403 protein-coding genes, 7 tRNA genes, 1 other RNA gene, 10 pseudogenes and 1 other annotated feature (2 of these 422 cut by a window edge) are annotated in these 461,373 nt (G+C 43.9%); of the genes and pseudogenes, 252 read left to right on the forward strand and 169 right to left on the reverse strand.

What is annotated here, in order from left to right; all coding sequences use genetic code 11:
• A protein-coding gene (gene hflX, locus ITG09_04920; protein ID UPR52979.1) for a GTPase HflX crosses the window boundary here: on the forward strand, window positions 1–242 show its end. 1,126 nt of this gene lie to the left of the window's left edge; only the last 242 of its 1,368 coding nucleotides appear in the window; the start codon falls outside the window, past its left edge; it ends in the stop codon at window positions 240–242.
• A 96-nt stretch (window positions 243–338) separates the two neighbouring features.
• Here the strand turns inward: hflX and pfaD are convergent, their stop codons facing one another.
• Genes pfaD through ITG09_04940 form a run of 4 tightly spaced genes read right to left on the reverse strand, consistent with a single transcriptional unit; the run spans window position 339 to window position 17,877 of the window.
• Entirely contained in the window at window positions 339–1,976 is a 1,638-nt protein-coding gene (gene pfaD / locus ITG09_04925; protein ID UPR52980.1) for an eicosapentaenoate synthase subunit PfaD, read from the reverse strand.
• A 30-nt stretch (window positions 1,977–2,006) separates the two neighbouring features.
• A complete protein-coding gene (locus ITG09_04930) occupies window positions 2,007–7,973 on the reverse strand; it encodes a 3-hydroxyacyl-[acyl-carrier-protein] dehydratase FabA (GenBank protein UPR52981.1) in 5,967 nt (1,988 codons plus the stop codon).
• Window positions 7,970–10,018 (reverse strand): PfaB family protein, encoded by a 2,049-nt coding sequence (locus ITG09_04935; protein UPR52982.1) that lies wholly within the window; start codon window positions 10,016–10,018, stop codon window positions 7,970–7,972. The genes ITG09_04930 and ITG09_04935 overlap by 4 nt, the downstream gene beginning before the upstream one ends.
• Window positions 10,018–17,877, reverse strand: a complete 7,860-nt coding sequence (locus tag ITG09_04940; protein UPR52983.1) for an acyltransferase domain-containing protein — start codon at window positions 17,875–17,877, stop codon at window positions 10,018–10,020. Before ITG09_04940 ends, ITG09_04935 begins: the two co-directional genes overlap by 1 nt.
• A 718-nt stretch (window positions 17,878–18,595) precedes the next feature.
• Between ITG09_04940 and ITG09_04945 the strand changes: the two genes are divergently transcribed.
• Complete coding sequence (locus ITG09_04945) at window positions 18,596–19,429, forward strand: 4'-phosphopantetheinyl transferase superfamily protein (protein UPR52984.1); 834 nt, start codon at window positions 18,596–18,598, stop codon at window positions 19,427–19,429.
• A 20-nt stretch (window positions 19,430–19,449) separates the two neighbouring features.
• Here the strand turns inward: ITG09_04945 and ITG09_04950 are convergent, their stop codons facing one another.
• Window positions 19,450–19,857 carry a thioesterase family protein gene (locus ITG09_04950; GenBank protein ID UPR52985.1) on the reverse strand — a complete coding sequence of 136 codons (408 nt, stop codon included), beginning with the start codon at window positions 19,855–19,857 and terminating at the stop codon, window positions 19,450–19,452.
• A gap of 622 nt (window positions 19,858–20,479) precedes the next feature.
• Here ITG09_04950 and ITG09_04955 point away from each other — a divergent pair.
• The 3 genes from ITG09_04955 to ITG09_04965 all read left to right on the forward strand — a co-directional run bounded on the left by ITG09_04955 (window position 20,480) and on the right by ITG09_04965 (window position 23,659).
• The gene (locus tag ITG09_04955) at window positions 20,480–21,475 is read left to right on the forward strand and encodes a TRAP transporter substrate-binding protein (GenBank protein UPR52986.1); all 996 of its coding nucleotides are present in this window, start codon (window positions 20,480–20,482) and stop codon (window positions 21,473–21,475) included.
• Window positions 21,476–21,539: 64 nt separating this feature from the next.
• Window positions 21,540–22,295: a TRAP transporter small permease gene (locus ITG09_04960; protein UPR52987.1), complete on the forward strand. Its 756-nt coding sequence runs from the start codon at window positions 21,540–21,542 to the stop codon at window positions 22,293–22,295.
• 2 nt (window positions 22,296–22,297) lie between these two features.
• Window positions 22,298–23,659 (forward strand): TRAP transporter large permease, encoded by a 1,362-nt coding sequence (locus tag ITG09_04965; protein UPR52988.1) that lies wholly within the window; start codon window positions 22,298–22,300, stop codon window positions 23,657–23,659.
• A gap of 73 nt (window positions 23,660–23,732) precedes the next feature.
• Here the strand turns inward: ITG09_04965 and ITG09_04970 are convergent, their stop codons facing one another.
• The 3 genes from ITG09_04970 to ITG09_04980 all read right to left on the reverse strand — a co-directional run bounded on the left by ITG09_04970 (window position 23,733) and on the right by ITG09_04980 (window position 27,182).
• Complete coding sequence (locus ITG09_04970) at window positions 23,733–23,906, reverse strand: hypothetical protein (GenBank protein UPR52989.1); 174 nt, start codon at window positions 23,904–23,906, stop codon at window positions 23,733–23,735.
• Window positions 23,907–23,984: 78 nt separating this feature from the next.
• Window positions 23,985–25,334, reverse strand: coding sequence for a sigma-54-dependent Fis family transcriptional regulator (locus ITG09_04975; protein ID UPR52990.1), 1,350 nt, complete (start codon window positions 25,332–25,334; stop codon window positions 23,985–23,987).
• A 48-nt stretch (window positions 25,335–25,382) separates the two neighbouring features.
• Window positions 25,383–27,182, reverse strand: a complete 1,800-nt coding sequence (locus tag ITG09_04980) for a sensor histidine kinase (GenBank protein UPR52991.1) — start codon at window positions 27,180–27,182, stop codon at window positions 25,383–25,385.
• Window positions 27,183–27,333: 151 nt separating this feature from the next.
• On the opposite strand from ITG09_04980, the pseudogene ITG09_04985 reads away from it, so the two are divergent.
• From ITG09_04985 to ITG09_05020, 8 genes and pseudogenes are all read left to right on the forward strand, one after another.
• Window positions 27,334–27,568: pseudogene (locus ITG09_04985) on the forward strand (hypothetical protein).
• A 254-nt stretch (window positions 27,569–27,822) separates the two neighbouring features.
• Window positions 27,823–29,121: a trigger factor gene (gene tig / locus ITG09_04990; GenBank protein ID UPR52992.1), complete on the forward strand. Its 1,299-nt coding sequence runs from the start codon at window positions 27,823–27,825 to the stop codon at window positions 29,119–29,121.
• 105 nt (window positions 29,122–29,226) lie between these two features.
• Window positions 29,227–29,853 carry an ATP-dependent Clp endopeptidase proteolytic subunit ClpP gene (gene clpP, locus ITG09_04995; protein UPR52993.1) on the forward strand — a complete coding sequence of 209 codons (627 nt, stop codon included), beginning with the start codon at window positions 29,227–29,229 and terminating at the stop codon, window positions 29,851–29,853.
• A gap of 81 nt (window positions 29,854–29,934) precedes the next feature.
• Window positions 29,935–31,215, forward strand: coding sequence for an ATP-dependent protease ATP-binding subunit ClpX (gene clpX / locus ITG09_05000; protein ID UPR52994.1), 1,281 nt, complete (start codon window positions 29,935–29,937; stop codon window positions 31,213–31,215).
• Window positions 31,216–31,347: 132 nt separating this feature from the next.
• The gene (gene lon, locus ITG09_05005) at window positions 31,348–33,699 is read left to right on the forward strand and encodes an endopeptidase La (GenBank protein UPR52995.1); all 2,352 of its coding nucleotides are present in this window, start codon (window positions 31,348–31,350) and stop codon (window positions 33,697–33,699) included.
• A 190-nt stretch (window positions 33,700–33,889) separates the two neighbouring features.
• On the forward strand, window positions 33,890–34,162 hold the full coding sequence (locus tag ITG09_05010; protein ID UPR52996.1) for an HU family DNA-binding protein: 273 nt from the start codon (window positions 33,890–33,892) through the stop codon (window positions 34,160–34,162).
• Between the two features lie 219 nt (window positions 34,163–34,381).
• Complete coding sequence (gene ppiD / locus ITG09_05015) at window positions 34,382–36,247, forward strand: peptidylprolyl isomerase (protein UPR52997.1); 1,866 nt, start codon at window positions 34,382–34,384, stop codon at window positions 36,245–36,247.
• A gap of 246 nt (window positions 36,248–36,493) precedes the next feature.
• A complete protein-coding gene (locus tag ITG09_05020) occupies window positions 36,494–36,793 on the forward strand; it encodes a ComEA family DNA-binding protein (protein UPR52998.1) in 300 nt (99 codons plus the stop codon).
• On the opposite strand, the gene rrtA is transcribed toward ITG09_05020, so the two are convergent.
• Window positions 36,784–37,332, reverse strand: a complete 549-nt coding sequence (gene rrtA / locus ITG09_05025; GenBank protein ID UPR52999.1) for a rhombosortase — start codon at window positions 37,330–37,332, stop codon at window positions 36,784–36,786. The genes ITG09_05020 and rrtA overlap by 10 nt on opposite strands.
• Before the next feature lie 9 nt (window positions 37,333–37,341).
• Between rrtA and ITG09_05030 the strand changes: the two genes are divergently transcribed.
• Entirely contained in the window at window positions 37,342–37,941 is a 600-nt protein-coding gene (locus ITG09_05030) for a DTW domain-containing protein (protein ID UPR53000.1), read from the forward strand.
• Between the two features lie 32 nt (window positions 37,942–37,973).
• Here the strand turns inward: ITG09_05030 and ITG09_05035 are convergent, their stop codons facing one another.
• The 3 genes from ITG09_05035 to ITG09_05045 all read right to left on the reverse strand — a co-directional run bounded on the left by ITG09_05035 (window position 37,974) and on the right by ITG09_05045 (window position 41,522).
• Window positions 37,974–39,317 carry a deoxyguanosinetriphosphate triphosphohydrolase family protein gene (locus ITG09_05035; protein ID UPR53001.1) on the reverse strand — a complete coding sequence of 448 codons (1,344 nt, stop codon included), beginning with the start codon at window positions 39,315–39,317 and terminating at the stop codon, window positions 37,974–37,976.
• 55 nt (window positions 39,318–39,372) lie between these two features.
• Window positions 39,373–39,957 carry a 5'-deoxynucleotidase gene (gene yfbR / locus ITG09_05040; GenBank protein ID UPR53002.1) on the reverse strand — a complete coding sequence of 195 codons (585 nt, stop codon included), beginning with the start codon at window positions 39,955–39,957 and terminating at the stop codon, window positions 39,373–39,375.
• Between the two features lie 329 nt (window positions 39,958–40,286).
• On the reverse strand, window positions 40,287–41,522 hold the full coding sequence (locus ITG09_05045) for a pyridoxal phosphate-dependent aminotransferase (protein UPR53003.1): 1,236 nt from the start codon (window positions 41,520–41,522) through the stop codon (window positions 40,287–40,289).
• 296 nt (window positions 41,523–41,818) lie between these two features.
• On the opposite strand from ITG09_05045, the gene ITG09_05050 reads away from it, so the two are divergent.
• From ITG09_05050 to ITG09_05080, 7 genes are all read left to right on the forward strand, one after another.
• Window positions 41,819–43,126 carry an isochorismate synthase MenF gene (locus ITG09_05050; GenBank protein UPR53004.1) on the forward strand — a complete coding sequence of 436 codons (1,308 nt, stop codon included), beginning with the start codon at window positions 41,819–41,821 and terminating at the stop codon, window positions 43,124–43,126.
• On the forward strand, window positions 43,123–44,847 hold the full coding sequence (locus ITG09_05055; GenBank protein UPR53005.1) for a 2-succinyl-5-enolpyruvyl-6-hydroxy-3-cyclohexene-1-carboxylic-acid synthase: 1,725 nt from the start codon (window positions 43,123–43,125) through the stop codon (window positions 44,845–44,847). The genes ITG09_05050 and ITG09_05055 overlap by 4 nt, the downstream gene beginning before the upstream one ends.
• 9 nt (window positions 44,848–44,856) lie before the next feature.
• Complete coding sequence (gene menH, locus ITG09_05060; protein ID UPR53006.1) at window positions 44,857–45,657, forward strand: 2-succinyl-6-hydroxy-2,4-cyclohexadiene-1-carboxylate synthase; 801 nt, start codon at window positions 44,857–44,859, stop codon at window positions 45,655–45,657.
• Between the two features lie 102 nt (window positions 45,658–45,759).
• Entirely contained in the window at window positions 45,760–46,626 is an 867-nt protein-coding gene (menB, locus tag ITG09_05065; protein ID UPR53007.1) for a 1,4-dihydroxy-2-naphthoyl-CoA synthase, read from the forward strand.
• Between the two features lie 74 nt (window positions 46,627–46,700).
• Window positions 46,701–47,708, forward strand: a complete 1,008-nt coding sequence (menC, locus tag ITG09_05070; protein ID UPR53008.1) for an o-succinylbenzoate synthase — start codon at window positions 46,701–46,703, stop codon at window positions 47,706–47,708.
• Between the two features lie 52 nt (window positions 47,709–47,760).
• The gene (menE, locus tag ITG09_05075) at window positions 47,761–49,191 is read left to right on the forward strand and encodes an o-succinylbenzoate--CoA ligase (protein ID UPR53009.1); all 1,431 of its coding nucleotides are present in this window, start codon (window positions 47,761–47,763) and stop codon (window positions 49,189–49,191) included.
• Window positions 49,192–49,347: 156 nt separating this feature from the next.
• Complete coding sequence (locus tag ITG09_05080; GenBank protein UPR53010.1) at window positions 49,348–49,512, forward strand: hypothetical protein; 165 nt, start codon at window positions 49,348–49,350, stop codon at window positions 49,510–49,512.
• Between the two features lie 106 nt (window positions 49,513–49,618).
• Here ITG09_05080 and ITG09_05085 read toward each other — a convergent pair whose 3' ends face one another.
• The 3 genes from ITG09_05085 to ITG09_05095 form a co-directional block, all read right to left on the reverse strand.
• Window positions 49,619–50,539: a putative sulfate exporter family transporter gene (locus ITG09_05085; protein ID UPR53011.1), complete on the reverse strand. Its 921-nt coding sequence runs from the start codon at window positions 50,537–50,539 to the stop codon at window positions 49,619–49,621.
• 146 nt (window positions 50,540–50,685) lie between these two features.
• Window positions 50,686–52,560 (reverse strand): MFS transporter, encoded by a 1,875-nt coding sequence (locus tag ITG09_05090; GenBank protein UPR53012.1) that lies wholly within the window; start codon window positions 52,558–52,560, stop codon window positions 50,686–50,688.
• A 17-nt stretch (window positions 52,561–52,577) separates the two neighbouring features.
• Window positions 52,578–53,168, reverse strand: coding sequence for a TetR/AcrR family transcriptional regulator (locus tag ITG09_05095; protein UPR53013.1), 591 nt, complete (start codon window positions 53,166–53,168; stop codon window positions 52,578–52,580).
• A gap of 196 nt (window positions 53,169–53,364) precedes the next feature.
• Here ITG09_05095 and ITG09_05100 point away from each other — a divergent pair, with 196 nt between their 5' ends.
• Window positions 53,365–54,273, forward strand: coding sequence for a TIM44-like domain-containing protein (locus tag ITG09_05100; GenBank protein UPR53014.1), 909 nt, complete (start codon window positions 53,365–53,367; stop codon window positions 54,271–54,273).
• 664 nt (window positions 54,274–54,937) lie between these two features.
• On the opposite strand, the gene ITG09_05105 is transcribed toward ITG09_05100, so the two are convergent.
• The 7 genes from ITG09_05105 to ITG09_05135 all read right to left on the reverse strand — a co-directional run bounded on the left by ITG09_05105 (window position 54,938) and on the right by ITG09_05135 (window position 56,144).
• Window positions 54,938–55,022: transfer RNA gene (locus ITG09_05105), tRNA-Tyr, on the reverse strand.
• 102 nt (window positions 55,023–55,124) lie between these two features.
• Window positions 55,125–55,209, reverse strand: a tRNA-Tyr gene (locus ITG09_05110).
• 102 nt (window positions 55,210–55,311) lie between these two features.
• A tRNA-Tyr gene (locus ITG09_05115) sits at window positions 55,312–55,396 on the reverse strand.
• A 102-nt stretch (window positions 55,397–55,498) separates the two neighbouring features.
• Window positions 55,499–55,583 (reverse strand) — tRNA-Tyr (locus ITG09_05120).
• Window positions 55,584–55,685: 102 nt separating this feature from the next.
• Window positions 55,686–55,770: transfer RNA gene (locus tag ITG09_05125), tRNA-Tyr, on the reverse strand.
• Between the two features lie 102 nt (window positions 55,771–55,872).
• A tRNA-Tyr gene (locus ITG09_05130) sits at window positions 55,873–55,957 on the reverse strand.
• Window positions 55,958–56,059: 102 nt separating this feature from the next.
• Window positions 56,060–56,144 (reverse strand) — tRNA-Tyr (locus ITG09_05135).
• Between the two features lie 389 nt (window positions 56,145–56,533).
• Between ITG09_05135 and ITG09_05140 the strand changes: the two genes are divergently transcribed.
• Window positions 56,534–57,610, forward strand: a complete 1,077-nt coding sequence (locus ITG09_05140) for an efflux RND transporter periplasmic adaptor subunit (protein ID UPR53015.1) — start codon at window positions 56,534–56,536, stop codon at window positions 57,608–57,610.
• On the forward strand, window positions 57,610–60,723 hold the full coding sequence (gene vexH / locus ITG09_05145) for a vibriobactin export RND transporter permease subunit VexH (protein UPR53016.1): 3,114 nt from the start codon (window positions 57,610–57,612) through the stop codon (window positions 60,721–60,723). Before ITG09_05140 ends, vexH begins: the two co-directional genes overlap by 1 nt.
• A gap of 193 nt (window positions 60,724–60,916) precedes the next feature.
• Here the strand turns inward: vexH and ITG09_05150 are convergent, their stop codons facing one another.
• The gene (locus ITG09_05150) at window positions 60,917–61,240 is read right to left on the reverse strand and encodes a DUF1244 domain-containing protein (protein ID UPR53017.1); all 324 of its coding nucleotides are present in this window, start codon (window positions 61,238–61,240) and stop codon (window positions 60,917–60,919) included.
• A gap of 238 nt (window positions 61,241–61,478) precedes the next feature.
• Complete coding sequence (locus ITG09_05155; protein ID UPR53018.1) at window positions 61,479–62,723, reverse strand: iron-containing alcohol dehydrogenase; 1,245 nt, start codon at window positions 62,721–62,723, stop codon at window positions 61,479–61,481.
• 380 nt (window positions 62,724–63,103) lie between these two features.
• On the opposite strand from ITG09_05155, the gene ITG09_05160 reads away from it, so the two are divergent.
• From ITG09_05160 to ITG09_05190, 7 genes are all read left to right on the forward strand, one after another.
• Complete coding sequence (locus ITG09_05160; GenBank protein UPR53019.1) at window positions 63,104–64,519, forward strand: coniferyl aldehyde dehydrogenase; 1,416 nt, start codon at window positions 63,104–63,106, stop codon at window positions 64,517–64,519.
• 37 nt (window positions 64,520–64,556) lie between these two features.
• Window positions 64,557–65,000: a hypothetical protein gene (locus tag ITG09_05165; protein UPR53020.1), complete on the forward strand. Its 444-nt coding sequence runs from the start codon at window positions 64,557–64,559 to the stop codon at window positions 64,998–65,000.
• A 40-nt stretch (window positions 65,001–65,040) separates the two neighbouring features.
• A complete protein-coding gene (locus ITG09_05170; protein ID UPR53021.1) occupies window positions 65,041–65,211 on the forward strand; it encodes a hypothetical protein in 171 nt (56 codons plus the stop codon).
• 73 nt (window positions 65,212–65,284) lie between these two features.
• Window positions 65,285–65,689 (forward strand): DUF4345 domain-containing protein, encoded by a 405-nt coding sequence (locus ITG09_05175; protein ID UPR53022.1) that lies wholly within the window; start codon window positions 65,285–65,287, stop codon window positions 65,687–65,689.
• Window positions 65,689–67,461: an arylsulfatase gene (locus ITG09_05180; GenBank protein ID UPR53023.1), complete on the forward strand. Its 1,773-nt coding sequence runs from the start codon at window positions 65,689–65,691 to the stop codon at window positions 67,459–67,461. Before ITG09_05175 ends, ITG09_05180 begins: the two co-directional genes overlap by 1 nt.
• A gap of 202 nt (window positions 67,462–67,663) precedes the next feature.
• Window positions 67,664–68,902, forward strand: coding sequence for an anaerobic sulfatase maturase (locus tag ITG09_05185; GenBank protein ID UPR53024.1), 1,239 nt, complete (start codon window positions 67,664–67,666; stop codon window positions 68,900–68,902).
• The gene (locus tag ITG09_05190) at window positions 68,899–69,393 is read left to right on the forward strand and encodes a hypothetical protein (GenBank protein ID UPR53025.1); all 495 of its coding nucleotides are present in this window, start codon (window positions 68,899–68,901) and stop codon (window positions 69,391–69,393) included. The genes ITG09_05185 and ITG09_05190 overlap by 4 nt, the downstream gene beginning before the upstream one ends.
• Window positions 69,394–69,462: 69 nt before the next feature.
• Here the strand turns inward: ITG09_05190 and ITG09_05195 are convergent, their stop codons facing one another.
• Window positions 69,463–70,032, reverse strand: a complete 570-nt coding sequence (locus tag ITG09_05195) for a TetR/AcrR family transcriptional regulator (protein ID UPR53026.1) — start codon at window positions 70,030–70,032, stop codon at window positions 69,463–69,465.
• Window positions 70,033–70,209: 177 nt separating this feature from the next.
• Between ITG09_05195 and ITG09_05200 the strand changes: the two genes are divergently transcribed.
• The 8 genes from ITG09_05200 to ITG09_05235 all read left to right on the forward strand — a co-directional run bounded on the left by ITG09_05200 (window position 70,210) and on the right by ITG09_05235 (window position 75,993).
• Window positions 70,210–70,875 carry an NAD(P)H-binding protein gene (locus ITG09_05200; GenBank protein UPR53027.1) on the forward strand — a complete coding sequence of 222 codons (666 nt, stop codon included), beginning with the start codon at window positions 70,210–70,212 and terminating at the stop codon, window positions 70,873–70,875.
• Between the two features lie 62 nt (window positions 70,876–70,937).
• A complete protein-coding gene (locus ITG09_05205) occupies window positions 70,938–71,444 on the forward strand; it encodes a chalcone isomerase family protein (protein UPR53028.1) in 507 nt (168 codons plus the stop codon).
• The gene (locus ITG09_05210) at window positions 71,431–72,039 is read left to right on the forward strand and encodes a hypothetical protein (GenBank protein UPR53029.1); all 609 of its coding nucleotides are present in this window, start codon (window positions 71,431–71,433) and stop codon (window positions 72,037–72,039) included. The genes ITG09_05205 and ITG09_05210 overlap by 14 nt, the downstream gene beginning before the upstream one ends.
• A 73-nt stretch (window positions 72,040–72,112) precedes the next feature.
• A complete protein-coding gene (locus tag ITG09_05215; protein ID UPR53030.1) occupies window positions 72,113–72,979 on the forward strand; it encodes a DUF302 domain-containing protein in 867 nt (288 codons plus the stop codon).
• 214 nt (window positions 72,980–73,193) lie between these two features.
• Entirely contained in the window at window positions 73,194–73,862 is a 669-nt protein-coding gene (locus tag ITG09_05220; protein ID UPR53031.1) for a hypothetical protein, read from the forward strand.
• 16 nt (window positions 73,863–73,878) lie between these two features.
• Window positions 73,879–74,427 (forward strand): DUF3332 family protein, encoded by a 549-nt coding sequence (locus ITG09_05225; GenBank protein UPR53032.1) that lies wholly within the window; start codon window positions 73,879–73,881, stop codon window positions 74,425–74,427.
• A gap of 76 nt (window positions 74,428–74,503) precedes the next feature.
• On the forward strand, window positions 74,504–74,782 hold the full coding sequence (locus ITG09_05230) for a hypothetical protein (GenBank protein ID UPR53033.1): 279 nt from the start codon (window positions 74,504–74,506) through the stop codon (window positions 74,780–74,782).
• A 107-nt stretch (window positions 74,783–74,889) separates the two neighbouring features.
• On the forward strand, window positions 74,890–75,993 hold the full coding sequence (locus tag ITG09_05235; protein ID UPR53034.1) for an alkene reductase: 1,104 nt from the start codon (window positions 74,890–74,892) through the stop codon (window positions 75,991–75,993).
• Window positions 75,994–76,255: 262 nt separating this feature from the next.
• Here ITG09_05235 and ITG09_05240 read toward each other — a convergent pair whose 3' ends face one another.
• On the reverse strand, window positions 76,256–77,323 hold the full coding sequence (locus ITG09_05240; GenBank protein ID UPR53035.1) for a PLP-dependent cysteine synthase family protein: 1,068 nt from the start codon (window positions 77,321–77,323) through the stop codon (window positions 76,256–76,258).
• Between the two features lie 147 nt (window positions 77,324–77,470).
• Here ITG09_05240 and ITG09_05245 point away from each other — a divergent pair, with 147 nt between their 5' ends.
• A complete protein-coding gene (locus ITG09_05245; protein UPR53036.1) occupies window positions 77,471–77,926 on the forward strand; it encodes an Lrp/AsnC family transcriptional regulator in 456 nt (151 codons plus the stop codon).
• A 90-nt stretch (window positions 77,927–78,016) separates the two neighbouring features.
• Window positions 78,017–78,682, forward strand: coding sequence for a hypothetical protein (locus ITG09_05250; protein UPR53037.1), 666 nt, complete (start codon window positions 78,017–78,019; stop codon window positions 78,680–78,682).
• 140 nt (window positions 78,683–78,822) lie between these two features.
• Here the strand turns inward: ITG09_05250 and tesB are convergent, their stop codons facing one another.
• A complete protein-coding gene (gene tesB, locus ITG09_05255; GenBank protein ID UPR53038.1) occupies window positions 78,823–79,683 on the reverse strand; it encodes an acyl-CoA thioesterase II in 861 nt (286 codons plus the stop codon).
• 168 nt (window positions 79,684–79,851) lie between these two features.
• On the opposite strand from tesB, the gene ITG09_05260 reads away from it, so the two are divergent.
• On the forward strand, window positions 79,852–80,292 hold the full coding sequence (locus ITG09_05260; GenBank protein ID UPR53039.1) for a YbaY family lipoprotein: 441 nt from the start codon (window positions 79,852–79,854) through the stop codon (window positions 80,290–80,292).
• Between the two features lie 59 nt (window positions 80,293–80,351).
• Here the strand turns inward: ITG09_05260 and ITG09_05265 are convergent, their stop codons facing one another.
• On the reverse strand, window positions 80,352–80,654 hold the full coding sequence (locus ITG09_05265) for an MGMT family protein (GenBank protein UPR53040.1): 303 nt from the start codon (window positions 80,652–80,654) through the stop codon (window positions 80,352–80,354).
• A 51-nt stretch (window positions 80,655–80,705) separates the two neighbouring features.
• On the opposite strand from ITG09_05265, the gene ITG09_05270 reads away from it, so the two are divergent.
• From ITG09_05270 to ITG09_05290, 5 genes are all read left to right on the forward strand, one after another.
• Complete coding sequence (locus ITG09_05270; protein UPR53041.1) at window positions 80,706–81,449, forward strand: hypothetical protein; 744 nt, start codon at window positions 80,706–80,708, stop codon at window positions 81,447–81,449.
• A gap of 196 nt (window positions 81,450–81,645) precedes the next feature.
• An RNA gene (gene ffs / locus ITG09_05275) (signal recognition particle sRNA small type) lies at window positions 81,646–81,742 on the forward strand.
• Window positions 81,743–81,880: 138 nt separating this feature from the next.
• The gene (locus ITG09_05280; GenBank protein UPR53042.1) at window positions 81,881–82,504 is read left to right on the forward strand and encodes a Tn7 transposase TnsA N-terminal domain-containing protein; all 624 of its coding nucleotides are present in this window, start codon (window positions 81,881–81,883) and stop codon (window positions 82,502–82,504) included.
• A gap of 2 nt (window positions 82,505–82,506) precedes the next feature.
• The gene (locus ITG09_05285) at window positions 82,507–84,372 is read left to right on the forward strand and encodes a transposase (protein UPR53043.1); all 1,866 of its coding nucleotides are present in this window, start codon (window positions 82,507–82,509) and stop codon (window positions 84,370–84,372) included.
• Window positions 84,341–85,435 carry a TniB family NTP-binding protein gene (locus tag ITG09_05290; GenBank protein UPR53587.1) on the forward strand — a complete coding sequence of 365 codons (1,095 nt, stop codon included), beginning with the start codon at window positions 84,341–84,343 and terminating at the stop codon, window positions 85,433–85,435. The genes ITG09_05285 and ITG09_05290 overlap by 32 nt, the downstream gene beginning before the upstream one ends.
• Before the next feature lie 3 nt (window positions 85,436–85,438).
• On the opposite strand, the gene ITG09_05295 is transcribed toward ITG09_05290, so the two are convergent.
• Window positions 85,439–85,747 carry a helix-turn-helix transcriptional regulator gene (locus ITG09_05295; GenBank protein ID UPR53044.1) on the reverse strand — a complete coding sequence of 103 codons (309 nt, stop codon included), beginning with the start codon at window positions 85,745–85,747 and terminating at the stop codon, window positions 85,439–85,441.
• 101 nt (window positions 85,748–85,848) lie between these two features.
• Here ITG09_05295 and ITG09_05300 point away from each other — a divergent pair, with 101 nt between their 5' ends.
• Together ITG09_05300 and ITG09_05305 are read left to right on the forward strand one after the other, a co-directional pair.
• On the forward strand, window positions 85,849–86,394 hold the full coding sequence (locus ITG09_05300; protein UPR53045.1) for a hypothetical protein: 546 nt from the start codon (window positions 85,849–85,851) through the stop codon (window positions 86,392–86,394).
• Window positions 86,388–87,770 (forward strand): DEAD/DEAH box helicase family protein, encoded by a 1,383-nt coding sequence (locus ITG09_05305; GenBank protein ID UPR53046.1) that lies wholly within the window; start codon window positions 86,388–86,390, stop codon window positions 87,768–87,770. The genes ITG09_05300 and ITG09_05305 overlap by 7 nt, the downstream gene beginning before the upstream one ends.
• Here the strand turns inward: ITG09_05305 and ITG09_05310 are convergent.
• Window positions 87,767–88,633, reverse strand: coding sequence for a GIY-YIG nuclease family protein (locus ITG09_05310; GenBank protein UPR53047.1), 867 nt, complete (start codon window positions 88,631–88,633; stop codon window positions 87,767–87,769). The two genes, ITG09_05305 and ITG09_05310, sit on opposite strands and share 4 nt — an antisense overlap.
• A 201-nt stretch (window positions 88,634–88,834) precedes the next feature.
• Here ITG09_05310 and ITG09_05315 point away from each other — a divergent pair.
• Window positions 88,835–89,143 (forward strand): annotated as a pseudogene (locus ITG09_05315) (type I restriction-modification system subunit M N-terminal domain-containing protein).
• 20 nt (window positions 89,144–89,163) lie between these two features.
• On the opposite strand, the gene ITG09_05320 reads toward ITG09_05315, so the two are convergent.
• The gene (locus tag ITG09_05320) at window positions 89,164–90,486 is read right to left on the reverse strand and encodes an IS4 family transposase (GenBank protein UPR53048.1); all 1,323 of its coding nucleotides are present in this window, start codon (window positions 90,484–90,486) and stop codon (window positions 89,164–89,166) included.
• Window positions 90,487–90,570: 84 nt separating this feature from the next.
• Between ITG09_05320 and ITG09_05325 the strand changes: the two are divergent.
• The 10 genes and pseudogenes from ITG09_05325 (at window position 90,571) to ITG09_05370 (ending at window position 107,018) form a co-directional block, all read left to right on the forward strand.
• Window positions 90,571–91,884, forward strand: a pseudogene (locus tag ITG09_05325) (SAM-dependent DNA methyltransferase).
• 41 nt (window positions 91,885–91,925) lie between these two features.
• Complete coding sequence (locus tag ITG09_05330) at window positions 91,926–93,038, forward strand: restriction endonuclease subunit S (protein ID UPR53049.1); 1,113 nt, start codon at window positions 91,926–91,928, stop codon at window positions 93,036–93,038.
• Between the two features lie 38 nt (window positions 93,039–93,076).
• Window positions 93,077–96,682: a DEAD/DEAH box helicase family protein gene (locus tag ITG09_05335; GenBank protein ID UPR53050.1), complete on the forward strand. Its 3,606-nt coding sequence runs from the start codon at window positions 93,077–93,079 to the stop codon at window positions 96,680–96,682.
• An 86-nt stretch (window positions 96,683–96,768) separates the two neighbouring features.
• Window positions 96,769–98,256: a tetratricopeptide repeat protein gene (locus tag ITG09_05340; protein ID UPR53051.1), complete on the forward strand. Its 1,488-nt coding sequence runs from the start codon at window positions 96,769–96,771 to the stop codon at window positions 98,254–98,256.
• Between the two features lie 22 nt (window positions 98,257–98,278).
• A complete protein-coding gene (locus ITG09_05345; protein UPR53052.1) occupies window positions 98,279–101,101 on the forward strand; it encodes a DEAD/DEAH box helicase in 2,823 nt (940 codons plus the stop codon).
• Window positions 101,102–101,229: 128 nt separating this feature from the next.
• Window positions 101,230–102,441, forward strand: coding sequence for a TniQ family protein (locus ITG09_05350; GenBank protein ID UPR53053.1), 1,212 nt, complete (start codon window positions 101,230–101,232; stop codon window positions 102,439–102,441).
• Window positions 102,442–102,443: 2 nt separating this feature from the next.
• Complete coding sequence (locus ITG09_05355; GenBank protein ID UPR53054.1) at window positions 102,444–104,531, forward strand: hypothetical protein; 2,088 nt, start codon at window positions 102,444–102,446, stop codon at window positions 104,529–104,531.
• A 6-nt stretch (window positions 104,532–104,537) separates the two neighbouring features.
• Window positions 104,538–105,569, forward strand: coding sequence for a type I-F CRISPR-associated protein Csy3 (gene csy3 / locus ITG09_05360; GenBank protein UPR53055.1), 1,032 nt, complete (start codon window positions 104,538–104,540; stop codon window positions 105,567–105,569).
• Window positions 105,570–105,578: 9 nt separating this feature from the next.
• Entirely contained in the window at window positions 105,579–106,184 is a 606-nt protein-coding gene (gene cas6f, locus ITG09_05365) for a type I-F CRISPR-associated endoribonuclease Cas6/Csy4 (GenBank protein UPR53056.1), read from the forward strand.
• A gap of 435 nt (window positions 106,185–106,619) precedes the next feature.
• On the forward strand, window positions 106,620–107,018 hold the full coding sequence (locus ITG09_05370) for a hypothetical protein (GenBank protein UPR53057.1): 399 nt from the start codon (window positions 106,620–106,622) through the stop codon (window positions 107,016–107,018).
• Window positions 107,019–107,584: 566 nt separating this feature from the next.
• On the opposite strand, the gene ITG09_05375 is transcribed toward ITG09_05370, so the two are convergent.
• Window positions 107,585–108,118: a hypothetical protein gene (locus tag ITG09_05375; GenBank protein ID UPR53058.1), complete on the reverse strand. Its 534-nt coding sequence runs from the start codon at window positions 108,116–108,118 to the stop codon at window positions 107,585–107,587.
• A 463-nt stretch (window positions 108,119–108,581) separates the two neighbouring features.
• Here ITG09_05375 and ITG09_05380 point away from each other — a divergent pair, with 463 nt between their 5' ends.
• On the forward strand, window positions 108,582–109,037 hold the full coding sequence (locus ITG09_05380; GenBank protein ID UPR53059.1) for a GNAT family N-acetyltransferase: 456 nt from the start codon (window positions 108,582–108,584) through the stop codon (window positions 109,035–109,037).
• A gap of 240 nt (window positions 109,038–109,277) precedes the next feature.
• Here ITG09_05380 and ITG09_05385 read toward each other — a convergent pair whose 3' ends face one another.
• On the reverse strand, window positions 109,278–110,651 hold the full coding sequence (locus ITG09_05385) for a cysteine--tRNA ligase (GenBank protein ID UPR53060.1): 1,374 nt from the start codon (window positions 110,649–110,651) through the stop codon (window positions 109,278–109,280).
• Between the two features lie 511 nt (window positions 110,652–111,162).
• Between ITG09_05385 and ITG09_05390 the strand changes: the two genes are divergently transcribed.
• On the forward strand, window positions 111,163–111,630 hold the full coding sequence (locus ITG09_05390; GenBank protein UPR53061.1) for a GNAT family N-acetyltransferase: 468 nt from the start codon (window positions 111,163–111,165) through the stop codon (window positions 111,628–111,630).
• Between the two features lie 1,225 nt (window positions 111,631–112,855).
• On the opposite strand, the gene ITG09_05395 is transcribed toward ITG09_05390, so the two are convergent.
• On the reverse strand, window positions 112,856–114,412 hold the full coding sequence (locus tag ITG09_05395) for a carboxylesterase/lipase family protein (GenBank protein ID UPR53588.1): 1,557 nt from the start codon (window positions 114,410–114,412) through the stop codon (window positions 112,856–112,858).
• A gap of 121 nt (window positions 114,413–114,533) precedes the next feature.
• Between ITG09_05395 and ITG09_05400 the strand changes: the two genes are divergently transcribed.
• The 3 genes and pseudogenes from ITG09_05400 (at window position 114,534) to ITG09_05410 (ending at window position 118,202) form a co-directional block, all read left to right on the forward strand.
• Window positions 114,534–115,457, forward strand: coding sequence for a LysR family transcriptional regulator (locus tag ITG09_05400; protein ID UPR53062.1), 924 nt, complete (start codon window positions 114,534–114,536; stop codon window positions 115,455–115,457).
• A 308-nt stretch (window positions 115,458–115,765) separates the two neighbouring features.
• Window positions 115,766–116,307: pseudogene (locus ITG09_05405) on the forward strand (tyrosine-type recombinase/integrase).
• Between the two features lie 521 nt (window positions 116,308–116,828).
• Window positions 116,829–118,202, forward strand: coding sequence for a carbohydrate porin (locus ITG09_05410; protein UPR53063.1), 1,374 nt, complete (start codon window positions 116,829–116,831; stop codon window positions 118,200–118,202).
• 167 nt (window positions 118,203–118,369) lie between these two features.
• On the opposite strand, the gene ITG09_05415 is transcribed toward ITG09_05410, so the two are convergent.
• Complete coding sequence (locus tag ITG09_05415) at window positions 118,370–119,356, reverse strand: LacI family DNA-binding transcriptional regulator (protein ID UPR53064.1); 987 nt, start codon at window positions 119,354–119,356, stop codon at window positions 118,370–118,372.
• Window positions 119,357–119,585: 229 nt separating this feature from the next.
• Between ITG09_05415 and ITG09_05420 the strand changes: the two genes are divergently transcribed.
• The 9 genes and pseudogenes from ITG09_05420 (at window position 119,586) to ITG09_05460 (ending at window position 131,870) form a co-directional block, all read left to right on the forward strand.
• Window positions 119,586–121,025, forward strand: a complete 1,440-nt coding sequence (locus ITG09_05420) for a PTS sucrose transporter subunit IIBC (GenBank protein UPR53065.1) — start codon at window positions 119,586–119,588, stop codon at window positions 121,023–121,025.
• Window positions 121,026–121,185: 160 nt separating this feature from the next.
• A pseudogene (locus ITG09_05425) lies at window positions 121,186–122,100 on the forward strand (aminoimidazole riboside kinase).
• Window positions 122,101–122,195: 95 nt separating this feature from the next.
• A complete protein-coding gene (locus tag ITG09_05430) occupies window positions 122,196–123,641 on the forward strand; it encodes a sucrose-6-phosphate hydrolase (protein ID UPR53066.1) in 1,446 nt (481 codons plus the stop codon).
• 460 nt (window positions 123,642–124,101) lie between these two features.
• Entirely contained in the window at window positions 124,102–125,424 is a 1,323-nt protein-coding gene (locus ITG09_05435) for an IS4 family transposase (protein UPR53067.1), read from the forward strand.
• Window positions 125,425–125,681: 257 nt separating this feature from the next.
• Window positions 125,682–126,824 carry a glycoside hydrolase family 5 protein gene (locus tag ITG09_05440; protein ID UPR53068.1) on the forward strand — a complete coding sequence of 381 codons (1,143 nt, stop codon included), beginning with the start codon at window positions 125,682–125,684 and terminating at the stop codon, window positions 126,822–126,824.
• A 441-nt stretch (window positions 126,825–127,265) separates the two neighbouring features.
• Window positions 127,266–128,279, forward strand: a complete 1,014-nt coding sequence (locus ITG09_05445; GenBank protein ID UPR53069.1) for an AraC family transcriptional regulator — start codon at window positions 127,266–127,268, stop codon at window positions 128,277–128,279.
• Between the two features lie 174 nt (window positions 128,280–128,453).
• Window positions 128,454–129,710: a carbohydrate porin gene (locus tag ITG09_05450; GenBank protein UPR53070.1), complete on the forward strand. Its 1,257-nt coding sequence runs from the start codon at window positions 128,454–128,456 to the stop codon at window positions 129,708–129,710.
• 70 nt (window positions 129,711–129,780) lie between these two features.
• Window positions 129,781–131,160 carry an amidohydrolase family protein gene (locus ITG09_05455; protein UPR53071.1) on the forward strand — a complete coding sequence of 460 codons (1,380 nt, stop codon included), beginning with the start codon at window positions 129,781–129,783 and terminating at the stop codon, window positions 131,158–131,160.
• 77 nt (window positions 131,161–131,237) lie between these two features.
• Window positions 131,238–131,870 (forward strand): DUF3299 domain-containing protein, encoded by a 633-nt coding sequence (locus ITG09_05460; protein UPR53072.1) that lies wholly within the window; start codon window positions 131,238–131,240, stop codon window positions 131,868–131,870.
• 216 nt (window positions 131,871–132,086) lie between these two features.
• Here the strand turns inward: ITG09_05460 and ITG09_05465 are convergent, their stop codons facing one another.
• Window positions 132,087–132,266, reverse strand: a complete 180-nt coding sequence (locus tag ITG09_05465) for a hypothetical protein (GenBank protein ID UPR53073.1) — start codon at window positions 132,264–132,266, stop codon at window positions 132,087–132,089.
• 414 nt (window positions 132,267–132,680) lie between these two features.
• The gene (locus tag ITG09_05470; GenBank protein UPR53074.1) at window positions 132,681–133,238 is read right to left on the reverse strand and encodes a type II secretion system protein; all 558 of its coding nucleotides are present in this window, start codon (window positions 133,236–133,238) and stop codon (window positions 132,681–132,683) included.
• 324 nt (window positions 133,239–133,562) lie between these two features.
• Here ITG09_05470 and ITG09_05475 point away from each other — a divergent pair, with 324 nt between their 5' ends.
• The 5 genes from ITG09_05475 to ITG09_05495 all read left to right on the forward strand — a co-directional run bounded on the left by ITG09_05475 (window position 133,563) and on the right by ITG09_05495 (window position 139,545).
• A complete protein-coding gene (locus ITG09_05475) occupies window positions 133,563–134,654 on the forward strand; it encodes an HlyD family secretion protein (GenBank protein ID UPR53075.1) in 1,092 nt (363 codons plus the stop codon).
• A complete protein-coding gene (locus ITG09_05480; protein ID UPR53076.1) occupies window positions 134,644–135,657 on the forward strand; it encodes a DUF2955 domain-containing protein in 1,014 nt (337 codons plus the stop codon). The genes ITG09_05475 and ITG09_05480 overlap by 11 nt, the downstream gene beginning before the upstream one ends.
• Window positions 135,658–135,821: 164 nt before the next feature.
• On the forward strand, window positions 135,822–136,850 hold the full coding sequence (locus ITG09_05485) for a hypothetical protein (protein ID UPR53077.1): 1,029 nt from the start codon (window positions 135,822–135,824) through the stop codon (window positions 136,848–136,850).
• A 219-nt stretch (window positions 136,851–137,069) separates the two neighbouring features.
• Entirely contained in the window at window positions 137,070–138,332 is a 1,263-nt protein-coding gene (locus tag ITG09_05490; GenBank protein UPR53078.1) for an amidohydrolase family protein, read from the forward strand.
• Window positions 138,333–138,780: 448 nt separating this feature from the next.
• On the forward strand, window positions 138,781–139,545 hold the full coding sequence (locus ITG09_05495; GenBank protein UPR53079.1) for a CPBP family intramembrane metalloprotease: 765 nt from the start codon (window positions 138,781–138,783) through the stop codon (window positions 139,543–139,545).
• A 303-nt stretch (window positions 139,546–139,848) separates the two neighbouring features.
• On the opposite strand, the gene ITG09_05500 is transcribed toward ITG09_05495, so the two are convergent.
• Window positions 139,849–140,187, reverse strand: a complete 339-nt coding sequence (locus tag ITG09_05500; protein ID UPR53589.1) for a hypothetical protein — start codon at window positions 140,185–140,187, stop codon at window positions 139,849–139,851.
• Window positions 140,188–140,434: 247 nt separating this feature from the next.
• Between ITG09_05500 and ITG09_05505 the strand changes: the two genes are divergently transcribed.
• The 5 genes from ITG09_05505 (at window position 140,435) to ITG09_05525 (ending at window position 143,642) form a co-directional block, all read left to right on the forward strand.
• A complete protein-coding gene (locus tag ITG09_05505; protein UPR53080.1) occupies window positions 140,435–141,268 on the forward strand; it encodes an AraC family transcriptional regulator in 834 nt (277 codons plus the stop codon).
• A 104-nt stretch (window positions 141,269–141,372) separates the two neighbouring features.
• Window positions 141,373–142,101 (forward strand): AzlC family ABC transporter permease, encoded by a 729-nt coding sequence (locus tag ITG09_05510; protein UPR53081.1) that lies wholly within the window; start codon window positions 141,373–141,375, stop codon window positions 142,099–142,101.
• A 2-nt stretch (window positions 142,102–142,103) separates the two neighbouring features.
• Entirely contained in the window at window positions 142,104–142,433 is a 330-nt protein-coding gene (locus ITG09_05515; GenBank protein UPR53082.1) for an AzlD domain-containing protein, read from the forward strand.
• A 49-nt stretch (window positions 142,434–142,482) separates the two neighbouring features.
• Window positions 142,483–142,788: an NIPSNAP family protein gene (locus ITG09_05520; GenBank protein UPR53083.1), complete on the forward strand. Its 306-nt coding sequence runs from the start codon at window positions 142,483–142,485 to the stop codon at window positions 142,786–142,788.
• An 80-nt stretch (window positions 142,789–142,868) separates the two neighbouring features.
• Window positions 142,869–143,642, forward strand: a complete 774-nt coding sequence (locus ITG09_05525) for a viroplasmin family protein (GenBank protein UPR53084.1) — start codon at window positions 142,869–142,871, stop codon at window positions 143,640–143,642.
• Window positions 143,643–143,790: 148 nt separating this feature from the next.
• Here ITG09_05525 and ITG09_05530 read toward each other — a convergent pair whose 3' ends face one another.
• Window positions 143,791–144,939, reverse strand: a complete 1,149-nt coding sequence (locus tag ITG09_05530; protein ID UPR53085.1) for a glycosyltransferase family 4 protein — start codon at window positions 144,937–144,939, stop codon at window positions 143,791–143,793.
• A 315-nt stretch (window positions 144,940–145,254) separates the two neighbouring features.
• Here ITG09_05530 and ITG09_05535 point away from each other — a divergent pair, with 315 nt between their 5' ends.
• The 5 genes from ITG09_05535 (at window position 145,255) to ITG09_05555 (ending at window position 149,309) form a co-directional block, all read left to right on the forward strand.
• The gene (locus ITG09_05535) at window positions 145,255–146,181 is read left to right on the forward strand and encodes a glycosyltransferase family 2 protein (protein ID UPR53086.1); all 927 of its coding nucleotides are present in this window, start codon (window positions 145,255–145,257) and stop codon (window positions 146,179–146,181) included.
• 16 nt (window positions 146,182–146,197) lie between these two features.
• Window positions 146,198–147,634 (forward strand): oligosaccharide flippase family protein, encoded by a 1,437-nt coding sequence (locus ITG09_05540; GenBank protein ID UPR53087.1) that lies wholly within the window; start codon window positions 146,198–146,200, stop codon window positions 147,632–147,634.
• Window positions 147,635–147,770: 136 nt separating this feature from the next.
• Entirely contained in the window at window positions 147,771–148,103 is a 333-nt protein-coding gene (locus ITG09_05545; GenBank protein UPR53088.1) for a hypothetical protein, read from the forward strand.
• A 109-nt stretch (window positions 148,104–148,212) separates the two neighbouring features.
• Window positions 148,213–148,827 (forward strand): LysE family translocator, encoded by a 615-nt coding sequence (locus tag ITG09_05550; GenBank protein ID UPR53089.1) that lies wholly within the window; start codon window positions 148,213–148,215, stop codon window positions 148,825–148,827.
• A 47-nt stretch (window positions 148,828–148,874) separates the two neighbouring features.
• Entirely contained in the window at window positions 148,875–149,309 is a 435-nt protein-coding gene (locus ITG09_05555; protein ID UPR53090.1) for a GNAT family N-acetyltransferase, read from the forward strand.
• Window positions 149,310–149,351: 42 nt separating this feature from the next.
• On the opposite strand, the gene ITG09_05560 is transcribed toward ITG09_05555, so the two are convergent.
• The 4 genes from ITG09_05560 to ITG09_05575 form a co-directional block, all read right to left on the reverse strand.
• A complete protein-coding gene (locus tag ITG09_05560) occupies window positions 149,352–149,819 on the reverse strand; it encodes a DUF3429 domain-containing protein (GenBank protein ID UPR53091.1) in 468 nt (155 codons plus the stop codon).
• Window positions 149,816–150,361 (reverse strand): glutathione peroxidase, encoded by a 546-nt coding sequence (locus tag ITG09_05565; protein UPR53092.1) that lies wholly within the window; start codon window positions 150,359–150,361, stop codon window positions 149,816–149,818. The genes ITG09_05560 and ITG09_05565 overlap by 4 nt, the downstream gene beginning before the upstream one ends.
• Window positions 150,362–150,465: 104 nt before the next feature.
• The gene (locus tag ITG09_05570; GenBank protein ID UPR53093.1) at window positions 150,466–151,785 is read right to left on the reverse strand and encodes an AarF/ABC1/UbiB kinase family protein; all 1,320 of its coding nucleotides are present in this window, start codon (window positions 151,783–151,785) and stop codon (window positions 150,466–150,468) included.
• Window positions 151,786–152,007: 222 nt separating this feature from the next.
• On the reverse strand, window positions 152,008–152,394 hold the full coding sequence (locus ITG09_05575; protein UPR53094.1) for a DUF393 domain-containing protein: 387 nt from the start codon (window positions 152,392–152,394) through the stop codon (window positions 152,008–152,010).
• A 162-nt stretch (window positions 152,395–152,556) separates the two neighbouring features.
• On the opposite strand from ITG09_05575, the gene ITG09_05580 reads away from it, so the two are divergent.
• Complete coding sequence (locus ITG09_05580) at window positions 152,557–153,114, forward strand: DUF1439 domain-containing protein (GenBank protein UPR53095.1); 558 nt, start codon at window positions 152,557–152,559, stop codon at window positions 153,112–153,114.
• A 257-nt stretch (window positions 153,115–153,371) separates the two neighbouring features.
• Window positions 153,372–153,812 (forward strand): redox-sensitive transcriptional activator SoxR, encoded by a 441-nt coding sequence (soxR, locus tag ITG09_05585; GenBank protein ID UPR53096.1) that lies wholly within the window; start codon window positions 153,372–153,374, stop codon window positions 153,810–153,812.
• A 52-nt stretch (window positions 153,813–153,864) separates the two neighbouring features.
• Here soxR and ITG09_05590 read toward each other — a convergent pair whose 3' ends face one another.
• A complete protein-coding gene (locus ITG09_05590; GenBank protein ID UPR53097.1) occupies window positions 153,865–154,647 on the reverse strand; it encodes a carbohydrate deacetylase in 783 nt (260 codons plus the stop codon).
• Window positions 154,648–154,723: 76 nt separating this feature from the next.
• Window positions 154,724–155,212, reverse strand: a pseudogene (locus ITG09_05595) (6-phospho-beta-glucosidase).
• 192 nt (window positions 155,213–155,404) lie between these two features.
• Here ITG09_05595 and ITG09_05600 point away from each other — a divergent pair.
• The 3 genes from ITG09_05600 (at window position 155,405) to ITG09_05610 (ending at window position 157,304) form a co-directional block, all read left to right on the forward strand.
• Window positions 155,405–156,289 (forward strand): LysR family transcriptional regulator, encoded by an 885-nt coding sequence (locus tag ITG09_05600; GenBank protein ID UPR53098.1) that lies wholly within the window; start codon window positions 155,405–155,407, stop codon window positions 156,287–156,289.
• A 76-nt stretch (window positions 156,290–156,365) separates the two neighbouring features.
• Window positions 156,366–156,746: a VOC family protein gene (locus tag ITG09_05605; protein UPR53099.1), complete on the forward strand. Its 381-nt coding sequence runs from the start codon at window positions 156,366–156,368 to the stop codon at window positions 156,744–156,746.
• Between the two features lie 153 nt (window positions 156,747–156,899).
• The gene (locus ITG09_05610; protein UPR53100.1) at window positions 156,900–157,304 is read left to right on the forward strand and encodes a globin; all 405 of its coding nucleotides are present in this window, start codon (window positions 156,900–156,902) and stop codon (window positions 157,302–157,304) included.
• Window positions 157,305–157,826: 522 nt separating this feature from the next.
• Here ITG09_05610 and ITG09_05615 read toward each other — a convergent pair.
• Window positions 157,827–158,597 (reverse strand): hypothetical protein, encoded by a 771-nt coding sequence (locus ITG09_05615; protein ID UPR53101.1) that lies wholly within the window; start codon window positions 158,595–158,597, stop codon window positions 157,827–157,829.
• A gap of 137 nt (window positions 158,598–158,734) precedes the next feature.
• On the opposite strand from ITG09_05615, the gene ITG09_05620 reads away from it, so the two are divergent.
• Together ITG09_05620 and ITG09_05625 are read left to right on the forward strand one after the other, a co-directional pair.
• The gene (locus ITG09_05620; protein UPR53102.1) at window positions 158,735–159,124 is read left to right on the forward strand and encodes a DUF4345 domain-containing protein; all 390 of its coding nucleotides are present in this window, start codon (window positions 158,735–158,737) and stop codon (window positions 159,122–159,124) included.
• Window positions 159,125–159,133: 9 nt separating this feature from the next.
• Window positions 159,134–160,636 carry an arylsulfatase gene (locus tag ITG09_05625; protein UPR53103.1) on the forward strand — a complete coding sequence of 501 codons (1,503 nt, stop codon included), beginning with the start codon at window positions 159,134–159,136 and terminating at the stop codon, window positions 160,634–160,636.
• Between the two features lie 68 nt (window positions 160,637–160,704).
• On the opposite strand, the gene ITG09_05630 is transcribed toward ITG09_05625, so the two are convergent.
• From ITG09_05630 to ITG09_05645, 4 genes are all read right to left on the reverse strand, one after another.
• The gene (locus tag ITG09_05630; GenBank protein ID UPR53104.1) at window positions 160,705–161,730 is read right to left on the reverse strand and encodes a LacI family DNA-binding transcriptional regulator; all 1,026 of its coding nucleotides are present in this window, start codon (window positions 161,728–161,730) and stop codon (window positions 160,705–160,707) included.
• A 196-nt stretch (window positions 161,731–161,926) separates the two neighbouring features.
• Entirely contained in the window at window positions 161,927–163,012 is a 1,086-nt protein-coding gene (locus ITG09_05635) for a porin (protein ID UPR53105.1), read from the reverse strand.
• Window positions 163,013–163,260: 248 nt separating this feature from the next.
• On the reverse strand, window positions 163,261–164,277 hold the full coding sequence (locus ITG09_05640; GenBank protein ID UPR53106.1) for a nuclear transport factor 2 family protein: 1,017 nt from the start codon (window positions 164,275–164,277) through the stop codon (window positions 163,261–163,263).
• A 125-nt stretch (window positions 164,278–164,402) separates the two neighbouring features.
• Window positions 164,403–165,707 (reverse strand): MFS transporter, encoded by a 1,305-nt coding sequence (locus ITG09_05645; protein ID UPR53107.1) that lies wholly within the window; start codon window positions 165,705–165,707, stop codon window positions 164,403–164,405.
• A 348-nt stretch (window positions 165,708–166,055) separates the two neighbouring features.
• Between ITG09_05645 and ITG09_05650 the strand changes: the two genes are divergently transcribed.
• Both ITG09_05650 and ITG09_05655 read left to right on the forward strand, forming a co-directional pair.
• The gene (locus ITG09_05650) at window positions 166,056–167,597 is read left to right on the forward strand and encodes a sodium/solute symporter (protein UPR53108.1); all 1,542 of its coding nucleotides are present in this window, start codon (window positions 166,056–166,058) and stop codon (window positions 167,595–167,597) included.
• Between the two features lie 26 nt (window positions 167,598–167,623).
• Window positions 167,624–168,994, forward strand: coding sequence for an L-serine ammonia-lyase (locus ITG09_05655; protein ID UPR53109.1), 1,371 nt, complete (start codon window positions 167,624–167,626; stop codon window positions 168,992–168,994).
• A gap of 113 nt (window positions 168,995–169,107) precedes the next feature.
• Here ITG09_05655 and ITG09_05660 read toward each other — a convergent pair whose 3' ends face one another.
• Window positions 169,108–169,593, reverse strand: a complete 486-nt coding sequence (locus ITG09_05660; GenBank protein ID UPR53110.1) for an Lrp/AsnC family transcriptional regulator — start codon at window positions 169,591–169,593, stop codon at window positions 169,108–169,110.
• A gap of 122 nt (window positions 169,594–169,715) precedes the next feature.
• Here ITG09_05660 and ITG09_05665 point away from each other — a divergent pair.
• Window positions 169,716–170,322, forward strand: a pseudogene (locus ITG09_05665) (LysE family translocator).
• Window positions 170,323–170,463: 141 nt separating this feature from the next.
• Here the strand turns inward: ITG09_05665 and ahpF are convergent.
• Entirely contained in the window at window positions 170,464–172,056 is a 1,593-nt protein-coding gene (ahpF, locus tag ITG09_05670) for an alkyl hydroperoxide reductase subunit F (GenBank protein UPR53111.1), read from the reverse strand.
• Between the two features lie 211 nt (window positions 172,057–172,267).
• On the reverse strand, window positions 172,268–172,825 hold the full coding sequence (gene ahpC, locus ITG09_05675; GenBank protein UPR53112.1) for an alkyl hydroperoxide reductase subunit C: 558 nt from the start codon (window positions 172,823–172,825) through the stop codon (window positions 172,268–172,270).
• A 476-nt stretch (window positions 172,826–173,301) separates the two neighbouring features.
• Here ahpC and ITG09_05680 point away from each other — a divergent pair, with 476 nt between their 5' ends.
• Window positions 173,302–173,793, forward strand: coding sequence for a VOC family protein (locus ITG09_05680; GenBank protein UPR53113.1), 492 nt, complete (start codon window positions 173,302–173,304; stop codon window positions 173,791–173,793).
• Window positions 173,794–173,938: 145 nt separating this feature from the next.
• Here the strand turns inward: ITG09_05680 and ITG09_05685 are convergent, their stop codons facing one another.
• Window positions 173,939–174,613 carry a fibrobacter succinogenes major paralogous domain-containing protein gene (locus ITG09_05685; GenBank protein UPR53590.1) on the reverse strand — a complete coding sequence of 225 codons (675 nt, stop codon included), beginning with the start codon at window positions 174,611–174,613 and terminating at the stop codon, window positions 173,939–173,941.
• A 171-nt stretch (window positions 174,614–174,784) separates the two neighbouring features.
• Window positions 174,785–175,675: an AraC family transcriptional regulator gene (locus ITG09_05690; protein UPR53114.1), complete on the reverse strand. Its 891-nt coding sequence runs from the start codon at window positions 175,673–175,675 to the stop codon at window positions 174,785–174,787.
• Window positions 175,676–175,948: 273 nt separating this feature from the next.
• Between ITG09_05690 and ITG09_05695 the strand changes: the two genes are divergently transcribed.
• The 4 genes from ITG09_05695 (at window position 175,949) to ITG09_05710 (ending at window position 180,463) form a co-directional block, all read left to right on the forward strand.
• A complete protein-coding gene (locus ITG09_05695; protein UPR53591.1) occupies window positions 175,949–176,776 on the forward strand; it encodes a patatin-like phospholipase family protein in 828 nt (275 codons plus the stop codon).
• 298 nt (window positions 176,777–177,074) lie between these two features.
• A complete protein-coding gene (locus tag ITG09_05700; protein UPR53115.1) occupies window positions 177,075–178,451 on the forward strand; it encodes a purine permease in 1,377 nt (458 codons plus the stop codon).
• A 346-nt stretch (window positions 178,452–178,797) separates the two neighbouring features.
• On the forward strand, window positions 178,798–179,250 hold the full coding sequence (locus ITG09_05705) for a septal ring lytic transglycosylase RlpA family protein (protein UPR53116.1): 453 nt from the start codon (window positions 178,798–178,800) through the stop codon (window positions 179,248–179,250).
• A gap of 199 nt (window positions 179,251–179,449) precedes the next feature.
• Entirely contained in the window at window positions 179,450–180,463 is a 1,014-nt protein-coding gene (locus ITG09_05710; GenBank protein ID UPR53117.1) for a manganese-dependent inorganic pyrophosphatase, read from the forward strand.
• Between the two features lie 320 nt (window positions 180,464–180,783).
• Here the strand turns inward: ITG09_05710 and ITG09_05715 are convergent, their stop codons facing one another.
• From ITG09_05715 to ITG09_05725, 3 genes are all read right to left on the reverse strand, one after another.
• Window positions 180,784–181,605 (reverse strand): hypothetical protein, encoded by an 822-nt coding sequence (locus tag ITG09_05715; GenBank protein ID UPR53118.1) that lies wholly within the window; start codon window positions 181,603–181,605, stop codon window positions 180,784–180,786.
• Window positions 181,606–181,695: 90 nt separating this feature from the next.
• Window positions 181,696–182,481: a hypothetical protein gene (locus tag ITG09_05720; protein ID UPR53119.1), complete on the reverse strand. Its 786-nt coding sequence runs from the start codon at window positions 182,479–182,481 to the stop codon at window positions 181,696–181,698.
• 62 nt (window positions 182,482–182,543) lie between these two features.
• Window positions 182,544–183,590 carry a DUF1214 domain-containing protein gene (locus tag ITG09_05725; protein UPR53120.1) on the reverse strand — a complete coding sequence of 349 codons (1,047 nt, stop codon included), beginning with the start codon at window positions 183,588–183,590 and terminating at the stop codon, window positions 182,544–182,546.
• A gap of 177 nt (window positions 183,591–183,767) precedes the next feature.
• Between ITG09_05725 and ITG09_05730 the strand changes: the two genes are divergently transcribed.
• Window positions 183,768–184,772 carry a LysR family transcriptional regulator gene (locus ITG09_05730; protein UPR53121.1) on the forward strand — a complete coding sequence of 335 codons (1,005 nt, stop codon included), beginning with the start codon at window positions 183,768–183,770 and terminating at the stop codon, window positions 184,770–184,772.
• Entirely contained in the window at window positions 184,769–185,695 is a 927-nt protein-coding gene (locus ITG09_05735; protein ID UPR53122.1) for a LysR family transcriptional regulator, read from the forward strand. Before ITG09_05730 ends, ITG09_05735 begins: the two co-directional genes overlap by 4 nt.
• A gap of 495 nt (window positions 185,696–186,190) precedes the next feature.
• Here ITG09_05735 and ITG09_05740 read toward each other — a convergent pair whose 3' ends face one another.
• The 12 genes and pseudogenes from ITG09_05740 to ITG09_05795 form a co-directional block, all read right to left on the reverse strand.
• Window positions 186,191–186,697: a GNAT family N-acetyltransferase gene (locus tag ITG09_05740; GenBank protein ID UPR53123.1), complete on the reverse strand. Its 507-nt coding sequence runs from the start codon at window positions 186,695–186,697 to the stop codon at window positions 186,191–186,193.
• Between the two features lie 100 nt (window positions 186,698–186,797).
• Window positions 186,798–187,364: a TetR/AcrR family transcriptional regulator gene (locus ITG09_05745; GenBank protein UPR53124.1), complete on the reverse strand. Its 567-nt coding sequence runs from the start codon at window positions 187,362–187,364 to the stop codon at window positions 186,798–186,800.
• Window positions 187,365–187,628: 264 nt separating this feature from the next.
• Entirely contained in the window at window positions 187,629–188,645 is a 1,017-nt protein-coding gene (locus ITG09_05750; GenBank protein UPR53125.1) for a helix-turn-helix transcriptional regulator, read from the reverse strand.
• 106 nt (window positions 188,646–188,751) lie between these two features.
• Window positions 188,752–189,750, reverse strand: a complete 999-nt coding sequence (locus ITG09_05755) for a DUF2860 domain-containing protein (GenBank protein UPR53126.1) — start codon at window positions 189,748–189,750, stop codon at window positions 188,752–188,754.
• Window positions 189,751–189,914: 164 nt separating this feature from the next.
• Entirely contained in the window at window positions 189,915–190,301 is a 387-nt protein-coding gene (locus ITG09_05760) for a hypothetical protein (protein ID UPR53127.1), read from the reverse strand.
• Window positions 190,302–190,562: 261 nt separating this feature from the next.
• The gene (locus ITG09_05765) at window positions 190,563–191,009 is read right to left on the reverse strand and encodes a pentapeptide repeat-containing protein (protein UPR53128.1); all 447 of its coding nucleotides are present in this window, start codon (window positions 191,007–191,009) and stop codon (window positions 190,563–190,565) included.
• Between the two features lie 57 nt (window positions 191,010–191,066).
• Entirely contained in the window at window positions 191,067–191,459 is a 393-nt protein-coding gene (locus ITG09_05770) for a helix-turn-helix transcriptional regulator (protein ID UPR53129.1), read from the reverse strand.
• Window positions 191,460–191,538: 79 nt separating this feature from the next.
• Window positions 191,539–191,682 (reverse strand): annotated as a pseudogene (locus ITG09_05775) (permease).
• Window positions 191,683–191,841: 159 nt separating this feature from the next.
• Window positions 191,842–192,267, reverse strand: coding sequence for a rhodanese-like domain-containing protein (locus tag ITG09_05780; GenBank protein UPR53130.1), 426 nt, complete (start codon window positions 192,265–192,267; stop codon window positions 191,842–191,844).
• Window positions 192,268–192,335: 68 nt separating this feature from the next.
• A complete protein-coding gene (locus ITG09_05785) occupies window positions 192,336–193,784 on the reverse strand; it encodes an FAD-dependent oxidoreductase (GenBank protein ID UPR53131.1) in 1,449 nt (482 codons plus the stop codon).
• A gap of 80 nt (window positions 193,785–193,864) precedes the next feature.
• Window positions 193,865–195,274, reverse strand: coding sequence for a cation:dicarboxylase symporter family transporter (locus ITG09_05790; GenBank protein ID UPR53132.1), 1,410 nt, complete (start codon window positions 195,272–195,274; stop codon window positions 193,865–193,867).
• 238 nt (window positions 195,275–195,512) lie between these two features.
• Window positions 195,513–196,775, reverse strand: a complete 1,263-nt coding sequence (locus ITG09_05795) for an amidohydrolase family protein (protein ID UPR53133.1) — start codon at window positions 196,773–196,775, stop codon at window positions 195,513–195,515.
• A gap of 396 nt (window positions 196,776–197,171) precedes the next feature.
• Here ITG09_05795 and ITG09_05800 point away from each other — a divergent pair, with 396 nt between their 5' ends.
• On the forward strand, window positions 197,172–199,145 hold the full coding sequence (locus ITG09_05800; protein UPR53134.1) for a TonB-dependent receptor: 1,974 nt from the start codon (window positions 197,172–197,174) through the stop codon (window positions 199,143–199,145).
• 93 nt (window positions 199,146–199,238) lie between these two features.
• Here the strand turns inward: ITG09_05800 and ITG09_05805 are convergent, their stop codons facing one another.
• Genes ITG09_05805 through ITG09_05820 form a run of 4 tightly spaced genes read right to left on the reverse strand, consistent with a single transcriptional unit; the run spans window position 199,239 to window position 203,114 of the window.
• Window positions 199,239–200,231 carry an ABC transporter substrate-binding protein gene (locus ITG09_05805; protein ID UPR53135.1) on the reverse strand — a complete coding sequence of 331 codons (993 nt, stop codon included), beginning with the start codon at window positions 200,229–200,231 and terminating at the stop codon, window positions 199,239–199,241.
• A gap of 11 nt (window positions 200,232–200,242) precedes the next feature.
• A complete protein-coding gene (locus ITG09_05810) occupies window positions 200,243–201,292 on the reverse strand; it encodes an iron ABC transporter permease (protein UPR53136.1) in 1,050 nt (349 codons plus the stop codon).
• Window positions 201,289–202,287 carry an iron ABC transporter permease gene (locus tag ITG09_05815; GenBank protein ID UPR53137.1) on the reverse strand — a complete coding sequence of 333 codons (999 nt, stop codon included), beginning with the start codon at window positions 202,285–202,287 and terminating at the stop codon, window positions 201,289–201,291. The genes ITG09_05810 and ITG09_05815 overlap by 4 nt, the downstream gene beginning before the upstream one ends.
• Entirely contained in the window at window positions 202,287–203,114 is an 828-nt protein-coding gene (locus tag ITG09_05820) for an ABC transporter ATP-binding protein (protein UPR53138.1), read from the reverse strand. The genes ITG09_05815 and ITG09_05820 overlap by 1 nt, the downstream gene beginning before the upstream one ends.
• 285 nt (window positions 203,115–203,399) lie before the next feature.
• On the opposite strand from ITG09_05820, the gene ITG09_05825 reads away from it, so the two are divergent.
• On the forward strand, window positions 203,400–203,888 hold the full coding sequence (locus ITG09_05825) for a hypothetical protein (GenBank protein UPR53139.1): 489 nt from the start codon (window positions 203,400–203,402) through the stop codon (window positions 203,886–203,888).
• Window positions 203,889–203,987: 99 nt separating this feature from the next.
• Here ITG09_05825 and ITG09_05830 read toward each other — a convergent pair whose 3' ends face one another.
• Window positions 203,988–205,718, reverse strand: coding sequence for an amidohydrolase (locus ITG09_05830; protein UPR53140.1), 1,731 nt, complete (start codon window positions 205,716–205,718; stop codon window positions 203,988–203,990).
• A 316-nt stretch (window positions 205,719–206,034) separates the two neighbouring features.
• Here ITG09_05830 and ITG09_05835 point away from each other — a divergent pair, with 316 nt between their 5' ends.
• Window positions 206,035–206,553: a lipocalin family protein gene (locus tag ITG09_05835; GenBank protein UPR53141.1), complete on the forward strand. Its 519-nt coding sequence runs from the start codon at window positions 206,035–206,037 to the stop codon at window positions 206,551–206,553.
• Between the two features lie 109 nt (window positions 206,554–206,662).
• Window positions 206,663–207,205 carry a cytochrome b gene (locus tag ITG09_05840; protein UPR53142.1) on the forward strand — a complete coding sequence of 181 codons (543 nt, stop codon included), beginning with the start codon at window positions 206,663–206,665 and terminating at the stop codon, window positions 207,203–207,205.
• Between the two features lie 128 nt (window positions 207,206–207,333).
• Here ITG09_05840 and ITG09_05845 read toward each other — a convergent pair whose 3' ends face one another.
• Window positions 207,334–207,708 (reverse strand): hypothetical protein, encoded by a 375-nt coding sequence (locus ITG09_05845; GenBank protein ID UPR53143.1) that lies wholly within the window; start codon window positions 207,706–207,708, stop codon window positions 207,334–207,336.
• A 48-nt stretch (window positions 207,709–207,756) separates the two neighbouring features.
• Window positions 207,757–208,062, reverse strand: a complete 306-nt coding sequence (locus ITG09_05850) for a monooxygenase (GenBank protein UPR53144.1) — start codon at window positions 208,060–208,062, stop codon at window positions 207,757–207,759.
• Between the two features lie 182 nt (window positions 208,063–208,244).
• On the opposite strand from ITG09_05850, the gene ITG09_05855 reads away from it, so the two are divergent.
• The gene (locus ITG09_05855) at window positions 208,245–209,141 is read left to right on the forward strand and encodes a LysR family transcriptional regulator (GenBank protein ID UPR53145.1); all 897 of its coding nucleotides are present in this window, start codon (window positions 208,245–208,247) and stop codon (window positions 209,139–209,141) included.
• Between the two features lie 42 nt (window positions 209,142–209,183).
• Here the strand turns inward: ITG09_05855 and ITG09_05860 are convergent, their stop codons facing one another.
• Window positions 209,184–209,798 (reverse strand): TetR/AcrR family transcriptional regulator, encoded by a 615-nt coding sequence (locus ITG09_05860; GenBank protein ID UPR53146.1) that lies wholly within the window; start codon window positions 209,796–209,798, stop codon window positions 209,184–209,186.
• 235 nt (window positions 209,799–210,033) lie between these two features.
• Here ITG09_05860 and ITG09_05865 point away from each other — a divergent pair, with 235 nt between their 5' ends.
• The 7 genes from ITG09_05865 to cyoE all read left to right on the forward strand — a co-directional run bounded on the left by ITG09_05865 (window position 210,034) and on the right by cyoE (window position 219,775).
• Window positions 210,034–211,149 carry an efflux RND transporter periplasmic adaptor subunit gene (locus ITG09_05865; protein ID UPR53147.1) on the forward strand — a complete coding sequence of 372 codons (1,116 nt, stop codon included), beginning with the start codon at window positions 210,034–210,036 and terminating at the stop codon, window positions 211,147–211,149.
• An 8-nt stretch (window positions 211,150–211,157) separates the two neighbouring features.
• Window positions 211,158–214,256 (forward strand): efflux RND transporter permease subunit, encoded by a 3,099-nt coding sequence (locus tag ITG09_05870; protein UPR53148.1) that lies wholly within the window; start codon window positions 211,158–211,160, stop codon window positions 214,254–214,256.
• Between the two features lie 743 nt (window positions 214,257–214,999).
• Window positions 215,000–215,896 (forward strand): ubiquinol oxidase subunit II, encoded by an 897-nt coding sequence (cyoA, locus tag ITG09_05875; protein UPR53149.1) that lies wholly within the window; start codon window positions 215,000–215,002, stop codon window positions 215,894–215,896.
• Between the two features lie 5 nt (window positions 215,897–215,901).
• On the forward strand, window positions 215,902–217,977 hold the full coding sequence (gene cyoB / locus ITG09_05880) for a cytochrome o ubiquinol oxidase subunit I (GenBank protein ID UPR53150.1): 2,076 nt from the start codon (window positions 215,902–215,904) through the stop codon (window positions 217,975–217,977).
• Window positions 217,949–218,584, forward strand: coding sequence for a cytochrome o ubiquinol oxidase subunit III (gene cyoC, locus ITG09_05885; protein ID UPR53151.1), 636 nt, complete (start codon window positions 217,949–217,951; stop codon window positions 218,582–218,584). Before cyoB ends, cyoC begins: the two co-directional genes overlap by 29 nt.
• The gene (cyoD, locus tag ITG09_05890) at window positions 218,584–218,895 is read left to right on the forward strand and encodes a cytochrome o ubiquinol oxidase subunit IV (protein UPR53152.1); all 312 of its coding nucleotides are present in this window, start codon (window positions 218,584–218,586) and stop codon (window positions 218,893–218,895) included. The genes cyoC and cyoD overlap by 1 nt, the downstream gene beginning before the upstream one ends.
• Before the next feature lie 7 nt (window positions 218,896–218,902).
• Window positions 218,903–219,775 carry a protoheme IX farnesyltransferase gene (cyoE, locus tag ITG09_05895; protein ID UPR53153.1) on the forward strand — a complete coding sequence of 291 codons (873 nt, stop codon included), beginning with the start codon at window positions 218,903–218,905 and terminating at the stop codon, window positions 219,773–219,775.
• A gap of 106 nt (window positions 219,776–219,881) precedes the next feature.
• Here cyoE and ITG09_05900 read toward each other — a convergent pair whose 3' ends face one another.
• The 6 genes from ITG09_05900 to ITG09_05925 form a co-directional block, all read right to left on the reverse strand.
• Window positions 219,882–220,373, reverse strand: coding sequence for a hypothetical protein (locus ITG09_05900; protein ID UPR53154.1), 492 nt, complete (start codon window positions 220,371–220,373; stop codon window positions 219,882–219,884).
• 168 nt (window positions 220,374–220,541) lie between these two features.
• Complete coding sequence (locus tag ITG09_05905) at window positions 220,542–222,518, reverse strand: MBL fold metallo-hydrolase (GenBank protein ID UPR53155.1); 1,977 nt, start codon at window positions 222,516–222,518, stop codon at window positions 220,542–220,544.
• Window positions 222,519–222,803: 285 nt separating this feature from the next.
• Window positions 222,804–223,793 carry a biotin/lipoyl-binding protein gene (locus ITG09_05910; GenBank protein ID UPR53156.1) on the reverse strand — a complete coding sequence of 330 codons (990 nt, stop codon included), beginning with the start codon at window positions 223,791–223,793 and terminating at the stop codon, window positions 222,804–222,806.
• A complete protein-coding gene (locus tag ITG09_05915; protein ID UPR53157.1) occupies window positions 223,793–224,419 on the reverse strand; it encodes a magnesium transporter in 627 nt (208 codons plus the stop codon). Before ITG09_05915 ends, ITG09_05910 begins: the two co-directional genes overlap by 1 nt.
• Before the next feature lie 632 nt (window positions 224,420–225,051).
• On the reverse strand, window positions 225,052–225,963 hold the full coding sequence (locus tag ITG09_05920; protein UPR53158.1) for a hypothetical protein: 912 nt from the start codon (window positions 225,961–225,963) through the stop codon (window positions 225,052–225,054).
• Between the two features lie 674 nt (window positions 225,964–226,637).
• Window positions 226,638–227,873, reverse strand: coding sequence for an outer membrane protein transport protein (locus ITG09_05925; GenBank protein UPR53159.1), 1,236 nt, complete (start codon window positions 227,871–227,873; stop codon window positions 226,638–226,640).
• Window positions 227,874–228,007: 134 nt separating this feature from the next.
• On the opposite strand from ITG09_05925, the gene ITG09_05930 reads away from it, so the two are divergent.
• The 4 genes from ITG09_05930 (at window position 228,008) to ITG09_05945 (ending at window position 231,625) form a co-directional block, all read left to right on the forward strand.
• Window positions 228,008–228,943 carry a LysR family transcriptional regulator gene (locus ITG09_05930; GenBank protein ID UPR53160.1) on the forward strand — a complete coding sequence of 312 codons (936 nt, stop codon included), beginning with the start codon at window positions 228,008–228,010 and terminating at the stop codon, window positions 228,941–228,943.
• Between the two features lie 214 nt (window positions 228,944–229,157).
• A complete protein-coding gene (gloA, locus tag ITG09_05935) occupies window positions 229,158–229,535 on the forward strand; it encodes a lactoylglutathione lyase (GenBank protein ID UPR53161.1) in 378 nt (125 codons plus the stop codon).
• 14 nt (window positions 229,536–229,549) lie between these two features.
• A complete protein-coding gene (locus ITG09_05940; GenBank protein ID UPR53162.1) occupies window positions 229,550–230,647 on the forward strand; it encodes an alkene reductase in 1,098 nt (365 codons plus the stop codon).
• 111 nt (window positions 230,648–230,758) lie between these two features.
• On the forward strand, window positions 230,759–231,625 hold the full coding sequence (locus ITG09_05945) for a DMT family transporter (protein ID UPR53163.1): 867 nt from the start codon (window positions 230,759–230,761) through the stop codon (window positions 231,623–231,625).
• A gap of 102 nt (window positions 231,626–231,727) precedes the next feature.
• On the opposite strand, the gene ITG09_05950 is transcribed toward ITG09_05945, so the two are convergent.
• Together ITG09_05950 and ITG09_05955 are read right to left on the reverse strand one after the other, a co-directional pair.
• A complete protein-coding gene (locus tag ITG09_05950; protein UPR53164.1) occupies window positions 231,728–232,156 on the reverse strand; it encodes a MarR family transcriptional regulator in 429 nt (142 codons plus the stop codon).
• Between the two features lie 17 nt (window positions 232,157–232,173).
• Window positions 232,174–232,815 carry a cytochrome b/b6 domain-containing protein gene (locus tag ITG09_05955; GenBank protein ID UPR53165.1) on the reverse strand — a complete coding sequence of 214 codons (642 nt, stop codon included), beginning with the start codon at window positions 232,813–232,815 and terminating at the stop codon, window positions 232,174–232,176.
• Window positions 232,816–233,023: 208 nt separating this feature from the next.
• Between ITG09_05955 and ITG09_05960 the strand changes: the two genes are divergently transcribed.
• Entirely contained in the window at window positions 233,024–233,461 is a 438-nt protein-coding gene (locus tag ITG09_05960; protein ID UPR53166.1) for a cytochrome c, read from the forward strand.
• A 74-nt stretch (window positions 233,462–233,535) separates the two neighbouring features.
• On the opposite strand, the gene ITG09_05965 is transcribed toward ITG09_05960, so the two are convergent.
• The 3 genes from ITG09_05965 to ITG09_05975 form a co-directional block, all read right to left on the reverse strand.
• A complete protein-coding gene (locus ITG09_05965) occupies window positions 233,536–234,678 on the reverse strand; it encodes a BamA/TamA family outer membrane protein (protein ID UPR53167.1) in 1,143 nt (380 codons plus the stop codon).
• A 206-nt stretch (window positions 234,679–234,884) separates the two neighbouring features.
• Window positions 234,885–235,379, reverse strand: a complete 495-nt coding sequence (locus tag ITG09_05970; protein UPR53168.1) for a peptidyl-prolyl cis-trans isomerase — start codon at window positions 235,377–235,379, stop codon at window positions 234,885–234,887.
• Between the two features lie 123 nt (window positions 235,380–235,502).
• Window positions 235,503–236,111: a TetR/AcrR family transcriptional regulator gene (locus tag ITG09_05975; protein UPR53169.1), complete on the reverse strand. Its 609-nt coding sequence runs from the start codon at window positions 236,109–236,111 to the stop codon at window positions 235,503–235,505.
• A gap of 167 nt (window positions 236,112–236,278) precedes the next feature.
• Between ITG09_05975 and ITG09_05980 the strand changes: the two genes are divergently transcribed.
• Window positions 236,279–237,265: a glycosyl transferase family protein gene (locus ITG09_05980; GenBank protein ID UPR53170.1), complete on the forward strand. Its 987-nt coding sequence runs from the start codon at window positions 236,279–236,281 to the stop codon at window positions 237,263–237,265.
• Window positions 237,266–237,363: 98 nt separating this feature from the next.
• Here the strand turns inward: ITG09_05980 and ITG09_05985 are convergent, their stop codons facing one another.
• Both ITG09_05985 and ITG09_05990 read right to left on the reverse strand, forming a co-directional pair.
• Window positions 237,364–237,660, reverse strand: coding sequence for a hypothetical protein (locus ITG09_05985; protein UPR53171.1), 297 nt, complete (start codon window positions 237,658–237,660; stop codon window positions 237,364–237,366).
• Between the two features lie 172 nt (window positions 237,661–237,832).
• On the reverse strand, window positions 237,833–238,066 hold the full coding sequence (locus tag ITG09_05990; protein ID UPR53172.1) for a hypothetical protein: 234 nt from the start codon (window positions 238,064–238,066) through the stop codon (window positions 237,833–237,835).
• A gap of 301 nt (window positions 238,067–238,367) precedes the next feature.
• Here ITG09_05990 and ITG09_05995 point away from each other — a divergent pair, with 301 nt between their 5' ends.
• The 4 genes from ITG09_05995 to udp all read left to right on the forward strand — a co-directional run bounded on the left by ITG09_05995 (window position 238,368) and on the right by udp (window position 243,971).
• Window positions 238,368–238,784: a CBS domain-containing protein gene (locus tag ITG09_05995; GenBank protein ID UPR53173.1), complete on the forward strand. Its 417-nt coding sequence runs from the start codon at window positions 238,368–238,370 to the stop codon at window positions 238,782–238,784.
• A gap of 170 nt (window positions 238,785–238,954) precedes the next feature.
• On the forward strand, window positions 238,955–240,418 hold the full coding sequence (locus ITG09_06000; protein ID UPR53174.1) for an MATE family efflux transporter: 1,464 nt from the start codon (window positions 238,955–238,957) through the stop codon (window positions 240,416–240,418).
• A gap of 153 nt (window positions 240,419–240,571) precedes the next feature.
• Window positions 240,572–242,929 (forward strand): zinc/cadmium/mercury/lead-transporting ATPase, encoded by a 2,358-nt coding sequence (locus ITG09_06005; GenBank protein ID UPR53175.1) that lies wholly within the window; start codon window positions 240,572–240,574, stop codon window positions 242,927–242,929.
• Between the two features lie 283 nt (window positions 242,930–243,212).
• Window positions 243,213–243,971, forward strand: coding sequence for a uridine phosphorylase (udp, locus tag ITG09_06010; protein UPR53176.1), 759 nt, complete (start codon window positions 243,213–243,215; stop codon window positions 243,969–243,971).
• A gap of 206 nt (window positions 243,972–244,177) precedes the next feature.
• Here udp and ITG09_06015 read toward each other — a convergent pair whose 3' ends face one another.
• Together ITG09_06015 and ITG09_06020 are read right to left on the reverse strand one after the other, a co-directional pair.
• A complete protein-coding gene (locus tag ITG09_06015; GenBank protein UPR53177.1) occupies window positions 244,178–245,344 on the reverse strand; it encodes a DUF1887 family protein in 1,167 nt (388 codons plus the stop codon).
• Window positions 245,345–245,541: 197 nt separating this feature from the next.
• Window positions 245,542–247,533 (reverse strand): methyl-accepting chemotaxis protein, encoded by a 1,992-nt coding sequence (locus ITG09_06020; GenBank protein ID UPR53178.1) that lies wholly within the window; start codon window positions 247,531–247,533, stop codon window positions 245,542–245,544.
• A 277-nt stretch (window positions 247,534–247,810) separates the two neighbouring features.
• On the opposite strand from ITG09_06020, the gene hinT reads away from it, so the two are divergent.
• From hinT to ITG09_06055, 7 genes are all read left to right on the forward strand, one after another.
• Window positions 247,811–248,161: a purine nucleoside phosphoramidase gene (gene hinT / locus ITG09_06025; protein ID UPR53179.1), complete on the forward strand. Its 351-nt coding sequence runs from the start codon at window positions 247,811–247,813 to the stop codon at window positions 248,159–248,161.
• 286 nt (window positions 248,162–248,447) lie between these two features.
• A complete protein-coding gene (locus ITG09_06030) occupies window positions 248,448–249,839 on the forward strand; it encodes a hypothetical protein (protein UPR53180.1) in 1,392 nt (463 codons plus the stop codon).
• Entirely contained in the window at window positions 249,839–250,222 is a 384-nt protein-coding gene (locus ITG09_06035; GenBank protein ID UPR53181.1) for a YcfL family protein, read from the forward strand. Before ITG09_06030 ends, ITG09_06035 begins: the two co-directional genes overlap by 1 nt.
• Before the next feature lie 86 nt (window positions 250,223–250,308).
• A complete protein-coding gene (lpoB, locus tag ITG09_06040) occupies window positions 250,309–250,899 on the forward strand; it encodes a penicillin-binding protein activator LpoB (GenBank protein ID UPR53182.1) in 591 nt (196 codons plus the stop codon).
• Window positions 250,900–251,101: 202 nt separating this feature from the next.
• Complete coding sequence (locus ITG09_06045; GenBank protein ID UPR53183.1) at window positions 251,102–251,956, forward strand: phosphotransferase; 855 nt, start codon at window positions 251,102–251,104, stop codon at window positions 251,954–251,956.
• A gap of 108 nt (window positions 251,957–252,064) precedes the next feature.
• The gene (locus ITG09_06050; GenBank protein ID UPR53184.1) at window positions 252,065–252,604 is read left to right on the forward strand and encodes an alpha/beta hydrolase; all 540 of its coding nucleotides are present in this window, start codon (window positions 252,065–252,067) and stop codon (window positions 252,602–252,604) included.
• A 511-nt stretch (window positions 252,605–253,115) separates the two neighbouring features.
• Window positions 253,116–254,405 (forward strand): NAD(P)/FAD-dependent oxidoreductase, encoded by a 1,290-nt coding sequence (locus tag ITG09_06055; protein UPR53185.1) that lies wholly within the window; start codon window positions 253,116–253,118, stop codon window positions 254,403–254,405.
• A gap of 111 nt (window positions 254,406–254,516) precedes the next feature.
• Here the strand turns inward: ITG09_06055 and ITG09_06060 are convergent, their stop codons facing one another.
• The 4 genes from ITG09_06060 to ITG09_06075 form a co-directional block, all read right to left on the reverse strand.
• Complete coding sequence (locus tag ITG09_06060) at window positions 254,517–255,062, reverse strand: GNAT family N-acetyltransferase (GenBank protein ID UPR53186.1); 546 nt, start codon at window positions 255,060–255,062, stop codon at window positions 254,517–254,519.
• Between the two features lie 141 nt (window positions 255,063–255,203).
• The gene (locus tag ITG09_06065; protein UPR53187.1) at window positions 255,204–255,986 is read right to left on the reverse strand and encodes a peptidoglycan binding protein CsiV; all 783 of its coding nucleotides are present in this window, start codon (window positions 255,984–255,986) and stop codon (window positions 255,204–255,206) included.
• A 63-nt stretch (window positions 255,987–256,049) separates the two neighbouring features.
• On the reverse strand, window positions 256,050–259,511 hold the full coding sequence (gene mfd, locus ITG09_06070; GenBank protein ID UPR53188.1) for a transcription-repair coupling factor: 3,462 nt from the start codon (window positions 259,509–259,511) through the stop codon (window positions 256,050–256,052).
• Between the two features lie 6 nt (window positions 259,512–259,517).
• Entirely contained in the window at window positions 259,518–260,087 is a 570-nt protein-coding gene (locus ITG09_06075) for a PilZ domain-containing protein (GenBank protein UPR53189.1), read from the reverse strand.
• 227 nt (window positions 260,088–260,314) lie between these two features.
• On the opposite strand from ITG09_06075, the gene lolC reads away from it, so the two are divergent.
• Genes lolC through lolE form a run of 3 tightly spaced genes read left to right on the forward strand, consistent with a single transcriptional unit; the run spans window position 260,315 to window position 263,453 of the window.
• The gene (lolC, locus tag ITG09_06080) at window positions 260,315–261,523 is read left to right on the forward strand and encodes a lipoprotein-releasing ABC transporter permease subunit LolC (protein UPR53190.1); all 1,209 of its coding nucleotides are present in this window, start codon (window positions 260,315–260,317) and stop codon (window positions 261,521–261,523) included.
• Complete coding sequence (gene lolD / locus ITG09_06085) at window positions 261,516–262,208, forward strand: lipoprotein-releasing ABC transporter ATP-binding protein LolD (GenBank protein UPR53191.1); 693 nt, start codon at window positions 261,516–261,518, stop codon at window positions 262,206–262,208. The genes lolC and lolD overlap by 8 nt, the downstream gene beginning before the upstream one ends.
• Window positions 262,209–263,453 carry a lipoprotein-releasing ABC transporter permease subunit LolE gene (lolE, locus tag ITG09_06090; GenBank protein ID UPR53192.1) on the forward strand — a complete coding sequence of 415 codons (1,245 nt, stop codon included), beginning with the start codon at window positions 262,209–262,211 and terminating at the stop codon, window positions 263,451–263,453. It begins immediately after the preceding gene.
• Between the two features lie 204 nt (window positions 263,454–263,657).
• Here the strand turns inward: lolE and ITG09_06095 are convergent, their stop codons facing one another.
• The gene (locus ITG09_06095; GenBank protein UPR53193.1) at window positions 263,658–264,170 is read right to left on the reverse strand and encodes a DUF2062 domain-containing protein; all 513 of its coding nucleotides are present in this window, start codon (window positions 264,168–264,170) and stop codon (window positions 263,658–263,660) included.
• Between the two features lie 215 nt (window positions 264,171–264,385).
• Between ITG09_06095 and ITG09_06100 the strand changes: the two genes are divergently transcribed.
• The 11 genes from ITG09_06100 (at window position 264,386) to pyrF (ending at window position 275,765) form a co-directional block, all read left to right on the forward strand.
• Complete coding sequence (locus ITG09_06100; protein UPR53592.1) at window positions 264,386–266,518, forward strand: DNA internalization-related competence protein ComEC/Rec2; 2,133 nt, start codon at window positions 264,386–264,388, stop codon at window positions 266,516–266,518.
• 31 nt (window positions 266,519–266,549) lie between these two features.
• Window positions 266,550–268,298: a lipid A ABC transporter ATP-binding protein/permease MsbA gene (gene msbA / locus ITG09_06105; protein UPR53194.1), complete on the forward strand. Its 1,749-nt coding sequence runs from the start codon at window positions 266,550–266,552 to the stop codon at window positions 268,296–268,298.
• Between the two features lie 14 nt (window positions 268,299–268,312).
• Window positions 268,313–269,320 (forward strand): tetraacyldisaccharide 4'-kinase, encoded by a 1,008-nt coding sequence (gene lpxK / locus ITG09_06110; GenBank protein ID UPR53195.1) that lies wholly within the window; start codon window positions 268,313–268,315, stop codon window positions 269,318–269,320.
• Window positions 269,301–269,480, forward strand: a complete 180-nt coding sequence (locus tag ITG09_06115; protein UPR53196.1) for a Trm112 family protein — start codon at window positions 269,301–269,303, stop codon at window positions 269,478–269,480. The genes lpxK and ITG09_06115 overlap by 20 nt, the downstream gene beginning before the upstream one ends.
• Entirely contained in the window at window positions 269,480–270,226 is a 747-nt protein-coding gene (gene kdsB / locus ITG09_06120; protein UPR53197.1) for a 3-deoxy-manno-octulosonate cytidylyltransferase, read from the forward strand. Before ITG09_06115 ends, kdsB begins: the two co-directional genes overlap by 1 nt.
• A 259-nt stretch (window positions 270,227–270,485) precedes the next feature.
• A complete protein-coding gene (gene cmk, locus ITG09_06125) occupies window positions 270,486–271,166 on the forward strand; it encodes a (d)CMP kinase (GenBank protein ID UPR53198.1) in 681 nt (226 codons plus the stop codon).
• A gap of 106 nt (window positions 271,167–271,272) precedes the next feature.
• The gene (rpsA, locus tag ITG09_06130; GenBank protein ID UPR53199.1) at window positions 271,273–272,943 is read left to right on the forward strand and encodes a 30S ribosomal protein S1; all 1,671 of its coding nucleotides are present in this window, start codon (window positions 271,273–271,275) and stop codon (window positions 272,941–272,943) included.
• A gap of 121 nt (window positions 272,944–273,064) precedes the next feature.
• Window positions 273,065–273,349: an integration host factor subunit beta gene (gene ihfB / locus ITG09_06135; GenBank protein UPR53200.1), complete on the forward strand. Its 285-nt coding sequence runs from the start codon at window positions 273,065–273,067 to the stop codon at window positions 273,347–273,349.
• Between the two features lie 129 nt (window positions 273,350–273,478).
• Window positions 273,479–273,751 carry a DUF1049 domain-containing protein gene (locus ITG09_06140; protein UPR53201.1) on the forward strand — a complete coding sequence of 91 codons (273 nt, stop codon included), beginning with the start codon at window positions 273,479–273,481 and terminating at the stop codon, window positions 273,749–273,751.
• Between the two features lie 12 nt (window positions 273,752–273,763).
• Entirely contained in the window at window positions 273,764–274,939 is a 1,176-nt protein-coding gene (gene lapB, locus ITG09_06145) for a lipopolysaccharide assembly protein LapB (protein ID UPR53202.1), read from the forward strand.
• A gap of 130 nt (window positions 274,940–275,069) precedes the next feature.
• A complete protein-coding gene (gene pyrF / locus ITG09_06150) occupies window positions 275,070–275,765 on the forward strand; it encodes an orotidine-5'-phosphate decarboxylase (protein UPR53203.1) in 696 nt (231 codons plus the stop codon).
• A gap of 103 nt (window positions 275,766–275,868) precedes the next feature.
• On the opposite strand, the gene ITG09_06155 is transcribed toward pyrF, so the two are convergent.
• Together ITG09_06155 and ITG09_06160 are read right to left on the reverse strand one after the other, a co-directional pair.
• Window positions 275,869–276,624, reverse strand: coding sequence for a tRNA-(ms[2]io[6]A)-hydroxylase (locus ITG09_06155; GenBank protein UPR53204.1), 756 nt, complete (start codon window positions 276,622–276,624; stop codon window positions 275,869–275,871).
• A 142-nt stretch (window positions 276,625–276,766) separates the two neighbouring features.
• Entirely contained in the window at window positions 276,767–277,531 is a 765-nt protein-coding gene (locus tag ITG09_06160; GenBank protein ID UPR53205.1) for a DNA repair protein, read from the reverse strand.
• Window positions 277,532–277,853: 322 nt separating this feature from the next.
• On the opposite strand from ITG09_06160, the gene cysB reads away from it, so the two are divergent.
• Both cysB and ITG09_06170 read left to right on the forward strand, forming a co-directional pair.
• Entirely contained in the window at window positions 277,854–278,828 is a 975-nt protein-coding gene (gene cysB, locus ITG09_06165; GenBank protein UPR53206.1) for an HTH-type transcriptional regulator CysB, read from the forward strand.
• A 148-nt stretch (window positions 278,829–278,976) separates the two neighbouring features.
• Complete coding sequence (locus ITG09_06170) at window positions 278,977–280,179, forward strand: methyltransferase (protein ID UPR53207.1); 1,203 nt, start codon at window positions 278,977–278,979, stop codon at window positions 280,177–280,179.
• Window positions 280,180–280,337: 158 nt separating this feature from the next.
• Here the strand turns inward: ITG09_06170 and ald are convergent, their stop codons facing one another.
• Window positions 280,338–281,462, reverse strand: coding sequence for an alanine dehydrogenase (gene ald, locus ITG09_06175; protein UPR53208.1), 1,125 nt, complete (start codon window positions 281,460–281,462; stop codon window positions 280,338–280,340).
• Window positions 281,463–281,618: 156 nt separating this feature from the next.
• On the opposite strand from ald, the gene lrp reads away from it, so the two are divergent.
• The 5 genes from lrp (at window position 281,619) to serS (ending at window position 288,953) form a co-directional block, all read left to right on the forward strand.
• Window positions 281,619–282,113 (forward strand): leucine-responsive transcriptional regulator Lrp, encoded by a 495-nt coding sequence (gene lrp / locus ITG09_06180; GenBank protein UPR53209.1) that lies wholly within the window; start codon window positions 281,619–281,621, stop codon window positions 282,111–282,113.
• Between the two features lie 163 nt (window positions 282,114–282,276).
• Window positions 282,277–285,405, forward strand: coding sequence for a DNA translocase FtsK 4TM domain-containing protein (locus ITG09_06185; protein UPR53210.1), 3,129 nt, complete (start codon window positions 282,277–282,279; stop codon window positions 285,403–285,405).
• 81 nt (window positions 285,406–285,486) lie between these two features.
• Entirely contained in the window at window positions 285,487–286,083 is a 597-nt protein-coding gene (gene lolA / locus ITG09_06190) for an outer membrane lipoprotein chaperone LolA (protein ID UPR53211.1), read from the forward strand.
• A 70-nt stretch (window positions 286,084–286,153) separates the two neighbouring features.
• Window positions 286,154–287,503, forward strand: coding sequence for a replication-associated recombination protein A (locus ITG09_06195; GenBank protein UPR53212.1), 1,350 nt, complete (start codon window positions 286,154–286,156; stop codon window positions 287,501–287,503).
• Between the two features lie 142 nt (window positions 287,504–287,645).
• Window positions 287,646–288,953 carry a serine--tRNA ligase gene (serS, locus tag ITG09_06200; protein ID UPR53213.1) on the forward strand — a complete coding sequence of 436 codons (1,308 nt, stop codon included), beginning with the start codon at window positions 287,646–287,648 and terminating at the stop codon, window positions 288,951–288,953.
• A 111-nt stretch (window positions 288,954–289,064) separates the two neighbouring features.
• On the opposite strand, the gene ITG09_06205 is transcribed toward serS, so the two are convergent.
• From ITG09_06205 to bioA, 4 genes are all read right to left on the reverse strand, one after another.
• Window positions 289,065–290,711: a response regulator gene (locus ITG09_06205; protein UPR53214.1), complete on the reverse strand. Its 1,647-nt coding sequence runs from the start codon at window positions 290,709–290,711 to the stop codon at window positions 289,065–289,067.
• 2 nt (window positions 290,712–290,713) lie between these two features.
• Complete coding sequence (locus ITG09_06210; GenBank protein UPR53215.1) at window positions 290,714–291,865, reverse strand: EAL domain-containing protein; 1,152 nt, start codon at window positions 291,863–291,865, stop codon at window positions 290,714–290,716.
• The gene (locus ITG09_06215; GenBank protein ID UPR53216.1) at window positions 291,862–295,467 is read right to left on the reverse strand and encodes a transporter substrate-binding domain-containing protein; all 3,606 of its coding nucleotides are present in this window, start codon (window positions 295,465–295,467) and stop codon (window positions 291,862–291,864) included. Before ITG09_06215 ends, ITG09_06210 begins: the two co-directional genes overlap by 4 nt.
• A gap of 144 nt (window positions 295,468–295,611) precedes the next feature.
• Window positions 295,612–296,889, reverse strand: a complete 1,278-nt coding sequence (bioA, locus tag ITG09_06220; protein ID UPR53217.1) for an adenosylmethionine--8-amino-7-oxononanoate transaminase — start codon at window positions 296,887–296,889, stop codon at window positions 295,612–295,614.
• Between the two features lie 158 nt (window positions 296,890–297,047).
• Between bioA and bioB the strand changes: the two genes are divergently transcribed.
• From bioB to bioD, 4 genes are read left to right on the forward strand one after another with little or no spacing between them, the layout of a single operon-like run.
• Window positions 297,048–298,100 (forward strand): biotin synthase BioB, encoded by a 1,053-nt coding sequence (gene bioB / locus ITG09_06225; protein ID UPR53218.1) that lies wholly within the window; start codon window positions 297,048–297,050, stop codon window positions 298,098–298,100.
• A complete protein-coding gene (gene bioF, locus ITG09_06230; GenBank protein UPR53219.1) occupies window positions 298,087–299,298 on the forward strand; it encodes an 8-amino-7-oxononanoate synthase in 1,212 nt (403 codons plus the stop codon). The genes bioB and bioF overlap by 14 nt, the downstream gene beginning before the upstream one ends.
• On the forward strand, window positions 299,299–300,102 hold the full coding sequence (gene bioC, locus ITG09_06235; GenBank protein UPR53220.1) for a malonyl-ACP O-methyltransferase BioC: 804 nt from the start codon (window positions 299,299–299,301) through the stop codon (window positions 300,100–300,102).
• Window positions 300,099–300,782, forward strand: a complete 684-nt coding sequence (gene bioD / locus ITG09_06240; GenBank protein UPR53221.1) for a dethiobiotin synthase — start codon at window positions 300,099–300,101, stop codon at window positions 300,780–300,782. The genes bioC and bioD overlap by 4 nt, the downstream gene beginning before the upstream one ends.
• 84 nt (window positions 300,783–300,866) lie before the next feature.
• Here the strand turns inward: bioD and ITG09_06245 are convergent, their stop codons facing one another.
• Entirely contained in the window at window positions 300,867–301,034 is a 168-nt protein-coding gene (locus ITG09_06245; GenBank protein UPR53222.1) for a hypothetical protein, read from the reverse strand.
• Between the two features lie 278 nt (window positions 301,035–301,312).
• Between ITG09_06245 and htpX the strand changes: the two genes are divergently transcribed.
• Window positions 301,313–302,176, forward strand: a complete 864-nt coding sequence (gene htpX, locus ITG09_06250; GenBank protein UPR53223.1) for a protease HtpX — start codon at window positions 301,313–301,315, stop codon at window positions 302,174–302,176.
• 254 nt (window positions 302,177–302,430) lie between these two features.
• Here htpX and purB read toward each other — a convergent pair whose 3' ends face one another.
• The 3 genes from purB to mnmA all read right to left on the reverse strand — a co-directional run bounded on the left by purB (window position 302,431) and on the right by mnmA (window position 305,752).
• Window positions 302,431–303,801 carry an adenylosuccinate lyase gene (gene purB / locus ITG09_06255; protein ID UPR53224.1) on the reverse strand — a complete coding sequence of 457 codons (1,371 nt, stop codon included), beginning with the start codon at window positions 303,799–303,801 and terminating at the stop codon, window positions 302,431–302,433.
• A gap of 144 nt (window positions 303,802–303,945) precedes the next feature.
• Window positions 303,946–304,563 (reverse strand): high frequency lysogenization protein HflD, encoded by a 618-nt coding sequence (hflD, locus tag ITG09_06260; GenBank protein UPR53225.1) that lies wholly within the window; start codon window positions 304,561–304,563, stop codon window positions 303,946–303,948.
• A gap of 52 nt (window positions 304,564–304,615) precedes the next feature.
• On the reverse strand, window positions 304,616–305,752 hold the full coding sequence (gene mnmA, locus ITG09_06265; protein ID UPR53226.1) for a tRNA 2-thiouridine(34) synthase MnmA: 1,137 nt from the start codon (window positions 305,750–305,752) through the stop codon (window positions 304,616–304,618).
• 204 nt (window positions 305,753–305,956) lie between these two features.
• On the opposite strand from mnmA, the gene ITG09_06270 reads away from it, so the two are divergent.
• Window positions 305,957–306,226, forward strand: a complete 270-nt coding sequence (locus tag ITG09_06270; GenBank protein ID UPR53227.1) for a hypothetical protein — start codon at window positions 305,957–305,959, stop codon at window positions 306,224–306,226.
• Between the two features lie 102 nt (window positions 306,227–306,328).
• Entirely contained in the window at window positions 306,329–307,633 is a 1,305-nt protein-coding gene (locus ITG09_06275) for an inosine/guanosine kinase (protein ID UPR53228.1), read from the forward strand.
• 215 nt (window positions 307,634–307,848) lie between these two features.
• Here the strand turns inward: ITG09_06275 and ITG09_06280 are convergent, their stop codons facing one another.
• On the reverse strand, window positions 307,849–308,259 hold the full coding sequence (locus tag ITG09_06280) for an H-NS histone family protein (protein UPR53229.1): 411 nt from the start codon (window positions 308,257–308,259) through the stop codon (window positions 307,849–307,851).
• A gap of 654 nt (window positions 308,260–308,913) precedes the next feature.
• Here ITG09_06280 and ITG09_06285 point away from each other — a divergent pair.
• The 9 genes from ITG09_06285 (at window position 308,914) to ITG09_06325 (ending at window position 318,176) form a co-directional block, all read left to right on the forward strand.
• The gene (locus ITG09_06285; GenBank protein ID UPR53230.1) at window positions 308,914–310,506 is read left to right on the forward strand and encodes a Na+/H+ antiporter NhaC family protein; all 1,593 of its coding nucleotides are present in this window, start codon (window positions 308,914–308,916) and stop codon (window positions 310,504–310,506) included.
• A 190-nt stretch (window positions 310,507–310,696) separates the two neighbouring features.
• Window positions 310,697–310,832: a sequence feature (His leader region), on the forward strand.
• 53 nt (window positions 310,833–310,885) lie between these two features.
• Window positions 310,886–311,782, forward strand: a complete 897-nt coding sequence (gene hisG, locus ITG09_06290; protein UPR53231.1) for an ATP phosphoribosyltransferase — start codon at window positions 310,886–310,888, stop codon at window positions 311,780–311,782.
• Window positions 311,782–313,083: a histidinol dehydrogenase gene (gene hisD / locus ITG09_06295; protein UPR53232.1), complete on the forward strand. Its 1,302-nt coding sequence runs from the start codon at window positions 311,782–311,784 to the stop codon at window positions 313,081–313,083. Before hisG ends, hisD begins: the two co-directional genes overlap by 1 nt.
• A 9-nt stretch (window positions 313,084–313,092) precedes the next feature.
• Window positions 313,093–314,133, forward strand: a complete 1,041-nt coding sequence (locus ITG09_06300; GenBank protein UPR53233.1) for a histidinol-phosphate transaminase — start codon at window positions 313,093–313,095, stop codon at window positions 314,131–314,133.
• Between the two features lie 132 nt (window positions 314,134–314,265).
• A complete protein-coding gene (gene hisB, locus ITG09_06305) occupies window positions 314,266–315,354 on the forward strand; it encodes a bifunctional histidinol-phosphatase/imidazoleglycerol-phosphate dehydratase HisB (protein ID UPR53234.1) in 1,089 nt (362 codons plus the stop codon).
• A 24-nt stretch (window positions 315,355–315,378) separates the two neighbouring features.
• Complete coding sequence (gene hisH / locus ITG09_06310) at window positions 315,379–315,993, forward strand: imidazole glycerol phosphate synthase subunit HisH (protein ID UPR53235.1); 615 nt, start codon at window positions 315,379–315,381, stop codon at window positions 315,991–315,993.
• Window positions 315,994–316,036: 43 nt separating this feature from the next.
• Window positions 316,037–316,774 carry a 1-(5-phosphoribosyl)-5-[(5-phosphoribosylamino)methylideneamino]imidazole-4-carboxamide isomerase gene (hisA, locus tag ITG09_06315; GenBank protein ID UPR53236.1) on the forward strand — a complete coding sequence of 246 codons (738 nt, stop codon included), beginning with the start codon at window positions 316,037–316,039 and terminating at the stop codon, window positions 316,772–316,774.
• A complete protein-coding gene (gene hisF / locus ITG09_06320) occupies window positions 316,756–317,529 on the forward strand; it encodes an imidazole glycerol phosphate synthase subunit HisF (protein UPR53237.1) in 774 nt (257 codons plus the stop codon). Before hisA ends, hisF begins: the two co-directional genes overlap by 19 nt.
• Complete coding sequence (locus ITG09_06325) at window positions 317,526–318,176, forward strand: bifunctional phosphoribosyl-AMP cyclohydrolase/phosphoribosyl-ATP diphosphatase HisIE (protein UPR53238.1); 651 nt, start codon at window positions 317,526–317,528, stop codon at window positions 318,174–318,176. Before hisF ends, ITG09_06325 begins: the two co-directional genes overlap by 4 nt.
• Before the next feature lie 201 nt (window positions 318,177–318,377).
• On the opposite strand, the gene ITG09_06330 is transcribed toward ITG09_06325, so the two are convergent.
• From ITG09_06330 to ITG09_06345, 4 genes are all read right to left on the reverse strand, one after another.
• Complete coding sequence (locus ITG09_06330; protein ID UPR53239.1) at window positions 318,378–318,902, reverse strand: YchJ family protein; 525 nt, start codon at window positions 318,900–318,902, stop codon at window positions 318,378–318,380.
• 118 nt (window positions 318,903–319,020) lie between these two features.
• Entirely contained in the window at window positions 319,021–320,238 is a 1,218-nt protein-coding gene (locus tag ITG09_06335; GenBank protein ID UPR53240.1) for an EAL domain-containing protein, read from the reverse strand.
• Window positions 320,239–320,349: 111 nt separating this feature from the next.
• A complete protein-coding gene (gene lpxH, locus ITG09_06340) occupies window positions 320,350–321,096 on the reverse strand; it encodes a UDP-2,3-diacylglucosamine diphosphatase (GenBank protein UPR53241.1) in 747 nt (248 codons plus the stop codon).
• Between the two features lie 84 nt (window positions 321,097–321,180).
• The gene (locus tag ITG09_06345) at window positions 321,181–321,675 is read right to left on the reverse strand and encodes a peptidylprolyl isomerase (protein UPR53242.1); all 495 of its coding nucleotides are present in this window, start codon (window positions 321,673–321,675) and stop codon (window positions 321,181–321,183) included.
• 190 nt (window positions 321,676–321,865) lie between these two features.
• Here ITG09_06345 and cysS point away from each other — a divergent pair, with 190 nt between their 5' ends.
• The gene (gene cysS / locus ITG09_06350; GenBank protein ID UPR53243.1) at window positions 321,866–323,251 is read left to right on the forward strand and encodes a cysteine--tRNA ligase; all 1,386 of its coding nucleotides are present in this window, start codon (window positions 321,866–321,868) and stop codon (window positions 323,249–323,251) included.
• A 98-nt stretch (window positions 323,252–323,349) separates the two neighbouring features.
• Complete coding sequence (locus ITG09_06355; protein UPR53244.1) at window positions 323,350–323,928, forward strand: thymidine kinase; 579 nt, start codon at window positions 323,350–323,352, stop codon at window positions 323,926–323,928.
• 124 nt (window positions 323,929–324,052) lie between these two features.
• Here the strand turns inward: ITG09_06355 and ITG09_06360 are convergent, their stop codons facing one another.
• The 3 genes from ITG09_06360 to ITG09_06370 all read right to left on the reverse strand — a co-directional run bounded on the left by ITG09_06360 (window position 324,053) and on the right by ITG09_06370 (window position 325,910).
• Window positions 324,053–324,718 (reverse strand): YdcF family protein, encoded by a 666-nt coding sequence (locus ITG09_06360; GenBank protein UPR53245.1) that lies wholly within the window; start codon window positions 324,716–324,718, stop codon window positions 324,053–324,055.
• The gene (locus ITG09_06365) at window positions 324,711–325,565 is read right to left on the reverse strand and encodes an NAD(P)H-binding protein (protein ID UPR53246.1); all 855 of its coding nucleotides are present in this window, start codon (window positions 325,563–325,565) and stop codon (window positions 324,711–324,713) included. Before ITG09_06365 ends, ITG09_06360 begins: the two co-directional genes overlap by 8 nt.
• 114 nt (window positions 325,566–325,679) lie before the next feature.
• A complete protein-coding gene (locus ITG09_06370) occupies window positions 325,680–325,910 on the reverse strand; it encodes a TIGR02647 family protein (GenBank protein ID UPR53247.1) in 231 nt (76 codons plus the stop codon).
• Window positions 325,911–326,167: 257 nt separating this feature from the next.
• Here ITG09_06370 and ITG09_06375 point away from each other — a divergent pair, with 257 nt between their 5' ends.
• Window positions 326,168–327,475 (forward strand): ATPase, encoded by a 1,308-nt coding sequence (locus ITG09_06375; GenBank protein UPR53248.1) that lies wholly within the window; start codon window positions 326,168–326,170, stop codon window positions 327,473–327,475.
• A 362-nt stretch (window positions 327,476–327,837) separates the two neighbouring features.
• A complete protein-coding gene (gene focA / locus ITG09_06380) occupies window positions 327,838–328,680 on the forward strand; it encodes a formate transporter FocA (GenBank protein ID UPR53249.1) in 843 nt (280 codons plus the stop codon).
• 344 nt (window positions 328,681–329,024) lie between these two features.
• On the opposite strand, the gene ITG09_06385 is transcribed toward focA, so the two are convergent.
• Window positions 329,025–329,819 (reverse strand): ABC transporter permease, encoded by a 795-nt coding sequence (locus ITG09_06385; protein UPR53250.1) that lies wholly within the window; start codon window positions 329,817–329,819, stop codon window positions 329,025–329,027.
• A gap of 437 nt (window positions 329,820–330,256) precedes the next feature.
• Between ITG09_06385 and torE the strand changes: the two genes are divergently transcribed.
• The 3 genes from torE to torA are packed head-to-tail and all read left to right on the forward strand — an operon-like array spanning window position 330,257 to window position 334,158.
• On the forward strand, window positions 330,257–330,439 hold the full coding sequence (torE, locus tag ITG09_06390) for a trimethylamine N-oxide reductase system protein TorE (GenBank protein ID UPR53251.1): 183 nt from the start codon (window positions 330,257–330,259) through the stop codon (window positions 330,437–330,439).
• 50 nt (window positions 330,440–330,489) lie between these two features.
• On the forward strand, window positions 330,490–331,671 hold the full coding sequence (gene torC / locus ITG09_06395) for a pentaheme c-type cytochrome TorC (protein ID UPR53252.1): 1,182 nt from the start codon (window positions 330,490–330,492) through the stop codon (window positions 331,669–331,671).
• Between the two features lie 24 nt (window positions 331,672–331,695).
• Window positions 331,696–334,158, forward strand: coding sequence for a trimethylamine-N-oxide reductase TorA (torA, locus tag ITG09_06400; GenBank protein UPR53253.1), 2,463 nt, complete (start codon window positions 331,696–331,698; stop codon window positions 334,156–334,158).
• 341 nt (window positions 334,159–334,499) lie between these two features.
• Here the strand turns inward: torA and ITG09_06405 are convergent, their stop codons facing one another.
• Complete coding sequence (locus ITG09_06405; GenBank protein UPR53254.1) at window positions 334,500–335,714, reverse strand: putative manganese transporter; 1,215 nt, start codon at window positions 335,712–335,714, stop codon at window positions 334,500–334,502.
• A 201-nt stretch (window positions 335,715–335,915) separates the two neighbouring features.
• On the opposite strand from ITG09_06405, the gene ITG09_06410 reads away from it, so the two are divergent.
• Window positions 335,916–336,821 carry a manganese-dependent inorganic pyrophosphatase gene (locus tag ITG09_06410; protein ID UPR53255.1) on the forward strand — a complete coding sequence of 302 codons (906 nt, stop codon included), beginning with the start codon at window positions 335,916–335,918 and terminating at the stop codon, window positions 336,819–336,821.
• A gap of 141 nt (window positions 336,822–336,962) precedes the next feature.
• A complete protein-coding gene (locus ITG09_06415) occupies window positions 336,963–337,352 on the forward strand; it encodes a DUF2750 domain-containing protein (GenBank protein UPR53256.1) in 390 nt (129 codons plus the stop codon).
• 98 nt (window positions 337,353–337,450) lie between these two features.
• Here the strand turns inward: ITG09_06415 and ITG09_06420 are convergent, their stop codons facing one another.
• From ITG09_06420 to pspF, 7 genes are all read right to left on the reverse strand, one after another.
• Window positions 337,451–338,230: a DUF2927 domain-containing protein gene (locus tag ITG09_06420; GenBank protein ID UPR53257.1), complete on the reverse strand. Its 780-nt coding sequence runs from the start codon at window positions 338,228–338,230 to the stop codon at window positions 337,451–337,453.
• A 36-nt stretch (window positions 338,231–338,266) separates the two neighbouring features.
• Window positions 338,267–339,049: an ATP-binding cassette domain-containing protein gene (locus tag ITG09_06425; protein UPR53258.1), complete on the reverse strand. Its 783-nt coding sequence runs from the start codon at window positions 339,047–339,049 to the stop codon at window positions 338,267–338,269.
• Window positions 339,046–340,047 (reverse strand): ATP-binding cassette domain-containing protein, encoded by a 1,002-nt coding sequence (locus ITG09_06430; GenBank protein UPR53259.1) that lies wholly within the window; start codon window positions 340,045–340,047, stop codon window positions 339,046–339,048. Before ITG09_06430 ends, ITG09_06425 begins: the two co-directional genes overlap by 4 nt.
• Window positions 340,047–340,934, reverse strand: a complete 888-nt coding sequence (gene sapC, locus ITG09_06435; protein ID UPR53260.1) for a peptide ABC transporter permease SapC — start codon at window positions 340,932–340,934, stop codon at window positions 340,047–340,049. The genes ITG09_06430 and sapC overlap by 1 nt, the downstream gene beginning before the upstream one ends.
• A complete protein-coding gene (locus ITG09_06440; protein UPR53261.1) occupies window positions 340,921–341,883 on the reverse strand; it encodes an ABC transporter permease subunit in 963 nt (320 codons plus the stop codon). Before ITG09_06440 ends, sapC begins: the two co-directional genes overlap by 14 nt.
• The gene (gene sapA, locus ITG09_06445) at window positions 341,883–343,505 is read right to left on the reverse strand and encodes a peptide ABC transporter substrate-binding protein SapA (protein ID UPR53262.1); all 1,623 of its coding nucleotides are present in this window, start codon (window positions 343,503–343,505) and stop codon (window positions 341,883–341,885) included. The genes ITG09_06440 and sapA overlap by 1 nt, the downstream gene beginning before the upstream one ends.
• A gap of 102 nt (window positions 343,506–343,607) precedes the next feature.
• Entirely contained in the window at window positions 343,608–344,630 is a 1,023-nt protein-coding gene (pspF, locus tag ITG09_06450; protein UPR53263.1) for a phage shock protein operon transcriptional activator, read from the reverse strand.
• Window positions 344,631–344,904: 274 nt separating this feature from the next.
• Here pspF and pspA point away from each other — a divergent pair, with 274 nt between their 5' ends.
• From pspA to ITG09_06495, 9 genes are all read left to right on the forward strand, one after another.
• Window positions 344,905–345,576, forward strand: coding sequence for a phage shock protein PspA (pspA, locus tag ITG09_06455; protein UPR53264.1), 672 nt, complete (start codon window positions 344,905–344,907; stop codon window positions 345,574–345,576).
• A 14-nt stretch (window positions 345,577–345,590) separates the two neighbouring features.
• On the forward strand, window positions 345,591–345,824 hold the full coding sequence (gene pspB, locus ITG09_06460) for an envelope stress response membrane protein PspB (protein UPR53265.1): 234 nt from the start codon (window positions 345,591–345,593) through the stop codon (window positions 345,822–345,824).
• A complete protein-coding gene (gene pspC, locus ITG09_06465; GenBank protein UPR53266.1) occupies window positions 345,817–346,203 on the forward strand; it encodes an envelope stress response membrane protein PspC in 387 nt (128 codons plus the stop codon). Before pspB ends, pspC begins: the two co-directional genes overlap by 8 nt.
• A gap of 157 nt (window positions 346,204–346,360) precedes the next feature.
• Window positions 346,361–347,395, forward strand: a complete 1,035-nt coding sequence (locus tag ITG09_06470) for an efflux RND transporter periplasmic adaptor subunit (GenBank protein ID UPR53267.1) — start codon at window positions 346,361–346,363, stop codon at window positions 347,393–347,395.
• Window position 347,396: 1 nt separating this feature from the next.
• On the forward strand, window positions 347,397–348,482 hold the full coding sequence (locus tag ITG09_06475) for an efflux RND transporter periplasmic adaptor subunit (protein ID UPR53268.1): 1,086 nt from the start codon (window positions 347,397–347,399) through the stop codon (window positions 348,480–348,482).
• Window positions 348,475–351,585 (forward strand): efflux RND transporter permease subunit, encoded by a 3,111-nt coding sequence (locus tag ITG09_06480; protein UPR53269.1) that lies wholly within the window; start codon window positions 348,475–348,477, stop codon window positions 351,583–351,585. The genes ITG09_06475 and ITG09_06480 overlap by 8 nt, the downstream gene beginning before the upstream one ends.
• Window positions 351,586–351,662: 77 nt before the next feature.
• Window positions 351,663–352,229, forward strand: coding sequence for a DNA-3-methyladenine glycosylase I (locus ITG09_06485; protein ID UPR53270.1), 567 nt, complete (start codon window positions 351,663–351,665; stop codon window positions 352,227–352,229).
• A gap of 109 nt (window positions 352,230–352,338) precedes the next feature.
• Window positions 352,339–353,277, forward strand: coding sequence for a winged helix-turn-helix domain-containing protein (locus ITG09_06490; GenBank protein UPR53271.1), 939 nt, complete (start codon window positions 352,339–352,341; stop codon window positions 353,275–353,277).
• Window positions 353,268–353,738, forward strand: coding sequence for a hypothetical protein (locus tag ITG09_06495; GenBank protein UPR53272.1), 471 nt, complete (start codon window positions 353,268–353,270; stop codon window positions 353,736–353,738). Before ITG09_06490 ends, ITG09_06495 begins: the two co-directional genes overlap by 10 nt.
• A gap of 85 nt (window positions 353,739–353,823) precedes the next feature.
• On the opposite strand, the gene ITG09_06500 is transcribed toward ITG09_06495, so the two are convergent.
• Together ITG09_06500 and cls are read right to left on the reverse strand one after the other, a co-directional pair.
• The gene (locus tag ITG09_06500) at window positions 353,824–355,008 is read right to left on the reverse strand and encodes a cystathionine beta-lyase (GenBank protein ID UPR53273.1); all 1,185 of its coding nucleotides are present in this window, start codon (window positions 355,006–355,008) and stop codon (window positions 353,824–353,826) included.
• A 181-nt stretch (window positions 355,009–355,189) separates the two neighbouring features.
• Complete coding sequence (gene cls, locus ITG09_06505; GenBank protein UPR53274.1) at window positions 355,190–356,644, reverse strand: cardiolipin synthase; 1,455 nt, start codon at window positions 356,642–356,644, stop codon at window positions 355,190–355,192.
• A 367-nt stretch (window positions 356,645–357,011) separates the two neighbouring features.
• On the opposite strand from cls, the gene ITG09_06510 reads away from it, so the two are divergent.
• The 5 genes from ITG09_06510 (at window position 357,012) to ITG09_06530 (ending at window position 363,553) form a co-directional block, all read left to right on the forward strand.
• Complete coding sequence (locus ITG09_06510) at window positions 357,012–358,445, forward strand: sodium-dependent transporter (GenBank protein ID UPR53275.1); 1,434 nt, start codon at window positions 357,012–357,014, stop codon at window positions 358,443–358,445.
• A 222-nt stretch (window positions 358,446–358,667) separates the two neighbouring features.
• A complete protein-coding gene (locus ITG09_06515) occupies window positions 358,668–360,284 on the forward strand; it encodes a methyl-accepting chemotaxis protein (GenBank protein ID UPR53276.1) in 1,617 nt (538 codons plus the stop codon).
• A gap of 158 nt (window positions 360,285–360,442) precedes the next feature.
• Window positions 360,443–361,141, forward strand: coding sequence for a TIGR01621 family pseudouridine synthase (locus ITG09_06520; GenBank protein ID UPR53277.1), 699 nt, complete (start codon window positions 360,443–360,445; stop codon window positions 361,139–361,141).
• Between the two features lie 8 nt (window positions 361,142–361,149).
• Window positions 361,150–362,103: a class I SAM-dependent methyltransferase gene (locus ITG09_06525; protein ID UPR53278.1), complete on the forward strand. Its 954-nt coding sequence runs from the start codon at window positions 361,150–361,152 to the stop codon at window positions 362,101–362,103.
• Window positions 362,104–362,230: 127 nt separating this feature from the next.
• Entirely contained in the window at window positions 362,231–363,553 is a 1,323-nt protein-coding gene (locus ITG09_06530; protein ID UPR53279.1) for an IS4 family transposase, read from the forward strand.
• Window positions 363,554–363,619: 66 nt separating this feature from the next.
• On the opposite strand, the gene ITG09_06535 is transcribed toward ITG09_06530, so the two are convergent.
• The 5 genes from ITG09_06535 to ITG09_06555 form a co-directional block, all read right to left on the reverse strand.
• Window positions 363,620–364,237, reverse strand: a complete 618-nt coding sequence (locus tag ITG09_06535) for a CDP-alcohol phosphatidyltransferase family protein (protein ID UPR53280.1) — start codon at window positions 364,235–364,237, stop codon at window positions 363,620–363,622.
• Window positions 364,227–364,877 carry an ATP-binding cassette domain-containing protein gene (locus tag ITG09_06540; protein UPR53281.1) on the reverse strand — a complete coding sequence of 217 codons (651 nt, stop codon included), beginning with the start codon at window positions 364,875–364,877 and terminating at the stop codon, window positions 364,227–364,229. Before ITG09_06540 ends, ITG09_06535 begins: the two co-directional genes overlap by 11 nt.
• Entirely contained in the window at window positions 364,843–366,543 is a 1,701-nt protein-coding gene (locus ITG09_06545; GenBank protein UPR53282.1) for a thiamine ABC transporter permease, read from the reverse strand. Before ITG09_06545 ends, ITG09_06540 begins: the two co-directional genes overlap by 35 nt.
• Window positions 366,544–366,548: 5 nt before the next feature.
• Window positions 366,549–367,715, reverse strand: coding sequence for an ABC transporter substrate-binding protein (locus ITG09_06550; protein UPR53283.1), 1,167 nt, complete (start codon window positions 367,713–367,715; stop codon window positions 366,549–366,551).
• 365 nt (window positions 367,716–368,080) lie between these two features.
• Entirely contained in the window at window positions 368,081–368,527 is a 447-nt protein-coding gene (locus ITG09_06555) for an META domain-containing protein (GenBank protein ID UPR53284.1), read from the reverse strand.
• 191 nt (window positions 368,528–368,718) lie between these two features.
• On the opposite strand from ITG09_06555, the gene ITG09_06560 reads away from it, so the two are divergent.
• Both ITG09_06560 and ITG09_06565 read left to right on the forward strand, forming a co-directional pair.
• Window positions 368,719–368,979, forward strand: coding sequence for a DUF1289 domain-containing protein (locus ITG09_06560; protein ID UPR53285.1), 261 nt, complete (start codon window positions 368,719–368,721; stop codon window positions 368,977–368,979).
• Window positions 368,980–369,088: 109 nt separating this feature from the next.
• The gene (locus ITG09_06565) at window positions 369,089–369,256 is read left to right on the forward strand and encodes a hypothetical protein (GenBank protein UPR53286.1); all 168 of its coding nucleotides are present in this window, start codon (window positions 369,089–369,091) and stop codon (window positions 369,254–369,256) included.
• A gap of 57 nt (window positions 369,257–369,313) precedes the next feature.
• Here the strand turns inward: ITG09_06565 and ITG09_06570 are convergent, their stop codons facing one another.
• From ITG09_06570 to ITG09_06580, 3 genes are all read right to left on the reverse strand, one after another.
• Entirely contained in the window at window positions 369,314–369,616 is a 303-nt protein-coding gene (locus tag ITG09_06570) for a thiamine-binding protein (protein ID UPR53593.1), read from the reverse strand.
• Window positions 369,617–369,743: 127 nt separating this feature from the next.
• A complete protein-coding gene (locus ITG09_06575) occupies window positions 369,744–369,965 on the reverse strand; it encodes a hypothetical protein (protein ID UPR53287.1) in 222 nt (73 codons plus the stop codon).
• Between the two features lie 252 nt (window positions 369,966–370,217).
• Entirely contained in the window at window positions 370,218–371,456 is a 1,239-nt protein-coding gene (locus ITG09_06580; GenBank protein UPR53288.1) for a DEAD/DEAH box helicase, read from the reverse strand.
• A gap of 209 nt (window positions 371,457–371,665) precedes the next feature.
• Between ITG09_06580 and ITG09_06585 the strand changes: the two genes are divergently transcribed.
• Both ITG09_06585 and ITG09_06590 read left to right on the forward strand, forming a co-directional pair.
• Window positions 371,666–372,292, forward strand: a complete 627-nt coding sequence (locus ITG09_06585) for a LysE family translocator (GenBank protein ID UPR53289.1) — start codon at window positions 371,666–371,668, stop codon at window positions 372,290–372,292.
• A 213-nt stretch (window positions 372,293–372,505) separates the two neighbouring features.
• Complete coding sequence (locus ITG09_06590; GenBank protein UPR53290.1) at window positions 372,506–372,862, forward strand: PilZ domain-containing protein; 357 nt, start codon at window positions 372,506–372,508, stop codon at window positions 372,860–372,862.
• 146 nt (window positions 372,863–373,008) lie between these two features.
• Here the strand turns inward: ITG09_06590 and ITG09_06595 are convergent, their stop codons facing one another.
• A complete protein-coding gene (locus ITG09_06595; protein UPR53291.1) occupies window positions 373,009–374,133 on the reverse strand; it encodes a hypothetical protein in 1,125 nt (374 codons plus the stop codon).
• Window positions 374,134–374,271: 138 nt separating this feature from the next.
• A complete protein-coding gene (locus tag ITG09_06600) occupies window positions 374,272–374,547 on the reverse strand; it encodes a nitrogen fixation protein NifW (protein ID UPR53292.1) in 276 nt (91 codons plus the stop codon).
• A gap of 306 nt (window positions 374,548–374,853) precedes the next feature.
• Here ITG09_06600 and ITG09_06605 point away from each other — a divergent pair, with 306 nt between their 5' ends.
• The 3 genes from ITG09_06605 to ITG09_06615 all read left to right on the forward strand — a co-directional run bounded on the left by ITG09_06605 (window position 374,854) and on the right by ITG09_06615 (window position 378,773).
• Window positions 374,854–375,948 (forward strand): NapC/NirT family cytochrome c, encoded by a 1,095-nt coding sequence (locus tag ITG09_06605; protein ID UPR53293.1) that lies wholly within the window; start codon window positions 374,854–374,856, stop codon window positions 375,946–375,948.
• 22 nt (window positions 375,949–375,970) lie between these two features.
• Window positions 375,971–378,418 (forward strand): molybdopterin guanine dinucleotide-containing S/N-oxide reductase, encoded by a 2,448-nt coding sequence (locus tag ITG09_06610; protein UPR53294.1) that lies wholly within the window; start codon window positions 375,971–375,973, stop codon window positions 378,416–378,418.
• A 142-nt stretch (window positions 378,419–378,560) separates the two neighbouring features.
• Window positions 378,561–378,773, forward strand: coding sequence for a TIGR02450 family Trp-rich protein (locus tag ITG09_06615; protein ID UPR53295.1), 213 nt, complete (start codon window positions 378,561–378,563; stop codon window positions 378,771–378,773).
• Between the two features lie 48 nt (window positions 378,774–378,821).
• On the opposite strand, the gene ITG09_06620 is transcribed toward ITG09_06615, so the two are convergent.
• Window positions 378,822–379,559 carry an HAD-IIB family hydrolase gene (locus ITG09_06620; protein UPR53296.1) on the reverse strand — a complete coding sequence of 246 codons (738 nt, stop codon included), beginning with the start codon at window positions 379,557–379,559 and terminating at the stop codon, window positions 378,822–378,824.
• Between the two features lie 641 nt (window positions 379,560–380,200).
• Between ITG09_06620 and proV the strand changes: the two genes are divergently transcribed.
• From proV to proX, 3 genes are read left to right on the forward strand one after another with little or no spacing between them, the layout of a single operon-like run.
• Entirely contained in the window at window positions 380,201–381,388 is a 1,188-nt protein-coding gene (gene proV, locus ITG09_06625; protein ID UPR53297.1) for a glycine betaine/L-proline ABC transporter ATP-binding protein ProV, read from the forward strand.
• 3 nt (window positions 381,389–381,391) lie between these two features.
• Window positions 381,392–382,486, forward strand: coding sequence for a glycine betaine/L-proline ABC transporter permease ProW (gene proW / locus ITG09_06630; GenBank protein ID UPR53298.1), 1,095 nt, complete (start codon window positions 381,392–381,394; stop codon window positions 382,484–382,486).
• A complete protein-coding gene (proX, locus tag ITG09_06635; protein ID UPR53299.1) occupies window positions 382,479–383,486 on the forward strand; it encodes a glycine betaine/L-proline ABC transporter substrate-binding protein ProX in 1,008 nt (335 codons plus the stop codon). The genes proW and proX overlap by 8 nt, the downstream gene beginning before the upstream one ends.
• Window positions 383,487–383,693: 207 nt before the next feature.
• Here the strand turns inward: proX and ITG09_06640 are convergent, their stop codons facing one another.
• Entirely contained in the window at window positions 383,694–384,068 is a 375-nt protein-coding gene (locus ITG09_06640) for a nuclear transport factor 2 family protein (protein ID UPR53300.1), read from the reverse strand.
• Between the two features lie 142 nt (window positions 384,069–384,210).
• Here ITG09_06640 and ITG09_06645 point away from each other — a divergent pair, with 142 nt between their 5' ends.
• The 5 genes from ITG09_06645 to ITG09_06665 all read left to right on the forward strand — a co-directional run bounded on the left by ITG09_06645 (window position 384,211) and on the right by ITG09_06665 (window position 390,319).
• Window positions 384,211–385,083 carry a LysR family transcriptional regulator gene (locus ITG09_06645; protein ID UPR53301.1) on the forward strand — a complete coding sequence of 291 codons (873 nt, stop codon included), beginning with the start codon at window positions 384,211–384,213 and terminating at the stop codon, window positions 385,081–385,083.
• 274 nt (window positions 385,084–385,357) lie between these two features.
• Window positions 385,358–386,722 (forward strand): polysaccharide lyase family 7 protein, encoded by a 1,365-nt coding sequence (locus ITG09_06650; GenBank protein ID UPR53302.1) that lies wholly within the window; start codon window positions 385,358–385,360, stop codon window positions 386,720–386,722.
• 196 nt (window positions 386,723–386,918) lie between these two features.
• A complete protein-coding gene (locus tag ITG09_06655; GenBank protein ID UPR53303.1) occupies window positions 386,919–388,166 on the forward strand; it encodes a paraquat-inducible protein A in 1,248 nt (415 codons plus the stop codon).
• 24 nt (window positions 388,167–388,190) lie between these two features.
• Window positions 388,191–389,816, forward strand: coding sequence for an intermembrane transport protein PqiB (gene pqiB / locus ITG09_06660; protein UPR53304.1), 1,626 nt, complete (start codon window positions 388,191–388,193; stop codon window positions 389,814–389,816).
• Complete coding sequence (locus ITG09_06665) at window positions 389,816–390,319, forward strand: membrane integrity-associated transporter subunit PqiC (protein UPR53305.1); 504 nt, start codon at window positions 389,816–389,818, stop codon at window positions 390,317–390,319. Before pqiB ends, ITG09_06665 begins: the two co-directional genes overlap by 1 nt.
• A gap of 314 nt (window positions 390,320–390,633) precedes the next feature.
• Here the strand turns inward: ITG09_06665 and ITG09_06670 are convergent, their stop codons facing one another.
• Window positions 390,634–390,825: a hypothetical protein gene (locus tag ITG09_06670; GenBank protein ID UPR53306.1), complete on the reverse strand. Its 192-nt coding sequence runs from the start codon at window positions 390,823–390,825 to the stop codon at window positions 390,634–390,636.
• A 527-nt stretch (window positions 390,826–391,352) separates the two neighbouring features.
• Here ITG09_06670 and ITG09_06675 point away from each other — a divergent pair.
• Both ITG09_06675 and ITG09_06680 read left to right on the forward strand, forming a co-directional pair.
• The gene (locus ITG09_06675) at window positions 391,353–391,778 is read left to right on the forward strand and encodes a hypothetical protein (protein UPR53307.1); all 426 of its coding nucleotides are present in this window, start codon (window positions 391,353–391,355) and stop codon (window positions 391,776–391,778) included.
• A gap of 199 nt (window positions 391,779–391,977) precedes the next feature.
• The gene (locus tag ITG09_06680) at window positions 391,978–392,229 is read left to right on the forward strand and encodes a TIGR03643 family protein (protein ID UPR53308.1); all 252 of its coding nucleotides are present in this window, start codon (window positions 391,978–391,980) and stop codon (window positions 392,227–392,229) included.
• Window positions 392,230–392,470: 241 nt separating this feature from the next.
• Here the strand turns inward: ITG09_06680 and ITG09_06685 are convergent, their stop codons facing one another.
• On the reverse strand, window positions 392,471–393,487 hold the full coding sequence (locus tag ITG09_06685) for an aldehyde reductase (protein UPR53309.1): 1,017 nt from the start codon (window positions 393,485–393,487) through the stop codon (window positions 392,471–392,473).
• Window positions 393,488–393,589: 102 nt separating this feature from the next.
• On the opposite strand from ITG09_06685, the gene ITG09_06690 reads away from it, so the two are divergent.
• The 6 genes from ITG09_06690 (at window position 393,590) to ITG09_06715 (ending at window position 400,397) form a co-directional block, all read left to right on the forward strand.
• Entirely contained in the window at window positions 393,590–394,195 is a 606-nt protein-coding gene (locus ITG09_06690) for a TetR/AcrR family transcriptional regulator (protein UPR53310.1), read from the forward strand.
• A 635-nt stretch (window positions 394,196–394,830) separates the two neighbouring features.
• Window positions 394,831–396,561: an iron ABC transporter permease gene (locus tag ITG09_06695; GenBank protein ID UPR53594.1), complete on the forward strand. Its 1,731-nt coding sequence runs from the start codon at window positions 394,831–394,833 to the stop codon at window positions 396,559–396,561.
• A complete protein-coding gene (locus tag ITG09_06700; GenBank protein ID UPR53311.1) occupies window positions 396,561–397,724 on the forward strand; it encodes an ABC transporter ATP-binding protein in 1,164 nt (387 codons plus the stop codon). Before ITG09_06695 ends, ITG09_06700 begins: the two co-directional genes overlap by 1 nt.
• Before the next feature lie 2 nt (window positions 397,725–397,726).
• The gene (locus ITG09_06705; GenBank protein UPR53595.1) at window positions 397,727–398,848 is read left to right on the forward strand and encodes an ABC transporter substrate-binding protein; all 1,122 of its coding nucleotides are present in this window, start codon (window positions 397,727–397,729) and stop codon (window positions 398,846–398,848) included.
• Window positions 398,849–398,936: 88 nt separating this feature from the next.
• The gene (locus tag ITG09_06710; GenBank protein UPR53312.1) at window positions 398,937–399,767 is read left to right on the forward strand and encodes an inositol monophosphatase; all 831 of its coding nucleotides are present in this window, start codon (window positions 398,937–398,939) and stop codon (window positions 399,765–399,767) included.
• Between the two features lie 21 nt (window positions 399,768–399,788).
• Window positions 399,789–400,397 carry a dual specificity protein phosphatase family protein gene (locus tag ITG09_06715; protein ID UPR53596.1) on the forward strand — a complete coding sequence of 203 codons (609 nt, stop codon included), beginning with the start codon at window positions 399,789–399,791 and terminating at the stop codon, window positions 400,395–400,397.
• Window positions 400,398–400,533: 136 nt separating this feature from the next.
• On the opposite strand, the gene ITG09_06720 is transcribed toward ITG09_06715, so the two are convergent.
• Window positions 400,534–401,523, reverse strand: a complete 990-nt coding sequence (locus ITG09_06720) for a substrate-binding domain-containing protein (protein ID UPR53313.1) — start codon at window positions 401,521–401,523, stop codon at window positions 400,534–400,536.
• Window positions 401,524–401,922: 399 nt separating this feature from the next.
• Window positions 401,923–402,113, reverse strand: a pseudogene (locus tag ITG09_06725) (adenylosuccinate synthetase).
• A 120-nt stretch (window positions 402,114–402,233) separates the two neighbouring features.
• Between ITG09_06725 and ITG09_06730 the strand changes: the two are divergent.
• The 3 genes from ITG09_06730 to ITG09_06740 all read left to right on the forward strand — a co-directional run bounded on the left by ITG09_06730 (window position 402,234) and on the right by ITG09_06740 (window position 404,136).
• A complete protein-coding gene (locus tag ITG09_06730; GenBank protein UPR53314.1) occupies window positions 402,234–403,211 on the forward strand; it encodes a LysR family transcriptional regulator in 978 nt (325 codons plus the stop codon).
• Entirely contained in the window at window positions 403,212–403,355 is a 144-nt protein-coding gene (locus tag ITG09_06735; protein UPR53315.1) for a DeoR family transcriptional regulator, read from the forward strand.
• A 481-nt stretch (window positions 403,356–403,836) separates the two neighbouring features.
• Entirely contained in the window at window positions 403,837–404,136 is a 300-nt protein-coding gene (locus tag ITG09_06740; protein ID UPR53316.1) for a hypothetical protein, read from the forward strand.
• Window positions 404,137–404,628: 492 nt separating this feature from the next.
• Here the strand turns inward: ITG09_06740 and ITG09_06745 are convergent, their stop codons facing one another.
• From ITG09_06745 to ITG09_06760, 4 genes and pseudogenes are all read right to left on the reverse strand, one after another.
• Entirely contained in the window at window positions 404,629–405,588 is a 960-nt protein-coding gene (locus tag ITG09_06745) for an NERD domain-containing protein (GenBank protein UPR53317.1), read from the reverse strand.
• A gap of 427 nt (window positions 405,589–406,015) precedes the next feature.
• A pseudogene (locus ITG09_06750) lies at window positions 406,016–406,989 on the reverse strand (integron integrase).
• A gap of 223 nt (window positions 406,990–407,212) precedes the next feature.
• The gene (locus ITG09_06755) at window positions 407,213–407,503 is read right to left on the reverse strand and encodes a type II toxin-antitoxin system RelE/ParE family toxin (GenBank protein UPR53318.1); all 291 of its coding nucleotides are present in this window, start codon (window positions 407,501–407,503) and stop codon (window positions 407,213–407,215) included.
• Window positions 407,493–407,741: a type II toxin-antitoxin system Phd/YefM family antitoxin gene (locus tag ITG09_06760; protein ID UPR53319.1), complete on the reverse strand. Its 249-nt coding sequence runs from the start codon at window positions 407,739–407,741 to the stop codon at window positions 407,493–407,495. The genes ITG09_06755 and ITG09_06760 overlap by 11 nt, the downstream gene beginning before the upstream one ends.
• Window positions 407,742–407,815: 74 nt before the next feature.
• On the opposite strand from ITG09_06760, the gene ITG09_06765 reads away from it, so the two are divergent.
• From ITG09_06765 to ITG09_06775, 3 genes are all read left to right on the forward strand, one after another.
• Window positions 407,816–407,884, forward strand: a complete 69-nt coding sequence (locus ITG09_06765; protein UPR53597.1) for a DUF3265 domain-containing protein — start codon at window positions 407,816–407,818, stop codon at window positions 407,882–407,884.
• 64 nt (window positions 407,885–407,948) lie between these two features.
• Entirely contained in the window at window positions 407,949–408,758 is an 810-nt protein-coding gene (locus tag ITG09_06770) for a DUF2971 domain-containing protein (protein UPR53320.1), read from the forward strand.
• 157 nt (window positions 408,759–408,915) lie between these two features.
• Window positions 408,916–409,224, forward strand: coding sequence for a hypothetical protein (locus ITG09_06775; GenBank protein ID UPR53321.1), 309 nt, complete (start codon window positions 408,916–408,918; stop codon window positions 409,222–409,224).
• Between the two features lie 365 nt (window positions 409,225–409,589).
• Here ITG09_06775 and ITG09_06780 read toward each other — a convergent pair whose 3' ends face one another.
• Window positions 409,590–410,618: an IS110 family transposase gene (locus ITG09_06780; protein ID UPR53322.1), complete on the reverse strand. Its 1,029-nt coding sequence runs from the start codon at window positions 410,616–410,618 to the stop codon at window positions 409,590–409,592.
• 98 nt (window positions 410,619–410,716) lie between these two features.
• On the opposite strand from ITG09_06780, the gene ITG09_06785 reads away from it, so the two are divergent.
• The gene (locus ITG09_06785) at window positions 410,717–411,703 is read left to right on the forward strand and encodes a nucleotide-binding protein (GenBank protein ID UPR53323.1); all 987 of its coding nucleotides are present in this window, start codon (window positions 410,717–410,719) and stop codon (window positions 411,701–411,703) included.
• Window positions 411,704–411,739: 36 nt separating this feature from the next.
• Here ITG09_06785 and ITG09_06790 read toward each other — a convergent pair whose 3' ends face one another.
• Window positions 411,740–412,696, reverse strand: coding sequence for an IS110 family transposase (locus tag ITG09_06790; GenBank protein ID UPR53324.1), 957 nt, complete (start codon window positions 412,694–412,696; stop codon window positions 411,740–411,742).
• Window positions 412,697–413,063: 367 nt separating this feature from the next.
• On the opposite strand from ITG09_06790, the gene ITG09_06795 reads away from it, so the two are divergent.
• The 6 genes from ITG09_06795 (at window position 413,064) to ITG09_06820 (ending at window position 415,798) form a co-directional block, all read left to right on the forward strand.
• A complete protein-coding gene (locus tag ITG09_06795; protein UPR53325.1) occupies window positions 413,064–413,612 on the forward strand; it encodes a hypothetical protein in 549 nt (182 codons plus the stop codon).
• A 27-nt stretch (window positions 413,613–413,639) separates the two neighbouring features.
• The gene (locus ITG09_06800) at window positions 413,640–413,735 is read left to right on the forward strand and encodes a DUF3265 domain-containing protein (protein UPR53326.1); all 96 of its coding nucleotides are present in this window, start codon (window positions 413,640–413,642) and stop codon (window positions 413,733–413,735) included.
• Between the two features lie 139 nt (window positions 413,736–413,874).
• Complete coding sequence (locus tag ITG09_06805; GenBank protein ID UPR53327.1) at window positions 413,875–414,735, forward strand: hypothetical protein; 861 nt, start codon at window positions 413,875–413,877, stop codon at window positions 414,733–414,735.
• Window positions 414,736–414,771: 36 nt separating this feature from the next.
• Complete coding sequence (locus ITG09_06810; GenBank protein ID UPR53598.1) at window positions 414,772–414,831, forward strand: DUF3265 domain-containing protein; 60 nt, start codon at window positions 414,772–414,774, stop codon at window positions 414,829–414,831.
• 69 nt (window positions 414,832–414,900) lie between these two features.
• The gene (locus ITG09_06815; protein ID UPR53328.1) at window positions 414,901–415,278 is read left to right on the forward strand and encodes a DUF4440 domain-containing protein; all 378 of its coding nucleotides are present in this window, start codon (window positions 414,901–414,903) and stop codon (window positions 415,276–415,278) included.
• A gap of 157 nt (window positions 415,279–415,435) precedes the next feature.
• Window positions 415,436–415,798: a hypothetical protein gene (locus ITG09_06820; protein ID UPR53329.1), complete on the forward strand. Its 363-nt coding sequence runs from the start codon at window positions 415,436–415,438 to the stop codon at window positions 415,796–415,798.
• Between the two features lie 36 nt (window positions 415,799–415,834).
• Here the strand turns inward: ITG09_06820 and ITG09_06825 are convergent, their stop codons facing one another.
• Window positions 415,835–416,791 carry an IS110 family transposase gene (locus ITG09_06825; protein UPR53330.1) on the reverse strand — a complete coding sequence of 319 codons (957 nt, stop codon included), beginning with the start codon at window positions 416,789–416,791 and terminating at the stop codon, window positions 415,835–415,837.
• 352 nt (window positions 416,792–417,143) lie between these two features.
• Between ITG09_06825 and ITG09_06830 the strand changes: the two genes are divergently transcribed.
• From ITG09_06830 to ITG09_06850, 5 genes are all read left to right on the forward strand, one after another.
• A complete protein-coding gene (locus ITG09_06830; GenBank protein UPR53331.1) occupies window positions 417,144–417,515 on the forward strand; it encodes a hypothetical protein in 372 nt (123 codons plus the stop codon).
• Between the two features lie 343 nt (window positions 417,516–417,858).
• Window positions 417,859–418,356, forward strand: coding sequence for a PH domain-containing protein (locus ITG09_06835; protein ID UPR53332.1), 498 nt, complete (start codon window positions 417,859–417,861; stop codon window positions 418,354–418,356).
• A gap of 152 nt (window positions 418,357–418,508) precedes the next feature.
• Entirely contained in the window at window positions 418,509–419,171 is a 663-nt protein-coding gene (locus ITG09_06840) for a hypothetical protein (protein ID UPR53599.1), read from the forward strand.
• Window positions 419,172–419,323: 152 nt separating this feature from the next.
• Window positions 419,324–419,683 carry a hypothetical protein gene (locus ITG09_06845; protein UPR53333.1) on the forward strand — a complete coding sequence of 120 codons (360 nt, stop codon included), beginning with the start codon at window positions 419,324–419,326 and terminating at the stop codon, window positions 419,681–419,683.
• A 56-nt stretch (window positions 419,684–419,739) separates the two neighbouring features.
• Complete coding sequence (locus ITG09_06850; protein ID UPR53334.1) at window positions 419,740–420,066, forward strand: hypothetical protein; 327 nt, start codon at window positions 419,740–419,742, stop codon at window positions 420,064–420,066.
• 1,110 nt (window positions 420,067–421,176) lie between these two features.
• Here ITG09_06850 and rplY read toward each other — a convergent pair.
• Window positions 421,177–421,455, reverse strand: coding sequence for a 50S ribosomal protein L25 (gene rplY / locus ITG09_06855; GenBank protein UPR53335.1), 279 nt, complete (start codon window positions 421,453–421,455; stop codon window positions 421,177–421,179).
• 369 nt (window positions 421,456–421,824) lie between these two features.
• Here rplY and ITG09_06860 point away from each other — a divergent pair, with 369 nt between their 5' ends.
• From ITG09_06860 to ITG09_06870, 3 genes are all read left to right on the forward strand, one after another.
• Window positions 421,825–422,553: a glycosyltransferase gene (locus ITG09_06860; protein UPR53336.1), complete on the forward strand. Its 729-nt coding sequence runs from the start codon at window positions 421,825–421,827 to the stop codon at window positions 422,551–422,553.
• A 14-nt stretch (window positions 422,554–422,567) separates the two neighbouring features.
• Complete coding sequence (locus ITG09_06865; GenBank protein UPR53337.1) at window positions 422,568–423,887, forward strand: LssY C-terminal domain-containing protein; 1,320 nt, start codon at window positions 422,568–422,570, stop codon at window positions 423,885–423,887.
• A 219-nt stretch (window positions 423,888–424,106) separates the two neighbouring features.
• Entirely contained in the window at window positions 424,107–424,487 is a 381-nt protein-coding gene (locus ITG09_06870; protein ID UPR53338.1) for a VOC family protein, read from the forward strand.
• 104 nt (window positions 424,488–424,591) lie between these two features.
• On the opposite strand, the gene ITG09_06875 is transcribed toward ITG09_06870, so the two are convergent.
• The 4 genes from ITG09_06875 to ITG09_06890 form a co-directional block, all read right to left on the reverse strand.
• A complete protein-coding gene (locus ITG09_06875; GenBank protein UPR53339.1) occupies window positions 424,592–425,941 on the reverse strand; it encodes an ATP-binding protein in 1,350 nt (449 codons plus the stop codon).
• A gap of 115 nt (window positions 425,942–426,056) precedes the next feature.
• Complete coding sequence (locus ITG09_06880; GenBank protein UPR53340.1) at window positions 426,057–426,716, reverse strand: response regulator transcription factor; 660 nt, start codon at window positions 426,714–426,716, stop codon at window positions 426,057–426,059.
• A 78-nt stretch (window positions 426,717–426,794) separates the two neighbouring features.
• On the reverse strand, window positions 426,795–427,193 hold the full coding sequence (locus ITG09_06885) for a hypothetical protein (protein ID UPR53341.1): 399 nt from the start codon (window positions 427,191–427,193) through the stop codon (window positions 426,795–426,797).
• Between the two features lie 180 nt (window positions 427,194–427,373).
• Complete coding sequence (locus ITG09_06890) at window positions 427,374–429,116, reverse strand: DEAD/DEAH box helicase (protein UPR53342.1); 1,743 nt, start codon at window positions 429,114–429,116, stop codon at window positions 427,374–427,376.
• Between the two features lie 97 nt (window positions 429,117–429,213).
• Between ITG09_06890 and rsuA the strand changes: the two genes are divergently transcribed.
• The 3 genes from rsuA (at window position 429,214) to ITG09_06905 (ending at window position 431,987) form a co-directional block, all read left to right on the forward strand.
• Complete coding sequence (gene rsuA, locus ITG09_06895; protein UPR53343.1) at window positions 429,214–429,909, forward strand: 16S rRNA pseudouridine(516) synthase RsuA; 696 nt, start codon at window positions 429,214–429,216, stop codon at window positions 429,907–429,909.
• A gap of 201 nt (window positions 429,910–430,110) precedes the next feature.
• Window positions 430,111–431,328 carry a Bcr/CflA family multidrug efflux MFS transporter gene (locus ITG09_06900; GenBank protein ID UPR53344.1) on the forward strand — a complete coding sequence of 406 codons (1,218 nt, stop codon included), beginning with the start codon at window positions 430,111–430,113 and terminating at the stop codon, window positions 431,326–431,328.
• The gene (locus ITG09_06905) at window positions 431,328–431,987 is read left to right on the forward strand and encodes a DUF2913 family protein (protein UPR53345.1); all 660 of its coding nucleotides are present in this window, start codon (window positions 431,328–431,330) and stop codon (window positions 431,985–431,987) included. Before ITG09_06900 ends, ITG09_06905 begins: the two co-directional genes overlap by 1 nt.
• Before the next feature lie 175 nt (window positions 431,988–432,162).
• On the opposite strand, the gene ITG09_06910 is transcribed toward ITG09_06905, so the two are convergent.
• Window positions 432,163–433,623: a DUF2867 domain-containing protein gene (locus ITG09_06910; GenBank protein ID UPR53346.1), complete on the reverse strand. Its 1,461-nt coding sequence runs from the start codon at window positions 433,621–433,623 to the stop codon at window positions 432,163–432,165.
• A 98-nt stretch (window positions 433,624–433,721) separates the two neighbouring features.
• Here ITG09_06910 and ITG09_06915 point away from each other — a divergent pair, with 98 nt between their 5' ends.
• The 5 genes from ITG09_06915 to nhaA all read left to right on the forward strand — a co-directional run bounded on the left by ITG09_06915 (window position 433,722) and on the right by nhaA (window position 440,897).
• Entirely contained in the window at window positions 433,722–435,095 is a 1,374-nt protein-coding gene (locus tag ITG09_06915) for an MATE family efflux transporter (GenBank protein UPR53347.1), read from the forward strand.
• A 122-nt stretch (window positions 435,096–435,217) separates the two neighbouring features.
• Window positions 435,218–435,889 (forward strand): ABC transporter ATP-binding protein, encoded by a 672-nt coding sequence (locus ITG09_06920; protein UPR53348.1) that lies wholly within the window; start codon window positions 435,218–435,220, stop codon window positions 435,887–435,889.
• A complete protein-coding gene (locus tag ITG09_06925) occupies window positions 435,870–438,317 on the forward strand; it encodes an ABC transporter permease (protein UPR53349.1) in 2,448 nt (815 codons plus the stop codon). The genes ITG09_06920 and ITG09_06925 overlap by 20 nt, the downstream gene beginning before the upstream one ends.
• Window positions 438,307–439,455: a carotenoid 1,2-hydratase gene (locus tag ITG09_06930; protein UPR53350.1), complete on the forward strand. Its 1,149-nt coding sequence runs from the start codon at window positions 438,307–438,309 to the stop codon at window positions 439,453–439,455. The genes ITG09_06925 and ITG09_06930 overlap by 11 nt, the downstream gene beginning before the upstream one ends.
• A gap of 275 nt (window positions 439,456–439,730) precedes the next feature.
• The gene (gene nhaA, locus ITG09_06935) at window positions 439,731–440,897 is read left to right on the forward strand and encodes a Na+/H+ antiporter NhaA (GenBank protein ID UPR53351.1); all 1,167 of its coding nucleotides are present in this window, start codon (window positions 439,731–439,733) and stop codon (window positions 440,895–440,897) included.
• Window positions 440,898–441,170: 273 nt separating this feature from the next.
• Here the strand turns inward: nhaA and ITG09_06940 are convergent, their stop codons facing one another.
• Together ITG09_06940 and ITG09_06945 are read right to left on the reverse strand one after the other, a co-directional pair.
• Window positions 441,171–441,782: an OmpA family protein gene (locus ITG09_06940; GenBank protein ID UPR53352.1), complete on the reverse strand. Its 612-nt coding sequence runs from the start codon at window positions 441,780–441,782 to the stop codon at window positions 441,171–441,173.
• Window positions 441,782–443,089, reverse strand: a complete 1,308-nt coding sequence (locus ITG09_06945) for a TolC family outer membrane protein (GenBank protein UPR53353.1) — start codon at window positions 443,087–443,089, stop codon at window positions 441,782–441,784. Before ITG09_06945 ends, ITG09_06940 begins: the two co-directional genes overlap by 1 nt.
• Before the next feature lie 756 nt (window positions 443,090–443,845).
• Here ITG09_06945 and ITG09_06950 point away from each other — a divergent pair.
• The 3 genes from ITG09_06950 (at window position 443,846) to ITG09_06960 (ending at window position 448,225) form a co-directional block, all read left to right on the forward strand.
• Window positions 443,846–444,475: a TetR family transcriptional regulator gene (locus ITG09_06950; protein UPR53354.1), complete on the forward strand. Its 630-nt coding sequence runs from the start codon at window positions 443,846–443,848 to the stop codon at window positions 444,473–444,475.
• A 55-nt stretch (window positions 444,476–444,530) separates the two neighbouring features.
• Window positions 444,531–446,813 carry an acyl-CoA dehydrogenase gene (locus ITG09_06955; protein ID UPR53355.1) on the forward strand — a complete coding sequence of 761 codons (2,283 nt, stop codon included), beginning with the start codon at window positions 444,531–444,533 and terminating at the stop codon, window positions 446,811–446,813.
• 209 nt (window positions 446,814–447,022) lie between these two features.
• The gene (locus ITG09_06960) at window positions 447,023–448,225 is read left to right on the forward strand and encodes a trans-2-enoyl-CoA reductase family protein (GenBank protein UPR53356.1); all 1,203 of its coding nucleotides are present in this window, start codon (window positions 447,023–447,025) and stop codon (window positions 448,223–448,225) included.
• Window positions 448,226–448,411: 186 nt separating this feature from the next.
• On the opposite strand, the gene ITG09_06965 is transcribed toward ITG09_06960, so the two are convergent.
• Both ITG09_06965 and ITG09_06970 read right to left on the reverse strand, forming a co-directional pair.
• Window positions 448,412–450,094 (reverse strand): aspartate:alanine antiporter, encoded by a 1,683-nt coding sequence (locus ITG09_06965; GenBank protein ID UPR53357.1) that lies wholly within the window; start codon window positions 450,092–450,094, stop codon window positions 448,412–448,414.
• Between the two features lie 245 nt (window positions 450,095–450,339).
• Window positions 450,340–450,603 carry a GrxA family glutaredoxin gene (locus tag ITG09_06970; protein ID UPR53358.1) on the reverse strand — a complete coding sequence of 88 codons (264 nt, stop codon included), beginning with the start codon at window positions 450,601–450,603 and terminating at the stop codon, window positions 450,340–450,342.
• Between the two features lie 406 nt (window positions 450,604–451,009).
• Between ITG09_06970 and ITG09_06975 the strand changes: the two genes are divergently transcribed.
• Window positions 451,010–452,302: an iron-containing alcohol dehydrogenase gene (locus ITG09_06975; GenBank protein UPR53359.1), complete on the forward strand. Its 1,293-nt coding sequence runs from the start codon at window positions 451,010–451,012 to the stop codon at window positions 452,300–452,302.
• Between the two features lie 123 nt (window positions 452,303–452,425).
• Here the strand turns inward: ITG09_06975 and ITG09_06980 are convergent, their stop codons facing one another.
• The 5 genes from ITG09_06980 to ITG09_07000 form a co-directional block, all read right to left on the reverse strand.
• Window positions 452,426–453,280 (reverse strand): MurR/RpiR family transcriptional regulator, encoded by an 855-nt coding sequence (locus ITG09_06980; GenBank protein ID UPR53360.1) that lies wholly within the window; start codon window positions 453,278–453,280, stop codon window positions 452,426–452,428.
• Window positions 453,281–453,639: 359 nt separating this feature from the next.
• Window positions 453,640–455,283, reverse strand: a complete 1,644-nt coding sequence (gene panP, locus ITG09_06985) for a putative pyridoxal-dependent aspartate 1-decarboxylase (GenBank protein ID UPR53361.1) — start codon at window positions 455,281–455,283, stop codon at window positions 453,640–453,642.
• Window positions 455,284–455,401: 118 nt separating this feature from the next.
• Window positions 455,402–455,929, reverse strand: coding sequence for a hypothetical protein (locus ITG09_06990; protein ID UPR53362.1), 528 nt, complete (start codon window positions 455,927–455,929; stop codon window positions 455,402–455,404).
• Between the two features lie 174 nt (window positions 455,930–456,103).
• Complete coding sequence (locus tag ITG09_06995) at window positions 456,104–457,009, reverse strand: lysine exporter LysO family protein (protein UPR53363.1); 906 nt, start codon at window positions 457,007–457,009, stop codon at window positions 456,104–456,106.
• A 54-nt stretch (window positions 457,010–457,063) separates the two neighbouring features.
• Window positions 457,064–457,984, reverse strand: coding sequence for an HDOD domain-containing protein (locus ITG09_07000; GenBank protein UPR53364.1), 921 nt, complete (start codon window positions 457,982–457,984; stop codon window positions 457,064–457,066).
• Window positions 457,985–458,342: 358 nt separating this feature from the next.
• Here ITG09_07000 and ITG09_07005 point away from each other — a divergent pair, with 358 nt between their 5' ends.
• Window positions 458,343–458,924 carry a TfoX/Sxy family DNA transformation protein gene (locus ITG09_07005; protein ID UPR53365.1) on the forward strand — a complete coding sequence of 194 codons (582 nt, stop codon included), beginning with the start codon at window positions 458,343–458,345 and terminating at the stop codon, window positions 458,922–458,924.
• A 131-nt stretch (window positions 458,925–459,055) separates the two neighbouring features.
• On the opposite strand, the gene ITG09_07010 is transcribed toward ITG09_07005, so the two are convergent.
• The 3 genes from ITG09_07010 to ITG09_07020 all read right to left on the reverse strand — a co-directional run.
• On the reverse strand, window positions 459,056–459,598 hold the full coding sequence (locus tag ITG09_07010; GenBank protein UPR53366.1) for a hypothetical protein: 543 nt from the start codon (window positions 459,596–459,598) through the stop codon (window positions 459,056–459,058).
• 287 nt (window positions 459,599–459,885) lie between these two features.
• Window positions 459,886–460,383 (reverse strand): response regulator, encoded by a 498-nt coding sequence (locus tag ITG09_07015; protein ID UPR53367.1) that lies wholly within the window; start codon window positions 460,381–460,383, stop codon window positions 459,886–459,888.
• Window positions 460,376–461,373, reverse strand: the 3' portion of a protein-coding gene (locus ITG09_07020; GenBank protein ID UPR53368.1) for a cyclic nucleotide-binding domain-containing protein. 946 nt of this gene lie beyond the right edge of the window; 998 of the gene's 1,944 nt are visible here — the last part of the coding sequence; the start codon falls outside the window, past its right edge; it ends in the stop codon at window positions 460,376–460,378. Before ITG09_07020 ends, ITG09_07015 begins: the two co-directional genes overlap by 8 nt.

A 461,373-nucleotide genomic window follows, 5' to 3' on the forward strand; every position in this document is an offset into this window, starting at 1 on the left:
TGACGTCGACTCGAGATCCTCTGGATATCACGAAACTGCACAAGTACATCGTTGGTGTTGCAGAAGAGGGCATGATCGAAGAAGAGATCACGATTCCTTATTCTGGCCAAGGCATCATCGGTGAGATTCGCTCAAACATGAGTGTGGTTAAAGAAGAGTACGATTACGAGTGTATTAAGTTGACTGTTCGCTCTAGTGAAATTGACTTAGCTCGACTGAAAAAGCGTATGCAGAAATCTTAATCTCTTAGCTAGTTTAAGAAGAATAACCAAAAGAAAAGCGACCCGTTAAGGTCGCTTTTTTTATTCGTTGAGCTTAATTACGCTGTATTGAAATGCCTAGGCCATTCTTTGCGTCGGCTTCCAGCGTGCTAGCTCTGGATCAAGCTTGATACCTTGCGAAGTCAGCAGGTTAACACGAGCTAAGTACGCAGCACCGTGCATCAGATGCTTAGCAAGATCAACGGCATTACGCTGTTGGTAATCATCTAAATAGCTGTCTTTTGCCCATGCGTTGAATGCGCCAAGTGCCGGGCCAGCCCATACTTGATAATCCATCTCACGACCTTGTTCACCTGTGTTTGACCAACGGCTAGAAAGGCCCAAGTACCAACGGAAAATCAACGCCATCTTACGCTTCGGGTTGCCTTCAGCGCGTTCGATCTGTTTAGGATCACGCTCGTTAAAGTGCGCCACAGTCCCTGCCCAAATATCATCCAGTGTTGAACGGAAGACTTGCTTCTCAAGTTTCAGACGCTCTTCTACTGGAATCGCTTCAATTGAGTCGTAGCGAGTGTAAAGTTCGTACAGTTTGTTGGCACGCATTGGGAACAAGGTACCACGCTTAACCACTTGCAGTTTCACGCCCATTTCGAACATGTCTGCCGCCGGGGCCATCGTCACGTCAGCCATTTCAGTTGTCGAAAGCAGCTTACGTGTGTGTTCGCTTGCGCCAGCCTCAACACACGCTTGGTTGATTGAACCAGTAACAATGTAAGCCGCGCCCATGTTAAACGTCGCTAGAGCCGCGTCAGGCGTGCCTACGCCACCACCACAACCGACACGTAGCGGAGTTTTGAATTGGTACTGTGCTTGGATTTGCTCTTTCAGCGCTAGAATCGTTGGCAATAGGGTAACCAGTGGACGGTTATCGGTATGACCACCAGAATCGGCTTCTGCAGTAATGTCATCAGCCATAGGAACCAGCTGTGCCAGTTCCATCTGTTCTGCTGTGATTCGACCTTCATCAACTAGAGCTTGCAGCATTTTAGCTGGAGCTGGTTGCATGAACTTACTCGCGACTTCAGTACGGCTTACCTTAGCAATAACCTTGTTGCCAATCTGAATCTCACCTTGTGCATCGCGGCTAAGGCCAGCTGCACGGTAGTGAACGATTTGCGGTGTTAAACCTAAGAAGGCTGAAGCCTCAACGGTTTTCACTTTGTGCTTCAAAAACAGCTCTACACTGCCGCGCTCTAGTGCGGGTTCGCTTGGGCTGTGAATCAGGTTAAACGCATAAGGACCGTTTGGCAGTGCTGCTTGAATACGGTTGATCGCTTGCTCAACGCGAGACGGGATTAAGCCCGCCGCGCCAAATGAACAAAGAATGCCAGCTTGACCAAGTGCAATCACCAACTCTTCAGATGAAATGCCGTTTGCCATTGCGCCCGCATAGTAAGCGTATTTCACGCCGTGACAGCGACGAAAATCTTCGTCGCCTAGGCTTTGTGTACCAAGAGCAGGAGCAAATGCGCTAACTGGTTGGTTGTTCGCTGAACTTGCTGAATCACCTGATGCAATCTCTGCTTGTTGGCTAACGCCTAAGCCTTTTTCTGGGTGATTCACTACGTAACAAGCAAGGCTTAAGTCTTTCATTATTGTCGACATTGCCGCGTTATCAAAGCGAGTTGTGCTCTCTTCGATCTGCCAAGGCCACGGAGATAGCTTTTCGTTATTGACTGTAGTTTGAGTTGTCATAATTATTTCCTTCCTAGTCCCGTGTCAGGCTTATGCTTCTTCGATACAAATTGCGATGTCTTTCACTTCGTAAATACGCAGACCATCTTTGCTCAGGTTTGCGTCGCCAACGATGATGCGTTTGCCGTCTTCGTCTTTGATTGCAGTGATGTGTACATCCAGTGACATCTGTTTGTTCAGAGGGTTAATCTGACCACGGTATTTCCATTTCACTTCAGATTGGATTTGACCAAACTTAGGATTGCGGAAGCCAGCACCAAGATCTTTATTTAGAGCGTAGGTTTGCATCAGTTCGATGATCGCTTCGACACCTAGAGAACCTGGCATTACCGGATCTTGATGGAAGTGGAACTGGAAGAACCAATCGCTTGGGTCAATCGTACGCTCAGCGTATAGGTAACCCAGACCGTCTTTACCACCATCGCTGGTGATCTGCACAGTATCGATAAAGTTCAAACGACCGCCAGCCAGTTGGTAGTGCTCTTGTACTTCGCCAGTAGCAGAAACAGGTGCATTGAAGTAACGCGTCGTTTTGTCTAGCAGGTTGATGTTTACATCTGGTGTGCGGTTGTTATCAACGTGCCAAGGGTGAGTCACTTTACCGTTGTCCAAACCAAGTTGGTCTTTCAGTGCCGCGCCTTTGAAGTAACCAAATACCGCTGTACCTTGGTAGAAAGGCACGCCGTCAGTGCTCAGTTCAAAGCTGAAGCTCTGTACGATGTTGGTACCCATCATTACCGTTGAAAGCAGACGAGAATCGTTGGTGATCGTTTTGCCGCGTAAGTCGACGTTACGCAGCATTTTGCCGCTGCCATCTAGGTTACGGAAAAACAGTTCTTCACCTGGGAAACCAAGCGTGGTGCCCATGTAGCCAGAGATAAAGCCGTTTGGCTGCAGTGAAATCTCCATCAATACCGAGTAAGGCATTAGGGTCTGGTGGCTGTTTTCATCAAAGTACCATGCATTTTCTGGCACTTCGTACTCTGCGATACACGATGAAGGTTTCTTGAAGTCGCCACGCTTACCGTCGATCTCAACAACACGAGTAGTTAGCTGTAGGTCGCCACACGGAGTACGTGGTGGGATCATGCCACGGTAGATAGAGAAATCAGGACCGAAACATTTCTCGATATCGCCCGTTGCGAATTCGAACATGTGATAAGGCGTGAACGGAACTGTATCTGGTGTGCGGTTCGGATAATCAGGCGTTACCGGAGCTTCAACGTGTTGAAGAGGAACCACTCCTTTATTTGGCGCTGTTGCTAGGTCTTCAATTTGAGCCATTAATGGCGCATTCGCTGAAGCTTGTTGATTCACTGCTGGTGTTTGAGCGATGTGTTGAACTTGCTTTTCAGCCAAGCTTCGCAATGCAGGCGTCGTGATAACCGTTTGTTCGGTTGTCTCTAAAGAAGGTAGGTAACGAGTACATTCGTCGTCTTCTTTGATCATTACACCCAAGTTTTGGAAATCAACAATCACTTTTCCGTTCAGCAAAATATCGATGTTGGCTTTCGCGTATGGACGAGGGCTTAGACCAATCTCAGTCACTTCCATGCGGTAAGTCAGTTCTGCCGATTGTGGTAGAACTTGACCACGACAACGTACTTGTTGAGGGGCATTTTCAAGCGGTTGGAAACGACCATTTTGAACAAGCGTGTGCATGCCAAGGTGCATCATGAAGAACTGAAGCAGTTGACCACAACCTTCTGCCATCAAAGATCCAGCCATTACTGAGTCATCTTTGAAGTGACAAGGGAAGTACCAGTGCTCAAGCTCTAGCTGCTTGTGACCTTCAATTAAGCCAAGTCCCCATGTGCCACCTTGTGGTTCAACACGGCTAACCTTTTCGATCATCATGAACTTCTCTGAGCTGAAGCACAAAGAAGGCTGGTGGCGATTAGATTGGTGAGTCGGGCCAAAACATTCTGCGATGTTTGCAGTCAGCAGGTGGCGCAGTTCTTGGTGGTTAAACTGCGTTTTAGGACAGTGCAGCATCGGGTCGAAGCGTTGCTTAGTGGCAAGTTTACGAGCCTTGATTTCATCTTCAGTGTGAATCACACCTTTGCCGTCTGCTAGCTCTTCATCAGTGAAGAAGCCCGCACAGCCGTTATCCATTTTCAGGATCATCTTGTCGCCAACGAAACATTCGTACGAGAAGAAGAACAGCAACGTGTCGCCATTGCGAGCAAAGTTGTTGATTGAGATATCGTAACGCAGCGTATCGCCACCACGAGGCAAGTCACCAAGGAAAGTCAGCGTACAATCAAGCAGGCGATAAACTCGCTCGCCTTTGTTTTCAAAATCGATACCTAAGTAGCTGATCAGCATTAGATCACACTGACCAGATTCAACTGCAACAGCCCAAGGGATCTGACCATCAACAAGATACGGCGCATCAACTGGGATGTCGTATTCGGTGGTCATTGTGCTTGGCTTGTACTCGTTAACGGTCGCGTTTAGCTTGGTTACACGAGATACCAATAGGTAGTCAGTGGTTGGCAAGCGAACGCGGCGCGAGTAGCTATCGATGATTGCGTAATCAGGGCCAAATACATTGGCGATATCGCCTTCGGCGTATTCAACCAGATCATCGTAATCCCAGATACATGGTTTACGGATAGGTTTTACTGGTGCTGGTGTCGCAAGTACGTTGACTGGTACTGACTGAACCGGAGCCGGTTTAGCTTGAACAGGCTGAGCTAATGTTTCGGCTGAGCTATCTAAACCAGACGTAATTGCGTTTAACTGTGCTTTCAATAATGCATCAGCCATTTGCATGCCTTGGGCACGAGTGTGCAGGAATGCTTTGTGTACTTGCTGCGCTGCTTGCTGGTTTTGAGCAAACGCTTGGTTTTGGCTTACCTGATCTTGGCTTACTTGACGTTGATTGAAGCTTTGCGGCTGCTGTGAAGCTGCGTCGATTTGAGACGCGCTATTTTTAGCGGATAGGACATGAGTCATATTGCTGTGGTTACCTGTTAGCTGACTGTGGCGAGTTTGCGCCAGAGTAGGGGATACTGATGTAGGAGTTTCGATGGCTGGCTCTATCGCGTTCTTCGTTAGTGCCTTCTTCTCTAACTCTTTTTGCGCAAGCGCTGCTTGAATGCTTGCTGTCGTAGGAATCGACGCCACTCTTGCCGCTTGTTTGCCAGAAGCTTTCTGTTGAATGTGCGCTAGGTTAGCGATTGGTGTCTCTGCGATGTGTTGATAAATATCGCGTCCACCGAGAGTCACTTGTTTAACCAATTGACGCTTAGCATCACTTGCCAGTTCACTTCTTAAACGAACAGAAAGTGATTGAGATTCAACACTCGATTGGTTTAGTAGCAGCTGTGAACATTGTCCTTCGCTGATGTTGGCAACAATCGCGTTCTTAGAACTGATGCTTGAATTCATAGGTGCAAGGTTCAGGTTAAGCAGACCGTGTAGCAGGCTCGCCATACCAGAAGCTGCAGAGCAATGACCCACACGTTGGCTCGCTTGAGTCGTCTTTGTGTTCCCTAGGCTGATAGGCGAAGATTCATGTGACGAAGACTGATATGATGAAGGCTCTGATGCATGGTTAAGCTCAAGCAGAGAAACATCGTTCGAGCTCATACTGACTTGAGTCAGTAATTCATCAGTAACGGCGTTGTTACGCTCGCTTGAACCAAAGGCCAATGCGTTGATGCTGCCGTAAGCCGTGTCTTGGTTGCGCGCTACTCGACTCTCTTCAACAAGAACAATCGCACCTGCGCCTTCGCCCACATTCCAACTGCCGTCTTGCGGTTGTCCGAATTTTGGAGCAAGCGACACTGGGCTGACGCTGTTCTTCAGAATCACATGCTCTGCACTGCCACTAAGGTCAACGGCTGCAATCACGACTGCGTCCATTGATTCTTGCGACATTAGGTTTTGCGCGACATCGATACAACGAGCAACCGACTGTTCAGCTGCTGAGATCGTAAAGGCAGGGCCGTTAAAGTCCCACAATGAAGAGATACGCGAAGCCATGATATTGCCGATGAAACTGGTGTATTGGTTCAGCTTGGCTGCATCCATCACACTGTCCATCGCGATGGTTTCTAGCGATTTGTATTCGTCTTGTGTTAGCTCAATACCCATGTTGGCAAAGCTGTCAGCCAATTGGCTATGCAGGTTTACGCGTCCACGGAATTGGTGCATCTCAAGCTCTGTTTCCATCGCTACCAGTACTGCAACCTTTTGGCCTGCCACGAGCTTGGCGTCTTTGATCGCTTCGTCTGCAACTTTCATCAGTAGCAACTGCTGAGAGATCAAACGGTCATCTTCATTAGGCGGCACTTTGAAGCGTAGGAAATCGAGATCGAATTGATCGATGTAGGCTCCGTTTGGAATACCATGTAAACCAAACTGATTCAGTAGTTCTGGATGTTGGTCTAAGCCTTTCCAGCGTTTCTTAGGCAAAGCAATGAAAGCATCGTTATTGGTCTCAATCGCAGTGCTTAGCGCATTGATGCTTTGCAGAGAACCGAAGTGAGACGCTAGACCAGTAATGCTTAAATTAGACGGTTGTAGGCTTGGAGACGCTGACTCTAGAGTCTGGTTTACATGACTGGTGTCTGAATACGCTTCAAGCAGTAAGTGAGCGTTACAACCACCGAAACCAAATACAGAAACACCCGCACAGCGCTCTTGGTTACCCGCTTTACTTGGCCAAGGTTGAACCTGCGTTGGCAGAGTCTGTGAACCAAATAAACCTTCTGGTGAAGACAGTGGTTTGTCCAAATTAATACTTGGAGGAAGCACGCCTTCTTTCATCGCAAAGATCATCTTCATGATCCCTGGCATACCTGCCGCAGTCAGTAAGTGACCGAGGTTTGACTTCGCAGAGCCAATCAATGGCGGGTTAGAACCATTCAGTTTGTCAGCAAAGAAACGCTCCATTGAGGTTAACTCAACCTTGTCACCTAATGGTGTGCCGGTTGCGTGACACTCAATCACCTCAATGCTGTCTGGTGTTAGGTTTGATGCTTCGTAAGCGCGTTCAAAGGCTTGTACTTGCCCTTTGCTATTTGGGCTTAATACGAACTGACCACGACCATCGTTCGACAAGCCAATACCGCTGACGACTGCGTAGATGTTGTCGCCATCACGCTCTGCATCAGCTAAGCGTTTTAGGACTAAAACACCGGCACCTTCGCCAGCAAACAGACCTTTACTGTTGCTATCAAACGGAACCGACACACCGTGGTCAGGGTAAGCGTGGAAAATGGAAAAACCCATGTTGATAAAGAATGGGTCAGCCCCTGATACCGCGCCTGCCAACATCATGTCGGCTTTGCCCGTGTTCAAGTAATCACACGCTAACTTCAATGAATACACTGAGCTTGCACATGCCGCGTCTAGGCTAAGTTGCACGTTGCCTAGACCCAATGCATCAGCCACTAACTTAGAGGCGTTATGTGCTGCAGCACCATTGATAGGGTTGAGGTCTTGAGCGGTTTCATTGGTTGGTAGCAATGAAAATTGGTCATTAGCTAATTTATCTTTAAGTGCTTTCTCGACCACCGAGTGATACACCGGCAAAAACAAGTCGTTTGAGCGTGTGGTTGGGAACGAAAGGGCACCCATGATCACGCCTGTGCGCTCTAAAACATCGGCATTTAAATCAATGCCAGCGTCGACTAACGCCTTACGACTGGTATCCAAAGCCCATAGGAAACTTTGGTCAACACCGTTGAATGATTCTGCTGTTAAGCGGTAGCCATTGCTATCGAAATTGAAGTTTTCAATGTAGCCGCCTTTGTCACAGTAAAAGCGGTCTGACTCACCTTGCACGCCCTGATAGCTTTCAGGTTTAGCACCTAACTTTTCAGCGCTTAATGTGGTTCGAGAATCTTTTTTATCCAGCAAGTTTTGCCAAAAATCTTTTGGCGTATCAGCTTCGGGGTATTGGTTAGCAATACCGACAATCGCGATCTTATTGCACTTCACTTGCTGCTTAGTCTTGGCTTGAGCCTGATATTGAGAACTCATACTAGCTCTCCTTGATGATTCACTGCGCTGCCTTCAGGTACACCACTTACTTGCTTAGCGGCGGTCATCTGTTGTTCTAGCCCTTGAAGAAGTGGCTCGACAGACAGTGGGATTTGATGAGTAATGAGCTGACCAATGCACTTGATGAGCGTGACAACATCGTCGCCACCCTTGGCATTGGAAGCGATTGTGCAGTATTGGTCGGCTACGTTGTCGCTACGATTGATCTTGTCGATCAATGTGCTGGTTTGACGATCGGCACCGACTTCGACAAACAGACGCGCACCTTGTTGACGTGCACTCTGGATCAACGCGGTGAAATCTAACGTTGAACAGAAAGTGTCGGCAATCGAAAGGGCGATGCTGTCGCTGTCGATATTGATTGGTGTGCCAGTCGGTAGACCTGCTGCGCTGATAAAGCGGATATGTTTTGGCAACTCGTCGAACAGTGGTTGCGTGTAAAACTCCTGCACTTGGCTATGCTGGCTCAACGCTGGCGTGGTGTGCATGGCAGTAACACGATTCGCGGCAATGCCACGCTTACCCAGTTTCTTGAGCAATGCACGACATGTGGTTTCACAACCAGCCAGTACGCAGGTGTCACCTTGGATGATAGCGAGATAAGCGCGTGGGAATTCTGGTAACAGAGCCTCAATCGCTTGCGCATCACTTCGAACCACAAAGCTATTCCATTGGATGCTTTCGTCGCCGTTCAGCTGCCAATCTTGACGCACTGCGGTGAGTTCACCAGAAATAGCCGTGGTGAAGATAGGACTGGTTTGAGTCATCTCAATCAGCGCATGCGGATTTTTCCAAACATTTAAGCTCGCCCACATGGAAGCTTCACCCTTGGAGTAGCCCAAGGCGAAATCTGGCTGCACTTTGAATTCATCACACAGCAGTTGTGTTAACAGATAACTACTGCCCACACCTGCAATTGCCAGCTCACTGAGTGACATTTCTTGCGAGTCTTCAGCGTAGGTTCTGTCGGCCTGCAGCATCTCTTTCAAGTTACCTTCACGTTCTAAACGAGCAAATAACTGTGGGAAATGGTGGTGAAACTCGCGCAACATACCGGGATAAACCGTGCCAACACCAGGGTAAACAAATGCAACGCCACCTTTGCTTTGAGGTTTTGGTGAGAAACAACTGCCCGCTGGGGTTTTGTATTTACTATTGTCTGCCATTACTTTTGGCAACGCATTTTCTAGCGCAGTGATTTCTTGTAGTGCAGCCTCAATTGAAGCCGCTTGAATCACGATGTTCGCGCCAAGAACAGCATTGTGTTGAGCGTTTTGGAAGTGGCTTAGGTTTGAATGTATCAAGCTGGCGATAGCAAGTTTGCTGTCTGCCGCTTCGTTAATGCATTTAAGCTCTTCTCTTAACGAGATTAACTGAGAAACCAACTCGGCTTGTTCGTTGCCTGAAACCACAAACATCAAACGCTCGCTTGATAGCAAGGGTTTTGGTTCTCGCAAACCGGTCGCTTGAGTCAATATCAGGCTGGTGGCTTTTTGGCTATCGTCACTGAAAGTTAACGCAGCAACACGTGCTTTGTTCGGCTCAGTGAACCAGTAATGGTTAGGTAATGAATGGCTCGGTAATGAACGGCTCGATATCGCATTAACTATATTCAACAATTCATCAAACTGCTGCGAAGCAGAGAGTGCAGAATATTGTTGTTGATGGCTTAAATCTGTCGCGGGGCGGCGCGCAATATCCAGAGCAAGCTGAACGCTATCTCCAGTAGCTGTATCTACAAAACCCGCTAGATAAGCGTGTGGGTGAATCTTGTTTTGAGCCGCGGTCAGTGCACTCAACATCACCAATGATGGAGAGTGAGAATCCAAACAGAGTTTAACAGCAGTGCCTTGATTTACAGTCTCAATCGCACGGCTAAGTGCTTGATTAAAATTGCCATCAACCACAACAGTAACAATCTCTGGAAGCGAAGGTGATAAGTCGGCAGAAAGCTCAGCCGCGTTTGCTGGCTGAGCTAAAAGAGCGATGCGCAATGGCATCGCTTTATTAGTAGGAACAGTCACTATGACAATTGCTCCTTTTCTGCGTTCTTAGTCGCCTCTTTCTTCGATACTGCTGAGCTAGATTTCGGCAAAAATGCGTCGTTTAAGCTCTTGCTGATGGTGACTTTTGCACCTTTCATTACCGCACTTAAACGACCATCTTGGTGGTAAAGCGAGATATCAGCTTGCAGAGAACGAGCCGTGCTTTTTATCACGCTCAGTTCTAGCCAACCTTGGTCACCATTGTGCATCGGTGCGTAACAAACAAACTCACCAATTGCAGACGGTAGGCTTGCCGCGCCGTATTTCAATCGAGCCCATACCAACATGGCTTGCAACAGATAATCTTCAGCAAATGGTTGGCTATCGCCAAAGCCTTGCTTAGGAATAAATGATCCGCAGTCGCTGTTTTCAATCTGAGGCAACTGGCACTGAGCCAATAAGCCTAAGTCGTCAAAGCGTTCGACTGAAGTAATACCTTGCAATCTTGGTCCATGAAACAGAGTGCCGTCACTGTATAGAGCTTGTGCCGTTGTTACAGGTGCTGAAGTGTTGGCCTCAAAGCGTTCTACTGACGCTTGTTGAACATCTTCAGACACTTGCACAGAGGCAACTTGCAACTGAGCTTGATACTGTGGTCGCCCTTGGCAACTGATCACCGCTTTTAGCTGATCTTTTGATTTAGCATCAGAAGAAAGAACTAGTTTCAGCTCTTGCACTTCATCGGTATCAAAAATCACACCTTTCAGCAGTTTGTAGTTGTGAACGCTAACGTTCACCCCTAACAGTTGCTCTGCGACTTCACGCATCCATTGGATGGCACACACTGTCGGTAACACTGGGTTACCGGCAATGCAGTGATCTTGAATGAAAGGCAATGCCTTTGGATCAAGATGACGTGTCACAGTGATGCTTGTATTCAGCGGACTCTTTGCAAGATGCACAGACTCCGCATTAAGCTTTTTTACAGCAGCTTCCTTATTGTCAGAACCTTGCATGCTCGTACCAACCAGCAATTGAATGCCAGTTTCGTTCAGTAGTTGAGAACTAAATAGCTCTGCACCCGCCTGAAGAGGAATCACGTACACACCGCGCTCTGTAAACATACGTTTCAGTGCTGCGTTTACCATGCCACCGTCCCACGGTCCCCAGTTGAAGCTCATCACTTTTGCTTGAGGGTTACGAGCAGACAGCTGCAGAGCCGCTTTGTTTAGGATTTCGTTAGACATCGAGTAATCACTTTGGCCTGTGTTTCCGTAGAAACCCGCCGCCGAAGAAAACATCGCAATCAGTTTTAGCTTGCTGCTATCAAGACCACCAAGAACCGCTTCTAGTCCGCCCACTTTCGTGCCGTAAACCATGTTCAGTTCATCAAGTGTTTTATCTTGAATGTGCTTGTCAGCCAGTACGCCTGCACCGTGGATAAGACCCGTGATGCCTTCGAAATTCGCCAGCGCTTTCGCTACTGACTCATGGTTCGATACATCTAGGCTTAGGTATTCAGCGCTCGCGCCAATCTCGTTGAAAGCGGCAAGTGCTGCGTTGATTTCAAGGCTGCTCAGTACCGGTTTTAGCAAGGCATCAACTTTTTTCGGCGTTGGCTTATCACCCGTCGCTTGTAGGTGCGCAATTGCAGCAGGTTTTAGCTCTTTCTCTTGCTTGCCTTGTGCCCACTGAGGTAGCTCAGCTGAAGTAATATGCTTACTACGACCTGCAAGAATGAAATGAGATTTACATTGCTTAGCAAGCGTCAGTGCACATTCAAACGTCACGCCTTTAGCGCCACCAGTTACGAGAACTTTGTCGCTCTTGGTGAGTTGAGCGCCTGTGTTTTTAGTTTGTGCAGCGCCTGGTGTTGTCGCAATCAGTGTTGCACGACCAGATTCACCGTTTTCCGCATGGCTAAGGCCGATTTCAACCGTGTTGGTATCGATATCGAACAGTTCACCTGTGATAGCTTCAGCTAGGTGACGAGCATCAATAGAAGCGTCAGCATCCAATGCACGGCAGAACACGTTTGACCATTCATGGCTTAGTGTCTTAGTGAGACCAGACAATGCGGCTTGGTTAAGTTCTGCATTCGCTAGTTGCTTAGCATCCAGGTAACCAAAGCCACCATCGATACGGCTTAGTGTGAAGAACACGCTGCGACCAGAAATCGCATTCAGTTGGCCATTTAGGTGCTTGGCGAATAAGAACGCTGTCGTCAGTGAAGCTCTTGAGTCTACATTCAAGTTAACCGCTTGCTCGTTGCTTTGTTTTGCATCAACGATAGTTTGTAGGTGAATGAAGCCAGCAATCACTTTGTTCGACGTTTTAAGGTCTGCTTCGATATCTTTAATAACCGCAGTCACACCAGCATCATCAACGCTGTTGAGTGTGTAGCTTGCGATTTCACTGTTTAAAGGTGACGCGGCAGAAAGAGCACTACGCACTACAGCAACTTGAATGCCGTTAGCGGTCAACTTTTCTGCTAGAACACCAGCGTTGTGACCATCATCTGTGATCACGACACAAGCGTCTTTTGAGAAACAATCGACGAGTTTATCTGCCGCTGGTAGCTTTTTTAGCGCCACCTCATTGTGTGGAGGAAGTTCCGCTGTCGCTGTTTCTGCGATAGGCGTTACTGATTCAGCTTTTGGAGTCGCTACGGGTGCAGCAGCGGATAGCTTGCTTTGCATGTAAGTAACGATTTCACCAAGCGTACGACACTCAGCTAGGTCTTCAGGGTTTAGCTCTGGCAGCGTTGGTAGCTGGTCTTGAACCGTACCCAAGATCTCAACGCGTTTGATTGAGTCGATACCAAGGTCTGCTTCCATGTCCATCGCTAGGTCGAGCATTTCTGCTGGGTAGCCTGTTTTGTCGGCAACCACTTCCATCATTGTTGATTGAACGTGAGCAGGGTTTAGGTCGTTGCTTGCGCTTTCTACAATTGCCTCTACTTCTGCAGCAGGAGCTACTGTCGCTGCTTCCGAACTAGGAGCTAACTTGCTGTTCATGTAGTCAACGATTTCACCCAGAGTACGACATTCAGCTAGGTCTTCAGGGTTTAGCTCTGGCAATGTTGGTAGCTGGTCTTGAACTGTTCCAAGGATCTCAACACGTTTGATTGAGTCGATGCCAAGGTCTGCTTCCATGTCCATTGCTAGGTCGAGCATTTCTGTTGGGTAGCCTGTTTTATCAGCCACTACACTCAGCATTGTGCTTTGAACTTGTTCTGCGTTTAAACTGTTTGATACTGCTTGCGCTGGTGCAGATGCTTGAGCCGCTACTGGAGCAGAAGCTGGAAGCTTACTGTTCATGTAGGCTACGATTTCGCCCAGAGTGCGACATTCAGCTAAGTCTTCAGGGTTTAGCTCTGGAAGAGTCGGTAGCTCGTCTTGAACTGTACCTAGAATTTCAACACGTTTGATTGAGTCGATACCAAGGTCAGCTTCCATGTCCATTGCTAGGTCTAGCATTTCAGTCGGGTAGCCCGTCTTCTCTGCCACTACTTCTAACATGGTTTTTTGAACGACAGCCGCATCTAGACCATTGCTAGCTGTTGCCGGAGCAACTACTAGTGCTTGTGAAGAGACTGGAGCAGAAGCCGGAAGCTTGCTGTTCATGTAAGCAACGATTTCGCCAAGAGTGCGACACTCAGCTAAATCTTCAGGGTTTAGCTCTGGAAGAGTAGGCAGTTCATCTTGAACCGTACCAAGAATCTCAACACGTTTAATTGAGTCGATACCAAGGTCTGCTTCCATATCCATTTCTAGATCAAGCATTTCCGTTGGGTAACCGGTTTTCTCAGCAACCACTTCTAGCATGGTTTGTTGAACGACTTTCGCATCAAGACCGTTAGCGGCTTGAACAGGAGCAGCTGCGCTTGGCTGTGCTGCCACAGGCGCTGATGCTGGCATCTTGCTGTTCATGTAAGTAACGATTTCACCAAGAGTACGACACTCAGCTAGATCTTCAGGGTTCAGCTCAGGTAGATTTGGCATCTCGTCTTGAACGGTACCAAGGATCTCTACGCGCTTGATTGAGTCGATACCAAGGTCTGCTTCCATGTCCATTTCTAGATCAAGCATTTCCGTTGGGTAACCCGTTTTCTCAGCGACCACTTCTAGCATCACTTTTTCAGCATCTGCTGATTGTACTGCTATTGGTGCAGCCACAGGAGCCGGTTGCGCTTTAACTGGCACAGGTTGAGCTGCAACCGGTGCTGCCGCTTGAGCCGCTACTTGTGGAGCAGGAGCGGTTTTCTGTACTGGAGCTTTCTGAGTTGTTGTATTTTGAACCGACGCAGCTTGAACAGGCTGAGCTTGTACAGGAGTCGCTTGTACTTGAGCTACCGGCTGTTGGACGATAGCTGCTGGAGTAGTTTGAGTAGCTGGAGCTTGAATCGCTGGCTGAGCATTTACTGGCGCAACGAAGGTGGGTTGTGCCGTTTGTACTGAACCTTGCGTCAGCATATTAAGTGCTGAGTTGTTGCTGTGCGCTTGCATTTCTAGGTAATGAGCGTGAGCTTTTAGCGTTTCAGCTTGGTGCTGGTGGAACATTTCCATAGAACGCTGTAGGTTCTCAGGAATGGCTACGCCTGCTGTTGCCATTTTCGCTTGCTCAGACATTAGGGTGTTGAATGTGTCACCGTATTGCTGAGGAATCGCCAAGAATTGCTGATGTACTTCTGCTGCTTGTTGTTGAGCATTGAAGAACGATTGCAATGAAGACTCATCAACTGTTACTTGAGCTGCTGGCTGAATAGTCGCTGGTGCAGGTTGTGCTACCTGAGGCTGCTGAGTTGCTGTTGCTACTTGTATACTTGGTGCTGCAACTGATTGTTGTACATTTGAAGCTTGAGGAGCAGCCACAGGTACTTCAACGATTTCTGTTTTAATCACTTCTTTTTCCACGATTTTTTCGACTTCAACTTTCACTTCAACAATCTCAGTCTTTTCGGTGACGTTGCCCGAAGCCAATGATTGATCCATTTTCTTACGAGTAGCAGGGCTGATGTAGTTGGTTGCATTCAGCTTGATGTTCATTGGTGATGCCTTTGCAGGTTCAGCAATGTCAGCTTGGTAAGGGTCAATGTTGTCTAATGAAACACCTGCCACGCACAGTTGAACCGCAGCTAAACGAAGCTGTTGGTCACTGTCGCTTTTAGGGCTTGGGTTGATGCTGATTGCGTAAAGCTCTTCGTTCTTATCAGCCAATGTTTTCTCAACCAGCTTTTGAAGAATGTTCTTTGGACCGAACTCAACGAATACACGCGCACCGGCTTCATACATCGCTTCAATTTGCTCGCTGAAACGAACCGATTGCAGCATGTGTTGCTTGAACGCTTTCTTGATCGCTTTCGCGTCTTTGCTGTGCAGTTTGCCCGTTGCGTTTGAGTAAAGCGGCAGCGTTGGAGCGCTGAATGAAGCTTTATCAATTGCAGAAGCAAATGGTTTTTGAGCGTGAGCAACAAGCGGTGTGTGGAAAGCACCAGACACTGGCAGAGCAATCGCCTTGAAGCCTTGTTCAGTTAGCGCTTGTGCTGCTTGTTGAACCGTTGCAGTTGGACCTGCAATAACCAGTTGAGTCGGAGCGTTGTAGTTGGCAATACTCACGCCTTCGAATTGGCTGATACAGTTTTCAACGGCTGGAAGCTTGTCTGCGTCTAGGATGACCGCAAACATAGTACCGCTGTCGCCTTGTTCAGGTGTCGCCGCCATCGCATCGCCACGAGCGAAAGCTAACTGGTAGTAATCGTCTTGCGAGATAACACCCGATGCACATAATGCGCTTAGCTCACCAAAGCTGTGGCCTGCAACCATGTCTGCTTTGAAGCCAGCTTGAGTCATGATGTCGAACTGACCCATAGACACAGTACCAATCGCACTCTGCGCATTGGCCGTGTTGGTTAGTACCGCTTCTTGAGCTTTGGTTGCTTCCGGTGTGAAGGTTGGAATTGGAAACAGAATTTGCGACAGAGCTGTTTTCTTGTGCTGACCAAATACTTGATCCGCTTGAGCAAGCTGTTGGCGCATCTCAGGGTAATGACAAGCAAGCTCGCGACCCATGTTTAGGTATTGCGAACCTTGACCTGCAAATAGCGCTGCCACTTTACCTGCGCCGTTTTCAGCAATCAGTGCCGACTCACGGTAGTTAGTACCGTTTGGCATCTGCCAATGTGTTTTGGTTTGGCTCTCAAGCATAGAAACCGCTTGAGTCAGTTGCGCTTGAAGGTCTGATTGGTCAGTGACAACTAAACCAAGACGAGCGTGCTTAGCGTCTACTTCGCGTAGAGCGTGCTGCTCAGCAAGCGCTTCTAGTTTGAATGCCGCATCTGCAGCTTGAGTTGAAACCTGCTTGAGCTCATTGATCAGTGCTTGACGAGATTCCGCGCTGAATAACAGAGTTTGCGGTACTTGGCGCTGACGGTATTTGTCACCGCGAGCGTGTTCTGGTGTGTACTCTTCCAATACCACGTGGAAGTTAGTGCCACCAAAACCGAATGAGCTGATACCTGCACGGCGTGGTGTGCCGTCGACACGTTTCATCCAAGGACGCGTTTGTGTGTTTAGGTAGAACGGTGAGTTCTCGATATCCAACTTAGGATTCGGAGCTGATACGTTAATCGTTGGCGGCAGTACTTTGTGGTGCAGTGCTAATGCAGCTTTGATTAAACCTGCAGTACCCGCAGTTGATTTAGTGTGACCAATTTGAGATTTCACAGAGCCTAACGCAATGTGTTGCTTCTCTTCATTGTTCTCACTAAATACCGAGTTTAAGCCACCAAATTCAGCCACATCACCCGCTGCAGTACCTGTACCGTGCGCCTCTAGCAGGCCAAGTGTGTGCGGTGCGAAACCAGCATCATCGTAAGCACGTTTCAGTGCTTTTGCTTGTCCTTCAGGGCGAGGCGCGTAAATGCTTTTGAACTTACCATCCGAAGAAGAACCGACACCTTTAATCACTGAGTAGATTCTGTCGCCGTCGCGCTCTGCATCTTCAAGACGCTTAAGAGCAACCATGCCGATACCTTCACCAATCATCATGCCTTTTGAGTCGATGTCGAAAGGTTGAATGGTTTCATTGGTGGTAAATGCTGGCGTTTTAGAGAAGCTCATGTACATGGTTGGTGAGTTATCAGTACACACACCACCTGTGATCATCATTTCACTGCGGCCTTCAACTAACTCACTTAGAGCCATGCGCATTGCGGCTAGAGAACCTGCACACGCAGCGTCTACGACACAGTTGATGCCACCAAGGTCAAAGCGGTTAGCAATACGACCTGAAATTACGTTACCCAATGAACCAGGGAATGAGTTCTCTTCCCAGTGGATGTATTGGTCTTGGAATTTTTTGATCAGCATTTCGCTGTCTTCGTCGTTGATGCCACTGCTCTTGAAAACTTTTTTCAAAACAGGGTATTGCAGACGAGCATTCAGGCTTTGAGCGATCTTCTGACCACCACCCACACCGAGCGTGATACCGATCTTGTCGCGATCGTAGCCTTCAGGCAGCTTGGCATCTTCAAGAACTTCTTTTGCCACGATCAGAGAAAGCAGCTGTGACGTATCCGTCAGTTCTAGGATATTTGGCGGAAGACCGAACTCCATTGGGTTGAAGTCGACTTCAGGGATGAAACCACCGCGCTTACAGTAAGACTTGTCTGGCGTAGTACGATCTGCATCGTAGTAATCTTCTGGACGCCAGTGCGTATCTGGCACTTCGGTAATTGCATCGATCTTTTCGCTGATCAAATCCCAGAATTTGTTTAGGTAGCGAGAGTTCGCAAACATGCTTGCCATACCAACGATAGCAATAGGCATGTCTTTAAGACGTTTATTCAGTCGAGTGTCGTCGACTGATTCCGGTGTATTTTTTTCGGGTTGGCTCATTATGAGTCTCCACTTGAAATCACTGAGGGCGATGTCGTGTTTTGAGGCTGCGCTTTTAAAGCTATAGAAAGAAAATCTGAAACAGATTTTGGGAAGCGCAGCTGAAAATTCAGGTTGCTGAGTGGCGGCAACCAGATAGAAATTAGGCTTTCGAAGTGCGTTGACTTACGAGAATAGGGGAGGTGCTTCATGCGCGACGGTGGCATTCAAATGTTGAGGCGATGTCCATTAAAATCCTGTTCAAAGTCTGACTAAATGACAAGTCGGTATCCGCAAAGAAAACGTGTGAATTTGTTTAATGGTTGAGCAGGCTACCCGAGGTGAGTTGTCGATACAATGCTCCCAGAGGCCACTATGATCTGTTCAGACCAGATGAATTTGGCATGGTTTTGATTTTTGTATTTTTAATTTAATTAACTTATTGATAATTAATGGGTATGGGTTGTTTTTTAGTGTTTTTACTCTATATTTTGACTTGGTGAGATCTATGTCATATTTTTGTAAGTAACATTTAATGGATGCCTCTTGTGTAAGGCTAAGTGTGATCTGTGTTTTAATTTGTTATTATTTTAAAAATTAGTTTTAAGTCCGTATATGAAGGGCGTTTCCCTCCCGTATTCTCTAGGTTCCGCTTAAATCATAGATGAGTTAAATTTGTTCGATTTGGTTGTTCCAATCGTGTTTTGAAGAGTGGTTTATAGAAGTGAGTTCGAGTTAAATGAAAACTCCCGTTGTTGATTTGTGGCTATGTTCTTTGAGTAACTTGAATGACCAGCCAGACAGTGTATCGCAGCTCAAAAATAGACTGACGGCCGACGAGATAGCCAAAGTTGAGCGCTATCGAATGCCCTCATCTCAGACTCAAGCTTTATATGTACGAAACTACCTAAGAAAGGTGCTGTCTAGCTATTCTGATTTGATGCCTGAAGAGTGGCGCTTTGAATATGGTGAGAAAGGAAAGCCAAGTTTAATTGAGAAACAACAAATAGAAACCGGCCTGAATTTCAATATCAGTCATAGCAAAGAACATTTGTTAATTGCAGTTTGCCAGAGAGAAGGGAAGCAAGTTCAGCTGGGTGTTGATATTGAACATGCAAGAAGCTCGACCAATATCGATTCGATCATGAAGCACTATTTTTCAGATAAAGAATTGACGGATTTACTTAAACTCAACAAAGAAGAACAGAGAGAACGTTTTTTCGATCTGTGGGCATTGAAAGAGTCGTACATCAAAGCGACGGGCAAGGGGCTAGCGACATCGTTGCGAAGCTTCTCGTTTGATTTCTCTAATTTGTCCAAGCAAACATTTTTGGCCGAGAAAATACTAGAACTCGGCTCATCGGATGCTAAATCAGGGTTGTATAGCGAAATCAAACTACATAGTGGGATTGGGTTGGATTTGGATTCTGTTCAAGAAGACGATATTTCTACAGCTTGGCAATGTTGCTTGGGTCGATTAGATGACCAGTACCGATTTGCTGTTACGCTTGGTGGGGCGAACCTTCCAATGCAATTAGAGATGAGAACCTTTTCGTCGTCTCATCTCTTTTAAGCGAGTTTGGTGAGACAAAATTAACTCGTTTCCCCAAGCATCGCTTTCAATACTTCGGCAGGCACTGGCAGCAGTTGCTTGTCTTTATCTAGGCAAACCATTTCAATATCACCAATCACCGCAGGTTTAGTCGCATCTTTACGCCACACTTCTTGTCGCCATAGCGTTTTGTATTTGCCATCGAGTTCAAAAGAGGTTCGGATGTCGCAGATCTCTGCGAACTCAACACCATCTTGAAAAGTCATGTTGGCTTTATATACCGCAAAACCTAATCCATGTTCATTCCACAATGTTGCCAGTTTATCGCTACCCAATACATGTTCGCGTGCACGCTCAAAGTACTTTAGAAAGTTAGGGTGATAAACCACACCTGAGTGATCGGTATCTTCATAGTAAATTTGTACTGGGTGATGGTAGATCTGGCTCATTGATATCAACTCTTATTAAGTAGCGTTGTAGTAAATCTGACTAAGTTGTGCAGCACTCTACAGGATAGGTAGAAATTACTTCAAGGCATCATCGACTATTGAGCTTTTGGTCAGACCTCATTCGGCCTTATTCATTACTAGGGCGTGTTGACCTTTCGTGGTTAAATTTTGTTCGAGATAAAAGCGTTTTAATCGCGGCGAGGGGGAAGTAGCCTAGTCATTCTAAGCAAATCTCCCTCAACAAAGAGTAAAACGCTTTTAGCCGAACCCTTCGGGCAGCGTTTGCTGGTCATTTCTACTACGTTATCGGCTTCTCATGTAGGCTAGCTACACATCAAAGCCTTTGCCTTGTATAAATACCCAGCAACTCGCTGCAAAAATCAGCTCGAAAGGTCAACACGCCCTAATATGTTGGTCAGCTTCCACCCATTTACAAATATTCTATGTGTCATTTTCCACCCATTAATTTTTGCGGCGAGTTGGTCACTACTGCAGGCCGATATCATGAAGCCTTATGGTTAAAGGCTTGTTAATGATTTGTGTTAATGTGGCGCGCTAATTGCCTTAGTGAAAGCACGCAGTTCCCATTGAAGGGCTGCTTTGTTTACTAAGGAGAATAATAATGTTTAAGCCTCTTACCCTGCTGTCTGTATCTGCTCTTGCGCTCACTAGTTTTAATGCTGCTGCAAACTGTGACCCTGGTGAAATCGTGATTAAATTCAGTCATGTAACCAATACTGATAAGCACCCGAAAGGCATCGCCGCTTCTTTACTGGAAGAGCGAGTAAACACGGAAATGAATGGCAAAGCTTGTATGCAAGTTTTCCCTAACTCAACACTTTACGATGATAATAAGGTACTGGAAGCCCTGTTAAATGGTGATGTTCAAATGGCGGCGCCATCGCTGTCTAAATTTGAGAAGTTCACTAAGAAGTACCGCATTTTTGACCTTCCTTTCCTATTTGAAGACGTAGAAGCCGTTGACCGTTTCCAAAACTCAGAATCTGGTGAAAAGCTGAAGAATGCGATGAAGCGTCGTGGTCTACAAGGCCTAGCGTTTTGGCACAATGGCATGAAACAGATGTCGGCAAACAAACCTCTTATCAGCCCTGAAGATGCAAAAGGTTTGAAATTCCGTGTTCAAGCATCAGATGTATTGGTGGCTCAGTTTGAACAGCTAGGCGCTAACCCACAAAAGATGTCTTTCAAAGAAGTGTACGGAGGCCTACAAACTAAGGTTATCGATGGCCAAGAGAACACATGGTCAAACATCTACGGTAAGAAGTTCTTCGAAGTACAAGACGGCGTGACTGAAACCAATCACGGTATCTTGGATTACCTAGTTGTAACGTCAAACGACTTCTGGAAAGACTTGCCTGAAGATGTACGCACACAACTTGGCACTATCGTTCAAGAAGTGTCTGAGACGCGTAACGCAGAATCTTCAAAAGTTAACCTAGCGAACAAAAACAACATCATCGAAGCGGGTGGTGAGGTTCGTACACTTACGCCTGAACAGCGTGAAGCATGGGTAGCTGCACTTCAACCAGTATGGAAGAAGTTTGAAAAAGACATCGGTTCAGATCTTATCGATGCAGCGTTAGCTTCAAACCAATAACACCGCTAAGGGAGTGGCGAGTGTTCGTCACTCCTTATTAAAACAATTATAAGCGGAGTCAATTATGGAAAAGCCTCAAATGGAACAACCAAATTCTAGCGAATCAGCACTGGAAACCTCTGTTTTTTCCAAAGTCGGAAGAGTTACGGATGTGATTGAAGAGTCATTAATCGCATTTTTCCTTGGCGCAATGACGCTACTTACTTTTGCCAACGTGGTATTTCGATACGCATTCAATGGCAATATCTTGTGGGCACTAGAACTGACTGTGTTCATGTTCGCTTGGATGGTGTTAGTGGGCGCATCTTATGGCGTTAAAAAACACTTCCACATTGGTGTTGATGTCATCATTAACCTTGCCCCAGAAAGGCTACGTAAAGTGTATGCGTTAATTGCCGTTGCAAGCTGCCTAGCATTCTCAATCTTACTTCTTATCGGTTCTTGGAATTATTGGTACCCGTTTGCGACTGAGCGCGCCTGGTATGAGACCGATGATATTCCAATGCCCGAGATGCTTCAGTTTCTTTCTGACTGGATGAATGAAGGCGAACGATACGAGAAACTGCCACGTTTTATTCCTTACATGGCCCTACCGATTGGTATGGCAATGCTGACGTTCCGATTCATCCAAATTGCTTATCAAGTGGCGACGGGCAAGCTTGATCGCATGATTGCAGGGCATGAAGCCGAAGAAGATCTGGATGCATTGAAAGCTGATGTGTTAGCGGGTTCTGATGAAGACGCAACAGCGGTATTGGATTCGACTAAGCAAAGCAAGGCGAACGAGTCGGGTACAAAATCTAACGGTAAGGAAGACTAATCATGGCAATGTTATTTCTGTTTTTAATGGTAATTGCTTTCATGTTGGTCGGTGTGCCAATTGCGATTTCCCTCGGTTTATCAAGCGTCATATTCTTGTTGATGCATTCAGATGCTTCTTTGGCATCCGTTGCACAAACGCTGTTTAATGCATTTGCAGGCCACTACACACTCTTAGCGATTCCTTTCTTTATCTTGGCCTCTAGCTTCATGTCCACGGGTGGTGTGGCGAAACGTATTATCCGTTTTGCTATCGCAATGGTCGGTTGGTTCCGCGGCGGTTTAGCGATGGCGTCGGTTGTGGCATGTATGATGTTCGCAGCACTATCTGGATCGTCTCCAGCAACGGTAGTAGCAATCGGTAGTATTGTTATCGCAGGCATGATCAAAAACGGCTATACAAAAGAATTCGCGGCAGGGGTTATCTGTAATGCGGGTACTTTGGGTATATTGATTCCACCGTCAATCGTGATGGTGGTATACGCAGCGGCGACTGATGTGTCGGTAGGTCGTATGTTCTTAGGCGGCGTGATTCCCGGCCTGTTGGCGGGTGTGATGTTGATGATTGCTATCTACATTGCGGCACGTATTAAGAAGATTCCCGCACAGCCATTTGTTGGCTGGGGCGAGATGTTTGCTGCTGCGAAAGACGCAAGTTGGGGCTTGCTGCTAATTGTTATCATTCTAGGTGGTATCTACGGCGGTATATTTACTCCGACAGAAGCGGCGGCAGTTGCAGCGGTTTATGCGTTCTTCATTGCCAACTTTATCTATAAAGACATGGGCCCGTTTGCGGATAAGAACAACACCAAGCCAGCACTGGTTAAAGTGTTCCAAACCTTCTTCCATAAAGACACCAAAGACACACTTTACGATGCGGGTAAATTGACGATTATGTTGCTGTTTATCATTGCTAACGCATTGATTCTTAAACACGTACTGACCGAGGAACGCATTCCTCAAATGATCACTGAGTCTATGCTATCTGCAGGCTTAGGGCCGATCACCTTCTTGATTGTAGTGAACGTTTTACTCTTGATTGGTGGTCAGTTCATGGAGCCATCAGGCTTGTTGATCATCGTGGCACCATTGGTATTTCCAATTGCCATTGCGCTCGGTATCGACCCAATTCACCTAGGTATCATGATGGTGGTGAACATGGAGATAGGGATGATAACGCCGCCTGTCGGGCTCAATTTGTTTGTGACCGCAGGTGTCGCCAAGATGTCGATGATGAACGTGGTAAAAGCCGCATTACCGTGGGTTGGCGTGATGTTCTTATTCCTGATTATCGTGACTTACGTGCCTTGGGTATCAACATGGTTACCGACCACCTTGATGGGGCCGGAAATCATAACCAAGTAGCTATTCTAAGTCCAAGTAGCTATTTGAGTCATTCACTGAGATGGGATTTAATCCATAAAAAATGAGGAGGTCACTAGACCTCCTCATCTATATTTTTACCACGATTTGAATGAGGGTTTATCTGCTCATACAGAGCGCGTTTTGCCTCTAATTCTGGCGTGTATAGATCGACATGATTGTCAGTATAAAAAATACCATCTATCTCGAAAGTATCGGTAATCGATGGCACTTTTGTTTTCTCACCCATAACGACTTCCTTATTATATTTATTGCATAGCATCCTGTTGTTTAAATAAGTATAGGTGATCTCGCTCTCAAATCTAATTTAGTTTGGTTCTACCTTATAAGATTCTTTTGTTAGTTGGTGTTTTTGCATTTTATCGTAGAGGGTTTTTCTCGGTAATTGCAGCCTCTCCATGGTCTCTTTTATGCTGCCATTGCATTCAATAAGTGCTTGCTTCAACGTATTTTTCTCAAAGTCAGATACCAGTTCTGCCAAGGAAAGTTCTTGAGCAATTTCAGGGGCGCTGTCTGACATGTGAGAAAGCTTACCTAACAACACAAAACGTTCTGCAGTATTACGTAATTCACGCACATTTCCCGGCCAATTGTGAGCTAAAAGCGCATGCAGTTCTTTTTGTGGAAGCGCAGGGGCTGTTTTCCCATAACGCGCTGCAGCGACCAGTAAGAAGTGATGGAAGAGTGCAGGGATGTCTTCTTGGCGGCTTCTTAACGGCGGTAGATCCAAGGTGACGACATTGAGTCGGTAATAAAGGTCTTGTCGAAACGTCCCTTCTTCAGCTGCTTTCTTTAGGTCGACTTTGGTGGCGGCAATCACTCGAATGTCTAGAGGGACTAAACCATTAGACCCAACCCTTTCGATGACACGTTCTTGCAAGACGCGCAACAGGCGAATTTGTGCCTGCATCGGCATAGACTCAATTTCATCTAAGAACAGAGTTCCGCCTTGAGCAAATTCAAATTTACCCACTCGCTTGCTTTCTGCGCCAGTGAATGCCCCTTTCTCATGGCCGTACAGTTCACTTTCAATCAGGTTTTCAGGGACCGCACCGCAGTTGACCGCGACGAAGTTTTGTTCTCGCCTACTGCTTTGTTCATGCAGAGAACGTGCAACCAACTCTTTACCTGTGCCTGTTTCACCAAAGAGCAATATGTCGGCATTGGTGTCGGCAACATGGGTGATGATGGAACGTAACTCGGTCATGGATTGCGTGTCACCAATGATCCTTGGGCCCAGCGCTTGGCTGGCCTTGAGTGAACGTTTTAACTCAAGGTTCTCAAGGGTGAGTTGGCGTTTTTCTATCGCTCGTTTTGTGGTTTCGATTAGACGTTCATTGGCGAAAGGTTTTTCAATGAAGTCGTAGGCGCCGTATTGGATTGCTTGAACAGCCATCGAAATATCGCCGTGACCAGTAATCATAATCACGGGAATTTCTTTGTCTTTATGCATGACGGTGTTGAGCAGGTCATGCCCCGAGATACCTGGCAAGCAGATATCAGTGATGATCACATGAGGCAATCCATTCTCTTGAATCGCGAGCAGAGCAGACTCCGCATCGGGGAAGAATTCGGCATCAATATCAGCGAGCTCGAAGCTCTGTTCAATCGCCATTCTTAGGTCAGATTCATCATCAATGAAGTAGACGTGACACATAGTTATTCCTTTACTCTTTTATACTGATTATCGCTGAGTTTTTGCTTGCTATTCTTGTTCAACAAGGGGCAACTCTATGCTGAATCGAGCACCACCTTGAGGACTGCTACCGGTAACGAGCTTGCCATTTATTCCGCTGATTATTTGTTGAGAGATTGATAGCCCAAGCCCGAGTCCGTTTTTCTTGGTGGTATGGAAGGGTTCAAAAAAGTTTCCGCTCGAAGGGGAGGTGAAGCCGGGGCCGTTATCATCGACATGAATCAGCAAGGTATTGGCTTGTTGATGGCCGGACTCCCTAATATCTAACAGAATAGCTAATTGTTTGTCGTCTTGTTGTTCCATCGCCTGAATCGCGTTGGTCAGCAGGTTAATGATCACTTGTTCCAGTTGAATTGCGTTGGCGATCACGCAAGCATCAAAGGTTTCAGGGAGTTCGTTGACCTTAACTCGCTCACTCTTGAGTTGTGGCTTCATCAGCTCTTTCGATGAATGTAATACAGGGAGTATTTGCAACTCATGCAGCTCTTCCGCGGTGGACTTCTTGGCGAAAGAGCGAAGCTGGTGGCTGATTTTCGCCATGCGTTCAGTGAGTGCCGAGATTCGCGAGAGATTGTCATCAACACGATCGGTTTTTTCTTTGGCAAGAAACAGTCGGCCATTGTCGGCATAACTGCGAATCGCAGCGAGCGGGTTATTTAGCTCGTGACTGATGCTTGCTGACATCTGCCCCAACACTGCCAGTTTGGCGGCTTGGATGAGCTCATCTTGGGTTTGCCTCAGTACATGTTCGGTTTCGATACGATGTTTGATCTCGACATGCAACTCAGATGTACGCTCAAGTACTTGAAATTCAAGTTTTTGTTTAGCTTCGGATTGCAGCCTATCTATCTGAGTGCGTCTTTGTTGTCGATGGTGATTGAGCTGCATCGTTAGATAAATAATCGCAAAGATAAGGCTCAGAACCACTAGGTAAGCCACCAGATCCCACCAAACTAAGTGTGTTGGAGAAAATACCCGTATGGTGAGTTGTGGTTCGGCTAGGAAGCGTGAAGAGCTAAAGAACTGCTCTTGGACAAGTTTGTGTGGCGACTCAATACGACTGGTCGCACTGTCTAAATCGCCGGAGAAGTGCAGGCTTTCTATTTTTGTATCGAGATACTGCCTGCTTTCTTGAATTCGAGTGTGTTGTGCTTCGCTTAGTGGCTGAAGGCTTTTGAACAGCCATTCAGGGTTACTCGACATAAATACGATCTGGTCTTTATCGTCAGCAACAAAAAAACTCTGTTTGCCTTTCCAACTTGTTTCAATCAGCGATAAATCCATCTTTACGACAATGACGCCAATAATCTCGGCGGCATAAGAGACAGGGTAAGAATAATAATAGCCTCGTTTTCCTGAGGTTGAACCTAGCGCAAAATATTGATTTTCATTATCAATAATTGCTTCTTGAAAGTAGGGGCGGAAAGCAAAGTTACGACGAATAAAAGAATGCGGTTGATTCCAGTTACTGGCCGCAATGGTGGTGCCGATGCTGTCTAGTAGGTAGGTGTCGGATGCTTGAATCACCGAGTTTACGTGCTCTAGATAACGATTAGTGAGTTCGATTTGCGCGGAGTTACTTGGAGAGTGCAGGGCATCGACCAGCTCTTTGTCCTTTGAAAGCAGTTCTGGAATGTGCGCGAACTTGTCCAATTGACTGGAAATGTGAACAGAAAAGCGGTCCAGCTTAGATTGATGATCATTTAACAAACTTTCATGGCTTGTGCTCCATACCCAATGACCGCCAAACACCATCAGTAAAGTGTATATGACCATGAATAGGCTTGGGATTCTAAAAGCTTGAAACATGAAGGCTCTCCGCTAATTTCTTTGGTAAACAATCAAGCCTGTCTTCTCTCGTTTATGGTAGCAAATAGCGGTAGTTTTTGCTGAAAGCGGAGAGTGAACAGATGGGTGTAGGTTAAGGGTTTGTAACGAGGATTGTTGAAAAAGTTATCGACTCTGAGGGGTAAAACAAGAGCAAGATCTCTTTTTAAGGTTTTTAGCAAAAAAAGCCCTCGATTCCCTTGAAAAAGTCGCTATTGTCCCCATTTCTGTTGTGCTAAGTGATGATTTGATCGTTTTTGTATCATTTAGTTGGACGAATTTAGAGCATTCATCATCAACCAGAGGTGAACGGCTCGACAGAGATTAAACAGATCGCTAGAATGTCGCGTCTAAAATTTCTGTCCTGAGGCTAATCGGAGATACCTTTCTTGTTTCTGAAAACAAGCTTTATTGCGTTTTAATCGACGCGTGAAGAACGAAGATATCGCTGATTAGTCTGGTGTTTGGTTGAATAATCAATTCAGACATCAATGCTCGATTTTAAATTAGGTGTTCGGATAGAGCACTACACAAGGATGCAGCCAACAACGTCTGCTTTTGAATTAAAGCTAAGTTACGGCTCATATGCTCAGATTACTGAGCCAGTTTTGAGGTTTATATAATGCAAGTTACTGTTGAAACGCTAGAAGGCCTAGAGCGCCGTCTTAATATTACTGTTCCTGCTGCTAACATCGAAGATGCAGTTACAGCTGAACTACGCAACATCGCGAAAAACCGTCGTTTCGATGGTTTCCGTAAAGGCAAAGTGCCAATGAAGATGGTTGCTAAAATGTACGGCAAAGCAGTACGTCAAGACGTGATGGGCGAAGTAATGCAACGTCACTTCATCGAAGCGATCGTTAAAGAGAAAATCAACCCAGCTGGCGCACCAACTTTCGCACCAGTTGAAAACAACGAAGGCGCTGACCTAGTATTCAACGCAACTTTTGAAGTTTACCCAGAAGTTGAGCTGAAAGGTCTAGAAAACATCACTGTTGAGAAACCAGCAGTAGAAGTTAAAGAAGCTGACGTTGAAGAGATGATCGAAACTCTACGTAAGCAACAAGCAACTTGGACTGAAGTTGAAGCTGCTGCTGACGCTGGTTCTCGTGCAACTATCGACTTCGTTGGTTCTATCGACGGTGAAGAGTTTGAAGGTGGCAAAGCTGAGAACTTCCCACTAGAGATGGGCGCTGGTCGCATGATCCCTGGCTTCGAAGACGGTATCGTTGGTAAAACAGCAGGTATGGAATTCGAAATCGAAGTAAACTTCCCAGAAGATTACCACGCTGAAAACCTAAAAGGTAAAGCAGCTAAGTTCTCTATCAAGCTGAACAAAGTTGAAGCTCGTGAGCTTCCAGAACTAAACGAAGAATTCGTTTCTAAGTTCGGTGCTGCTGACGGCGTTGAAGGTCTTAAAGCTGAAGTTCGTAAGAACATGGAGCGTGAGCTTAAGCAAGCTGTTAAGAACCGCATCAAAGAGCAAGCTATCGACGGTCTAGTTAACGAAAACAACATCGACGTACCTTCTGCTCTTATCGATCAAGAAATCGGTGTTCTACGTCAACAAGCTGCTCAACGTTTTGGTGGCAACACTGAAGCTGCTGACCAACTTCCACGTGAGCTGTTCGAAGAGCAAGCTAAACGTCGCGTAGTTGTAGGTCTTCTTCTTGGTGAAGTAATCAAGACTGAAGAACTAAAAGCTGACGACGAGAAAGTTAAAGCTATCATCGAAGAGATGGCTACAGCATACGAAGATCCAACAGAAGTTATTGCTTACTACGAGCAAAACGAGCAAATGATGAACAACATGCGCAATGTTGCTCTAGAAGAGCAAGCTATTGATGCAATCATCGCTAAAGCTCAAGTTTCTGATAAAGAAGTTAGCTTCAACGAGCTAATGAATCAGCAACCTGCTTAATATAGTAATATCTGACGTAGAAGGTTGACGTACGGTCAACAATTCTGCTAACAATGGTCCGTATGATTTAATCATTCGGGCCATTTATTTTAGGGACATAAGAATATGAGCTACCAAGAAAAAAACACAATGCCATCGATTATGGACGCACTAGTTCCTATGGTGGTTGAACAGACTTCCCGTGGTGAACGTTCTTACGATATTTATTCTCGTCTATTAAAAGAACGTATCATTTTCTTAACCGGTCAAGTGGAAGACCACATGGCAAATCTTGTCGTGGCTCAACTGCTTTTCTTGGAATCAGAAAACCCAGACAAAGATATCTATCTTTACATCAACTCACCTGGCGGTAGCGTAACAGCAGGCATGTCTATCTACGACACAATGCAGTTCATCAAGCCAAACGTGAGCACAGTATGTATGGGTCAAGCTTGCTCTATGGGTGCATTCTTACTAGCGGGTGGTACTCCTGGTAAGCGTCACGTGCTTCCAAACTCACGTGTAATGATTCACCAGCCACTTGGCGGCTTCCAAGGCCAAGCGTCTGATATTCAAATTCACGCGCAAGAAATCCTAACGATCAAACAAAAGCTAAACAAACTATTGGCAGAGCACACTGGTCAGCCTCTAGAAGTTGTTGAGCGCGATACAGATCGTGATAACTTCATGTCTGCTGATCAAGCAGTAGAATACGGCTTGGTGGATTCAGTTCTTAATCACCGCGGTCAATAATTGCAGGGCAATTGTTTAACGCAAAGTGATTCAAATTGATATACACTCAAGCATAGAGAGTTAAGGCTAAGAGGTTAGCGAATGACAGACAAAAGCAAAGAGGGTGGTAGCGGTAAACTGCTTTACTGCTCTTTCTGTGGCAAAAGCCAACACGAAGTTCGCAAGTTAATCGCAGGTCCTTCTGTTTACATTTGTGATGAATGTGTCGATCTTTGTAACGACATTATTCGTGAAGAAATTAAAGATGTTCTTCCTAAGAAAGAATCTGAATCGCTGCCAACGCCGCGTGAGATTCGTGAGCATCTTGACGACTATGTAATCGGTCAAGAATACGCGAAGAAAGTGCTAGCAGTTGCAGTTTATAACCACTACAAGCGTTTACGTAATGGTGATACGACAGCTGAAGGCGTAGAGCTAGGTAAGAGTAACATTCTTCTTATCGGTCCTACTGGTAGTGGTAAAACGCTACTTGCTGAAACACTGGCTCGTTTCCTAGACGTTCCTTTCACAATGGCAGACGCAACAACACTAACCGAAGCGGGTTACGTGGGTGAAGATGTTGAAAACATCATCCAGAAGTTGCTTCAGAAATGTGATTACGACGTAGCGAAAGCGGAACGTGGCATTGTTTACATCGATGAAATCGATAAGATTTCTCGTAAAGCTGAAAACCCATCCATCACGCGTGACGTGTCTGGTGAAGGTGTACAGCAAGCTCTACTAAAACTTGTTGAAGGTACAGTTGCTTCAGTTCCACCTCAAGGTGGTCGTAAGCATCCACAGCAAGAGTTCTTGCAAGTGGACACGTCTAAGATCCTATTTATCTGTGGTGGTGCGTTTGCAGGCCTAGATAAAGTGATTGAACAGCGTGTAGAAACAGGTTCAGGTATCGGTTTTGGCGCAGAAGTGCGTTCAAAAGACGAAACCAAAACTATTGGTGAGTTGTTCACTCAAGTAGAACCTGAAGATCTAGTGAAGTACGGTCTGATTCCAGAATTCATTGGTCGTCTACCTGTGACAACAACACTGACAGAGCTTGATGAAGAAGCGCTAATCCAAATCCTATGCGAGCCAAAGAATGCACTGACAAAACAGTACGCAGCATTATTTGAGCTTGAGGATACAGAGTTAGAATTCCGTGAAGACGCCCTACGCGCAATTGCTAAGAAAGCAATGAACCGTAAAACAGGTGCTCGTGGTCTACGCTCTATCTTGGAGGGTGTTCTACTAGAAACTATGTACGAACTGCCATCTTCAACTGATGTAAGCAAGGTTGTGATTGATGAGTCTGTAATTAATGGTGAGTCAGAACCACTGTTGATTTACAGCAACTCAGATAATCAAGCAGCTGTTGCAGAGTAGGTCTTTTTTAGACAAGTCACTCAAATTGAAAAAGGAGGTAAGCAATTACCTCCTTTTTTTTATTCTTCCATTGAATCCAGTCGTTTAAGCCCCATATACTGCTTTATAAGTTAAAGCGGAAGAGAGAAATATATGAACTTGGAACGTTCCGAGCGTATCGAAATCCCCGTGCTACCTCTACGTGATGTAGTGGTTTACCCACACATGGTTATTCCATTGTTTGTCGGTCGTGAAAAATCGATTACATGCCTTGAATCGGCAATGGAAGCTAACAAACAAGTACTACTTGTAGCGCAGAAAGAAGCGGACACTGATGAGCCTTCAATCGACGACCTATTTAACGTAGGTACAGTCGCTACTATTCTTCAGTTACTAAAGCTCCCTGATGGTACGGTTAAAGTACTTGTTGAAGGTCAGCAGCGTGCAAAAATTCACCAGTTCAAAGAAAGTGAATTCTTCTTAGCGGATGCCGAATACGTTGTTACCTCAGAACTTGACGAAAAAGAACAAGAAGTGGTTGTTCGCAGTGCGATCAATCAATTCGAAGGCTTTATTAAGCTAAACAAAAAGATTCCACCAGAGGTTCTAACGTCTCTGAACGGTATTGATGAGGCCGCTCGCCTTGCTGATACCATTGCTGCGCACATGCCACTCAAACTGGTAGACAAGCAGCACGTTCTAGAAATCTTAGATGTCACTGAACGTCTGGAATTCTTGATGGGCCAAATGGAGTCAGAAATTGACATCCTGCAAGTTGAAAAACGCATCCGTGGCCGCGTTAAGAAGCAGATGGAAAAATCTCAGCGTGAGTACTACCTGAATGAGCAAATGAAAGCGATTCAGAAAGAACTTGGCGAGATGGACGACGCACCTGATGAATTCGAGACTCTGAAGAAGAAGATCGAAGATTCTAAGATGCCTCAAGAAGCTCGTGAAAAAACCGAGCAAGAACTGCAAAAACTGAAAATGATGTCGCCAATGTCTGCTGAAGCAACGGTAGTACGTAGCTACATTGATTGGATGGTGGGTGTTCCTTGGGCTAAGCGTTCAAAAGTGAAAAAGAATTTAGCGAAAGCGGAAGAGATCTTAAACGAAGATCACTACGGCTTAGAGCGTGTTAAAGAACGTATTCTTGAATACTTGGCAGTACAAAACCGTATCAACAAGCTAAAAGGTCCAATCCTTTGTCTTGTTGGTCCTCCTGGTGTAGGTAAAACCTCGCTAGGTCGTTCGATTGCTGCGGCAACGGGTCGTAAGTACACGCGTATGGCGCTTGGTGGTGTTCGTGATGAAGCTGAGATTCGTGGTCACCGTCGTACGTACATCGGCTCACTTCCGGGTAAACTGATTCAGAAGATGTCTAAAGTTGGTGTTAAGAACCCACTGTTCCTATTAGATGAGATCGATAAGATGTCTTCTGATATGCGTGGCGACCCATCTTCAGCGCTTCTAGAAGTTCTAGATCCAGAGCAAAACAACGCATTTAACGATCACTATCTAGAAGTCGATTACGATCTGTCTGATGTGATGTTCGTGGCAACGTCTAACTCAATGGACATTCCTGGCCCACTACTGGACCGTATGGAAGTAATTCGCCTGTCTGGTTACACAGAAGATGAAAAGCTGAACATTGCTAAGAGCCACCTGTTGGACAAGCAAGTTCAACGCAACGGTCTGAAGCCTCATGAGATTGAGATTGAAGACTCTGCAATCATCGGCATTATTCGTTATTACACGCGTGAAGCAGGTGTACGTAGCCTAGAGCGTGAAATCTCTAAGATCTGCCGTAAAGCAGTTAAGAATATCCTGCTAGACAGTAGCCTTAAGTCTGTAACGGTTAACATTGATAACCTGAAAGAGTACTTGGGTGTTCAACGTCATGACTTCGGTAAGGCGGATGAGAGTAACCGTATCGGTCAAGTGACTGGTTTAGCGTGGACTCAAGTTGGTGGCGATCTACTGACTATCGAAACTGAATCAATGCCAGGTAAAGGTAAGCTAACGCAAACCGGTTCTCTTGGTGATGTGATGAAAGAATCGATTCAAGCGGCAATGACTGTGGTTCGTTCTCGTGCGGAAAATCTGGGTATTAATTCAGATTTCTACGAGAAGCGTGATATTCACGTTCACGTACCTGAAGGTGCAACACCAAAAGACGGCCCGAGTGCGGGTATCGCAATGTGTACTGCATTAGTGTCTAGCTTGACGGGTAACCCTGTTAAAGCTGAGGTCGGTATGACAGGTGAAATTACCCTTCGTGGTGAAGTTTTACCTATCGGTGGCTTGAAAGAAAAACTGCTTGCAGCACACCGTGGCGGTATCAAAACTGTACTGATTCCTAAAGACAATGAGCGTGATTTGGAAGAGATTCCAGACAACGTAATCGCTGACTTGAAAGTGATTCCGGTTCAGTGGATTGATGAAGTACTTAAAGTAGCGCTAGAACGAGATCCGTCAGGGGTCGAGTTTGACGTGAAAAAATAGTGATGCATAGCAAAAATAAGTAAAGAATTACGCTGATAGGCCCGAAAAGGCTTGTCAGCGTTTTTTTTGGACGCTAAGTTATTGATCAAAGCTGCAGCCCTTTTGCAATAAGGCTTGCGGCTAAATTAAAACCAAAATGGAACGTACAGTCATCAAGAAGTAGTCACAGATGACACATAGGGGAAAAACAGTGAATAAAACACAACTAGTAGAATCAATCGCAGAAAACGCAGACATCTCTAAAGCTTCAGCTGGCCGTGCTCTAGACGCATTCATCGAAGCAGTTGGCACAACGCTACAATCAGGCGACCAAGTTGCACTTGTTGGCTTTGGTACTTTCAGTGTTCGTACTCGTGCTGCTCGTACAGGTCGTAACCCAAAAACTGGTGAAGAGATCCAAATCGCAGAAGCTAAAGTACCTGGCTTCAAAGCGGGTAAAGCACTTAAAGACGCATGTAACTAATTTTCACTGCTGAAACCTCCATTTTAAGAGGGGAAGGTAGTAAAATGCGTTTACTGTTTGAAAAATGATGTTTCATTCTTAAACAGTATGTGTCCAAAGCACATTGAACTTATTTAAATTATGCGCATCCTACTGATGCGCATTTCTTTTTCTGATAATATCGCGTGAATAGATTTTTATTTTGAAGCCAATGCTTCATATCCGGAGAGCACTTAAATTATGATGGATCGATTACGCGAAGGCGTGAATAGCATCGCGGTAAAAATTATCCTTGGGTTGATTATCCTGTCATTCGTATTCGCAGGTGTAGGCAGCTACATCACCGGTGGCGGTAACAACGCAGCAGCTAAAGTTGGCAACACAGAAATTGCTCGTGGTGAGTTCGAACAGGCTTACCAAAACGAACGTAATCGTATGCAGTCGCAACTTGGCGATTACTTCGCTCAAATGCTTGCAGACCCTGCATACGTAGAGTCTTTCCGTAAATCAGTACTTGATCGCATGATCAACGACGTTTTACTTGAGCAGCAAGCTGAGTCTCTAGGCCTACGAATCAGTGATTCTCAAATCCGTACCATGATTCTAGAAATGCCTCAGTTCCAAACGGCTGGTCAATTCGACCAAGAAGTTTACCAATCAGCACTACGTCGTGCGGGTTTCAGCGCAGAAAGCTTCGCTGAATACATGCGTCGTGATCTAATGCGCAACCAACTTGTTACTGCCCTACAAGGCAGCGAATTTGTTCTTCAAGGCGAAATCGACACGCAAAGTAAACTGATTGCTCAAACTCGTGACATTCGTACAGTGACACTGTCTGTTGCTGATCTAGCGAAAAACATCAAGCTAACTGACGAGCAAATCGAACAGTACTATTCTGTGAACCCTCAAGCTTACACTCGTCCAGAGCAAGCTAAGGTGTCTTACATCGAGCTTTCAGCTGAAGCACTTAAGTCTCAGCTTGAAGTAAGCGATGAAGAAGCACAGAAATACTATCAAGAGCACCTAGACAAGTACTCAACTGAAGAGCAACGTAAAGTTAGTCACATCTTAGTTCAAGGCGATGACGAAGCGAAAGCTCAGTCAATCCTAGACGAGCTAAATGCAGGCGCTGATTTTGCTACGCTAGCGGAAGAGAAATCTGACGACTTCGGTAGTGCAGATGTTGGCGGTGACTTAGGTTGGATTGAACGCGATGTTATGGACCCAGCATTCGAAGACGCGGCTTTCGCTCTTGAGAATATTGGCGATACTACTGGCCTAGTTAAATCTGATTTTGGCTACCACATCATCAAGCTAGATGAAGTAAAAACGTCTCAAGCTCAGCCTTATACAGAAGTAGCGGCTGAGATTAAGCAAGAACTACTAGATCAGCATGCTGTAGACCAGTTCTACGAACAGCAAACTGAACTAGAAAAAGTAGCGTTTGAATTCCCAGATTCTTTGGATGATTCTGCTGAAGCTATCAATGCGAAGATCACGACAACTGATTTCATCTCTCAAGTTGACGCTCCGGAAGTTCTGATGACGCCTGCAGTTATGCAAGCTATCTTGAGCCCTGAAGTGAAAGAAGACGGTCTAAACTCTGAAGTTATCGAAGTGGCTCCTGAACACGTGATCGTTGTTCGTGTAGAAGAGACTCGCGACGAGACAGTTCTTCCTCTAGCTGAAGTGAAAGATCAAGTTGTCGCTGCATTGTCTGCTGTACAAGCTGAGCAACAAGCGGTTGAACTAGGTGTTTCTCTAGTGAACGAACTAAAGCAAGGCAATGAAGCAGTGCTAGCGGACAACAATCTTGAGTTCACTGAACTTGAAACGATTGACCGCAACTCTCCGTTAGCAGCATCTGTATTCGCTCTAGCGAAACCAGAAGCAGGCCAAGCTGTGTTCGGTCAATCTAAAGACCAAGACGGTAACATCGTTGTTGTTGAGCTTTCTAAGGTAACGGCTGAAATCAACCCAGCTTACAGCACTCAAATTGGTGCACAGTTGGAACGAGTTGGTAACCAACAAGATCTGACTAACGTACTAAACGTACTTCGTAAAAACGCAGACGTTGAATACTACGTAGTAGGCCAAGGTCAGTAAGCATCGATTAGCCCGGTAGTTAAGCCTGTTTGGTTACTGACTACCGAGAGTCACATGCGATGGTTGTTGTTTTTCAAATTAGGTTTATTCGATAAATCAGATTTGTGAGCCAACAAACACACTGATGAAAACAAGATGTATAACGAAGCGGGTCACTTAGGTGACCCGCTTTATTTTTGTCTGGTGATTGTGTTATCTAGTGCGGCAAATGCATAAGTTACCTTTTTTTGTACAAAGGAACGATTTATGCGCACGATATATTCAACACTACTTCTTTCATTTCTGATGCTCTTAAGCCCTGCAGTGTTTGCAGACAGCCCAACTAAAGCTGAGCTTTACGATGGCATTGAGATTACGGTTAACATCAATACCGCGACAGCAGAAGAGCTATCAGCACTACTGGTTGGTGTTGGTGACAAAAAAGCCCAAGAGATTGTCGACTACAGAGAGCAGAACGGGGCGTTTACAACTGCTGATGGCTTGGCGAGTGTCAAAGGGATAGGTGAAGCGACAGTTAAAAAGAACCGCGAAAGAATTCAGCTTTGATCCGTTTCTTTATTGGTTAGGTATAGAACGATAGCTATGAAGCCCCCGACCAGAGCACCTGCTAGGTGGGCTTCAATTGCGACACGAGCGTTAATCAGTTCGCCAGTCGTGCTAGAGGGGCCAAAAAGCTGCTCCCAAGCGATTTTAGCTACTAACCCCAACACTAATAGCCAACTAGATTTCCTGCCGTTTAAAGCTTCTCTGAGCGCGAATAAGCCAAACAGTCCATGCAAAGTGCCCGATAGGCCAACGTAGATCTGAATACTCGAAAATAACAGAGCGCCCCCAGTCACTAAACTAATCACTAGCAAAGCAACAATAAGCTGTTTTTTACTCGGTTGAAACAGGTAGCTGATGATCCACAAGCCTGCTAGATTCATTAGAAGGTGTGAGGTGTTGGTATGTGAAAAATTTCCTGTTAGGATTCGCCACCATTGCCCATCGGCAATCGCATTGCTATCCCAAACGACCCAAGTTTGTATTGGTTCAATTTGGAATAAGACGCATAAAAGTGAAGTGAAAATTAAAACAGGGTACACATTAAATCCATGTCTCGTTATTGCCCCCAATGCAGCAAGGCTTTGAAAGCTTGTATTTGTCAGTGGGTTACACCACTCGAATCGAATGTTGAGCTTATCATTCTTCAGCACCCATCAGAAGAGCATCGTCCGATGGGAACTGCGCGTATCCTCTCGTTATCTCTAAATAACAGTGTGACGTTTGTCGGTGAAGACTTTTCAGATAATAAAAAATTGAACGCGTTGCTGGCCGATGAGGGTTACCAACACGTGATTTTGTACCCAAGTGAGCACTCTGTGTCTGTTGATTCTGCAACATGCCCAAGCAAAAAAATGCGTGTGATTCTATTGGATGGTACGTGGAAGAAGGCATTTAAGATGTGGCAGGTGTCGAGTAACTTGCACGGGTTGCAAACCGTTCACCTACCCAAAGACCTTAAAGGTAATTACCGAATCCGCAAAGCGCCAAGTGAAAACAGCCTTTCGACTGTAGAGGCGGGTTATCACCTGTTGAGCTTGTTGGAAAATGACCGAGACTTTAGCCCTTTGCTAACGGCATTTGACCAGATGATTCAGTTTCAAATCAATCAGATGCCGCCGGGCGTATTTGAGAAAAACTACTTAGATTAAGATTAAGCCGTTTCACGAGCACGAGTCAGAAATTAAAACTCTGTATGCGCTGAAAACAATTGTTGATGCATTTTTTGTGCAAGATCATCAGTCATTGACGAAATGTAATCGGCAATCACGCGCATCTTTCTCGATTCATCTTCATGCTTTAGCCATTGCTTCTTGATTGGCAGTGGTAGCAAGCGTTCAGGGTCAGCACTGAATGCCTCAAACATGTCCATGATGATCTGTTGACCCTTATATTCGATGACTTGAACCTGTGGCACTTGAATTACGAACTCGCTGACAAAGTGTTTCAGCTTTTCGAGCGTGCCGTCCATGCTTGGTTCAAGCACGGCATTGTAAGCCAAAAGCACATTCTCAAAGCCTGCATCGACTCGCTTAATCGAGATACTGGTCAGTAGCGCATTAACTATTCCGCCAATGGCGTCTTTACGGCGGTATTGTTCTCCAGAAAACAGCATTTCGGTAATTGAATTTAGGTGCTCGCAAATCCAAGGGTCGGCCATCTCTTTCAATTGAGGATAAGCAGATTCAACCCATTGCGCTTTGGTCACTGAACCAAGCACAATCGCATCTTCTAAATCGTGCACGCCATAAGCAATGTCATCAGCAAGCTCCATAATCGAACAATCAAGTGACTTATATTTGGTCTTATTATGCTCAAGAGGCTCGGTGTGTGCTTTTCTTTTCTGTTTGAGAAGCTGCTGGTCGTTTGTTGAGAGCGGCTCCAGTACCCAGTTAAACAGCTCTTCATCATGATCGTAGATGCCTTTGGCTGGCATCCAATCTTTGGCTCGGAGCTGTCGTTGATGCTTTACTGGCTTGGACTGCAATTTAGCTTGAACCTCACTCAGTAGAGAAGGGTACTTAATAAGGCCTAACAAAGTGCGTCGAGATAGGTTCATCCCGTGATGCTCGGTGTAAGGTTCTAGCTGTGTGACAATGCGAAACGTTTGGGCGTTGCCTTCAAAGCCTCCGTGGTCACGCATCATATAATTGAGTGCGACTTCGCCGCCATGTCCATAAGGTGGATGACCTATGTCGTGAGCCAAGCAAAGTGAATCAATCAAACTGTCTGAGGGTAATAGGTCTCGAAACTCGGGCTGCTTTTTTTTCAGTTGGGCAACGATGCCGGTACCAAGTTGTGCGGCTTCGAGCGAGTGGGTAAGGCGTGTTCGGTGAAAATCATTGACCGTAGTACCATGAATCTGGGTTTTAGCTTGTAGACGACGGAAAGCAGCAGAGTGAAGCACGCGCGCACGGTCACGCTGATACGGGCTGCGGTGATCATCACGTCTTATTTTATGTTCATCGTCATTTCGATGCTGCCATTCTTGTTCGAGTACAAAGGGTGGTTCGAGTAGAGAATTCAAAATAGCACCTATCAAATTGATTTTATTTAGCTAATTAAAAACAACTTATACCCACCTAGCTTATCTCGTCTAGTGATAATTCGAAGCTGGGAGCAAATGTGGTGAGAAAGTAGTCCATTTCTGGGCTTTTGCGTTGTTCGAGTGTCTCTTCTAATCGACGTTTGGCTTGCTCGTATTCATGGTTGCCGGCACTGAGCTCTTCCAAGCATTTCAGGTAAGCACAGATGGTGTCGGCCTGCTTGACGATGCTTTGCTCTTCTTTACTCGCCGTTCCAGATATTAAGAAGGGAGCGAAGTCGTCTCGGAACTCTTCTGGCAACATAGAAAGCAGTCTTTGTTCTGCTGCGGCTTCTATCTTCTTATACTCTTGGGCGATGTCTGGGTTGTAGTATTTAACTGGCGTTGGCAAATCTCCAGTCAGTACCTCACTGGTATCGTGGTACATGCCAAGCAGAGCAATGTGCTCTGGGTTAAGCTGCCCATCAAACTTCTTGTTTTTGATGAGCGCCAAGGCGTGTGCGACGAAAGCCACCTGTAGGCTATGTTCTGAAATATTCTCGCTTGAGACAGAGCGCATTAGAGGCCAACGTTGAATCAGCTTCATACGTGCGAGATGCGCAAAAAAATGGCTTTGTTTCATAAGAGTCCTTTTAGTACCAATCGTAGTAAATAACTGGTCATCCTAGCTTGTTAAAAAGCTCGATAACTTTGTTAGAATTTTTGATTGTAGAATAACTACTTACCAAAAAATCCTGCCTTGTTCTCAAGTTTTTTTCCTGCGCTATTTCTGAACACTTACTTACTGTGATTGGTATAAGCAATGCTCCACTCGTATCTTGTGTTAATTCAAACAGTACGAGACAGCGGATACAAAAAAGGCTCCTAAACAGGAGCCTTTTAAGCATAGAAGTGAATGAATACAAGTTAAAGTCTTTTAAAACAGTAAATTGTAGCCACCTTTCATTGTGTTTATTTAGCGTCGATAAGATCGTCTTGGCTATAAGTTTGCAAGAAGCGCTCTAGGCGACCAATCGCGATTTCTAGATCTTCGATGTGCGGCAGAGTCACGATGCGGAAATGATCCGGTTTCGGCCAATTGAAGCCTGTACCTTGAACCAATAACACCTTCTCTTGCTTAAGGAAGTCGAGTACAAACTTCTGATCGTCTTTGATGTTGTACATGTTGGTGTCGATTTTAGGGAACAGGTACATTGCGCCTTTCGGCTTCACACAAGAAACGCCTGGGATCTTGTTGATCAGTTCCCATGCACGGTCGCGCTGTTCAAGTAGTCGACCACCCGGAAGGATCAGCTCATTGATACTCTGATAGCCACCGAGCGCGGTTTGGATAGCGTGTTGCATTGGAACGTTGGCACACAAACGCATTGAGGCCAGCATTTCTAGCCCTTCAACGTAGCCTTTCGCTAGGTGTTTAGGACCTGTTAAGAACATCCAACCACCACGGAAACCACATACACGATAAGCTTTAGATAGGCCGTTGAACGTGACCATTAGTACGTCTTCAGCCAGCGTTGCAACTGAAGTATGTACTGCACCGTCGTAAAGCACTTTGTCGTAGATTTCATCGGCGAAGATGATCAAACCGTGCTCGCGAGCAATCTCAACAACTTGTAATAGGAAATCACGGCTGTAAACCGCGCCTGTTGGGTTGTTCGGGTTGATCAGTACAATGCCGCGCGTCTTTGGTGAGATCTTCGCGCGCATGTCGTCTAAATCTGGATACCAATCAGCATCTTCATCACACATGTAGTGAACCGGTGTACCACCAGAAAGCGCAACAGACGCTGTCCATAGTGGGTAGTCCGGAGCGGGAACTAAGATTTCATCACCATTATCCAGTAGCGCCTGCATAGACATAACGATAAGCTCTGATGCGCCGTTACCAATGTAAACGTCTTCTACATCAAGGTTACGTAGGCCTTTTTTCTGGTAGTGCTGAACAACCGCTTTGCGGGCTGAATAGATGCCTTTTGAGTCGCAGTAACCTTGAGATGTCGGTAGGTTACGGATTACGTCAACAAGGATTTCATCAGGGGCGTCAAAACCAAATGGGGCGGGGTTACCAATATTAAGCTTTAGTATTTTATGCCCTTCTTCTTCCATGCGCTTAGCATGTTTGAGTACAGGCCCCCTGATTTCGTAGCATACGCTGTTGAGTTTTGACGACATCCCGATATTTTGCATTGCCGATTTCCTGAAATTAATTTAAATACTTTATTAAAGTACCGCAAAATGGTGTTTGATAGAATAAAAATCTGATGAATGTCGCATTTCAGTGTCACGTTTGGTCTTTTTGTTGTCACTCTTTTCTAAATTTTAATTAATCGCTTTCTTGGTTATTAACTAAGATGAATAAAGGGGTGGGATCGCTTAAAATCACAGGAATGTTGAAAAGATATAGTACATTCTTGATCTAAGTGGGTAGTGCCCATAAAGTATCAAACTAATATAATAATAATTTAGATGTGAACGAGGTCGATTTGTCACATTTCCAGCAAACTATCTCCGCTTTGATTGAGCGAGTACAAAATGCCCAAGCAAGTGAAGTTCGTTGTGTTGAAGTTCTAACGCAAAAACCATCGTTTGCATTTATAGAATGGCTTCATGCTCAACCGCTCTTTCCTAAGTTCTACTGGCAGTCACGTGACACTCGTGAAGAGGTCGTCGCGCTCGGTCAACTGCACACTTTTTCTGATCCCGCTCCCGCGTACGCAATTCTTGGTGAAGACCAACGAATCTGGGGTGGACGCTCGTTTGACGGGCACACCGCAAAGAATCGTCGCTGCATGGAGTCGTTTTTCTTCCTTCCTCAGGTTGAATTGATCCGCTTTGACAATACTTGGTCGTTGGCGGTTAATTTGTCCCCTGATCGAGTTTCTTCTATTAGTGCTCTGAATAAGCTTTCTGTGGAAGCCGCGATATTGGCGCCTTTGTCTGCCCATATTGAACAGATCAATCACGTTCCAGAAAGAGAGCAATGGGACAACCTTGTCGATAAAGTGCTCAAAGGTATTAGCGACGAAGAGTATAAAAAAGTCGTTTTAGCGCGTAAAACTACACTGCAACTCGACGCGCCTATTTGCGCAGCTCAATTACTTAAAGCCAGCTATCTGCAAAATCACCACAGTTTCCACTTTATGTTGGTGCTAGATTCTAAACACAGTTTCATTGGATCAACACCAGAGCGCTTATATAGCCGACACGGTACTGAGCTCGATACAGAAGCGCTTGCTGGAACCATTGGTCGCGGAGAGAGTGCTACTGAGGATATGGAACTGGCCAACTGGCTTTCTCAAGACAGCAAAAACCTCAACGAGAACCAGTATGTGGTCGACGACATCATTGAGCGTCTCACTCCTCATTCTCAAACGGTCGATGTTGAAAAAGACGCTCGTTTAGTGCGTTTGCGTAAGGTGCAGCATCTTAAGCGCAATATCCATGCTCAGCTTAATACTGGCGTAAATGGTGTGCAGTTACTTGCTGCCTTACAGCCAACTGCTGCGGTAGCGGGTTTGCCGCGTAAAGAGGCGATGGATTTCATTCTTGAACACGAACCGTTTGCTCGAGGTTGGTATGCAGGCTCTGTGGGTTATATCAGTCATCAGCGAGCGGAATTCTGCGTGGCGATTCGAAGTGCCTTGATTGTAAACGATCAAGTACAGCTATTTGCTGGCGCGGGGATCGTGCCGGGATCGGTTGCCGAGCATGAGTGGCAAGAGCTGAACAAGAAGATGTCGACTCTGCTCAGCCTCATTTCTGATCACCCACCATTAGGTGTGGCGTCATGAATCACGACCAAGCCGTATTAAACAGAGTTTGGTGTCACACGTTACTTGAAGAGCTTTCACGCAATGGCGTTGAACATGTTTGTGTTGCACCGGGCTCTCGCTCAACGCCGTTAACTCTCGAAGCTGAAGCGAACCCCAAGTTAACCTTACACACGCACTTTGATGAGCGTGGTCTTGGTTTTTTAGCTTTAGGCTTAGCAAAAGCCAGCGATAAGCCGGTTGCAGTGATTGTGACATCGGGAACCGCTGTGGCGAATTTGCTTCCTGCGACGGCTGAATCTGGGCTGACACGCGAGAAGCTGATCTTGCTGACCTCTGATAGACCCATCGACTTGGTCGACTGTGGTGCCAATCAAGCGATTCAACAACAGGGTATCTTTTCTTCCCATGTTGAAAGTGCTTTAAATCTACCAAGCCCGAGTACACAAGTTTCTTTGAACTGGCTACTGACATCAGTTGATAACGCGCTGGCGAAACAACGTAATGTTGGTGGTGCGATTCATATCAACTGTCCGTTCCCAGAACCTCTATATTCTGCAAATAGCGCGGAAATGTATGCGGAATACACCTCCAGTGTCGCTGGGTGGAAATCGGGAATAGGTTGTTACAGCCAAACGTTTTTACCTAATCAATTGAACACGCAACCTATTGCTCCAGGTGAGTACCTTGGGCGTAAGGGTGTGGTTATTCTCGGCTCGCTCGATATTGAACAAGCGACAAAAGCTCAGCAGTTTGCCACTGCATTAGGCTGGCCAGTTTTTTGCGATCCTCAATCAGGTGTCACAAGTGATTGGAAACATTATGATCTGTGGATGCAGAGTGACGTAGCGAAAGAACAACTTAACCAATGTGATTTCATTCTTCAGTTCGGTGAGCGCATTGTTTCTAAGCGCCTTAATCATTGGATAAAGTCACAAGCATCATCATTCTGCTCATCACAATACATTGTTGTGTCACCGGATTCGCACCGAATCAACCAAGATCATCTGCCTCAAACCCATATCGTTGCTGATATCGAGTTATGGGTGTCAGAACAGCATTTACCTACCTTGTTAGGTCAACATGCAGGTTGGGCGGCACCTTTGGTCGAAATCGCGAATACGGTTCAACAATTAGCGTTGGCGCAAATATCCAATAATGACCAGCTAACCGAGTTGAGCGTTGCAGTTGACTTGTCGACTAGACTTAAAGACAGAGAGCTATTTGTGGGAAATAGTTTGATGGTAAGGCTGGTGGATATGCTGTCATCAATATCTGCGAATCAAGTTTACAGTAATCGTGGCGCATCAGGCATTGATGGCTTGGTGGCGACGGCTGCGGGCGTGGTAAAAGCCAACAAGAACCCTTTGATTATGTTGATTGGCGATACCTCTTTGTTGTACGACCTCAACTCACTGGCTCTGCTTACTCACAATGTAACGCCGATGGTTATAGTTGTGACCAACAATGATGGCGGTGCAATCTTTGACTTGTTGCCCGTTCCTGAGCAGCAAAAACAATCTCTATATCAAATGCCCCATGGTTTCGGTTTTGAACATGCCGCTGCGCAATTCCAGCTTGGTTATGCGGCACCAGAAACTTTGAATTGCTATCAAACGACTATCGAACAACATTTCGAACAGGGTCAGGGTACCTTGCTCGTTGAAGTTAAGACGCCTCCCGAACAAGCGTCTACTTTGCTGAAACAATTCAGTTCAATGCTCACCGAGGCATTAGCCTAAGGACTTTACATGCTTTACTCCAATTATTACCCAGCTGTACAAGAATCTTCTGACAAACCTTTGCTTGTTTTTCTACATGGTTTACTCGGAAGCGGGGATGATTGGAGCGCATGTCATCCCTTCCTCGAGGATTTTCCTCGTCTTTGCATAGATTTGCCCGGGCACGGACAAAGTCGCTTTATTGATCCGGTAGGCTTTGATCATTGCTGTACCAAGATAGTTCAGTGCATCACTTATCAATTGGCAGCGAACGATCTTCCTGCCGATTATCCTATCGTGGTGATTGGCTACTCTATGGGAGGCAGACTCGCCATGTATGGGGTGACAAGCCCTTGCTTCGAAACGCTCAATCTTGAGAAAGTCATTATTGAAGGCGGCAACTTTGGTCTGGAGCGTGATGAAGAACGAGCACAAAGGTTAGTACATGATACGCAGTGGGCTGTCCGCTTTGCGCAGCAGTCGATTGAAGATGTTTTAGACGATTGGTATCAACAAAGCGTCTTTTCTTCACTAAATCATGAGCAAAGACAAACTTTGGTCATAAAGCGTAGTGGTAACCTTGGAGTATCCGTAGCAAATATGTTGTTATCTACTTCGTTGGCTAAGCAACCGGATTTACGTGCCACATTGAAATCTCATGAGCATTTATTGCATTATGTATGTGGAGAAAAAGATCGTAAATTCATGGAGCTAGCTGAGAATAGCGGCTTTGAATATAGTCAGGTGGATTACGCTGGTCATAATGTTCATTTTGAGCAACCTGAGCTGTTTTCCAACCTGATCATCCAATGTATCGCCAGTCGTCGTTAATCTGACTGAGCGATTCTCTCGTATCAAGCACTATCAAAAGCAGAGCAACACCGTCACGACTATTCGTTAGTCGTGGTCTCTAATAGAACAATGGGAATCACCATGGCTAAAACAGTAGGCATCACAGAAGAAGAACTTTACGCAGCCGTTAACTGGCGCGATGAAAGCAGTCAATTTGAAGATATTCAGTACCACAAGTCTGACGACGGTATTGCGAAAATCACGATTGCTCGTCCTCAAGTGCACAATGCGTTCCGTCCACAAACCGTAAAAGAGATGATCAATGCACTGGCTGATGCTCGTTATGATGAGAAGGTTGGCGTAATCATTTTAACGGGTCTTGGTGAGAAGGCGTTCTGTTCTGGTGGTGACCAAAGTATCCGTGGTGACTACGGCGGCTACCAAGATGATTCAGGTACACACCACTTGAACGTACTTGATTTCCAACGTCAAATTCGTACTTGTCCAAAACCAGTTATCGCAGCGGTATCTGGCTGGGCTGTAGGTGGCGGTCATGTTCTTCATATGATGGCAGACCTTACTATTGCCGCTGAAAACGCACAATTTGGTCAGACTGGTCCTAAAGTGGGTTCATTCGATGGCGGCTGGGGTGCTTCTTACATGGCTCGTATCGTTGGCCAGAAGAAAGCACGTGAAATCTGGTTCCTATGTCGCTTCTACGATGCTCAAGAAGCATTGGATATGGGTTTGGTGAACACGGTTGTTCCTGTTGCTGACCTAGAAAAAGAAACCGTTCGTTGGTGTCGTGAAGTACTTCAACACAGCCCAATGGCTCTGCGTTGCTTGAAAGCCGCTCTTAATGCTGACTGTGATGGTCAAGCGGGTCTGCAAGAGCTAGCAGGTAACGCAACCATGATGTTCTACATGACAGAGGAAGGCCAAGAAGGCCGCAATGCGTTTAACGAGAAACGTCGACCTGATTTCGACAAATTCCCGCGTAACCCATAGCCTTATCCTCTTCAAAATGAGTCGCTAACTAGCGGCTCGTTTTGTTTTGATGTTCCCGTTTTTTAGGAAATCTTATGAATTCAATGAATTCCCAGCGTCACGCTAAACTCTACCGTTATCAATTACCTATGGATAGCGGTGTGGTGCTGCGTGACAGCAAGCTGAACGAGCGCGTTGGCTACATCATCCAACTTGAGTGTGATGGTAAAACTGGTTTTGGTGAAGTTGCGCCTCTGCCGGGATTTAGCCAAGAAGATGCTGAGCAAGCCGGTATTCAGTTGCAAAACGAGCTAGAGCTTTGGAGTCACAACAAACCTCACACCTCATTCGATGAGTTATATCCCTCAGTGGCGTTTGGCTTTTCAATGGCATTGATGGAGCTCCGAGGTGAACTTAACGCGGAAGGTAACTACCGAGCTGCCCCTTTATGTACCGGTGACCCTGATGAACTTATTCCTGTGCTTAATGAGATGGAAGGTGAGAAGGTCGCTAAAGTAAAAGTTGGCCTTTATGAAGCGATTCGTGATGGCATGTTGGTGAGCTTATTCCTTGAATCGATTCCTGATTTAACGCTAAGACTAGACGCTAACCGCGCGTGGAAGCCTGAAAAAGCCAAGCAGTTCATCAAGTACATTTCGCCTTCGCTGCGTCAACGTATTAGCTTTATTGAAGAGCCTTGTCAGAAACCAGAAGACAGCTTGGCCTTTGCCATCGACCACGGTGTGGCGATTGCATGGGATGAGACACTACAAGAAGCGGTGCGAAGCCCTGAGTTTGATCTTAGTGATTTAACGGGTGTTAAGGCGGTTGTGATTAAACCAACCTTGATTGGCTCAGTAGAGCGTTGTGTTGCTATCATTGAGCGCGCGCAACAACTTGGTATTAAACCAGTACTAAGCTCAAGCATAGAGTCTAGCCTTGGATTAACTCAGATTGCTCGATTGGCGCAGCAGTACTTACCTAATGAAGTTCCAGGGCTTGATACGATTGGCTTGTATCAGCAACAACTAGAAGTCTCTTGGCCGGGTTGTCAGCTTCCAGTTTCAACGCTTGAACAGCAACAATTGATTTGGTCTTCTTAGGCTGATCGTTCGATTGGCTTAGACCGTTCTCAATCTATAACTTGGTTATCTTATGATGCGCCCACAATCTAATCATCACCCGCTCTGGGTACAGTGGGCGCAGCAGAACCCACATCAAACAGCGTTAGTGATTCCTAACCGCGCTTACACTTGGCAGCAAGTGTCTGTGCTGGTGAGTGAGTACCAACAACAGTTGTCTCATCAAGGCCTATCTGCAGGTGGTGTACTGACGATTGTCGGTAAGAACCAAGCTGAAGTGATTCCAGTGTATCTTGCGGCCTTAAATTTAGGTGTGGTTTGTGCGTTTACAATGCCTCAGCCAGCAGCTCGTTTAACGCAGAAGCTTGAATCCCTCTATGGTCAGTTAGACAGACGTTACTTTTGGCTATTAGATAGCTGTGGGTTAGATCATTCTGATGTTGTTGACCTCAAGACTGTATTGGTGACGCTACCTTGCTTGAACGAAGTTAAGGTCGATGGTGATGACAAACCAACAACACCGAAAAATCCTAACTTTAATCCTCAATCTTTAGCGAGCATCGTATTCACTTCTGGCTCTACCGGAAACCCGAAAGCGGTGGCTCACACGCTGCAGCAACACTTATGTTCAGCTCAGGGTTTACTCGACGTTTTCAACTTTGAACAAGCTGACACTTGGTTGCTTAGCCTACCTATGTACCATGTATCAGGATTGGCGATTGTCCATCGTTGGTTGGCGGCTGGTGGCTGCATCAAAATAGGGTCAGGTAAGCTTGAGTCAGACATCGAAGGTTGCAGTCATGCCTCTTTAGTGGCTACTCAACTACATAGGTTATTGCAGAGTAAGCAAGCACTTACTCTAACTCATGTGCTTTTAGGCGGTAGCCATATCCCAGAAGCGCTAGGGCTTGAAGCTCAACAAATGGGCATTGAAACTTGGCTTGGATACGGCATGACAGAAGCGGCTTCAACAGTGACCGCGAAGCAAGTCGATTCTAGTAATACTGCAGGTTTTGTTCTCGACCAACGCCAGTTGAAAATTGAAGATCAACGTATCTTTATTGGCGGAAATACGCTTGCTTCTGGTTATTACTATCAAGGTGATTTAACGCCACTGGTGGATGGCCAAGGTTGGTTCGATAGCAAAGACCTCGGCGAATGGGATGGCGAACAAGTATCGATTATTGGTCGTGCTGATAACCAGTTTATTTCTGGGGGAGAGAATATCCACTGTGAAGAAATTGAGCGAGCACTCAACCAATTACCTGAAGTTAAACAAGCCTTTGTGATCCCTATTGAAGACAGTGAATTTGGCTTTAGACCGATTGCGATTATCGACTGTGATGAACTACCGACCAAAGACTGGTTTGCAAAACAGTTACAAGGGAGCTTAGAGCGATTCAAATTTCCTATCGAGTATTATCAAATGCCTGATCAAGAGCAGCAGGGCATTAAGGTATCTAGGTCGGGCTTAGCATCTTGGTTGTTTCAGCATAGGAACTAGAAAGCCGCACATCTCTGGAAGATGTTTGTGGTTTGCTAGATTGGAAGACGGTTAGTTAATTTAGCAATTAGATAGTTCAAAACAGAATTTATTATCTTTATAACCATCCATCATAATAAGCCCTATAAATAACGGATTATAGAATAAGGTCTTATTATGAAAATTGCCCTCATCATTGCGGTTTTACTGCAGATAGGCCAAGCAGTGACTTCGTCTGGGCTTACGCGATCGTTGGCAGAGCTCACCGCATTTGTATTGGTTGTGGTACTTGTTTTGATGAAAAGAGAGAGCAAGAAGAGTGATAAGCCCCTGTTTGGATAGTAGTTTAGTCAATATAGATGACAAACGATAAAGGCAAAGCCCATACGAGCTTTGCCTTTTTGTTTTGTTGTTCGCCATTTTTACGAGCGGCTAAGTTTTAGGTAGATTAAGCGAGGGTTAACCAAGCTAACGAACCTGTCGAAATCATCGTCCACATTGTAATACCAAACATCAATGGCTTCGGCCCTGCTGCTTTAAGCTTCTCAACTGAAATACCGCAACCAATCAAGAACAAACAAACAACCAGCGCACGCTTAGATACATCAAAGATACCTTGGTAGACCATCTCAAACTGTGGCAATAAGTCACTGACAGCGATAGCAGCGCAGTAGAAGAAAATGAAGTAAGGAATAGTAATCTTCTTTTGATCGTTCTTGAAGATCATCGCGCTGACCAAAGCGATTGGGATTATCCAAAGTGCACGAGCGAGCTTCAATGTGGTCGCTGTCGTCAGTGCTTCTTCGCCATACGCTGAAGCCGCGCCGACTACAGAAGATGTGTCGTGAATCGCGATGGCTGCCCAAGTTCCGAATGTTTGTTGGCTGAGTTCAAGCGCGTGACCAATCATCGGGAACAAAAATAGAGCGACCGAGTTCAACACGAATACAGTGGCTAACGCCAAGCCAATCTGTTCATCGTCTGCTTTAATCGCAGGTGCCACAGCTGCTATCGCACTACCACCACAAATCGCGGTACCAGAAGAGATAAGGTAGCCCGTTGTGCGGTCTAGTCCCATTCGTTTCGCCAAGAACCAACCAATGACTAGTGTGCCAATGATGGTCGTGACAATCAAACCGATACCGTCGCCTGTTACTGCCAGTGCTTTTTCAAACTGAATACCAAAACCTAAGCCGACAATCGAGTAGGCCAAGAGCTTCTTGGTGAGCTTGCCTACTTCTAGGTGCTCAGGGACTAAACCTAAACTCGCAAGAAGGAAACCGATCACGAGTGCCGTTGGTGAACTCACCCATGGGGTTAAGCAAAACAGAGCAGCAAGATAAAATGGAACAGACTTTTTTAGATTCATTGTGTTTAGAGTCTTGTTTGGTTGTGGCGTTATTATGATGAGACCACTATACGTTCAATAAAATGATAAGTAAGTCTAAATGAATTGAACAAACGTTAAGGAAAACTTAACGTTTGTTCAGCTGATATGAATAAAGAGTTGGTTATTTAGCGTAGTGAGCCGCGAAGGTCAGACACCGACTGTCGAAGAGTTTCACAAGATGCTTGTTTAGGTGAAATAGGCTCGCCAGCTTCTATCTCTAATTTGGTCCAGAAGCGAGTTGGTAACCCTTTGCAGGCACGACCTTTGTAGCGACTAAAGTAACTGCCCCATAATCCTTTGAGAGCCATTGGAATCACTGGAACAGGGGAGCGTTTGATAATCAGCTCCATACCACGCATGAACTCAGCCACTTCTCCATCAGAGGTTAGCTTTCCTTCTGGGAAAATGCATACGATATGACCTTCATGCAAGGCACGCTCTACTTCTTTAAAAGCGTTTCGAATCGAGTTGCGGTTGGTCGCGGAGATTGGAATAACCCCTGCTCTTTTCAAGAAGCGTCGAATTGGCGGCAACTTGGTGTAATCCTCTTCCATCACAAAACGGATCAAACGAGGGCAAACCGCACTCAGCAGCAGTGCATCCATATAACTCACATGGTTGCAGACAATCAACGCGCCGCCTTTTTCTGGCAGGTGATGTAAGTTCTTATGTTTAACTCGGTACATGGTGTGAGTGACCACCCACGTAAAAAAGCGGAAAGCGTAGATAGGCACCTGATAAAACAGGTACAGCATCACCAAAGTGTTGCCTATCGCGAGCAACGCGAACAGCTGTGGAATCGAAAGCTCTAGAACACTAAGGCAAACAATACCTAAAACCGCACTTCCCACCATGAACAGTGAGTTATAAATATTGAGTCCGGCAATCACTTGGGCACGTTCATTTGGCTTGGCACGTAACTGCATCAGTGAATACAGAGGAACAATAAAGATACCGCCAGAGATACCCAGTAGCAGAAGGTAAGCAAACAGTGGCCATAGCTCTGAATAGGTTACGAATTGGTGGAAAGAGCTAAAGTCAGGCAAAGACTCCGGAATGGATATCGCCATCAAAAGACCGAAGATCGAGATACCTAAGCTGCCCATTGGCACGATGCCGATTTCAATTCGGTGATTAGATAACTTATCGCAAGCCAAAGAGCCGATTGCAATGCCTACCGAGAACAATGCCAGTAAAAAGGCGACTGAGCTTTCAGTGCCATTTAGATGCAGTTTGGTGAAGTTGGGAAACTGAGTTAGGTAAGCCGCACCAAGGAACCAGAACCAGCTGATAGACATCAGTGCTTGAAAGGTCGGGCGGTCTTTTTTGGCAATCGTCAGTGTCGCGCGAGTTAGTTTTACAGGCTGCCACTTTACTTTAAGGTCTGGTGCATTACTTGGCGCTTGTGGGATAAAGCAGCTTGATACATAGCCAAGCACGGCGAATGAAACAATACACACCGCAGCAATGAGCTTCGCGCCTTCTTCAGACGCAATAATGCCAGCGCCTAGAGTACCAATCAGGATCGCCAAGAATGTACCTGTCTCGACAAGAGCATTACCTGATACCAGTTCTTTTGTTTCTAACTGTTGTGGAAGCAGGGCGTATTTCACCGGGCCAAAGAAAGCACTTTGCGTTCCCATAAGGAATAGGAGCAGAAGTAATATTCCGTAGCTTTCGTAAATAAAGCCGATCGCACCCAGTGACATAATCACTACTTCAAGGAGCTTAACTTTACGGATAAACCACGATTTTTCGTATTTGTCGGCCAGTACACCGGCTAAAGCAGAGAATAGGAAGAAGGGCAGAATAAAAAGGCCTGCGGCCAAATTAATGAATAGATTGCTAGAAATAGGCAGCGTGTCTACGCTTGCGAAAGCAACAAACAGTAACAGGACATTTTTGAATATGTTGTCGTTAAAGGCTCCTAGAAATTGGGTAATAAAGTAGGGGAGGAACCTTTTTTGCGTTAACAGCGAAGATTGGCTGCTGTTGTTCATTGTCTTTCCTTGGATGATTACCAGTTGGTTAAGTAGTTTGAGACTAGGTTATTGATCAGCTCTTTACCATCAATGGGCTCAGAGGCGAAAAATTTATCATCAACGCTAAGAAGAGTAATTCCGTGTACTCCAGACCATAATACACGGCTGGCTTTAACAACTTCGCTTTTAGTATGTTCAGGAGCAATCGCTACTAGCAACTGTTCTAGCATGCCTGTCATTCTATCGATGCGATTTGATTGCCATTCAGGAAGGTTTTCACCGTTCATGTTGTGCTCAAAGATAAGCTGCCAACGGTGAGGGTTTCTCTGTGCAAAATCGTGGTAGCAGTAGGCAAGGTTGAATAGAGCTTGTTGAGGATTGCTCGATTGTTCAACAGCTACAGCGGATTCTGACGCCAGTTCATCTAATGTTTGAGCTACCACATGTAAAAGCAGTAGGTTGTAGTTACCGAATACATTCACTAACGTACTTGGAACGTAACCAATCATATTGGCAATTTTACGTAGACTTAACTCGTGATAAGAGTGCTCTTCTAAGAAGTCGGTCACCGTTTTTAAGGTTAATTGCACTAATTGTTCGCGAGTATGATCGTTTCGTCTTGCCATGGGTACTTTCTATTAAATGAACATCGTTCAATATTTTAATGCTGCCCCAGAGTGCCGTCAATCCCTTCGCTAATTTAGTAATCAATTAATAGCCGCAATATTATGATACATGTGTAAACACAGTGAATATTTCATTGTTCTTTGTTAACGAGTATGATTAAGGTGTCGAAAGATAAAAAACCTATAAAGGATAATAATGAAACGATTTTTCTCACTAGTCGCGATTCTGTTGGTAACAGTCGCGGTGACGCCAATCGCGGAAGCGAAAAAGTTTGGTGGTGGTAAGTCATTTGGCAAAAGCTTTAAAACGGCTCCAGCACCAAAACAACAAAACACGAATTCGATCCGTCAAGATCAAACGGGTAAGAACACAGCAGCTAATTCTAGCAAGAAAGGCCTTATGGGCGGCCTGCTAGGTGGTTTACTTGCTGGTGGTCTTTTAGCTGCATTCTTTGGTGGCGCATTTGAAGGTATCCAGTTCATGGATATTCTGATTATGGGTCTGATTGCTTTCCTAGCGTTTAAATTCCTACGCGGAATGTTGGGCGCGAAGCAGGGCTCAATGAATCAGCAGAATGCACGTGGCCAACAGCCTGCATTCGGTGGCATGGGTCAGAACAAGTTTGAACAACCTAAGCAACAACCCAATGTTCATAACTTCGAGCAAGCACAACCTCAATCACAAGGCGCTGCTGGTGGTTTCGGTTTTGGTGCACAAAGCGATGTTCCACATAACTACCCACCGGGCTTTGATCAAGCGGCATTCATCAACGGTTCTCGTGAACACTACCGTACACTGCAAGGTGCATGGAATCACAACGAGCTAAATACGATTGAAGAATACGTATCTCCAAGCCTATTTGAAGACCTAAAAGCTGAGCGTAATAAGCTTTTAGGTGATCAGCACACAGATGTAATGTACGTTGATGCTGAAATCGTTCGTGCAGACCACGATGGTAGCAAAGCACAGCTAAGCCTTCAGTTTAGCGGTCGTTACCGTGATACTGCGGATGGCGTTGAAGAAGATATCACTGATATCTGGCACCTAGAGCGTGACCTAACAACTGACAATGCACCTTGGTTAATTGTTGGTATTCAAGGTTAATTCCAGGATTTAACTCAACATCAATATGATGTAGTTATTCGGAATGACACCAAATAATAGAAAGCCCCTGCTGAGAAATCAGCAGGGGCTTTTTTGTGTCTAATGATATGTATCTCTAAGTCGCTGCAGGGAAATAGGCTTTGAGCTTTTTTGGGGGGAGGTGGGGAAGGGTTTTAGATTCATGAAGCAATGCCAATATAACGAAACGTGCGGAATCGACAAAGAACATGAGTAGAGGAAGTGTGTCATCACGACAAATATTAAGAGGTGTATCTTGATCAAAGGTTGGATTAACCTGAGACGAACGAACTGATTTTATTTGGATGTGATGAGTAATGACAAAGTTCTTTGAACCTGTATTGGAGCCTGAGATTACTTTGCAGCAGAAACAGAGAATTGCGAATGAATGCGAAGAACATTTATCTACCAATTGCTTAGGCTGCGCTTCTTATCTGGTTTGTGAGCGTCATGCAGAAGTATGGAATCACTGATGTTTGAATGGGCTAGATCGCTTAGTCTTTTGTAGTAGCGGGCTAGTGTTTAGGAAGTAGAGGGCTGTTTTAGAAAGACACGTTTACAAAGACGTTTAGAAAGAGATAAAGCTCAGAAACGAAAAAAGCCAACTCAATGAGTTGGCTTTTCGATTTTCCAATTAAGGAGAATATGGTGGAGGGAGACGGATTCGAACCATCGAAGGCAGTGCCGGCAGATTTACAGTCTGCTCCCTTTGGCCACTCGGGAACCCCTCCAGGGTGTGTCTTACTTTTCACAAAGTAAGCCTAAATTGATGTTTTCCCATAAGCCCATCAATCAGGTTGTTCTCTTAACTCTCGAAAGAGGTAAGAAGAATATGGTGGAGGGAGACGGATTCGAACCATCGAAGGCAGTGCCGGCAGATTTACAGTCTGCTCCCTTTGGCCACTCGGGAACCCCTCCAGGGTGTGTCTTACTTTTCACAAAGTAAGCCTAAATTGATGTTTTCCCATAAACCCATCAACTAGGTTGTTCTCTTAACTCTCGAAAGAGGTAAGAAGAATATGGTGGAGGGAGACGGATTCGAACCATCGAAGGCAGTGCCGGCAGATTTACAGTCTGCTCCCTTTGGCCACTCGGGAACCCCTCCAGGGTGTGTCTTACTTTTCACAAAGTAAGCCTAAATTGATGTTTTCCCATAAGCCCATCAATCAGGTTGTTCTCTTAACTCTCGAAAGAGGTAAGAAGAATATGGTGGAGGGAGACGGATTCGAACCATCGAAGGCAGTGCCGGCAGATTTACAGTCTGCTCCCTTTGGCCACTCGGGAACCCCTCCAGGGTGTGTCTTACTTTTCACAAAGTAAGCCTAAATTGATGTTTTCCCATAAGCCCATCAATCAGGTTGTTCTCTTAACTCTCGAAAGAGGTAAGAAGAATATGGTGGAGGGAGACGGATTCGAACCATCGAAGGCAGTGCCGGCAGATTTACAGTCTGCTCCCTTTGGCCACTCGGGAACCCCTCCAGGGTGTGTCTTACTTTTCACAAAGTAAGCCTAAATTGATGTTTTCCCATAAGCCCATCAACTAGGTTGTTCTCTTAACTCTCGAAAGAGATAAGAAGAATATGGTGGAGGGAGACGGATTCGAACCATCGAAGGCAGTGCCGGCAGATTTACAGTCTGCTCCCTTTGGCCACTCGGGAACCCCTCCAGGGTGTGTCTTACTCTTCACAAAGTAAGCCTAAATTGATGTTTTCCCATAAGCCCATCAACTAGGTTGTTCTCTTAACTCTCGAAAGAGGTAAGAAGAATATGGTGGAGGGAGACGGATTCGAACCATCGAAGGCGGAGCCGGCAGATTTACAGTCTGCTCCCTTTGGCCACTCGGGAACCCCTCCAGGGTGTTTTTTCCTAACTCATAATGGATAGGCTAAAGAGATGTTTTTCCCAACGCATCTCTCAAGTGCGGAGCGCATCATAGCAAACACGTTAAACCTGTAAAGGGTTTTTCTTATGGTTTTGTGTTAAATGCTGCCTTTTTGGGCAAAGATGGCGAAAAGTACGCATATTGCTCGTGAAGTGAACATCTGTACTAAGGTTTACGTACTGAGGGGTAACACCTTGAGGTGATTAGTTTTCTGTATTGTCTTCAATGGGTCTAAAACGTGATGAAACGTAAATGGAATTTAATCTAGATTTACACTTCTTGACGTTACAGTATTCATTAGTTGATAGAATACGGTTAATTTCATTTATAGATAATAAATCTTACTTGCAGACCATTATTATGAAGCATAAATCTGTTTTAACCCTACTTAGCTTGTCTATTCTTATGGCGTCTCCAGCCGTACTTGCTAAGCGTATGGGCCCTAGCACTGTCACTGTTGTGACTGAGCAGGTTGATATTCACCAAGTTAGCCAATCTCTTTCGTTGGTCGGTAAGTTAGAAGCCGAGCAATCGGTCATGATCACTTCTGAAGTAGCTGGCAGAGTCGATTCTATCAACATTAAAGCCAATCAAGATGTCACTAAAGGGCAGATGTTGGTTCAACTCGATGATGACAAAGCGAAAGCCGCGGTTGCAGAGGCTCAAGCTTATTTAAAAGACGAGCAACGTAAGCTAGCGGAATTTCAACGCCTAGTGAAACGTAACGCGATCACGCAAACTGAAATTGATGCTCAGAAAACAAACGTAGAGATCGCCAACGCTCGCTTAGCTGCTGCAAATGCTAACCTGAAAGATCTTCACATCAGCGCGCCATTCTCGGGCACGGTTGGTTTTATCGACTTTAGCCGCGGTAAAATGGTGACTGCAGGTACTGAACTCGTGACCTTGGATGACTTATCGGTAATGCAATTAGACCTGCAGATCCCGGAGCGCTACCTTTCCAAACTATCTAAAGGTATGAAAGTAACGGCTCGCACAAGTGCATGGGGCGATACTCAATTCACAGGCACAGTGGTAGGTATTGATTCTCGTATTAACGCTGAAACTTTAAACCTTCGAGTTCGAATTCACTTCGATAACAATAATGATTATCTAAAGCCGGGTATGTTAGTGGCAGCGGATATGGACTTCCCACCTGTGGAAGCCCCTATTATTCCAGTTCAAGCACTCGAATACTCAGGTACGAAGCGTTTTGTCTATGTTATCGACGAAGATAACAAAGCAACTCGTACAGAAGTCTTCCTTGGGGCTCGTATTGATAACGAAGTTGTGATCGACAAAGGTATCGAGATTGGTCAGAAGATCGTGGTGCAAGGTATCGTGAACATGCGTGACGGCGTATTGGTTCAAGAGCTTGCTGTTAATCGCCCAATTGATGCAGCGAGCGATAAAAAAGCACAAAAAGGCGCTAACTAATGTTGTTATCTGATGTTTCTGTAAAGAGACCAGTAGCGGCTGTCGTATTGAGCCTACTATTGGTTGTGTTTGGTCTTGTCTCTTTCAATAAGCTTGCGGTTCGTGAGATGCCAGATATTGAAAGCCCAGTGGTATCGATCAGTACTCGTTATGAGGGTGCTTCGGCTACCATCATTGAGAGCCAAATAACCTCCAACCTCGAAGACCAGTTATCCGGCATCAGTGGTATCGACGAGATCGAGTCTACTACCCGTAACGGTATGTCGCGTATCACCATTACCTTTGAGCTTGGTTACGACCTCAATACCGGTGTGAGTGATGTTCGTGATGCCGTAGCTCGTGCGCAGCGTTCATTGCCCGATGAAGCCGACGACCCAATTGTTTATAAGAACAATGGTAGTGGTGAAGCCTCGGTCTACATCAACTTAAGTTCGACAGAGATGGACCGAACGCAGTTAACCGACTACACCGAACGTGTGTTGATTGACCGCTTTAGTTTGATTTCTGGCGTGAGCTCGGTGGATATCTCAGGTGGCTTGTACAAAGTAATGTACGTCAAGCTGAAACCTGCTCAGATGGCGGGTCGTGGTGTTACTACCTCGGACATCACCTCTGCATTGAACAATGAGAATATTGAAAGCCCGGGTGGTGAAGTACGTAATGACGCGATTGTGATGTCGGTGCGTACAGCTCGTTCTTACACTGAAGCGGAAGATTTCGAATACCTAGTGGTAAAACGTGCCTCTGATAACACGCCTATCTACCTGAAAGACGTAGCGGATGTATACATTGGTGCAGAAAACGAGAACTCGACCTTTAAGAGTGATGGCGTTGTTAACGTAAGTATGGGTATTGTGCCTCAGTCAGATGCAAACCCACTTGAGGTTGCTGACTTAGTACACAAAGAAGTCGAAGCAATTCAAAAGTTCCTACCTGATGGGACTCGTCTGGCGGTCGACTATGACTCAACGGTCTTTATCGATCGTTCGATCTCAGAGGTTTACAGCACACTCTTTATTACGGGTGGCTTAGTTATCCTTGTGCTTTACATCTTTATTGGTCAAGCACGTGCAACACTTATTCCAGCGGTAACCGTACCCGTCTCTTTGATCTCTTCGTTTATTGCGGCGTACTACTTCGGTTTTTCTATCAACCTGATTACCTTGATGGCACTTATCCTGTCGATTGGTTTGGTGGTCGATGACGCGATTGTGGTAGTAGAAAACATTTTCCACCATATTGAACGTGGTGAGTCACCACTGCTTGCAGCCTATAAAGGAACACGAGAGGTAGGCTTCGCGGTAATCGCAACAACGCTTGTATTGGTGATGGTATTCTTACCAATCTCGTTCATGGATGGCATGGTAGGTCTTCTGTTTACTGAGTTCTCGGTATTGTTGGCGATGTCGGTGATTTTCTCGTCGCTAGTCGCATTAACGTTAACGCCAGTGTTAGGCAGTAAAATCCTAAAAGCGAACGTTAAACCGAACCGTTTCAATCTGTTTGTCGAGCGCGTATTTGGCAAGCTTGAGTCTGGATATCGCTCGGTCTTGCGTCGTGCTCTAAACTGGCGTTGGGCAGCTCCAATCATCATTATCGCGTGTATGGGCGGTAGTTATGGCTTGATGCAACAAGTGCCGTCGCAACTGACTCCACAAGAAGACCGTGGTGTTATCTTTGCGTTTGTTCGTGGTGCCGATGCAACCAGTTACAACCGTATGTCTGCCAACATGGACATCGTTGAAGAGCGCTTAATGCCATTGCTTGGTCAAGGCTTCTTGAAGTCATTCAGTATTCAATCACCAGCGTTTGGTGGTAATGCGGGCGACCAAACGGGCTTCGTTATCATGATCCTAGAAGATTGGGATGAGCGTGACGTTACAGCACAAGAAGCGTTGAATGAAGTTCGTAAATCTTTGAATGGCATTCCTGATGTGCGTGTATTCCCATTTATGCCTGGCTTCAAAGGTGGTTCAAGTGAGCCAGTTCAATTTGTACTTGGCGGTTCTGATTACACTGAACTTCAAAAATGGGCCGAGCTATTAAAGCAAGCCGCTGAAGAGTCTCCAATGATGGAAGGCGCGGACATCGATTACTCTGAGAAAACACCAGAGCTATTGGTAACCGTAGATAAGCAGCGTGCAGCAGAGTTAGGTGTGAGCGTTTCAGATATTTCAGATACGTTAGAAATCATGCTTGGTGGACGCAGTGAAACCACCTTCGTTGACCGTGGTGAAGAGTACGACGTGTACCTGCGTGGTGATGAGAACAGCTTCAATAACGCCAACGATTTAAGCCAAATCTATATGCGAACTCAGTCTGGCGAGCTAGTAACGCTTGATACGCTGACGCACATTGAAGAAGTCGCTTCATCGATTCGTTTATCGCACTACAACAAGCAGAAATCGGTGACCATCAAAGCGAACCTCATGGAAGGTTACACGCTGGGTGACGCACTCGATTTCCTTGATGAACAAGCGATTGAACAGCTACCGGGTGATATTTCAGTGAGCTACTCTGGCGAGTCAAAAGACTTCAAAGAGAACCAATCAAGTATCCTAGTGGTATTTGCGCTGGCGATGCTAGTCGCGTACTTGGTGCTGGCCGCGCAATTTGAAAGCTTCATTAACCCACTAGTCGTGATGTTCACCGTACCTATGGGGATCTTTGGTGGCTTCTTAGGCTTGGTGGTGATGAGTCAAGGGCTCAACGTCTACAGCCAGATTGGTATGATCATGTTGATCGGTATGGTAACCAAAAACGGTATCTTGATCGTAGAATTTGCCAACCAACTTCGTGACCGTGGTATCGAGTTTGAAAAGGCGATCATTGATGCTTCGGCTCGACGCTTACGTCCAATCATGATGACGGCATTCACGACGTTAGCCGGTGCAATCCCATTGATTACCTCTACGGGTGCGGGCTATGAAAGCCGAGTGGCTGTGGGTACGGTTATCTTTTTCGGTATGGGCTTCGCAACATTGGTCACTTTGTTCGTAATCCCTGCGATGTACCGACTGATTTCTGGCTCAACACGCTCTCCGGGTCACGTGGAAGCGGAACTTAATAAAGAGCTTAGCCTTGATAACGTGGGAAGAACCTCTCACGGTTAGTTGGCCAAATGAAGGGCTAGACTATAGATAGTTGCTATAGCCCTTACGTTTAAAGCTTGATAAAGAAAGCCCAGTAACTGTTTGAGTTACTGGGCTTTTTGTTAGTTAAATATTGATGATTGAAAGTAGGAATGCGTTCAATCGATAATAAAAATCCCTTCAGAATACGAACTTTTATTTGGTGTTCAATTTCTTAACTCTTTTTCGCTTGGCGAGCTTCAAATGCGGCCAATTGTTCAGGCGTCGCTTTCGGTTGATGGTTAGCTTTCCACTCATCGTAAGTCATACCATAAACACGTTCACGTGCATCGTCTAAATCTAAATCGACTCCCATCAATTCAGCTTCTGCTGCATACCATTTGCTAAAGCAATTTCGGCAAAAGCCAGCCAAGATCATTAGGTCGATGTTTTGCACGTCTTTATTGTTGTCTAGATGAGATAATAGGCGACGAAATGAAGCTGCATCTAGCTTGTCTTGTTCTTCTTGAGTTAGTTGCTTGTATTTGAATTCAGCCAAAACTCTTTCCTTTTCAAGTTAATGATTATCCTTAGTTTAGAGTCTACACGGCTAGGTAGCTGACGCAAATACTCATTTACTGGTTTGGTCAATATGATGATCTTAGCTCTCGTGTCGTCATGAGAGTTATTTAGCCTCTTCGCGGTGTTGGTCCGATATCTAAAATAAATGAGCTCAATTCATTTGAAGTGAATTGAGCTCAAGGGAGTTAATGAGGCTTTGGAGTGAGTGTCAGCGATTAGTTCGTCATAGGCTGATGTGTGTAATTTCTTAGACCTAGTAAGAAGTTCTCTAGGTGGTTATAAGAATCAAAATTACGGTGTGAAGGGTAGGCCATGTTGCCCTCTTTGATGATATTTTTTGCGATATTAGCAACGTCTTCTTCTTTCAACATATCCAGTTTTGAATCGATGTCTAACGTACGGTTCAACTCAAATACGGCATCAACGACAGCTTGAGCTTTTTCTTTGTCTGTTGACCCTTGAAGGCCCAATGTATCAGCAATAATAGCCAGACGGTCAGTGGCTTTTGGTAGAGCAAACTGAAGTACATGCGGCAATGAGATCGCGCAGCCTAAACCGTGCGGAACTTTGTAAAAAGCGCCTAGTTGGTGTGAAATACCATGTGCCCAACCCAATAGTGTTTTAGAGAATGCCTTACCAGCATCAAATGAAGCTAATGCCATTTCACTTCTTGCTTCATCGTCTTCTGTTCCATTTTTATAAGCTCGTGGAAGGAATTCGAATATACGTTTAATGCTTTTTAGGTTCATTTCGTCTGTTTGTTTTGTCGCGTAGGTACTCATGAATGATTCCATAGCGTGTGTCAGTGCATCCATACCGGTTGAAGCTGTGATATGAGGTGGTAGCGCCATGGTGAGCCTTGAATCGAATACTGCTAAGTCTGGTACAACGCCATAACTTACTAACGCGTTCTTTTGGTTGGTTTTTTCGTCTGTAACTACGGTTACTGTTGTTGCTTCAGAGCCTGTTCCTGACGTTGTTGGAATGGCGACAAAGTAAGCCCCTTTACGACGAAGCTGAAGCATGCTCATCAAACCGTGGGTGATCTTACGCGGATCCAAATTGTGTTTGGCACAGCCGTTGATCATCTTGGTGCCATCAATTGAACTACCACCACCAATCGCGATTGCGCAGTCATAGTTGTGTTCATGACACGCTGCGATTCCTTTTTCTACAATTGCATATGAAGGATCTGGCTGGATCTCGTTGAAGACTTTATAGTCGATATTCTTCTTCTCTAGCGCATCAATAAGCAGTTGGAATGATGGGAGAGTTGCAAAGAAACTGTCCGTAAAGATAACAGGACGTTTGATCCCTTTGTCTGCCAAATGTGCTGCAAGTGTATCGAGCGATTTGTCACCGTTCAGTACATTGGGTACTGGAACTGGCATACGTGGAAAAGCTGTACTCGCAATCGCGTGGTATGTGTTTACAAAAAATCGTTCAGTTTTATATAGCATTGAAGTTACCTACTGTAAGTTAAAATTGGGAGTAAAGTGGTTAGCTTTTAATAAGAGCTAAGCTTCCATTTTGTTGAGCAAGTTCCATCATTCTCTTTACTGTATGCATTTACCCTACACTAATACAAACCGGTCGGTCTAGTTGTTTTTGTGTTTATTTTAATCATTTTTTCATGTCATAAATTAATCAATTAAATTGAATCAATAAAAAACAAAACCATTACATCTCTAACTTATTGAAATTATGAGTTTTAATTTATCTCTTGTGTCCATGAGGTAGGAGGAATTCACATAATTTGGACAATTTCCTTTAAAAATAACTAGACCGACCGGTTTGTTTTGTTTATTGTAAGATCAACTCAACAAGAAAGGTACATCAAATGAATAGCATTACAGCACTAAACGAAATGAAGCATCACTACACAAATATGAAAGACGCATACAACTCATACCCAATGCCAAAACTGGATGAGCGAGTTGCAAAGCTTAATATGCTAAGAAGCGCGCTGATCGATTTCAGTGACGTTATTTGTGAAGCAATGAACAAAGACTACGGCCAACGTAGCGTACAAGACACTCTTATTGCTGATGTGCTGCCATGTGTGGCGAATATTGATTACAGCATCGAACATATTAGTGAGTGGATGGCACCCTCTGTTCGTAATGCCGGTGCATTGCTTTCACTATCGCAGGTTGAAGTTGTTTACCAACCGAAAGGTGTTGTCGGTATCGTGACACCTTGGAACTTTCCGATAATGCTGTCGGTTGGCCCACTTATCTCTGCTATCACTGCAGGTAATCGCGCTATGATTAAGATGAGTGAATTCACACCAAACACAAACCAAGTGTTGAGTGAGATGCTATCAAGCATTTTCAGTCATGACGAAGTTGTTGTTGTTGAAGGTGAAGCGGAATTATCCGCTGAATTTACCGCGCTTCCTTTTGATCACTTATTGTTCACGGGCTCTACTGCTGTCGGACGCTTAGTGATGAAAGCTGCGGCCGCGAACTTAACACCGCTAACTCTTGAGCTTGGTGGAAAATCACCCGTTATAGTCGCTGATGACGTTTCAATGGAGCTGGCGGTAGAACGCATCATTTACGGCAAAAGCTTGAACAATGGTCAAGTATGCGTAGCACCGGATTACGTGTTAGTTCCGGAAGATAAGAAAGAAGCATTTATCAGTGAATATAAACGCCAATATCAAACATTGTTCCCAGAAGGCATTCATTCTGAAAATCTGACTTCAGTGGCTAACTCTCGTCAGTACGAGCGTGTTACTTCTTTGTTGAATACAGAAATTGCAAATGGCACGAGAATCGAGCCTTGCCATACGGATAGTATCGACGAGAACGCACACAGACTCGTGACTCACTTAATTATCGAGCCATCACTTGATTCGAATGTTATGGATGAAGAAATTTTCGGCCCGTTGCTCCCTGTTATTGGTTACCAGCAAGTTGATCAAGCTATCGAACTGATTAACAGTAAGCCACGACCATTAGCACTTTACTTGATGACTTTTGATGAAGCGTTACAAGTAAGAATTAAACAAACGATTCACTCTGGTGGTATGTGTATTAACGATTGTGTATTCCACTTAGCGGTTGATGATGCACCATTTGGTGGTATCGGGGAGTCGGGTAAAGGTAATTACCACGGCAAGGAAGGCTTTATTACTTTCTCGCACGCTAAGACGGTAATGACCAGTGGTCAAGATCACCAAATTAAACACTTGTTCTCAAAGGAAGATAACGAATTTAAGTCTGCTGTTTTAGCCATGCTGGGAAAGTAGACCCTAACCGTTAATTCAATATCTGAGAGGAAGGCAAATGTTAGAACGTTTTTTTGAAAAAACAATACGTGGTTATTTGTTGATTACGGGCTTATTAACGGCGAGTGCATTTGCTACGTTTGTTGCTCCTGAGTGGAGCATGATAAACCTATTTTTCTATGACCAGCAGATGATGGAGAACAAAGAATACTTATTAGCGACTTACCAACACTGGGGTGTAATGGTGGGCTGTATAGGTGTGCTTTTAATGGCCTCGGCCTACATCAAGCCTTTGCGAACCTCAACCATGATTTACAGTGGATTTGAGAAAGCGATGTTTGTCGGTCTATTCCTTTATAACGTCTGTGTGAATGAATATGAGTGGTTTCTAGGCTGGAGTGGTGTATTTGCTCTCGATGGCTTTGTTACTGTGTATTCATTACTTTATGTTTATTACTACTTAACGCGTGACAAAAGTAAAACACCGGCTCACTTACGTTAATTTTACTCATATAACACTTTAAACATTAACGCGGCGACACATGACTAATGTGAACCATGTACTAGCAAACTGCAATTATCGTCTAGACCAACTGGTCGGCATGCTGTGTGTTGGCCGCAACTTAATCAGAAGTAACAAGTATGGCAATAACTCGCCAAGCCATATTGTCGACGCGGCTGAGTGCGATGTGCGCCTCCGTCCTAGACGTTAAGGAAGATAGGGTCACGGACTGACACTTACAAAGTATCGTTTTTAATCCATTGATAATCTAAAGGTTCGTTCAAATGAAAAAAGAAAATATCTTTCTGTTGGCAGCATCTCTAGGGATTTTCCCTGTCGCGCTCACTTATGGTTTATTTCAGCATATGTTTTTCGGTATAGAACTGAATACCATCGAAATGACCAACATTTTCCGAGCAACGATGGGTCTGTATATGGCAATGGGTGCGTTTTGGTTAGTGGCAGCATTCAACACCAAATACACCTTATCTGCATTACATAGTGTGATCGTTTTCATGAGTGGTTTAGCTATTGCCAGAATAGTCAGCATGTTAGTTGATGGGACGCCAAATATTATCTTGATTGGCTACACGGTGATTGAAGCTGTCATAGCTTTCTCTGGTTACATTGCATTAAAAGGCTCAAGTGTCGCGAATACACAACAGCGCAGTAAAGTTGGTGTTTACTAATGGACAAGAAAATCATTATTACCTTAGGGTTGGTTGCACCTTTTGTTGCCTTTCCTTCGCTAGGTGCCGCTTCAACAGAGGCGACAACAGAACATAATCAACCGAACATTCTTCTGATTGTCGGCGATGATATCGGCATGGGAGATTTACAACCATTCGGCTCTGAAATTAAAACGCCTACGTTAAATTCATTAGCACAAGAAGGTATTCGTTTTAATAACTTCCATGCATCTCCAGTTTCATCGGTGACTCGTGGCCAATTGTTTACAGGGGCGAATAGCATTGAAATTGGTCTGGGTGCGTTTGATTACTCTATCTACCCAGACTCAAAAGGCAAAAAAGGTTACGAGGGTTATTTGACTCGTGATGCCGTTACTATCACTGAATTATTAAGAGACAGTGGTTACAACACCTATCATGCGGGTAAATGGCACTTAGGTTCTGGTGATGGACATGGTCACCCGCCTCAAGATTGGGGATTTGATCAAACTTATGGCGTCTATTCTGGTGGTTCTGCCCACTGGGATGACACCGATATGTATCCTTCAGTAAAAGTGGCTGAGCAGGCATTAGCTGAAGGTAAACAACCACCGGTCACTAAGCAGAAATTCTTTGAAAATGGTCAGCAGGTTGAACGTGTTAAGGGTATTTACTCAGACGACCTTTATACCGGGAAAATGATTGAATACATTGAAAACGGTAAAGAATCAGGTAAACCTTTCTTCGGTTATTTAGCTCTGACCACTGCACATTTCCCACTTCAAGCCCCAGCAGCCTTGATCGATAAGTACACTGAAATGTACGAAGGTTTGGGTTACGAAGGTTTGAAGAAACAGCGCTACGAACAAATGATCGAAGCGGGTGTGTATCAAGAAAATACGCCATATCCGGAAGACAACCCGATCACTAAAAAGTGGGATGATCTAACGGACGCAGAGAAGAAAACTCAAGCACGATTGATGGCAACTTATGCTGCGATGATCGAAGCTCAAGATTTCTATATTGGTCGCGTTCTTGATTACCTCAGAGAAACTGGCGAGCTAGAAAACACGCTCGTTATCTACATGCCTGATAATGGCCCTGAAGGCTCTGATGCGATGGGCCCCCTAGCAAACAGCCTATGGAAAAATTGGACAGAAGATCATTTCGATATGTCTGATGAAGCGATTGGTACTGCTGATTCAAGCCGTCAATTAGGCATTGAATGGGCAAATGCAACAACAGGTCCATTACAGTGGTGGAAGTGGTTTGTTTCTGAAGGCGGCGTACGTGTTCCTCTTATCGTTAGCCCACCAGAAGGTACAGGCTTCGATCAACAAGGTGTCATGTCTAACACAACCTTAAGCGTAAAAGACTTACCAATGACTATCTTAGATTACGCGGGCGTTGCTCATCCTGGAGGTCAATACCAAGATCGACAAGTCGCCTTACCTTCAGGTAAATCTATGGTTCCATTCCTATCAGGTGATGCCGATACAGTAAGGGATGATAATGATTGGTTCGCTTTTGAATTGTTTGGTAATGGCTTTGTGATTCAAGGTGATTACAAGTTGATGAAACTTCGCACAGGTATGTATGGCGATGGCGAATGGCACTTGTATAACATCAAGGAAGATCCAGCAGAAGCGGTGCCAGTGGAAGATAAATACCCTGAGATTTACCAAGAGATGATGGCAACTTACGAACAGTACCAGCAAGACCATAACATTGTTGATGTTGCAGAAGATTGGAATCCGTGGCTAGGCGCCGCAGGGCATACCATGTCTCACTAAACAACGACGGTTTGTAACTCAATAATGAGTTCCCCTAGAACCCTCAAGCTCTCCTAATGAAAGTGCTTGAGGGCTTTTCTATATTTGCCGTATACATTAAATGTAGACCGGTCGGTTTGTTTTGTGTATTATGTATCCAACATCTCGAAATAACAACGAGACTCAGGTAGAGAAGGAAACTCTTCAATGATTGGGAGCAACTATGACAACTATCTCGGCACCACAGTTTAATGGTAAAGCACACAGCAAAATTCAAGCGTTAGCAAAACCCATTGGCGCGGTTTGCAATATCGATTGCACTTATTGTTATTACTTGGGAAAGCAAGGTCTACTAAATTACTCGTCACGACGCTCACCAACGATGGACAAAGCGGCACTTGAGAATTACATCAAACAATACATTGAAGCTCAAAACACACCTGAAATTATCTTCTCTTGGCATGGCGGTGAACCCACGCTGCTCGGTGTTGAATACTTCGAATACGCTGTCGAACTGCAAACCAAATATTGCCCAGGCGCATCAACTATCACCAATGATATTCAAACCAATGGCACGTTATTAAACGACCAGTGGTGTCAGTTCTTTAAGCAACACAACTTTGTCGTTGGTGTGAGCATCGATGGCCCAGAACACATCCATAATCACTACCGTAAGAATAGAGCAGGTCGAGGCACATTCGACAAAACCATGCGTGGTGTTGAGCTACTTAAAAAGCATGACGTGCAATTTGCGACGCTTACTTGCGTAAATGATTTGAGTAGTGCCCAACCACTAGAGGTGTACCAGTTCTTGCGAGATGTGATTCAACCTTCTCAAATTCAATTCATTCCAGTGGTCGATAAGTTATCGGCCCCAACAAATAGCCAATGGCATACCTACGGTGACTTAGCCATTATTCCTGTTAAAGGTGTCGTTGAACCCTGGAGTGTGACTGCCAAAGGTTGGGGGCATTTTCTTACTACGATATTTGATGAATGGTTAACACACGATTTTGGCCGTGTGTTTATTCCATATTTTGATAACTTTTTCGGAGTATGGATGGGGCACGAAAGCAGTATGTGTACCTTAAGTGAAATCTGTGGAAAAGGACTCGCTGTTGAGCCAAATGGCGATGTGTATTCTTGTGACCATTACGTATTTGATGAGTTTTTGTTAGGGAATATTGAAGAAGTTCCACTGGGTTCTCTCGCGCTCTCTTTTAAGCAGCAACAGTTTGGTTTTGCAAAAAGTAAATCGTTACCAAGGCAGTGTCGTGAGTGCAATTACCGTTTTGCATGCCATGGTGAATGCCCTAAAAATCGTATATTAACCACCGATAGCGGTGAAGTCGGCCTTAATTATTTATGTTCCGGCTGGATGGGTTTCTTTAAGCATATCGATCCTATACTTACCGAGATCTTAAAAAGAAATGGCAAACCATTGAGAGGAGATAAAGCATGAACTTAGCATTAGAAAGCTATCTGGCTATTGGTTTGTCTATGGCGTTATTGAGTCTCTGGAAAACGTATTCTGGGCCCGCAATTGCTGCGTTTCTATCTTATTCTTACCCTGAAATGTTGATGTTTAACTTAGTGCCAGCCTTGATTGCTGCTTATGCGGGTTGGAAGATAGCGCCAGTTTACTCAACCTTTTTCCGCAAGCGACAGCAAGTCGTTTTTAAACCTAAGCTTAGAAAGTTCATGAAAAGGTGGAATCAATATGGTCAACTTTCAATGGCGATACTAGCGCCGGTTCTGGTTGGTATTCCTAGTTATACCTTTGTATCGAAACGACTGAATCAAAGCGCTTTCAAAACATTCGGTATGTTAGCGCTATCAATATTGGGCTGGAGTAGTTTGGCTTACGGTTGTTTCGCGCTTCTCGATGTTGACCAATATATCGCGATTGAAAACATTATTCCGGCTTCTGTTATTGAACAAATTCAGCAATAGTCAGAGTCGAAATCAAAAAAAGCTCACATAAGTGAGCTTTTTTATCAGACATGAACCGCTAGCTGTTTATTATTTCACTAGCTTTAATGTTTCATCCATCGCGTTATCTAATAGCGAACGGTCTTTTTGCATCGCGGCCAACAGCGTACTGCCTAGCCATAAACCATAAAGTGTTCGTGCAGTTTGGTAACCATCTGCCATGTCGAAGTTGCCATTCTCAACGCCTTCTTTGAAGAAATGTCCCATTCTGCCAATGATCTTTTCTGCGCCTTCATTCAACACTTGCTGCATTTGGTTTGAAGTACCTGCGACCTCTCCAGATAATTTAACGACCAAACATTTGATTTGGAAATCTGAAGTTAGCTTTTCTGAACACCAATTCTCAAAATACGCTTTTACTCTCTCTTGGTATGACAGGGAGGTATCCATTAGAAAACTGTCTAGCGTTTCTAAGTGTTCTTCAAAATAGTTGGTTAATAGTATCGAACCAAAATCTTCTTTTGATTTGAAATGGTGGTAAAACGACCCTTTGGTTGCTTCAGCACCGTTAATGATTTTCATCAAACCCAGACCAGCAAAGCCTTGTTCACTGATAAGGTCAAAACCTACATCTAAGAGTTTCTGTTTTAAGTCTTTCATATTTCTGCTCTGTATTTCTATGAATAGTGCGATTATACGCCCACTATACCGACCGTCCAGTCTAATTCTGACAAAGTTGACACTTTTCTGACTAGACCGGTCGGTTTGTATGGTCTATTATACATACATAGTCGAGACAACGTAAGTGTTGAACATAAATTAAACGGTGGATTCAATATGAACAAATCAATAATTATTGCTGGAGCAAGTGGCTTGGTTGGACGTGAAACGCTAAGTACTTTGTTGCAAAGTAATCATGTAGACACGGTTTATGCGCTTTCTCGACGTGAACTGAATACCAACCATAAGAAATTGATCCAGTTAATCGATAGCAACTTAAGCGTTTCTGTGAATGCTTTGGATTCTGAATTACCAGTAGTCGGTGTCATTGCTATAGGCAGCACAATTAAAAAAGCCGGTACAAAAGAGAAGTTACGTGCGATTGATGTTGACCTTGTTGCTTCCACTGCGAAAAGCATGAAAAAACTGGGTGTGAAGCACCTTATTGTTGTGTCTTGCTTAGGGGCTGATACCAAAGCTCGTTCGCACTACCTTCGCTGCAAAGGTGAAATGGAAGCCAAAGTTGAGCTACTTGATTTTGAAAAAACGACATTCTTACATCCGGGTCCTTTAGCGGGAGATCGTGCTGAAAATAGAACCGATGAAAAGGTACTTCAAGGTGTTTTGAAAGTGCTGAAACCTTTGATGTTGGGACACATGAAAAAGTACATCCCAATTCAAGCGTCAAGCATCGCGGAAAGCATTTTAGCTCACTCAATCTCTCCAACATCAGAAAAGGTCGAGAGGTTAGACTCTTTGGCTATGATGAAGCTCGCTTCCTAAAGGGTTATCCAAAACGTATCAAATACACATATTCATTTAACTTTAATCAGGGTGCTTTTTCGATGAGATATAAAGTCACATTTTTGTTGGTTGCGTTTTTATTTGCCAAAGAAGCAATCGCAAATGAACCTAATTTGGAGCCCTCTCAAGCGCTGGGTGAGTCGTGGACATACGATGACTATCAAGTGGTTAAGACTAATACGAGAACGCTTTGGTTCGTCGACTACTACGATATCGCGCATTTAAAGAATCATCAGGGCGACAGTGCACTTTTACTGACGTTTACGCCTGAAAAATTAACCCGAGAGAAAGTCAGAACGGCAACCGTTGAAGCACTTGAAGATTCGAATTCAGACATCAACGTAAACAGTCCTAGCATTCAAAATCTTGTCGATAGTTTATCTTTATCGTTAGCCAAAGGAGACGTTATTGCGATTGTCTACAAAGATCAGGAGATGCAAGTTCAGCATAATAATAAGGTGGTTTATCAGGCTCATTCATTTTCAGAAGAGAGCATAGCCTTTAAAAATATTTGGCTTGGCGAGACACCTGTTGATGATCTTCTATAAAAATTATTTTGGTTGGGGAAAATCTTTAGCCATCCTGATATTTACATTGCTACCAGTCACTGCGGTATTTGCGGCTAATTCGATGAGTGGAGAAAATACAATGACTAGAACTGAAAAAGCTGAGTTTCGAGAGTTTTCTAAAGGGCTTAAATACGAACTGTTGTTTAGGAACTTAGGTAAACAGGTATTTTCTGAATTACAGAGCAAACCACCAGGCAGCATGACAGCAAGCAGCTTAGAGTTGCTGAGTAAAATGGAAAAACACAATACTGTCGTGATGGAGCCCGTTCGAGATCAATATGGCGTAGACAGTGAAATTGGCTGTAAAGATAAGTTATTTGCTAAAACGGTAACGCTATCTTTGAAGGCGATGCCTTATTTAGGAACTCGATATTTAGAAGGGAGTGCTGAACGATTTGTTCGTCAACTCAAGGAAATCCAAGCATCGAGTCCTGAAGGTTATGAAACACAAATGACGTATATGGTTGAGCATGAAGAAGCACTACATAACTATCTAGTTCATCTTAATAATGGTGAGCAGCAACGCGCACATTCTGTGCTTGAGGATTTTATTGTGGACAATAATATTCAATAGGTTAACTGCGATTGGCTATATGCTAATAACAATGTCTCATCGCTTATATTATTACTTTCTAGAGAGATTATTAATGAAAAAACTGTCTTTGATTACTTTATTAGCTCTGCCAATGCTGGGTTGTGAAACCACGGTCGACCCTGTTGCTCATGAATCTAAACTAAATGCGGTTGATGAAAGCGTTTTAATTGTCGATGCGAACGCGCAAAAACAACAGTTTGAAAAAATATTAACCATTGACCATTCTCGGTTAGCAGGTCAAGCCAGTGAATACTTGGCACCAAGCCGTGTCGACCTTTATACCGACGACGCACTCAATACACAGTTATTAAAAGATGACCTGCAAGTTGGGCTCGACCTACCTTTTCGTGTTTTGAATTATGTTGAGAACGATGTGCAAAAAGCGGTTTATACAGACGCGCAGTTTATTCAAAAGAGACATGCCATTACGGACAGTGACGCACTTACGCGTTATGCCGACGCAACTGCAAGTTTGGTTAAAGGTTTAGACAATGCCACCCCAGTTGCAAGTGAAGGTTTAACCGAAGGGTACGGTATCGAGACATTGGTTTCAGACTATGATTTTGAGACAACCTTAAAGAACATTAAAAGAGATGTGTTAGACCAAGGTGACACGGTTTGGTTTATTAACTGGGATTTCAAAGTACGAGCTGAAGCGATCGGTGAGACCTTGCCTAATGCGACCTTACTTGTATTTGGTGGTCCAGCCCCGGGTGCGAAAGCGATGACCGACTTCCCAAGCATTGGTTTAGATGCTTTTGGCCAAAAAGTGTTAGTAGTAGAGCAAGATGGCAAAGTGATTGTCTCTTATAATAATATTGTTGATATGTCGGAGTTGCATTATCAAGACAACGCAATTTCTCACAAGATAATTAACTTCCGTTTAGAAAAAACACTGAGTGGTGCCGTAGAAAAATAATCGGATGTTAAACCACTTCAAATAAATATTAAATTTAAAAATAGAAAAATAAGAGGCCATATTTTACTTAAAGTATGGTATGGCCTCTTATTGTCTCAATAATAATTATATATATTTTATAACTTACAGTTTATAACTTGGCGGCTAAATTAATGGATTAATAGCCCAATTTCAATCTTGCCATAGTAGGCGTTAATTTAACCTTTGGAATAAAATGAAAACACAATTAGTGACACTATCTTCTTTATTCGTTCTTTCTTTTTCTGGTGCAGTCGCAGCCAGCGATATGAATACAAAAGAAGACTCAGCGAAAGACTTATCTATTGATAAAAACTACCACAGCCAAGATGTCCGAAATGTGCAAAGTAGCATTAAAGCTGGATATGAAACCATTGAAGATTTGGATCTACTTTCTGTAGAAGGTACATATGGTATCAATGATAAAGCAAGTGTTAGCGTAGGGTATAAACAACTCGGAATTGATGGTTATGACGAGACTAGCGATGTGATGACTCTTTCTGGCCAATATAATATTTCAAATAACATTGTTATTGATGGTGAGTGGAATATCTCTGGAGACTACGACAATCTTACAGTCGGTGGTAACTATGTCGCTGATGCTGGCTTTGGTGCTTGGAACGTGGGTGCCAACTATTCAACTGGTGATGTGAGCGACGGTTTTGACCTAGAAGCGGGCGTTTTGGTGCCATTTGGTAACATGTATTACCGCGGTGACTTTACCTATTTCTTGGATTCAGATTACGACAGCGTATTCGAAAATGCTTTGGGTTGGACCAACGGCAATATCGATATCAACGCATCAGTCACTATGTATGAATTCGACGATACATCGGTTGGTATTGAGTTTGGCTACTTTTTCTAAAGTGTAGGAAATTAAAATGAAATTTTTGAATAAAAAGAATACATTAAAACTAGCCGCTATGTTGTTAGTGACACCATTGGTAACGGGTTGTGTAGGTAGTAACTTTACGACAAAAAAATTGATGGAATTTAACGTTAAAGTCGTTGATAACCGATATGCGCGCGGTGGTGTTAACTTCTTATTGGCTCCTGTTTATGGTTTTACAACGTTAGCAGATTACTTTGTTGTGAACTCGATTGAATTCTGGACCGGTACAAACCCATTTGATGGCACACCGCATATCTTTGATAGCAAAGTCGAAACAATGATCGACATTAATGGCGATCTCGATCCCTCATTGCGTGATGCTCCCATTGATCCATTGTCTTACCACAATATTGAAGATAGTCAGATCCGAACATTAGATGAAAATACCATTGAAATGGAAGTCACGTTTGTGGACGGCACTTCATCAACAGTGACGGGTGTTAAAGACGGCACCAAGATACAGTATTTCGTAGACGGTGAATTTGTGTCTGAAACTTCAGTAGAAGCATTAACAGAAGCTTTTGAAGTCAATTCATAATTATTGATAGCTGAGATAAAGTTATCGATCACTTTTGATTTTTGTTGTATTTAAATTATATGTCGAGGGTATTCACTTGAACCAATTTAGCACTGTTGGCTATGTTATAAAAGACAGCCTTGTAAAAGGTAATATTAAACCTGCAGATGATATTTCTTATGAAGGATGCAGTTTTTTAATTCAGACAGATAACTTTTTAGTGTCATGTTGTTCATTAGATAAATATATTAATGATGCGTTTGACCGATTGCTTAATACAAGTGGGAAAGTTAAGTTGGACGGTTTTTTGTTTGTTGATACTTATAGTGATAACTCATCTTTAGCCGTAGTAACTTCAATTACTGAGTTTAACTAAGGTAGTTTAATTGTTGGAGAATGATTAACTGTTCTCCAACTTACTTTTTAGTTCTTATTTTATATGCAATTGATAGGAATTGGTTTTATATTATTTAAGGTAATATCATGAATAAGCTATTAACCCATTTTGAAAGCAAAACGAATGATTTTTCCGTAGAAAACCGCGTCGCAATGGCGCCGATGACACGAGTTCGTGCTACTGAGTACCGTAATGTTACCGATGAAATGGTTAAATATTATCAACAAAGATCGACCGCTGGCTTATTGATTACAGAGGGCGTTATCGTATCCCCTGAGGGGGCGGGATATATTAAGACTCCAGGTATCTATACTAAGCGTCAAATGGATGGTTGGCGAAAAGTCACTCGGGCCGTTCATCAAGAAGGTGGTAAGATTTTTGCGCAAATCTGGCACTGCGGTGCTGTATCACACCCAACGTATCACAATGGGTTCCCACCCAAAGGACCTTCAGCGGTAAATCCACTGACTCAAACTTATACTCTTGATGGTTTTAAAGACTCGGTAGTTGCCCAAGAGATGACACTGGAAGACATTGAAGAGGTAATTCGCGATTTTGAATTAGCCGCTCTGCGTTCTATAGACGTCGGGTTTGACGGAGTTCAAATTCATGCCGCAAATGGATATCTATTTGACCAGTTTTTCCGTTCTGGGACGAACTTACGTACAGATAATTATGGCGGTAGTCTTGAAAATAGATCAAGATTATTTTTTGAAGTGTTAGAGCGAGTCATTGCTATTGTTGGTAGCGATAAGGTTTCAGTCCGCCTTTCTCCTGCTGGCCAGATTCAAGTATTGCCTGACAGTAATATCATTGAGACATATGATTATATTGTCCGTAAGCTAAATAACTATGATATCGCTTTTTTAGAGCTTTTAGAGCCGACAAACTTCCTTGATAGCGTAATGGCCGAACGTGACGATAGTGAAGAGATACGCTTTGAACAGCCTGTATGTGAACATTATAGAAACATTTATGATGGCACTTTAATGACTAACGGCGGTTACACACCAGACTCTGCACTTGAAGTTTTGGAAAAAGGAAGCGCCGACCTAGTGTCGTTCGGTAATCTTTATATTTCGAATCCGACTCTTGTAGATAAGATAAAGAACGGTGTTACTGAATTTACGCCTGTTAATAAAGCTTACATGTATGCGGGCGAAGAGAAAGGCTTCACTGACTATATTTAAAGTAAGCCTCTCTTAATTGCTAGAAGCAGTTAATAAACTGACAGTTAAAGTAGACGAATAAGGACGCATGTATTATGCGTCCTTTGTTCATTTTGAATTCTTACTTTAGTCTGCTGCAGCTAACCACGGATTCTAATCTTCTGCTACTTTCACAATATTGTGGTCTTTTTCATTCTGCTGATAGGTCGTCATCATAGCGTTTTAACTAAAGTGTCAACATAGATCAGGGCGGGCCAGACGCAATGATGATTGGCTTTTGAATTTAAGCCAGCTCACCCGTCTGCGAGAAAGCTTCTAACTTCGCTGCATAAGGTTGTAGGTCACCAATATTCAGATTTACCCACTCATCATTGAAGTAAGTGTCTAGGTAACGTTCACCGCTGTCACATAGCAAAGTCACGATAGAACCTTTCTCTCCACGCGCTTTCATCTCACTGGCTAGCTGAAGCACACCGTACATATTTGTACCGGTTGATGCGCCCACCTTGCGACCAAGAATGTCAGACAACCAATGTGTCGTAGCGATACTTGCTGCGTCTGGAATCTTACGCATTTCGTCAACCACACCAGGAATAAAGCTTGGTTCTGCACGTGGACGACCAATGCCTTCAATCTTGCTGAATGTACTGCCTTTCACGTTCGCATTGCCGGTTTGGAAGTATTCGTGGAATACAGAGTTCTCAGGATCCACAACACAAAGCTTAGTTTCATGCTGTTGGTAGCGAATGAAACGGCCAATCGTCGCTGAAGTACCGCCAGTACCTGGGCTCATTACTACCCAAGCTGGAACTGGGTGATCTTCCATCTGCATTTGATTGAAAATCGAGTTCGCGATGTTGTTGTTACCACGCCAGTCGGTTGCGCGCTCAGCGTAAGTAAATTGGTCCATGTAGTGACCATTCAACTCTTCAGCCAAGCGGCGAGACTCATCGTAAATTTCATCTGAGCGGTCAACAAGGTGCGCTTGGCCGCCGTAGAATTCAATCTGCTCAATCTTCTTCTTCGCTGTACATTTTGGCATTACCGCAATAAATGGAAGACCGAGTAGGCGAGCGAAGTAAGCTTCAGACACCGCCGTGCTACCAGATGAAGATTCAATGATCGTCGTTTCTGGGCCAACCCAACCGTTACAGATAGCGTACAAGAAAAGAGAACGCGCTAAACGGTGCTTTAAAGAGCCGGTAGGGTGTGTGCTTTCATCTTTAAGGTAAACATCAATGCCTTCGATACTTGGAAGGTCTAGCTTGATAAGGTGCGTATCCGCTGAGCGTTGGTAGTCTGCTTCAATTTTACGAATCGCGTTGTTAATCCATTGATGGTCAGTGCACATAAGCGTTCTCCTGATCTTGTGTAGGAATTCTTTGTAATTGGTATGGTTCTAATTTATCTATAATCCGAGAGAAAAACTTTGCCATATTTGCTTTGTTTTGCTTAAATTGTAGAAAATTATTCTCTTTAAATGCGATTTGGTGAAAGTGTGATAGATGCTGTAGATAAAAAAATATTAGGGTTACTGCAAGAAGACAGCACCCTGTCATTGAATGATATTTCTGAAGCGGTCAACCTCACCACAACACCTTGCTGGAAAAGGCTTAAGCGCCTCGAAGAGAACGGCATTATTGAGAAAAGAGTCGCACTGCTGAATCCGGAAAAACTGGATCTTTCCTTTACCGCGTTCGTATTGGTGAAAACCAGTGATCATTCTCATGAGTGGTATGGTCGTTTTGTGAATACTGTATCGGAATTTCCAGAAGTGATGGAGTTCTATCGCATGGCCGGTGAGTATGATTATATGATGAAGGTTCAAGTTAAAGACATGAAGTGCTTTGATGATTTCTATAAGCGCTTGGTGAATAGCATTGATGGTATTTCCAATGTGACCTCGACGTTTGCGATGGAGCCGTTGAAGTACACGACAGCGTTGCCCCTTTAAGCTACGCCTAGTAATACACTAACTATCGTCTCAGTTTAACTATCTTCTCAGTTTAGTTCTCGGCTCTGCGATAAAAGAAAAGGATTATTCATGTTTGCAAAAGTATCTACCGCTATCCAGCTGGTATTGGCGGTCGCCATTTTTTACTTGGGTTACACCATCTACTCATTTACCAATAAAGTCGGTGAAATCGTCGATACTTATCCGCAAGTTATCGAAGACATATCGGGCCTCACCAAAGGGCTCAAAGTCGAAGAGCTATTAGCACTTGCAGAACATGTCAGCGATCTTGCTCCTCAGGTGTTAAACACTGTCGACGAAGTCAGAAAGACGATGGATGATGTGAATCAAACCGTAGCGTCGGTCGACAACAAAATCCCTGCGATTTTGGATGAAGTCAAAAATGTTCGGATGGAAGTCGAGCAGGTAAGAACCGATGTTATCCCACCAACATTAACGGAATTAAAAAGATACCGCGTAGATGTAATGCCACCAATGCTCGCTGAAAGTAAGTCTTACCGCGAACAGACTATTCCTGTCATTGTCACTGAATCCGAAATGCTACGAGCGGAAGTCCCTGGTATTTTGTCACAAGCTAATTTGTTAGCCGATAAGAGCAAAGAGCTCGCTCAGGGAGCAGCAGAGGGTGCGGTGAAAGGCGTAGTGTTATCGCCATTTAACCTACTGCGAGACGCAGGTGATGGCATCAAAACGCGAGTACAAAGTGAATTCGAACCGACGCTAGAAACAGAATAAATTTTAGTCACTCTTAAGTGACGGCTTTTCGTTAGTGTTATAAAAAAGAGAGGCTAGGTATTAAACCTAGCCTCTCTTTTTGTTTTCTCGTACATATTTGGGGTTTTTAAAACAGCGCTTGATCGCTATTTATTTGATCGCTATTTAGTAAAGCGCATCACACCTTCTTGCACTGCAGTCGCGACTAGTTCACCTTTTTGGTTGTAAATTTCACCACGTACTAGGCCGCGAGTGTTAGCTGCTGTTGGGCTTTCAATCGCATAAAGCAACCACTCATCCATTTTGAATGGGCGGTGGAACCAGATTGAGTGGTCAATCGTCGCCACTTGGAAGTTGGGTGTCATGATAGAAACTTCATGAGGATGCAGCGCCGTCACCAAGAACCCCCAATCCGATGCGTAAGCAAGCAGGTATTGGTGAATCAATTGGTTGTCTGGCAGCGCGCCGTTCGCTCTCACCCAAAGGTACTGCTTTGCTTCGGTCTTTTTAGGGTTCAGTGGGTTAACAACCGTAACAGGGCGCATCTCAATCGGCTTTTCACCACAGAAGGTTTTGCGCAGTTTCTCTGGTAAGAACTCCGCAATATGGCTCGCAAGCTCAGTTTCAGACGCAAAGTTTTCAGGCCCCGGAATATCTGGCATTGCGTTTTGGTGTTCAAAGCCTGGTGCATCGCCATGATAAGAAGCCGTGAGATAGAAAATAGGGCGGCCATTTTGAATCGCTTTAACACGGCGTGTGCTGAAGCTGCGTCCATCTCTTAGGTTCTCAACATCATAAATAATTGGCTTTTCAGGATCGCCGGGAAACAGAAAATAACTGTGGAACGAGTGAACACTACGGTCATCTTGAACAGTATAACGAGCAGCAGAAAGCGCTTGTCCCAATACCTGACCGCCGTAAACTTGTGGCAGGCCAAGGTTCTCACTTTGCCCACGGAATAAACCTTCTTCCAGTTTCTCTAGCTGAAGTAAACTTAGTAATTCTTGTAAAGGTTGACTCATCGCCAGCATTCCTCTTCGTAAAATGGATGTCAGATTATGGTGTTAATCATTAAGATTAGTCAGATATCTGTCAATAAATCATAGGGTTTCAAGACAGAATATGAAAGCTCTCTTATAATTGATGAGTAGATTTGCCGAGTCCGGCAAATATGTTGAGAGAAATTGAATATGAAAAAGGCTCTAATTCTTATTACGTCTTTAGTATCGTTTGGCCTACTTGTTGGCTGCCAAGCAACATCAGAAACGAACGCTTCTCAGGAAGTGGTTGCAGAGAACACTCAAGTGATTTCAGGAACAGTAAGCTATCGCGAAAGAATTGCATTGCCAGAGAATGCAGTGGTTACCGTAACGCTAGAAGATATTTCATTGGCTGACGCACCATCTACTGTTATCGCAACTCAAGAATTCACCACAGACGGTAAGCAAGTACCGTTCGCATTCAAACTGAGCTACGACAACAACAAAATTCAACCTAACCACCGTTACAACATGCGTGCATCGATTCATGTTGACGGCAAACTGCGTTTCACAACTGACACGATTAAGTCAGTGATTACCGACGTAGAAAACACGCAACAAGCAGACTTACGCTTGGTTGGTGTTCGTTAATTAAAAATAGATGCCAGTGTTAAGGCATCTTAATTAACGTCTTTTGATAAATGGCAGCTCTAGGGCTGCCATTTGTATACTCTGAGTTTGACTTTTCCTGCGTCACTCACTTCAATCCCTTCTTTAACCAAATGCTGCTTTTGTCGGTCGAACGAATCACCCTTTAAAGATATTTCACCCTTGCTGTTGATCACTCGATACCAAGGTAGTTTGCTACCCTCGGGCAGGTTACCCAGCGCTTTACCAACATGACGCGCATAGCCCGGAAATCCTGAAAAACGTGCTATGTCTCCATAAGTTGTTACTTTTCCATATGGAATTTGGTGAATCACTGCAAAGATTTGGCTCAAAAATTGGTCCATACTAAATGTTCCTAGTTCATTAATACCACGGATCGGTAGAAGGAGAGGGCTATGGTATTTACAACGTTTCAGTTCTTGATAACCACATTATTAGCGGTTGTTTGCGCGAGAGCAATCAGTTTAAGTGAGGGAGATATCCCAGTGCTTGCAATGGTAATTCCTGCCTTATGGATTTTACCGCAGGGGGGTATAGCAGGATTAGCTTTGCTTGTTTCCATGACGACTTACGGCTTAACGCTGCCCCTACAACCCATCACGCTCTCTGTGAGTGCGTGGGTTCTATTCCCGCTATTGATGGTGGTCTTCTCAAGACGCAGTAGTTTGTCGGTCGTGATTATTTCCGGCCTGATTGTGACTACTTTGCAGGTCGGGATCATGGTCACGCAATCAGCAGGCAAGCTTGAAGGCGTCCCGTGGGTTACCACACTTCAAACCTTATCAATTATCGTGATTTGGTGGGCGGCAAATCATCTTAAGCCTGCTAGCCGACACAGCTGGTGGTCACTAGGCTTAATACTTCCATTATGGATAGCCGACTTACCTTATGCTGCTTTGTTGGCCTTGTGTATAACGGGTATCATGGCATCGATGGAAACGCTGACGCGCTTAAAAACTTTCCGTTGGAACAAGCTCTTGTGTTGGACTCTGCCCACGGTTGGTTTTGCGGCTCTGGTGATCACGCCAAGCATTGAAGTGCCAAGCCCGGTGTTTGTGGTGTGGTTATGTTTGTTGGGCACCGCATGGATGACAGATTACATCATTCGCACAGAAGATAACGAAGACATCGATATCTAGTATTACAGTAATTCAAACCTTCTAAAGGCAGGTAAATGGTGAATTTACCTGCGATTTTCTAGTGGTTTGAATAAAGGATAAGCACTTAGACCGCAATTGTTCAAAAATAGGGTGGAAGGGCTTGCAATGGTTGCTGTGATGCTTAATAATCCAATCACTCTTTGAGGCAAGCCTCTTAGAAAACGAATCTATGGGGGCCTGGTCCTCCCGCAACAATAGCTCGTGAACTCGGTCAGGCCTGGAAGGGAGCAGCCGCAGCGAGTGACTTGTGTGCCGGGATGTGGCTGGGTTCCCACCCCTTATGAAGCCTGCAATATATGTTCGCATAAATTGCAGGCTTTCTTCATTTCTGCATCATAAGTCTTCATATTTGCACCATAAGTCTTCATAGTCTATTTTTTGTTGTAGGTTTACAACAAAAGTGATTTGCTATGTTCGACCAAACCAAGAAATCATCTCACGTACACAACATCTGTAAGTTCATGAGCTTGAAGAATGATGCTGTTGTTCGCACTCTCTCCATTTTGGAGTTCGATTTCTGCTTTCACCTCGAATATAACGCAAACATTAAAAGTTTTACCTCTCAACCTTTTGGCTTCCACTATCAATTCAATAGTCGTAAGTGCCGATATACCCCAGATTTTTTAGTAACAGGTCACAACGAGCAGTCAACCCTCTTCGAAGTAAAACACTCTAGTCAGATTCTCAAACCTGATTTCAGGAATAGATTTGAAGAGAAACAAAGAGTTGCGTTGAATGAGTTCAACAGACGCTTAGTTTTGGTTACTGAGAAACAAATTAGAATGGGACCGACGTTAGATAACTTTAAGTTACTGCATCGTTATTCCGGATTGCGAACTGTGACTGAGTTTCAAAAGTTAGTGTTAGCGTTTATTCAACGTAAACAAATGGTGCAGCTACAAGAGGTGTCTTTGTATTTCGGATTATCGGAACAGGACACACTTATCTCTACTCTTCCTTGGATCTCTTCGGGGCAAATTCAAACAGACGTCAACAATATTGGCTTTGGCCTCGAAACTTACGTTTGGTGCTAACTATGCCATCGGACTCTAATAACATATTTGGGTTCTTTGATGAGTTTGAAGCTTCAGAAGGAGAGTCTCAGGCGCTTCCAATAGAGCTAATTCATGAACCTATTGAAATCTCCTCAACTATTGATTCTCAATCACCGAAGGTACAGCAAGAAGTTATCCGTCGTATCAAAATCATCGCGTTCGTAGAGAAGCGTTTAAAAGGCGGATGGACCGAGAAAAACTTGAACCCTCTCTTAACTCTTGTGGAATCGGAATTACAACTCATTCCCCCGAGTTGGCGAACTTTAGCAACTTGGAAAAAATCTTACTTTGAAGCGGGTAAAGACCCATGTGCGCTTATTCCTAAGCATACGTTTAAAGGCAATCGACAAAAAGAGTTCGATTCTCAATCTTTAGTTGATGAAGCAATTAACAGCGTATACCTGACTCGTGAACGCTTAAGTGCTGCTGAAGCATATCGATACTATAAAAGTCGAGTGATTCAATTAAATCGTGGGATTGTCGAGGGGAAAATAAAACCAATTGCTGAACGTTCTTTTTACAATCGAATACACGACTTACCTCCTTATGAGGTAGCGATTGCAAGGTTTGGTAAACGATACGCAGACCGAGAATTTCGCTCGGTTGGTCAGCAAGTAGTTTCGACCAAACCAATGGAATATGTCGAAATTGACCATACACCAGTCCCTGTGATTTTGATTGATGATGAGTTAGATATTCCTTTGGGACGACCCTATCTGACGATGCTTTATGACCGCTTCAGTAAATGTATCGTAGGGTGCAGTATCAACTTTAGAGAGCCTAGTTTTGACTCTGTCAGAAAGGCGCTATTGAACTCGCTACTAGATAAGAGTTGGGTCAAGCAAAGGTATCCATCCATTGATAATGAATGGCCTTGTCACGGCAAAATTGACTGTTTAGTTGTCGATAATGGTGCTGAATTTTGGAGCCAAAGCTTAGAAGATTCGTTACGGCCTCTAGTGTCTGATATCCAATACAGTCAAGCTGCTAAACCTTGGCGAAAGTCAGGGATCGAAAAGCTGTTTGATCAGATGAACAAAGGGTTAGTGAATTCACTGCCTGGAAAAACGTTCACCAATCCTACTCAGCTACAAGATTACAACCCAAAGAAGGATGCGGTGGTTAGAGTTTCCGTGTTTCTTGAGCTACTTCATAAATGGATTGTCGACTATTACCATATGGCACCTGATTCAAGAGAACGTGACATTCCATACCACAAGTGGAATCAATCGGAATGGACTCCCTCTTACTACAGTGGTGTTGAGAAGGAGCAGTTGAGAGTCGAGCTAGGTTTGCTTAGACACAGAACCATTAGAGTAGCAGGGATCAGGCTTCATAATCTCCACTATCAGTCCTCAGAACTTATTGAATACCGTAAATATTGGGCGTCCAACAATGGCAAAAAGCTGTTTGTTAAGACCAAAACAGACCCTTCTGATATCAGCTCTATTCATGTTTATCTAGAATCGGAAAAGATGTACATAAAAGTTCCAGCGGTAGACAACACCGGATATACAAAGGGGCTGTCGCTTTTTGAACACGAGCGAATACAAAAAGTACGCCGGCTCAATACTAAGCAGCTTACTGATGATGAGGCGCTTGCGGATACATTTCTGTATATGAAGAAACGTATTCAGGAAGAAACCGATAGATTCCGCGGTGCAAAAAGCAATAAGGCTAGCTTGCCTAAAACGGGCAATACTTCGAAATTAGCAAAGTTTAATGATGTGGGGTCAGAGGGGCCAAGCTCCATCAACACGACTCCTGTTAAACAAGAAACCACTGTAGTGTTCGATGTCTCAGATCAGTTATCTGATGATGATTTTGAAGATATTGAGGGGTATTAATTTGAACTTAACGTCTAGTCAGTTTGAGCAGCTAAGATCCTTTGAAACCAGCTTTATCGAGTACCCTGCAATAACTGAAATCTACTCTATCTTCGATCAGCTTCGTTTTAATCACTCCCTTGGCGGTGAACCGGAGTCTTTCTTGTTAACTGGTGAGGCCGGAAGTGGAAAGACGGCTTTGATTAACAACTATCTATCACGCTTTCTGCCGAGTTCAACTTGGAGCAAACAATCTGTTCTTAGCACCAGAGTGCCAAGCCGCATAAATGAACAGAACACGCTTACGCAGTTTCTAGTCGATTTAGATGGAAAGTCAGGCGGAAGAGGTACCCGACGACGTAATGAAATTGCTCTTGGTGAGGCTGTCGTAAAGCAACTTAAACGTAAATCTGTTGAGCTGATTATCGTCAATGAAATTCAAGAGCTTGTGGAGTTTTCTACAGCAGAAGAAAGGCAGGCTATTGCTAATACGTTCAAATACATAAGTGAAGAAGCAAAAGTCTCGTTTGTTCTGGTTGGTATGCCATATGCTGATGTAATAGCGACAGAGCCACAATGGAATTCGCGATTAAGTTGGAGACGAAAGATTAACTATTTTAAGCTGTTGAAAGCTAACAGCCATTCGAGTGGAACGGCATCTTATAATTTTGACTTGGAGCAAAAAAAGCACTTTGCTAAATTTGTTGCTGGTTTGAGTGCGAGAATGGGCTTTGATGAACCGCCAGTGCTTACAAAAAATGAAGTGTTATATCCTTTGTTTATTATGTGTAGAGGGGAGTGCCGAGCGTTAAAGCACTTCTTGAAAGACGCACTACTTATGAGTTTCAATGAGAACGTCGATACGATAGACAAAGAGATATTGTCGCGCACGTTTTCATTTAAGTTTCCCTACTTGGATAATCCCTTTAATTGTCCTGTAGAGGAGCTTCGTCTTCATCAAATTGACTCTGGATCGTCTTACAACCTAAATGCCATTACTTCAGAAGATAAGATTCTCGCCCCTCGTTTTACGGATGCAATTCCGTTGAGCATGCTATTGAGCAAAAATGGACTTAAAGCTTAAGCATTACTTCTCGTTCTTTAGGTTCTCCAGCAACACCGCCTTCTCTTCATCACTCATCTTATCAATTGCGCACGCTAACTCAGCGCTCAATTCGCTCCTACAGAAAAAGTAATTCAGCGGCACATCTAACTCTTCAGCCATGCGTTCAAGCGTACCAATATCAGGCACATGCCTGCCTTTCTCGTAATGATTCATACGACCGCTAGCAGAACTCTGCTCCATACCAATTTTCACCCCTAAATCTTTTTGGGTGATCTTGGCTTTTTTACGCGCAGCTTTGAGCCTCGCTGGGATGGGGTTGTCTTTTTGCACTTACACATTTCTTTTCAACCTTTAGATAACTTAGATTGTCTAAGTTTTACTGATTTTTGTATACTTAGCAATCCTAAGTTTTTATTGCCTGTAAGAGTCACATGAAGAAAGTAACCAGAATTAACCCTCATATGTTTAACCTATTGATTGAAAAAGGAATGGATAATTTCTCCGTCACAGAAGCTAGAGATGCTTTGCTAAACAGTGCTTCAGCCTTCCCGAGCAAGGACGATGCGCGGAAGTATGTTTATAAGCAACTTTTATCATTTGAGGAGAAAGGCTGGCTTTCTGTCATTGGGGCTCGTAGAGACAAACGCTACCATCAAACTAACGAATTCAAAGCGCTCACAATTGAGCCTAGAGTGGCTAGAAATAGGAAAACTAAAGTCGATTCAATAGCTGTTCAAACTTCGGAGTACTCTCTAAATGCATTAGAGCAAGAGAAGAAACAGCATGAAGGCGAACTGGCGATTACTCTAGGCGAGATTGAGGAATACCAATCGTTGTTAACGCGTTTCCCAAACAACAAGCAAGATATGCAGCCGCTATTTAATGCAGCAAGAGAACGCTCAGCCAAGTTATTAGGCAGAATTAATGCACTAACCAACTGGATGCAAGTCGCCCAAAGTAAGGTTCCTCAATGTTAAGAGCATGGCAAGCCGAGTGCGCAGCTCAAGCTATCGAGAAATTCACTTCAAACAAGCATTCACACTTCTTCTGCCAAGCGACTCCTGGAGCTGGTAAAACCGTTATGGCCGCCGAGGTCGCGAGTCGGTTATTTGAACAAGGCATGATTGACTTAGTGCTGTGTTTCTCTCCTTCACTGACTGTTGCGGAAGGGATGAAAAAGACCTTTTCATGGAAACTAGAATGTTCCTTTAATGGAGGCTTGGGTTCTCTTGGGGGCTCTTACACCTATCAATCAATCCGTTTTTTAGAACAGAACTTTTGGAACACCGTCAGTAAATATCGAGTCTTAGTCGTATTTGATGAGATCCACCATTGTTCGTTTGATGATGAGGGGCGGTCAAACTCATGGGGGCTAGAAATTGTCTCGAAGATCCAAGGCTTTGCTCGTTATACTCTAGCGCTGTCGGGCACTCCTTGGCGTTCTGATCGGTTACCGATTGTCATGGCTGAGTATTCTGATCCTGATGGCAAGGTTGTTTGCGATTACCAATACGGTTTGCAACAAGCTGTTAAAGACGAAGTATGCCGCCGCCCGAAGATTGTTTTGATAGATAATGAACACCTGAGTGTAAAAGCTGGCAGTGACAATCAACACTTCGCCTCTATTCTTGATTGCCTTAAACAATCCGATGTCTCTTATCAAAGCGTCATTCACAACGAAGACGCTATGAATTACATATTAAATAATGGCTGCCAAAAGCTAGCGCAGATAAGGCAAGAGTCCCCAAGTGCTGGAGGCTTGGTGGTCGCCTCTTCTATTAAGCACGCTAAAGATATTCAAAAGCGACTTGTTGAGCACTTTAATCAATCAGCATGCATCGTGACTTATCACCATGATAATCCGTTACATGAAATTGAGTCCTTTCGTCACTCAAAGGTTCAGTGGATAGTCAGTGTTGGGATGATAAGTGAAGGAACGGATATTCCAAGGCTTCAGGTTTGCTGCCATATGAGTTCGGTAAAAACGGAACTCTATTTTAGGCAAGTGCTCGGGCGAATTTTAAGAATCAATGATTCACCCAACCAAGAAGCGTGGTTGTATACCTTTGCTGAAGAAAGTCTGATTGGGTTTGCTGAAAGAATTGAGCAGGATATTCCTGATAGCTGCATGTACATTAAACAAGATAACAACGTACCGAGTGGTGTTGATGAAATACGCCTGCCGTCAAGTACGGTGTCGGAAAGCGTTCAATTTAATCGACCCCAACCAAGCTTACTCAGTTGGGGAAAAACTTCAGATGTCATTAATTCAAATAATGCTGGGTTCACTTTAGCATTTGATGAACTGAGGTTGGGCCAATTTAAACAACGAGTTATCACCGCATTTATCTAAATAGATTCCGCTTCAATCTCTTTCAGTGTTTTACCTGTAGCACTTCTCCAGTAATCGGGCCCGCTGCAAGGGTAACCAAGCAGTACTGCGGCGGCTTGAGAGGCGCTAGTAAATAGAATGTCTTCGGCTGCTACTAGGCGGTCTCCTGATGACGCTAGAATCCCCTTATCTTCTAGGTTACTACGTAGCTTCGTATAGCCTTTAGATAAACTAGGTTGAGCTATTGTTAATGCCTGGGACCCTTTCAAAACGACAATGCCTTCATCCGTAAGCATTGCCTTAGCATTAACTTTTTTTACCTTGAGCTGCAGCACCATACTTTCTGGTTCGCTTGGTAAGGGTGTAGTTGTTTGAGACACCTTCGACTCCAACAACTTGTGCCCTAAAGAACCGATAACAGTGCGAATGTTGTCAATAAAGGTCTCCATGGCGTCTCTTTCACCTCTGGGTAATGAAGACGTCGGTGGTTGCTTGTCATTATCGAGATCGTATCGTTTTGACTCTAAGATAATTTCGATCAAACGAGCTTCAAGATACTTAACGTGTGCTTTGGTTAAGTTTTCATCTTTGTTGGTAAAGCAAATGGCTTCATTCCAGAACTCTTTGCCTGCTAAATGTTGTGATAAGCGTTTTTGAATATGTTCAGCTTCTCCAACGTAAACAAGGCTATTGCCACTCTCTGCGTTGTAACCAAATAAAAAGTAAACCCCGGGCCGCTGAGTTTCTTCCCATTCAGAGAGCTCTTTGATGTGTACTCTAGGAACCGCAATAGCCTGACCTGTCCAGTTCACAATTTCAGCATGTCGAATACCTGTCACAGAGCCGTTCGCCAAGTATATTTTGAGTTGCGTTCCTCTAGTCATCATCATTCTCTTTTAACAACAATCGATGCGCTAGATACTATCTAACTGAATAAAAAATAGCACTTTTATTTATGATCAATTCAATGTGATGCACATTAACGTATAGCTGGCTATGTATGATAAAATCGCGCGATAGACCTACACATCACTAAGTTGTTTTCTTCTTGTTAAGAAGGTAACAATTTACCAAAGAGAATCACCATGCTAACAGGCAAAATTCGTAATCAGATCGACCAAGTTTGGGAAATGTTTTGGACAGGCGGCGTCGCTAACCCAATCTCCGTTATCGAGCAGATCTCCTACCTACTATTTATTCGTCGTTTAGATGAATTGCAAAAGACCGCAGAGCGTCGCAGCCAAGCAACGGGTCTACCGCTGAATAACCCAACGTTTTCGTCTGATGAGCAAGCGCTTCGTTGGAGCAGTTTCAAAGATAAAGATCCAGACGTGATGATGGAAATCGTCCGCGACCGTGTGTTCCCAAAGATTAAAACCCTACAAAATGAAGGTTAATGCCGTTCGGATAAGCATTACTGCTTGAACCTAAACGGATATTTGGCTGGAACAAAGAGGACTGAACGTGGAAACGTTCGGTCCTTTCTTTTATCCGGAAGAATGAAGTGACTCAGACTTTCTCTCATCCTTTTAAGTTTGACTGGTAGGGTTCCGTCTGGGCTTAAAGCTAGCCAACGTAATTGCGCATCAATAAGGTTAATTGCGGCGGTAAAACTTACCCTAGTTGCTCGAACCCCGGCTTCTGAAGCTATCTTAACCATCTCTAATCGCACTAAGTTATAGGCAAGTAATACGCCCCAAAGCTCTTGCTTCACTCCGGCAGAAAAACGACTTCGTAAAGTGACGTGACTTTGCAGTTGAGTCTGTTTAATTTCACCATAACCTTCTTCTATCTCCCAGCGTTGCCAATAAATACGCAGCAGGCTTTCTAGCGAGTATCTACTAGGGTCTGTAAGTGAAGTAATAAAACCTTTTATCTCACCTTTTGGCTCTTGATATAGGACTAATCTGGCTTCCCAACGTGCGGGTAAATTCGGATTCTGCCGTTGAGCTTGAGGAGAGATAGGCATTGAGATGAGCATGTCGTTCTCAGCATATTTCTCCAACACTTCATAGCGTAGCTTACGTTTTGCAGGCATTAACCAGTGAGCATTTTCCGCACTCTCTTGCCACGACAACAAAAGGTCTGCCGAGAAATAACAACGATCAAATAAGGTCAATGAGTGTGCGGGGATATCATTGAATAGGCGCTTGGCTAGGGTCGTTTCACCGACATGACAACCATCAAAAGCTGCCCCCATAATCATTCGTGTTTCTGTTGACATCAAAGCGACTAAACGAAGTTGAGGGTAAGGTTTCAATTTTTTAGAGATGAACCCAAATTCTTCAGCGTTCTCTGTGGAATCTTGACACCTAAATGTTGTCCCATCGACAGCAAGAACATTAAGCCCTAAGTCTTTGTCTTGTTGAAGGATATCTTCGCGCCAAGCCTTTACCGTTGTGTGAAACAGAGCCGCTAACGGACTCTCATCTAGACGTCGGCGTGAATCAGTTAGGACACTGGGTGCAACACGAGACCAACTATCTTCAGGTTTAGGCTGAAGTGCGATGTCTAATGAACTGCATACCTCTTTGATAGACATGTTGCGTTGCAGTCCCATCCAAATAACTAACCAGACAGCTTGCTGAGCGGGAAGTCGGCGTCGTCTTATGCTCGCTTTATTGGTTTCAAGAAGAGCTTGTTCTATCCACTCAATCTGAATGGCGTCGACGACAGATTCATAATTGTCGGCATCTTCAATGGTCTCGTGTGCCATTGCTAATTCTTGTTCAAGCATAAAAAAAATCCCCATCAACGTTGTTGATGGGGATTATCTGCTAACTGCAAGATCGTTCAAGTCTTCTTAAACGATCGGCATTAACAAAATGAAGGTAGCTTTGCTGAACACATGAAAGATGCGATTTTTATGATCCCATCTTCAAAGTTATTGTCACAGGTCGTGGATTTACTTAGTGCAATCGACATGAATGACAAAGACACCAAAGGCGACCTGTACGAGTACTTGTTAAGCAAGCTACAACAATCGGGTGTGAATGGTCAGTTCCGTACGCCGCGTAACATCATTCAAATGATGGTTGAGCTGATGCAACCAAAGGTGGGCGACACCATCTGTGACCCTTCATCAGGTACGTGCGGCTTCTTAATGGCGGCGGTTGAGTATGTTGAAGAGCATCACGCTAAAGAAGTGAACAAGCCTGAACACCGTAAACACTTCAATAACGATATGTTTACGGGCTTTGATTTTGATAAACACATGCTGCGCATTGGCGCGATGAATATGCTATTGCACGGTATTGAAAACCCAAGTGTCCATTACCGTGACAGCTTGCAAGATCAAGGTGACGAGAACATCTCTGAAGCCTATAACCTCATTCTTGCAAACCCGCCGTTTAAAGGCTCTGTTGATTTTGACATTGTCGCACCAGATTTGCTGCGTGCCTTAGGTAAAAATCCAGTAGTAAAGAAAACGGCACCGAAGTTCACAACTGAAATTGACGAAGACGGCAATGAAATTCAGGTTGAGGTTAAAAAGAAAAAGCCAACTGAGAAATCAGAGCTGCTGTTCTTAGCCCTAATTCTTCGCATGCTCAAAGTGGGTGGTCGTGCGGCGGTTATCATCCCTGATGGTGTGCTATTTGGTTCGACTAAAGCGCATAAAGCGATTCGTGAGCAAATTGTATCTAAGCAGAAATTAGAAGCGGTAATTTCACTCCCTTCTGGTGTATTCAAGCCCTACGCTGGGGTAAGTACTGCCATTCTTATCTTCACTAAAACCAACAGTGGCGGTACGGATAATGTTTGGTTCTACGACATGCAAGCTGATGGTTTCTCGTTAGATGATAAACGTAGTCAGCTTTTTAAAGATGGTGAAACACCAACTCACGAGCAAAGCAACATTGCCGATATTATTGAACGCTTTAACACGCTAACCAATGAAGACAACACACCAAACGGCGACAGCCCAGAATACACACGCCAAAAGACAGAGCAGAGCTTTATGGTGCCAGTCGATGCCATTACCAGTAACGACTTTGACCTAAGCCTCAATCGTTACAAAGAAGTGGTGTACGAAGAAGTGCAATACGATGCGCCGCAAGACATTTTGAAACGCATTAAAACGCTACAAGATAGTATGGCGAAGGGATTAGCTGATTTAGAAGGGTTGCTGAAATGAGCTGGCCTCTAGTTAATTTATCAACTATCTGCCAAATCGATATGGGTTCTGCACCTAAAGGTTCTACATATGTAGAGCTCGATAGCGGTGTGCCACTCATAGCTGGCGCAGCAGACTATGGCGATGTATTTCCTCGACCAAAGAAAGCAACACTTGAACCTACAAAGCTATGTAAAAAAGGCGACATCATAATTTGTGTTCGAGCTACGATTGGTGATTTGAACTGGGCGGATAAAGAATATTGCCTCGGGCGCGGTGTTGCGGGGCTTAGAGTCCATGATGAAAAGTTAGACTCAAAATACTTATGGTACTTTATCGCATCAATTGAAGATGAATTATATCGAAATTCAACGGGTTCGACCTTTCCTCAAATAAATAAGAAAGTAATCGAATCACTTGAAATCCCACTCCCTCCACTAGAAACCCAAAAGCAAATCGCAGCGGTGCTAGAAGAAGCTGACCAACTGCGTAAAGACTGTCAACAAATGGAACAAGAGCTAAACAGCCTCGCTCAGTCAGTGTTTATTGATATGTTTGGTGATCCGGTGACGAATCCTAAGGGGTGGGATGTTGGAATCATTGGCGAAATGCTGTCATCTGCGAACTACGGTACGTCTGAAAAATCCTCTACTGAAAAGAAAAAATTTCCAGTTCTAAGAATGAATAACATTACCTATGAAGGTAATTGGGACTTCTCTGCTTTGAAATACATGGATATGAGTAAGGAAGATGAAAATAAGTACTTAGTTAAAAGTGGAGATATCTTGTTCAATCGAACAAACAGCAAGGAATTGGTTGGTAAAACTGCGGTTTATAGAGAGGTTAGCTCTATGGCTTATGCTGGTTATTTAGTCCGAGCTCGCTGTAATGAATTAGCTCATCCAGACTATATTTCTTCTTTTATGAACTCGAAATACGGGAAAAAGACTCTCCAGTCAATGTGTAAAAGTATTGTTGGAATGGCCAATATTAACGCTAAAGAATTCCAGAAAATCAAAATTGCAAAGCCTCCAGTAGAGTTACAAGAAAAGTTTGCAATAAGAGTTGCCGCTATAAGAACTAAGGTTGCTGACGTTAAGCAGCTAGAAGCTGAGTATAACTTGTTATTCAACGCTCTCATGCAAAAAGCCTTCAAAGGCGAGCTAGACCTATAACGAATATTAAAAGAACAATGATGTAAAAAGGAAACTCAATGTCAGATACGGTTAACGGTTCAACGAGCAACTTCGGCTTTATGGATGTTGCCCTTAACGGTGGCAACGATGTGTACACCACGCGTTGCGCCGAGATTCAAACTCGTGCCCAAAATGCGGAAAGCAACATCAAAACCGATCCTCGTATTGCAGGCTTTTATGCCCGCAATGCATTGGAGTTAATGGTTGAAACCGTGTTTGACATTGATAATTGGCTTACTCGTCCACGTCATGATGCGACGTTAATGTCGCTTATTCATGATAAGGACTTTAAGCAAAATTTAGAAACTCACTTGTTTCCCAAGCTCAAGCTGGTGATCCAAGTGGGTAACGAAGCGGTACACAGTAAAACGACGCTGCCACAGCGTGATGCCCTACAAGCGGTAAAAGAGCTGCACCATGTGCTGTATTGGTTTATTCGTACCTATACACCCAACCTAGACCGTAAACAGTTTGTAGTTCAACCGTTTGATGAAGCGCTTATTCCACAACAAGTCTCAATTGATGCCACAGTTGCGACCAAAGCTCTGAGCAGCATTAAACGGGTTAAAGAGCTAGAGAAGCAGCTAGAGCAAGACGACAAAATCGAGCGTGAAGCCTACTTACAGCAACTTAAAGAGAACGAAACGTTAAAAGCGGCAAACCAAGCATTACTTGAGCAGATAGAGCAAGCTAAACAAAGTGCTGAAAAAGTCACCGATGCGCACGACTATAACGAGGAAGAAACTCGAACTTATCTTATCGATGTACTTCTACACGAAGCTGGCTGGAAGCTAGAGCATAAACGTGACCGTGAATACCCTGTATCAGGTATGCCTATCTCAAAGGTCAACCCTAAAGGAAACGGTTTTGTCGATTATGTACTCTGGGGAGATGACGGCACAGCTTTAGCGGTGGTGGAGGCAAAACGAGCTAACATCAGTCCAGAAGAAGGTAAGCGACAAGCTGAACTATATGCTAATTGTCTAGCAGAGCAATGTGGTTTGCGCCCAGTTATCTTCTACACCAATGGCTATGATACCCATCTGTGGGATGATCATTTATACCCGCCGCGTCAAGTTCAAGGCTTTTACACCAAAGCCGAACTTGAGCTTATGGTGAAGCGCCGCACCGATCGTAAACCTTTCTTTGAAAATGGTATGCCTAACAGTAATCTTGTTATTAATAACGAGATCACCAACCGTCACTATCAAAAATCAGCCATTACTAAACTATTACAAGACTTTGAGCTAGAGCATGAGCGCAAAGGGTTATTTGTAATGGCAACGGGTACGGGTAAAACGCGTACCGTGATCAGCCTTGTTGATTTGTTGGTGAAAAACGATTGGGTTAAGAACGTTCTGTTCCTTGCCGACCGTAACGCATTGCTTACCCAAGCTAAGAAGAACTTCGTTAAGCTACTGCCTCGTGTAAGCTGCTCTATTTTGGATTCAGGTCAAAGTAAGAACAACATCGACAGCCGTTTGTATTTCTCTACTTATCCAACCATGAAGAATCTATTAGATCGTGGTTCAGATGAACGCCCGTTTGGTGTCGGTCATTTTGATTTGATTATTGTTGATGAAGCGCACCGCTCAGTCTATTCCAAGTATCGCCAAATTTTTGAGTATTTTGACGGCTTCTTAGTGGGCTTAACCGCGACACCAAAAGATGAAGTCGAAAAAGATACTTATGGCATTTTCGAACTACAAAAAGGGATGCCAACCTACGCTTATGAAGACGATAAAGCGTATGACCAAGGCTACCTTGTACCACCGACCAAAATCTCTGTTGCGACTAAGTTTTTACGTGAAGGCGTGAAGTACAAAGATCTGTCAGACGAAGAGCAGGAAGAGTGGGAAAACAAAGCCGAACTCGAAGATCGCGACGAAGTGTTGCCATCAGAAGTGAATAAGTTTTTGTTTAACGAAGATACTGCAGAAAAAATGTTTGCTCAGTTAATGAGTAAAGATGATCGAGGTGGTATCCATGTTGAAGGTGGCGATGTCATCGGTAAAACCATCGTCTTTGCAGCCAATAATGATCACGCCGTTTTCCTTGAGAAAATGTTCAACAAGAACTATCCGAAATGGACAGGCAAGCTTGCTCGCGTCATTACCTTCAAAGAAACCTACGCACAAAGCCTAATCGATGAGTTCGGTGGCGATGAAAACAAAATTGATGAGTTCGACCCGAAGAACCCAACCTGCCGTATCGCAATTTCTGTAGATATGTTGGATACCGGTATTGACGTGCCGGAAGTGGTTAACCTTGTGTTCTTCAAAGTGATCCGTTCTAAAGTGAAATTCACACAGATGATTGGCCGTGGCACACGTTTGTGTAAAGACCTCTTTGGTCCAAATGACGACAAAAAGACTTTCAAGGTCTTCGATTACTGTCAGAACTTTGAGTATTTCGATGCTAACCCCGAAGGCATAGCTGTGGGTGTAGCAAAACCCGTGACTCAACAGGTATTCGAGAAGCGCGTTCTATTTAGTACGTTGCTCAATAACAAGCTAACTAATGAAGAGTTTCGCGAACAACACCCAGAAGACTGTGAACGTTATACAGAGCTAAACCGTTATCAACTAGACATGTTGCACCACCTTGTGAGTGGCATGAATCTCGATAACTTTATCGTAAGACCAAAGCGCCAAGCAGTAGAGCCTTTCTTAGAAAGAGACCATTGGGACAATATTGACGATACCAAGTTTACCGAGCTAGAGAGCCAAATCTCTGCGCTACCAACTGAAGCTGAAGCGTTTAATTCCGATGAGCAACTTAATCACTTATCACACCGCTTCGATAGCTTGGTGTTAACCATGCAATTGGACCTGTTAGAGAAAGGTATGTTGTCGGAAACAAGCCGCGGACGAGTGGTTGAATTTGCTGAGCAGCTTGAAGCGAAATCGACGATTCCGGCAGTACAAGCGCAGCTGCAACTTATCCAAGATATTCAGACCCAAGAGTTTTGGCAGGATATCCACTTAGTCACGCTAGAAGAGTTACGACGTAAGTTGCGAAATCTAATGTTCGCGTTGGACAAAGATAAAAAAGAGATGGTGTACACCAACTTTGAAGACGAAGTTCAAGGTGTCCATGACGTGACAAATGTGTACAAGAATCCAAGCGTTGATTTAGCCCAGTATCGCAAGAAAATTGAGCTCTATATTCAAGACCACCAAGATCAGCTAACGATTCAAAAGCTCAAGCGCAATAAATCCATCACTCAAGCCGATTTAGACGTCCTAGAAGGCTTATTACTGGATGCAAGCGGTATGAGCGACGTGGAAGCTTACCGTGAGAAGATCTTACAAGAGAAGCCGCTAGGCACGTTTATCCGTGAACTCATAGGTTTAGACATGAATGCAGCCAAAGAAGCATTCAGTAGCTTCCTTGATGCAGAGTCTTACAACGCTGAACAGATTCAATTCGTCGATAAAGTGATCGATTACTTAGTTAATAACGGCATTCTCGATATGTCACAACTCTTCGAGCCACCATTTACTGATAACCATGGTGAAAGCGCTTATGGCTTCTTCGATGAAGGCACCGTGGTAGAGCTGTTTGGAGTGATTCGCAAGGTGAATGCGAATGCTGTGGTTGAAGAGAGTAAGAGTGCTTAGAGAATCTGTATGAGATTGTAGATAAATGGCCTGTGATTTTTTGAAGTTTTTAAGAATGTTCTTGACTGTAAATGGTGGAAATTTAGGTGAATGATACTGTACCAATGGCCCTTTTGAGCGAGACTGATATCTTAATACGGGCAGCGCGTTTAGTCGATAGAGATGAAATTACGTTGGCTGTTAAGTTATTAGAGCAAGCACATAGCGAAAAACCTCGTTCAGAAAGGCTACTTAGTATCTTAAGCAATCTCCACCACAAACTTGGAAACTATGCCAAAGCAAAGGAATTTACCGAAGCGGCTTTTTATGACTTATCACCTTCTGCTATGCACTCTGAAATGGAATTGCCTAATGAAAGTGATGTTTCTTTTTTGGCGGATAAATCAAGTGAGCTAGTGGATGTTGAGTACAATTTTGAAAGCTCTGGTACTCAACCAATAAAATCACCCAGAAAAACTTTGAGCTTAAACAGAAAGGTGAATAACTCATCTGATGAATCGGAAGTTAAAATATATCATCGTTCTAAGAAAAAAAATGTTCTTCTTAAGCCCTTAAATCTGGCGGATGAAGCCGACCTTCCCGTCAACTCTTCATCATCTATAAAGCAAGTCGGAATTGACATACCAAAACCCTGCACGAAGAGCCTCGAACTGCAAAGTGGAAAATCGCTGAGCCCAGCAGAGGATTTAGATGATTATGTAGTGGAAGATCTAGATGGATTTTTCGAACAATTAAATGAAGAAGATACGAATGATGATATAGCGAGTGATATCTATAGTTATGCAGAAGAAGTAATTCCAGAAGATGAATTATTTGTAACTGATAATAACGAGTTAGAGCTTTATGACTTGTGGGTTGATGATGAGCAAGTTAATGATGACAATGCAGGAAATAGTGCTTTAGAGAACAGCCTGACTTTTGAGGAGCGAGCTCGTTTTGTTGCTGTAGACTGTATTATTGAGTTTGGTTGGCATGCCAGAGAGTTACCATTTTTGGTCGATGTATTTAGTGGACCTGGTTGGCATAATACAAAAGTTGCACTATCAAGAGAAGTTCAGTCTGGGGCAACAGTAGAAGAATTAGAGTTGGCCTTTGAAGTTAAGACATTTTGGAAGGATAGTTCACGATATTGGATTACGTTTTCAAAAGCGTGGGTTAGCGGAGAGAGTGCAGGTTCAACCTATAAACATTGTAGTTGGAAACAAGCTTTACGCTTAGTTCGTTTGTTTAATGGCGTTCCAACGTTTGAAGAAATATATGATTTCTTAGAAACTGAATTTGAGTATTGGTACGCGCATACTATTTTGAGGCGCTGTTTCCCTGCTTTTAATCACTATTTATTTAGTTATCGACTCCATAGCCGAAATATTGATTCGATGTTTGGCGGTTTTGCTGTCCCCGAGTTTTTTGACGGTTTAAATACAATATCGTCCCACCTACCTCACTCGGATGAAATGTTATCACTTAAAGATATGGGTATTGATTTAGCGAATAAATTTGTGAGTAAAAACTCGTTTGTGAGTGATGATTATACGGATGACTATTTGTTAGAGCTATGGAACCAAAAGGCATAGATAGAGCTAAGAGGAAAAGACCATGCATGTTCAAAAGAGGCTCAAGCCCGTCAGAGGTTGCTGGGTGTTACACGAAAAGTTTGGTCGCGGTCTTGTGCGCCAAGTTTTGGATAATATTGACGGAGTTACATTAAAGGTTGGTTGGCAAAATCGTGAGTATGGTCAGACACTCGTTTCAGCTTCATCTGTAGGTTCTGGTTTTATGGTAGGTATGGAGGTGCAGCATGTTCCTGCGTCTAAAGTAGAGTCATGTCTAGAAGAAGGGATTGTACTCAAAATAAAAGAAATTGCGGGCTTCCATCAGGTTCTAGTTAATTTTTCTGAATCGTCAATTACTCGCTGGTTGCCATTTGAGCGGCTGTCTTGGATTAAAGGTGTAGAACATCGGTTTTGTACTAATGACTTTGGTGACTTAATTACACCGGTAAGATTTAAGTTAAAAGTCCTCGCGCACGCTATTGAGAATTGGAATGAAAATACAGGGTCGTTATCACGGTTAGACATTGATCCTTTGCCGCATCAAGTACATTTGGTTCACCATATCCTAGCTTCTGGTCACCTCAATTGGATGATTGCCGATGATGTTGGTCTAGGCAAAACTATAGAAACGGGAATGTTACTAAAGGCTCTAGAGCAAAGAGGACAAGCTGAGCGTGTCCTATTAGTTACACCAGCAGGATTGACTTCTCAGTGGAAAGAAGAACTCCATAATAAATTTGGCTTGAGCGAATTCCGAATATATGGCGAGAACTTCAATATCGATGAAGGGCGAGAATGGGGTATGTACAAACACGTGATAGGTTCAATTGATAGGTTCAAAGAAGAGCATCATTTAGAAAAGTTATTGCGTGCAGAGCCTTGGGATCTTGTTATTTTTGACGAAGCTCATCGCCTTAGTCGAAGACAGTATGGGATGAAATATGATGCCTCGAATCGATTCCAACTTGCTAATTTTTTGAGGGCTAAAACAAAAGCTATGGTGCTATTAAGTGCTACCCCTCACCAGGGCAAACCTGACAAGTTTCAAAGCTTATTGATGTTACTAAATCCAGATAGAAAAGAAGAAATTGAGACATTGGCACTGAATCCTGAAATTCTGTCTGAGATGATTATTAGAAATAATAAATCGGATGTGACCGATTTAGAAGGTAATTTTATCTTTAAAGGTAAAACCACAAAAGCAATACGAGTTACGCACGACAAAGCCTTGAAAGATTTTGATTGTTCACTTCAATCCTATCTGAGAAAAGGTTACCAAACAGCTAGTGAGATGGGGCAAACAGGTAATGCAATCGGATTTGTTATGACTGTATACCGAAAGCTAGCAGCATCCAGTGCAAAAGCGATTAATAAAGCACTACACAATAGGAAACGTAGGCTTGTTGAAGAGGCTCAATCAGTAGGCGTTGATGACGACCTATTGGTGCAGGATGAACGTTACTTTGGCGAAGCAGAAGAGCTACAGTTGCAAACTACACAAGGAAAAGAATTCTTTGACGGTGAGCTAGAACAGCTGAATATTCTGATTGCGGAGAGTGAACAAGTACTTATAACGGATCCCAAACTGAAGGAATTTAAAGAGGTTTTGATCCCATCAATACTCGCAAACCACAAGTCAGAGAAAATCTTGATATTTACAGAGTATCGCTCAACACAAGACTACCTAAAGACAGCCCTTGAAGAACATTATGGCGATGGCTGTGTGAATTTGATTAATGGTTCTATGAAACATCCGGTCCGCCGAGAAGCTATCAGAAACTTTGAAGATGCAGGGCAGTTCTTAATTTCAACGGAAGCCGGTGGTGAAGGTATTAACCTTCAAGACAAGTGTCATATTATGATTAATTATGATTTGCCTTGGAACCCCATGAGATTGGTACAACGCATTGGTCGCTTATATCGCTATGGTCAAAAACACCGTGTAGTAGTTTTTAACCTTTATTCTCCTGAGTCAATGGATGATCAAATAATGGATCTGATGCACGAAAGAATTGAACAAGTTGTAGGTGACTTATCTTCATTGAGTGGGGAATACAATGAGCGTTTGAGTGATGACATAATGGGAGAAGTCGCGGACCTTGTCGATGTGGGAGACATACTGCTAGAAGCTACAAGCGACGGTATAACTCGCACAAGAGAGCGCATCGAAGAAGCGTTAGAAAAAGCCAAAAATTCAGCAAGTAAACAGCGTGAGCTATTCGAATATGCCGCAGGGTTTGATCCTAAAGAGGTAAAAGAAGAGCTAAATATTACATCGGAACATGTGATGTTTTTTACGCAAGGAATGTTTGACTTATTGGATATAGAAGTTGTAGATAAGACCCATAAAAACCTTATATGGCAAATTAAACTAAATGACGCTATTGCAACGGATTTAGGGGTAAGGAGAACTAGGTGGCAGATTACGTTTGACCGTACTCTTCATGCGAGTCGTGGAAATTGCGAGATGATGGATCTCGATAACTTTATTTTCAAGTATTTACTTAAAAAAGCTAAGTCGTATGAGTTTGGTGGACTAACAGCCTCCATTGGCAAGTCGTCTCTGCTAGAAGGTGCTGTAATATGTTCATATTTAAGGTGGCAAAACTCTCTTGGTCTGAGGCAGCGACAAGAGTTAGTGGCTATCCAAGTTAGCCAGGATAAAGAGGTTACATTGAACACTCAAGATTTCTGCAACTGGCTGAAAGATGACGGTATTTCATATTTTGAGAGGAATAAACAGGACTTAAAGGACTTGTTTCAAGTTGCCCAAATTAAAAGTTCAGAGGTGTTAAAGGCTAAGTCGAATCAGTTACTTCACCCTGAAAGTATTGCTCCCATTGCGGCCGCATTATTTCATAAGTAATTTTTGACTTACGAGGACGTTACCTCTTTAGAGTTTATTAAAGTTCACAATTTGGCTCCATAGAATTTGAATTATTCGGATTAACGGTAATACTAAAACTTAGAAATTCTAAGTTTTAGTGGTGGCGTGTGAAAACGGACATTCAACTTTACCCTGACGAATCGCTCGAAAGCTTCTTGTTGCGCTTATCGCAAGAACAAGGCTACGAGCGATTTTCTCATTTCGCCGAAGATATCTGGTTCGACACTATGGATCTGCATGGAGCGATTGCTGGTGCTTTCCCCTTAGAGCTCAACCGAGTCAATATCTACCACGCTCAAACCACAAGCCAAATGCGGGTGCGGGTTCTTATTCATCTTGAGAACCAATTAAAGCTCAATAACTTTGGTGTATTGCGCCTAGCGTTATCACATTCAAAAGCTCAATTCTCTCCGCAATACAAAGCTGTTCATAGATTTGGTGTTGACTATCCTTATGCTTTTCTTCGTAAGCGCTTCACGCCTATTTGCCCCCTATGTATTGGCGAAGCTCCCTACATTCATCAGCAGTGGCAATTTATCTCTCACCAAGCTTGTGAACATCATGGCTGTAAGCTGATTCATCACTGCCCTGAGTGTAAGTCGAGGCTTGAATACCAAAGTACAGAGAGTATTAGCCAATGTGAATGTGGTTTTGAACTCCGAAACTCGCCAGTCGAAGGTGCTCCAGACGCTGAGACCTTGGTCGCCCGCTGGTTGTCAGGAAGTGATTCAAAACCCTTGGGATTGCTGAAGGCAGAAATGACCATCTCTGAGCGCTACGGTTTTTTACTGTGGTATGTAGATCGCTATGGTGATATCGATGACCTCAGTCTTGAGTCATTCATTGAATATTGTGGCGCTTGGCCAATGTCATTGTGGCAAGACCTCGATGCTTTGAAAGAGAAGGCAGAACTCGTTCGAGTCAAAGATTGGAAGAAGGTATTTTTCAATGAAGCCTTTGGTGCTCTGCTTAAAGATTGCCGTCAGTTACCCAGTCGGCAGCTGAGTCACAATATCGTACTTACTCAGGTGTTAGCTTACTTTACAAAGCTAGTGGCAACAGTGCCCTCAAGTGCCAAAGGAAATATCGGTGATGTACTGCTCAGCCCCTTAGAAGCTTCTACATTGCTCTCTGGCACAACGGATGAAGTGTATCGGTTGTATGAATTTGGTGAGATTAAAGCCGCTGTCAGGCCGCGAATGCATACAAAGATAGCGAGTCACGAGTCGGCGTTTACTTTACGAAGTGTCATCGAAACAAAGCTGACTAGAATGAGCTCTGAAAGTGATGGTTTAAGTGTGTATCTACCTGAGTGGTAATTATGACGAAATTAAGTGACTTATTAGCAATCGAAGACGAGGCAGTAAAGCAGATTACGTTAAAGAAGATGTTCATGCCTTATACGAAAGATGTCTGTGTTGAAGGATTTGAAAAAGAAGCGTTAACGATCTTGCTTAATCTCAGTTCAAGCCATCAATCAGACAGATGTTCTGACTGGTTGGATGTTGCCCGTGCTAAGAGGCATTTAAAAGCGGCTGAGAACTTAGAAGCTTCCCTTGATGAAATCAAATGGTTCCACACTCATAATCTCAAGTTTCCAGACTGCCGAGTTAAAGATCAGCGGATAATTGCACAACCTCTTGCTACAACCGAGGCGCTTATCTCAAGCTCAGTATTAGAGCAAAGCTTGGGGTGGGGGCATAACTCCGCGGTGTATCGCCATACATTGTGGTTATTGAATCCTTTCCGCTGGCAATCACAGTCCGTGAGTCTTCTTTCACTTGTTCAGCAAGAAACCCCTGTTTGGGTTGAGCTGCTCAAAGAATTTGGTTTAGGTGCTAATTCACTTGCTCGCTTAAAACATACAATTGAAGAACAACTTCCTGAAAATAGTTTTCCTGACAGTGTCAGCACTTACAGCAAGCAACTGCGGTTTCCATGGGGGGATGATTATGTTTCGGTGACCCCAGTGGTCAGTCATGCCATCCAAAGAGAGTTAGAAGTGAGATCGAGAAGTCGAGAAAGTAAGCTCAGCTTTGTGTCTTCGTCACTGCCGAATTCTGCAAGTATCGGGAATCTGTGTGGCAGTTTAGGTGGGCATATGAAAGTTCTAAACTACCCGCTAGACGTCAAACCAGCGCAGGGTGGGACGTTAACTGAAAGTCGCAAAAAGAGTGGCCACTACTTTGATGACTATCAGGTAACTAACGCTAAAAGTTGTCAGGTGTTAAATCATCTAATTGGTTCAGAGCCATCAAAAACACAGAAGCAAAGAGAGATCGCTCGTAAGGTTAGAAGTAAGATATTGCGAAAGCAGATAGCCCTGTGGATGCTTCCATTAATTGAGTTAAGAGATATCGTTGATGCTGACTCTAATCAACAGCAATTGGAACATGATGACACTTTAGCTCAAGCCTTTTTGGCGCTACCAGAATCGGATCTAGGCTCTTTAGCTAATGAGTTTAACCGTCGCTTGCATCTCACGTTTCAGAATAATAGGTATGCCGCAAAGTTTGCCTATCATCCTAAGCTTATGCAGGTCGCCAAAGCCCAAATTGTATGGGTACTTGAACAACTTAGTAAACCAAATGGCAATGAAGATAAGGTAGCGGGTGAGCAGTATATCTATTTGTCATCAATGAGAGTGCAAGATGCGGTCGCAATGAGTAGCCCATATCTGTGTGGTGCTCCTTCTTTGACGGCTATTTGGGGTTTTATGCACCGGTATCAAAGAGAGTTTAACAAGCTAGTTAATTGTGATTCCCCGTTTGAGTTTTCGAGTTTCTCTTTTTATGTTCGAAGTGAGAACATTCAACCGACGGCCAAGCTTACCGAACCCAACTCAGTCGCTAAAGCACGAACGGTTTCTAACGCGAAGCGACCAACTATTCGTAGTGAACGATTGGCAGACCTAGAAATAGACCTAGTTATCAGAGTCCATAGTGACAGCCGAATTTCAGATTTTAAGTCCGCACTTAAAACGGCACTTCCCGTCGCTTTCGCCGGAGGGGCATTATACCAACCACAGCTCTCGACGCAGGTTGAGTGGCTTAAGACGTTTACCAGCAGGAGTGAGCTTTTCCATGTCATAAAAGGGTTACCAGCATACGGGCGATGGTTGTACCCAAGAGAAAATCAGCCGAGTGATTTTGATGAGCTAGAACGTTTAATTACTAAAGACGCTGATAACTTGCCAGTTTCCATCGGCTACCATTTGTTAGAACGTCCAACTAAACGGGGCAACTCAATCACCAGTTGTCACGCTTATGCAGAGAACGCGATAGGGCTTGCTCAGCGAGTCAACCCGATAGAAGTGCGTTTTAGTGGAAGAGATCACTTTTTAAACCATGCCTTTTGGTCGATAGAATGCAGTAGCGAAACTATTCTTATAAAAAACTATAGGGATTAATCGTTTATGGAACTTTGCACTCAGCTGAACTACGTTCGATCACTCTCTGCTGGCAAAGCATATTTCTACTATCTATCCAAAAGTGGTGAGATGTGTCCCCTTGAAATTGATAGAACTAGGCTGCGCGCACCAAAAGGTGGTTATGCAGAAGCGTATAAAGGGGGCCAGTTCGTAAAAAAGAATGTTGCTCCACAAGACTTAGCTTACTCCAATCCTCAGTTCATCGAAGAGTGTTACGTAAAGCCGGGTGTAGATGATATCTACTGTGCATTCCCCCTTCGAATTCGAGCAAATTCTCTAACCCCAGATATCTGTAGTGACGATGAAGTGCGCAGTAAACTTTCGTTACTGGCTAATACTTATAAAGAGCTCAATGGGTATCAGGAACTTGCTCTACGATACGCGAAGAACATTCTGCTTGGTACTTGGCTTTGGAGAAACAGAGAGTGTCGAAAATTGTCGATAGAAGTGACCACTAGTGATTCACAAACCTTGATTGTAGAAAACGCAACAAGGCTTTCTTGGTATGGTCATTGGGATGAAGCGTCAGCAGAATGCCTAGAAAAACTTACCGCTTATTTGATGCGAGCTCTGGCTGACCCAACCGAATATTTCTATATGGATGTCAAAGCTAAAATTGGAGTTGGTTGGGGAGATGAGGTTTACCCAAGCCAAGAGTTTTTAGATAGCCGAGAAGATGGTGTTCCTACTAAGCAGTTAGCTACCGTAGAATTCTTGAACGGAAAGGAAACTGTTGCGTTTCATGGTCAAAAAGTTGGAGCCGCGTTGCAATCGATTGACGATTGGTGGCATGAAAACGCAGATAAACCATTAAGAGTGAACGAATATGGGGCAGATCGAGAATACGTGATAGCAAGGCGACACGTGTCCCATGGAAATGACTTCTATCAACTACTCAGAAATACAGAGAGCTGGATTGAAAGTATGACAGCTTCTCAAGTCATCCCAAATGATGTGCACTTCATCATGTCTGTCTTGATCAAAGGCGGCCTCTTCAATTGTTCCAAGGCGAAGTAAGGAATAATGATGACAAAGCGTTACTACTTCTTAATACGTTACATACCAGCACAAGCCGACCATGAATTATTGGCAGGCCGGTGTATATCCCAAATGCACTTGTTTATGGTTAATAACCGACAAGCCATGAATAAAATAGGTGTGAGCTTTCCCGACTGGAGTGATGCTACGGTTGGTCAAACCATAGCTTTTGTTGCCGAAGATAAAGAGATGATGGTTGGACTCTCTTTTCAGCCCTATTTCTCTGTGATGGTAAATGAAGGTTTATTTGAGATCTCCAGTGTATGTGAGGTGCCAGACACTGCGGCTGAGGTGCGGTTTGTCCGTAACCAAACGATCGGGAAAAGTTTTCTGGGTTCCAAGAAACGTCGGATCAAACGAAGCATGGCTAGAGCCGAACTATCTGGTGTTGAACCATCGTTACCAGCCACTAATGAAGAGCGTGTCATCGATAGTTTTCATCGAATACCAATCTCCAGCGGTTCATCAGGGGAAGATTATAATTTGTTTGTGCAAAAGGAGTTTGTCGGTGAGCGTGTTGCAGCAAACTTTAATAGCTATGGTTTAGCCACCAATCAAGAAAGAAAAGGCACGGTACCTGAGTTTCGTTTTTGACCTTCTTTCTAAAGCTCTTTTTTAGAGATTTAAAAACAAGGGCTTACAGAACTAAGAATAAAAAGGGTATTTTGGGGTTTTGTAATGTAAAACCAATAGAATTAACAGCTTAGTGACTATAGTTAACAGTGTCCTGCCGCATAGGCAGCTAAGAAACTACTGAACATATCAAAGTTAGTTGTACCGATGTGTCCTGCCGCATAGGCAGTTAAGAATAGGCCAGGAAGAAAGCAACCTTCCTGCTGAACAAGCAGTTAAAATCAAAGCCATCAAGTTTAAGCTTGGTGGCTTTTGTTTGTTTACAATCGGTTTTATTCGTCCCACTTTCTAACATGGAAATGCCGCGAAGTTTGTTTAAGCGCATTCACTCTAACGGTAGTCTAGCTGATTTTGCTATACTGCAACTTATCTAAAATTCCTGCTAGGTTGTATGAGATGAGCAAGAAAAAGCTGACCGAAAAAGAGCTGTTAGAAGGGATTACTCCTTATAATGCCCACAGTGATTTACTCACCAAGACCGAAACAAAGCCTGATTGGGTGCCTTTCGCCGACGAGGTAGAGCGGATTACAGATGATTTAATGGCTAACCGAAATGAGGTTTTCGATGAGCTTAGTTCAGGCTTTGTGAACCCAGATATTTTTCTTTCAAACCTCAAGTTAGCACTTGATCGCCTTCCTGATGGTGATATTGAGCTTTGTGATTTGGGCAATGAAATTGGTCGGGTTATAGCTAATTTGAATTCACCAAATAAGACACTCTTACGTGAAGTAACTCATGGTATTGAACATGGTTTTGACATGATTAGCAAAGAAAGAGGAACTTCGAATGAATAAGCTTGATGAATGGGTCGACAACAATATGACATTAACCAGTATCATCATAATGGTTGTGGGCTTAATACTCGGATACATCCTTTTCTAGTATCAATTACTAAGGTTTCGAGGAAAAACTCAGTTGTTGCCAATTCTGCAACAACTCCAATCTTCTAATTGTGCAACAGCCTGTTGCACAATTGCGGTACAACCTGTTTCGTGAATTATTTCTGCCCCATTGTTGGTTTCATCAAAAAGCCTACGCACTCAGTTGGGTTAATTTTGACCAAATATATATAATCCGACACCCAAAACTCATAAAGTACGAAAATGGGTGTCAGAGTGCAGTTTTTGACTCAAATGAACTCGCTGGTTTTTGCTCTGTAAATCGCACTGAAATCGTTACAAACTTTTAAGGCGGCATAGAATCATATAGCCTTGATTAACCGTCTAAAACCTTCGCTAAGAGCGTTTGACTTGCTATAAGGGCTGTTTCTGAGCGCAAATTGACGGATTTTACATAATAGGAATAATAACTACCAGATTTCTAACGCCACGCGTTGCGAATCCATCTTGAACCGTTGTTGTTATGCGAAATTCGACAATGCTGATTTGTACGCCTTTCTAGCTTCGGTACTTAAGTAGCTGTCCATACCTTGGAACAGTTCAAATAGTTCAGCACCATATTTGAGCTTGAACTCTTCACTGTTATAAACAAGCTCTAGCTCATTAGCGACCGTTAACTCGCAAAACAATTTTACCGTTGTACTATCGAGTTTGAATATTGAACCAGTAAATCTGTCTTTAAATTGGATTTCTAGCACTTTTCCAAATTGAGGGAATACATAGTCTCGGTCGCATGAGCAATACAAATAAACCAATGCTTCTTCATCATTACCAATAATTCGCGCTATTTCTTGGCGCTGGTTTAACGACACCATGTTTTCATCGAAACCTGCTGTTCCATATGCGGCATGAAAAAGACCTGCGATTTGAAGTAACTCGCTACTACCCCAGTTAATCAGAACTTGTTCAGTTCCTTTCAAGTGTGCTTCCAATGAACCGTTAAGGTGCTGAAAGTCACCTGCCCCAAGTTCTTGAAGTATTGTAAATTTATCCATAAATATCATTTCCTTTAGGTCGTATAACGCTTTCTATACGGTGATAGGTCGTATTTATGCGTTGATTTATGCCTATTTAACCTTTCATGGTCAACATGATATCAAAGACTTAAACTGATTTTTTGAATGTTAGAAGGCAACATGTAGCTAAATGTGATGAATTGAATTTAACGTAATGGCACTTAGTCCGCACCTAAACTAATCTAACCTTCTTGCTAGTGCGATGAGCAAAATCGCACTAGCTTTTCCCAACAACTTTGCAATACCTGTGATTATTCATAGTTTTCTAATTTAGCAAAGGAACTAGCAAGCTTTTGTCCAACAATGAGTTGACGGGACAAATCGTCCCATGTGAACATGGTTAATACTTTTTTGCCTCTTTTCATTAACGTATATTTTCAGAGGCTATACATCATCTATATAACATTAGCAGCGAATGTAGAAAAATATTTGAGAGTCGACTATGAAAGTAACCTTACGTAAAGCTCAATCGTGTGATGTGGATTACCTTGTACATCTACGTGATGTCACTATGCATGATTACCTTATAGAAGTTGGGGGGGATGTATCACGCGAAGCCTACGAACGTAATATTATGTGGAAGTATGAAGAAGCAGCGCAAATCATCCAAGTAGATGGTCAAGATGCGGGCTTCTGGCGGGTGGTATTTGAAGAAGATAAGGACCGCTACTACTTAGACCTAATTCAGGTTCATCCCGACTTTCATGGTATAGGTGTTGGCGGAACTTTAATTCGCAACCTAATCGAACAAGCTCAGCCAGAGGGCAAAGATGTAGCTTTGTCCGTTTGGAAGATAAATTTGGCAGCTCAACGGCTATACGAGAAGTTAGGTTTCGTGGTTTGTGGTGAAGACGGCGACGAGTGGTTACTAAAATATCAAAAAGAAATTTTCGATTAGTGCAAAACAACAATTGCTGAATCGCTATTTCGACCGTTGACTTTTTATGAGGCTAGCGGCTAAAACAGATCTGCCCTGGAATTGGTTAGATTAAATACTCTACACATATTTGGGGCGTGTGTTTGCCCTACCAAATTCTAATCCGAGCCTTATGAATTTCGGTGTGAGCTCAAACTAGCCTATAACCCAGAAATAAGAGGCTATTGCTAACCTCTTATTCGGTAAAGCGGGTGATTTTAGTTAAAGTAACTTGGTTACACTCGATTGATTAGTACTATCGTTAACTTGATATCCCAAAGCTCGAATTTGCTCTCGGATTGTATCTGCCTCATCAAATCGCCCCTGTTGTTTCATACATTGACGTTGCTCAGCGAGCTGCTGAACTTCCTTTGGAATAGTGACCTGTTCAACTTTTTCAAGATCAAGGTCAAATACTTGATCAAAATAAAGTAGTGTCGCTTTTTTATTGGCAGGCTCTATGGAGCTATCGGTGACCTCCCATAGTAAAGCGAGTGCTTGTGGCGTGTTCAAATCACGGCTGATATGTGCAAGAAATTCAGCTTTGAACTGGTTGTCAACGTGACCACCGTCAGGCATGCCAGTGATTTTTTTTCTTAATCTACGCAGTGCCTTTTGTGCGCCATTCAATCCTTCCCAAGTAAAACTGAGCTGGCTACGATAGTGACTGGTTAGAGTTAAATAACGATAAGATAGAGGGTCATAACCTTTGTCGATTAGGCTTTCTAAACGTAGTGTAGAACCCGACTTAGATATTTTCTCATTGTTCATATTTAAGAAGTAACCATGCAACCAAAAGTTTGCTTGTACATGACCGTTTTTCGCTTGGCATTGTGCAATTTCATTGGTGTGGTGGACAGGGATGTGATCCTCACCACCGATATGTATATCGAAGGTTTCTCCCAAGTACTTTTCTGCCATCGCTGAACATTCAATATGCCACCCTGGGAAGCCATTTCCCCATGGGCTTGCCCACTCCATTTGCCTTTTCTGTTCGCCAGTGAATTTCCAAAGTGCAAAATCTGTCGGATGCTTTTTCTCCGCCATATCAACGCGAATGCCAGCTTCTAAACCTTCTTTATCTAATCGTGCAAGCTTGCCGTAGTCGGGTAGTTTGTCTGTATCAAAATAAATACCATCACTGGTTCGATAGGTATAGCCTTTAACTTCGAGTGACTGAATAAACGAAATTTGTTCCTGAATATGGTCGGTTGCTCGGCAAGTGATAGAAGGTTTGAGAATGTTGAGCCTTTCGAGATCAGTAAAAAATGCCTTTTCGAAATATGTAGCAATATCCCAAGCTGATTTAGCTTGTTTACGTGCGCTTTTCTCCATTTTGTCTTCTCCAGTGTCACCGTCTGACACCAGATGCCCAACATCGGTTATGTTCATGACATGATTAACATGATATCCATTGAGCTGTAGTACGCGTTTTAGAAGGTCAACGAACAAGTAGGTACGCAGGTTACCGACATGTGCATAGTCATAAACGGTTGGGCCACATGCATAGAGGCCAACCTCACGAGGTTTAATCGTATAAAACGGGCTAAGTGTTCTATCAAGGGTATTAAAGAGCTGGAGTGTAGCTTGATTCATAAATCATATCCTTATAAATACAAAAAGGCCGTGGATGAAAACATCAACGGCCTAGGAAAGAGTGCGATAGGTTTGCTATATAATAGGTACACTAAAGCGGCCGTAAATGAGGTATTTACAACAGCAACATAGAATTTGAGTGGAAGTAGTTATCAGCGTCATTTTTTTAAAATAAAATAGATAATTAACAAAAGCAATACATTTATTCGATGACTATGTTGAGCGTCATCGTTGGTAGTAATGGACGTCACCCGTACTATCAAAACGGGGGCATTAAACTTAGTTACTTCCCATACTATTAGTTATCCATGAATTGCTAATTTAGCTGAAGCTATAATTCATTTCTGTCCAAAGACGTGCTGACGCCGATCTCAGCAAACACGTCTTTGCCCCTTTTCTTTTCAGGCGAAATAAAAGCTTCTATTCAGTTACACTAGCTTGACTAAAAATTACTAATGCACGTAATCTAATCTATCGAATTGCATAAAAACTAGTGGATTGAGCGAATAGAATGAATGTAAGAAAAGCGATTAAACGAGACTCACGCAAGTTGCTAGAACTTATTGGACACAAAGCCGCTTTCGATCGAAAAATGAAAGGATTTCACGGTGAAGTCTCTACGAACAAAGAGAAGATTGAAAGAACCTTATTTGGTGATTATCCGTTTGCTCACGCACTGCTATTGGAAGCCAATGGCGAAGTTCAGGGGTTCGCCTTGTTTCATTATCGTTATTCCTCCTTTATTGGAGAACCATCTATTTGGCTTGATGACCTGCTAGTTGTTGATAAGCATCGGTCAAAGGGGTTTGGCGTTGGACTTATGCAAGCTCTAAAACTAGAAGCTGAAAAATCGTTGAGTTCTCACATTTCATGGACAGCTAGCCCACACAACACCAAAGCTCATAATTTCTACAAGAAGTTAGGTGCAGAAGTCGAACGAATGGATGGTAAGAGACCGTATTTCCGTTGGGCTATTTAGGACTAACAAGACTTCTTGCTAGTGCGATGAGTAAAATCGCACTAGCTCTTCCCAACAACTTTGCAATACCTGTGATTATTCATAGTTTTCTAAATTAGCAAAGGCACTAGCAAGCTTTTGTCCAAAAGTTTGTTACACACATGTCGATTATGTCTGCTAGAGGATTAATTGGAGCGTAGTAAATTTACTACGTTGAATTTTAGTAGTTTTGTAAATATGCAGACTTTCGATGCAATGTTATGCGAACTTATGTTGCAAATAGTATTTTAACTCTTTGATAGTTGGTTCGCGTTATGAAGGCTTATGTTGCAAGCATCACCTTAAAAAAGCCGCTCTTTATGAGCGGCTTTTTGCTATCTGAAGCTTTCCAAGTGTCTTGTCCAACAAGGGTTAGGCTTGGTGATCTTTTGTCGAATGTTTCCTGTTTTTACCGCTTTCTATACCTAGTCCCTTTAATCAGGCTTATTTGCTGATCAGTTTCACTAAATATGTTCAAGCTGAATGAGCTACTCGCTTAGCTGCTATAGTCTGTCAATCTAAAATGGCTTTGATAAAAAGGAGCTTCACGATTTGCAAACATCATTAATAGTGACGCTTTAGTTGCGATAAATACTGACTGTGTTGCTTGCTTGTCTCGTCGTTAAAGCGGTACGAAGCGAGTATGTAACAGCGACATTCAAGGGCGCGAGCGAGTCGAAAGTAACAAACCACAGTAAAGATTTTTTGCTTCCATCTTCAAGCGCCTCAAGAAAACCTGAATTCTCTTTTGCGGATAATGCTGTCGCTGTCGCTGCCGTGCCGTATTCTGAAAAGTCTAAATCGTGAACATCAATGCCTTCTTTACCGGCGAGTATGGAGGCATGTTTGATGAAATCAGGGTGAATTACCGCCTAGTCAGCGGCAAAAATCCTTAAGTCCATATTCCAAGCGTGTTGAACGAAAAGTTCGGGAGTTATGTGATTTTCTGGTAGGGGACTTTCTTTATTTTTATCCAATCTAAACTCAGCCAAGGTTGTAATGGTTACGCCTAATGGGATAAATCATGAATAGTCAATGTACCACTACACCACAAAGCTCTGGCTAATGTAGCAAAAGCACTAGCAAGGTTTTGCCCCATTATCTCTTAGTTAAACCTATCAATAGCAAAGCCCAAGCCACGTGATTACTAAATTTCTCTAATCTAATAGATGCCAGCAGTCTTCATCCAATATCTGAACAGATTCACTTAGAATTCAAAATCTTTCCACAATTTTCGAACTGAGCTATCAGGGTCATTGACCTGTTCCGATGTAACATCAAATTGCATTGTTGGTCGTTCCGATAAATTGTAAGGAGACCAATCAGCTTTACTTGTCTTGATGAATGTTAGCCATTGGTTGTGCATGGCATTAATAAGTTCAACTGGAGGCTGTGAGCCGACAAATGTTTTTGTTTGTTCGTTGTCAGTGGTATTAAACACAAACGGTACGTCAACAAAGTGTGCGGCTCCTAATTGACCCTCAAACGCAGGTGACATCCAAGAAAAGTTATAATGCCAAACTTTGTTGTCATTTTTAGCTAACTGTTGAGCAATGTGCAGTGCTGGCATTCTAAACGTAAAATCAGATTGAATGTCGGCAAACGTGTCTCCAATAGACTTTCCTTTATCTTTTGTTGAATACACACCCGCAGGCCAACCTTCCAATGACAAATCTGACAATAATAGTGACTTCGTTTCTTCCTTCGTATTGTTAACGGCACCACTTGGTACCAAGTAGAGTCGTGATTCTTGATCGGTACTACCAACAATGACCGGAATGGAAGGTGATGCTTTGGTAAGATCTTTCATTGGAGACTCGACAATGATATCGCCATCAACAACGGGCAAAAATGCGGTGCCTCCCCACGACAGCATTCCCCATTTGTCACGATCTTGTATGGTATAGCCCATATCAATAACGTTCTTAACTAATTCAGGAAATGGGACCGACGATAAACCTTCAACGGTGGCTGGAATGTTCAGTTTTTCAGTATAGCTTTGTGTGATTTTCTGAGCTTCTTTTTGGGTTAAAAATGCCATTGGGGGGCTTTGCATAATGGCTTTTTGGAATAGGCCTTCGACTTTTTCGGTACCTAATAAAATGGCAACACTTTCAGCCCCGGCTGATTGACCTGCGACCGTCACTTGGCTAGGGTCTCCACCAAAATCTTCGATGTTATTTTGTACCCATTTAAGAGCCATGATTTGATCAAGAATGCCGCGATTATCCGGTGTGCCTTCAAGGTGCATGAAGCCATCAACGCCTACGCGATAATTGATCGTTACAACGATCACGTTGTTCTTCGCAAAGTTTGTACCATCATAAGCCAACTCTGCAGCGTCTTCTCGGATAAATGCACCGCCTGGGATCCACACCATGACAGGCAGCTTTTCATTTGATGCCTTGTTGTTGGTAGCAATGGCGTTAGTCGGTGTCCATATGTTCAGAGTAAGATGTCCGGGAGCCCCCACCAAGGTGGTGTTTTTACCTCGGCTTGGTTGTGGAACGGGTTGGCCTGCTTTTGTTGCATCTAATATTCCACTCCAAGCTTCGTATGCTTGCGGAGCTTGAAATCGGCGATCTGTCGTAAAAGGGTTTTGCGCATATGGAACGTCATAAAATGTGGTCACACCATCATGGTTGCTTCCCATAAGTTTACCAGACTCAATGATTGCCACAGTTGAGTTTTCAGAGTTTTGGGTGTGGGCAAATAGTGTATTACTTTGAATTAAACCTGCACTGAGGCATGCGACTAGTACCATTGTTTTTTTCATTTCATTCGGCTCGGTATTGGAATAGAAGGTCAGTATAAAACCTAGTTTGAAGTTGATATATATGCTATACGTCAATAGATTGTTGCATAAATCGAACTATTGAGGGTGTATGGATAGAATTGTTTCAATGGAAGTTTTCGTTTCTACTGTCGATCTAGGAAGCCTGACGGCAGCATCTGAGGCTTTAGGAATGTCACGATCCATGGCGACTAGGCATATAACCGCGTTGGAAAAGTCTTTAGGTGTATGTTTACTGTATCGTTCAACAAGAAGCTTAGGTATCACTAACGCGGGTCGTGATTTATTGCCTTTCTGCCAGAATATTTTAGAGCAGAATGCCCAACTATATAGCTTAGCCCAAGAACAGCACTCTCAACCTAAAGGAAGAATTTCACTGGTTACCAGCATTTCGTTTGGTCAGGGTTATCTTGCCCAAGCTATTGAACAATTCATGCTTAAGTACCCTGACATTAAAGTCGATCTCACGCTGTCGAATCAGTCACTGGATTTGATAAAACATGGGGTTGATATGGCTATCGAGTTGAGCAATGACCTGCCCGAATCTTTAATTGGAAAGAAATTGGCTGATTGTCCATCGGTGGTTTGCGCTTCCCCTCAATATCTAGCAGAACATGGGGCTCCTTTATCTCCCGAAGATTTACTCGATCATAATTGCTTGATCCACAAACGAATAGGCAATGATTGGCTGTTTGTTCCTAAGGTCGGCTCTAAATCTGCTCAGCCCATTAATGTGACGGTCACAAGTAACTACTCTGTAAATGATAGTTCCATACTTCTTAATGCAGCTATTAATGGCAAAGGTATAGCGTGTTTACCTCTGCCTTTTATTGACAATGAAGCACAAGCTGGAGCTCTCACTATTTTGCTAGCAGACTGTCAAGTGAACCCTGTTGGCATATGGGCGCTGTATCCCTCAAGACAATACCAGCCTAAGTTACATCGATACTTGTTGGACTTTTTACAAGAAGATTTATCGATTAAACATGATCATATGCTTAAAATTGATCTATGAAGCTATATTGGTAATGAAACCAAGTAACAATGTACCCTAGTTAACCGGTTAGTTACTTCTATCCTTTTAAAGGTTTCGTATTCTCAGCATGTAATGAATGAGTTAATTTGGACTGCTGCATAATTGTTGCCCGTATAGTTGCGATATTCGAAGTTATGTAAGTTCAGAGTGTCCGATGGTTCGTACCTCAGAATTGTCCATTTCCTTCTAACTACAATCGTGATGACCAAATAAATAAGGAGGTCATCATGATGGTTTTTAGCAAAACGTAACGAAGTGGCGTCAAAAAGCCTTTTCGGCTTGAAGAGATTTGGAGAATCAGAACCAGACTAGAGATTGAAAATAGTTTGATGCAACTTGCGCTACTTAACTTAACTTAGCTATCGACAGTAAACTTAGAGCTAGTGACTTGCTCCCCCTCAGGGTTTGCGATATCTCTTTGCAAGATAGAATATTTAATAGCGTTAAGCATATTCAGCGAAAAACAGACATTGAAGTTCAATTTGAAATCACGATAAGAACTCAACAAAGTCTAATGAAATGGATTTTGATTGCTTCTCTAAATTCTAACGATTTTCTTTTCCCAAGCCAAAGACGGAAGCTGCAACCAATTAGCTGTTCGTACTATCGATACCTTGTTAGAAAGTGGGCATCAAATCTTGGATTAGATCAAAACTTGTGTGGCACGCACTCAATGAGACGAACCAAAGCGACATTAGTCTATGCGAAAACGAAAAATATCAGAGCGGTGCAACTTTTACTAGGGCATACAAAGGTAGATAACACAATCCGCTACCTTGGTGTTGAACTAGAAGACGCATTGTTACTTTCAGAAAACACTGATTGTTAGTTGAAATGAACCCCATTTCTTAGGGGCTCACTAGCTGGTATTCAAACAAGTTGTTGCCCCAAACTGTGCTAGCGCTGCTCAGCCTCTCAAACATCGGTCATGTGGTTTTCGCTAAATTTTCTCATGAATTGCTTATTATAGATATATTCAGAGTATCGGGTAATAACCATTCCTTCCGCGCCTCATCTATGACATAGAGTGTACCATTGTTGGTTTATCTATGACTTTTTCTGCGCAACTGACTCATGCTAAAGACTTCAATGTGCGCGATACACTATTTTTCGCCCATTAATCAATTTCACTTGTGACAAAGTTATCAGAATTACGCATTTTCGGTAACGTTCCCGAAAGTATCAATCTATCATCCACCCAGATACAAAAGTGAAGTAATCAACACGACTGATTTCTATTTCTTCTTCGATATAGAGCTTATACATCAAAAGTATAAGCCGAAATGCGCTTACGAATTATTTGGGGAACGTTTGCAAGGAATCCAAAACAATTAACGTGAGAACATAAGAATGAAACTACACACTTTAGCGGTTGCTGTAACAATGGGGCTAATGACTACATCGGTATTAGCAAGTGAAGACGTTGCAGCATTAGAGCAACGTATTAATGAATTAGAACAAAGAGTTGCACAAACGGAGCAGGTTTCTACCGAAGCCAATGAAAAGGCTTCTTCGTTTGAGTTTCACGGCTATGCGCGCTCTGGGTTATTGATCAACGACGACCTAAACGGCGCGACAGGTACTGGTCCTTACATGACAGCGGCGGGTGCGATTGGTGCGCCTATTGGACGTTTAGGGGTTGAAGATGATAATTACGTTGATGCCAATTTTAAGTATAAGCGCTTCAATGATGACGGTTCTCGCGCATTATTTAGCCTCATGATGTCAGATGGTACCGAAACAAGTAACGACTGGACAGCGAGTGAAAGCCAACTAAATGTGCGACAAATCTATTCAGAATTAAGTGGGTTAACTATGTTCGCTGAGTCAGAAGCGTTTTCTCAAGCCGCGTTCTGGGCGGGTAAACGATTCGATCGCGATAATTTTGATATTCACTTTTTCGACTCAGATATCGTTTTCTTAGGTGGCACAGGCGCGGGTGTATACGATGTCCAGATGGCGGACAACTGGAAAGCTAATTTTTCGATTTATGGTCGAGACTTTGGCGAGATCGATAGCCCATCGACGGATATTGAAAACTACATTGCAACCATGAATAACCGTATTGGCCAATGGCAAGTTATGTTGAGTGGCATGACTTCAGCAGATAACGATAGCCGCCTAAATGGTGCTGCTGAAGGCGGTGTACACGCGATGCTTGCTTACCATGGAGATAACTTCTTTGGTTTGAGCGAAGGCTTCTCTAAGACCGGTATGTTAATTGGCAGCGGTTTAGGTGCGGAACTAAAAGGCATCGGCTCAAATGGTGATTTACTTGATGATGCAAAAGCAGTGCGCCTGTTTAGTTACGGTACGACTCGCATTAATGACAACTGGCGTTTAACCCCTGCGTTAATGGCAGAGCATAGCCAAGACCGATTGAAGAAGAATGACGAGTTCACATGGGCTTCTTTAAACGTTCGATTAGCTCAAGAGTTCACAGAAAACTTTGAGATGGTTTACGAAGGTTCCTTGCAGTACATGGATTTGGACAACTCGACAGAGCAAGCGAGCGGCGGTTTCTACAAAGCCACAGTGGCACCAACGTTAAAGCTTTCAACCAGTACCGGCTTTTTTGATCGACCAGAACTGCGTTTTGCTGTGAGTTATGTGGACTGGAGTGAAGACCTGAATGGTTACTCGATCAGCACTGACGCAGATGCAGCAACGATGGGAGAGGGCGGCGAGGTTCTATTTGCTCTTCAGATGGAAACTTGGTTCTAATTGCTTGATATATCGTTTAGATAGAGAGTGCCAATCATGATGTGATATTTGCATCATTAAATGCCAACCTTATCGTTTTAACTTGTGGGTTGGCATTTTGGCATCTGTGTTTAGATGTTTGACTAGTTAATACTCTGGCTCTTTTTGCCAGCTGTTGAACTGATTAACTAGCAAGATTCTCGGTCAATGGTGGTGAAGGTCAGCACCATTTTACTCATTTCAAAGCCTTTTTTCTCAATACGGTCGAGCAACAGTTTGGCTCCATTTTCTCCCGCTTTATCAAATGCATAGTTAAACGTAGAAAGCGTTGGTGTACATACTGAAGCGAGTTCATCGTCACCCACACCGAGCACCAAGACATCTTTTCCTGGAACGAGCCCTGCTTCCTGAATCGCTCTGATCGCACCGATTGCGATACGGTCAGTGGCACAGAACAGGCCGTCGAGCTTCTTGCGCTCTTTGAGAGACTGCTTAGCCAGCTGGTAGCCGGAATCTATGGTGAAGTCGCCTCGCGCGTGAAATTGCAGTGTGAGGTCGTTGAATTGGAGCGATTGAGTAAACCCTTCCGATCTCATCTTGTCAACCGCGATGTCATCGCCTTGTACACCAATGAATCCCATATTCTTACAACCTTTCGAGATGAGGCGATTACCCGCTTCGAACCCTACACGTGCATCATCGTGAACAATGCTTGGGATGTTAAACATAGAGCCATCTTGACCAACCAATACAACAGGTACTGCAGAGCTTTGAATGGCTTTGACTAATTGATCGTCTAGGTGAGTTGCGTACAGGATAATTCCTTCTACACGTTTTTGATTAAATATTTGAATATATTCGAGTTCTTTGTGGTGTTTTTGGTGTGTGCTCGCTAAAAGAACATGTTTCCCCGCTTGCTCTAATACTGCGGTTAAACCGTCGACACCTTGAGAGGTGGCGTGGGAAGAAACCCTAGGAACAATCACCCCAACCAGGTTAGTTTTCTGAGACTTTAAGTCTTTAGCGACTTGGTTTGGGAGATAGCCACACTCTTCGACTGCTTTCCGCACCTTCACTTTGGTCGCGTCTTTTACACCATATTCATCGTTGATTACTCTAGAAACCGTCGACTTGGAAACTCCTGCGAGACGAGCGACATCATGAAGACTAGCCATTATTCATTATCCATTTTTAGTTTTGGGATTGTTTGCAAACAGAGCATCAAATTTCCCTGTTTGCAAGACGATTTTAACCTTGTCACTTCATCCTAGGGAGACAATTTGAAGATCATTCTCACACTATTGAATCGTTATCTTTGATCATTTGTTCTTTATAGGCAAAAATTTGTTTTGCAAACGTTCCCGAAAATTCGAAGGCTCAAATGATAATCCAATGGGGTATGTAATGAATTATCCAAAAATAGCAAAAGAGTTGCTCACTCTATTAGGTGGTAAAAGTAATATCACTGCACTCGCACATTGTGCGACTCGTCTGCGCCTTGCTGTTGCGGACCAAGACAAAATTGATGAAAAGGCGATAGATAACCTTGATGGGGTTAAAGGCCAGTTTAAGGTTGCGGGTCAATATCAAATTATCTTCGGCTCCGGAATTGTTAATCAAGTTTATGTTGAATTGTCTAGGTTGACAGAGATGACGGAGATGTCTACCAAAGAGGTGGCGTCTGCTGGAGCTGATAATCAAAATATTGTTCAACAAGCCGTGAAAGGGTTGTCTGATATTTTTGTGCCAATTATTCCGGCGATTGTTGCTGGTGGTCTGTTGATGGGGATCTACAATCTATTAACGGCTCAAGGCTTGTTTATTGATGGCAAATCCATAATCGACGTCAATCCGGCTTTAACCGACTTGGCAAGCATGATCAACACATTTGCTAATGCTCCTTTTGTCTACTTACCTATTTTATTAGCATTTTCAGCGAGTAAGAAATTTGGTGGCAACCCATATTTAGGTGCAGCCTTAGGTATGTTGATGGTTCACCCAGACCTATTAAATGGTTGGGGGTTTGGCGGAGCATCAGTGTCGGGCAACATTCCTGTTTGGAATATTCTAGGTTTTGAGATTGAGAAGGTTGGCTATCAAGGCTCCGTACTTCCGGTTTTAGTGTCTGCGTTTATTCTAGCTAAAGTAGAGCTCGGTCTTCGTAAGGTTATTCCTTCTGTTTTAGATAATCTGTTAACGCCTATGTTGGCCATTTTTGTGACGGGGTTGCTAACATTCACTGTTGTCGGTCCGTTTACTCGCGACATTGGCTTCCTACTTGGCGATGGACTGAACTGGTTGTACAACAGTGCTGGCTTTATAGGTGGTGCGGCACTTGGTTTGATTTATGCGCCTTTTGTTATCACAGGTATGCACCATAGCTTTATCGCTATCGAAACGCAGTTACTTGCAGATATTGCAACGACTGGTGGTACTTTTATCTTCCCTATCGCGGCGATGTCTAACGTGTCACAAGGTGCTGCGGCACTGGCGGTTGGTTTCATGACTCGTGATACAAAAATGAAGAGTATTGCGATTCCTTCTGGTGTAACAGGCCTGCTTGGTATTACTGAGCCTGCAATGTTTGGTGTGAACTTAAAACTTCGTTACCCATTTATTGCTGCGGTTTGTGGCGCAGCGGTTTCAAGTGCGTTTATCACTATGTTTAATGTGAAAGCACAAGCGCTTGGCGCAGCGGGTATTCCAGGTGTTATTTCCATATCACCGGAAAAAATTGGCTATTACGTGGTGGGGATGATCATCGCGTTCATCACTGCATTTGTATTGACCGTCGTTTTAAATCTGCGTGAGCGCAGTAAACAGAACACAAAAGCCATAGCTTAGTACTTTCCCTAGAAGTGAAGTCCCCCCTTCACTTCATTTTCTATGTTTGGGGTACTAGCTGAGTAAATTAACTTGGCTAGTCTTTTTCTATTTTTGCATGACAGTTTGAATAGCTACATTGCGGTTGGTTGTCATGAGTTTGAATTTTAAGGTAAGCAAGATGAATCAAGTTTGGGTAACTGGAGACGCCGTCGTCGACCTCATTCCGGAGACTGATACGACGTTGTTAAAATGTCCTGGTGGTGCTCCAGCTAACGTCGCTGTGGCGATTTCTCGCCTGTTAGGCAAAAGTGCATTTTTTGGCCGAGTGGGTAATGACCCGTTTGGCGCTTTTATGGAAGAGGCTTTGCAAAAAGAAGGTGTGAATACCGAGCGTTTGGTGAAGGACCCTGAACAACGTACATCCACTGTGGTGGTTGATCTTGATGGCCAAGGTGAGCGCAGCTTTACGTTTATGGTTAAACCAAGTGCCGACCAGTTTATGTCTGTTGAAGACATTCCCGTATTTAAGACAAACGAGTGGTTACACGTCTGCTCAATCTCTTTGGCTAATGAACCAAGCCGTAGCAGCACTTTTGAAGCAATCCGACGCATGAAATCCGCGGGCGGTTACATCAGCTTCGATCCAAACCTTCGCGATGAAGTGTGGCAAAACCCATCTGAAATAAAACCTGTTGTCATGAAAGCCGTTGAGCTGGCTGATGTGGTTAAATTTTCAGAAGAAGAACTGGATTTCCTAACCGATTCGACTTCGATGGACCAAGGTTTGGCTCATATTGCTGATCTCAAAAACACGCTTGTTCTGGTTACGCAGGGCGCGAAAGGCGTCTGGCGAGTATTTGAAAACCAAGGCGTATTGATTTCAGGTCGTTCGGTTACTCCAGTGGATACTACAGGTGCAGGCGATGCTTTTGTTGGCGGCTTGCTTGCAAAGCTTTCTCAACACGAAGGGTGGGACAATCAGCAAGTCGTTGATTCTGCAGTTACATGGGCAAATGGTTGTGGTGCTCTAGCAACGACGCAAAAGGGTGCGATGACAGCACTTCCAACGCAAGACGCTCTTGCTCAGTTTATTACTCCTGAACAGTTTGTTGCTGCTGACCAAGTTGCCATCTCGGCTCAGTCTAATAAACAAGGCATCTCAAGTGCGACAAACACTGAGGAGAATGTATGAGTTTGAATTCGAACTGGACAGTAGAGCAAAGGTACTGTCGCGTAGAGCAGATTTCTCAAGACAGTATGGATGCGATGGTAAAACAGCGTAAGCAAGATTCTGGATACCCTGGTTACCATATTGCTCCCAAATTTGGCTTGCTGAATGACCCGAATGGTTTGTGCTATTTCAACGGCGAGCATCATATTTTTTACCAATGGACGCCGGTTGGCCCTGTTCATGGCATGAAGTATTGGTATCACTTGTCGACAAAAGATTTTATTCACTTCGAAGACCATGGCATTGGACTGCATCCAGACCAAGACTACGATTCTCATGGGGTTTATTCTGGTGGATCTCTCGTTGAAAACGACGAAGCTATTTTATTCTTCACGGGAAATCATCGTGATGAGAACTGGGAAAGGTCCTCAACTCAGTGTTTTGCAAAGATGTCTGTCAAAGGGCAAATAGAAAAGCATGGTGTGGTTATCGAAAATGAACACTACACAGAACATTTCCGCGACCCAAAAGTGTGGAAGGACGGTGACGATTACTTGATGGTTGTTGGGGCTCAGACCCAAGAAAAACGTGGTTCAATGGCGCTGTACAGAAGTCGTGATCTCATGAACTGGCAGCATAAAGGTTCTATTCAAACTCGTTACAAAAATCTTGGCTATATGTGGGAATGCCCTGACTTTTTCGAGATAGATAACCAGTCAGTGATGTTGTTTTCTCCACAAGGTGTCTCTAGCGATAATCCGTACGATTTTAAAAACATTTACTCAGTGGCTTACATTGTTGGTGATTGTTTGAATTTAGATTCGATGGAATTTGAAAACCATCAAGATATCGCGCAGCCTGATTACGGATTTGATTTTTACGCTCCTCAGACTTACTTAGACAATTCCGGTCGCCGGATCTTGATTGCTTGGGTAGGCCTTCCTGATATCGACGCTCCATCTGTAGTGCACCAATGGGCGGGTATGTTGTCATTACCTCGTGAGTTGAAAATCCAAGATGGTTATCTTGTTCAATCTGTTTTACCTGAATTGAAAGCGCTGCAAGGTGAAGCTGTTGTGGTTGAGAGCGTTCTTGAACTGGATACAACCAGCTTCATTGTTCAGCTTGAAACGGAAACGGGCAAGTTTGAGTTAACGATTGCTAATTCTGCGGGCGATAATATTGTGTTCAGTGCTACAGAAACGGAGTTCATGCTTGATCGCAGTAAGATGTCTCAGCTCTACGCGGAAGAGTTTGGTTTGGTGAGAAAAGCACCGAGGTTGAGCACCAAGCAAACCATCGAAGTTTATGTCGATAAGTCAGTGATCGAAATCTTTATCAATGGCGGTAAGCATACAATGACCAGCCGTTTCTTCATTGATGACTTGAGTTCGTTGTCGATTACTGGTGACTTAAAAACCGTTTATCACTCGATGAGCCAAATTAAAGGGCTAGATGATTAAGTTGTTACAATTATACAAACCACTTTACGAGTGGTTTGTATTGTTCTGAAGCATTTCTGTAGTGGTCAGTGAATTGGGCCGCTACATTAGAGGCTTTGCTATACCTCAAGTTATCCGCTAAATGCTAAATTAGCATTTCATATAACACGAAATTGTCCAAAAGTGTGTTACACACATGCTCACTATGCTTTCGGAGGGCTCATAAGGGTGTGGTAATTTTACAACGTTGGATTTGGGTTATTGTTAAAATTTGCAGACTTTTGATGCAATGTTATGTGAACTTATGTTGCAAATGGTATTTTAACTTGTTGATAGTTTGTTCGCGTTATGAAGACTTACGTTGCAAGCATCACCCTTAAAAAAGCCGCTCTTTATGAGCTAATGCCGATCGTTTAAGAAGACTTGAACGATCCTGCAGTTAGAAGATAATCCTCATCAACAATGTTGATGGGGATTTTTTATGCTTGAACAAGAATTAGCAATGGCACACGAGACCATTGAAGATGCCGACAATTATGAATCTGTCGTCGACGCCATTCAGATTGAGTGGATAGAACAAGCTCTTCTTGAAACCAATAAAGCGAGCATAAGACGACGCCGACTTCCCGCTCAGCAAGCTGTCTGGTTAGTTATTTGGATGGGACTGCAACGCAACATGTCTATCAAAGAGGTATGCAGTTCATTAGACATCGCACTTCAGCCTAAACCTGAAGATAGTTGGTCTCGTGTTGCACCCAGTGTCCTAACTGATTCACGCCGACGTCTAGATGAGAGTCCGTTAGCGGCTCTGTTTCACACAACGGTAAAGGCTTGGCGCGAAGATATCCTTCAACAAGACAAAGACTTAGGGCTTAATGTTCTTGCTGTCGATGGGACAACATTTAGGTGTCAAGATTCCACAGAGAACGCTGAAGAATTTGGGTTCATCTCTAAAAAATTGAAACCTTACCCTCAACTTCGTTTAGTCGCTTTGATGTCAACAGAAACACGAATGATTATGGGGGCAGCTTTTGATGGTTGTCATGTCGGTGAAACGACCCTAGCCAAGCGCCTATTCAATGATATCCCCGCACACTCATTGACCTTATTTGATCGTTGTTATTTCTCGGCAGACCTTTTGTTGTCGTGGCAAGAGAGTGCGGAAAATGCTCACTGGTTAATGCCTGCAAAACGTAAGCTACGCTATGAAGTGTTGGAGAAATATGCTGAGAACGATATGCTCATTTCAATGCCTATCTCTCCTCAAGCTCAACGGCAGAACCCAAATTTACCCGCACGTTGGGAGGCCAGATTAGTCTTATATCAAGAGCCAAAAGGTGAGATAAAAGGTTTTATTACTTCACTTACAGACCCTAGTAAATACTCGCTAGAAAGCTTGCTGCGTATTTATTGGCAACGCTGGGAGATTGAAGAGGGTTATGGTGAAATAAAACAGACTCAACTGCAAAGCCACGTCACTTTACGAAGTCGTTTTTCTGCCGGTGTGAAGCAAGAGCTTTGGGGCGTATTACTCGCCTATAACTTAGTGCGATTAGAGATGGTTAAGATAGCTTCAGAAGCCGGGGTTCGAGCAACTAGGGTAAGCTTTACTGCTGCAATTAACCTTATAGATGCTCAGTTACGTTGGTTAGCTTTAAGTCCAGACGGAACCCTACCAGTCAAACTTAAAAGGATGAGAGAAAGTCTGAGTCACTTCATTCTTCCAGATAAAAGAAAGGACCGAACGTTTCCACGTTCAGTCCTCTTTGTTCCAGCCAAATATCCGTTTAGGTTCAAGCAGTAATGCTTATCCGAACGGCATTAGCTCTTTATGAGCGGCTTTTTGCTATCTGAAATTATCATCACTTAACTTACTTTTTTCATGATGAAAGCTCTAGCAACATGGCTTATTTTCTTCATTCACGACAGCCTATTTTGTTTCATGGAAATGTGAGGAGCAAGTTATTTGGCAAATATAAACAATAACTTGTGAGTAATTATATATATCCCAGTAACTCTTTATGCTCCACTAACTCCAACTGAGTTTATGGAGAAACACCTTTGAAATTAGCAAAACACCATGCTCTTGGCGTGAGCCTCATTTGCGCTATAACATTATCAGGATGTAGCTCAAACACGCACAACAGCAACGCCCCAGTCGTGCTCAATGAGTCTTACTATACCGACCTCTATGATTGGAACAAAAGTAAGGGACTCAATAAGAGCTTTCTGGGTCGCGGTATTAACATGGGTAACTTCTTTGAGTCCCCTAACTACGAGGGCGAATGGAATGGTGATCTAACCATTCAAGCGAGTGATTTTGGTAATATTGCAAGCCACGGGTTTGCGAGTGTACGTATCCCTGTTCGCTGGAATGCACATGCGCTGGAAAACGCCCCATTTACTATTGATACAGCATTTCTATCTCGAGTTCAGCAAGTGGTTGATGAGGCGATTCAAGAAGATCTGCGCGTGATCATCAACACCCATCACTACAACGAAATGTTCTACAACAAAGGTGAGTTTCAACACCACAGACAAAGACTCAATGCAATCTGGAACCAATTAGCCACACATTTCCCATTGGATGAATATCCAGAAGATAAGCTTGTCTTTGAGCTACTCAATGAGCCGCATGAAGAGGTGGGTGTCGATCAGTGGAACCTACTTATCGACGACCTAACTAGCCTACTGTGGAAAGACAATGCCGATACCCAGAACAATTCTCTAGGCCAACGAAAAATCATGATTGGCACGGCTGATTGGGGAGGGCCATTCAAACTGCCGGATCTAAAACTGCCGCAAGAATCAACGCCTGACAACACCATTATCACAGTGCACTTTTATGAACCATTTAAGTTCACCCACCAAGGAGCTGAGTGGGTTGATGGTGCTAGCGATTGGGCTGGAATGCGTTGGCTGGGCATTGATGCTGAAAAGCAGACGCTATATAACTATTTAGATGCAGTCTCTGCCTGGAATAATAAGCAAGGACGTGGATTTGAAATCAATATCGGAGAGTTTGGTGTCTATAGCAAAGTCTCAAATCCCTTAGATCAAAGAGCTTGGACAGCCTTCATAGCAAGAGAGTCGGAAAAGCGGAGCTTTAGTTGGCACTATAGTTCTGGATTTGGTGCTTATGATCCAATTGCAAAGCAGTGGCGATCTGCACTGATCGAGGGACTTATTCCTACAGATAAGTAAGGCAACGACACTGAACATAGCTCATATGGACACGTTGAACAGAAATTAAGGAAACAGCATTGGCGTTGAGTTCAAACATAAGAAACGTTTTAGATCAGCACGCCTAAAACGTTTTTGGCCAGAACCGTCAAAGATGGCACTTCGTAACTCAGAATTGCCCCAAAGCAATTCAGAGTAAATTCTCATTTATGTTCTGCTGATGCGTTTCCCCTACTAAAAATAATTCAAACTCAGCACATCTGGAAATCGCGTTACTTTTCGCTTTCCAATCTCGCGAGCCTTAAAAATGCAAAAATGCGCGTCTACCACTCAAAAGTGGCTCTTATTGCTTTGCTCATTCTCTTGAAAGAACTTAACCTAAAAATATAATAGGAAGATACATAATCTTTTACTATTATCACTTCTTAAAAAGCATAAATTTTGTTATGGCGAGTTCATTTTATGAGTAGTAATCAGGTTTCTGATATTCCGTTAGTTTCACGTGAAAGTGTTGAGTTTTTTGCGTCTATGTTTAAGGACATCGACGACAAAACATACGCATTACTGCGAGCCGCGACGATACCCAATGATATTCACAAAGACACACCTTATGAGTACTTACCTGAGTCTTGTTTAAAAAATTGTTTGGAGGTTTTGGCGCAACATCTAGAGGATGACAGACTCGGTTGGTTATTCCTTCGATCATGCAAAGAGTCTTTTATTCCACGTATGCTTATGACGATTTCTAAGACGACCTCCCTAAAAGATGCGCTAGAACAATTTTGTAAAAACATTACAAATGAATCTACTGCAACCAATGTTTATCTCGAACAGAAAGGGGGGACATGGTGGTTAGTTAGGGAGAAAATCGGTGTAGAAGATGTATGGTTTAAGTACGCTGAAATGTTTTCTGTTATTTATATGGCTGAACTTTTAAGATCTCTAACTAATAACCAATGGAGCCCCAACAGGATTGGTGTTCAAAGCCCTTGTATCGAAGATTTTTCCAAATTGTCTTCACTAGATCAGGCTCAGTTCTTTATAGAAAGGCCTGTGACTGCCGTTGAAATATCAGAGGTGCTACTTTTCGCACCAGTGAAAATAGAGGCTAATGTTAAGCGTAGGGAAGTTGTGGTGTCCTCGAAGGACCTCAATGCATTGAGCTTCAAAGAACAATTTGAATTGGCTATCTCACCCTATTTATCTATGGGTAAATTACCCATCAAACTTGCCGCAGAAATATTGCGTATGAATGTGAGAACGTTACAACGACGACTTAGTTCGGAGGGCATTGTGTATAAACAGTGTATAGAAGAACTTGTCTTTGAAAAAATAGCTTATCACTTACACTCTAGTGACGAGTCTATCACCCAGATTGCAAATCGTTTTGGTTACTCTGACTCGGCGCACTTTTCACGTTCATTCAAACGTATCTTCAATCAATCACCTTCGACTTATCGTAAGCAATCTAGATAATAGAGTTTCTACTCAAAAGGCTAATCTTGCAGTCATCAAGTGGCTGTTGAATGTGTTTTTTAATCTGCTAATATCATAAAGCATCATATTTATTAATAACTTAATTACAAGAATGTCAGTTAATTAACATTTTCTTGTTCGAAAAACTCTCTTGTCGAAAAGGAAATCGATTGAATGAGAACTTTCTTTAAGCACAAAAAGATACTCCCTTTGTGTTCCATCATTGTTAGCGTGTTTCACGTTGTTCCCGCACTATCTGCAAATTTTGAAAGCCCAGATTCTGTCGAAAACACTATAGCTCAGCAAAAGCAGCAACAGCTCGATTGGCGAGAAAAGTTAGCAGCTAACGGTTTTAGCTTTGGTGCAGACTACTTTTCACTTGGTATAACCTCAAATAATGGGGCGAATGGGGATTCTATCAATGCAGCGTCTGGTGTCGCGAGACTTTATGGCTCATGGAGCCTATTCAATCAAGGGACGAGCAACAGTGGTAGCTTGGTCTGGAAGATAGAGCATCGCCACGCTTATGGAGATAGCTCGCCAAAGAATTTTGGGTTTATCGATAAGGATAATATCGGCTATGTAGGTCTAATTGCCCCAGCATTCAGCGATCAAGGCTTTCGTGTTACCGACTTGAATTGGAAACAGAAAATCAACGACGGCAAAGGCACTATCATCATTGGCTGGCAAGACGTAACCAACTATGTTGACGTCTATGCACTCGCAAGTCCGTGGTCAGGCTTTACTAATCTGGCTTTCTCAACAGGCTCTGGAGTCATGGGGCTTCCCGACGACGGCGTACTTGCTCTATCGGCAGGACACATGATTAATGAGAGCTTTTACCTTGTCGCAGGTGTCGCTGATGCAAATGGTGAATCCGATGATATCTTCGAAGGGTTCAGTACCGTATTTGGCAGTGACGCCTCGTATTTCTCTACCTTGGAACTAGGCTGGACCGCATCACACGATCAGATTTATACCGACAACGTCCATATTACTTTGTGGCATTTTGGCGACGATACTCGACATAATTTGGGTTATCCAGGGCCTGGCTATACCGATGGCGGAAAAGGCATTAACTTTTCTTGGAGTCAGTTTCTATCACCTCAATTAATGCCTTTTGTGCGGGGCGGTGTCTCTGAAGGACAAGTCGCGCTGTACGATAAATCTCTGAGTGCTGGGTTAGGCTACTTTGGCCTTGGCTCACCTAAGAACAACTTAGGATTTGCCATCAACTGGTCAGAGATTAACGAAGAAGTATTACAACCAAATGCGAACTCAGACCAACAGTGGGCATCTGAACTGTATTACAACATGCAATTTGGTGAACATTTACAAGTAACGCCGGACATCCAATACATCAAAGATCCTGCGTTCTCTGGTGAAAGCAGCTCTTGGGTGTTTGGTGTAAGGGCAAGAATATTTATCTAGCTGAGGTGAACGCTTGACCCCGTATTTTTTTAAAATGTATTAGAGACACATAAACGATAAGGATATTACTATGAAAAGAACTCTACTTGCCTCCTCGTTAGCATTGGTCGCGACATTCACCTTTGCTGAAGAAAAGGCTCAACTCCCACAAACGTTATTTCAGAACGTAGACATTTTTAATGGTACTGAAAACAAGTTATATGAAGATCATTTTGTGTTGGTTGAGGGGAATATCATTACCTCTATCTCGCAAAAAGATATTGATGTGCGTGATGATGCTGTTGTCATTGATGGTACAGGTAAAACCTTAACTCCTGGCTTTATTGAAAACCACGCCCACTTGATGCTTATGGGGCCGACGTTGCCAGCGATGGAATCCAACACCACATGGGAAGATTTCGCCATCCACGGTACACGTATGGCGGAAATGTACCTGATGCAAGGCTTTACCACCGTACGTGATGCTGGTGGTGCTAATGGTGGCCTGCGTAGAGCTATCGATGCTGGTGAAATTGTTGGTCCTCGTTACTACCCATCAGGTGCATTTTTGAGCTCGCGTGGTGGTCATGCCGATTTTGCTAACTATACAGCGCCTGTCGGTGAAGACACCAACTTTGGCCGCTTAAACATGGCGCAAGAAGTAGATAGCGTAGCGGAAGTCAAAAAGTACGCCCGTAACAACTTCCGTATGGGTGCGACTCAGCTTAAATACATGCAATCTGGTGGTGTGGTTTCAGCCTTTGACCCATGGCAATTACTCGCAGGCTCCCCGGAAGAAGTGGGCGCAGCTGTTGAGGTAGCCGACACATACGGCAGTTATGTTATGGCGCACTCATACCGAAAAGAAGCGATCATTGGTGCACTAAACGCAGGCGTTAGGTCCATTGAGCATGGCTTCATGTTCGACTGTGAAATTTCTGAACTTATGGAAGAAAAAGGGGCGTACATTACCACCAACTTAACCGCCTTTGATCCCAACCTTCTTGAAATTCCAGCCGTGAAAAATGTGCCATCAAGCTTAGCGAAAGCAAAATCGGCTTCTGCTGCATTTAAAGACTATATACCAAACATGAAAAAGTGTCCGGCTCCACGTGGCTTCCAGACTGACTGTGTTGGTTCGGTTGATGCCTGTAATATTCAAGTAGCATACGAGAAGAAACTCAATAACGACTTCTTCGGTCCATTTGAGTCACTAAAAACACTCACTTCAGTTGGTGGAGAAATAGCCACATTATCGGGTGAGTTCATGAATCCATACCCAGACGCTAAATTAGGGGTTATCGAGAAAGGCGCCTATGCCGACATCCTACTTCTTGATGGCAACCCTTTTGAAGACTTTTCTGTGGTCGGTACGGGAGATAAATGGTTTGGTGCCGATAAACGACCTGATTCTCCAGAATCGATTCAACTTATTATGAAAGATGGCGTTATCTATAAAAACACGCTTTAACTAGCTTCAGTTACTCACCAGCTTGTTATCGAGCTGATGAGTAACTATTTCTCGCCAACTTATAGTGAATCTCAGCCTTGAATAGATTAATTATCCTCTTTGTCTCTGTCGTTTCATTTTCGGGTTTCTCTAGTGAATTGATTCAACTAGAGTGGAAAGACTTGAAGCCAAAGCAGACACAAAATCAAACCGTGTTACCAGAGTTAAGCTACCAACAGCGTCTAGCATTGCAGGAAGTTTTTACTCTATCGCAATACAATGATCCAAAATCGGTCTCTGATTTGGCCGCATTAAAAGAGAGCCTAAAAACAGATGGACTTGATACCGATGCTCTTTTAACACTGCGCGCCGAATACATTGAAAGCCAACAACGGATGGCAGAAACCGTCACCACTGAATTTAATGGTAAAAAAGTGCGTATTCCCGGCTTTCTTGTTCCTGTTGAATTTTCAGCACCTTTAGTTGCCACTGAATTTTTGCTAGTTCCTGTGGCAGGTGCCTGTATACATATGCCGCCTCCTCCGGCAAACCAAATTGTACGGATCTCTTATCCTAAGGGATATAAAGTAGAGACGGTGCAATATCCTGTTTGGGTTGAAGGTGTCATGTCATCGAAATTAGAAACCGACAATCTCTACCTTGTTGATGGCAATACAGATGTGACTATGGGTTACACTATGAATGCTTCTTTAGTGAAGAATTATCACTAAGTTATAAAGTCGCGAGTGTGTTTGATGTATACAGAAGGCAAGAAAGCTAGATTCGCTAGAAAGTGATATACAAACACACGCGCATCATCTATGCGGAAAAGCTTTTTATTCAATCCCAACCAATGATCTGGCGGATTTCATCCCATGGAACGTTGAAATTTGTGAAGCCGAGTAGGCTTCATAGACTTATTGCGCGTTTAGCTTATCACGATACTATTAATCTAACTCGCAGTAAGCTTGAATTGTCTCTATTTCTTTACTTTGAATTTGAGAGGCCAACGTGGCCCCTGCAGTCTCACATTGTTCCATCGTTGTGAATTGTTTATTTACATCAATTTCCGCTGTTGTTTGAGCGCCGCCTACCATCAAGCTTAGAATTAGTGTTAGTTCATACATATCTTATTAGTCCCATTGTGTTGTTAAGCAAAGCTTCCATGTACGATTAAGTGAGCTTCATTGCAGGGCATTTGCTTTTGAAATAGAAGTATAATGAATGAATAGGTATCGAACTTGCCATTTGATGCCATTAGATGGTGAACGGAAAATAAGATAGTTCGTTTTCTTTATCTATAGCAAGGTATAGCAACTTGCGTAGTGTCAGCCACGCTTATCACTAAGTTACAAAGTCGCCAGTGGATGTAGGTGCATATAGAAAGCAAACTGGTTCTGTTTATACCTATTGTTATGCTAGCGATTTAAAGAAATAGAACGACCTTGAGGGCATTAGAAAGTCTGAATACGTATTTTAAATTTGATTCTTTTGAATACATATTGATGAGTTAATCTTCATGTCGGCGTCTACTGATTCATTTAGCACTCGCTAGTTTCAATCGTTATGAGCGGTTCTTTTCGGTTTGTAGAATCAGAGTTTTCGTCTTCCGGTTCCTCGTATCTAACATAACACTCTTTTCTGTAGTCTTCAGCAATACCAATGCCGATACGGACCGAGTTTTCGTTGGTGTGACGTTTACATTCTTCTCCTTCGTCACCTCTTGCATAACATACATCCCAATCCATTTCTTCGATGTCATTAGAGCCTAGGTTCAGCAAATCAACAATGTCCAAACCACCTCCATTAGCGTTTGCTTCAGGGTAGCCATACCTTAGTTCGAGTGAACCTAAATTAGTGTCTGAAGAGTTGTCATCTTGCGGGCCTGAACGCTCTAGGTTTTCCACGCCGTCAATTGCAGCTTTAGCATAAGCAAGTCTTGCGGCATCTTCCACCGCACCTTTGAGGCCATGGATCGAAGCTATTCGAGCGTCTTTTTGCAAGTTTAAGTACCGTGGCAGGGCAACGGCGGAAAGAATACCCAAAAGAATGATGACGGTTACCAATTCAACGAGCGTAAAACCAGATTGTTTAGACATGAAAATTACCTTCAATTTATAGTATCAAGCTCTTCCTAATAGTGTGGGGCCGCTCCATTGACATTAATAATTTAACTGTATCGATTGTATTCTTATAGCCATTGAGCGACAGCAGCCCAATTTAGTTAATCGCGCGGAGAGGTTTTTAGCTTTGCAGTTTGGAGTAACAAATATACGCATGTCACCAAGTGGCAATCTTCAGGTGTGAGAAATCGATATGCTCATGATGAATTTGAACCTTATTTTCTAATTATTTTTCGTTTCGTAGAGTTGAGCTGCCTATGAGCAAGAGTGTTCTGACTTTGCGTACCCAATGAGGCTGTTATGTCAGAAGCACAAGAAAATACCCCAAACCCACGCAACAGAATCAAAATGACAACCAATGCGATCTTAGGGATTGCTACCGTAACTATTGGGATTACAGTGTTTGCAGATCGCATTATTCCAACGACTGATAACGTTCGAGTTAATGGTGATGTGGTTTCGATTACGCCCCAAGTGTCGGGTCAAGTCTCTCAGGTTGCAATACAAGCAAATGCTGCAACAAAAAAAGGCCAAACCCTTCTAGAAGTAACCGCAACTGAATATGAAATTGCAGTAAAAAAAGCAGAAACCAATGTTAAGTTAGCGGGTCAACAAGTTGGGGCGCACATGGCAGGGGTTTTATCCGCTCAAGCAAAAGTGACTACCGCCCTAGTGGCTCAAGACAATGTTAGACGCCAAGGTGAACGTGTACTCACTATGGCTGAGAAAGGCATTGTTTCAAAATCCGATGCTGACAAAGCACGAGCGGCAATTAGTCAGGCTGATGCCGAAGTTATTAATGTGAAAGCGAACCTAGAGCGCGCGAAAACTCAAGCGGGTGGTGATGGTGACGACAATGCACAGATTCAAATCGCCCTATTAGAACTTCAACAAGCACAGCTCGACCTTGAAAATACTCGAATAAAAGCGCCAGCTAATGGTGCGGTGACCAACTTTTATTTGTCTGAAGGGACATATGCAAGTGTTGGAAAACCTATTATGACATTCGTTGGTTCAGACGAGCTATGGTTAGAGGCTAATTTTCGAGAAAACAGCTTAGGTAATATTAAGCCAGGGGATGAAATTGAAGTCACATTAGATTTTGCACCAGGTAAGGTATTTAAGGGCAGTGTCAGCTCTGTTGACCTTGGTGTCTCTTGGGGACAAACCAAAACGCCTGGAATGCTCGCAACGGTTAAGCCTCAAAATGGGTGGTTAAGAGACGCTCAAAGTATGCCCGTGACCATTCAACTTGATGACGCTGAAACGCTGGATTATATGCGAATTGGTGGGCAAGGTGATGTCGTTGTTTATACTAATGACAACACTATTATGAACATGCTAGGAATGGCTTGGATTCGGTTAGTTAGCTGGTTCTCTTATGTTCGATAATATCGATAAAGCCACTGAGCGAAGGATTCTAAGATACGTTTTTGCTGTTGGTACTTCATCGTTCATCGCCATCTGGTTCAACTGGCCTTTAGCGTTTTGTGCCCCACTATTTACGGCAAAGTTTATGGTAGACAAGCCTCACTTTACCCGATTGCATATTTTGCAGCTATTATTCGCATTGGTGGCAAGCTTTGCGGTTTCGCTGGTGGTGTCGACGGGCTTGCCAGAGTACAAAATTGCATTCTTAGTTATCTATGCTGGCGGTCTATTATGGGGTTACTACTTAATCACCGATCCCAAGTGGCAGATGTTTGCAACGTTTTGGATCATAAATTTAATCCTAACGCCCTCGGTTACCACTATCGATCAGGGAATGGCATTAGATATTGGCTTTGGAATGGCGTTTTCTGGCGTATTAGCTGTATTACTGTGTTTTATTGGTCACGTCTACTTCCCGGAACAAAATGTTCAAGCTATGGACAATTTCCCACCGTCACCATTGCCAGATGATATGAGGTGGAGCGCATCTCTGCAGGCACTAATGGTGTCATTTCCATTGGTCGTGTTCTATTTCTATTATCAATTGTCTCAGGTGCTGCTTACCGTTGCGTTCGTCATTCTGTTGTCACTACTGACCAATGCTGATAAAGCAGGGAAAACATCTGTGTTTTTTGTCCTCAGTAACATAGTCGGTGGTTTAGTCGCTTTTGTTGCGTTTATGGTGATCTCTATCGTGCCCAACATGTTTGTATATATGTTGGTGGTTCTACTGGTCATTATTTTATTTGCCACAAAAATATACACAGATCCGGCTAAAGTACCGGTCTTTACGACAGGATTTACGGGTTTTATTGTTTTGATGGGGACATCCATGAGCTCTGGCGCACTTGACGATAAATTCTTCTTGAGAATATGGCAATTATTACTCGTCATCGTCTATCTAGTTTTCATGGCCTACTTTATGGAAGGTCGAAGCAAAACTAAAACCAAAGCCAAAACCTAACCATTTGTTACTCATGCCTTTAAGTACTGCTGAAGCGGTACTTTTTATGAGTTGGTCATGAATTGGTAATCGGAAACAAACCTAAAAAATGATCTTATTGACCTTCAGAATAAATGTAGACAGAAACATTGATGTCTTTTTACCCATAAATTCCGGAAACCATCATGCTTAAATACCGAATGAAGAGAGCTATACCGCCTAAACCCTATCTAATTCTAGGTAATAGAATGTTCTTGTTGTCTATGGTACTTCTGGTTACGAGTGCCTATTTCTATGATGCTAATGAGGCATTTATCGCCGTTGAAGTGGGTATCATTCACTTTCTTTACAACCTCAAGTTTACCAGCAGCAAAACGACCATTAAAGGCAGTATCGAACCCTTGGTGATGACTTTAATTGCAGTACCGTTGTCTTTGGTACCGATGCCATTTGCTCCAATAACCACAGCTCTGTTTGTGTTTGTCTTAGTTCTCATTGAACGCGATAACCATCACCAAGGAGTACCGAAGTATATTCTTCCCCTCAGCTTTTTACTGTTATCTATGATGATGATTCCTGATGGAGTAGAGAGTACCACGCTGGTGATTCAACGTTCAGTCTCGGTTGTTTTAGGCATCACCGTTGCTATGCTTGCTAGTACGCTTGTTTGGCCGAATAACAAAGCCAGCGGAGATAAGCAACCACCTAAACTTAAACGTAAAATCAACGTCATCGATCTAAAGTATTCGTCACGCAAAGGGGTGGGTATCGGGTTTATTTTGTCACTGGGGTTCTTAGGCGGGACAGGTGCTGCTCTGGGGGCGTATTTGCTAATGATGATCCACAGTCCCATCACAAAAAACTTAGCACCTAAAGTGTGGGAACGCCTAAGCGGAACAATCATTGGCGCGTTGCTTTATATACCAGCCGGAGTGTTACTGAACTATGTGACAATACCGGATATTCAGATTGTCTTGATGTGGTCATTAGTCATTGTATCTCTCTATATAATTCTAATTTATCTTGAGTACAGTTACACGATGGCTTCTGCGGCTATCATGTTTCTTATTCTCACTATCGCTGTCGGCCCTTTCAACTTGGAAATCGTTGAACTCGTCTTTATGCCGCGTCTTTGGTACACACTGATTGGTGGTGGTGTGATGGTGGCACTCGGTTTTGCAATGCCGCTACAAGAAAAAGATATGCAAACCTAAACTTAACATTCATACAAAAGCTTTTCTATCCAATATAGGAGTTAGCGGAACACAGTTTTGCTGACTCTTTTTTTATTTATTCTAATTATTCATCCTCGAAAAAAGAAAGCCCATACTTATGATTGACGTGTCATTAAATGGCAATTCATGGTGAAGCGACGGGAGTATGATTTACCCATCAGCTACACGAGCTAATCTCACTTCACTGAGGAATCAAACATGAAAAAGCTAATCACGAATGCAAATGTTTTTAACGGTACAGACGACAAACTTATTGAGAATGTGTCGGTTTTAATCGAAGACAACTTGATCACTAAGATTGGTGATATTGACCCATCAACTGTAGACGAAGTCATTGATGCGAAAGGCGGTACTGTAATGCCAGGGCTTATTGATGCGCACGTTCATATTACGCTTTCTGCAGGCTTCGGTGAAATGGATGCAATGCCTCGTGAAGAACTAGCGATTCGCTCAGCAAAAATTTCAAAAGAGATGCTAATGCGTGGCTTTACAACGTGTCGTGATGTGGGTGGTAATACACTTGGTCTTAAGAATGCTATCGATAGTGGCTACGCTACAGGCCCACGTATCCTGCCATCACAAGCGGCGATTTCTCAAACATGTGGTCACTCTGATTACCGTCAAAACCAAGCGCAAGAGCGTTTATCTAATGGTCATGAAGACTCACCATTAATGAAGACGGGCACGTTTAAAGTTGCAGACGGTCGCACAGAAGTACTCAAAGCCGTTCGTGAACAGCTATTTAAAGGCGCTTCACAAATCAAAATTATGGCCGGTGGTGGTGCATCATCTACATTTGATCCACTTGATACCCTGCAATACACTCTTGATGAAATGAAAGCAGCAGTACAAGCAGCATCTGACTACGGTACTTACGTTGCCGCGCACATTCATACTACACCTGCAATGCACCGTGCCGCCGAAGCTGGCGTAATGTGTTTTGAACATGCAACCATTATGGACGACGAAATTGCACAAGTGATTAAAGACAAAGGCATTTGGGTTGTACCTTCATACTTTACCGCTTCACTGATCGCTGAGCGTAAGATCCCACTACCCAATGAAGAGACGTATAAAAAGACAGAGCGCGTAGGTAAAGCGATGTTTAAATCGGCAGACCTGATTAAGAAATATAACATCGAAAATATCGCTTACGGTACTGACTGTGTCGGTACAACTAATGTTCATGAAACGCAAATGCAAGAGCTCGGCGCGATTGAGAATACATTCGACACCATCACGGCGCTTCGCATGGCAACATCTAACTGTGGACGTTTGTTCGAAATGTCGACTTATCAACACCCATATCAAGAAGGTAAGCTTGGGCAAATCGTTGAAGGTGCGTATGCAGACCTTCTAATCATCGATGGTAATCCACTGGACGGTGTTGAGTGTGTAATGAATGATGACGCGAAGAAAGTTATCATGAAAGATGGTGAAATCTACAAAAACACACTGTAACTGGAATAAAGAAAAGAGCCAGTGTGGCTCTTTTTTTATAACTAACCATTCAGGGTTGAGGCTGTGTTAGTTAACGACCCAAGAGGTGTTCATTCTACAACCTGTCGTCACCTTATTCTGTAAAAGAAAGACTAGATCGCTAGTTTATTAGATTGGATTAGCCATACCTGTAGTTATTCATTATTTCCTAATTTAGCAGAGTCGCTAACAAGCTTTTGTCCAGAGACGTGTTATGCCGCCATGCTTTCGGACAAGAACGCCTTAGTGCTATGACTCTAAAACGCGTGTGCCTCAAAATCCGTCAGAGTTAAACCCATACATATCCTGTTCCAGTTTTTCACCAGATTATTTAGTCGTGAAGATCTCGATACGATTGAAATTAATGTGAGGCGAATGATATAAATGTAATCTTTAAATACAGGAATTAATAAATTTAGACATGGTACAAATGGATAACTTTCCCACCATAGGACTTAAAACCTCGTTACCCATAAGCATATTGGCACTTGCCTTATATTACCTATGGGGCGACATGAGTTTTAATGATCTTCGTGGCCTTTTTTGGGTGGTGGCGTTTGTGATGATGCTTACTTTAAAGAAGAGTGAAAATAGCCTCTTTTCAGTAACTCCACAAGTTTCCTCTTTTACTCATCATGTCTTCCCAATTACTGTGCTAGCGATTGGCGTGGCTTGTATCACGTTATTCTATATGGAATTTATCCGGCAATATGTCACGGGACAAGAAGTCGACTATATCGTAGGATTTCTCGTTAGTGGTGAACTGGAAGTAAGCGAGAAACTAAATTATCTTTTCGAAACCGTTATATTAGCTCCGTTATCAGAGGAGTTTTTCTTCAGGTTTATCTTGCTAAGTAGCATATGCTTACTTTTGAGAAACAAGTTTGTAGGCGTAATTTTATCGTCACTCTTATTCGCCTACGGCCATGAAGACCCTGTCGTTGCTTTTTCTCTAGGTATCACTGCATCAATAGTTCTACTGAAATACATGAGTATATATAGCGCTATAATTCTTCATACGATTTATAATTTGTGGATATATACAGTGGAAGTTTTTATCGTACCCGCATTTTTCTTTAATGATTGGGACTTTGCACCAAGTGGGAACATCGGAACAATCGTTTCTATAATGGCATTAGTTGTATCTTTTTTGGCACTATTGATTATTAAACGCAAGGAAAAATCAATACAATAAGGTTTTAGCAACCGCTTCATCACTATAAGGACTGAGACAATAATCAATGAAATCACCACACTTATCGACACCTCGATAGTAAAGTTGATGACACACTTTTGTCCAAAAGTTTGTTACACACATGTCGATTATGTCTGCTAGAGGATTAATTGGAGCGTGGTAAATTTACTACGTTGAATCTTAGTCGTTGTTCAAATTTGCAGACTTATGTTGCAAGCATCACCTTAAAAAAATCCGCTTTTAATGAGCGGCTTATTGTTATCTGAAGCTTTTCTATTATCTTGCTCAACGCGTTTAAATTTCTTAATTCGCAGGCAACACCACAGCAGACGCTTCTTCCTCTGAATCTTCTTTGTCTTCTACTTGGTCAGCCACCCAATCAATTGTCTTTGTTAGATAGAGTTTGTTGGTTTCGGTATCGCACCAACTCTTGGATAGTCCTCTTCGATTAAACTCACTGCCAATTGCTGCGAGTGTCTGGTTGCTTGAGCGCCCGTAATACAAGGTGTCGCACAGTTGCAGGTTCGACATCGATTGTGGGTATGTATTAACCGACGAGGAGTTCATGCTTAGTGCTTTGGATTGATTGTGCGTGCAGCCTGTAAGGCTTAAGAAAAAGATCAATGCTAAGGCTTTCTTCATCATATCTCTGAACAGTTACCAATAGTTGGCGGGGATTATGAGCATGATTAAGTCACTGATTTGTCAATTCTTCGCTAACTGCTTACAGAGCACGATCTTGCTCGCAATTAGAAAACGTTATTGAGCCGTTTAATTCCTCGATCAAAAAACGTATTAACAAACAAATGCGCAATTTTGTACAAAAGCTGAAAGAGCCTATAGAGTAGACTGATAAGTCGCTCGATAATCAACAGGCTTGGGAATTGTTATGGAGAACAAGAAACGCTCTAAAGAAAAGGCCGAATATAAGATAACGGAAGAACTCGGTGGCCTTGAAATCCTGAATGCTGAATATGAAAAGCAGAACTTCTCACGCCATAGCCACGAGGGCTACACGCTGGGAGTTATCGAGCAGGGCGCTCAACGTTTCTATCGAACGGGCGGACATCATATTGCGCCACAAGATGCGATTATTTTGGTCAATGCCGATGAAGTACATAGCGGTCATTCTGCTACCGAAGGTGGTTGGGCGTATCGTGCAATGTATCCACTCCCAGAACAACTTGCCAAGATCACTCAAGAGCTAAACCTACCGAATTACGGCGCGCCTTATTTCCCAAGAGCGGTTGTTGAAGACCCTGAACTCGCTAACCAATTAAGACTGGTGTTCAACGCGATTGATGAATCGGACAATCGCCTGTTACGAGAGACCTTGATGTATGGAATGCTGGTTAAGCTGATTAGTCGACATGGGAAATCGAGCCTTAAGCCTCAACTGGACGGAAAAACTCAGCGCCAACTCGTCTTAGTGAAAGAGTTCTTAGATGACTTTCCACAAGCCGATGTGTCCCTAGACGAGTTATCTAAGTTAGCGGCTTTGAGCCCGTTTCACTTAGTGCGTTCTTTTCAGAAAGAGTTTGGTCTTCCGCCACATGCGTATCAGATCCAATCTCGATTAAGGCTTTCTCGTAAATTATTGAAACAAGGGCATACCATTTCTGATACCGCGCAAGAGTGTGGCTTTCACGACCAAAGCCATTTTCATCGACACTTTAAAAAAGCCAATGGTTACACGCCGGGGCAATACATCAAAATGCTTTAAATGTGGGTGATGAATGAGGTCTTTAAATCGAGCAAGTTTGTACAATCGAACCCACTCAGGTGTTTTTACATTGAATAGCCAATGTGAAGAGAGAAAAGAATAATATGGATAATCAAAAAATGGATAGGCGCACTCAGTTATGGAAGGGCGTTTTAGCGGGGATGCCTTTGAGTATCGCGGTGATACCGTGGGGAATTCTCGCAGGTTCATATGCGATAGATGCCGGATTGAATCAACTTCAAGCGCAAGCGATGTCGGCTATTCTATTTGCTGGCTCAGCGCAACTTGTCGCCGCGGGTATGTTCAAAGCGGGTATTGGTTTAGGCACCATGTTGTTGACCACACTGTTCATCACCTCAAGGCACTTTCTGTATAGCGTATCGATGCGTGAAAAAATCAGCCATCTTCCTGCGCGTTGGCGCCTATTACTTGGGTTTTGGCTCACCGACGAGCTGTTCGCGATATGCAGTGGGCAGTCTCAGCAAGAGTTTAATCGTTGGTATGCTGCGGGTGTGGGTGGTGGTTTTTACCTCGTTTGGAATATCGCGAGCTTTGTTGGCATTGTCGCGGGAAGCCAAATTCCTTCGCTTAATGAGATTGGACTCGACTTTGCGGTCGCAGCAACCTTTATCGCTTTGGTTTTTCCATTAATCAGAACATTGCCTGTTGTGGTGTGTGTGGTGATCTCATTGGTCACCTCGGTCGCGATGTCGGTCAACAATGTTGACGGTGGGCTAATGATTGCAGCGATCGCCGGTATGTTAGCGGGCTTTTTCAGTGAATCGTTCCAAGAGCGAAACAACGGTAACAAGACAATCGTGGAGGGGGAATAGAGATGATTTGGTTAACGATATTCCTCATGACTGCGATTGTTTTCTTTAGTCGGTATGTGTTTCTAGAGCCTACAGTTCCTCTTCGACTAAATAGTGCAGCGAGGCGTCTACTAAGATATTCAAGCCCAGCGGTGCTTACCGCAATTTGGGGGCCAATTGTATTTGCACCAGAACAAACATTTTGGCCAAGCCTAGAGAATCCTTACTTGATCGGTGCTCTTGTGACTGGTCTGTTGATATGGAAAACAGGCAATGTGCTGCTAACGATCGGCGTCAGCATGGCGGTGTTCTTGTTCTACAATCTTGTCGCGGTTGAATATCTTTTTTCTTGATTACCACTATAGGTTTATTTCTTCCTCATAATTTAAGGGCTGTATAAATATGATTACTTGTTATGTTCGATATGTGATTGATTCTAAAAAGATTAAGGAGTTCGAGACCTACGCAAAAATGTGGATTCCTTTAGTGGCTAAGTTTGGCGGTCAACACAATGGGTACTTCTTGCCATCAGAGGGCGCGAACAATATCGCCTTGGCACTGTTCTCTTTTGATAGCTTGGCGGCTTATGAAGAGTATAGAACTCAGTCGCTGAGCGATGCTGAGTGTATTAAAGCGTTTGAATTTGCAGACGAAGTTGATTGTATCGTGAGTTATGAACGCAGCTTTTTTAGACCTGTTTTAGAGTGATAGACCTTGCAACGTATAGCGTGGTGGCATCTAATGTACGGATTCACTGTTGTGTGTTTAGGTTCTGGTAAGGAGTTAATTTGGCTAAGAAGTATTATGTGGTTTGGAAAGGTCGTACACCGGGTATTTTTACCACTTGGAATGATTGTAAATCTCAAGTCGATGGTTTTGCAGGGGCGAGATATAAATCGTTTCCAACACTAGGCGAGGCTGAGTCTGCTTTCGGAGGTAAAACGTCGTCTGCGTCAGGTGCTACGGCGACAAAGCCAAGCTCTGCGGGTAAGGCGAAGAAAGCAAAGGTGCCACCTCTTTCAGAGCAGCAAATCACCGATATGCCTTTTGACATCAAGATCTTTACCGACGGCGCCTGCGAGCCCAATCCTGGTGAAGCAGGAACGGGGTTAGCGGTCTACTTGAAGAATGAGCTAACCGAGTTGTGGTATGGGTTATATCAGCCGATGGGCACGAACAATACCGCAGAGCTTCAAGGCTTAAAGCAAGCATTCATCCTCGCGCAAGAAAAGCTGCAAGCCGGTTTGTCTGTTGCGATTTATTGTGACTCTAAGTACTCGATAGATTGCATTACTAAGTGGGCAACGGGTTGGGAGAAAAAGGGCTGGACCAAGTCGGGCGGCGAGATCAAAAACCTCGACATTATTAAACCTGCATATGCACTTTACCAAGAACTGGCTGCAAAAATTACCATCTATCATGTGAATGGTCACGTTGGTATTGAAGGTAATGAATTGGCCGATAGAATGTCGATTGTCGCTATCTCATCGAAAGAGCAACAACTCGCTCAATATTGTGACATCGAAGATCTTGAGTCTATTTTGGCACTGCGAGCCGGCTAGCTAGGCTTCTTAATGAAAGTTGCAGAAAGCCTAAGAAGTCACCATTGGGCAGTGCTAATTTGAGCGCTACGTTTTAAATCAATGTAGCGCTCTTTTGGTTCTTATGGTGCTTAGCCGTTTTTGTGATGCTTACTGCCTGAGTTAATCATTATTGAGCTGGGTCCTCTATCCAACGAGACAATTGCTGAGCTTGTTTTATCGAATTAAAACTGTCTTTCACTTTCTCTCGTGCCTTTAAACCCATCGATGTTTTATCGTTGCTGCTTAGCTGCGCGAAACGCTCAATCGCTTCTCTTAATTCTTCCACGTTCTTTTCGCTAACCACAAAACCTGTCTCTGGTGAGACGATCTCTTTGCATCCCATGATGTTGGTGGTAATAACTGGCGTTCCCACGGCCATCGCTTCTTTTAAAACCAGTGGGCCTGTATCCACACACCCAGTTTCGGAAAAACAGAAGGGCGCGATTAGGCTGTCATAGTTCGATAGTTTCTCTTTGACCCACTCATGAGGTTTAGCGCCAAGAAAGGTCACGTTTCGAGTGAGCCCTTGCTCTTTGACCTGTAATTTTAATTGTTGATCTAAATCGCCGGTACCGATGATATCAAGGTGAATGTCGAGAGGTTCGGCAATCGGTGCTAATGCATCAATAAGGTGGTGGATACCTTTTTGCTCCACTAATCGACCAAGGAAAACAAAGCGAAGTTGCTTCGTTTCGGTTTTTGGGTTGAGTTGGAATTGTTTGGTATTTACTCCGCAGTGCAGGAGCTTAATGTTTCCTTTCGCCATGGTATTGAAGTCAGCAAGCATGTCTTTACACACTGCAACAACAAAATCACTCGAAGAAATCTTATGTTCAATGTCATAAGCAAACTCGTAAACATCATGACCGTGAGCAACGAACGAACAGGTGATATTCAACAGTTTTGCTGCGACGATAGCGTGAGCTGTGGTGTGCTGACAGAAATGCGCATGAACGTGTTCTACATCGTTTTCCGCGAGTTGCAGCGCTAATTTAAATCCATAAGCGAACAGTGACTTTTTGGGCATGCTGGTTTGCTTAGAAATAAATGAGATAGCCTTGATGAATCCTATCCAGTTGATGCTGGTGACTTTACCCATTCGAACATTTTTGCCTATTTCGACAATGTCGTAGTCGAACTGTTTTTCGCTGTTTTCAATTTTGAACGTCATTACACAAACATCGTGCCCACAAGCTTTCACTGAGTCGACTTCTGTTTGAATGAAGGTCTCACTGAGTACAGGGTAGGTTGGCGCTACAAATGCTACTTTCTTCATTCCTTACTCCTCAAATCCATGTGACTAAAGCTATCAAGCCAAGTTAATAACCAATAAAGCAAGATACGAACCAAGATCAAATTGTAGCTTTGGAGGGCTTTTCGATTGCTTTCCTAAGTTTACCCCTCTGGAAGTCGCCCGTTTTCTCAAATTGATAATCAAATTGAAGTTGTAGGTTTTTCGCCTCGTTGTGTTTTATCGTCATTTTGAGAATGTTGCGTAGTAGACTGATCTAGAAGTGATTTTGTAACAAGAAACTCTCGGCATAGAACATGCAACGTCAGCCATATAACGTATAAATCTGAGGGCGTCATTATGGCTAAAGTAAGTGTTGTTATTCCTACCTACAACTGTTTGGATTACCTGCCGAAGGCAATTGGCAGTGTACTTAAGCAGACTCATCAAGATGTTGAGCTCATTGTTATTGACGATAATAGTAACGATGGAACGTCGACGTATCTCGCATCGATAGACGATGATCGCATTATTACTTTGTCCACTTTGGGTGTTGGTGCACCTCAAGCGAGAAACCTTGGGATAGAGCAAGCTTCAGGTGAATACATTGCTTTTTTAGACGCAGACGATTTTTGGTTTCCAGAAAAAATTGAGCGCCAACTCGAATTTCATCAACGATACCCAGATCTCGCGATGAGCTTTACAAACTACGAACACCTTACCGAAGACTACCAAGTGATAGTCGATTGCTTTAGTTATTGGTCTCAGTTTCAAGGTCAAGACGAGTTGTTCATCAATATCGAGAGTCCGCTGGAGTTCATCATTGAAAACAATGTGATTGGGACTTCGACTGTCATGGTGAAATCGGATGTGTTTTCTCAAACAGACAGCTTCAATGCTGACATTAAGTACGGAGAAGATTGGGAGCTGTGGCTTCGAATGAGTGAAAACCATCAGATCGGTGTGTTGAACTCAGTGCAGGCCGGCTACTTGATGAGAGCGAGTTCCGTTACCCAAACTGAAAGTCTAAAATTGAGAAATTTGCAGTCAATAGAGACCATTCTTCAACATTACCAAAATGACAGTCAACGATGGAATCTACCCACTTCAAGTTTTAAAATCGCAAAGGCAAGAATACTGGAAGGCTACGCTGACTATTATCGAGGCTTGCAACAAAACCGATTGGCCATCTCATACAGTATCCGCTCGTTAGTTTTGGCTCCGCAAAAACGAACGTTACGACATCTTCTTGGAGACTGTAAGAGTTTCCTAATGCCTGCACTGTAAGGAATAGGTGTCTGCTATGGGGTCACTAAAACAGTCTGCCTATTACGCCATTGGCATTGTGATGATGAAAGGGATCTCGCTCGTGATGATCCCCTATATCACCCATAAGATGACGTTGGCTGAATACGGTTCTTTAGAAGCCATCGTCTTGTTGGCTGACATTGGGACGATCCTCTTTAGTTTCGGTATTGTTGAGGCCATGTATCGGTATGTTGGCGTCGCTGAGGGCGAAGAAAAGAGGAAGCTGGTCTCAAACTGTTTCACATTAAGTGTCTTAGTGTGTGTGCTTGGGGGGAGCTTAATTGCGCTTAGCATACCGCTACTGTTATTGATGCTGCCCGTTGAGTTCCAACCCTATCAAATCCTACTTCTATTGATACCGACCATGTTAGATGGTGCGATTTCTATCCCGCTAACACTGATGCGAATGAATGCGATGGCTAAGCGCTTTTGCATGCTCAATGTAATGAAGGCGAGTGTGCAAGCTGCAATGACGTTTGTACTGTTAGAAGCGGGTTATGGCATCGATGGTGTACTCATATCTGCCGCTGTTTCGAGTGTGTTGTTGATGCTGTGTTTGCTGCGTTATCAATGGCGAGAAATGGGCTCATTTGGTAGCCTCAAATACTCTACTAAGATCCTAAAGTTTGGATTGCCCACGTTAGTTGGTGGCGCTTCGATTTACATGATTACAGGGTTAGATCGCTGGGTGATGGCAAGCTTCGTCGGTGTTGAAGAACTTGCGATTTATGCAGTCAGTGGCAAGTTTGCGTTGCTTCTTGGTTTGCTACTGCAGCCTTATGCTCTGTGGTGGTTTCCAAACCGAGTGGCTATGCTGCAACAATCTAATGGTAAGAAAGAGTGTGCGGACAGAGCGCTAGTTGGCGTTAATCTGGCCATTGTGTTGGGGTGTTTGATGATCCTCACTGTACCTGGTTTTATTACTTTGATTTTACCAAGCAGTTATCAGTATGCAGGTACTATTGTAGTTGCACTCTTGGCGATTGGTGTGATTAAGAATGCAGGTGATTACCTTAACCTTGGCTGTTTCAGCGGTCACTCAAGCCAATCGCAAATGTGGATACAAGGCGGGTGTGCGATCTTAGCTGCGATTGGTTATTTTGCTGTGACACCGATTTATGGCGTGTGGGGAGTTGTGGTGGTGCTGTGCGGAACTTACGCCGTGAGACTGTTACTGCTCTATACCGTGAGCCAAAAGATGGAGTACTTACCTTACGATCATCGTAAATGGATGGCAGCGCTGAGTATCGCCATACTTGCCATCATTTGTGATCGAGTTATTGGCTTGGTGCTGGTTGATATTCATGACTTTGTTTTAGGCAGTTTTGTGGCGATAGTGACGTTAGTGGCCTTCATTCGATACTCTGTGATTCCAGTTCCACAGGCGCTGCTTGATAAGTTTACGTTAGGCAAGCATTCACATGTGAGTTGAATTCATGTAGCCCAAACACTGGGCTTGCTAATCGGCACTTAGCACTATAATTATCTGCGATAATAAAACACTGTTCATAATGATTTGAATTAGATAGTATTTATAAATTCAGTGAATACTAACGATGGAAAGATATATGAATAAGTGGATGCTGCTCCTTTCTCTGTTTTCAGTGGCCTCATACAGCGCCTCTGATTTTTCAAGTGAGGGTATTACTGCTCCCGACTTCAATTCACCGGATTTCAAGCCGCCTGAAGTTTCTCAGCAGGAACGACACAACATCGTTTGTGAAAGCGTAGTCTGCAATTCAACATCTGCACGCCAACCCGTTCCTGTTGTTGGTGAAGTGCCCGATAGAGAGCCGAATCAAACTATCGAAACCCTTGCGAGTGCTATCTATATCATCGGTGAAATTGGCGTCGCAGAAAATTTGTCTACGCCAGAATATGAGCAATTTTTTGAGAATTAGTTGAAAGGATACGACAGTAGGGTTGGTGCTGGTTTTAATAGCTGCTATAAAAGGTCATATCTCATTTAATGATACGACAACCTTGGCATATTGAGACTAGGAAATATCAATGGAAATATGGAAGTTACTGCTGTTTATCCCCGCTTGTTTTGCGCTCAATATGACTCCGGGCCCAAACAATTTGTTATCAATGAACAACGCCCGTTGTTACGGATTTCAGGTCGCATTTGTCGCAGGCCTAGGAAGAATCCTCGCTTTTTCTGGCATGATTGCTTTGGCTGCATCTGGCTTAGCGGTTGTGCTTTATACTTCTGAAACGTTGTTTTTCCTGATCAAGCTATTTGGTGCAATGTATCTGTTGTGGATAGCCTTCAACCTATGGCGCTCACAAGCCAGCCCGGTTGCGGATATCGAACGAAATAAGAATTGGTTTGGTCTTGTTAAACAAGAGTTTGCGCTTGCCGCTGGTAACCCTAAAGCGATACTCATTTTTACTGCATTCCTACCTCAATTTGTTGATGTTACCGCGAATGTAAACACGCAATTCTTTATCTTAGGAAGCACTTTTCTTGTGTTAGAAATGCTCGCGATTTCTATCTATGCGGCCTTTGGTTTATATCTACGAAATTGGTTTTCAAAACCTCAAATGGCTAAGCGCTTCAATAAAGCATGTTCTGTGTTTCTTGCTTTATCTAGTGCGAATTTGTTGGTAAGCCGTCAATAGGGTTCGTTCTGCTGTTTGGTTTACCGTTAATCTATTAAGGTCTATCTATGAATGTTGTTTGTGCGGGAAAACAAGAGCTCGCTAATATTTACCAATTGGAACATGTTTTGTTTGGCGATCACGCCTATCCGTTGTTTTTCTTTCGTCAGGCATTTGATTGCTGGGGGAAGGGCTTGTTGGTGGCGAAACAAGATTCTCAGGTTGCGGGCTACGTGTTAATGACGCCAACCGACAAACAACAAGAGTATTGGGTTCTGTCACTGGCTGTTGATACTGCTTACCGAGGCATGGGGATTGGCCGTTCATTGATGCAGCAGGCGATAGAAACCTTGCCACAAGATTCCAAGCTGTTACTTACTGTTGACCCAAACAACAGCTCGGCTTGTGAGCTGTATTTGTCGATGGGGTTCGTGACCATCAAAGAAGAGAGTAATTATTTCGGTGACGATGAGCCTCGTTTGGTCATGCAGCTCATCGTCTAGTTTCCGTTTAATTGTGTCTATCTAGGTGCAGACATCCCACGCTTAGGTCAGCATCACGATACCGTGCATTAACACCACGCTAGAGGTTAATCGGGTTCGCATATCAAAATAGCCGTCGGGGCCTTCGCTTTGGTTCTCTTCTCTCATTGACCTTTCCGCTCGCCAAACCGCAATGTAGCCAATGATAAGAATCAGTGTGGTGAGGAACTCTTGCTGCTCACCGAGTAGCACCGCTAACCACGCTGCCAACATGATAACATTGCTTAGAATCAGAGCCTTGTTGCCGGATTGGCTTTCGAAGTTCTCTATCCCATTGCCCCACAAGATACCGGATAAAAAGCTCAAGATAACCACGCTGTAGGTGATGAAGAGTGTTTCGCCGCTCAAGCTAAAGAATTGACTGTCGGTGAGTGATAACAGTAGGCCGAACAAAAAGGGGATTAAACCCATATAACCGAGCTTGGCCATGGTGTTGCGTGTTTGAGTTGTCTCCAAGTAATTTGACCTCATAACTGCTGCTCTATTGCGTTTTTGAGAGTAGCGCTCGTTGGTGATGTCGAGCTTGGGAAGGTCGCAATTACGTTGCCTTCTTTACTGATTAAGAATTTGTAGAAGTTCCACTTAGGTGTAACGCCTGCTTGTTGCTGTATCTCTGTAAACACAGGGTTGGCGTTGGTGCCTGATAGAGAAGCTCGCGCCATCATTGGGAAGGTTACACCGTAGTCGAGATAGCAGACTTTGGCCGATTTCTCTTCGCTTCCTCTGTCTTGGCGAAAATCGTTACTGGGAAAACCGATAACCGTGAAGCCTTGGTCTTTGTATGTCTGATGAAGCTGTTCAAGTTGTTCAAATTGCGGAGTGAAGCCACATTGGCTTGCGGTATTTACCACTAATAAAGTTTTGCCTTGAAACTCTTCACACAACTCAATCTCTTCGTTTGAATTTAACAGCCTTTGTTTACCGGTGAGTATCTCTGGGCAGCTTGCTGAAAAAGCGAATGAACTTGTTAGGCTCGCGATTAGGGCGCTGGAGCACAGCAATGAATGTTTCATAAGTCTGACTCATTTTAGTTGGCGTAACTGTTATTACTGTTCAACGACTTGAAATGATCACTTTAAAGGCCAGAATCGCTTCAGTATCAGCTGTCGTTTAAGTGTCAATTGGCACTTAGCAAATAGGGCTCCACCAAGCGTCTGATATTGACCTTGGCTCCAAGGCGAGATGCTAATAGATACATGCCTCCAATCTTTCGGTGGAGGAATAGGGCATCGGCTGGTGGTGTGTGCCAATATTCTTGCTCCATGCTGAGTATGGTTCCTGCTTCACGAAGTTTTTGTGCTAAACCACTGGCTTTGAAGTCGTAATCTTCATCGACAAGCATGGGTTCACACGCCATTGTCACTAAGTTGAGAATGGCTTGGCGCTGGTCAGGGAGGATGGTCTCACTAAAAAATCCAATTTGCTCTAGGGCTTTGTTTAACCCCTGCTCATCATGATTGACCACAGAAGTGAAAGCCAAGCGATAACCATCACTGAAGCGATCGCTGTATTCACGGGTGGCACCAAAATCCAACAGCCCAATCTGGCGTGTGTTTTCAACGTAAAGGTAGTTGGCGAAGTTGGGGTCGGTTTGCACCATCTTAAAATCGAACAACTCTTTGAACATGAGTTCGAGCAAGCTGCGCATGACAAAATCACGAGTACTTTGATCGTAACCTTCTATTTGCTCTATCGAGACGCCTTCAATGAAGTCCATCGCGAGCACCGATTCTGAAGACATTTGAGGGTGAATCTTAGGTACAACGAAGTGGTTGTGTTCTTTAAGCGCATGATAGTAACGAGTCGCGTAGTCAGCTTCGCGAGCATAATCCGCTTCATCATGGAGCTGTTTCTTTGCTTCTTCTAGTAAGCCTTTGTAGTCGACCGACTTGGGTATCAACCCAACAATGTTGAGCAGTGTGCCCACGTTGTCTACGTCGCTGTCGATACTTTTTCGAATGCCTGGATATTGAACTTTGATAGCAAGTTTGTCTCCTGCATCACTGTAGGCTTGGTGAACTTGTCCGATGGATGCACTGGCGATGGGTTTGAAGTTGAAGGAGATAAACTCTGCCTTCCAGTTCATTCCGAGCGAACTTTCTAACACTTGATTGAGCTGTTTGGCTGGCAGTGGGTCGGCGTCTGAGCGCAGGCGAGAAAGAATGTCGGCGAGTTCAGGTTCGAGAACATCGCCAGCGTCCATCGATAACATCTGGCCAAGCTTCATCGCCGCACCGCGTAAGTGGGCGAGTTGGTCCGTGAGTCGTGCAATGTTTTGGGGCGTTAATACCAAGTCTTTTGCTTTGGGTCGATTTCCCTGTGCGAGCTGTTTCGTGCCTTCCGTTATCACATTGCCCGCGACCCTTGTCGCCAGCGAGGCAAACTTACTGAATCTAGAAATTCGATGTGTGGGAAGGTTTCTCTCTTTTGCCGACATAAAGGTTCTCACTTAGTTATCAAGACTCACTACAAAGTTCTATAAATCATTACCCAACCGAATGTTTTGTTGTGATAACTTGTCTCGCGAAACAGTAAACAGAATTTAAAGGACAAAACATGAAGTTTATTTGGTTAAAAGTCGCGGTTACCGTTTTAGTTTTTGCTGCGCTGTTTGGTGTGGTGTATTACAAAGTCGCGAGTGGTATGTCTTAACCAAGCTCTATTTTGTGCAGCTGTTACCATCGCAGCGCGACTTTCCGGTTAACCAGAACGAGACTTTATAGCGGTTCTTGGCAAATCGTAAATAACACCAGTCTGCCACTGGCTTGAATATCGCCCAACGTAAAGGGGCGTATAGCCAACCTTTTCCTACTAAGCGCCATGCTTGGTAGGTCACGTCTAAACCTAGCAGCAGTTTTCCATTCTCATCCAGTGCATGCAAAATGGTGTTGGCTGCGTCGGCATCAATCTGAGGGTAGTCTGAAAAGGCTTCGCTGTAGATATCGATGGTTTGAAGCTTATTATCGACATCATGCTTGGCAAGTGCCGCCATCTCTTTTGCGCATAATGGACATGTCCCATCGTAGAATATCGTTAATGAAGTCATTGCTTCCCTTACTATTTTTACCAATTCCCAACTATACGCAATCACCGATTAGGTGGATCATTTTACTCAGTTATCCGACACTGTAATTGTGACGACTATTTTACAGTATCATCTCGAGGTAAAATCCGTTCCATGCAATTACATATTAAGAGTCGATCCCTAATGACAGCGAAATCAATGAGCCGTTTTATTATAGCCTTCATAGCGCTAATGCTAAGTAGTTGTGTGAGCTACAGCGTTACTGAACAAGAAATGACGAACTACCTGCAAGATTCGGTGATGTTAGAACAAGAAGTCGGTGTGCAAAACGTTATGTATGCACAAGTGGCGGTTGATGACTTAGCGGTGCAAATTGGTCGAGCTGATGCCGAGCGAGTGTCTGTTCTGGCGAATAGCAATGCAAAGGTTCAAGTGTTTAACTTGCCAAACATGGGGCTAGATCTGGATATCGAGTTCAGCGCGATTCCCGAATACGACAAAGAGACTGGAGAGGTCTACTTAAAGTCTCTGCGTCTAGAACGTTTTGAGGAAAAGGGAAAGCAGCTTTCTCCTGAGATAGAGAAGTTACTTAAGCCTGCCGTTTCTATGATTGGCTTTGCTTTGTCTCAGTCACCGGTTTACAAATTGGACAGCAATAAGGTTCAAGAGTCATTGATCAAGTCATCGGAACCTAATCTGGTGATTAAAGACAATAAGCTAGTTATTGAGTTGTTTGACTAATTCGTTTTAAATTCGAATCTGCATTATGGCTATCTTTCGGTAGCCATTTTTTATGACCCTAGTTAATTATCACCTCACTTTATTGCCAATCACTTTATTAAAATCAGATCGTTACCATTCAAAATAATGACCGCTCAAATAGTTGATGTTCGCATTCAAAGTTCTGCCAATTCATAATTGGTGAAGACGGTAAGCTGTGGTTATGATGAAGTTAAAGTGAACTTCATTTATTTGTGATCACCATGGACAGGGTAACAATGAGAAACATCGTATATTTGACGATAGGGCAGTTATCGGAGCGCAGCGGTGTGGCTCCTTCGGCATTGCGCTTTTATGAAACCAAAGGGTTGATTGCTTCGATTCGTACTAACGGAAATCAACGCCGTTATCAATCAGCCATGCTGCGAAGAATAGCATTGATACAAGTCGCGCAGTCGATAGGTTTCACGCTGGAAGAGATTACCGAAGAGCTATCTACCTTACCTATGAACCAGACTGCGACTAAGCGCGACTGGGAGCGAGTGGCAAAGAAGTGGCAAGGGCAACTCGACAGCAAGATGGCGCAGATTAAATCGCTACAAGAAAACCTAACCGGCTGTATCGGTTGCGGATGTTTGAGTATGCAAAAGTGCCATCTATTAAACCCTGAAGATATCTTGCATGACCAGGGGCAGGGCGCTCAGCGTATTGCTGAGTAGCATTACTGCTTCAAGCTAAGTTTATTCGACTTAAGCTTATTCGACTTAAGCTTTAGGCTCTGGTTTCTATCCGTTTCAAATCATCGAAGCCTATGCACTCGATGTGGTTATCTGCAAGCCATTGTTTCAGTGTTGGGCTGGTTAAGATCGTGTGTTCTTCCACTCTCTTTTCATTGTAGCCAGACAACGATTTTAGCTCTTCACTTGCGGTCAATGATGGGTGACACATCAACTCGACAGTACCGTTAGGCATGGCAGTTTGGTAGCTCAACAGAATATCTTGCAAGTTGTTAAGAGAGACCCCGTCATCAAAAAAGCGCATGTCAAAAGCGTTAGGTGTCGGTACTAAGAGAGAATCTTGCCCGCTCAGAATATTATCAATACGTCTTACTGGTAGGCCTATGCTGTTTACCATTCGAGTAAATGCCGCTTTTAATGCCTTATAGACACCACCAAAGTGATGGCTATCGATATGGTTGATCTTTAAACCTGCATTGATAGCTGCTTGGTATTGCGCGTTAAGTTCTAGCATAACTTCGGCTTCGACCACGTCGGCTTTGTTGAACAAGGTCGCTTTGTCTAAGAAATTACCTTGGTCATCAACTAAACTTGGTACTAATTCAGGTGCGCTAAGGGGTTTTCCTGCAGTAACTGTAAAGTGCAAGCCAACTTCAGGGACTAAACCTTGATGATAAAGTTCAATCGCGTGCAGTGTACCCGGTTGATTCATCATGATGGTGGTTGACTTCACTACACCTGCTTTGAAGCATTCAACAATGCCATGATTTACCGTTTCAGTGAGGCCGAAATCATCGGCGTTCAGTATTAGTTTCATCGTGACCTCTGGTGACTAAAATGGATTGTGAACAACTTGAATTAACTTAATTTCGACTGAGTTAATGTACATAAGGTTATTGCTCACTTTGTGCTAAGCGATGAGCAAACGCAGGCATGAAGTCTAAGTTGTCTCGAATCGTTTCTAATAACGCCTCATCAATGTGTGAGCCGCTATCAACAATAGGATTAAGGATCAAAGCGCGTTTAGCTAATGCAATATCCCCCGTCATTGCGGCCTTAACTGTTAAGGTTTCAAACTCTTTCATTTGTTGGATTAGGCGTAACGTATCGCTATCAAAAGGTTCGACATTCAATGGAAGGATCGCGCTGTTAGTAATAACTGAGCTGACTTCTACCGCGCAGTCATCAGGAAGCCCTTGAATCGCCCCATTATTACGAGTGTTAACGTGCATGATAGAACGCTTGTTGTTGTGAATACTGCTCATGAGTTCACAAGCTGCTTCAGAATAATGGGCACCACCTCGTTCTTCCAATAATTTCGGTTTGGTATCCAGCATCGGGTCTCTGTAAATTTCGAGCAATTGTCGTTCAACTTTTGCAACTGGCGCTTGAGTAGCCCTTCAACGAGCTCTGGGGTGTAACTGAACCACCACCAATCACTGTTATTTTGAGTTTTTGATTGTGTTGCATTCTGTTCACCATTTAATGTTGTAGATTACTTGGTTTAATTTATATGATGGTTACATACACCGACAAACCAGTTATGACGACTTATGAATTAGTGAGGTTAATCCATGGGGCTATTCGAAAATCGCCAACAAACGCTGTCACTGCTGCACACCTTTAGTGTTGCAGCTAAGCACCTAAGTTTTACGCTTGCCGCCGATGAGCTCTTCTTAACGCAGGGAGGGGTCAGCCATCGCATTAAAAAATTGGAACAACAATTGAAGTTCAACTTGTTTGTGCGCAAGACAAGAAAGCTCGAACTGACGCCAGAAGGTCAGCGCGTGTTATCCATGCTGAACGTGTCGTTTGAGTCTATCTTTTCCGAACTCATGGATATTCAAACGGGTGAGCTAAGTGGGGAGTTATACATCGCGACATCGCCTTATTTTGCTTCCTCGTGGTTAATGCCGCGCTTGCCAGAGTTCAGACGCTTGTATCCGAATCTAAGCATCAAACTGCAAACCAAACAGAACCAGTCAGACTTCCAGTTTGAACCTTATGACGTGGCAATTTTCTATAGCGAAGGCCATTACCCAAACCATTACAGTGAGCGATTATTCAGTGGAGTAAGAACCCCTGTGTGCAGTCCTGAATACGCGAAACGCTTCAAACTAAACCAAGGCATACAAAATTTGGATGACGTTCGTTTCATCCACAGTGGCGATATTACCGCTTGGCAACGTTGGTTGTATGAAGCTCAAAGTGATACCGACTGCGCGCTTCAGTGTGACTATTACAGCGATAACCGCTTAGCGATGGATGCGGCGATATTATCGATGGGGCTGGCATTGGGGCGGTTAGAGTTTATGACACCACAGATTGAACAAGGCTTATTAGTCGCGCCTTTTATGAGCATTGAATCAGGTAAAGGGTATGATTTGGTGTGCCCTAAAGGCATGGAACAACGAACTAAGTTTCAGGTTTTTACTCAATGGGTTAAGCAACAGTTGTGACCGAATAGCGTGCCTAGACAAACACGAATTATAGGTCTAGTTTAGGTGGCTCTTTCAATAAAAGAAGAGGTTAGTTATGTTCAGTCATGTTTTTCTCGGTACCGAAGATATTGAACGCGCACAGGCTTTTTATGACCCAATCATGAAAGTGCTTGGTTATAGCGAAGGCTCTGTGGATCCCAAAGGGCGCTGTGTTTACGTTAGCCAAACGGGTGTATTGGGTTTAACCAAACCGATTGATGGCCAACCAGCGACGCACGGTAATGGTATGACGATAGGATTCTTGGCAAGTTCACCAGAAATGGTGGATGAATGGCATCGCATCGGTGTCGAAAATGGTGGTACTAGCATTGAAAACGGACCCGGAGCGAGAGGTTCTGATGAGCGTCGCTTGTATATGGCTTACTTGCGAGACCCTGATGGAAACAAGATTTGTGCAACTCACTTTATGCCATAGTTTACCTGACGCCACAGTTCAACTTATGTCATAGTTCAATTTATGCCACAGTGGCGTATAATTAAGCATATTGATTGTTCAGGGTTAGTTTATGATGCTCTGAACTAACCCGTTATTTTAAAGACTGGCTGACTATTGCAAAGGACTTGCTAGATGAAACCGAACGAACTGTTTTATGAAAGCTTTGAGCGCTGCCGGATTGACCAAGAGTTTCTAGAAACGTTTTTGGCAGATTTTTGCGAGCATAATCCAAGGTTTTCAGAACGTTTTGAAAAGATAGGATTAGAGCAGCAAACCAAGATGCTCAAAGCTTCTATCATCCTGATTTACAACTCTTCTGGTCTGCCAAGTGTGCGAAACTCCGTAAAAAGGCTCGGTAAACAGCACAAAGATCTCGGCATGGACATCTCTGAACAAGAGCTCAACGAGTGGTTTCATTCACTGTTGAATACGGTCAAACAATACGATCCGCATTATAACGAGCAAGTTGAACAAGCTTGGACAGAAACGCTGGATGCTGGTCTAACGATCATGAAAAAAGAGTGTGTTGAAAAATAAGATAAGCTTCGCATAACAACACGAGGTTTATCTTATTTTTAAATGATGGCTTTTAATTCATTGCCCTAAATGTTTTTTTATTCAGGGCAATCGCTGAAGTTGACGTAATGCCCGTAACTGATGCAATCGTAAGCGCCGCTAAGACTAATTTTTTCATTTTATTCTCTAAGGTTCGTAAATTTCGGGAGAGGATTCTAGCGACATTATTTAAAATAAAAAACACTGTTCAAATAAGATGTGAAGGATTAAAGAAAGATTAAAAAGGTTAAGAGGACGGCTTTGTTATTAGAGTCTAAATATTAGATTTTTTTAGATGTGTTGAATGTTTTGATAATGATATCTAGTAGTTGATTATTAATGGTTTTTTGGTTGCTTTGCTCGTTTTCATTGCATTGGCTTTAAGCTCTAGCAATTGATCCATCGCTAGAGCTTAGTACCGTTGGAATACACACTTTAATCTAAATTAAATTCTTTAAATCAAATGCGACTTCAATAGTGTTCTATCACTGTGTGATAAGTGTTTTAAAAGTGAGCAGCCCACCCAACAAGGAAGCCTTGTGAAGCTGTATCGTATTCAAAGGTACCTTTGTTTTCGTAATCAACCCAAGTGGATTTATACGCCAGATTTAAATTCGACCAGTCGTTAATTTGATAGCGAGCGCCGGTTAATATGGAGCTAGTAAAATCGGTGTCAGCACCAAGGCCGATATCTAGACTGGTGTGCACTGTCCAATCTTTACTGAGTTCTTTGGTCCAGCGGACACCGACCAGGTAATCGATCCAATCTTCATTCAAAGATTTGCTTTTATTTAAGCCGCCAGCTGAAGTGTAAAGCTTGGCATCAATGTCATTATCCCACCAACGTAGCCCAATCATGTAGTCTATGGTGCCAATATCGTATTGATAGCGTTTAAACCCTTTTGCTTCTAAAACGCCTTGTCTGATGTCGAGGTTGCCTTTAAGAATATTTTTGTTGATGTCTAAGACAGAGTCAGTTTTACCACTCAATTTCATGTAGCTGTAGTCTAAATAGTAGCCCCATTGATTATCGTAAATACCCTCTAGGCGCAGCATCGCACCCATGTCTATATGGTCCATGATGAATGCCGGGTCGACATCAACATCGCTAGAAATATCACCAATTGTTGTATCACCACGAATATTCAAAGCAAGCGCATAAATTTCTATGCTGTGTTGCCATTTTTTCGCGTCCGATTGTGAACTTACCTCTTGTGCATTTACGGTTGAACTCGCAGCCAACACTGATGCGATTAAATAATGCCATTTAGCCATATTGATATCCTTATCCGGTTTGAAGGGTCCACACTATAAATGTATGTATTAATTAGTCATTCTATAGATATGCAACTTGTATATTGCTGATTGTAGACTATGTTTTTTAAAAAGAGCCAAATTTAAAGAGTTGGAATATGAAGCTGCAAAGTGTTTTCTTGTTCGCCGCAGTCTTAGGCTTAACGCCTATTGCGTTGTCTTACGGCTACGAGCCGGTTATTTCTATGAATTACCTTTTCGGAATCGATGCTAGTTCTGTCAACGTGACTCATATTTTTCGAGCAATGATGGGGCTGTATTTGGCACTCGCTCTGTTTTGGGTTAGTGGCGCATTGATAAAAAAATATCGACTGCCAGCGCTTTATAGTTTGGTGGTTTTTATGTTGGGTTTGGCTGCAGGCCGAGTCATCAGCTTAGTATTAGATGGCATGCCGCACTGGCTGCTTTTTGTCTATTTAATCTTGGAGCTTGGCTTTGGTTTGGTCGGAATAAAAATGATTCACAAAGAACAATCTGAAACAGTATAAGGACATTCTATGAAAGGGATTTTTCACCTTCTTACCTTGAGCGTGTTGAGTAGCTTTTCGCTATCGGCATGGTCGGCACAAGAACAACCTAATATCTTCGTCATTTTCACCGATGATATTGGGATCTCAAACCTGAGCGCTTATCACAATGGCGTGATGAGTAGCCAAACACCAAACATTGATAGTATTGCTGAGAAGGGAATGCTTCTGACAGACTACTATGCGCAGCCATCTTGTACCGCCGGTCGCTCTGCTTTCTTAACCGGGCAATTACCAGTTAGAACCGGAATGCATACGGTTGGACTGCCGGGTGGCCCTGTGGGTTTAAGCACTGATACACCAACACTTCCCGAGGTATTAAAAACCATGGGTTATGTGACAGGTCAATTTGGCAAAAATCATTTGGGTGACAGAGATGAATATCTTCCAACGATGCATGGTTTTGACGAATATTGGGGTTGGTTATATCACTTGAATGCCATGGAATATACTGAAGATCCAGACTGGCCAAAAGATGGATCGTTAGATGCATTTGCTCCTCGAAACGTGATTTACTCTAAATCTGATGGCAAAGGTGGGCAAAGCATTGAAGATGACGGTGCGCTTAATATCGAGCGTATGAGGACATTGGATGATGAAGTAAACAAACATGCGATCAACTTCATTGAACGAGCCGTAGAAGCGGAGAAGCCATTTTTTACTTGGTACTGTCCATCACGAGGTCATGTATGGACGCACCTTTCTCCTGAATACGAAGCGATGCTTGGCCAAAATGGTTGGGGGCTTCAAGAAGTCGTGATGAAAGATCTGGATGATCATGTCGGTGAAATGTTGGCGAAAATAGACGAACTTGGCATCGCTGATAATACTATTATTATTTTCACGTCCGACAACGGCCCTGAAATTATGACATGGCCAGACGGTGGTATGACACCATTCCATGGTGAAAAAGGCACAACTTGGGAAGGTGGCGTAAGAGCCCCTGCACTGGTTAGCTGGCCGGGTAAAATCCCTGCGGGTAGTGTCGGTAATGGTATCTTTGATGGTATGGATTGGCTACCAACCTTGGTTGCAGCCGCAGGTGGTCCAACAGATTTAAAAGAAAAAATGCTTAAAGGCCACGATGGCTTTAAAGCGCACCTCGATGGTTACAATCAAGTCGACATGCTGACGGAAAAAGGCGAATCTAATCGTAATGAAATTTACTATTATGAACGAGATAAGCTACAAGCTGTTCGCGTAGGTGATTGGAAAGCTCACTTTATTGTGCAAAACCGTGGATGGGGTGGTCCGAAAGATGAATTGAATGCGCCGTTACTCTTCAATCTACGTCGTGACCCTTATGAAAGAGCGGCAGAAGAGTCAGGTATGTACTTGAAGTGGATGGGCGAAAAAATGTGGGCATTTGGTCCTGCTCAAGCTGCTATCCAACAACATCTAGCGACATTCCAAGAATGGCCTCCAGTAACACCTGAAACACCAGCAGAGAAAGTAGGTGGCGTGGGTAACTAGTTAAATATCAATAAAAATCCCGCTCTGTGTGAGCGGGATTTTTATTGAAATGTGTTTTAACGTGGGTTCTATTTTAGCGTCGTTTTTCGTTCGATGAATTTCACTGGCACCATCAGCTTAATCAAGCTAGTGTCTTGCTCTTGAATCTGGCTAACGACAATTTTCACTGATTCACGGGCAAGGCGTCTGAAATCTTGCTTGAAGGTGGTCAATTGGTAGTTCAACCACTGAGTTTGTGGAATATCATCAAAACCAATCACTTGAAGATCTTCAGGAATACGCAGATTGAATTCTAAGCGTGCCACATCCATGACGGCCATCGCTAGGTTATCTGTCGCGCAGAAAATAGCTTGAGGCGACGTAGGTTCTGAAAACAGAGTACGAATAGTTTCTAGCGAATCAAGATAGTCATAGTCGGCTTCAATAACACGAGCTTGTTCACCGGTAAGTTCTTCAAATTCTGAGCAGAACCCTGCTTCACGCTCGCCGTTGGTGTAAGTCGGTACGTTGCCTGTTAGGTAAACCGCTGATTTAGTACCAACGCTATGCAAATGCTGAGCAGCAACTTGGCCAGCAGCATAGTTGTCGCTCACAACATGGCTACTCTTCGTCCCTTCAACAACACGTGCGAACTGAACGATAGGGATGTCAAACTCTTCACACTCTTCATAAAGCGATTTATTAAAGGTCGCAGAAGCTGCAATTACTCCATCAACTCGGTATTGGAAGATATTGGGAATTGAGTGGTTATCGTTGCCATCAACTTGCCAAGGGATCAACACCGCAGAATACCCCTGTTTTTGTAGTTCAGTGGAGATAAGCTGCAGTGTTTTCATGTGAATAGGGTAGTCAGCATCTGGGAAAACTAAGCCAATCAATTTGGACTCATTTGTCGTTAGACTGCGGGCAAAGGCATTGGGACGATAATTCAACGATTTTGCTGCATCGAACACTTTTTGCTTGGTCTTTTCAGACACCGAACTGCCCGGTACAAATACGCGAGATACAGTTGATTGAGAAACGCCAGCAAGTTTAGCGACATCTTTAGATGTGACGGTTGGCTTTGACGCAGTGGAGTGTTTTGGAGAGTTCATAGACCATACTTTTGAACCAAATTGATTGTGCATAGAGTAACATAATTAGGTACGTACTCAAAAATACAATATGCCATGATGGGATGAAAATAAGGGGTAATAGAGAATGTTGGATATTATTCTGGGTACGACCCAAAAAGCTCTGCATTAATAGCAGAGCTTTGTTTAGCGAATTTATGACTCGATTAACTGGGCGTTAGAAGTAGTAACGAATACCTGCCGCGAACTGGTCATCACGGTTTTCGAATTTGTTACCAACAAACTGATCTTTACCTAGGTCGAATTGGTACTCGGTCCAAACTAGGAATTTGTTCTTCTGGAAGTGGTATTCAACACCAGGGATAAGCAAGTTACGCTCATAGCCATCTGTCTCGTTATCACGATCTTCCATGTAGTTGTAGTTCAACGTAGGGCGTAGGCCGTTTTCGAAATGGTAGTACGTGTAGATTTCACCACCTAGGGTATCGAGCATCACATCCGTACCGCCTTGGCTCGTTGCTTCCCAGTTTTCGCCAACATGGAAAGTAGCACCTGCGTAGAAACCGCCGTTGCTGTAGTTTGCGCCCAACAGCATGATACGCATGTTGTCGCCGTTTTCTACACCAACCACACCTGCGTCTAGGTCTGCAATTTCATTTTGGTGATAAGCAGCACCAAGAGTTACACCATCAACCGGTTTGTAAGTGATCGACGCACCCATACCGTTTTTCAATGAAGCTGTCGCATTACTCGCTAGTGCAACTTCTTCACGTGTCGTTTGGTAAGTGAAGCCGTAGCTTACTTGGTCGTTGATTGAGTTACGGTAAGTAATGGAGTTTTCCGCGCGGCCTGTACCAGAAGCAATACCCCAGTCAGAAAGGTTGTAAACACCTGAGCCGCGAGTACCGAAGACACGACCTAAGTCGGTGTACCATGCGACGTCATAGAAAGTAGACCACTGCTTAGTACCAGCAGCAATCTTGCCGTATTTGTCGTGCTCTACGCCTGCGTATAGAAGTCGGTCGTAAATATTGTCGCCGCTAGCACCTGAGTTGTAACCCCATTCAGCATGGCCAAAGCCAGTCCAGCCGTTATCGAGTCCCATTTGACCTTTAAGGCCGAAACGAGAGCTACCGCTGTTCCACTCACCGTTATGGTCGCCGCCCTTATCTTGGTAACGAACGTCGAAACGACCGTCTAAAGTAAGGCTATCGCCCGCATCATTGGTGAAAGTATGTGCAGCAAAAGCAGAACCCGAGGTAAGTGCTGTTAGGATCACTGCTGAAAGAATCGACTTTTTCATTGTAATTCTCTTTATTCAGGCCGTAGAAAGCCACCGTGCTTTCAAGCCCGTTATATTGGTAATGGTTTGGCAGGGTGTACCCCATCCATGAGGCACTAGTAGATTCAGTTATTAGTGGAGCAATAATGAATTGGTTGGAGCACTTACTGGGAGCGAGAAGGGTCCCTCAGTAAGCGTGGCAACCTAAATCAGATGTCTATTTAGGTTGCCACTATTTCGTTTCAATCTTTTGGATTAAAGCGTATCGATTACAGCGTTGGGTTCATGATGCTTGAAGTGCGTTCGAACACATCTAGACCTTGCTGTTGTAGCCAGTAAGGAAGGTCGATAAGAACCCAGTTCTCAGACAGTTTGTCACCGTCACGGTAGTAAACGTCAACTACTTGCATGTTTGCACGTACTTCACCGCCAGTCATACCTAGGAAGCCACCTGTTGGTGTGTTTGATAGGTTTGGCCAACCGAAGAAGCAAGAGAAGTTGCCTTCAGCGAAACGACAAACGTGGCCGTTAAACTTCTTGTCTTTCAGGTTGTTACGGAAAGGAAGTTGGTGCTGTTGTTGGTAGCGAGGAATCGTGTAAGACGCGCCGATACCACATGGGCCGTACCAAATCATGTCTTTTGACCAGCTCTTCGCTAGCACTTCTGGTGGGCAGCCCATCGCGCCGCTGTCGTTAAGAGCAGACAGGTCATCAACCATTTTGTTTACTAGTGCTAGTGTTGCAACGCCTTCTTCAGGAGCCGCGTCTTCGAATAGCAGACCATCGTGGTTACGTGGACCAGGGTAAACGAAGTGCTTACCAGTTGATGGTGGAAGTGGGTAACAACCCGCTTGATCCATCATGCCAAGTAGATCTAGGAACAGGCCGGTCTTTGTGATTTTTCCGCCAACAACACAGTTAAATTCTGCGTAGCGAACGTTCATGATCTTGCCAGTAGGGCGCATGCCTAGGTACTCAGCGTCGAATAGACCCATGAAGTGACCCATGCTCATTACCCAAATCTCATCTGGGTTAACTTCGTTGTTACCACCGATGAAGATGTCTTGACGACGCTGCATGCGAGTCATTGACTTCATCATTGGCGCCCAGAAAACGTCAGCTGCCGCTTGAGCGCCTTCTTGCTCACGGAATGGGTAAACGCCGCGCCACAAGTAGTCTTCAGAAGTGTGTGCTTTTAAAACTTCAGCAACGTTCTCGTGAGTTGCGTTTTCCATTGCATCGAAGTATTCACGAACAATGCGTTTAGCTTCTTGATATTTAGACATAATAATTTCTCTTTGTGTTGTCGAGTCAACATTCGGAACAGGACTCGATTTGGATTTTGTTACCGGCTGACTTATCAGCCGGCTTTAAATTTTTCGTATTTGAACTTCAGCGTATGAGTGTCGAATTAAGCTTTTGCTGCTTCAGCTTTTTTGCTCTTATCGAAGACGCCACCTTTAAGAGTTTCAGGCAGTGTTAGCCATAGTAGGCCTGCGATAATCCATACGATTGGTGAGCCCCACATTGCTGTTTGTAGGTCGGTACGCTCTTGGATGAAGATAAGAACCATTGGTGCCCACATGCCGATAATACGACCGCCATGGAATAAAGCTGCACCATAGCTACGCAAGCGTGCTGGGAACAATTCAGAGAAGTAACCGCCCCATACTGCAGAAGCAGACAGGCCGAAGTTGTAGATAAGACCTAGAAGAGCCAGCATGTTTAGGCCGCCAATCATCATGTCACCAGGTGCGACAAAGAAGATAGAAACCATGATACCTGCGAGGATGAAACCGAACGCATTGATCTTACGACCGTACTTATCTGCTGCCCATCCCCAGAACCAAGCACCGAAGAGTGAACCAAATGCTGAGATAGAGAAGATCAAACCGATGGTTGCACCATCAAACATACGAACATCTTTCAGGTAGGTAGTTACAAAGCCACCGAAGAATTGAAATCCGTAGAAGTTAAGACCAGAAAGAAGTAAACAAGTAATCGTAATTTTGCGGTAAGGCTTGCTTAACATCTCACCCCAAGAACCTTTTTTAGCTTCGGTTACTTCCCCAGCTGCATTGGTTGTTGTTTGTTGATCTTCTTCACCGTAGGCGATCACTGTTTTGTCGCTTGGTAATACAAAGATCATTAACGCTGCTGCTACAAGCGGCGGAATACCACCTACCCACATTAGGCTCTGCCAAGGTGCATCAACACTTGTAATGAAGGCTGCGTAAGCGCCCATTGCCACTAAAGCAACAGAGAACATTGAAGAAGCAAAAGCAGTCAACTTACCGCGAACCGTTGGTGTAAATAGGCCAATCATCAAAGATACAGCTACAGTGAAGTAACCACCTAAAGACAGTCCAATGATGAAACGCATTGCAGCCCAAGTGGCGTAGTCGGTAAACATCATGTTGATGATGGTTGCACCACCGTTTAATGCCGTAATTGCTACTAGTGTGGACTTCTTGCCGAACTTGGTTGCGAACCATGCACAGCTTAGAGCACCAATCAGAGCACCAACTGACTGCCAAGTGTAGAACTGAGCGGTATCAGAAAGGCTAATACCAGCATATTCCTCCACAATGTATGGGCGTACGTAGTCAATAATTACGAAGTTGTAACAATAAAAAAAGTAACCTACTAGAATTGCTAGATATGCGGCTACCCTTTGAATCATAGGAACTTCGCTCATGTGTTTTTTAATGGTCATGACCGATAAACCTTTATTTTATATAGGGTGGTTTTGGTTTTAATTATTGTGTGTTGATTATTTAGCTTCATCACACCGTCTTCATTTCGGGAGAGATAATAGAATTTTTGTGGTTATTAGATCCGTGATCAAAGTCAATTTTAAAATGAGTGCGTACCCATTTTGTGTGTTTTAGTGATCTTGATCTCATTTAACAGCGTTTTTGTGCTTTGTGGGGTGGTTTGAGTGTTTAATCGTCTATCTTAGTGATAAAAGTCACACTTATTGTGGGTTTTTTAGGGAAAATATCCATTTTTGAGTACTATTGGCGGCGAATGATTTGCGACATACAATAAACGGAATCTAAAAATGGTTACGTACTCAAGTTTTGTGGTTATTGCTCTTTATGTGCTAACTACTTTGTTTATCAGCTACTTAGTTAATAGGCGCTATAGCGTCGGTGGCGACTTTTCGACTGGTGGAAAACAGTTTGGTTGGTTTACGGCAGGTGTGTCGATTCTTGCAACCTACATCAGCGCAATGACGTTCGTTGGTATGCCAGGCTGGGTTTATAGCTCAGGTATGGAAGCGATGAGCGTACATTTAAACTATCCAATAGTGATCTTTTTCACTGTGCTTTTCTTTGTTCCGGTGTTTTACAAGCTCGGCCTAACCTCGATTTACGAATACCTAGAGCACCGCTTTGGCGTTGTTGCTCGAACGATCAATTCCATTGTGTTCATTGTGGTTCAGTGTATTTCGGCAGGGGTGATTTTGTATGCTGTTGCTCTGATCTTAGTGCAAGTGCTGCCAGTGAGTATCTCTGAGGCGATCATCTACATTAGTTTATTCACCGCCTTGTATACCTATGCAGGTGGTATCTCGACAGTAATCTGGACTGACATGCTTCAGTCAGCAGTGTTGATTATCGGCAGCATTGCGATCTTTGTTTTATTGCTGATGAAAATCGATGCGGGCGAGGTGTTGTCTCCTGAGCATTTGAATATTATCAATCTCGATTTTGACTTGGGCGTCGACACCACATTGTGGGCAGGCGTAGTGGCGGTGAGCTTCTTACACCTGAGCGTATATGGCACTAACCAGCTGATTATTCAGAGAACATTGGCGACTAAGTGCGTTAAAACAGCGCAAAAGTCGATGTTGCTTTGTGGCTATGGCGCGTTCTTTGTTTATCTATTCTTTGCTGTGATGGGGGTGTTGTTAAGTGTCTTTTATCAAGACAGCAGTTTTGAAAACAGCAACGAGGTGATTCTCGATTTCGTGTTCAACCACACTAACCCAATCATTGTTGGCTTGGTTATCTCAGCACTTTCGGCAGCGGCAATGTCGACACTGGATTCCACTTATAACTCAATGGCTACGGTCGCAACGTTCGATTTCTATAAGCGCTTTTTCCGCAAGGAAGCCTCTGACGCACACTATGAATCGGTTGCTAGAAAAATGAGCCTTGTTGCTGCAGCGTCGGTTGTTGTGCCTGCATTACTGGCGGTCTCTAACGAATCTGTACTTAAAACCATTGCCAGCCTGACTTCAATTTTTGTTGGTATTCGCCTTGGCTCTTTCATCCTTGGTTTGTTCTTTAAAAAGGCAAATGAGAAAGGGGTGATTGCAGGCAGTGTTGGCAGCGTGGTTGTGGTGTTTATTGCTAAATACAGTGGTATCTCTTGGCCTTGGTTTGCCTTGATTGGCACTGTGGTTTTTTTGGTGTTAGGCGTTGTTGTAAGCCGCTTCTGGGGAGAGGTAACCGAGCAACAGAATGAATTTATAGCCAAGCAGAAGCATTTGTTTGCAAAGCCTACCGCGAGTCATTACGGCTTGTTGGTGTTCGCTGTTGTGACGATTGCTGCTTGTACTGTTATCCCTGATTGGCTTTATGCCGCTCTTTCTTAATTGACCGATTTTTTACTGGTATATCTATGTTATCGATCTTTGATATCTACAAAATTGGTGTGGGGCCATCGAGCTCTCACACCAACGGCCCAATGATTGCGGGTTTTCATTTCACACAGTTAATCGCTGATAGAATCGCAGAAGTGACGCGTGTTCAGGTGGATTTATATGGTTCTTTGTCATTGACTGGCATAGGTCACCACACCGACAGAGCAACAATATTGGGGCTACTTGGCAATAAGCCAGACACCATCAAAATCACCACCGCAAACCAAGCAATGCGTCATGCCGTAGATAGTGGTGAGATGGATTTAGCGGGCACTAAGCAGATTGCCTTCAACTACGAAACCGACATGTTGTTCCACGAAGACAATCTGCCTCTGCATGAAAATGGCATGATGATTACTGCGTTTGATCAGAGTGGCAACGTGATTGTCGATGAAACTTATTATTCGATTGGCGGTGGTTTTATTGCAACCGCGGATGAGCTGCAAAACGGTACTAAAACTGAATCGGTAGAGGTGACTTATCCTTTTAAGAACGCCGATGAAATGCTGAAACAAGCTGGAGACAACGGCATGAGCCTAGGTGGAATGATTCTGAAAAATGAGTCGGCCTTCCAAGATTCTGATGCTATTGCAGAAAAGGCAGACCAGATCTGGCGCGTGATGTCGCGTTGTATGGAACGTGGCTTTGAAACTGAAGGTATTCTTGATGGCGGTTTGAACGTCACTCGCCGTGCGCCAAACCTATTGAAAAAGTTAGAAGCGAATGCGGCCGTTGAAAACGATCCAATGGAAATCATGGATTGGATTAACTTGTTTGCCTTTGCGGTGAGTGAAGAAAACGCGGCTGGTGGCCAAGTGGTGACGTCACCAACCAATGGTGCCGCGGGCGTTATTCCAGCTGTGTTGATGTATTACCATCGCTTTATCAAAGAGCTCGATACCAAGCAGTTAAAAGATTTCTTAGCGGTATCGGGTGCGATTGGTATTTTGTACAAAACCAACGCTTCGATTTCAGGTGCCGAAGTAGGGTGCCAAGGTGAAGTAGGTGTGTCTTCTTCTATGGCGGCTGCGGGTTTGACTGCATTACGCGGTGGCAGTAATGAGCAGATTTGCATTGCAGCGGAAATCGCGATGGAACATTCACTCGGTATGACGTGTGATCCGATTGGTGGCTTAGTACAAGTACCGTGTATTGAACGAAATGCGATGGGGGCGATGAAGGCGATTAATGCATCTCGCATGGCATTGAAACGCAATAGTAAATCTTTGATCTCGTTGGATAAAGTTATCGCGACCATGTACCAAACGGGTAAAGACATGAACAAGAAGTATCGTGAAACGTCTCTTGGCGGCTTGGCGCTGATTCATTTAGCTCACCCTTGTGAATAGAAAGCGTAAATAACGATATTCGTTTCAAACAAAGCCCAGCCCCTGAGTTTTAGAAACCTAGGGAGCTGGGCTTTTTGTTTTGCTGAAAGAAAAGGGCTGTCAGGAGAAGTGAGTTAATCCTCAAGAGGAAGTTGATAGCTGTTTTTCAGTTCTTTCACTGATATGTTGGATTGAATCGCACTCACGCCTTTCACTCGTCGAATCGAGCTAATACGCTCAAAGTACTCTTCCAAATCTTTTGCTAACACTTGCACCATGTAGTCGGCGCCGCCTGCGATACAGTGGCACATCGGAATCCAATCGGTTACCGCGACAAACTCTTCGAATGGTTCTGTGTTTTCAACCTCGTGGTTGCCTAGAGTCACTAAGGTAAAGCCTGCTACGTGCAAACCTAACTTCTTGCGGTTGAGTTTGGCGGCGTAACCATCGATATAGCCTGTCTCTTCCATGCGTTTCCAACGGCGCCAGCATGGGGTTTCGCTGAGGTTAACCTTTTCAGCGAGCTTACTGTTGCTCATGCGACCGTCTTGTTGGATATGTCCTAAGATGGCAATATCTGTGTCATCTAATACTTCTTTGGTGGATTCTTTCTGTTTCATGGCTTTTATAGAAAAATCTTGCTCAAATTTGGGTTAATATTAGCCTATATAGCAATTTAATTCCTAGTCGAATCTGTAAACTCTCTCCCTATCAATACTTTACTTATTAGGAGTGAGAGGAAATGAGCTCTCAATTAATGCTGGCGTTCTTGTTATTTTCAACATCCATTGCAATTACACCTGGGGCAGGGAATATCGCATTACTTGGGATTTCAAGTCGCTATGGATTTGGTGCGACTTTACCTTTTATCTCTGGGAACGCTGTTGGCATCATCATCGTACTAGCGGGTTCTAGCGTCGGTTTGGTGAGCCTGTTTACCCTTTACCCTTTACCCTGAGCTATACAACATTTTGAAATACGCGGGCGCAGCTTATTTGCTGTTCATGGCGTGGTCGATTGCGAATATGCAAATCGAAGAAAGCACGACCGACAATCGTTCTGGTTTTATGTCTGGTGTGCTGGTGCAGGTGTTAAACCCTAAAGGTTGGATTGCTTCGTTAACTGTGTTTTCGCAGTTCATCACTCCGAACGCAGACTATCTGATTCAAGTGGTGACCATTATTGCTGGTATGGTGATCACGGGCGTACCCTGCATGTTGGTGTGGGCGTATTGCGGCACCATGCTTAAAAAGTTGCTGCAATCACCAAAACAGATGATGGTGGTAAACCGTTGTTTGGGCGGAAGCCTCGCACTGGTGGTTGCCTTTATGCTTTATCAACCAGCATAAAGCGTCGCTACAAATAAAAAAACCACTCCTAAATCCATAGGAGTGGTGTCTAAAAATCGACTAAGTGGTTAACAATAATTAGTAAGTTACTAATAACTCGTAAGTTAACAAGAACGTTTTAAGGAATGTTTGCTTAAAAGATTAAGCGGTTTCAGCCTCTTTAACTGGAGCTGAGTTACGGATTAGGTGGTCAAATGCACCTAAGCTTGCTTTCGCACCCTCACCCATTGCAATGATGATCTGTTTGTAAGGTACGGTTGTGACGTCACCCGCTGCAAATACACCTTTCATTGATGTTGCACCATGAGCGTTAATCTCAATCTCACCGCGTGGTGAAAGCTCAACTTTCGAACCCTTCAACCATTCGCTATTTGGCATTAGGCCGATTTGAACAAAAATACCCGCTAGTTCGATCTGTTTTAGTTCATCGGTGTTGCGGTCTTTGTATTCCAGACCGGTTACGCGGTTGCCATCACCCAACACTTGTGTGGTTTGTGCCATCTTGATGATTTCGATGTTTGGTGTTGCGTTTGCTTTGTCGATAAGCACTTGGTCAGCGCGCAGTGTGTCTGCAAATTCAAGTACGGTTACGTGTTCAACGATACCCGCTAAATCAATCGCCGCTTCAATGCCTGAGTTACCACCACCGATAACCGCTGTTTTCTTACCTTTGAATAAAGGACCGTCACAGTGTGGGCAGTAAGCTACGCCTTTGTTGCGGTACTCTTGCTCACCCGGAACGTTCATTTCACGCCAGCGAGCACCCGTACTTGTGATAACCGTGCGAGATCGTAGTGTTGCGCCGCTCTCTAGCTCAACGTGGATGTAACCATCTTCAGTGTCTTCTGCAGCAATGATGTTGGCAGCGCGCTGCTCAGTCATTACCTCAACACCGTACTCTTTTACGTGCTCTTCTAGGCTAGCCACTAGCTTAGGACCCGTTGTTGTTTTCACTGAGATAAAGTTCTCAATTGCCATGGTATCCATTACTTGGCCACCGAATCGGTCAGCAACCACACCAGTGCGAATGCCTTTACGTGCTGCGTAGATAGCCGCTGAAGAACCAGCTGGGCCACCACCTACCACCAATACATCAAACGGTGCTTGTTGGTTTAGGTTTGCCGCTTTCTTTTCCGCTGCGCCTGAATCAACTTTGTTAAGGATCTCAGCCAATGACATACGGCCTTGACCAAATAGTTCACCGTTAATGAATACGCTTGGCACAGCCATGATGTCGCGAGACTTCACTTCCTCTTGGAATGCTGCGCCATCAATCATCGTTGTCTTAACCAGAGGGTTAATCGCCGACATCATGTTGAACGCCTGAACCACTTCTGGACAGTTTTGGCAGGATAGTGAGATAAAAATCTCTACATTAAGCTCTTGATCGAGTTCTTTAATTTGCTCGATTACGTCAGCTTCAAGCTTGATAGGGTGACCACCACTGTGAAGCAGTGCCAGTACCAGAGAGGTGAACTCGTGACCCATAGGTAAACCCGCGAAACCGATGGCAGTGCCTTTCTCTTGGTTCACGACCTGCATGATAGGGCTGCGAGTGCTTGCGCTGTCATCTCGAGTCACTTCAATTTTGTCTGTGAGAGAAGCGATATCATTCGCTAGGTCTTGAAGTTTGTTTGCGGTATCGCTGTCATCAAGGCTCAGCACTAACTGAACATTGGTTTTTAGGTTTTCTAGGTATGCTTTTAGCTGCTGCTTCATTGCTTGATCTAACATAATCGTGCCTGCTCTTAAATTCTGTGTCTTGGTATTGACCAATACCTTCTTGCTGAAAAAGGAAAGTAAAAAGGGGGCGCAAGTCGGCAAATATTGTGGTGTTGATGCTTTGAAAGGGTGGCGCGCAACTGCCCTTTAGGAGGGGGCCGAAGCGCGCCTGTAGAACCGTTTTATTTGTTCTTTTTAGCTATTCTTGTTAGCTAGGCTTAGATTAAATCTTACCTACTAGGTCTAGAGATGGCGCTAGAGTCTCTTCGCCTTCTTTCCATTTAGCTGGGCAAACTTCACCTGGGTTAGCGGCTACGTATTGTGCTGCTTTAACCTTGCGTAGTAGGTCTTCAGCGTCACGGCCAATACCTTCAGCTGTGATTTCCATTGCTTGGATAACGCCTTCAGGGTCGATAAGGAACGTTGCACGGTCTGCAAGGCCTTGACCTTCACGCATAACGTTGAAGTTATTTGTGATGTTGCCTGTTTGGTCGCCTACCATGAAGTATTCGATAGTGCCGATTTTGTCAGAAGTATCGTGCCATGCTTTGTGAGAAAAGTGCGTGTCAGTTGATACTGAGTAAACTTCTACGCCGCGAGATTGAAGCTCTGCGTATTTGTCTTGTAGGTCAACTAGCTCAGTTGGACATACAAACGTGAAGTCTGCTGGGTAGAAGAAGAATACAGCCCACTTGCCTTTAACGTCTTGCTCAGTGATTTCTACGAATTCGCCGTTTTTGAATGCTGTTGCGTTGAATGGTTTGATTTCTGTGTTGATCATGTTGGACTCTCTTTCTAATTTGTAGTGTTTAACGCTATCCCGCGTCGATGGAGATATATTGCATCTGCACCGTAAATTAGTGAAATCGGACATTTCTATAGATTCAATAGGCAAATCCTATCTTTGATAGAAGAAGGCTATCGATAAAAGCTTTCAACAGAAGTTATCAACAAAAGCTATCAAATTGGGCAGCGTTCTATTTGGGTAGCTATGCTCTTTAGGTTGTTCTCTATTTAGGCTTGTCTCTAATCACGTGAGTATCTATGTATCTATGTATCTATGTAGGCAAGGGCAGGTGTGGCTTCTTTAAGGGAGCTGAGATCTCTGGAAATCTGTAAATAACAAAAAATTATCATTAATATAATTTATGATAATTTCATTTAATCAATCCATCTCCCTATACTCTCTTCATCGAAACGAAATACCGAAGCCAGTCTTCGAAACACACAGAATTAAAAACGAATTTGGAGCAAGTTATGAAAATGAATCACGTAGGCCTAATGGTTGGCGATATGGACAAAGCAGTTGAGTTTTACACTAAGGCTCTGGGTCTAAGAATCGTAATGAACAACACCAAAGTAATGGAAGAGCGCGAATCTGCAATCGGCCGTATGTGTATCGCAGTGTTCGGTGAAGGCTTCAAAGGCTTCAACATTGCACACCTAGTCACATCTGATGGCATCGGTGTTGAGCTGTTCGAAATGAAAGATCGCCAAGAGCGTCACGAAGTTGATTTCTCTCGTCTAGGCATCTTCCACTTCTGTCTACAGCTTCCAAAAGAGCAGTTCCATTCAGCAATCAAGCGTGTTGAAGAGTATGGCGGTAAGGTTCGCATGGACATCATGCGTTACCACCCAGAAGACGAACTAAAACAAGCACAAATGGTTTACCTAGAAGACCCGTTTGGCAACCTATTCGAATTCTACTCGCACACATACGAAGATACGTACGCGACTGATTACGAGTAATCGCGTTATCTACCTGTCATAAGGTAGAAAAACTGAAACACCCCCTAAAGAGGATTGGTAGAGATACCAATCCTTTTTTGTTTGTGCTTTTTGGGGAAGGGGAGATGTTGCTGTTGGCAGGGATCGCAGCAGCTACAGTGCTGGATTATTGGTCTTCGATTTTTACGCATCGAACTGAGAACATATAGTCTTTCGAACTTGTTGCTCTGCGTATCTCTCCTTTGTGTGTATTCCACCAAGCGTAAGCAAGTGTTCGGATAATCCCTTTTTTTTCGGATGCGCTGCTCGCAGTCCAAAACTCGGTGTAAGCACCTTCAGTGATATACCAACCATTCCATTTTACGCCTGCAGGTCTAGCAAAGAAGTTCTGTTTATTGACAATAGATGGGTCTACTTTGGAAAATGGTCCATCAACTTGAGCTTCTTTGAGCTGCAAGCCTAAGTTTTGCTCACCCCCACGCCAACCGTTTTGGTGTACTTCTTCCTCAGGCATACCGATGGCCAGCTCCAACTTTTTCCAATCCTCATCGGTAGCCACTCGCCAGCCGACTGGGCAAAGGTTTCGTTGATCTGAAACGTCATGCCAATTGTATAAACGTCCGTATTTTAATAGGTTTTCTTGATCATCTTTTGGGATCGCGCCAGATCTTACTGGGCTGCCATCTTGGAATTGAGTACTTCTCAAGCTTTCCGCTAACCAAACCTGTTCACCGATACTAACGGTGCGATAAGTGTTACCTTCCGCGTCTTGAACTGTATCCGTCATTTGGTGTAACTCTTTGTTGATGTCGTTAGCCGATGATGTGGCAGCAATAACCATACTGACTCCTATAGATGAAATTAGCTTTTTCATGATGAATAACCCGTTGTAATCTTATGGGGTTACTTTAACTCTCATGTTGAGCTTAAAATAGGCGATATACTCTCTAAAATATGCCTATTTATCTCATTTGATATGGCGGAGAGATTTGATAGTCAAACTGTTTTATTGCTATGCGATGTTTTCAATCAGCTGTTTTGATTGGCTCCACTGCTTAGGTGACTGGCCATATAAACGCTTAAACTCACGACTAAATTGAGAGGAGCTGACGTATCCAACCGCCATCGCAGCTTCATTGACATTCTTACCCGCAGCTATCTTCATCGCCGCATTATTCAAGCGCATCGACTTCATAAATTGGATCGGTGACATTCGGGTCGCTTGTTTGAATTTTCGGTGGAATACCGCTCGGCTCATTCCCACATGCGATGCGAGCTCATCAATCGTGACGTTCTTTGTCAGGTTCAACGATAAATACTCTATCGAACGGGCAATTTCATTACCAATGCCAAACGCGCCTCGCACTGAAAGACCTGCCTCGCCTTGTAAGACAGCGTAATAGAGCTCTCTTAAACGACTCTCTCCGAGAATGGCTGTTCCAGCTTTATCGTTCCCTAACTGAATGAGTCTAAGTAGAGCATCAGAGAAAGTGTCGTCCCAATTGGCGAGTGATAACCCTTGAGGTTGTGGGCTGCCTTTAGGAATCTTGACCGCGCCGCTGACACTCTCCATTGCGATGGCTAACTCGGTCATCACTTTGGTATCGAGTGAGATAGATATCCCTAACAACGGATTTTCAGGCGTTGCTGCTGGTGTACCCGCCTCAACTGGCATGGAGACTGAGCAGCACAAGTACTGACTGCTGTCATAGATGTACTTATCGCCATCCAATATCGCTTCTTTACTGCCGCTTAAAATCACGATTAGCGTTGGTTCATAGACGGCAGGAGCGCACGGAATAGCCTGGGTCACCCTAAATAGGCGAACTCCTTTTATTCCCGTTTCGATCATGCCATCTTCGATCACACGACTTTCTACTAGTTGCTTAATTTTCTGCTTCATTAATCTGCACCGTAAATTCGACTTGATACAAATAGGCATATTTTTGAGATAAATTCGCCTATTTATGAATCTTTGTGAGAGTTATAGTAACTTCAGACAACAATACTACCGCTGATAGGTGCATGCAAACTGCTTTCGTGCTTTATCAAAAGCTCAATCTAGTTCTGGTCGTTGTAACGAAAAGGCTTGGTGGAGATAAGTAGTTTTAAAATAAAGAGTTGGAAAATGAATATGTTAAAAAGCTTCATTCTCACATTAGTTACGCTGTCTTTGATGGCCTGCTCAACACCTAATGTTTATAACGATCTCAATGCGATACCTTCTACGGAAACGGGTGATCATGATCTAGGTATTGCGTTTGGCGGTGGTGGCGTTCGTGGGTTTATGCACCTAGGCGTGATCAAAGCCTTGGCAGAGGAGGGCATCGCTCCTGATGTCGTGAGCGGTACCTCTGCGGGTTCGATTGCTGCCACTTTATATGCTTCAGGGCTGAGTTATGAAGAGATGGAAATCGCAATTGAAAAAGTTGGCATGTCTGACATCGCCGATTTTGTCTTTTCTTCAAAAGGCTTGGTGAATGGCAAGAACTTGTCAGAATGGATAAACAGTCAAGTGACGTATGATGATCTATCTGATATGCCAATGCCTGTCGCGCTTACCGCTACCAATATGACATCGAGAGAGACTGTTATTATTCGTTCGGGTAACCCGGGGCACGCAGTTCAAACCTCATCAACCATTCCGGGAGCATTTGTACCCGTTGAAAACCAAGGTGATATCTTAGTCGATGGCGGAATTTTTAGTGTTGTGCCTGTCTACGCGGCTAAAGATCTCGGTGCTAAAAAGGTGATAGCGGTTGATATCTATTGCCACAATCAAATTACACCGGAAATATCGGCGAGCAAGATAACGCTTGCGGCTTTTCGCATGCAAAGCTGCCGCCTGTCCGAACAAGAGCTAAACAGTGCCGATGTTGTCATTAGACCGGACTATGAGCCGAGTGGAAGTGCGGCTTTTAATGAAAAAGAACAAGCGATACAAGCGGGTTATCTGGCGGCAAAAGAGGCGATGCCTGAGATAAAGGCGATGCTCTCAATCTAGCGGCGGAGATATTGCTGTAACATTGTTTGGTTCAAACTCTTGTTAACTGAGGTTTCAAGGTCCTAAAGAGGATTGGTAGAGACACCAGTCCTTTTTTGTGCTTGTAGGACATATTAAGGAACATCGGATAAACCTTCGGTTGCACTAAAACAAGCCGACAATGTTGCTCTTTAGTGCAGTATTCTTTTGATGGAAAACTTAACTGATTGATAAATATAATGTTAAACCATTGGCATATATGTTGCTCTATTGCCTTTATGTAAATTGTATACAATAAAAAATACATAAAGGAAGTCACATGGAACAGAACAGTGAATTGATCTACGGATTAGACGATCGACCATCAGTTAAAGCAGCCAGTTACGCGGCACTGCAGCATGTATTAGCCAGCTTCGTTGGTATCATCACACCCACGCTCATTATTGGCGGTGTCCTTGGATTGGGAGAGCACATTCCTTATTTGATCAGCATGGCATTGATGGTGTCTGGAGTCGGCACCTTTATCCAAGCACGAAAAATTGGGCCAGTTGGCGCAGGGATGATCTGCGTCCAAGGAACCAGCTTTGCGTTCTTAGGCTCAGTGTTAGGTGCAGGCTTTCTGGTTAAAGCGAATGGAGGCGGGCCGGATGAAATGCTCGCCACCATTTTCGGCGTTTGCTTCTTTGGTGCATTTGTTGAAATCGTCCTCTCGCGCTTTATCGAAAAACTCAAAGTCGTTATCACGCCCGTTGTGACCGGAATCGTTATCACGACGATAGGTATCTCTTTGATTAAAGTCGGTGTCACTGATATTGCGGGTGGCGTTGGCGCAGAAGATTTTGGCTCTGGAAGCAACTTGATGCTGGGTGTAATAGTCCTCGGAACCATAGTCGCGCTTAACCTGAGTAACAATAATATGGTTAGGTTGTCGTCGATTTTAGTTGGGTTGATTGTTGGCTGGGGTGTTGCCATTTTGATGGGTAAAGCGTCTATGGTTTCATTTGCATCTCAACCGTTATTGAGTATTCCTGTCCCATTTAAATATGGCTTTGCTTTTGATTGGCAAGCCTTCTTGCCTATCGCTTTTATTTACTTGATCACGGTTATTGAAACGACGGGTGATCTGACCGCCAATAGCATGTTCTCAGGCCAGCCAATTAAGGGGCAAAAATACATCAATCGACTCAAGGCTGGCGTGCTAGGTGACGGCGTGAACTCGCTTATCGCGGCAGTATTCAATACTTTTCCAAATACCACTTTCAGCCAGAACAACGGTGTGATTCATTTTACCGGAATCGCGAGTCGCTACATCGGTTATTTCATTGCCGCTATTCTTTTTCTATTGGGACTATTTCCTATCTTAGGCGCTGTATTAATGACGATTCCAAAGCCAGTATTGGGCGGGGCGACATTGGTGATGTTCGGTACGGTTGCCGCTGCGGGCATCAAAATTATTGCTAATGAAAAGCTGGATCGCCGCAGAATCATGACGATTGCCATCTCACTAGGTTTAGGGCTTGGAGTAATGTTGGTACCGGATTTATTGAAAGAAGCGCCCAAGTTAGCACAAAGCATATTTGGTTCACCTGTAACCATGTCGGGCATCGCTGCTCTTGTGATTACGGGGTTGATGTCTTTGGTGCCTGAAACTAAAGCCAAACCGATGACGAACACAGTACAAACCAGTAAAGCGTAGTTCCTACACTTACGAATAGATTCTTCGACTGATTACGAGTAATCAGTTATCTGTATTTCATAAGGTATAAACTGAGATGCGACCTAAAAAGGATTGGTAGAGATACCAATCCTTTTTTGTATTTGGATACTTGGCTGAGTGACTTATCTATATGAAGTGATTAAGAAAGATACAGATTTAAGGCATGTTAAAGTTGACGTTTTGAAGATAAAACCTTTCAGGAATATGACGGAAGAAATCGTCGTTCATGAAAAAATTGCACCATCATACCGAATGGTAGCTTTCGCTGAGCAGTGACTATACTCAGCACTATATTGTTAACCAGTAACAACGAAAATAGAGAAACATGCAGAGATTAGCGCACCCAAATCACATGAAAAAATCACATATTATCTTTACCGCTCTTATTCTTATGATATTAGCCGGATGCACCTCAACGTCGGCTGTCGGCAGTTCTAAAACAAAGGATTATGCCAAGTCACATGCTCTTGCTGGTATAGCTTCTTGGTATGGCGATAAGTTCCATGGGAGGCTCACTGCAAGCGGTGAGACGTATAATATGAACGCCTATACGGCAGCGCATAAAACCTTGCCCTTCGGGACTATCGTGAGAGTGACCAATACTACTAATAACAAGTCTGTTGATGTGAAAATTAACGACCGAGGCCCTTATGTAAAAGGCCGAGTTATCGACCTTTCTCATAAGGCTTTTGCAAAAATAGGCAACGTTAAACAAGGCACGATGCCTGTCAAAATCGAGATTGTTGATGACAGCAATACCTTTAGGTACAAACACTAATTGCCTCTAAGCCTGAACTGGTTTGTGAAACTCAAAGGATTGGTAGAGATACCGGTCCTTTTTTTGGGGTAAACCTAATGAGAGGTGAATTACATTTTGTTACTTACTGAAGTAAATCTGAAACACAATTGAAACGGTTCTGAAATTTTTAATAGCTAGCTTATTGGGTTCTAAAACGAATCTAGAAAAGGAAATACCCGTGAAGCTAACACCTGTCGTTGCTGCCGTAATTATGTCTTTCAGTTCAGCAAGTTTTGCTTTTAGCTTGCAACAATCTGCCAATGAAAACAGTGAAGACCTCGTATGGACGGGGCACCTTAGCCCAGACAGCGACACGGTAATGTCTGCAATGCTCGCGGCTCATATTTATGGTGGTACGGCGACAGTGCCTGAGCCAATCAATCCTGAATCAACGTTTATCTTGAACTACTGTAATGCAGAATCTCCACGTGTAGAGACAGATTACTCTTCATACCGAGTGGGGCTGGTGGATTTCAACCAAGTGACTCAACTAGCGCCAACCATCGATCAATCATCTATTGTGGCTGTGGTCGATCACCACGCGATTGGTGGCTCACCGATTAACACACCACAGATTGTCGAGATGGATATTCGAGGTTGGGGTTCAGCTGCCACTATTCTGGCTGATAACGCTGAAAAGCTTGATGTGACCTTACCTAAGCACCTTGCTTGTGTTGGTTTGGGTGCGATTCTTTCTGACACTGTGGTATTCCAATCTGCAACGACGACTGAGCACGATCGTGAGTACGCAGAGAAGCTGGCGAAGGTTGCAGGCATTTCAGATATCGAAGATTTCGGTCAGCAAATGTTGATTGCTAAATCAGATCTTAGCCATCTTTCTTCTGAAACCATTCTGACGCTGGATTACAAAAACTTTAAGTACGGTGGCAAACAGGTGGGCATCGGCGTTGCTGAAACGCTAACCGCTCAACAACTGATTGACCGTAAAGACGAGCTTTTGGCTGCGATGAAGTCTTATAAAGAAAAGAACGGCTTAGATCATCTGTTCTTCTCAATCACAGACACTAAGAACAAAGAAGCGAACCTATTGTGGGTGGATGAAAGTGACTATCAAGTGATTAAATCGGCTTTCAACGCTGAACCAACTAGCGATATGTTAACTCTGGAAGGCGTCACTTCTCGTAAGCGTCAGATTGGCCCAGCAGTTCAGAAGGCAATTGAGGGCTTGTAAGCAAATAGAGAGTTTGGGAAAGGGATTGGTAGAGATACCAATCCCTTTTTTGTTTTGGGAGTCTAAATTGGAGTTGGACAAAAGTGAGTCAGTGACACTGCTAAATTAGCATTCAACGGATTACTTGAAGTATAGAAAAAACTCGGTTTGTAGTGACCAGATTCACTCAGCCACTACAAACCGAGTTGCAAATCAAAATACACTCTGACTTTTCAGAGTACCTCAGGCATCGCAACCATGAGCTAAGCCAACACAAAGGTAGCAAAACTAACGATGTTACTACAATACGTGATTGCTAATCAATTATTCATGCATTGCCTCTAAAAACGCCAGTCAAAACCCACTGAGACCTTCGCTTCATCACCACGGATGTAGTCTTTATCCATGCCCTGAACATCATGGACTTCCATGTGAGTGTACTTACCTTCAAGGTAAATATTAAATACCCCTTCCCCAACGGTTGTTCTCACACCTTGTAGCAGCACCAAATCCACCATTTGTAGGTCAACCCCACCATAACTTGAGCCACCAAATGCTTGGAATACGGTATAGTGAGTGTCGCTCCATGGGTGTAAACCGTAGAGGTTCACGGACGCCATATGCGCATCATCGCCACCTAGCGCTTGCTTGACCATATCACCAGTAAAACCGGAAAACTGACCAGAGCCTGTTGAATAACCATTCATAAACGACGCTGAATTTAGGCCATTCGCAATCTTGTTTGTGTCGATATCGATATACGAGTAGTTCACCGATGGGAAAAACTGAGTGGTGCCATTTGTCGCGGTAAGGGGCAGCATGTAACCTACGGTGTATAAGTCCATCGCCTCAGTAAAGTTAGTATCAAGATAAACGCCGCCAAAACGTTGGTCAAAGTTCGCTAGTCGAAAGCGTGCGTCTTCTGATTGAGTGAAATACTCACCAATCATGATTGTTTGGGTTGCGTATTCGCCACCACCATAGAGGTTGTTAAATCCACCACCTGCAACCAGTTTAATCTCACCGCTGTTATCTGTCGCGATACCACCACGCCAAGCGGTGTTACGAGGGTCTGCATCATGGACATCGTCTGCCATAACTGTTGCTGAAAATGTCAGTGCTGAAGCAATCGCTAAAGAAAGAAGAGTTTTTACGTTTTTCATTTGTATGCCTTTAATATGTAGTCGTTAAAGACACATCCGTGTGCTGGTGTCGCTTATATTGGTCACATGCGACGAGCTAATTTGAATGAGTTAGAATTGATAGTTAACTTCGATACGGTGGTCACCGTTGGCGTAATTGGTGTTTTCAGTCCAATTCGCAAAATATCGAACATTGGTTCGGTCATTGATCTGGTAGCTGACGGCCGCTTCGTGGGTAAACACGCTATCGCTGCCTTCCATACTGCCATTTTTGAACTGATCTGAGCCTGAGATTGTGCCCATGTACATTGGGTTGTAGTTGACCCAAATGTTGTCGGTTAGCTCAAGCTTTCCGTACATCCCGAGTAAATAGAATGAGCCATGTAAGTCCCAACGGTCTTGCGCTTGTTCTGCACCTTTATTGCTTTCACCAAATGCTAAACCTGCTCCGGTAAGAGGATAAAGGTTGACAGGGCCCATTTTAGGAAGCGCTTGAATTAAGCTGTAAGACGCAGTGCCTTGAGTACCTTCGTCATTATCAAATGCAACATTGACATCCACCTGAGCGCCGCGCCCATTGGTCAAATCCACACTGAAGTTTCGGTATCGTAAAGAGTCGATGCTGTCATCTGCGCCGCGACCATTCCAGCCGATTGCATCGCCAGCGAAGCCTTTTATTTCAAGGACGTTCATCGCCATGCTGTTTGCATCACCGGTATCGTATGCCTGACCGATTTTTAGGTTTAAACCTTTATCTGTGTAACCTAAACCTGCTTGGGTATAAACCGATAGCGGATCTGACATGTCCTGCACATCTTGAGTTTCAGCCAGTGCTGAACCTGATAAAGCCACTGCCACTGATAAGGCGATTGAAGAGAGTGATTTATTGTTAATCATTGTCGTGCCTATAGAAATTCGTATTTAAATCTAGAAGGCACATCCTTGTGCAGTAATGAACATTAAAGTTGCTTCAGAGAGATCTCTGGCATTGTGTATTCACCAGCAATGATGTTTTCAGCAGGCTCATACACTCGCAATAACAAGTTCCAGCCTTCTGTAGTATCTAGGCGGTTTTCAATATCACCACACACTTCTGTGTTGCCGTAATGCATAGTGAACGTGCCGTCTTCATTCATCGCTGCGACTTCACCGTTGATGTTGTTATGGTCAGAGAACATGTAACCTTGGTTGTCATAGACAGTGATAGACCAGAAAGCATCGTTCTCAGGCACTTCATAAGTCGCGGTGTAACACTCCTGCGTGCTTAAGTGTGGCGCTTGTGCGATATACACGGTTTCTGAACTTGGGAAGAGTCCCCATGAAGTCGCTACTGCCATGTTATGGCCTTCGTATCGGTCGACTTCTCCACGCTTACCTTGCCAGTCATTTGGGTATTGAGTGATGGTATCTCTCATCTCTTTTTCATATTCGGCACGCAGCTCCATCATTCCCTGCCAATCCCAGTTTGCTAGAGGCTTCGGCTCTGCACTGTCCGAAGTCACTTCTACTCCGTCTAGAATGTCACGCGCAATTTGGATGTCTTGCTGATCGTTTGAGTCGAACAGCTGAATACGTGGAATCGCAACGATGTAACGCGTGTCTGCTTGTCCTTCAAACTCATGAACGGTGTTTGAGCCTTTTAGGATATCGATAGTCTTGTGTTCGTTATCCAGTAGGTAAACCGATACGTAACGGTTTTCAGGGTGCTCCGGAATTGAAATCGTGAAGCCCTTCGATGTATCTACTGGAATACCGCCATATAGCGTGTCGCGATTCATGCGAGGTACAGGCTGTTCGTTAACTGGCGTTGGTTCAGAAAAGATAATGCCTTGGTTCATGCCACCAGCGTCGAAAAAGCGCTGAATTCGAGCGTCCATTTCAACTTCGACAAAGTTCTCAACGGTGACATTAATCGGCGCTGCGTCGTTTGCGATTGCGACATTTGTGCCTAAAGAAAGTGCTAGTGTTGTTGCTAAAGTGATTGGTGATAGAGTTAGCTTGTTCATATTTAATTCTCTGATTTTAAATGTTTTATTCTTGCGCCTCCTTCGCGTTCATTCGTCATATCAGTTGACGGGGAGAAATATATACAAATACAAAATTAGAAAAAATCGAATTGGAGTTGAATTAACTATTCCTCAAATTCATAATACTAAGAACACAAGCAGCACTGAGGGAAATCAATGGAAGATGGCCTAATGTACCGGTTGGACTTCAATAGTTTGAAAGCGCTGAAAGTCCTCGGAGAAGAGAAAAACACCAAGAGAACCGCAGAGCGTCTAGGCATTGGCCAACCAGCTATCAGCAAAACGCTGAAAAAACTTCGGCAACAGTTCGACGCCCCACTTTTCACACTGAAACATAACCGTTTAGAACCTACGCCTAAATGTGAAGCCATATTGGGACAGTTACCGAGTGTGCTCCGTGAGCTTGAAGAGCTATTTAAGGATGAGCTGAGTTTTAACCCATTAGCCTATTCTGGCGACGTCCGTATTCACATCAACCCGGTACTGAATCACCCACTGTCCAGCATTTTGATAGAGAAATTGAGTGTGCTCGCACCCAACTCGACCTTAATTGTCGAAGACTGGGCCGCATCAACCCAAGAACTATTACGTCAAAACCAAGTCGATATTGGTGTCAGCTTTTTCCCGATCAGCCAGTCTGATGGTCTCTTCCAAGAGGTCATGTGTTCTCCTCATTTCAAGCTGTGTTGTCGAAAGGGGCATCCACTTTTCAATAAACACCCGATCACTTTAGAAGATATTGCAGCAACTTCCCTCGTGCTCTCGACCATGCCAGGCATCACTAACAATGAAAACTACATAGAAACTTATCTCAGACGAAGGGGCTATATCGCCAATGTCATGCTGCGAACGGATAGGATGGATATGTGTTCAGAGATCTTGCAGTCAACCGATGGAGTTATGCCAGTCAGCGAGATAGTTAGCCCTCTGATGCAGGAAGAGAACCTGGCTCTGCTCGATGTGAGCCATCTTAATGATGTAGAGCATTACCCTATTGCTTATACGGTCGCAAACCGAGTTAGAGAGAGTGCCTACTCTCAGTGGCTGATCGAAATTACCCAAAAAAGCATTGATGAGATCATGGCGCTTTGTGGCAACCCAAATGACCAATATGTTTATCCGACTCTGACCGTTGAACAAATCAATGAGGCGAGCCGATGAAAGACAATCAAATGCATAACCTTGATTTTAATTCTATCAAGGTGCTCAAAGTACTCGGAGAAGAGCTCAATACACAAAAGGCAGCTGATCGTTTGTTCTTAAGTCAATCAGCCGTGAGCAAAGCAGTAAAGCGACTTAGAGTGCAATTCGATGACGAGCTGTTCATCCGAACACATCGCGGTATGATGCCAACCGAAAAGTGCGCCCGCTTGTTATCGAAGCTCCCCTCTGTCATGCGCAACTTGCAAGAGCTGTATAGCCACAAAGATGAGTTTATATCTGAAACCTATCGGGGACAGATAAAAATTCACCTTAATGGAACACTCGCTCGACCCTTAATTAGAACCCTTTTCATGAGGTTGCATCAGCTAGCGCCAAAAGCCACCATCACGCTTGAAAGTTGGTCAACGACAACTGAGAGGCAAATCTTAGCAGGGGATGTTCATATTGGGATCAACTACACTCCTATCGATGTGTCCCACAATATCGCGCAAATAGAAACCAATGCTCCCGAGGTGCGATTGTGTTGTCACAAAGACAGTCCGCTCGCTAAAAAAGATAAAGTGTCGCTCGAAGATGTCGCACAGTATCCTCTCGTTGTTGTGCGTATGCCGGACTATGTGCGAAAGGACAACCGAATCGTGTCTTACTATCAAGAACGTGGCTTTGAGCCTCGTGTTCTATTGAGGAGCGATAAATTGGATATCTGTTTAGATACTGTCAGAAAAATACACTCTGTCATGGCAGTGTGTGAGATCACGAGACAAGGGCTTTTTGAAGAGTTAACTCTTCTCAACATTAACCATTGGGAAGGGATAGTTCACAACAAAATTGGTTGCTTTGTGAATCAAAAGTTTAAGGATACCCCATTCTCACAGTGGCTCATTAACGTTATTCAAGCAGAGATCGAAGCTCTCTACTAAGTGAATATAACGTGGTCAGAGCCAATTTAGTGTAACTGACTCAATGCTATTATTTTCCTAGTTCGATTCGCAGACATGATGGTCAAATTAGCCAATTTGACTTTAATTGATAACTTTAAGTATGGAAAACATACTGCATCCAACAGGTGAGGACTATTTACCCTAAACAGTTTTTGGGCAAATCCGTGTTAGTCCAACCCCAAATCCCCTCCCCTTAATCAGCATCTTCGATCCATTGTGTCTCTTGGAAAGGGGAGAACCACAATGCCGATCGTTACACGTGCAGATACACATTCAGCGCCAAAGGCGGTTCTCCCCCTCGGTCGCATTTCTAAAGGGGTTGATGAACTTAATTGGAGGGGGAGTTAGAGGGGGAGGGGTTCGAAATCAGGCCAAACGCACGCGATATCAACGCTCTTAATTCAGAAAAGCACTACGCTTGACTCAAACAAAAATGGAACGCCTGAGCGTTCCATTTTTCGTATCTGATTTACCTTAAACCTGCTCGCTTGGATGTCCCCACATTAGCTCGCTTGCGTAAGGGCCGGTAAGGCTTGATGTAGATTCACCCACGTCGTCTAGTGCGCCAGGGGTCAGCGCTTTAGCGAACCAGCACTCAAGTGGTGCAAGTGTTTTTACTGGTGGAAGCACGTTGTGTGGCGTGTTGTAGCGGTTGCCGTAGTGGAACGGTTCGCCCATCACGAAGATAACGTCAGCATCGAGTTGTTTCTCGGCTTCTTCCATCAATCGAGTCGCGTAGCCTTTGCCTTGGTATTCTGGCAACACAGCTAAAGGGGCAAGCACATAACACTTCAGGTGTGGCGCTGCGTCTATTGTGATTGGGGTATAGCATGCGTGTGCTACGCCTTCATGCACGATAGAAAAGCTGCCGTCGGCAATAAGATCGTCAGCAAAGCTTGCGTACAGTTTTGCATGACGTTCGTCGTAAAGCCCGCCTGCAGAGGCGAAAGCTTGGTATTGAATTTCATAAGGGGTTTTCATTTGAAAAATTCCTAACTTAAATTATTGGTTGTCAGCGTTTTCAGGTATCTGATTACTTTAGATAGCCAACAACGTTTTATTGAGCTTTTAAGCGAGGTACTTATAAATCCAGCAGCAGTAAGTACTTAGCTATGAAGCGTTCTTTAATTTGTTCTAACGGGTAATCACCATCCGAGAACAAGTAATTGAGTGCGATACCATCGATATCGGCGATTAACATGTGGCTATCGACAATGCTGTTGGCATTGGGAGCGTCACACAGAATGACTTCGAAAGAGTGCACCATCAGTTGGTAGCGTTCGTCTAACAAATCTTTCAATATTAGCCTTGTTGAGGGCTGGCATTTCACTTGGTAATCAAGTTGGTAAAACAGCTTTTGTTGCGGATCCGCCATAGACAAAAAGATGTGCTCGATAAGGTTAATTAACCTCTCTTTTGCTGACATTCCTTCACTCGATAAATCGGAGTTTTCACCGACTTCGCTAATGATCTCTGCCATGCGAACAAACACTTGTCTTAGTAGGTCATCTTTGTTTTTGAAATGATGAAAAACTAAACCCTTCGATACTTTCGCCGTTTCACATACTTGTGCGATAGACGTTTTTTCAAAGCCTTGTGTCGCGAATAATTCGATCGCGGCTTGGATTGCTTGCTGCTTCTTGTCCATGTAAATCACTCAATTATTTTGCAGACCGACTATCCGGTCTGTAATTTATGGTGTGGATAATATACAACAACAATGAGGATCGCAAGATCCTTGAAGATCGTTTCTTAGGGGAGATGACAGGCGGGTTATCTAGGATTAGAGTTGCTTTGAACTGAAGCGTACTGGGACTAACAAGCTAAAGAGCAGAGGCTCTTTAGCTTAAGTGTTCAAGGATAGGTGTTCAGGGAGCTATCAATGAGAGTGGCCTAACAGGGCACTGTAAACCTACGACCTTAGTTCGGTAGGAGAGTGCCCAGTCCAATTTTTGAATGCTCGACTGAATGCGCTTGAGTCTGAGAAGCCAAGTTCGTGGGCCACATAGGTAATGTTGCCATCGTTTAGATTAAGTAAAGTTAGGCTAAGTTCAAGGCGGTATTTATCGAACAAACGACGAAAGCTCACACCTTGTTGTTTAAGTTTACGATTCAGGGTTCTAGGACTGATGTGCAGGTTGCTCGCCACGCTGTCTAGGTTTGTGTCTTTGACCGCAAGCACTTTGAACGTTTCATTCACTTTGTAGATTAAGTTGATTTTTAACGCTTTTTCCATCTGTTGGTCGGCCATACGCACCAACTCTGTATGAAAGTCGGCTTGGTATTGGCGAGGTTTCGCTTGGACGAGATCGTTGGGAAAAAGAAGGTATCGGGCGGGGAAGCCTTCTTTCAGTTCTACATTAAATACGCGCTGATATATATCCAAGAACTCATCACCTATGGTGAACTTGTGGATGTGCATAGTGAGTTTTTGCTTCGGCGCATTAAGGTATCTACGAATAAGCTTGAGCATAATACTGAAATAGAGCCCTAGACTGATGTGTGTCATCAGTGTCGATTCATCAACGTACTCGGGCGTAACTCCCCAAAGCTCTATCTCACCATTCTCTGTTTCACGACTGAATATTTTCAGTAACGGGTGTATATGCATGGAATATCGACTAAAGAGTTGGCAAAAACTGGCGAGGTTTGGTGCGGTGAGCATTGCCATTACTGGAGCACCCATTTCAAGCTCATCGAAGTAGCGAGCTGATTCATCAAATAAGTCGATCAGCTCATAACCAAAGCGTTGGTAGATATTGGTGATGGCGGTTTGAAGTTGGTAAGCTGAGATCGATTCAGCGGAGCAAAGTTGTTTATATGCTTCCGCGCCCGACCAAATATCGCTGCTGTCTCCTATTCTAGCTTGAATAGCAGAATCTAAAGTTTTAAACCAAAATATCGGTAACTGAGCGCTAAAACTTTCCACCGTAACTCCATGTTATTATTGGTGATTGACGAGTGTGTTTCTCGAGAATATGCCCAAAATAAAGGATTTATTTACTGGTTACAAGCAATGAAAGTTTTAGCCCACCTTAGAATTTGTAATCAACGCCTACTGAAACCACATATTGCGAAGATTGGTAATACTCAATATTCGAGTCCGTTGTTTTCGCGCCTACTAGCGATACTAGAGACCAGTTCTTGATATCAAAGATATTAGCGTACTCATAGGCAATGAATGCTCCAAAATCTTTGTCTTCACGTGTCTTATTAAAGATTGGATTCTCTTCATCATAGCTGCGTTTTGCTGCATTGAGTGTTAAAGCGAGGCCATGATTGCCATACATTTTTGCTAGGTTTATTTCTGCGCCTAAACTCAAGAACGATAACGCATCACCTTCTGAATTTGATGAGAAAACATTCACTGAAGGTGTGAGAATGCCAGACCCATCTTTTAAGAAGTACTGGTAACCAGACTTTAGATAGAAGTACTTTCGTTCTCTATTCATCAGTGCGCGTTCTTCGTCGGTTAGTCCTAGTCCCTTTAGGCCTGTGTTTTCATTTTTAACCTCTGACTCACCAGAAGCGACATCGATATTAAAGTTCGACCCCATCACTCTAGAAAGTTGCACTCGAACCACGGTACCGGTGTGTTCAGTTTCTTTTCTATTAGAGTCAACGGCATAAGGGTCATCCCATACATCACCTGATATTAGGGTTGGCAAGATAGAAAAGTCGACTATCATACCGTTGTCTACTTGCTGTCTATATCCAATTTCAAATGCCAACGTACCTGTGATGATGTCGTCTCTTGAGGTGCCTAAGAAAAACTGTTTGTGATTCAAAGCGCCAAAGGTGTATTGCACTGAACCTAAAACAGCGACCATTCCCTCAGCTTCCGTATTACCCGATGACATCAAATCGGCTTGAGATTGATGGTTGCTTTGCCCAACATCTAGGTTGCTTGAATTTGCGGTGAATCCTGTTAGGAAGGTCATGTTTCCACTGAAGCCTTCGCTTGGTGCTAGAGCTGCGTATGAGTGAGGCGCAAGTGCGACACTTGCCAAAAATAGTGAAATGATATGTTTCATCAATAAACTCGTATTTGAATAGTTTAAAAAATTGAACTGCTTTCTAATTCGAATAGCTTTTTAAAGTGCAATCGGCGTTTTTTTATTTGCTCAGGCTTAGCGTTTTCTAGTAGATAAGCCAATTCAAATAACAGACGGCTGCGCCTTTGGTAGCGAGCGTATCTTCATAGGGGAGACCTGCCATGGATATCTTCGAGCGTGACGCCAATCTTTATTTGATGGTTAAGAGTGACATTAGCGATTCCTATAGGAGGGGGAGATAAAGGTGTATCAACGTCATTTTTTGTATGACGCTTTGCCACTGAAACGGTCAATGCAGCATTGCGAAAGGTGCTCGACATAAACGATTGATGAGGAAAATCTTCGTCTGTTGGGCTATTAATGGAGCGCACCAATGGTAAATCAACGGTTTGGTCATCTGAGGATAAATTTGTTACTGAAGTCGGTGCTGTATTCGCTAGGGTAGGAAGAGTATTCGCTGCAGATGAAACTGCATATTTCCCTATGACTTTGAAAAAACATCTGCGTTGTAATTCACTGACAGTCATCATTTCTATCCCAAGTTAGAAAGTTACTATCCTTGTTTCGAAACCTAACGTACTAGGTTTAGCTTCACTCCGTGCGCTGATTATCGGTTTAGGATAAAGATCAGGATGTTGGCTTGCAGTGCAAATATCGCCAATGTTCATACCATTTACGCCAACTGGATTGTTGGGTTATGTATAGTTGGGATTATTCGACTCGTTTGGGATATGTTGCTTGGTTATGAGCTGCATTTATATCAGCGCATTGGAGAGCGTAACCATTTGAATCTATTTACCTGAGAGGCATTGTTGGGTAGGGTCTCGCAACTCAATAATGGTACTGCTTGTGTCAATTCGTTTAAAAGCAGAGTCATTGATTTGGGCATTGCTGAAATCGGTACGAAATAAATCGGCGCGCAGTAAATCGACGTTGAGCATTTTAGCGTGACTCATGTTTGCGTTTCGTAAGTCAGCATCACGGAAGTTTGTATTGTTGAGGTTCGCGTGGCTGAAATTCGCATAGGTGATGTCAGCTTCACTCATGTTGGAGCCCGATAAATCGGCGCCACTAAAATCGGTGCGTATCAGGTTGGCGCAACGCAGGTCGATGTTTTGAAGTACTAGGTTACTAAGGTCGGCATTACGCAATTGTGCACGTTCTCCGCCCTGGCTTTCTAGCCAGAGTTTGTGTTGCTCAAAAACAGAGTCTAGCTCTTGTAGAGTATAGGTATTCATATTTCACACCACCAATGGCATTAGAGATACTGGTATTGAGCATATCTTGATCGCGATTTAGTTAATTTTGCTCTGCCATATTTCGCTGCTTGGACCGATAACACAGTCACCATCAACTCTCATTGATAAGCGAATTTGACAACGTTTAACCACTTCTTGGAAATCATCTTCTGGCAAGTAACGAACGGAGTCGACCAAAGCTTTGCAGTGAGGTGCGGTTTGTTCTTTCAAGGTGTAAAACACCCACTTTCCTTTCTTATTGTGGTTGAGCAGGCCAGCTTTGTAGAGCATTTTGAGGTTGCGAGATACGTTGTATTGGGTTTCACCAATGATGTCGATTGCTTCAGCGACGGCCATGCATTCATCCACATGCAGGAACAACCAGAACAATCTCAGCCGATTAGGTTCTGATAAGGCTTTTAGCGAATCAATGTATTTTTCATCCATCATGGTTTTACCCTTTCAACTGATTAGCGCCACTCTTTATGAGCGGCGCGAAGTTTTATTTTGTTCTGAGTAACCGATTTTACACAACGTATTGGAAGCTGTCGCCACCCACGTATTTCTCTACCAAGCCTGCAGGTCGGTAAGCCGCAGAGAAGCCACTGATCGCCGCACCTAAGTACATATGGATGATTCGTTTGAGTAAAGACCAAGCTCCATCCATTGCATTACATTCTGTGAATGCGAGGCAAGTACAGAATATAACGTCTCGTATCACCGGGCAGGTTCGATACTAGAATACATACTGAGTAGCAGGAATTAGCGTAGGACAGTTGAGCGCTACGCTCGATTTAACTCAATACGATTGTATTGATTTGATTTGGATGTTTTATTTAGTTGGCATTTCAATGTCACCTGATTGCTCCGCCCAAGCAGCAAAGCCCCCAGCTAGGTTCTTAACGGGTTTTAACCCCATCTCAGCAGCCATTTTGGCAGCGTAAAGTGAACGCAGCCCATGAGCACAATAGAACACGTAGGTTTTGTCTTGGTTGAATACTTTATTGTGAGCGGGACATTCTGGATCAATCAAGAATTCCAACATGCCTCTTGGGCAAGTAAAAGCGCCGGGAATAATGCCAAGCTTGTTTCTTTCTTCAGCTTCTCGCACATCAACAAATACGTAGTCATCAAGTTTGTTCTCTTGGTCGTTCGAGCTGTCGAATAGCGCTTTTACTTCTTCTACCGACATATCTTCAACGACTTGGTAGGCTTCTTCTTTTAGGGCTTTAATGCCTTTGGTAATGGTTTGTGCCATGGTTTTCTTTCTCATTAAATTGGGTGATGGTGATTAAATTAAGTGCATTTTATTAAGTTAGATGAAGGTTATTTCGCAACATTGCCTGCCACATTCAGCGCGTCCCATGTTCGTGCAAAAGGAGGAGCGTAGCTGAAATCAAGGTAACCCAATTGTTGAGTTGTCATGCGTGCAGTAATCGCAACGCCTAATGCATTTAGCCGACCTACAGCGCCTTTCTTACCGACAATTTCTCCACCTAAAAGGCGTTTAGATTCCGGGTCGTAAGCAAGTTTTATCTTGATGTCTTCTTGGCCGGGATAATAATCCGTTTGGTTCTTGTCATTAATGACAGAGGTACTGGTTGGCACTGCATATTGGTTTGCCATCCAATGAGAAATGCCCGTGCTAGCAAGTTCGTAATCAAGCACTTTCAAAGACGATGAACCTAAGAAACCATCGAGGAAGGTCTCTTTGCCTGCTAATCTGTCGGCCATCATTCGAGCCTGTTTATTGGCTGTGGTGGCAAGTGGCAAATACACGGGTTGATCGAGCGTTAAGTGATGAACCGTCGCGCAGTCACCTACGGCGTAAATATTCGCTACGGGTGTCGCCCCAAACTTATCGACTAACAAAGCGCCATTAGGCATTTTCGGTAGGTCAAACAAGTCGGTATTGGGTTTGAAGCCAAGCGCCAGAATTACGATGTCGGCTTGGATCGTAGTGTATTCAGGTTCTGCCGTATAGCTAGTGGCTTCGTTGGTGTTGTTGGTCGCGGATTGAGTTTTGCTCACCGTAAGCAGATAACTCGTTTTCTCATTATTTCCTTCGCCGCTGTCTTTTGAAGCAAAATGCTCGATGTGTTCGACTTGGGTATGGGTCAGCAGGTTGGTTCCTGTGTCACGAATGGCATTTTCGACGTCGGAGATCATCTCTGGGCTGAATTGGCGGTTCATGATGTGCGCTTCACGCTCAATAATGGTGACATCTTTCCCTAAGTCATGTGCCGCATCGAACATCTCTAATCCAATAAAACCGGCGCCAATGATTGCGACGCGAGGTTTATCTGCTGCGAGCATGGCTTGTTTCACGGCAACGCCATCTTCCATGCTAGTGAGTGTGTAAACATGCTCGGTGTTATTTGAATCAGCACGCTCATGATTATCCACACGAAAAGAGGTCGCGAAGTCTGGAATTAAAGGGCGCGCACCTGTCGCGATGATTAATTTATCAAACGGAATATCTTGTGATTCACCTTGTGTGTTGACTGTGATGATTTGCTCAGCAGCGTTCACTGCGACAACCTCAGTATTGATGCGAACATCGAGTCCGGAATCGATAGCTTGCTGTGGTGTACGAGAGATCATGCGATCTGTATTGGGGAATTTGTCACCAACAAAGTAGGGCAGGCCACACGCACCAAATGAAAGGTAGCTGCGTTTTTCAATCACGATAACGTCATCTGTAGGTTGGTTTCTTTTGTACTTGGCAGCAAAGCTCATACCTGCGGCACTGCCACCTAAAATTACGATTTTCATAGTGGTACTTCTCTTATAAGGGCGCGGCATTCGCCCCCAGTGTTCATTGGGATGAATTTGAATAACTTGAGTGGTTTGCGTTAAGCAGGAATCTCGTTATTGGTCGTGTTCGACGGGGATTGTGCTCTGTACTGTTCTGTGTTTAATGAACCGTTAGTCTTGGCAGTAAGCACACCAGACAACATCGAACCTGAGATGTTGAGAGCGGTACGCGCCATATCAATCAAGGCTTCAATCGAGACCAGTATCGCGACAATTGTGATGTCTAGTCCCATGATGGTTAGCACGGCAACCGCTGCGAAGGTTGCGCCGCCACCGACGCCTGCAATACCGAATGAAGCAATGGCAATCACGGCGATAAGTTGCAGAACAAAGCTCAGGTCAATTGGGATACCCATTACTTGCGCTGCCATGATGGCGAGCATTGCTGGGTAAATACCGGCACAACCGTTTTGTCCAATACTAGTGCCGAATGTTGCCGACATATTGGCTGTTTCTTCATCCACACCAAGGCGTTGAGTTTGTGTTTCTACGTTTAGTGGAATGGCGGCCATGCTTGAGCGAGAACCGAAGCCGAAGACCAATACAGGCCAAGATTTTTTCGCGAATATCTTCGGAGACAAACCAAATAAGCTTACAAGCACAAGGTGAACCACAAACATCACTGCGATTGCTGCGTAGCTTGCGATAACGAATCGCCCCATTTCTGAGAGTGCGAATAAATCGTTGTTCATCATGAATTTGGTCATCAAAGCGAACACGCCATAAGGGGTAAGCTTTAATATTTCTCGCACCATCGATAGCACGACTTCTTTCGCTGCATTGATGAAATCAACAAAACTTTGTACTTTCTCTGGCTTACGCTTTTTCACTTGTAGGATGCTAAAACCAAGGAACATACCGAATAGAACCGTCGACAGTGTTGAGGTTCTTTCCGCACCCGTAAGCATTTCAAAAATATTGGCTGGGATGATAGACAGCACCAAACTTGTAAAGGTGTTGTTCGACATCAGTTCTTGAGTCGAAAGTAAGCTATCACTGCGCGCTTCAATGGCGGTGTTAGTCCCCATTGCAGAAACTAAGCTGTTCGCGTCGATATTGAATATATAGATACTCGCAATACCGATGATCGCCGAGATAGCCACGGTGAAAATCAACACACCGATGACTTTAGGTGCGATTTTCGAGAGGGCGCTGGTGCCTTCTACGTTCATGATGGACGCTGTCATCGCAACAAACACCAGTGGAATCACTATCATCTGCAGCAGCTTGACGTAGCCATTTCCGAACAGAGAGATTAGCTCAGAGAACTGCAGGCCAACCGCGCTGTCTGTTCCGAGTGCTATTTGTATAATGCCGCCAAAAAGAAGGCCGCCAGCCAGTGCGCTAAGCACGCGGAAGTTGAAGCTTTTCTTCTGCGTTTTAAAGCGAGATAGCACAACGTAGAAGCCGAGGAAAATGGCACTCAGTGCCAGTAAGGTAAAGCTCATTTTAAGCTCCTAAATCTACATCTAATAAAGTTACTGGAGCGAGGCGAGAAACGAGTGTGAGGTGGTGTTTTACCAAAGGCGCACACAGTTTGAAGCGTTGTCCAGTGAAGGAATATCTGTAAGACGAAGCTTGATAAAAAAAGACGGTAAAAAATCTCAATTAATTTTCAAATAAGAAAACGGTGCTATGACGAATCCGCCATAGCACCGTTGTTTGTTCTGATCTTTCGGTTCTTGATTAAAGGCTGTTTTTATACACTTTGCCGTCTTTCATGATTAGCTTTTGTGTCTCTGTGTTGGCTACACATGCTACGCCTTCCAGTGGGTTACCGTCGATAATCAATAGATCGGCATACGCACCTTCAACAATCTGACCTAGCTTGCCTTCTTGGTAAGGGTGTTGGTAAGTCGACATTTCGAACAAGCGTCCGCAGTTTGATGTCGCCATACGAAGTGCCGTGATGGTATCGAACACTTGCTCAATCGCACCAAGCTCATTCAGCTGAGTTGCATGGACATTGGTTTCACCCACACAGTCGGTACCAAACGCGATGTTTTGGATATCGTATTTCTTGATAAGCTCCGCCGACTTGAACATGGCTTTACCTACACGCTCTGTTTTGCGGTATGTCTCTTCGTTTGGTAGCGGGATCTTACGCGCTGCAATCAATGAAGAGGTAAAGTAAGACGGAATCACCCAAATGCCTTTCTCTTTGATGATCTCGGCAATGTCGTCATCCATGATGGTCGCGTGTTCGAAAGACATCACGCCTGCTTCAGCTGCTCGGCGCATTGCATCGGAAGTGTGGATGTGCGCAGCAACATAAGTACCGTAGTCTGAAGCGGCTTGTACTGCGGCTTCCATTTCGTCTGATGTGAATTGCAATGTGTCTAGCGGATCGAAGGTCGATGATGCACCGCCGCCAGCCATGATCTTGATTTGTGAAGCGCCCATAAACAGTTGCTCACGTACTGCTTTCAATACTTCTGAGCGACCATCGGCCACTTTCATTGCGCCTTGCTTCATCATTGGCGAGTCTTCGTGTCCATTGGCTAACCGTTCTTGCGCTTGGTTTTGACGGTAATCGGAGTGACCACAGGTTTGAGATATCGCCGCCATTGAAGGCAGAATTCGTGGGCCAGTTGCGTAGCCGTTATCGATACTTTTCTTAAGGCCAAGCGTGTTACCCGCCACATCACGAATGGTGGTAAAGCCGCGCATCAGCATCTCTTCTGAAATCTTTGCCGAGCGAATCGCCACTTCTTCACGAGTCATCGTATCAATGACATTAAAAGACGCAGATAGCGTGATATGAACGTGCGCATCAATCAAACCTGGCATGACTGTGCCACCTTGAGCATCAATGATTTCATCCGCTAGCGTTGCATCAATCTCGCCAATTTGAGTAATCAAGTTGTCTTCAATAAGAAGTGATACGTTCTCGATTAGGTTGTTATCAACACCGTTAAATACGTTCGCGTTAGTGATTAGCTTTTTCATAGTCTGCACCTATTGGAAATGAGTGTGTGTCGCTGATGGGGTTATCTTATGAGGTGAAGCATTTGAAAAATGGCCATTTGGTGACAAGCAATGACGAGACTTATCTTTTGGTGCTTTTCTATATTTTTGAAAATTGCGTTATAGCGGGAAGTAAATTTTAGATGTGAGAAATGAACAAACGTGAAACGGCTAACTGGTGGTTACTTTTCAGACTGCGATCGACGCCACTTCGTTATAAAATAATACAATTTTTTGCATATATTGTTTTTCTATAGTTCCGTGTTTTGATATAAATGTAAATCGCAATGATAATAATTGCGATTTACATCAAGTTATGTAGTGGTGCTGACATTGATGTCAGTCAAAAGGATTTATTAAAAATACGGAACTAAAATTATGAAATTCAACGTATCATTACTCGCGTTGTCCATCTCAGGAGCATTCGTAACGCCTTATGCTTTAGCAGAAAAGAGCGAGATTGATTCAAAAACAGCCGCTAACTCTGATCATGAAACGATCGTAGTCGTAGGCGAACTCACCAACTTTTCTGTTACTGACATTGAATTAGAACGATATCAAGCCCAAGATCTTGAAGATATATTTCGAACTGATCCGTCGGTATCAGTGGGTGGCTCGTTAGGCGTCGCGCAAAAAGTCTATGTAAGAGGAATTGAAGATACATACCTCAATGTAACCGTAGATGGTGCGCCTCAATCTGCGGGACTTTTCCACCATACTGGTAGATTAACGCTAGACCCATACTTGTTAAAAACCGTCGAAGTACAAGCGGGTGCAGGTGAAGCAACAAGTGGCGCTGGTGCTCTAGGTGGTGCAATTCGCTTTAAAACCAAAAGTGCTCATGACCTGTTGAACCCAGGAGAGGCGTTTGGTGGCTCAGTAAGTGCAAGCTACTTTACTAATGACGGCTACAAGACTAGTGCAAGCCTATTTGGTGAAATCAACGACAACTGGGGACTATTGGCCTCTGGAGTTTATGTTGATAACAACAATATGGAAGATGGTGACGGTAATGAAATATCAGGCACGGCATCTGAAAAGAAACTCGGTTTCCTTAAAGTTGATGGCAACTTAACTGATAATCAAACCCTTACGTTAAGTTACGAAAACCGTGTCGAGGAAGGTGATTTCTCTACACGTCCAAACTGGCCTGTATTCGAAGATACCCCACTTTATCCCCACGAACTTGAACGTCATACGTTTACAGGTAACCACACTCTCGGTTTGAATGATTTTGTAAATCTGGAAACCACACTTTACTACACCCAAGCTGAGCTCAATCGAGGAACCAACCCGAGTGTGGCGTCTGACCCTTACGGCGGTAAAGTGAAATCGACGGGCTTCGATCTAAGAAATACTAGCTACATCAGCAGCCACAGTGTCACTTATGGTGCAGAATACAGAGCCGATACGTCTTCTGGTGAAGCGCCTGATGGCAGCTGGGCATATAAAGAAGAGGGTGATGTTCTCGGCATCTATGTGCAAGATCACTGGCAGGCAACAGATACAATCTTGCTTAGCTTTGGTTCACGTTACGACAAATACGAGATGGAGCAAAAAGCGACTGCGACGAAAGTAGACAGTGACGGGTTCAGCTCTAATGTTGGTTTCAACTTCAACTTCTACGATGGTTGGGTTCTTAACGCAGGTTATGCTCAAGCTCTTCGTGGTAAACAAGTTGGCGATACCTTTGCTCTTCATTACACCGTTGACTCTGATATCAAAGCAGAGACGGCAGAAAACATTGAAGTGGGCTTAGCTTACGAACAGTCGAATTGGCTGGCATCCGCAACTGCGTTTGACACTAAAATTGATGATGTCATTGATGTGGTCGGTCGAGAGTATCAAAATGTCGGTAAGCTAAAAAACCGAGGTTACGAGTTAAAAGCTCAGTACTGGAACGATTACATCATGGCAACGGCAAGCTTTATCAATGCTGAGCCTGAACTGAATGGCCAAACCTTGAATGGCTATGATCATGTTGGTTTAGGTACCGCCCGTGGCGATACGTTTGGATTGAACCTTGTGTACAACGTTACTCAAGACATTGAGATTGGTTGGAACTATATCTACGTAGCGGATCTCAATGATGTTGATGTGATTAATGATTACGTGGATCCGGGGACGACGATCGATAAACCAGGCTACCAAGTTCATGATATCTATGCTCAGTGGTACCCACTAAGCAACGAAGACTTGAACATCAACCTAGCGGTAACAAACTTGTTTGATGAGTACTATCGTGATCACTCAAGTGTGGGTGATTACTCTGGCGTACCAGGCTTCGATATTGTTTCTGGCTTGTATGCGGCAGGTCGAGATATTCGAGTGGGTGTGACGTATAACTTCTAACCCAAAGTGATGGCACCATCACTTATTGAGTGGCAGCCATAATGAGAAAAGCTTGGATGATATGTCCAAGCTTTTTTATTTGCTGTGATTTCGTTACTGCTTGAGCCACTTAGCGTAAGGGTTAGGGTTGCCCAACTCACTCGGTTCTTTACCCAATACGCCACGGTACACTTCATCAATGATTAGGTGCGCGTAAGGTACATTTTCACGAATGTAGTGTTGCCCAGCGCTCGCTGCAAAGATGACTCGCTCTTCCTTTACAACATTCAGCGTTTTCCATAGCGGGCTGGTGAGCATTTTGTTTTCAAACTCAGGCGCCCATGATTTTAATAAGAATAAGTAATCGACATCGAGGTCTTGTAAACGCTCGCTCGATAACGGATACCACCAAGCGTTACTTAAAGCTTTTGAATCTTTTGGGCCTAAGATGTCGTCGCCCATTTTCAAGCCAGCAGACATCAGAATCTGTGAACCAAAGTTGAGCGCTGTCCAAACTTGCACGCTGCCTTGCTCCTCACCAACACGGGCGACTGCGAAGGTGGGCTTTTTGTCACCTAAATCTGCTTTGAGACGAGCAAGACGCTGGTCTAACTCAGCTAAAGAGCGTTTTGCTTGGGCTTCTTTACCCAGAAGTGAGCCTACAAATTCATGGCCGTGCCTCCAAGATTGCCCCTCATTCCATCGGAATACGACGGTCGGCGCTAGGTGGGACACTTTTTTATTCACGCCAATATCAGCTTCAGTGACAATCATATCTGGTTTTGCTGAGGCCATTACTTCCGGATCACTGCGAGGATAATAGGAGATGTAGACCATGTCTTTTAACTGACTGTCATCGATTGCCTTTGGATACGTCTCACGAAAGCTCTCAAGATACCAATTGTCTATTACGCTCTCTGAGCCAAGTACATAAGCAGAAATAATCTTGTCCATCGTAAAAGCGATACGTTCTGGCTTTTCGGGAATACAAATAGATCCACCTTCAAGGTGTGGATGGGAAAATAGCCGTTGTCCCTCTGAACACTCTTTCGCATAGGCGGAATGGGCCATCGTGGCTCCCAATAAAGCTAATATCCATTTAGACATGGTTCTTCCTTCTATAATTGATTTCTTGCTTGTGTTCTTAAAATCAGAACAGTAAATACCGGAACCCCGATAATGGCGGTAATGATGCCTGCGGGAATTTGGTTAGGTGCAAAGGCAACCCGACCGACAAAGTCAGCTAATCCAACAATTAACGCACCCGTCAGTGCCGTCATGAGTAAATGTACACCGACACCACTTTGAGCGAGGCGCTTGGCCAAGTGTGGAGCAACCAAGCCAACAAAACCAAGTGGACCAGCCGCGGCTACAGCAGCTGCCGCTAACCAAACCGCAAGAGTGACTAAAGACCAGCGAGCGAGCTTGACCCTTACTCCTAAACTAGTCGCCACTTCCTCACCGAACCTAAGCGCCGACAGTGGGCGAATAGCTATAAGCAGCAGCGGCGTTGCCAGTATCATGGTTACGGTGAGCCAAATGACTTCATTCCAACTCACGGTATGAACAGAACCCGCTAGCCAGCCCAGAACAGACATAGCTCGGTCTAAATCGCCGTAGGTTAAGAGCATGGACGTGAACGATGAGATAAGTGCTGCGACGCCTATACCCGTTAAAATGAAACGTAGAGTTTCTCCTCCACGGCGAGAAGAAGAGGCTAACAGAATAATGATGGTGACTGTGAGTGAACCTGCGAATGCAAGGATTGGCCTCCAAAATAGCGTGATACTTGGCATTAGAATAGTCACGCTGACGACCGCAAGTGCTGCACCTTGACTCACGCCAATTAAACTTGGATCTGACAACGGATTTCTAGTGATGTATTGAAGGGCTGCACCTGACAAGGCGAGCATGGCCCCGACTAGAAAGGCGGTTAGGACGCGAGGGAATCGATACTCCCACACCACAGTGTTAGCGACGTTTGAAGGCGGCTGCCCTAACAGAGTTTGTATCACGTCGTGACTCGTTAAGAAGAAGTTGCCCGACATTAGACTCCAAATTAAAACGGCCATCATTGAAATGGTGAGTAATAGAGTCACTCCTAATGCTCGTATGGGAAGATGAAACGACAATCGTCCATTCAATAACTCGATCGACTTCTGATTCATAGCTTCGCCCTTACTAACCAAATAAACACAGGCGCGCCCAAAAAGGTGGTGACAATGCCGGTCGATATCTCTAAAGGCGCTAAGATTAATCTCGCTGCGATATCAACCAACACCAGATAGACCGCTCCGATGATAGCGGAAAAAGGAATGATTAAACGGTAATCTGAACCGACAAAGAGTCTAACGACATGGGGAATGACTAAGCCTACAAAACCAAGTGGCCCCGAAATAGAAACGGCTGAAGCGGTCAATGCGATAACAGCAACCAAACCAATGGTTTTAATCTTCTTAGTATTAACGCCGAGGCCAGCTGCTGTCTCTTCGCCCATAGAAAGAGCGGTGATTTGACGTGCGATGACAAATGCTGCAGACAAACCAGCGATTAACCAAGGAAGCGCCCACATAAAGGTGCTCATCTCTCGTCCAGCCAATGACCCTGACAGCCACACTCGGAAGTTCCCGAAAGCTTCTTGATTGGTAAGAATTGCGGCACTTTGTATCGCGTAAAGAAAACCACTGACTGCAACGCCGGAGAGGATTAAGGTGAGTGGTGTCGCGCCTCCTGGAGCAGAGTTTGAGATCCCCCATACCAATAGTGCACCTATCAGCGCACCCATCGCAGCGAACAAGGGAACATAAACCGTACCTGCTAGCTCCAACCATCCGATTCCAATGACGACTGAAAAGGTAGCCCCCGCCATCAATCCTAGGATCGAAGGTTCTGCGAGTGGGTTTCGGGTAATGCCTTGCATGATGGCGCCCGAAACAGAGAGTGCAGCGCCTACCGAGACGGCAAAAAGCGCTCTAGGCATGCGTAGCTCTCGAACAATGATGTGGTCAAACATATCTTCTTTAGGGAAGAACAGGGCATCGATAACTGTCGAAATCGGCAGTGGCTTTGCTCCAACAGAAATATGCCATAGAAACACAAGAGTTAAGGCTGCAATGCAGAGCCAGAATCCGCTAGCCATAATGGTTGAGCGAGCACTATACATTAGCTTGCTCCAATTGGACGTGAGAGGGATTGTTGCTCTGGAGTGCGAGGAAGGCAAACCGGGCGTCCAGTCAATGGGTCTGAAATGATCTCAGAGTGAAGGCCAAAAACTGACTTAAGTGCTTCGGGGCGCATCACTTGTTGCGCGCTACCTTGCGATACGATTTCTCCGTTGTTCATCATAATAATCCGATCAGTAAACGCAGCTGCTAAGTTCAATTCGTGAAGTACCATCAAAATGGTGCGCTGTTCTTCTTTAACGATTCGAGCTAAGAGATCCATCAGATCAACTTGTACTTTAAGGTCTAAAAAGGTGGTCGGCTCATCTAACAAAAGGATTGGCGTGTCTTGAGCAAGTACCATTGCAAGCCAGCAGCGTTGCCTTTGACCTCCTGAAAGACTGTGAACAGGTCGGTCAATAAACTGCGTTAGATCGGTGAGTTCTATAGCTCGTTCAACCGCTTTAGTGTCTTGTTTGGACCACTGACGGAATAAGGACTGATGAGGGAAGCGTCCTTGAGCGACCAGTTCTTTTACCGTTAACCCCTCGGGGGCGATTGGCCCTTGAGGGAGCAGCGCGATCTTTTGTGCCACTTGACGAGTTGGTAAGCTGTGTATCGGTTTGTTGTTGATCAATACAGTCCCTGACTGTGGAGGCAGTATTCGCGCAAAGGCTTTTAAAAGCGTCGATTTTCCACAGCCATTAGGGCCAACCAAACTGGTGATGGTGTTAGGTTCTACGATTAGGTCTACATTCTTGACGATGACTTGATCACCGTATCCGACGGAGAGTTTTTCTGAAGATAGTCGCGTTGTTTGCTCTGACATAATACTCGCTTTGGTTGATCAAGTTTGGTCGCTGTATAAGTTACAAAGGCAAGACGCCCATGTGTCGGTCGTATTTTTAAAATACGCAATATATGACGATAATAAGATTTATTCTCATATGCAAATTTGACGAGCAGTATTTTTGTAGAACTCCTCTCAGTTGTCTTTAATAAGAAGGCTTCGAATGGAGTGGTTGTGGTGTCATGAAATGGTAAGTTTTGCTTCGATTCGAACGCTAAGATGTATTTCAAATCGAGACTACTTATCCATTCAGAGAGAGACAACATGACTAAATCAGACAAAGTTTACGGATTCAACACACCACAACGTCTATTCGTCGGTTACACGTTAGCCGTGCTGGTGGACTTAGTGGTACTTAACTTTTTTGATGAGTACTGGGATTTCGTAAATATTGAGTCTTTTACTATCTCTCTGATTGCCGCGGTTCTACTGCAATTACTGTTGAAGCTGTCTATTGGTTTGGAACACAAGATTGCCGAACACTTCAAAAGTAAGCCGGGTACCGCACCTAAGGTTTACCGAGCAATCACGACTTACATCATCTTGGTGGGTTCAAAGTTCGTGATGCTAGAAGCGATTAACTTATTGTTCGGCGAGAAGGTCAGCTTTACTGGCCCTTGGAATGGTGTGGTAGCGTTCTTCGCTGTGGTATTTACGATTCTGATTGCTGAAGTGATTGTATCGAAGATCTACTTTGCGCTTGATGATAAGCAAGATTCAAATGTGAAAGCGCTTAAAGAGACTAACGCGTAACACAACATAAAATACCTATGTGAATAACAGACGAGCCAGCTGAATAAGTTGGCTCGTTTTCGTTTGTGTGGCGCTAACGAATTCGATGGCTTATTGGTTCTATTTTTCGTAAACCACATCGCCTCGCAACACCGTCATCAACACTTGAGTCTTGGCTATTTGTCTTGCTGATACTGTGGTGATGTCTCGGTCGAGAATGGCGAAGTCAGCCGATTTCCCCACTTCAATAGAGCCAGTTACGTCTTCAATTCCAAGGCTTTTAGCTACGTTGATCGTGTAAGCGTCGATAGCGGTGTAGATATCGGTTAGGCCAGTTTTGCCCATGATTAGGCTGTTTGCGATGCCGACCAAAGGGTTGATGTCGTGTACATTCCAGTCACTGCTTAGGGTGATGTTGGCGTCGGTTTTGAGTATCGCGTCTAGGTTCATCATGGCTTTGGCTCGTCGAGCTCCGAGGAAGGCTTCGGCCCATTGGTGTTGATGTTTGGCTACGTAATCGGAACCGACTTGGAAATCTGCGGAGACATTGAGCTGCTTGAAGCGGGGAACATCTTCATCATTGATTAATTCAATGTGGGTTAAGGTGTAAGGTTTTTGCGAGCCTTGTTTACGCACGCTTTCGATAGCATCAAGGGATTCACGAACCGCACCGTCACCAATCGCATGAATGTGCGCACTAAAACCGATTTTATCGAGCGCGGTTAGCCATTCTTTCATCTGTTCTGGTGGTATGTAGTTCAAGCCATTCGGCGACTGCGGCAGATAAGTATCCAAGTAGGGTGCGAGTGTTTTTGCTGTGCCATTAATGAAGATGCCATCGCTGTACATTTTGACCTGATCGACCAGTAGCAGACGGCTTTTGTCATCGGAATACATCTTCTCGAATACTTCGAGCTGAGAAGGCATTACCATCGATGGATATACCCAAGGGCGTAACGACACTCGAGCCGTCAAATCTTGGTTTTGCTTCGCTTCTAGCCAAACGTCATACCAACCTCGTTTCCAATACATCCGGCCGTCACCGATGGTGGTAATGCCGTGCGCAGCGGCTTCTTCAAGACCGAACATTAACCCTTGGTAGCTTTGTTCAAAGAGCTCGCTTTGGCTGTTCCACGCCATCTCCATAATTTGGTCGCCAGCGTTATCTAATAAGATGCCATTGAGCTTGCCGCTGTCTTGGTCTTTTAAATAAGCGCCACCTTGTGGGTCAGGAGATTGTTGGCTGATTCTGGCTATTTTTAAGGCTTTTGAGTTGACCCACATCGAGTGTGAGGTTTGCTCCATGATGACTACGGGACGATCCGGGAAGATACTGTCGATGATCTCTAGTGGCGTGTAGTCATAATTGCTGTCGAGTGTCGACTCTAGAGAAAAACCATAACCCATCAGCCAACCTCGACCATCGGTCTCGGCGTTGATTTTACAGGCTTCTAAGTAAGGGATTTGTTCTTCGAGTGTGGCTTCAGAATCCAGTTCGCAATTACCACCCAACTCTGAGGCGGCTTCGAAAACATGGTTATGGTTATCAATGAACCCCGGCAACACAAAGGCATTTTCTAAGTCGATGACATCGGTATTTTGCCCTTGAAAAGCTTTCGCTTGCGAGTGTTCCCCAATGAAAATGATCTTACCTCTGTGAGTAACGATTGAGTCTGACTCACGATGCCCGTATATGTCGGCATTAGTAAAAATTTGGTCAGCAGTTTGGCTTTGGGCAGTTGTTTTCTGTTGCACAACGGTGTTGTCTTGTCCAAGTACCGGCGAAACAGCGCCTAAACTGGTGACTAACGCGATCCATGCAGTGTGCGGCAAAGTGAGCTTGTTGTTCATTCTTATGTATTCCATATTCCACTGTTTAATAAGTATAGAAAGCGAGTGGCAAGAATCATATCGCGGATTTTTAATAATAAAGTGTCCATAGTTGCTCTCCTGATTAAGTTCACCTGCAGTATATTTAGCGGTGACACCGACTCAGTATTGCGCGGCAATGAAGTATCACTGATTCACTGACAAAACGATTCACATAAGCTTCTGAATAATTTACTGTTATATGAACCAATTAAACGGATTTAACGTATTACCAAGGATGTAAGTTAGACTCTCACATGACTTACTCGAATTACTTTTAAAACAAGTCGAGGTTAGGATGAAGAAAATATTATTGCTGTTGAGTGTCATCTTATTGGGTGGGTGTGTCGGCATGCCTGAAACAGTAAAGCCTGTTCAACAGTTTGAATTGGATAGATATTTAGGCAAATGGTACGAGGTGGCTCGTTTGGACCACTCGTTTGAGCGCGGGCTTAATAGCATCAGTGCCGAATACAGCTTACGTGATGATGGTGGTGTGAAGGTGATTAACCGCGGCTATTCGGATGAAGAGGGCGAATGGAACGAAGCGGAAGGTAAGGCGTATTTTGTCGAAGGCAGCGATCAGGGTTACCTGAAAGTGTCGTTCTTTGGTCCATTCTATGGCGCTTACGTGGTGTTTGAGTTGGACAAAGAGAACTACCAATACGCGTTTGTTTCTGGCCCAGATACCGATTATCTATGGCTGCTTTCTCGAACACCAGAAGTCTCATCTGAGGTTATGGAGAAGTTCAAAGCGATGTCGAAAGAGCGTGGCTTCAACACCGATGAATTGATTTATGTGGAGCATTCTAAATAAGGGTATGTAGCGGTTTCTTGGTCTTTACGTAACTTTACGCAAAGACCATGTTAAGTGTAATGATAATGAGTCAAAATAACACCTAGGTCAGAGACATAGAGTGGTCATTATGAATAAATCATTATCGAAACAGACGGTTATTTTCCATTGGCTTACCGGCATTTTGTTTATCGCTGTGTTTGTTATTGGACTTCAATTCGAAGGCATGCCTCGAGGCCCCGAAAAAGGCGAGTTAATGGGGCTGCACAAATCGTTAGGTTTGATTGTTTTAGTTGTCGCACTTTCGCGTCTGGCATGGCGTATGAAAGAAGGCGCGATTGCTAGCGTTGCTGTGTTAACTAGAGCACAAGAAATTGCCGCGAAAAGCATCCATCATTTCTTACTGTTGGTGACATTGGCGATGCCTATCTCTGGTGCCGTGATGAGCGTGGCGGGTGGACGTGCATTAGAGCTATTCGGCATAGAGTTGATCGCCGCTGGTGAGAAAACGGAATGGTTGCAGTCTGCAGCTTCTTTTGTTCACGTTAATGCGGTGAACTTAATTATGGTGGCGTTTGCTCTTCATGTTTTGGGTGCATTGAAACACCAACTAGTGGACAAAGATGGCACACTGAGCCGAATGCTTGGTCGTTCATCGTCTGCTAGCAATTAGCGAAATCAGACATCAAGATTATTTCTTATTTAGCGAATCTAACTTTGGGCTTGATAGAAAGATGAATACAAAAACACTCGGCATATACCGAGTGTTTTTTTGTTTGTGTTACTTGCAAATCGTACTCACTAAGCTTGCTTGCGAACCTGCAATACGCTCAGTACTGATAGCGAAAGGAAGAACGCAGGATCACTCCAACCAAAGCCAGCAAAGATACCGGTGAAAGCCGCATACAGTGTGATAATCGCACCCAGCATATTGGCGATAATCAAACCTTGGATGAGTTTTTTAGCGCTGATTCCCGCTTCAATATCTCGCAGTAACCATGTTATCGCTGCAATACCACCAAGGAAGATACTGGTGTGTTGAGAGAGAAAGTAAGCGTACTTGTCATTAATTTCCACGCCGTACATAGGCCACATGACCGTTGGTAGGAAAAACAACGCGAAGGCAAACCCTGCGTAAATGATGCCGTGTAGGCTTAAAAACGTTTTATGGTTCATTTGTTATCTCTCTATCTCGTGCCTTTCGCTAACTCTTGATTCATTCTATTAGCCGTTGATTGGGCCTTTGTTAATGGTAGTTAACGGCTGGTTTACGTCAAAAATCACGCCACGTACTTCTTCTACGCCCATCTCTTTTAAGCGAGCGGCATGCATGGCTAAATAAGCCTCAGCACTGAGTTGATCTTCAAAAAGGTAGACACCACCGCCCAGTTTCTCAGCTTGGTTTTCTGTCCAGATTTTCCAGATCATGCCCGGCTCGTTGTTGATGGACTTAGCTAGGTCTACCAGTGCGTTCGACATTTCTTCACCGAAAGGGCCGTTAAATTCAAAATCAACTTGTAGTAGTTTCATGGTATTTCTCCGTTTAACAAATTTCGTTTAACAAAATCCGCTATAAAAAATAGGTGTTTAAGACAAACAAGCCATTCTCGTTTGTTGTTGAGATTTATATTACCTGTTGAAATAGATATTACCTGTAAAAAACAGACAGAAAAGTTCATAATATTGCCATTAACTGTCAGGATTTTAGACCGATGAGATTAAAGACCACCCTCGACCAATGGCAAACACTCTATGAGATAGACCGCGCTGGCAGCATTCAGGCGGCGGCACTGCAATTGAATAAGAGCCACACCACACTGATTTATGCGTTGAGAAAGTTGGAAGACCAACTGGGTGTGTCTTTGGTGCAGGTTGAAGGTCGTAGGGCAGTGTTGTCGGAAGATGGCAAAGCCTTATTGCGTAGGGCGAGCAGCATGCTGGAACAAGCGCGAGAGCTTGAGCTGATCAGTGAGCAGTTAGCCAAGGGTGTGGAGTCTGAAATTGTGGTCGCTGTTGATCATTTGTGCTGTCTTGAGCGCCTTTATAAGCCGATGGCTGCGTTTATGGCAGAGAACAATACAACCTCAATACAAGTGATAGAAACATCACTCTCGAAGACCACCGAAATGGTCACTCAAGAACGAGCCGATGTTGCCATTATTAATTTGCCAATTACCAATTACTCGGCAGAAGCTTTTGGGTTTATCAAGATGGAGCCCGTTGTAGCGAATTCGCATCCGTTGGCTAGCATGTCATCCATATCGCTCAATCAACTGTCGTCGCTGCCACAAATTGTGGTGAGAGATTTAGGTTCGGTTGAAAAGTTGGGAGAGAAGAAGGATGTGGGTTGGTTGAAGTCGAGCCAGCGTATTACGGTGGATAATTTCGACCATGCCTTTGGCGCGGTAGATCAGGGTGTTGGGTATTGCAGGTTACCTAAACATATTGTCGATAGCCGAGGCAGTGACAAGCTTGCTGTATTGAATGTAGAAAATGGCAGTGGTTATCAAGTGCCGTTGCATCTGACTCTGCCGAAAGGTGCGAAGACAGGCCCAGCTGCAAAACGTTTTTATGAACTGCTTCTTGAATCAGCCCAAAATGCGGGCTAGGGGCTATGAGAAACTTAGTTATGGGCTATGAGTTATGAGCTATTAACGAGGTCGGTTGCCGTTTAAGAATAGTGCGACACATTCACGCGTGTAGTGAAGTCTTTCATCTTGTGACTCGCCGCTGTCGTGTCCGAAGAATGCCCAATAAGCCGACTTACCATGAAACATCAGCAACAATTGTCGTGCAGCAATGATCGGTGAACTTGATGTTGAAAGCGTTAAGTCACCCGAATCTATTTTCGACTGCAAATAATCAGCGAGTAACTTAGTGGTCTTCTGTGGTCCTGTTTCTAAATAAATAGAAGCGATTTCTGGATGTGTGGTGGATTGGCTCACCGCATTTTGAAAGGTCTGCCTAGACTGCTCATCAAGTAACAAATCTTGAAACTTCACACCAAACTTCACCAATTCTTCTTCCAAAGTGGCATTCATATCAAATGCTGAAGGGCTGAGTTCGCGTTCCGCACACTTGGTTTGCATGCAGGTTTCGAAAAGTTCGTCTTTGTTTTTAAAGTGGGAGTAGACCGTTTGCTTAGAAACGTTCGCTGCTTTCGCTATCTGATCCATATTGATCTTGAAGCCATGATCAGAGAAAAGTTGGCTTGCTGCGGTTAAGATCTGCGATCTCTTCTGTTCACTCTTGATGATTTTTGTCACGTGCTGTTTCTCGTTACTTGGTGTTGGTTCGTTACCTAGCTTGTCTCTTTGCTTAGTGCCTATTGATACTCCGCTATAGGTATCTCATTTAGCGCTAAGCATTATGCTTTTTGTGATGGTTTTATCAATCATTAACCATGAAACTTATTTTTAACATAATCAAACTAGACAGTCTAGTTTGATTTGGTTAGTCTAAAAAAAGAACATAATTGAGTACCGCATAGGAACAGGAAGTATGTATAAATTGATGAAGGGAAGCGCAGTGGCAGTAGCGTTGTCGGCTTTTCTTGTTGGATGTGGCGAAAAGGAACAAGCCCAAGAGTCGGTTGATTCAACCAATCAAACGGCTTCGAGCGTCCAAACCATTTTAACTGTGGAAACGATGGCCTTGGCGCTGTCTTCCTCTTATGCAGTGCAGCGTGAATATGTGGGTGTGGTTAAGGCGGGTCAGCAGGCTAATCTAGGTTTCGAACTGGCGGGCAAAGTAAACGAGATTCTGGTGGATGTCGGTGACACAGTCACAATTGGTCAGCCGTTGATTCGATTGGATACCCAACTATTGGAAACCGAGTCTAGCCAATTGAAAGCACAAGCCGAAGAAGTGAAAGCTCAACTGAGCCTTGTTGCCGCGAACTTAAAGCGTCAGCGTTCATTGAAAGCAAAAGGCTTCAGTGCTGAGGCGGAAATTGATTCGTTAACCAGTGAACAACGCGTGTTGCAAGCCAACTTACTGCGCATTGATGCTTCGGTAAAAGGCAATCAATTGAAACTGGTGAAATCGACAGTGCTTGCGCCTTATTCGGGCACTATTGCAACGCGTTTTGTCTCTTTGGGAGATGTAGTGAATGTGGGCAACCCAACACTGACACTGCTTGCCTCTGAAGGTAAAGAAGCGTTCATTGGTATTCCTGCACATCAAATGCAAAAAGTTACCTCGCTTTCTGCGCCTAACATCCGAGTTGGGAGAACAGATTATGCCGTGGAGCTATTGAATCCCGGCGCAATGGTCGACACTCGGTCTCGCAGTGTCGGTTTACGTTACCTTTTTCCTGAGCAAGCTTCAGTATTAGAAGGGCAGCTTGCTTATCTTCAGTTTGATGAGCAAATTGACGACCAAGGTTATTGGGTGCCATTAACGGGTTTGATTGATGGTTTACGCGGTGTGTGGAACATCTTCGTGGTGGGTGAAGACAATATAGTAGAGCGCCGCAGCGTTCAGGTTCTGTTTGCTAATAACCAACAAGCTTATGTCAGTGGTGCCATTACCGAAGGCGAGCAGGTGATCGCGAGTGGTCTACATCGCTTGGTTCCAGGTCAAACCGTGAAGCCAGCCAACGTTACTGCTGAATAGGAAATAGTATGAAAATCATAGAGACTATTTCCAATACTCGACTGCTTATTTTAATGACCGCACTGCTGATGGTGAGTGGTATTTCTGCGTTCATGACGCTGCCTCGCGCAGAAGATCCAGTCATCATCAACCGTTACGCCAACATTACCACCAGTTTTCCCGGTGCCAGTGCCGAGCGAGTTGAAACCTTAGTTACTGAGGTGATCGAGAATAAGCTGCGTGAGCTGAGTGAAGTTAAACTGGTGAGCTCAACCTCAAGGCCGGGCGTGTCTATTGTCACGCTAGAATTGAATGACACCATCACCGAGCCAGAGCCGGTTTGGTCTCAAGCGCGTGACAAACTGTCTGACATCGAATCCATCTTGCCTGCGGGCTCACATTCTCCCGATCTCGACAGCGACCACACCTATGCCTTTACCACGATTACCGCGCTGACTTGGTCTGGTGCAGGTGAGCCGGATCGACTGACGCTTGGCCGTTATGCTAAAGAGTTAGCCAAACGGTTGAGAACCTTATCGGGTACTGAATTCGTTGACGAATACGGGATGCCACAAGAAGAGATTCAAATCAGTTTACGCACCGCAGACGCTGCTGCCCTTGGGCGTTCAAGTGCCAATATTGCAGAGTCTCTTGAAGGAGCGGATGCTAAGAACTCTGCCGGTGAATTAGTCAGTGCGTATTCTCGCTTTGGCTTAGAAATTAAATCTGAACTCGATTCTATTGAGCGTATTAAGCAAGTGCCAATAGCCACCGACAGTAATGGTCACATTATCCGTATGGAAGACATTGCTTCTGTGAGACGTGGTGAGAAAACCCCACAAGACCAGATTGCCATTATTGATGGTGAGCCAGGTGTGATTGTCGCGGCAAGAATGCACCCTGATCTTCGTGTCGATAATTGGACATCGCGTGCTAACGCTCTGATTGAGAAATTCCAACAAGAGCTGCCCAGCAACATCGATGTCACTGTGTTGTTCGACCAACAAGGTTATACCGAAACTCGTTTAGACGATTTAGGCAAAAGCTTGATGATCGGTTTTGGGCTTATCTTGATCGTATTGTTCGTGACCTTGGGTGTGCGTGCTGCAATATTAGTGGCGATATCTCTGCCGTTAACTTCATTGCTGACGCTGTCGATCATGAAAATGACCGGTGTGCCTATTAACCAGATGTCGGTGACGGGCTTAATTGTGGCGCTCGGGATCATGGTGGATAACGCGGTAGTGATGGTCGATACCATTCAGGCTTACCGCCTGAAAGGACAACAGCGAGCCGAAGCAACCATGAATGCGTTGAAACATTTATGGGTGCCTTTGCTAGGCTCAACATTAACCACGGTTCTGGCGTTTGCGCCGATCATTCTGATGCCGGGTGCATCGGGTGAATTCGTTGGTGGTATCGCGATTACCGTTTCTTTCTCGTTGATCGGCTCTTACATTATCTCGCATACCTTAATTGCAGGCTTAGCGACCAAGTTATTACCGAAACAACTCAGCGACGTTGATAAGAAAGGCCAGCACCATTGGTACATGACCGGCTTGAGAATTCCTGCACTAACACGTTGGTTCTCGTCTTCTGTTCGCTTTGGTGTCACGCATCCAATCATCACTATTGCTTTGGTGTTGTTGGTTCCGTTTACTGGCTATTGGAGTATGTCTCAACTGACTGAGCAGTTCTTCCCGCCATCAGACCGAGACATGTTTGAGATTCAGGTATACATGCCGCCACAAGCAAGCATTTACGCCACCAAAAACACCTCTGAAAAAATCGACGACATCATTCATCGCTATCCAGAAGTGGAGCGCATTGATTGGCTAGTGGGAGCGAACTTCCCATCCTTCTATTACAACTTGCAGGCAAGGCAAAACAACGCGCCTTACTTCTCACAAGCCATGGTCAAAACAGAGAACTTTGACCAAGCCAATGCGCTAATTCCGCAGATACAAAAGGTGCTGGATAATGAGGTGCCGGAAGCACAAATCTTGGTACGCAAGCTAAACCAAGGGCCTCCATTTACTGCGCCAGTGGAGCTGCGTGTTTATGGTGAAAACCTCGATACACTGAAAATGATTGGCGAAGATGTACGCTTGATTCTGGCAGGTGTTCCTCATGTCACTCACACAAGGGAAACACTGCAACCGGGTACGCCTAAGGTGTGGTTGAAGGTCGATGAAGACACCGCGAAACTTAACGGCATCTCACTCAATCAATTTGCTGGCATGCTGCAAACTACGCTAACAGGCCGTGAAAGTGGCTCAGTGATTGAGGGCAGTGAATCGGTGCCAATCCGTGTTCGTGTCGCGGATGATGCGCGTGAAAACTTGGCGCACTTAAGTAATATTCGTTTGCCGATCAGTTCTGATTTCTATTCCACGGGGATTAATGTTTCGACTCTGGCGGAGCTTGAACTGACTACCAGTCGTGGCGCGATTACTCGTCGTAACGGGCAGCGTGTCAATACCATTGAGGGTTACATTGAAGCGGGTGTCTTACCTCAAACTGTCCTTAATGAATTCCAAAAACGCTTAGAAAGCTATCAGATGCCATCGGGTTACACGATTGGCTTTGGTGGCGAATCCGCTGAACGAGACAATTCAGTCAATAGCCTGATCTCGAATGTCGCAGTCGTGGTGGTATTGATGGTGTTGGTGGTGGTGATGTCGTTCAACTCGTTCCGAATGAGTGGCATCATCTTCATGGTAGCAGGATTGGCTGGTGGGCTAGGGCTGTTGTCGGTATGGATCTTCGGTTATCCGTTCGGCTTTACTGTGATCATCGCCATGCTCGGGATTGCGGGCTTAGCGATTAACGCTGCCATCGTGATTCTGACGGAATTGAAACTCGATAAGCAAGCCTCATCAGGCAATGTGGATGCGGTCGTTGAGGCAGTGATGTCGTGTACTCGCCATATCAGCTCGACCACGATTACAACCGTTGGTGGCTTTATGCCGTTGATTATTGCTGGTGGCGGTTTCTGGCCCCCATTTGCGGTCGCGATTGTCGGCGGTACCGTATTAACCACTCTTATCTCGTTCTACTTTGTGCCTGTGGTTTATCATTTGATGACTAAAAATCAGCGCAAAACCGTCGTCGAACCAACAGCATAATCTCTTCTTTGGTGACCCTTACTCCTCTCTATTGAGGGGAGTAACACCCACTTAAAACCCATCAAAATACTCATGAAATCGGCTTTTTATCCCCATTTCTGCCCGTTTTCTGCTGCGTATAACTGACATGATTATCATAAAAAGCAGGGTGTTATTTGAATGCCTGATGGGTTGCTGTCTGAATTGATGTCTTTTCTAAATACCTTTAAAATCTTATGTGAATTCATAAATTTGACAGTCATCACACTTTGCTTAATTCGCTCTTTCTAATGTAATCAATCATTGTTGTTTCTACTGTGTGTTTACTTTGATCTCTCCCGTTTCGCTTTAATCCTTTTCCGTACATGGCTCGACTCGTGTGGCACGTTCATGTTGTGCGTCTGAATTGCATCAATTTCCCACCTCTCACTTTCATAACTGGAAGGTTAGTTTCCAAGTTTGTTTGGTGAGCTTTCAATTTCAACTCCTCATAATGCGCCAAATGTAACAATGTGTTTCAAAGTGTAACAATTAAGTCATATTTTTTGTGTGGTTTTAACCGTGCGGCAATGTTTCGGCTGCGCAGCACTGCGGCTTTAACTTGGCAGTTGAACTGTTCAACTGTCGACTGTTCAAAATCGTGGCTAATTCAGTTTCGCTTTGAGATGCGTCGTTTCACATGCTCAACACATAAATATTCTAATGACCATGACAACCAGTACTCGGGCGTTCGTTCTGAGGCTGGATAACCATCGAGAAAGTTAATGGAAGCTTCAAGATATAAACGCATTTTATCGAGAGCAAATCTGTCGAGGATTGGTTTGGTGGGAACCGTCCTGATGCTCGAAGGATGTAACTCCGCATTGCTCGACCCAAAAGGTAGCGTTGGCGTTCAGGAAAAGGAGCTGATTATTACTGCTCTGTTGCTGATGCTGATTGTCGTCATCCCCGTGATCCTGATGACCATCTACTTTGCTTATAGATACCGTGAAAGCAACACCACAGAAGAGTATGCACCTGACTGGGCGCACTCAACCAAGATTGAAATAGTGGTATGGACGATTCCAATCATCATTATTGCGATTCTGGCCACCATCACTTGGCGAACAACACACGAACTAGAGCCTTCCAAGCCTCTGGAGAGTGACGTTAAGCCTATGGTGATCGAAGTGGTCTCTCTGGACTGGAAGTGGCTGTTCATCTATCCGGAGCAAAACATTGCGACGGTTAACTATGTTGCGTTCCCGAAAGATGTACCGGTGACGTTTAAGCTAACTTCAGACAACATCATGAACGCGTTCTTTATCCCGCGTCTTGGCTCGCAGATCTACGCGATGCCGGGAATGGTGACCAAGCTGAATTTGATCGCGAACCACGAAGGTGACTTCAAAGGTTTTGCATCGAACTACAGTGGTAAAGGGTTCTCTCAAATGAAATTCACCGCATCAGCCATGCCTGATCAAGTGGCGTTTCTAAACTGGGTGGAAAAAGTGAAAGCTAGCCCAGACCGTATTGAAGACTGGGAGCAATTCCGTTCATTGGCTGCGCCAAGTGTTGCTGAACCTGTGACTTTTTTCTCCAGTATCCCACCATTTTTATTCACTGATGTCGTGACCCAGCACCCTGGTTCAATGAACTGTTTGCCGGAAACCCAAGGATAATCGTCATGTTTGGAAGATTAACTCTAGACTCAATTCCCTACCACGAACCCATTATTTTGTTCACGTTAATCATGATCGCTTTAGTGGGTGGTTTAGTGGTGTATGCGGTAACAAAAGCCGGTAAGTGGCAATACCTTTGGAATGAATGGTTTACTTCTGTAGACCACAAAAAATTGGGCTTCATGTACATTGCGGTCGCGATGGTGATGTTAGTTCGTGGCTTTGCCGATGCCGTCATGATGCGTAGTCAGCAATTGCTTTCTGCAGCGGGTGAGACAGGCTATTTACCGCCACATCACTATGACCAGATCTTCACGGCTCACGGCGTGATCATGATTTTCTTCGTCGCGATGCCTTTGGTTATCGGTTTGATGAACATCATTGTGCCACTGCAAATTGGTGCTCGTGATGTTGCGTTCCCTTACCTCAATAACCTGAGCTTCTGGCTGTTTGTAGTGGGTATCATCCTAACCAACATGTCACTGGGTTTAGGTGAATTTGGCCGTACGGGTTGGTTGGCGTATCCGCCATTGTCTGGTATTGAGGCAAGTCCGGGAGTCGGGGTCGATTATTGGATATGGGCGCTGCAAATATCCGGTGTGGGTACCACGTTAACGGGTGTGAACTTCTTCGCGACTATTTTGCGCATGCGTACTCCGTCTATGCCAATGATGAAGATGCCAGTATTCACGTGGGCGTCTCTGTGTGCCAACATCCTGATCATCATCTCTTTCCCAATCCTAACGGTCACCATCGCGTTACTGACTTTGGATAGATACATCGGCACGCACTTTTTCACCAACGATCTTGGTGGCAACGTGATGATGTATGTGAACCTAATTTGGGCATGGGGACATCCTGAGGTGTACATCCTAATTTTGCCTATCTTCGGTGTGTTCTCTGAAGTGACTGCAACCTTCTCTCGCAAAAAACTGTTTGGTTATACCTCACTGGTATGGGCAACGGTGGCTATCACTATTTTAGCGTTTGTGGTTTGGCTGCATCACTTCTTCACCATGGGTTCTGGCGCCAATGTGAATGCCTTCTTTGGCATCGCGACCATGATTATCTCTATCCCAACCGGGGTTAAGATCTTCAACTGGCTGTTCACCATGTACAAAGGACGCATCCGCTTTACCACGCCAATGATGTGGACAGTGGGCTTCCTAATCACCTTTACCGTTGGTGGTATGACGGGCGTATTGATGGCAGTACCGGGCGCAGATTTCATTCTGCATAACTCAGTATTCCTGATTGCTCACTTCCACAACGTAATCATCGGTGGTGTTGTCTTCGGTTGTTTTGCTGCGATTGGTTACTGGTTCCCGAAAGCGACCGGTTTCACTCTGAACGAGCTTTGGGGCAAACGCGCATTCTACTGCTGGATCATCGGTTTCTTGATGGCGTTCTTGCCGCTTTACGCTCTGGGCTTTATGGGCATGACGCGTCGTTTGAGCCAAGACATCAACCCTGAGTTCTTCCCTTTACTGGCGGTTGCGGCTGCTGGTACCGGCGTAATTGCGATGGGTGTGGTGTGTCAGTTCGTTCAGATTTATGTGAGTGTTCGTGACCGCGACCAAAACCGAGATCTAACCGGTGACCCATGGGGTGGACGTACATTCGAATGGGCAACGTCTTCACCACCGCCGTTCTATAACTTTGCAAAACTGCCTAAGGGCGATGAGATCGATTCGTTCTGGTATCAAAAGCAAAGTGGTGAGTTTGACCCAACTCAGGAAGAAGAATACGAACGTATTCACATGCCGAAGAACACACCGACAGGCATCTATGTTTCTGCATGGGCGTTGGCATTTGGCTTCGCGATGATCTGGTACATCTGGTGGTTAGCAGCAGCAAGCCTAGTGGGCATCGTGGTGACGTGTATTCAACACAGCTACAACGACGATGTGGACTACTACGTGGAAGTTGAAGAGATCAAAGCGATTGAAGCGGCTCGACGCGCGCAGCTTGAAGAAGCGAAGAAACAGTCAGTGAAAGGCGACCATTCTGGTCGTGGTAACAGTGCTGACAGTGATAACAACGACAATAAAGATGATTTGGAGACGACGTATGCAAGCTAATACTCCGTCACACACTTATGATCTTGCACACTCGCATGATCATCACCACGAAGCTGCGGGCAATAAGTTGTTTGGCTTCTGGGTTTACTTGATGAGTGACTGTGTCCTGTTTGCCACGCTTTTCGCGACTTATGCCGTGCTTGAGAGTGGATCTATCGCAGGTCCGACAGGCAAAGATATCTTTGAACTGCCGTTCGTGTTTGTCGAAACCATGATGCTGTTGTTCAGTAGTATCACCTTTGGCTTTGGCATGATTGCGATGAAGCGCAAAGACGTTACCGGACTGAAGCGATGGATAAAAGTCACTTTCGTATTGGGTTTAGCCTTTATCTGTATGGAAGTGTATGAGTTCCATCACTTGATTGCAGAAGGCTATGGCCCTCAAGAAAGCGCATTCCTTTCTGCGTTCTTTACCTTGGTCGGCACACACGGTTTGCACGTAACGTTTGGTCTGATTTGGATGGCGGTGGCGTATCACCAGCTTTCAACCAAAGGCTTGAACGACAACATGTCGATGCGTTTCCAGTGCTTAAGCCTGTTCTGGCATTTCCTTGATATCGTTTGGATTTGCGTATTTACCATCGTGTACTTAATGGGGGTGATGTAATGGAACAGCATCTATACAGCGGTGCAACGGATTACGTGAAAGGCTTTATTGCGTCACTGATTCTGACCATTATTCCGTTCTACATTGTGTGGTCACATGCGCTACCAAGCACGGAAACTTACGTGATCTTGTTCGGTTGTGCGCTGGTGCAAATCTTTGTGCACTTTAAGTACTTCTTGCATATGGAAGCGAAATCTTCCGATGGGCGTTGGAACTTAGTGTCACTGATGTTTACTGCCATTGTTGTATTGATTCTTATCGCTGGCTCGGTATGGATCATCTACAACATGAACGTCAACATGAAGTTGTAGGCCAGGTATGCTGAAAAAATATTTGTCTATTACCAAACCGGGCATCATTTTCGGCAACCTGATTTCTGTTGCGGCGGGGTTCTTCCTCGCCGCAAAAACAGAACCAGCCAGTGCGATGTTGTTACTGACGACTTTAGCGGGTGTAGGGCTGGTGATTGCATCAGGTTGCGTGGTGAACAACATTTTTGATCGAGATATCGACCAGAAAATGAAACGTACCCAGAACCGTGAATTGGTTCAGGGGAATATCAACACAGACGTCGCATTTATCTATGCGTTAGTTATGTTGTTGGCAGGCACAGCGTTACTGTTTCAATTTGTTAATCCGATGTCTGCGGTTGTGGTGTTGCTTGGCTATGTGTTTTACGTCTTTTTCTACACAATGTGGTACAAGCGTAATTCGGTTTACGGCACCTTAGTTGGCAGTATCTCTGGCGCAGTTCCGCCATTAGTTGGTTACCTTGGTGTGACGAATTACTTGAGCTTAGAAGCGGTTTTGCTGTTCATCATGTTCTGCTTATGGCAAATGCCACACTCGTATGCGATTGCGATGTTCCGCATTCAAGATTACCGCGATGCAGGCATTCCTGTTTTACCGGTGAAAGAGGGCGTTGATAAAGCACATCAGCACATGAAAGCTTATGTGGTGGCGTTTGGTGCGGTTGCTCTGGGGTTATTTTTACTCGGAGAGGCGGGTTATGAATACCTAGCCGTGTCGGCAGCCGTTTGCTTTATGTGGACCAAAGTGACGTTCCGTAAGGTTGATTGTCTTAACTACATCCAATGGTCAAAGACAGTCTTCAAGGTCTCTCTGCTGGTGGTGATGAGCATCAGCGGCGTACTTGGACTGGAACTGATTCCGTTGCCTACGCTTTTTTGATTTAGTTTTGTCGTTGAACCCTCACTGTTTTTAAATCCGAGGGTTCAACGACCTTTTATCTGATTGTCTGTTTATCTTGTCATCTATATTGCCGTTCAGCTGAGAACTACAGCCCCTCGAAAATATCACTAAACCAATCTTCAAGTTGCTCTCGTTTGTCTTGAGGGCCATTGATTACCACTAATCCATTCAGCGTCGCTTGATCCCAAGAGATCGTTCCGTTCGCCAATGCATCGAACACATCGAGCTCTGTAATAAGCAATAAATCGTTCTCTGTCGGCAAAGTGTCTCTTCCTGAAACGTTCACGCCTTTTTCAATGCTGATTTGGCTGTAGTGGCCTTTAATTGCTTCAAATAAGTTGAACTCAATCTTGCTCGGATGTGCCTTTGCGAGGGCTGATTTTATCGCAAACAGTTTGAAATGATCCGGTTTATCTAGGTTTCCGAACTCGTCATCTTGTCGAGCATTTATGATGTTGCCAAACACTTCGAGTGAGCCCGGTTCAGTCACCAAACTAAACCCGGTTTCTTGGTGTAAGCCGCAAGCGAATACCAGAGAAGAACTGAGTGAAAGCAATAGAACAAAACGTTTTAGCATGTGTGAACCTTAAACGAAGTAGGGCAGTTTCCTTACCCTAACAATAGACCTAGATCGTTGAGTGAAGGCTGCGAACTGTACCAATAAATAAACGATAAAGGGACCACTATGGGTCCCTTAGTTATCGGCTCGCCATCCTTAGCAGGCCTTTAATTGGTGTATATCCAATTAACGAACGATAAGCATCAGTTCTTCAGGAGAAAGAGGCTTGTCGAAGTAGCTCATGAAGAGACCGAAGCCCTTGATATCGCCATTCGAGAACTTGAATTCACCAGACTGCATGTTCTTACCAATCACTTGCTGAGCATTAGGGCCAGCCATCAGGATTTGGTTCAGCACTTGACGAGAAGTGTTGATTTGAACATCTGCGCCTTCTACAGCTGTTTCATGAAGCTGTGCAATACCGTTACGAACTTCGATAGTGAATGACTCATTCGTATCAGAGAAGTTGTACGTTAGCGCCATGTTTACATCTAACGTGCTCTCTGCAATTAGAGTCGACGTCATCATGTCGAAGATCTGCTTACTTGGTAGGGCTGTTAGAACGTCTACAGAAGCAAAGCTGATCATGTTAGAGAAATCGCGAGTACCTTCTAGCTCAGCAGCGGCATTTAATGCCCAGTTACGCCAGTTGATGTTCACTTGGTCTGCAGACCATGCTTTGTAAGCTTGTGCTTTCAGTGCGCGAGCTTCCATGTCGTCTTTGTTCACCGTGATTGGGTAAGAAAGAATCTCTGCTGCAAATGTGTAGTTTTCTGCTTTGATCGCGGCTTTCGCTGTGTCGATGATGTTGTCACGACCGCCCATGATTTCTACGAACGCTTTAGCGCGTTGCTCGTAAGCCATTGGCTCTAGCTGCCACGGATCGGCTTCGAAGAAACCGTTGTAGCCTACGTAAATTTGGCGAACAGCGTGTGCAACAGTACCGTAGTGCTCACCTAACCAAGGGTGGTCAGCAAGGTGTTTAGGTAGCTTAACAACTTCAACAAGTTCGTCAGGTGTTAGACCCTTGTTCATGTGACGAATCGTTTGGTCGTGTGTGTATTGGATTGCATCACGGTAAGCCGTTAGTACATCCGCTACCGCTTCTTTGCCTTCAACAGGACGACCATGCGAGTTGATCATGATTTCTGTATCGAATTGACGCATAACGTCGATGCCCTTGAACCACATGCTTGGGTCACGGAATTTCGTACCACGAATCGTGTGTAGGTTCGGGAAGTTTTCGCCTTGTAGAACCTCTGCTGCGTGCAGGATTTTTTGTTCTGGAAGGTAAACCACGATTTCATCTTTAGTTTCAGATGGCACGTTTACGATCTGCATGTGAACGCCAGAGATTGTGATGTCTAATGTGCCATTTTTTTCAACGAGCATATTAGGCTCAATGAACGAGATATCACCTTGCATGAAGCGAGGGCCAAGGCCATCGTTTACTGTGCCGTGTTCGCCTTCTTCAACGTGTTTTGCACCTGTGTAAGAAGTGCGGTGACCAAACAGTGTACCGAGGTTTGAAGACCAGTTAGCCACTGCAGCGGTTAGGCCTTCTTGAGCGATGATTTTCACTTCACCAGAAGCCACTTGCTCATCTGTTGCCCATGCACGAACACCAGAAATGTGGTCAATGTGGTTGTGCGAGTAGATGATCGCTTTTACTGGTTTGTCTGTGATGGCGCGGAATTGGTTTTTTACCGATTCGGCCATTTGTACTGATTCGCCTGGATCAACGATGATGATGCCATCGTCACCTTCGATCATGACTGGAGTGTCCAGACCGAAGCCGTAACCAAGGTAAATATTGTCATCAACTTTGATGATAGCTTGGTCCATCTTACGACCGTGCTTGGTTAGGATTGGGTGTACGTGATCAGACTCTTCTGTGAAAGCCAGTGAATCGCCCGTTTTTGAAAGCACTTGGATACGTTCGCCTTTGCCCCAGAACATGTTTGATTCGTGTTCGAATAGAACCTCGCTTTTGTAGCGCGCATCAAGATCGATGTTTTGGTATTGAGCTGCATTTGCGGTTTGAAGCTCTTGGCCTACCGTTGATGTAGCTTCAACAACAGGCGTTGCTGATGCAAAGCCAGAAACAAATAGTGCACTTGCGATTGCAACTGGAAGTGCCATTTTTTTGAATGTGTTAGTCATGATAGTGACCTTATATTTGGATACAGGAATTGGATTTCTTGAGCCAAATAATAGACAGGAGAGGGGGCGCTATCTACGCGCTAATAGGATTTCAATCTATCGTTTTTACGATGTTTTATTTTGTTAATGATTGTATTGACGATTTTAATTGATCTGAATCAATTAGCCAGATGAGCTTGTGACAGATACAAAAATGCCCTGACATTCAGGGCATTTAATTTGGAATTAATGGCTGTTATATAAGTGTTTACCGAGAACCTGAGTACTTACCGAAAACCTAAGCACTTACCAAGCACCTAAGTAAGACTTGTAAGATTGTAGGCGAACCGTTGCCGCACCGATTACATCAATAAAGCCCCAGAATGGATGTGGCTTCTCAGCAGAAATCCAAGCTGCGCCAGCTGAACCAATTGGGATATTGAAACCTTCTGGTTCGATGATCTCAAGTACGATGGTACGACCTAAACCGTTACCGTTTCTTACCACGTGTTGACCGACGCTTTGTGGCCCCTGAAGTGGAGAAATACTCGACTCACCCGTACCTGCATTAAAGCTGTGTACTTTTGCTCTGAACACATGCCCTGGGTAGGCATCAACGAAGAACTCTGCGAAGTCTCCTACTTGAACATAGCCGTAAGTTTGGTCTGAAATACGCATCTCAAGGAATTTTTTGCTGGTGTTGTAGAGGTGCATGTTACCCATGACAGAACCTTCAGCAATATTCACTATCGATACTTGACCATCAAATTCAGCTCTAATGGTTTTCTTCTCTTGCGCCCAATTTACTTTTTGTAGATCGGCTTTTAACGATACAAGTTGAGCGTGCAGCACTCGAAGGTCTGAGTCGTATTTTTCTACGTCACGCATATTGAAGATTTCAGGTGACGTTTCAGCGCGCTCTAAGTCGCGAGTCATTTGCTTGATCTCTTCTTCTTTCTGAACAATTGAAGATTCGATCTTTGCTTTGTCTGCGGCAGAATCGATGTCGACGAGTGTGTAAATTACGTCGCCTTCTTTAACCATTTGGTTGTGCTCAACAAGCACTTTGTCGATCTGCTGACCAAAGATAGGTGACATTACCGCGTGTGGTGCTTTCACTGTGGTTGAGTTGGTTAAATCAACCGGTGCCCATAAGCGAGAGATAACCGCTAATACCGCAAGGATTGTTACGCCGCCAATGGCAGCCCACGTGTAGTTTTTGAAGTTCTTCTTCAGTGCACCTGTCGCAAACAGTGACCATACAATTAGGATGTATGGAATCATCATCTCTTTCATTATGCGACCTCTTTTTCTGTAGGGGATGGTTTTGTTGGAGCCTTTTCTTCTGAAGCCTGTTCTTTAGAAGATTGTTCTACTGGAGACTGATTTGTTTGAGACGGCTCTGTTACCGATTGTTCAGGTGATACGTGGACAGCCGCTGTCGCTGCATTAGTCGCATCTTGTTTAGGCTGAACACCACGGCGAATAACATCACTCAGTGATTGACCAATATGTTTCCAGTTCGCCAATGCGATAACCAAGGCGATAACCCAGAATGTTTTGCTGATGAACAGTCCACAAAGTGACAGTGCAAACACGATCTGTACGTGAGCGCTTTTGTGCTCTTTTGCTTTATGCACTCCCAGTTCATGCAATTGCCACATGCCGTAAACACCGGCTAATACCACAGCAATGGTCACTGAGAACAAATAACCAGAGAAGTACTCCATCTGGAAGAAGTTCATCATCATTTCATTGGGATGATTGTTGAATTGAGACATGTCGATGTCTTTAGAATGGATTGTGCCTAACGGTGCAAGAGCCCATGCACCGGCAAACATTACCGCCATAAACAGGCAGAATTTAATCAAGACCATCACAACGGCCCAGATTTTCTGGAAAATGATTTTTATAAAGTTCATATCTCAACCTACATCAATAAGAAGAGAGAATTTGCAGCCTAGAAGTAACCTTTAATGACATCTTAAAAAGTAGATGTCTATTATGTGGGTAGATTAGTGCTCATAATAAACAAAAGTAACAGATGATATTTAAAGTGATATTGCACAGTCCAGACAACCGATTCTCGGTATCAAGAAGCGAATATGCTTCTCTACAAATCAATCTTTATTATTTGTCAGCAGACGTAAATGAAATGGCGATGAAGCGTTCGAATTAATATTCGTGCGGCTTTCTAGCGACTGTTTTATTACGTGTAATACCTCGGCAATCGAGGGGCTCTTCCATGACAATTGACATACCAAAGTAAAACATTTGTCAGTTTTCTATTTGGGCTGATGATTGATTTGTTAGCAGGATAATAGGAAGAGTTTTGACCAGTATCTACCCAGAATTACGATTTGATAATATCGTAATTACGATTAGTAGTTATAACTCTAAATCGGTAGGGTGATTTATTTGAAAAGGCTCATATACAGATAGAAAACATTGTTCATTAACTTGGTTTGGATCATAGAAGTCGATGAAAAGTGCTAAAAAGGCTGGCCTAAAATATTAAATAAATTAGACCAGCCTGTAGGGGGATTTTAATCGATTATTTGAACGGGTTTAATGTAACAGGCGCAATAAAGAATTTCAGGTTCCAATCTGGTGCATATGGCACATACTCAGCGGGATTGGTTGTATTAACATTTGCGTCTGGTTTCATTACGTAATATTGAAGTTCTACACCCCAACGAACTGGCATTGGCCCAACCTTAAACATATCGATATAGCCTAATCCGACAGGTACAGTAAATTGGTCGGAACCATCTTTTGTCCAATCAATTTGAATATTAGGTGTCATACCAATTAACGCGGTGTTGCTGACACGATAGTTTAAGAAGTACTGGATGTCCGCTTGATTGGTTGATTCAGTAACGCTGTCGCTCCCGCCTACATCCCACCATTGCTGAGCTAAGAAACCAACGTTCCAGCTTTCAATACTGGCTGGGTTACCTGTTTCTTTACCAAGGCGAGCGACCATTGCTGCAGGGCCGACTTGCCACTTATCTTGCGTTAAACCATCAGTACCTGTTGGCATGATCACCGTTGGACCAACACCCCAAATCCACCCATCATCACGGTTAGGCGCTGCCAATGATAGAAAGACAGTGTCTCCCATACCGTTTGTACGTCCTTCAAAGAAATCACCGTCTTCACGATCGCCTGGTGAACTGTAGTGGTTGGCAACCAAACGGTTCACCAAGTTCCATTCACCATCCATGATAGGTACAGGCATTACTGGTTGAAAGCTGAAGCGGTTTTGCATCTCATGGTGACCATCTTCTTTTTCTAGGAAAGTATAATCATTTTGAGTAATTAGCATCCATACATCTGATACTGGGTTTGCTGATTTTTTTGCCGCTTCTTGTACTGATAATTTTTCTTGTGCACTTGCTGTTGTTGAAAGTAATGCTGCTGCAGTAATGGCAACATAAAGGAAATTCTTTTTAATTTTAAGCATATCTATACTCTTAGTCATAACTTGTTTGGCATTCACTTCATCTTCACAGTCATGAAGTGTTTATTCGTTGGCGAGAAATATAGAAGATGTGAATAATATGAATCTACGTAATATTTCGTTTTGTAATCATCGCAAATACGATAACTAATGATCTTTATTCATTAGTAGTGAGTTTTATAAAAATAAAGGGCTGCTTTTTGAACTAATGTGTTTGTCGTTCTTTAGGAAAATAGCGAGCGGAGAAAGCGTTCCTCCAAACCCCTTCATCAGGCTGAATAAGGGCTGAAGCCTAAAACGCTCGAAAATTAATAGGTTTAGTTGAAAGAACAGTGTTTTGTGAAATGCACAATTTTCAGCCTGTGCTGTGAAAAAGACAAAGAGCTTTACTGAGTAGCTGAAAGCGACTGTGAAACAGTGTCATGAAAAATGAGACAATAAGCCCTTGTTTGTTGGGTTTATTAGGTTGATAATCAATGCAAATCAAAACGGCGATAAATGACTTGTCGATTGAGAGCAGAAAGAAAATTAATTGAAATGCTTAGCCCAAATAAAAAAGCTTAGCGAGCAGGGCACTAAGCTTATTATTTAGATAAGAGTTCCAAGTAAGTAATATAGATTTAACCAAATGACTAAGTTTAATTCTTATCTGAGTGAGTGTTATACAGGGCGGAATGTTACTTGAAGCGATAGTTCACTTGCATGCCAAAGAAGTGTGCGCTGTTGTCATAAGCGCCTTGAACATTGATAACTTGCCCCTTTGAGTAATTGAGCTCAGGCTCGTCCAGATCGATGTAATCGTAGTAAGCGCGCAGCTCCCAGTTCTTATTGAGCGCATAGGTGGCACCGGCGCCAATACGTTTGGTTTCGCCTACAGGAAGATCCATATATTGATGAGTTGCGTCATCTTGAGGAGAAGTCTCGTAGCTGATGCCTGTTTCTAGTCGCAAGGTTGGGGTCATTTGGTAATGAGTACCTATGGCTAGGTTCCACACATCGTCGAAGCTACGGTCGACAACTTTCACGGAGTTATCATTGATGTCTAGCGTGAGGTCTGTCCATGTTGATAGATCATACCAAGTCACACTCCATAGCATGTCCCATTGGTCATTAACGGCGTGCACGCCGCTAATTTGGACGTGTTGAGGCATGATAAAGTCGAGCCCAACATCACGCTTGGTGTCGCGAGCTGAATGTTGAAGATCACCCTCACCGTAATGAGCAAGTTCAGAGCGGTACATAAAGCCAAAACGGTGTTGTTTGTTTGGTTGGTAAAAGGCACTAAGAGAGTAGCCAACCGTGAAATCATCCGCGTCTGCTTCGAATAAGTGCTCAGATCCAATGTCGCCAGTGCCGATAAAAGGATTCAACTCGCCGTTCGCAGTGAGGTATTCCGCATTGACAGAGACACCCAACGAAAGCTGCTCATTCACTTTGTAAGATATCGAAGGCATCAGTTGAACTGTCATGAATTCAACATTCTTTAATAAACGCTGCCCAGAAAAGTTATCACCATAATCGATTCCAGAACCACCTTGAGAAGCCAAAGCAAAACCAGCGTGAAATTTGTCGTTGATAGGGGCAACAAAGTAGAAGCTTCCTACTGGAGCCCAACCTCCAGCATCAATGTTATTGTCAAAACGTTCTGTTGGGTCTGTGTCTGAATAGTTGATGTCTGTGTAGAGGCCTGCCAGATTGACGGTGAGTTCAGGACTTTCTAGCTGAGACATAGCAGCAGGGTTAGTCCATGCGGTTAACGCACTTTCAGCTAACGCTGCCGACCCTGCGCCTGCGGTACTTGCGTTGAGAGAACCAAGTTCAGGAAGAAGGTGAGCCGCAGCTTGTGCTGGATTTGAAATCATCGAGTTACTCGTCATCATCGCAATAGTGATGGCAAGGTAATGTTTTTTCATGGGGAAACCTATTGAGAAACTAGTTACGCGGGATGTTAGTGTCTCAATTTTGGACTTTAAACGAGGGATTCTTATTTCATTCTATCGTTTTTACGATAGCATGGTGCTCATGGTCGCCTAACGAGTAATGATATATGAGCAACGACATCCCCAACTTCAATCTACTTGCCGTGTTTTCTGCGGTGATGGAGCAGGGCAGTTTAAGTAAAGCTGCGGATCAACTCAGTACTAACCAATCGACCATCAGTACCGCATTAGCCCGCCTAAAAAAAGAGATTGGCCAGGAGCTTTTTGTCCGTAAAGGAAGAGGTGTTGCGCCTACGTCTTATGCGCAAAGCTTGTATGAACAGATCAAAGCGCCGATCAATGAACTCAATGGTGTGTTTCAGTCGATGGCGAATTTTGATGAGCAAGCCTCCGAACGTAAGTTTGTGATTTCGGCACCTGAGCATCTGCAGTGGGTGCTGCTCAATAGTTTTGCGGCGCTTCCCAATCAAAACTTGTCGCTAGAAGTCTTTGATCAACCAGACAGTGATGAGCGCATTTACGAAGATCTTTTGACTCAAGAGTTTGATGCGATGATCGATATTGTGGTGCCTGAACACCCAAGTATCGTCAGTGAAACACTTTATGAAGGCGAGTTTGTGATCGTGTGTCGATCTGATCACCCACGAATCCAAGGTGAAATCAGTGAAGCTCAGTTCCTAAGTGAAAAGCATGCCGTATTAGACAGAACACGACGCAAAGTTCGCAGTTTAAATCACTACACTTCTTTGGATCTGTCCCAACGTAAAATCGTGTTTCATGGACGCTCGCTGTTCAGTAATATCTTGCTGTGTAGCCAATCCGATTACATTACTGTTGTGCCTTTATCTATGGCCGTGCAGTTCCAAGAAAAGTTAAGTTTGCAGCTGTTCAAGCCACCCTTTGAATATCAGCCGATGTCTCACTACCTGATTTGGTTGAAGAAGCAGAACAGCGACCCCGCTCATAAATGGTTCAGAGAACAAGTCATCAGTACGTCAGATGCAATGTCGAAGGCGCTTAAAGATAGGCGCTTGCGGTTTTAATTGAGAATTTAACTATAAGGGAAGCATTGGCTTCCCTTTTTTGTGTCGCTTAGTTGGTACTAGCTATATGTTAATAACAAAAAATTATCACAATGAGAATTTTTGATAATTTCATTTATTTGGTGTCAGTCCGTATATTAACCCTAAGAAAGAAGTGGATAACCTCCACTCACGATTATATCGGCCCACGTTGATGGGCTAAAAAGGGTGAAATATGAAATTCCTACACACAATGATTAGAGTTGCTGATCTAGATAAGTCTATTGAGTTCTACACCAAGGTATTAGGTATGAAAGAGCTTGAGCGCCATGACAATAACGATTACCGCTACACGTTAGTTTTTGTTGGTTACGAGCAAGGCGGCACAACCATCGAACTGACTCATAACTGGGATACCAACGAATACGAAATGGGTAACGCTTTTGGCCATTTAGCATTGGGTGTGGAAGATATTTACGCGGCGTGTGACAAGATTAAATCGCTGGGTGGCAATGTGACTCGCGAAGCGGGTCCAGTAAAAGGCGGTTCAACACACATCGCTTTTATCACTGACCCAGACGGCTACCAAATCGAACTGATTCAACTAGGTTAATCGAGGATATAACAATGACAAACGCACTATTTCAACCAATTCAACTTGGTAACATCGAACTAAAAAACCGTATTGTTATGCCTCCGATGACTCGCTCTCGTGCAACACAACCTGGTAATTCAGCAAACGATATGATGGCGGCTTACTACGCTCAACGCGCTTCTGCGGGTTTGATTGTGGCAGAAGGCACTCAGATTTCACCTTTGGGTCAAGGCTACGCTTGGACACCGGGTATCTACTCAGCAGAGCAAATCGCGGGTTGGAAAAAAGTAACCGATGCAGTGCATGAAAAAGAGGGCGTTATTTTCGCTCAGCTTTGGCATGTAGGTCGTGTAACACACCCAGACAACATCTGTGGTGAACAGCCAATTTCATCTTCTGCTATCAAAGCGGAAAACGTAAAAGTCTTCATTGATAACGGCACTGATGAACCAGGCTTTGTTGATGTGGTTGAACCTCGTGAAATGACCAAAGAAGACATCAAAGAAGTGGTTGAACAGTATCGCCAAGCGGCTTTGAACGCGATTGAGGCGGGCTTTGATGGCATCGAACTTCACGCAGCAAATGGCTACCTGATTAACCAATTCATTGACTCTGAAGCGAACAACCGTACCGATGAATACGGCGGTTCAACTGAAAACCGCTTACGTTTCCTCGGTGAAGTGGTTGAAGCTATGGTTGATGCGATTGGCGCTGATCGTGTTGGTGTTCGACTCGCTCCGTTTACTTCGCTAAATGGCACGGTTGATGCGACGCCTGTAGAAACTTACACAGCAGCGGCAGCATTCCTAAATCTGTACAAGATCGTTTACTTGCATATCGCAGAAGTAGACTGGGACGACGCGCCTGAAACGCCAAAAGCATTCAAAGCTGCCGTTCGTGAAGCGTTCAAAGGTGTTCTGATTTATGCAGGCAAGTACGATAGCGAACGTGGCGAGCAAGCAGTTGCTGAAGGGATAACAGACATGGTTGGCTTTGGTCGCCCGTTCGTTGCGAACCCTGATTTACCCGCTCGTATTCAAAATGGTTTTCCGCTAGCGCCGCACGATCCAAACACCTTGTTTGGTGGTGCTGAAAAAGGCCTAACTGATTACCCTGAATACGCAGGCTAAAAACTGCTGCCTGAAGCAGAGTATTGAGATAGTATCTTGATCCTGTTAAGAGTTTATAAAAAGCAACCTTGCAGAGTCAGGTTGCTTTTTTTGTTATTGGATCGAATAAAAATGATGAACGTAAAAGCGATGCGTGGCGAGCTTTACCTCTTATGTGCCACTTTGCTGGCAGGTGTTGGGTGGATTGCCTCTAAGTTGGTGGTCATGGAAATGCCTGGGCCAGTGTTCATTGGTGTACGATTTTTCGTGGCGAGTCTGATTTTACTGCCATTCTGTATTCATCATATTCGCAAGCTATCTCTCAAGCAGATCCTGTCGCTTTGTGGCGTTGGTCTATTGTTGTCAGCCTCATTGCAGGTATGGGTGTTTGCTGTCTCAGTGACAGAAAGTTTGTCGGAAGGGGCATTCATCATGAGCCTAGCCATGATCATTGCGCCATTTGTCTCTTGGATTCTGTTTCGAGTTAAGCCTAATCGTGCATTTTGGAAATCATTTCCTATCGCGATCATGGGTATGTTGCTGCTTACTCTCACCAACGGTTGGCACGTTGAACAAAGTCAGATCTACTTCCTATTGGCTTCAATGTTGCTCTCTGTTCATTTTGTGATGAATAAGCGCGTTATCACTAACATCAAGCCAATTGCTTCGATTTGCGTACAGCTTTTTGTGGTCGGTATCAGTGGGATGGCGTTTGCGTCTATGACTGCTCAACCGGAATTTGAAATCACCAAAACGCTCATCTTCTGGTTTATCGTGTCTGCTGTTATCGCGACTTCTATTCGTTACTTATTGCAAACGGTAGGGCAGCACTCTGTGAACATGGAAGTGGCGGCGCTTATCATGATTCTAGAGCCAGTATGGACACTATTACTCAGTGTGAGCATGTTGGGAGAAACGGTCGAAATGCAGAAATTGTTGGGTGGGGCAGTGATTATTGGTTCACTGTTTTGCTACATCAAATGGTCACGAAGAAAATAAAACCCTCGTTTAGGACGAGGGTCTATTGATATCTAGTTTCTAAGTGCTTTCTTCAGCGCGAGCTATTGAGCTATTGAGCTATTGAGCTATTAAGTTATTGAACTAGACAGCGGCGACCATTTTCTTAAGTAAGCCGATCATCTGTTGTTGCTCTTGTGCATCAAGCGCTGCCATCAGTTCTTCATTCAACCTAACTGGGATGGGTATTAACACTTCTTCAAGTGCTTTACCTTTCTCTGTTAGGTAGATTCTAAAAGAGCGGCGGCTGTGTGGGTCAGCTCTGCGTTCTACCAGTTCAAGCTTTTCCAACTTATCTAATGTTCGTGTTGTCGTTGAGTTTTCTACTTTAGACTTCGCGGCAATATCACGCTGGGTAACCCCTTCCTCTTCCCATAAACACATCAAGGTTGGCCACAATGCGATGGTTAAGCCGTGTTTCTTTAACTCAAGATCGAAATCTTTGGTCGCTTTGTTGGCGATCACATTGATCATCCATCCAAAACTATTCTGTCTATCAAACTCTTCTGACATTCGTTAGTCCCTAATTTTTATGACATAACAACTATTGCCATCGTAACTAATACCGACGCAATTAGCACCAACAACGCTTTTCTATTTGATGAAAAAGCCAATTGAGTGCCATTTCCGAAATGAGCGGTGGATAACGATTGATTTTGTTTGCCTGTGATCATAGCGAGAACCAAAGGCTTTGAGCGCAGTTTGTAGGTCAAGATAGCCAATAAATGCAGCACGACAAAAGCGATTAACATACGCGCGGCAATGGCATGAAGCGTGACGAATAGGTCAAAGACATCGTCTGTGATGATGACTTCTGAATACGGCAATGTGTCGAAGAAACCCGCAATCGTGAGGCCAGTCATGCATTGTACGAACAACGTCGTGATCATGCCTACAACCATCCATGCACCTAGAGGATTGTGCCCCGGTTTAGGTTGAATTTGGCCTCGTAAGTACTGCCAAGCAGAGCGAGGAGAACTAACAAATTGCGAAAAACGGCTGGTATCACTGCCAATCATTCCCCAGATCAAGCGCCACAGAATCAAACTAAACAGTGCTAACCCTAAATATATGTGCGGGCCATTGCCACTAAAGCCAGATACAGCAAGGCCAATAAACAGAGCTGCTTGCAGCCAGTGATACAGTCGAGTCGGTAGATCCCAGATTTTCATAATGCTTTTCCTGTTTGCGAATTTTCTTGGCGAGAATAATTTACACAACAACAGTTGCGTATGCAACCATTGTTGTGTAAATTAAATGTATCTCTTCAATTACAGTTGAACTATCAAGCCGCAATTCACTAAGAAACCAATCAGTAATTAACGAAGAAATCACTTAATCAATTAAGCACTCAATCAATTAATCACTAGGAATGACACTATGAAAAAATTCACTATCGCTTTAATCATCGCACTACCAACGATTGCTCTACCTATGATCTCTGCAGCCGCAGTAGATGTTGTAAATAATCGTCAACAGGCTTTTAGCTCTATTGAAGAGGTCAGCAAACAAGTCGGCTCAGAATTGAATAACAGTGATGTGGATTGGCTGAAGGTGGGCGAGTTAAGTGACATGTTGGTGGAACATGGTGATGTATTGAACGCGAGTTTTGCTGAAGCTGACACAGGAGGTAAGGCCAAGAAGGAGATTTGGAGCAAGCCTGAGAAATTTAACCAACTGATGTTGCAGATGAACCAAGGCTTTGCAGAGCTGTATCAGGCGAGTGTTGAACAAGACTTGTCGAGTGCAGAGCAAGGGTTAAATTCTGCGAATAAGACGTGCAAAGGGTGTCACCGTACTTATCGTTCTCGTTGGTAGTTTTTGAAATGCCTTTAAAAGTAAAAGCCTGTGCGGTTCGCGACAGGCTTGATGTGATAAGTCGTTGGTGAGAGCTAAATATTTTCGCCCAAGCTAAAATAAGCCAACACTTCATCTTCGCTGTTGTAGGTGAAGTCCATGCGAACATTGATGCGCTCTTGACGCATTAGGCGATAACGCAGACCAAATCCAACCATTGATAAAAGGTCACCATCATCAAAGCTATGGTATGGGTCTTTCGGGTTGAGCCTCTCACCAAATACTTTGCCGACACCGGTCAACCCGACCACGGTGACGTTGTTTAGAAAGTTGATCGATGAGCCAGAAATAGAGTAGCGGTATTCCATTTCAAGGTTGGTCATGTGTGAGGCAATGTGATCCCCTGCGACAAAACCGCGTTGAACGTTTCGCCCTTGTCGCCCGTAAGTGCTGTATGCACTGCTTGGGGCATTTTCAGCATCGAGTAGGTAGCGAGTCACCCATCGACTGGCGATAATGTGGTTGTCGTTATGGGTCAAACTGTAGAAAAAACGGTAGTCGGAAAACAGTGAAGAGTAAGTCGCATCTTCATCATTGCCTAACCAAGCCCCGTGGTTCTCATACGTGAGTTCGAACAAAAAGCCATGGTACGGATAATAGTAGTGCTCTCGCTCATCCCACAAGAATGAGAGTTTAGCCCCAGTATCGGCTTTATATTCTTCGCTAAACCCTGTCAACTTCAACAACAGTTTGTCACGGGGTGTGTCGGCTAAATAGCGAGCCGTAGAAAAGTCTAACCCCATACCTAGATAGATATTGTCATACACTTTGAAGTAGAAATCGCCATCGAACGCGTACTCTTGATGGTTGGTATCAACAAGGTCGACCAAGGTTATGTTGGTGCTAGAGAACCCCATTTCGCCGCTAAATCTTATTGAGTCACCTTTCAGCAACAGCTCCGCATTGCCTTTGATGTAATAGCTGTCGTTCTGTGTGTAAGTCAGTGTCGCTGATAATGTGGAAGCGTTCTTGGTTTCGCCATCGGCGTAGAAGTTATAGATGGGTACCACAGAGATCCCGGTATCTACACTCGGGTCATAAAAGGGGATCGCGATAACACGAAATTGGTCATCGAGTTCTGGTTCTTTTGATTCTCTTGTATCAACTTCGAATGCGGAACTAGAGAAACTGGCAACAGAAGAGAAGAGGGCTGCTGTCCAAAAATAGTGTCGAGTCATGTAGAGAGTTACGTCCAATGTAAGGTTGACTGCAGAGCAATGGGAGCTTGCGGATCAGGAGCATAACACGTCATTTGTACTGATTAATAGTAAGGGAATGGTTAACCCTATAAATATACCGTACAGAAATGAGTACAGTTGATAACATCGACAATAAGAAAATGGTGAGAAAAATTCTCACCATTTCGTTACGTTTTCGTCGTGAATTACTCGTTGATGGTGATTTTTGTAATCACAATATCTTCGCAAGGCACATCTTCGTGTCCCCAGCGAATGGTTGTTGGTGCTACAGCAATTTTGTTTACGACATCCATACCCGCCGAAACCTTGCCAAATACCGCGTAACCCCAGCCAGCATTGGTTGTTGAGGTGTGATCGAGGAAATCGTTGTCATCTAAGTTGATGAAGAACTGCGCCGTTGCTGAATGTGGTGCATCAGTACGAGCCATTGCCACAGAACCAATTACATTCTTCAAGCCACGGTTTGCTTCGTTGACGATCGGTGCGCGAGTTGGTTTTTCTGTCATGTCGATAGTGTGACCACCACCTTGAATCATGAAACCTTCAATAACACGGTGAAATGTCGTGCCTTCGTAGAAACCGTCTTGGCAGTATTTAAGGAAGTTTTTCGACGTTACTGGCGCTTTTTCAAGGTTCAGTTCAATCTCGATATCGCCAAAGTTGGTGGTGAAAGTAATCATAGGGCTACCTAAAGTTGAAGTTTTACTGAGTCGTAATGACGAAGGTGGGTTGCAGTATAGGGAAAATAACAGCGGATACCAGTGATGGTTTTATTGTGGTTGAATTCTCGTCAACCACTAAAATCACGCCTGATATTGTTTAAGGAACATCTCGACACTTGAAGTAATGATCACTTGTTTGTGCGCAGCATCCGGTGATGGCACATGGCCAATGATTTGCGGCCAAAACGCAAAAGACTTGAGCAGGCCAATGAACTGCGTGGAGGCGAATTGTGGGTCTAGTTCTACTAAACGACCGTCTGCTAATGCAGCTTTAATCCAGGTTCTGAGTCCACTTTCCGCTTGGGAATATTTTTCCATCGCTTGATGTGCCAGTTCGGCATTATGGAAATACTCAGAAAAGAGTACACGTGACAGGTCGATAAAGCCTTCTGACTCAAGTAACTCAAGTTCTTGGTTGGCTATCGACGAAAGTTGTTCTTCAAGTGGCAGTTCTGCTTGATAAGGGAAATGCGTCGCGGCCAGAGTTTTGCTCCAAATGCTGTCTAGAATCTCATCTAAAAGCAGTTCTTTGCTGGCAAAGTGATTGTATACGGTGCGCTTTGATACCTCCGCGCGGCTCGATATTTTATCCATGCTGGTGGCCTTGTAGCCATGCTCAGTAAACTCTGCGATAGCAGCGGCAACGATCGATTCACGTTTTCTTTGGCTCAGCGTTTTTTTTACAGTCATCGGGATACTACTCAATATGTCGCGGTTAGCATTGCATACGATAATTTTACACCAGTAAGTTTACTTTTAGAACACCAATCCACGTATTGGTAATTCGATCGATAACAACTGAATCGCTTTGCAATGCACTGTGGGTATCATAGAATCGAAAGTGTATTCGAATTTTATTGATATCAACGGAAGAGAATAAACAATCAATGAGTAGTATTTTAGAGTGTATTCGTACAGTTGGACGAGGAGAAAGAGGGCGCAAGCCTTTATCGTTCGAACAAGCCTACCGCATCATGGATGAGTATTTAAGCGGAGAGGTCGGTGACGACCAAATGGCTATGCTACTGATGCTGATTCGTGTGCAGAATGAAACCAATGAAGAGATCGCTGGCTTTGTAAAAGCGTTTCAATCTCGAGTGCCAGATTTGGGCGCCGATATTGATTGGCCGTGTTATGCAGGTAAGCGTAACGATAACGCCAGTGGCAAGCCTTGGAACTTGTTGGCAGCAAAAATCTTAGCTGACAATGGCTATAAAGTGTTAATGCATGGCTATATGGATAAGCCGAGCGGTAGGACGCACGTTGAAAGCCATTTGCAAGATGTCGGTGTGCAAAGTGCTGAGAACCCTGAACATGCTAAGTCGATTCTTGAACAAGACGGCATTGCTTATTTACCGCTAGTTAACTTCGCGCCCGAAGCGCAAACCATGATTGGTTGGAAACACCGTTACGGATTAAGAACACCAATTAACACGGTAGTTCGTGCGTTGAATCCTGGTGGTGGACGTTTAGGTCTGCGTGGCAGTTTCCATCCTGGCTTCCCACAACTTCACGCGGAAGTTGAGCATGTCATTGGCAATAAATCCCACTCGGTCATTTCATTCAAAGGGATGAACGGTGAGTCGGAATATAATCCTAAAGTTAGCCAAACGGTGTGGATGAGCTCTCCTGACAAAGTCGAGTCATTCTACTGGGAAGAGATGATGAATCTAGAACTGCCACTTCCTAGTCAGTGTGTACTTGGTACGTCGGCTGAAGAGATGGCGCTAATGGCGAATACCGTTGTCGACAGCATGACAGCCATTCTTTTTGCGGAAACGCACGATAAAACTGAGGCATACCAGAAAGCGGTGCGTCTGTGGCATGAGTATTGTGTGCGTTAGATGATGGTTTGTAACTAAATCAAAGAAGGTCAGCGAGCGCTGGCCTTTTTTATGCTCGATTTCTAGCAAGGGCTTTCGTGAATGCCCAAACAGTAGAGCTACTTCACTCGCATCAAGCGATGTATCTTGTCTTCGAACTGAATCTCAATCACCTGTGAGATTTTCATCTTATCAACACGATCAAGCATTCTCGCTTGGTAATCACGTTTCTTCATCCACTCTAACGGTTCTTTAAAGCCATCTTCATTAATCACAAACGACTGATCGGTAATGGAGTCTTCAAAGATATGAACCACCCAAATGCGTGATTGGAAATCCAATAACTCGCTAAAGTAGCTTTTTAACTTAGATAAGGAATTAGTTAGATACGTTTTAGGTGAGGTTTGAGGAGACATAGTAAACCGTATTTAGACAATGAAAATCTGCAAGGGCGCCGTCTAATCATTATATCCTTTACCCGCTAGGCTTGTCAGGTCGAATTCGGCAGCCATTCATGGCTATTGCGCTTGCTAATGCTTTGCTACTGTGGCTGCCAGTTCGTGATTAACCAAACCAGTGTCGGATTCACTATTTTATGAATAGGCCGAAGTCGATCTCTTGCTCTCTTTGATATTTTACCAGCTTCACTTTTAGGTCGTGTTTTGCTGCTAAGTCAATGGCTAAACACGACATGCGTTTTATCTCATCAACGCAGCTTGAAATAAGCGGTTGTTCTTGATTATCGATAGTGGCGATGAGTGTGTTTTCTGTACCGTCGTTACCTGCATAAACATACGCGTACATGTTGTTGTCGTGTTGCATAAACTTCCTAAATCGGGATTTCTAATTATTAGTGCGGTGAAGATTACAGGGTTTATTTACGCAGGCTAGTTCGGTGAAGTAAGGTTAAGCAAGAGAAAGTAAGGCTTTGTAAGGGCTATTTTTTTCTTTTTTTAGTGTTCGAAAACGTGTTCAACCCTTTGTTTGTCTCACTTTTTTGTCTTGTTAGGTTTTGCCTATCAATAAAATTGTTGAAATCCATTTAGTAAAATCAAGATTTTAGACAACAATTAACTTAACGAGATAGAAAAATATATGACGCAAAGTATTTAGGGAGAACGCAATGCATTCTATTAAAGTGAAAGATTACATGACGCAGCAGGTTGTGACATTTACTCCTGATATGCCGTTAAGTCTAGCGTTAGACAAAGTGATGCGTAGCCACCACATGGGTGGGCCCGTAATCGATGATAACGAACAAGTGATTGGCTTCCTTTCAGAGCAAGATTTACTCGAGAAATTAGTGAAGGTCAGTTACTTCTGCCAAGACACACACATTGTGGGTGACTGCATGTACCAAGAAGTACTGTCTGTTTCACCTGATTTATCCATTATTGAATTAGCAGACATGATGCAGGTTGGAAAACCTAAAGCATACCCTGTGATCGATAATCGAAAACTGGTGGGTATTATCACCAGAACTGATGTTTTGAGAGCAATCGGCAAGAACTTGGAAGAATGCTTCAAACATCAGGTATAATAGCGTGTTAAGAACGATTATTTTTCTCAATACCCTCAATTGAAAAAGGCGCACTCGCGCCTTTTTTCTGTATAGAACTTTTCTTGGTCGATCCTTTCTTTGTGGATCTCTAGCCGGTTGATTAGTTTATTGGGCGTTAGCTCTTGGGTATTCCAACTTTTGGAGATTTCATGTCAAATCAAACGGCAAAGTTTGTTGAAGGTTCAACGATGCGCCACATATTGGTGATGTCGGGAGCTGGCTCTGTCGGTTTGATGGCGTTATTTGTGGTCGACTTACTCGACATGCTGTTTATCAGTATGCTCGGGCAGGTTGAATTGGCTGCTGCGGTAGGCTTTGCTGGTACGCTGACTTTCTTCTCTACCTCCGTTTCGATTGGTACTTCCATTGCCATGGGCGCATTAGTGTCTAAAGCTATCGGTTCAAAGAATCAAGAACACGCTAGAAACCTAAGCACCAGTATCATGCTGACTGCGTTGATTATCAGTTCGACCGTTACTGCAATCATGTTCGCTTATATTCCAGAGTTGTTAGCCGCGATAGGTGCAAAAGGGATTGCGGCCGAGCGTGCTCAGGCTTACCTACAGATTTTGCTGCCAAGTGGTCCATTTTTGGCGTTAGCGATGGCAGCGGGTGCGGGCTTAAGAGCGGCGGGCGATGCGAAACGTTCGATGTGGGCGACTTTGTCAGGCGGCATTGTTAACGCGATTCTCGATCCGCTGTTTATTTTTGGTTTTGGTTGGAACATCGAAGGGGCGGCTATCGCTTCGGTTATTGCTCGCTTCTCGGTGTTGTTCTTCTCGCTTTACCCTCTGATTCGCAGCCATCAATTGGTTGCTCCCCCTTCTTTTGTGCAATGGCGCCTTAATATTCGCCCAATACTAGCGATTGCGTTGCCTGCGATTATCACCAATACCGCAACACCGATTGGTAACGCGATTGTGACAACGGGTATCGCACAATATGGTGAGGATTTTGTCGCGGGCTTTGCCGTGATTGGCCGTTTAACGCCAGTTTGTTTTGCGGTGATTTTTGCCTTGTCTGGTGCGGTAGGACCAATCATTGGTCAGAACTTCGGTGCTGAGCGAATGGACAGAGTTAAAGAGACGCTGAATAACTCGCTGTTAGTGACCACTGTGTACACCATCGCTGTGTGTATTCTTTTGTACTTCATGCAAGGCTATGTGATTCAAGGCTTTAGCCTGCAAGGTGATGCGGCCGTTATTGTTGCTGCGTTTTGTACCTATGTGGCGCTGACCTTTACCTTTAACGGTGCACTGTTTGTCGCGAACACTTCGTTCAATAATCTAGGTAAGCCTCTTTATTCAACGGCGTTGAACTTAGGTAAGGCGACACTGGGTACTCTGCCATTCGTTTACTTGGGTTCACAATGGTATGGCGCTTTGGGTGTTCTCTATGGTCAAGCTTTGGGTAATGTTCTGTTCGGAATTTTAGGTATCTTGGTGCTTCGACATCATATCGCTGAGCTGATGCAAGGTTCTCAAGTCGACCCTGTAGAAGATGATGTGTCGATTGTCAGCTTGAACACTCAGCCGTTTTGTTCACATGATGCAGTTCTTATCGATGATGTATCGACGAACCGTGAAGAGTGTGCGGAGCTTAAATCTCAGTAAGCCATCGGTGCTGACATAATATTATTGTTTTCTTGATAACTTCTTCTTGACCTTGGAGTAGCCTCCAAGGTTTATACTCCTGTTGAACTTAAGGTTATGTTGCTCGTGCGTTAGCAACAACCTCAAGGCTTTTGAGTATTTAGGAGATATTTTATGTGCGCAAAACATGCAGCGTGCCGCTCAGCAAAAGTGGACGTTCAAACTCAAGCGGCAGGAGCCAGTTGCTCTAGCCCTAAAATTTCAAGCATCACAGCAGCAGGTACTTCATCTGGTTGTTGTAGCTCTTCTGCTGCTCCGTCATCGTCTGGAGATGATTGTTGCAGTTCGTTGGATAGTGGAGAAGAAGACAGTCAGTCCTCAACCTTATCTCTCGACGCCCAATTTTCGAAAAGTTGGCTGGTTGCCGGAATGGACTGCCCAGCTTGTGCAAGAAAAATAGAAAATGCGATCAGTAATATTGACGGTGTTATTCAAGCAAAGGTTCTCTTTGCTACCGAAAAGCTGGTTGTGAAATTCGATAATGAAAGCCTTGCCGACACCATTGAACAGGTCTCTATCAAAACGGGTTTCCCTCTTAAGGAAGTCGGTTCAAAGAAAGAAAAACAACAACCTGAGACTTTTTGGCAAGCTCATATCCAACCTAATTTGCAGATTATCGCGATTGCAGTGGCAATGCTGTTTGCTGCGCTTCTGAAAAGTACCTCCCCTCAGTTAAGTGAAGGCTTGTTTACGGTAACTTGTCTACTTGGTTTATATCCGGTGGCGAAGAAAGCGGTTCAGCTGGCACGTTCAGGAACACCGTTTGCTATTGAAACCTTAATGAGTGTTGCCGCGCTGGGTGCTTTGTACCTTGGCGAAACTGTGGAAGCAGCGATGGTTCTATTGTTGTTCTTGATTGGTGAGCGCTTAGAAGCGTTTGCTTCATCTAGAGCAAGAAGTGGCGTTCAAGCGCTAATGGCATTGGTACCAGAAAACGCAACCAAGATCATCAACGGTGAACGTGTAGAAGTTGCAGTCAGTGAACTGGTTCCTGGTGATGTGATTGAAGTGGCTGCGGGTTCTCGTTTGCCTGCTGACGGTCAATTGATTACAGACGCAGCAAGCTTTGATGAAAGTGCGTTAACCGGTGAATCTGTTCCTGTTGAACATATCGAAGGCAATAGCATCATGGCTGGCGCTGTGGTGGTCGATAAAGTGGTTCGTATCACCATCACTTCAAAACAAGGTGAGAACGCGATCGACCGTATTCTTCATCTGATTGAAGAAGCTGAATCTCGTAAAGCACCACTAGAGCGATTCCTCGATAAGTTCAGCCGTTGGTACACACCGTTAATGATGTTGGTTGCCTTGTTGGTGATCATCACACCTCCATTGTTGTTTGCTCAACCTTGGGAAACGTGGGTTTATCGTGGCCTAGCCTTATTACTGATTGCTTGTCCTTGTGCATTGGTTATTTCTACGCCAGCAGCGATTACCTCTGGTTTAGCAGCAGCAGCAAAACGTGGTGCTTTAATCAAAGGCGGCGCTGCGCTAGAACAGCTTGGAAAAATCCAAACCATTGCATTCGACAAGACGGGTACTTTGACAGAAGGCAAGCCTCAGGTTACGGATATTCAGGCTCTATCGGGTTGGCAACAAGATGCGATGCTGCGTGTGGTTGGGGCGATTGAAGTGGGCTCTACTCATCCATTGGCGCAGTCACTTGTCGCTAAAGTAAAAGAGCTGAATATTGAGATTCCTGAATCGCACAACAAGAAAGCGTTGATTGGTAGTGGTGTTGAAGGCGATGTTGATGGTGTTAAGTACCAGGTTCTGTCACCGTCTAAAGTCACGTTCGATCTTGGTGTCGATGTGGTTTCTCAGGTAGAAGCATTAGAAGGCGAGGGCAAGACGGTTGTGGTTGCTCTTGAGGTTAAAGAACAAGAAGAATCAACAGAGCGAGCTACGACGGTGATTGGTTTGATTGCTTGGCAAGATACGTTACGCAGTGACGCTAAGCTTGCGATTGAACGACTTAACGACTTGGGTATTCAATCTATTATGCTGACTGGCGATAACCCGCGCAGTGCGGCAGCGATCAGTAGCAAGATTGGTATGCAGTACAAGGCAAGCCTATTGCCAAGCGACAAAGTGTCTTATGTTGAAGAGCTTTCTCAACAATCGCACGTAGCGATGGTCGGTGATGGCATCAATGATGCGCCAGCGATGAAGACTGCTAACGTGGGTATCGCAATGGGCGGTGGTACGGATGTCGCCTTAGAAACGGCCGATTCAGCATTGACTCATAACCGCTTAACGGAACTGCCAGCGATGATTGAGTTATCGCAAGCAACCATGAACAACATTCGTCAAAACGTCGCTCTCGCGCTCGGTTTGAAAGGCGTGTTCTTGGTGACGAGCTTGTTCGGTATTACTGGCCTGTGGGTTGCAGTGTTGGCCGATAGTGGTGCAACGGCACTGGTCACATTGAACGCATTGCGTCTGCTTCGATTCAAATCTAAAGCGGATTAAATCGAGCTCATCAACATAGAGCATTCTTAATATATAAAGCGCCTTTAGCGGTAATACGTTAAAGGCGCTTTTTGTCTCATTAGTATGCAACACAGGCGTATTGATTGCTTATTTTTGTGATGCCAATCGGTTTTTCGTGAAACTTGAAATCTTGTTGCGATCATTCATGTGACAGGTGTCACTTCATTTTGTGGTGAGCTTGGTTAGAGTGTGTTCGTACCCCACGAATTTACTATGAGCTTAAATAAGGGTAAAAAGCCCAATAAGCCAAAAGGAGCGAACTATGTCTCAAGCTGTTTTCCATTTAGGTGTTACTGAAGCAGATCTTAACGGTGCTACTCTTGCGATCATCCCTGGTGATCCTGCTCGTGTACAAAAAATTGCAGAAGAGATGGAGAATCCAGTATTTCTTGCTAGCCATCGTGAATACACGCTTTACCGCGCAGAACTAGACGGCAAGCCAGTTGTTGTATGTTCTACAGGTATCGGTGGTCCATCTACTTCTATCGCTGTAGAAGAACTAGCTCAACTGGGTGTTCGCACTTTCCTTCGTGTTGGTACTACTGGTGCTATCCAACCTCACGTAAACGTGGGCGACATGATCGTTTCTACAGGTTCTGTTCGTTTAGACGGCGCTAGCCTGCACTTTGCTCCAATGGAGTTCCCAGCCGTTGCTGACTTCGAAGTAGCAACAGCAATGAAAGCGGCAGTTGACGAATCAGGTGCAACAGTTCACATGGGTGTAACAGCATCAAGTGATACGTTCTACCCAGGTCAAGAACGTTACGACACGTTCTCTGGTCGTGTTGTTAAGCGCTTCCAAGGTTCTATGCAAGAATGGCAAGACATGGGCGTTCTAAACTTCGAGATGGAATCTGCAACACTACTAACAATGTGTGCAAGTTCTGGTCTGAAAGCAGGTTGTGTTGCTGGTGTAATCATCAACCGTACTCAAAAAGAGACGCCTGATCACGAAACGCTAAAAGTAACTGAAGCTCGTTCAATCAAAGTGGTTGTAGAAGCTGCTCGTAAAATGCTTTAAGTCTGACTTTAGATTTTAAAATGGCCGCATCAAATGATGCGGCCATTTTTTATGGGACAAAGAAATTAGAAACATAAATAGTTAAAAGATGAAAACAGGGCGAAACAAATAAATGGCTAGAGAACAAAAAAGGCGAGTGACTTAATCGTCATTCGCCTTTTTAAGATTTGCTTAAGAGCATTGAGCTCTCATGAGTTTATTTGATTTTAGTACTCTAGATCTTCGCTACCACCCGCAGCTGTAAACCATGCCGTTAGGTGTGTTTTAAGATCTTTCAATTCGTCAGGGCCAATCAACGCAAGGCCAAGATCTTCTGCTCGTGTTATGTCGTTATGGCGAAGAGGACGGAAACTAACCAGCATGGCACGTGCTTGTAGGCCACCCAGTAGGTCTCTAAGCGATTCCAGTTTGTACAAGGTATCATCGCCATCATCACGCATGCCTTTGGTCTTACACTCGATGATGTGCAGCTTATTGTTCACTACTGATGCTACATCAAGCTCATTACGAACCTCACGCTCACCCAGTTGACGATAAACTTGAACATTCAAAGAACGGTCTTGAATGGTCGGCATATCATCTTGGATTTGCTTCACCGTGCTGTGAACTAAGGTCTCAAGCCATTCGCCGTTTGAGAAGCGTCGTGCGTCTTCATTGGCAAAGGTCAGAATACCGTTGTCGTAAGTCGCAATCTTAGCTTCAACTAAATCGCTCAACAGCATGTTTAGCTCACGATAGCCTTGTTGCTTCTCAGACAGCCCTACATCCAGTCTCTGTTCTTTACGGCAGGTTGTTGCAAGGTAGTTCAGCGTTGCGAGGCCTGGGCCTAACTCTAACGCGTTACTTGCCCAACGTTCGCCCAGTTCATACAGCTTTTGGTCAAGTTGAGGAGACAGCTGAACATCGCTGAATTCACCACGAGCACCAAACACAGTTAGGTAGTCATCGATGGTAATACGGTCTTGTACTTGCGCGTCTTCTTTGCCACTTGGATATAACCAGCACAGTTTGTCACTGTTCGGTTCCACCACGAAGATTGGCCAGTGGTAAGTACGGAATACTTCGTATACAGAAAGTAGGCGGTGACGAAGGCCACAACTTGCGTTGAGCTTCACTTCTTGGCCGCGTGCTTTGAGGTCTTCGGCAAGGGTTTGGATAGACTCTTTTATCGCGGATGTATTTACGAGGGTTGGAATCTCGAAAAATTCACTGGTAATGTCGCGCTTCTGCAAAACGCTGTCTAAGCGTTGGTAAATACTGACTTGATTCTTGTCACCGATAAACACGATGTGAGTGCTGACCGTTCGGTTATCAAGTAATGGGGTGAGCAAGCGAATGGGGTCTTGATCGATAATGCCAACATGAACAGCCATATAAATTCCTTAATAGCGGCTCGCTCATAAAGGTGAAAGAAAAAACGGGAAGCAGCAAGCCTTAATAATCATATAATGACAAAGCTCATAAAAAACAAGGGCAACCCTTGATAAAAGTTGCCCTAGCTCAATTAGTTACCACTATTGGGTATGAAGTCTCAACAATCTCTCTAAATATCTATCGATTCTTCATTTATCTATAGTTTGAACTGATGTACTAAATCACCTTGCTGATTTGCCAGAATTGTTAGGTTTTGGCTTGCTTCCGCAATAGAAGACATTGCTTGGTAACTCTTATCTGCGATGTGGTTGATGTCTTCGATGTTGCGTGCGATATCACCAGACGTTTCACTCTGCTCAGCCGCTGCTTGAGAGATGTGTGTACTCATGTGGCTAATCTCTAGAATCAGGGCTTGGATCTCTTCCATCGCACTGTTTGCGCTTGAAGCTTGTTGAACCGACATGTCCATATCGCTCATACAACTTTCAATCACGTTGCTTGCGGTTTTCGAGCTTGATTGTAGGTTGCTGATCATGGTCTCGATTTCAGAGGTTGATTGAGTGGTCTTTTGCGCTAGCACTCGCACTTCATCGGCAACGACTGCAAAACCACGACCTTGTTCACCAGCCCGTGCTGCTTCGATTGCCGCATTAAGTGCAAGTAGGTTGGTTTGTTCAGCAATGCCACGAATTACGTCAAGGATTGAACCAATTTGACTACTCATCTGTTGTAGCTCGCCTACAGCACCCACTGATTCAGTAAGGCGAACCTCAAGCTGATTAATGGTACTGATGTTGGTGTTCATGATCTGACGTCCAGATTCAGAAGCCGATTCTACTTGTTGAACCATGGTGAGTGAGCTTTGCGCGCTGTTCGCCACTTCTTGCACAGAATGAGACATCTCTGTCATCGCAGTCGCGACGGTTGCCGTTTGTTCGCGTTGGCTGTTCAGTTGAGCCTGTGTTTCAGAAGATGTCTTCTGGTTTACGCTTGCCGTCTTAGTTAAGTCATCTGAAGCGTCATTCAGCTTTACAAGGATATTGCGCAGGTTGTCGGCCAAGGTGTTGATGTGACGGCTCACACGGCTGAATTCGTTGTCATAACGAATATCGATACGTTGAGTCATATCGCCTTCAGTTAGGCCTTCTAATGTTCCTAGAATACGAGTTAATGGCTCTCTTACACTGTGTGCAATGTGGTAACCAATTGCGGCTGCGAATACCGTAACAACAATACCAATCGCAATTGCGTTGAATAGGCCTTTGTCGTAAATGCTGCTCGCGTCTGCCAGTGAAGCGTTAAGTTGTTGTTCTGCGGTTACGTTGAATGAATCTAATACCGCCATAGCTTGGTCTACTTCGACCGCAAGGTTGGCGATGTTCACATACAGCGCTTGTTTCGCTTGTAGATAGTTGTTGTGTTTGTCTAACACGCCGCCTTTTTGGCCAACGTCTTTGGTGAATTTTTGAACCGATTCATCGAAGACGTTTTTAAGAGCAGGCAGCTGTGTCGCCAAGCCACGGTATGCGTAGTTTAGGTGAGTCACGGCCTTCTTGTTTTGGTTAACGGCTTTCTGTACGAAGGCAACATCAGAGCTTGCTAGTGCATCTGAAGTGATTACCTCTGCGTCTTGCAGTTTGATGAAGTAGCTCTTCGCCATTACTTTCACAGAGATACTTTTTTGGTCAGCAACGTACTCTTTCATACCAACCGTTAATTCTGAATGTAGGCGTTGGAAGTCACGTGATGCTTTTTGTACTTGTTCTTGTGCTTCAAACATCGCAACGTAGTTGTTCATCGCTTCATCTGCTTCAGTAAAGTAGCGTTCTTCCATCGCTCGCAATTGTGCGATGCGTTCGATGAGTGTTGCGTCGTTTTGGCTTGCCGCTTCTAAGTTACTTAGAACTTCTGAAAAAGAGTTTTGTGATGCAGAAAATTCTGTGCGCATTGCAGACATGCGTTCAGCATTTTGTGTGGTTAAAAAATCTTTGAATGACTTATCAGCAGAAAGCAATTGAACACTTGTTTGATTTGAAAGCGCAACAAGTGGTAATGAGGTTTCTGAGACACTCTCAAAATTGCTGTGTATCTGGTTCATGCTGTTCATCATGATGGTTATCGTGACTGCGAACATGATGATGATCAGTGCAAAACCAGCGTACATACGCTTGATCACAGATCCCTTCATGGCTTTCTCCCTAAATAAAAATGCAGACCTAATGTCAGGTCAAAGTAAAACTAACAAAATTGTCAGCATTCTATTGAGCTCGGCTTACGCATTTTATGACGCACACGTCAAAAATAGCGCTCCGTTATAACCAACATGCCATTCTTGAGAACTAAGGCTCGTTTTCTTTGATTTGAACGGTGTTTTTTATTATGCTTTAAAGCAGATTTATTGTGGTTTGATGCGGCATAGCGCATACTCAAAGCATTAAAAAATAAATGTTTTATCGGAGAAAAACATGGCTGAAGAAACCATTTTTAGTAAGATCATCAATAAAGAAATCCCAGCAGATCTACTATATCAAGACGATTTAGTAACCGCATTTCGCGATATTAACCCTCGCGCGCCAAGCCATATCCTCATCATCCCAAACAAGCTGATTCCGACAACCAACGATGTTGAAGTCGAAGATGAAGCGATGATGGGGCGCATGTTTACCGTTGCTCGCAAGTTAGCAAAAAAAGAAGGCATCGCAGAAGATGGCTATCGTCTTATCGTGAACTGTAACTCTCACGGTGGCCAAGAGGTTTATCATATTCACATGCACTTGGTTGGTGGCCGTCCACTTGGTCCCCTATTAATGAGCTAATGAGTTAATGAAAGCTAACGAGCTAGTTTAAACGCGCTCATTAGTGGGTTAACACAAGTAGTTAGTTGGAAAATTTGTAGTTTGTATGCCAACTTTAAGTTCTATCTGTTGTCTGAATGTCGGCATCGCCTAGGCAGAGGCTAAATCAGTAGGGTTTCAACTGGCTTGAGATCCTTTTTACAACACGTTTCGTTTTGATAATGATTCTATCTCGAACAAAATTTAACCACGAAAGGTCAACAGACCCTAACAAAGTTGGCATTTTAAACATGCACGGAGACGATAAGTGAAGCAACAGTTTAGATTCGCTTCCATTGCCCTGTTATCGGCGTTGACCGTAGGTTGTGCGAGTATGTCTGCAGGCAGCCTGTTCAGTCATTACAGCGCACAAAACAAAGCGATCTACCAAGCCGTTAAATCTGGAGATTATTCAGAGGCTCAGCAAGAGCTACCAGATTACGCGGCAGGCGACATCCTTGATAACTTTGAAAGAGGCAGAATTAACCTGCTGGATCAAAAATACCCTGAGAGTAAGGCTTCGTTTGAAGTGGCTGATCAGGCGGTTACTGAGCAGCAACGCAAAGCCGTGATCTCAATCTCAGACAGTGCAACCAGTGTGGGTGCATTGGCTGTGAATGACAACATTACCGAGTATGTACCAGCCGATTACGAGTTGGGCTTTCTTCATCTGTATCTCGGTTTAAATTATCTCAAGAAAAACGATTTAGAAGGTGCGGTGATCGAAATGCGTCGCGCCAACCAAGTTCAAGAGCAAGCGAAGAAGCAACGCGAGGCTGAGTTAGACAAAGCAGCCAGCGATGCGAAGAAGCAAGGCTTGTCTGCCAATGTGGGTAGCATCCTTGCCAATTACCCTGATGCGGGTAAAAAGCTGCAGTCAGTACAGAATGCGTATCTGATGTTCTTATCTGGTCTGCTTTATGAAGCTTCAAATGATTTGAATAGCGCCTACGTTGACTATCGTCGTGCTTTGGCTGTGATGCCAGATAACCAAGAAATCATCGATAGAACCATGGCGACAGCCGCTCGCTTAGGGATGCGACAAGATTTAGCGACATTAGAAAAACGCTATAAGCAGTCTTCTAAACTTAGTACAGGTGAAGGGCGAGTGATTGTTCTTCAAGAGCAGAGCGCTGTTCAAGCTATGGACAGTTGGCGACTAGATTTACCTGTGTATGACAGTCGCGACCAGGGGGCAATATACTCTCTTGCGCTGCCCTATTACCCGAGTCAAAACGTAGAGCGCTTTTCTGCTTTGCGAATCAGTGGGCAACCGCTACAAGAGCACTTGATCACTGATGTAAACGCGATGGCTCAGAACGATTTATCTGAGCGTATGACGAGTATTGTCATTCGCCAAGCGCTACGTGTAGTCGCGAAAGATCGCATTCGTAAAGAAGCAACCAAAGGCGATGATGTCGGTAATATTTTGTTCAACGTGTGGAACACACTGACAGAGCAACCAGATACTCGTAGTTGGCAATCATTACCGGCAGAGATTAAGAGCAGCACGTTTGTAGCAAACAGCGGTCAATATACGTTGGAAGCGGGCGCTAGAACGTATGATTTTGATATACGAGAAGGGCAGACCACCTTGGTGTGGATTTCTCGACAAGGAAACAACGCAACAATGTGGCATAAACAGCTAGGGAGGCTGTAATGAAAAAGTGGTTAGTGAGCTTAGCAGCGGTTATGGCTCTGGCTGGTTGTGCTGATAATACAGCTGGCGTAAGGGTCGATAGTTTGACTCAGAACGTTTTCTTTGGTGACAAGGTATTGGGCAGCCGCTTGCAGGTTGAAGATATCCGTACTGATCAAGTCGATGGTCATACTAGAGGAATTGTTCGTTTAAACAGTAACTATAAAGGCGATCAAAATATCCTTTATCGTTTCTACTGGTACGACGATGCTGGTCTTGAGGTCAATCTAAAACAAGGTCCTTGGAAGCAAGCAATTGTTCGTGGTTTTGAAAGTATTTCGTTGTCGGAAGTGTCGGTAAACCCGAAAGCGACTCAGTTCAGAGTTCAGTTCCGAGAGCAGTAAGTTAGATAAAACGGATCTAATGATTCGTAAACACAAGAATTTAAGAGTGTGGGTAACCCCGCTCAGTGATAAGTTGAGGAAACAAAATGAAAAAGAGTGTCATTGCGCTACTAGGTTTAGCGGTTATTTTAGGCGGTTGTTCAAACAAGGTAAGCTACGGTGATGCACAAGCAGTAGAAACCACAACAATCGATTTCGGTTCAACTGACCTTCAAACGATTGCGGGTGAAATGGTCGATAGCATGATGGCGTCTGGTTCGGTGTCTTACATTACTCGTGAACAGCGTCCAATCGTGTTTGTAGAGCGAATCAAGAACAAAACAAGTGAGCACATCGATACTGAGTCAATCACTGACACTATCAGTACGAAGATGTTGAACTCTGGTAAGTTCCGTTTTGTTGATATGGACCGTGTAGAGTCTGTTCGTGACCAACTGAACTTCCAAAACAACGATGAGCTTGTAAACCAAAGTTCAGCGATTCAATTCGGTAAAATGGTTGGTGCTCAGTACATGCTGTACGGCAACCTATCAAGCATCGTTAAGAAAGCGGGTAGCGATGAAGACGTATACTACAAAATGACGATGCGTTTAATGGATCTTGAGTCTGGCTTAATTGAATGGGCTGACGAGACTGAAATCCGTAAGCAACAATCTAAGAGCCTACTGGGTCTTTAATTTCGCTTACTTGCCAACTATGCGCAGTCAGCTTTGACAGCGCTTACTCTTGAAAGTACTTGATCTTGACGGTGCGTAATCTTGAGAGTGCATAGTTTGGTCACACGCCAATGCAGTACATGATGTACTGTTAATGAAGAGACACTGGCTTTTGGTCAGTGTCTTTTTTGTAGGGAATGAAAACGTTTATAGGGAATGAGCAATGGCAATTTTTTCTTGGTCTGAGGCTAAGCTTCTTGATAATAGTTTGAGTTCGCTGGATGGTTGTTTTTCTGAGCCTCCAGTTAGAGCGCAGACATTAACTGGCGGTTTGACCAATCGATGTTGGAAGTTAGTTGATGCCGAGGGCACTGCCTATGTGTGGCGTCCAATCACACCGATCACTAAGGCCTTCTTTATTTCTCGTCATGAAGAGTATCAAGTGCTCTCGACAATTGAACGTCTTGGTATTGGACCAAGCCCTAAGGTGGTAAATGAGCAGGGTTTATTGGTTGAGTGGATTGCGGGAGAGACACTTTACGAAGATCTAGAACTCGATGAACTGTTGAAAACGCTGCTCTCTGTGCATCTGGTCAATACTGCGCGATTGCCACTGCAACCATTCAGTTTCACGGCGCGAGTTGACCATTATTGGCTGCAGCTTGATGCGGTTCATAAGACCGAAGCCTGCACTAAGATTTATCAAGAGTGGCGTGTGGCTCCGAGTATTACTAATGTTGACCTGTCTTTATGCCATTTTGACTTGGGTGGTTATAACTTAGTGAGAAACAGTGATGGCATTAAGATTATTGATTGGGAATATGCAGCATTAGCAGACCCTAGACTTGATCTTACGCTGACCATTGCTGTTGCCGGCGTGCCAGTCAAAGAAGCGGTTAACAAGTACTGTCAGCTGCGAGGCATCCATGATGTCCAACCTTGGCTTGATGGGGTAGAAGCATGGTTACCAAGAAGCCAAATGATGGCGATGCTGTGGTATTTACTTGCGCATCAGCTCTGGGGCGATGAAAGTTATCTGCGTGAAGCAGAGGCTCTGAGTGACACTTTATGTAGCTAGGATCACGTTTAGGAAGTGAAAAATATAATTTCGTTCGTGTTCCCTTTAAAACCTTATTTTTCATGTTAGATTAATTAAAACGTACCAATATTCAACAAGGAGGTACTAATGATTATTTATCTACATGGCTTCGACTCAACTAGCCCGGGCAATCACGAAAAAATACTGCAGTTGCAATTCATTGATGATGACGTGCGCTTCATCAACTACAGTACTTTGCATCCAAAACACGATATGCAGCATCTGCTAAAAGAAGTGCATAAAGTGATAGAGCAATCCGATGATCCGCATCCCATTATTTGTGGTGTAGGTTTAGGTGGTTTTTGGTCTGAGCGTATTGGTTTCTTATGTGGGATTAAGCAGGTGGTGTTCAACCCGAATCTGCAACCAGAGAACAACATGGTAGGTCGAATTGACCGCCCAGAAGAGTACGAAGACATCGCAACTAAATGTGTTGCTCAATACCGCATGAAAAACAAAGGACGCTGTTTAGTTGTGCTTTCTCGTGAAGATGAAATTCACGATAATACTAAAACAGCTGCCGCGCTAGAAGATTACTACGATGTAATCTGGGATGAGAAAGAGAATCATAAATTCAAAAAAATCTCTCAACATCTTCAAGCAATGAAAGCGTTCAAAAACGCTTAATCAACCTGGATGTTTTATAAAAGCAGCACTCGATGAGCGCTGCTTTTTTACATCTGAACCCAAGAGATTTTGTTTCATAAAACGATTATCGCTGTTTTATCGGTGAGTTTGAGTATTTAAAGATAAGTTTGTACAAACGTTAATTAATTAGTCGCGAATCCTCATTGAGGGTAAGGATTTTTTTGTTGCGGTCATCTGTTTGCTATATATAATGTTCCCAAGAAAAATATTTTGATAAATATCAAAAAAAATAGAGAGCGAGTGAAAAAACTTGCCCATAATTTGTGTTCTATCTCTCAGGTAGGCGCCTTTTTTATCCATGTGAGCAGAGCGACAAACGAATGTTTGTTGTTTGTAACCCCTCTAACTACTCGGTGAGCTGTCGTTATTCTTTTTCGCGGTTATCCAATATGTCACAGCCTTATCAACAAGGCCGAGTAGATATATAGAATTTATCGGTTGGAGTAATCGAACCGGACCCCATTTATTCATTTTGTAGAGGATTGTCATTGTGACAAAAATTATCGTAGTAGGCGGCGGTGCTGGTGGTTTGGAACTAGCAACTAAGCTAGGCCGCACTTTAGGTCGTAAGAAACGTGCCCAGATTACTCTGGTAGACCGTAAAGCAAGCCACCTATGGAAGCCATTACTTCATGAAGTAGCAACTGGCTCACTGGATGAAGGTGTTGATGCATTAAGCTACCGCGCACATGCAAAAAACCATTACTTCGATTTCCAAATGGGCAGCCTGAACGACATCGATCGTGGACGTAAAGTGATTGCACTAAGCGAACTGAAAGATGACCACGGTGAATTGCTGATGCCAAGCCGTGAACTTGAATACGATATTCTTGTGATGGCGCTAGGTTCTACGTCAAACGACTTCAACACTCCAGGCGTACGTGACAACTGTATTTTCCTTGATAGTCCAGAGCAAGCGCACCGTTTCCGTACAGAAATGAACAACCAGTTCTTAAAGCTTCACGCTAAGAACGGTCAAGGTACGGTAGACATCGCGATTGTTGGCGCGGGTGCAACAGGTGTTGAGCTTTCTGCTGAGCTTCACAACGCAGTTAAAGAGCTTCGTACTTACGGCTTCGGCGATCTAGATTCAAGCAAGCTGAATGTTAACCTTGTAGAAGCAGGTGAGCGTATTCTTCCAGCTCTGCCTCCTCGTATTTCAAGTGCAGCACACTCTGAGCTAACGAAGCTTGGTGTGAACGTTCGTACTAATACTATGGTGACTCAAGCGGATTCTGACGGCCTAACAACCAAAGATGGCGATAAGATCCCAGCTCAAATTATGGTGTGGGCAGCTGGTATCAAAGCACCAGACTTCATGAAAGATATCGGTGGTCTTGAGACGAATCGTATCAACCAGTTGGTTGTGAAAAACACGCTGCAAACAACACTGGATGACAACATCTTTGCTATCGGTGACTTGGCACAATGTACACAAGCAGATGGTTCATTCGTTCCACCACGTGCACAAGCCGCTCACCAAATGGCAAGCTGCGCATTCAGCAACATCATTGCTAAGTTGAACGGTCGTGACCTGAAAGACTACATCTACAAAGATAAAGGTTCGCTAGTTTCACTAAGCCGTTTCTCTACGGTAGGTAGCTTGATGGGTAACCTGACTAAAGGTTCGATGATGGTTGAAGGTCGTATTGCTCGTGTGGTTTACATCTCTTTGTACCGCATGCACCAGATGGCGCTTCACGGCTTAATCAAAACATCACTGATGATGTTGGTTGGTCGTATTAACCGTGTACTTCGTCCAAACCTGAAGCTTCACTAATCAGGTAAGCCTTCTAAGTGCATTACGCTGATAATAAAAAAGAGCTCTTCGGGGCTCTTTTTTGATCGTGTCGATTATGTGCTATCACTGGTATTGAACTAATTTTTGCTGTTAAGACGTTGGAGGTAGCACAGAATAAACCAGTCCATCTTTTGGCTTACCGTTAAACAGAAATCGATTCTTGGCAATGGTTTCTCGCTCAGCGCCACACTTTTCTATGAGCTTTTGGCTTGGTAGGTTCTCGGTATCACAGACAATCTCCAAACGCGTTAACTTGAGTTGCGCGAAGCAGAATTCAAATAAGGCGTGCATCGCTTCTTTGGCGATCCCTCTCCTTTGAAAGTCATCACCCACCCAATAACCTAAGCTCGCCATATTAAAGGTGTGGTAAAGCTCATTGATCGCAACCATACCGACTAGCTTATCGGTTTTTCGTTCAAAGATGCCAAAGCCAAACGCATCGGCTTTCACCCAGTTCAAGCGAGTCGCCAGAATAAACTTCTCGGCTTCGACGATAGAAAACTCGCCATGACACCAGTCGACCCATGGCAGTAAGCTAGGGGAGGACTTAACCAGCTGAGAAAATTCTTGAGCATCTGAGGCCTCAATGATTTTAAGGCTAAGGTTTTTTGTGTTGATCTGAAATTCAGGGCTCATAGGACGTACCAAGTAACGTGTAAATGTTAGGTAAGGGCGTGAATATAGCCTGTACTAATAAAACGCCCTCACAATGGAGGGCGTATTGATACAGTTCTATATAAGAACAGCTGAGTTGTTGAGCTACTCTTATTACGCTAGTTATTGCGCTACGCGTCGAACTTGAATCACCATTCCAAGAAGTGGATGGTCAAGATAGTGAGTTTCTGTACTGCGCATACGACGTTTTTGGTCCATGCGGTAGCTCTTAAGGAACTCTTGTACTTCAACTGTCGGAGAAATCTCAGTTAGGTTGCCCACTTGAACGTTACTTTCTGCATCACTTACTGGTGAATCTAGCTCGATTTGTTGCTCTTGTAGAGTCACTTCACGAACGCTAGGCGCTTTTAAATCCAATGTCGTTTCAGCGTATAGGTAATGCTGAACGTAGATTTGTAGCTTGCCGTCTAATTCGTAGAGTGGTTTATCAATAGTCTCTTCTTGGAAGCCATCAGCACCTGTTGTTGTAGCTGTGGTGGTGGTAACCGCACCTTTTTCAGAGCCATCAGCATTAAATTGTTTAGAGAAATCTTTACCTGCTTGAATGTGGAAAACAGGTGCCGAGCTCTTACCTTGGTCGCCTTGACGCCAAGCGGTATGCATCAGAACTTCAAAGCCAGCGTGTTTACGTAGCTTGTCTTTCTGAGGCGTTAATTTGTATTCCGAGTAAGGCAGCATCTGGACGCCTTTCTTTGCTCGGTATTGGGTATCTTGAAATGAACCAACACGCTCAAGTGAAATCTTAGGCTGTGTGTTAGGCCAAGACTCATTCACTTTTTCTGCATCAACAGCACGCTTAAAAATGATCACTTCTATATCAAATTGTCTCTGCGCCAAACTTGGCAGTGAGACGAACAATAGTAGCAGTGGGATCAGTCTTTTCATTTTTACTCCGTCTTCCAGCCGATCTATCGGCTGGATAATTTATATGTGCAAGTGGATTAGGCTTTATGCTGAAGGCAGCAAGTTCTGTCTGAATTCGCCCAATAAATCACTAACAAATTGAATTCGTTTTCGTCTGTCGACCAATGGTATCGTAAACTTGAACTTTGTTGGTCCTTCCATTGAAAACTTTTGCGGTTGAGATTGCAACAGTTTAACAAGGTAGGCAGGGTTTATGTCAGCATCCGGGTAGAATTCTAAGAATCCACCCTTATCGTGAGCCTCAATTTTCTTCGCTTTGATAGACGCTGCGGCTAATTTTAGCTCAGAAACTGACAACAAGTTCTTGGTTGCATCAGGCAGAAGGCCGAAGCGATCAATCAGCTCGACTTTCAACTCGGCCAATTCGTCGGTGTCACTCACACTCGCAATGCGCTTATAGGTAGACAAACGTGTATTGATGTCTGGGATGTAGTCATCTGGCAATAGTGCAGGAAGACGCATCTCAATTTCAGTTTGTTCACGCAGTAGGTCATCAAGTGATGGTTCTCGACCTTCTTTCAATGCTTCAACCGCTTGTTCAAGCATCTCCATGTACAAGGTGAAACCAACCGACTGGATTTGGCCACTCTGTTCATCACCTAACAACTCACCTGCGCCACGAATCTCCAAGTCATGGGTTGCTAGGGTAAAGCCTGCGCCCAAGTCTTCAAGTGAAGCTATCGCATCCAATCGCTTGATCGCATCTTTGGTCATTGCTTTAGGGTGTGGTGTCAACAAGTAAGCATAAGCTTGGTGGTGAGAACGACCGACACGACCACGTAATTGGTGCAACTGTGCTAAACCAAGGTTATCGGCTCTGTCCATCAAGATGGTATTGGCCGTTGGTACGTCGATACCGGTTTCGATGATGGTTGTACATACTAGCAAGTTAAAACGTTGGTGGTAGAAGTCATTCATGATGCGTTCTAGTTCGCGCTCTCGCATCTGGCCATGAGCTACGGTAACGCGCGCTTCTGGAATCAGCTTCTGTAGTGACTCGGCAGTTTTCTCGATTGTGTCGACTTGGTTGTGCAGGAAGTAGACCTGGCCACCACGCATTATTTCACGCAGTACTGCTTCTCTTACGATGGCATCATCACTCTCGCGGACGAAGGTTTTAATTGCCAAGCGTCGTGCTGGCGGTGTTGCGATGATAGACAAGTCACGCATACCACTCATTGCCATATTCAACGTTCGTGGAATAGGCGTGGCGGTTAGCGTTAGGATGTCGACATCCGCTCGCATCGCTTTCACTTTCTCTTTCTGGCGCACACCGAAGCGGTGTTCTTCATCGACAACTAATAAGCCAAGGTCTTTAAATTTAATATCACTCGAAAGCAGCTTGTGAGTACCCACCAAGATGTCGACCTTACCGTCGGTGACATCTTGCATGATCAACTTCTGCTCTTTTGCTGATTTGAATCGAGATAGAACCTCAACACGAATCGGTAAGTTGGCGAAGCGGTCACGGAAGTTTTCGAAGTGTTGTTGAGCAAGTAGGGTGGTTGGAACTAACACGGCTACTTGTTTACTGTTGTCGGTGCAAACGAATGCTGCGCGCATCGCAACTTCTGTTTTACCAAAACCCACATCACCACACACCAAGCGGTCCATAGCTTTTGCTTGGCACATATCCGACATTACGGCATTGATGGCCATCGCTTGGTCATCGGTTTCTTCAAACGGGAAGCCCGATTTGAAGGTAGCGTACTGACCACGATCGAGTACAAATTTATAGCCCGGCTTGAGCTCGCGCTTGGCGTAAACATCAAGCAGTTCGGCTGCAACGTCACGGACTTTCTCAGCTGCGCGCTTACGAGCTTTCTGCCATGCTTCACCGCCAAGTTTGTGTAGCGGTGCTGAGTCTTCAGCGCCACCAGAGTAACGTCCGATTAAGTTTAAAGAAGCAACTGGTACGTAGAGCTTGGCATCGTTTTGATATTCAAGCGTTACGTATTCGGTTTTCATGCCGCCGGCTTCGAGAGTTTGCAAGCCGATGTAGCGACCAATACCATGGTCAATGTGCACAACCGGTTGACCCGGTTTAAGTTCAGCTAAGTGGCGAATTACCGTATCGCTGTTTACGCTTTTCTTGTCTTTCTTACGACGTTGTACAACACGATCACCCAATAGATCACTTTCACAGATGAGGGCGATGTTTTGCTCTTCGTGGATAAAGCCATGCTCAGCAGAACCTAGGATCAGGGTGAACTTATCTTTACCTTTAATCGCCGCGTCGAGGTTTTCAACTTCGCTTGGACGAACTTTGATGCCTCGAAGCAATTCACTCAGTGCTTCACGGCGTCCTTCAGATTCAACTGAAAAGACCACTTTGCCTTCGAAGGCTTCAGTGAACTTTCTTAGGTTGGCTAAAGGTTCTTTATTCTGATGCTGAACGCTGAGATCAGGAAGGGACACAACCGGAAGGTTGGTACGTCCCGCTTTCTCTTCTATTGAATCTAAGCTCAGATTGACTTGCGGCTTCTGTTTGAAGTGAGCGAACAACTCATCTTTTTTCAGCCAAAGTTGTTCAGGCGTGAGCAGTGGTCGTAATGGGTCTACACCGCGCTGTTCGTATCGATGAGCAACGTCGGTAAGGAAAGCATCAACAGCTGTTTCTACGTCACCAAGAACCAAGAGTTGCGCTTCATCGGCAACGTAATCGAATAAGGTTTCGGTGTGGTCAAAAAACAGCGGTTGCCAATATTCAATACCGGCAGGCCAGGTACCTTTGGATACCTGCATGTAGACCGATTCTGGTTCACGGCGCGCATCAAATTGTTGGCGCCAACGAATACGGAAATCTTCGATTGCGCTTTCTGAAGTTGGAAACTCGTGCGCTGGCAGTAAACGGATCTCAGAGATGTCTTCGATAGAGCGCTGGTTTTCAGGATCGAAAGTACGAATAGTGTCGATCTCGTCATCGAAAAAATCGATTCGATACGGGTCTTTACTGCCCATTGGGAACAGATCGAGAATAGAACCACGGCTTGCGTATTCGCCTGGGCCAAACACTTGATCAACGTAACGATAGCCTGACTTTTCAAGCTGCAAGCGCAGTTTCTCAAGCGAGTAGAGATCGCCCGTTTTTACCATTAACGTGTGTTGTAGCAAAAAGTCTCGCGGTGACTGGCGTTGTAATAACGTGCTGATCGGAACGATCGTGATGCCATCTTTTAACGTTGGCAGTGCGTAAAGGCGTGCGATACGATCTGAGATGATCTCTTGGTGCGGCGAGAAGCTATCGTATGGCAGCGTTTCCCAATCAGGAAATAACGCAACTTCATGTGCAGTAAACTGTTCAATTTCAGATTGAAGCTTAAGTGCAACTTGTGGGTCGGGTACAGCCAAGAGTGTATGACTGTTATGCTGCTCCGCAAGTTTGGCAATGGCAAGAGCGAGAGATGAACCGACTAGGTTACCGATGTGCTTTTTGTCACCGGCACCTTTAAGTTTAGGTAGTGTAAATATGGATTTTTTAGTCATGTTAATTTACTTGTTATCTCGGTCTAGAGAGCGTTGACGCAAGAGCTTTTGCTGTTGATGAAGCGCTGCCTTGATCAACAAGTCTTGGTCAGTATCACGAAGATGAGCATATTTGAATTTGATTTCGAAGCCAGAATCTTTAGGTTCGCTAGCGAAGACTTTCGCGTAGCAATAAATAGCCGCAGCAGGGTGCTCAATAAAGAGCTTGGCCTTGACCAAGCAACCCGGTTCGATGTCTGCTTTTGAAAAACAAGAAAATTGACTCGCACCAAATGAATAGGTGTGAGTGCGAAATTTCTCATCATCTTGCTGCGATAACATAAAGCTCAGCAATAGGTTTAATTTTGAGTTTTGTGCATCCAATAAACTGGTGACATTCTTCAAGTCGCTGTTTTTCAGTTCAGCTCGAGCACTGTCGGCTAATAGGTCCAATTGGCTAAATTCACTTGCCACCACAAATGGTGCTGGGATCTCAGATTCGAATTGAATTTGAGAAGGTAAAGTGAAGCCGCTGTCCATTGGTTCAATATTAGCGGTAAGGCTATGGTGAACGGTGAAAAACTCTTGTTCTGTCATGCGTTAGTTCCTTGAAGTGATCTATTGATTATCGCTATGTGGCCGCAGTAATCAAGGTCAGTTAATTGAAAGTCTCAAATAGTTGTTTGAAAATTGGCTATTTGACAAGGTTCTGTTTTTCAAGCCTAACTAATTGAGTTAATTCACTCTATATTTTCAATTAACCCCTACACAGTAACGGCAATACCCGTTACATTAACCCGCATCTCCTTTAGATGGTTCAAAGTATGTTTCATCCTATTTCATTGTTTGTTGGCCTGCGTTATTTGAAAGGCCGTTCAGGTGATCGCTTTAGCCGTTTTGTTTCTTATATGTCGACGGCCGGAATCACCATTGGTGTGCTGTCTCTGGTTACTGTTTTATCGGTAATGAATGGATTCGAAGCGCAGTTAAAAGACCGAATTCTTGGTGTTCTTCCTCAAGCCGTTGTTTACGAGCAAGGAGGCACAACGTCACTTTCTGCTCAAGCACCTAATTTTGCAGAACAAATCTCGCTTAATGGTCACGTCGAACCGATTGTGCGCAGTGAGGCGGTGATTCAGAGTCCCGCTCAGTTATCTGCGGGTCTGTTAATCGGTATTGAACCAAATTCAGATGACCCTCTTCAGAACCACTTGATTGCGGGCAGATTGTCTTCGCTTAAGGCGGGTCAGTATCAGCTTTTCCTTGGTCATACTTTGGCGAGAAACTTGAAGGTATCCATGGGTGACAAAGTTCGCCTGATGGTGACCAGCGCGAGCCAATACACACCATTAGGTCGTATACCTAGCCAACGAAATTTCACCGTAGCCGGTATTTTTAATACGGGTTCGGATATAGATGCGCAGTTGATGGTCACACACATTCAAGATGCAGGGCGTTTGATGCGTTATAAGTCTGACACGATTTCAGGCTGGCGACTGTTTTTTGATGACCCATTCGAAGTCGCAGAGTTATCAACTCAGCCTCTGCCTGAAGGTTGGGTATGGAGCGATTGGCGTGACCAACGCGGTGAACTATTCCAAGCCGTTCGCATGGAAAAAAACATGATGGGTTTGATGCTTGGGCTGATCATCGGTGTTGCTGCTTTCAATATTATCTCTGCACTTATCATGGTGGTGATGGAGAAGCAGTCTGAAGTCGCGATTGTTAAGACCCAAGGCATGACCGATGGTCAAGTCATGGGGATCTTCATGGTTCAAGGTGCAAGCAGTGGCGTGATTGGTGCGCTCTCTGGTGGTGTGTTAGGCGTTGCCCTAGCGATGAACCTCAATACTATTTTAGAGGCGATGGGCGTTGCTCTATTCTCATTTGGTGGTCAGCTACCAATTTTGATTAACCCAATTCAAATCGCTGTTGTTGTGGTTCTTGCTATTGCACTTAGCCTGATTGCCACTGTATTCCCTTCTTATCGTGCATCGTCTGTGAAACCTGCTGAGGCCCTTCGTTATGAGTAATTTTCTTCAATGTAATGATATCCGTAAAACGTACCGTGAAGGCTCGTTAGATACTGAGGTTCTCAAGGGAGTCAGCTTTGAAATCGAAAAGGGTGAACTGGTTGCAATCATTGGTACCTCTGGTTCAGGTAAAAGTACGCTATTGCATATTTTAGGGGCATTGGATGATGCTTCTGACGGCAGTGTGAGTTTTCTCGGGCAGGACTTAGCGTCTTTGAGTTCGAATAAGCAGGCGAAGCTTCGTAATCAGCACCTTGGTTTTGTATATCAATTCCATCATCTTCTTTCGGATTTCTCGGCGCTTGAAAACGTAGCGATGCCGTTGCTAATTGGTGGTGAAAAGCCTGCTAAAGCAAAAGAAGAAGCACAACGTTTGTTGGATAAAGTAGGGCTAAGTCATCGTGTTGATCACCGACCTTCGGAGCTTTCTGGTGGTGAGAGACAACGTGTGGCGATTGCTCGAGCTTTAGTTAATAAGCCGGCTTTGGTGTTGGCGGATGAACCGACAGGTAACCTTGACCACAACACGGCGCTGTCTATTTACGATTTAATGCGTGAATTGAACCGCGAATACGATACCGCTTTCTTGGTTGTAACCCATGATGGTGAACTTGCAGGCAAGATGGATCGCCAACTGCACATGCAAGACGGTTTGTTGGTTAACGTAGAAAAAGAGGAGAGCTAAGTGTTTTCTTCTTTATCTCTATTAATAGGCGGCAGATTTAGTCGGGCGAAACAACGAGACAAGATGGTTTCTTTTATCTCTTTGTCTTCGACGATCGGTATTGCAGTCGGCGTTGCGGTGATCATCATTGGTTTATCTGCGATGAATGGCTTTGAGCGTGAACTGCAGTCCCGAGTGCTTTCTGTCATTCCTCACGGTGAGTTTGAAGGCGTGAATGAGCCTGTGACTCGTTGGGAGCATGTGATTGAGGAGTCGGTTAAGCACGATAAAGTCGTTGCTGCGGCGCCTTATGTAAAAATCACAGCACTTGCCGAAAAAGGCAAAGAGCTGAAAGCAATTGAGGTTCGCGGCGTTGACCCGCAACTTGAGCAACAAGTATCAAGTCTATCGAGTTTTATCGATAAGCAAGCTTGGAGCGGGTTTAAAGCAGGGCAGCAACAAATTATTTTGGGTTCTGGTGTAGCGAATGTGCTGGGTGCGAAAGTCGGTGATTATCTGACTTTGATGATTCCAACTGTAAACGGTTCTGTGAAGGTTCAGGCGCCAAAGCGTGTTCGAGTGAAAGTGGTTGGCTTGCTAACGCTTAATGGTCAGATAGATCACAGCTTGGCTCTGATCCCGATTGGTGATGCTCAGGTCTACGCCAACTTAGGTGAGGCGGTGACTGGAGTATCTTTGAAAGTGACCGATGTGCTGAACGCGAACTCTATTGTGCGTGAAGTGGGTAATCAGCTTGATGTGTATGTGTACCTGCGCAGCTGGCAGCAGAAGTTTGGCTTCTTGTATCGAGATATTCAACTGGTTCGTACTATCATGTATCTGGTGATGGTACTGGTTATTGGTGTTGCTTGTTTCAACATCGTCTCGACCTTAATGATGGCTGTAAAAGACAGAGCATCAGAGATCGCGATTTTAAGAACAATGGGCGCATCAGATGGTCTTGTGAAGCGCATCTTTGTTTGGCAGGGCGTATTCTCAGGTGTGTTAGGCAGTTTAGTCGGGAGTGCGATAGGTGTGTTGGTGGCGCTGAATCTCACCACGCTTATTAAAGGGCTTGAAAAGCTGGTCGATCACCAGTTCTTGTCCGGTGATATCTACTTTGTCGACTTTTTGCCATCACAACTTGATATGACGGATGTTGTTGTGGTCTCCGGTACCGCGATTGTATTGAGCTTGCTGGCGACATGGTATCCAGCATCACGCGCGGCGAAGTTAAACCCAGCCTCAGTGCTTAGTTCTAAATAGCATTAGCCTCAATAACAAATCAGTCCCGCTTCGACAAACAAAAAAGGATCCCAATGGGATCCTTTTTTATTGAATTCAATTCGTGTTCTTTACGACTTTCGTTACATGCCAATCTTGCTGAGGTAAGTGGCTCATCCGATTTTAACTTGCGTGCGTTTTAAGTGAAGCACATACAAGGTTAGATTGAATAACAAGGAATGGCGTTCAATGCCTTGCTTGTCGCTTCTTCCAACTTCTTACTACTGAGTAACGCCATAAACCGCGAATACCAAAGTAGCCAATCATTGCTGAAACCACGCCACAAATCAGACAACCCAATAAGAACGGAGGCCCTATAGTGCTCATTTGCGCCAAGATGAAGTCCCAAGACAATTCAAAATGAAAGGCTTGAGGTGGTACATGCATAACAAACGCCCCGACTTTATAAGCAAAGTAGAAGAGAACAGGCATGGTGACCGGGTTACTGATCCAAACAAGCGCGACAGCCAAAGGCAGGTTAACACCACATGCGACAGCAAGGCCTGCAGACATAATCATTTGACTTGGTAGAGGGACAAACGCCATGAATAACCCAACAGCAAACGCGCCAGCCGCAGAGCGACGATTAAGGCACCATAAATTGGGGTTGTACAAAACATTGCCAAAAACTTTCAATGCTTTCTGACGCTTGATTAGGTCATGGTCAGGCATAAATCGTTTGATAAACTTTCTTGGCATAGGAGGAAGCTACTCTCTTGTTTAACACTTGGTTCTTGATTTCATTTGCTGCGACAGTTGTGTCTGCCAGCTTCTGGCCTGTGATGCCGCATTGGGTTTGGGCACCATTGATGCTGTTGTTACTGTTAGCATCGACAAAGTATAGCGTTTTCCGGAGTGCAAGAGGTCCAGTAACAGCATTGATACTAGTTATCTGCCTAGGGAATGCGATTGAAATACAAACGAGTCGCTTATTCCAATCAGGGCAGAATACTACCATAAATGCGTCGATTGTTAGCCTTTTTAGTGAAAATAGCCACGGTTTTGAAAGCGTAATAGTAGCCAGATCAATTGGCGGCGAAAAATTAATCTTTCCTCAATTGATAAAATTGCGTTTGTTTACTCCTTTTAAGTTAACGCTTGGAGATGATGTCAATTTATCTGTGTCCATAAAGCCTGTATGGGGCAAACTCAATGAAGCCGGCTTTGATTTAGAAAAGTACTTGTTTAGTGCAGGCGTGGTTGCCAATGCAACTTACAGGGCCGATAGCAAATACCGAATTCACTCAAGCACCAACTTACGTTCTCTGTGGTTTGAAAGCAGTTTAGAAAGATTGAACCAACTAGCGAATGCAGACCTCATTATGGCGTTGAGTTTTGGTTATCGTGACCTTATTCCGCCCCAACGATGGGATTTGCTCAAAAGCAGTGGGTTGATTCACTTGATAGCTATTTCTGGATTGCATATCAGCATAGCCTTTGGTATTGGCTATCAATTGGGGAAGTTAGTTAGATTATTATCACCTCAGCTTCTTTGGCTACCTACACTGTTCGGGTTAGGGTTGGCGTCTTTTTACAGTTGGTTTGCTGGCTTTACATTACCTACGTTAAGGGCGCTCGTGATGTGTGTTATCGCAAGCTATTTTTTGTGGCGTGGTCAAAATATCAGCTTGGTCCGTTATGTGGCTTTAAGTCTGTGCGTGGTCTTATTTATTTGGCCATTCTCAGCATTGTCGAGTAGCTTTTGGTTGTCCTTTGGTGCTTTGGGTGCGGTTCTCTACATTGCTTTAAACAGTACTTCATCTTCGTTAAATATCACGCTTACGAGCCGAGTATTGGAACTCATCAAAATACAGCTAATGCTGACAATACTTATCGCTCCCTTTTCTATGTTGTTCTTTAAAGGGGTTAGCCTGATCTCGGTTTTCTATAACTTACTACTTCTGCCTTGGGTATCGTTGGTGACGATCCCGCTGTTGTTTCTGGCAATGTTTCTAAGCTTAATATCGGAGTCAGTGTCTGGTGTGGCTAGTTTAATAGCGCTAGACAACAGTTTGGTTCGTCAGCTGTGGATGTTGGTTGACTTATCGCTTGAGCCTCTCGTATTTAGCCTTCCTTTCTCTGAGCGATTTTGGATCCAAGTTGATAATCAGACGATTGCATTATCAGTATTCCTGATCTTGTTTTTGAGCTTTGTTAGTCGGTATTTCAAGCGAACATTATCGATATTAGTAACAGCAGTGTTTGTGCTGTGGTGGGAGTTCAGCAAACCCCAGCAAGACAAACTAACTATTGATATCTTGGATGTTGGGCATGGGTTGTCTTTGGTCTTGGAAAAGAACAATCAGATTGTTGTTTATGATCTTGGCAATGCGTGGCCAGGAGGCTCGGTTGTTGAGTCTTTGTTGATCCCTACTTTGAATCAGCGGGGAATTCATGAGTTAGAAGGCGTGATTGTGAGTCATTTCGATTCTGACCATGCTGGTGGTTATCCAGCGTTACTTGAGAACTATACGCCCAAGTGGATAAGAACCAGTCAGAACATTATTCAAGAACGCCAATCTACCACTCAAGCTCCGTCTAATATTCAAACATGTACTCTTGGAGATGTTTGGAACTGGCAAGATATTGTTTTTGAGGTGATGTGGCCTCCTAAGCAAGTAAAGAGGGCGTATAACCCACATTCGTGTGTGGTAAAGATTTCAGACCCTAGTGCAGATTTCTCAATGTTGCTCACTGGTGATATTGAATTGGTAAGTGAGTGGTTACTTGCTCGTGAAGGAGAACTGCTAAGGAGTGATGTAATGTTGGTTCCGCATCATGGTAGTGATTCGTCTTCGATTCAGCCCTTTATTGAAACCGTATCTCCTCAACTGGCGATAGCTTCTCTGGCCAAAGGCAATCAATGGGGAATGCCGAACGAATCAGTTGTCGGGCGGTATCAGGAAGCGGGGAGCACTTGGCTAGATACTGGAGAAAGCGGACAAATAACCATCGCTCTTAGTAAAGAAGGTTGGCAATATCATGCGATTAGAGAACAACAAGGTGGGCAATGGTATAGGCAGATGCTCCGTAAGGGAGTAGAATAGATAGACTATTGTGAGAAAATTAAGCGATTCTATGTCAACACAAACAGATGAAACTACCTGGGTCACATTTAAAAGACTTTGGACTTATATTCGACTCTATAAGGCCGGCCTAGGTGTTGCGGTAATTGCGCTTATTATAAATGCCGTTTCTGATACCTATATGATTTCTTTACTAAAGCCGTTACTTGATGAAGGCTTTGGTAATGCTGAATCTGACTTTTTACGCACGCTCCCTATTATTATCTTTGCCATGATGTTTATTCGTGGTGTCAGTGGTTTCGTCTCAACCTATTGTTTAAGTTGGGTCTCTGGCAATGTGGTGATGGAAATTCGTCGTAAGATTTTCAGTCATTTCATGCATATGCCTGTTTCGTTCTTTGATAAAGAGCAAACTGGTGCATTGCTATCTCGAATTACGTACGATTCAGAGCAAGTGTCTGCAGCAACTAGTAAAGCGTTAGTCAGTATTGTCCGTGAAGGTGCAAGTATTATTGGCTTGTTGACGCTGATGTTTTGGAATAGTTGGCAGTTGTCTTTGGTGTTATTCGCTGTAGCACCTGTTGTCGCTTGGGCTATTACCATAGTATCGAAGCGATTTAGAAAGATCTCGAAGAACATGCAGACCAGTATGGGCCATGTAGCGTCGTCTGCAGAGCAAATGTTAAAAGGGCATAAAGTGGTTCTAACTTATGGTGGTCAAGACGTCGAGAAGCAACGTTTTGATCAAGTTAGTAACCAAATGCGCCAACAGAGTATGAAGTTAGTAACCGCACAAGCGGCCGCTAACCCAATAATTCAAATGATTGCATCTGTTGCCGTTGTTACTGTTTTGATCTTAGCTAGTTTTGACTCTATTCGAGCTGAGCTCACTCCTGGTACGTTTACCGTTATCTTTTCGGCAATGTTTGGCTTAATGCGTCCATTGAAGGCGTTGACGAGTGTAACTTCTCAGTTTCAACGTGGTATGGCGGCCAGTACCACGCTATTTGGTTTGATGGATCTCGATACAGAACAAAACAAAGGTACGTTGAAACCTGCAAACGTAAGCGGTGAAGTTGCTGTAAAAGATGTGACGTTTACCTATGAGGGCGCAGAGAAACCAGCACTCGATAAGGTGAGCTTCAATATACCGAAAGGCAAAACGGTTGCGCTTGTTGGGCGTTCTGGATCGGGCAAGAGTACCATTGCCAACTTATTTACTCGTTTTTATGACGTAGACTCAGGTTCAATTGAGCTTGATGGCCACGACATTCGTGATTATGAATTGAGAAATCTGCGGGAACACTTTGCTCTTGTTTCTCAAAATGTGCATCTATTTAATGATACGGTCGCGAACAACATCGCTTACGCAACAAACGATGAATTTTCTCGAGAGCAGATTGAACATGCAGCTAAACTTGCCCATGCGAGTGAGTTTATCGAAAATATGGAAAACGGTATTGATACGGTTGTTGGCGAGAACGGTGGCAATCTATCAGGTGGTCAAAGGCAACGTATTGCGATTGCTCGAGCTCTATTGAGAGATGCACCGGTTTTGATTCTTGATGAGGCAACGTCTGCACTTGATACAGAGTCAGAGAGAGCGATTCAATCTGCACTAGAAGAACTGCAGAAAGACAAAACAGTATTGGTTATCGCACACCGACTCTCTACCATCGAGCAAGCCGATGAGATTCTAGTGGTTGATGATGGTCGTATTGTAGAAAGGGGCGCGCATGCTGAGCTAATCGCACATGATGGCGCCTATGCTCAACTGCACCGAATTCAGTTTAGCGGATAAGATTAGGTCTTGTTGTGATCGAAAAGATTTGGTTTAACAATCACCCGTTAAAATACCTTCTCTGGCCACTGTTGTGGCCGTTGAGTCTGCTGTTCAAAATGATCAGCAGTCAACGTCGCGAAGCGTATCTCTCTGGGAATAAAGAAACCTATCGCCCACCTTTACCTGTGATCGTTGTTGGCAATATTACCGCGGGTGGAAATGGTAAAACACCGGTTGTGATTTGGTTAGTTGAGATGCTTCAGGCTCACGGCTTTAAACCCGGAGTCGTATCTCGAGGTTATGGGGCAAAAGCGCCAAGCTACCCGTTAATATTGGATGAAAACACACCTGCAGAACATTCAGGTGATGAACCTCGTTTGATTCGGAAGCGAACTGGTGCGCCAGTTGCAGTCGATCCTGTGCGTGCAAACGCGGTGAAAGCATTGCTGAGCAAAGGTGTTGAGGTGATTATCACTGATGATGGCCTTCAGCATTACGCGCTTGAACGCGATATTGAATTTGCAGTTATCGACGGCGCTAGGCGCTTTGGTAGCGAGAGTTTGATTCCTTTAGGCCCATTACGAGAGCCTGTATCTCGTTTAGAAGAGGTCGACTTTCTGGTTAACAATGGTGGTAAAGCGCATGGGAGAGAGTTCTCGATGTCTTTGCTTCCAAGCCAAGCGGTTAACCTGAAAACAGGTCAGAAAAGGTCTGTGGCAGAATTACAGAAGCTGGTGGCTTTTGCCGGTATTGGCCACCCACCGCGCTTTTTCAAAACATTGGAAGATCTTGATGGTGATGTGGTTTTCACACAAGGCTTCGCTGACCATCAAGATTTTGATAAAGATGAACTTCATGCCTTAGCTAAGAAAGGTATGAATCTGATTATGACAGAAAAAGACGCTGTAAAATGTGAAGAATATGCTCAAGATAACTGGTGGTATCTTCCAGTTTCTGCGCAGTTCAATGAAGATTCGCAACAGCAAATTTTAAAAAGAATAAAAGAGGTTTTGGAATACTATGGATCACCGTCTACTTGAGATCGTTGCTTGCCCTGTATGTAAAGGTAAACTAACTTTTGACAAGGATAAGCAAGAGCTTGTTTGTAAAATTGATCGCCTTGCTTACCCAATTAAAGAGGGTATTCCTGTTCTTTTAGAACCTGAAGCTCGCACCGTTTCTATGGATGAGGGTAAGTAATGTCTTATACGGTTGTTATACCTGCAAGATACCAATCGAGCCGTTTACCAGGAAAGCCTCTTGCTGACATTGGTGGAAAGCCAATGATTCAATGGGTATACGAACAGTCAATGAAAGCAGGAGCCGATAACGTTATTATCGCAACCGACGACGCTCGAGTTGAAAAAGCGGCTAAAGCATTTGGCGCGACCGTTTGTATGACATCTCCGAATCACGAATCAGGTACAGAGCGTTTAGCTGAAGTGATTGAAGTGATGAAGATTCCTGATGACCATATTATCGTGAATGTTCAGGGGGATGAGCCACTGATCCCACCTGCAATTATTAATCAGGTTGCGAATAACCTCGCGAACAGCACAGCACCGATGGCGACCTTGGGTGTGGAAATTACTCATGCTGATGAAGTGTTTAATCCTAATGCTGTTAAAGTTGTGACCGACAAAGACGGCTATGCTCTGTATTTTAGCCGAGCAACCATCCCTTGGGATCGCGATGCTTACGCTAACAATGGTACGGCTGCGGAGTCTCCTTTACTACGACACATTGGTATCTATGCTTACCGAGCTGGGTTTATCAATACGTACATTAATTGGGAGCCTAGTACGCTAGAACGTATAGAGTGCTTGGAGCAATTGAGAGTGCTTTGGTACGGCGAGAAAATTCACGTAGACGTAGCAATGGAAGCTCCTGCAGCTGGCGTGGATACTCCTGAAGATTTAGAAGCGGTTCGTGCCATTATTGGTTAAGCTTCTTTGAGTCTCCATACAGGATCTCTAAGCCTCGTCAATGACGGGGCTTTTTTATATCAAGACAAAGCCGGAGCGAGTCTTATTGACCTAAGGTGATTGATATTGAGTCGGTTGCATTCGTTGATGCATCATCAAGTTTGAATTATCTGAGATTTACCTCGCTCGACTTTCAATTTTTCTCTATAATATGCCGCCTACAAAGTAGTGGCTAATTGCTAGTACATAATAAAACTTACGACAAAACGTGGAGTAAAAGATGCCTTCTCAAAGCCCAGTGATTACGGTTGATGGACCAAGTGGTGCAGGTAAAGGTACCCTGTGTATGTTGCTAGCAGATAAGCTAGGCTTTCATCTTCTAGACTCAGGCGCGATCTATCGCGTATTGGCTTTAGCAGCAATTCACCATGGTGTGGACACTGAATCAGAAGATGCTTTAGTACCTCTTGCAACTCACTTAGACGTGCAGTTTATTGCTGAAGGCGACTTAGTTAAGGTTATCCTAGAAGGCGAAGATGTGTCTGGTGAGCTTCGTAAGGAAGAGACTGGTATGGCGGCTTCAAAAGTGGCTGCCTTACCTCGCGTTCGTGAAGCACTGCTTCGTCGTCAACGCGCATTCAATGCTGCTCCTGGTTTAGTAGCTGATGGCCGTGATATGGGAACGGTTGTGTTTCCTGAAGCTGAAGCCAAAATATTTTTAGATGCAAGTGCTGAAGAGCGTGCGAGTCGCCGCCTTAAACAGTTGCAACAGAAGGGGTTAGATGTTAAATTTGACGACCTTTTGAGCGAGATCCAAGAGCGAGACGATCGAGATCGTAATCGCCCAGTGGCGCCACTTCGCCCTGCAGAGGATGCTCTAGTGCTTGATTCCACCTCAATGAATATTGAGCAGGTAGTAGAAAAAGCACTACACTATATTGAATCGAAACTGGCTGGGTAATTTCGCCGAGCTAGTACGAACGTTGGTCGCAAGGATGATGACCGGCGAATTTATCAACCCCATGCGGTAGGATACCCATGGACGTTTAATTATTGAAGATTAAATAATGACTGAATCTTTTGCTCAACTCTTTGAAGAGTTTCTATCTGAAACTGAATTCCAACAAGGCAGCATCGTTAAAGGTACTGTAGTAGCTATCGAGAACGGTTTCGTTCTTGTAGATGCTGGTCTTAAGTCTGAATCTGCTATCCCTGCTGAACAATTCAAGAACGCTGCTGGCGAACTTGAAGTTGAAGTTGGTGCTGAAGTAGACGTAGCTCTAGACGCTGTTGAAGATGGTTTCGGTGAGACTCAACTTTCTCGTGAGAAAGCTAAGCGTCACGAAGCTTGGATCGTACTTGAGAAAGCTTGTGAAGAAGCTGAAACTGTTGTTGGTATCATCAACGGTAAAGTTAAAGGCGGTTTCACTGTTGAACTTAACGGTATCCGTGCTTTCCTTCCAGGTTCTCTAGTAGACGTACGTCCTATCCGTGACACTGCTCACCTAGAAAACAAAGAGCTAGAGTTCAAAGTAATCAAGCTAGACCAGAAGCGTAACAACGTTGTTGTTTCTCGTCGTGCTGTTATCGAATCTGAAAACAGTGTTGAGCGTGACGAACTTCTTGAAACTCTACAAGAAGGTACTGAAGTTAAAGGTATCGTTAAGAACCTTACTGACTACGGTGCATTCGTTGACCTTGGCGGTGTTGACGGTCTTCTACATATCACAGATATGGCTTGGAAGCGCGTTAAGCACCCATCAGAGATCGTTAACGTTGGTGACGAAATCCTAGTTAAAGTTCTTAAGTTCGATCGTGAGCGCACTCGTGTTTCACTAGGTCTTAAGCAACTAGGCGAAGATCCATGGGTAGCAATCGCTAAGCGTTACCCAGAAGGTCACAAGCTTTCTGGTCGTGTTACAAACCTAACTGACTACGGCTGCTTCGTTGAAATCGAAGAAGGCGTTGAAGGTCTAGTACACGTTTCTGAAATGGATTGGACTAACAAGAACATCCACCCTTCTAAAGTTGTTAATGTTGGCGACGAAGTTGAGGTTATGGTTCTTGATATCGACGAAGAACGTCGTCGTATCTCTCTAGGTCTGAAACAGTGTAAAGCTAACCCATGGCAGTCATTTGCAGAAATGCAAGCTAAGGGCGACAAAGTTACTGGTAAGATCAAGTCTATCACTGACTTTGGTATCTTCATCGGTCTAGAAGGCGGTATCGACGGTCTTGTACACCTATCTGACATTTCTTGGAACGCTGCCGGCGAAGAAGCTGTACGTGAATACAAGAAAGGCGACGAAATCTCTGCTGTTGTTCTAGCAGTAGATGCAGAGCGTGAGCGTATTTCTCTTGGCGTTAAGCAAATGGAAAACGACCCGTTCAACGCATACGTTGCTGACAACAAGAAAGGTGTTCTTGTAAACGGTACTGTTACTGCAGTTGATGCGAAAGGCGCTACTATCGAGCTAATCGAAGGCGTTGAAGGTTACATCCGCGCTTCTGAAGTTTCTCGCGACCGTATCGAAGATGCATCTCTAATCCTAAGCGTTGGCGACAGCGTTGAAGCGAAGTTCACTGGTGTAGACCGTAAGAACCGCGTAATCAACCTATCTATCAAAGCTAAAGATGAAGCTGATGAGCAAGAAGCAATGGCTTCACTGAACAAGTCTGAAGAAGGCGCGTTCGGTAACGCAATGGCAGACGCATTCAAAGCTGCTAAAGGCGAATAATAGCTTCTCATTAAGAGAATTATAGCTATCTAGCCAAGAAAGGAGCCGTAAGGCTCCTTTTTTTTTGCTTATTTTTCCGATAGGTCTATAATTTCTAAAAAGAAAACCAACGAGGGTAACTATGACTAAGTCTGAATTGATTGAAAGACTATGCGCTGAGCAAACGCATCTTTCTGCAAAAGAAATTGAAGACGCTGTAAAAGACATTTTAGAGCATATGGCTTCAACACTAGAAAGTGGTGATCGAATCGAAATTCGCGGTTTTGGCAGCTTTTCTCTGCATTATCGTGAGCCTCGTGTTGGACGTAACCCAAAGACTGGTGACAAGGTTGAGTTAGAAGGTAAATACGTTCCTCACTTCAAACCAGGTAAAGAGTTACGTGAACGAGTAAACTCAGGAATGTAGCCTACTTATCGGAATTAAGAAAAGCGGCATACTATAATGTATGCCGCTTTTTTATGACCATAATATGGTGGTCTGATTAGTAATTTTCCTGCATAATCGTACAGCTAACCAACCAATGAGTGATGAACTATGAAAATTATAAAAATAGTCGCCGTTATCGCACTTTTCCTAATTGCACTGGCTTTAGGCTCTCAAAACCAAACAACTGTGAATTTCAACTATCTGCTTGCACAAGGTGACTTCCACCTATCAAGTTTATTAGGGGTTGTATTCGTTTCAGGCTTTGGCCTTGCTTGGTTAGTCTTTGGTAACATGCACATGCGGTCTCAGCTAAAAATTCATCGCTTGAAGAAGCAACTCAATAAGCAATCAAAGCAGGTCGCTGCTGATACTAAAGCTTAAAGGCTATATTTGATGTTAGAGTTACTGTTCTTACTTTTGCCTATCGCAGCCGCTTATGGTTGGTATATGGGTAATCGTAACGCTCAGCAAGAAAAACAAAAACAATCACACCAGATCTCCCGTCAATACGTGACGGGTTTGAACCTATTACTGTCAGACCAATCTGACAAAGCGGTTGATCACTTCATAGAGCTACTTCAAGTAGACAATGAAACCATCGATACTCACTTGGCTTTGGGCAACTTGTTCCGCTCAAGAGGCGAAGTCGACCGCGCTATTCGCATTCACCAAAATCTTATCTCTCGTTCAGGATTAACGCTCGATCAGAAAAACCTCGCACTGCAACAATTAGCTAAAGACTATATGGTCTCTGGCTTTCTTGACCGTGCCGAAAAAATCTTTGAACAGCTTGTAGAAGAACCTGACCATAAAGAGGGTGCTCTGCAACAGTTGGTTGCTATTTATCAGCAAACACGTGAGTGGAACAAAGCTATCCATTACGGAAATATTTTAGTCAAACTCGGTAAGAAGAAAATGAAGATGCGTGCCACAGTCGCGCATTTCTGGTGTGAGCTTGCGATGCAAGAGCAAGCCGATGGCAATCGCTCTAAAGCGCTTCAGCATTTTAAAAAGGCACTTTCTGAAGACCCCAAATGTGTCCGTGCTAGTATTGCTTTAGGCAAGTTTCATTTAGCGAACGAAGATTACCAAAAGACCATCGATTGTCTTGAATCGGTACTCGAGCAAGATATCGACTTCATTAGTGAGGTGTTGCCAACCCTTGCTGAGTGTTACCACAAGCTTGGACAAGAAGCTCAACTGGTCGAATTCCTTAAAGCGTGTATCCAGAAGAAAGCCGGTGTCTCTGCGGAACTGATGCTGGCACAATTGGTTGCTCACCATGAAGATGTAGGCTCAGCTCAAGAGCTACTGACAAAACAGCTTGTTAAAAACCCAACCATGAAAGGTTTTTATCGATTAATCGATTATCACCTAGCAGAAGCAGAAGAAGGTCGAGCGAAAGATAGCTTAACCACGCTTCAATCCATGGTTGGTGAGCAGCTTAAGGTTAAGCCTCATTACCGTTGCCGTCAGTGTGGTTTCTCAACACACTCAATGTATTGGCACTGCCCTTCATGTAAAGGGTGGGGGACGATCAAGCCTATTCGTGGGCTTGATGGTGAATAGATTTGTGGTCATTTTAAGACCAAATTTTTAATTGCAGCTTTCGGGCTGCATTTTTATGACTGTTATTTATCACCCGCTATGTGTAGGTGAGTAAATATTTTGTAGAAAGTTAACTGCGTTAGGAGATGAAATGAACGACCAAAAAATCATTGTAGCCTTGGATTATGACAACCAAGCGGATGCGTTAGCCTTTGTTGATCGTATTGACCCAGCATCTTGCCGCTTAAAAGTCGGCAAAGAGATGTTTACCTTGTTTGGCCCTGAATTTGTTCGTGAATTGCATAAACGTGGTTTTTCAGTCTTCTTAGACCTAAAGTTCCACGATATCCCGAACACATGCTCAAAAGCCGTTCGTGCCGCCGCTGAATTAGGCGTATGGATGGTTAATGTACACGCCAGTGGCGGCGAACGTATGATGACCGCTTCGCGTGAGATCTTAGAACCATATGGTAAAGATCGTCCATTGCTAATCGGGGTGACGGTACTAACCAGCATGGAGCAATCTGATTTGGCGGGTATTGGTTTGGATCTTGAACCACAACAACAAGTTATGCGTTTGGCTTCTCTGACGAAAAACTCAGGTTTAGACGGTGTGGTATGTTCTGCACAAGAGGCTTCTTTGTTGAAAGGTGCACTTGGTCAGGAGTTCAAACTAGTGACTCCGGGTATTCGCCCTGTGGGCGCTGATGTTGGTGACCAGAAGCGTATCATGACGCCTTCTAAAGCGATTGAATCAGGTTCTGACTACCTAGTTATCGGTCGTCCAATTACTCAAGCTATAGACCCTGCTGCGGTTCTTGCTGAGATTAACGGTACTCTAGCTTAAGTTTCTCTTATAGCTAGCGATACGAATAAAGAAGGTCAGCAAATTGCTGGCCTTCTTGTTTGTTTTCGAGAAACAGAATTCGTTTGGACTAGACTGGCTTAATTTAAACTGGCGCACCACTATGGAATTTAAAGTCGCTGTCTTCTGAAGTAATAAGGTCAGCTTCTACTTGAGCAAAGTGTGCGATACGTTCAGAGATATCTTTCCCTGCGATTTGCTCTGCTAGCTCAAGGTAATCTTGATAGTGACGCGCTTCTGAGCGAAGTAGAGACACGTAAAACTTCTCCATGTCTTCTTCTAAGAAAGGAGCCAATTTAGCGAAGCGTTCACAAGAACGAGCCTCAATAAAGGCGCCGATGATCAGTTTGTCGACCAGAGCATCAGGCTCGTATGTCTTTACTTGTTTGATCAATCCTTTCGCGTAACGACCGGCTTCGATCGGTTGGTAAGTCACGCCTTTCTTCTCCATTAATTCCATTACTTGATAGAAGTGGTGGAGTTCCTCTTTAATCAACAGCACCATCTTATCGATAAGGTCAGCGCCGTAATTACAGCCTTCTTTTGCTGTGATCTGTTTTGAAACGTTGCTCTTGCCACGAAGTGACTCTAAATCACCAATGCGACGGTAAGCAAATTGCTCGTATGGCAAGATCCATTCGTTTAATTGCTTGGCACTTTCTTTATCTACCGCGTATTTACGGATAAGGAATAAAGCGCTTTGAGCAGCCTTGAGTTCACACAACATGTGGTCGCGCAAAATGATGTGGAGGTTTTCTGGCTTTTTGGCTTCATCGATCCATGAATCTGGCGTTTCGGCTTTAAGAAAGGAATGAATTGGAGCTAATAGTTCTTGATACATGGTCGGGGCAACTTTGTTGATAATGCGGGATTTTATCACAGCTCACTAGATCTCCCTATACGGAGAAAGGAAATTAACTAGGTACAAAAAAGGCCGCCTATTTAAGTAAATAAGGCGGCCTTTTCTTTTTTGGGTTAGACGATTACCATTTCTTCTTCTGACCGAAAAGGGCGTCCATATCGTCTTCTCGCTCTTTAGATTCCATCTGCTGTAAATCTTGAGCGTTTTTGTCTTGGCGTTTCTGATCAAGCTCGTTGAGCATCTGTTGAAGCTTTTCTTTGGCTTGATTAGAGTACGAATCGTTCTTAGTCGCTAAAGCATCAATACCTTTGCGTAATAGCTGAATTGCTGTTCCCGGTTGTCCGCGAGAAATCGAATCGTTTGCACGTTTGATGACATTTTCAATGTTGATGCGAATTTGAATTGTCTCTAGACGAGCATTCTCAACAACATAAGCTTGGGTCTCAAAGCGGCCTTTATTGTGCTCGTTGCGCACCGTATCACGCAGGCGCTTAACTAACTTAAGCATCATGATCGCTTGCTTGTCACTACTTGGCACGCGGAAAGCCGTGCTCTCGCCACCTTTGTAGTTCTCTTTAAGCTGAGTGATTTGCTGTTTTACACTTTCAATGCGTTGGGCAAGTTGCTTATTTTTTGGATCGAGTTGATACATATTTTCTAATGCATCAAGAATTCGATTGTTTAAGCATACAAGGAGATCTTGGCTAAACGGCATGTGGTGAGCGTTGCCAATCAGTTCTTCTGTACCGTCAATAATGGTTAGATAACGAGAAGCTTCCTGTTTCTTCGCTGTTTCTACCTTAACTTTATATTGAAGCATGATGTTGTAGCCTAAAACTAACACCAAAAGAACGGCTACTAAGACGATGATTAAACCAATATTCATATATTTGAGTCTGCTTATTATTTTCTATAGCTAACTGGAGAGGATACACGATTCCATTGTGTATCGGCACTCGTAAATTGCAATTTCTGATTATCTCTTGTTGAGCGAAATCGGCAATCAAAACTTACCAACTAATGTATGAGAATGAGGGTTGGGTTGCAAAGCGTTAGTGATATTTTTGTTTGTTAAGCTAGAAAAACTCAATTTTCCTGTCATTTTTGTGTTCTAAGCGTTATAACTATTAATTATATTACACGAGACTATAACGCTCTCTTTGCAAATAAGTTAGCACAGAAATGAGTAAAGGATTACGAGGTTAGATATGAAGTTACAGCAACTGAAGTACATTGTTGAGGTTCTAAACCATAACCTAAATGTTTCAGCTACAGCAGAGAGTTTGTACACATCTCAGCCTGGCATTAGTAAGCAAGTTAGATTACTTGAAGACGAATTAGGCATTCAGATTTTTGAGCGTAGCGGCAAGCATCTAACGCAGGTAACCCAAGCGGGTGAGGATATCATTCGTATCTCTCAAGAGATTTTGGCGCGCGTTGAAAGTATTAAAGCGGTAGCGGGTGAGCACACTCATCCAGAGATGGGTACATTGAATATTTCAACCACTCATACTCAAGCTCGTTATGCACTGCCTGATGTGATTAAAGGTTTCACTGCGCGTTACCCTAAAGTATCGCTTCACATGCACCAAGGCACGCCAAGCCAAATGTCAGAAGCCGTCGCTAAGGGTACAGCGAATTTTGCGATTGCAACGGAAGCGCTTCATTTATATCAAGACGCGATTATGCTGCCTTGTTATCACTGGAATCGCTCGATTGTTGTTACTAAAGATCACCCTCTAGCGCAAAAGAAATTAGTGTCAATTGAAGATCTTGCCGCCTATTCTCTAGTGACTTACGTCTTCGGCTTTACGGGACGCTCAGAACTCGATACCGCGTTCAACAAAGTTGGTCTAACACCTAGGGTTGTGTTTACCGCGACCGATGCTGACGTAATCAAAACCTATGTGCGTATGGGCATTGGTGTTGGTGTAATCGCAAGTATGGCGATTGACAACGAGCAAGATACTGATTTGGTTGCGATTGATGCGAGCCATCTATTTGGTGCGAGTACAACCAGCATTGGTTTTAGAAAGGGCACCTTCTTACGTTCTTACATGTTCGACTTTATGGAGCGTTTTGCACCACATCTAACTCGACCTGTTGTTGAGCAAGCAATTTCTCTTAAATCAAATGATGAAATTGAAGAGATGTTTAAGGATATCGAACTGCCGGTTCGTTAATCTCATCGTGTAGATCTAGATTATTATTCGGCCTGTATCTATAGGCCGTTTTTCTTTCTGGTTTCGAGCTTTCTTTGCTGCCCTCTTTATATCGAGCCTTTCCATTTCCGTTTGTTGCCCCTACAATCCACGCATCATAGGGGGAAGCATGCATTCACGATTTACAATTCTCGACTCATTCTTGTTAGAGCACCAAGTCTATTGGCGTTCAGAGCCTTTTCACCTCTGTCAAACTCAGCAACAGCCATGGGCTGATGTGAATCGTCCTCTTGTTGATTGGTTGGATAGTTTGAGTATCGAGAGAATTCAGACTCTCAAAGAACAACCGCAAGACTTGCTAGCTGAGGTTACGCGCTTCCTTCCACAGTTAGAGAAAGCCAATCAAAATATCCAGTTCAATCAAACTGCGCTTGTTGGGATCGATCTTCCGCGCGGAACTGCCGATGGTATTCCGGGTAGAAAGCTACAACAAATTGTTGCGATGGGAGAGGCTTCTCTTGAGCATCACCAAGGGCAAGAGTGGCTGGAATGGTGCTCTGGTAAAGGCTTTCTTGGTCGAATTCTATCTCAGCAATCTGACCAAAAAGTCACGAGCTTTGAATGGCAGCAATCGTTATGCGAAAGTGGACAAAAAATTGCTGATGACCAGAAATTAGAGATGAACTTTGTTCAAGGCGATGCTTTTTCAGAAAGCGCAGGTGATGTGTTTAATTCAAACCAACACGCTGTCGCTCTTCACGCTTGTGGCGACCTTCATGTCGAGTTAGTGAAAAAGTCGGTATCACATGGGCTTCCAGCAGTGACCATTTCCCCATGTTGCTACCATCTTATTCGTGATGAAACCTATCAACCGATGTCATCTGTCGCGAAAAGCTCGGCATTAGTATTGAGCAAGAGTGATTTAAGAATTCCACTTCAAGAAACGGTCACCGGTGGTGAAAGAGTCAAGAGACATCGTCAATTAGAGATGAGTTATCGTTTAGGCTTCAGTAAATTGCTCAAAGCCGAATTTAATATCGATGAATACATCCCAGTACCGAGCATCAAAAAATCAGAGCTATCTGAAGGGTTTGAATCATTTTGCCAGTGGGCTTCTGAAGTGAAAGAGATAACACTTGGTTCGGATATCGACTTTGAATCCTATCTTGCTCAAGGCGAGACGCTCTTCTGGGAAATGGAGAAGTTGAGTTTAGTTCAGCAAGTCTTTAGACGACCATTAGAGGTATGGCTCGCTTTGGACCGAGCTATTTACTTGCAAGAGCAAGGCTATGAGGCAACCATCGAAGAGTTTTGTGAGCGGACTGTCACGCCTCGAAACCTGTTGATTCATGGGGTTAAGAGCGACCGATAAACCACACAAGTATAAGATAGATCGTTGTTCATAGCTCACGAGCGATAGTGCTACAGATACAAAAAAGCCAGTTCGACGATGTCGGACTGGCTTTTTAATGTGTGTTGTAACTGAACGCTTCAACGAGAAAATTTTACGCTCAGTTAGTCACTACATCATTAGTTAAACATTGCGATTGCTTCAGCAGGGTCTACGTACTCTAGGTCAAAGCTCTCTGCAACTTCTTTACAAGTCACTTTACCGTGGATTACGTTTAGACCTTCTAGGAAACCTTCATCAGATAGAAGTGCTTCGCGGTAGCCTTTGTTCGCTAGCTTAACAATGTAAGGAAGTGTTGCATTGTTTAGTGCGTAAGTAGAAGTACGAGCAACGGCACCTGGCATGTTAGCAACACAGTAGTGAACTACGTCATCAACGATATAAGTTGGGTCGGCGTGAGTCGTTGCGTGTGAAGTTTCGAAACAACCACCTTGGTCGATTGCAACATCAACAACAGCTGAACCTGGCTTCATCTTAGCTATGTGATCTTTTGTTACAAGTTTAGGAGCGGCTGCGCCAGGAATTAGTACTGCACCAATTACTAGGTCTGCTTCTAGAACATGCTTCTCAATAGCGTCTTCAGTAGAATAAACGACTTTTGCGCGACCTTGGAATTCTTCATCAAGACGACGAAGTGTATCTACGTTACGGTCAAGGATTGTAACATCAGCGCGAAGGCCAACAGCCATACGTGCTGCGTTAGCACCAACAACACCGCCACCAACAACAACAACTTTTGCTGGTTCAACACCTGGAACGCCGCCAAGAAGAAGACCACAACCACCGTTAGATTTCTCTAATGTTTGTGCACCTGCTTGAATAGACATGCGACCAGCGACTTCAGACATTGGTGCTAATAGTGGCAAGCGACCCATATTATCTGTTACAGTCTCATAGGCTACGCAGACAGCTTTGCTCTTGATAAGCTCTTCAGTTTGCGGAAAATCTGGTGCAAGGTGTAAATAGGTAAATAATATTTGCCCTTCGCGAAGCATAGCTCGCTCGACAGCTTGAGGTTCTTTAACCTTTACAATCATCTCTGCTTTCGCGAAAACGTCAGCAGCAGTAGGAAGAATGGATGCGCCTACAGCGATGTAATCATCGTCTGAAAAACCGATACCATTACCGGCATTGGTTTCTACAAAAACTTGGTGGCCGTGTGAGATTAGTTCTCTCACGCTAGCTGGGGTCATACCAACGCGGTATTCGTGGTTCTTGATTTCCTTCGGTACGCCAATGATCATCCTGACTCCTCATTTTATTTTGGTTGTTTTATCTATGCGTAGGGTAATTCTGTCGAATTAATATCTAGTATAGATAGGTTCAGATAAAATTTGATACTGAATATTAAAAAGTTGTAGTATATTTTTTTGCAAGGAAGTAATAAGGTGGAATAAAAAATGGCAGACAATTATAAGAAGCCGTCCAAGGAACTAGATCGTATTGACCGCAACATTCTTAATGAGTTGCAAAAAGACGGTCGTATCTCAAACGTTGAACTCTCAAAACGAGTAGGACTTTCTCCAACTCCATGTCTTGAACGTGTTCGTCGTTTAGAACGTCAAGGTTACATTACTGGGTACACAGCGTTGCTGAACCCACAGTACCTTGATGCTTCACTTTTAGTGTTTGTTGAAATTACGTTGAACCGTGGTGCGCCAGATGTGTTCGAACAATTCAACACCGCTGTGCAGAAACTGGATGACATCCAAGAGTGTCATTTAGTGTCGGGTGATTTTGACTATCTTCTAAAAACACGTGTATCTGATATGGGTGCTTACCGTAAGCTACTGGGTGATACGTTACTGCGTCTACCAGGCGTAAACGACACTCGTACTTACGTTGTAATGGAAGAAGTGAAACAAACTAATCAACTTGTGATTAAAACTCGTTAATCACAATTGGTGAAATGAAAGAAAGCGGACATTTGTTCCGCTTTCTTGCTTTCTGGAATTGGGTTTTTCTGTTTGATATGGTTAAATCAACAGTAGTTTCATGAAAACGAATGGCTCGTGCCGTTCGCTATGTTTTTATCCCGTTTAATTATTAAGTTGGTTTATGTTCAAGCAGAGCAGTAATAAAGTAGAAACAATCATTAAAACGAGTGAAGAGCCTCAGTCTCCTCGTTTGAATGGTTCTCAACGTCTCAAAGAGTGCAGCCTGATTTTGGGTGTTCTCTTCTCTATTCTACTTGCCGTTGCGTTATTAACTTTTAGTCCTGCAGATCCATCATGGTCGCAAACGGCGTGGGGTGGTGACATTCAGAATGCGGGTGGCTACCTAGGTGCATGGTTGGCGGATACGCTTTTCTTTGTCTTTGGTTCACTGGCTTACCCGCTGCCTATATTAGTGACTGTGGCTGCATGGGTGTTGTTCCGCAAACGTAATGAAGACGAACAAATCGACTTCATGTTGTGGGGCACTCGCTTACTTGGCTTAACCGTTCTTATTCTTACTAGTTGTGGTCTAGCGGATATCAACTTTGACGACATCTGGTATTTCTCATCAGGTGGTGTGGTAGGTGACGTTTTAACAAGCCTTGCTCTTCCAACGTTGAATGTTCTTGGTAGTACGCTGGTTCTTCTTTTCTTATGGGGCGCTGGTTTTACTCTATTGACCGGTATTTCTTGGTTAAGCATTGTGGAATGGTTGGGTGAATGTGCTATCAAATTCTTCACCTCTGCTGTTAATAAGGCACGTGGCCAAGATCAAGAACTGCTTGAGCCTCAGCTAAGAGAATCAGCAGACCGCGATTTAATCAAAGAACGTCATCAGCAGCATCAAGAGCCAACTTACCGCGATGTTCCTGCTATAGAGGACAACAAAGAATCAACAGAGCATGACCCGCTAGATCCTGCGATGAGTTTTTCTGCGACCAATGATTCTTCAGGTGTGGCGACAAATGCGCTAGACAATGCAGCATTGCCGAAGCGTCATTACAATATTCATATGCCAGTCGATGCTCCTGCGAAGCAAGAAGCTCCTGCCCAAAAACAGCCTCAGATTCAGCCTCAACAAGTTGAGCAAGAGCCGGTTCCTGCTACACCAGTTTACCAAGCGCCAGAAGAGCCTTTAGAAGAAGGTGTCGAACGTTCTAAACAGTTGAACGCGACTATTGAACAGTTAGAAAATGCGGCTATGTACGAAGATGATCTTGCAGAGCAGGAGCAGGTTGACGCGCATGAATCTCAGATCGCGTACCAACAATACATGCAGAATGAGCAACCCTCAGTTAATCCTACAGAAGAGGTAGCTGAAGCTGCTGCTCCAGTCATGGATAGCTCACCAGACATAAATAACGAATTCGCTGCGGAAGATGTTCAACCAGAATCTCTATACGCTTCGCCAATGGGTGAAATAGAAGAAGCACCACAAGAATTCTCAACGCCTTTCGAGACAACGGAAGAGCAAAACTTTGAACCTAATTCAGAGCTAGATGTTGAGCCTGTTGATAATGACGAACAGCCACTTGCTCCGTCACCTTACGAACAAGAGCCGACGCAAACGACCAAGCAAAACCAAGAACAAGAACCAGTTGTTGATCTTCCTTGGGAAGAGGTAACAGAAGAGGAACCTGTACATCCAGACCAAGACGTAGCGGCATTCCAAAACATTGTCTCTGAAGCACAAGCAAACATGGCAGCAACGCAAAACCCGTTCCTCGTTCAGCAAGATGTTAACTTGCCTAAACCAGCAGAACCATTGCCAACGCTTGAATTGTTGTTCCACCCTGAAAAGCGTGAAACCTTCATTGATCGCGATGCACTTGAAGCAATCGCTCGTTTGGTTGAATCTAAATTAGCCGATTACAAAATCAAAGCTGATGTGGTTGATATTTTCCCTGGTCCGGTTATCACTCGATTTGAGTTGGATTTGGCTCCAGGTGTGAAAGTAAGCCGTATCTCAGGCCTTTCTATGGACTTAGCGCGTTCACTGTCTGCATTAGCAGTACGTGTGGTTGAAGTTATTCCAGGTAAACCTTATGTGGGCTTAGAACTGCCGAACATGAGTCGTCAAACGGTATTCTTCTCAGATGTTGTGGGTAGCACTCAGTTCCAAGAAGCGAAGTCACCAACGACAGTGGTTCTAGGACAAGACATCGCGGGTGAAGCTGTAATTGCTGACCTGTCGAAAATGCCTCACGTTCTTGTTGCAGGTACGACTGGTTCTGGTAAGTCGGTGGGTGTGAACGTGATGATATTGAGTATGCTATATAAAGCATCTCCAGAAGATGTTCGCTTCATCATGATTGACCCGAAAATGCTCGAGCTTTCAGTTTATGAGGGTATTCCTCACCTGCTATCTGAAGTCGTTACTGACATGAAAGATGCATCGAATGCGCTTCGTTGGTGTGTCGGCGAAATGGAACGTCGTTATAAGCTAATGTCGGCGTTAGGTGTTCGTAACATTAAAGGCTACAACGATAAACTTAAGATGGCCGCTGATGCGGGTCACCCAATCCATGATCCATTATGGAAACCGGGTGATAGCATGGATCCAGAAGCGCCATTGCTGGAGAAACTGCCTTATATCGTGGTTATCGTCGATGAATTTGCTGACCTAATCATGGTGGTAGGTAAGAAGGTTGAAGAGCTGATTGCACGTTTGGCACAAAAAGCACGTGCAGCGGGTGTTCACTTGATTCTTGCGACTCAACGTCCATCGGTAGATGTTATTACTGGTTTGATTAAAGCTAACATCCCAACACGTGTTGCCTTTACCGTATCAACTAAAACCGACTCTCGAACCATTCTTGACCAAGGCGGTGCTGAATCGCTACTTGGTATGGGTGATATGCTTTACCTACCGCCGGGTTCTAGCCATACCATTCGTGTTCACGGTGCCTTTGCATCGGATGATGATGTACACGCGGTAGTGAATAACTGGAAGGCGCGTGGTAAGCCAAACTATATTGATGAAATTACCAACGGTGAACAAACTCCTGAAACCTTGCTTCCGGGCGAGAAGATGGAAGGCGATGAAGAGGTTGATCCTTTGTTTGATCAAGTAGTCGAACACGTTGTTCATTCACGTCGTGGTTCGGTTTCTGGCGTACAGCGTCGATTCAAGATCGGTTATAACCGCGCAGCGCGTATTGTAGAGCAGCTTGAAGCGCAAGGTATCGTAAGTGCTCCGGGCCATAACGGTAACCGAGAAGTCTTAGCGCCAGCGCCACCAAAAGATTAGGTCTACACGCCCTATGAACTTATGCCCATTAAGTCGGTCAAATCGAGAATATGACCGACTTATGTTTTAACAGGATTATTGATGAAAAAAGTATTCGCACTTTTATTTATGAGCTTCTCAGTGTTTGCTTCTCCGAAAGAAGAGCTGAGTAGCCGTTTGGCATTGAACGCAGGTTTTAGTGCTGACTTTAAACAAGTCGTGACCAGCCCTGATGGCGATGTTGTGATGGAAGGTGAGGGCACGGTAGAGATTGCACGCCCAAGCTTGTTCCGCTGGGAAACCACGTTCCCTGATGAAAACTTGTTGGTATCTGATGGCCAAAGCTTGTGGTACTACAGCCCATTCATTGAGCAAGTGAGCATTTACTGGCAAGAGCAAGCGACATCGCAAACGCCTTTTGTATTGCTGACTCGTAACCAAGAAAGCGATTGGGATAACTACAATGTCGCGCAAGCGGGTAACCAATTTACGCTAACGCCAACGGCTGTGGATTCTAATCAGGGCAATTTCCAGATTAACATCACCGAGAAAGGCATTGTTCAGGGCTTTAATGTGATTGAACAAGACGGCCAAAAAGGTGAGTTTACCTTTAACAATGTTGATTTAGGTAAACCTGCTGCAGACCGCTTTACTTTTGTGGCACCGGAAGGTGTCGAAGTCGACGACCAAAGAAACTGATCCAAACTGGCAGATCGTTTGGTAGTAAGTCGATAGGCATTGATGCCATCAACGAATCAAGAGATTGCAATTGAGTAATTACAGCTTAGATTTTGCAGGGGACGAAGATTTTCGTCCCCTTGCTGCTCGTATGAGACCTGAAACTGTTGAACAGTACATCGGTCAGCAGCATATATTAGGTCCAGGTAAACCCCTTCGCAGAGCGTTGGAAGCGGGCCATATTCACTCCATGATTTTATGGGGGCCTCCGGGCACCGGTAAAACCACGCTGGCAGAAGTGGCAGCAAATTACGCCAATGCAGAAGTTGAGCGCGTATCAGCGGTGACATCGGGTGTAAAAGATATTCGTATCGCCATTGAAAAAGCGCGTGAGAACAAGCAAGCAGGGCGTAGAACGATTCTATTTGTGGACGAAGTCCATCGCTTTAACAAAAGCCAACAAGATGCCTTTCTACCCCATATCGAAGATGGCACGGTTACCTTTATCGGCGCGACCACAGAAAACCCTTCTTTTGAATTGAACAACGCTTTGTTGTCGCGTGCGCGTGTCTACAAACTGACTTCTCTCAATACTGATGATATCGCCCTCGTCATTCGCCAAGCTATCGAAGATAAGCAGCGTGGCCTGGGTGATGTGACGGCTGATTTTGCAGATAACGTTCTAGATCGCCTAGCTGAACTGGTCAACGGTGACGCGCGTATGTCGCTCAACTATCTTGAGTTGCTGTATGACATGGCAGAAGACAACGATAAGGGCGAGAAAGCGATAACGTTGCAGTTGTTAGCTGAAGTGGCTGGCGAGAAGGTTGCTCGTTTCGACAACAAGGGTGATATTTGGTACGACCTAATCTCCGCGGTTCATAAGTCGATTCGTGGCTCTAATCCCGATGCAGCGTTGTATTGGTCGGCGCGAATGATTGCGGCGGGTTGTGACCCTTTGTATATCGTAAGGCGCTTATTGGCGATTGCTTCTGAAGATATTGGTAACGCTGACCCAAGAGCAATGCAGGTTGCGATGTCGGCTTGGGATTGCTTCACGCGTATTGGCCCAGCAGAAGGGGAGCGTGCGATTGCTCAGGCGGTTGTCTATTTAGCGTGTGCACCCAAGAGTAATGCCGTTTACACCGCTTGGAAGCAAGCCTTAACGGACGCACACAATCTCCCTGAATATGAAGTGCCGCATCATTTGAGAAATGCACCTACAACTTTGATGAAGGACATGGGCTACGGGCAAGAATACCGTTATGCTCATGACGAACCAGGTGCCTACGCGGCTGGAGAAAAGTATTTACCGCCTGAAATGGGCGAAACACAATACTATTTCCCAACAAAACGAGGCTTAGAGACCAAAATTGGCGAGAAGCTAGATTATCTGGCGGATTTGGACGCAAAAAGCCCACAAAAACGCTATGAAAAGTAGTCTTTTTTGGATATCGTTACCTAGTCATAAAATTTATATTAAATCGTTAGAAATTGGTCGAAATAGCACCAGTTTTAGGGGTTTAGCAGTGATTCAGTAGCAAACTACTGAATATTCAAATAACTAAAGCATAGGATTAGCAATGCTGGATTCTAAATTACTTCGAGCTGAGCTGGATGAAACAGCGGCAAAATTAGCACGTCGAGGCTTCGCCCTTGATGTAGAGACAATTCGTGAACTTGAAGAAAAACGTAAGTCCCTTCAGATGAAAACTGAAGAGCTACAAGCGTTACGTAACTCTCGATCGAAGTCCATTGGTCAAGCGAAAGCAAAAGGCGACCATGAAGAAGCTGAGCGTATCCTTGCAGAAGTAGGCAACTTAGGCGCAGAACTAGACCAAGCTAAAGTAACATTGGCTGAGCTTCAATCTGAGCTAGAAACGATCACAATGTCGATTCCTAACCTTCCTGACGCAGAAGTGCCAGATGGTAAAGATGAAGACGACAACGTAGAAGTTTCTCGTTGGGGTCAACCTAAGACTTACGACTTCGAAGTGAAAGATCACGTAGATCTTGGCGAAATGTCTGGCGGTCTTGATTTTGCTAGCGCAGTTAAAATCTCGGGTTCTCGTTTCATCGTGATGAAAGGCAAGTTCGCACGTCTACACCGTGCTATTGCTCAGTTCATGCTGGACCTTCACACTGATGAGCACGGCTACACAGAAATGTACGTACCGTACCTAGTGAACCACGATAGCCTATACGGTACTGGTCAACTTCCTAAGTTCGGCGAAGACTTGTTCCACACAAGCCCGCTAACTGAGCAAGTAAGTGATGTGCCGCTTAAGACGCTATCGCTTATCCCTACTGCGGAAGTACCGGTAACGAACATGGTTCGTGACACGATTACTGATGAAGCTGAACTGCCACTTAAGATGACAGCTCACACGCCATGTTTCCGTTCTGAGGCGGGTTCTTACGGTCGCGACACTCGTGGTCTTATCCGTATGCACCAATTCGACAAAGTTGAATTAGTACAAATCACTAAGCCAGAAGACTCAATGGCAGCGCTTGAAGAGCTAACAGGTCACGCTGAGAAAGTACTTCAACTTCTAGAGCTTCCTTACCGTAAAGTGATTCTATGTACTGGTGACATGGGCTTCGGTTCTGCGAAAACTTACGACTTAGAAGTCTGGGTTCCAGCGCAAGAGACTTACCGCGAAATTTCTTCTTGTTCAAACATGTGGGATTTCCAAGCACGTCGTATGCAAGCTCGTTTCCGTCGTAAAGGCGAGAAAAAACCTGAACTTGTACACACGCTAAACGGTTCTGGTCTTGCTGTTGGTCGTACTATGGTTGCTATTCTTGAGAACAACCAAGAAGCAGATGGCCGTATTGCTATCCCAACAGTACTTCAACCATACATGGGCGGCGTAACGCATATCGGTTAATCTAATGTTTTAGGCATTGCCCTAAAATAGATGACTCAAAAGGCTTTGCTGTTATGGCAAAGCCTTTTTCATTTCTGGAGGTTACCAAAGCTGATATTACATCAACAGAAGCTACATGTAAGAGAAGTTCGCTTTGGCTTCATTATCTGCTTGTTTGCAGGCCAGCAAGGCTTTGCGATAGTAATTTTGGTAATTGTTTTTAGTCAGCTCATCTAGGGTATACAGCTGTGTAATGACCTCATCACATTGCTGAATAATACTCAGAACCTGTTTAGCTCCCATCGAATCAGGCCAGATAACAGAGAGTAGCTTTACGATGTTCATGCACACGTTCTTGATCATCGGACAGCGCTTATGAATATCTAAGTAAGCCCCTAGTACCTGCTTGTAATCCGAAGACGCTTGTTTGATCGTGATGTTTTTTTGCTTTAGCCATTCCATCTTTTCTGTGTTTCGGCGCTTCATTTCAGCGCACATGGTCATCTGACTCGATATCACCGTCTCATTGGCCGTTTTGATGATCAACATGCCACAACGGTTGTCTGCGACTTTGAATTCATTCTCACAGCTCATCTTGTCGAGTAGCCATGTGTGATGATAAATGACAGGAAAAGCATTGAAGTCATTCTTGTCGTGCAGCGTGGTCAAAATGGTGACAGCTTTTTGGTACTGTTTTGATTCCATTGCAATGTGCGCAGCTATAAGCGCTAAGTCCACTTGTAACTCGGTTCTTTCCTCCGTTGGTATCTTTGATATTAGGTAGTTAACCTGATCCAACGTTGCTTGGTTGTTTACTTCATCAGACGCGCAATAGAGTAAAAAGCGAATATGATTGAGTTTCATGTAGAGATTATCGCGAAAGGTACCTCTATTGATTTGTATATAGTTTTGATAGTGAGCCAGTGCTGACTTTGAATCGTTGACTGATAAGCATAAATTGGCGATGGCTAACTCTCTCTCAGAGTTACCGGGTGTGAGCTCACTGGCTAACTTAAAATGAACAATGGCGTCTGGCACCTTGTTGCTGATCAGATTCACTTGAGCCGCTTGGTCTTGGTACAAAGTGCTAGAGGGCGCAGAGTCAATCAAGCTTTCGATCATATGTTGTGCTTCGTTAAGCTGACCTAGATTCGCAAGGCTGTTTGCTAATCCTGCCTGTGCCCAATCGAAGCTGCCTTCATCCAGTGCTTTCTCATAAACGCTCTTGGCTTCGTCGTAGAGCTTAAGTTTTGACAGAAAGCTTCCGCGAAACTGCTGGATCGTCGCGAAATATTCGGGATGAAATGCGACCAATTCTTCACAGTACTCCAAACCCGCTTGGTAGTTGTTTTCTCTTTCGGCCTTATAGACACTTTGTAGAACGAGCTTCTTTTTCAGCGAGCTAGTAATACGTTGCTTCAATGTTTCACGATTGAACGGTTTTAGTAAGTAGTTATCAGGTCGAAGCTCTAAGATAGGGCGAATCGATAAAGCCGAGTTTTCGCCTGTGACAAGTATAAATATCCCGTCCCCCTTCAATCTTTTCGACTGTTTCAACTCTTCAAATAGCTGTTTGCCGTTAATGGTATTACCAAAGTTATAATCACAAATGATCACATCAAAGGTTGTGTCATTTGTGATGGTCATTGCTATGCGCGGAGATTTAGCAATGGAAATCAAACGTTCTGAGAAGCCAATATGGATCAGCATATTACGAATCGTTGAAAGTACTATCGCGGAGTCATCAACGATAAGGGCATTTAATTGAGTTAATTTCATGTTTATTTTAAATTATTTACTGACGTGAATTCTGAAAAGCTTGCTGGCTTGGACGTAATAAAACCTTGGTATTTGGTCATGCCAATTGTTTTTAAGTATTCAAGGTCTTGTTGTTGTTCAACACCTTCGACGATACAAGAAAGCCCTAGGTTTTCTGCTAAGTTGATGCAAGCTTTTGTTAGAATCTGATTCTTTTTGTTTTCGCTAATATTGTTTACAAAACTGCGATCTACTTTTAATTCAGTAAATGGCAGGCTTGATAGTTGTGACAGAGAGGCGTAGCCGGTGCCGAAGTCGTCAACCGATAGCCCAACACCTAACATGCTCAGTTTCGCGATATTTTTATAACAGTGCGCGTCAAGCAAGATCGTTTCATGCTCTGTGATCTCTAGAGTCAGCAGTGATGGCTCGATTTTGTACTTGTTACATAAGCTTGCAACTTGATCCGCAATTTCGAGTTTTAACGTCGATTGCTCAATGTTGATCGCGAAGTGAATCGGCTTACGCATTGATGAAATGTCTTTGAGAGCCAGTTCAAGCACAGTAAAGAAAAGTCGATCCATTAAGCTAAGTTGGCGCAAAGCATCCATAAAATGGAAAGGGGTTAGCAATCCCAATTCAGGGTGCATAATACGTGCAAGTACCTCAACCCCAATCAGTGTCGATTGTTCTACGGAGTGTTGCGTCTGATAAGCGTTGGTAAACCACTCCTTTTCAAAGGCTTCAATCGTTTGCTGCTCACTCAACGTTACTGCGGTTGGCAAGATAGATTTAGCGGTTTGAGTGCGTTTGTATGTCGACAGTAAGCGTTGTATATGTGTTTCATCTACCGGCTTCGGTATTGCTTCCACTTCGTTGTAACCAATGAGATTGCACATGCTTTTTGTCGAATCCAGTGCAGCATCAGCCATAGCGCTCAAAATGACGACCGTTTGTATGGATGCCTGTGCCTCTGGGGAAGCCAACAGTGTTACGCCATCTATTTGTGGTAGCTGAAGATCACAGAATGCAATATCAAAACGATGTTGTTTACATAGCTCTATCGCATCTTCACCATTGTATGCGGTGTAGACTTCGTCAACGCTATAGCGTTTGAGTAGGATCTGAATTTGCGTCGCTTGTAAGAGTGAATCCTCAACGATGAGAATTTTCATAGTGAATTTAACCTGTTTATAACTGCATGAGCTGAGGCAATAGCCAAATCCAACTCTTCAATTAGCTTGTGACAATACATAGGGTTTTCCGTATTTTGTTCACAATCCTTTGCAGCATAATTTAGAGAGTCTAATCCTAGTAAACTCGCTGATCCCTTTATCCTATGCGCTATTGCTTTGATGTTTGGGTTTGCCTCTAACAGCATCGCTTTGTCTAAGCTGAACGAGTCCAAGATGACGGTCGCCATCTGAAGTTGTTCTTCCGAGCTGTAGTTTTTCGCCCAGGATTGATCTGCTGCTTTTTCTTGCTGAGGCAGTAACGTTTCGAGTGCGTATGCGAGCTCTTCAAACGAGTAGGGCTTATAAATCACTTGATCCATTCCCACGTGTTCAGCTTTCTCTATCACTAACTTTGAGTCTTCGGCGGTACAACCAATAATGGGTAGGTGCTTAAACTTATCGATCGAGCGAATCTTTTCAGTCAGTTGATAACCATCTATGTTCGGCATATGACAATCCGTGATGATGATGTCCACGAGTCTTTCGTTGCTCTCTAGTTCTTCCATCGCTTCTTGCCCATCTTTTACAATGATCGTTGTTAAGCCAAAGCGCTTGAGCTGTTTGGCAAATAGCAAGCGGTTAATGGGATCGTCATCGGCGATCAGCACGGTACCAGCAAAGTGGTATTCGATAGCCGGCGTGTGAGCCACACTTTTACCTTGCGAAGTGATATCGCTGAGCAGTAAATCTGGATACAAGTTCTGCCACTGTGTGGAGCGCTCAATCACCGGACCATAATCATTCATTTGACTATCGATTTTCCAAGCTTTAAGCCACGACAATACTTCTCTGTCTTCGCAAGAGATTGGAGTGTTGACGATGATAGGAACTGTGCCGCCTTTGATTGGCAGCGTAATAGTGACTTTTGTCCCCAAGCCTAGTTTACTTTCGATGTTCAACTTGCCGTTCATCATGTTCACAAGGCGTTGAACCACTGTTATGCCAAGGCCTGTGCCGCCGTAACGTCGGCTGATACTGTGGTCACCCTGTGCGAAAGGTTGAAAAGCTCGAGTGATCTGCTGATCTGACATTCCGCAACCTGTATCTGTAATCGTTAATTGCAGTTGCGTGGCAGATGCTTTAACGGAAACTAAAATGAAGCCATCTTCAGTGAATTTAATGGCATTATTTAGAAGGTTATTGAGTATTTGTGTCACTCTTAACCAGTCTAAACTTGCGCTCGCGATTGCGTTCATTTTCCAATCAAGTTTGAATTGAAGATTGTTTAATCGCGCATTTGTCTCAAAGGTTCGGAATATCGGGCACAATTCATCGTAAATGTTGCTCTTCTTAGACTCTAAGTGGAGTTGATTCGCCTCCATTTTGGATATATCGAGAATGTCGCTGACCAGCAGTTTTAAGCGCTCCGCAGATAACTGAGCATTGCTAAGAAGCTCCACGTCATCTTTATTTTCTATTTTGGTACTCAGCAGTTCCATAAGGCCAATCATGGCTGCAATCGGTGTACGCAGTTCATGGCTAACGATCGCTAAGAATAGATCTCGAGCTTTGATCGCCTCTTGAGCTTTTTTATTTGAAACTTCGAGCTCACGCTGCTGTTTCTCCCACTTTGTCAGGTCATCGAGCACGGTCACTATGTAAGAATCATCTTTCGGTGCGTTTTCGAGGTATTGGCGAATCACCCTAAAGTGTTGCTCGCCGCTACTGCAATTACATTTTATGGTGCTCCAGATACCAAGTTTGTCACTCAATTGTTCATCCTGATCATTGAGCCAGCAAAAACTTGGTCTTTCTCCATGAGCCAGAGAACGGCATGCAGACATCTGCTTATCGAAAGCGCTGTTCGCTAGAATCAATTGACCATTTTGGTCATGAATAGCAATGAGGCTAGGTAGGTTGTCTAGTAGATCAGTTAACCACTGGATCTGATCGTAGCTACGTTGCTCTGATAACTGAGCACGCGTTAGTGATAAAGACAGTCTACGTGTTCTTACCAAACCAAAAATGATCAACGCGAACACTATGCATGAGATCATTAGGGTATAAGCGATAATACGCTCTTTACTGTAGCCATATTGTGCAGTGATGTTGTGATGCTTCAGGGTCAATAAGTCGATTTCATTTTGTGTGGTCAATGACACCGCTGAATTAATCACATTCTGTAAGAATGTAGAGTCTTTACGAAGAATGACGCCCATTTTTCGAGAAAGTGGTGCGCTTTCGTCACTCGCGATAATATGAAAGATATTGCCATACCCGTTATAGACATAAAGATTCGCGATGCTTTGAGGAATGTACGCGTGAGTGATCTTTCCATTGCTCATATCATTGATTAGAGAGTCAATATCTTGATATAGGACTGCGTCTGCCAAGTCAGCATTGAGAGAGTCTTTTTGAATAAAATAACCGGTTCTATCGAGTATCGCAGTGCGTTTAACATCCCACGGTTTATTGGCTTCTGTGTAAGCCCAATCAAGCGTCATAAAAGGTTGGCTGAATTGGAACTCTTGATTGTTGGGTTGCTCGACATCGAACCCCGGTAGGAATTCGACCTCTCTGTTTCTCAACATATCGACAATGTCTTTGCCGTCTGGTGGGATGTATTCAAAAGAAACACCAAGCTTTCTTGAGATTAATGCTACTGCGTCATGAATAAATCCAACCGTTTTTTTACTTGCAGGATCCAAATAAGAATATGGGTATGTGTTTTCACTTACGGTGTATCGAATAGTGTGACGATCATATTCACCTTCTAGTACTTGATTAATCAAATCATCATAAAAATGGAAGAAATAATCTGAGTAACGTAGGGCAATATCTTTGGCGTTACTAATGAGTAAGCGATCGACGATTGATTTCAGTTGCTTATCTTCTTTTCTCATCATTATTTGAATACTAAAAGAAGGTATCTCTCTCGAGTATTCCAAATTACCTTGCCATTCTCCAGGGGTCACAACAGAGTAATAGCTTTGTATGGATGTCAAATCGAGAACGGTAGCGTCCGCATTACCTACCGAAAGAGCAGTAATTAACTCGGGGGTATTGTTTACAAATATGATTTTAGAGTTACCTTGGTCTTTGATGACCTGACAAAACATTGAATTGCGAATACAAGCCCACGTTAGCTCTTTCTTCGAATTATTTTGCGTGTTTTCGTCTCGGTACCAATACACATTGGGTATTTCGTACAGGCTGCTAGAAAAAGCGAAATGCTCATCACGCTCTTTTGTTTGAGCATAACCAAAGGTTAGATCGGCCTCTCCGTTCTTAATGGCCTTATGTAGAGTTCGAGAAGATAAGTAATCTTTAACAACTATGTCGATACCCAGTTTTTGTTCTAATAATTCAACGATTTCGGATTCGGATCTGTGATTCTTATTTACAATGAGATCTTCCCACATTCGTTTATAGACGTAGGTAGGTTTGGCAATAACAATCGTTTTCTTTGAACGTAGATAATTGAGTTGTTCATCACTGAGGTTTATTTCAGAGGAAAGGCTTTGAAAAGATAAAGGCAGTAGAGAGAGAAAGTAGATTAGAAAGTTTTTCATAATATTCGAGACTATATAAAGTCTCGGCATTTTATGATGAGTATTTATCCAATAGGTAATACTCTTTTTTTATTTATTTCTATGGTTAAGATTAATCTTATTTGTCGATTTTATACTTTCAAAAATAACAGATAGAAACATCCAATTAAGGCGTTTCTATCTGTTGTTGCTGGCTTATTTAAAGCAAGCTGGATCCTTGATTGCTGAATCGATTGATTTCACAAGTTGTTGAATATGTTCTGGTTTACTAATAAACGGAGGCATCATATAAATCAACTTGCCAAATGGACGAATCCAAACGCCTTGTTCAACAAAGTGAGCTTGGATGGTTTCCATATCGACAGGTGTGTGGGTTTCTACAACGCCAATAGCGCCCAACCAGCGAACGTCTTTGACGAGAGCATGCTCTCGTAACGGTGGTAGCAGCTCGGAGAAAAGCTGTTCAATCTGTTGAGTCTGATTTTGCCAATGGCCTTGCTCTATGATGGATAAACTTGCCGCGCCGACTGCACAAGCCAATGGGTTACCCATAAAGGTTGGTCCGTGCATAAAGCAACCCGCTTCACCACCACATACGGTGTCAGCAACCTCTTTACTCGCTAGCGTTGCTGAAAGGGTCATGTAGCCACCAGTCAACGCCTTTCCAACACATAATATATCCGGTTGAACATCTGCATGTTCACAAGCGAACAGTTTCCCTGTGCGGCCAAATCCGGTCGCAATCTCATCCAAGATCAGCAATACGTTGAATTCATCACATAGCAAGCGAACTTGTTTTAGGAACTCAGGGTGGTAGATGCGCATGCCGCCAGCCCCTTGAACGATCGGCTCTAAGATCACGGCTGCGACTTCTTGATGATGTGTTGCTAGCTTTTCACGGAAGCTATTTATGTCGTTAGCGTCCCATTGATCCCAAAAGCCTGTTTTCGGTGAATCGGCAAAAATGTGTTCAGGCAAAAAGCCTTTGTAGAGGCTGTGCATCGAGTTGTCAGGGTCGGTCACTGACATCGCTGCAAAGGTATCACCGTGATAGCCATCTCTGAGTGTGAGGAACTTCGAACGAGGTTGTCCTTTGGCATGCCAGTATTGAAGCGCCATTTTAAGACTCACTTCTACGGCGACTGAACCAGAATCGGCCAAAAATACATGTTCAAGATTATTTGGCGCGAGATTCAAAAGCTTCTTACATAAATCGATTGCAGGCTGGTGGGTGATACCACCAAACATAACGTGTGACACCTTATCGATTTGGCTGTGAGCTGCAGCATTGAGCTCTGGGTGATTGTAGCCGTGAATGGTTGACCACCAAGAGGACATACCATCAATAATTCGTTTTCCGCCTTCTAACTCTAGGTAAACACCGTCTGCATTGGTGACTGGGTAGCAGGTCAGAGGTGTTAACGTTGATGTGTAAGGATGCCAGATATGCTGGCGATCAAAGGCGAGATCCATAGTAACTTCCATTCTTGGTGTGATTAAAAAATAACCAGATGTAAACTTTTGATATTATCAATGTGTTGACAGTCTAAAGCTTGTCGGTAGACTAGCCAAGCATAAATGCAAACTCTAGACACAGAGTTGCAACAACAAAAAATTAAAAGGATCGACACGTGGAAGTTCGTCATGACTGGACAGTGGCTGAAGTAACAGCGCTGCTTGAAAAACCGTTTATGGATTTAATGTTTGAAGCTCAAGTGGTTCATAGACAGTACCAAGAGCACAACCACGTGCAGGTGAGTACGCTTCTATCGATTAAGACCGGTGCTTGCCCTGAAGATTGTAAGTACTGCCCTCAAAGTGCTCACTACCGAACAGATGTCGACAAAGAACGCTTAATGGAAGTCGAGCGTGTTTTGGATGCAGCGCTAAAAGCCAAGAATGCGGGCTCAACTCGCTTCTGTATGGGCGCGGCATGGAAAAACCCGAAAGAGCGCGATATGCCTCACCTAACTGACATGATCAAAGGTGTGAAAGGCATGGGCTTAGAAACCTGTATGACATTGGGTATGCTTACACCAGATCAAGCGGGTGAGTTAGCTGACGCAGGTTTGGATTACTACAACCACAACCTTGATACGTCTCCTGAATTCTACGGCAGCATCATTACCACTCGTACTTACCAAGATCGTTTAGATACCTTATCTCACGTGCGTGATGCAGGTATGAAGATCTGTTCTGGTGGTATCATTGGTATGGGCGAAAGCACCAATGACCGTGCAGGTCTACTTGTCGAGCTAGCCAACCTTCCAGTACACCCTGAAAGTGTGCCAATCAACATGCTGGTAAAAGTGAAAGGCACACCGATGGAAAACGTTGATGATGTTGAGTCTTTTGACTTCATTAAGCTTATTGCGATTGCTCGCATCATGATGCCAATGTCTGCGGTTCGTCTATCTGCAGGTCGTGAGAACATGAATGAACAGATGCAAGCGATGTGTTTCATGGCGGGTGCAAATTCTATCTTCTACGGCTGTAAGCTACTTACTACGCCAAACCCAGACGAAGACACGGATATGCAGTTGTTTAAGAAGCTGGGTATCAATAGCCAACAGGTGGCTCAAAAGCCTGACGAAATTCAAGAAAACGAACTGTTAGATCAAGTGGTGGAGCGCGTTGCGGCTCGTCCAACGAAAGATGACATGTTCTACGATGCCACTGTTTAAATCTCGCATCAAAAGTGCCCTTGCTCATCGTCGTGAGCAAGGGTTAACTCGTCAACTTAAGGTAATCGAAAACAGTAATAGCCCTTTGCTTAATAGTGAAGGTTCTCGCTTTATTAACTTTTCGAGTAATGATTACCTAGGCTTGGCAAACGATCCTGAACTGGTCGATGCATGGCAAACCGGACTTTCCCAATATGGTGCTGGCAGTGCAGCATCGCCATTGGTCACGGGCTTTAGTCCTGCTCATCGAAATTTAGAGGCTCAGCTGTGTGAATGGCTTGGCTTTGAACGTGCCATTCTATTTAGTTCTGGTTTCAGTGCTAATCAAGCTTTGTTGTTTTCTCTGCTCGAAAAAGACGACTCTCTGTTGCAAGACAAACTTAACCACGCCTCCCTGATGGAAGCGGGGATGCTTTCACCTGCAACCATGAAACGCTTTAAGCACAACGACACGCAACATTTAGAGTCGCTATTGAGTCGCACTCCACAATCCTTGGTCGTGACTGAAGGTGTGTTCAGCATGGATGGCGACCAAGCGCCTCTCAGCCAGATATCTAACCTGACTCAACAATACGACAGTTGGTTGGCGGTTGATGATGCCCACGGTATCGGCGTATTAGGTGATAAAGGGGCAGGGAGCTGCAGTGCGGCACAAATCTCACCGGAAATTTTGGTGGTGACCTTTGGCAAAGCATTTGGCCTTTCTGGTGCTGCGATTCTTTGTTCGTCAGAAGTGGGTGATTACTTAACTCAGTTTGCTCGTCATCATGTGTACTCGACGGCGATGCCACCTTCACAAGCGGTCGCTTTGTCTCATGCGTGTCATATGATTCAGACGCAAGAGTGGCGTCGAGAGAAGTTAACTGAGTTAGGAGCTCTCTATAAAGAACAGATGAGTGGTGTAACAGGTTTCATTGATACTCAGACTCCGATTAAGCCGTTTGTGATTGGCGATGCTCAAGCTGCATTATCTATAGCGGAAGAATTGAAGCGTAACCAAGTTTGGGTCACGGCGATAAGGCCACCAACCGTTCCGACAGGGACTGCTCGTTTACGAATTACGTTAACGGCCAACCACAGTCAGAAGCAGGTTCTTCAGTTAACTGACTCGTTGCTTCAAACAATAGAGCGAAGCAACGACTCTGAAAGCAAACCAAGCATAGAATCAAGCGTTGAATTAAAGAAAGAGGCTCAGTAAATGTCACAAGAAGCAGTCGTGCATAATTACGTAAGCCAAGATAAGAGTGCGATTGCTGAAGCCTTCGGTAAAGCAGCAACAACCTATGATAAACACGCTGAGTTTCAGCGTGACGTCGGCCATCGTTTATTGGATAAACTACCTAACGATCTCTCAGGTTTGAAGGTGTTGGATTTAGGCTGCGGTACGGGGTATTTCTCTGAACAGATGGTGAAGCGTGGTGCTGAGGTAGTGTGTGCTGATCTTTCTGTTGGAATGTTAGAAACAGCAGAGCAACGTTGTGGTACATCGGTTTCTTTATATCAACAAGCTGACGCTGAACAATTGCCGTTTGAAGATGGGTGTTTTGACATCGTTTTTTCAAGCTTAGCGTTACAATGGTGTGATGATTTATCGTCACCTTTAAAGGAGATGAAGCGCGTTGTAGCGGCTAGTGGACGTGTGATTTTCTCAACTTTGCTTGATGGGTCACTGTTTGAGTTGAAAAAATCATGGTCAAAAATTGACGCACATCAACACGTTAACCATTTTATTACAATCAATCAGGTAAAAATTGCGTTAGCGCAATCTAGCTGTACTGCTCATCAACTAGACTTGCCCACCATCACCGTTTGGTACGACACTGCGTTTGAACTGATGCGCGACCTTAAAGGTATTGGCGCTAATCACGTAAGTGGTCGCTCACAAGGTTTAACAAGTCGCCGAATGCTACAGCTTGTTGAACGGGAATATAGAGAGTTTAAAAACCATCAAGGTTTCTTACCAGCAACATATCAAGTTTGTTTAGGGGTTATTCAATTATGATTGATGCATTATTTATTGCAGGTACGGATACCGAAGTGGGAAAAACTGTGGTTTCAAAAGCGATTCTTCAAGCTTTGGCCGCACAAGATTTATCAACAATTGGTTATAAACCAGTTGCTGCAGGGTGTGAAGAATACCCTGAAGGGTTGCGTAACAGTGATGCATTGCATCTTCAAGAAGCGGCGACGCAAGATATTGCTTACGAAGACGTTAACCCGTACGCATTGTTACTACCATCATCACCTCACATTGCTGCAAAGCATGACGGTGTCGTGGTTGATGAAGCAGTATTATCAGCGAAGCTAGAACAGCACAAGCAAAACTCTGACATCGTTCTAGTTGAAGGTGCTGGTGGCTGGCGCGTGCCGGTTTCAGATGATGAATACTTGTCTAGCTGGGTTAAGAAAGAGCAGCTTCCAGTGGTGTTGACGGTTGGTATTAAGCTTGGCTGTTTGAGCCACGCTCTATTAACCGCAGAGGCGATTCGTGCCGATGGTCTAAACCTAGTCGGTTGGGTAGCAAACCGCATTAATCCAGGCACTGAACATTATGCTGATATTATTGCGATGCTTGAAGATAAGCTAGGGGCGCCAAAGTTAGGTGAGATCCCTTACGTACCAAAAGCGAAGTCTAAGAACATTGGTAAGTATATTAATGTACAGCCATTGCTTGAGCTTTAATTCTCAAGTTATACGTTAAACAAGAAAAGGGCTGCGATTGCAGCCCTTTTGCTATTTTAAGCCTGTGTAGAGTTAAGCTTGGGATTAGTGTTCTTTTGTAAGTCCCATTAGAGCTTGTTGTGTCTCTGTTATATTGGTTTGCGCTGCTTGTGGCGTAAGAATACCGATCTGTTTCTTTGCTTCTTCTTCAGTAATCCCTAGGTGACAGCACAGTAAATCGATAGCCATTTGCGTGTTAGTACCTTCAACCATGATCCTTCCCTTTTTTGTACATGGACTAGCCAATAAATCATCTGAAGTCACTGTAAACGGATTGTTATATCGACACCATACGACTTAGGTCTAATAGACTAGGTTTGATTTGGATATGGTCTCGTAATCAAATGTTGCAATTTAATGCTTAACCTTGTTTTCTTAATCTAAGACTATATGTATAAGTAAGTAAAAGTCTTCAAGGTTGGAATCTATTGCTGTCTGCCTTGTCTATAACAATAAGTTTTATAAAAACAGCTTTCATGCGGAGATAAGTAATGAAGCGAGTAATGTTGTTCCTTGCAACCAACCTAGCGGTTGTATTGGTGTTAAGTGTTGTTCTTAATATTGTATACGCAGTCACTGGTATGCAACCCGGTAGCCTCTCAGGTTTATTGGTGATGGCTGCGGTATTTGGTTTTGGCGGCTCATTCATTTCATTAATGATGTCAAAGAAAATGGCGCTACGCTCTGTTGGCGGCATGGTCATTGAAAGCCCACGTAACGAAACAGAACATTGGTTGATGGAAACGGTAAGCCGTCAATCTCAACAAGTTGGTATTGGTATGCCAACAGTGGCGATCTACGATTCGCCAGACATCAACGCATTTGCAACAGGCGCTAAGCGTGATGATTCATTGGTAGCTGTATCAACAGGCCTGCTACACAACATGACGCGTGATGAAGCTGAAGCGGTCCTAGCTCACGAAGTTAGCCACATCGCGAACGGTGACATGGTGACAATGACTCTAATGCAAGGTGTAGTGAACACGTTCGTTATCTTCTTATCTCGTTTCATCGCCAACATTGTTGCGTCGAATGACAACGAAGAAGAGGGCGGCAGCAACATGATGGTGTACTTCGGTGTGTCTATGGTGTTGGAATTGGTGTTTGGTTTCTTAGCTAGCTTCATTACAATGTGGTACAGCCGTCATCGTGAGTTCCATGCCGATGCAGGTGCAGCGCGCTTGGTAGGTAAAGATAAGATGATTGCAGCGCTAGAGCGTCTAAAGGTGAGCCACGAGCCACAACTAGAAGGTTCTATGATGGCGTTTGGTATCAACGGTAAGAAGTCTCTAACTGAGCTTCTAATGAGCCACCCGCCGCTAGATAAGCGTATTGCGTCTTTACGTAATATGTAATTTCTAATACATGCTGCTTTCGTTAAGCGGTAATATGTATTCTAAAGGCTTCCTTCGGGAGGCCTTTTTTGATCTTGGCGTTTAAGAATGTTTGTCTAATGTGATTTGCAGTATTTGAATGGGGGAGGTGAGTAGGAGAAGTCAGATTTGATTGACGACTGTTATTTTACTTAGGGACTAGTGTTCGAAACATTTGTTCGACCCAACAAAAAGGCTTCCACGTGGGAAGCCTTTGTTTATTCGTTTTTCGAATCTTACAGCTTGTCAGTCAGCTCGATTGCTTGACCGATGTAGTTCGCTGGTGTCATCTCTTTCAGGCGAACTTTCTCGTCTGCAGGGATTTCAAGACCGTCGATGAATGCACGCATGCCTTCGCCATCTATACGCTTACCACGAGTTAGCTCTTTTAGCTTCTCGTATGGCTTCTCGATGCCGTAACGACGCATTACTGTTTGTACTGGTTCAGCCAGTACTTCCCAGTTCTTGTCCAGTTCAGCAAGTAGCGCTTCACGGTTAACTTCTAGTTTGCTAATACCTTTCAGAGTTGAAGTGTATGCAATGATTGCGTAGCCAACACCAACACCTAGGTTACGAAGAACCGTAGAGTCAGTTAGGTCACGTTGCCAGCGAGAGACTGGAAGTTTTTGTGCAAGGTGGCTGAATACTGCGTTAGCTAGACCAAGGTTGCCTTCAGAGTTTTCGAAGTCAATTGGGTTAACTTTATGCGGCATTGTAGAAGAACCGATTTCGCCAGCAATAGTCTTCTGCTTGAAGTGACCAAGAGCGATGTAGCCCCAAACGTCACGGTCGAAGTCTAGAAGAATCGTATTGAAACGAGCAACAGCGTCGAATAGCTCAGCGATGTAATCGTGAGGTTCGATTTGAGTTGTATACGGGTTCCAAGTTACGCCAAGAGATTCAGTGATGAACTCTTCGCTGAATTCGTGCCAGTTAACTTCTGGGTATGCAGAAAGGTGTGCGTTGTAGTTACCTACAGCACCGTTGATTTTCGCTAGGATCTCAACGTTTTCGATTTGCTTGTATTGGCGTTCCATACGGTACGCAACGTTAGCCATCTCTTTACCCATAGTAGAAGGAGAAGCTGGCTGACCGTGTGTACGAGACAGTAATGGAATATCACGGTACTCGTTCGCAAGTGCTTTGATAGCATCAATTACATTACGGATTTCTGGAAGAATTACTGTGTCACGAGCTTCTTTAAGCATAAGCGCGTGAGAGGTGTTGTTGATGTCTTCAGAAGTACATGCAAAGTGAATAAATTCGTTTACAGCGTGAAGTTCAGGAACGCCAGCAACTTTCTCTTTCAAGAAGTACTCAACCGCTTTAACGTCGTGGTTAGTCGTGCGCTCGATCTCTTTGATACGTAGAGCATCTTCTTCACTGAAGTTAGCAGCTAGTTCATCAAGAAACTGGTTAGCTTCTGCACTGAACGCCGGTACTTCTTTGATTGCATCTGTAGCTGCAAGCTTTTGTAACCAACGAACTTCAACGATAGAGCGGTACTTTAGTAGGCCAAACTCACTAAAGATGCTGCGTAATGCAACAGTCTTGCTTCCGTAACGGCCGTCTACTGGTGAAACAGCAGTCAATGCTGACAGTTCCATGGTGTTCTCCTGAATTGAGTTTTCTAAATTTTGAGAGGTTTATACCAGTAACAATCTCAATTGTCACGCATATTGCGCAATCGTTTGCGTGAGAATTGTATTGGTACAAAAAAACAAGCTCGCGACGAGGCGCGAGCTAATAAATTACATGCGAGCTAGCAGGATTTGAGCCTGCTCGATCATCTTCTTGCGACCGAAGATAAGGTGGCGACGCTTGCCACCAACTTGACGCCATAACACAGCGCTTCGAATCCCTGATAGAAGCAGTGCGCGAACCTTATGTTGGCTCGATGTCTGTTGAAGTACAGACGGTGTACCAGAAACCTGAATGCGAGGGCCAATAGGGCTCACTACATCTAAGTAGATGCTCGCAAGGTTGCTGATCATTTGCTCGTCAAACAGATCGAAGTGCTCAGTTTGACGCTCTGCAGTTTGAATACGATCGCCAAGCTGTGACATGGAGTCATTGCGAGCAGATAGTTTACGTTCAAGCGCCATCAAGCTGATGATGTAGCGAGTAATATCGCTACCAGCTGGAGTACTATCGATACCTTTTACTAAGCACTCAAGGCCAAGTTTTAGGTTCGCTTCACGTCCAAATACCCCCACAGTGTTCGACGGGTTAGTATTTAAAATAGCACTGAGTGAAGCTTCGAAGGCATCTTTATCACAATGGCCGTCTTTCGCTACTTGTTGAACCAAAGCCACAGCTTGGCAAATTCCGGCAAAAGCAATAGTACGGTCATAAAGTGTATTAGCCACGTAGTAACTCCTGGTTGTCTTCTATCGTTTGTTGTTCGTTCGATTAGATTAGTTAGATGCGCTTTTCGATGATGCCGCCACCAAGACAAACTTCGTCTAGGTAGAATACTGCCGATTGACCTGGAGTCACAGCAATCTGTGGTTCATCAAAAATAACCTTAATGTTCTCATCATCAATTGGGATGATTGTACAAGGAATATCGGTTTGACGGTAACGTGTTTTTACCGTGCATGTCATAACTTCAGTAATTGGTGTGCGATTTACCCAATGAAGCTGAGAAGCGATCAAACCTTCTGATTTTAGAAGAGGGTGTTCTTTTCCTTGTACTGCGATCAAAACATTACGTTTTAGATCTTTTTCACCAACAAACCATGGCTCTTCGTTACCGCCGCCACCTTTAGTGCCGCCAATATGAAGACCTTTACGTTGACCCAAAGTGTGGTACATCAAACCTTGGTGTTGACCAATCACTTGGCCTTCAGGTGTTTCGATGTTACCCGGTTGTGCTGGTAGGTATTTGCCTAAGAACTCAGTGAACTTGCGCTCACCAATAAAGCAGATGCCTGTTGAATCTTTCTTTTTCGCTGTGATCAAGTCTTGCTCTTCAGCAATACGTCGCACTTCTGGCTTCTCTAATTCACCGACAGGGAATAGGCTGCGTGCCACTTGAACTGAGCTTAGCGTGTATAGGAAATAGCTTTGGTCTTTGTTGCTGTCTAGACCGCGTAGCATTTCTGGTTTTACGCCTGCATCAAGCTGTTCTTGAGTTGGGAAAGTACGACGAACGTAGTGACCCATCGCAATGTAGTCTGCGTCTAGCACTTCATCCGCAAACTCTAAGAATGCTTTGAATTTGATTTCTTTGTTACAAAGGATATCTGGGTTAGGCGTACGGCCTGCTTTGTACTCTTCAAGGAAGTATTCGAATACGTTGTCCCAGTATTCTGCAGCAAAGTTGATAGTGTGAAGGTGGATACCTAGTTTGTCACATACCGCTTGAGCATCAGCAAGATCTTCAGCTGCCGTGCAGTATTCTTCGTTATCGTCTTCTTCCCAGTTTTTCATGAAAAGGCCTTCTACCTGATAGCCTTGTTGCTGAAGAAGATACGCCGATACTGACGAATCTACACCGCCGGACATACCGACAATTACTTTCTTTTCGCTGTTTCCAGAGCTGATATCTGACATGTCTAAACACCGTTACTATTACTTGGTCGCAGATTCTAACAGAAAGAGAAACGCCGTGACAGATCCGAGACCGGAATCACAGTTTCATTTGCACAAATAGTGCGCTGACTTTGTTAGAGAATCGCATGAGAGCGAGGTGAGTCGCTAGGATGTCAGAAGTATATGTGGCATAGTCGCTCGAAATCCAAGACCTGAGATAAAAAAATGTCTGAACAAAATGAATTTATGCAAGAAGAAGAGTTGATTGAGATTATTGAAAATCAGCTTGAAGATGGCGAACCTGTAAAAGTAAAAGAGACGCTGATGCGTTTAATGATGACAGGCACTCCTCGTGAAGAGGCTATTGCTGCAATGGCATGTGCATTGGCTATCGAAGTATTTGACGTTATGAAAAACGGCGCTGAGTTTAATCAAAAGCGTTACGCCGAGCATTTGGGCATGCTGCCTGATTTAAGCTTTATGGAAGGCGAATAAAAAAATACCCTAGCAAACGTTTGCTATAGTTTGAAAGATTGCCGCGTTAAATATAGCGCGGTAGAATCCGCCACCTATTTCCCCTTGACTTAGACTAGCCCTATGAAATTCCCTGGACAACGTAAATCAAAGCACTACTTTCCGGTTCACGCACGTGATCCTCTAGTGAGCCAAGCTCAAAGCAGTAAAAGAATGTCACGCACTCATATTATCGGTATTGACCAAACTTTGGTGGATATTGAAGCAAAAGTGAGTTCTGAACTTATTGAGAAGTACGGTTTAAGTAAGGGACATTCACTGGTTATTGGTGACGAGGCCGCTGAATCTTTATATCAAGAATTAAAAGAACAGTGCCTGATTACCAATGAATACGCTGGTGGCACAATTGGTAATACACTACACAACTATTCAGTATTGGCGGACGACCGTTCAACACTATTGGGTGTAATGAGCCAAGATATTAAGATTGGTAGCTATGGTTACCGTTATTTATGTAATACATCAAGCAGAATGGATCTGAACCATTTACAAGGGGTAGATGGCGCAATTGGTCGCTGCTTTGCATTAATTACAGAAGATGGTGAACGTACTTTCGCAATTAGCGAAGGACAAATGAACCAACTAAAACCAGAAAGCATTCCTGAAAAGATCTTCAAAAGTGCTTCTGCTTTAGTATTAACTGCTTATTTAGTTCGTTGTAAGCCAGGCGACCCTATGCCTGAAGCAACAATGAAAGCGATCGAATACGCGAAGAAATATGATGTACCAGTTGTTTTAACACTAGGTACTAAGTTCGTTATTCAAGACGATCCAGAATTCTGGAAAGACTTCTTAGAGCAACACGTAACGGTTGTTGCAATGAATGAAGACGAAGCGGAAGCCCTAACCGGTGAAAGCGATCCGCTAGCTGCTTCAGATAAAGCGCTAGAGTGGGTGGACTTAGTTCTATGTACGGCGGGCCCTGTTGGCCTATTCATGGCGGGTTACACGGAAGACGCAGCGAAGCGTGAAACATCACTGCCTCTACTTCCAGGTTCAATTGCTGAATTTAACCGTTTCGAATTTAGCCGTCCTGCACATAAAGAGTTATGTGAAAACCCAACTAAAGTGTATTCGCATATTGCGCCATACATGGGTGGTCCAGAAAAAATCAAAAATACGAATGGTGCAGGTGATGCTGCTTTATCGGCTTTATTGCATGATATGGCTGCGAATAAGTACCACAAAGAAAACGTGCCAAACTCAAGTAAGCACCAACATTCATTTTTGACCTATTCTTCTTTCTCACAAGTTTGTAAATATTCAAACCGTGCTAGCTATGAAGTGTTAGTTCAACACTCTCCGCGTTTATCTCGTGGTCTTCCTGAAAGAGAAGATAGCCTAGAAGAAGCGTACTGGGAAAGATAAGAGACTTTGTTTATCCGATGCGTACGAGTTTATCAAATGCGCATCTATGTTTATAAAGAACATTAAAGGGTAACAAAATATAAAAAAGGCTCCGAAAGGAGCCTTTTTTGTTTCTGAATATATTGAAGCCGTAAATAATACTTTGGTCGACTTAAATATTAATTCTATTGCTAAGTGTGTAATTGATTACCCACTCAGTAAACTGAACGCTTAACTTAGATAGCAAACTCTTCTAGAGATTTACCAGCATCTAGCTGTTCTTGAATAGCTGAAGGCGTACGGCCTTGACCTGTCCAAGTTTTCTCGTCGCCGTTTGCGTCTACATATTTGTATTTCGCTGGGCGAGGAGCGCGTTTAGCTTTAGTTGTTTTAGATTTTGCTTCGCCAGAAAGAGCTGCAATAAGATCTGCAACATCAATTCCGTCTTTTGCAATTTGTTCAGCGATAGCAGAAAGCTTAGCTTCTTGTTCTGCTTTAGCTGCACGTTCTTCAGCTTCAGACTCTTGACGCTCTTGTACAACAATAGTTAGCTTGTCTAGCGCTTCTTCTAGTTGCTCAAGAGTTAATTCACGTGAGAATGCGCGAAGGCTACGGATATTTAATAGAGTTTTTGTTAATTCAGACATGATATTTTCCATCAAGGTAAACTAAATAATCATCCTAATAATAAACAGAGCTTAGGAATAAAACAAATAGTATTTCTTCTATTACATATTTAAATATAAAAGTGAGATGAATAGTTGAAATTTCAAAGGCACATTTCTATCGAATTTATAATAATTATTAAGATTATCTAAAAAACTGATATGTGACTGGTGGAGTAATTAACTTGTGTAGACTATTCTTCTATTGATTAGTTCATTAACAAAAAGCTATTTTTCTCGGAATGATATGTTGCATTGTTGCTCTTGATGAGTACAATTGCGGCTACCTGATGCGATGCTTTAGTTAATTTGTTGTTAAACTCTGGTTTACACGGTTAATAATGTTATCGCACGTAGAGGTGCAATTATAAAAAGTAACTTCCGTTGGGGTGATGCCAATGAGCGGGAATGAAAGGTGTAATTGCCGAAGTAAATTGTATATCTAAGCAATTTGCTGGGGTTGTGCTCAATAGGTACAACACTGCCATAGTCTTAATTTTAAACTATGGAGCGCTACTGTAGGGTTGGGTGAAGTGTTCACTTCCCTTTCGCTTAGTTCAACATGAACTTGATAAGCCGTATCAAGTTTGTCTGCAGTAGATCTCTAGCCAAATAAAAAACTGGTTTTTGAAGATCATGAATTTAATAGATTTTGCAACATCGCCTTTATCTTTGCTTCCGCCCCTTGTGGCTTTAAGTCTTGCTATTGTTACCCGCCGTGTATTGGTTTCTTTGGGTGTCGGTATCATCATGGGTGCTATCTTACTTGCTGACTATTCAGTAGGTAACGCAGCGAGCTACGTGTTTACTAAAGCATCTGGTGTTTTCATCGAAGATGGTGGCATCAACACTTGGAACATGAGCATCATCGCATTCCTAATTATTCTTGGAATGACAACTGCACTATTAACACTGTCTGGCGGTACTCGTGCATTCGCTGAGTGGGCTCAGTCTCGTGTTAAGAGCAAACGTGGTTCAAAACTACTTGCTGCTTTCCTAGGTGTATTCATCTTTGTTGATGATTACTTCAACAGCTTAGCGGTAGGTGCTATCTCTCGCCCTGTAACAGACCGTTTCTACGTATCTCGCGCTAAGCTTGCTTATATTCTCGATTCTACTGCTGCTCCAATGTGTGTGATCATGCCGGCTTCTAGCTGGGGTGCTTACATCATTACTATTATTGGTGGCATCTTGGTAACACACGGTGTAACTGAATATTCTGCACTGGGTGCTTACGTTCGTCTTATTCCAATGAACTTCTACGCTGTGTTTGCACTACTAATGGTGTTCGCAGTGGCTTGGTTCGGTTTAGATGTTGGTAAGATGCGTGAGCATGAAATCGAAGCATCTCAAGGCCGTGGCTTTGAAGGCGACAACGATCAAAAGCAAGCTCACGATCTAAACGAAGAGCTAGATATCGAAGAGAGCGAAAACGGTTCAGTTTCTGATCTTGTTATGCCAATCGTATCGCTAATTGTAGCGACAGTGGCTGCAATGCTTTACACAGGCGGCCAAGCGCTGGCTGCTGATGGCCAAGCATTCAACCTTCTAGGTGCATTCGAAAACACGGATGTAGGCAAGTCTCTTGTTTACGGTGGTGTTATCGGCTTACTAGTCGCACTAGCGACAGTATTCAAGCAAAAGCTATCTATGGCTGATATCGCAAGAACAATGTGGATCGGTGCTAGCTCTATGTTTGGCGCGATTCTGATTCTTGTGTTTGCATGGACTATCGGTTCTGTAATCGGCGACATGAAAACGGGTTCTTACCTATCGTCTCTAGTAACAGGCAGCATTGATTACCACTGGCTACCGGTTATGTTGTTCCTTCTAGCGGGCGTTATGGCGTTCTCTACAGGTACATCTTGGGGTACATTCGGCATCATGCTACCAATCGCGGGTGACATGGCAGCAGCATCGGACATCGCACTGATTCTTCCTATGCTAAGTGCGGTTCTAGCGGGTGCAGTATTTGGTGACCACTGTTCTCCAATCTCAGATACGACTATTCTGTCTTCTACTGGTGCTCGTTGTAACCATATCGACCACGTATCGACTCAGCTTCCATACGCGTTGTCTGTAGCGTTCGTATCGTGCATTGGTTTCATCACACTAGGTATGACATCTTCAATTGGCATCGCATTTGGCGCAGCGTCTCTAACGTTTGTTGCTGTATGTTTTGCATTGGCTTACTTCTCTCGCTGCAAAATGGCGACGTGCAAAAGCTAAAACTGAAAGTTAATCAGTAAACTATCAGGGAGGCGTTTGCCTCCCTTTTTTGTGCCTGTTAATTTAATTTTAAGTTTCGTGAAAAAAGTTCGAATAAATGGTTGAAAAAGGATGTCAGCTTAGTTAGTGTGGAGACAAGACAGCAAACAACCTAAGAGCTGATAAGTATGCGTAAATTAGTAATGAACATTCATCACCATCATCACCCTATCTAGTCTTTCGGGGAGATTTACGTATACCCGGGAGCAAGATTACTCCCGGAGGTTAAGTCAAAAGAATTTAGATTTAAACCCTCGGGATGACAAAGTCCCCGAGGGTTTTTTAGTTTTAGCGCTTTTAAATAATCAATAAATTCAAATATTTGCACAGGGATACAGCAATGCAGACACAACGCCTAAGAATCGCAATTCAAAAGAAAGGTCGCTTAAGTAAAGAGTGCCAAGACCTACTTAAAAAATGTGGTGTTAAATTTAACATCATGGGTGAGCGCCTAGTGGTTCACTCACTAAATATGCCAATTGACTTGTTACTCGTTCGTGATGACGACATCCCAGGTCTTATCATGGATGGTGTGGTTGACCTTGGTTTCATCGGTGAAAATGAGCTAGAAGAAGTTCGTCTAGACCGTGTTGCTCTTAAAGAGCCTTCAGAGTTCCGCACACTACGTCGTTTAGACTTCGGTGGTTGCCGCCTTTCTATCGCTATCAACAAAGACGAAGAATACAACGGCCCACAAGACTTAGCGGGCAAACGTATTGCGACAACCTACCCACAACTACTTAAAGCCTACATGGATGAGCAGGGTGTTGAGTTCAGCACTTGTATGCTAACAGGCTCGGTTGAAGTAGCGCCTCGCGCAGGCCTAGCAGACGCTATCGCCGATTTAGTTTCTACAGGTGCGACGCTTGAAGCGAACGGCCTAAAAGAAGCAGAAGCTATCTTTCAATCGAAAGCAACACTGATTCAACGTGTTGGTGACTTTGACGCAGACAAAACCGCACTGATTGAAAAACTACTTACTCGTATGCAAGGTGTTCAACAAGCTAAAGAGTCGAAGTACATCATGCTTCACGCGCCAACTTCTCAACTAGAGCAAATCAAAGCACTACTGCCTGGTGCTGAAGATCCAACGGTTCTTCCACTATCGACAGACAAAGACAAAGTTGCCGTGCACCTAGTAAGTACAGAGAACTTGTTCTGGGAAACAATGGAACAGCTTAAAGAGTTGGGTGCGAGCTCGATTCTAGTATTACCAATCGAAAAAATGATGGGGTAGTGACGATGAGAACCGTTGTTTGGCAATCTTTAAGTGAATCACAGCAAGACTCGGTATTAGAGCGTCCAGCTATTACTGAAGGTGCAAACATCACAGCGACTGTTTCTGATGTTATTGCAAAAGTACGAAATGAAGGCGATGCCGCGCTTAAAGAGCTGACTGCAAAGTTTGATGGTGTAACTCCAGAATCTATTCGAGTCAGTTCAAATGAGATCGAAGAGGCGTGTGCTCGTCTAACACCAGAAATGAAGCAAGCGCTTGAGCAAGCTTATAGCAACATTGCTAAGTTCCACGAAGCTCAAAAGCCTCAACCGATTAAGGTAGAGACACAACCGGGCGTTGTGTGTGAGCAGGTGACTCGCGCGATTAATACTGTTGGCCTTTATATTCCAGGTGGCAGCGCGCCACTTCCGTCAACGGTTCTTATGTTAGGTGTACCAGCTCAAATTGCAGGTTGTCGTAAGGTTGTGCTTTGTTCTCCTCCGCCAATCGCTGATGAAATCTTGTATGTCGCGAAGCTTTGTAAGATCGACGAAGTTTACAATGTTGGTGGTGGTCAAGCGGTTGCAGCAATGGCTTACGGTACCGAGAGTGTTGCTAAAGTCGATAAGATCTTCGGCCCTGGTAACGCCTACGTAACGGAAGCGAAGCGCCAAGTGAGCAATGACTTCCGCGGTGCGGCGATCGATATGCCTGCTGGCCCATCTGAAGTGTTGGTGATTGCTGATGAAACAGCTGATGCCGATTTCATCGCAGCGGATTTGTTGAGCCAAGCGGAACACGGTCCTGACTCTCAAGTAGTATTGGTAACGCCATCTCCAGTGATTGCTGATCAAGTTACAGAAGCGGTTCAGAAACAACTGAAAGAGTTGTCTCGTGCGAACATCGCTCAGCAAGCATTGGCTTCAAGCTTAATTATCATTGCTGAATCCATCACTCAAGCGATTGCGATTTCAAACTTCTACGGCCCTGAGCACTTGATTGTTCAAACCAAGAACCCACGTGAACTGCTGCCATTGTTAGACAATGCTGGTTCAATCTTCCTTGGCGACTGGTCACCAGAATCTGCAGGTGATTATGCGTCTGGTACAAACCACGTATTACCGACTTACGGTTACACGAAGACATATTCAAGCCTAGGTTTGGCTGACTTCTCTAAGCGCATGACGGTACAAGAGCTAACAGCTGATGGTTTGAAAGGCCTAGCGCCAACTGTAGTAACAATGGCGGAAGCCGAAGGCTTGGATGCACACAAACGCGCTGTGACTATCCGAGTTGAAAAGTTAAATAAAGCGAAATAAGGGTAGGGCATGGAAAAGTTAGCAAGAAAACAAGTTCAGGCTCTAACACCTTACTTGTCTGCAAGACGCATTGGTGGCACTGGTGATGTATGGCTAAACGCCAACGAATCTCCGTTTGATAACGAGTACAACCTAAACCTGTCTCGTCTTAATCGCTACAGCGAATGTCAGCCTAAAGAGTTGATTGACGCTTACGCACAATACGCAGCTGTGAAACCAGAGCAAACACTGACGACTCGTGGTGCTGATGAAGGCATCGAGTTATTGATTCGTGCTTTTTGTGAGCCGAATGAAGACGCTATTCTTTACTGCCCGCCTACTTACGGTATGTACGCAATCAGTGCAGAGACTATCGGTGTTGAGCGTAAAGTCGTGCCTCTAACCGCTGAGTGGCAACTCGACCTTCCTGCGATTGAAGCGCAACTAGACAATGTGAAAGTGGTGTTTGTTTGTAGCCCAAATAACCCAACCGGTAATTTGGTTAATCGTAAAGACATCATCAAGTTGCTTGAAATGACTCAAGACAAAGCGATTGTGGTGATGGATGAAGCGTACATCGACTTCTGCCCTGAAGCATCAACCGTTGATTTGCTTGCACAGTACCCGAACCTAGCGATTCTTCGTACTCTGTCTAAAGCTTTTGCATTAGCCGGTTTACGCTGTGGCTTTACGCTAGCGAACCAAGAGCTTATCGATGTATTGTTGAAAGTGATTGCACCATACCCAGTGCCAATTCCGGTTGCTGATATCGCCGTTCAAGCACTTTCAGAACAAGGCCTTGCAAGAGCGAAGTTTCAGGTTCTGGATTTAAGTGCGAACCGTGCTTATTTACAAGCCGGTTTATTGGGCTTACCTCAAGTGACGGTATTTGATGGTTGGGGTAACTACCTATTGGTTAAATTCCCTAACGGCGACGAATTATTTAAAGCGGCATGGGACAGTGGCATTATTTTACGTAACTCGCCAATCGAAGACTGTGTTCGGATTAGTATTGGTAACCGCGAAGAGTGCGAAAAGACACTTGGATTCATTCGTAACTTTTTTCAGTAACGAAAGGTTTACCAGTAATAACATTTGTCAGTCTTAGATTTATTAATTGCCGACTGACAAATGAAACCAATATTTTGGGTTAGCGTTTGATTTTAGCTAGGCCACCAGATTTAAAATTAAAAGGAAGTTCAAGTGAGTAAACAACAGAAAATACTTTTTATAGACCGTGACGGCACCTTAATTGTTGAGCCGCCAGTCGACTTTCAAGTAGACCGTTTAGACAAGCTAAAATTTGAACCGCTAGTGATTCCTAGCCTGCTTGCACTGCAAGATGCTGGTTACCGTCTAGTGATGGTGACTAACCAAGATGGTCTAGGTACTGATAGCTACCCTCAAGAAGATTTCGATGCGCCACACAACATGATGATGGAGTTCTTCGAATCTCAAGGCGTTAAGTTTGATGACGTGCTTATTTGCCCTCACTTTGACGAAGACAACTGCTCTTGCCGTAAGCCTAAGCTAGGTATGGTTAAAGAATACCTGCAGGGGGGGAAAGTCGACTTCCAACACTCTGTTGTGATTGGCGATCGAGTGACTGACCTGCAACTAGCAGAGAACATGGCAATCCGCGGTATTCAATATGGCCCGGACGCAGAAACGGAAGGCACGCTTAACTGGCCACAGATCGTTAAAGATCTGACGGTTAACGCTCGCGTTGCTGAAGTGGTTCGTACGACCAAAGAAACCGACATTAAGGTAGCCGTAAACCTTGATGAAACCGGTGGCAATAAGATCGATACAGGTATGGGTTTCTTCGACCACATGCTAGATCAAATCGCGACACACGGTGGTTTCCAAATGAACCTAACTGTGAAAGGCGACTTGCACATTGATGATCACCACACAGTAGAAGATACAGCACTTGCGTTAGGCCAAGCCCTGAAAGATGCGCTAGGTGACAAACGCGGTATTGGCCGTTTTGGTTTTAGCCTGCCAATGGATGAGTGTTTAGCTCAGTGTGCGTTAGACCTTTCTGGTCGCCCATACCTGAAGTTCGATGCTAAATTCAGCCGTGAGCAAGTGGGTGATCTTTCAACCGAGATGGTGGTTCACTTCTTCCGCTCTCTAACCGACACACTGGCTTGTACGCTACACCTTTCTTCTGATGGCAATAATGATCACCACATCATTGAGAGCTTGTTTAAAGCGTTTGGCCGTACTCTTCGCCAAGCGATCAAAGTTGAAGGTAATGAGTTGCCAAGCAGCAAAGGCGTCTTGTAAGGCTAACGTTAGCAAGGAAAAACAATGAAAGATCAAAAAGTCGTCATTATTGATACTGGGTGTGCCAACGTTTCTTCGGTGAAATTTGCCATTGAACGTTTGGGTTACGCAGTTGAGATTTCAAAAGAACCAGAAGTCGTCCTTGCCGCTGACAAGCTTTTCCTACCGGGTGTAGGTACAGCAAGTGAGGCAATGAAGAATCTACAAGAGCGCGACCTTGTTTCTCTTGTGAAGAAAGTAGAGAAGCCTCTGCTGGGTATTTGTTTAGGTATGCAGCTGCTAGGCAAACTGTCTCAAGAGAAAGGCCAAAAGGCTGACGAGTTAGTTGAATGTCTAGGCTTGTGTGATGGTGAAGTACGTTTACTTGAAACGGGCGATTTACCACTACCACACATGGGTTGGAACACAGTAACTTCGACACCTAATCACCCTTTGTTTAAAGACATTGAAGAAGGCGAGTATTTCTACTTCGTTCACAGCTTCGCAATGCCAGTGGGTGACTACACCATCGCACAATGTGATTACGGTAACCCGTTCACAGCGGCGGTGCAAAGTGGCAACTATTATGGTGTCCAGTTCCACCCAGAGCGTTCTTCAAAAGCAGGCTCTAAGCTGATTCAGAACTTCTTGGAATTGTAATAAGGATTAGGCAGCGGCTAACGTTGCCATATAAGGAATGTAAATGATTATTCCCGCATTAGATTTAATTGAAGGCCAAGTAGTTCGCTTATTCCAAGGTGATTACGGGCAAGTAACAGAATACAAAGTAGACCCTGCAGAGCAGTTTAACCTGTATCACCAAGCTGGCGCAGGTTGGCTTCACCTCGTTGACTTAACGGGTGCAAAAGACACAACCGCTCGTCAACTTGACCTGATCGCAAAGCTACTTGCTAGCACACCTGCCAATATCCAAATTGGTGGTGGTGTTCGTAATGAGCAAGACGTGGTCGACCTACTTGAAGCTGGCGCGCAGCGCGTTGTTGTAGGTTCAACAGCGGTTAAGCAACCTGAACTAGTAAAAGGTTGGATGGAAAAATACGGCGCTGAGAAAATTGTACTGGCTCTGGATATCAACATCGACGAAAGCGGCACTCGTAAAGTGGCGATTTCAGGTTGGCAAGAAGATTCAGGCGTTACGATTGAAGCGCTGATTGAAGATTATCTAACAGTGGGTCTTAAACACGTTCTGTGTACCGACATTTCACGTGATGGCACGCTAGAAGGATCAAACGTAGAGCTTTACGTTGATCTTTGTAAGCAGTACCCACAGGTTCAATTCCAATCATCGGGCGGCATTGGCAGCTTAGCTGATATCGAAGCACTGAAAGGCAGCGGTGTTGCTGGCGTAATTGTGGGTCGAGCGTTACTTGATGGCAAGTTTACCGCAGAGGAGGCATTTGCATGTTGGCAAAGCGAATAATCCCTTGTTTGGATGTCCGTGACGGACAGGTGGTTAAGGGCGTTCAGTTCCGTAACCACGAAATCATTGGCGACATCGTTCCGTTAGCACAGCGCTATGCGGAAGAGGGCGCGGATGAATTGGTATTTTACGATATCACGGCATCGAGCGATGGTCGTGTTGTTGATAAGAGTTGGGTAAAGCGTGTCGCAGAGGTGATCGATATTCCTTTCTGTGTGGCTGGTGGTATTAAATCGGCAGAAGATGCAGCGCGCATTCTTGAGTTTGGTGCGGATAAAGTATCGATCAACTCGCCTGCATTGGCTAACCCTCAATTGATCACTGACCTTGCTGATAAGTTCGGCGTGCAGTGTATCGTTGTTGGTATCGACTCATACTTCGACAAAGAAACCGGTAAATATCAGGTTTACCAATTTACTGGCGATGAAGCGCGTACCAAAGCAACCAAATGGGAAACTAAAGATTGGGTGCAGGAAGTACAAAAGCGTGGCGCAGGTGAGATCGTGTTGAACATGATGAACCAAGATGGCGTTCGTAACGGTTACGACATCGAGCAACTCAACATGGTTCGTGAAGTGTGTAACGTGCCACTGATTGCTTCGGGTGGTGCTGGCGCGATGGAGCACTTTGCTGAAGCCTACAAAAAGACCAACGTGGACGGAGCACTAGCGGCTTCGGTATTTCACAAACAAGTCATCAATATTGGTGAACTTAAACAGTATTTAAAACAACAAGATGTAGAGGTGCGACTATGAGTTTTGAAACCGCAAGCTTATCAAAAGCAGCAGTAGGCGCATTATCAGAGCGTATTAACTGGGAAAAAGTAGATGGTTTAGTGCCAGCTATTGTTCAAGATTACCAATCGAGCCAAGTGTTGATGATGGGATACATGAATCCTGCAGCACTTGAGAAAACCGGCGAAACGGGTCAAGTAACTTTTTTCTCGCGTACTAAAGAGCGTTTGTGGACGAAAGGTGAGACCTCAGGCAATGTTCTGCGACTGGTGAACATGTCACTTGATTGTGACAATGACACCTTGTTGGTAAAAGTGAATCCAATTGGTCCAACGTGCCATTTGGGTAACACCACATGTTGGGATGTCGATCCGCAAGAAGAGACCCAGATGGTGTGGCTTCATCAACTTGAGCAGCTACTGGCTGCCCGCAAGGACGCAGATCCTGAGTCTTCTTATACTGCCAGTCTATATGCCCGTGGCACCAAGCGTATTTCGCAAAAAGTGGGCGAAGAAGGCGTTGAAGTCGCGCTTGCGGCGACGTCGGGCGATAAGGCGGAGTTAGTGTGTGAATCAGCAGATTTGATTTACCACCTAATGGTTCTTCTTCAAGACCAAGGCTTATCGATGAATGACGTGGTAAATAAACTAAAAGAGCGCCATAAGTAAGTTCTCTTTAGATTAATAGAACCACGCAAAAGACAAACAAAAGCCCCGTAAACAAACATGTTTACGGGGCTTTTTAATTTTCAAGTTTTCAAGATTTCTAAGCCCTGCGTCACTTTTCTAACCTCTGACTTTACGTCATTCCGAGGAGCCTAAGCGACATCAGGAATCTCTTTACTTAATCAAACATTCTAATTTTTTGGCTTACCCGCAGCACTTTTTATACTTCTTACCGCTACCACAAATACAAGGATCATTGCGGCCAATCTTGAAGCTCTCTACGGTTTGGTTTAGGCGAGGGTCAATCTTTGGTTCTGTTAGCTCTTCATGTTCGTTTTCTTGCTCTGGGAACTCACCATCGATATAGAACCAAAGGCCATTTTCACGAACGAAACGCGAGCGTTCTTGCATGCAGTATTGAGCGCCATCTTCATTGAAGTAGGCTTTAAACTCGACAAAACCTTCGTTCTCGTGTGAGCCCGCGGCGGTATCAATGACTTCTAAGCCTGCCCAATCACTATCGATAGATTCGGCAATACCTTCTCTTTGAGCTTCTGCATTACAGCTAGGGTGGTAAGTCGCAATAACATAATCAACTAACCCCAACACGTGCGCTGAATAACGTGAGCGCATCAGTTGCTCAGGTGTTTCAACTGAACTGTGATTAAGGTGCGCTGATTCGCAGCATTGTTGGCAAGTATTTTTGCTACCGCACGGGCATAAAGACATAGTCAAATCCTGTAAAAATGGCCTCTATTAAGAGGCCATAAATGAATGCGTTGGAGTTTACCAAGAAACGATCGCTCACCAAAGCTTAGTTTCTATTGAAGCAGTTATGAGAAGTGAATTATCTCAATGCTGGTGACAGCAGCTCTTGTGCCCAAGTTGTTGCTTCATCGTAAGCTTGGCCTAGTTGCGCTTCGCTGAGCTTGAGAAGTTTACGAATGCGCGTTGCTTCATCCCATCGAGCTTGCTCATAAGCAATAACCATAGCCAAAATGGCACCTAACACGCCCTTGCGTTGGATAAGGGCCTGTTTAATCTCGTCGTCGATTGGCACTGAATCCAGTACTTGCTTCAACGGTTGGTCAAACAGTGAATCCAGTAGGGAGAACATACCGGTCAAAAAGGCTTGTCCGGGCTCAACCTTCACATTCATCTTCTCGACTAATAGCTCACATTGACGTGCGCGTAATACCGCTAAACCGTAGAGTGAATCTGGCTTGTCTTCTTTCGCTGATGCGATCGCCACAAGTGAAACGAACTTACGCAGTTTTTGCTCGCCTAGGTAAATAAGCGCTTGGCGGAATGAACGAATGGTCGTTGCCGATCCGCCAGCAGAGTTCACATAAGCGAGTAACTTATAAGACAGCGTTACATCTAGAGTGATCAGACGCTCTACTTCACTAAAGTCGATAGGATCGTTAGCGATCTCTTTCAAAAGTTGAACAATAGTCAAAAACGCAGGGTTCAGCGCGCGAGTTTGAATCATTTCTGGCTTACTAAAGAAGTAGCCTTGGAAGTAGGAGAAGCCAGCTTGGTTCGCTTCTTGGTACTCGTCGTAAGTCTCGACCTTTTCAGCAAGGAACTTGATATTTAGCCCTTTGAGAGAGTTCATGAACATCGAAGCTTTCGCAATAGAGATCAAACGGATATCAAACTTGATAATGGATACGTAAGGTAAGAAACGCTTCCACGCTTTGCTTGGCACAAAGTCATCCAATGCGATGGTATAACCCGCATCGTAGATAGCTTTAATGGCTTCAAGTAGCTCGTCTGTTGGTTCGCAGTCTTCAAGAACCTCGACTACGAGGCTCTCTTTTGGAAATAGGGTAGGGACCAAGTTAATCAGGCTTGCATAAGGAAAGTTCACGAACCCCAGCTTATCACCCAGCGTATTATAGTGAGTTGATAAAAAGTGGTCGGAAAGCAAACGGCTAGTAGCGAGCTCCGGCTCTACTTCAGGGAAAGTGTTCTTAGGACCATCCCTGAATAGCAACTCGTAACCTATGGTTTTCTTATCTGTATCGAGTATTGGTTGACGCGCTACGTATGAATATTTCAACTTGGTACTGTGTTCGGTTTATTTCTGATAGAGAGATAATAGCTAATTCAGTGGAAATTACCATACACAATCTAAGAAAGTCTGACCGACAGTAATAATCAAAGTGAAAGTTTAAGACGGATGTTGAAAGCTATTGCCAAACTCTCGATTCTGTAGGTCAAAACTTTGCGGCGTGAACACCAGCACTGAGCCCTGCGTATACCAATCGCCAAGTACAATACGTGTTTTAGTGCAATTATTAGCATTAAATGTATGGATGTCTGGGCGATGAGTATGGCCGTGGATCATTAGATCGACATTGTTTCGCTCCATCACATCTTCGACTTCTTGCTGTGTCACATCCATGATGTCGAGAGATTTCGTCTGTTTGTCATCTTTGATATCAGATTGAACCTTCGAGACAATTTTTTTCTTGATGAAAAATGGAATTCTGTTGAAGACCCATTGCAGCCATGGTTGATGCACTTTTTCGCGGAAGGCGAGGTATTTTACATCTTCGGTGCATAGGGTATCACCATGCAACACGACCGCTTTTTGTCCGTAGATATCGATTGTCGATACTTCGTCTAGAAGTTGCACGCCCGTTTGTTTGGCAAATTTTTTGCCAACAAGGAAATCACGGTTACCTTGCGTGAAGTAACAAGGTACGCCTGTTTTCACTAGATCAATAAACGCTTGGCGAATAGAAGTCGCGAACTCACTTGTGTCGTCGTCACCAATCCAGAATTCGAAAAGGTCACCTAATACGTAGAGCGCATCTGCTTCTACCGCTTCGTTCTTCATGAAAGTAAGGAAGCAATCGGTGATGTCTGGTCGTGACGGAGCAAGGTGCAGATCTGATATAAAATATGTTTTCATAGGTCTAAAAAAAGGGAGCGATTCGCTCCCTATATCCTGATTTTATCGGCTTATCAGTTATTGATACTAATCGAAAGCAAGTGATTAAGCTTCGATTGTAGTACCAGTGATGATCACTTCTTCTAGAGGTACATCTTGGTGCATACCCATAGAACCAGTGCTAACACCTTTGATCTTGTTTACGATGTCCATGCCTTCAACAACTTCTGCGAATACACAGTAACCCCAACCGTCTAGGCTTTCGCTACGGAAGTTTAGGAAAGAGTTGTCGTTAACGTTGATGAAGAACTGAGAGCTCGCTGAATGCGGTTCCATAGTACGAGCCATTGCTAGCGTACCAACTTTGTTCGCAAGACCGTTGTTAGCTTCGTTCTTGATCGTCGCGCGAGTTGTTTTTTCTTTAAGGCCAGAAGTCATGCCGCCGCCTTGAATCATGAAACCATCGATAACACGGTGGAATAGTGTGTTGTCGTAGAAACCGTCACGGCAATACTGTAGAAAGTTTGCGCTTGTTTCTGGTGCTTTTTCTTCGTTAAGTTGAACTTTGATGTCACCAAAATTTGTGTGAAGGATGATCATGATTGTTACCTTACTGTCTTTTTAATATGAAGTTCGAATTCTAGCGCATGTTGGCGGACTTTCAAATCACCAAATCATTAACTTAACTCGGTTGTTTGAGGTAATTCCTGCTTTTGGGGATTACCTATTAAGGTATGACTTGTTATACTGCGAGCTTATTTTTGATTAATCCATAAAATAGATAGAGATCATGCTGAAGATATATAACACGCTCACAAGACAGAAAGAGGAATTCAAACCAATTACAGCTGGCAAAGTCGGCATGTATGTCTGTGGGGTAACCATATACGATCTCTGTCATATTGGTCACGGTCGTACGTTCGTTTCTTTCGACGTAGTAACTCGCTACCTTCGTTACCTTGGTTACGATTTGAACTTCGTTCGTAACATCACTGATATCGATGACAAAATCATCAAGCGCGCTAACGAAAACGGTGAGTCTTGTGACTCTCTGACTGAGCGTTTAATCGGTGAGATGCACGCTGACTTTGATGCATTGAACATGAAGCGTCCAGATGTTGAGCCTCGTGCTACAGAATACATCACTGAAATCATCGAGCTGGTTGAAAAGCTGATTGAACGTGGTTTCGCATACGTTGCAAGCAACGGTGACGTGATGTTTGAAGTAAAGAAATTTGACGAATACGGCAAGCTTTCTAAGCAAGACCTTGATCAGCTTCAAGCGGGTGCTCGCGTTGATGTTGAATCTGCAAAACGTAGCCCATTAGACTTCGTTCTTTGGAAAATGTCTAAGCCAGGTGAACCTACATGGGAATCGCCATGGGGCCCGGGTCGTCCAGGTTGGCACATCGAATGTTCAGCAATGAACTCATCTATTCTTGGTAACCACTTTGATATTCACGGTGGTGGTTCAGATCTGCAGTTCCCTCACCACGAGAACGAAATCGCACAATCTTGCTGCGCGCACGGTACTCAATATGTAAATACTTGGATGCACAGTGGTATGGTGATGGTAGACAAAGAGAAGATGTCTAAGTCACTAGGTAACTTCTTCACTATTCGTGACGTGCTAGCACATTACGATGCTGAAACGGTACGTTACTTCCTAATGTCTGGTCACTACCGTAGCCAACTAAACTACAGCGAAGATAACCTAAACCAAGCTCGTGCATCACTAGAGCGTCTATACACATCACTTCGTGGCCTAGACTTAACAGCAGCTCCGGCTGGTGGTCAAGAGTATGTAACTCGTTTCTCTACAGCAATGAATGATGATTTCAATACGCCTGAAGCTTATTCAGTGCTGTTTGAAATGGCGCGTGAAATTAACCGTATCAAGCCTGAAAGCATCGAAAGAGCAAGCGGACTTGGTGCATTGATGCGTGAACTAGCAGACATCATCGGTATTCTTCACCAAGAGCCAGAAGCCTTCCTTCAAGGTGATTCAGCAGGTAACGACGACGAAGTGGCTGAAATCGAAGCGTTGATCAAACTGCGTAACGACTCGCGTGCTTCAAAGGATTGGGCAAATGCCGATCTCGCACGTGATAAGTTAAACGAGTTGGGTATTGTTCTGGAAGATGGCCCAGAAGGTACGACTTGGCGTCGTAAGTAAATCTTATAAAAAGGGCTGATTTTCAGCCCTTTTTTCTAGCACGAATTCTCTATTTTCACCTTTTCTATCTTCAACTTTTAATTAACAGGAATATTTCTGTGGCTCAGATGTATTTTTATTACTCGGCAATGAATGCGGGTAAATCAACAACGCTTCTTCAATCTTCATTCAACTATCAAGAGCGCGGCATGACCCCGGTGATCTTCACCGCTGCTCTGGATGATCGCTATGGTATCGGTAAAGTGAGCTCACGAATTGGTCTACAATCTGAAGCTCAACTGTTTAAAAATGATACCAACATGTTTGATGCGATCAAAAAACTCAATGAGGAAGAAAAGCGTCATTGTGTTTTGATCGATGAGTGCCAGTTTTTATCGAAGGAGCAGGTGTACCAATTAACAGAAGTGGTGGATAAGCTACACATCCCTGTGCTGTGTTACGGCCTACGTACTGACTTCTTGGGTGAACTGTTTGAAGGTAGCCGCTACTTACTATCTTGGGCAGATAAACTGGTTGAGCTTAAAACGATTTGTCACTGTGGTCGTAAAGCGAACATGGTAATTCGTACTGACGAGTACGGCGTGGCTATTGCAGAAGGTGACCAAGTGGCTATTGGTGGTAACGACAAATACGTTTCTGTTTGTCGTTTGCACTACAAAGAAGCATTAGGTAAATAAGCCCAATATATTTGCTGGCATTACTAACACGAAAGAATGAAAAACGGTGACCAAGTGTCACCGTTTTTGTTTACTGAGCTGGTGTTGTTTTTATACCAAGCCGAGCTTTTATTTTATTCGAAACTCATTCAAAACCGAGCTTCTTCAATGCTTGATAGGCGTGGTCAACGTCGTCGGGGATGCGCATCTCAATCTGAAAGCCTTTCTCTGGGTAGGATTTGATACGCTCGTAATCAGCAATCAATGCACCTAACACCATGTCTAACGGTAACTCTTCGTTAAAGTAATCATCCCAATTTTGCCATCGCGACGTCACGGTTATCTCGGAAGTTTCGTCAGGCCACTGTTTACTAAACGTGGCGTAAGTACGTTTCTCCATAAAGGGTTTCTGTACCAAGGTCAGCCTTTTCGGACGTAACCCTCGCTCAGTAAGTAACTCATGAGTGAAGCGTACATTTTCCCCGGTATTTGTCGCGTGCTTCTCTATGATAATGTCAGAGTCTGGCACGCCAGCATCTCGTGCAATAGCCGCGAATGTTTCGGCTTCTGAACGTTCAAAGCTCTCTTCTGTAAAGCGTCCCACACCGCCAGAAAAAACGATGTAAGGCGCGACCTTTTGGTGATAAAGCTCGGCTGCGTATTCAGCGACGCGAGTATCGTTGCTACACAATACAAAGATGCAGTCTGACGGCGTAACCTTGTGACCCATAGACATAAAGTTCCAAAGGGTGTCGACTGAGCGATGCAGTTTTATGGTGGGATCTTTCCTAGCAATAGATTGTTCAGTCATGAAGTGCGTCCAGTGTGGATTCGAATTTAAATGAATAACCTAAGTCGAGAATCTTCTTCGAAGAGATTAACTTGTCTGGGGTATCAACAACAACGGGTAGAGGCTCACTGCTGTTGGCGCTTTTTAGTGCCGCGGCATAAAACTCCGCCTTACTGACCGTATTTGGCGTGGTCACGTTAACCACTTCGTTGTGCAGTTGACTGATAGCGAAATCGACAGCACCAATTGCGTCATCAAGGTGCAGCATGTTGGCTGGAGCTTGAGAGCTGACTTGTTTTAACTTGCTTGCGAAGCGCGAAGGGTGACGGCTTGGACCTATTAGGCCACTAAAGCGAAGAATGGTGTAGTCAATACCGGAATCAATCACTGACTGTTCAGCTTGCAGCATGATTCGTGCGTTATCGGAAAATAAAGACGCGTTCTCGTTACCTGAGGTTGAAAGGGGGAGTGATGCATCCAGCTCGTTCAACACACCCGGCTTGGTTGGGTATACCGTGGTTGAACTGACCATAATGAGTTTTTTAATGTTGGCCTTTTGACATGCATTGGTGAGTTGCTGCCAGTAGTCCGCATACTCTTGTCCTGCTCCTTTTCTAAAGCCTGGAGGGAAGCTGCCAATCACAATTTCAGTGTTGTTTTCGAGTAACAATGAATAGAGTCGCCCGATAGTCTTTTGTGGTTCGGATGAATCAAAGCTAAACACTTCACATGGAATTCGTTCGCTACCAATGGCGTCTGCTCCCGCTTGGGTCGTTTTCGTGACCACCACTCGGTTACCATGTTTTTCTAAATGTTCAGATAAAGGTGCACCTACCCATCCTGCACCGACAATAAATATAGAAGCCATGTGTTCCTCACAACTGCAAATGACGAATTTACAATAAGCCTAACAAAGCTTTGCCCAAAAATGAAAAAACTCCACGGCCGAAGCAAGTGGAGTTTTTACTAGAACAATGGAGCTTTAGTTTAGTACGCGAAGAAGCTTGTCTGCGCGCTCTGCCATCTCGATACCTTCATCTGTTAGGTAACCGCCGTCTGGCTGAGTACAAAGGTTTTTTTCGAATAGGCGCTTAACAGCGTCTTGAGTTTCTTGAGCAGCCTCTTGATGAACTTTAATTCCAGTAGCAGCACTACTTACATCAAATTGAAGAAGGAGGTTTAAATCAGCAATATGTTCAGCGTTGTACTTCATAATTAACCTATATATTCATAACGTTCTCTACCTTCACCTTAGTGCGCATTCTCGGCTCAGGCAATAGCAAATAAAGAGAATTGATAAGTGATACCAAATTGATTGATTAATCATCGAGTGATGAGTTTATTTTGGTTATATTGGGTGATTTGCGCCCACTTAAATCATCAGTGATGTTTATTGCTAAGTGGTTGTAATATATTGTGACTAGAAATAATTTGCATTGAGCGAATATTGTATAAAAAGGATATGCATAAGTGAGAGCGAACAAAGTAGCATTAACGATCAGTATGCTATTTGCTATCTCAGGTTGTCAAAGCACACCCTCAGAGCAGACAGACGCGAACCAAACCACAAACAACAATAGTGAATCTACAATAGAGGTCCGTTCATTTCAGTCTGTCCAAAGCGTTTACTCCGAATGGGATGTTAAGCTTGAAGACCACGCTCAATTGTCTCTCTATGCACCAGAGAATTACAATGAACTATTAGACGCATGGGATGACGCTGAAAGCATTTATGCGGACTTACTGAAAGACGAAACTCGGATAACCAAGAGTTACTCCATTTTTTCGAGCCTAACTTACGCTGAAGCCTTCGATGAAAAAATCGCGCTAATCAAATCAAACTATGATTCGATCTTAGTGTTAAAGAAGAAGGCTGACCGAGTACTCGCTGATTCGATTGTCCAAATGGATTATCTAAAGTTTCTTGGCGCAGATACCATGTTTACTTCGAGCTACAAACGTTTGTATTCAGGATACAGTGAGTTGTTCGAATATGTGCTGGTCGATGAGCTTGAAGACGCTCAAGAAGCGCAGGTGGAATTTCTTAACAATGCTCGCTTACTAGAAGTTAAAGTGGCACATAAGAAATACATCGAGCCTTTGAAGAACGAGTTAGAGTTCTTGGAAGATGAAGATTTTGATGACGTTGCTCCGTTGACCTTTGCTAAGGCGGCATCTCAAATTACGTTGGCCGAAAGCCAAGTCAAAGCCAGTCCTCGTGAAAAGTCGATCATTGAAGACGCGGTTCATGCTGCAGAGTTTGAATTGAATCACGTGCGCAGTGTCGTTCATGAAGTCAAAGTGCTGGCGAGCGTAAAAGGCGACAAGTTCGAACAGTCGGTTTTGAATGCAGAGAACCAATTACTAAGCATTTCACAAATCGTCAATGATGAAGATTACCGTGATGTTGGGTTACGTCAGCAATCACAGAAGATTGTAGCGAGTGTGAAGGCGTTAAAAAGCTCTGATATGACAGGACTTTTAAAGTCAGAGATAGAAACTTTGACTGAGCAATTGGCTAATCTGGAGGCTGAAAACCAGAAGCAATCGCAGCAATTGTCTGAAGCAACCAAGCATAGTGAGTTGCTCAATGAGCAGATTACGAAGAGTGATGCTCACATAAAAAGTTTAGAAGAGCTAGTCGATAGTTTGAAAAGCTTAGGTGGCAAAGTTGCCAACGAAAGTGACTCTGATGTGATGTCCCCGGTTGTTGAATCTAATTTAGAGGATTCAACCCTTGAACAATCATCAGAAGAAGTGATTGAACCTTCGGTTTAGCATCACTAATTTCTTTATTTGTGATTGAGTTAAAAGCGCCTAAGGGCGCTTTTTTACGTTCTATTGATCTATGTCAAAATCTAGAAATAAAAGCGCTCAGTTAGCCGTTATAGTGTACGTTATTCTTTTGGTTTTAACGTAACTTGTTGATATTTATAGGTGTGTTATTTTCTATACTGATAACTAATCATTCAGCAGGGTTTTATTTTTACTACTAAAGTCTTATGAATTTAGAATAACTCGGACTATTTGCTTTCAACAAGGCTGTGAGAGGTATTTTTAGCTTAAAATAGCTCTTGAATTCAGAAATGAAAGAGAGGATTATCGCGCTCCCGACGACATGTTTCAAAATGTAAATCATCATGAATCTAAACCAATTTGACTCATTATTACCGCCACAAATGGCTGAGCGCGCTGCAGATATTGGCGTAGGTAAAGCAACCAAAGATCCAATCAAATCCTTTCTTCTCGCGATTTCAGCTGGTATCCATATCGGTATTGCGTTTGTGTTTTACACCATCGTGACGACCGGTGCTGGTGATTTGCCATGGGGCATTACTCGCTTACTCGGTGGCTTGGCATTTAGCTTAGGCTTGATCCTTGTGGTTGTTACTGGCGGCGAGCTGTTTACAAGTTCGGTATTAACTTTGGTGGCACGCGCAAGTGGCAAGATCACTTGGCGTACCCTGGTTAAGAACTGGGCGACAGTTTATGTAGGTAACTTGATCGGCGCGTTGCTGCTGGTGGCTTGTATGTTACTAACCAAACAGTACATGTTCGACCACGGCCAAGTGGGTTTGAATGCAATGGCGATCTCCCAACATAAGATGCACCACGATTTTGTCCAAGCTATCGCACTAGGCATCATGTGTAATGTATTAGTTTGTATTGCAGTATGGATGACGTTTAGTGGACGTACACTGACTGACAAAATTGCGGTAATGATTTTACCTGTTGCGATGTTCGTATCAGCGGGTTTTGAGCACTGTATTGCGAATATGTTCCAAGTGCCTTTAGCAATCGGCGTCAAAACATTTGCTCCTGCTGAATTCTGGACAATGACGGGCGCTAACCCTGCGGATTACGTTGACCTGAACATGATGGACTTTCTGATGAACAACTTGCTGCCCGTTACCATCGGTAACATTATTGGCGGCGGTATCTTCGTTGGCATGTGGTATTGGTTAATCTACCTACGTGACTAATAAAGGTTGTGTTACCGACAGATATGGTGTGATTAACTCAGTTGACGAGATGAGTTAAAGCCCAGTGAAAACACTGAACTGACTTATGACATTTACAAGACGGTCTGCATTGCAGGCCGTTTCTTATTTGTGGAAAACCTACTCCGTCATCTCTCTAATGATCATCTAAACGGTCAACATCATGTGTTTATATGTCTTTGAAATCACCCAAAGATCACAGGTAATGATCATTCCTTGGGTTTAAATGGACAAAAAAGGATCTATATTGATTTGGTTATCCACAGTTTCTGTGGATAACCTGTCTCAAATTCAGTGAGTAACCAGATCTAAGTGGATTAGGAAGGCTATTTCGAAGGCTGTATTTGCGCGAGAACTCGTCCTTCTTTGGTCAGACATGCCTTCAATGAGAGCTGAAGTGCAAGTGCTAATGAGCAGCTCATCATCACGAAAATCGCCAGCATGATCATTAGTTGATACTTAATCGCGATCATCGGCGAAGCACCCCCTAAGATTTGCCCCGTCATCATTCCCGGTAGCGTAACTAAGCCGGTTGTTGCCATGGAGGCCATAATGGGAGACATCGCTTTCTGTATCGCATTACGTACAAAAGGCGCAGCAGCGTACTTAGGAGACGCGCCTAACGCGATTGCCGCTTCATATTCTGATTTTTGTGTTTCAAAAGCACCAAACAGGTTCTGCAATGCAACTATGTTGCTGCTTAAGCTATTACCCAACAGCATCCCGGCAATAGGGATTAAGTACTGCGCATTGAAGAGTGGGGTAGGCTTGATAATAAAGAAGCAAATAAATAAGACGATTGGCACGCAAGTCACAGCAAGACTAAACGCCACCGGTGCTAATAGCAGTTGTTTCGAAAGCCTAGATTTTTCAACAATCGAGCTTGCGCCGACGAGAATCATTGCAAATAACCACAGCAAATTGACCCACAAACTATTCAAGGTGAACAAATATTCTAGGTAAACGCCAACCAGAAACAGCTGAATAATCATACGAATTATGCTGATAGAAGCCTCTTTGCCAAGGCCGAGTTTTAACTTGTGGTTGATGGTAATAGGTAGCAAGAGAAGTGAGCTGAAGAACAATAACTGCCACCAAGATATATCAATAACGTCTTGCATAATACTTCCTTTTAAGTAGGTCCTCATCATATCTGAAAGTGCCAAATGATGCATTTCAGCTTCTCAGCCGCTTCTTCAAAAAACACTCAATAAATTAACAATCAAATCACAAAATATTGGTTGTTTGAGGCTTTTTTGGCTACTACTTAGTAGGTAAAACGTTAAAATTGGTTACAATATAGTTATGTAGGTGTTGGAATTTAACATTTGTGAAATATACTTAATTCTTCACATTTGTTAATACTTTTTAATAACTTTGTTTAACTAAAAACAAGTTTGGATGAGCTCAAAAAAGTATTGATTAGCAAGGGTTATAACGGGAGATTTGATTGAACCCTACTTTGGGTATGGTCTAAAATTTGTCGTTAGATACTTAAGAACTTTAGCCCCATAGAATGGGTTACTCGAAATTACTAAATACAAAATAGGCAAAATGTATGAGTGATGTTAATAAAATTGAAACTAGCGAAAAACATTCGTTGGAGTGGAAGTCTTTCCTCTTCATCGCGGTGGTTCTCTTCCCAATATTAAGTGTGGCTTTTGTAGGCGGCTACGGCTTCCTAGTTTGGGCACTGCAAGTGTTTGTATTCGGACCTCCTGGTGCTCACGGCGGCATGTAATGCCCTCTAGTAACAACATTTTTTAAAATCAATATTTAAGAGAGCTAAACATGAAATCATTTTTAGTTAAATTATGGCGCACAATGACTCGCCCAGCAGTACACATCAGTCTTGGTGTACTAACAATGGGTGGCTTTATCGCCGGTGTTATTTTCTGGGGCGGTTTTAACACAGCTCTAGAGCACACAAATACAGAAGAGTTCTGTGTAAGCTGCCACACCATGCGTGACAACGTATACGTAGAACTACAAGAGACGGTTCATTGGAAAAACACTTCTGGTGTACGTGCTACTTGTCCTGACTGTCACGTTCCACATGAATGGACAGCAAAAATCGCTCGTAAGATGCAAGCATCTAAAGAAGTATTCGCTCAAGTGTTTGGTGACTTAGATACGCCTGAGAAATTCGAAGCTCGTCGTATCGAACTGGCTAAACACGAATGGGATCGTTTCTCTTCAAACAAATCTCTAGAGTGTAAAAACTGCCACAACTACGATTCAATGGATTTCGAAAACATGCGCCCTACAGCACGTATCCAAATGAAGAACGCGGCAGAGCGTGATCAAAGCTGTGTTGACTGTCACAAAGGTATTGCTCACAACCTTCCATTAGATATGGCATCAGCGAGCGGTATTGTTGGCGAGCTAGAAAATGTAGCAAGCAGCACATCTTACGCAAATGGTTCTGACGTGATCTCTATTCGTCACCTACCAATGTACACAGATGAAACAGCAACAGTTGAAGCGGGTCTATTAAGCCCTGCAAGTAAAGTTGCGGTTATCGACGAAAAAGGCGACATGATCAAGATTCAAATCGACGGTTGGCGTAAAGCGAAAGGCTTCGGACGTGTAATCCAAGAAGACTTCGGTATGAACATCTCAACTGCAATCTTGACGAAAGAAGTATCTCAAAGTGACGTTATCACTGTTGGTGAGAAGAAAGAAGATGAGCTTACTGGCCTTCCATGGGAAGAAGTTAACCTAGCACTTTGGATGAAGAAAGAGTCTATGGTTGATAACTTCGATCCAATCTGGAACGCAGCGGGTCAAGCGTACCAATCTAACTGTTCAACGTGTCACTCACAGCCAGATGAAGCTCACTTCAGCGCTAACGGTTGGGTAGGCATGCTAGATGGCATGATTGCGTTCGTTAACTTCGATACAGATACAGAAGCACTTGTTCTTAAGTATCTACAGAAGCACTCATCAGATTTTTCTGAAGGCCATCACTAATAAGACGTCAATTGGAGTAACACAATGGCAATTACAAGAAGAAGTTTTCTGAAAGGTGTCGCTACTACAAGTGCGGCATCGGTTATCGGTCCAAGCTTATTGGCGTCAGCATCGGCTTCGGCTGCAGAAACAGACGGCGCGTGGAAAGTCTCTGGTTCTCACTGGGGTGCATTCCGAGCTCGCGTTTACGCGGGTAAAGTACAAGAAATTAAACCTCTAGAAATCGATCAGCACCCTACAGAGATGCTGAAAGGTATTAAAGGTATTATCTACAGTCCATCACGTGTGCGTTACCCAATGGTTCGCTTAGATTGGTTGAAGAAGCATAAGTACAGCGCAGACACGCGTGGTAACAACCGCTTTATTCGTGTGACTTGGGATGAGGCACTAGACCTTGTTTACCGCGAGCTAGAGCGCGTACAGAAAGATTACGGTCCATGGGCGCTTCACACAGGTCAAACTGGTTGGAGACAAACAGGTCAGTTCCACAGTTGTACTAACCACATGCAACGTGCAATGGCACTTCACGGTTACTCTGTGAAGAAAATCGGTGACTACTCAACAGGTGCTGGTCAAACGATCATGCCTTACGTGCTAGGTTCTACTGAGGTATATGCTCAAGGTACATCTTGGGAACTTATCCTAGAAAACAGTGACAACATTGTTCTTTGGGGTAACGATCCAGTTAAAAACCTTCAAGTAGGTTGGACATGTGAGACTCACGAGTCTTTTGCATACCTAGAACAGCTGAAAGAAAAAGTTGCTAAGAAAGAGATTAACGTTGTTTCTGTTGACCCTGTTAAAAACAAAACAGGTCGTTACCTAGAAAACGAGCAAATGTACATCAACCCACAAACAGATGTGGCGTTCATGCTTGGTGTTGCTCACGTTCTTTACAACGAAGGCCTATACGACAAGAAGTTCATCGAAACTTACTGTCTAGGTTTTGAAGATTTCATCAAGTACGTTCAAGGTGAAACGAAAGACAAAGTTGAGAAGACGCCAGAATGGGCTTCAGCTATCTGTGGTGCAAGCGCGGACTCTATCCGTGACTTCGCTAAGATGCTGGTTAACGGTCGTACACAGATTCTTGTAGGTTGGAGTATCCAACGTCAAGAGCACGGTGAACAGCCTTACTGGATGTGTGCAGTTATCGCAGCAATGGTTGGCCAAATCGGTCTTCCGGGCGGTGGTATCTCTTACGGTCACCACTACTCTGGTATCGGTGTATCTTCAACTGGCTTCGGTGCTCCGGGTTCTTTCCCGTTGAACATCGACCAAGGTCAATCGCCTAAGCACACCAACACAGATTACAACGGTTACAGCCGCGTAATCCCAGTTGCTCGCTGGGTAGATAGCTTGCTAGAGCCAGGTAAGAAGATTAAAGCAAACGGCGCGACAGTGACACTGCCTGACATCAAGATGATGGTCTTCAGTGGTAATAACCCGTGGCACCACCACCAAGATCGCAACAAGATGCGTAAAGCATTCAAGAGTCTGCAAACAGTAGTGGCTGTTGATTTCGCTTGGACTGCAACTTGTCGTCACTCTGACATCGTGCTTCCAGCATGTACTCAGTGGGAGCGTAACGATATTGATGGTTACGGCGCATACTCTGGCCGTGGTTTGATCGCAATGCACAAGCTAGTGGATCCTCTGTTCCAGTCTAAGACTGACTTCGAGATCATGTCTAGCCTAACTAAGCGTTGGGGCCGTTACGACGATTACACCCGTGGTATGGACGAAATGCAGTGGGTTAAATCTCTGTACGACGAATGTCGCGCGGAAAACGAAGGCAAGTTCGAAATGCCTGAGTTTGCTGAATTCTGGGAGAAAGGTTTCCTAGACTTCGGTAAAGGTAAGCCATGGACTCGTCACGCTTCATTCCGTGAAGATCCAGAGATCAACGCACTAGGTACGCCTTCTGGTTTCATCGAAATCACAAGCCGTACTGTTGGCAACATGGGTTACGAACGCTGTCAAGAACACCCAATGTGGTTCGAGAAATCTGAACGTTCACACGGTGGTCCAGGCTCTGACAAACATCCGTACTGGCTACAATCTTGCCACCCAGACAAGCGTCTTCACTCTCAGATGTGTGAATCTGAAGAGTGGCGTGCGACTTACGCGGTACAAGGCCGTGAGCCAATCTACATCAACCCAGTAGATGCTAAGAAGAAAGGCATTAAAGACGGTGACGTAGTACGTGTGTTTAACGACCGTGGCCAACTACTAGCGGGTGCTGTTCTAATGGATAGCTATGCTCCTGGTGTTGTTCGTATCGAAGAAGGTGCTTGGTACGGTCCGATCAACGAGAAAGTGGGCGCGCTAGACACATACGGCGATCCAAACACACTGACTCAAGACATCGGTACGTCTGAACTTGCTCAAGCAACGTCAGCAAACACATGTTTGGTCGACTTCGAGAAGTTCCAAGGCAAACTGCCTCCAGTAACTTCATTCGGTGGTCCAATCGAAGTTTCTTAAGCCTTGTACTTAAGAACTAAGATTAAAGCTTGAATTAAAGCCCTTGTAAGGATTCTTACAGGGGCTTTTTGTTTTTCTGGTGTACGTGTTGGGATTTCTACTTAAGCATTGTAGCGACGCTTATGGAGGCGTATATGGGAAGGATGTAGCGTGCTGCTAATGATTAGCGGTATAAGTAATCGAGCTGGAAGATATGCCCAAAGAACCTTGTAAGGAACTTAGGTTACTGGAAACAAAAAGGCCGATACAAAGTACCAACCTAGTAGAAACCTATGGAGTTAAGCGTAAACCTTGGATACAAAGCGGAGCCTTAGATAGAAACCTAAGCCTTTAACGTAAAGCTATAGCTCGAACACAAACCAATACCCATAAGCACAGATTAAAGCAGGCACACTGGAATACAAAGTTGCGACTAGTGCCGCTTTGGGAGCCATCGCAATCGCAGGGAATAGTGCATCACCATCATTTGAAATTGCGTTACCTACCTGAGCTGAAAGTGGCAGTGCGCCTGAAAGGTATAAGCTAGTGACCAATAATTGCGGTCCACAGCCCGGTAGCAAACCCATCAACACACCAGCCAGGGGGAGCATGATACCCCAGCTTGAGAATAGCGTCGCAAAATCGACATTTGCTATCACAGAACCAAATTCAAAGAACAGAAAGGCAACCACCACCCAAGCAGTAACAAAGTTTGTATCTTGAGCGGTCTTTTGCAGTGGATGAGAGCCTATACACTTTTCGTCTTCACTCACGGCCGATTTGTAATCTTCAATTTCACGAGTCAGCCCCCAGAGGAACATTGAGCTGATCAGCAAAATTGTTCCCGCCCATTCCATCGACATTTCGGGCAAAGCGAGCAACTCATTTACATCCACTTGAAAAGAGCCGAGTAGGGCAACGGCAGCACCAGGAACAATCAATACAGACCAAAGGTAACCTTGTAGGTTTATCGCTTTTTTAGAGACCGATTCTTTGTCTTGAGATTGAGAAGCGCAGCTGCTAGTGGCTTCACTTTTTTCTGCCGGTTTCGGGCGTAAGAAGTCGTCGGCGTGAAATAAGTTAATGATTCGGCCTGACGCAGTACCCACAATTACGCCCATCGCCATCATGGCTAAACCTGTCTTAGGCTCGCTCGCTATGAGTAGGAACGCCGCGTCACCCATGGTCGAGACGAGCACCGCAACCACGGCACCAAATCCGAGTTTTCCTGAGATAAATTGTGTGGTCACCACTATCGCACCGCCACAGCCGGGTAGCGCGCCCATGAGAGCCGCGAATACCACTTGATTTGAACGAGATTGATGAACGAGCTTGTTGAAGACGTTATCTTTGTTGATGTACAGGCTTAACCAGTGGTAAATCGCCAAGGTTAACGCGACATAACAAGACACGGCCCAAAATGCGTCTGATAAAGTAGTTACTGTCAGCTCTCGCGTAGCTGGGGCTGCAACCAATGCTGCAAGTGATATAGGTAAAAGCAGGCGCTTGAATGACAGTGAAAACTGAGTTGTTTTCGCAGCGCTACTGCTTGGCAAAAAAGAGATTAGTCGATCCATAGGTGTTACTCAAAATTAGTGGCTTAAGATAAATATATACGAATGATAATAATTATCAATTGCATTTGTTGTTTTTTTATCTATTGTTACTATTGGCTAAACCCACGAAACATGACCAATCTAAAAAAATGAGGTAAAGTATGGCTAATAAAGAGAGGCTCTAAAGGTAGAGTCATAATTGTTAGTGTAATAGGAAGAAACATGATTTTAGTTGTTGGTCACAAAAACCCTGATAGTGACAGTATTTGTAGTGCGTTAGTTGCAACAGAGCTTCTTAAAGCTCGTGGCGAGGAAGCGACACCAATTCGCCAAGGCGAGATCAACCGCGAAACTCAACACATTCTAGAAGTCGCTGGTGCTGAAAAGCCAGAGCTTCGTACTTCTGTTGCTGGTGAGAAAATCTGGCTAGTAGACTATTCAGACCTAGCACAAGCACCAGATGATGTTGCAGATGCAGAGATCGTAGGTATTGTCGATCACCACCGTCTAGGTGACGTGATGACAGTAAACCCAATGGAAGCTTGGATCTGGCCTGTTGGTTGTACAAACACTGTACTTTTCAACATGTTCAAGATTGAAGGTCACGCTATCTCTCAACAAATCGCTAAACTAATGATGTCTGCAATTCTTTCAGACACAGTTGGTTTCGCTTCTCCAACATGTACTCAAAAAGACAAAGACGCTGTTGCTGAGCTTGCTGAAATCGCTGACGTAACTGACGTTGATGCATTCATCAAAGCGCTTCTAATCGCTAAGACAAACATCGAAGGCCTATCTGCTGCACAGCTAGTAGAAAAAGACCTTAAAGGCTACCCATTCAACGGTCGTGATGTTGTTGTTGGTCAAGTTGAACTTGCGACTCTTGAGCAAGTAGACGGCATGATTGAAGCGCTAGAAGCTGATCTTGAAGCGCGTTGTGAGAAAGACGGTCTAGCATTTGCTGCGGTAATGCTAACTGATATCACTACTGCACAAACTCGTCTTCTATACAAAGGTGAGTGGGCTGAGAAGCTGGTTAAATTCGAGAAAGACGGTGTATTGATGATGGAAAATACACTTAGCCGTAAGAAGCAAGGCTGGCCTTGGCTACAAGGTGAGCTTGTTTAATCAAGTCACTTAAATAATAAACGCCTGCTTATTTAGCAGGCGTTTTTCTTTGAAGTAGCCTTTCTTCTCAATAGAAATATTTGAAGTTAATGCTACTCAGCATAAAATGAACAAAGTTACTGACTAACGTAGGAAATTAAGATGACTACACAGCTAGACGATAAAAAAATCGCTGAAATTAATAAGTATACAGGTGAGCAACGCCTGAAATACTGTGTGAAAGAAATCGTAGCAAACCGTGAAGTATGGATCTTAACCGATGAACACGGTTGTGTGATGCTAAACACAGAAGACGAAGACTGTGTTCCAGTATGGCCAAACCAAGAGTTCGCAGAATCATGGGCAACGGGTGACTGGTCTGAGTGTAAAGCTGAATCTATTTCGCTGAACAAATGGCACAGTCGCTGGACGAACGGTTTAGAAGACGACGAACTTGCTGTTGTGGTATTCCCGAACGAGCAAGAAGAGGGCGTTATCTTGTTCCCGGATGAGTTCGATTTCGAATTGAAAAAGCAGGCTGCTAAGCGCTAGTTCTTTCGTAATACAGTAACATCGTAAGTCAGCGTTGCCTTTCATAGGCAGCGCTATTATTCAATTATCCCACCTAAGTTGCTTCCAACGTCTTTTAGTCAATACCCAATCAACTGATACAACGGCGCTTGCTGTGCGGCTTTCGAAGCTTGTTGAAGCACACCTGTTTTGCTGTACCTCTTGAGTATCTTTCGAACAATAGGTTTTACTTCAGATTTTGTCATTCCAGCTTTCAATTCTGGTTCGTACAGTAGTTGGAGCAGGACCACATCTAAGGGCGATAATAAGTCTTCTGGTGTGTGGTCATTGAAAATAGAAGGATAGGCTTTATCTGAATCATTCGGCAGGCCTAGAACCTGTGTGATCTCTTCTACGATACAGGCGACTAACTTTCCTCGCGATCTTGCCTGATCAACGGGGATAATAATCCCTGCATAAATAACCTCACCTCTGGAGTTAGTTCGATAGCCTGCAGTACAAATAGCGCTATTTAGATGCTTTGTCGACTTAAGCTTGAGTATGGTTTTAGATTCCGCTATCCACTTACTCTGCCTCGTGTATATCCACTTAACGTTGGCTTCAGACTCTTTATTGACGATTGTTATAGGGTGTTGAGTGACTTCGGATAAGTGTTGGATATGAAGCTCTGTGAGCTCTTGATGCAGTTCCTCATCGCCCACTCGATGATCGATCCAAATCTTGATAGGTTGTTTCCACTTGGCGAGCGGTTTGTTGCCTTGGGAGTATTCGTGTTGAAGTGCGACGTTATAGAAGGCAGTTTCGACGAAGCTTCTATCTAGCCAGGTGAGCGGTGTGCTTGTCGCGTTAAAGGAAAACAGTGCCAACAAAAGGGAAAGCAATGAAGCTGTTCTTAACATACTTTTCCCCTCTGCTGAATGCAGCGTAATCCCAAACTAGTGGTTTGGCGCTTTGAAGAAGTGGCTCTCAACCAATCTTTGGGTGATTTGATGAGTTGGGTTGGTAAGTACTTCATGGGTTTCGCCACTCTCAACCACATTGCCTTCGTGCATCACGATGATCTTGTCGGTGATGTGCTTAACAATACCGATGTGTTGAGATACATAAACGAACGATACGCCCATCTCTTCTTGTAACTCTAAGAACAGGTTGATGATTTGCGAGCGCATCGCCATATCCAATCCGTTCAGTGCTTCGTCAGCAACAATGATTGATGGTTGAAGGATTAAGGCGCGCGCCAAACATACCCTTTGTTTCTGACCAGCAGCCAACATCTGCGGGTAAAAGTAAGCGTGCTCTGGTAACAATCCAACGCGCAGCAAAGTCTCTTTCACACGCTTCATACGCGCTTCTGGAGGCATGGCTGTATTTCGCTTTAAAGGGCCTTCAAGGATTCGACCTATCTGTATGCGCGGGTTAAGCGAGGTGTTGGGATCTTGGAAGATCATGCGAATTAACTTACAGCGCGTCGAATAGTCTTTGTGCTCTAGTTTCTCGCCGTTAACTCGAATTTCGCCTGAAGTGGGTTCTACCATACCTGCAAGCATTCGTGCCAATGTCGATTTACCAGAGCCGTTTTGGCCGATAAAACCAATAGTTTGACCGGCTTCCAGACTAAAGCTCACAGGTTTCACTGCCTGATGAATCTTTTTACGGAAGAGACCAGAGCGTGTCGTAAAGTCTTTTGATAAATCACTGACTTCTAATAATGCACTCATGATTTCTTTTTCTTCTCCATATTGAGAGGGAAGTGACAATTAAATTTGTGGCTTTTAATACGCTTAGTATGAGGGATCTCAACACACTGTCTTTGTGCGTAAGGACAGCGTGGGCCTAATCGGCAACCAATCGGTAGGTGCTGCAATGGAGGGATTGACCCTGGCAGCGACTGCAATTTTTCTTTGTGTGGAATCCAATCGTTGAAGTCGGGCATCGCTTTAAGCAGCGCGACCGTATAGGGGTGCTTTGGCACATCCAACAGTTTTGCAGTATCCGCTGATTCAACGGATTGACCACAATACATTACGGTGATTCGTGTTGCCCATTGGGTGATGGTCGTTAAATCGTGACCGATGAGGAGAATCGTCGTGTTGTGAAGTTGATTCATCCGGCTCAACAAGCGCAAGATCTGCGATTGTGTGATTGGATCGAGATCGTTCGTCGGTTCATCGGCAATCAAGATCTTTGGCTTAGCTGCAATTGCCATCGCAATCATGACTTTTTGACATTCACCGTCAGTCAGCTCATATGAATAGCTGTCCATCAGGCGAGAATGATCTTTAATGCCGACTTTATGCAGTAGAGCAACGGCCTGCTTCTTACGCCATTTGAATCTTTGCCACCATCGGCCTTCGAAAGAATATGAAGGAATCGCTTCAATGAGCTGATGACCTACTTTTTCAGAGGGGTCAAGACAGGTCGATGGTTCTTGGAAGATCATGGCGATATCGCGCGCTATGACACGACGTCGTTCTTTGGGTGTCAGCTGAAGCAAATCGATATTGCCAAGGCGCATTCGGTCGGCGGATACTTTCCAGTTTTCTTTACAAACACCGACTATCGCTTTTGCAACCAAACTCTTACCTGAGCCTGATTCACCTACCAGACCACGAATTTCCCCTTCATTTAGGGTAATACTCATTCGGTCAACGGCTTTAACCATCCCTTGCGGGGTTTCAATTTCAATGGTTAGGTGTCGAATATCAAGTAACGGCATTATTCGATTCCTGCATTTAGCGCTTGGCGAACACCTTCACCTACGAGGTTAACAACGATAACGGTAAACATAATAGCTAAGCCGGGTAGGGTAACTGTCCATGGCGCTAGATAAATCAGCTCTACTGAATCACCCAAGATTGATCCCCATTCTGTACTTGGTGCTTGAGCGCCAAGTCCTAAGAAACCCAAGGCCGTGATATCAAGAATGGCGACTGACAGTGCCAGTGTAACTTCAAGTGCGACCACGGTAAGGATGTTAGGAAGGATAGAGTTCCATAGTAGGTAAAAATCGTTCGCACCATCAAGGCGAGAAGCTAGAATATAGTCTTTTTCTACTTCAGCATGTACGGCAATATATACCGAGCGAATAAAGCGCGGAATTAATGCCAGGCACAAGGCAAGCAAGATATTAAACTCACCAAAACCAAGGAAGGCGACGAAGATAATCGCCAGCAGAAGAGATGGAATCGACATAACCGTATCAAGCAGGTGGTTTAGCGTGCTTGATAACAACCCACGAGTCATACCCGCTAGAACACCTATCAGGCAGCCTATGACCGCTGCAATGAAAGTAATGATAACCGCTGCACCAAAGGTCAGCTGTGAACCAATGATCAGACGAGAAAGAATGTCTCGACCCAAGTCATCAGTACCAAGGAAATATTCAACCGTGCCTGCAGGGTCCCAAGAAGGCGGCGTTAACAGATGCCCCGTTTGCTCTTGAGAATCGTGCGGCGCTAGCCACGGTGAAGTGACGGTAACCAGAATGATAAGCACCAAACACCACAAGCCAAACATGGCTAGGTTGTTGGCACGGAAGCTTCGCCAGAAACGTTCGAACTGGGTTGGAATTTGCTCTTCCTGGTAGACGTTATTTGTTAGCATACCATTCCTTCCTTACCAGTGGATTGACCATCGCGCCCAGTAGATCGGACAGAATATTCGCAGTCAAAACCAGTGTTGCAACTACAATCACACCTGCTTGGATTGATACGTAATCTTGATTCGATAAGGCATCCAATAACCAGCGGCCTATGCCCGGCCAGTTAAAAATAGACTCGGTAATAATAGCAAGCGTTAACATACTCGATAACTGAACACCGACTTTAGGAATAATCGGTGGAATCGCATTTCTTAATACGTGTTGAGTGACGATCTCTCTGGTTGAAAGACCTTTTATACGCGCAGCACGGATGTAGTTTTGTGTCATCACTTCTGCAACCGATGCACGCATGAGTCGGATAACCTGAGTGGTTGGCGCGAGAGCTAAAACAAGACAAGGCAGTGCCATGTGCTCGATAACGCTTTGCAATGCGTGTGCTCGGTAGCGACCTTCAGCAAAAAAAGCATCAATCATAGCGAATCCGGTCACGTGTTCAATCTCGTAAAGTAGGTCGTATCGGCCACCAACCGGGAACATTTCAAAGTGCAGCGAAAACACCATGATCATCAACAGTGCGACCCAAAATATAGGTGCCGAGTAGCCCGCCATTGAGGTGAACGATATTGTAGTATCAACAAATTTACCTTGTCTCATACCTGCGATGGTGCCGAAAGGAATACCAATAAAGAGTGCCAGCACAAAGGCGAAGAAGCACAGTTCCAGGGTCGCAGGGAACACCACAACCAATTCATCAATAATGGGCACACCGTGTTTACTTAGACCGAAGTTGAGCGTTGACAATTCAGTGATATAGCTAATCCATCCTGGCCAGAAATCTTGAATTGCCCACGGCGACGTTTGGTCGAGTCGAAGTAGCGAAAAGCCAACTAGCGTTAAAATCGCTAAGGTAATAATAAATAAGTTTACACGCCTTAATGTATACCAAAACATCACTGCACCTCTCTTCTGACTTGATCAAAAGGTTGCGCATTGAATGGGCTCTGTTTAAAGCCTGTTAGCGAGCTATCATGTACACGGAATTGCACGCCATGCGCCAGAGGAATCACAGGAACTTCTTCATTGAGAATGTTTTGCGCTTGTCGATACAAGTTCACACGGTGCCTTTGTTGATTGATCTCTAATGCTAAGTCGAGAAGGAAATCAAAGTCTGAATTACACCACATCGAGACGTTTAACCCTGCACGCTCAGAGTTGCATGAGAGCAGCGGGCGTAAGAAGTTGTCTGGATCACCTGTATTGCCTATCCAGCCTGTAAGCAACAAGTCCGTTGAGGAAATAGAGGACAATTGTGTGCGGTCAAATCGGTCGTCGGTATAGAGTTTCAATTCAATACCAATATCGGCCAGGTTTGCTTGGATAAGCTCTGCCGTTTTTCGTGGACTTGGGTTATATGCGCGTGGCTCTAATGGCACCCACATTGAAAGCTCTAACCCAGGTTCAACACCGGCTTCTTTGAGAAGCGCAATTGCGTAGTTCCGGTCGTAGCGAACTTGAACGCTGTCTTTTTGATGAGCCCAAGAAGTAGGAGGAAGCAAGGTGTAGGCTTTGGTTCCTGTACCGTAATACACAGAATCAAGAATGTTCTGACGATTGATGGCTAAGTTGAGTGCTTTACGCACTCGAGCGTCACGGAGTGCAGGGTGCTCAGTATTCAGCGCAATGAAAGAGACATTAACCGCCGGTGTGGCGGAAATCTTCAACTCTTCATGAGCCTGAATAATAGGAATTTGGCTAGAAATCGGTGAGTTGAGCACGTCACACTCACTGCGTAGAAGCTTGGCAAGTGTGCCTGTTCCACGTTGTGAAGTATCGAACACAACTTGGTCCATTTGAACTTCACCCTTCCAGTAGTGCTTGTTCTTTTTCAAGCGGACTAGATCGTTGATTTTGTATTCATCTAAGTAGAAAGGGCCAGTGCCGACTGGGTTGGAATCGATTCGATTTTTCTCATCCGCAGCAATGAGCTTGTTGGCATACTCTTTAGAATGAATGACCGCATAGCTGGTGGCGATATTATTGAGAAATGAATTGTCTGGGCGACTTAATTGGAATTTCACTGTTAAGTCGTCAACTGCGGTGATAGCGACAATCAGGTTTTTGAAGTCGATTCCGGCAAACCACGGATATAGACCACCGCCCACATAATGAAAGGGGTTTGAACTATCAATAACACGTTCAAAGCTAAACACTACATCTTGTGCATTCATGCTACGAGTTGGGGTGAACCAGTCTGTAGTTTGGAACGCAACATTTGGGCGCAGTTCGAACGTGTACTCTGTACCTGACTTATCAACAGACCAACTTGTCGCCAAGTTCTGTTTTGGTCGGTACGTCATCGGATCAAGAGTGAGCAGTGTATCGAAGATTTGTGGGCTCAGCGATTCTGCGGTAATGCCACTATCAACCAGCTGTGGGTTGAACGTACTAGGATTACCTTGGCCGCAATAAATGAAGCCTTTTTCACGGATTTGCTCGTGATTCACACTCTCACCACATCCAGCGAGAAAGCTCAGCGTGCAGATGCTCAGTGATAGTCTTATTAGTGCTTTCATAAAAAGAAATACTTTTCGAAACGAGGCGTTAGAGGAGCCTCAAGATCCGGACAATTTAACATTTTATTTATTCGGCTCCAAATAATAATCTAGTGTGGGCAGCTATTTATCGTTAGCTTGTCCGACAATCGCGTACTTCCTCACCATTCCTCGTAATTGGTTGTAGGTTAACCCGAGTAATTCAGCGGCTTGTTTCTGATTGTACTTACTTTGTTTTAATGCCTGATTGAGTAGCTTGATGTCTTGCTGCTCTTGCCATGCTTTGTAATCCAACGGCAAAGAAAAATCGCTATCAGATGAAGTATGGCTGTTAGACGGCTCATTGCCAATTTCTAGCGTCGAATCTCGTTCTGTTTTCCATGCGGGTTTGAATGGGTTAAACACCAAAGATTCAATAGGATACGGATCTTTACCGTGCTGGTAGATCGCACGCTCAATGACGTTTTTGAGCTCTCGTACATTCCCTGGCCAAGAATAATCTAAAAGCGATTCAACGGCAGAAGGCGCAAAGCCAACAAACAACTCCAATTCCAATTCACGACACATCTTAATCGCGTAGTATTCTGCCAGTAGCGTGATGTCTTCTTTTCGCTCACGCAAAGGAGGGATAGTAATGACGTCAAACGCCAGTCTATCTAATAGGTCTGCTCTGAATTCGCTCTTTAATGCCATGTCTGGCAAGTCAGCATTGGTTGCACACACCAACCTTACATTAGCACTTAGCGCCTTTTGTCCGCCGACACGTTCATATTGCCCGTATTCAATAACGCGCAATAGCTTCTCTTGAACCGCAAGGGGAGTGGTAGCAAGCTCATCTAAGAACAGTGTTCCACCTTCTGCTCTTTCAAACCGACCTTGATGACGACCTTTCGAACCCGTAAAGGACCCCGATTCATGCCCAAACAGTTCTGAATCAATCAAACCTTCACTAAGGGTTGAGCAGTTCAATGAGATCAAAGGTTGATCCCAACGTCTTGAAAGGTAATGCAGTCTTTGTGCGATCAGCTCTTTACCTGTGCCACGCTCACCAATGATCAGAATGGGTCTTTCGATTGGTGCGAGTTGGGATACTTTATCTAAAACAGAGAGAAAGCTCGGTGATTCACCAATGAGGTTCTGCTGCATAGCGGGTCCTTGTATGAATTGAACGTTGGAGAAGCTCGTGTAAGAGCCGTAGTGGTGAAAAATACCAATACTTGGCTAAATTCATCATAGCATGGTTAGGGTTAATCACCATTTTATTGTAAGTGACTGATAATAAATGGCTTAAAAGTTGGCACGCTACTTGGATTACTTATGATAGGTTTAACAACAAACGTAAATTTTTGAGCAAGTGGATTGATAAAGTCGCACAACGATTTGAAACACATTTGCCATCATTGTAATTAAGGAGTTCCTCATGGGTATTTTTTCTCGCTTTGCAGACATTGTAAATTCAAACATCAGTGCACTATTAGATAAGGCTGAAGATCCTGAAAAGATGATCCGCCTGATTATCCAAGAAATGGAAGACACGCTGGTTGAGGTTCGCACTAACTCGGCAAAAGCCATCGCAGACAAGAAAGAGCTAGCGCGTAAAGTTGAAGCTATCGAAACTCAGATTCTAGATTGGCAAAACAAAGCGACACTAGCGCTAACTAAACAACGCGAAGATCTGGCGAGAGCTGCTTTGATTGAAAAGCAAAAACTTGAAGACATCATCAAGAGCCTTCACACAGAGCAAACTTTGGTTCATGAAACCATCGAGAAGCTAACCAGTGAGATTGGCAAGCTAGAAACGAAAATTGCCGAAACTCGTGCCAAGCAACAAGCATTGATGATTCGTAATAATACTGCGAGCAATCGTCGTGATGTTCAAAAACATCTGCATTCAAGCAAAACCAACGAAGCAATGGCGAAGTTTGAGCAATTCTCGCGTAAAGTGGATGAATTAGAAGCTGAAGCTGACGTTTACGCAAAAACAGGCAACGCAAAATCTTTAGATCAAGAGTTTGCAGAGCTACAAGCTCAAGATGAAATTGAAAAAGAGCTAGCGAAGCTAAAGCAACAAGTTGAAAACCGCGATAAATAATTTAGGAGTTTTCTATGTCAACATTTCTAATTGCAGGTCCACTGATTGTCTTTTTGATCTTCGTGGCACCGCTATGGTTGTTCTTACATTACCGCAGCAAGAAGAAATCCAGCAATGGTCTTTCAGAAACCGATCTTCAACGTCTGCATAAGCTTTCTGCGCAAGCCGAATCCATGCAAGACCGAGTGAAAACGCTAGAAAAAATACTGGATGCGGAGTCACCTAACTGGAGACGAAACTATGAGTAGAGAACTGTATCGCGATACGATTAACGGCAAATTGTCTGGTGTGTGTGCAGGTTTAGCTAACTACTTTGGCCTTGAGGTGTGGTTGGTTCGCATCTTGGTTATCTCTGCGGCACTGCTTGGTGGTAGTTTTCTGGTGTTATTAGCGTATTTAGCTTTGACATTTATGCTTGAAAAACAACCACCTCACTATGTTGATGAGATGAAAGCCAAGCAAGAGCATACACTTAAGCAAAAGCCTTGGGAAAAAGGGCAAACGGCAGAGTCGTTATTGGGCACTTTAGAGGGTGATTTCCAGAAGTTAGAGACCAGTGTCCGCAACATGGAAGCTTATGTGACCTCTGACACTTTCAAAGTCGATCGCGCATTTAAGAACATGTAACGATAAGTCTAAAAAAGATTAGATAACGGTTTAGGAAAATTTATTCCAAGCCGTTATTTTTTTTAATAATTTTGTCTAAATAAATCTTACGATAACTGGTAAGTTACATGTGATTAATCTATGTTATAAAAATATTTATAGATATGGATGATCACCAATGTATAGAGCCTCCGTTGTCCTATTGACAGCCTTAGCTGGGTTGTCTGGGTGTGGTAAGGAGCTTCCTCCCGTACCTGAGCCTGATTCTAGACCCGCCAAACTCTTCACTGTCTCCGTCGGTAGTAATGCCTTTGAACGTAGTTTTCCAGCCACCACTGAAGCAGGTGACAAAGCAGTTTTGGCCTTTCGTGTTCCAGGGTTACTTCAAACTATCGATGTCACATCTGGTCAACAGGTCAGCAAAGGGGAAGGGCTTGCTACCCTCAATCCTGACGAATATCAGCTGTTAGAGAAGCAAGCAAGAGCCAACTATAAGCTTGCTGATGTTCAATACCAACGTTCGATTAAGCTACGTAAAGACCGAGTGGTATCAGAGCAAGATTTCGACCAAGCGAAAGCCAATCACAATTCTGCTAAAGCGATGCTTAATCAAGCCAAAGCAAATCTTCGCTATACCACTCTTGTTGCGCCTTACGATGGGACGATTTCCATCATTCCAGCTGAAAACCATGAATACATTGCTGCTAAACAAGGCGTGATGAATATTCAAACCAATCAAATTCTTAAAGTTGTCTTCTTGTTACCCGACCAACTTATTACGCGCTTTTCTTCAGGGTTTGAGACGGATGCAACCATGGTTTTTGATGCATTTCCTGGGAACTCTTACGTTCTGACCTTCCAAGAAGTCGATACTGAAGCCGACCCAAAAACAGGTTCGTACAAAGTCACTATGGTAATGGAAAGACCAACCGATGTGGGTATTCTGCCCGGAATGTCCGGTACGGTAAATCTCGTTTCAGCGTTAGCGGCCGCCACAAAAATTCCAACATCAGCAATGATGACTGATGGGGATGATGTCTCTGTATGGCGCGTGAATAGCGATGGTATTGTTGAAAATGTTGCTATTGTCATCGATGAAAAACGCCATATTGTCTCTGGACTGAACGATGGCGATCGCATTGTGACTTCTGGCGTCAATGGTCTTGAATCGGGCATTAAAGTTCGAGAGTGGATCAAGGAAAGGGGGCTATAACATGAAAACACTTAAAGTGGCCGCTGGCCTGTCGTGTTTAGCCTTACTAACGGCTTGTGAAGATAAGCAAGCTGTAGAAGTAAATAACACGCCCTTGGTTAAAGCTATCGAGATTTCAGTCATCGATTTTAGTGACAAACTCTATTTCCCTGCGGTAGCAAATGCTGCTGAAAAAGCTCACCTCAGTTTCCGAGTGGCGGGTGAAATCTTCAAGCTAGATGTGAAAGAAGGTGAGCGTGTTTCCAAAGGGGACATCATTGCAGAGCTTGACCCAACGGATTATCAATTGGATGTGGACAATGCTCAAGCTCGTTACACGGTAATCAATAGTCAATACCGACGTTCGAGTCCGCTCGTGAAGAAAGGGCTCTTAGCGAAGTCACAGTTTGATGAAATTGCCGCTCAACGCCAGATCGCTTATGCCGAGTTGGAACTGGCGAAACTGCGCTTATCGTTCACTATGCTTCGTGCACCTGTTGATGGGATTATTTCTCGTGTCAGTGTCGATCAATATGAAAATATTCAGGTAGGCCAACAAGTGGTGAACATTCACAGTGTCGAAGATGTCGAAGTCGTTATTCAGCTGCCTGACCAAATCTACGTCAACCAACCGAGTGAACAACTGTTATCAAACGTTGAGGCTGTGGTTAGAGTACCAAGTGGCAATGTATACACGGCAGGTATTAAGGAGTTCACCACAGAACCCGATCCAAGTACGGGCACGTTTACGGTGACGCTTGCTTTACCTATGCCTGAAGATGATTTGATTCTGGACGGTATGGCGGTTGAGGTGACTTCAAATGGGCGAGATATCGGCTTAGAGCTAAAAGCCGGCGTGCTTATTCCAATTGAAGCGGTATTTAATGCCGATGGGGATGATTTAACGCGTCAGAACTCTTATGTATGGGTGCTGAATGACGACAATACCGTCTCGAAACAGCAAGTCGTATTAGGAAAAGCAAATCAGAAAACATTGCAGATCATAAAAGGATTGGAAATGGGACAGCATGTCGTTGTTGCAGGCGTATCGCGATTGCGAGATGGGATGACAGTGGAAGTATTGTCTCAGGAGGCGAACAATGAGTGAAGTAAATAACAAGCCCCAAAATGACGATCAACAGGGTGATGATCAGATCACAGGTGTTGCTTCTTACTTTATACGTAACAAAGTCATTAGCTGGATGCTATCTCTGATCTTTCTTATTGGTGGTGTTTCTGCATTTTTCGGTTTGGGGCGTTTAGAAGATCCTGCCTTTACCATCAAAGATGCAATGGTTGTGACCTCATACCCAGGGGCAACGCCTCAGCAGGTGGAAGAAGAAGTTACTTACCCACTAGAGAAAGCGATTCAACAGCTTACCTATGTCGACGAAGTGAACTCTATTTCAAGCCGTGGCCTGTCTCAGGTTACGGTAACGATGAAGAATAACTATGGTCCAGACGATCTTCCGCAAATCTGGGATGAACTTCGTCGAAAAGTGAATGATCTCAAGGTTGAACTGCCACCCGGGGTCAATGATCCTCAAGTCATCGATGATTTCGGTGACGTTTACGGGATCTTGCTGGCGGTGACTGGGGACGGCTACAGCTATAAAGAGTTGCTGGATTACATTGATTATCTAAGGCGAGAGCTGGAGTTGGTTGATGGAGTCAGTAAAGTCTCGGTATCCGGCCAACAGCAAGAGCAAGTGTTCATTGAGATATCGATGAAACGGATCAGCTCTCTGGGTCTGTCTCCAAGCACGGTATTTAACCTTTTATCGACTCAAAACATTGTATCAAGTGCTGGCGCGGTCAGAATTGGCGACGAATACATTCGTATCCATCCAACGGGTGAGTTCCAGAATGTTGAACAGCTCGGTGATTTGATTCTTACGGAAGGTGGTGCTCAAGGTCTAATTTATTTGAAAGACGTAGCTGACGTCACTCGTGGCTATGTTGAAGTACCGAGTAACATCATTGGTTATAACGGTAAACTCGCACTCAACCTTGGGGTCTCTTTTGCGCAAGGCGTGAACGTGGTAGCGGTTGGTGAAGCTTTTGACCGAAGACTCGCCGAGCTAAAATATCAACAACCCGTCGGTATCGACATCTCTGAGGTTTATAACCAACCCAAAGAGGTAGACAAGTCGGTAAGCGGGTTTGTGGTGAGTTTAGGACAGGCGGTTGCGATCGTAATCGTAGTGTTACTGTTCTTCATGGGACTACGCTCGGGTCTGTTGATTGGCTTGATACTGTTGTTGACCGTTTTCGGTACCTTCATTTTTATGCAGTACTTCAAGATCGATCTACAACGTATTTCATTGGGCGCGTTGGTTATCGCCTTGGGGATGCTGGTGGATAATGCCATTGTAGTGGTGGAAGGGATATTGATTGGCACGCAAAAGGGTCGAACCCGGATGCAGGCCGCTACCGATATCGTAACCCAAACCAAATGGCCATTGCTTGGTGCAACGGTTATTGCGGTGACCGCGTTTGCTCCAATTGGTTTATCTGAAGACTCAACAGGTGAATACTGTGGCACCTTGTTCACGGTTCTACTGATCTCCTTGATGCTGAGTTGGTTTACTGCCATCTCGCTTACACCGTTTTTTGCTGACATGTTCTTTAAAGGCCAGAAGGTCGATCCAGATAACGAAGGTAAAGACCCATACAACGGGATGGTTTTTGTTATCTACAAAAACTTCCTTGAGTTCTGTATGAAACGTGCATGGTTGACCATGTTTGTTCTGATTATTGGTTTAGGGGCGAGTGTATACGGCTTCGGTTTCGTTAAACAAGCTTTCTTCCCATCTTCAACCACACCTATGTTCCAAGTGGATGTATGGATGCCGGAAGGTACTGATATTCGAGCGACGAATACCAAGCTTAAAGTGCTTGAAGGTTGGTTAGCAGAACAGGACGAAGTTGAACACATCACGACAACGGCGGGTAAAGGTCTGCAACGTTTCATGTTGACTTACTCACCAGAGAAAAGTTATAGCGCATACGGCGAGATAACGGTTCGTGTGAAGAGCTATGAAGTGCTTGAAGGACTGATGCTGCGTTTCCGTGAACATGTAAATGGTCAGTTCCCTGAGATCGACTACAAGCTGAAACAAATCGAATTAGGCCCTGGTGGCGGTGCGAAAATTGAAGCGCGAATTGTAGGTTCTGATCCAACGGTACTACGTTCAATTGCAGCGCAAGTGATGGATATCATGCGTGCTGATGATGGTGCATTTAATATTCGTCACGATTGGCGTGAAAGAACTAAGGTGCTAGAGCCTCAATTTAATGAAAGCCAAGCCCGTCGCTATGGTATTACCAAGTCAGACGTTGATGATTTCCTAGCAATGTCTTTCTCTGGTAAATCGATTGGTGTGTACCGTGATGGTACTACACTGATGCCTATCGTGGCTCGTTTGCCTGAAGATGAGCGTGTTGATATCCGTAACATCGAAGGCATGAAGATTTGGAGCCCAGCACTAAGTGAGTACATCCCACTGCAACAAGTAACGTTAGGTTACGAACTTGAATGGGAAGACCCACTGATCATCCGTAAGAACCGTAAGCGTATGCTGACGGTAATGGCGGATCCTGATCTACTGGGTGAAGAAACGGCTTCGACTCTACAGAAACGCTTACAACCGCAAATTGAAGCGATTGAGATGCCACCTGGTTATTCATTGGAATGGGGTGGTGAATATGAGTCGTCGGCAGATGCGCAGGCGTCACTGTTCACAACCATGCCTCTGGGTTACTTGTTCATGTTCTTAATCACGGTGTTCTTGTTTAACTCGGTGAAAGAGCCTCTGATTGTTTGGTTGACGGTGCCACTCGCCTTGATAGGGGTGACGACAGGCTTGTTAGCCTTGAATACACCATTCGGCTTTATGGCGCTGTTGGGCTTCTTGAGTCTATCTGGGATGCTTCTGAAGAACGGTATCGTACTGCTTGATCAAATTGAGATTGAGATGAAGTCAGGCAAAGATCCATATGTAGCGGTTGTTGATGCGGCACTGAGCCGTGTTCGTCCGGTATGTATGGCGGCGATCACCACGATTCTAGGTATGATCCCTCTACTACCGGATATCTTCTTCAAACCAATGGCAGTAACCATCATGTTTGGTTTAGGCTTTGCGACTGTACTCACGCTAATCGTAGTACCTGTGCTGTATCGTTTATTCCATAAAATTGAAGTTGCTTAACGTCAACTAACCTTTGAAATAATGCCCCTATTTGGGGCATTATTTTTATGTACGATTACTAATAATGGAACATCGAGATGGAAGCGAATACAGTAGATAGAACGTGTGCATGGGCACTCAAGCACGAGCTTGAAAGGGAATATCACGATAAGGAATGGGGTGTACCAGTTTACGATGACCAAGTTCTGTTTGAGTTCATTACTTTAGAAGGTGCTCAAGCGGGTCTGAGTTGGATTACGATCCTTAAAAAGCGTGAAGGCTATCGTGCTGCGTTTGATAATTACGATCTAAACAAGCTAGCTGAGTTGAATGAAGACAACGTGCCGCACATCATTGAAAACTTCGATGTGGTTAAACACAAGGGCAAGATTACTTCGGTATACAACAATGCGCGAGCAACGCTTGAATTACAGAAAGAGTTCGGCTCTCTATCAAATGCTTTATGGCAATTTGTCGACAATGAAGTGATCGTAAATCAATGGACCGAGATGTCTCAAGTTCCCGCTTCTACTGAGCAATCTAAAGCGATGAGTAAGTTTTTGAAGAAGAGAGGCTTTAAGTTTGTAGGGGAAACAATCTGTTACGCATTCATGCAAGCGACAGGTATGGTTAATGACCATATCGTAGGTTGTCCGTACAAATAAAAGTGTTATTTATCGTCGAAAAATAATTGCGTTAATATAGGAAAATTCACTGGTCATTTATAAACTATTCAATATCATATGCGACCAAATTCAAACCTAGAAGACGATAGTGAAACAACAAAACTACCAAATCTGTGATGCTCGTTATGACCCCTTACTTAGGCAGTTTGTGCGTGAAGATGGCCACGTAGAAACTATCGCGCCGATAGAAGGTAAGGTGTTTCTGTTCTTACTTGAAAATACCGGTGATTGCATTGAACGAGGCCTGATATTTGATAGGTGCTGGGGCAATGTGATTGTCTCAGAGCAAGCGCTCACTAACGTGATATCTAAGATTAGAAAAACGCTGTCAAGAGTGACTTGTGGCTGTGCGACGATTCGCACGGTCAGTAAAACGGGCTATTTGCTTGAAATCGATGAGTCAATAAAGCCTAGCAAAACTGAAACTGTGCCTTTTCAAGTGACTGAGAAGGTATCTAAATCAAACTTTTCGCCTGTCGAGCAGGAAGTGTTGGCTGAGACTGAAATCTCTACAGACGTTAATACCGCAACGGTCACTGATTCAGATCTCAAGACGTCTTCCAACCAAGAACTGAACTTAGCTGAATTAGAACCTTCAAATTCAAAAAGTAATACACACTTAATTAAAGCAGGCTATTTAGTCGCATTGATTTGTGTCGTCGTAACGGCGTTCAACCTTTTCCAAACCTATTATACGCCACTGCCTTATTTTATTGATAAAGCCGAATATCGCGACAGCTATACAGATAATACCAATCACTATTTTTTCCATATTGCGCATAATGAATCCTATTCGTTACCAGCGATCACTCAAAAGTTAACGGGTGCGATACCTAGCCACTGCAACGTTGATGTTTTTGTCCGTATCTATCCGTCTGTAGACCAACCTGAAAATGATACGTTATATATGTTGGTTCAAAAGAAGGATGGCGAAGCGTTGAACTATAGCGCTTCTATTTTTAATGTAGCGTCGTCTTTTGATTCGTTTGCTCAGTACATTGAAAAGAGGAGTGACTTTTGCGATTAATTGGCTTACTCATTCTTTGTGCAATCGCCGCTTCGAGCTTCTTGTTAGAGCAAAATGAATTAGCAGGCACTCGATGGCATTGTAAAACGATCAAAACGGATTTCTTATCTCAGGCATTCCAACCATATCAAGCATTGTACGAGCGCATAAGCCTTACTTTTCAGTCTGACCATACTTTTAACATTAGAGAGTTTGTGACGATTACTGAGCAAGACGGTAACGAGAGTACGATGGAAAACCTTTATTCCGGCTACTACGGACTGGATGGAAACAATCTGTCGATGAGTATTCTTGATGTGAGAACGGCGACGCCTTTTCATGATCCTGTTATTAATCAGGATTACAGTGAATATAAAGGGGTGACGATTGACTATGTTATTGCAGTGAAGGATCAGTCTTTGTATATGTTCAATGAACATCGAACTGAAATATTCAATTGGGCGTGTTTTAACGTTCAGTAGCTTTTTAAAGCTATGTGTCTAAGACGCTAATCTGAAAAAGGCAGGAATACCCTGCCTTTTTGCTTATTGAATCTAACGTGTCAGATTAAACTAGAGCGTTGTAACGTTCCAATCCAGCCTCAAGATCTGCAATCAAATCATCGACATCTTCTAAGCCGATATGAACACGAATCAAAGTCCCTTCGAAGTTAGGGTTCGCTACTGTTCTTAGGCTATCAAAACTGCTTGGTTCGTTTGCTAGAATCAAGCTCTCAAAACCACCCCATGAGTAACCCATGCTGAAGTGTGTCATGCCATCAAGCAGTGCTGTCGTTGCTTTTGTGTTTGAGTTCTTTAGAACAAAAGAGAACAGGCCATTGCCGCCAGTAAAATCTCGTTTGAAGAATTCATGACCCGGGCAAGACTCAAGAGCAGGGTGACGAACATGGTCAACCTCAGGGCGAGTTTCTAACCACTTAGCGACTTTCAAGCTGCTCTCAGCGTGTTGGCGCAGACGAACATCAAGAGTGCGGATACCACGAAGGCCAAGGTAAACGTCATCTGGTGAAACGCATTGTCCCATCAAGTAGCTTTGCTCTCTAAGTTGATCCCAACATTTCTCGTTGGCTACCGCTGTACCTAGCATCACATCTGAGTGACCCACTATGTACTTAGTCGCTGCTTGGATAGAGATATCAACACCGAATTCAAACGGTGAGAAGTTCACACCGGCTGCCCAAGTGTTGTCTAACATGACGATGATGTCATGTTCATGAGCAATACGTGCGAGCGTTGGAATGTCTTGAACTTCCATGGTGACTGAACCCGGAGACTCGGTAAACAGAACCTTAGTGTTTGGTTTAATAAGGTCTTGGATGCCTTCACCAATCGTTGGTTCGTAGTAAGTAGTTTCTACACCCATCTTCTTCATGATGGTGTCACAGAAATCGCGAGTTGGCTCGTAACAGGTGTCGACCATCAAAATATGGTCGCCCGTTTCTACAAAAGAGAGAATGGCATTAGAAATGGCTGCCGTACCACAAGGGTAGAGTGCACAGCCTGCGCCACCTTCCACTTCCACCATGGCATCTTGGAAGGCGAAATGAGTGTTGGTTCCACGACGTCCGTAAAAAAGTGTTTTGTTAGCGCGGTTAATCGTAGCTTTACGCTTCTCTTCTACTGAGTTGAATACGACAGTTGAAGCGCGCTGTACTGGTGGGTTAACGACACCATTGGTCCACTTCTTATCACGACCTGCAGTGATCAGCTTAGTGGTTTTGTTCTCGGACATGCTGTGAATTCCTTATCAATCGGTTATGTCCTATTTAAAACATGCCAATAGCCTTCAAAGCAAGAGGGGAGCGGGAGTTTTTACGCTTTTCTTTCGCTTTTTAACCTTTCACTTAGTTAATGGTGAAAGGTTAAAAACTTAGGGGAGGAAGTGATGAGTCACAATCGACTCATCATATGTATTACAGCAGAGGGTTGAACAAATAGAACAATCTTTCAAAGAAGCGATTTCGCAAGTTTCTTTGTTCCCACTGCTCCAGTACAACTGGGTGAGATGATTTTATATAAGATTGTTGCAGTTCAGAGAGTTGCTGAGTGAAGTGCACATCATCTACGGCTAGCGTCACTTCGAAGTTAAGCCATAAGCTACGCATGTCGATATTGACCGTTCCGATTAAACAAAACTCTTCATCAATCACTACTGACTTGGTGTGTAGAAGCCCACCGTAAAACTCGTAGATCTTCACGCCAGCTTCAAGTAGTTCAGTATAAAACGCGCGCGAAGCCCACTTAACCATCAATGAATCGTTGTTGTGTGGGATGACAAGTTCTACGTTGACACCACGTTGCGCTGTCATTTTGAGTGTTTCTAATAAATCGGCACTCGGTACAAAGTAGGGTGTCGTGATACGAACTGAATGGTTTGCCTGATTAATCGCAATGGTCAGAACTTGTAGGATTAAATATTCCGGCATGCCCGGGCCTGATGGTACTACCTGAACAGGGTGATGCGTCATTACCTCTTCAACCGGACACTCTGGTAAATCAGGAAGGATTCGTTCACCTGTTTCCACTTCCCAATCCCAACCATGAATGGCCGACAGCACATTTACGGTAGGGCCAGTTACACGAACCATTACGTCAATCCATTGACCCACACCTGAACTTTGTTTGAAGTGAGCAGGGTCAACCATGTTCATTGAACCGGTATAGGCAATGGTTTCATCAATCACGATGATTTTACGGTGCTGCCTTAGATCTAGACGGCGTAAGAAAATACGCCAAGGGCTAACCTCTAATGCTTGGACAACGTGAACGCCTGCGTCTTTCATCATGGATAGCCAGTGGCTTTTGAAAAAGCGCGGGCTCCCTGCCGAATCGAGTAAAACTTTAACATCGACGCCACGTTTTGCGGCTCGAATAAGAGCAGAAGCAACTGAATCGGTTAGGCCGCCAGGGTGCCAAATATAGAAAACCATCTTAATGCTGGTCTGGGCGTTTTCTATATCTTCGATAATTGCGTGTAGGATCTCATTGGGAGAAGATTGCAATGAAAGTGTGTTTCCGCTGAGCGCTGGAATACCCATTCGATTATTACAAAGCTCATCAATCTTGTGGATTGGGGAGCCGACTTTGCCGGGAAGGTGAAGTTGGCAATCATCTAGTTTTCGGAACCAATCACCAAACGGAGTAAACATGCGATGTGCACGCTCAGCCCTCTTTCTACCTAGGTTTAGCTCTCCAAAAAGGAAGTAACAAGCGACACCTACAATTGGGATAATGTAGATAACCATCAACCACGCGAGAGAAACACTCACAGAGCGTCGTTTTAGTACGACACGGAAAGTCACACCGGCTACAAGTACCCAGTACAAAGCGACAGAAGCTAAAGTTAAAAAATGGTAGAGCTTTTCCACATTGAATACTCGAAAAAAGAGACACTTAGATAGTAATGCTATTTTACGGATATGGGAATTTAAGGAATCAACTATTTACAAATTAGAGCTAAAGCTGTAAACAGGTTATAGTTGTTAAGTTTTGGTTAACTTAAGACGAAAACGATTGTTTTGTATGAAAAGACGGCATTTAACCATAAAAATTTACATTGGTAACGAAATATGTACGGTTCGGGCTTCCAATTTTATTCTTAAACTGGTTTACTTGCCAGATAACGAGCGTCAATCAAATCTTTTAGGTGTGTAAATTTTTTTATACGCCTTATCTTTTAAAGACGCCACCCAAAGCAAAACACAACATCACATAACACAAAAGTTTGGAGTACACGTGGCTACTAGTAATACAACCACAACACCCCGCGATACCTGGGGTTCGAAGTTAGGATTCGTAATGGCTGCAGCAGGTTCTGCTGTTGGTCTAGGTAACATTTGGAAATTCCCTTACACAGCAGGCGAAAGTGGCGGCGGTGCATTCGTTGCAATTTACCTGTTTTTTGTAATCTTCATCGGTTTCAGTGTCATGCTGACTGAATTTGCTATTGGCCGTCATACGCAAAAATCAGCAGTAGGCGCATTTAAAACAACTGACCGTCGTTGGACGTTCGCTGGTGTTATCGGCGTAGTCAGTGGTCTACTTATCATGGGTTTCTACCCTGTAGTAGGTGGCTGGTCTATCGCATACATCGGTAAGATTGCTGGTGGTCTATTAGATGCACCTGAAGCAATCGGTGACAGCTTCGGTGGCTTTATCTCAAACCCAGTTCAACCACTTATGTGGATGGGCGCATACCTACTACTTAACATTGTTATTGTTATGAAGGGTATCTCTGGTGGTATTGAGAAAGCGGGTAAGATTCTGATGCCACTTCTTTTCATCATCCTGATCGTGGTATCAATCAAAGGCATCATGCTTCCGGGCGCGATGGCTGGTCTTGAATTCCTATTCAGCCCTGACTTCTCTAAAGTAGACAGCGGTGTAATCCTAGCAGCACTAGGTCAAGCATTCTTCTCACTAAGTCTTGGTATGGGTTGTATGTTGACTTACGGTTCTTACCTTAAGAAGAAAGAGAACCTAGTTCAAACTACAGCTATGGTTACGGCAATGGATACCGGTGTTGCTATCCTAGCTGGTGTTGCAATGTTCCCTGCAATGTTTGCCTTCGGTATGGAACCTGCAGCTGGTCCTGGTCTAGTATTCGTTGTTGTTCCTCAGCTATTCGCTGAAATGGGCGGCGTAGTTGGTCTTCTTTTCGCTCTAATGTTCTTTATCGGTCTAAGTGTTGCGGCACTGACTTCTTCAGTATCTCTACTTGAAGTTGTTGTTTCTTACCTAATCGATGAGAAAGGTATGAAGCGTGTGACTGCAGTATTGTCTGCAAGTGTAGTAATGGCGATTCTGTGTATCTTCGCTTCTCTATCACTTGGTGGCTTCGGTCCTACATTGTTCGGTACTGGCGCATTCGATATCTTCGACCTACTAACTGATAAGATCTTCCTAGCAGTTGGCGGTATGTTGGTATGTATCTTCGCTGGTTGGAGACTAAACCGTGCAGACCTAGAGAAAGAAATCACTAACGACGGTGAAGTTTCTTTCCCACTATTCGGTCTATGGTACACACTAGTTAAGTACATCATTCCAGTAGCTATCGCTATCGTAGCGTTCATGGGTATCTCTTCTGGCTTCGACAGCGGTAAAGGTGCAATCATGCTACTAGGTATTGGTATTATTGCTGGCTCTGCGATTATCTCGAAGAAGCTATAGTTTTAAGAAGCTACAGTTCTAAGAAACCTAGCTCTAAGAAGCTACAATCGCGAGTTAAAGTAAGTTAAGAAACGGGAGCCATAGGCTCCCGTTTTTTTCGTTTTAAGCACTTAATTTCCATCGAAAAATAAATGTAATGCATTCACTAAAGTTATCCGTTCACTAGCCGATATGTTTATTGGTTAGGGCAGTTTGGTCCGTATTTATTTAGGTAGGTGTTGTGTGAAATTGTCAGTGAGAAAGAAACTGTATGCCGGTTTTGGCTCGATATTGGCGGTGCTTGTCACGTTAGTCAGTATTGTATGGATAGAGGTTATTGGCGCTCATAAAAGTGCTGATGAGATCAGAATGGACGATGTACCGGGTACTGTTACCTATCTTGTTTTGATCGATGAAGCCGGGGATGTCTACCGAGATGCGCTGGGAGCGATTATCCAAGTTGATAATGCGCTTAATGACTACCGCTCGAATAAGAATGAATTTGCTCAAGCCATCGCGCAAGCAAAGCGTTTGGAAAGCAGAGGATCAGAAGATCATCGTCGTATTGAGCGAATTGAAGATCTCATGGAACGTTTCACTCAAGAGTTTGAAGCGACACTTGTGCCTAAGATCAATGATGAATCTGAGCTACTAGCCAACATTCAACAGCTGCGTTCTCTGTATGAGAGCAACTTGATTCCAATTGAAAACTTGCTTGATCAAGCGTCAGCAAGTGAGCGTGCAGATACAGAGCAATCACTGCTTACGCTAACCGATACGTTTACTACCATTGAGCGCACTATCATGGTGTTGTCTGCGATTGCGATCGTATTTGGTTGTGTGATTGCGTATGTGTTGTCTAGCTCTATTACCAACCGCCTAACTCGTGTTGAACAAGTCGCGCGACGTGTAGCAAATGGTGACCTAACGGCAGGCGACATTATTGATGACTCTGGTGATGAACTGGCTGAACTGGCTAAGTCGATTAACCAGATGCAGAAATCATTGGTCGACCTACTGGGTTCTATCTCTTCAGTGACTCACCAAGTTCAATCGGTGACTGGCGAGCTATCGTCAATTAGCCAAGACATCGTGACGGGTGCATCAGCTCAGGCTGATAAAGCAAACCTGATAGCAACGGCTGCTGAAGAGCTAAGCTTGACCATTTCTGAAGTGGCTCAACAAGGTACTTCTACTTATGAAGAAGCGCGCCGCTCTGAAACTTCTGCAGAAGATGGCCGTAACGTGATTGTTGAGATGGTAGCGAGTATTCAACAAGTGTCGACTCAAATGAGCGATATGTCGCTGCAAATGAACACTCTGGGTTCTCACGGTGAGCAGATTGGTAGTGTTATCAAGGTAATCGAAGACATTGCTGAGCAAACTAACCTACTAGCTCTTAACGCTGCAATCGAAGCGGCTCGTGCGGGCGAATTCGGCCGTGGTTTTGCGGTGGTTGCCGATGAAGTACGCGCGTTAGCGGAGAGAACGACCAAAGCGACGCAAGAAGTGTCTGGCATCATTCAATCTATTCAGTCGGGTACGCAAGAAGCGGTCACTTACACTCAAGACAACTGTCGTTTGGTGGAGATTGGTGTAGAGCAAAGTACAGGGGCGGTATCCGCTCTAGAAGCAATTGTTAGCGGTGCGGGCAATGTACAAAGCATGGTCAACTCTATCGCGACTGCGGCAGAAGAACAGACGGCTGTGACTAAAGAGATTGCGGCTGATATTACGGCGATCAGTGATATTTCTGAGCAGTCTTTGCAACTGGCGACGCGTAGCTCTGAAAACACTTCAGGTTTGAATGCTAAGGTTGCTGAGTTAGAAGCACTGGTCGGTAAGTTCAAACTTGCTTAGTCCGTATTCAATCGGAACTAAAAACAGATTACCGAAAGCGGACAAATAAAGAGAAGCCCAATGATTCAATGTTAATTGAGTTAGTTGGGCTTTTTCGTAGCTGGAATCTGGGTTCAGACACGGTATACTCCACGTTCTACAATGGAGTAAGCCTTTACATGTTCGATATTCTTCTGAACCACTCTGATTTTTTACTTATCAATAAGCACCCCGGTGTCAGCGTCCACAAAGACGATGGCGATACTATGTTGCTTCAAGAAGTGGCTAAGGCAACCAATGAACCTAAGCTGTATCTCGTTCATCGCCTTGATAAAATGACCTCAGGCATTCTGCTGTTAGCAAAGAATTCTTCAGCGGCGAGTGAGCTTTCACAGCTTTTCGCAAAGCGTGAAGTCGAGAAGTATTACCTTGCGATTGGCTCTAAGAAGCCGAAGAAAAAGCAGGGTTTGATTTCTGGAGATATGGAGCGTTCACGACGCTCCAGTTGGAAACTACTGACCAGTAAAGAAAAACCAGCGATTACCCAATTTTTATCAGCAACGGCTGAACCCGGTGAGCGTCTACTTTTATGTAAACCTTATACTGGGCGAACTCACCAGATCCGTGTCGCGATGAAGTCGATCGGTTCCGCTATTGTTGGTGACCCTATTTACAACCCATCGAGTGAGGCGGACAGAGGCTATCTGCATGCCTTCGCGATTCGATTTACCTATCAATCACAAGCCTACGAATATGCCTGCGACCCAAGGAGCTTAGACTCTTTAGGAGATAAGTGGCATCAAGAAACCGTCTCTAACGGTTTGGACAGTTGGCTTGAACCTTGGTCATTAACTTGGCCAAAGCTAAACACTAAGTGAGTGAAATAATGGAAGCATCAGCTTTACCTCTGTTTTTTAGTCATATTGAACAGCAACTTAATGAAGTACCGAATGAACTGCGTCGTATCTTTCACGGTCGTGGTAAGTTTTGGCCAGGTCTAGAGCAACTGACATGTGATTGGGTTGATGGGCAATTACTGGTTAACGTATTCAAAGAAGTAGACGATGAGTTCTTGTCATCTCTTAAAGCTGGATTGGTTGACTTGACTAATAAAGACATCTGGCAAGCAAAGCAGGGCACAAGTATTGTTCTGCAACACCGTTATGCCGATGGTGCGCCTTCAGAAGTGCTGTGGGGCGAGCTAAACGACTCTCCAGTCGTGGTTGAGCACGGTCTTAAATATCAGCTCGACATTGGCCGTAATCAGAACTTCGGTTTGTTCCTAGACATGCGTAACGGTCGTCAGTGGGTACAAGATAATGCCAAGGGTAAGAATGTTCTTAACTTGTTCGCATACACTTGTGGCTTCTCTGTCGCAGCTATCGCTGGTGGCGCTCGCCAGTGCATGAACGTGGATATGTCACGTGGCTCGCTAAACAAAGGCCGCGATAATCACCGTTTGAATGACCACGACATGCGCTCGGTTAACTTCCTTGGTTACGACATCTTTAAGTCGTGGGGAAAAATCAAGAAAGGCGGCCCTTACGAGCTCGTTATCATCGATCCGCCTTCGTTCCAAAAAGGCAGCTTCGCGCTCACAAAAGACTACAAAAAGATCTTACGTCGATTACCTGAGCTTTTAACAGAAGGTGGTGAAGTGATCGCGTGTGTTAACTCACCAGCGGTTTCTCCTAACTTCCTTATTGAAACGATGGCAGAAGAAGCGCCAAACGTTGAGTTTATTGAGCGTCTAGACAACCCGCCTGAGTTTGTCGATGTCGATCTTGATTCAAGTCTTAAGGTTCTGAGGTTTAAGATTAGCGCTTGTGCTGACGCTTAATTGATTTTAAACATCAGTTAGAAAAAACGCCGCTCATATAGAGCTAATGCCGATCGTTTAAGAAGACTTGAACGATCTTGCAGTTAGCAGATAATCCCCATCAACAACGTTGATGGGGATTTTTTTTATGCTTGAACAAGAATTAGCAATGGCACACGAGACCATTGAAGATGCCGACAATTATGAATCTGTCGTCGACGCCATTCAGATTGAGTGGATAGAACAAGCTCTTCTTGAAACCAATAAAGCGAGCATAAGACGACGCCGACTTCCCGCTCAGCAAGCTGTCTGGTTAGTTATTTGGATGGGACTGCAACGCAACATGTCTATCAAAGAGGTATGCAGTTCATTAGACATCGCACTTCAGCCTAAACCTGAAGATAGTTGGTCTCGTGTTGCACCCAGTGTCCTAACTGATTCACGCCGACGTCTAGATGAGAGTCCGTTAGCGGCTCTGTTTCACACAACGGTAAAGGCTTGGCGCGAAGATATCCTTCAACAAGACAAAGACTTAGGGCTTAATGTTCTTGCTGTCGATGGGACAACATTTAGGTGTCAAGATTCCACAGAGAACGCTGAAGAATTTGGGTTCATCTCTAAAAAATTGAAACCTTACCCTCAACTTCGTTTAGTCGCTTTGATGTCAACAGAAACACGAATGATTATGGGGGCAGCTTTTGATGGTTGTCATGTCGGTGAAACGACCCTAGCCAAGCGCCTATTCAATGATATCCCCGCACACTCATTGACCTTATTTGATCGTTGTTATTTCTCGGCAGACCTTTTGTTGTCGTGGCAAGAGAGTGCGGAAAATGCTCACTGGTTAATGCCTGCAAAACGTAAGCTACGCTATGAAGTGTTGGAGAAATATGCTGAGAACGACATGCTCATCTCAATGCCTATCTCTCCTCAAGCTCAACGGCAGAATCCGAATTTACCCGCACGTTGGGAAGCCAGATTAGTCCTATATCAAGAGCCAAAAGGTGAGATAAAAGGTTTTATTACTTCACTTACAGACCCTAGTAGATACTCGCTAGAAAGCCTGCTGCGTATTTATTGGCAACGCTGGGAGATAGAAGAAGGTTATGGTGAAATTAAACAGACTCAACTGCAAAGTCACGTCACTTTACGAAGTCGTTTTTCTGCCGGAGTGAAGCAAGAGCTTTGGGGCGTATTACTTGCCTATAACTTAGTGCGATTAGAGATGGTTAAGATAGCTTCAGAAGCCGGGGTTCGAGCAACTAGGGTAAGTTTTACCGCCGCAATTAACCTTATTGATGCGCAATTACGTTGGCTAGCTTTAAGCCCAGACGGAACCCTACCAGTCAAACTTAAAAGGATGAGAGAAAGTCTGAGTCACTTCATTCTTCCGGATAAAAGAAAGGACCGAACGTTTCCACGTTCAGTCCTCTTTGTTCCAGCCAAATATCCGTTTAGGTTCAAGCAGTAATGCTTATCCGAACGGCATTAGCTCATATAGAGCGGCGTTTTAGTTTGTAAGGAATGGAGACTGAGACTAGTTGGTTTGATTTTTGAGGGTCTGGAACCCAAAATAAATACGCATAAACGTAGTCAACCAACATGCCGCACCAAAAGTATAAGCAATAACCGCAAAGTGTTGAGGCCAAATACAAAAGGCGATGAAACAGGTGATGGTCTCTGTGCCTTCAGTTAATCCAGACATGTAGTAGAGCGACTTGTGCTTATAAACAGGGTTCTCGATGCCTCGTTTGCCTGCCATCACTGCAAACGCTAAAAAGCTGCTGCCTGTGCCGATAAAAGAGAAGATCAAAAATGCACCGGCAATGGCGTTATGTTCTGGGTTGGCAATGACAAATCCAAAAGGGATCAGCGAGTAGAATAGGAAATCTAGGCTGATGTCGAGGAAGCCACCCGCATCACTGATGCCTTGTATTCGAGCCAAAGCGCCATCGAGCCCATCACATACTCTGTTGAATATAATGAAGCCTAACGCCCACTCATATTGTTGAAATGCTAACGCAGGAAATGCTAAACACCCAACCAGAAACCCGAATAGCGTGGTTTGATTAGCCGTGATACCAAATTGGTTCAACAACTTAGCTGACTGATTTAAGGGCCACTTAATGACCTTGATAGAGTACTTATCCAGCATTGCTACTTCTCCATGGCCAAGACAGTACTTGCGCCCCTTGAGGCACATCTGCGTCGTCGTGCGTCACCATCAGCGTGGGGATATTGGCTTTCCTCAACTGCTCAAACACCCAGTCGCGAAATTGCGCTCTTAACTCTTGGTCTAGCTTACTGAACGGCTCGTCGAGTAGGGCGAGTTTCGGCTTCGCCAATAACATACGAGTTAAACTTATTCTTGCGCGTTGACCACCGGATATTTGGTCAGGGAATGACCCTGCTAAGTGAGTCAGTTCAATGTCTTTTAATGCGGTCATCGCTTGTTGTTGGCGAGCCGAACCCTTAACTGAATTAGGTAGAGAGAACGCCAAATTCTCCCATACCTTTAGATGAGGGAACAACAAGTCATCTTGAAACAGAATTCCGACTTCACGTTGATGCGATGGCAAGCCGTCTAGCTGAATGTCGTTCAAAACAACGGTGCCAGAATACGAAAACTCATCATTCAAGTGACCCGCTACGGCGTCCAACAAGGTCGATTTTCCGCAGCCGCTCGGCCCCATCAAAGCCAATACTTGGCCTGATTCTAATGTTACGTTTAGCGCTGAAAACAGCGATACACCATCGTTTTTATGGATGGCGAGGTCGTTGAGGTGCAGACTCATTCGTTAGAAAACCTTTAAAAGTAAGACGGCGATATCTGAGTTGAAGTCGGCTGACCAATATCGCTAAAGAGAAAAAGAACAAAGGCAACAAGGCCTGCCAGATAGCATAAATTGCCGTTACCCTGCGGTCGAACCCACTGGTTAGGGCAACAGCTTCTGTTGTGATCGTGCTAATGCGACCTGCACCGAGCATTAATGTCGGCAGGTACTGAGCCAAACTCACACTGATCCCGACTGCCCAAGCGAAGGCGATGGCAGGCAGCAATATCGGCAGCTTAATGGAATACCAACTTTGAAATGGTGATTTACCTAGACTCAGCGAGGCTTTTATCAGGCCATCATTGAAGCTTTTCCAAGGCCCATCTAAAGACAAGTATACAAATGGAAAGGCGAAGAATACGTGTGCCCAAACTACCCAGAACTCATAAGCGCTGCTGCCAATATAAAGCGTGGTGACTTGCATACCAAACAACACCGAGAGTTGCGGTATCAACATTGGAATAGCGATAATAAAGCCCGGAACTTGCCACTTGTATTTGATTCTGTATTCGTGAGCAACCAGCGCAAGTAACAGAGCGACTGAAGCCGAAATCAGACCAATCCATAAGCTTTGACCAACGGTGCTCATGATGCCGTCCCACTCGAACTCCCAGAAGCGCATACTGTAGTGGCTCGGCAGTAAATCAGGGAAGCGCCAACGTTGGGCAACACTCCAAATCACCATCAATGGAATGATCAGCAATGACAGCGCAGCAAGCACAGTAAACACAGTTTTCCCCGGAAGGTTTGCGCCTGTTCTGCCTGAATACTGCCAAGTTCGAAAGTACTTAAGAATCGCCCATTCCACTAAACGCGCCAAGGCGATGATCAACGAAGCTAAACCAAATAAAACGATCGCGCCCGCAGCAGCTCGCGGGAGTAGGTTAAGGTCTGGATCGTTGAACCATTGCCATACCAAAACGGCAAAGGTCGGCGGGTTAGTTGGGCCAATGATCAGAGCAATATCGACAACCGAGACACTGTAAGCGAGTACCGCCAGCATTGGGAATCTAAGTTTGGTAAACCATTGTGGGAAAATACATTTCCACCAAATCTGAGCTCGGCTATAACCTAGAGAAGCACTTACCTTAGTGATACGCTCTACATCAATTTGTTGAAGTATCGAAATGCTCATCAACAACAAGAAAGGGACTTCTTTGAGTGCGAGCATAATGATCAAGCCGAACGCGTATGGGTCTTTCACCAATAACGCTAATTCAGAGCTCGTAGCCGATTCGCCGAACAAGTGATGTACGGCTCTTGCGCCAAGCCCCGTCGGACTGAACAGAAAAGCAAAGCCGATAGCGAAAGCCACATGTGGAACGGCAAGCATTGGCGATAGTGTTAACTCTATCTTTCTCCAAAACTTGTTTCCCCAAGAGGCTTGAAGAATACAAAAGGTCAGGAAGCAGGCTATGTAGCTGCTTGCAATCGCTGAGCCTAGGCTTAAGCCAATAGAGTGCCAAGCCCCTTCCCATTGAAATACTTGGTCAAAACCGTTGAGTGTTGGCTCATCTAAACCTAGGGGCGGGATGAAACTCAGTGACGAAGCCACCACTCCCGCTACCCCAGGAATGGTTGGGATAATGCACACAGCTATAACAACAAAATATAGAGCACGTAGCATGAAGACTAGTTACCGTATCGCTTAAGCCACTCTTTCTCGAGCGCGTTTTGCCAGCTTGGGTGTGGTTCATCAACCGACTTAAATTGCTGAGTATTTTTAGCACTGCCAGTGAGGTACTTGCTGTTCAATACTGAAGGATCGCCCCAAACATTAAGGTCACCCTTGCGAGATTGCGCTTCTGGGCTCAATAAGAAGTTGATGGTCACTTGAGCGCCTGAAGTTGCATTGGCATTCCAAGGGATTGCAAGGAAGTGAATATTAGATAGAGCGCCGCTTTCTAGAGCATAAGCCTTGGTGGTTTCGGCTAAACGGCCACTTGCTTGCGCTGAATATACAGAGTTTGGATTGAAGGTAATCGCGAGGTCGAGTTGTCCATCATCTAGAAGTTGGATGCTTTCTGATGTACCTGCTGGGAATTGTTTGCCACCACGCCATGCCACTTTATGGAATTTATCTAAGTAAGCCCAAAGTGGCGCTGTTACCGCTTGGAAGTTATCTTCTGAAACCGGCTGAGCCAGCGCAGGGTTATTGTTTGTTAGTTCAATCAGTAGAGACTTAATGAAGCTCGTGCCATGAAATTCTGGTGGACGAGGGTAGCTTATTCGGTTCGGAAAAGCCTGAGCGTAGCTCAACATCTCAGAGAATGATTGTGGTGGATTGTGCAGCGTCTCTTGGTCGTGAATGAACACAAGTTGCCCAACACCCCACGGTGCTTCTAAGCCTTCTGTCGGCTCTGAGAAATCGACATCAATCGGCAGAGATTTATCGACATATTGCCAATTTGGAAGTGATTCTGTAAATGGCCCAAACAATAGCGCGTTGTCTTTCATCGAACGGAAGTTCTCGCCATTAATCCAGACGATATCGACACTGCCTTCACTGTTCTTCCCTGCTGCTTTTTCAGCAAGTAAGCGAGTCGTGGTTTCTGCAATATCGGTTACTTTTACATGCTTTAAGGTAACACCGTAGTCACTCTGTAATTTCTTGCCTGCCCATTGTAGGTAACGATTGATCTCTTGGCTTCCGCCCCAAGCGTGAAAGTAGACAGTTTCTCCCTCTGCCTGCTGTTCAATTTGGTTCCAGCTATCGGTTGATGTTGCTTCATCAGCATAAATGGTTGCGCTGTATGCAACGGTTGCCATGATTCCTAACGTACTTACTATCTTGTTCATAAACTTTTCCATTTGGTAGTGAACGGGCAAGAGCATTGTATTTTTGAACTCCCTAGGGCGTGTTGACCTTTCGCGGTTGAATTTTGTTCGAAAGATCAACTCGCCCTAATAGTTATTCTATCTGTTTCTGAAATAATTTCTAATTCAACAGTAAATTCAATCAATTACTAGGGGCCTTTGCCATCCTACCAACAGACCGTTAAAGCGGTGAATTAATTGCATCTAAATGAGGTTTTTTTGATATTTATTGGAGGTTGGTACGAAAAGAAGGCGATAAGTAGCGTTTTTAATGATTAGGTTTTGAGCAGGCAATAAAAAAGGAGCCTTGGGGGCTCCTTAAATCAATATCAGATGTCGATGACGGATTAGTTTACCCAGTCACGAATCGTGTACGTTAGCGTGTGTACATCGTTTTTCAGTACTAGCGTATCGTTTGTTAGGGTTACGTCGCTCCACTCGCTTAGAGTAGCAGAAACCGATTGTTCGATTTCCATCGCAGAGCCGTGACACATTTTCATTGTCATGCCCATTTGCTTGATACGGAATTGACCGTCTTTCAATTCGCCTTGACCGAAGAAGTTGTTACAACCAGCCATGCCGTTCGCAGTCATTTTTTCGCCGATCTCTAGACGAGGAGCTGCTTGGTCTTCGCTTTTCACAATGTCCTTGCCATCAATTTGTGCAAGTTCCCAATTATGGTGCTGTAGATCGGTTGGTGTTACTTGCATCGCGTTGTCACCTGTTGTTGTGCATGCTGCTAGCATCATAGGTAAAGCGGCTACTGCTAGTAATTTTTTTGAACTAAACTTCATATTATAAGGCTCCAAAGGAAAGAACGAAGTTACCGAATAAGTGTAACTTGATGGGTTCAAAGTATAGTTTACAAAACACTATATGTGTCAGTATAAGGTCATAGTTTAGTATGAATTTCATGAGCTAGGCGACAAATTAATCGCTTATTTTTGAGATAGTAAGCATAGTTTTGAATGTGTAAGGAGACGTGGTGGAGCAGTTAGAGTTTTTCCAAGTTCCAAGCCCTTGCGTTGGGGTTTGTTCAAGCGATGACAAAGGCTATTGCAATGGTTGTATGCGCAAAAGAGAAGAGCGCTTTAATTGGATGTCGATGACACCGTCAGAACAATTGCACGTGATAAAGTTGTGTCGTCAGCGCTATAGAAGAAAAATAATGAAGCAAAACAACTTAGTTGGTCAGCCGGTAGACGAAGAGGGAAATACAAGTCCCCAAAGAGATCTTTTTGGTTAAAGAGAAAGTATCAAGATTTTATTTAACTCCGAGGTAACTATTACTTTACATAATGGTTGGGGTGTAATATTAAGGTAGGTACCTTTGTACCTGAAGGAGTGATGTCGGTATGAATAAAAAGAACGTCAAAATCAAAAAAGAGCCAGTGAAAGCACTTGACCGAAAACCGATCGGGGCGAAAGATGACCCTGAAGAGGCTCCGCGTGATTGGCATTCGATGTCAGAAGAAGAACGAATGGAAATCCTTTCTCACCTCTCAGACATGCCTTTCCAATAACACCACTGGTTCTTCAGAGTCTTTCTTAAAGTTCAGTTTTCAGAAACAAAAATGCGATTAAACAAACATGTGATTCGCTTTCGTTACACCACGATGGTACGTGCAAAATGTATCATCAGCTTCGGTGGTTTTACTGTGAATCTTAATGTTCGTGATCACTTCTACAGCCCCTGCATCGTAGCAAGCTTGTTCTGCCTTTTTAACGATATCGAGTAATTGGTTGAGTTCACCTTTCATCGTGGTTTCCATCGCACCGACTTGGAAAGGTACATCGGCAGCTTTCACAACTTCAATGGCTCTATCAACCACTTCGAAGTTGTTGCCTTCTTTAACGCGAGGTATCACTTGGAAGGCAACCATCACTTCTTTTTCTCTTTTTAACTCAGACACTTTCTGCTTACTCTAGGATAGGGAATTGTTGCAGATGATAGGTTAATGCGGAGACGAATTCTACAGCGGTTATGCTGGTTGGATTACTCTCGTTGTCCTACTTGTTACCCCAGTGGTCGCTTACCCAACCACCTATGTGCTCATCAAAATGACTGCCACTGAACCTCTGGTTGCGTTCAACCGAAGTATCACAATCATCTTTATTATCTATTAGGGTTTGTATGTAGTTTGCCATCGGGTCATTAGAATGTTGACGATCTCGGCGGGTTGCCACTTCCTTAATCAGTTGTAATCGATATGTAGAGCTAGCACGTTTCATTTCAATGACCTCCTGTTGTAGACACTAATAGAAAAATCTAGTTGCCAGACATAGGGGCGTCAATGTGATTTAAGAGTATTTTTTTTGAGCAACCAAGAATCAATACGTTGGCGTCATAATTCACAAAAGTGTCATCTAAGTTTGCATTTTCAGGGAAGTTTTTGTGTGTAAATTTGTGTTTTGTTGCATATGAAAAGCCCAGTTCAAACTGAGCTGATTATTCTATTTCTGGTTGCTTAGCGCTATTTCTGGTTACTTTGAGCTATTTGGTTTGCTTTTAAATTGCTTGATGCTCTTCTTTTGGGCTGTTCTTCGATTCGCCATTTTATCTTTAGGTGGACGCTTGCGAGCGGTCACTTCAGATGCAGGTTTGTCTGTAACAGGGAAACCTTCTAACGGTTGCAGCACTAACGGCTTATTGGTCAGGGTGCGAATTGCATTGAGATGCTCATTTTCACTGTGGCTAACCAGAGATATCGCGTAACCAGTACTTCCTGCTCTTGCTGTCCGACCAACGCGGTGTACGTAAGTTGCTGCGTGAGACGGTAATTCGAAGTTAATTACGACAGGTAACTGATCAATATGAATGCCTCGAGCTATGACGTCTGTCGCGATAAGCACGCGAGTCTCGCCATTTTTGAAACTTTCTAATGCTTGCTCTCTTTCTTCTTGGCTCTTATTTCCATGCAACGCACTCACACTGATTTTGGCTTTATTCAATCGCTTGGTTAATGCATCGGCATTGTCTTTTGCGCCAATAAATACCAATACTTGCGGCCATATGTGTTGATTGAGTAGGGCAATGAGCGCTTGAGCTTTACTGCCTTTGTTCACTAAGTACAGAGTTTCTTCAATAGTCGCGACCACGCTGTTTTCTTGGTGTGTCGTGACTTTAACTGGATTTGAAAGAAGTTCTTCAGCCTGACCTACTAATTCGGGTGGAAGTGTCGCAGAGAACAACAGTGACTGGCGTTTGCTCGGTAGTGCTTCGGTAATTGCTTGAATATCTGGCCAAAAGCCCATGTCGATCAGGCGATCGGCTTCATCAAGAACTAATGATGAACTCTGAGTTAAATCCAGTTCGCCACTTTTGATTAAAGCAAGTAATCGGCCTGGTGTGGCGATGGCTAGTTGCGGTTTAGTCGATAATTGTTGCTGTTGAACATCAGTATTCACGCCGCCCGTTAACGTTACGAATCTGATATCTAGCTCTGTCGCGATCGGTTCTAAAGATTCGGCCACTTGAGACGCGAGCTCACGCGTTGGAACAATGATAAGCGCTTGCAGTTCATTTACATCATGGTTGATGTTGTTCAGCAAAGGTAAGCCGAACGCCAATGTTTTACCACTGCCCGTTTGAGCCAATGCAAGTACGTCTTTCCCTGCAATAATTGTAGGAATTACCGCTTGCTGTATCTCTGTCGGCTTATTGAATTGAGCTGGGAGGGCGGAGACGGTTTTTGCGTTAAGGGTTAGGCTATCAAATGACATAAATGAACCAAGTATCAAAAGGGAGGTGGAGTCTAACAGGGCAGCAAATGTTAGAGAATCAGTTTTGTTCGTAACACGATAAACGCTCTCATTATATGCTTGAATTACGTATGTTAGCCATACGAGATAATTAAGCGTTTGTCATATTGTAATGGCACTGAATGGACGTACAATGTCTGCCCTAAAAATGTTCATGAAATGAGATCGAAATGAGTTGGGACAGTATCTGGCTGTTTATTGTTATCGTGTTTTTTATTGCCATTATTCCGGGCCCAAATGCGCTGTTGGTATTAAGTACAGCCTTAACTCAAAGGAAGCTGTTCGCATTTGTAAACGTGCTGGGCGTGTCATGTGGTTTCTTTTTTCACGCCTTTATCTCGGCCAACGGCATAAGCCTATTACTGTCGAATACTCCCATGGCCTTTGAAGGTCTAAAGTGGGCTGGGGTTTTGTATCTTGTCTGGCTTGGATACAACCATTTCCGTGCGGCATTCCGTGCGCAAGAGGGTGTGCTTTCTGTGGTGAGTGCGTCGGGAAGTAAGCTTTATCATCAGTTTTTAAAGGGGCTATTGACCAATCTACTTAACCCTAAAATTGTGCTGTTTTATCTATCGATATTTCCTCAGTTCGTTACCACAGATACGATTGTGTCAGACAGCTTAATGCTTGGCGGGATTCAAGCGATAGTGGTGTCGACGTGGTTCTTGGTCGTCATCTTAATGGCGGATACGTTTAAGCGCTTGTTGGTTCAAAAGCGTACCTCACAAATAATGAACATGGTTTGTGGTGTGCTATTTTTGGGTTTCAGCATTCAGCTGGCCTTGTTTCAGCTCTAAGTTTTTACGCCAGATAGTAGCGGCACAGATACGACTCATATCTCACTTTTCACTGAATCTAAGGGAATCCTTGTCTCTCTGCATAAATGCCTAAAGCATTAGGTTATAAAGTCGATATAATAATTAGGCATTAATTTGATGAATGTGTTTATTTAAAACCAATTGAAGCTAAAGTCTATTGCTTGACCGAATAACAGAGACAGGGAGTCACTAATGCGTGAAGATTCATTCACCCAGAAACGCAAATATTACCGCTTAAAGTACCCTCAAAAGGCACGCCCGGTGATGCGAATTAAGGATGAGCTTTTTCATGTCAGTGAAGTATCTGAAAAGGGCGTGCGCCTGATGATGCGTAACATCATTCCTGTTTATCGCGGCTTTTCAATGGCAGGTACCTTAAGGTTGCATGACAACACCAGTATCGATATTAGCGGTGCTGTATTGCGACAAGAAGGGGACGAAGTGATCGTTCAGTTATCACAAGGTCCAAGCTTTAAAGATATGGTGTCTGAACAACGCCACATCAGACAACGATACCCAGTATTTTTTGCAAGCTTGAGAGTGGCTTAAAAAGCTTTAGGGTTAGATGCCTTAAAGCCCAAATAGCCCATTCCCCAAATTACTCGATTCTAAGCTGAGATTAAAAAGCCCAGCACTTTCACAAGTGCTGGACTTTGTTATGTCTATTCAAGGGACAAACCAAGAGCTTAGTTACTCTATAGCTCGTCTACTGTTGCCCAAACTGCGGCTAGCATGTCGTGACCAAATGCAACGCTGCGCTCTGGAGACCAGCCATACAGTTCGTCAGCGTGGCTGATGTGATCTTTAAATGGCATCTCGACTGTGTAAGCTAAGCATTTGAACTGCTCACCAATCCAGTTTGTGCCAACCGTCATATTCGCTTTGCCCGGTTCGTCTTTATCGTAACCAAACTCATCTTGGAACTCTGGCGTGATAGTCAGTAGTGCTTGCTTGAAGTGATTCTCTAGCTTAGCAATGCGCTCGTTGTATGAAGGCGTGCCTTCGCTACCTGCTACAAAGTTATATGGAATCGCTTCGTCGCCGTGAATGTCTAGACACAGGTCAACGCCCGTTTCTAACATGCGCTCACGAACAAGGTATACTTCTGGGCTACGTTCCATAGAAGGCGATTGCCATTCACGGTTCAGGTTAACGCCAATCGCATTAGTACGAAGGTGACCGCGGATGCTGCCATCTGGGTTCATGTTAGGAACCACACGGAAAACAACGCTGTCTAGCAGTGAACGACCAACTGTGTCAGTTTCATCAAGCAGGCGTTGCAACAGGCCTTCGATCAACCATTCAGCCATAGTCTCACCAGGGTGTTGGCGACCTATAACCCAGATGTTTTTCTTCTCTTCACTTGGCTCACCAATGGTTAGCAAAGTGATGTCATTGTTGTCTAGCGTGTGGCCTAGAGTTTCAAGCTTACAAGCTGGGTGCGTTTGCGCACTGTGCAGAAGATCTTGATGACGGTCGTACGAGTACGGTGCGAAGTACGCGAAGTACATTGAATCGTGCTCAGGAATGATGTCGAAGCTTAGCGTGTCACCATCGAACTGAGATGGAATACGGAACCACTCTTCGCGGTCGTACGATGCAACCACATCGTAATCTTTCCAGCCTTCAGGGTATGCAGACGTTGCCAGTTGACCGATTTCGAAGTGGTGTGCTTGTTGAGCATCGCTTTCTAAGCGGAAATGAAACCACTGAGATATTTCAGTCTGGTTGTCTGCTGGGATAGTCAGTTGAATGTTTTGTGGTGAATCTGCTGAAACGACGTGAATGTTGCCGCTTTCGAAATTGCTGAAAATTTTCATTGTAGTTTTTATCTCGTAGTTGAGTTGCCGTAAGACTAGCACACTTTTTTTCGAGCAAACCACTAACTAAATCGTAATGAGATGTTATTTCAACTATCTACTTTTTCGTTGTCTATTTTTGAACAACCCACTTTCCAACTATCGACGCTGGCAAGTGGTACACCCACGACAGGCAGAACGTGTGTGGCGATCTAACTTGCTACGCTGCACCTTGCAATAAGCGTTTTTTAGCGCCCTTCGTCCAGAAAACCAATCATCAGGTTTCGCAAGAATCAAATAACCATTAAATCGTTTAACGAGTTCGATTCTGTTTTGCTCGATGAACTTGCTATCAAACCCAATTTCAAAGTAATCAAGCGCTTGTTCGATGGAGGTGAAACTCGCTATTTTTTGCTGGAATTCTGTCTGGTTCATGGAGTGAAGAGTTTATGAAAAGAGTTAGCCGACATTGTATTAGATTTACAATTTACTTCTTTGATTTGGGAGCGAGTTTAACTTCTTTATTGTTGAATTAATCAGTTATTGAAATCAAATGTGACCATTGTATTTGCTGGGTGGTTGGGTTGTTGAGCCACTAATTTTTCAAAGTGAAATCAAGCTCTCAGAAAGGGCCATTTTTTGTTCCTCAGGTTGCGATTGATGATCCAAATCAAACGGACCTACCCCTAAAGTATTATTCTGATCTGAATTGTAACCAATTGTTGAAGATGATTAAGAATTATGACAATAAAAAAACGTTATATCGCACTAATAGCGGCGGTTGGTATAGGTATTGGCTGGTTAACCTTAGGGGGAACTGCAGCCGTTATGCACTATACATCGAGCACTGAGTTTTGTGTTTCTTGCCACACGATGGAAGCACCCCACAAAGAGTATCAAGGTTCAGTTCACTTCAGTAACGCAAAAGGCATACGAGCTGAATGTGCCGATTGCCACATCCCAACGGATCCGATTGACTATGTGATCACTAAAGTAAGAGCGTCTAAAGACATCTACCACGAATTCATCTCAGGTAAGATCGACACGCCTGAGAAATACGAAGCACACCGTGAAGAGATGGCTGAAACAGTATGGGCTCAATTCCGTGAGAATGACTCAGCGACGTGTCGCTCTTGCCACGAATTCGATGCAATGGAAGAGTTCGAGCAATCTCGTGATGCGGCGAAAATGCACGCTTACGGTAAAGAGAACAACCAAACGTGTATCGACTGCCACAAAGGCGTTGCGCACTTTGCCCCTGAAGCTCAGCTAGACAGCAAAGCCTTCGATACCCTGATTGCCTTTACCAAAAACACGCCAGCAGATGCGAAAGTGGTTTACCCAGTAACCGATATCGCAATGGGCGAATTCGGTAGCGTAAACCCAACGGCTGAACTTGAAGTAGTTAAAGCTGAAGGCGACAACCGTACGGTGACTCTGAATGCCTTCCAAATGAGAGGCGCAGAGCAAGTGCTTTACTTCGGTGAAGGTCAACGTGCAATTGTTGCGACACTGACAGACAAAGGTCAAGAAGCACTAATTACTGGTGAATACGAAGCCGATGCTTACGGTAACGAGTGGCGTTCTGTTGCGTTAACGGGTGACATTACTGATCCAGTTGTCGATAGCCTAGACCCAATCTGGTCTTACGCAGAAGAGTTGGACAATGTTTATTGTGCAACGTGTCACGCGAAGATTCCTTCAAACCACTTCACTGTGAATGCTTGGGGACCTGTTGCGAAAAGTATGGGCGACCGTACCGACATTTCTGAGCAAAACCTTGAGCTGCTGACTAAGTACTTCCAAAACCACGCGAAAGACGTTGTTGGTCACTAAAGAGAATTAGAAGGATAAAATTATGACTAATATGACCCGTCGTGGATTTATGAAAGGCACAGGTATCACTGCTGGTGCGTTGGCATTCACATCCTTGACGCCGATGAGCGCAATGGCTTCTGACAAGCGCGGTTCTGGTGTTCTAACATCAGGCCGTATGGGACCAATGCTGTGTGAAGTGAAAGATGGCAAGTTAGTGTCGACCACGAATGCACTGGCACAAACCGTTCCGAACAGCCTACAAACTACAGGCCCTGACCAAGTACACACCAAAGCGCGTGTTAAATACCCTATGGTCCGTAAAGGCTACTTGGCTAACCCATCGGCACCTGAAGGTGTACGTGGTAGCGATGAGTTTGTTCGCATCTCTTGGGATGAAGTGTACAAACTGATTCATCAACAACACTCACGTATTCGTAAAGAGCACGGAGCTGAATCGGTATTCGCAGGCTCTTACGGTTGGCGTTCAAGTGGCGTCTTGCATAAAGCGCAAACACTTCTACAACGTTACATGAGCATGGCTGGTGGTTACTCTGGTCACTTAGGCGATTACTCAACAGGTGCTGCTCAGGTCATCATGCCGCACGTGGTGGGTTCGATTGAAGTGTATGAACAACAAACGACTTACCCAGTCATCCTTGAGCACAGTGATGTGGTGGTACTTTGGGGGCTAAACCCAATCAATACCTTGAAGATCGCTTGGAGCTCAACGGACTGTGCAGGTCTTGAATTCTTCCACCAGTTGAAGAAATCGGGCAAGACAGTGATCGCGATTGATCCAATGCGTTCTGAAACTATCGAGTTCTTTGGCGATAGCGCTGAGTGGATTGCTCCTCACCCAATGACTGACGTAGCCATGATGATGGGTATTGCGCACACATTAGTGAAGCAGGGTAAACACGACAAAAAATTCTTGGGCAAATACACAACAGGTTATGACGTATTCGAAGCTTACCTAATGGGTAAAGAAGACGGCGTTGAAAAATCTGCTGAGTGGGCGTCTGAGATCTGTGGTGTGCCAGTTAAGCAGCTTGAGCTACTTGCTGATATCTTCAGTAAGAACCGTACTATGCTGATGTCTGGCTGGGGTATGCAGCGTCAACAATACGGTGAACAACGTCACTGGATGTTGGTTACGCTAGCGACAATGCTAGGTCAAGTTGGCTTACCTGGTGGTGGTTTCGGTCTTTCTTACCACTACTCAAACGGTGGTAACCCTGCTCGTGATGCAGGTGTACTTCCTGCGATTTCAGCGTCGCTTGGTGGTGGTTCATCAGCAGGTAACGACTGGGCAGTATCAGGAGCTGTGAATGCATTCCCTGTCGCGCGTATTGTTGAAGCGCTAGAAAATCCAGGTTCAAGCTACCATCACAATGGGCACAACCTAACGTTCCCAGAGATCAAAATGATCTGGTGGGCAGGCGGTGCGAACTTTACTCACCACCAAGATACCAACCGCTTGATCAAAGCTTGGCAAAAGCCTGAGCTGATTGTTATCTCAGAACCTTACTGGACAGCAGCAGCTAAACACGCGGATATTGTGTTGCCAATTACTACATCGTTTGAACGTAATGATATGACGATGACAGGTGACTACAGTAACCAGCATCTAGTGCCAATGAAGAAAGTCGTTGAGCCTCAAGGTGAAGCGCGTAATGACTTTGATGTGTTTGCGGACATGTCTGAGTTGCTTGCTCCGGGTGGCCGTGATGTGTACACCGAAGGCAAGACCGAAATGGAATGGCTGTACGGTTTCTACAAAACAGCACAGCAAGGTGGTCGTGGTCAACGCATCGTAATGCCTAACTTCAGCAAGTTCTGGGATGATAACCAACTGATTGAGATGAAATGGAACGAGAAGAACGCACAGTTCGTTCGTTACGCTGATTTCCGTGAGAACCCAATCATGAGCCCACTAGGTACACCGAGTGGCAAGTTCGAGATTTTCTCAAGAACGATTGAAGGTTACCAACTAGACGATTGTCCAGCGCACCCTACTTGGTTAGAACCGACAGAGTACACCGGCAATGCAAAAGATGGCGAACTGCAATTGATGACGGCGCACGCCGCGCACCGTCTACATAGCCAGTTCAACTACGCGAAGATTCGTGAAGAGTACGCTATCGCAGACCGCGAGCCGATTTCAATTCACCCTGAAGACGCAAAAGCGCGTGGCATTAAAACGGGTGACTTGGTTCGTGCACACAATGGTCGTGGCCAAGTATTGGTTGGTGCATTAGTGACTGATGGCATCAAACAAGGCTCTGTATGTATCCATGAAGGTGGTTGGCCAGATTTAGATAAAGATACAGGACTATGTAAAAACGGCGGCTGTAACGTACTTACGTTGGATATTCCGACCTCTCGTTTGGCAAATGGCTGTGCGGCGAACTCTGCGCTTGTGAAAATTGAAAAATACACAGGCCCAGTATTAGAACTGACGGCATTTGATCCACCTAAAAATGGTTAATCTCTAACGAGAAATAGCTAATTGAACGAAGCCAGCCTAACCGCTGGCTTTTTTATGATCTTTTTTGCGATGGAAAGACTATTACTGTGTGTCGAGCAGACAACTCATAATAATCAACGACATCAAAGCAAGAGAGAAGCCCATGAATCGGATCAACCCAAAGAAGCTATTTCGTAGCAAATGGACAGCCGTTAGCCCTGTGAAGAAAGAAAAGCACTTCATGGTCACAGAAGTCGAGTTTGATGAAGGGGAGGTAGTGCGCTGCATGATAGAGGCGGTAATGACCAAACGAGAAGAAGACATCAATTGGCGAGAGCTTACTAATAATCAAAATTGGCTTCCAGGCTGGAAATAAAGCTGGAAACCTTGTGATTCAAATCTGTTGTTAATGACGAGCTGGCGTTTATCGGGTACTCGACGCTCGCCCTTGCCAGTATTTGAGCCCTTCTAACACACCCTCAGCGTGTGTTGCTGTGCTGGTGTACACATTGTCTCTGTCGGATAAGTGAGCAACTTCAGGATAATGGTTGGCGACCAATATCGAGTTTATGCCCTCAATGGTGAGCATTGAGGTGTCGTTGGCTGAGTCACCTGCGACACACACTTCCGCAATGCTTAAATCGTGTTGTTCGAGTAAGTGGTGAATCGCAGTCGCCTTGTTAACGCCTTTTGGTGTGATGTCTAAGTACCAATCATGAGAGTAAGTAAGGTGAACATCCAACCCGTGCATCTCCAAGCTAGATTCGATCAGTTCGTGTTGAGGCTCTGAAAGCTTACCTTCAAAGGTGATCTTGTAGTCGCCTTGATGGTTTTCTATGCGCTCACCCATAAAATCAAGTGATGCGAGAGCCGTTTCTACCTTTGATTTGTTCCAAGAAGCCTTCAGTTGGTTATGCCACACATGGTCTGGTTTTTGGGAATGAACATGATGAATTTTCGTGCCCACATCGCTAATAATACTGTGTGGCTTCGGGTAGTTATCCGATTCCAAACCCACTCGAATCGAAGGTAATGTTCTTCCCGTCGCGATGATAAAGCGAATGTCAGGTTGTTCAGTTAGGTAGTCAAATAACTGATTTACGCCATGAGATGAGCCCCCATCAAGCGTACCGTCAAAGTCACACACCAACATTTTTATCATTCGAATTCCTTGTCTTTTTCTCTATTTCGTCACGGGAAAATGTTTATTTCTTTTATAAAGAGTGGCTCAGCAATGAATACTCTACAAGTTGAAATCCAGCTTAGGTAATCACCAATTGAGAGTTTGCAGCAAGTATCACAGTTGGTGTGATGTATTAAAATTCTTGGTTGAAAAGGTTGATTTCGACTCGCTGGCTTTAGCCTGTTGACCTTTGGTTTTTAGGTAGAGGTTTAGAGTCGATTTTATCTTTGTTACCGAGCGAACTTTCGCTTGTTAAACGTCATTAAATCTTAATAAATAGTTTGTATTCGAATTATTTGTACACGAACTAATTGTGGCTTTTCTTGGTTTATCCAGCCTATTAACTAGTCAAATGTAAAATTAATATTCAATAATCTATGGGTAAGTAATACATAATATTGGTCGTATGCCTTTTTAATTTATACCTTTTATTATCAGTACCTTGTTGTGGTTATGCTTGTTTTTTGTACTTGTATTTGTTGGTCTGATTGCTGGTTATCTCCTTGCTTTACCGAACGGAGCTCCTTGATTTACAATTGGTAATTACTTAGAGTGCTAATTGTTTTTCGGGTTTAAATAACCATTTTTAAGTTTAAATAACTGAGAAAGGATTAAATTACATGGATCCCATACTGGAAGTTAAGGGACTGTACAAGGTGTTTGGTGAAGACACTGACCGTGCTTTTACAATGATTAATGAAGGCGCGAACAAAGATAAAATTTTCGAAGAAACAGGTTTAACGATCGGCGTTAACGATGTTTCTCTTAGCATTCAAGAAGGCGAGATTTTCGTCATAATGGGACTGTCAGGATCTGGCAAATCAACCCTAGTACGCCTTCTTAACCGCTTGATTGAACCTACCAAAGGCAATGTGCTTCTTCGAGGCAAAGACATTGCCCACATCTCAGAAGATGAACTCCGCGAAGTCCGCCGCAACAACATCTCAATGGTTTTCCAAAACTTCGCATTGATGCCTCACATGACAGTAATTGAAAACGCTGCGTTTGGTCTTGAGCTAGCAGGTGTTGAAGTTGAACAACGAAAGCAATCAGCATTTGAGGCGTTAGAGCGAGTAGGTCTTGGCGCGTATTCAGAATCTTACCCAGATGAATTGTCTGGTGGTATGAAGCAGCGTGTAGGTTTGGCTCGCGCTTTAGCTTGCGACCCCGATATTCTGTTAATGGACGAAGCGTTCTCTGCACTCGATCCACTGATTCGTACCGAAATGCAAGACGAGTTAATCCGACTTCAAAATGACGATAAACGAACGATTGTTTTTATTTCGCATGATTTGGATGAAGCGATGCGTATCGGTGACCGAATCGCGATTATGCAAAATGGCGAAGTGGTTCAAGTGGGTACTCCTGACGAGATCTTAAATAACCCAGCTAACGACTACGTTGAAGCCTTTTTCCGTGGTGTGAATGTAGCAAGTGTTCTTACTGTGAAAGACATTGCACGCAAGAAGCCAGCTGCGGTATTTAAGAAATCTGAACACGATGGTCCAGCCTCCGCTCTGCAAATCTTAATGGATAACGACCGTGAATACGGCATCGTGGTTGAAAAGAGCAGTCGTTACTCAGGCATTGTTTCTATCGATTCCCTTCGCAAAGCCCACAAAGAGAACAAATCATTGGTTAGCGCTCAGCTAGATGATGGTTTAACTCTGAATCCAGATTTATCAATCAATGATGTGCTTGGCCTTGTTGGCGGTGTGCCTTATTCCGTTCCCGTTGTGGACGAGCAAGGTAATTACTTTGGCGTGGTGACTAAGTCACGACTGCTACAAACATTAGATAAGGGATAGATCATGTCGTCGGAACAAACAAATAATGACCCATGGTCGCAAGCAGCTCCCTCTACTCAGCCAGCAAGTGATCCTTGGGGCCAAACAACGGAAACTGCGCCATCTGCGGATTGGTTAAGCAGCGAAACCGTAGAAACCATTCCTTTTGATCCACTTAATCCTTTTGCAGAAGCCGTTCTGCCTGTTGATACTTGGGTTGAGTCTGGATTGAATTGGCTCGTTGAACACGGACGACCATTGTTTCAAGCGATCCGTGTGCCTATCGATTTTATTCTAAGTTCATTTGAAACGGCGTTGGTGTCTACGCCAGCACCATTCATGTTGATCATCTTGTTTCTAGTGGCGTGGCAGTTTTCAAACTTGAAGCTTGGCGTTGCAACGGCCGTATCTTTGACATTCATTGGTCTGATTGGTGCTTGGTCTGAAGCAATGACCACGCTTTCATTGGTGATGACATCGGTCTTCTTTTGTCTATTGATTGGTTTACCCATGGGGATATGGCTCGCCCGAAGTAACACGGCGGCTAAATTCGTTCGTCCCATTCTGGATGCAATGCAAACCACACCAGCTTTCGTTTATCTCGTACCAATCGTAATGCTGTTTGGTATCGGTAACGTTCCGGGTGTCGTGGTGACTATCATATTCGCACTTCCTCCTGTTGTACGTTTGACTATCTTGGGTATTCAGCAAGTACCGGAAGAGTTGATCGAAGCGGGCCACTCATTCGGTGCGAGTAAAAAGCAGATGCTTTATAGAATTCAATTGCCACTAGCACTGCCAACCATCATGGCGGGCGTAAACCAAACACTGATGTTGTCGCTATCTATGGTGGTTATCGCATCAATGATTGCGGTAGGTGGTCTAGGTCAAATGGTACTGAGAGGTATCGGCCGTTTAGATATGGGACTGGCCGCTGTTGGTGGTTTAGGTATCGTTATCTTAGCCATCTTATTAGATCGCATCACTCAAGTATTGGGTGTCAACGCTGGTAATACAAAATTACGCTGGTATCGCATGGGGCCTATTTCCATTGTACTGAACGTACTTAATCGCGGTAACAAATCAGAACTTCAATTAAGGAAAAACACCAATGAATAATTCATGGAAGAGTAAACTCGCAGTAAGCATCGTTTCGACATTAGCTGTATCGACTAACGTGTGGGCAGCAAGCCTACCGGGTGAGGGCGTATCAGTTCAGCCTGTTCAATCGTCTGTAGCGGAAGAGACGTTCCAAACATTGATCGTTAACCGTGCTTTAGAAGAACTTGGTTATGACGTGAAATCTACTCAAGAAGTGGATTACAACGTAGGTTACACCTCTATCGCAAAAGGTGACGCAACGTTCCTAACGGTAGGTTGGTTCCCACTTCATGCTGACAAATACACAATGGCAGGTGGCGATGACAAATTCTACCGTGAAGGCCAATATGTAAGTGGTGCCGCTCAAGGTTACCTGATTGATAAGAAAACGGCTGAAAAGTACAACATTACTAACATTGGTCAGCTGACGGATCCGAAAATCGCGAAGCTGTTTGATGCAGACGGTGATGGCAAAGCAGACCTAACAGGCTGTAACCCAGGCTGGGGTTGTGAGATGGTGATTGAACATCAACTTTCTGCATTCAAACTGGACGATACGGTGACTCATAACCAAGGTAACTACGCTGCAATCATTGCAGACACGATTTCTCGTTACCAAAAAGGTGAATCAATCCTTTACTACACGTGGACACCTTACTGGGTAAGTGGCGTATTGGTGCCTAACGAAGATGTAGTTTGGTTAGAAGTACCTTTCTCAGCACTTCCTGGCGAGCGTTCGAACGTGGATACGACGTTGTCTAACGGCAAAAACTACGGCTTCGAAATGAACTCAATGCGCATTATTGCGAACAAAGAGTTTGCTAAGAACAACCCATCAGCAGCGAAGCTTTTCGAAATCATCAAACTTAACATTAATGATGTAAGTGCTCAGAACATGATGATGAGTAAAGGCAAGAACAGCTCTGCGGATATCGAAGCGCACGTAAACGGTTGGATCAAAGCGAACCAAAGCACGTTCGATGGTTGGATTACAGAAGCGAAGAAAGCGGCACTGTAACTTTGACTTGTATTTGCTTTGTCTTACCAGACATTTTAATTTGAAATGATGAGCGGGTTGAGTGACTGTGTAGAGTCACTGAATCACCTTCAAATTAAGTGAAAAGCGACAAAAGTGAACATTAATAAGCCAGCAATCCAATTTGGGTTGCTGGCTTTTTTTCTGTTTCGATTCTGATCTTTGAGTATCTAGCTTTTAATTATAGCTCTAGCGTTCGCCTTGAACTTCGAAGTCGTCGCTTACTAGGCGAGCGCAACCATCCGCTTCAAGTGCCCAGTGTTCACGATGTACAACACCAAACGCTTTGTTCATTGTCCAACTAGCGGTAAGAATGTATCCGCCTTCTGGGTGCTCTTCCCATTTAACGTCTGTGTAATCGACGTCTTTGAAGCCTTGGTCAATGATGTTTTGCCAAAATGCTTGAATCGCTTCACGGCCTTCAAAAGTGCCGAATGGGCGAGCTTCCATCACACAAGCCTCAGTGTATTGGTCTGCACAACCTTTTGCATCTTGGCTGTTGAATGCTTTTTGCCATGCGTTAATGCCTTGCTTACATGCTTCTAATACTTGATTGTTTAACATTGCTTTCTCTCCATAGCAGTCTTCTTTCAAACACTGTTTCTTTGATTAGGTCTTTCGATAAGTTGGATTCAGTTTAGTCTTGGAAATTGAAATGAAAAACAGAGATAATAGAAAATACTGTATGTAAAAAGAGAACAATAAGATGAGTAAGCTAAAGCAGATGTCGATTTTCGCTCATATCGTAGAGCAGGGCTCAGTATCGGCTGCGGCTGAAAAATTAGAGTTGTCTAAATCTGTCGTCAGTCAGCACCTAAAAATTCTGGAACAAGAGCTAGGCGCTTCGCTTCTTAAGCGCACAACACGAAGACAAACTCTGACAAGCATGGGTGAGCGCTTTTATTTGAGTTGCAAAGACATCAACGTGATTGCTGACTCGGCGTGGGATTTGGCGAAAGCTGAACTGGAAGAGCCCCAAGGTCGGATTCGTATTACAGCTCCCAATGCACTAATGGATTTGCTGGTTGCGCCTGTTATTGCCGACCTAATGAAGCAGTACCCCAAGTTAAAGCCTGAGTTGATCAGTGATGATCAACATTTAGATTTCATGGAACACGATATTGATCTTGCGGTAAGAGTGGGCAGCTCGCGTGACAGCAACCTTAAGCAGAAACGGTTAGGCGAGTTTAAAGACGTGTTGTGTGGCATAGAAAGCATGCGAGAACGCGAACTTGAATCGCTTCCTTACATCGCCAACTCTTGGCAAGGAAAACAAGTGACTCATCACTTTAGTTCTCGAGGTGAACAAGACTTTGTCTATCAACAACAAGCCAGTTGTACCACTAACTCATTTCATAGTTGCCTTGCCTTAATCAAATCAGGCGTTGGTATTGGTGTGATCCCAGACTTCTACCTTTCTCAGTTATCGAATGAGGTTGTCGACATAATGCCAAGCTACCAACTACCGACTAACACGGTTTATGCGCTAAACCCGTTCGCTTCTAACACGCCTATCGCCATCAAGCTATGTATTCAAGCGTTAGAAGATAAGCTTAAACAGGATTTCATTAAAAGCTGATCGCCGGACGTTGTCGTGCTGTGTGAGAGTAACAAAAGGGGCTAACAACAAAGCGTAAAAACTTCGAGTTATATAGACGCCTTATTAGATGATGTGTTTGGTATAAGAATGGTACATGTCACATAGTTATTTATTTGTAATATAATAATTCATGATCGTGATGTTTGTTCAACTTGTCGTACAAATATTGTCCTATAGTGATTTCCGTTACTTCGGTAACACCCTACAAACTATGGAATAAACAATATACGTGAAATATATCATGGAGACTTGTATGATTTTTAACCCTTGCAACTTTAAGTTTTGCAAACCACTGTCGTGCTCAATTCTTTTGGCGATGGCTTCTTGTGGAGTATCGGCTGAAACATTGAACATCCAATCTGCATCAGACTGGGGTGGAGCTCATAACTCTTACCCGGCATCAAATGCGATTGATGGCAGCACTGACTGGTCATCGCGTTGGGCGGCTCAAAATGCCCCTGTTAATTTAGTGCTCGATCTAGGATCAGTACAAAATGTTCAAGACGTCGCGATAGCTTGGGGTAAAGGAGAAGAACAAACTTATAAGTTCGAGATCAGAGCATTAGCAGATGAAAGCTCAAGCAGCTGGGACAAGGTTTACTATGGATACAGCAGTGGCAGCACATCAGGTTTTGAAAGCTATGACGTAACAGATGTTCAAGCTCGCTGGATTCGTATCAAAGTATTTGAAAACAGCGCGGAAAGTGTTTGGACAAACATTACTGAAGTCGAAATCAGTGGTAATGACAGCCCTGACTACGGTCTTGATCCAAATCTACCGCCATCAGGCAACTTTGACTTACTCGATTGGTATGTAAGCATCCCTGTTGATGAAGGAGATGGTTACGCAACTTCTATTAAAGAGAACGCGCTTGATGCTGGTTATGAAGATCAGTTCTTCTATACAGGCAGTGATGGCGGCTTGGTGTTCTATACACCAGTTGAAGGCGTGACCACATCGAGTGGAACTAAGTATGTGCGTACGGAACTGCGAGAAATGCTGCGTCGTGGTGACACTTCTTACTCTACCTCAGGTAAAGATAACAACTGGGCATTTTCGTCTATTCCATCGAGTGAACAGGCTGACTTTGGTGGTATTGACGGTACGTTGAATGCAACGCTGGCCATCAACCATGTGACGACCACGACCTCAAACACAGAGCAAGTTGGTCGAATCGTGATCGGTCAGATCCACGCTGAGAAAAACGAGCCGATTCGCCTGTACTACCATAAATTGCCAGGGAACGACAAAGGCGCGATCTACTTTGCTCATGAAACCTCGAAATCGACTGGCGGCGAGGAAACTTGGCATAACTTGTTAGGTAACATGGTCACTTCTGACGGTGACTTGAATAACACCAGCAACCCAAGTGATGGCATTGCATTAGATGAAACCTTCTCGTACTCCATTGTTGTCGAAGGCGACAAATTGATCACGACGATTAGCCAGAATGGTTCAGAGCTAGCGGCAAAAGAAGTGAATATGAGTAACAGCGGTTATGACGATGCTGATAACTACATGTACTTTAAAGCAGGTATCTACTTGCAAGATAACTCAAGTGCTGACAGTGATTATGCGCAAGTGACTTTCTACCAGTTAGAGAATAACCACAACTAGGCTTTGTTTAGCCAGTAACGAAACTTGTGAATACTTAACGTGGAGGTGGCCATTCGGTCATCTCCTTTTTGTCTTTCCACCTCTCATTTCTAATATATCGCGTCCCTTTCATAGGGTGCAGATTGGCAAAAAATCCAACCCTTACTTATATTTACCTAGAGTGTCTAGTTGCTTATTAACATCAAAGGGAACGTCTTTGCCTGAACGCTTTACTAAGTCATGTCACGAGTGCGGACTGGTTAGTCAGTTCGAAGAGTTGTCTGCGGGCAGCGAAGCGTCTTGTCCAAGATGCTCTCATACCTTGTCGAGTGTCGGGCATCACAAAGAGCAGGGTGTGATGGCTTATGCGGTCGCCAGTCTTATTACGTTGATAATGAGCCTCACTTTTCCTTACATGTCGTTCAGTGTTCAAGGGATTAGCCAACAAATTACTTTGTATCAAGCTGTCGATGTGATGAATCGAATGGACAACAGCCTGATCGCAATCTTACTTTTTTTAGCCGTCATTCTTTTACCTGCGTACTTTTTAGTTTTGTCTCTCTGGTTCTATCTGCTTGTTGACCGAAATAAACATGTTCATTACGCATCCAATCGCTTTACGTTTTTGGCTTTGAAGTCATTAAGTTGGGTGAAGCCATGGTTGATGGTCGATGTGTTTTTAATTGGTGTGTTGGTGAGCTTGATTAAGATCGCGTCTTTGGCTGATGTATCCATGGGCCTGTCGTTCTGGGCGTTTTGCATTTACGCCATGCTGGTGGTGAAGACGATATCTTTGGTGGACTTTGATTGGTTATGGGATCGCTTAGTACCAACGAAAACCTCGCAAGATCAAATGGTAGGCAGCATCTTTCAAAATAAGCAGCATCTAGCCTGTCACATCTGCGGACAAGTACACAGCTACAGTGAGAGCACTCATCACTGCTCACGTTGCCACACGCACTTACATCGCTTTGAACCAATCAAAAACCTGCAGATAGCGTGGGCGCTGTTGTTTACCTCTGTCGTTTTCTATATTCCAGCAAACCTATATCCAATGATGTATACGTCTGCGTTCGGGACGAGTGAAGGTTCCACCATAATGGAAGGGGTAACCTTACTTTGGAATATGGGTTCATACCCCGTGGCACTTATCATTCTTATCGCGAGTGTTTTCATCCCGATGGCAAAGATGTTTGCCTTGGCTTACCTGTACTGGAATGCCAAAAGGGTACATGGGCTTACGGAGCAAAAGGCGAACCGCTACCTTAAAGTTTATCGCGTTACTGAATTTATTGGCCGTTGGTCGATGATAGATATTTTCGTCGTCGCGATCTTGGTTGCCTTGGTTCAACTCGATGGTGTTATGGCTATTTATCCTGGGCCAGCGGCACTGTCATTCGCGTCGGTTGTTATCTTTACGATGTTGTCGGCGATGATTTTCGATTCTCGGATTATATGGAAGTAATCTCCCCAAAGAGGTGTGGGACATATGGAAAAGCAAACTACTTCAGATGCGAAAGTATCAAAAAAAAGCGAACTATCTCCGGTCTGGATTGTGCCGATTATTGCGGTACTGGTGGGGTGTTGGATGCTGTTCCAGTATTTCAACAATCGTGGACCTGAGATCACCCTGATTTTGCCAGATGCTTCTGGGATTGAAGCAGGAAAAACGGCGATCAAATCAAAGAACGTGCACGTTGGAACCATCACTGAAGTTGCGTTAAGTGAAGATTATGAATACATCATCGCCAAAGCTCAAATAGACAAGAAAGCCTCTCGTATGATCAATACAGAGACTCAATTCTGGGTGGTTGAGCCACACATAGGTACTGATGGAATTAGTGGGTTAGAAACCATTTTATCTGGCTCATACATCGAGTTGAAGCCAGGAAAATCCAGTGAATCTCAATTGAAGTTCGATGTGTTAGACACACCTCCCGTCGCAGGACCAGACACTAAAGGTATTCGTGTGGTGTTATCGCACCATAAAGCAAATCAGCTGAGCGTTGGTGAACCTGTATTGCATCATGGTTTTGTTGTTGGACGTGTCGAAAAAACAAGCTTCGATTACGAGAATAAAGTAGGTAAATACCAACTGTTTATCTTTGCTCCTTATGACGGGCTGATCTTCGAGAAAACTCAGTTTTGGTTGTCCTCTGGGATTGATGTGAAGTTTGGTGCGAATGGCCTCGATGTTAACTTCGCGTCGATAGAAAGCATAATAACGGGCGGCGTTAGTTTTGATGTGGCAGAGAGCATCAAGCCGGGGCTGCAGATCAAAGAGAACTTACAAGAATATACACTTTACGATAATTACGACTCAGTTTTGCAAGGAAAATACACCACTTCTATTGATTACGTATTGTTGTTTGAAGAATCGGTTCGAGGTCTAAAGAAGGGCGCGCCTGTCGAGTATCGTGGCGTTCGAATTGGTACAGTGGATACAGTGCCGTTGCAGATTCGGATGGATAAAGATGGCAAAGTCTCGAACCGCATTCCCATCTTAATCAAGCTGGAAATAGAACGGGTTTCAGAAGTCTTTAAGGCTGTGAATGCTGAAAGTTTTGCCAAACGAGTCGACCTTCAAATGGGAGAGGGTTTAAGGGCGACTTTGAAGACGGGCAACTTGCTCACAGGCGCATTGTTTGTTGATATAAACTTCTATGAAGACGAAGACCCTTACGAGCCAAGAGAGTTTGATGGTTATCCTGTATTCCCTGTTGTGGCTGGTGGCCTGACCGAGATTCAAAAGCAGATCACAGACTTCTTAACCAAGATTAACGAGTTACCATTAGACGCAACGGTGGCTAACTTAAATGGCTCACTTGCCTCATTAGACAGCACCTTAAAGAGTATGGATGAACTGCTGGATAGCGAGGGCGCAAAAGCGTTACCAAAGGATCTCAGTGAAACCATGAAGCAACTTGAAGCGACATTAGAGAGCTACGACGATGATTCAGATGCCTACAAACAATTGCTCAGTGCATCGGAAGAGTTAGAACATGTGTTAAAAGAGCTTCGCCCGCTGATTAAAGTGCTGAACGATAAACCGAATGCGTTAGTGTTCGGTAGCGAAGTAGAAGAAGACCCGATTCCAGTTAAGGGAGTGGAATAATGAGAAAGCTATTGATATCACTGGTTATATCGGTCGGGCTCTTCGGATGTGCGACTCCTACGGATGGCACTAATGCCTATCTTTTGCCGGAAAGTACGCTAGATAAACCCATCTTTAAGGTAAAAACTCGAGTAGAGCTACCGGATTACCTCGACACAATAGGGATTGCGTATCGCAAGTCTGAAAATGAATTAGTCTCTGCGCGCAAACATGTATGGGCGGAAAATCTGGAGGGGCTACTTGAAGAAAGGGTCAACAGTTCAAATGCTCCGGGTGCTGTAGATAAAGAGCTGACGATTACCTTTGAGCAGTTCAATGGCTCTTATACTGGCAATGCTGAAGTGAAAGGAACTTGGGTGCTAAGTGAACAAGGTGAAGAGCTTGCACGTGCTGATTTCGATTCAAAGGTACCGTTGAAGGAAGCAGGTTATGAAGCACTTGTTGAGGCGTTAGGTGAAGGGTTAGATGAGGTGTTATCTGAGATTCAGACGCAATTGCCGTAGGTGTTTTGGTAACCAATTAACTCACAAGCTAGTACAGGCTAGCACGTGATTAAGTCAATTGGTTTCCAAGATTGATCCAAAGCATTAGATTTAAAATAATACGTTAAATAACGAGTTCGTTGTGTTGTCCAATTTTAACTTCAAACATAGATTAACCGAGGGTTGGCAGATAGCGCACTTTAAGAATGGCGTGAAAAACAGGCAATAAGCACAATTTTACAATTGTATTTGCTTAATGAAGAGAGCTGATGCTTGACCACACCTTAGGTTGATTGCCATTGCCTGCTTTACGTTAACGTTTGAGGTGATAAATCCTACTCGTTTAAAACCGAAATCGATTCGACGTTAGAGGAGGAATCAAATCGAACGTTGACCAACACACTTTCACGTTCGAAAGTCACATCATCAAAGTCAGTCGTTGCGATCTTAAATCCATTTCTTGCGAATAAACTCGTCACCGTTGTTCGTTGTTTCTGTTCCATTGCGCATGTCAGTAGTTCGTTCATTTTGATCTCCTTTAAGTAACCGTGTGCATAGTGTAAGCGTACAGATTCTACATTATGAGATCAATTGCTTAATAGATAAGCTGTGTTGATATGTTTAATTGAATGATTTTGGTATTTGAAACTCGAATGGATAAGAGGCGAAGGGATTATGCTACCTATGATAAGTAGAGCGTTATGTGACCACAGTTCAGCATTCCTTGAACATGAAAGTTGTCGTAAAAATCGGGTTGAAATAAGTGGTTACAAAGCAAGGGGAATCATGCCCGCTGCTTAGTTTGTTCGGTCGGTTATTGCAATTATTATTGGATTACATCCAGCTTAAATAAAGTACGCCGATTTATAATGGGTAAACTCATTAATAAGCCCTCTCTTTATCTATATTCCGCATGTTAATTGATGTTGTTATAATTATTATTAATTATATAGGCTTGATTTTAACATTATTTTGATTTATAAAATAAGCCTTCGTTCATTAACTTCATGATTATATTAGTTTTTACTAACCTTTAATAACATGGAGAAAGGCGATGAAAAAGAATCAAACACGTAGTAGGTTAGCGAATTTAGTGCGACTTCGCAGGTCATACAAAGCATCAGATTTTCAGGTGAGCTCTAACGAACTTCGAGTTAAGAAAGATGTGTATAGTTTACGTAAAATCAAACAGTTAGAAATTCGTCAATTGGGTCTTAAAGAAAACGCAATCAATATTGTTTCGTTGGCTTTAGTCCTCTCGGCTGCGACTTGGGCATTTGTTCCTCAGTTCGGTTTACCGATGCTCGCACTGACTTTTATCTTGGCGTTCGTTACATGGCGAAGATATGAGTTGCGTGCAGAGTTTAAAGGAGCCGATGAAACTGGCGACCATTGGGTTTCCGTGGCACGTGGTTGTACTCGAGAAGAGTTCAAAGTGTTGAAAAACGTTGAATTGGCTTTACGTGATCAGGTGTCTTAATGGCTAGATCGGTTAGTGCTTGGGGTCTTATAACCGTTAAGCTTCCATAATCAATAAGGCTCGTCATTGCATGGCGAGCTTTTTGTTTTAGTCTGTTGTCTTATTGAACGTTATAACGCGTTCAATTCGAAGTTTTTGTTCAGTGATCTTTAAATTTAGAACGAGCGTATTTCTCCCAGATTATAAAGGAAGAGTATGCATGATGTTATCTAAAGAGAATGAATCAAGAGTTATTGAAATGGCGTGGGAAGACCGAACGCCATTTGAGGCAATAGAGCACCAATTTGGTTTGAATGAATCGCAAGTGATTCGTTTTATGCGTAGCCATCTCAAGCTTGGCAGTTTTAAGCTGTGGCGCTCACGTGTTTCTGGGCGCTCGACCAAGCATGTAAAACTGCGCAGTTCGGACGTTTCGAGAGGTTATTGTCCGACTCAGTACAAGCATCGTTAAAAGAGGGGATACCCAACCATTATCCCAAATCAACACTTAGATGCGGGGATACCACCTCCAATTCTGCATATGACACTTTAAATCTCAATTGACCTCAACCAAGTTTGCTGAAAAACGCTCATAATTAATAATTTTGGGCGTTTTCGTATGTGATAGGAAAAGGTCAATAGCTCTCCCGAATCTGTGACTTATGAGCCCCCCCGTTAACGGTGATTAACGAGTCCCCAATACAACGAGAGGATTATGAGTTTTCCTGAATTTTTTTAATTGCTTTAGCAGAATCAAGTACAGTTTCTGAAAACGGGCGAGGCGTCCAATCAAATAGCTCTAGTGCTTGGCTATTGTCTGCTCGAACATTCATGCCTAGTAAACCCACCATACCTTTTGCTTCATTATCAAAAAGAGACATAAAGCGTAACAATAGGTTTGGTGCGATGCGTGAGCTTGGGCCTTTGTAACCATGTTCTTTGAGTATTTTTGGAATTTCTGCAAGACGAGTTGCCTCTGAATGAGACGCAATAATGCGCTGACCTGAAGCCTTAGCGGTAATCATTGCTTGTACATGGATGTTTGCCACATCTCGAACATCGACCATAGGCATAGTCACATCGGCGATCATTGGTATTTTTCCACGTAGCATCTGATCAATCATTGTCATTGATTGCCCAGTAATATCATCACCTAATACAGGCCCAAATACTGCACCAGGATTAACCGTTACAAGCTCCATTGTAGAGTGTTGCTTTTCCATAAATTGCCATGCTGCTTGTTCTGCTAGCGTTTTGCTTTTTGCGTAGGTGCCAATGTCTTTAGAGCGGGTATCTGCCCAATCATCAGGGCCGAATGTGCCACTCTTCATTGTTGCCATCATTGTCATGGTAGAGCTTGTTAATACCACTCTCTTAACTCCCGCCTTTTTCGCTGCACGTAACGCTCGAAGTGAGCCGTCGACAGCAGGCTTGATCATATCATCTTCATGTTTTGGCTCTGCAGCTGCATACGGTGAGGCAACGTGCATAACATAGTCACACCCCTTTGCGGCGTTATCCCATCCTTTATCTGACGTGAGGTCTAGCTCAATGAATGACAATTCACTGACATCTGCGGATGCTTTCTCTAATGTATTTTTAATGTTCTCCGCTTTTTTTAGACTACGAATAGAGCCACGAACGTGAAAACCTTGATCTAAAAGTTGTTTTGCAATGTGGAGGCCAATAAAGCCTGATATACCAGTAAGTAAGACGATTTGTTTTGCCATAGATAGATACCTTTGAAGTGTCTTGTTTAATTAAGTACTGGGTGGTATATTATTTGTGGAATAGTTAACTGTCAACAATAAAATACCAGTTGGTACTAAAATATGAATGAAGAAAAAAAGGCATCTCGTGGTCGTCCCAAAAAATTCGACCGTAATCATGTGTTAGAGATTGCACAGCAAAGCTATTGGAAACTCGGTATCAATCAGGTATCGATAAATGAATTGTGTAAACTGGCAAACGTATCCAAACCGAGTATCTATCGTGAATTTGGTGGGGAAGATGGCTTGATGTGTGCGGTGCTAGAGCACTACGAGAGTACGGTACTCAGTCCAATGCTCGACCTTTTAAGTAAGGAGGCTCCGTTTAATGAGGTTCTCCAGGATCTTGCCTTCTATAGCACAAGTGAGGTTCAAGACTCTGACATGCCGAAAGGCTGCCTCTTCACAAATATGAAGGAGTTACGTTTGTGTTTAGGCGAAGATACAGTGGAGCAAATTAATCGAACTTATGACGATGTAATAAAGGTATTTGAACAGTGGATCAATGGGGCAAAAGAGAAGGTTGAATTTAAGGCCGCTGATATGGATAGTCGGTTTGCCGCAATCTACATTTATTCTCAAATCAGCTTTGCGCAATCTCAGATGATGAAAGGCGAAGCAAGTGAAGATGTTCGGGCTATATTACAGGTTGCTCTCTCCATGTTTTGATGGAGAGTTACCCATCTAACCTATGTTGATTGCCATTCAATGCTGCTTACAACATAGTGCTGCTTACAACTGAGCGCTTAGTGCGATTCAAGAGTGCAGAAATGTCATTCAGGCTGTAAAAGAAGCGGGCGTAAAACACATGGTTAAGCACTTGGACTTGAAAACAAGTTTAGATAACTGGCTATCATAGGTATTAGGGGGAATGATCTATAGGTTTACTCAAGGTGACGACGGCTTAACTAGCAATTGTTGAAGAAGTGACGGGCGGTAAGCCTCGTAACTTGCTCAAGAACTTTCTCTCTCTATTGAAACGGCTAACACGACTAAATCATGTGTGACTATTAAATTATGCAAGATCTTATTCGTTTTCCCATATTTCGCAGCTTTAACACCAATAAGCTAATAGTCTTTGATCTATTACCTCTAACGCGAACGGCTATTCATCGTCATTAAATTGTCATTGTTTCCTTATGAAAGTGAAATATAAATAATTTACGATTCACCTCAGTTGCACAGCTGTGCAAAATTGAAGAGGTGGACTTTTGAACGCGGTAATACAAAGCTTAAAACAAGAATTTAGCATTCAATCAATTCGATACCGATTGCAGCTTATTGCACAGACCCCAACCAGTATTATGGGTTTTCTGCTATTGGTCATCTTCGGCTATTTTATTGCTGTGCCTGTGCTGTCTTTATTGTTCGATGCTGTGCAAGTGCAATTTGGCGATGAACGTAGAATTGGTCATTTAACAGGAGAGTGGACCGATTACTATTTAGTTCGAACGTTGTTGTCACCTATTTCAGAATCGCTTTTTTGGCTGCCATTAAGTCACACATTACGCGTTAGTCTAGGCGTAATCGTAATATCGTTAAGTCTAGGAAGTGTTTTGGCTTGGCTGGTGAGCCGTAGTGATATGTTTGGAAAAAAGTGGTTTGCAACTGCGCTTATTGTTCCTTACATGTTGCCAGCATGGACGTTCGCTATGGCCTGGTCCACGATATTTAGAAATCGTACCACGGGCGGTCAACAAGGTTGGTTAGAAAATTTAGGCATAACAACGCCTGACTGGTTAGCTTATGGTGAACTGCCAATCATTGTCATACTTTCATTAAATTACATTCCATTTGTCATTTTACTCCTCGGTAACGCACTGCGTTCATTTGACTCACAACTTGAGGATTCAGCGCGAATACTAGGCGCTAAGCCAAGAACTATTACCTTTAAGATCATCGTTCCTTTAATGATGCCAGCGCTTATGTCAGCGAGTGTACTTATATTTGCTAAGGTATTGGGTGAATTTGGTGTGTCTTACATACTCGGTCTACCTGTTAATTATGAAGTGTTATCAACGTCATTGTATCGAAGCATTGAATCGCGACAAACCGGCGTAGCGGCAGTATTGGCAGGGGCTATCATGTTCTTTGGTGTTGTATCACTGCTGATAGACGCTTTACTCCTTAAAGAAGCAAAACGCTTTGTGACGGTTGGTAGTAAGGGCGTTATGCATAAGTCTAGTCCACTTGGTCAGTGGCGATTACCTGCAACCTTATTGTCAGCCACGGTATTTTTAGGTTCAGTAGCAGTCCCGCTGACGGTACTCGCGCTTTCTACTGTGATGAGAATTCCAGGTGATTTTTCATTCTCTAATTTTACTTTTGATTATTGGATTGGTTCTGGCCTTTCAACGATTGCTGAGAGCAGCGGCATTTTACTTAGCTCAAATTTATGGAGCGCAGTGTGGAATACATTGTGGATCGTAAGTATTGCTTCTATTTGTTCAGGGGTACTAGGTTTGTTAGTGGGTTATGTCGTCGTACGTAGCCCAATTAAAGTGCTAAGTACCGCGTTACGTCATATCACTTTCTTTCCATATTTGGTGCCTGGAATTGCTTTTGCTGCGGCTTACCTCTCTTTATTTGCAGTGGAAAGAGGTCCCATGCCAGCACTATACGGCACTGTCACCTTGCTTATTTTAGCGCTAATTGCCGATGAGATGCCTTACGCTTCGCGTGCCGGTATATCGGCAATGATGCAGCTGGGTAAAGACCCTGAAGAAGCGGCGCAAATGGCCGGAGCAGGGTGGATGACGAGAATGCGTCACATTGTTTTGCCTATTCAAAAAGGGTCATTGGTCACAGGGATACTGTTGCCTTTTATCTCTGGTATCAATGGGTTAAGCCTGTTCATTATTTTGGCCGTACCATCGACAGATGTACTTACTACCTATGCATTAAGACTTATTGATTACAACTACACCCAAGCCGCTAATGCGGTGGTACTCATTATTTGTTTTATCGCCTTTATTGGCACTTATTTTACTCAAAAACTCACTAAAACCAATCTTGCAGAAGGACTAGGAAGCTAATGCCAAATATCCACTTAAACCAAGTTTGTAAACAATTTGAACGTGGGGCAGGACAGGCTGTTAATCAATTAGATCTATCGATTAATGAAGGCGAGTTCATGTGTATCCTTGGCCCTTCTGGCTGCGGAAAAACGACAACATTAAGAATGATCGCGGGCTTAGAAAATGTATCTTCTGGAAAGATAGTGCTAGGCGATACCATTGTTGACTCTAAAGAGGATGGCGTATTCCTGCCCTCAGAAAAGCGCAAGCTGGGTTTAGTTTTTCAAAGCTATGCACTTTGGCCTCACATGACAGTGGAAAAAAATATCGAATTTGGCCTCAAATTACGAAAGTTTGATAAAAAAAAGCGTCTGGATATTATTCAGTCTGTAATGGAAACATTGAGCATTGAAAAATATCGTTCTCGTTATCCGTCACAACTTTCAGGAGGCCAGCAACAACGAGTGGCGTTAGCGAGGATGTTGGCGGTTCAACCAGATATCCTGTTGATGGATGAACCGTTATCAAATCTAGATGCTCGACTTAGACTTGAAATGCGTACTGAATTAAAACGTATTCACTCTACTTACAATACAACCATCGTTTTCGTCACACACGATCAATGGGAAGCAATGGCGCTCGCTACCAAAATAGCAGTAATGAAAGATGGTGAGTTGCAACAAGTGGGTACCCCAAACGATATTTATGATCGTCCTGCAAATCGATTTGTTGCAGAGTTTGTTGGTACACCGCCAATCAATATTGTGGAGTTAGACCAACCATCACTATGCAGTGAATTCATTAGACATTATTTAGAGAACCACCTCGGGAATATAGAAACAAACTGTTCTGTCGGTATTCGTCCAGAACGAATTAAGATCGTTGATTCCGAACATGCGCAAGATAGTAAGGTACTTAACTTAAAAGCTCGACTCGAAAGTATTTTACCGACAGGTGGCAGTTGGATTCTCGAACTTACCATCGCCGATCATAAGATACATATTAATACGCAAACTCCAACTACTTATGTGGAGGGCGACATCATGAACCTGTCTATTTCTCCTCAAGATATTCTTTTGTTTAATGCTGATGGTTTGCGAATTGACTGGCCTTCCATAAGCAATCATCAAGTACATACCCCTGAACCTAATACTAATGACGAACTAGGACTCATATTGTGAAAATGAACACTTTTAAAACCACAGTATTTTCAATCTCGTTGGCGGCGGCATTTGCCCCTACAGCATTGCTTGCGTCGACAGAAGATGACAAAAACTTAGAACGGTTAATTACGGCAGCTCAAAATGAAGCACCAATAACCGTTTATGCTCCTTCAGGAAAGATCGTTCAGACAGCTGAAAATTTCACTAAAAAATACGGGATTCAAGCGGTAGGTACTAAGGTAAGCAGTTCTGCTCAAGTTGAAATGATGATACGTGAATATCGAGCGAATAATGTTCGTGGAGATGTGATTATAACTGGAGATGCTTCAGCAACAGTTGCTCAATTGCTTCCAATGGATGTGGTTGAGTCATGGGTTTCACCAACTCTTGCAAACGACATTGCCGATTATGCAAAAGACCCTTTGGTGGTTTTTGGCGACCCTGCTGTTTGGACCTACAATACCGAAGTTCATTCTGAATGCCCTGTGAATAATATTTGGGCTCTAACCGATTCACAATGGAATAGAAAAGTCGCAATACCTGATCCTTTGAATAAAGCGAGCTTTCTTGATTGGTTTAACCAACTCGAGATGCATCATGACAAGGCTATCGCAGAAGCTTACCAAGAATACTTTGGAAAGCCATTGGATATAAGCAAAGAGTCGGCAACGGTCAGTTGGGTAAAAGCACTCGCCAAAAACTCCCCTTTACCAACAGACTCTGATTCTGCAGCAGGTGATACCGTAGGTGCTCCTGGCCAAACCGACACGTTTGTCGGATTTATGTCTACCGCTAAATACCGTGACGTGGCTCAGGGTAAAGTTCACCTTGGCATTTGTGACACTATGTCTCCGTTTGTTGGGTGGTCAACTCCTGGTTATGGGGTCGTATCAACCAAGACTCAAAGTCCTAATGCCGCGAAACTATTTCTGCATTTTCTTATGACTGAAGAAGGCATTAGCAACCAAACCGTTGATGGAAAAATGTCAGGAAATCAATCTATACCGGTAAATCCGAACGAAGCATCGGGCGTTCAAAACGTTTATTCACATGTACTGCAATACAATGCGACGACAGGCATGGATGACTTTGATAACCGACAGGATTGGGCCGATATTTGGCGTATTAATTTCACTCGATAATTGAGTGCTTAAATAACTTGCTCTAGCGAATAGCGAAATGAATAGGTGGCTAAGTTAAAGCTTAGTCCACCATTTAATAAGGGTTTACATGCAACAAGCAGTAGAAACACACATCAACAATGAAACAGGCGCTGATTTGAGTCAGCGACTACAAGTTGCGATCGAAATAATAAAAGAAGCGGGCAAGCTGGCTCGACAAGCTTTTATAACAATGACGCCGGATAAAATTGGATATAAAGGGCCACAGGATTTTCTTACGGAGACTGATCTTGCTGTTGAACTACTGATCCGTGAACGTTTAATGGCTGCTTTTCCCAATGATTCTGTTTACGGAGAAGAAACCGGTGGTGAGATCGGTTCAAATACGTGGATTTTAGACCCCATTGACGGTACAGCAAATTTCGCCAGAGGCATTCCACACTTTTGTATTGTAATAGCTTATGTATGTGACAACGACACAAAGTTGGGGCTGATATTCGATCCTATACATGATGAGTTGTTCACAGCAGAAAAAGGAAAAGGCTCGAACTTCAATGGCTGTTCTTTACAAGTAGCCCAAACGAATTCGTTTGATGAAGCAAGCTTTGAACTTGGGTGGAATCAACGTTCAAGCGAAGAAAACTATTTCTCTGTACATAAGAAGCTGTGTCATTTAGGCGCTAATGTCCGACGAAGTGCTTCTGGCGCCCTCGCGTTGGCTTATGTCGCCAAAGGAAGAACCGATGGTTATGTGGAGTTGCATATGAACCCATGGGATTGCTTAGCTGGACTATTGCTGGTTAAAGAGTCTGGTGGCGTAGTTAACAATTACACGCAAATGACCGATTGGCATGAAGGAGGTCCGGTTTTTGCTGTTATCCCTTCATTGGCAGAAGCTGTTGCCGAAAAAGTATCAATTGAAATAGAGCAATGTGCTTAATCTTTTTAAGGAACCCAAATGATTATATCTCCTGTTTATGAACGCGATGCAGCACATTTAGTGGCCAATAATATTGGTTCAAATGGACAGAACCTGTATCTAGGTGGATACGATTCAGCTAGAGACCAGGATTTACATAAAGAGCTTGGGATTACTACCATTGTTAATTGTGCCGTTAACCTAGATATAAATTACGTTAACACCCCATACTTGGAGCAAGAAGGAGCAAAACTTGCCGCTGGGTGTGGAGGCGTTCGCACATACAAAATGGGGCTTATTGACGGCCCGGGTAATCCACATCAAATGATTCTAGCGGGTTACTATCTACTTGATGGAGCATTCAACCAAATATTGCCAAACAAACCTAGCTACCCAACAAGAGAGCAGGGCAACGTTCTTATTCATTGCAGAGGTGGAAGAAGTCGATCGGTCGCGATTGCCTCTTTGTTTATGCATAGAAAACAACCTGAGCTATACCCGACATTACAATCTGCAATAGACGCAGTTCGCGAACGACGAGAACTACGATCAGACGAATGGTTTGAGACACCAAAGCCGAGTCTAATCGAAGCAATCGAAAAGGCCAATGCGATGTTAGATTTGCTAGACGAACATGGTTTCAACAATTGAACTAGCTCGGTTTATAGTACTTAATTTGTTAATAGGCCCCAGAATAAGGGGCTTTTTAAGTTTAATGAGTAATGATTACTAGAATCGTACAACTCTGGATTGACTCATACTGTTACCCAAGAGGCCAGCATAGTGGCTATTGCTTGGTGGTTTGACGTTTTACCGCATCAAGTGTGTACTGGTAATCAATATTAGGCGCGTCAGTTGTAGCTTGTATGCGCTCAATGATATGCGATGTGATTTTATCAATAGGTTGTCTAAATGTAGTGAGTTGGTAGCTGTCCCAACTTGCTTGCTCAATGTCATCAAAACCGACGATAGCGATATCCTCTGGCACATTAATACCTTGAGATTTCAGGCTGTCCATCAATCCACAAGCAAGAAGATCGGTCACACAAAATACGCCATCAATATGTCGATTTAAACGCTTAGCGAGAAGCGCACCAGAAGCGTAAGAAGAATCGCCATAACGTAGAACTTGAATCGATAATTTTTCTTGCTTTGCGGCATTCAAAAAGCCCGTCTCACGTGCCATAAGACTTGAGGAGTTAATATCTGAATTGACCAAAGCGATATTCTTACACCCTTGACTAAGTAGAATATCTAACGCTTTTTTAGCTGAGCCACTGTTATCAACACGAATATTATCGGCGTCGGGATGAACATAGTTACGGTTGACTAAAATAACCCGTTGTCCATTTCTTATGCATTGATCAATAAGTGCTTTGGAGGGTTGGCCCGATAAAACCACGGAGACTTCAGCACGAAAATTCAATGTCTGATTTAAAGCTTCGGTTACGCTTCCATCGTCACTTTTGGTGTTAATTAGCATGGTGACTTTATTAATTTTCTGGAGATTTCGGGACAGGGTGTCAATGAAACGAGATTGAAATGGCGTGTTAATATCTGTGGTGATCAAACTTACAATATTGCTTTTGTCATGTAAGCCTTTGGCAAGGTGGTTTACATGATACCCAAGCTCAGCAGCGGCATTTAGTACTCGTTCCCTTGTTTTAGCTGAAACACTTGCCCCTTCGGTAAATGTTCGAGAAACAGCTGAACGAGATACTCCCGCTAAGTCTGCAACTTGCTGAGCGCTAATGAAACTGTTAGTTGAACTGGTCATACGCGTTGTAAATCCAAAGGCTATATCAATGAAAATTTTATTTCGTTAAATCATAGCATTACAGCATTGCATTTATGTGTTTTCATCATAAAAAGGCTTCGTTGCGTAATTCAGTTTAAAGGCAGAGTCACCCGTTTCGTGTGTTTCTTTGTTAAAAATGACAAGTTTCAGGCCTATATAACCTAGTTAGCTTGTTCAACGCTTTTATCATCGCGTAAGTTTTCCCACCTGTGCACTATTATTTCTTAAGCTCAATCGTCCTCCTAGTCACTGTTTAACTCGATACGTCGCTGTTTCAGAGAGTGAACGTTTGTGGTATTCATACCGCTCGTTCCAGCAATTATTTGAGCCGTATAACTTCTGGCAATCCACTGCTAGATTACGAGGGTGACCTCTCTCCTAGAAGGTGATTCCTTCTCTTGAGGGAATAAGCGCAACGGTTCGTTTAATCTTAATAGCAGCGTGTGTACCGAAGTCTTTTATAACGGTATGACCTGCATCGTTTCCGCCTTGAAAGCGGACACTCACAGAAGCACTGTCTGCTAAAAATCAACGTCGCCCCAGTTTCCACTGACAACAATAGATGTCATAAATTTTCTCCTGACTGTTTGAGGAATAATGTTAGCTTCGTCAAATAAATAAGAAAAGTTAATTATAATCAACATCTTGATAAATAATTCATATAAGGTATAGGGAACTAGCGAGGGTAGATGATGCTTGATATTAATTTGTTGAAAACGTTTGTCACGTTAGCTGAATATAAGCATTTCGGTAAAGCGGCTAACGCACTCCATATGACTCAGCCTAATGTAAGTTTGCACTTAAAACAACTAGAGCAACTTACGCGTATTAAGTTGATAGAGAGAAGCCCATTTCAGCTAACTCAAGCGGGTGAAAGGTTATTAGAAACGAGTTATAGAACATTATTGGAACTGCAAATATGTCAGGCGGATCTCAATGCAATTAATGATCTTAAAAAAGGAACGTTAACCATTGCTGTGAGTGACATTATTTCTCGGATATTACTCATTCGTCCTTTCCAGAAGTTTAAGGCGGAATATCCGGGTATTGACCTAACACTATTGAATACCACGTCATCTCAGGCATCTAACCTAGTCAAAAATGCGCAAGCTGACCTCGGTTTTGTCATAGCCAAAGACCAGCTCAATGAGTCACTGCATTTTACGCAGCTGCAAGAGCTGACTTGGTGCGCGTTGGGTAATGGGTTTGATTTAAATAATGCGCATGGCAATTATAAGCAGGCTCTTGCACTTAAAGCTGAGGTGAAAGGAGAACAGAAGCCTAAGTCAGAAGCAGATCCAGAAGCTGATGAGTTAACCCTGATTTTACTCGGGCATGATACGCGAACGCGTGATTTCATCGATGAAGGCTTACCTAGACTCAATTTACCGAATTACAGAGTGATGGAAGTAGGCAGTGTTGATGCTCAAATCGATTGGGCTGAAGCCGGCTTCGGTGTCGCTATCATTCCTGAGTTTGCCATCTCAACAAAGCATCACTTAAATTCTAAAGTCACGCCTTTAGCGGACTTTTGTAGTACGAGCCTTGGCTATATTGTTAGACAAAATCAAGTCTTATCCAAAGCGACCAAGCAACTTTTAGGCTGGGTGAATGACGAGATTATTCGATTGCAGCAAAGAGATAATAATAACAACAGAGAGGAATAAATGCTGAAGTTAGAACGTCACAAGCATATCGTTGCGTTGCTTGGTCAGCAGGGCGCACTACTGGTGAACCAAATTGCCGAGATGCTCTCCGTGTCTCGTGAAACGATTTGTCGAGATCTAACGGAACTGGCTAAGTATAAATGATTGATCAACTGAGTAACTGAACGCTTTTATTGATGTCGCTGAGGTTGTTGTAGTTCTTATATGAAAATTCACCATAATGTGAGTTTAAGAATGTATTCAACATTTCCAAGTTTAAATCATGTGTGAGTCTTGTTGCTAAATCATCATAGAGTTTCTTCATTGTTGATCGATACTTCTTCAGTGAATCTTGTGAGAGCCTTTCTCTTTCAACCAATGGATAAATTTCGTTTAGCGTTTTTCTAAACCGCCAGTTAAGTGGCCAAATTCATTTGTCCACTACAATCACTATGATTAGCGCGCCCACGTGAATAAATTCACCCAATACGATACTTAGTTAGCCCATGTTTATAAAATCACCTTAATCTATGTGTTTATTAGCTAGTGTTAAATTAAAGGCTGAGTGAGCTAACACTCACATTCTAATATATGCATAAATGCGCAACTATGAAATTGAGTTGGATTTGGATAGAATGGTGACAAATTGAGTGTTGATAAAGGAATTATGATGAAAACTGCAATGAAAAACATGACCAAATGGTGTGCTTACAGCCATATGTTTAGGGTCTTCTATGCATTGGTTAATAGGGGGGATATTTCAGGGCAACCCCGAACTGGAAGAAACATCGCATTGCTCGGTCTTTTTTGTCCATTTTTCTGGTACGCCTTATTTACCGGTGCAAGTAAAGCTGAGTTAACTTTCCATGCCACACATTCGGGCGTGCTGTTCCTCATTGGTATCGTGATAATGTTCGTCAGCTTAAGACAAAAAGAAAGGCAGTAAATGGACTCTCAATACCTCGATGCATTAAAAGCCTAAGCTGAACCCTATCGCGTAAAACTTTTTAGCTGCTTATCCACGTAGACCAAAAAATCACGGATGTGACAGGTGAGTTTACTACACCTTGGCAAAGCAAGATCTTACCTACTGACAACCAGTGGTTGTGTCGGTAAGGCAACTGTCAAAAGAGCAGTTTTCTGATGTAACCAGTCGATGCTGAGTGCGAGTTGATGGCGAGTGTGTTGTAGGATCAAACAGCGAGCAATGGTCTTGATTTACTGTGATGCATAGTGGTGACACATAGCTCAAAACTAGGTAGTGTAGGTTCGTCTCTATCATTTCTGCTATGACAGTTGTAGTAGTCTCATTATCTCCCTTTGCCTGTAGTAGACAGAAGTGATTTGTGTTAGTTGTTTAGTTTTGTGGGGTTCGGAATCCGAATTTGAGTCCGCATCGTTCTAAATTGCGTTGTAATTCGGATTCCGAATAATTGGGTTATGGAAATACGACTTGAGTTCCTTCACCACAAGAGCATGCAATTGAGTACGTGTTCTTTTTCTTGCTGACTTTAGCTGAATTAGATTGGCAAGAATGGCAACTAATACGCATTGCAGTATTCACCTTACATTGTGGGCAGTAGACGTAATACCCATACTTTCCATACCTCGGCTCGGTCTGCGGGCTTTGACACTTCTTACAATTAAAACCATGCCTTATTTGTGGAACTTTAGCTTCTTCAACTGTTTCTTGAGCTGGAACCAAGTCTACCTTTTCAGTTTTGCTCAATTCTTCGATATGTACTTTGGGAGCCGGAGAAGACGTAGGCACATGTTGTTCGTTTAGAAAGTGAACTAGGCGGTACAGTTCATCACGATTAAACGTAGGATTCGGATTTAGTATTGAACCTACGCGGTGCTTTTTGATGAGACTCTTAGCGCAGCTACCAATAGATTCAGCTTTAATGAGCTTCTTCGATATATCTTTAGGGATAGACGTTCGATCGATTAGAGCGTCATTGGACGCGGCACAGAGTTGATCCCAACAGCGACCACCAAAGTACCCTTGTAAAAATGCAATCCGGTCTAGTAACGACTTAGCGTTGTCATTTAAAAGTGCTTTCAATAGTTTGGTTTGTAACTTAGCTTGTTCGATAGGCGAGGGCATTCCTGTCCACTTCCCTCGTACGGTTCGACTCCATTCGAGTTGATTGTTGACCTTAACCTCACCACGAATCGATTTCGACTCAATAATGATAAATCCTTTGTTATAAAGGACTAAGTGATCGATCTGAGCAGTTTCATTTTTAAACTGTATGCGTAGGTCATTGATAATGAAAACGTCATTTGCATCGCCAAACTCTCTGCGTAAGTAAAACGCGACATCTTGCTCTACTTTTGCGCCAGCTTTCTGTTGAAGACTGTTGTTGATTTTTGAATCTCTATCCTTAGTAATCATTATTTATTCCTGCTTTTTTATAAAAGCAGTTTACCATGCAGTCTTGTTCATATTGATGGTGTGTATGTTTTTGAGACATATGTTCTTTTTCGAACACTGTTATTGATGAAAATTGTGAAATATCTCTTTTCGAAAGATCGAAGTAGAGAGTAGGAAACCTGCAACCTGCTGTTTAATAATGTGTTTGTTAGGCATCCTGTTATTGTGCGTGTTAGGGCGTTGTGAGCGCCATGAAAGTTGTAAATAGGCAATGGTGGCGTAACAATAAGAGGTGATACGCAGCCATTGCTGCAGAGAAAAACACACAGATAAATTGTTATTGAGCTTTTGGAGTGACTAGAGGCCTCAGCCCTAAGAGCAGGTGATAGTGCCCTGTTTCGTGATTATGAAGTCATTTCAGAATTCGGAATCCGAATTTCATTTATCGTTATTTCACGAATATTCTTGATAGTGGGCTAACAACGCCATTGGCGCCTCTATCAATGATGTGAGTATAGATTTGCGTTGTCTTCAAATCGGTGTGCCCAAGTTGTTCTTGAACTGTTCTGATATCCGCTCCGCTTTGAAGAAGGTGCGTAGCGAATGAGTGCCTTAAAGTATGACACGAGATGTTTTTCTCAATGTTGGCTTTTTGGCCTGCTACCTTAATGTGTTTTTGAAGTGCTGTTGGGTGAATATGGTGTCTACGTAGCTCACCTGTTGTAAATCTGGCGACAAACGACTAGAGGGAAAGAGGAATTGCCAATTTAGGCTCCTTTCTGCGCTCGGGTATTTTCTAGCGAGAGCTTCAGGTATGTATACACCAGAGAAAACTGTGTCATTCATGTCTTGATGATAGTAACTCGCGGATCTCTGTTGCTGTTGTTTGATAGCGGGGAAAAGCTCTGGAGCTATTGTCACTATGCGGTTTTTACCTCCTTTCCCTTGCCATACACGTACAGATTTGTACGCATAATCGATATCTTGTACACGTAAGCGTAGACACTCCATTAAACGTAACCCTGATTCATACATCAATTGATAAGGTAATTTGTAGTTAGGTGAACAGTGATTGAATAGCCTTCCAATCTCTTCTGGAGTCATGACTGTTGGCAATTTTCTTGATTTATCTGAGCGCCGAAACTGCATATCAAGTTCTATGGGTTCTTGAATAATTTCTTTGTATAAAAAGACCAACGCATTGAGAGCCAGACTTTGCGTTTTCCTCGCTGACTTTTTGTTAACAACCAGATGCGTTAGGAAATCCTCTACATGTCTAGAAGTTAAGCTCTTTGGGTGCTTTTTATCATGATAAAGAATGTATTGGTGAATCCAATAAATGTACGCCTCCGTTGTACGAAGGGCATAGTGCCGTCCAAGCATATATTCTTGTATATACGATAGAAATGGTGATTTTTTCATTAAACTTTAACTGGTTATGCATACATAGGTTTCAGTTTGGCACATCAATTCATGCTATATAGAAAAATTCTGTATTTTGGGATGTAGGAAGGGAGCTGTAGTGCTTAAGTTACTGTTAGTTTTCATAAAAACGGGGTATCGTTTACGTCATTGAGATACTAGACAGAATAATTCTGTATTTAAGTGCAGAATTTTTCTGTCTAATATAGCTGTTATACCGTAATCAATCATCTAACCTTTTCATAGCTTTACGGTAAACATCGCTACGTTCGCGTTTTCCGACTGCTAAGACGGTTACAATGATGACATCGTCTTCAACTCTGTAGACGAGACGGTAGCCCGATTGGCGAAGCTTAATCTTATACATGTTGTCAGCTCCAGAGAGTTTTGAAGCCGGAACATGCGGGTTATCTAAGCGCTCGATTAGCTTTTTCTTAAATTGTTGTTGAAGCGTTGAGCCAAGCTTTTTCCACTCTTTGAGTGCGCTCTTTTTAAAGTCGAGTTTATAGGTCATCAATATTTACCGAAATGCTCTCTTCAGATTCACGCTCTTTCGCAATAGTTAGTAGTTCAAGATCTTCGAGTCTGTCCATCATCATTTCGTACGCTTCGGCTGGTACGCAATAAAATGCTGGCTCATTTCGGTTCAGTACAGCAACAGGTTCACCGTAAGCACTAGTTGCAACTTTCATAGGGTTAGCTTTTAATTCAGTAATGCTTGCAGCAACATCGGCTAAAATTCTAGTGGTCATGTAATAGGTCTCTTAAGTGGTCTTTGTTTTGGTCATTTTAGCCTCAACCAAGCGGTATGACAAGTTGCTTAAGAGTGATTCGCAACGCGTGGCATTTTTACTATGCGTTGGTTTATGTGTTTAAGGTATTATGCGGAGGATAAGGTATTGCTTTGCTCACACCTTAGCAAAGCGTTAGCCAACTTTAATGAACTTTGGAGGAAGTAAGTGAGTTCTGTTTTTAAGTATATGGGGTACCGACCAGAGTTGTTCGATAATTTCTTTTTGAAAGTTTCTCGATTTGGTGAGTTTAATGATCCATTTGAGATGGTAATGGGCAACTATTTAAGCTCAGCTGATAAAGAAGAATATGAACTGATAATGTCTCTCTCTAGTACGTTGTCGGACGGTGCATCCTACTATGACTTTGCTTGGGATGCCCAGTGTGGAGTAAGAGCAAGTGTTGGTGTTTTATGCTTTACAACTAAGCAAGATAACTTGCTTATGTGGGCTCATTATGCGAGTAACCATAAGGGCATATGTATCGAGTTTGACCGAAATGCAGAGTTCTTTAACGGACAATATAAAAATGCAGGTATATGTTTTGGTGAGGCAGTCGAAGACCATTATCAAAATATCGGGGAACTTCGTGAAGTCAGGTATGAGATTGAACGACCAACATATGTTGAACCAAGCGAACTTGAATATGACACAGAGTCGTGGTTCGTCAAATCTCCAGAATGGGAGTATGAAGATGAGCAGCGCTTGCTACTACCATTGGATTTAGCTAGAAAGCTCCCTAAGTTAGACTTTCCATTTTATCCAGTTGATCCGAGCATTATTAAATCTGTAATTCTTGGTTGCCAAATGTCAGTAAGCACCAAAAAAGAAGTAGCAGAACAATGTAAAAAATACGGAATCAAAGTCCGTGAAGCTTTTGTCCACTCTCATCAGTTCAAACTTGATATTGTTGCCTATGATGAGTCAAATCAAGGTAAGTACCATAATATGTATAACCTAAACAGAGTTACATCATGAGAAATCAAGTAGGCTAACAAAGCATTTAAGAGTGACTCTCAACGCTTGGCATTTTTCATTCCATCGTTGAGTTCAGTGTTTACGGTGGTAAGGTTAGGTTTCGTGGTAGCGTTGTTCACACCTTAATGCGGCGTTATAAATCAGCGGTGAAACTAGTATGAGTAATCGATTTATTGAATGTAGTGTTCATGGAAAACAACAAGAAACATTTGTCTGTCAACATATTGTGCAATCACTCGAAGATAAAAAGGCAAGAGGTTTTTGGTGGTCTGAAACACCAGGAAATGAACGTTCTGATGCTTGGTGCTCAGAATGTGAGAGTAAGGTTAAAGACACGAATGGCGAATGGACTCCTGAGATCTTGGCTTTTGCAAAAGTTACACTTTTATGCGGGGCATGTTATGACCAAGCTAAATTAATCAACTTCCCTAAGCTAATAAATAAACCGTGGTGGAAGATTTGGTAAGTCATCAAGTTCAGACAAAATTTATAACAAGCAATTTAAGCAGACTGTCAACGCTTGGCATTTTCAACTCGGTTTAGCTTCAGTGATTTAGGTGTTAAATTTGAGTGTATAGGTTGCGTTGTCAGCTACTTAATTGGGCTACATGGACTCCCTCTTTTGTCAACAATAACTCCCGCTGACAACAGTGGATCGGACAGCAGCTCTACATTCGGTGTTTAATCGGATTCGTTCCGTCACCTTGATGATATTCGCTTGATGCCTGCCTCATTCGTTAAACAGTATTTATTACTTCCCAATTAAACAGGTTTAGGCATCTCGGTCTGGTCGTATTGTCATCATTTGCTATTGCTTTGACTCGGTGAGTGTTAACCGCTTACATAGTTAATCTTGTACTCTTTTCCTGTTGTTAATAATGCCCATATTATACGAGCGTTTTTTGCTGCTAGGGCGACAGCTGCTCGTTTATAACCTCGTCGTTCAACGAGTTGATTTAACCAAATACTGTTGCGATCGGTTTTCTCTTTACATCGTGCAATAACGGCTCTTGCGCCATGAATAAGTAGAGTGCGAATATGTTTTTCGCCTCTTTTGCTGATGCGACCAAGATGAACATGACCACCTGTTGAGTATTGTCTTGGCACCAACCCTATCCAAGCGGCAAATTGGCGGCTAGAGCCAAATTGTTTGGCGTCATTGACGGTCGCGACAATGGCACTTGCACTGTGTTCACCGACACCTGGAATATCCATGAGGGCTTTGGCTGAAGCCATCTCACGAACTAAAGCAGAGACTCTGCGATCATAGTGCAATACTTCTAGGTTAAGGTTTTGAATCTTGTTCGATAGATCTTGAAGTAGTTCTCGAGCGAGTATAGGCAAACCATTTTCTGCATCTTCAAGAACGCTACCAATGGTGTTTTGAGCCGAGTAGCGACCCTGCGGCATCACAATGCCAAATTCGGAAAGCAAACCTCTGAGTTGGTTAATGGTCGCTGTTCTTGTTTTAATTAGCCCCTGCCGAATACGATGCAGGCAAAGCATAGCTTGTTGCTCTTCACTTTTGATAGAGACAAATCGTGTTTTGGGTCTAGATACCGCTTCACAGATGGCCTCTGCGTCATTGGCATCATTCTTCTCATTTTGTCTATATGGAATAACGAATTTGGACGCCATAATTTTTGGGTTATGACCGAGTTTCAGTAGCTCTCTCGCCCAGTGGTGTGCGCCAGAGCACGCCTCCATACCGATGAGGCAGGGCGGTAACTTCGCGAATGTTTCTAAGAGTTTGTTTCTTTTGACAGTTTTGCGTAGGACGCACTTGCCATATGCATCAACGCCGTGAATACTGAACACATTCTTGGCGAGGTCAACGCCAATAGTTTGAATGGTGGACATAGTAACCTCCAGTTCTTCAGTGTGTACTTAGTAAGTATGGCACGCAGAGTGTCAGGTAGAGGGAGTCCATATCATTCGTTAAGCATCATAGGAAAATTATGACGAAAGAAAATAAAAGCTTAGTATTTTACTCATGGCAGAGTGATTTAGATAAAAAAACAAATCAAGGTGCCATTCGTGGCGCACTTAATAAAGCGTCAGCTGAATTGGGTCAAAATAACTATCATATAGTTATTGATGAAGCTACTAGTAATCAACCTGGAAGCCCCAATATTCCTGAAACAATCATGAGAAAGATTCAACAAAGCGATATCTTTGTTGCAGATGTGAGCTTTGTCGATTGTTCTTCAAATCCCAAACGATTATCTAATCCCAATGTTATCTTCGAACTCGGGTATGCTGTTGCGTATTTAGGTTGGGAACGCATCATCTTAGTATTTAACGAACACTATGGTTCAGTAAATGATTTACCATTCGACTTTGATAGACATAGAGCATTAGTTTATGAAGTAGCAGGAAAGGATGATAAAAATGGCATATCTAAACTGGATAAAACAATTACTGAAGCTTTGAAATTGATTATCGATAATAATCCAGAAAAAAGGTATCTCTCTGTCAATCAATCTGAAGAACAAGTTAAACGTAAGCGCGATTTAGTTAATTTTAAATGGCTTTTTTCTCAAGTTCACTTAGGAACTATTGATAATTTGCTGATGAATTTTCCTGATAAAATATCAAGCCGAAGTACGCATTTTTGGGAAGGCTATAACGCCGTTTACAATAGTAGCTATTTTCATTTATATGATAAAAATTTAGAGAATTTAGTAACTAACCTTTATACACAATGGCAATGTAGCTTGAGCTATTACCATTGTTACAATTCAGATCTTCAAGGTGACAGCACGTTTGATCATTCAAGCTATCAACCTAATCGCCAATCTGATTACGATAAGTTAGTAGTTATAGGTAAAGACTTTCAGAAAAGTCTAAATGAATTATTAGACTTCGTTCGTTACAATTACATTGAAATTGATGTTGAAGCTACAAGCAAACTGGCTTGGGTAGATTATTTAGGGTATCAATAGTGAATGATGCTTAACAAACGACTATGGCGTCAATGATTAGTTTTTGGCTGTATTTTCATCCCACATGGCGCCATCTCTCAGCATAGAGTTAAGGGTCACAACCATCTTTCGAACACACGCGATTATTGCGACTTTCTTAGGCTTTCCGGCAGCTAAAAGTCGAGCATAAGTCGCTTTGAATACGGGGTTACATTGCATGGCTGACATCATCGCCATGTATAAAACGGTTCGTACTTGCGCTCGACCGCCTTGGATTACGCGCTTACCTTTGTAGCGACCACTTTCACGTGTGATTGGAGCTACACCTATCAGTGATGCTGCTTGTTTATTCGTGATGTAGCCAAGTTCAGGTACGTTGCTAATTATTGATGCAGCGGCAATGTTTCCTATTCCTGGAACGCTCTGCAATATTGTGTTTTTAGCTTGGTATTCAGGGCTATCTTTAATGAGTTTAACGAGCTTTTCTTCTAACTTGGTGATTTGATTTTTTATCGTGGTTAGCACCGGTTTGATAGTCGGATGGAGAGAAGCGGGAAGTATCTGGATTCGGTTCTTTTCCATTGTTTGCATGGATAACAACTGGTTTCGGCGAATGACTAAGTCACTCATTAGGCGTATGTTTTTTGGCTTTATGACAGTAAGAACTGGTTTGATTGCTTCTCCATAGTGAGCGATCAACTCTGCATCTAAACGATCATTTTTGGCTCTGCGGCCAATAGCACCAGCGAATCGTTTTATGTGGACAGGGTTTGCTCTGACAATAGGTAGTTGAGCCTCTGCACATGCAAGAACAAAAGGCATTTCAAATCGGCCTGTTGCTTCAATAACTATACGCTCAGGATTATGACTTTTAATCGTTTTGAGTGCTTTCTTGATGCCTTTATCATTGTTCTCTACTGAGAAAAATAGATCTAGTGGCCTGATGTGGATGTCTAATTGTGTTTTTCCGGTATCAACTCCAACGTTGATGCTTTGATTGATTTTGGTATTCATAATAAGCTAACTCATGCTTGCATAATGCGGGTTCGAGACCCAGTCGACTATTCGAGGTTTATGCTTGAAGTCCTATGTAGCGTTCATGTTTGTTATCGGTCTCTCGATAGAGGAGCCAGCGTTTAAACGAACTGCTACATAGAAAGCTTTAGTTGCAGCTAAAGCCTGGGTCTCACATTACCCGATTGGAGTGCTTATTATCCATACAAAGCGTTTAAGACAGATTCCCAACGCTTGGCATTTTTCATTCCATCGTTGGGTATAGTGTTTACGGTGCAATGGTTTAGGTAAGGTGGTAGCGTTGCTCACTACTTAACGCGGCGTTAAGTTTCAAAAGTAAATTTATAATGTTGAGGTATTTTTAGAAGTGATGGGATTACAGTGGAAAGCATTAAATAAAGTATATCTGTCTACTATTACAGCTGTACTTTTTCTCTTTTTCTCGGCTAGCGCTTTTGCTAGTCAATACAAAATTTATACATTAGATAACCTCATCGAAGCTCCATTTCCAGGAGTGCCGGAAGATATAGGCATTATTAATAATGATGGGCAAAAATATCAGGGGTACAATTACGTAGATAATCAATCGGGGCTTTTGTTTACATCGACCTTACAGAAAAATAAGGTTGTGTACTCTTCAAAAACTATAGATAGAGCAATCGACAGCTTTATCAATGGATCTGCGATAGCCATGAATGGGAAAGTCGCGTTTAAAAGCTTAGGGGAAATTGCTGGTAATCGCGGGGCGTACTTTAAAATCACCATGACTTATCAAGGGGTCAAAATGCATAAGAGTGCTGCCGTCCTGTATGAGGGTGGTCATTTTTATACGTGGTCTGTAATAGGTCAAGATGACGTTTTAGTTACATCTACATTTAACAAATACGTAAAGTATTTTAAGATGGTAAGTAATTGAAAATAAAACTTAACAAGCTGTTTAAGAGTGATTCGCAACGTTTGGCATTTTCGCTATGCGTTGCGTTTAGTGTTTAAGGTGGTATGCGGGAGCTTCGTCGGTGTTGCGTTGCTCACACCTTAACAGGGCGTTATGACAATAAGGTGTATAGTTTCAATTTCCTTGTTAGAATGAATTTTCCTTATTTTTCAGTTTATTGGAGCATGTGTTGGTCAAGGGTTATACAATTGAGCGCGTTGTAAGGTTATTTGGGATAGTTTGTGTGTCCTTTTTCGTTGTGGAACTTCTGCCTTTATTTCGTGGTGCGAAGGAGTTGGTTGTATTATACCCAATGTTCGAAGAGTATGATCTTAATTGGTTGATTGGCAAAGAATGGGTTCTACTTGGTTTATTATCTGGCCTGCTCTCTGTAATTTTTTGGCATGTACTATTCTTTTCAGTCATTAGCGGTCGTAACTGGTTTATGGGGATAATTGAACGAAGAGTTTTAATAAAGTCCTATGATTATTTTTGGTATATAGGGAGCTTTATATCTGTTCTACTTTCATTGAACGTGCTAAATGTAGGAAACTTGGTCTCTGTGGAAGACAATCTACAAAGTGAGATACGAAAATTTGATGAAGTGTTGAGCAATACAAGTAAAGCAATGTCTTCTCTTTGCTCTAAAGAAGAAATCGTAAACTCAAACAATAGTAAAGATAATATAAGTACCGTAGTCTGTAATTCAAGTGATTTTAGTTTGTCCCAGTTGGAAGTATGTAATGATTTTGATTCTGAGATTAATGACTTAGTCAATTTCAATGAAGATAATAGAAAGAAAATAGCTAAAAGTTTATCTACAACAATATATGTTCATTGTGAGACTTTGAGTAAGTTGGAGATTTCAAAAGTTCGACTTAACGATATTAGACAAAAAATTAGAAGTGAAAGTGCTTCTATTTTCAATAAGTTGTTTTGGACCTTTTTCCTTCCGGTCATTATCGGGTTTAGGGTGGTTAAAACAACAATCGAATTTGCCGATGAGAGAAGGAAGATTATTGCTGATAGTGAGGTTCGCCAAAAAATTGATGTTGATGAATATTCCTTAAAGTACATTTACCCTAGCGTTTATAGTTCGAAGTGAGGTTTGACCGAGATTGTCATAACAAACTGTTTAAGAGTGATTCGCAACGCGTGGCATTTTTACTATGCGTTGGTTTTCGCGATTAAGGTCGTATGAGGGAGCTTCGGTATAGCGTTGCTCACACCTTAACAGGGCGTTATATGCCTTATCAAGTATGGAGAATATATGGACTTACTAGTTGAACAAGAAATTGAACTTCATCAGTACGACGTCCGACATAACCAACTCGATAGAGAACGTTTGATTCACCCGCAATTTTCAGAAGTTGGTAAATCTGGGAATAGCTATGACTATTCTTCTATCGTTAAAATGATGGAAACTGAAGAACCTTCAAATACTCGTGTTCATTCGCAAAGCTATGAATGTATTCAACTTGAACCATCTGTCCAACTGTTAAAGTATGAGTCAGCTATTGTCGACAAATCAGGTGAAGTCAGTGACTACGCAAAACGTTGTTCTATTTGGGTTTTTACAGGTACATCTTGGCAATTAAAGTATCACCAAGGCACGCCATGTTCGCCTTTTAAATTTGAACAAATCTAAGCTTTGGAGAACTGACATATAACAAATTGTTCAACTGGATTCAAAAACGTTCGGCATTTTTGTAATGGTCAGCTTTTGTGGTTAAGGTGGTCATAAAAAGTTTGGTGCCAGGGTTTTCTCACCAATTAACAAGGTGTTAGGGCACAAAGGAAAGGCTATGAGTTTAGAAGTATTAGAGTCTGTTTTGTTGGTAGTAGGTACTGTTGCTGCATGTATTGCTGCAGTGCCAGTGATCAAGTCTTGGGTTCCTACAAAATTAACTAGAGAAGAACGAGCAATTTTAAAGTTAGCTTTAAGCAATCCTACATTTAAAGGAATCTTAGAATACAACTTAGAGCCTGAATCTATAGTTAAGAGTCCATATAAGCACGATGAAACAATAGGTGTCAGCGCGGAAATACTGGAATTAAGAGAAAAACAATTACTCCAAGTCCTTGAAGGTAATTTTGGGCAACCAGCAGGCTCTGTATGGTTTCAATTAACTGCTAAAGGCTACGCTGTAGCTAAGCGTCTATCTTGAGAATTCTGCCCTAACAAACGACTATGGCGTCAATGATTAGTTTTTGGCTGTATTTTCATCCCACATGGCGCCATCTCTCAGCATAGAGTTAAGGGTCACAACCATCTTTCGAACACACGCGATTATTGCGACTTTCTTAGGCTTTCCGGCAGCTAAAAGTCGAGCATAAGTCGCTTTGAATACGGGGTTACATTGCATGGCTGACATCATCGCCATGTATAAAACGGTTCGTACTTGCGCTCGACCGCCTTGGATTACGCGCTTACCTTTGTAGCGACCACTTTCACGTGTGATTGGAGCTACACCTATCAGTGATGCTGCTTGTTTATTCGTGATGTAGCCAAGTTCAGGTACGTTGCTAATTATTGATGCAGCGGCAATGTTTCCTATTCCTGGAACGCTCTGCAATATTGTGTTTTTAGCTTGGTATTCAGGGCTATCTTTAATGAGTTTAACGAGCTTTTCTTCTAACTTGGTGATTTGATTTTTTATCGTGGTTAGCACCGGTTTGATAGTCGGATGGAGAGAAGCGGGAAGTATCTGGATTCGGTTCTTTTCCATTGTTTGCATGGATAACAACTGGTTTCGGCGAATGACTAAGTCACTCATTAGGCGTATGTTTTTTGGCTTTATGACAGTAAGAACTGGTTTGATTGCTTCTCCATAGTGAGCGATCAACTCTGCATCTAAACGATCATTTTTGGCTCTGCGGCCAATAGCACCAGCGAATCGTTTTATGTGGACAGGGTTTGCTCTGACAATAGGTAGTTGAGCCTCTGCACATGCAAGAACAAAAGGCATTTCAAATCGGCCTGTTGCTTCAATAACTATACGCTCAGGATTATGACTTTTAATCGTTTTGAGTGCTTTCTTGATGCCTTTATCATTGTTCTCTACTGAGAAAAATAGATCTAGTGGCCTGATGTGGATGTCTAATTGTGTTTTTCCGGTATCAACTCCAACGTTGATGCTTTGATTGATTTTGGTATTCATAATAAGCTAACTCATGCTTGCATAATGCGGGTTCGAGACCCAGTCGACTATTCGAGGTTTATGCTTGAAGTCCTATGTAGCGTTCATGTTTGTTATCGGTCTCTCGATAGAGGAGCCAGCGTTTAAACGAACTGCTACATAGAAAGCTTTAGTTGCAGCTAAAGCCTGGGTCTCACATTACCCGATTGGAGTGCTTATTATCCATACAAGCATTTAAGAGTGATTCTGCAACGCGTGGCATTTTCACTATGCGTTGGTTTTAGTGTTTAAGGTGTGGTATGCGGCGGCATCGGTATTGCGTTGCTCACCTCTTAACGGGGTGTTATGCTGTTACCGATGCGTAGAGGATTAAATGACTCGTGAAATTACAGTAAGAGGGTTTGTGACTTGGGCTCTTCTCGTTCTAGTGTATTTTATTTTTGCAGTGCTAAACACGCACGGTGAGCTTGTTTATTCAGAGACTAAGGTTCGATTTCTTGGTGAAGATCAACCTAGGTTTGGTGGCTTATATGCCTATTTTAAGTTGGCGGATGGTACTCGTTTGGAAGCGATAATCGGACGTGAAACTAGTGCGAAATTCAAGTATAGAAAGCAATGGGACGGAAGAGTATGTGATGTTGTTTATTACAGAAATGAAAGCTTGGTCTTTAATGAAACCCACACATTAGAATCTATGAAGTGTGAAGGTATTGATGTATACAACAAAAATGAACAACCCCGCTGATGAAACAGCATAACAAGAGCATTTAAGATTGATTCTGGGATCTGTATATCTAAGACTGGACTTCGTTTTTACAGCATTCTGATATATTTTGGTTATTAGTGTCGCTCACGCCTTTTATGTATTCTAATTGGAAAATCGTTTGTTAAACCAGGAGTGAAGAGTCGCAACTGTTTTGACTCGACGGCTTTGGTATTTGATTGATTATGTCATAACATGATGTTATGACTCTGCGCACATAGTTTGTTGTGAATCCCAAATTGCTTGTAAGAATTAGCTTACTGATTGTATGTGTGCATGCTTACTTATAGCCTAATGCTTTAGTGCTAAAATGAACGGAGTCAGCATGGCAAATATAAGTAAATTCTTGAATCAACAACTAAGGGCCGATGAAAGTGTCAGCTTCATTGCCTCTATATCTAAAAAACCTTTGTTAGCATATTTTATACTAACAGTAGCGCTTTGCTATTTGGTTAGTTTAATAGGCAACTTTGGCTACATACTTATGGCATTTATAGTGCTGGCGATGTTGTTTCAATGTGTCATATATGTTGTCTATTCTATTTCTTCAGAGTTTGTGGTCACAAGCCAAAGGGTTATCGGTAAAACAGGGCTAATATCGAGAAACACCTTTGAAATACCGCTAGAGCAAGGCGAAGGCTTGCTTGTAAGACAATCACTATTTGGAAGGATTTTTGGCTATGGGAGTATAGCTTCTTCTGGTACTGGAACAACAACGGTAGCAATGCTTTATTTAGAAGATCCTTTTTCGGTTCGTAAGCAAATATTAGATGCAAAATCTCTAGTTTTAGATATCACAAGCTCCAAAGAAGTGGCTCAATAGAGCAAAGGCATAACAAACCGCTTCAATACGTGTGCCATTTTCGCTTCGCTACAATTTGGCACACATATACTCACCTATAAATCTGGCGTGATGCTTTTTAGGATAGGATTATAGAATGAACGAAGTTTTACACCCTAAATAACAATCGACCTATTAGTTTTTCTGATTATGTTACATTAGCAGCAGAGGAAGGATATCAATTACCCAACAATTGGCTAGGCGGCCGATGTCCAGTTTGTAAAAGAAGAATGAATGTTAGAAGTGGGCATAAAAAAGATGATGGCCACTTTTATCACATTGATAGTGATTTTTGCCCAACCAAAGATCCTTCTGCAAGACCATACATATCAAGAACACCAACTCAAGCAGATCCTATTGCTGAAGCTAGAAATAAAAAGTTCGCCAGTGAAAATATAGACAAAATCTGGGGGCGGTTAAATGAAATAGTTCCTTTCCTTGATTTTAAAGAGTTCATTCTAATACTCGATCAAGCTAAAAAACTTAGAGTGTACGCGTGTGCGAATCTAGAGCCGAACTTATTACCCTACATTTATGCAACTTTGATTAATTTTCTTTCTAGTAAAAGTAAAGATAAGAACAGAAGACTTAAATTTTGTTTTTTCTTTGAGTCAGCGATTCAGCAATTTGATGAATTATGGGTAGATAGAGGTGAAAATAGTCAGTTCACGAGAGTTTCATATAAAGGTAGAGACACTAAAAAAGTGACGATCTTCGAGATGGAAAAAGATTATTTAAGTAAAGAATATTACCCATTGTCCGAAGGTAGAAAGAAATGGGCATCAGGTAAACTCTAGGGTCAACACTCTTTTTAAGAGTGATTCACAACACTAGATATTTTTTTACTATGCGCTGTGTTGTTGTGTTTAAGGTGGTACACAGCAGCTTTGGAATTGCGTTGTTTACACCTCAACCGTGCTTTATGTTTTTACGGATAATAGAGATAATTATGGACTATGTTACTTTCGTAGTAGTTGTTATTTTTGCTTTGATTCCAGTTGTTTATGTAGGCTTTAATCTTTGGGGGTTATATAAGTCATTTCCTAAGGTGAAAGCGGTTTGGAGTAGACTAGCTAGATTTGAGCAACACTTGTTTTTAATGGGATTAATGTTGTTTTTGCCAATACCATTGATAAAGAACTCAGAGTTTAAGGATGTTTACGTTTTTGAACTCTTCATCGAGGCTTTTCCAGCAATGGCCGGTGGTATGTTTGTCGCAGGTTTGATTGCATATGTTAGGAAACTACATGCTTATGAGGCTGAGCAACAGGTGTCTAAAATAACTACACCAGTTCCAGACCAAATATAGCAACTCTTTATGGTGTCATGTTCTACCCTAAAAAGTAACACTATATGGAGGTTGGTATGAATATCAAAGAGTCTGATTGGAAAACCTTTTGCGAAATAAAGAGTGAAGCAGCGAAAGTGTTTTGTGCTCGTCAACTAGATGAAGCCATCAAAACGATTACTGATGAATCAGAACCTGTAGGGGAAAGGTTCAACTTTATGTGTCAGCACTCCAAAGAATCTCAAAAGCAAATGAAGTTGATTTTTGATGGCCATTCTCGAAGCCGAGCATTTATCCAGCTCATGCAGATGTGTTCGGAAGGTTTGGTTGATCCGAAACAATTTGAACGCTTTTCAGAGGAACTCAAAAAAGACATTACGAGTATTCTAGAAAGAAGAGCCTAAGGAAAGTTAGCTAATCAGGCCGCTTCTTTTTCATAGCTGCAACCATCTCAATATTACTCCTTTTTATTCGCGAATTCGGATATCCGCTACAATTTTGCTTCGGCAACCTCACTTTTACGAGTTTATTATACGAGTTGTAGTGAAAATCTTAGAGTTACTCGTTTTTTTCTCCTTCAAAACGCCGTTGATTTTCAAGAAATAGCACTAGAATCTGGATTGAGATTTCTTCCAAAAAAGTGTCACCTAGAGTGCATGAGGGTGGGGGTTGCGGGAGTTTATGCTTGTGATGCGACCAGAGCCCCACCATCACAAATTCTTGGACCCAAATTCTTCAATATTTTTGGTTTGTATAGACGTCCTATTAATTATTCGGATTCCGAATCCGTGATTTTTGGTCAGGGAAGTCGAGTGTTATGTTTTGAAAGTGAGTGTGCGGATCAGTGATTGCCTATAGGTCTTTAAAGTTCTCAATACTGAACTATTAGGTTTACTTGCTGGTGGGTAGTTCAGGCATGTTATGTCATTAAATGAGAGTTGAAGGATTAGGTTGGAAGGTGGTGTTAAGAATGAACGAAAGGCTAGAAGTGTTTTCTTGATCGCCTTTCAGTGTTGTTTGATTAGCCTGGAGTGTATTACGTGGTGGTAACGTCTTGTCCAATACACAGGAATGTAATTAGGCGGCTCTCAGCGATTTTTAGTTATGCCAAAGGAGTCGTCCCATTATTGATGACGATATTCGTTTTTAAGTGCGTACAAGGCCATACAAGTAACATTCTAGATGCTAGTCGGTTTTGTCTTTTTGTTTGAGTAGTATGTTGAACCTAGCGAAAAAGCGGTCTAGTCTTACTGTTAGAAAAACTACTGTATAAGTCCACCCTTAATCCACCCTTAATCCACCCAAGCAAGACTGGGATAAAGTGGGGAAGAGGACAGTTGATTAGTTTCAATGTATTGCGCGAGATTTACGACGTTTTTGAGGGCTCAAAAACGGTGAAACCCCGATGTTGGTAGCATCGGGGTTTCGAATTTCTAGATTTCTCGACTGGTAAGATCGATTATCTTTTCTATGCAGAAGGCTGGATTAATCCAATCTTATTCCTTGGTAGGGAATTAGATACGGATGAAGTCCATGTGCTCAACTTTTGGCTTGAACGCGTGACGTTGAACGTCTTGTGGCTTAACCTTAACTTCTGCGCCGTCAACCACTAGAGTGATTGCTTCGTAGAATTCAGGCTTATCCATTTGGTTGATCACTTCAGCGTGAACAAGTTCGATAGCTACAGCTTCAGCTTCGCCACCGTAGATTACAGCTGGGAATTTACCAGCGTGACGTAGGCGGCGGCTCGCACCTTTACCTAGTTCAGTACGTACTACTGCTTCAAATTTCATAGTTTTACTCTCAAATTAGTAAAAATTAACTTCACACCTCAATGCGACCTTGAGTGTGTGGTAATGCTTAGGCATAAACGAGTTCATGCTTAAGCGAGCGCGGATACTAACATCACATTCCAATCTGAGCAAGTCAGAAGCCCCACTCAAAGTGAATTTCCTTCGATAATGGGTTCGTTTGGAGATAAAACGTTCGCTAACGCTTGTTTAGCGTATTTTAACCCCTTTTACATCACCATTCTTATCTATTTATATCACCGCTAAATCATCAAGTTAATGAACGGAAAATGAATGTTTGCCTAAGACTTGGTTAAGGCTTGGTTCGTTAATCTTAGTGTTAATTAAACAGCAGAATGAATAGGTGAAAATATGGAACCGGTAAGTATTGTCGTAATTACGCTAAACGAAGAAAAACGCATTAGTCGCTTAATGGAAGAGTTGAGTGTGCAAACCCACCAAGAGTTTGAAGTGATTGTTGTCGACTCAAACAGTGAAGACAACACAAGAGAAGTGGCACAAGCTTATGAAAACGCGTTGCCAAAATTAACGGTTCATCATATGGAAAACCGTGGTGTGAGCCTTGGCCGAAACACAGGTGCTTCATTGGCGCAATACAACAGAATCCTTTTCTTAGATGCTGATGTGAGCTTGCCTCGAAACTTTCTTGCGAAAGCGCTTTATGAACTAGAAGAGAAGAAACTTGAAGTTGCGGGTGTTTACATGAGTTCGAAAGGTTTGCCGCTTGTACATAAGTTTGGTTACGGGCTATTTAACGCAGGCTTGTTTACTACCCAGTTTTTTTTCCCGACGGCGATTGGCGCATGTATTTTCTCGACGAAACGAGCGCATGATGAGATCGGTGGTTTCGATGAAGAGATCGTACTGTGTGAAGATTGTGACTACGTAAAACGTGCGAGCAAAACATGGCGATTTAGATTCCTAAATATGACTTTTGGTTTTGACCCACGTCGCTTAGACCAAGATGGCGTTGTGAAGACAGGCTCAACTTACCTTAAAGCCAACGTAAGACGCTTTTTTAGAGGTGAAATGCGTAACAACGAGATGAACTACAAGTTTGGTCACTATAAAGAACAGTAAGCATTGAGGTTGTTATGTTTGATGGACTAGGGCTATTTTTGGGGGCATTGGGTGATGCTCTCATTGGCCCAAACCTATTTGTACCGGGAGAGCCCTTTTTTATCGCGGCGGGCTTTCAGCTGTATTCAGGTGCATGGACGGCTTTGGTACTGGTGATGTTAGGTGGTTTGCTTGGTGACCAACTCAGTTATTTTATTGGTTATAAATACGGTGCTAAGGCGCAACGGAGGCTCATTAAGTTTCGTCCTAAAACCAAAAGGTTAATTGCGCGTTGCCGTTGTCTGGTTGCTCGCAAAGGCACATACATCATTCTTTTTGCTCGTTTATTAGGGCCTATCGCTTGGGTTGTGCCATTTATAGCGGGTTCGCATCGTGTACCTTGGCGCAATTTCAGTGTGTTGGCGTTTATCGGCTTGGCTCTTGGTGGTGGACAGTTCATTGCTTGGGGGATGTTACTGGCGCACGGCGTTGAAAATTTTCCGTGGCTTAATAGCTTTAAGATATTTATCTCTGAGCATAATAGTTTGATCGTCGGGGTATTCGCGGTATTGGTTTTTACCATTATTGGCTATCGAATGAAGTGGCGACGCTTGGTACTTAAGTCGAGTGCGCTGTTGTTGGCGTGGGTATTGTTTGCGAACTACGCTCACTTTTTTTGGAAAGCGGACGACTTTCAGAATCAACAAGAGACGGCTCAAATAAACAAAGTAGACTGGAACTCGGTTACCTATAAAGCATTCCCAGGGAAATCGTCATTCTATTCAGCGCAAGCGATCAACGTAATTTATGTTGGAGCAACCCCAAGAGATTTAATGAAGCAATTAGGCTGGATAGAGAATCAAACCTTCTCTCGAAATGAGATTGAATGGGCTGGCTATCTCGCATTACTTAGAGACAAAACACCACCTGTGTCTGATTTGTATTGGCGAGACAAGCCACAAGATATGGCGTTTCAATTGCCGGGTAATCTGATGAAGCGCAGCCATATTCGCTGGTGGCGCGCTGGTGTTGACACTAAAACTAACCAGCCTCAGTGGTTAGGTGCAATTAGCTATGATGATGGCCTTAAAGTCACGCCTTATTCAGGCATTGTAACCGTACTTCATAACATTAACCCTAATGTTGATGAAGAGCGAGATAGGCTCGCTAATCAGATACGAACGTCACTACCAGACATCGAACTAGATAAGTACCCATTAGCAACGGTGGAAGTGATCAATGAGGATCATGACTATTATACAGATGGTCGGGTATTAATGATTGGAGCGACAACCCTTAGTGATAGTTCACAAGCTTTAGATGTCGCGGTGAACGATGTCCAGAGTGATATATAAGGTCGAATCAACGAAACCTTTCTTCGTAGTTCTTTGTTTTTTTTAGATATCAACAAACTCAAGCCTTGTTTGAACCCTCATCAAACAAGGCTTTGCTATGTCTGCTTGCCATGTTTATCCAAACATCACCTTCTCTTACGCCATGCTTAGGTTATAACTTGTTCTATTTTGACTATGCTCATTAAGGGCGAGTAAGCGGCGAAAGCTAAGGACAACGTTATGCAAATGAATCCGGTTGGTTGGTTTGAAATTTATGTTGATGATATGTCGAGAGCAAAAGCTTTCTACGAATCAGTATTTAAAGTGACGCTGGAAAAGTTGAACAATGAAACAGGAATCGATGTTGAGATGTGGGTATTCCCTTGCGAGATGGAGAGTTATGGTGCAACTGGTGCTTTATGTAAGATGTCCGATGTAAAAGCGGGAGGCAACAGCACCATGGTTTATTTCTCTTGTGAAGACTGTGCGGCAGAAGCAAGTTTGGCCGCGGCCAATGGCGGCTCTTTACAAGTGCCCAAAATGGACATTGGTGAGCATGGTTTTATTAGTGTAGTTAGCGACACAGAAGGCAATATTATTGGGTTGCATTCGATGAACTAACTCTACTTGAGTGAGACCCATGTAAGGCCAAATCAGGAGTTTGCGTGTTATATGCAAACTCCTGATCTTTATCGAAGGGCTAATGAGGATATGAATCCCTTGGTTTAAGAAGCCTGAGACACTTTTAGAACAAGAGAGGCTTTTAAGCCGCCCATTGAGCTTTTACTGAGCGTTAAGCTGCCACGGTAGCTGTGTGCCATTTCATTTACGATGTTAAGCCCCAAGCCTGTTCCTGGTGTGGTTTCATCAAGTCGAACGCCACGTTTGGTTACTTGCTCAAGTTTCTCTTCTGGAATGCCTTGGCCATCATCTTCAATCACCAATTCAATGTTGCCATCGTCGAGTTCATTTGAATGGACACGAATAATGCTGCTTGCCCATTTGTAACTGTTCTCGAGTAGGTTACCGACCATTTCATCAAGGTCGGTTTTTTCTACCGCCACTTCAATCTCAGAGTCTAGCTCATTAATCATGGTGACTTCATTGGCAGCGTAAACTTTATCAAACGCCATTGAGATAGCTTCGACACGCTCACAAGGTGAAGATTTCACTGAAAGAATATTCATTGCACCAGCCATGCGCGCTCGACCAAGGTGATAGTCTATTTGGTTTTGAATCTGATGAATGGGCTGTTGTAACAGCGCCTTGTCATCCTCTGGAAGTCGCTCTATCTCATTTTTCAGAACCGATAGTGGCGTCTTTAACGCGTGAGATAGGTTTCCAGCGTGGTTACGAGCTCGTTCCAATAACTCTTGATAGTGGAAGAGCAGGGCATTGAGATCAGAGACTAATGGAGAAACCTCTTTTGGATAGTTATCGCTTAACCCTTGTTGCTCGCCGTTTCTTAACATCACCAGTTCGCGTTGCATCTTGTTGAGCGGTAATAGTGACCAACTCACTTGAATACCGATCAACATAAGCACGCCAACAAACAACAACATTAGAATCAGCCAGACTTGGCCGGTCAGTTCGGTTAGTGTGGATTCTAGCGGATCTTCATCAATACCAATGGTGATCGTGACAGGATCGCTTAATTCAGGCAGGTAGATATCTTGCTCGATATAAATCAGCTTTTCTTTCTCAGGCCCTTTCACCAATGTGTGAATTGGTGAACGCTTTATGGTGAGGTCTTTATCCCATAGCGAGCGAGATCGAATGATCTGATCTTGGGTCGCGGCGCGCCAATAAATACCACTGTAGGGCTGGTTAAACCTAGGATCAGACAGACGCTCTGCCATGATCAGGTTACCACTGTCATTGGTTTCGATATTGGCGGTTAACTCATCCATGGTTAAGCCAAGCTGCTGCTTCATGTCATCGACGAGGTAATCGTTAACCAGTTTCGGTATCCCGACACCTGCCGCTAATATCATCGCACCTAGCCAAAAAGCCGCAGCAAGGAGCAAGCGGCTTTTTAGACTGATGTTTTTAAGTGTTCGTTTTTTTAGATTCATGCATTTCCAGCCTGCCTTTGCTCATCGTGACTTATCGTGTTGCGATGATCAGAACAGGCTGTCCACTTAATTGAGGAGTGTGCTTGATTTGTGATGCGCCAAATTGACCGCTACGCTATTCAGCATTCAGTTGGTAGCCAAGGCCGCGCACGGTTTTGATGATCTTTGGTGCAATTTTCTTACGAATACGACCAATAAAAACCTCAACTGTGTTTGAGTCGCGGTCGAAATCTTGTTTGTAGATGTGTTCAACCAGTTCTGTGCGCGAGATAACCTTATTTTGGTTATGCATGAAATACGCGACAACTTTATATTCCAGTGCCGTTAGGCTTACTGCTTGGCCTTGCCACAACACTTTAGAACTGCGTGTGTCTAGGCTTAGGTCGCCGATTTGAAGTATAGGTGCAGCACTGCCTGACGCTCGGCGTAGTTGAGCGCGAATACGAGCAATCAACTCAACCATTTCGAACGGTTTAGTCAGGTAATCATCTGCGCCTGCATTTAAACCCTCTACACGTTGAGTTAGTGTGTCACGAGCACTTAAGATAATCACTGGCGTGTTGATGTTTTCGTCTCTAATGCCTTTTAATACCGTTAAGCCGTCAAGCTTAGGTAAACCTAAATCGAGGACAATCGCGTCCCACTCTTCTGACGTTGCACGGTAGAGTGCGTCAATACCATCTTGAGAAAGTTCTGGAACCCAATCTGCTCCCTCAAGGGTTTCTAGAATTTGTTGGCCCAAGCGAGGCTCGTCTTCAACGACTAAAATTTTCATAATTGTTCTTCTTAATTCTTGTGGTGGCTGTTCGTCGTGCTTAACTATTCGTCGTGCTTAACTATTCGTTGTGCTTAATTAGTCGCCGTGCTTAATTGCGTCTTTAAAGTTGCGGCCTTCAATCTTTAGCATGTCCAACGTTTCGGCGTTATATTCAACTTTGATGATGTTATTTTGGAAGTTAATTTTTAGCTCATACACCCAAATGTCATCATCTTCTTCTAGTTCGACTTTAATGATTCGGCCATGAAGATCGTTTTCTACCGCAGCATACATTTCTGAGAAAGGGCGAATATAACCTTCTCGAACCGCTTCATAGACTTCGTCTTGATCTTCTTCGAATTCGATACGGGTTCCTGCTTTGTGAACGTCTTGTACTAGGTCGTGACCATTATGATGTGAGTCAGCCCATGCGCCAGAAGAAACAAATAAGCTTAAGCTTATAGAAAACAAAGAAATCATAGCTTTACTAAACATAGCGAATCCTAGAGAAGGTTGATAGCGTTCAGTATAAAAAAGTAATTCTGAACAGAAAGTGAACCTGATTAATAATGAGAATTTGATACCGAAAAACTTAACGCTTAAATGGCGAATGCTTTAATACGCCAGACTAACCGGCAAGTGTTAAGAACGTAAGACTTACCTTTATTCTTAACCTTAACGCTGCTGGAGTTCGTCTTCGAATATCTTGTCTCTCATTTTCCAAAAACGTCCAACTTTACGTGCAATAACGAATTGAGGTGGGCGGAATCTGTGTTGGTGAGCAACCACTTTAGTTGGTGAGGACTCTTCAAAAGGACGATGTCTGTCCGCAAGGTGAGGGCGAACGAACTGGTCTTTGAAATTTTGCTTTTGTTTCTTGGTGGTTAATGACCAAAACTCATGTACTTGCGCTTGGTTTTCACCACGGTAAGTGACTTTAAGTTGTGATTTACCTTTGTCGTCTTTAAGTACGTTGAGGTCCATTTCTAAACACTCAAACACCAACGCATCTTTGAGGTTTAACGCTTCCTTAAGCTTTTTGTCTGGGTCGACTAAGGTTGCATCGCACTCATGACAAATACGTGCGGCAATGTCGTTGTCCGCACCACACTCACCACAATATTTTGCACGGAAACGATAATTACAGTGTTCGCGTTCGCCCGTGTCTTCATCGGTAAAGTAGCCTTGGCATTTACGACCAAAGTGTTCAAGCAGGAAACCATTGCTGTCTAGTTTGCCCCAGAAGTTGTTATTGAAGCCGCACGCCGGGCAAGGGATGGTGATGATTTCACTGTCTGAATCGGGTTTAGGGTCGCCGACCTCAGGTTGGTAAAGGTCGTAACTGTTGCCCGCATAGTCGAGCACCAAACACTCTTTTTTACCCGGAGATAGGCGTAAGCCACGGCCAACGATTTGTTGATACAAACTGATGGATTCTGTTGGGCGTAAAATCGCGATTAAATCGACATGTGGTGCATCAAAACCTGTGGTTAAAACCGATACGTTGACCAAGAATTTGATTTTACGTTCTTTGAAGTCGTTGATGATTTGGTCACGTTCGAGTGTTGGCGTATCACCAATCACAATCGCGGCTTCCCCTTCTGGCAATAAGCCGAGGATCTCTTGCGCGTGTCGAACGGTGGCTGCAAACACCATGATGCCAAGTTTGTCTTGGGCTAGGTGAATGATCTGATCGACAATCTGCGGGGTCGCTCGTTTCGATTGTTCGATAACCATGTCGAGTTCTGCTTCTTTGTAGCGACCAGTGCTTGCGGGCTTTAACTGCGAAAAGTCATAGCTCAACACGGGCGCATCGATCATGCGTGCTGGTGTGAGAAAGCCTTCGTCCAACAAGTAGCGAATCGGCAGTTCGAAAATACAGTCTCTGAAAAAACGAGGTTCTTCAGAGCGAACTTGACCACGTGTGTGGTATTGGTAAAGCCACCCCATACCAAGACGATATGGGGTAGCCGTTAATCCAAGCACCTTGATGCCAGAATTATTCTCGCGTAAGTGAGTGATGACCTTCTGATAGCTACTGGTCTTTTCATCGGGAACACGGTGGCATTCGTCGATAACCAACAACGAAAATTGGTTAGAGAATGAATCGAGATTTCGAACTACCGATTGAACCGAAGCAAACACGACTTGTTGGTCGGTCTCTTTACGTCCTAAACCCGCAGAGAAAATCGAGCCTTTCAGCCCGTAACCTTCATACTTTTCATGGTTCTGTTCAACCAACTCTTTTACGTGAGCAAGTACCAACACTCGACCTTTCGCAAGCCTTGCCAACTCTGCAATCACAAGGCTTTTCCCTGCACCTGTCGGAAGCACGAGCACAGCCGGAGTTTGGTTTTTTCTGAAGTAATGAATCACTGATTTTACAGAATCAGCTTGGTACGGGCGGAGTGTATACATATCGCGTCTTGTAAGAAGGAAAACAAATAGTGTGAAATAGCTCAACTAATTGAGCAAAGGTGACTATAATACCCGACTTAGATTAGTTGAGGTATTCATGCGTTTAGATAAATTTCTGTGCGATGCATTAGGCGTCACTCGAAGAGAAGCAACACACTTATTAAAATCCAAGGCAGTGACAGTAAATGATGTCATTCAAAAAAGCGGTTCACTCAAGGTAACTGAAGAGTGCGTTGTGGAATGGCAAGGCAATGAACTGAATGTTCACGGCCCACGTTACATCATGCTGTATAAGCCAGAAGGCTTTGTTTGTTCGCATGAAGATGGCGCAAATCGTATCGCGTTTGAATTACTTGATGAAATCAAAATGGACAAGCTGCACTTTGCTGGCCGTCTAGATATTGATACAACAGGTCTTGTGTTGATTACCGACGATGGTAAGTGGTCTCACCGTATCACTTCGCCAAAGCACAAGTGCGAGAAGACGTACCGTGTGTGGCTGGTTGAACCTGTTGAAGATGATTACGTTGAAAAATTCAAAGAGGGCATCCAGCTTAAGAGTGAAGATGGCCTAACGCTTCCGGCACACTTAGATGTTCGTGCAGAGCGTGAAGTGTTGCTAACGATTCACGAAGGCAAATACCACCAAGTTAAACGTATGTTTGCAGCACTTGGTAACAAGGTAGAAGCACTGCACCGTGAACGTATTGGCGAAATTGAGATGGACGAGTCTTTAGAATTAGGTGAATACCGTTACCTAACTCAAGAAGAAGTCGATTCAATCTGGAAGTAGTCCTTAGCTAGAAGTTGCTCTTGAGAAGAAATTGTTCTTAGCAAGAAACAACTTTTGCTGGAAATAGCCCTTTCGTTGTAAAGCCGACCATGGATAGCGTCGGCTGATGATGTTGACTGGTACTAGGAAAGTCTCAGCCAATCTTTTGACTTGCGTGTTCACGTAAGTCCCTAGCTCTATCAGTTGAACATTCGGAGAACCATGCAAACATCAACCTCACAGAGCCCAAGCTCCCAACCAGAAACACCTCAATTAGGCTTAATGCTGTTTTTGATTCTAGGTGCGATTGGTGCACTTACTCCGCTAGCCATTGATATGTATCTGCCAGCGATGCCGACCATTGCCAAAGATCTTGGTGTGACGGCGGGTGAGGTACAAATCACGTTAACAGCCTATACCGCAGGTTTCGCGCTGGGACAGCTGCTGCATGGCCCATTGGCCGATAGCTACGGTCGTAAGCCGGTATTGCTTATAGGTGTGTTCTTGTTTGCTATCGCGTCTATGGTGAGCGCGACAACACACGGTATAGAAGCGCTGACTTACATCCGTACCGCGCAAGGTTTTGCTGGTGCTGCCGCCGCCGTTATTATTCAAGCAGTGGTAAGAGACATGTTCGATCGTGAAGATTTCGCAAGAACCATGTCTTTCGTTACTTTGGTGATGACAGTTGCGCCATTGGTTGCTCCGATGATTGGTGGTTACTTAGCGTTGTGGTTCGGCTGGCGCTCAATTTTCTGGGTCCTTGCTATTTTTGCAGTGATCGTGATTCTAGCGGTATCGATGAAGATCCCAGAAACGCTTCCTGCAGAAAACCGACAACCACTGCGCTTTAAAACGACGATTCGTAACTACGCTCGACTGTGTAAGAACCCAACTGCGATGGGCCTGATTTTCTCTGGTGCATTCTCTTTTTCAGGGATGTTTGCGTTCTTAACGGCAGGTTCATTCGTATACATTGATATCTATGGCGTTCGCCCTGATCTGTTTGGCTATCTGTTCGGTTTGAATATTGTTGCTATGATCTTGATGACGAGCATCAACGGTCGAATCGTTAAGAAAGTGGGCTCTCACGCTATGCTCAGAGTCGGCTTGAGCATTCAACTGTTTGCGGGCTTAGGTTTGTTAGTCGGTTGGATGTTAGATATCGGGTTGTGGGGAATTGTGCCATTCGTGATGCTGTTTATCGGCACACTGTCTACCATTGGTAGTAACTCAATGGCGCTACTTTTAAGCGGATACCCGAATATGGCCGGCACAGCTTCTTCGCTTGCGGGCACATTAAGATTTGGTACTGGTTCTGTGGTGGGGGCAATTGTTGCCATGCTACCAAGTGACACTGCAGGGCCAATGGCTATGGTGATGGCAGCATGTGCAATACTGTCAGCATTACTATATTGGACATTAGGAAAGAAGGCATAATGTCAAAATACTATATTGAAATTCAGAAGTTAGTGAACGATGCGTTGGGCGAGCTGTATGCTTTGCATAAGGCTGGAAAAGCGATCGACGCACCTATCGCGAATAACCTTTACCTTGTTCGTTGGGTGACAAAAGCGATTAAATCTCAAGCTTATGATCGTGTGATTGTGCCAGACTTAGTTCGCTGGCAGAAACAGGGTCGCTCAAAAGGCAACAACTCGGATTTAACTTTTACCTTTAAACGTATTTCTGCGTTTTACGGACGTTTTTTCCCTGAAGGCGAAGAGCCTAAAGCGCTAAAAGACAGGCATGTTGAAGCGTTCATGGACAAAATGTACGAGATGGGTTGGAGCGTATCGAGTGAAGATGAGCTAACGACTGGCGGCAAGATTCAATTCTTTACCGATGGTGAGCATTCTTTTGCTCTGTGTGGCAAACAGTGCGACGACTCTTTCGACGGAGAGTTGATGGTTAAGCCGATGAACTGGTTTGTACGTGGTAACCACGCAGAGTTCATCCAAGCGGCGATGGAAGCGGGTTTCATGCTTCACAAAGTAACGGATTATAAGTCTGCGGTGAAGTATCACGGTGAATACATCGTTTACCCTGCTAACCAAGGCAACCAACTGGCTGAGATCCCGATTAGCGTTATTGGCTAGTAGCGGATTCGGGATACGAGATGAGAGATACGAAGAGCGGAATTATCCGCTCTTTTTTTGCCTCTCATAGCGCGTGTCGCTAATTTTCTGTTAAGTCTTTTCGCATCTCGCCACTCGCATTCCGAATCTGCTTTTAATCTCTTCTCATCTCGCCACTCGAATCCCGCATCTGCTTTTAATCTTTTCGCATCCCGTCACTCGAATCTCGCATCTGCTCTTTAGCCTGCTTCTCAATCGCCTTCACCATGCCTTTAAAAATAAACAGGTGAGCTGGCATCATCGCAAACCAATACAGCAATCCTAAAAAGCCTTTAGGGTGCCACCAAGCTGAAATGTTCAGTTCGCGAGAATCTCCGTTGTCAGAGACGGTAATCTCGAGTCGCCCTAAGCCAGGACCTTTCATACCGAAAAGCAGAGATAGAAACTGGTTTTCTTCACAACGAATGACTTTCCACGAATCGATTTTGTCACCGACTTTTAGTTTGGGGCCTTCTGGCATTTGACGAACGGGTACGCCACCACCGAACAAAACATCCAGCCACTCACGTGTTCGCCATAAAGCGTTAGCGAAGAAGTAACCTTGCTTTGGGCTTCCGATTTGTTGAGCCACGTGCCAAAGCGATTCTAATGACGCGGTTGAAGTGATACTCGCGCCTGTTTTTTTCGGGTAATAACCGTATCCCGCTTGCCAACGTTTGAATGCGGTTTTATCAAAGCCCCACACATTGCTTTTGACAAAGTTTCCTTCAGCGTGAATGGCTTGTTCAACCATGCTCTCGAACGAGACAAGCTTCTGAGGGTACTTTTCTCTGATGGTGGTTGAACTGGCGATGAAGTCATGCTTTAAGCCTGCAAGCAGTGCTCGGCCTATGTTGGACGGTACCGAAGTTACGACGCCTAACCAATATGAAGCAATCTTTGGTGTCAGTAGCGATGTTGCCCACAGCCTAAGTGGACGATCGGCAGTTTTGGCAATGTGAGCAAACTGGTTTCGATAAGAGACAATATCCGGCCCGCCAACCTCGAAGGTTTGACTTTCGCTAGGCGTGTCTTGTGCAAGTTTCAGTAGGTAGTGATTCAGGTTCTGCAAGGCAATCGGGTTCGCTTTAGAGTCAACCCACTTTGGCGCAATCATGATAGGCAGGTTGTACACGAAATCTCGCATGATCTCGAATGCCGCAGAACCAGGGCCGATGATGACACCTGCTTGAAGTTCTGTAACTGGCACTGGTCCTTTACGAAGCAGTTCACCGGTTTTCTTTCTCGCTTGAAGGTGCTCTGAATCACCAGTCTGAGGTTGAAGGGAGCTTAGGTAGATGACGTGTTGATTCTTTGGTCCTAGAGCCGAAACAAAGTTACGTGCCAAGTTCAGTTCATAATCAATAAAGTCGTGGCCTTCTGCCATCCCATGAACTAAAAAGAAGACAAGATCGAAGTCGGGGACTAATGCTTGTGTTGCGACTTGGTCTGCAAGATCAAGATATTCAAGTGATAAGTTTTCGTGAGGCTCGGTCCGTGCCTTTAAATAGTCGATATGCCTTGCTGCTGCCGTGACTTGATGGCCTTGTTCAAGCAGGAGAGGGAGGAGTTGCGAACCAACATATCCAGAAGCGCCTAAAACCAGTACTTTCTTCATTGTTACTCCATTTATATCTGTGGTTAAAAACCGAACATTGATATAATAGCGCGATATTTATCTTTATTCATCAATACGTTCCGTTTAGGTCTCTCTATATGTTGCTCTCTTCAATTATTCATCACACACGAGGTGATTTTGTTCGCAGGCTTATTGCGATTGCTCTGCCTATCACCTTGCAGAGCATTATGTTTTCAAGCCGAGGCTTGGTGGATGTGTTGATGTTGGGCCAACTTGGCGAAGCAGACATTGCGGCTGTGGGTGTAGCGAGCCGAGCAATGTTCGTGACGACCATTATGCTGGTGGGTGTCACCACGGGCGGCGCTCTCCTTACTGCTCAATATTGGGGGGCGGGTAATAGGCAGGGTGTGAGAGAAAGTACCGCACTGACATGGCTGGTTTCGACACTGTTTGCGTTACTGACCATTGCGTTTTTCGTTTCATTTCCTGCACAAATCATGGGCGTGACAACCGACTCTCAAGAGGTCATCAACCTAGGCGTTGAATACATCGTAATTACCTCATTTAGCATGCTAGCGGTATCGTGCGTCAGCAGTATGGCCGTAGGTTTGAGAGCGATGCACAAACCTGGACTAAGCACCTTCTTTAGCGGTATCGGCATCCTGTCTAATGTGTTCTTAAACTGGGTGCTGATCTTCGGCAACTTGGGCTTTCCTGCACTTGGAATCAAAGGTGCGGCGATTGCGACGGTGCTGAGTGGGGCGATTGAAGTCGTGACTTTGTTTGGTTATCTCTATTTCTCTAAGCATTTATTAGCTTTTAAGTTCTGCGATATTAAAGCGGCAGCTTCGATCGATAAAGTCGTTCGCTTCTTGAAGTTGTCTCTGCCGACCACGTTTAACTTCTTAGCATGGGCAGGTGGCTTATTTGCTTACCACGCCATTATGGGACAATCTGGCGTTCAAGGTCTGGCGGCACTGTCAGTAATGACGCCTGTTGAGTCTATCTCATTGAGTTTATTAATTGGCATGTCAAACGCTGCCGCCGTTTTGGTGGGTAATCAACTTGGCGCGAAGAACAATGAAGCGGTTTACTATCAGGCATTGGGCTTAACGATTCTGTGTTTCTTAACCAGTATCGTTGTGGCCGTTTTTCTCTACTTCGTTCAAACGCCAATACTTAATGCCTTTAGCGCACTAACGGAAGAAACCAGAGCACTCTCAGAGAAGTTTATTCTCATTTTAAGTGTCGGGATTGTTATCCGTTCTATCCCAATGACAGTGATTGTGGGTGTATTGAGAGCGGGCGGTGATGTGAAGTTCTGCCTCTATCAAGATTTGATTGCTCAATGGGTGATTGGTATCCCACTGGCAGCCATCGCGGCTATCTATTTTAAGTTTCCACCGGAGTGGGTATATCTGCTTTTCCTAACGGAAGAAGTGCTTAAGTGGGGTGGGTCGCTCTATCGCATGAAAACAAGAAAATGGATTAAAAACCTGATAGGAAGTTGAAGTCGGGCGCACCAATTGCATCACTTTATCGTTGGTGTGTGATCTATCTTTCAAAATACTTCCTCCTAACAGGGAATTAGTGTAGATTCTCCTTCCAAATTCTAACTAATGCGAGCTGTTTAATGTTAAAGCTGTCAGACCTATGTAAGGGCTATGTCGATGGGGGGGAGTTTCACCCTGTTTTACAAGGTGCTGAATTAACATTAAACCAAGGTGACCAACTCGCATTAATGGGAGAGAGTGGTTCAGGTAAAAGTACGTTACTGAATCTTATCGCGGGTTTAGACCTGGCGGATTCAGGTGAAATTGCTTTCCCCCACTTCAATATGCACGCCTCCACTGAACGTGACCGTACTGCTTATCGCCGAAATAATATTGGCCATATCTTCCAGCAGTTCAACTTACTGCCAACGCTTAATATTGCCGATAACATTCGTTTTTGCAGACAATTAAAGGGTTTACCGGAAGATAAAGGACTCTGGAGACAGATTCTTTCCGCTTTAGACTTGATGCCTTTACTGGGGCGTTATCCTGAAGAGGCGTCTGGTGGCCAACAACAACGTGCGGCAATTGCTCGTGCTTTGTATATGGAACCTAAAATTTTGTTGGCCGATGAACCAACAGGAAGCTTAGATGAACGTAATGCTGAAGCGGTAATGCGTTTGCTGACTTCTTTGGCTCGTCAGTTAGAGTGTACCTTGCTACTGGTGACGCACAGTGAAAAAGTAGCGCTCCATATGGATGGTCGTATCCGTCTGCAAGGAGGGCAACTGCATGTCATGGCCCGTAGTTAAGGCGCTACTCGGTCACTATCGACGTTACCCACTGCAGATTATTTTGGTATGGCTTGGTTTAACCCTCGGCGTATCGCTTTTGGTTGGTGTTACTGCTATCAATCAACACGCCAAGCAAAGCTATGCGCATGGCGAAAAACTCTTTTCGAATCCTCTTCCTTATCGTATTCGACCAAAACACAACGCCAATAAAATTCCGCAAGGTTTTTATATTCAACTTCGCCGTGAAGGCTTTCAACAGTGCTCTCCTTTTGACCACCATCGTATCACTGATGAAAACGGCGCGAACTTCATGCTAATTGGCTTAGACCCTGTGTCTATGCTTCAGCCAGGCGTTGCGTTAAAAGATCTCACCACCTTAAATTTAATGAAACCGCCATATCCAATCCTTGTCAGTGATGATCTCGCTGAACACATGGAGTGGAAGCACGGTGACTACATCCATCTGATGGATGGATCTGAATTAGGGCCTGTGGCTGTTGATCAAGACAATATAATTAATGGTACAAGGCTGATTGCGGATATCTCATTGCTCCGAATGCTTAAACGCAGTGCCGGGCTTTCAGTGATTGCATGTTCAGACATGTCCACTGAGAAGTTTGAGCGTCTTAAAAACATGCTACCCAATGGTTTAACGATCTCTCGTAGCTCTAAGGCAGAGCTTGAGTCGCTAACCAGTGCGTTCCACTTAAATCTAAAAGCGATGGGTATGCTGTCGTTTGTGGTTGGCTTATTCATTTTCTATCAAGCCATGTCGCTGTCATTTATTCAGCGCCAGCCGTTAGTCGGAATCTTAAGACAAACAGGTGTATCGGGATGGCAACTGGCTAAAGCGCTTTGCTTAGAGTTGCTGCTATTGGTCGTATTGAGCTGGATCTGCGGTAATGTATTCGGGGTCATGTTAGCTAACCAATTGTTACCTGCGGTATCTTCAAGTTTAGGCGACTTATACGACGCCAACGTTGGCTTAACGATCGACTGGAATTGGCGATGGAGTGGCTACAGCTTGTTGATGGCGTTACTTGGTGCGTTTTTAGCGTGTGCTTGGCCACTGGTTCGTCTGCTTCGTTCACAGCCGATTCGTTTGACATCTCGCTTATCTTTGATGCGCTTTGCTGGTACTGAGTTCACTTGGCAGGCTTTGATTGGTTGCGGTTTCTTGGTTGCAGCTGTCGCTGTGTATCAAGCCCCTCAGACTCAGGAAACGGGTTTTGCGATTATCGCACTAATGCTGATTAGTGTGGCTCTATTTACCCCGTTTTTGATGTGGAAGTTATTTAACAGCCTTTCTTATTCATTGCGCTGGGTTCGTGCTCGTTGGTTCTTTGCTGATGCAGCTTCAAGTATGAGCTACCGCGGTGTGGCGACGATGGCCTTTATGTTGGCCTTAACAGCCAATATTGGTGTAGAAACTATGGTCGGTAGTTTTAGAGATACCACTGATAAATGGCTAACACAGCGCTTGGCTGCCGATCTTTATATTTACCCAACCAACAACGCCGCTGCTCGTATGAGTAACTGGCTATCTGACCAGCCTGAAGTGGATTCGGTTTGGTGGCGTTGGGAGAAAGATCTTGCGTCTCCAGTCGGCAGCATTCAGGTGGTCAGTACAGGTCCTTCTGAAGGTGAACTAGAAGCACTGACCATTAAATTAGGTATTCCGAATTACTGGTATCACTTACATCACTCTAAAGGTGTATTGATCAGTGAATCGATGTCTCTCAAGCTGGGGATTCGCCCAGGCGACTACATTGACCTCTATGACAACCTCGGCTCTGGTTGGCAGGTGGTCGGCGTTTATTACGATTATGGCAACCCTTACCATCAAGTTATGATGTCACATCGAAACTGGCTGTATGGGTTTGCAGGGCGGGGCAATGTGGGCCTTGGCGTAATACTCAAAGACGATGTTAATTCATTAGGGCTTCGCAGCCGATTAGAAAACGTATTCAGGCTTGGCTCGGAGCGTGTTTTTGATAACAACAATATCCACAGTCAAGCGATGCGAGTGTTTGATAGGACGTTCGCGATTGCAGATACGTTAGGAAACATCACCTTGGTTATCGCTGTCTTCGGTATTTTCTTCGCGACGGTTGCGGGTGAAGTGTCTCGACAGAGGCATATTTCCTTGCAGCGCTGTTTAGGGGTATCGGCGAAAGAGCTGATTCTGACAGGTAGCTTACAGCTGTTTGTGTTTGGGCTTATTTCCTCCTTAATTGCGATTCCTCTCGGTTTAGCGTTAGCGAGCCTAATTGTTGATATCGTGATAAAGCAGTCTTTTGGCTGGTCACTCGAGTTACAAGTGATTCCTTGGGACTATTTGCAGACATTTGCGTGGGCCATGGCAGCATTGATGTTAGCTGGTGCTTTACCAGTGATGAGAATGATTCGGAACACTCCGATGAAGTCATTGAGGGATGCGCTTTAGTATGTTTTTAATGAATAGTTCAACGAAGGTAAGACAACGAATCCTGTCTTCTCTTTTATTAATCAGTTTCTTCGGCATCTTTTTAAGTGTTTGGGGATATTACTCCTATTTCATCGATCCTGGTGAAAAGGGCGTGAATGAAGTTAACTCAGTATTGGTTAATGAACACTTCAATGTGTTCGAGCCTGTATTGCCAGACCGCAACGTTTCGCTACCACAAGATTTTAAGTTCCACCCAGAGTTTCAACATGAGTGGTGGCATTACTTTGCGTCTTTGAAAGGTGATGACGGCAAAGACTATTCGGTTCAGTGGAGCTTTTTCCGTATCGCCACGGACGAACGTGAAACTCCTGGGTGGCAAAGCCCTCAAGTCTATATCTCAAACGTAGTGGTCTCTTCTAAGTCAAAAGTATGGAAAGAGCAGCGCATGGCTCGTGGCGGTATTGGCCAAGCGGGAATGACCAATCGCCCATTCAGACTTTGGATTGATAACTGGAACTGGCGCGCACTCGGCAACACACCATTCCCTGGACGCCTTCAAGTGCAAACTGACACGTTTGGACTTGAGCTCGACACCATTGCAAAAGGGCCCTATGTGCTCAACGGTGAGAACGGCTATCAGAAAAAACACGACTTATTGCCTGTCGCGTCTTATAACTTCAGCGCCCCATTTTTATCTTTGAGCGGTGTATTGAACTTAGACGGCGTTGCTAAAAAAGTGGAAGGAACAGCGTGGGTACATAAAGAGTGGGGCAGCGGCTTACTTGGTGTGGGCCAACAAGGTTGGGATTGGTTTGTATTTAACCTCGATGACGGTACTGCGTTGAGCATTAACCGTTATCGTCATAACCAACAACTGCCTTACGTATTCGGTACATTAGCAACGCGCTCAGGCAAAGTTTATCAATTAACGGAATCTGATATTTCCATTCAACCGTTGCAAAATACAACGTTGATGAATGGAAGACGGATGCCCCTGCAATGGATCATTAATGTCCCTAAGCACGATATCAACCTGACGACACGCATTATACGCAGAGATATGTGGCTTCCATTTGTCATACCATATTGGGAAGGGCCAATAAGGGCGAGTGGGAGCCATGAAGCGACCGGTTTTATGCAGTTAACCGGCTACTAAAAAACACCTAAGGCTATCATTTGATAGCCTTTTTTTATGCCTTCTACTTTTCTTCAGCCTCAATGAATTGTGCATACAGGTTCGATAATCTCATCTATACTTAATTCATGGCGCATAACAATATTATGGAATATACGACGTATTGTTTAGTATTTGTAGGAAAAACCGAAGTTAAACATCCGAAGAAGTGATTATCTATCAATTAAACTTGGATATAAACTCGTGGCTATTCTTTGTTATTCGTTTATTTAAATAATAAATATAAGGGCGAAATCATGACCGACGTCATCCGTGACTTCTTTAAAATGGAATCTGCTGGCGGCATCATACTAGTCATCGCTGCGGCGATCGCAATGTTTGTAGCAAACTCACCACTGAACGAAATGTACCAAGGCGTACTTCACAGTTACGTTCTTGGTATGTCTGTGTCTCACTGGATTAACGATGGCTTAATGGCTGTCTTCTTTCTTCTTATCGGCTTAGAAGTTAAGCGCGAACTTTTAGAAGGCGCATTAAAGTCTAAAGAGACAGCAATCTTCCCAGCTATCGCAGCTGTGGGTGGTATGCTAGCTCCTGCACTTATTTACGTGCTATTTAACTCAAGTAACCCTGAAGCGCTTCAAGGTTGGGCTATTCCAGCAGCAACTGATATCGCATTCGCACTGGGTATTATGGCTCTTCTTGGTAACCGTGTACCGGTAAGCTTGAAGGTATTCCTGCTAGCGCTGGCAATTATTGACGACCTAGGTGTTGTTGTTATCATTGCACTGTTCTACTCAGGCGACCTATCAACGCTAGCACTTACAGTTGGCTTTATCGCGACTGGTGTGTTGTTTATGCTAAACAACAAGCATGTGACTAAGCTAAGCGTTTACCTCATTGTTGGTGCTATTCTGTGGTTCGCAGTATTGAAGTCTGGTGTTCACGCAACATTGGCTGGTGTAGTAATTGGTTTTGCTATTCCACTGAAAGGCAATAAAGGTGAGCGTTCACCGCTGAAACACCTAGAGCATGCTCTGCACCCATACGTCGCTTTTGCAATTTTGCCAGTCTTTGCTTTTGCAAACGCAGGTATTTCATTGGAAGGTATCTCAATCTCAAGCCTAACAGGTATGCTACCGCTTGGTATCGCTATGGGTCTATTGGTTGGTAAGCCTCTTGGTATCTTTGCATTCAGCTGGGGTGCGGTGAAACTGGGTGTCGCTAAGCTCCCTGAAGGTGTGAACTTTATGAACATCTTCGCAGTATCTGTGCTGTGTGGTATTGGTTTTACAATGTCTATCTTTATCTCTTCGTTAGCGTTTGGCCCAACGAACGCAGATTTTGACACACTAGCTCGACTAGGCATCCTGATGGGGTCTACAACAGCTGCAATTTTGGGTTACTTCCTGTTAAGCGTTTCTTTACCGAAAACAGCAAAGCAACAAGAAGTAAAACTATAATTAGCGATAGGCTCGTTTAACGGCGAGCCTATTCACTGATTAACAAGCTCATTTCTGAGTAGCAAGGCGAGTCACAGAATCATCCTCCCCGATTCATGTGACAACAAAGAACAAAAAAGCCGTGATAGGGTTTCCTATCACGGCTTTATTGATCCTAATTGCTAGTGTTTTTAGTTTGGTTAGCTATTGATGATCTAAAACTCCTAGATTCAACTCTTTATTTGAAAGGTTGAGTTGCAGACCGTTTTGGATGAGCAGAATGACAGTGTCACGTTATTTTTCTAGCGTGGTAAATATGGTCCACTCCTCGACGATCTGCTCATTCAGCCCGACAACCGTTGCTGTTACTCGACGGTTCAGTGCATGAGAAGTAGCATCGTTGCCATCGCTCTCTAAGCGGTTTTCACCGTAACCGACAACTCTTACTCGGCTCGGGTCTATACCATTCGACAACAATTCATCTTCAACGTGGTGAGCGCGTTTTTTTGATAGCTCTAAGTTGTATTCACTCGCGCCGACTTTACTGGCGTAACCTTGAATTTCTATCGATGCACTTTGGTAGGTTTCTAAGAACTCAGCCATGGTAGTGATTTGATCTGAGAAGATAGGGTTAACTTCATAGGAGTCATTGGCGAAGAGGATGTTCAGCTGTCTGACTTCTTCTGAGCGAATAGTCTCGCCACAACCTTCATTATCAACTAATGACGCTCTAGGTGTACTTGGGCAGGTATCTCGTGCATTGACCACCCCATCGTTATCATCGTCTTGCAGGTCTGAAATTTGCTCCGCTTCTGGCGTTTCTATGTAGGGCTCTTCATTTTGGCTAGAGCATGCACATAGCGTTATCGTTAATGCGGAAAGCAATAAATAAGGTTTTTTCATCATTAATACTCCACGGCCGTTGTCCACTCGTCTGGAATGTCGACCAGTAGAGCGTTCAATAGAGAGCCTGTCGCGTTCATTACACGGTATTTAGCGTACTGTTCAGAGTAATGCGCATCTAAGTAATCTTTACGGGCTTCAAACAATTCGTTTTCAGTGTTAAGCAGGTCAAGGAGCGTACGTTTGCCGATTCGATATTGTTTCTCATAAGCGATAACGGTTTCTGACGCCGAATCCACGTGATCAGACAAGAAGTTCTTTTGTTGCAACGTCAGGTCCAATGCACTCCAAGATAGGCGAAGGCCTTCTTCCACTTGTCGATAAGCACGATCTCTTAGATCCTTCGCTTTATTAAGTTGGTAAGCTGCAGCTTCTGAATTGGCACTATCGGTACCACCGTTGTAGAGGTTGTATCGCATTCTTAACATAGCCAACGTCTCTTGACTCGAACCTTCATCGCCTCCCGCATCATCGCGCCATGATTGAGATGCCTCGATAGAGAAAGTCGGGTAGTTAACCCCTTTTGATTGTTTGTACTGGAAGTGCGCCGAATCGACATCTGCAGTTGCGACTTTGATTACCGGGTGTTGGTCCAAAGCATCAACAAGGGCGTCTGATAATGACAGAGGAATCATAGAAATATCGGCTCTTGGGTAAACTAAGCCAAGTGGTTCTTGACCCACTATTCTTCTAAATTGAGTGTGGGTATCAATTAGGTTGTTCTGTGCGGCTAATAAATTGCCGTGCGCTTTTGCAATCCTAGCTTCTACTTGAGATACATCTGCGGTTGAGCCTATGCCTGAGACTGCACGTTTTTTGATGTCTTTATAGATTTTCTTGTGGATAGCAAGGTTACTTTCCGAAAGGGCTAAAACTTCAGTTGCTTTGACTGCATCCAGGTAGATCTGTGTGACCTCTAGCGCTTTGTCTTCGGCATCCGCGAGTAATTGTAAGCGAACCGATTCCGCTTCTGCGGCAGTACGGTCAATATCATTGAGAGTCGACGAACCATCCCACAGCAACTGAGTGAGGGATATGGTGGCTTCCTTTCGTGTGAGATCGGTATCAGGACCGTTGTTTGGCGCAGGGTTTATGCCTTCATAGCCAATACCAGCATCAAGATCGATACTCGGCCTATAAGCTCCACCTGCGGCATCATTTCGTTTTTGGACACTCACAAACTCATTAAAAATACTTTTTATTTCAGGATTGGTAGCCAAGGTAATGGCAACGGCCTGTTCTAAAGTCTGAGCAGAGAGTGGAGTTGCAATAGCCAAGCAACAGATGATGGGTAATTTAAACAGTCTCAAAGTAGGTCTCCTTCTACTTTTAAAAGCTCCCGCCTCCTCCCAACTAGCGTTTAACTACTTAATTGAGAAGGGTATTAAACGAAGCTTAGGACATCTGCAAGAAATTGCTAAGTTTGTTGGCTTTATTTCGAATGTAAGTCTCTATCTCTATTGATTAATTTGCCAGTAGTGACAGGTGACAAGCTTCGAGTCGATGTCTTGAAAATAAAGGCAAGGTTAGAATTCGGCTTGGGCAGAGATTGGTAAATGTTGGTTAGGAGGTTGTTTGAAATACGTATCTCAGTGAGACCAATGTGCCAAGCGTGGTAGTTCGATTTTTAGGAAAAAATGACAATATATAAAGAATCGAACGCGCTGTTTAGTTTGTCGTTGTAGCAGTGAAGAAGGGGTAAGTAAGGTTTCACCCTAAACAACAAACAAAAAAAAGCCCAAACCAACGTGGTTTGGGCGGATACAAGTATAGGAGTTAATAAGGAAAATGCAGTAATTAAGAAAGCAGTGAGAAGAACAAGTTTGACGGCCTGTTAAACTTCTAAATACGCTGTTTTCTACATAATTTATGACCCTCCTTTTCAATTTCAGTTCCCAGAAAATTCATTATTTTTTTATTTTTTTGTAAACATGCTCCGATTCAATCGGTTAGTGAATAAAGCGACTAACTGGTACGACCAATTTGTGAAAATGTGATGTTGCTTGCTTGTTAAATAAATGTACTAAGCGTATATTTCAAACAGTTGTTTAATACGAGTGATTGAAATGGCACCAAGAAGTACAACCAAAGACAAAATCTTAGATGTGGCTGAAGGCTTATTTGCTGAGCACGGTTTTAATGACACCTCTTTACGCACAATAACGAGTAAAGCGAATGTCAACTTAGCTTCAGTGAACTATCACTTTGGCGATAAGAAGACTCTGGTTCGTGCGGTACTCAATCGTTACTTAGAAGCATTTATGCCCGCACTGCAAGATGCATTAGTGAACTTAAACTTGAACGAAACGTATTCAATGAGTGACGTGTTTGAGTCACTGAGACAGCCGCTAAGAGCACTGAATGATGTTAGGCCAAATGGTACAAGCCGATTCATGCTACTTATCGGTAGAGGCTATACGGATGTGCAAGGACACCTGCGTTGGTTTATTACTACTCGTTATAGCGAAGTACTTTCTTTGTTTACGACATCAGTAATGAAGGCGAATCCAAACCTCACTCAAGAACAGTTATTTTGGCGATTACACTTCACCTTAGGGACTTGTGTATTCACCATGGCATCAAGTCAGGCTTTGGTCGAAATTGCAGAGAATGACTATGACAGAAAGATAGATGCGAAGGCAGTGGTCGATATTCTTATTCCATATTTAGCTGCCGGCATGTCAGCAGAAGATTAAAACAATAAAAAGCGAAACATTCACAACCAATATAGTGAACAAAAGGATCTGAACTATGAGCTCTCTAAGACAAAAATGGGTAAGTGACCCAGCTTTTAAACTCTTTAAAAAAGTACTACCACCACTATCTAGCACCGAGAAAGAAGCGATGGAAGCGGGTAGCGTGTGGTGGGACGGAGAGCTGTTTTCTGGTAAACCAGATTTCACTAAGCTGCACCAATACCCAAAACCTCAGCTAACAGCAGAAGAGCAATCGTTCATGGACAATGAGCTTGAAACCTTGCTCGCTATGCTTGATGACCACAAAATTGTGAAAGAAGACCGAGACCTTCCAGAGGAAGTTTGGAACTTCTTACGCAAAGAGCGTTTCTTTTCGCTAATTATCGCGAAAGGGTACGGCGGTCGTGAGTTTTCGGCACACGCCAACTCAACTATCGTGACCAAGATTGCGACTCGCAGTATCAGTACTGCGGTTTCGGTAATGGTTCCAAACTCTCTTGGGCCTGGTGAGCTGTTGTCTCACTACGGTACTCAAGAGCAAAAAGACTACTGGCTACCACGTCTTGCTGACGGTACAGATATTCCATGTTTCGCATTAACAGGCCCTGAAGCGGGTTCTGATGCGGGTGGCATTCCGGATGTCGGTACTGTGTGTATGGGCATGCACGAAGGCAAAGAGACACTAGGCATCAAGCTTAACTGGAACAAGCGTTACATTACGCTAGCACCAGTGGCAACGGTACTTGGTCTGGCTTTCAAACTTCACGATCCAGAAAAGCTACTGGGTGACAAAGAAGACATCGGTATCACTTGTGCACTTATCCCAGCTGACCACGAAGGTGTTGTGATTGGTGAGCGTCATGATCCACTTGGTCTTGCGTTTATGAATGGTCCAACACGCGGCCACGATGTATTTATTCCTATGGAATGGCTAATCGGTGGCGCAGATTACGCAGGTAAAGGATGGCGTATGCTGGTGGAATGTCTGTCTGCAGGCCGTGGTATCTCATTACCCGCACTTGGCACGGCGATGGGCCACCTAACGGCGAAAACGACCGGCGCGTACGCTTATGTTCGTAAGCAGTTTGGTATGTCGATTGGTAAGTTTGAAGGTGTCGCAGATAGTTTAGGTCGTATTGGTGGCTTAACGTATCTATTAGAAGCGACTCGTACACTGACAACCACGTCACTTGATATGAAAGAGAAGCCGGGTATCGTAACGGCTATCGCGAAGTATCACATGACAGAAATGGCGCGTACTATTCTGAATGACTCAATGGATATCCACTCAGGTCGTGCAATTCAAGATGGTCCAATGAACTACTTGGCTGCGCCTTACCTAGGCATTCCAGTTGCTATCACAGTAGAAGGTGCGAACATCCTGACTCGTAATCTGATGATCTTTGGTCAAGGAGCGACACGTTGTCATCCATACGTGCTAAGCGAAATGGAAGCGGCAGCAAACCCAGACGAGAAGCAAGGCGCGAAGGACTTCGATAATTTATTGTTCAAGCATATTGGTCACGCGACTAAGAACACGTTTGGCGCGTTTGGCGCAGCACTAACTGGCTCTAAGTTCATTAAAGCGGATATGAGCGGTCCAACGAAGCCTTACTATCAAGACTTAACTCGCTTGAGCCGTGCGCTTGCGGTAAGTGCGGATTTCGCAATGCTGACGCTAGGTGGTGAACTGAAACGTAAAGAGCTTATCTCAGCACGTTTAGGTGATGGTCTAAGTTACTTATACATGGCGTCTGCAGCGCTTAAGAAATATGAAGACGAAGGCCGCCAACAAGCGGACCTAGACTACGTACACTACGCGGTTCAACACTGTTTCCACAATGCGGCTAAATCACTACAAGAAGCGTACCGTAACTTCCCGAACAAGATGGTTGGGAAAGTATTGAAAGGGCTAGTCTTCCCTGTTGGTAACCACTTCGAAAAACCAAGTGATAACCTAACCGTTCAACTAGCTGAAAGCTTGATGACTCCGGGCGCACACCGTGAACGTCTGACTCACCTTTGCTACATCGGCAAGGAAGAGGATGATAGTGTTGGCCTTATGGAGAACGCTTTCAATGCGATGTACAGCATCAAGCCTCTGGAGCGTAAGATCTTCAAAGCGGTGAAAGAGGGCAAAGTGGCTCGTAAAGGCTTGTTGGCAGACAAACTGGCTCAAGCGCTTGCTGCTGATGTGCTAACCCAAGAAGAAGTCGACCAAATTGTGGCTGCTGATAAATTGCGTTACGCTGCGATTCAAGTTGACCACTTCAGTCATGATTTTAGTGAAACTTTGACGCGAAAAGAGTTAAAACCTAAGCTAAATAGCGTTGCTTAGATAACGAAATGATAAAAGGCACCTAATAAGGTGCCTTTTTTGTTTTTGTCGTAGAAGTCTCAGTAGAAGCGTTAACAAATGGTGACTTAGTCAGCAAATATCAGCTGAGTGCTCCAACCACTTGCATTTTCACCACATTTTTACAGAAATTAGATGCCATTTGCGTACGAAACTTTTATCCTTAACCTGATTTTTTAAGGAAGTTGAATATGATCATCAAACCTCGAATTCGCGGATTCATCTGTACTACAACACATCCAGTCGGTTGTGAAGCTAATGTAAAAGAACAAATTGCTTACACAAAAGCTCAAGGCCCAATCGCAAACGCACCTAAACGTGTACTAGTTGTTGGTTCTTCAAGTGGCTACGGCTTGTCTTCACGTATTGCGGCTGCATTTGGTGGCGGCGCTTCAACTATCGGTGTTTTCTTCGAGAAAGCCGGTACTGAGAAAAAGCCGGGCACAGCTGGCTATTACAACTCAGCAGCGTTCGACAAGCTTGCTAAAGAAGAAGGCCTGTATTCAAAAAGTCTGAACGGCGATGCTTTCTCTAACGAAGCGAAACAGAAAACAATTGATCTGATCAAAGAAGATCTAGGTCAAATCGATATGGTTGTGTACTCACTGGCGTCTCCAGTGCGTAAAATGCCAGAGACTGGCGAAGTGATTCGTTCAGCTCTAAAACCTATCGGTGAAACATACACATCAACGGCTGTTGATACGAACAAAGACCTGATCATCGAAGCAAGTGTTGAACCTGCATCTGAAGAAGAGATCAAAGACACTGTTACTGTAATGGGCGGTGAGGATTGGGAACTTTGGATCAACGCTCTATCAGAAGCGGGTGTTCTAGCTGACGGTTGTAAAACTGTTGCTTACAGCTACATTGGTACTGAACTAACGTGGCCAATCTACTGGGATGGCGCGCTAGGTAAAGCGAAGATGGATCTAGACCGTGCAGCATCAGTGCTGAACGAGAAGCTAGGCCAAACTGGCGGTACTGCAAACGTTGCTGTTCTTAAGTCTGTTGTGACTCAAGCAAGCTCGGCTATCCCTGTTATGCCTCTTTACATCGCTATGGTGTTCAAGAAGATGCGTGAAGAAGGCATTCACGAAGGTTGTATGGAACAGATCTTCCGCATGTTCAGCCAGCGTCTATACAAAGAAGATGGCAGCGCAGCAGAAGTTGATGAAGTGAACCGTCTACGTTTAGATGACCTAGAACTTCGCGAAGACATTCAAGATCACTGTCGTAACCTATGGCCTCAAATCACAACTGAGAACCTGAAAGAACTGACTGACTACGTAGAGTACAAAGAAGAGTTCTTGAAGCTATTTGGTTTCGGTGTTGAAGGTGTTGATTACGAAGCTGACGTTGATACAGCGGTTGAATTTGATGTAGCTGACATCTAATTCGAAGAATCGAATCAAACGAAATAGGCGCTCATTGAGCGCCTATTTTTTTGTCTTAAAAGCAGATATGCGATTCGAGGTACGACGATCTCTAAGAATAAGTGAGAGAAAAGAAGTCATAAAAAATGCACTAATCCAAACAAGAACTAGTGCATTTAAAATATCTAATCTATAACGCTGAATAAGCTAGCTAATTATGATGATGAAAGTACCTGCTAAGGTCATCAATATATTGGCTATCGCATAGGTACCTGCATAACCCAGAGCAGGAATGGTTGAGCGAGCATGGTCGTTTACGATGTCCATTGCTGGAGCACAGGTTCGCGCACCAATGATGGCACCAAACAATAGAGCTCGATTCATCTTCAGCACATAAGCGCCGACCAAGTAAGCGAAGAATACTGGCAGTACACTCACCACCAGAGCAATACCAATGACCTGTGGGCCAACTTGGGTTAAGTGCTCAAATATCTTGCCACCGGCGCTCAACCCGATACCGACCATAAAGAACATCAAACCCAGGTCTTTGACCATATTCAACGCCCCTTGAGGCACGTAACCAAAGGTAGGGTGGTTCGCTCGTAGGAAACCAAGCATGATGCCTGATAGAAGCAGGCCAACCGCGTTACCTAGTCCAAACGATACCTGACCGAATGTCATGGTGATCAAACCAAACAAAATACCCAGAATGAAGAAGCTACAGAAAGCCATCAAGTCTGCCATTTGGCTGTGGATCGAGATGAAACCAATTTTCTCTGCTAGGCCGTGAACACGACTCTTTTCACCACTTACCTGTAGGACATCACCTTTAGAAAGCACAATGTTTAAGTCCATCGGCATTTCAATCTGAGCTCGAACTACGCGGTTAAGGAAACAGCCATATTCAGACAGATTGAGATCTGAAAGACGTTTACCTGCGATATTGTCACTTTTAACGACGATCTCTTCTTCTACGATACGTAGATCGAGAAGGTTACGGTCGAAGACCTCTTTACCGTTACGGAAACTTGGATCTAGACGAGCGTGGCTATCTGGGAAACCAACCAATGCGATCTCATCGCCTTCTTGCAAAATTGCGTCACCATCAGGGTGGGCAAGAATACCGTTACGACGAATACGTTCGATGTAACAGCCTGTTTGGCGATAGATACCTAATTCACGCAGGTTCTTACCGTCGGTCCAAGAGATAAGCTCAGGTCCCACGCGGTAAGCACGAATGATAGGAAGATAAACCTTACGTTGACCAGATGCACCTAAACCACGCTCTTGAGCTATCTGCTCGGCCGAGTCGTGTAGATTTACTTTTTGTAGCTTTGGAATCAATCGAGCGAACATGATCATACTGATTAAGCCAACCAAGTAAGCCATCGCATAACCGACAGAAAGGTTTTCGATAATCAGGCTCAAGTCCATATTCCTTGGCACTTCAGCAAGCCCAGAATTCAAGGCGTCTTGCGCACCTACAAGGATTGGTGTTGCTGTAAGAGCGCCAGCCATCATGCCGGCAGACAATCCAAAGCCTAGGCCGAGGTAATGACTACTGAAATAGGTTAGAGCGATTGCCGTAGAAAGTACTACAAGGCTAAGAATTAGGTAATGTTTACCATCTCTAAAGAAGATACCGAAGAAGTTTGGCCCTGCTTCAATGCCCACACAGTAGATGAATAACATAAAACCAATGGTGAGTGCATCAGGGTTAAAAGAAAAACCAAGATGTCCCATGACAAGAGAAGTAATCAGAACACCAATTGAATTACCGAGTTGGAGGCTACCGAAACGAATTTTACCAATGGCTAAACCAATAGATAAAACAACAAAGATGAGGAGAATGGGGTTTTGTTCTAACAGAAAAACAACGTCGATATTCACAGTGGTCGCTCAATAATTGGCGTGAAACACAGGGTAAGTTTGAGAGGTGAATTGTATCTAAATATAAATAAATTATAAGCGATATTTTGCTAATTTACTTTATTTTGACCTTATTCTTATTTCGTATGGAAACTGGTCATGAAAAAGCCCGCTACAGTGAGCGGGCTTTCTACAAATCGTACAGTCTAACGCTTAAATGGGTCAGCTGTTTAAGGCCTTAGCCTAGATTCTCGTGTAATTCTAGCTTAGTCGAAAAGACCTAGGTTTTCTTTTGCGTATGCTTCAAATTCTGTGCAGCCGCCGATGTGGTCTTGGTCGATGAAGATTTGTGGCACTGTGTCTACAGGTTTACCAACAGTCTTCTCTAGATCTGCCTTGCTGATACCTTCAGCGTGGATGTCAACGTAACGGTAGTTGAAGTCATCGCGTTTAGCTTTAAGAGTTTCAGCATGCTCTTTTGCACGAACACAGAATGGGCAAGCAGGGCGACCAAAAATAACTACAAACATTTAATTTCTCCTAAATACGGGATGAGGCTCGTTAACTCGATTATGTTAACTATTCTTTAGTGAATGCCACTCAAAATTTCTTAAAACCAACTATGCCTCAATGCCATGGGGAAATAAAGATGGAATTACCTCTTAATACAATAGGTTTTGTCTATCAGAGCAAATAATGGTCACAAAAAGGATCCATGCTGATTCCTGATGGGTATCTGGATTGATTACCCTTAATTTAAGAGTGTGAATTACCTCTAAAAATACGATATTAATCCATCTTTAATGCGACAAGTTGCACCTTGTCAAAAAAAGCTCATACAGAACGAGTCATCTTAATACAGATGTACGATATAAAGGATAAATTCCAACAACCAAGAGTTCGCAGTTTTGTTCGGTCATAGGCGCAGGAGGCACCATGTTTCAATTTATGACATCTACAAAGATCATCTTTGGTGATGGAGCACTTTCCGCTTCATTGTCTCTCTTTAATCAATACGGCTACAGCGTGCTATTGGTTACAGGCAATACACTAGAGCGCACTTCAATTGTTACTGACTATCTGGATGCGCAGAGTATGCGGTATCAACACATTGCCGTTTCCGGTGAACCTAATATCAAAATGGTTGAAGAGGCGGCTATTTCTGCTCGTCGATTTAAGCCAGACATGGTCGTCGCGATGGGTGGTGGCAGTGCCATCGATATGGGAAAAGCGTTAGCCGCGGTTTTACCTAATCAAGGCAACTTGTATGACTATGTTGAAGTGGTCGGGCGTAATGTTCCTCTTAAAACCAAACCTCTACCGTTTGTCGCTATTCCAACCACAGCGAGTACCGGCGCGGAGGTCACTAAAAACGCGGTGCTGAAATCAGGCCAAGACCAAGTAAAAATCAGCCTTAGAAGCCCTGACATGCTGGCTGACGTTGCGATTGTCGACCCTACTTTAACTCATGGCACCAATCTGTATTTATCAGGGCGTGGAGCGATGGATGCATTTACTCATTTAATGGAAGCCTATGTGTGTGGTGAACCTAACCCGCTAACCGATATGATTTGCGAGGAAGGGTTGCGTAAATTGAGTGCATCTGTGGTTCGAGCATGTATTGATGATGAACCACAAGCACGTTGTGATCTAGCGTTTGCCTCAATGCTTGGTGGAATGGCAATCACTAATGCTAAGCTTGGTGCTGCTCATGGTTTAGCCTCGGCACTAGGAGGCAAGATTTCTGCGCCTCATAGTGTGATTACCGCACGTTTAGCGCCGTTTGTGATGTTAGAAAACATTGCTGTCGCGGAAGAGCAGCAAAGAAGTGACATCCTAACGCGTTATCAGAGAATCGCTCAGATAGTGACAGGTAACGTAGAAGCAAAACAAGAAGACGCAATTACTTGGTTATCTGAAGTGCTTGATACGCTTAAGTTACCCAACTTACTGGAATTTGGTGTCTGTGAAGCCCAATTTGATGAGGTGTCTGCCGATGCGCTCAAGTCAGTGGCGATTAAAGGAAACCCTTTGCCATTGAACCAAGAGAGGCTCGTACATATTCTCAAGCAGGTTTGCGAGAAGTGCAGTTGTGGAGAGGGGGAGCATGAAGAGGCTTCAATGAATCAAGTTGGGCAAGAGCCTGCTGTCGAGTCTAGTTTTACTATTATTAACTCTTATGCGTCTGAAAACAGTGTGGTTGAGAAGGGCAATAGCTGGACTATTTAGCGGTCTTAAACTTTTTCGTTGTATAAGTCATTTTATACAGACAAATAAAAACGGAGCGCTAGGCTCCGTTTTTTAATTCAACTTGTTCTCTGGTCATGTGTTTTCAGTTCATGACTAGGCAGACTAGAACTGAGAGTATTTCTCGTAACGTGAATCACGAAGTGACTCTTTCACACGCTTTAGGTTCTCTCTGAAGCCAGAACCACGACGAAGCGTGAAGCCTGTCGCTAACACGTCGATAACCGTCATCTGAACAACGCGGCTTGCCATTGGCATGTAAACGTCAGTGTCTTCCGGTACATCCAACGAGATAGACAGCGAGCTCGCTTTATCTAGTGGAGAATCTTTTGCTGTGATAGCAATAACTGTCGCGCCGTTTTCACGCGCTAAGTTCGCGATCTCAACTTGGCTTTTAGTTCGGCCTGTATGAGAGATAAGAACGATAACGTCGTTATCACTGCAGTTAATGCAGCTCATTCGTTGCATCACGATGTCTTCGAAACATGTGATCGGAATATTAAAACGGATGAACTTATTTTGAGCATCTTTGGCTACAGCAGAAGAAGCACCCAGTCCGAAGAACGAAATGCGTTTTGCTTGAGTCAGCAAGTCAACCGCACGGTTTACTTGCATCGCGTCGAGACTGTTTTTAGCAACGTCTAAACAAGCCATAGTCGATTCGAAAATCTTGTGTGTATAAGCATCTGGGCCATCATCTTCTTCAACGTTACGGTTCACGTAAGGTGTACCGTTCGCCAAGCTTTGAGCTAGGTGAAGTTTAAAGTCAGGGAAGCCCTTTGTGTCTAAACGACGACAGAAGCGGTTAACTGTTGGCTCACTCACGTCAGCCATTTTAGCTAAGGTAGCAATGCTAGAATGAATTGCAGTTTGAGGGGAAGCCATAATTACTTCGGCTACCTTACGCTCAGACTTGCTGAAATTTTCCAGGTTTTTTTGTATTTTTTCTAATGTATTCATAGTGTTCACAAGGGTATAGAGAACAACTTGCTAGTTAATATCTTTTTACCAGGGGGTATGGCTGAAACAAATATCAGTAAAACATGACTCAAAATATTCTTTGGCATGTAAATACCGCTGCTTCAAATAGATATCAAGCTAACTAGCACCATAGAGTCAGTATAAACCCAACATACTATTTACTAATACAAAAACACGGCATGAATGCTTAAGAATATGACAAACCTCAACAAAATTTTAGAAAACTACAGAACTGGAAGAGATTTTGAGTAAAAAGAATGCAAATTGAGTACGAACTGACAGCTTAGTTACATCAAAAAGAAAGAAATTTTCAATTTGATGCAACTAAAATTGAATGACTATGCATTGATTTGCGTAACCAATTTGGTGATTTTACCCATCAAGTTAGGGGCTAGTGTCGATATTTCGCGCTGTTCTTCAAGTACCGAAGAAAGAATGTCGTTGCCAGTGAGTGGGTTCGCTAACACTACACGGAAAACGATGATTGGCTGATGTGCCCAGACTTCAGGGTTTAAGCGTGTACGTGACACGAAAGACTTACCTGTTTCACGCTGCTTCTTCTGAATAAACTTAGTCAGCTCATTGAGCAACTCATTCAGTTCGACACGATGTTCAGGCTCAGCTTTAAGCAGTGCAGCTTTAACTGATTCAGGTACATAGCGGTAAGTCAGTAGGCAAAGTTCAGGCTCTGATACCAACTCAAAATCATTTTGTTGCTTAATTAGGTCGGCAAAGTAGCGCGCTTTGTTAATACTCTGGTCGATCAGTAGCTCATAACCAGGGCGGCTGATGATGTGCATCGAAGCATAAACCAGCATGGCCATGCCTGAGCGAGAGCCTTCTAACGTATGGCTGCCAAGATCTTTAGACCCTTTACGCAAAATATATTGAGCATGATGTTCAATGGCAGTCATTGCGTCTGGTTTTTTAAACAGAACCATACCCGCACCCATAGGGATATAAAGCTGTTTATGCGCGTCAATCGTGACTGAATCAGCTAATTCGATACCATCAAGCAGGTGACGATGATTGTTAGACATCAAAGTCGCACCGCCCCAAGCAGCATCAACGTGGAAATGACAATCTGACTCGGCACACACTTCAGCAATGTCTCTTAGCGGGTCGATGTTACCGGTTTCGGTTGTACCTGCCACACCAATAACGGCGAAAGGTTTTATCTTGTTCTGTTTAAGCTGCTCGATCTTTAGTCTTAGATCGTCAGTGCAAATGCGGTTGTCGTTATCCGTTTTAACCGATACTAGACCTTCTTGGCCGATGCCAAGAACATCTGCAGCTTTTTTCAGAGAGTAGTGACCGCGTTCAGAGACTAAGATTGCTAGGCCTTCGTAGTCGTAGTGCTTCATGGCTTTAAACAAGCCTTCTTTTTCCACACCTTTGAACGAACCTTGCGCTTTTAGTGCATTGTTACGTGCCACCCAAAGCGCAGTAATGTTCGCGATGGTACCGCCAGAACAAAACGCACCTAAAGAGTGGTTTGCACTGTGCATCCAACGAGAATAAAACTGATCGCTATCTTGATAAATCAGGCGATGTAACATGCCCAGAACTTGACGCTCTAGGGGAGTGAAAGCTTTTGAGGTCTCGATTTTTACTAGATTCTGATTCAACGCGATCATGATTTTTGAAAGCGGCATCAGGAAGTACGGCAGGGCAGAGGTCATGTGGCCAATGAAACTTGGCGAAGACGTGTGAACCGAATGAGACACAAGAGAATCGAGGAGATGCTCAGTATGTTCAGAAACAAACTCAGGCTGCTCTGGTATATGAGCATTTGAAAAATCTTTCTCAATTTCACGCAGCGGCTTTTCTTCAGCCACAATATGTTCACGTAAGAATTGATTCAGGTTTCGTGAAAGTTTGTCTTCAATTTGAGTGAGTGTTGAATCTGGGCCTTCAGGTACCGTGAAGATACGTAGAAGACTGTCGAAGCTAACATCTGCTGTTTTTTGTTCCGTAACCATAGCAAGCGAGTTATTTTTCTAATATTGACGCGAGCGGGACAATCTAAACGAAAACGGGAACAATGTCCCGTCTTAATTATGAAATCCAACTTCTCACAAAAGCATAGTAAATAAAGGGTTATTTACACTTAATTGCTTCAAGCTTAGCAATCGACTGGTTGTAGCGTTGAAGCGCTGTGTCGATTTGCTTAGGGTGGCTAAGCAATTCAGCAAAGGCAGAGCGCAATTCGTAGTTTTGAGCGTGAGGTGTCGATTGGCGGTCGTCGAACGTTGTTTTCGCGATTTGACCAAGTTCATCATCACGTGTTGATAGTGTTTTAATGTCGTGTTGCTCTAGTTGCAGCCAGCCTTCTACTGATTGCTCTGTTGCAACTTTGCTTGAATCGTTCACAAGGTAGTAGTTTACCGCAGCGCGACTAAGCTCGAAGTGGTGCTTACGACCTTCTAGGAACCACTCACTTACTTCTGTTAGTTCTGGGTATTGCTCAGAGGTTAATGCAGCAAGGTCGGCATACCAATTCAAAGATGCGTCGATGTACGCATCATATTTTTTTGCTTGGCACTGGTTTGTTTCAGACATTGAATCTGCTGCAAAAGAGAAAGTAGAAGTTGAAGCTAGCAGTAATGCGACGCAAAGGCGTTTCATAGTGGTTCCTTTTGTAAGTTTATTCTTTTTATAACTTTGTCGTTACAGGTTACCGTGATCGTTATTTGTTGAGCAATGACACTTAGTGTCTTTTTATTTCGGTAACTGTATCGGTGTCTCGGGCATTGGTATTCGAGTTGCATTCTAATCTAAAACAAACGCCATTCCTGCGATCTAGTTAGCAAGAGATACAAAGAACAACATCAATATCGGAACAAGCAAGCTTAGGATAAAGCCACTGACGATAGCGATAGGCACACATCGAACGCCGCCTGTTGTTTGAATGACCGGTAAGGTAAAGTCCATCGCAGTAGCACCAGCATAACCAATGGAAGTGCACGGGTAGCTACGAATCAGCACTGGAATCAGTACCAAGGCAACCAATTCTCTTAACAGTTCAAGCATGAAAGAAGCGCCGCCATAGACAGGGCCAAAGGCGTCACCCATTAAGATACCAGCCAGAGAATACCAACCAAACCCAGAAGACATTGCCAAGGCTTTGAACAGAGGGATGTCTAGGATATAAGCCGCGATTACACCACCTAACATTGAGGTGATGATAATTGTGATTGCGATAACCATACCGTGCTTGTTGAGTAAAATCTGACGAAGTGTTAGTCCGCTATTACGCAGTTGAATGCCGATAAAGAACAGAAGAACAAACAGAATCCATTCGCTTGCGGTGTCAACCCAATCGAGGCCAATAGGTAGCACTAAGCCAGCGATTAACCCTGAACCCACCACCAAGATCAGTTTGGCAGACTCCATCGCCATCGAAGAGAGGGGAAGCTTCTTCTTGCTACTGTCGGTTTTCAGTGGCAGTAATTTATCGATTGCAGGCAACGCCATTAGATTGCATGCGCTTAAACAGACAAAGAAAGTGACGGTATAAAGAAGTATTGTCTGTAGGTTACTGCCTAGGTTATCAAGGGCGGCTAAACTTAGCCCCATTAACGCCAGGATTACATAGATCAACCGAGATGTTGAGCGGTTGATAAATTCTAATGTCTGAGCGTTCGAAATTGCAAAAAGATACCCCACGACGAGTGGCGCAAATATAAAGATCATCCCTGTAAACATGCTTTCCCCATTGCATTTACTTCATATTACATTTATTCGTAATTTAACAGTGACTTAGAAGCCGCTAGTATTGATCACGTCGCTTAGCTTTGCATTAAAATCATGTTTGCTCAAGTTGCTTAAATTATAAAGCACCTCTGCACCCGTCACGTTAAGTTCAACTTCGTGATCATCGATGTTCTCATCCTTGTTTCTGAACATCAGCAGGTGGTTAGCGATTCGAGCGATATCCAAGTAAGACACTTCACGTTGTTCATGGTTATTGATGGTATTGCTGCACACATCAATGAAGTCGCTGTCGAAGCCCCAACGGTTAAGCACCAATTTACTGGTAGCAGAACATTGGCCTTGGAAGATTTGTAGAGCGATGTCGTGATCTAGGTAATTGCCATTTTCGAGGTAAAGGTGGTATTCGCTAACCAAACAGAACAATCCAATGTCAGCCAATAATCCAACAAGCAGTGATTTTTCATGTTCAAGATAACGGTATTCAATAGGGGAGAGTTCTTTAAAACCGTTGGTCACTAGTACCATAGTGGCGCCTAGCTCTTTTGATACAGAAGCGCTCTGAACCAATAACTTATTACACTCTTTACTGAGGTTTACGGAGTGTTTGAGTTGCTCAATAGCCTGAGCTGTCACGATGTCACGCACTCTTAATATGCCAAGGCGTGATACAGCCGTCATTATGTCAACACAAGTAATATTACGTCGGTTAAAGACGACAGAATTAGCCACACGAATGACTATAGCAGTGAGGCCTGGGTCTTCGAGTAAGCACTCGGCAACTTCAGCAATCCCGGTCGATTCAAGAGTACAAAGCGTTTGGATCTTCAGTACAACGTTAGGGATAGGAGGAAGTGTTATTTTTCCCGCTGAGATAGAATGCCCAACAAGTTGGGCAAACTCTGATTCTAGGCCCTTTAAGAGAAGAGCCTTATTTTGTGGTAGCCAGAAAAACGATAAATGATTCATATAAAAAGTAAAAACAGGTCGGTCCTGCCATTTTACAAGCCACGATGCTGCGAGGCAATACTCACCCATCTACATAACCTATAATAATTTGAACCGGTGTATCACTAGGTGTTCAAATTTGAGTGTAGTTTGATAGTTTACTGTGATGTCAATCATGAAAAACCGGAATACACAATTGATTGATGTGAACTAAGTCCAGACTTATTTTTCTTTTCGAAGTATCATTTATTTAAAGGTGGAAAACGCAATCATAATATTCACCTAAAGAATAACAAAATAGATTAAAAATTTTTCGCATAAAAAGCTGCTTGTCTGGTGATCAACCTAATCGGGGTAATTTGATTAAGGATCAACGGATATGACCGAGACAGCATTTATTAATTACGTGAATCAATTTGGTGAGCATCAAAAACGTTCTATGTTTGGAGGTATTGGCCTCTTTCAAAATGACGCTATGTTCGCTTTGTTGAGTGAAGGTTGTTTATTCATTAGAGGTGGAAAGTCATTAGATAAAAAACTGACGGGTCTTGATTGTGAAAAGTATCGTCATGTAAAAAAACAGACAACAGCTACCGTAAACTATTACGACATTACGGATCTGTTTACATGTGAACATCCTGAATTGGATAGTATTATTCGTACTTCAATCGATAATTCAATTCAGCAGCGTAGCTTCAAGAAATCATCAGCTAGCCGTAGATTAAGAGATCTACCAAACATGCAGCTTACGTTAGAGCGCATGGTTAAAAAGGCGGGTGTGGATGATGTTTCAATGTTTATGCAGTTGGGCGCGCCTGAAGTGTTTAATAAGGTTCGCGAAGCGTACGGAAACGATGTTGACCTAAAACTACTTTGGAAATTTGCGGGTGCAATTGATGGTATTCACTGGAAACTATTACAAGAGCCACGCAAGCAGCAATTACTAAAGAGCTGCCACTAAAGAAGTTTGCCTTATATGCTTAAGATTACTGTTAATAAATAAAAACCGAGGAATGTCCTCGGTTTTTTTGTTTCTGTCTTAGCAAGTTTGAGAAGCTAAGTGCTCATTAAGAGCTAGTTTGGCTTTAAGTCTTAGTACTTGAAGCGAGCGGTGAACATAAGTTGATCACCGTAGAAGTCGTTAATACGAGCTTCAGCGCCTAGAGAGAAAAGCTCTGTAGAGTGGAAACGCGCGTAAACAGAACCTGTCCAATCATCGTTGTCATCGATAGAAACGTAACCACCTTTACCACCAACTTCTAGTTGTGGACCAAGCCATTGGCGAACACCAATGTTGATTTCCATACCGATATCAGTAGAGCTTGAGTTCTCAGGCTGAACGATACGAGCTAGCATTTCACCTGTTAGGTCTGCCCAGTTGTTTAATGGAGCGTGGAAACCAAGACCTACAGCTGAGTCGTAATCACCTTCAAATTCTGAATCGATACGTGCTATAGCGTGAGCGTTTGGGTGAATTGACTTACTGAACGCACCACCAAATGTTACTGGGCTAGCACCGATACGTGCTTCAAAGTAATCATAATTAAAGTTGCTCATTACCTGTGGTTGTTCATCAACAGCTAGTGCTTGACCAGAAGCCAATAGCATAGCGGTAGTAAGTAGAATTTTGCGCATAACGACCGTAAACCTATATTAGTGTTAATTCCTTTGGTTTGAGACAAATCGGCAAACCATAAACATTGAGACAGTTTAATCTAACTCACGGAAAAGTAATCCATTAAAATGTAAATCCTTAATCATTTAGTTAAAAAACAAGCAAATTAAGGATCAGTCTGTAACGGAGATCTCATGTTTTAGGGCGAATAAGAAAAATTGACCAGCTAATCATTCAAAATTTGTATGTGTTAGGGCGGTTCTTATATCGGATATCGCTTTTCTTAATGTCTATTAATCAATTAGCGCTATTCACCAAAGCTGGCGCGTTTATCGGCCATTGAAGTCAGTATACGCTCGGTATCTAAGATGGAAGTCCAGTTAAGTAATTGCTTGTCGTTGGCAATGACATAATCAGTCAGTTGTTGATTAATCGTGTCTCTCAGTTGGTCGCCTTGCCAAGGTTTTGAAATATAGAAATCCAGCGCAGCGTTGTTAATGGCCGTGACAGTATCTTCAAGTCCAGCTTGTCCGGTAAGCAACAGCTTACGTGTTGGCTTAGTCACGTCGTGTTGGTTGAGTTCTATCAGAAAATCGATCCCTGTTTTGTCCGGCATGATGTGGTCGCATAAAATTAAGGCGAGCTTAATACCATCTTGGCCCATTTCTTTGATTACTTGTTTGGCTTCATCGACCGATTCGGCTCCTTCAACAATAAAGTTTTCTTCAAATGGCGCTAAGTCTTGAAGGACACTGTTGAGAACTTCAGGCTCATCATCGACACATAAAATTAGGTACTTATTCATGAGGTGCTCCTTCTTGTTTGAATGGAAGCCACACTTGCATATTTGTGTAGCTACCTACCTCTGACTCCACCAAAATAAAACCTTGATGAGCCGAAACGATTTGTTGAGAAATGGATAACCCAATCCCTAAACCAAAGTTGCCTTCTTTTTTGGTCGTGAAATTTGGGTTGAAAATGGTGTTGATGTCTTCTTTGGCAATGCCGTGTCCAGTATCGGAAATTTGCACTACAAGAAACGTGTCGTCGCCTTTAGTCTGTTGGGAGGTAGCAATGGACACTTTCCCTCGTTCAGAAAGGGCATCGAGCGCATTGGAAATGAGGTTGGTCCACACTTGTTGCAGTGAGAGCGACTGGCACAATAAGGGCGGTAAGTCAGTGTCGTAATGCTTTTCGAGTTGGTGATGTTTGAGCCTGTTTTCAAAGATTACTAAGGTATCTTCAAGCCCTTCGTGGATATCTGTGTAGTGGCGAACTTCTTCATCTTCTCTGGCATAGCTTTTTAGGCTTTTGACCATATCGGCAATACGCTTACTGCACACTTGAATTGAGCGAATAGAGTTTCCCACATAGTGGTAGTGTTCTAAGTCATTGAGCAGCTCTTTGCCTGCTACTGGAGACTCTTTTAATGTGTCTAGCACCGTAGAATCTTGGCTTAGGTTTAGTCTCACTGCCTTTTTTGCTAGAGCTCGGTCATCGATCGTTGAGGTCAGATGTTTTACGAGCTGTCTTTCTTGAGCTGTTGATAGTGGCTTGGCTAATTTTGAATGCGCTAGCACGTCAGTCCCTTTATTGGACTCTGGAACGGATAGGTTTGCCAATATCTGGTCGAGATGTTCTGACAGAGTTTCAATACTTCGTAAGATAGCGGCAATCGGGTTATTTAGCTCATGTGCGACTCCCGCAACAAGTTGACCCAGCATCGCCATCTTCTCTTTCTCAATCAATTGTTGATGTGCGGACTCTAACGATTCAAGTGTTTGTTGCAGCTTGA

The organism is Vibrio cyclitrophicus (assembly GCA_023206055.1).
Lineage (GTDB): Bacteria > Pseudomonadota > Gammaproteobacteria > Enterobacterales > Vibrionaceae > Vibrio > Vibrio cyclitrophicus_A.

Coding starts and splice junctions, on each gene's coding strand:
- pfaD (UPR52980.1), bottom strand. CDS start 1,976: ATGACAACTCAAACTACAGTCAATAACGAAAAGCTATCTCCGTGGCCT.
- ITG09_04930 (UPR52981.1), bottom strand. CDS start 7,973: ATGAGTTCTCAATATCAGGCTCAAGCCAAGACTAAGCAGCAAGTGAAG.
- ITG09_04940 (UPR52983.1), bottom strand. CDS start 17,877: ATGAGCCAACCCGAAAAAAATACACCGGAATCAGTCGACGACACTCGA.
- ITG09_04945 (UPR52984.1), top strand. CDS start 18,596: ATGAAAACTCCCGTTGTTGATTTGTGGCTATGTTCTTTGAGTAACTTG.
- ITG09_04950 (UPR52985.1), bottom strand. CDS start 19,857: ATGAGCCAGATCTACCATCACCCAGTACAAATTTACTATGAAGATACC.
- ITG09_04955 (UPR52986.1), top strand. CDS start 20,480: ATGTTTAAGCCTCTTACCCTGCTGTCTGTATCTGCTCTTGCGCTCACT.
- ITG09_04960 (UPR52987.1), top strand. CDS start 21,540: ATGGAAAAGCCTCAAATGGAACAACCAAATTCTAGCGAATCAGCACTG.
- ITG09_04965 (UPR52988.1), top strand. CDS start 22,298: ATGGCAATGTTATTTCTGTTTTTAATGGTAATTGCTTTCATGTTGGTC.
- ITG09_04970 (UPR52989.1), bottom strand. CDS start 23,906: ATGGGTGAGAAAACAAAAGTGCCATCGATTACCGATACTTTCGAGATA.
- ITG09_04975 (UPR52990.1), bottom strand. CDS start 25,334: ATGTGTCACGTCTACTTCATTGATGATGAATCTGACCTAAGAATGGCG.
- ITG09_04980 (UPR52991.1), bottom strand. CDS start 27,182: ATGTTTCAAGCTTTTAGAATCCCAAGCCTATTCATGGTCATATACACT.
- tig (UPR52992.1), top strand. CDS start 27,823: ATGCAAGTTACTGTTGAAACGCTAGAAGGCCTAGAGCGCCGTCTTAAT.
- clpP (UPR52993.1), top strand. CDS start 29,227: ATGAGCTACCAAGAAAAAAACACAATGCCATCGATTATGGACGCACTA.
- clpX (UPR52994.1), top strand. CDS start 29,935: ATGACAGACAAAAGCAAAGAGGGTGGTAGCGGTAAACTGCTTTACTGC.
- lon (UPR52995.1), top strand. CDS start 31,348: ATGAACTTGGAACGTTCCGAGCGTATCGAAATCCCCGTGCTACCTCTA.
- ppiD (UPR52997.1), top strand. CDS start 34,382: ATGATGGATCGATTACGCGAAGGCGTGAATAGCATCGCGGTAAAAATT.
- ITG09_05020 (UPR52998.1), top strand. CDS start 36,494: ATGCGCACGATATATTCAACACTACTTCTTTCATTTCTGATGCTCTTA.
- ITG09_05030 (UPR53000.1), top strand. CDS start 37,342: ATGTCTCGTTATTGCCCCCAATGCAGCAAGGCTTTGAAAGCTTGTATT.
- yfbR (UPR53002.1), bottom strand. CDS start 39,957: ATGAAACAAAGCCATTTTTTTGCGCATCTCGCACGTATGAAGCTGATT.
- ITG09_05045 (UPR53003.1), bottom strand. CDS start 41,522: ATGCAAAATATCGGGATGTCGTCAAAACTCAACAGCGTATGCTACGAA.
- ITG09_05055 (UPR53005.1), top strand. CDS start 43,123: ATGAATCACGACCAAGCCGTATTAAACAGAGTTTGGTGTCACACGTTA.
- menH (UPR53006.1), top strand. CDS start 44,857: ATGCTTTACTCCAATTATTACCCAGCTGTACAAGAATCTTCTGACAAA.
- menB (UPR53007.1), top strand. CDS start 45,760: ATGGCTAAAACAGTAGGCATCACAGAAGAAGAACTTTACGCAGCCGTT.
- menC (UPR53008.1), top strand. CDS start 46,701: ATGAATTCAATGAATTCCCAGCGTCACGCTAAACTCTACCGTTATCAA.
- menE (UPR53009.1), top strand. CDS start 47,761: ATGATGCGCCCACAATCTAATCATCACCCGCTCTGGGTACAGTGGGCG.
- ITG09_05080 (UPR53010.1), top strand. CDS start 49,348: ATGAAAATTGCCCTCATCATTGCGGTTTTACTGCAGATAGGCCAAGCA.
- ITG09_05085 (UPR53011.1), bottom strand. CDS start 50,539: ATGAATCTAAAAAAGTCTGTTCCATTTTATCTTGCTGCTCTGTTTTGC.
- ITG09_05090 (UPR53012.1), bottom strand. CDS start 52,560: ATGAACAACAGCAGCCAATCTTCGCTGTTAACGCAAAAAAGGTTCCTC.
- ITG09_05095 (UPR53013.1), bottom strand. CDS start 53,168: ATGGCAAGACGAAACGATCATACTCGCGAACAATTAGTGCAATTAACC.
- ITG09_05100 (UPR53014.1), top strand. CDS start 53,365: ATGAAACGATTTTTCTCACTAGTCGCGATTCTGTTGGTAACAGTCGCG.
- ITG09_05140 (UPR53015.1), top strand. CDS start 56,534: ATGAAGCATAAATCTGTTTTAACCCTACTTAGCTTGTCTATTCTTATG.
- vexH (UPR53016.1), top strand. CDS start 57,610: ATGTTGTTATCTGATGTTTCTGTAAAGAGACCAGTAGCGGCTGTCGTA.
- ITG09_05155 (UPR53018.1), bottom strand. CDS start 62,723: ATGCTATATAAAACTGAACGATTTTTTGTAAACACATACCACGCGATT.
- ITG09_05160 (UPR53019.1), top strand. CDS start 63,104: ATGAATAGCATTACAGCACTAAACGAAATGAAGCATCACTACACAAAT.
- ITG09_05165 (UPR53020.1), top strand. CDS start 64,557: ATGTTAGAACGTTTTTTTGAAAAAACAATACGTGGTTATTTGTTGATT.
- ITG09_05170 (UPR53021.1), top strand. CDS start 65,041: ATGACTAATGTGAACCATGTACTAGCAAACTGCAATTATCGTCTAGAC.
- ITG09_05175 (UPR53022.1), top strand. CDS start 65,285: ATGAAAAAAGAAAATATCTTTCTGTTGGCAGCATCTCTAGGGATTTTC.
- ITG09_05180 (UPR53023.1), top strand. CDS start 65,689: ATGGACAAGAAAATCATTATTACCTTAGGGTTGGTTGCACCTTTTGTT.
- ITG09_05185 (UPR53024.1), top strand. CDS start 67,664: ATGACAACTATCTCGGCACCACAGTTTAATGGTAAAGCACACAGCAAA.
- ITG09_05190 (UPR53025.1), top strand. CDS start 68,899: ATGAACTTAGCATTAGAAAGCTATCTGGCTATTGGTTTGTCTATGGCG.
- ITG09_05195 (UPR53026.1), bottom strand. CDS start 70,032: ATGAAAGACTTAAAACAGAAACTCTTAGATGTAGGTTTTGACCTTATC.
- ITG09_05200 (UPR53027.1), top strand. CDS start 70,210: ATGAACAAATCAATAATTATTGCTGGAGCAAGTGGCTTGGTTGGACGT.
- ITG09_05205 (UPR53028.1), top strand. CDS start 70,938: ATGAGATATAAAGTCACATTTTTGTTGGTTGCGTTTTTATTTGCCAAA.
- ITG09_05210 (UPR53029.1), top strand. CDS start 71,431: ATGATCTTCTATAAAAATTATTTTGGTTGGGGAAAATCTTTAGCCATC.
- ITG09_05215 (UPR53030.1), top strand. CDS start 72,113: ATGAAAAAACTGTCTTTGATTACTTTATTAGCTCTGCCAATGCTGGGT.
- ITG09_05220 (UPR53031.1), top strand. CDS start 73,194: ATGAAAACACAATTAGTGACACTATCTTCTTTATTCGTTCTTTCTTTT.
- ITG09_05225 (UPR53032.1), top strand. CDS start 73,879: ATGAAATTTTTGAATAAAAAGAATACATTAAAACTAGCCGCTATGTTG.
- ITG09_05235 (UPR53034.1), top strand. CDS start 74,890: ATGAATAAGCTATTAACCCATTTTGAAAGCAAAACGAATGATTTTTCC.
- ITG09_05240 (UPR53035.1), bottom strand. CDS start 77,323: ATGTGCACTGACCATCAATGGATTAACAACGCGATTCGTAAAATTGAA.
- ITG09_05250 (UPR53037.1), top strand. CDS start 78,017: ATGTTTGCAAAAGTATCTACCGCTATCCAGCTGGTATTGGCGGTCGCC.
- tesB (UPR53038.1), bottom strand. CDS start 79,683: ATGAGTCAACCTTTACAAGAATTACTAAGTTTACTTCAGCTAGAGAAA.
- ITG09_05260 (UPR53039.1), top strand. CDS start 79,852: ATGAAAAAGGCTCTAATTCTTATTACGTCTTTAGTATCGTTTGGCCTA.
- ITG09_05265 (UPR53040.1), bottom strand. CDS start 80,654: ATGGACCAATTTTTGAGCCAAATCTTTGCAGTGATTCACCAAATTCCA.
- ITG09_05270 (UPR53041.1), top strand. CDS start 80,706: ATGGTATTTACAACGTTTCAGTTCTTGATAACCACATTATTAGCGGTT.
- ITG09_05280 (UPR53042.1), top strand. CDS start 81,881: ATGTTCGACCAAACCAAGAAATCATCTCACGTACACAACATCTGTAAG.
- ITG09_05285 (UPR53043.1), top strand. CDS start 82,507: ATGCCATCGGACTCTAATAACATATTTGGGTTCTTTGATGAGTTTGAA.
- ITG09_05290 (UPR53587.1), top strand. CDS start 84,341: ATGATGATTTTGAAGATATTGAGGGGTATTAATTTGAACTTAACGTCT.
- ITG09_05300 (UPR53045.1), top strand. CDS start 85,849: ATGAAGAAAGTAACCAGAATTAACCCTCATATGTTTAACCTATTGATT.
- ITG09_05305 (UPR53046.1), top strand. CDS start 86,388: ATGTTAAGAGCATGGCAAGCCGAGTGCGCAGCTCAAGCTATCGAGAAA.
- ITG09_05310 (UPR53047.1), bottom strand. CDS start 88,633: ATGACTAGAGGAACGCAACTCAAAATATACTTGGCGAACGGCTCTGTG.
- ITG09_05320 (UPR53048.1), bottom strand. CDS start 90,486: ATGCTTGAACAAGAATTAGCAATGGCACACGAGACCATTGAAGATGCC.
- ITG09_05330 (UPR53049.1), top strand. CDS start 91,926: ATGGGTTCTGCACCTAAAGGTTCTACATATGTAGAGCTCGATAGCGGT.
- ITG09_05335 (UPR53050.1), top strand. CDS start 93,077: ATGTCAGATACGGTTAACGGTTCAACGAGCAACTTCGGCTTTATGGAT.
- ITG09_05345 (UPR53052.1), top strand. CDS start 98,279: ATGCATGTTCAAAAGAGGCTCAAGCCCGTCAGAGGTTGCTGGGTGTTA.
- ITG09_05355 (UPR53054.1), top strand. CDS start 102,444: ATGACGAAATTAAGTGACTTATTAGCAATCGAAGACGAGGCAGTAAAG.
- csy3 (UPR53055.1), top strand. CDS start 104,538: ATGGAACTTTGCACTCAGCTGAACTACGTTCGATCACTCTCTGCTGGC.
- cas6f (UPR53056.1), top strand. CDS start 105,579: ATGACAAAGCGTTACTACTTCTTAATACGTTACATACCAGCACAAGCC.
- ITG09_05370 (UPR53057.1), top strand. CDS start 106,620: ATGAGCAAGAAAAAGCTGACCGAAAAAGAGCTGTTAGAAGGGATTACT.
- ITG09_05375 (UPR53058.1), bottom strand. CDS start 108,118: ATGGATAAATTTACAATACTTCAAGAACTTGGGGCAGGTGACTTTCAG.
- ITG09_05380 (UPR53059.1), top strand. CDS start 108,582: ATGAAAGTAACCTTACGTAAAGCTCAATCGTGTGATGTGGATTACCTT.
- ITG09_05385 (UPR53060.1), bottom strand. CDS start 110,651: ATGAATCAAGCTACACTCCAGCTCTTTAATACCCTTGATAGAACACTT.
- ITG09_05390 (UPR53061.1), top strand. CDS start 111,163: ATGAATGTAAGAAAAGCGATTAAACGAGACTCACGCAAGTTGCTAGAA.
- ITG09_05395 (UPR53588.1), bottom strand. CDS start 114,412: ATGGTACTAGTCGCATGCCTCAGTGCAGGTTTAATTCAAAGTAATACA.
- ITG09_05400 (UPR53062.1), top strand. CDS start 114,534: ATGGATAGAATTGTTTCAATGGAAGTTTTCGTTTCTACTGTCGATCTA.
- ITG09_05410 (UPR53063.1), top strand. CDS start 116,829: ATGAAACTACACACTTTAGCGGTTGCTGTAACAATGGGGCTAATGACT.
- ITG09_05415 (UPR53064.1), bottom strand. CDS start 119,356: ATGGCTAGTCTTCATGATGTCGCTCGTCTCGCAGGAGTTTCCAAGTCG.
- ITG09_05420 (UPR53065.1), top strand. CDS start 119,586: ATGAATTATCCAAAAATAGCAAAAGAGTTGCTCACTCTATTAGGTGGT.
- ITG09_05430 (UPR53066.1), top strand. CDS start 122,196: ATGAGTTTGAATTCGAACTGGACAGTAGAGCAAAGGTACTGTCGCGTA.
- ITG09_05435 (UPR53067.1), top strand. CDS start 124,102: ATGCTTGAACAAGAATTAGCAATGGCACACGAGACCATTGAAGATGCC.
- ITG09_05445 (UPR53069.1), top strand. CDS start 127,266: ATGAGTAGTAATCAGGTTTCTGATATTCCGTTAGTTTCACGTGAAAGT.
- ITG09_05450 (UPR53070.1), top strand. CDS start 128,454: ATGAGAACTTTCTTTAAGCACAAAAAGATACTCCCTTTGTGTTCCATC.
- ITG09_05455 (UPR53071.1), top strand. CDS start 129,781: ATGAAAAGAACTCTACTTGCCTCCTCGTTAGCATTGGTCGCGACATTC.
- ITG09_05465 (UPR53073.1), bottom strand. CDS start 132,266: ATGTATGAACTAACACTAATTCTAAGCTTGATGGTAGGCGGCGCTCAA.
- ITG09_05470 (UPR53074.1), bottom strand. CDS start 133,238: ATGTCTAAACAATCTGGTTTTACGCTCGTTGAATTGGTAACCGTCATC.
- ITG09_05475 (UPR53075.1), top strand. CDS start 133,563: ATGTCAGAAGCACAAGAAAATACCCCAAACCCACGCAACAGAATCAAA.
- ITG09_05480 (UPR53076.1), top strand. CDS start 134,644: ATGTTCGATAATATCGATAAAGCCACTGAGCGAAGGATTCTAAGATAC.
- ITG09_05485 (UPR53077.1), top strand. CDS start 135,822: ATGCTTAAATACCGAATGAAGAGAGCTATACCGCCTAAACCCTATCTA.
- ITG09_05490 (UPR53078.1), top strand. CDS start 137,070: ATGAAAAAGCTAATCACGAATGCAAATGTTTTTAACGGTACAGACGAC.
- ITG09_05495 (UPR53079.1), top strand. CDS start 138,781: ATGGATAACTTTCCCACCATAGGACTTAAAACCTCGTTACCCATAAGC.
- ITG09_05500 (UPR53589.1), bottom strand. CDS start 140,187: ATGAAGAAAGCCTTAGCATTGATCTTTTTCTTAAGCCTTACAGGCTGC.
- ITG09_05505 (UPR53080.1), top strand. CDS start 140,435: ATGGAGAACAAGAAACGCTCTAAAGAAAAGGCCGAATATAAGATAACG.
- ITG09_05510 (UPR53081.1), top strand. CDS start 141,373: ATGGATAATCAAAAAATGGATAGGCGCACTCAGTTATGGAAGGGCGTT.
- ITG09_05515 (UPR53082.1), top strand. CDS start 142,104: ATGATTTGGTTAACGATATTCCTCATGACTGCGATTGTTTTCTTTAGT.
- ITG09_05520 (UPR53083.1), top strand. CDS start 142,483: ATGATTACTTGTTATGTTCGATATGTGATTGATTCTAAAAAGATTAAG.
- ITG09_05530 (UPR53085.1), bottom strand. CDS start 144,939: ATGAAGAAAGTAGCATTTGTAGCGCCAACCTACCCTGTACTCAGTGAG.
- ITG09_05535 (UPR53086.1), top strand. CDS start 145,255: ATGGCTAAAGTAAGTGTTGTTATTCCTACCTACAACTGTTTGGATTAC.
- ITG09_05540 (UPR53087.1), top strand. CDS start 146,198: ATGGGGTCACTAAAACAGTCTGCCTATTACGCCATTGGCATTGTGATG.
- ITG09_05545 (UPR53088.1), top strand. CDS start 147,771: ATGAATAAGTGGATGCTGCTCCTTTCTCTGTTTTCAGTGGCCTCATAC.
- ITG09_05550 (UPR53089.1), top strand. CDS start 148,213: ATGGAAATATGGAAGTTACTGCTGTTTATCCCCGCTTGTTTTGCGCTC.
- ITG09_05555 (UPR53090.1), top strand. CDS start 148,875: ATGAATGTTGTTTGTGCGGGAAAACAAGAGCTCGCTAATATTTACCAA.
- ITG09_05560 (UPR53091.1), bottom strand. CDS start 149,819: ATGAGGTCAAATTACTTGGAGACAACTCAAACACGCAACACCATGGCC.
- ITG09_05565 (UPR53092.1), bottom strand. CDS start 150,361: ATGAAACATTCATTGCTGTGCTCCAGCGCCCTAATCGCGAGCCTAACA.
- ITG09_05570 (UPR53093.1), bottom strand. CDS start 151,785: ATGTCGGCAAAAGAGAGAAACCTTCCCACACATCGAATTTCTAGATTC.
- ITG09_05575 (UPR53094.1), bottom strand. CDS start 152,394: ATGACTTCATTAACGATATTCTACGATGGGACATGTCCATTATGCGCA.
- ITG09_05580 (UPR53095.1), top strand. CDS start 152,557: ATGACAGCGAAATCAATGAGCCGTTTTATTATAGCCTTCATAGCGCTA.
- soxR (UPR53096.1), top strand. CDS start 153,372: ATGAGAAACATCGTATATTTGACGATAGGGCAGTTATCGGAGCGCAGC.
- ITG09_05590 (UPR53097.1), bottom strand. CDS start 154,647: ATGAAACTAATACTGAACGCCGATGATTTCGGCCTCACTGAAACGGTA.
- ITG09_05600 (UPR53098.1), top strand. CDS start 155,405: ATGGGGCTATTCGAAAATCGCCAACAAACGCTGTCACTGCTGCACACC.
- ITG09_05605 (UPR53099.1), top strand. CDS start 156,366: ATGTTCAGTCATGTTTTTCTCGGTACCGAAGATATTGAACGCGCACAG.
- ITG09_05610 (UPR53100.1), top strand. CDS start 156,900: ATGAAACCGAACGAACTGTTTTATGAAAGCTTTGAGCGCTGCCGGATT.
- ITG09_05615 (UPR53101.1), bottom strand. CDS start 158,597: ATGGCTAAATGGCATTATTTAATCGCATCAGTGTTGGCTGCGAGTTCA.
- ITG09_05620 (UPR53102.1), top strand. CDS start 158,735: ATGAAGCTGCAAAGTGTTTTCTTGTTCGCCGCAGTCTTAGGCTTAACG.
- ITG09_05625 (UPR53103.1), top strand. CDS start 159,134: ATGAAAGGGATTTTTCACCTTCTTACCTTGAGCGTGTTGAGTAGCTTT.
- ITG09_05630 (UPR53104.1), bottom strand. CDS start 161,730: ATGAACTCTCCAAAACACTCCACTGCGTCAAAGCCAACCGTCACATCT.
- ITG09_05635 (UPR53105.1), bottom strand. CDS start 163,012: ATGAAAAAGTCGATTCTTTCAGCAGTGATCCTAACAGCACTTACCTCG.
- ITG09_05640 (UPR53106.1), bottom strand. CDS start 164,277: ATGTCTAAATATCAAGAAGCTAAACGCATTGTTCGTGAATACTTCGAT.
- ITG09_05645 (UPR53107.1), bottom strand. CDS start 165,707: ATGACCATTAAAAAACACATGAGCGAAGTTCCTATGATTCAAAGGGTA.
- ITG09_05650 (UPR53108.1), top strand. CDS start 166,056: ATGGTTACGTACTCAAGTTTTGTGGTTATTGCTCTTTATGTGCTAACT.
- ITG09_05655 (UPR53109.1), top strand. CDS start 167,624: ATGTTATCGATCTTTGATATCTACAAAATTGGTGTGGGGCCATCGAGC.
- ITG09_05660 (UPR53110.1), bottom strand. CDS start 169,593: ATGAAACAGAAAGAATCCACCAAAGAAGTATTAGATGACACAGATATT.
- ahpF (UPR53111.1), bottom strand. CDS start 172,056: ATGTTAGATCAAGCAATGAAGCAGCAGCTAAAAGCATACCTAGAAAAC.
- ahpC (UPR53112.1), bottom strand. CDS start 172,825: ATGATCAACACAGAAATCAAACCATTCAACGCAACAGCATTCAAAAAC.
- ITG09_05680 (UPR53113.1), top strand. CDS start 173,302: ATGAAAATGAATCACGTAGGCCTAATGGTTGGCGATATGGACAAAGCA.
- ITG09_05685 (UPR53590.1), bottom strand. CDS start 174,613: ATGGTTATTGCTGCCACATCATCGGCTAACGACATCAACAAAGAGTTA.
- ITG09_05690 (UPR53114.1), bottom strand. CDS start 175,675: ATGAAGCAGAAAATTAAGCAACTAGTAGAAAGTCGTGTGATCGAAGAT.
- ITG09_05695 (UPR53591.1), top strand. CDS start 175,949: ATGGCCTGCTCAACACCTAATGTTTATAACGATCTCAATGCGATACCT.
- ITG09_05700 (UPR53115.1), top strand. CDS start 177,075: ATGGAACAGAACAGTGAATTGATCTACGGATTAGACGATCGACCATCA.
- ITG09_05705 (UPR53116.1), top strand. CDS start 178,798: ATGCAGAGATTAGCGCACCCAAATCACATGAAAAAATCACATATTATC.
- ITG09_05715 (UPR53118.1), bottom strand. CDS start 181,605: ATGAAAAACGTAAAAACTCTTCTTTCTTTAGCGATTGCTTCAGCACTG.
- ITG09_05720 (UPR53119.1), bottom strand. CDS start 182,481: ATGATTAACAATAAATCACTCTCTTCAATCGCCTTATCAGTGGCAGTG.
- ITG09_05725 (UPR53120.1), bottom strand. CDS start 183,590: ATGAACAAGCTAACTCTATCACCAATCACTTTAGCAACAACACTAGCA.
- ITG09_05730 (UPR53121.1), top strand. CDS start 183,768: ATGGAAGATGGCCTAATGTACCGGTTGGACTTCAATAGTTTGAAAGCG.
- ITG09_05735 (UPR53122.1), top strand. CDS start 184,769: ATGAAAGACAATCAAATGCATAACCTTGATTTTAATTCTATCAAGGTG.
- ITG09_05740 (UPR53123.1), bottom strand. CDS start 186,697: ATGAAAACCCCTTATGAAATTCAATACCAAGCTTTCGCCTCTGCAGGC.
- ITG09_05745 (UPR53124.1), bottom strand. CDS start 187,364: ATGGACAAGAAGCAGCAAGCAATCCAAGCCGCGATCGAATTATTCGCG.
- ITG09_05755 (UPR53126.1), bottom strand. CDS start 189,750: ATGAAACATATCATTTCACTATTTTTGGCAAGTGTCGCACTTGCGCCT.
- ITG09_05760 (UPR53127.1), bottom strand. CDS start 190,301: ATGATGACTGTCAGTGAATTACAACGCAGATGTTTTTTCAAAGTCATA.
- ITG09_05765 (UPR53128.1), bottom strand. CDS start 191,009: ATGAATACCTATACTCTACAAGAGCTAGACTCTGTTTTTGAGCAACAC.
- ITG09_05770 (UPR53129.1), bottom strand. CDS start 191,459: ATGATGGATGAAAAATACATTGATTCGCTAAAAGCCTTATCAGAACCT.
- ITG09_05780 (UPR53130.1), bottom strand. CDS start 192,267: ATGGCACAAACCATTACCAAAGGCATTAAAGCCCTAAAAGAAGAAGCC.
- ITG09_05785 (UPR53131.1), bottom strand. CDS start 193,784: ATGAAAATCGTAATTTTAGGTGGCAGTGCCGCAGGTATGAGCTTTGCT.
- ITG09_05790 (UPR53132.1), bottom strand. CDS start 195,274: ATGAGCTTTACCTTACTGGCACTGAGTGCCATTTTCCTCGGCTTCTAC.
- ITG09_05795 (UPR53133.1), bottom strand. CDS start 196,775: ATGAAAAAGCTAATCACTAACGCGAACGTATTTAACGGTGTTGATAAC.
- ITG09_05800 (UPR53134.1), top strand. CDS start 197,172: ATGAAATTCAACGTATCATTACTCGCGTTGTCCATCTCAGGAGCATTC.
- ITG09_05805 (UPR53135.1), bottom strand. CDS start 200,231: ATGTCTAAATGGATATTAGCTTTATTGGGAGCCACGATGGCCCATTCC.
- ITG09_05810 (UPR53136.1), bottom strand. CDS start 201,292: ATGAATCAGAAGTCGATCGAGTTATTGAATGGACGATTGTCGTTTCAT.
- ITG09_05815 (UPR53137.1), bottom strand. CDS start 202,287: ATGTATAGTGCTCGCTCAACCATTATGGCTAGCGGATTCTGGCTCTGC.
- ITG09_05820 (UPR53138.1), bottom strand. CDS start 203,114: ATGTCAGAGCAAACAACGCGACTATCTTCAGAAAAACTCTCCGTCGGA.
- ITG09_05825 (UPR53139.1), top strand. CDS start 203,400: ATGACTAAATCAGACAAAGTTTACGGATTCAACACACCACAACGTCTA.
- ITG09_05830 (UPR53140.1), bottom strand. CDS start 205,718: ATGAACAACAAGCTCACTTTGCCGCACACTGCATGGATCGCGTTAGTC.
- ITG09_05835 (UPR53141.1), top strand. CDS start 206,035: ATGAAGAAAATATTATTGCTGTTGAGTGTCATCTTATTGGGTGGGTGT.
- ITG09_05840 (UPR53142.1), top strand. CDS start 206,663: ATGAATAAATCATTATCGAAACAGACGGTTATTTTCCATTGGCTTACC.
- ITG09_05845 (UPR53143.1), bottom strand. CDS start 207,708: ATGAACCATAAAACGTTTTTAAGCCTACACGGCATCATTTACGCAGGG.
- ITG09_05850 (UPR53144.1), bottom strand. CDS start 208,062: ATGAAACTACTACAAGTTGATTTTGAATTTAACGGCCCTTTCGGTGAA.
- ITG09_05855 (UPR53145.1), top strand. CDS start 208,245: ATGAGATTAAAGACCACCCTCGACCAATGGCAAACACTCTATGAGATA.
- ITG09_05865 (UPR53147.1), top strand. CDS start 210,034: ATGTATAAATTGATGAAGGGAAGCGCAGTGGCAGTAGCGTTGTCGGCT.
- ITG09_05870 (UPR53148.1), top strand. CDS start 211,158: ATGAAAATCATAGAGACTATTTCCAATACTCGACTGCTTATTTTAATG.
- cyoA (UPR53149.1), top strand. CDS start 215,000: ATGGAAGCTTCAAGATATAAACGCATTTTATCGAGAGCAAATCTGTCG.
- cyoB (UPR53150.1), top strand. CDS start 215,902: ATGTTTGGAAGATTAACTCTAGACTCAATTCCCTACCACGAACCCATT.
- cyoC (UPR53151.1), top strand. CDS start 217,949: ATGATTTGGAGACGACGTATGCAAGCTAATACTCCGTCACACACTTAT.
- cyoD (UPR53152.1), top strand. CDS start 218,584: ATGGAACAGCATCTATACAGCGGTGCAACGGATTACGTGAAAGGCTTT.
- cyoE (UPR53153.1), top strand. CDS start 218,903: ATGCTGAAAAAATATTTGTCTATTACCAAACCGGGCATCATTTTCGGC.
- ITG09_05900 (UPR53154.1), bottom strand. CDS start 220,373: ATGCTAAAACGTTTTGTTCTATTGCTTTCACTCAGTTCTTCTCTGGTA.
- ITG09_05905 (UPR53155.1), bottom strand. CDS start 222,518: ATGACTAACACATTCAAAAAAATGGCACTTCCAGTTGCAATCGCAAGT.
- ITG09_05910 (UPR53156.1), bottom strand. CDS start 223,793: ATGAAAGAGATGATGATTCCATACATCCTAATTGTATGGTCACTGTTT.
- ITG09_05915 (UPR53157.1), bottom strand. CDS start 224,419: ATGAACTTTATAAAAATCATTTTCCAGAAAATCTGGGCCGTTGTGATG.
- ITG09_05920 (UPR53158.1), bottom strand. CDS start 225,963: ATGCTTAAAATTAAAAAGAATTTCCTTTATGTTGCCATTACTGCAGCA.
- ITG09_05925 (UPR53159.1), bottom strand. CDS start 227,873: ATGAAAAAACATTACCTTGCCATCACTATTGCGATGATGACGAGTAAC.
- ITG09_05930 (UPR53160.1), top strand. CDS start 228,008: ATGAGCAACGACATCCCCAACTTCAATCTACTTGCCGTGTTTTCTGCG.
- gloA (UPR53161.1), top strand. CDS start 229,158: ATGAAATTCCTACACACAATGATTAGAGTTGCTGATCTAGATAAGTCT.
- ITG09_05940 (UPR53162.1), top strand. CDS start 229,550: ATGACAAACGCACTATTTCAACCAATTCAACTTGGTAACATCGAACTA.
- ITG09_05945 (UPR53163.1), top strand. CDS start 230,759: ATGATGAACGTAAAAGCGATGCGTGGCGAGCTTTACCTCTTATGTGCC.
- ITG09_05950 (UPR53164.1), bottom strand. CDS start 232,156: ATGTCAGAAGAGTTTGATAGACAGAATAGTTTTGGATGGATGATCAAT.
- ITG09_05955 (UPR53165.1), bottom strand. CDS start 232,815: ATGAAAATCTGGGATCTACCGACTCGACTGTATCACTGGCTGCAAGCA.
- ITG09_05960 (UPR53166.1), top strand. CDS start 233,024: ATGAAAAAATTCACTATCGCTTTAATCATCGCACTACCAACGATTGCT.
- ITG09_05965 (UPR53167.1), bottom strand. CDS start 234,678: ATGACTCGACACTATTTTTGGACAGCAGCCCTCTTCTCTTCTGTTGCC.
- ITG09_05970 (UPR53168.1), bottom strand. CDS start 235,379: ATGATTACTTTCACCACCAACTTTGGCGATATCGAGATTGAACTGAAC.
- ITG09_05975 (UPR53169.1), bottom strand. CDS start 236,111: ATGACTGTAAAAAAAACGCTGAGCCAAAGAAAACGTGAATCGATCGTT.
- ITG09_05985 (UPR53171.1), bottom strand. CDS start 237,660: ATGTCTCCTCAAACCTCACCTAAAACGTATCTAACTAATTCCTTATCT.
- ITG09_05990 (UPR53172.1), bottom strand. CDS start 238,066: ATGCAACACGACAACAACATGTACGCGTATGTTTATGCAGGTAACGAC.
- ITG09_05995 (UPR53173.1), top strand. CDS start 238,368: ATGCATTCTATTAAAGTGAAAGATTACATGACGCAGCAGGTTGTGACA.
- ITG09_06000 (UPR53174.1), top strand. CDS start 238,955: ATGTCAAATCAAACGGCAAAGTTTGTTGAAGGTTCAACGATGCGCCAC.
- ITG09_06005 (UPR53175.1), top strand. CDS start 240,572: ATGTGCGCAAAACATGCAGCGTGCCGCTCAGCAAAAGTGGACGTTCAA.
- udp (UPR53176.1), top strand. CDS start 243,213: ATGTCTCAAGCTGTTTTCCATTTAGGTGTTACTGAAGCAGATCTTAAC.
- ITG09_06015 (UPR53177.1), bottom strand. CDS start 245,344: ATGGCTGTTCATGTTGGCATTATCGATCAAGACCCCATTCGCTTGCTC.
- ITG09_06020 (UPR53178.1), bottom strand. CDS start 247,533: ATGAAGGGATCTGTGATCAAGCGTATGTACGCTGGTTTTGCACTGATC.
- hinT (UPR53179.1), top strand. CDS start 247,811: ATGGCTGAAGAAACCATTTTTAGTAAGATCATCAATAAAGAAATCCCA.
- ITG09_06035 (UPR53181.1), top strand. CDS start 249,839: ATGAAAAAGTGGTTAGTGAGCTTAGCAGCGGTTATGGCTCTGGCTGGT.
- lpoB (UPR53182.1), top strand. CDS start 250,309: ATGAAAAAGAGTGTCATTGCGCTACTAGGTTTAGCGGTTATTTTAGGC.
- ITG09_06045 (UPR53183.1), top strand. CDS start 251,102: ATGGCAATTTTTTCTTGGTCTGAGGCTAAGCTTCTTGATAATAGTTTG.
- ITG09_06050 (UPR53184.1), top strand. CDS start 252,065: ATGATTATTTATCTACATGGCTTCGACTCAACTAGCCCGGGCAATCAC.
- ITG09_06060 (UPR53186.1), bottom strand. CDS start 255,062: ATGAGCCCTGAATTTCAGATCAACACAAAAAACCTTAGCCTTAAAATC.
- ITG09_06065 (UPR53187.1), bottom strand. CDS start 255,986: ATGAAAAGACTGATCCCACTGCTACTATTGTTCGTCTCACTGCCAAGT.
- mfd (UPR53188.1), bottom strand. CDS start 259,511: ATGACTAAAAAATCCATATTTACACTACCTAAACTTAAAGGTGCCGGT.
- ITG09_06075 (UPR53189.1), bottom strand. CDS start 260,087: ATGACAGAACAAGAGTTTTTCACCGTTCACCATAGCCTTACCGCTAAT.
- lolC (UPR53190.1), top strand. CDS start 260,315: ATGTTTCATCCTATTTCATTGTTTGTTGGCCTGCGTTATTTGAAAGGC.
- lolD (UPR53191.1), top strand. CDS start 261,516: ATGAGTAATTTTCTTCAATGTAATGATATCCGTAAAACGTACCGTGAA.
- ITG09_06095 (UPR53193.1), bottom strand. CDS start 264,170: ATGCCAAGAAAGTTTATCAAACGATTTATGCCTGACCATGACCTAATC.
- msbA (UPR53194.1), top strand. CDS start 266,550: ATGTCAACACAAACAGATGAAACTACCTGGGTCACATTTAAAAGACTT.
- ITG09_06115 (UPR53196.1), top strand. CDS start 269,301: ATGGATCACCGTCTACTTGAGATCGTTGCTTGCCCTGTATGTAAAGGT.
- kdsB (UPR53197.1), top strand. CDS start 269,480: ATGTCTTATACGGTTGTTATACCTGCAAGATACCAATCGAGCCGTTTA.
- cmk (UPR53198.1), top strand. CDS start 270,486: ATGCCTTCTCAAAGCCCAGTGATTACGGTTGATGGACCAAGTGGTGCA.
- rpsA (UPR53199.1), top strand. CDS start 271,273: ATGACTGAATCTTTTGCTCAACTCTTTGAAGAGTTTCTATCTGAAACT.
- ihfB (UPR53200.1), top strand. CDS start 273,065: ATGACTAAGTCTGAATTGATTGAAAGACTATGCGCTGAGCAAACGCAT.
- ITG09_06140 (UPR53201.1), top strand. CDS start 273,479: ATGAAAATTATAAAAATAGTCGCCGTTATCGCACTTTTCCTAATTGCA.
- lapB (UPR53202.1), top strand. CDS start 273,764: ATGTTAGAGTTACTGTTCTTACTTTTGCCTATCGCAGCCGCTTATGGT.
- pyrF (UPR53203.1), top strand. CDS start 275,070: ATGAACGACCAAAAAATCATTGTAGCCTTGGATTATGACAACCAAGCG.
- ITG09_06155 (UPR53204.1), bottom strand. CDS start 276,624: ATGTATCAAGAACTATTAGCTCCAATTCATTCCTTTCTTAAAGCCGAA.
- ITG09_06160 (UPR53205.1), bottom strand. CDS start 277,531: ATGAATATTGGTTTAATCATCGTCTTAGTAGCCGTTCTTTTGGTGTTA.
- cysB (UPR53206.1), top strand. CDS start 277,854: ATGAAGTTACAGCAACTGAAGTACATTGTTGAGGTTCTAAACCATAAC.
- ITG09_06170 (UPR53207.1), top strand. CDS start 278,977: ATGCATTCACGATTTACAATTCTCGACTCATTCTTGTTAGAGCACCAA.
- ald (UPR53208.1), bottom strand. CDS start 281,462: ATGATCATTGGCGTACCGAAGGAAATCAAGAACCACGAATACCGCGTT.
- lrp (UPR53209.1), top strand. CDS start 281,619: ATGGCAGACAATTATAAGAAGCCGTCCAAGGAACTAGATCGTATTGAC.
- ITG09_06185 (UPR53210.1), top strand. CDS start 282,277: ATGTTCAAGCAGAGCAGTAATAAAGTAGAAACAATCATTAAAACGAGT.
- lolA (UPR53211.1), top strand. CDS start 285,487: ATGAAAAAAGTATTCGCACTTTTATTTATGAGCTTCTCAGTGTTTGCT.
- serS (UPR53213.1), top strand. CDS start 287,646: ATGCTGGATTCTAAATTACTTCGAGCTGAGCTGGATGAAACAGCGGCA.
- ITG09_06205 (UPR53214.1), bottom strand. CDS start 290,711: ATGAAATTAACTCAATTAAATGCCCTTATCGTTGATGACTCCGCGATA.
- ITG09_06210 (UPR53215.1), bottom strand. CDS start 291,865: ATGAAAATTCTCATCGTTGAGGATTCACTCTTACAAGCGACGCAAATT.
- ITG09_06215 (UPR53216.1), bottom strand. CDS start 295,467: ATGCCGAGACTTTATATAGTCTCGAATATTATGAAAAACTTTCTAATC.
- bioA (UPR53217.1), bottom strand. CDS start 296,889: ATGGATCTCGCCTTTGATCGCCAGCATATCTGGCATCCTTACACATCA.
- bioF (UPR53219.1), top strand. CDS start 298,087: ATGCCACTGTTTAAATCTCGCATCAAAAGTGCCCTTGCTCATCGTCGT.
- bioC (UPR53220.1), top strand. CDS start 299,299: ATGTCACAAGAAGCAGTCGTGCATAATTACGTAAGCCAAGATAAGAGT.
- bioD (UPR53221.1), top strand. CDS start 300,099: ATGATTGATGCATTATTTATTGCAGGTACGGATACCGAAGTGGGAAAA.
- ITG09_06245 (UPR53222.1), bottom strand. CDS start 301,034: ATGGTTGAAGGTACTAACACGCAAATGGCTATCGATTTACTGTGCTGT.
- htpX (UPR53223.1), top strand. CDS start 301,313: ATGAAGCGAGTAATGTTGTTCCTTGCAACCAACCTAGCGGTTGTATTG.
- purB (UPR53224.1), bottom strand. CDS start 303,801: ATGGAACTGTCAGCATTGACTGCTGTTTCACCAGTAGACGGCCGTTAC.
- mnmA (UPR53226.1), bottom strand. CDS start 305,752: ATGTCAGATATCAGCTCTGGAAACAGCGAAAAGAAAGTAATTGTCGGT.
- ITG09_06270 (UPR53227.1), top strand. CDS start 305,957: ATGTCTGAACAAAATGAATTTATGCAAGAAGAAGAGTTGATTGAGATT.
- ITG09_06275 (UPR53228.1), top strand. CDS start 306,329: ATGAAATTCCCTGGACAACGTAAATCAAAGCACTACTTTCCGGTTCAC.
- ITG09_06280 (UPR53229.1), bottom strand. CDS start 308,259: ATGTCTGAATTAACAAAAACTCTATTAAATATCCGTAGCCTTCGCGCA.
- ITG09_06285 (UPR53230.1), top strand. CDS start 308,914: ATGAATTTAATAGATTTTGCAACATCGCCTTTATCTTTGCTTCCGCCC.
- hisG (UPR53231.1), top strand. CDS start 310,886: ATGCAGACACAACGCCTAAGAATCGCAATTCAAAAGAAAGGTCGCTTA.
- ITG09_06300 (UPR53233.1), top strand. CDS start 313,093: ATGGAAAAGTTAGCAAGAAAACAAGTTCAGGCTCTAACACCTTACTTG.
- hisH (UPR53235.1), top strand. CDS start 315,379: ATGAAAGATCAAAAAGTCGTCATTATTGATACTGGGTGTGCCAACGTT.
- hisA (UPR53236.1), top strand. CDS start 316,037: ATGATTATTCCCGCATTAGATTTAATTGAAGGCCAAGTAGTTCGCTTA.
- hisF (UPR53237.1), top strand. CDS start 316,756: ATGTTGGCAAAGCGAATAATCCCTTGTTTGGATGTCCGTGACGGACAG.
- ITG09_06325 (UPR53238.1), top strand. CDS start 317,526: ATGAGTTTTGAAACCGCAAGCTTATCAAAAGCAGCAGTAGGCGCATTA.
- ITG09_06330 (UPR53239.1), bottom strand. CDS start 318,902: ATGTCTTTATGCCCGTGCGGTAGCAAAAATACTTGCCAACAATGCTGC.
- lpxH (UPR53241.1), bottom strand. CDS start 321,096: ATGAAAACATATTTTATATCAGATCTGCACCTTGCTCCGTCACGACCA.
- ITG09_06345 (UPR53242.1), bottom strand. CDS start 321,675: ATGATCATCCTTCACACAAATTTTGGTGACATCAAAGTTCAACTTAAC.
- cysS (UPR53243.1), top strand. CDS start 321,866: ATGCTGAAGATATATAACACGCTCACAAGACAGAAAGAGGAATTCAAA.
- ITG09_06360 (UPR53245.1), bottom strand. CDS start 324,718: ATGACTGAACAATCTATTGCTAGGAAAGATCCCACCATAAAACTGCAT.
- ITG09_06365 (UPR53246.1), bottom strand. CDS start 325,565: ATGGCTTCTATATTTATTGTCGGTGCAGGATGGGTAGGTGCACCTTTA.
- ITG09_06370 (UPR53247.1), bottom strand. CDS start 325,910: ATGAAGTACAACGCTGAACATATTGCTGATTTAAACCTCCTTCTTCAA.
- focA (UPR53249.1), top strand. CDS start 327,838: ATGAATCTAAACCAATTTGACTCATTATTACCGCCACAAATGGCTGAG.
- ITG09_06385 (UPR53250.1), bottom strand. CDS start 329,819: ATGCAAGACGTTATTGATATATCTTGGTGGCAGTTATTGTTCTTCAGC.
- torE (UPR53251.1), top strand. CDS start 330,257: ATGAGTGATGTTAATAAAATTGAAACTAGCGAAAAACATTCGTTGGAG.
- torC (UPR53252.1), top strand. CDS start 330,490: ATGAAATCATTTTTAGTTAAATTATGGCGCACAATGACTCGCCCAGCA.
- torA (UPR53253.1), top strand. CDS start 331,696: ATGGCAATTACAAGAAGAAGTTTTCTGAAAGGTGTCGCTACTACAAGT.
- ITG09_06405 (UPR53254.1), bottom strand. CDS start 335,714: ATGGATCGACTAATCTCTTTTTTGCCAAGCAGTAGCGCTGCGAAAACA.
- ITG09_06410 (UPR53255.1), top strand. CDS start 335,916: ATGATTTTAGTTGTTGGTCACAAAAACCCTGATAGTGACAGTATTTGT.
- ITG09_06415 (UPR53256.1), top strand. CDS start 336,963: ATGACTACACAGCTAGACGATAAAAAAATCGCTGAAATTAATAAGTAT.
- ITG09_06420 (UPR53257.1), bottom strand. CDS start 338,230: ATGTTAAGAACAGCTTCATTGCTTTCCCTTTTGTTGGCACTGTTTTCC.
- ITG09_06425 (UPR53258.1), bottom strand. CDS start 339,049: ATGAGTGCATTATTAGAAGTCAGTGATTTATCAAAAGACTTTACGACA.
- ITG09_06430 (UPR53259.1), bottom strand. CDS start 340,047: ATGCCGTTACTTGATATTCGACACCTAACCATTGAAATTGAAACCCCG.
- sapC (UPR53260.1), bottom strand. CDS start 340,934: ATGCTAACAAATAACGTCTACCAGGAAGAGCAAATTCCAACCCAGTTC.
- ITG09_06440 (UPR53261.1), bottom strand. CDS start 341,883: ATGTTTTGGTATACATTAAGGCGTGTAAACTTATTTATTATTACCTTA.
- sapA (UPR53262.1), bottom strand. CDS start 343,505: ATGAAAGCACTAATAAGACTATCACTGAGCATCTGCACGCTGAGCTTT.
- pspF (UPR53263.1), bottom strand. CDS start 344,630: ATGCAGCAGAACCTCATTGGTGAATCACCGAGCTTTCTCTCTGTTTTA.
- pspA (UPR53264.1), top strand. CDS start 344,905: ATGGGTATTTTTTCTCGCTTTGCAGACATTGTAAATTCAAACATCAGT.
- pspB (UPR53265.1), top strand. CDS start 345,591: ATGTCAACATTTCTAATTGCAGGTCCACTGATTGTCTTTTTGATCTTC.
- pspC (UPR53266.1), top strand. CDS start 345,817: ATGAGTAGAGAACTGTATCGCGATACGATTAACGGCAAATTGTCTGGT.
- ITG09_06470 (UPR53267.1), top strand. CDS start 346,361: ATGTATAGAGCCTCCGTTGTCCTATTGACAGCCTTAGCTGGGTTGTCT.
- ITG09_06475 (UPR53268.1), top strand. CDS start 347,397: ATGAAAACACTTAAAGTGGCCGCTGGCCTGTCGTGTTTAGCCTTACTA.
- ITG09_06480 (UPR53269.1), top strand. CDS start 348,475: ATGAGTGAAGTAAATAACAAGCCCCAAAATGACGATCAACAGGGTGAT.
- ITG09_06485 (UPR53270.1), top strand. CDS start 351,663: ATGGAAGCGAATACAGTAGATAGAACGTGTGCATGGGCACTCAAGCAC.
- ITG09_06500 (UPR53273.1), bottom strand. CDS start 355,008: ATGTCCGAGAACAAAACCACTAAGCTGATCACTGCAGGTCGTGATAAG.
- ITG09_06520 (UPR53277.1), top strand. CDS start 360,443: ATGTTCGATATTCTTCTGAACCACTCTGATTTTTTACTTATCAATAAG.
- ITG09_06525 (UPR53278.1), top strand. CDS start 361,150: ATGGAAGCATCAGCTTTACCTCTGTTTTTTAGTCATATTGAACAGCAA.
- ITG09_06530 (UPR53279.1), top strand. CDS start 362,231: ATGCTTGAACAAGAATTAGCAATGGCACACGAGACCATTGAAGATGCC.
- ITG09_06535 (UPR53280.1), bottom strand. CDS start 364,237: ATGCTGGATAAGTACTCTATCAAGGTCATTAAGTGGCCCTTAAATCAG.
- ITG09_06540 (UPR53281.1), bottom strand. CDS start 364,877: ATGAGTCTGCACCTCAACGACCTCGCCATCCATAAAAACGATGGTGTA.
- ITG09_06545 (UPR53282.1), bottom strand. CDS start 366,543: ATGCTACGTGCTCTATATTTTGTTGTTATAGCTGTGTGCATTATCCCA.
- ITG09_06550 (UPR53283.1), bottom strand. CDS start 367,715: ATGAACAAGATAGTAAGTACGTTAGGAATCATGGCAACCGTTGCATAC.
- ITG09_06555 (UPR53284.1), bottom strand. CDS start 368,527: ATGAAGTTTAGTTCAAAAAAATTACTAGCAGTAGCCGCTTTACCTATG.
- ITG09_06565 (UPR53286.1), top strand. CDS start 369,089: ATGAATAAAAAGAACGTCAAAATCAAAAAAGAGCCAGTGAAAGCACTT.
- ITG09_06570 (UPR53593.1), bottom strand. CDS start 369,616: ATGGTTGCCTTCCAAGTGATACCTCGCGTTAAAGAAGGCAACAACTTC.
- ITG09_06575 (UPR53287.1), bottom strand. CDS start 369,965: ATGAAACGTGCTAGCTCTACATATCGATTACAACTGATTAAGGAAGTG.
- ITG09_06580 (UPR53288.1), bottom strand. CDS start 371,456: ATGTCATTTGATAGCCTAACCCTTAACGCAAAAACCGTCTCCGCCCTC.
- ITG09_06585 (UPR53289.1), top strand. CDS start 371,666: ATGAGTTGGGACAGTATCTGGCTGTTTATTGTTATCGTGTTTTTTATT.
- ITG09_06590 (UPR53290.1), top strand. CDS start 372,506: ATGCGTGAAGATTCATTCACCCAGAAACGCAAATATTACCGCTTAAAG.
- ITG09_06595 (UPR53291.1), bottom strand. CDS start 374,133: ATGAAAATTTTCAGCAATTTCGAAAGCGGCAACATTCACGTCGTTTCA.
- ITG09_06600 (UPR53292.1), bottom strand. CDS start 374,547: ATGAACCAGACAGAATTCCAGCAAAAAATAGCGAGTTTCACCTCCATC.
- ITG09_06605 (UPR53293.1), top strand. CDS start 374,854: ATGACAATAAAAAAACGTTATATCGCACTAATAGCGGCGGTTGGTATA.
- ITG09_06610 (UPR53294.1), top strand. CDS start 375,971: ATGACTAATATGACCCGTCGTGGATTTATGAAAGGCACAGGTATCACT.
- ITG09_06615 (UPR53295.1), top strand. CDS start 378,561: ATGAATCGGATCAACCCAAAGAAGCTATTTCGTAGCAAATGGACAGCC.
- ITG09_06620 (UPR53296.1), bottom strand. CDS start 379,559: ATGATAAAAATGTTGGTGTGTGACTTTGACGGTACGCTTGATGGGGGC.
- proV (UPR53297.1), top strand. CDS start 380,201: ATGGATCCCATACTGGAAGTTAAGGGACTGTACAAGGTGTTTGGTGAA.
- proW (UPR53298.1), top strand. CDS start 381,392: ATGTCGTCGGAACAAACAAATAATGACCCATGGTCGCAAGCAGCTCCC.
- proX (UPR53299.1), top strand. CDS start 382,479: ATGAATAATTCATGGAAGAGTAAACTCGCAGTAAGCATCGTTTCGACA.
- ITG09_06640 (UPR53300.1), bottom strand. CDS start 384,068: ATGTTAAACAATCAAGTATTAGAAGCATGTAAGCAAGGCATTAACGCA.
- ITG09_06645 (UPR53301.1), top strand. CDS start 384,211: ATGAGTAAGCTAAAGCAGATGTCGATTTTCGCTCATATCGTAGAGCAG.
- ITG09_06650 (UPR53302.1), top strand. CDS start 385,358: ATGATTTTTAACCCTTGCAACTTTAAGTTTTGCAAACCACTGTCGTGC.
- pqiB (UPR53304.1), top strand. CDS start 388,191: ATGGAAAAGCAAACTACTTCAGATGCGAAAGTATCAAAAAAAAGCGAA.
- ITG09_06665 (UPR53305.1), top strand. CDS start 389,816: ATGAGAAAGCTATTGATATCACTGGTTATATCGGTCGGGCTCTTCGGA.
- ITG09_06670 (UPR53306.1), bottom strand. CDS start 390,825: ATGAACGAACTACTGACATGCGCAATGGAACAGAAACAACGAACAACG.
- ITG09_06675 (UPR53307.1), top strand. CDS start 391,353: ATGAAAAAGAATCAAACACGTAGTAGGTTAGCGAATTTAGTGCGACTT.
- ITG09_06680 (UPR53308.1), top strand. CDS start 391,978: ATGATGTTATCTAAAGAGAATGAATCAAGAGTTATTGAAATGGCGTGG.
- ITG09_06685 (UPR53309.1), bottom strand. CDS start 393,487: ATGGCAAAACAAATCGTCTTACTTACTGGTATATCAGGCTTTATTGGC.
- ITG09_06690 (UPR53310.1), top strand. CDS start 393,590: ATGAATGAAGAAAAAAAGGCATCTCGTGGTCGTCCCAAAAAATTCGAC.
- ITG09_06695 (UPR53594.1), top strand. CDS start 394,831: ATGGGTTTTCTGCTATTGGTCATCTTCGGCTATTTTATTGCTGTGCCT.
- ITG09_06700 (UPR53311.1), top strand. CDS start 396,561: ATGCCAAATATCCACTTAAACCAAGTTTGTAAACAATTTGAACGTGGG.
- ITG09_06705 (UPR53595.1), top strand. CDS start 397,727: ATGAACACTTTTAAAACCACAGTATTTTCAATCTCGTTGGCGGCGGCA.
- ITG09_06710 (UPR53312.1), top strand. CDS start 398,937: ATGCAACAAGCAGTAGAAACACACATCAACAATGAAACAGGCGCTGAT.
- ITG09_06720 (UPR53313.1), bottom strand. CDS start 401,523: ATGACCAGTTCAACTAACAGTTTCATTAGCGCTCAGCAAGTTGCAGAC.
- ITG09_06730 (UPR53314.1), top strand. CDS start 402,234: ATGATGCTTGATATTAATTTGTTGAAAACGTTTGTCACGTTAGCTGAA.
- ITG09_06735 (UPR53315.1), top strand. CDS start 403,212: ATGCTGAAGTTAGAACGTCACAAGCATATCGTTGCGTTGCTTGGTCAG.
- ITG09_06745 (UPR53317.1), bottom strand. CDS start 405,588: ATGATTACTAAGGATAGAGATTCAAAAATCAACAACAGTCTTCAACAG.
- ITG09_06755 (UPR53318.1), bottom strand. CDS start 407,503: ATGACCTATAAACTCGACTTTAAAAAGAGCGCACTCAAAGAGTGGAAA.
- ITG09_06760 (UPR53319.1), bottom strand. CDS start 407,741: ATGACCACTAGAATTTTAGCCGATGTTGCTGCAAGCATTACTGAATTA.
- ITG09_06775 (UPR53321.1), top strand. CDS start 408,916: ATGAGTAATCGATTTATTGAATGTAGTGTTCATGGAAAACAACAAGAA.
- ITG09_06780 (UPR53322.1), bottom strand. CDS start 410,618: ATGTCCACCATTCAAACTATTGGCGTTGACCTCGCCAAGAATGTGTTC.
- ITG09_06785 (UPR53323.1), top strand. CDS start 410,717: ATGACGAAAGAAAATAAAAGCTTAGTATTTTACTCATGGCAGAGTGAT.
- ITG09_06790 (UPR53324.1), bottom strand. CDS start 412,696: ATGAATACCAAAATCAATCAAAGCATCAACGTTGGAGTTGATACCGGA.
- ITG09_06815 (UPR53328.1), top strand. CDS start 414,901: ATGGACTTACTAGTTGAACAAGAAATTGAACTTCATCAGTACGACGTC.
- ITG09_06820 (UPR53329.1), top strand. CDS start 415,436: ATGAGTTTAGAAGTATTAGAGTCTGTTTTGTTGGTAGTAGGTACTGTT.
- ITG09_06825 (UPR53330.1), bottom strand. CDS start 416,791: ATGAATACCAAAATCAATCAAAGCATCAACGTTGGAGTTGATACCGGA.
- ITG09_06830 (UPR53331.1), top strand. CDS start 417,144: ATGACTCGTGAAATTACAGTAAGAGGGTTTGTGACTTGGGCTCTTCTC.
- ITG09_06835 (UPR53332.1), top strand. CDS start 417,859: ATGGCAAATATAAGTAAATTCTTGAATCAACAACTAAGGGCCGATGAA.
- ITG09_06845 (UPR53333.1), top strand. CDS start 419,324: ATGGACTATGTTACTTTCGTAGTAGTTGTTATTTTTGCTTTGATTCCA.
- ITG09_06850 (UPR53334.1), top strand. CDS start 419,740: ATGAATATCAAAGAGTCTGATTGGAAAACCTTTTGCGAAATAAAGAGT.
- rplY (UPR53335.1), bottom strand. CDS start 421,455: ATGAAATTTGAAGCAGTAGTACGTACTGAACTAGGTAAAGGTGCGAGC.
- ITG09_06860 (UPR53336.1), top strand. CDS start 421,825: ATGGAACCGGTAAGTATTGTCGTAATTACGCTAAACGAAGAAAAACGC.
- ITG09_06865 (UPR53337.1), top strand. CDS start 422,568: ATGTTTGATGGACTAGGGCTATTTTTGGGGGCATTGGGTGATGCTCTC.
- ITG09_06870 (UPR53338.1), top strand. CDS start 424,107: ATGCAAATGAATCCGGTTGGTTGGTTTGAAATTTATGTTGATGATATG.
- ITG09_06875 (UPR53339.1), bottom strand. CDS start 425,941: ATGAATCTAAAAAAACGAACACTTAAAAACATCAGTCTAAAAAGCCGC.
- ITG09_06880 (UPR53340.1), bottom strand. CDS start 426,716: ATGAAAATTTTAGTCGTTGAAGACGAGCCTCGCTTGGGCCAACAAATT.
- ITG09_06885 (UPR53341.1), bottom strand. CDS start 427,193: ATGTTTAGTAAAGCTATGATTTCTTTGTTTTCTATAAGCTTAAGCTTA.
- ITG09_06890 (UPR53342.1), bottom strand. CDS start 429,116: ATGTATACACTCCGCCCGTACCAAGCTGATTCTGTAAAATCAGTGATT.
- rsuA (UPR53343.1), top strand. CDS start 429,214: ATGCGTTTAGATAAATTTCTGTGCGATGCATTAGGCGTCACTCGAAGA.
- ITG09_06900 (UPR53344.1), top strand. CDS start 430,111: ATGCAAACATCAACCTCACAGAGCCCAAGCTCCCAACCAGAAACACCT.
- ITG09_06905 (UPR53345.1), top strand. CDS start 431,328: ATGTCAAAATACTATATTGAAATTCAGAAGTTAGTGAACGATGCGTTG.
- ITG09_06910 (UPR53346.1), bottom strand. CDS start 433,623: ATGAAGAAAGTACTGGTTTTAGGCGCTTCTGGATATGTTGGTTCGCAA.
- ITG09_06915 (UPR53347.1), top strand. CDS start 433,722: ATGTTGCTCTCTTCAATTATTCATCACACACGAGGTGATTTTGTTCGC.
- ITG09_06920 (UPR53348.1), top strand. CDS start 435,218: ATGTTAAAGCTGTCAGACCTATGTAAGGGCTATGTCGATGGGGGGGAG.
- ITG09_06925 (UPR53349.1), top strand. CDS start 435,870: ATGTCATGGCCCGTAGTTAAGGCGCTACTCGGTCACTATCGACGTTAC.
- ITG09_06930 (UPR53350.1), top strand. CDS start 438,307: ATGCGCTTTAGTATGTTTTTAATGAATAGTTCAACGAAGGTAAGACAA.
- nhaA (UPR53351.1), top strand. CDS start 439,731: ATGACCGACGTCATCCGTGACTTCTTTAAAATGGAATCTGCTGGCGGC.
- ITG09_06940 (UPR53352.1), bottom strand. CDS start 441,782: ATGATGAAAAAACCTTATTTATTGCTTTCCGCATTAACGATAACGCTA.
- ITG09_06950 (UPR53354.1), top strand. CDS start 443,846: ATGGCACCAAGAAGTACAACCAAAGACAAAATCTTAGATGTGGCTGAA.
- ITG09_06955 (UPR53355.1), top strand. CDS start 444,531: ATGAGCTCTCTAAGACAAAAATGGGTAAGTGACCCAGCTTTTAAACTC.
- ITG09_06960 (UPR53356.1), top strand. CDS start 447,023: ATGATCATCAAACCTCGAATTCGCGGATTCATCTGTACTACAACACAT.
- ITG09_06970 (UPR53358.1), bottom strand. CDS start 450,603: ATGTTTGTAGTTATTTTTGGTCGCCCTGCTTGCCCATTCTGTGTTCGT.
- ITG09_06975 (UPR53359.1), top strand. CDS start 451,010: ATGTTTCAATTTATGACATCTACAAAGATCATCTTTGGTGATGGAGCA.
- ITG09_06980 (UPR53360.1), bottom strand. CDS start 453,280: ATGAATACATTAGAAAAAATACAAAAAAACCTGGAAAATTTCAGCAAG.
- panP (UPR53361.1), bottom strand. CDS start 455,283: ATGGTTACGGAACAAAAAACAGCAGATGTTAGCTTCGACAGTCTTCTA.
- ITG09_06990 (UPR53362.1), bottom strand. CDS start 455,929: ATGAAACGCCTTTGCGTCGCATTACTGCTAGCTTCAACTTCTACTTTC.
- ITG09_06995 (UPR53363.1), bottom strand. CDS start 457,009: ATGTTTACAGGGATGATCTTTATATTTGCGCCACTCGTCGTGGGGTAT.
- ITG09_07000 (UPR53364.1), bottom strand. CDS start 457,984: ATGAATCATTTATCGTTTTTCTGGCTACCACAAAATAAGGCTCTTCTC.
- ITG09_07005 (UPR53365.1), top strand. CDS start 458,343: ATGACCGAGACAGCATTTATTAATTACGTGAATCAATTTGGTGAGCAT.
- ITG09_07010 (UPR53366.1), bottom strand. CDS start 459,598: ATGCGCAAAATTCTACTTACTACCGCTATGCTATTGGCTTCTGGTCAA.
- ITG09_07015 (UPR53367.1), bottom strand. CDS start 460,383: ATGAATAAGTACCTAATTTTATGTGTCGATGATGAGCCTGAAGTTCTC.